Annotated in this window: 376 protein-coding genes, 4 tRNA genes, 1 rRNA gene, 3 other RNA genes and 5 pseudogenes; 195 read left to right on the top strand and 194 right to left on the bottom strand. The window is 67.0% G+C overall.

The genetic code is table 11. The annotated features are described in order from the left end of the window. Positions 1 to 372, bottom strand: a 16S ribosomal RNA gene (locus GC150_04675); the annotation flags it as partial. A 579-nt stretch (positions 373 to 951) separates the two neighbouring features. After that, entirely contained in the window at positions 952 to 1353 is a 402-nt protein-coding gene (locus GC150_04670) for a hypothetical protein (GenBank protein ID MBI1384185.1), read from the bottom strand. Between the two features lie 218 nt (positions 1354 to 1571). On the opposite strand from GC150_04670, the gene GC150_04665 reads away from it, so the two are divergent. Together GC150_04665 and GC150_04660 are read left to right on the top strand one after the other, a co-directional pair. Next, positions 1572 to 3596 carry a peptidoglycan DD-metalloendopeptidase family protein gene (locus tag GC150_04665; GenBank protein ID MBI1384184.1) on the top strand — a complete coding sequence of 675 codons (2025 nt, stop codon included), beginning with the start codon at positions 1572 to 1574 and terminating at the stop codon, positions 3594 to 3596. A gap of 219 nt (positions 3597 to 3815) precedes the next feature. After that, positions 3816 to 6350, top strand: coding sequence for a hypothetical protein (locus GC150_04660; GenBank protein ID MBI1384183.1), 2535 nt, complete (start codon positions 3816 to 3818; stop codon positions 6348 to 6350). A 151-nt stretch (positions 6351 to 6501) separates the two neighbouring features. On the opposite strand, the gene clpB is transcribed toward GC150_04660, so the two are convergent. Further along, a complete protein-coding gene (clpB, locus tag GC150_04655) occupies positions 6502 to 9147 on the bottom strand; it encodes an ATP-dependent chaperone ClpB (protein MBI1384182.1) in 2646 nt (881 codons plus the stop codon). Between the two features lie 191 nt (positions 9148 to 9338). Here clpB and GC150_04650 point away from each other — a divergent pair, with 191 nt between their 5' ends. Continuing rightward, a complete protein-coding gene (locus tag GC150_04650) occupies positions 9339 to 9803 on the top strand; it encodes a DUF4279 domain-containing protein (GenBank protein MBI1384181.1) in 465 nt (154 codons plus the stop codon). Beyond that, positions 9800 to 10603: an MOSC domain-containing protein gene (locus GC150_04645; protein ID MBI1384180.1), complete on the top strand. Its 804-nt coding sequence runs from the start codon at positions 9800 to 9802 to the stop codon at positions 10601 to 10603. The genes GC150_04650 and GC150_04645 overlap by 4 nt, the downstream gene beginning before the upstream one ends. Before the next feature lie 46 nt (positions 10604 to 10649). Here the strand turns inward: GC150_04645 and GC150_04640 are convergent, their stop codons facing one another. From GC150_04640 to GC150_04620, 5 genes are all read right to left on the bottom strand, one after another. After that, positions 10650 to 11369: a DUF4167 domain-containing protein gene (locus tag GC150_04640; protein MBI1384179.1), complete on the bottom strand. Its 720-nt coding sequence runs from the start codon at positions 11367 to 11369 to the stop codon at positions 10650 to 10652. Between the two features lie 451 nt (positions 11370 to 11820). Then, the gene (gene prmC / locus GC150_04635) at positions 11821 to 12825 is read right to left on the bottom strand and encodes a peptide chain release factor N(5)-glutamine methyltransferase (GenBank protein MBI1384178.1); all 1005 of its coding nucleotides are present in this window, start codon (positions 12823 to 12825) and stop codon (positions 11821 to 11823) included. After that, positions 12818 to 13909 (bottom strand): peptide chain release factor 1, encoded by a 1092-nt coding sequence (prfA, locus tag GC150_04630; protein MBI1384177.1) that lies wholly within the window; start codon positions 13907 to 13909, stop codon positions 12818 to 12820. The genes prmC and prfA overlap by 8 nt, the downstream gene beginning before the upstream one ends. A gap of 33 nt (positions 13910 to 13942) precedes the next feature. Then, positions 13943 to 16201: a phosphoenolpyruvate--protein phosphotransferase gene (gene ptsP / locus GC150_04625; protein MBI1384176.1), complete on the bottom strand. Its 2259-nt coding sequence runs from the start codon at positions 16199 to 16201 to the stop codon at positions 13943 to 13945. Between the two features lie 126 nt (positions 16202 to 16327). Next, on the bottom strand, positions 16328 to 17584 hold the full coding sequence (locus GC150_04620; GenBank protein ID MBI1384175.1) for an aspartate kinase: 1257 nt from the start codon (positions 17582 to 17584) through the stop codon (positions 16328 to 16330). Between the two features lie 305 nt (positions 17585 to 17889). Here GC150_04620 and ubiG point away from each other — a divergent pair, with 305 nt between their 5' ends. Further along, a complete protein-coding gene (gene ubiG, locus GC150_04615; GenBank protein MBI1384174.1) occupies positions 17890 to 18642 on the top strand; it encodes a bifunctional 2-polyprenyl-6-hydroxyphenol methylase/3-demethylubiquinol 3-O-methyltransferase UbiG in 753 nt (250 codons plus the stop codon). 729 nt (positions 18643 to 19371) lie between these two features. Here ubiG and GC150_04610 read toward each other — a convergent pair. The 5 genes from GC150_04610 to GC150_04590 form a co-directional block, all read right to left on the bottom strand. Further along, complete coding sequence (locus GC150_04610) at positions 19372 to 20112, bottom strand: HAD hydrolase-like protein (GenBank protein ID MBI1384173.1); 741 nt, start codon at positions 20110 to 20112, stop codon at positions 19372 to 19374. 48 nt (positions 20113 to 20160) lie between these two features. Further along, positions 20161 to 20673 carry a DUF1178 family protein gene (locus tag GC150_04605; GenBank protein ID MBI1384172.1) on the bottom strand — a complete coding sequence of 171 codons (513 nt, stop codon included), beginning with the start codon at positions 20671 to 20673 and terminating at the stop codon, positions 20161 to 20163. Beyond that, positions 20670 to 21557: a carbon-nitrogen hydrolase family protein gene (locus GC150_04600; GenBank protein MBI1384171.1), complete on the bottom strand. Its 888-nt coding sequence runs from the start codon at positions 21555 to 21557 to the stop codon at positions 20670 to 20672. Before GC150_04600 ends, GC150_04605 begins: the two co-directional genes overlap by 4 nt. Before the next feature lie 69 nt (positions 21558 to 21626). Then, positions 21627 to 21884, bottom strand: a complete 258-nt coding sequence (gene grxC, locus GC150_04595; protein MBI1384170.1) for a glutaredoxin 3 — start codon at positions 21882 to 21884, stop codon at positions 21627 to 21629. A gap of 85 nt (positions 21885 to 21969) precedes the next feature. Further along, entirely contained in the window at positions 21970 to 22809 is an 840-nt protein-coding gene (locus GC150_04590) for a ComF family protein (GenBank protein MBI1384169.1), read from the bottom strand. Positions 22810 to 22896: 87 nt separating this feature from the next. On the opposite strand from GC150_04590, the gene GC150_04585 reads away from it, so the two are divergent. Further along, positions 22897 to 23847 carry a methyltransferase domain-containing protein gene (locus GC150_04585; GenBank protein ID MBI1384168.1) on the top strand — a complete coding sequence of 317 codons (951 nt, stop codon included), beginning with the start codon at positions 22897 to 22899 and terminating at the stop codon, positions 23845 to 23847. 73 nt (positions 23848 to 23920) lie between these two features. On the opposite strand, the gene GC150_04580 is transcribed toward GC150_04585, so the two are convergent. From GC150_04580 to GC150_04565, 4 genes are all read right to left on the bottom strand, one after another. Next, positions 23921 to 24163 carry a Flp family type IVb pilin gene (locus tag GC150_04580; protein ID MBI1384167.1) on the bottom strand — a complete coding sequence of 81 codons (243 nt, stop codon included), beginning with the start codon at positions 24161 to 24163 and terminating at the stop codon, positions 23921 to 23923. 45 nt (positions 24164 to 24208) lie between these two features. Then, entirely contained in the window at positions 24209 to 24613 is a 405-nt protein-coding gene (gene mutT, locus GC150_04575) for an 8-oxo-dGTP diphosphatase MutT (GenBank protein MBI1384166.1), read from the bottom strand. Between the two features lie 115 nt (positions 24614 to 24728). Further along, positions 24729 to 25979 carry a bifunctional glutamate N-acetyltransferase/amino-acid acetyltransferase ArgJ gene (gene argJ, locus GC150_04570; protein MBI1384165.1) on the bottom strand — a complete coding sequence of 417 codons (1251 nt, stop codon included), beginning with the start codon at positions 25977 to 25979 and terminating at the stop codon, positions 24729 to 24731. A 228-nt stretch (positions 25980 to 26207) separates the two neighbouring features. After that, positions 26208 to 26543, bottom strand: a complete 336-nt coding sequence (locus GC150_04565; GenBank protein MBI1384164.1) for a hypothetical protein — start codon at positions 26541 to 26543, stop codon at positions 26208 to 26210. 310 nt (positions 26544 to 26853) lie between these two features. Here GC150_04565 and dapD point away from each other — a divergent pair, with 310 nt between their 5' ends. The 4 genes from dapD to GC150_04545 all read left to right on the top strand — a co-directional run bounded on the left by dapD (position 26854) and on the right by GC150_04545 (position 30111). Then, positions 26854 to 27696 (top strand): 2,3,4,5-tetrahydropyridine-2,6-dicarboxylate N-succinyltransferase, encoded by an 843-nt coding sequence (gene dapD / locus GC150_04560; GenBank protein MBI1384163.1) that lies wholly within the window; start codon positions 26854 to 26856, stop codon positions 27694 to 27696. A gap of 162 nt (positions 27697 to 27858) precedes the next feature. Further along, positions 27859 to 28611 carry a DUF805 domain-containing protein gene (locus GC150_04555; GenBank protein ID MBI1384162.1) on the top strand — a complete coding sequence of 251 codons (753 nt, stop codon included), beginning with the start codon at positions 27859 to 27861 and terminating at the stop codon, positions 28609 to 28611. A 110-nt stretch (positions 28612 to 28721) separates the two neighbouring features. Continuing rightward, positions 28722 to 29222, top strand: coding sequence for a hypothetical protein (locus tag GC150_04550; protein ID MBI1384161.1), 501 nt, complete (start codon positions 28722 to 28724; stop codon positions 29220 to 29222). Between the two features lie 82 nt (positions 29223 to 29304). Beyond that, a complete protein-coding gene (locus GC150_04545) occupies positions 29305 to 30111 on the top strand; it encodes a hypothetical protein (protein ID MBI1384160.1) in 807 nt (268 codons plus the stop codon). 7 nt (positions 30112 to 30118) lie between these two features. Here GC150_04545 and GC150_04540 read toward each other — a convergent pair whose 3' ends face one another. Beyond that, entirely contained in the window at positions 30119 to 31009 is an 891-nt protein-coding gene (locus GC150_04540; protein MBI1384159.1) for a peptidase P60, read from the bottom strand. A gap of 49 nt (positions 31010 to 31058) precedes the next feature. Beyond that, the gene (locus GC150_04535) at positions 31059 to 32525 is read right to left on the bottom strand and encodes a leucyl aminopeptidase family protein (GenBank protein MBI1384158.1); all 1467 of its coding nucleotides are present in this window, start codon (positions 32523 to 32525) and stop codon (positions 31059 to 31061) included. A gap of 195 nt (positions 32526 to 32720) precedes the next feature. On the opposite strand from GC150_04535, the gene GC150_04530 reads away from it, so the two are divergent. Further along, positions 32721 to 33698 carry a tetratricopeptide repeat protein gene (locus GC150_04530; GenBank protein MBI1384157.1) on the top strand — a complete coding sequence of 326 codons (978 nt, stop codon included), beginning with the start codon at positions 32721 to 32723 and terminating at the stop codon, positions 33696 to 33698. Between the two features lie 154 nt (positions 33699 to 33852). Beyond that, positions 33853 to 34602, top strand: coding sequence for a glucose 1-dehydrogenase (locus tag GC150_04525; GenBank protein MBI1384156.1), 750 nt, complete (start codon positions 33853 to 33855; stop codon positions 34600 to 34602). Positions 34603 to 34733: 131 nt separating this feature from the next. Here the strand turns inward: GC150_04525 and nudC are convergent, their stop codons facing one another. Together nudC and GC150_04515 are read right to left on the bottom strand one after the other, a co-directional pair. Continuing rightward, on the bottom strand, positions 34734 to 35675 hold the full coding sequence (gene nudC / locus GC150_04520) for an NAD(+) diphosphatase (GenBank protein MBI1384155.1): 942 nt from the start codon (positions 35673 to 35675) through the stop codon (positions 34734 to 34736). A gap of 233 nt (positions 35676 to 35908) precedes the next feature. Then, on the bottom strand, positions 35909 to 36316 hold the full coding sequence (locus GC150_04515; GenBank protein ID MBI1384154.1) for an HIT domain-containing protein: 408 nt from the start codon (positions 36314 to 36316) through the stop codon (positions 35909 to 35911). A gap of 77 nt (positions 36317 to 36393) precedes the next feature. Between GC150_04515 and ffs the strand changes: the two genes are divergently transcribed. The 4 genes from ffs to recR all read left to right on the top strand — a co-directional run bounded on the left by ffs (position 36394) and on the right by recR (position 39746). After that, positions 36394 to 36491: signal recognition particle sRNA small type (gene ffs, locus GC150_04510), an RNA gene on the top strand. Between the two features lie 268 nt (positions 36492 to 36759). Further along, positions 36760 to 38700 (top strand): DNA polymerase III subunit gamma/tau, encoded by a 1941-nt coding sequence (locus GC150_04505; protein ID MBI1384153.1) that lies wholly within the window; start codon positions 36760 to 36762, stop codon positions 38698 to 38700. A gap of 91 nt (positions 38701 to 38791) precedes the next feature. Next, on the top strand, positions 38792 to 39112 hold the full coding sequence (locus tag GC150_04500; GenBank protein MBI1384152.1) for a YbaB/EbfC family nucleoid-associated protein: 321 nt from the start codon (positions 38792 to 38794) through the stop codon (positions 39110 to 39112). Between the two features lie 22 nt (positions 39113 to 39134). Then, positions 39135 to 39746 carry a recombination protein RecR gene (gene recR, locus GC150_04495; protein MBI1384151.1) on the top strand — a complete coding sequence of 204 codons (612 nt, stop codon included), beginning with the start codon at positions 39135 to 39137 and terminating at the stop codon, positions 39744 to 39746. A 99-nt stretch (positions 39747 to 39845) separates the two neighbouring features. Here recR and GC150_04490 read toward each other — a convergent pair whose 3' ends face one another. Beyond that, on the bottom strand, positions 39846 to 40415 hold the full coding sequence (locus tag GC150_04490) for a hypothetical protein (protein MBI1384150.1): 570 nt from the start codon (positions 40413 to 40415) through the stop codon (positions 39846 to 39848). Positions 40416 to 40721: 306 nt separating this feature from the next. Between GC150_04490 and GC150_04485 the strand changes: the two genes are divergently transcribed. The 7 genes from GC150_04485 (at position 40722) to GC150_04455 (ending at position 49295) form a co-directional block, all read left to right on the top strand. Continuing rightward, on the top strand, positions 40722 to 41708 hold the full coding sequence (locus GC150_04485) for a tripartite tricarboxylate transporter substrate binding protein (GenBank protein ID MBI1384149.1): 987 nt from the start codon (positions 40722 to 40724) through the stop codon (positions 41706 to 41708). 138 nt (positions 41709 to 41846) lie between these two features. Continuing rightward, entirely contained in the window at positions 41847 to 42353 is a 507-nt protein-coding gene (locus GC150_04480; protein MBI1384148.1) for a tripartite tricarboxylate transporter TctB family protein, read from the top strand. 91 nt (positions 42354 to 42444) lie between these two features. Further along, complete coding sequence (locus GC150_04475) at positions 42445 to 43965, top strand: tripartite tricarboxylate transporter permease (protein ID MBI1384147.1); 1521 nt, start codon at positions 42445 to 42447, stop codon at positions 43963 to 43965. Between the two features lie 312 nt (positions 43966 to 44277). Continuing rightward, the gene (locus GC150_04470; GenBank protein ID MBI1384146.1) at positions 44278 to 44982 is read left to right on the top strand and encodes an FCD domain-containing protein; all 705 of its coding nucleotides are present in this window, start codon (positions 44278 to 44280) and stop codon (positions 44980 to 44982) included. 25 nt (positions 44983 to 45007) lie between these two features. Beyond that, complete coding sequence (locus GC150_04465) at positions 45008 to 46756, top strand: thiamine pyrophosphate-binding protein (protein MBI1384145.1); 1749 nt, start codon at positions 45008 to 45010, stop codon at positions 46754 to 46756. A gap of 135 nt (positions 46757 to 46891) precedes the next feature. After that, positions 46892 to 48172, top strand: coding sequence for a formyl-CoA transferase (gene frc, locus GC150_04460; protein ID MBI1384144.1), 1281 nt, complete (start codon positions 46892 to 46894; stop codon positions 48170 to 48172). A gap of 202 nt (positions 48173 to 48374) precedes the next feature. Further along, positions 48375 to 49295, top strand: a complete 921-nt coding sequence (locus tag GC150_04455; protein ID MBI1384143.1) for a methionyl-tRNA formyltransferase — start codon at positions 48375 to 48377, stop codon at positions 49293 to 49295. A 46-nt stretch (positions 49296 to 49341) separates the two neighbouring features. Here GC150_04455 and GC150_04450 read toward each other — a convergent pair whose 3' ends face one another. Next, a complete protein-coding gene (locus tag GC150_04450; GenBank protein MBI1384142.1) occupies positions 49342 to 50298 on the bottom strand; it encodes a DUF2066 domain-containing protein in 957 nt (318 codons plus the stop codon). Between GC150_04450 and GC150_04445 the strand changes: the two genes are divergently transcribed. The 8 genes from GC150_04445 (at position 50167) to GC150_04410 (ending at position 58658) form a co-directional block, all read left to right on the top strand. Further along, a complete protein-coding gene (locus tag GC150_04445; protein ID MBI1384141.1) occupies positions 50167 to 51330 on the top strand; it encodes a zinc metalloprotease in 1164 nt (387 codons plus the stop codon). The two genes, GC150_04450 and GC150_04445, sit on opposite strands and share 132 nt — an antisense overlap. 74 nt (positions 51331 to 51404) lie before the next feature. After that, positions 51405 to 52238 carry an RNA methyltransferase gene (locus GC150_04440; protein ID MBI1384140.1) on the top strand — a complete coding sequence of 278 codons (834 nt, stop codon included), beginning with the start codon at positions 51405 to 51407 and terminating at the stop codon, positions 52236 to 52238. Between the two features lie 76 nt (positions 52239 to 52314). Then, on the top strand, positions 52315 to 52911 hold the full coding sequence (locus tag GC150_04435) for a hypothetical protein (protein MBI1384139.1): 597 nt from the start codon (positions 52315 to 52317) through the stop codon (positions 52909 to 52911). A gap of 258 nt (positions 52912 to 53169) precedes the next feature. After that, positions 53170 to 53787, top strand: coding sequence for a 30S ribosomal protein S4 (gene rpsD / locus GC150_04430; protein MBI1384138.1), 618 nt, complete (start codon positions 53170 to 53172; stop codon positions 53785 to 53787). A 62-nt stretch (positions 53788 to 53849) separates the two neighbouring features. Then, on the top strand, positions 53850 to 54860 hold the full coding sequence (gene ttcA, locus GC150_04425) for a tRNA 2-thiocytidine(32) synthetase TtcA (protein ID MBI1384137.1): 1011 nt from the start codon (positions 53850 to 53852) through the stop codon (positions 54858 to 54860). Beyond that, complete coding sequence (locus GC150_04420) at positions 54860 to 55834, top strand: NADPH:quinone reductase (GenBank protein ID MBI1384136.1); 975 nt, start codon at positions 54860 to 54862, stop codon at positions 55832 to 55834. Before ttcA ends, GC150_04420 begins: the two co-directional genes overlap by 1 nt. Before the next feature lie 136 nt (positions 55835 to 55970). Next, positions 55971 to 57167, top strand: coding sequence for a GNAT family N-acetyltransferase (locus tag GC150_04415; protein MBI1384135.1), 1197 nt, complete (start codon positions 55971 to 55973; stop codon positions 57165 to 57167). 9 nt (positions 57168 to 57176) lie between these two features. After that, entirely contained in the window at positions 57177 to 58658 is a 1482-nt protein-coding gene (locus GC150_04410; GenBank protein MBI1384134.1) for a RimK family alpha-L-glutamate ligase, read from the top strand. Here GC150_04410 and GC150_04405 read toward each other — a convergent pair. Together GC150_04405 and GC150_04400 are read right to left on the bottom strand one after the other, a co-directional pair. Then, positions 58618 to 59844 carry a paraquat-inducible protein A gene (locus GC150_04405; protein ID MBI1384133.1) on the bottom strand — a complete coding sequence of 409 codons (1227 nt, stop codon included), beginning with the start codon at positions 59842 to 59844 and terminating at the stop codon, positions 58618 to 58620. The two genes, GC150_04410 and GC150_04405, sit on opposite strands and share 41 nt — an antisense overlap. 87 nt (positions 59845 to 59931) lie before the next feature. Next, positions 59932 to 61005 (bottom strand): hypothetical protein, encoded by a 1074-nt coding sequence (locus GC150_04400; GenBank protein MBI1384132.1) that lies wholly within the window; start codon positions 61003 to 61005, stop codon positions 59932 to 59934. Between the two features lie 86 nt (positions 61006 to 61091). Between GC150_04400 and GC150_04395 the strand changes: the two genes are divergently transcribed. After that, complete coding sequence (locus tag GC150_04395) at positions 61092 to 62003, top strand: MBL fold metallo-hydrolase (protein MBI1384131.1); 912 nt, start codon at positions 61092 to 61094, stop codon at positions 62001 to 62003. Positions 62004 to 62165: 162 nt separating this feature from the next. Here GC150_04395 and GC150_04390 read toward each other — a convergent pair whose 3' ends face one another. From GC150_04390 to GC150_04370, 5 genes are all read right to left on the bottom strand, one after another. Next, the gene (locus tag GC150_04390) at positions 62166 to 62501 is read right to left on the bottom strand and encodes a hypothetical protein (protein MBI1384130.1); all 336 of its coding nucleotides are present in this window, start codon (positions 62499 to 62501) and stop codon (positions 62166 to 62168) included. A 449-nt stretch (positions 62502 to 62950) separates the two neighbouring features. After that, positions 62951 to 64285 (bottom strand): porin, encoded by a 1335-nt coding sequence (locus tag GC150_04385; protein ID MBI1384129.1) that lies wholly within the window; start codon positions 64283 to 64285, stop codon positions 62951 to 62953. A 502-nt stretch (positions 64286 to 64787) separates the two neighbouring features. Then, positions 64788 to 67139, bottom strand: a complete 2352-nt coding sequence (locus GC150_04380) for a tetratricopeptide repeat protein (protein ID MBI1384128.1) — start codon at positions 67137 to 67139, stop codon at positions 64788 to 64790. Positions 67140 to 67231: 92 nt separating this feature from the next. Then, positions 67232 to 68542: a hypothetical protein gene (locus tag GC150_04375; GenBank protein MBI1384127.1), complete on the bottom strand. Its 1311-nt coding sequence runs from the start codon at positions 68540 to 68542 to the stop codon at positions 67232 to 67234. 521 nt (positions 68543 to 69063) lie between these two features. Next, on the bottom strand, positions 69064 to 70368 hold the full coding sequence (locus tag GC150_04370; GenBank protein ID MBI1384126.1) for a porin: 1305 nt from the start codon (positions 70366 to 70368) through the stop codon (positions 69064 to 69066). Positions 70369 to 70705: 337 nt separating this feature from the next. Here GC150_04370 and GC150_04365 point away from each other — a divergent pair, with 337 nt between their 5' ends. Beyond that, positions 70706 to 71968: an FAD-binding protein gene (locus tag GC150_04365; GenBank protein ID MBI1384125.1), complete on the top strand. Its 1263-nt coding sequence runs from the start codon at positions 70706 to 70708 to the stop codon at positions 71966 to 71968. Between the two features lie 129 nt (positions 71969 to 72097). Then, a complete protein-coding gene (locus GC150_04360) occupies positions 72098 to 73000 on the top strand; it encodes a lipid A biosynthesis acyltransferase (GenBank protein ID MBI1384124.1) in 903 nt (300 codons plus the stop codon). Between the two features lie 61 nt (positions 73001 to 73061). On the opposite strand, the gene GC150_04355 is transcribed toward GC150_04360, so the two are convergent. After that, the gene (locus tag GC150_04355; protein MBI1384123.1) at positions 73062 to 74450 is read right to left on the bottom strand and encodes a VWA domain-containing protein; all 1389 of its coding nucleotides are present in this window, start codon (positions 74448 to 74450) and stop codon (positions 73062 to 73064) included. Positions 74451 to 74806: 356 nt separating this feature from the next. On the opposite strand from GC150_04355, the gene GC150_04350 reads away from it, so the two are divergent. Further along, positions 74807 to 75859: a CoA ester lyase gene (locus GC150_04350; protein ID MBI1384122.1), complete on the top strand. Its 1053-nt coding sequence runs from the start codon at positions 74807 to 74809 to the stop codon at positions 75857 to 75859. Here the strand turns inward: GC150_04350 and GC150_04345 are convergent. Next, entirely contained in the window at positions 75847 to 77172 is a 1326-nt protein-coding gene (locus GC150_04345; protein ID MBI1384121.1) for an MFS transporter, read from the bottom strand. The genes GC150_04350 and GC150_04345 overlap by 13 nt on opposite strands. 151 nt (positions 77173 to 77323) lie before the next feature. Here GC150_04345 and hspQ point away from each other — a divergent pair, with 151 nt between their 5' ends. Continuing rightward, positions 77324 to 77656 (top strand): heat shock protein HspQ, encoded by a 333-nt coding sequence (hspQ, locus tag GC150_04340; protein ID MBI1384120.1) that lies wholly within the window; start codon positions 77324 to 77326, stop codon positions 77654 to 77656. Positions 77657 to 77849: 193 nt separating this feature from the next. Here the strand turns inward: hspQ and GC150_04335 are convergent, their stop codons facing one another. Continuing rightward, complete coding sequence (locus tag GC150_04335; protein MBI1384119.1) at positions 77850 to 78542, bottom strand: invasion protein; 693 nt, start codon at positions 78540 to 78542, stop codon at positions 77850 to 77852. Between the two features lie 412 nt (positions 78543 to 78954). On the opposite strand from GC150_04335, the gene GC150_04330 reads away from it, so the two are divergent. Continuing rightward, positions 78955 to 80802: an ABC transporter substrate-binding protein gene (locus GC150_04330; protein MBI1384118.1), complete on the top strand. Its 1848-nt coding sequence runs from the start codon at positions 78955 to 78957 to the stop codon at positions 80800 to 80802. 339 nt (positions 80803 to 81141) lie between these two features. On the opposite strand, the gene GC150_04325 is transcribed toward GC150_04330, so the two are convergent. Beyond that, positions 81142 to 81846: an alpha/beta fold hydrolase gene (locus GC150_04325; GenBank protein MBI1384117.1), complete on the bottom strand. Its 705-nt coding sequence runs from the start codon at positions 81844 to 81846 to the stop codon at positions 81142 to 81144. Between the two features lie 424 nt (positions 81847 to 82270). Between GC150_04325 and GC150_04320 the strand changes: the two genes are divergently transcribed. Together GC150_04320 and GC150_04315 are read left to right on the top strand one after the other, a co-directional pair. Then, positions 82271 to 83863 (top strand): DEAD/DEAH box helicase, encoded by a 1593-nt coding sequence (locus GC150_04320; protein MBI1384116.1) that lies wholly within the window; start codon positions 82271 to 82273, stop codon positions 83861 to 83863. A gap of 45 nt (positions 83864 to 83908) precedes the next feature. Beyond that, entirely contained in the window at positions 83909 to 84235 is a 327-nt protein-coding gene (locus GC150_04315) for a hypothetical protein (GenBank protein MBI1384115.1), read from the top strand. A gap of 57 nt (positions 84236 to 84292) precedes the next feature. Here the strand turns inward: GC150_04315 and GC150_04310 are convergent, their stop codons facing one another. From GC150_04310 to GC150_04300, 3 genes are all read right to left on the bottom strand, one after another. Beyond that, positions 84293 to 85594 carry an adenylosuccinate lyase gene (locus GC150_04310; protein MBI1384114.1) on the bottom strand — a complete coding sequence of 434 codons (1302 nt, stop codon included), beginning with the start codon at positions 85592 to 85594 and terminating at the stop codon, positions 84293 to 84295. Positions 85595 to 85734: 140 nt separating this feature from the next. After that, entirely contained in the window at positions 85735 to 86592 is an 858-nt protein-coding gene (locus tag GC150_04305) for a DUF2259 domain-containing protein (protein MBI1384113.1), read from the bottom strand. Beyond that, positions 86592 to 87638 (bottom strand): peptidase T4, encoded by a 1047-nt coding sequence (locus tag GC150_04300; GenBank protein ID MBI1384112.1) that lies wholly within the window; start codon positions 87636 to 87638, stop codon positions 86592 to 86594. The genes GC150_04305 and GC150_04300 overlap by 1 nt, the downstream gene beginning before the upstream one ends. A 208-nt stretch (positions 87639 to 87846) precedes the next feature. On the opposite strand from GC150_04300, the gene GC150_04295 reads away from it, so the two are divergent. After that, positions 87847 to 88050 (top strand): hypothetical protein, encoded by a 204-nt coding sequence (locus GC150_04295; protein MBI1384111.1) that lies wholly within the window; start codon positions 87847 to 87849, stop codon positions 88048 to 88050. Positions 88051 to 88175: 125 nt separating this feature from the next. On the opposite strand, the gene GC150_04290 is transcribed toward GC150_04295, so the two are convergent. The 6 genes from GC150_04290 to GC150_04265 form a co-directional block, all read right to left on the bottom strand. Beyond that, the gene (locus GC150_04290) at positions 88176 to 89276 is read right to left on the bottom strand and encodes an ABC transporter substrate-binding protein (protein ID MBI1384110.1); all 1101 of its coding nucleotides are present in this window, start codon (positions 89274 to 89276) and stop codon (positions 88176 to 88178) included. Between the two features lie 299 nt (positions 89277 to 89575). Continuing rightward, positions 89576 to 89818 (bottom strand): DUF1127 domain-containing protein, encoded by a 243-nt coding sequence (locus GC150_04285; protein ID MBI1384109.1) that lies wholly within the window; start codon positions 89816 to 89818, stop codon positions 89576 to 89578. Between the two features lie 167 nt (positions 89819 to 89985). Then, positions 89986 to 91266, bottom strand: coding sequence for a patatin-like phospholipase family protein (locus GC150_04280; protein MBI1384108.1), 1281 nt, complete (start codon positions 91264 to 91266; stop codon positions 89986 to 89988). Further along, complete coding sequence (locus GC150_04275; GenBank protein MBI1384107.1) at positions 91055 to 92143, bottom strand: alkaline phosphatase family protein; 1089 nt, start codon at positions 92141 to 92143, stop codon at positions 91055 to 91057. The genes GC150_04280 and GC150_04275 overlap by 212 nt, the downstream gene beginning before the upstream one ends. 67 nt (positions 92144 to 92210) lie before the next feature. Next, complete coding sequence (locus tag GC150_04270) at positions 92211 to 93056, bottom strand: ion transporter (GenBank protein ID MBI1384106.1); 846 nt, start codon at positions 93054 to 93056, stop codon at positions 92211 to 92213. Between the two features lie 214 nt (positions 93057 to 93270). Next, entirely contained in the window at positions 93271 to 94221 is a 951-nt protein-coding gene (locus tag GC150_04265; protein ID MBI1384105.1) for a metallophosphoesterase, read from the bottom strand. A gap of 108 nt (positions 94222 to 94329) precedes the next feature. On the opposite strand from GC150_04265, the gene GC150_04260 reads away from it, so the two are divergent. From GC150_04260 to GC150_04245, 4 genes are all read left to right on the top strand, one after another. Continuing rightward, complete coding sequence (locus GC150_04260) at positions 94330 to 94791, top strand: NUDIX domain-containing protein (protein MBI1384104.1); 462 nt, start codon at positions 94330 to 94332, stop codon at positions 94789 to 94791. A 248-nt stretch (positions 94792 to 95039) separates the two neighbouring features. Beyond that, positions 95040 to 95591, top strand: coding sequence for a GNAT family N-acetyltransferase (locus GC150_04255; protein ID MBI1384103.1), 552 nt, complete (start codon positions 95040 to 95042; stop codon positions 95589 to 95591). Between the two features lie 1444 nt (positions 95592 to 97035). Further along, the gene (locus GC150_04250; GenBank protein MBI1384102.1) at positions 97036 to 98934 is read left to right on the top strand and encodes an SH3 domain-containing protein; all 1899 of its coding nucleotides are present in this window, start codon (positions 97036 to 97038) and stop codon (positions 98932 to 98934) included. Positions 98935 to 98972: 38 nt separating this feature from the next. Beyond that, a complete protein-coding gene (locus GC150_04245; GenBank protein MBI1384101.1) occupies positions 98973 to 100217 on the top strand; it encodes a hypothetical protein in 1245 nt (414 codons plus the stop codon). Between the two features lie 51 nt (positions 100218 to 100268). On the opposite strand, the gene GC150_04240 is transcribed toward GC150_04245, so the two are convergent. The 5 genes from GC150_04240 to GC150_04220 form a co-directional block, all read right to left on the bottom strand. Next, the gene (locus GC150_04240) at positions 100269 to 101564 is read right to left on the bottom strand and encodes an adenylosuccinate synthase (protein MBI1384100.1); all 1296 of its coding nucleotides are present in this window, start codon (positions 101562 to 101564) and stop codon (positions 100269 to 100271) included. 290 nt (positions 101565 to 101854) lie between these two features. Beyond that, on the bottom strand, positions 101855 to 102676 hold the full coding sequence (locus tag GC150_04235) for a TIGR00282 family metallophosphoesterase (protein ID MBI1384099.1): 822 nt from the start codon (positions 102674 to 102676) through the stop codon (positions 101855 to 101857). 2 nt (positions 102677 to 102678) lie between these two features. After that, positions 102679 to 103323, bottom strand: coding sequence for a 5-formyltetrahydrofolate cyclo-ligase (locus tag GC150_04230; GenBank protein MBI1384098.1), 645 nt, complete (start codon positions 103321 to 103323; stop codon positions 102679 to 102681). Between the two features lie 143 nt (positions 103324 to 103466). Beyond that, positions 103467 to 103624, bottom strand: a non-coding RNA gene (gene ssrS, locus GC150_04225) — 6S RNA. A gap of 1055 nt (positions 103625 to 104679) precedes the next feature. Next, on the bottom strand, positions 104680 to 106059 hold the full coding sequence (locus tag GC150_04220; protein MBI1384097.1) for a VWA domain-containing protein: 1380 nt from the start codon (positions 106057 to 106059) through the stop codon (positions 104680 to 104682). Positions 106060 to 106478: 419 nt separating this feature from the next. Here GC150_04220 and GC150_04215 point away from each other — a divergent pair, with 419 nt between their 5' ends. Next, complete coding sequence (locus GC150_04215) at positions 106479 to 106781, top strand: hypothetical protein (protein ID MBI1384096.1); 303 nt, start codon at positions 106479 to 106481, stop codon at positions 106779 to 106781. 137 nt (positions 106782 to 106918) lie between these two features. Further along, a complete protein-coding gene (locus tag GC150_04210) occupies positions 106919 to 107869 on the top strand; it encodes a thermonuclease family protein (GenBank protein ID MBI1384095.1) in 951 nt (316 codons plus the stop codon). Positions 107870 to 107972: 103 nt separating this feature from the next. On the opposite strand, the gene GC150_04205 is transcribed toward GC150_04210, so the two are convergent. Then, positions 107973 to 108164 (bottom strand): hypothetical protein, encoded by a 192-nt coding sequence (locus GC150_04205; GenBank protein MBI1384094.1) that lies wholly within the window; start codon positions 108162 to 108164, stop codon positions 107973 to 107975. On the opposite strand from GC150_04205, the gene gcvA reads away from it, so the two are divergent. Continuing rightward, positions 108151 to 109191: a transcriptional regulator GcvA gene (gene gcvA, locus GC150_04200; GenBank protein ID MBI1384093.1), complete on the top strand. Its 1041-nt coding sequence runs from the start codon at positions 108151 to 108153 to the stop codon at positions 109189 to 109191. The genes GC150_04205 and gcvA overlap by 14 nt on opposite strands. Positions 109192 to 109211: 20 nt before the next feature. Here gcvA and GC150_04195 read toward each other — a convergent pair whose 3' ends face one another. Next, positions 109212 to 109625: a hypothetical protein gene (locus tag GC150_04195; protein ID MBI1384092.1), complete on the bottom strand. Its 414-nt coding sequence runs from the start codon at positions 109623 to 109625 to the stop codon at positions 109212 to 109214. A gap of 340 nt (positions 109626 to 109965) precedes the next feature. Here GC150_04195 and GC150_04190 point away from each other — a divergent pair, with 340 nt between their 5' ends. The 6 genes from GC150_04190 to GC150_04165 all read left to right on the top strand — a co-directional run bounded on the left by GC150_04190 (position 109966) and on the right by GC150_04165 (position 117825). Beyond that, a complete protein-coding gene (locus tag GC150_04190; protein ID MBI1384091.1) occupies positions 109966 to 110808 on the top strand; it encodes a polysaccharide deacetylase family protein in 843 nt (280 codons plus the stop codon). A 201-nt stretch (positions 110809 to 111009) separates the two neighbouring features. Then, positions 111010 to 113955, top strand: a complete 2946-nt coding sequence (gene uvrA / locus GC150_04185) for an excinuclease ABC subunit UvrA (protein ID MBI1384090.1) — start codon at positions 111010 to 111012, stop codon at positions 113953 to 113955. Positions 113956 to 113983: 28 nt separating this feature from the next. After that, positions 113984 to 114871, top strand: a complete 888-nt coding sequence (locus tag GC150_04180; protein ID MBI1384089.1) for a hypothetical protein — start codon at positions 113984 to 113986, stop codon at positions 114869 to 114871. A 118-nt stretch (positions 114872 to 114989) separates the two neighbouring features. Then, positions 114990 to 115271: a hypothetical protein gene (locus tag GC150_04175; protein ID MBI1384088.1), complete on the top strand. Its 282-nt coding sequence runs from the start codon at positions 114990 to 114992 to the stop codon at positions 115269 to 115271. A gap of 196 nt (positions 115272 to 115467) precedes the next feature. Further along, the gene (locus tag GC150_04170; GenBank protein MBI1384087.1) at positions 115468 to 115845 is read left to right on the top strand and encodes a hypothetical protein; all 378 of its coding nucleotides are present in this window, start codon (positions 115468 to 115470) and stop codon (positions 115843 to 115845) included. A gap of 12 nt (positions 115846 to 115857) precedes the next feature. After that, entirely contained in the window at positions 115858 to 117825 is a 1968-nt protein-coding gene (locus GC150_04165; protein ID MBI1384086.1) for an FAD-dependent oxidoreductase, read from the top strand. A gap of 147 nt (positions 117826 to 117972) precedes the next feature. On the opposite strand, the gene GC150_04160 is transcribed toward GC150_04165, so the two are convergent. Next, positions 117973 to 119742, bottom strand: a complete 1770-nt coding sequence (locus GC150_04160) for an acetolactate synthase 3 large subunit (protein MBI1384085.1) — start codon at positions 119740 to 119742, stop codon at positions 117973 to 117975. A gap of 121 nt (positions 119743 to 119863) precedes the next feature. Continuing rightward, positions 119864 to 120802: a tRNA (adenosine(37)-N6)-dimethylallyltransferase MiaA gene (gene miaA, locus GC150_04155; protein MBI1384084.1), complete on the bottom strand. Its 939-nt coding sequence runs from the start codon at positions 120800 to 120802 to the stop codon at positions 119864 to 119866. Between the two features lie 27 nt (positions 120803 to 120829). Here miaA and serB point away from each other — a divergent pair, with 27 nt between their 5' ends. Beyond that, a complete protein-coding gene (serB, locus tag GC150_04150; GenBank protein ID MBI1384083.1) occupies positions 120830 to 121753 on the top strand; it encodes a phosphoserine phosphatase SerB in 924 nt (307 codons plus the stop codon). Here serB and GC150_04145 read toward each other — a convergent pair. From GC150_04145 to GC150_04115, 7 genes are all read right to left on the bottom strand, one after another. Further along, positions 121741 to 122004 (bottom strand): hypothetical protein, encoded by a 264-nt coding sequence (locus GC150_04145; GenBank protein ID MBI1384082.1) that lies wholly within the window; start codon positions 122002 to 122004, stop codon positions 121741 to 121743. The genes serB and GC150_04145 overlap by 13 nt on opposite strands. 118 nt (positions 122005 to 122122) lie before the next feature. Further along, on the bottom strand, positions 122123 to 123613 hold the full coding sequence (locus GC150_04140; GenBank protein ID MBI1384081.1) for a Do family serine endopeptidase: 1491 nt from the start codon (positions 123611 to 123613) through the stop codon (positions 122123 to 122125). 160 nt (positions 123614 to 123773) lie between these two features. Further along, positions 123774 to 123965 carry a DUF2065 family protein gene (locus GC150_04135; protein MBI1384080.1) on the bottom strand — a complete coding sequence of 64 codons (192 nt, stop codon included), beginning with the start codon at positions 123963 to 123965 and terminating at the stop codon, positions 123774 to 123776. 63 nt (positions 123966 to 124028) lie between these two features. Continuing rightward, a complete protein-coding gene (locus GC150_04130) occupies positions 124029 to 124988 on the bottom strand; it encodes a protease modulator HflC (protein MBI1384079.1) in 960 nt (319 codons plus the stop codon). A 2-nt stretch (positions 124989 to 124990) separates the two neighbouring features. Continuing rightward, a complete protein-coding gene (hflK, locus tag GC150_04125) occupies positions 124991 to 126112 on the bottom strand; it encodes an FtsH protease activity modulator HflK (protein ID MBI1384078.1) in 1122 nt (373 codons plus the stop codon). Positions 126113 to 126383: 271 nt separating this feature from the next. Beyond that, the gene (locus tag GC150_04120) at positions 126384 to 126926 is read right to left on the bottom strand and encodes a dihydrofolate reductase (protein MBI1384077.1); all 543 of its coding nucleotides are present in this window, start codon (positions 126924 to 126926) and stop codon (positions 126384 to 126386) included. Continuing rightward, a complete protein-coding gene (locus GC150_04115) occupies positions 126923 to 127738 on the bottom strand; it encodes a thymidylate synthase (protein MBI1384076.1) in 816 nt (271 codons plus the stop codon). Before GC150_04115 ends, GC150_04120 begins: the two co-directional genes overlap by 4 nt. Positions 127739 to 127895: 157 nt before the next feature. Here GC150_04115 and ssrA point away from each other — a divergent pair. The 7 genes from ssrA to GC150_04080 all read left to right on the top strand — a co-directional run bounded on the left by ssrA (position 127896) and on the right by GC150_04080 (position 133819). Next, positions 127896 to 128278: a transfer-messenger RNA gene (ssrA, locus tag GC150_04110) on the top strand. A 108-nt stretch (positions 128279 to 128386) separates the two neighbouring features. Continuing rightward, entirely contained in the window at positions 128387 to 129157 is a 771-nt protein-coding gene (locus tag GC150_04105) for a hypothetical protein (GenBank protein ID MBI1384075.1), read from the top strand. Between the two features lie 156 nt (positions 129158 to 129313). Then, the gene (locus GC150_04100; GenBank protein MBI1384074.1) at positions 129314 to 130267 is read left to right on the top strand and encodes a RimK-like protein; all 954 of its coding nucleotides are present in this window, start codon (positions 129314 to 129316) and stop codon (positions 130265 to 130267) included. A 315-nt stretch (positions 130268 to 130582) separates the two neighbouring features. Continuing rightward, positions 130583 to 131290: a helix-turn-helix domain-containing protein gene (locus tag GC150_04095; GenBank protein MBI1384073.1), complete on the top strand. Its 708-nt coding sequence runs from the start codon at positions 130583 to 130585 to the stop codon at positions 131288 to 131290. Between the two features lie 4 nt (positions 131291 to 131294). Continuing rightward, entirely contained in the window at positions 131295 to 131795 is a 501-nt protein-coding gene (locus GC150_04090) for a GNAT family N-acetyltransferase (GenBank protein ID MBI1384072.1), read from the top strand. A gap of 165 nt (positions 131796 to 131960) precedes the next feature. Then, complete coding sequence (gene fumC / locus GC150_04085; GenBank protein ID MBI1384071.1) at positions 131961 to 133358, top strand: class II fumarate hydratase; 1398 nt, start codon at positions 131961 to 131963, stop codon at positions 133356 to 133358. Positions 133359 to 133486: 128 nt separating this feature from the next. After that, positions 133487 to 133819: a hypothetical protein gene (locus GC150_04080; GenBank protein ID MBI1384070.1), complete on the top strand. Its 333-nt coding sequence runs from the start codon at positions 133487 to 133489 to the stop codon at positions 133817 to 133819. An 89-nt stretch (positions 133820 to 133908) separates the two neighbouring features. Here the strand turns inward: GC150_04080 and GC150_04075 are convergent, their stop codons facing one another. Next, positions 133909 to 138552 (bottom strand): AsmA family protein, encoded by a 4644-nt coding sequence (locus GC150_04075; GenBank protein ID MBI1384069.1) that lies wholly within the window; start codon positions 138550 to 138552, stop codon positions 133909 to 133911. A gap of 142 nt (positions 138553 to 138694) precedes the next feature. Between GC150_04075 and GC150_04070 the strand changes: the two genes are divergently transcribed. Further along, positions 138695 to 140323, top strand: a complete 1629-nt coding sequence (locus GC150_04070; protein ID MBI1384068.1) for a chloride channel protein — start codon at positions 138695 to 138697, stop codon at positions 140321 to 140323. A gap of 71 nt (positions 140324 to 140394) precedes the next feature. Here GC150_04070 and GC150_04065 read toward each other — a convergent pair whose 3' ends face one another. Beyond that, on the bottom strand, positions 140395 to 140589 hold the full coding sequence (locus GC150_04065; protein ID MBI1384067.1) for a DUF2892 domain-containing protein: 195 nt from the start codon (positions 140587 to 140589) through the stop codon (positions 140395 to 140397). Between the two features lie 319 nt (positions 140590 to 140908). Between GC150_04065 and GC150_04060 the strand changes: the two genes are divergently transcribed. From GC150_04060 to cobS, 5 genes and pseudogenes are all read left to right on the top strand, one after another. Continuing rightward, a complete protein-coding gene (locus tag GC150_04060) occupies positions 140909 to 143314 on the top strand; it encodes an AAA family ATPase (protein MBI1384066.1) in 2406 nt (801 codons plus the stop codon). Positions 143315 to 143688: 374 nt separating this feature from the next. Beyond that, positions 143689 to 143895: pseudogene (locus GC150_04055) on the top strand (hypothetical protein). 1820 nt (positions 143896 to 145715) lie between these two features. Further along, positions 145716 to 146384 (top strand): hypothetical protein, encoded by a 669-nt coding sequence (locus GC150_04050; GenBank protein ID MBI1384065.1) that lies wholly within the window; start codon positions 145716 to 145718, stop codon positions 146382 to 146384. A 271-nt stretch (positions 146385 to 146655) separates the two neighbouring features. After that, positions 146656 to 147762: a nicotinate-nucleotide--dimethylbenzimidazole phosphoribosyltransferase gene (gene cobT / locus GC150_04045; protein ID MBI1384064.1), complete on the top strand. Its 1107-nt coding sequence runs from the start codon at positions 146656 to 146658 to the stop codon at positions 147760 to 147762. A gap of 25 nt (positions 147763 to 147787) precedes the next feature. Further along, complete coding sequence (cobS, locus tag GC150_04040) at positions 147788 to 148552, top strand: adenosylcobinamide-GDP ribazoletransferase (GenBank protein MBI1384063.1); 765 nt, start codon at positions 147788 to 147790, stop codon at positions 148550 to 148552. Here the strand turns inward: cobS and GC150_04035 are convergent. Further along, complete coding sequence (locus tag GC150_04035) at positions 148542 to 149384, bottom strand: EamA family transporter (GenBank protein MBI1384062.1); 843 nt, start codon at positions 149382 to 149384, stop codon at positions 148542 to 148544. The two genes, cobS and GC150_04035, sit on opposite strands and share 11 nt — an antisense overlap. A 313-nt stretch (positions 149385 to 149697) precedes the next feature. Between GC150_04035 and GC150_04030 the strand changes: the two are divergent. From GC150_04030 to GC150_04020, 3 genes and pseudogenes are all read left to right on the top strand, one after another. Next, positions 149698 to 151533, top strand: a pseudogene (locus tag GC150_04030) (hypothetical protein). A gap of 236 nt (positions 151534 to 151769) precedes the next feature. Beyond that, positions 151770 to 153347, top strand: coding sequence for a DUF3754 domain-containing protein (locus GC150_04025; GenBank protein MBI1384061.1), 1578 nt, complete (start codon positions 151770 to 151772; stop codon positions 153345 to 153347). 49 nt (positions 153348 to 153396) lie between these two features. Continuing rightward, positions 153397 to 154278: a methyltransferase gene (locus GC150_04020; GenBank protein ID MBI1384060.1), complete on the top strand. Its 882-nt coding sequence runs from the start codon at positions 153397 to 153399 to the stop codon at positions 154276 to 154278. 53 nt (positions 154279 to 154331) lie between these two features. Here the strand turns inward: GC150_04020 and GC150_04015 are convergent, their stop codons facing one another. Beyond that, positions 154332 to 154553 (bottom strand): hypothetical protein, encoded by a 222-nt coding sequence (locus GC150_04015; protein ID MBI1384059.1) that lies wholly within the window; start codon positions 154551 to 154553, stop codon positions 154332 to 154334. Positions 154554 to 154746: 193 nt separating this feature from the next. Here GC150_04015 and GC150_04010 point away from each other — a divergent pair, with 193 nt between their 5' ends. From GC150_04010 to GC150_03980, 7 genes are all read left to right on the top strand, one after another. After that, positions 154747 to 156567: a M24 family metallopeptidase gene (locus GC150_04010; GenBank protein ID MBI1384058.1), complete on the top strand. Its 1821-nt coding sequence runs from the start codon at positions 154747 to 154749 to the stop codon at positions 156565 to 156567. Between the two features lie 201 nt (positions 156568 to 156768). Next, positions 156769 to 157734, top strand: a complete 966-nt coding sequence (locus tag GC150_04005) for an EamA family transporter (GenBank protein MBI1384057.1) — start codon at positions 156769 to 156771, stop codon at positions 157732 to 157734. A gap of 96 nt (positions 157735 to 157830) precedes the next feature. Beyond that, positions 157831 to 157906 (top strand) — tRNA-Glu (locus GC150_04000). Positions 157907 to 158055: 149 nt separating this feature from the next. After that, a complete protein-coding gene (ilvN, locus tag GC150_03995) occupies positions 158056 to 158640 on the top strand; it encodes an acetolactate synthase small subunit (GenBank protein MBI1384056.1) in 585 nt (194 codons plus the stop codon). A gap of 151 nt (positions 158641 to 158791) precedes the next feature. Continuing rightward, entirely contained in the window at positions 158792 to 159628 is an 837-nt protein-coding gene (locus tag GC150_03990; protein ID MBI1384055.1) for a methyltransferase domain-containing protein, read from the top strand. Between the two features lie 167 nt (positions 159629 to 159795). Continuing rightward, complete coding sequence (ilvC, locus tag GC150_03985) at positions 159796 to 160815, top strand: ketol-acid reductoisomerase (protein MBI1384054.1); 1020 nt, start codon at positions 159796 to 159798, stop codon at positions 160813 to 160815. A 437-nt stretch (positions 160816 to 161252) separates the two neighbouring features. Further along, positions 161253 to 162962, top strand: coding sequence for a Na/Pi cotransporter family protein (locus GC150_03980; protein MBI1384053.1), 1710 nt, complete (start codon positions 161253 to 161255; stop codon positions 162960 to 162962). Positions 162963 to 162996: 34 nt separating this feature from the next. Here GC150_03980 and GC150_03975 read toward each other — a convergent pair whose 3' ends face one another. Next, on the bottom strand, positions 162997 to 164658 hold the full coding sequence (locus tag GC150_03975) for a sulfatase-like hydrolase/transferase (protein MBI1384052.1): 1662 nt from the start codon (positions 164656 to 164658) through the stop codon (positions 162997 to 162999). A gap of 182 nt (positions 164659 to 164840) precedes the next feature. Here GC150_03975 and GC150_03970 point away from each other — a divergent pair, with 182 nt between their 5' ends. Next, positions 164841 to 165470, top strand: a complete 630-nt coding sequence (locus tag GC150_03970) for a hypothetical protein (GenBank protein MBI1384051.1) — start codon at positions 164841 to 164843, stop codon at positions 165468 to 165470. Positions 165471 to 165533: 63 nt separating this feature from the next. On the opposite strand, the gene zapA is transcribed toward GC150_03970, so the two are convergent. After that, the gene (gene zapA, locus GC150_03965) at positions 165534 to 166040 is read right to left on the bottom strand and encodes a cell division protein ZapA (protein ID MBI1384050.1); all 507 of its coding nucleotides are present in this window, start codon (positions 166038 to 166040) and stop codon (positions 165534 to 165536) included. A 313-nt stretch (positions 166041 to 166353) separates the two neighbouring features. On the opposite strand from zapA, the gene gap reads away from it, so the two are divergent. The 4 genes from gap (at position 166354) to GC150_03945 (ending at position 168870) form a co-directional block, all read left to right on the top strand. Next, entirely contained in the window at positions 166354 to 167361 is a 1008-nt protein-coding gene (gene gap / locus GC150_03960; GenBank protein MBI1384049.1) for a type I glyceraldehyde-3-phosphate dehydrogenase, read from the top strand. Positions 167362 to 167489: 128 nt separating this feature from the next. After that, a complete protein-coding gene (locus GC150_03955; protein MBI1384048.1) occupies positions 167490 to 167894 on the top strand; it encodes a nitrile hydratase subunit beta in 405 nt (134 codons plus the stop codon). Further along, on the top strand, positions 167804 to 168190 hold the full coding sequence (locus GC150_03950) for a nitrile hydratase subunit beta (protein ID MBI1384047.1): 387 nt from the start codon (positions 167804 to 167806) through the stop codon (positions 168188 to 168190). The genes GC150_03955 and GC150_03950 overlap by 91 nt, the downstream gene beginning before the upstream one ends. Positions 168191 to 168204: 14 nt before the next feature. Then, positions 168205 to 168870 (top strand): nitrile hydratase subunit alpha, encoded by a 666-nt coding sequence (locus GC150_03945; protein ID MBI1384046.1) that lies wholly within the window; start codon positions 168205 to 168207, stop codon positions 168868 to 168870. Between the two features lie 84 nt (positions 168871 to 168954). Here GC150_03945 and GC150_03940 read toward each other — a convergent pair whose 3' ends face one another. Next, positions 168955 to 169407 carry a hypothetical protein gene (locus GC150_03940; GenBank protein ID MBI1384045.1) on the bottom strand — a complete coding sequence of 151 codons (453 nt, stop codon included), beginning with the start codon at positions 169405 to 169407 and terminating at the stop codon, positions 168955 to 168957. 143 nt (positions 169408 to 169550) lie between these two features. On the opposite strand from GC150_03940, the gene GC150_03935 reads away from it, so the two are divergent. From GC150_03935 to ppk2, 6 genes are all read left to right on the top strand, one after another. Next, positions 169551 to 170084 carry a GNAT family N-acetyltransferase gene (locus tag GC150_03935; GenBank protein MBI1384044.1) on the top strand — a complete coding sequence of 178 codons (534 nt, stop codon included), beginning with the start codon at positions 169551 to 169553 and terminating at the stop codon, positions 170082 to 170084. 134 nt (positions 170085 to 170218) lie between these two features. After that, the gene (locus GC150_03930; protein ID MBI1384043.1) at positions 170219 to 171247 is read left to right on the top strand and encodes a fructose-bisphosphate aldolase class I; all 1029 of its coding nucleotides are present in this window, start codon (positions 170219 to 170221) and stop codon (positions 171245 to 171247) included. 183 nt (positions 171248 to 171430) lie between these two features. Further along, positions 171431 to 172159 carry a hypothetical protein gene (locus tag GC150_03925; protein MBI1384042.1) on the top strand — a complete coding sequence of 243 codons (729 nt, stop codon included), beginning with the start codon at positions 171431 to 171433 and terminating at the stop codon, positions 172157 to 172159. Further along, positions 172156 to 173157: a hypothetical protein gene (locus GC150_03920; GenBank protein ID MBI1384041.1), complete on the top strand. Its 1002-nt coding sequence runs from the start codon at positions 172156 to 172158 to the stop codon at positions 173155 to 173157. The genes GC150_03925 and GC150_03920 overlap by 4 nt, the downstream gene beginning before the upstream one ends. Positions 173158 to 173307: 150 nt before the next feature. Next, positions 173308 to 173904: a superoxide dismutase gene (locus GC150_03915; protein ID MBI1384040.1), complete on the top strand. Its 597-nt coding sequence runs from the start codon at positions 173308 to 173310 to the stop codon at positions 173902 to 173904. A gap of 234 nt (positions 173905 to 174138) precedes the next feature. After that, entirely contained in the window at positions 174139 to 175302 is a 1164-nt protein-coding gene (gene ppk2 / locus GC150_03910) for a polyphosphate kinase 2 (GenBank protein MBI1384039.1), read from the top strand. 74 nt (positions 175303 to 175376) lie between these two features. On the opposite strand, the gene GC150_03905 is transcribed toward ppk2, so the two are convergent. Both GC150_03905 and GC150_03900 read right to left on the bottom strand, forming a co-directional pair. Further along, complete coding sequence (locus tag GC150_03905; protein ID MBI1384038.1) at positions 175377 to 176459, bottom strand: YeeE/YedE family protein; 1083 nt, start codon at positions 176457 to 176459, stop codon at positions 175377 to 175379. A gap of 204 nt (positions 176460 to 176663) precedes the next feature. Next, positions 176664 to 178220 carry a DUF853 family protein gene (locus tag GC150_03900; protein ID MBI1384037.1) on the bottom strand — a complete coding sequence of 519 codons (1557 nt, stop codon included), beginning with the start codon at positions 178218 to 178220 and terminating at the stop codon, positions 176664 to 176666. Between the two features lie 147 nt (positions 178221 to 178367). Between GC150_03900 and GC150_03895 the strand changes: the two genes are divergently transcribed. The 4 genes from GC150_03895 to scpA all read left to right on the top strand — a co-directional run bounded on the left by GC150_03895 (position 178368) and on the right by scpA (position 183654). Beyond that, positions 178368 to 178853, top strand: coding sequence for a DUF2267 domain-containing protein (locus tag GC150_03895; GenBank protein MBI1384036.1), 486 nt, complete (start codon positions 178368 to 178370; stop codon positions 178851 to 178853). Between the two features lie 65 nt (positions 178854 to 178918). Next, positions 178919 to 179326, top strand: a complete 408-nt coding sequence (locus GC150_03890) for a DUF4332 domain-containing protein (GenBank protein MBI1384035.1) — start codon at positions 178919 to 178921, stop codon at positions 179324 to 179326. Between the two features lie 181 nt (positions 179327 to 179507). After that, positions 179508 to 181463: a methylmalonyl-CoA mutase gene (locus tag GC150_03885; GenBank protein ID MBI1384034.1), complete on the top strand. Its 1956-nt coding sequence runs from the start codon at positions 179508 to 179510 to the stop codon at positions 181461 to 181463. 10 nt (positions 181464 to 181473) lie between these two features. Further along, complete coding sequence (gene scpA / locus GC150_03880) at positions 181474 to 183654, top strand: methylmalonyl-CoA mutase (GenBank protein ID MBI1384033.1); 2181 nt, start codon at positions 181474 to 181476, stop codon at positions 183652 to 183654. Positions 183655 to 183732: 78 nt separating this feature from the next. Here scpA and GC150_03875 read toward each other — a convergent pair whose 3' ends face one another. Both GC150_03875 and GC150_03870 read right to left on the bottom strand, forming a co-directional pair. Then, positions 183733 to 185211 carry an amidohydrolase family protein gene (locus GC150_03875; protein ID MBI1384032.1) on the bottom strand — a complete coding sequence of 493 codons (1479 nt, stop codon included), beginning with the start codon at positions 185209 to 185211 and terminating at the stop codon, positions 183733 to 183735. Between the two features lie 70 nt (positions 185212 to 185281). Next, the gene (locus tag GC150_03870; protein ID MBI1384031.1) at positions 185282 to 187132 is read right to left on the bottom strand and encodes an alpha/beta hydrolase; all 1851 of its coding nucleotides are present in this window, start codon (positions 187130 to 187132) and stop codon (positions 185282 to 185284) included. A 201-nt stretch (positions 187133 to 187333) separates the two neighbouring features. On the opposite strand from GC150_03870, the gene meaB reads away from it, so the two are divergent. Beyond that, positions 187334 to 188335 (top strand): methylmalonyl Co-A mutase-associated GTPase MeaB, encoded by a 1002-nt coding sequence (gene meaB / locus GC150_03865; GenBank protein MBI1384030.1) that lies wholly within the window; start codon positions 187334 to 187336, stop codon positions 188333 to 188335. Then, positions 188332 to 189051 carry a hypothetical protein gene (locus GC150_03860; protein MBI1384029.1) on the top strand — a complete coding sequence of 240 codons (720 nt, stop codon included), beginning with the start codon at positions 188332 to 188334 and terminating at the stop codon, positions 189049 to 189051. The genes meaB and GC150_03860 overlap by 4 nt, the downstream gene beginning before the upstream one ends. Here GC150_03860 and GC150_03855 read toward each other — a convergent pair. After that, entirely contained in the window at positions 189026 to 190030 is a 1005-nt protein-coding gene (locus GC150_03855) for an asparaginase (GenBank protein MBI1384028.1), read from the bottom strand. The two genes, GC150_03860 and GC150_03855, sit on opposite strands and share 26 nt — an antisense overlap. 100 nt (positions 190031 to 190130) lie before the next feature. Continuing rightward, positions 190131 to 190204: transfer RNA gene (locus GC150_03850), tRNA-Gln, on the bottom strand. A gap of 183 nt (positions 190205 to 190387) precedes the next feature. Here GC150_03850 and GC150_03845 point away from each other — a divergent pair. Both GC150_03845 and groL read left to right on the top strand, forming a co-directional pair. Beyond that, entirely contained in the window at positions 190388 to 190702 is a 315-nt protein-coding gene (locus GC150_03845) for a co-chaperone GroES (protein ID MBI1384027.1), read from the top strand. 102 nt (positions 190703 to 190804) lie between these two features. After that, positions 190805 to 192451, top strand: a complete 1647-nt coding sequence (gene groL, locus GC150_03840) for a chaperonin GroEL (GenBank protein ID MBI1384026.1) — start codon at positions 190805 to 190807, stop codon at positions 192449 to 192451. 150 nt (positions 192452 to 192601) lie between these two features. On the opposite strand, the gene GC150_03835 is transcribed toward groL, so the two are convergent. Further along, positions 192602 to 192877 (bottom strand): hypothetical protein, encoded by a 276-nt coding sequence (locus tag GC150_03835; GenBank protein ID MBI1384025.1) that lies wholly within the window; start codon positions 192875 to 192877, stop codon positions 192602 to 192604. A 232-nt stretch (positions 192878 to 193109) separates the two neighbouring features. On the opposite strand from GC150_03835, the gene recQ reads away from it, so the two are divergent. Continuing rightward, on the top strand, positions 193110 to 194915 hold the full coding sequence (gene recQ / locus GC150_03830; GenBank protein ID MBI1384024.1) for a DNA helicase RecQ: 1806 nt from the start codon (positions 193110 to 193112) through the stop codon (positions 194913 to 194915). Positions 194916 to 195114: 199 nt separating this feature from the next. Next, complete coding sequence (locus GC150_03825) at positions 195115 to 195507, top strand: hypothetical protein (GenBank protein ID MBI1384023.1); 393 nt, start codon at positions 195115 to 195117, stop codon at positions 195505 to 195507. Positions 195508 to 195528: 21 nt separating this feature from the next. Here the strand turns inward: GC150_03825 and GC150_03820 are convergent, their stop codons facing one another. Further along, on the bottom strand, positions 195529 to 197406 hold the full coding sequence (locus tag GC150_03820; GenBank protein MBI1384022.1) for an ATP-binding cassette domain-containing protein: 1878 nt from the start codon (positions 197404 to 197406) through the stop codon (positions 195529 to 195531). Positions 197407 to 197686: 280 nt separating this feature from the next. Here GC150_03820 and GC150_03815 point away from each other — a divergent pair, with 280 nt between their 5' ends. Continuing rightward, entirely contained in the window at positions 197687 to 197926 is a 240-nt protein-coding gene (locus GC150_03815; GenBank protein ID MBI1384021.1) for a 50S ribosomal protein L31, read from the top strand. Positions 197927 to 198040: 114 nt separating this feature from the next. On the opposite strand, the gene GC150_03810 is transcribed toward GC150_03815, so the two are convergent. Then, positions 198041 to 198622 (bottom strand): DUF1465 family protein, encoded by a 582-nt coding sequence (locus GC150_03810; protein MBI1384020.1) that lies wholly within the window; start codon positions 198620 to 198622, stop codon positions 198041 to 198043. A gap of 393 nt (positions 198623 to 199015) precedes the next feature. Next, the gene (locus tag GC150_03805; protein ID MBI1384019.1) at positions 199016 to 199207 is read right to left on the bottom strand and encodes a DUF1192 family protein; all 192 of its coding nucleotides are present in this window, start codon (positions 199205 to 199207) and stop codon (positions 199016 to 199018) included. 173 nt (positions 199208 to 199380) lie between these two features. Here GC150_03805 and GC150_03800 point away from each other — a divergent pair, with 173 nt between their 5' ends. Next, entirely contained in the window at positions 199381 to 200370 is a 990-nt protein-coding gene (locus tag GC150_03800; GenBank protein ID MBI1384018.1) for a zinc-binding dehydrogenase, read from the top strand. 23 nt (positions 200371 to 200393) lie between these two features. Here the strand turns inward: GC150_03800 and GC150_03795 are convergent, their stop codons facing one another. Further along, positions 200394 to 201284, bottom strand: coding sequence for a TIGR01459 family HAD-type hydrolase (locus GC150_03795; protein ID MBI1384017.1), 891 nt, complete (start codon positions 201282 to 201284; stop codon positions 200394 to 200396). A gap of 178 nt (positions 201285 to 201462) precedes the next feature. Then, positions 201463 to 203463, bottom strand: coding sequence for an EAL domain-containing protein (locus tag GC150_03790; GenBank protein MBI1384016.1), 2001 nt, complete (start codon positions 203461 to 203463; stop codon positions 201463 to 201465). A 264-nt stretch (positions 203464 to 203727) separates the two neighbouring features. Here GC150_03790 and GC150_03785 point away from each other — a divergent pair, with 264 nt between their 5' ends. Next, complete coding sequence (locus GC150_03785; protein ID MBI1384015.1) at positions 203728 to 204456, top strand: hypothetical protein; 729 nt, start codon at positions 203728 to 203730, stop codon at positions 204454 to 204456. Positions 204457 to 204496: 40 nt separating this feature from the next. Here GC150_03785 and GC150_03780 read toward each other — a convergent pair whose 3' ends face one another. The 6 genes and pseudogenes from GC150_03780 to leuB all read right to left on the bottom strand — a co-directional run bounded on the left by GC150_03780 (position 204497) and on the right by leuB (position 208690). Beyond that, entirely contained in the window at positions 204497 to 204850 is a 354-nt protein-coding gene (locus GC150_03780; protein MBI1384014.1) for a hypothetical protein, read from the bottom strand. 106 nt (positions 204851 to 204956) lie between these two features. After that, on the bottom strand, positions 204957 to 205862 hold the full coding sequence (locus GC150_03775; protein MBI1384013.1) for a cation diffusion facilitator family transporter: 906 nt from the start codon (positions 205860 to 205862) through the stop codon (positions 204957 to 204959). Between the two features lie 109 nt (positions 205863 to 205971). Continuing rightward, positions 205972 to 206292 (bottom strand): hypothetical protein, encoded by a 321-nt coding sequence (locus GC150_03770; protein MBI1384012.1) that lies wholly within the window; start codon positions 206290 to 206292, stop codon positions 205972 to 205974. A gap of 77 nt (positions 206293 to 206369) precedes the next feature. Beyond that, positions 206370 to 206564: pseudogene (locus GC150_03765) on the bottom strand (RHS repeat-associated core domain-containing protein). 129 nt (positions 206565 to 206693) lie between these two features. Further along, on the bottom strand, positions 206694 to 207551 hold the full coding sequence (locus GC150_03760; protein ID MBI1384011.1) for a TIR domain-containing protein: 858 nt from the start codon (positions 207549 to 207551) through the stop codon (positions 206694 to 206696). Between the two features lie 32 nt (positions 207552 to 207583). Then, positions 207584 to 208690, bottom strand: coding sequence for a 3-isopropylmalate dehydrogenase (leuB, locus tag GC150_03755; GenBank protein MBI1384010.1), 1107 nt, complete (start codon positions 208688 to 208690; stop codon positions 207584 to 207586). A 108-nt stretch (positions 208691 to 208798) separates the two neighbouring features. Between leuB and GC150_03750 the strand changes: the two genes are divergently transcribed. Further along, on the top strand, positions 208799 to 209821 hold the full coding sequence (locus tag GC150_03750) for an NAD-dependent epimerase/dehydratase family protein (GenBank protein MBI1384009.1): 1023 nt from the start codon (positions 208799 to 208801) through the stop codon (positions 209819 to 209821). A 481-nt stretch (positions 209822 to 210302) separates the two neighbouring features. Beyond that, positions 210303 to 211730, top strand: a complete 1428-nt coding sequence (leuC, locus tag GC150_03745) for a 3-isopropylmalate dehydratase large subunit (GenBank protein MBI1384008.1) — start codon at positions 210303 to 210305, stop codon at positions 211728 to 211730. A 47-nt stretch (positions 211731 to 211777) separates the two neighbouring features. Here the strand turns inward: leuC and GC150_03740 are convergent, their stop codons facing one another. Next, positions 211778 to 213178, bottom strand: coding sequence for a DUF2254 domain-containing protein (locus tag GC150_03740; protein MBI1384007.1), 1401 nt, complete (start codon positions 213176 to 213178; stop codon positions 211778 to 211780). Positions 213179 to 213377: 199 nt separating this feature from the next. Here GC150_03740 and GC150_03735 point away from each other — a divergent pair, with 199 nt between their 5' ends. From GC150_03735 to GC150_03720, 4 genes are all read left to right on the top strand, one after another. Beyond that, a complete protein-coding gene (locus GC150_03735; GenBank protein MBI1384006.1) occupies positions 213378 to 214316 on the top strand; it encodes a cadmium carbonic anhydrase in 939 nt (312 codons plus the stop codon). 56 nt (positions 214317 to 214372) lie between these two features. After that, complete coding sequence (locus tag GC150_03730) at positions 214373 to 214972, top strand: hypothetical protein (protein ID MBI1384005.1); 600 nt, start codon at positions 214373 to 214375, stop codon at positions 214970 to 214972. A 99-nt stretch (positions 214973 to 215071) separates the two neighbouring features. Continuing rightward, entirely contained in the window at positions 215072 to 215479 is a 408-nt protein-coding gene (locus tag GC150_03725) for a hypothetical protein (protein MBI1384004.1), read from the top strand. Positions 215480 to 215657: 178 nt separating this feature from the next. Beyond that, positions 215658 to 215734: transfer RNA gene (locus tag GC150_03720), tRNA-Met, on the top strand. A 172-nt stretch (positions 215735 to 215906) separates the two neighbouring features. Here the strand turns inward: GC150_03720 and GC150_03715 are convergent. The 4 genes from GC150_03715 to GC150_03700 all read right to left on the bottom strand — a co-directional run bounded on the left by GC150_03715 (position 215907) and on the right by GC150_03700 (position 217905). Beyond that, positions 215907 to 216392, bottom strand: coding sequence for a GNAT family N-acetyltransferase (locus GC150_03715; protein ID MBI1384003.1), 486 nt, complete (start codon positions 216390 to 216392; stop codon positions 215907 to 215909). 81 nt (positions 216393 to 216473) lie between these two features. Further along, positions 216474 to 216848 (bottom strand): hypothetical protein, encoded by a 375-nt coding sequence (locus tag GC150_03710; protein MBI1384002.1) that lies wholly within the window; start codon positions 216846 to 216848, stop codon positions 216474 to 216476. Between the two features lie 89 nt (positions 216849 to 216937). Beyond that, positions 216938 to 217435 carry a YHS domain-containing protein gene (locus GC150_03705; GenBank protein ID MBI1384001.1) on the bottom strand — a complete coding sequence of 166 codons (498 nt, stop codon included), beginning with the start codon at positions 217433 to 217435 and terminating at the stop codon, positions 216938 to 216940. Positions 217436 to 217563: 128 nt separating this feature from the next. Further along, positions 217564 to 217905, bottom strand: coding sequence for a rhodanese-like domain-containing protein (locus tag GC150_03700; protein ID MBI1384000.1), 342 nt, complete (start codon positions 217903 to 217905; stop codon positions 217564 to 217566). A 128-nt stretch (positions 217906 to 218033) separates the two neighbouring features. On the opposite strand from GC150_03700, the gene GC150_03695 reads away from it, so the two are divergent. After that, complete coding sequence (locus tag GC150_03695) at positions 218034 to 218534, top strand: MarR family transcriptional regulator (protein MBI1383999.1); 501 nt, start codon at positions 218034 to 218036, stop codon at positions 218532 to 218534. Positions 218535 to 218546: 12 nt separating this feature from the next. Here GC150_03695 and GC150_03690 read toward each other — a convergent pair whose 3' ends face one another. The 22 genes from GC150_03690 to GC150_03585 all read right to left on the bottom strand — a co-directional run bounded on the left by GC150_03690 (position 218547) and on the right by GC150_03585 (position 243715). Then, the gene (locus GC150_03690; protein MBI1383998.1) at positions 218547 to 219368 is read right to left on the bottom strand and encodes an ABC transporter permease subunit; all 822 of its coding nucleotides are present in this window, start codon (positions 219366 to 219368) and stop codon (positions 218547 to 218549) included. A 4-nt stretch (positions 219369 to 219372) separates the two neighbouring features. Further along, the gene (locus GC150_03685; GenBank protein MBI1383997.1) at positions 219373 to 220287 is read right to left on the bottom strand and encodes an ABC transporter permease subunit; all 915 of its coding nucleotides are present in this window, start codon (positions 220285 to 220287) and stop codon (positions 219373 to 219375) included. A gap of 56 nt (positions 220288 to 220343) precedes the next feature. Continuing rightward, positions 220344 to 221405: an extracellular solute-binding protein gene (locus tag GC150_03680; protein ID MBI1383996.1), complete on the bottom strand. Its 1062-nt coding sequence runs from the start codon at positions 221403 to 221405 to the stop codon at positions 220344 to 220346. 77 nt (positions 221406 to 221482) lie between these two features. Continuing rightward, complete coding sequence (potA, locus tag GC150_03675; GenBank protein ID MBI1383995.1) at positions 221483 to 222589, bottom strand: polyamine ABC transporter ATP-binding protein; 1107 nt, start codon at positions 222587 to 222589, stop codon at positions 221483 to 221485. A gap of 48 nt (positions 222590 to 222637) precedes the next feature. After that, on the bottom strand, positions 222638 to 224644 hold the full coding sequence (locus tag GC150_03670; GenBank protein MBI1383994.1) for a hydantoin utilization protein B: 2007 nt from the start codon (positions 224642 to 224644) through the stop codon (positions 222638 to 222640). Between the two features lie 27 nt (positions 224645 to 224671). Next, positions 224672 to 226720 carry a hydantoinase/oxoprolinase family protein gene (locus tag GC150_03665; protein MBI1383993.1) on the bottom strand — a complete coding sequence of 683 codons (2049 nt, stop codon included), beginning with the start codon at positions 226718 to 226720 and terminating at the stop codon, positions 224672 to 224674. A gap of 4 nt (positions 226721 to 226724) precedes the next feature. Continuing rightward, a complete protein-coding gene (locus GC150_03660) occupies positions 226725 to 227687 on the bottom strand; it encodes an FCD domain-containing protein (protein MBI1383992.1) in 963 nt (320 codons plus the stop codon). Continuing rightward, entirely contained in the window at positions 227687 to 228898 is a 1212-nt protein-coding gene (locus tag GC150_03655; GenBank protein MBI1383991.1) for an NADH:flavin oxidoreductase/NADH oxidase, read from the bottom strand. Before GC150_03655 ends, GC150_03660 begins: the two co-directional genes overlap by 1 nt. Then, complete coding sequence (locus GC150_03650) at positions 228859 to 229695, bottom strand: sulfurtransferase (protein MBI1383990.1); 837 nt, start codon at positions 229693 to 229695, stop codon at positions 228859 to 228861. The genes GC150_03655 and GC150_03650 overlap by 40 nt, the downstream gene beginning before the upstream one ends. 134 nt (positions 229696 to 229829) lie before the next feature. Then, on the bottom strand, positions 229830 to 230345 hold the full coding sequence (locus GC150_03645; GenBank protein ID MBI1383989.1) for a 2-amino-thiazoline-4-carboxylic acid hydrolase: 516 nt from the start codon (positions 230343 to 230345) through the stop codon (positions 229830 to 229832). Between the two features lie 70 nt (positions 230346 to 230415). Continuing rightward, positions 230416 to 231726, bottom strand: coding sequence for an FAD-dependent oxidoreductase (locus tag GC150_03640; protein ID MBI1383988.1), 1311 nt, complete (start codon positions 231724 to 231726; stop codon positions 230416 to 230418). Between the two features lie 142 nt (positions 231727 to 231868). Continuing rightward, positions 231869 to 232069 carry a hypothetical protein gene (locus GC150_03635; GenBank protein ID MBI1383987.1) on the bottom strand — a complete coding sequence of 67 codons (201 nt, stop codon included), beginning with the start codon at positions 232067 to 232069 and terminating at the stop codon, positions 231869 to 231871. 182 nt (positions 232070 to 232251) lie between these two features. Beyond that, positions 232252 to 233796, bottom strand: a complete 1545-nt coding sequence (locus tag GC150_03630) for a multicopper oxidase domain-containing protein (GenBank protein MBI1383986.1) — start codon at positions 233794 to 233796, stop codon at positions 232252 to 232254. Between the two features lie 49 nt (positions 233797 to 233845). Further along, positions 233846 to 234208, bottom strand: coding sequence for a hypothetical protein (locus GC150_03625; GenBank protein MBI1383985.1), 363 nt, complete (start codon positions 234206 to 234208; stop codon positions 233846 to 233848). Between the two features lie 42 nt (positions 234209 to 234250). Further along, complete coding sequence (locus GC150_03620) at positions 234251 to 237394, bottom strand: CusA/CzcA family heavy metal efflux RND transporter (GenBank protein ID MBI1383984.1); 3144 nt, start codon at positions 237392 to 237394, stop codon at positions 234251 to 234253. A gap of 8 nt (positions 237395 to 237402) precedes the next feature. Next, positions 237403 to 239121 (bottom strand): HlyD family efflux transporter periplasmic adaptor subunit, encoded by a 1719-nt coding sequence (locus tag GC150_03615; protein ID MBI1383983.1) that lies wholly within the window; start codon positions 239119 to 239121, stop codon positions 237403 to 237405. 98 nt (positions 239122 to 239219) lie between these two features. After that, positions 239220 to 240230 (bottom strand): HAMP domain-containing protein, encoded by a 1011-nt coding sequence (locus GC150_03610; protein MBI1383982.1) that lies wholly within the window; start codon positions 240228 to 240230, stop codon positions 239220 to 239222. Beyond that, positions 240197 to 240394, bottom strand: coding sequence for a hypothetical protein (locus tag GC150_03605; GenBank protein MBI1383981.1), 198 nt, complete (start codon positions 240392 to 240394; stop codon positions 240197 to 240199). Before GC150_03605 ends, GC150_03610 begins: the two co-directional genes overlap by 34 nt. Positions 240395 to 240529: 135 nt before the next feature. After that, complete coding sequence (locus tag GC150_03600) at positions 240530 to 241294, bottom strand: response regulator (GenBank protein ID MBI1383980.1); 765 nt, start codon at positions 241292 to 241294, stop codon at positions 240530 to 240532. A 187-nt stretch (positions 241295 to 241481) separates the two neighbouring features. After that, complete coding sequence (locus tag GC150_03595; protein ID MBI1383979.1) at positions 241482 to 242060, bottom strand: histidine phosphatase family protein; 579 nt, start codon at positions 242058 to 242060, stop codon at positions 241482 to 241484. A gap of 60 nt (positions 242061 to 242120) precedes the next feature. Next, entirely contained in the window at positions 242121 to 242939 is an 819-nt protein-coding gene (gene fabI / locus GC150_03590) for an enoyl-ACP reductase FabI (GenBank protein MBI1383978.1), read from the bottom strand. Between the two features lie 302 nt (positions 242940 to 243241). Beyond that, positions 243242 to 243715, bottom strand: a complete 474-nt coding sequence (locus GC150_03585; protein MBI1383977.1) for a hypothetical protein — start codon at positions 243713 to 243715, stop codon at positions 243242 to 243244. A gap of 178 nt (positions 243716 to 243893) precedes the next feature. On the opposite strand from GC150_03585, the gene pdxH reads away from it, so the two are divergent. Together pdxH and GC150_03575 are read left to right on the top strand one after the other, a co-directional pair. Continuing rightward, positions 243894 to 244544 carry a pyridoxamine 5'-phosphate oxidase gene (pdxH, locus tag GC150_03580; protein MBI1383976.1) on the top strand — a complete coding sequence of 217 codons (651 nt, stop codon included), beginning with the start codon at positions 243894 to 243896 and terminating at the stop codon, positions 244542 to 244544. Between the two features lie 74 nt (positions 244545 to 244618). Then, on the top strand, positions 244619 to 245377 hold the full coding sequence (locus GC150_03575; protein MBI1383975.1) for an SDR family oxidoreductase: 759 nt from the start codon (positions 244619 to 244621) through the stop codon (positions 245375 to 245377). Positions 245378 to 245425: 48 nt separating this feature from the next. On the opposite strand, the gene GC150_03570 is transcribed toward GC150_03575, so the two are convergent. Then, the gene (locus tag GC150_03570) at positions 245426 to 247003 is read right to left on the bottom strand and encodes a hypothetical protein (GenBank protein ID MBI1383974.1); all 1578 of its coding nucleotides are present in this window, start codon (positions 247001 to 247003) and stop codon (positions 245426 to 245428) included. A 264-nt stretch (positions 247004 to 247267) separates the two neighbouring features. On the opposite strand from GC150_03570, the gene GC150_03565 reads away from it, so the two are divergent. After that, complete coding sequence (locus GC150_03565) at positions 247268 to 247813, top strand: DUF3421 domain-containing protein (protein ID MBI1383973.1); 546 nt, start codon at positions 247268 to 247270, stop codon at positions 247811 to 247813. 90 nt (positions 247814 to 247903) lie between these two features. Here GC150_03565 and GC150_03560 read toward each other — a convergent pair whose 3' ends face one another. Then, on the bottom strand, positions 247904 to 249298 hold the full coding sequence (locus GC150_03560; protein ID MBI1383972.1) for an aminotransferase class III-fold pyridoxal phosphate-dependent enzyme: 1395 nt from the start codon (positions 249296 to 249298) through the stop codon (positions 247904 to 247906). Positions 249299 to 249462: 164 nt separating this feature from the next. On the opposite strand from GC150_03560, the gene GC150_03555 reads away from it, so the two are divergent. Continuing rightward, on the top strand, positions 249463 to 250722 hold the full coding sequence (locus tag GC150_03555; GenBank protein ID MBI1383971.1) for a DUF1499 domain-containing protein: 1260 nt from the start codon (positions 249463 to 249465) through the stop codon (positions 250720 to 250722). Here the strand turns inward: GC150_03555 and GC150_03550 are convergent. Beyond that, positions 250550 to 251494 (bottom strand): MBL fold metallo-hydrolase, encoded by a 945-nt coding sequence (locus tag GC150_03550; protein ID MBI1383970.1) that lies wholly within the window; start codon positions 251492 to 251494, stop codon positions 250550 to 250552. The two genes, GC150_03555 and GC150_03550, sit on opposite strands and share 173 nt — an antisense overlap. A gap of 227 nt (positions 251495 to 251721) precedes the next feature. Between GC150_03550 and GC150_03545 the strand changes: the two genes are divergently transcribed. After that, positions 251722 to 252015: a hypothetical protein gene (locus GC150_03545; GenBank protein ID MBI1383969.1), complete on the top strand. Its 294-nt coding sequence runs from the start codon at positions 251722 to 251724 to the stop codon at positions 252013 to 252015. A 161-nt stretch (positions 252016 to 252176) separates the two neighbouring features. On the opposite strand, the gene GC150_03540 is transcribed toward GC150_03545, so the two are convergent. The 6 genes from GC150_03540 to GC150_03515 all read right to left on the bottom strand — a co-directional run bounded on the left by GC150_03540 (position 252177) and on the right by GC150_03515 (position 255299). Continuing rightward, positions 252177 to 252253, bottom strand: a tRNA-Pro gene (locus GC150_03540). A gap of 201 nt (positions 252254 to 252454) precedes the next feature. Then, a complete protein-coding gene (gene leuD, locus GC150_03535) occupies positions 252455 to 253060 on the bottom strand; it encodes a 3-isopropylmalate dehydratase small subunit (protein ID MBI1383968.1) in 606 nt (201 codons plus the stop codon). A gap of 67 nt (positions 253061 to 253127) precedes the next feature. Continuing rightward, positions 253128 to 253562: a hypothetical protein gene (locus GC150_03530; GenBank protein ID MBI1383967.1), complete on the bottom strand. Its 435-nt coding sequence runs from the start codon at positions 253560 to 253562 to the stop codon at positions 253128 to 253130. Between the two features lie 61 nt (positions 253563 to 253623). After that, a complete protein-coding gene (locus tag GC150_03525) occupies positions 253624 to 254127 on the bottom strand; it encodes a hypothetical protein (GenBank protein ID MBI1383966.1) in 504 nt (167 codons plus the stop codon). Positions 254128 to 254386: 259 nt separating this feature from the next. Beyond that, the gene (locus GC150_03520; protein MBI1383965.1) at positions 254387 to 254689 is read right to left on the bottom strand and encodes a hypothetical protein; all 303 of its coding nucleotides are present in this window, start codon (positions 254687 to 254689) and stop codon (positions 254387 to 254389) included. 193 nt (positions 254690 to 254882) lie between these two features. Beyond that, positions 254883 to 255299 (bottom strand): hypothetical protein, encoded by a 417-nt coding sequence (locus GC150_03515; GenBank protein MBI1383964.1) that lies wholly within the window; start codon positions 255297 to 255299, stop codon positions 254883 to 254885. Positions 255300 to 255550: 251 nt separating this feature from the next. Between GC150_03515 and GC150_03510 the strand changes: the two genes are divergently transcribed. Further along, complete coding sequence (locus GC150_03510; GenBank protein MBI1383963.1) at positions 255551 to 256342, top strand: tellurium resistance protein TerC; 792 nt, start codon at positions 255551 to 255553, stop codon at positions 256340 to 256342. Between the two features lie 55 nt (positions 256343 to 256397). On the opposite strand, the gene GC150_03505 is transcribed toward GC150_03510, so the two are convergent. From GC150_03505 to GC150_03495, 3 genes are all read right to left on the bottom strand, one after another. Further along, positions 256398 to 256862: a hypothetical protein gene (locus tag GC150_03505; protein MBI1383962.1), complete on the bottom strand. Its 465-nt coding sequence runs from the start codon at positions 256860 to 256862 to the stop codon at positions 256398 to 256400. 24 nt (positions 256863 to 256886) lie between these two features. Continuing rightward, on the bottom strand, positions 256887 to 258008 hold the full coding sequence (locus GC150_03500) for a hypothetical protein (protein ID MBI1383961.1): 1122 nt from the start codon (positions 258006 to 258008) through the stop codon (positions 256887 to 256889). Positions 258009 to 258167: 159 nt separating this feature from the next. Further along, entirely contained in the window at positions 258168 to 259247 is a 1080-nt protein-coding gene (locus GC150_03495) for a hypothetical protein (GenBank protein ID MBI1383960.1), read from the bottom strand. A 243-nt stretch (positions 259248 to 259490) separates the two neighbouring features. Between GC150_03495 and GC150_03490 the strand changes: the two genes are divergently transcribed. From GC150_03490 to GC150_03465, 6 genes are all read left to right on the top strand, one after another. Continuing rightward, positions 259491 to 260975: a histidine--tRNA ligase gene (locus GC150_03490; GenBank protein MBI1383959.1), complete on the top strand. Its 1485-nt coding sequence runs from the start codon at positions 259491 to 259493 to the stop codon at positions 260973 to 260975. Positions 260976 to 261000: 25 nt separating this feature from the next. Continuing rightward, positions 261001 to 262176 carry an ATP phosphoribosyltransferase regulatory subunit gene (locus GC150_03485; protein ID MBI1383958.1) on the top strand — a complete coding sequence of 392 codons (1176 nt, stop codon included), beginning with the start codon at positions 261001 to 261003 and terminating at the stop codon, positions 262174 to 262176. Then, the gene (locus tag GC150_03480; protein MBI1383957.1) at positions 262176 to 262874 is read left to right on the top strand and encodes an ATP phosphoribosyltransferase; all 699 of its coding nucleotides are present in this window, start codon (positions 262176 to 262178) and stop codon (positions 262872 to 262874) included. The genes GC150_03485 and GC150_03480 overlap by 1 nt, the downstream gene beginning before the upstream one ends. Before the next feature lie 72 nt (positions 262875 to 262946). Further along, positions 262947 to 263939 (top strand): acryloyl-CoA reductase, encoded by a 993-nt coding sequence (locus tag GC150_03475; protein MBI1383956.1) that lies wholly within the window; start codon positions 262947 to 262949, stop codon positions 263937 to 263939. 33 nt (positions 263940 to 263972) lie between these two features. Further along, the gene (locus GC150_03470) at positions 263973 to 264362 is read left to right on the top strand and encodes a CidA/LrgA family protein (GenBank protein ID MBI1383955.1); all 390 of its coding nucleotides are present in this window, start codon (positions 263973 to 263975) and stop codon (positions 264360 to 264362) included. Further along, the gene (locus GC150_03465) at positions 264359 to 265075 is read left to right on the top strand and encodes an LrgB family protein (GenBank protein ID MBI1383954.1); all 717 of its coding nucleotides are present in this window, start codon (positions 264359 to 264361) and stop codon (positions 265073 to 265075) included. The genes GC150_03470 and GC150_03465 overlap by 4 nt, the downstream gene beginning before the upstream one ends. 15 nt (positions 265076 to 265090) lie before the next feature. Here the strand turns inward: GC150_03465 and GC150_03460 are convergent, their stop codons facing one another. Continuing rightward, complete coding sequence (locus tag GC150_03460) at positions 265091 to 265330, bottom strand: hypothetical protein (protein MBI1383953.1); 240 nt, start codon at positions 265328 to 265330, stop codon at positions 265091 to 265093. 244 nt (positions 265331 to 265574) lie between these two features. Between GC150_03460 and GC150_03455 the strand changes: the two genes are divergently transcribed. The 4 genes from GC150_03455 to GC150_03440 all read left to right on the top strand — a co-directional run bounded on the left by GC150_03455 (position 265575) and on the right by GC150_03440 (position 269958). Further along, the gene (locus GC150_03455; GenBank protein MBI1383952.1) at positions 265575 to 266006 is read left to right on the top strand and encodes a hypothetical protein; all 432 of its coding nucleotides are present in this window, start codon (positions 265575 to 265577) and stop codon (positions 266004 to 266006) included. Positions 266007 to 266232: 226 nt separating this feature from the next. Then, positions 266233 to 267399, top strand: a complete 1167-nt coding sequence (locus tag GC150_03450) for a cell surface protein (GenBank protein ID MBI1383951.1) — start codon at positions 266233 to 266235, stop codon at positions 267397 to 267399. Between the two features lie 117 nt (positions 267400 to 267516). Then, positions 267517 to 268524: a hypothetical protein gene (locus tag GC150_03445; GenBank protein MBI1383950.1), complete on the top strand. Its 1008-nt coding sequence runs from the start codon at positions 267517 to 267519 to the stop codon at positions 268522 to 268524. Positions 268525 to 268530: 6 nt separating this feature from the next. After that, positions 268531 to 269958 (top strand): hypothetical protein, encoded by a 1428-nt coding sequence (locus GC150_03440; protein MBI1383949.1) that lies wholly within the window; start codon positions 268531 to 268533, stop codon positions 269956 to 269958. A gap of 42 nt (positions 269959 to 270000) precedes the next feature. Here the strand turns inward: GC150_03440 and GC150_03435 are convergent, their stop codons facing one another. Then, the gene (locus GC150_03435; GenBank protein MBI1383948.1) at positions 270001 to 271017 is read right to left on the bottom strand and encodes a cupin domain-containing protein; all 1017 of its coding nucleotides are present in this window, start codon (positions 271015 to 271017) and stop codon (positions 270001 to 270003) included. Between GC150_03435 and GC150_03430 the strand changes: the two genes are divergently transcribed. After that, positions 271016 to 272641 (top strand): long-chain-fatty-acid--CoA ligase, encoded by a 1626-nt coding sequence (locus tag GC150_03430; GenBank protein ID MBI1383947.1) that lies wholly within the window; start codon positions 271016 to 271018, stop codon positions 272639 to 272641. The genes GC150_03435 and GC150_03430 overlap by 2 nt on opposite strands. An 85-nt stretch (positions 272642 to 272726) precedes the next feature. On the opposite strand, the gene GC150_03425 is transcribed toward GC150_03430, so the two are convergent. Next, positions 272727 to 273200 carry a hypothetical protein gene (locus tag GC150_03425; protein MBI1383946.1) on the bottom strand — a complete coding sequence of 158 codons (474 nt, stop codon included), beginning with the start codon at positions 273198 to 273200 and terminating at the stop codon, positions 272727 to 272729. 277 nt (positions 273201 to 273477) lie between these two features. Here GC150_03425 and GC150_03420 point away from each other — a divergent pair, with 277 nt between their 5' ends. Continuing rightward, positions 273478 to 274494, top strand: a complete 1017-nt coding sequence (locus GC150_03420; GenBank protein ID MBI1383945.1) for an NAD-dependent epimerase/dehydratase family protein — start codon at positions 273478 to 273480, stop codon at positions 274492 to 274494. Positions 274495 to 274536: 42 nt separating this feature from the next. Here the strand turns inward: GC150_03420 and uvrB are convergent, their stop codons facing one another. From uvrB to GC150_03400, 4 genes are all read right to left on the bottom strand, one after another. Beyond that, positions 274537 to 277266, bottom strand: a complete 2730-nt coding sequence (uvrB, locus tag GC150_03415; GenBank protein ID MBI1383944.1) for an excinuclease ABC subunit UvrB — start codon at positions 277264 to 277266, stop codon at positions 274537 to 274539. 86 nt (positions 277267 to 277352) lie between these two features. Continuing rightward, complete coding sequence (locus GC150_03410; protein MBI1383943.1) at positions 277353 to 278159, bottom strand: hypothetical protein; 807 nt, start codon at positions 278157 to 278159, stop codon at positions 277353 to 277355. A gap of 300 nt (positions 278160 to 278459) precedes the next feature. Then, complete coding sequence (locus GC150_03405) at positions 278460 to 279329, bottom strand: DUF533 domain-containing protein (GenBank protein MBI1383942.1); 870 nt, start codon at positions 279327 to 279329, stop codon at positions 278460 to 278462. Between the two features lie 217 nt (positions 279330 to 279546). Beyond that, positions 279547 to 279867 carry a hypothetical protein gene (locus tag GC150_03400; GenBank protein ID MBI1383941.1) on the bottom strand — a complete coding sequence of 107 codons (321 nt, stop codon included), beginning with the start codon at positions 279865 to 279867 and terminating at the stop codon, positions 279547 to 279549. 199 nt (positions 279868 to 280066) lie between these two features. Between GC150_03400 and GC150_03395 the strand changes: the two genes are divergently transcribed. Continuing rightward, positions 280067 to 280735 (top strand): hypothetical protein, encoded by a 669-nt coding sequence (locus tag GC150_03395; GenBank protein ID MBI1383940.1) that lies wholly within the window; start codon positions 280067 to 280069, stop codon positions 280733 to 280735. A gap of 448 nt (positions 280736 to 281183) precedes the next feature. Here GC150_03395 and GC150_03390 read toward each other — a convergent pair whose 3' ends face one another. Together GC150_03390 and GC150_03385 are read right to left on the bottom strand one after the other, a co-directional pair. After that, positions 281184 to 282137, bottom strand: a complete 954-nt coding sequence (locus GC150_03390; protein ID MBI1383939.1) for an EamA family transporter — start codon at positions 282135 to 282137, stop codon at positions 281184 to 281186. Between the two features lie 83 nt (positions 282138 to 282220). Beyond that, positions 282221 to 282781 (bottom strand): redoxin domain-containing protein, encoded by a 561-nt coding sequence (locus tag GC150_03385; protein MBI1383938.1) that lies wholly within the window; start codon positions 282779 to 282781, stop codon positions 282221 to 282223. Between the two features lie 120 nt (positions 282782 to 282901). On the opposite strand from GC150_03385, the gene GC150_03380 reads away from it, so the two are divergent. Genes GC150_03380 through arsC form a run of 3 tightly spaced genes read left to right on the top strand, consistent with a single transcriptional unit; the run spans position 282902 to position 286303 of the window. After that, on the top strand, positions 282902 to 284635 hold the full coding sequence (locus GC150_03380) for a 5-guanidino-2-oxopentanoate decarboxylase (protein MBI1383937.1): 1734 nt from the start codon (positions 282902 to 282904) through the stop codon (positions 284633 to 284635). Next, on the top strand, positions 284628 to 285890 hold the full coding sequence (locus GC150_03375; protein ID MBI1383936.1) for an aminotransferase class I/II-fold pyridoxal phosphate-dependent enzyme: 1263 nt from the start codon (positions 284628 to 284630) through the stop codon (positions 285888 to 285890). The genes GC150_03380 and GC150_03375 overlap by 8 nt, the downstream gene beginning before the upstream one ends. Beyond that, a complete protein-coding gene (gene arsC / locus GC150_03370; GenBank protein MBI1383935.1) occupies positions 285887 to 286303 on the top strand; it encodes an arsenate reductase (glutaredoxin) in 417 nt (138 codons plus the stop codon). Before GC150_03375 ends, arsC begins: the two co-directional genes overlap by 4 nt. A 60-nt stretch (positions 286304 to 286363) precedes the next feature. Here arsC and GC150_03365 read toward each other — a convergent pair whose 3' ends face one another. The 7 genes from GC150_03365 to GC150_03335 all read right to left on the bottom strand — a co-directional run bounded on the left by GC150_03365 (position 286364) and on the right by GC150_03335 (position 294674). Further along, complete coding sequence (locus tag GC150_03365; GenBank protein MBI1383934.1) at positions 286364 to 287404, bottom strand: permease; 1041 nt, start codon at positions 287402 to 287404, stop codon at positions 286364 to 286366. A 99-nt stretch (positions 287405 to 287503) separates the two neighbouring features. After that, positions 287504 to 287860, bottom strand: coding sequence for a metalloregulator ArsR/SmtB family transcription factor (locus GC150_03360; protein MBI1383933.1), 357 nt, complete (start codon positions 287858 to 287860; stop codon positions 287504 to 287506). Between the two features lie 113 nt (positions 287861 to 287973). Next, positions 287974 to 288576, bottom strand: coding sequence for a hypothetical protein (locus tag GC150_03355; protein MBI1383932.1), 603 nt, complete (start codon positions 288574 to 288576; stop codon positions 287974 to 287976). Between the two features lie 15 nt (positions 288577 to 288591). Beyond that, the gene (locus GC150_03350; GenBank protein ID MBI1383931.1) at positions 288592 to 290079 is read right to left on the bottom strand and encodes an MBOAT family protein; all 1488 of its coding nucleotides are present in this window, start codon (positions 290077 to 290079) and stop codon (positions 288592 to 288594) included. Positions 290080 to 290178: 99 nt separating this feature from the next. Continuing rightward, positions 290179 to 290991 carry a DUF459 domain-containing protein gene (locus GC150_03345; GenBank protein ID MBI1383930.1) on the bottom strand — a complete coding sequence of 271 codons (813 nt, stop codon included), beginning with the start codon at positions 290989 to 290991 and terminating at the stop codon, positions 290179 to 290181. A 283-nt stretch (positions 290992 to 291274) separates the two neighbouring features. Then, positions 291275 to 293284 (bottom strand): hydantoinase/oxoprolinase family protein, encoded by a 2010-nt coding sequence (locus tag GC150_03340; protein MBI1383929.1) that lies wholly within the window; start codon positions 293282 to 293284, stop codon positions 291275 to 291277. 79 nt (positions 293285 to 293363) lie between these two features. Continuing rightward, positions 293364 to 294674, bottom strand: a complete 1311-nt coding sequence (locus GC150_03335) for an FAD-dependent oxidoreductase (protein ID MBI1383928.1) — start codon at positions 294672 to 294674, stop codon at positions 293364 to 293366. Between the two features lie 235 nt (positions 294675 to 294909). Between GC150_03335 and GC150_03330 the strand changes: the two genes are divergently transcribed. After that, entirely contained in the window at positions 294910 to 296598 is a 1689-nt protein-coding gene (locus GC150_03330; GenBank protein MBI1383927.1) for an ABC transporter substrate-binding protein, read from the top strand. Between the two features lie 129 nt (positions 296599 to 296727). On the opposite strand, the gene GC150_03325 is transcribed toward GC150_03330, so the two are convergent. From GC150_03325 to GC150_03315, 3 genes are all read right to left on the bottom strand, one after another. After that, on the bottom strand, positions 296728 to 296964 hold the full coding sequence (locus GC150_03325; protein MBI1383926.1) for a hypothetical protein: 237 nt from the start codon (positions 296962 to 296964) through the stop codon (positions 296728 to 296730). A gap of 236 nt (positions 296965 to 297200) precedes the next feature. Next, the gene (rpoH, locus tag GC150_03320) at positions 297201 to 298100 is read right to left on the bottom strand and encodes an RNA polymerase sigma factor RpoH (protein MBI1383925.1); all 900 of its coding nucleotides are present in this window, start codon (positions 298098 to 298100) and stop codon (positions 297201 to 297203) included. Positions 298101 to 298439: 339 nt separating this feature from the next. Continuing rightward, positions 298440 to 299501, bottom strand: coding sequence for an RluA family pseudouridine synthase (locus GC150_03315; protein MBI1383924.1), 1062 nt, complete (start codon positions 299499 to 299501; stop codon positions 298440 to 298442). Positions 299502 to 299588: 87 nt separating this feature from the next. Between GC150_03315 and GC150_03310 the strand changes: the two genes are divergently transcribed. Further along, entirely contained in the window at positions 299589 to 300056 is a 468-nt protein-coding gene (locus GC150_03310) for a hypothetical protein (protein ID MBI1383923.1), read from the top strand. Between the two features lie 74 nt (positions 300057 to 300130). On the opposite strand, the gene GC150_03305 is transcribed toward GC150_03310, so the two are convergent. The 3 genes from GC150_03305 to cysQ all read right to left on the bottom strand — a co-directional run bounded on the left by GC150_03305 (position 300131) and on the right by cysQ (position 304469). Continuing rightward, a complete protein-coding gene (locus GC150_03305) occupies positions 300131 to 302131 on the bottom strand; it encodes a hypothetical protein (GenBank protein MBI1383922.1) in 2001 nt (666 codons plus the stop codon). 138 nt (positions 302132 to 302269) lie between these two features. Next, complete coding sequence (locus tag GC150_03300; protein ID MBI1383921.1) at positions 302270 to 303592, bottom strand: DUF1134 domain-containing protein; 1323 nt, start codon at positions 303590 to 303592, stop codon at positions 302270 to 302272. Positions 303593 to 303698: 106 nt separating this feature from the next. Further along, a complete protein-coding gene (gene cysQ, locus GC150_03295) occupies positions 303699 to 304469 on the bottom strand; it encodes a 3'(2'),5'-bisphosphate nucleotidase CysQ (protein ID MBI1383920.1) in 771 nt (256 codons plus the stop codon). 239 nt (positions 304470 to 304708) lie between these two features. Here cysQ and GC150_03290 point away from each other — a divergent pair, with 239 nt between their 5' ends. Together GC150_03290 and GC150_03285 are read left to right on the top strand one after the other, a co-directional pair. Then, positions 304709 to 305347, top strand: a complete 639-nt coding sequence (locus tag GC150_03290; GenBank protein ID MBI1383919.1) for a hypothetical protein — start codon at positions 304709 to 304711, stop codon at positions 305345 to 305347. Positions 305348 to 305465: 118 nt separating this feature from the next. Further along, positions 305466 to 305882 carry a response regulator gene (locus GC150_03285; protein MBI1383918.1) on the top strand — a complete coding sequence of 139 codons (417 nt, stop codon included), beginning with the start codon at positions 305466 to 305468 and terminating at the stop codon, positions 305880 to 305882. Positions 305883 to 306072: 190 nt separating this feature from the next. Here the strand turns inward: GC150_03285 and GC150_03280 are convergent, their stop codons facing one another. The 3 genes from GC150_03280 to GC150_03270 all read right to left on the bottom strand — a co-directional run bounded on the left by GC150_03280 (position 306073) and on the right by GC150_03270 (position 308044). Next, positions 306073 to 306618: a hypothetical protein gene (locus GC150_03280; protein ID MBI1383917.1), complete on the bottom strand. Its 546-nt coding sequence runs from the start codon at positions 306616 to 306618 to the stop codon at positions 306073 to 306075. Positions 306619 to 306785: 167 nt separating this feature from the next. Continuing rightward, on the bottom strand, positions 306786 to 307514 hold the full coding sequence (locus GC150_03275; protein ID MBI1383916.1) for a glutamine amidotransferase: 729 nt from the start codon (positions 307512 to 307514) through the stop codon (positions 306786 to 306788). Next, the gene (locus GC150_03270; protein MBI1383915.1) at positions 307511 to 308044 is read right to left on the bottom strand and encodes a GNAT family N-acetyltransferase; all 534 of its coding nucleotides are present in this window, start codon (positions 308042 to 308044) and stop codon (positions 307511 to 307513) included. The genes GC150_03275 and GC150_03270 overlap by 4 nt, the downstream gene beginning before the upstream one ends. Positions 308045 to 308319: 275 nt before the next feature. Here GC150_03270 and GC150_03265 point away from each other — a divergent pair, with 275 nt between their 5' ends. From GC150_03265 to GC150_03255, 3 genes are read left to right on the top strand one after another with little or no spacing between them, the layout of a single operon-like run. Beyond that, a complete protein-coding gene (locus GC150_03265; GenBank protein MBI1383914.1) occupies positions 308320 to 309243 on the top strand; it encodes an ABC transporter permease subunit in 924 nt (307 codons plus the stop codon). Next, positions 309240 to 310043: an ABC transporter permease subunit gene (locus GC150_03260; GenBank protein MBI1383913.1), complete on the top strand. Its 804-nt coding sequence runs from the start codon at positions 309240 to 309242 to the stop codon at positions 310041 to 310043. The genes GC150_03265 and GC150_03260 overlap by 4 nt, the downstream gene beginning before the upstream one ends. 36 nt (positions 310044 to 310079) lie before the next feature. Further along, entirely contained in the window at positions 310080 to 311177 is a 1098-nt protein-coding gene (locus GC150_03255) for an ATP-binding cassette domain-containing protein (protein MBI1383912.1), read from the top strand. Between the two features lie 642 nt (positions 311178 to 311819). On the opposite strand, the gene GC150_03250 is transcribed toward GC150_03255, so the two are convergent. After that, a complete protein-coding gene (locus tag GC150_03250; protein ID MBI1383911.1) occupies positions 311820 to 312722 on the bottom strand; it encodes an SUMF1/EgtB/PvdO family nonheme iron enzyme in 903 nt (300 codons plus the stop codon). 27 nt (positions 312723 to 312749) lie between these two features. Beyond that, positions 312750 to 313730, bottom strand: a pseudogene (locus tag GC150_03245) (hypothetical protein). A gap of 522 nt (positions 313731 to 314252) precedes the next feature. On the opposite strand from GC150_03245, the gene GC150_03240 reads away from it, so the two are divergent. Further along, complete coding sequence (locus GC150_03240) at positions 314253 to 314663, top strand: hypothetical protein (protein ID MBI1383910.1); 411 nt, start codon at positions 314253 to 314255, stop codon at positions 314661 to 314663. Between the two features lie 105 nt (positions 314664 to 314768). Here GC150_03240 and GC150_03235 read toward each other — a convergent pair whose 3' ends face one another. From GC150_03235 to GC150_03210, 6 genes are all read right to left on the bottom strand, one after another. Continuing rightward, positions 314769 to 314978 (bottom strand): cold-shock protein, encoded by a 210-nt coding sequence (locus tag GC150_03235; protein MBI1383909.1) that lies wholly within the window; start codon positions 314976 to 314978, stop codon positions 314769 to 314771. Between the two features lie 282 nt (positions 314979 to 315260). Beyond that, on the bottom strand, positions 315261 to 316847 hold the full coding sequence (locus tag GC150_03230) for a DEAD/DEAH box helicase (GenBank protein ID MBI1383908.1): 1587 nt from the start codon (positions 316845 to 316847) through the stop codon (positions 315261 to 315263). Positions 316848 to 317197: 350 nt separating this feature from the next. Continuing rightward, complete coding sequence (locus tag GC150_03225; protein MBI1383907.1) at positions 317198 to 318052, bottom strand: TIM barrel protein; 855 nt, start codon at positions 318050 to 318052, stop codon at positions 317198 to 317200. Positions 318053 to 318164: 112 nt separating this feature from the next. Further along, positions 318165 to 319181, bottom strand: a complete 1017-nt coding sequence (locus GC150_03220; protein MBI1383906.1) for a pyridoxal-phosphate dependent enzyme — start codon at positions 319179 to 319181, stop codon at positions 318165 to 318167. Positions 319182 to 319365: 184 nt separating this feature from the next. Next, positions 319366 to 320475: a polyamine ABC transporter substrate-binding protein gene (locus GC150_03215; GenBank protein MBI1383905.1), complete on the bottom strand. Its 1110-nt coding sequence runs from the start codon at positions 320473 to 320475 to the stop codon at positions 319366 to 319368. Between the two features lie 230 nt (positions 320476 to 320705). Next, positions 320706 to 321497: a methyltransferase domain-containing protein gene (locus tag GC150_03210; GenBank protein MBI1383904.1), complete on the bottom strand. Its 792-nt coding sequence runs from the start codon at positions 321495 to 321497 to the stop codon at positions 320706 to 320708. A gap of 188 nt (positions 321498 to 321685) precedes the next feature. On the opposite strand from GC150_03210, the gene GC150_03205 reads away from it, so the two are divergent. Genes GC150_03205 through GC150_03195 form a run of 3 tightly spaced genes read left to right on the top strand, consistent with a single transcriptional unit; the run spans position 321686 to position 326161 of the window. Continuing rightward, positions 321686 to 323311, top strand: coding sequence for an FAD-dependent oxidoreductase (locus tag GC150_03205; GenBank protein ID MBI1383903.1), 1626 nt, complete (start codon positions 321686 to 321688; stop codon positions 323309 to 323311). Further along, a complete protein-coding gene (locus GC150_03200; GenBank protein ID MBI1383902.1) occupies positions 323298 to 324899 on the top strand; it encodes an NAD(P)-binding protein in 1602 nt (533 codons plus the stop codon). Before GC150_03205 ends, GC150_03200 begins: the two co-directional genes overlap by 14 nt. After that, the gene (locus tag GC150_03195) at positions 324896 to 326161 is read left to right on the top strand and encodes an aminomethyl transferase family protein (protein MBI1383901.1); all 1266 of its coding nucleotides are present in this window, start codon (positions 324896 to 324898) and stop codon (positions 326159 to 326161) included. Before GC150_03200 ends, GC150_03195 begins: the two co-directional genes overlap by 4 nt. A gap of 124 nt (positions 326162 to 326285) precedes the next feature. Here the strand turns inward: GC150_03195 and GC150_03190 are convergent, their stop codons facing one another. From GC150_03190 to GC150_03165, 6 genes are all read right to left on the bottom strand, one after another. Further along, positions 326286 to 326921 (bottom strand): sarcosine oxidase subunit gamma, encoded by a 636-nt coding sequence (locus GC150_03190; protein ID MBI1383900.1) that lies wholly within the window; start codon positions 326919 to 326921, stop codon positions 326286 to 326288. Beyond that, positions 326918 to 329947, bottom strand: coding sequence for a sarcosine oxidase subunit alpha family protein (locus GC150_03185; protein MBI1383899.1), 3030 nt, complete (start codon positions 329945 to 329947; stop codon positions 326918 to 326920). Before GC150_03185 ends, GC150_03190 begins: the two co-directional genes overlap by 4 nt. Continuing rightward, a complete protein-coding gene (locus tag GC150_03180) occupies positions 329944 to 330336 on the bottom strand; it encodes a sarcosine oxidase subunit delta family protein (protein ID MBI1383898.1) in 393 nt (130 codons plus the stop codon). The genes GC150_03185 and GC150_03180 overlap by 4 nt, the downstream gene beginning before the upstream one ends. 13 nt (positions 330337 to 330349) lie before the next feature. Then, entirely contained in the window at positions 330350 to 331006 is a 657-nt protein-coding gene (locus tag GC150_03175; GenBank protein MBI1383897.1) for a LysE family translocator, read from the bottom strand. Beyond that, positions 331006 to 331869 carry an alpha/beta fold hydrolase gene (locus GC150_03170; protein MBI1383896.1) on the bottom strand — a complete coding sequence of 288 codons (864 nt, stop codon included), beginning with the start codon at positions 331867 to 331869 and terminating at the stop codon, positions 331006 to 331008. The genes GC150_03175 and GC150_03170 overlap by 1 nt, the downstream gene beginning before the upstream one ends. Before the next feature lie 67 nt (positions 331870 to 331936). Continuing rightward, positions 331937 to 333187, bottom strand: coding sequence for a sarcosine oxidase subunit beta family protein (locus tag GC150_03165; GenBank protein MBI1383895.1), 1251 nt, complete (start codon positions 333185 to 333187; stop codon positions 331937 to 331939). A 296-nt stretch (positions 333188 to 333483) separates the two neighbouring features. Between GC150_03165 and GC150_03160 the strand changes: the two genes are divergently transcribed. Beyond that, entirely contained in the window at positions 333484 to 334542 is a 1059-nt protein-coding gene (locus GC150_03160; GenBank protein ID MBI1383894.1) for a helix-turn-helix domain-containing protein, read from the top strand. A gap of 58 nt (positions 334543 to 334600) precedes the next feature. On the opposite strand, the gene GC150_03155 is transcribed toward GC150_03160, so the two are convergent. Beyond that, positions 334601 to 335221 carry a cytochrome B gene (locus tag GC150_03155; protein MBI1383893.1) on the bottom strand — a complete coding sequence of 207 codons (621 nt, stop codon included), beginning with the start codon at positions 335219 to 335221 and terminating at the stop codon, positions 334601 to 334603. 151 nt (positions 335222 to 335372) lie between these two features. Then, a complete protein-coding gene (locus tag GC150_03150; protein MBI1383892.1) occupies positions 335373 to 336176 on the bottom strand; it encodes a hypothetical protein in 804 nt (267 codons plus the stop codon). On the opposite strand from GC150_03150, the gene GC150_03145 reads away from it, so the two are divergent. Then, positions 336157 to 336405, top strand: coding sequence for a GlsB/YeaQ/YmgE family stress response membrane protein (locus GC150_03145; GenBank protein ID MBI1383891.1), 249 nt, complete (start codon positions 336157 to 336159; stop codon positions 336403 to 336405). The genes GC150_03150 and GC150_03145 overlap by 20 nt on opposite strands. 64 nt (positions 336406 to 336469) lie before the next feature. Here the strand turns inward: GC150_03145 and GC150_03140 are convergent, their stop codons facing one another. Beyond that, on the bottom strand, positions 336470 to 338995 hold the full coding sequence (locus tag GC150_03140) for an FAD-dependent oxidoreductase (GenBank protein MBI1383890.1): 2526 nt from the start codon (positions 338993 to 338995) through the stop codon (positions 336470 to 336472). A gap of 486 nt (positions 338996 to 339481) precedes the next feature. On the opposite strand from GC150_03140, the gene potA (GC150_03135) reads away from it, so the two are divergent. The 6 genes from potA (GC150_03135) (at position 339482) to GC150_03110 (ending at position 346629) form a co-directional block, all read left to right on the top strand. After that, positions 339482 to 340594 (top strand): polyamine ABC transporter ATP-binding protein, encoded by a 1113-nt coding sequence (gene potA, locus GC150_03135; GenBank protein MBI1383889.1) that lies wholly within the window; start codon positions 339482 to 339484, stop codon positions 340592 to 340594. Between the two features lie 252 nt (positions 340595 to 340846). Continuing rightward, the gene (locus GC150_03130) at positions 340847 to 341929 is read left to right on the top strand and encodes an extracellular solute-binding protein (GenBank protein ID MBI1383888.1); all 1083 of its coding nucleotides are present in this window, start codon (positions 340847 to 340849) and stop codon (positions 341927 to 341929) included. A 122-nt stretch (positions 341930 to 342051) separates the two neighbouring features. Then, positions 342052 to 343350, top strand: coding sequence for an ABC transporter permease subunit (locus GC150_03125; protein ID MBI1383887.1), 1299 nt, complete (start codon positions 342052 to 342054; stop codon positions 343348 to 343350). 64 nt (positions 343351 to 343414) lie between these two features. Then, entirely contained in the window at positions 343415 to 344365 is a 951-nt protein-coding gene (locus GC150_03120; protein MBI1383886.1) for an ABC transporter permease subunit, read from the top strand. A 5-nt stretch (positions 344366 to 344370) separates the two neighbouring features. Continuing rightward, positions 344371 to 345129 carry a DUF1194 domain-containing protein gene (locus GC150_03115; protein ID MBI1383885.1) on the top strand — a complete coding sequence of 253 codons (759 nt, stop codon included), beginning with the start codon at positions 344371 to 344373 and terminating at the stop codon, positions 345127 to 345129. Positions 345130 to 345237: 108 nt separating this feature from the next. After that, complete coding sequence (locus GC150_03110; GenBank protein MBI1383884.1) at positions 345238 to 346629, top strand: L-serine ammonia-lyase; 1392 nt, start codon at positions 345238 to 345240, stop codon at positions 346627 to 346629. Positions 346630 to 346690: 61 nt separating this feature from the next. On the opposite strand, the gene GC150_03105 is transcribed toward GC150_03110, so the two are convergent. Together GC150_03105 and GC150_03100 are read right to left on the bottom strand one after the other, a co-directional pair. After that, entirely contained in the window at positions 346691 to 347950 is a 1260-nt protein-coding gene (locus tag GC150_03105) for a Bcr/CflA family efflux MFS transporter (protein ID MBI1383883.1), read from the bottom strand. 55 nt (positions 347951 to 348005) lie between these two features. Further along, positions 348006 to 348749, bottom strand: coding sequence for a type 1 glutamine amidotransferase (locus GC150_03100; protein ID MBI1383882.1), 744 nt, complete (start codon positions 348747 to 348749; stop codon positions 348006 to 348008). Positions 348750 to 348817: 68 nt separating this feature from the next. On the opposite strand from GC150_03100, the gene GC150_03095 reads away from it, so the two are divergent. The 6 genes from GC150_03095 to GC150_03070 all read left to right on the top strand — a co-directional run bounded on the left by GC150_03095 (position 348818) and on the right by GC150_03070 (position 354330). Beyond that, positions 348818 to 350308, top strand: coding sequence for a glutamine synthetase (locus GC150_03095; protein MBI1383881.1), 1491 nt, complete (start codon positions 348818 to 348820; stop codon positions 350306 to 350308). A gap of 53 nt (positions 350309 to 350361) precedes the next feature. Continuing rightward, complete coding sequence (locus tag GC150_03090; GenBank protein MBI1383880.1) at positions 350362 to 351651, top strand: FAD-dependent oxidoreductase; 1290 nt, start codon at positions 350362 to 350364, stop codon at positions 351649 to 351651. Between the two features lie 38 nt (positions 351652 to 351689). Beyond that, entirely contained in the window at positions 351690 to 352202 is a 513-nt protein-coding gene (locus GC150_03085; protein ID MBI1383879.1) for a DUF4864 domain-containing protein, read from the top strand. 156 nt (positions 352203 to 352358) lie between these two features. Further along, the gene (locus GC150_03080; GenBank protein ID MBI1383878.1) at positions 352359 to 352895 is read left to right on the top strand and encodes a sigma-70 family RNA polymerase sigma factor; all 537 of its coding nucleotides are present in this window, start codon (positions 352359 to 352361) and stop codon (positions 352893 to 352895) included. Next, a complete protein-coding gene (locus GC150_03075) occupies positions 352892 to 353560 on the top strand; it encodes a transcriptional regulator (protein ID MBI1383877.1) in 669 nt (222 codons plus the stop codon). Before GC150_03080 ends, GC150_03075 begins: the two co-directional genes overlap by 4 nt. A 2-nt stretch (positions 353561 to 353562) precedes the next feature. Further along, positions 353563 to 354330, top strand: a complete 768-nt coding sequence (locus GC150_03070) for an SDR family NAD(P)-dependent oxidoreductase (GenBank protein ID MBI1383876.1) — start codon at positions 353563 to 353565, stop codon at positions 354328 to 354330. 11 nt (positions 354331 to 354341) lie between these two features. Here GC150_03070 and GC150_03065 read toward each other — a convergent pair whose 3' ends face one another. The 3 genes from GC150_03065 to GC150_03055 are packed head-to-tail and all read right to left on the bottom strand — an operon-like array spanning position 354342 to position 357786. Continuing rightward, positions 354342 to 355592 (bottom strand): methyltransferase domain-containing protein, encoded by a 1251-nt coding sequence (locus tag GC150_03065; protein ID MBI1383875.1) that lies wholly within the window; start codon positions 355590 to 355592, stop codon positions 354342 to 354344. After that, positions 355589 to 356398, bottom strand: coding sequence for a DUF1365 family protein (locus GC150_03060; GenBank protein MBI1383874.1), 810 nt, complete (start codon positions 356396 to 356398; stop codon positions 355589 to 355591). The genes GC150_03065 and GC150_03060 overlap by 4 nt, the downstream gene beginning before the upstream one ends. 14 nt (positions 356399 to 356412) lie before the next feature. After that, positions 356413 to 357786, bottom strand: coding sequence for an FAD-dependent oxidoreductase (locus GC150_03055; GenBank protein ID MBI1383873.1), 1374 nt, complete (start codon positions 357784 to 357786; stop codon positions 356413 to 356415). 273 nt (positions 357787 to 358059) lie between these two features. On the opposite strand from GC150_03055, the gene GC150_03050 reads away from it, so the two are divergent. Next, positions 358060 to 359847: a glutathione-regulated potassium-efflux system protein KefB gene (locus tag GC150_03050; protein ID MBI1383872.1), complete on the top strand. Its 1788-nt coding sequence runs from the start codon at positions 358060 to 358062 to the stop codon at positions 359845 to 359847. Between the two features lie 235 nt (positions 359848 to 360082). Continuing rightward, a complete protein-coding gene (locus GC150_03045; GenBank protein ID MBI1383871.1) occupies positions 360083 to 360661 on the top strand; it encodes a hypothetical protein in 579 nt (192 codons plus the stop codon). Positions 360662 to 360763: 102 nt separating this feature from the next. Here the strand turns inward: GC150_03045 and GC150_03040 are convergent, their stop codons facing one another. Then, on the bottom strand, positions 360764 to 361444 hold the full coding sequence (locus GC150_03040) for a 5-formyltetrahydrofolate cyclo-ligase (protein MBI1383870.1): 681 nt from the start codon (positions 361442 to 361444) through the stop codon (positions 360764 to 360766). Between the two features lie 2067 nt (positions 361445 to 363511). Next, positions 363512 to 364366: pseudogene (locus GC150_03035) on the bottom strand (protein kinase). A 357-nt stretch (positions 364367 to 364723) separates the two neighbouring features. On the opposite strand from GC150_03035, the gene GC150_03030 reads away from it, so the two are divergent. The 3 genes from GC150_03030 to GC150_03020 all read left to right on the top strand — a co-directional run bounded on the left by GC150_03030 (position 364724) and on the right by GC150_03020 (position 368061). Then, positions 364724 to 365515 (top strand): FHA domain-containing protein, encoded by a 792-nt coding sequence (locus GC150_03030; protein MBI1383869.1) that lies wholly within the window; start codon positions 364724 to 364726, stop codon positions 365513 to 365515. Next, positions 365512 to 366333: a SpoIIE family protein phosphatase gene (locus tag GC150_03025; protein MBI1383868.1), complete on the top strand. Its 822-nt coding sequence runs from the start codon at positions 365512 to 365514 to the stop codon at positions 366331 to 366333. Before GC150_03030 ends, GC150_03025 begins: the two co-directional genes overlap by 4 nt. A 111-nt stretch (positions 366334 to 366444) precedes the next feature. Next, positions 366445 to 368061 carry a methyltransferase gene (locus GC150_03020; protein ID MBI1383867.1) on the top strand — a complete coding sequence of 539 codons (1617 nt, stop codon included), beginning with the start codon at positions 366445 to 366447 and terminating at the stop codon, positions 368059 to 368061. A gap of 21 nt (positions 368062 to 368082) precedes the next feature. Here the strand turns inward: GC150_03020 and GC150_03015 are convergent, their stop codons facing one another. The 6 genes from GC150_03015 to GC150_02990 all read right to left on the bottom strand — a co-directional run bounded on the left by GC150_03015 (position 368083) and on the right by GC150_02990 (position 375151). Then, positions 368083 to 369270: an AAA family ATPase gene (locus GC150_03015; GenBank protein ID MBI1383866.1), complete on the bottom strand. Its 1188-nt coding sequence runs from the start codon at positions 369268 to 369270 to the stop codon at positions 368083 to 368085. A 130-nt stretch (positions 369271 to 369400) separates the two neighbouring features. Next, on the bottom strand, positions 369401 to 370141 hold the full coding sequence (locus GC150_03010; GenBank protein MBI1383865.1) for a TSUP family transporter: 741 nt from the start codon (positions 370139 to 370141) through the stop codon (positions 369401 to 369403). 99 nt (positions 370142 to 370240) lie between these two features. Next, positions 370241 to 372019, bottom strand: a complete 1779-nt coding sequence (gene xsc / locus GC150_03005; GenBank protein ID MBI1383864.1) for a sulfoacetaldehyde acetyltransferase — start codon at positions 372017 to 372019, stop codon at positions 370241 to 370243. A 75-nt stretch (positions 372020 to 372094) separates the two neighbouring features. Continuing rightward, complete coding sequence (locus GC150_03000) at positions 372095 to 372406, bottom strand: cupin domain-containing protein (protein MBI1383863.1); 312 nt, start codon at positions 372404 to 372406, stop codon at positions 372095 to 372097. Continuing rightward, the gene (gene ald / locus GC150_02995) at positions 372406 to 373518 is read right to left on the bottom strand and encodes an alanine dehydrogenase (protein ID MBI1383862.1); all 1113 of its coding nucleotides are present in this window, start codon (positions 373516 to 373518) and stop codon (positions 372406 to 372408) included. The genes GC150_03000 and ald overlap by 1 nt, the downstream gene beginning before the upstream one ends. A gap of 154 nt (positions 373519 to 373672) precedes the next feature. After that, on the bottom strand, positions 373673 to 375151 hold the full coding sequence (locus GC150_02990) for an aminotransferase class I/II-fold pyridoxal phosphate-dependent enzyme (protein MBI1383861.1): 1479 nt from the start codon (positions 375149 to 375151) through the stop codon (positions 373673 to 373675). A gap of 208 nt (positions 375152 to 375359) precedes the next feature. Here GC150_02990 and GC150_02985 point away from each other — a divergent pair, with 208 nt between their 5' ends. The 5 genes from GC150_02985 to GC150_02965 all read left to right on the top strand — a co-directional run bounded on the left by GC150_02985 (position 375360) and on the right by GC150_02965 (position 382629). Next, positions 375360 to 376682 (top strand): aminotransferase class III-fold pyridoxal phosphate-dependent enzyme, encoded by a 1323-nt coding sequence (locus GC150_02985; GenBank protein ID MBI1383860.1) that lies wholly within the window; start codon positions 375360 to 375362, stop codon positions 376680 to 376682. 200 nt (positions 376683 to 376882) lie between these two features. Continuing rightward, entirely contained in the window at positions 376883 to 377884 is a 1002-nt protein-coding gene (locus GC150_02980) for a taurine ABC transporter substrate-binding protein (GenBank protein ID MBI1383859.1), read from the top strand. A gap of 174 nt (positions 377885 to 378058) precedes the next feature. After that, on the top strand, positions 378059 to 378859 hold the full coding sequence (locus GC150_02975) for an ATP-binding cassette domain-containing protein (GenBank protein ID MBI1383858.1): 801 nt from the start codon (positions 378059 to 378061) through the stop codon (positions 378857 to 378859). A gap of 2 nt (positions 378860 to 378861) precedes the next feature. Further along, positions 378862 to 380076, top strand: a complete 1215-nt coding sequence (locus GC150_02970) for an ABC transporter permease subunit (GenBank protein MBI1383857.1) — start codon at positions 378862 to 378864, stop codon at positions 380074 to 380076. Positions 380077 to 380154: 78 nt separating this feature from the next. Then, positions 380155 to 382629, top strand: a complete 2475-nt coding sequence (locus GC150_02965; protein MBI1383856.1) for an FAD-dependent oxidoreductase — start codon at positions 380155 to 380157, stop codon at positions 382627 to 382629. Positions 382630 to 382722: 93 nt separating this feature from the next. Here GC150_02965 and GC150_02960 read toward each other — a convergent pair whose 3' ends face one another. Then, positions 382723 to 384435 (bottom strand): hypothetical protein, encoded by a 1713-nt coding sequence (locus GC150_02960; protein ID MBI1383855.1) that lies wholly within the window; start codon positions 384433 to 384435, stop codon positions 382723 to 382725. Between the two features lie 327 nt (positions 384436 to 384762). On the opposite strand from GC150_02960, the gene GC150_02955 reads away from it, so the two are divergent. The 6 genes from GC150_02955 to fghA all read left to right on the top strand — a co-directional run bounded on the left by GC150_02955 (position 384763) and on the right by fghA (position 392533). Beyond that, a complete protein-coding gene (locus tag GC150_02955; protein ID MBI1383854.1) occupies positions 384763 to 386214 on the top strand; it encodes a multicopper oxidase domain-containing protein in 1452 nt (483 codons plus the stop codon). Positions 386215 to 386446: 232 nt separating this feature from the next. Beyond that, positions 386447 to 387820: a glutamine synthetase gene (locus tag GC150_02950; GenBank protein MBI1383853.1), complete on the top strand. Its 1374-nt coding sequence runs from the start codon at positions 386447 to 386449 to the stop codon at positions 387818 to 387820. An 89-nt stretch (positions 387821 to 387909) separates the two neighbouring features. Beyond that, positions 387910 to 389298, top strand: a complete 1389-nt coding sequence (locus GC150_02945) for an aminotransferase class III-fold pyridoxal phosphate-dependent enzyme (protein MBI1383852.1) — start codon at positions 387910 to 387912, stop codon at positions 389296 to 389298. Positions 389299 to 389376: 78 nt separating this feature from the next. Further along, a complete protein-coding gene (locus tag GC150_02940) occupies positions 389377 to 390627 on the top strand; it encodes an FAD-dependent oxidoreductase (protein ID MBI1383851.1) in 1251 nt (416 codons plus the stop codon). Positions 390628 to 390715: 88 nt separating this feature from the next. Then, complete coding sequence (locus tag GC150_02935; protein ID MBI1383850.1) at positions 390716 to 391672, top strand: ornithine cyclodeaminase family protein; 957 nt, start codon at positions 390716 to 390718, stop codon at positions 391670 to 391672. A gap of 15 nt (positions 391673 to 391687) precedes the next feature. Further along, a complete protein-coding gene (fghA, locus tag GC150_02930; protein ID MBI1383849.1) occupies positions 391688 to 392533 on the top strand; it encodes an S-formylglutathione hydrolase in 846 nt (281 codons plus the stop codon). 70 nt (positions 392534 to 392603) lie between these two features. On the opposite strand, the gene GC150_02925 is transcribed toward fghA, so the two are convergent. Both GC150_02925 and GC150_02920 read right to left on the bottom strand, forming a co-directional pair. Beyond that, the gene (locus tag GC150_02925) at positions 392604 to 393182 is read right to left on the bottom strand and encodes a peptidase (protein ID MBI1383848.1); all 579 of its coding nucleotides are present in this window, start codon (positions 393180 to 393182) and stop codon (positions 392604 to 392606) included. A 231-nt stretch (positions 393183 to 393413) separates the two neighbouring features. Beyond that, positions 393414 to 394286 (bottom strand): hypothetical protein, encoded by an 873-nt coding sequence (locus GC150_02920; protein MBI1383847.1) that lies wholly within the window; start codon positions 394284 to 394286, stop codon positions 393414 to 393416. Positions 394287 to 394634: 348 nt separating this feature from the next. Here GC150_02920 and GC150_02915 point away from each other — a divergent pair, with 348 nt between their 5' ends. Both GC150_02915 and GC150_02910 read left to right on the top strand, forming a co-directional pair. Next, complete coding sequence (locus tag GC150_02915; protein MBI1383846.1) at positions 394635 to 395552, top strand: EamA family transporter; 918 nt, start codon at positions 394635 to 394637, stop codon at positions 395550 to 395552. Between the two features lie 132 nt (positions 395553 to 395684). After that, positions 395685 to 397580 (top strand): Rieske 2Fe-2S domain-containing protein, encoded by a 1896-nt coding sequence (locus tag GC150_02910; protein ID MBI1383845.1) that lies wholly within the window; start codon positions 395685 to 395687, stop codon positions 397578 to 397580. 67 nt (positions 397581 to 397647) lie between these two features. Here the strand turns inward: GC150_02910 and GC150_02905 are convergent, their stop codons facing one another. From GC150_02905 to GC150_02895, 3 genes are all read right to left on the bottom strand, one after another. Further along, on the bottom strand, positions 397648 to 398463 hold the full coding sequence (locus tag GC150_02905) for a hypothetical protein (GenBank protein MBI1383844.1): 816 nt from the start codon (positions 398461 to 398463) through the stop codon (positions 397648 to 397650). A 209-nt stretch (positions 398464 to 398672) separates the two neighbouring features. Next, the gene (locus tag GC150_02900) at positions 398673 to 399911 is read right to left on the bottom strand and encodes a hypothetical protein (protein ID MBI1383843.1); all 1239 of its coding nucleotides are present in this window, start codon (positions 399909 to 399911) and stop codon (positions 398673 to 398675) included. 241 nt (positions 399912 to 400152) lie between these two features. After that, the gene (locus GC150_02895; protein MBI1383842.1) at positions 400153 to 400428 is read right to left on the bottom strand and encodes a PepSY domain-containing protein; all 276 of its coding nucleotides are present in this window, start codon (positions 400426 to 400428) and stop codon (positions 400153 to 400155) included. Between the two features lie 233 nt (positions 400429 to 400661). On the opposite strand from GC150_02895, the gene GC150_02890 reads away from it, so the two are divergent. Then, positions 400662 to 402074: a sensor histidine kinase gene (locus GC150_02890; GenBank protein MBI1383841.1), complete on the top strand. Its 1413-nt coding sequence runs from the start codon at positions 400662 to 400664 to the stop codon at positions 402072 to 402074. Further along, positions 402067 to 402714 carry a response regulator gene (locus GC150_02885; GenBank protein ID MBI1383840.1) on the top strand — a complete coding sequence of 216 codons (648 nt, stop codon included), beginning with the start codon at positions 402067 to 402069 and terminating at the stop codon, positions 402712 to 402714. Before GC150_02890 ends, GC150_02885 begins: the two co-directional genes overlap by 8 nt. A 45-nt stretch (positions 402715 to 402759) precedes the next feature. On the opposite strand, the gene GC150_02880 is transcribed toward GC150_02885, so the two are convergent. The 3 genes from GC150_02880 to GC150_02870 form a co-directional block, all read right to left on the bottom strand. Next, the gene (locus GC150_02880; protein MBI1383839.1) at positions 402760 to 403320 is read right to left on the bottom strand and encodes a DUF924 family protein; all 561 of its coding nucleotides are present in this window, start codon (positions 403318 to 403320) and stop codon (positions 402760 to 402762) included. Between the two features lie 85 nt (positions 403321 to 403405). After that, positions 403406 to 404434 carry a patatin-like phospholipase family protein gene (locus GC150_02875; protein MBI1383838.1) on the bottom strand — a complete coding sequence of 343 codons (1029 nt, stop codon included), beginning with the start codon at positions 404432 to 404434 and terminating at the stop codon, positions 403406 to 403408. A 140-nt stretch (positions 404435 to 404574) separates the two neighbouring features. Beyond that, entirely contained in the window at positions 404575 to 405969 is a 1395-nt protein-coding gene (locus GC150_02870) for an aminotransferase (GenBank protein ID MBI1383837.1), read from the bottom strand. Positions 405970 to 406263: 294 nt separating this feature from the next. Between GC150_02870 and speB the strand changes: the two genes are divergently transcribed. Further along, entirely contained in the window at positions 406264 to 407229 is a 966-nt protein-coding gene (speB, locus tag GC150_02865) for an agmatinase (GenBank protein ID MBI1383836.1), read from the top strand. After that, entirely contained in the window at positions 407229 to 408197 is a 969-nt protein-coding gene (locus tag GC150_02860) for a hypothetical protein (protein ID MBI1383835.1), read from the top strand. Before speB ends, GC150_02860 begins: the two co-directional genes overlap by 1 nt. Positions 408198 to 408249: 52 nt before the next feature. Here the strand turns inward: GC150_02860 and GC150_02855 are convergent, their stop codons facing one another. The 3 genes from GC150_02855 to GC150_02845 form a co-directional block, all read right to left on the bottom strand. Continuing rightward, entirely contained in the window at positions 408250 to 409437 is a 1188-nt protein-coding gene (locus tag GC150_02855; GenBank protein MBI1383834.1) for a DNA polymerase IV, read from the bottom strand. Between the two features lie 107 nt (positions 409438 to 409544). Further along, complete coding sequence (locus GC150_02850) at positions 409545 to 411035, bottom strand: undecaprenyl-phosphate glucose phosphotransferase (GenBank protein ID MBI1383833.1); 1491 nt, start codon at positions 411033 to 411035, stop codon at positions 409545 to 409547. Between the two features lie 82 nt (positions 411036 to 411117). Beyond that, positions 411118 to 412605 (bottom strand): mannose-1-phosphate guanylyltransferase/mannose-6-phosphate isomerase, encoded by a 1488-nt coding sequence (locus GC150_02845; protein MBI1383832.1) that lies wholly within the window; start codon positions 412603 to 412605, stop codon positions 411118 to 411120. 238 nt (positions 412606 to 412843) lie between these two features. On the opposite strand from GC150_02845, the gene GC150_02840 reads away from it, so the two are divergent. Further along, positions 412844 to 413662, top strand: a complete 819-nt coding sequence (locus GC150_02840) for a WecB/TagA/CpsF family glycosyltransferase (GenBank protein MBI1383831.1) — start codon at positions 412844 to 412846, stop codon at positions 413660 to 413662. Between the two features lie 39 nt (positions 413663 to 413701). Here GC150_02840 and GC150_02835 read toward each other — a convergent pair whose 3' ends face one another. Continuing rightward, positions 413702 to 414583, bottom strand: coding sequence for a DUF2189 domain-containing protein (locus GC150_02835; GenBank protein MBI1383830.1), 882 nt, complete (start codon positions 414581 to 414583; stop codon positions 413702 to 413704). 209 nt (positions 414584 to 414792) lie between these two features. On the opposite strand from GC150_02835, the gene GC150_02830 reads away from it, so the two are divergent. Continuing rightward, positions 414793 to 415575, top strand: a complete 783-nt coding sequence (locus tag GC150_02830; GenBank protein ID MBI1383829.1) for a TerC family protein — start codon at positions 414793 to 414795, stop codon at positions 415573 to 415575. Between the two features lie 64 nt (positions 415576 to 415639). Continuing rightward, a complete protein-coding gene (locus tag GC150_02825) occupies positions 415640 to 416875 on the top strand; it encodes a methyltransferase domain-containing protein (protein MBI1383828.1) in 1236 nt (411 codons plus the stop codon). Between the two features lie 109 nt (positions 416876 to 416984). Here the strand turns inward: GC150_02825 and GC150_02820 are convergent, their stop codons facing one another. Beyond that, positions 416985 to 417974: an NAD-dependent epimerase/dehydratase family protein gene (locus tag GC150_02820; GenBank protein ID MBI1383827.1), complete on the bottom strand. Its 990-nt coding sequence runs from the start codon at positions 417972 to 417974 to the stop codon at positions 416985 to 416987. On the opposite strand from GC150_02820, the gene GC150_02815 reads away from it, so the two are divergent. The 6 genes from GC150_02815 (at position 417927) to GC150_02790 (ending at position 424911) form a co-directional block, all read left to right on the top strand. Further along, complete coding sequence (locus GC150_02815) at positions 417927 to 419393, top strand: glycosyltransferase (GenBank protein ID MBI1383826.1); 1467 nt, start codon at positions 417927 to 417929, stop codon at positions 419391 to 419393. The two genes, GC150_02820 and GC150_02815, sit on opposite strands and share 48 nt — an antisense overlap. A gap of 86 nt (positions 419394 to 419479) precedes the next feature. Next, positions 419480 to 420652 (top strand): NAD-dependent epimerase/dehydratase family protein, encoded by a 1173-nt coding sequence (locus GC150_02810; GenBank protein ID MBI1383825.1) that lies wholly within the window; start codon positions 419480 to 419482, stop codon positions 420650 to 420652. A gap of 77 nt (positions 420653 to 420729) precedes the next feature. Then, positions 420730 to 421476 carry an NTP transferase domain-containing protein gene (locus tag GC150_02805; protein ID MBI1383824.1) on the top strand — a complete coding sequence of 249 codons (747 nt, stop codon included), beginning with the start codon at positions 420730 to 420732 and terminating at the stop codon, positions 421474 to 421476. Continuing rightward, positions 421379 to 422641, top strand: a complete 1263-nt coding sequence (locus tag GC150_02800) for an aminotransferase class I/II-fold pyridoxal phosphate-dependent enzyme (GenBank protein ID MBI1383823.1) — start codon at positions 421379 to 421381, stop codon at positions 422639 to 422641. Before GC150_02805 ends, GC150_02800 begins: the two co-directional genes overlap by 98 nt. A 1-nt stretch (position 422642) precedes the next feature. Beyond that, a complete protein-coding gene (locus GC150_02795; GenBank protein MBI1383822.1) occupies positions 422643 to 423443 on the top strand; it encodes a polysaccharide deacetylase family protein in 801 nt (266 codons plus the stop codon). After that, a complete protein-coding gene (locus tag GC150_02790; protein ID MBI1383821.1) occupies positions 423385 to 424911 on the top strand; it encodes a GNAT family N-acetyltransferase in 1527 nt (508 codons plus the stop codon). The genes GC150_02795 and GC150_02790 overlap by 59 nt, the downstream gene beginning before the upstream one ends. Before the next feature lie 189 nt (positions 424912 to 425100). Here the strand turns inward: GC150_02790 and GC150_02785 are convergent, their stop codons facing one another. Together GC150_02785 and GC150_02780 are read right to left on the bottom strand one after the other, a co-directional pair. After that, entirely contained in the window at positions 425101 to 426255 is a 1155-nt protein-coding gene (locus tag GC150_02785; protein MBI1383820.1) for a glycosyltransferase, read from the bottom strand. A 5-nt stretch (positions 426256 to 426260) separates the two neighbouring features. Then, entirely contained in the window at positions 426261 to 428501 is a 2241-nt protein-coding gene (locus tag GC150_02780; GenBank protein ID MBI1383819.1) for a right-handed parallel beta-helix repeat-containing protein, read from the bottom strand. A gap of 149 nt (positions 428502 to 428650) precedes the next feature. On the opposite strand from GC150_02780, the gene GC150_02775 reads away from it, so the two are divergent. The 9 genes from GC150_02775 (at position 428651) to GC150_02735 (ending at position 441221) form a co-directional block, all read left to right on the top strand. Further along, entirely contained in the window at positions 428651 to 430000 is a 1350-nt protein-coding gene (locus GC150_02775) for a hypothetical protein (GenBank protein MBI1383818.1), read from the top strand. Between the two features lie 253 nt (positions 430001 to 430253). Beyond that, positions 430254 to 432380, top strand: coding sequence for a hypothetical protein (locus tag GC150_02770; GenBank protein MBI1383817.1), 2127 nt, complete (start codon positions 430254 to 430256; stop codon positions 432378 to 432380). Between the two features lie 182 nt (positions 432381 to 432562). After that, the gene (locus tag GC150_02765; GenBank protein ID MBI1383816.1) at positions 432563 to 434245 is read left to right on the top strand and encodes a hypothetical protein; all 1683 of its coding nucleotides are present in this window, start codon (positions 432563 to 432565) and stop codon (positions 434243 to 434245) included. 67 nt (positions 434246 to 434312) lie between these two features. After that, complete coding sequence (locus GC150_02760) at positions 434313 to 435896, top strand: hypothetical protein (protein ID MBI1383815.1); 1584 nt, start codon at positions 434313 to 434315, stop codon at positions 435894 to 435896. A 2-nt stretch (positions 435897 to 435898) separates the two neighbouring features. After that, entirely contained in the window at positions 435899 to 436438 is a 540-nt protein-coding gene (locus tag GC150_02755) for a hypothetical protein (protein ID MBI1383814.1), read from the top strand. A 210-nt stretch (positions 436439 to 436648) separates the two neighbouring features. After that, positions 436649 to 437908 carry a hypothetical protein gene (locus GC150_02750; protein MBI1383813.1) on the top strand — a complete coding sequence of 420 codons (1260 nt, stop codon included), beginning with the start codon at positions 436649 to 436651 and terminating at the stop codon, positions 437906 to 437908. 56 nt (positions 437909 to 437964) lie between these two features. Beyond that, positions 437965 to 438699 (top strand): hypothetical protein, encoded by a 735-nt coding sequence (locus GC150_02745; GenBank protein ID MBI1383812.1) that lies wholly within the window; start codon positions 437965 to 437967, stop codon positions 438697 to 438699. 153 nt (positions 438700 to 438852) lie between these two features. After that, positions 438853 to 439818: a ring-cleaving dioxygenase gene (locus tag GC150_02740; protein ID MBI1383811.1), complete on the top strand. Its 966-nt coding sequence runs from the start codon at positions 438853 to 438855 to the stop codon at positions 439816 to 439818. Positions 439819 to 440111: 293 nt separating this feature from the next. Further along, positions 440112 to 441221: an OmpA family protein gene (locus tag GC150_02735; GenBank protein MBI1383810.1), complete on the top strand. Its 1110-nt coding sequence runs from the start codon at positions 440112 to 440114 to the stop codon at positions 441219 to 441221. Positions 441222 to 441468 lie beyond the last annotated feature (247 nt).

Genomic DNA, 441468 nt, shown 5'->3' with positions numbered 1-441468 from the left:
CTGGATCAGGGTTGCCCCCATTGTCCAATATTCCCCACTGCTGCCTCCCGTAGGAGTCTGGGCCGTGTCTCAGTCCCAGTGTGGCTGATCATCCTCTCAAACCAGCTACGGATCGTCGCCTTGGTGAGCCGTTACCTCACCAACTAGCTAATCCGACGCGGGCCCCTCCATCGGCGATGAATCTTTCTCCCGAAGGACGTATTCGGTATTAGCTCCGGTTTCCCGAAGTTATTCCGAACCGAAGGGTAGGTTCCCACGCGTTACTCACCCGTCTGCCACTCACCCGAAGGTGCGTTCGACTTGCATGTGTTAGGCCTGCCGCCAGCGTTCGTTCTGAGCCAGGATCAAACTCTCATGTTTGAGAACTTGATCTGGTACCTCGGGGCGAATCACCCCAAGGTCGTCTTCACGTAACGGGTCCCATATCACACGGTTCGCAGCACCTCACGATGCGCGAACCTGGTGAATATGGAGAAACGTTCAGACACCAGAGTCTCGTGCACCGACCACTTGCGTGGCCAGATCGCCAGAGCTCCGCCGCCTGCGTTTCTCTTTCTTCCATCTACATTGTCAAAGATCGGCCCGACGCTTCGGGCAATCATCCTAGCCGATCTCTTCAGATCAGCAAACCACAATTCGGCGCCGAAGCGCGAACCCTGTGGATTGTTTCGGAGGCCATGCCTTCAGCAGGCGGCGAAGCAGCGTTCCCGCCCGGCGAGCGCTGGATATATGCGGATGCGCCCTGGGTGTCAACAACGTCCGTACGAATCCTGCAAGAAATTTTGCATCGCGCTGTTTTGGCTGATGTTTTTCTGCAACGATGCGCTCGCCGGCGGGCGCGAGCGCCGTGCTCGCTAGCGCCAGCATGTGGATGAAGGCTCCACGTCCCTCTCTCCTGCCTCGCGCAGGCGCCGGGAGCTGTGCGCCGAGCCGCGGCGGTGTATTCGGTTGTCAGTCGGTCGTGCGCTGGCGGCTGCAAAGCCGCTCACCCATCAATCGAGGGATGAGCGTGTCCCTGTGGCCAATCACATCATCTGCCACCTGGATGCCACAAAGCTGCCGGAACGATGACGCGATGCTGCTTCGCTGGAGCCGGTGCAGGGCGTAGCTCGTTCGGCCAGACGAAATCTGTTTGTTTCTATATACTTGCTCAGCGACGCAGTCCACAATCGTTTGGCCCGACAGGGCAGGGGGCGCCGCGATGTCGAGCGGCATGGGTCGAGAGATGGTTCGGGAGCCGACCGAATGTTCGCGGTGGGCGCCCAGCAGTTTGCCAGTGCGGCCACGTTGGGCGCGCATCGGCCGGTCGGGGCCCAGGCGCCATTGGCAGGCCACGAAGTGCGGGTAGGACATCGTGGGCTTCGCGGTCGGCGTTCTCGGAGACGGGAACCGACCCGACAGGCGGCAGGTGACCGGGTTCCGAGGGACGGGTCACCGCGCCATTCGGCCCGCGGTGCCCTGAACGGGGCGGCCGTGCGATGCGTGGGGTGGCTCGCGTTGCATCGGGCGACGGGAATGCGTGGGAAGACAGGGGGGTAAGGGCTTTGGCCTCGAGTTCGCGAAATCTGCCGGTGGTCAGAAAGGGCTCGGGCGCCCTCGTCATCCGCCGACGGCGGCCACCCTCGCCGGTTCATCTCGATCGAATCGGCGGCAAGGCCAGTGGCGCTTTCGCGGGCGCGGGCGAGCACGGCGTGTCCGCCGTCAGCGTTCGATGGATCGCGAGCACATGCATCGCAGCGCTCGTCGGAATCGGGGCGATAGGACTGGCGCTCTACGGCGCGCTCGACATGCAGAGGCCCGAAGAAATGCTCGCCTCGCTCGAGGAGATCGGGAACGAGGCCATGCGTCCTAAGCCGAGCGTCAGCGAGCAGGCGCGAGCACAGCGCACCGCGCTCAAGAAGTCCGCCCTGCTCGAGGCGACCGTGCGAGGGCTGGCAACCAAGCACACGATCCATGACAGCCTGCGGTTGACGCGGAACGGGCGCGAGTTCATCACCATCAAACCCTATGCGCGGATCGTGGCGCGTCTCTCGTCGGACGCCGAGGCCACTGGCGCGCAGATTCCCGCGCTCAATCCGTTCCTGCTCTATGCCGATCGCGGACCAACCGGACAGGCGGAAGGAGGCGATGGTCGCACGCAAGCCCGGGCGGCAGCCGTCAAAGTGTTGGAATTGGTCGGGGGAATCCTACCGGAAGAGGATGGTCAGGAGCTGGCACTGCACGAGGTGACGGCGCTGGTGGCGCAAGCCGGCGCGGAGGATGCGATCGACAGCGCCGAAGAAGGCGCAGCCGACTCGGCAAACACCGGCCAGGAGGCTACGGCCGGCCTCAACGGCGGGGACGTCAGTCCGCTCGGGCCGACACCTCTGCCACCGCGCACGACGGTGCTGGCCAAGAATGTCGTCGATGCCGAGGGGGGCGAGACGCAGGAGGGAGTCGAATCGCGCATTTACCGGGTCGCGGAAGGCGATTCCCTCGTCGGGCTGTTGCGCCGCTCGGGTGCCGAAAGCTGGCAAGCACGCGCGATGGTCGAAGCCGCGCAGGCCGCCGTCGGGGAAGTCAAGATCGCACAGGGCGACGAAGTGCACATGACGCTCGTCCCCTCACCGGTTCGCGACCTCGCCCTCGAACCCGTGCGCATGAGCATCTTCGGGCGGGGGCAATTGCACAAGGTGAGCGTGGTTCGCGAGCAATCCGGCGAATACAAAGGCTCGACGGCCTTCGCGGCCCCCCTGCTGCTCAGCGATAGCGATGGGGATGGTTCGGCAGCAGGACGCGCTACGGTCTATCGCAGCCTCTATCAGGTGACCCAGTCCCAGGGATTATCGCACGATGCGATCATGGGCATCCTGCGAACCCACGCCTACGATACCGATTTCCGCCGCAGGGTGTCGCCGGGCGATGCCGTCGAGGTGTTCTACGATCTCGAGGAGGACGGCCAGAGCGCGGAGGGGCAACCGGGCGAAATCCTGTTCACGTCACTCACCATCGGCGGCCAGACCAATCGATTCTACCGTTTCCGCTCCCCGGATGGCTCGATCGACTTCTACGACGAAAGCGGAAACAGCGCCAAGCGCTTCCTGCTTCTGCGCCCGGTCCGTGGCAACGACGTGCGGTTCACCTCCGGCTTCGGCTACCGCATGCATCCGATCCACCGCCGGCGGCTCATGCACACCGGCGTGGACTGGGCGGCACCGCCTGGAACGCCCATTCTGGCTGCCGGCAACGGCATAGTCGAGGAGTCCGGCTGGAAGGGCGGCTATGGCAATTACGTGCGCATCCGGCACGCCAACGGCTATCAGACGTCCTATTCGCACATGAGCCGGATCGAGGGCTGGGTCAAAAAGGGCGTCAAGGTGCGGATCGGGCAGGTGATCGGCGCCGTCGGCTCGACGGGCTCGTCGACCGGACCACACCTCCACTACGAGGTGCTCGTCAACAACAGTCACGTCGATCCGATGTCGATACGGGTTCCTCGCGGGCGCCAGTTGCGGGGCGATCTGCTGGCCGAATTCCAGCGAGAGCGGCGCCGGATCGACGATCTGATGGGACGCCCGCCCGTGCGCACGCGCGTGGCGCAGGCCTCGACCCAGTAGGCCGAGGAAGGCACGGCCAGAGAGGCGCAAATATCCCGGAGTGTCCGCGATGTCGCGCACCGGTCATGCTCGCGTCTTGCTTTTGCTCAACCCTGTGGTTCATCTCTGGCGGCGGCGCAGGGGTGCTGGCGCTGGCGCATGGAGCGCGTGACTGGACAATCCGCGGGATCGCCCGCATGGGAACCGCGCACGCGAGCGCCGCTCGAAGGGAGCCATTCGATGACGCGGCTTGATCGCCTTCAGGACTTCTTCTCGCAGATCGCAACGCCATTCTACGTCCTGCGCGCACCGCTCATCGCGGCGCTCGCGGCGGCCACCTTCCTTGCCGGACCCGATCAGGCGCTCGAAATCTACCGCGCCCTCGCGCTCGATGCCGGCAACCAGCGCTCGCAGATCGTGCTCGCCATCACCACGCTGGTCCTCGCCTCGGTGGTCATCTGGTACATCGCGCGCAATCTCACGCTGATCTGGCAACAGGGATCGCTCGTCGATCATGGGCTGCAGACGAGGCTGTTGCGCTGGATGCCGCGCCTCATCGGCGCGATACCGCTGGCAGCGGCGGCGGTCGGAATGGTGCGCGCCGCCATGGACATCCCGAAGATCCGCGTTCCGGCCAGCATCGAGCAACAGATCCCGGGGCTGCTCGACGATATCCTCGTCGCGGAGGCCTCGCTCAACCACGCCTACGGCATTCTGACACGGGGTGCATGGCTGATGGGCGGGCTGGCGGTCGCGTTGATCGTGTTGACACACCTGCGCTCATACCATCGGCTCTGGGTCCACGAAAAGCCGAACCCGCTGCTCTTCAGCTTCGGCGTGCGCAGCGTGCTGACCATGTTCGCGCTCGTCTTCTCGCTGGCGCTCGGGGCGTTCTACCTCTTCGATCCGGTCAGCCTCAGCATCGTGGCCGGCGAACTCGGTGCGTTCGCGATCTTCAACATCTTCGTTCTCTGCTTTGCGTTCACACTGGCCTTCCTGACCAACATCTACGATCGCACCAACGTGCCGGTCCTCTCCATCCTCGGGATCGTCGCGATCGTCTCGAGTGCCTACAATCTCAACGACAATCACCTCATCCGCACGCTCGATCGCGAAATGCTGACCGAGACGGCCGGGCCGGAGGCCAAGCGGATCGCCCGGCCGAACATGGAGGACGAGCGGCGGCGCCGCTTCCAGTCGGCGTCCAACGCCTTTCTCGCCTGGCTGGAGGCGCGGCCAGACAAGGAGCACTTCTGGAACCAAGGGCGCGACTATCCGGTCTACATCGTCTCGGCGCAGGGTGGCGGCCTTTATGCCGCCCATCACGCCGCGATCACGTTGGCACGGCTGCAGGATCGCTGCCCCGGTTTCGCCCAGCACGTCTTTGCGATGAGCGGGGTCTCCGGCGGTTCACTCGGGATCTCGCTCTTTTCGTCCCTCGTCAAGGTGGGTGCCGAACCGGTGACCGAGCCCGGCTGCAAGGTCGGGCCGATCGACAACACCTATTACAGTGACGCGGTCGAGCGATACCTCTCACACGACTTCATGGCCCCGCTGACGGCCGCGGGTTTCTTTCCCGACCTCGCCCAGCGCTTCATTCCGTTCCCCATCCAGCGCTTCGACCGGGCGCGCGCACTCGAGGCGAGCTTCGAATATGCCTGGCGGAAGGCCCGGCCGGAGGTCGACAGCAACCCGTTCGCGGAAAGCTTCAACGACGCCTGGACGCCGCAATCGCTGCACCCCGCGCTGATCCTCAACACGACCTGGGTGGCGACGGGCGAGCGGATGGTGTTCTCACCGTTCCACTTTCGGGGCGAGGCAAGCGACAATATCCAGACGCTCGGACCGCTGATCCGCCGCCCCGTGGCACTCTCGACGGCCGTCGGCGTCAGTGCCCGGTTTCCCTGGGTGCTGCCTCCGGCACGCGTCGAACGGACCTATTCGAGGACACGGTTCAACAACGACGACCGCAGCGAAGCCGTCAAGCAGCGCGTGCAGATCCGACAGGAGAGATACGGCCGCGCGCCCGGTGACAGCGTCAGTCTCAGGCTCGTCGACGGAGGATATTTCGAATACTCGGGCGTCGAGAGCGCGCTCGACGTGCTCCATGTCATCGAGCAGCTCCAGGTCCAGCGCGCGCGTCAAGGCCTCGAAAGGTTGCGTGTCCATCCGAGCATCATCGTGCTCGGCAACGACCAGATTTCAGAGGATGCCGTGACATCCGACGCCTTCTCCGGCCAGCGCCAACTGTCGCTTTCGGCTGGAGGTTTCGGGGAGGCGCTCGCACCGGTTCAGGCGTTGCTCGGCTCGCGGCTCGCGCGCGGAAACCTCTCCGTCAATCGGGCCGTCGACAAGCTCTGCCCCGGCTGCTTTCGCTCGCGTCAGGATCGCCGCTCGTTGCCCGGCTTCGACGGCGAGGCGCGCCTTTTCCGCCTCAACCAGACCGACTTTTCCCTCACTCTCGGCTGGCAGCTCTCGGCGGCGACGAGGCGCATCATCGCAACGCACGCCGGCGAGCCGGACAAGTGCTTCGTTGCCCCGCGCAAGCGGAACGACGCGGCCCTGCGGCGCAACGGCGAGGACGGTGAAAGCTGGTTCGCCGAGGTCATCAACGAAAACAACTGCGCGGCGTGCCGCATCGTCTACGATCTCAACGTCGAGCCGCACATCGTTGCGGTCGCGCAATCCAAGAGCGGCATCGATCCGAGCCAGGTCGTGACGCTGCATCCCTACTCGATCAGGATCCCGCCGGGGGGCGGCCTGATCTGCAGGTGAGCCCGTCGCGCGATCGCGCGATCTTGCCGAACAGAAGAGGCCGGCACCGCGAGCGGAGCCGGCCTCTTCTTTTCCCAACGGGCAAGCATGGGGCAAGCTCCGCCGACACGGACCGACGGAACTCTTCGCGAGCCGCTCGGGCAAGCGCCGCTCAGGCGGCCGCGGAACGTCCGTGATCACCCGCCGCCGAAGCATCCCTCGGGGCCGCATCGGTGCCGGCCCCGCGTTCGATACGGAAGGACAGGCCGTCGGTTCCAATACCGACGTGAACCGTGGAGCCGTCCGGCACCTCGCCAGCCAGCACCCGTTCGGCGAGCGGGTCCTGAACCTCCTTCTGGATCACGCGCTTCAACGGTCTGGCGCCATAGGCAGGATCGAAGCCTTTCTCCGCCAGCCAGCCACGCGCGGCATCATCGAGAACGAGCGAAACCTGGCGGTCGGCCAAGAGCCGGCGGAGCCGGGTCATCTGGATGTCGACGATCGCCGCCATCTGCTCGCGCTTCAGACGGTGGAAGAGAATGATCTCGTCCAGCCGGTTGAGGAATTCGGGACGGAATGTGGCGCGGACCACGCCCTTGACGTCACCGCGCACGCTCTCGACGTCCCGGTTCGGATCGGAGAGATATTCCGCGCCGAGATTCGAAGTGAGCACGATCATGGTGTTGCGGAAGTCGACGGTGCGGCCCTGACCGTCGGTCAAGCGGCCATCGTCGAGCACCTGGAGCAGCACGTTGAAAACGTCCGGATGCGCCTTTTCGACCTCGTCGAAGAGCACGACCTGGTAGGGACGGCGGCGGACGGCCTCCGTCAGCTTGCCTCCCTCCTCGTAGCCGACATAGCCCGGAGGCGCGCCGATGAGGCGGGCGACGGAGTGCTTCTCCATGAACTCCGACATGTCGATGCGCACCATCGCCTGCTCGTCCTCGAAGAGGAAATCGGCGAGCGCCTTTGTGAGTTCGGTCTTGCCGACGCCGGTCGGACCGAGAAAGAGGAACGAGCCGATCGGCCGGTTCGGGTCCTGTAGGCCGGCACGGGCGCGGCGGACGGCGGTCGAAACCGCCTTGACGGCCTCTTGCTGGCCGATCACGCGCCGTGCGATCTCGCTTTCCATCCGCAACAGCTTGTCGCGCTCGCCTTCCAGCATCTTGTCGACGGGAATACCGGTCCAGCGCGAGACGACCTGGGCGATACTCTCCGGTGTCACGGCGTCGGCAACGAGCGTACCCGCGCCATCGGTGCCTTCAGCCTCGGCGATGGCCTTCTCGATTTCGGGGATCTCGCTGTACTTGAGGCGGCCGGCGGCCTCGTAGTCGGCCGCGCGTGTCGCCTGCTCGAGTTCGAGGCGGGCGGCCTCGAGGCGTTCCTTCAGTCCCTGCGCGCCCGCGAGGCGCCGCTTTTCGCGCGCCCAGCGCTCGCCGATTTCACCCGACTTCTCTTCCAGCTCGCCGATCTCGCGCTCGAGGCGAGCGAGGCGGTCGCGGGAGGCGGCGTCGTCCTCCTTGCGCAAGGCTTCACGCTCGATCTTGAGCTGCATGAGGCGGCGGTCGACCTCGTCGAGTTCCTCGGGCTTGGAATCGACCTGCATGCGCAGGCGGCTCGCCGCCTCGTCCATGAGGTCGATCGCCTTGTCGGGAAGGAAACGGTCGGTGATGTATCGGTTGGAGAGCGTGGCGGCCGAGACGATCGCGCTGTCGGTGATGCGAACGCCGTGGTGCATCTCGTACTTCTCCTTGAGGCCTCGGAGGATCGAGATGGTATCCTCGACGGTCGGCTCGGAGACGAAAACGGGTTGGAAGCGGCGGGCGAGGGCCGCGTCCTTCTCGACATGCTTCCTGTATTCGTCGAGCGTGGTTGCGCCGACGCAGTGCAATTCACCCCGCGCGAGAGCGGGCTTCAAAAGGTTCGAGGCATCCATCGCCCCGTCCGCCTTGCCAGCGCCGACGAGCGTGTGCATCTCGTCGATGAAGAGCACGACATTGCCCACCTCGGCCTCGATCTCCGAGAGCACGGATTTCAATCTCTCCTCGAACTCGCCGCGGTACTTGGCGCCCGCGATGAGCGCGCCCATGTCGAGCGCGAGGAGCTTCTTGCCCTTGAGGCTCTCGGGCACATCGCCCTTGACGATGCGCATGGCGAGCCCCTCGGCGATGGCGGTCTTGCCGACGCCCGGTTCGCCGATGAGAACGGGGTTGTTCTTGGTGCGCCGCGAGAGCACCTGGATGGCCCGCCGGATCTCCTCGTCGCGCCCGATCACCGGATCGATCTTACCGCTTGCCGCGGCCTCGGTGAGGTCACGGGTATATTTCTTCAAGGCTTCGAAGGACTGCTCGGCAGAGGCGCTGTCGGCGGTGCGGCCCTTGCGGATCGCCTCGATGGCCTGGTTCAGCCGCTGGGCGTCGGTGCCGGAGGCGGCGAGAGCCCGCGCGGCAGGTGTGCCCTGCTCCATCATCAGAGCGAGCAGCAGGCGTTCGGACGTGACGTAGCTGTCCCCGGATTTCTTTGCGAGTTCCTCGGCGCGGGCGAGGAGCTGGACGAAAGCACGGGTCGGCTGGGGATTGGCCGCCGCCTGACCGGAAACCTTGGGGTTCGCGGCGAGCGCGGCGTCGACGGCCGCGAGGGCCTTGGCGGGATCACCGCCAGCGCGGCGGATGAGGCCGGCCGCCTGCCCCTCGCCGTCATCCAGCAGGGCCTTCAGCAGATGCTCGCTGGTCAGTTGCGGGTGACCGTCGCGGTAGGCGATGGTCTGGGCGGACTGCAGAAAGCCGGCAGCACGCTCGGTGAGCTTGTCGAGGTTCATGGTGTCGATCCTTTCCGGCGCGCCCGAGCCACCCAGACGGCATGGGTCGGGCGCCACAAATCAACGTTTCGGCCGGGCATCCCACGAATGCAGACACCCATTGGCCCAATTGAATATAGTGTCGGTTGCGACCTCAGGAAGAGGGGCGAGGGGTCATTTCACCCCGAACGCGCCGAGCCGGGTGTAGGCCGATGAACTACGATGATGCCTATCCGACCTGCCGCGAAACCTTCGCGACTTTTCGCGTGATCACATGCGCGCACGATCGCGCAAGGATCGACGCCTCGATGGCTGGCATCACGGCGACCAAGGTCGTCGAGCGAACTTCGACGGGGCATCTCGCTTGGCTGTGCCGCACGAGAGGGCAGGTCGACTCGCGTGACGTGCGCCGGCACGTCGACTGGTTGCTGGACTTGGTCGAGCCGCGATCCGCCGCGCTCGCCAATCTCGCCGGCGAGGGGGCGGAGATCGATATCTTCTGCTACTGGCTTTCGGCCAGCGGACATGGCGGGCCAACCCTGTCGCCGGCCCAGCTGCGTAGGCTCGCCGCACTCGGCATCGAGATCGCGTTCGACGTCTACTTCGATGACGAGCCGAGCGAGCCGGTCCATCTGGCGGCCGAAGCCAGCAACGACGAGGAGCGCGAAAGGCCATGAGTGAACCCGTCGTCGCGGCGATCGAACGCTATCCGGTGAAGGGTCTCGGAGCGCAAGCGCTCGACGAGGTCGTCCTCGAGGCGAACAGCATGCTACCGCTCGACCGGGTCTATGCGATCGAGAACGGCGGCGGGCGTTTCGATGCTCTGGCGCCGCGCCATCTACCCAAAGTCAACTACCTCATGCTCATGCGCAACGAGCGCCTCGCGACGCTCGAAACCTCGTTCGAGGAGGAGGGGCACGTGCTGACCATCCGTCGCGCCGGGCGACAGGTGGCGCGAGGCGCGCTGTCGACGAGCATCGGGCGCCAACTCATCGAGCAGTTCCTGGCCGCCTACCTCAAGTCCGATCTACGGGGTGCGCCGCGCATCGTCTCGGCCGAGGGTCACCACTTCTCCGACTGCGAGAGCCGGTGGCTCCATGTCGTCAATCTCGCGAGCGTGCGTGATCTCGCCCGGATCGCGGGCCGTGAAATCGATCCTCGGCGGTTCCGCGCGAACCTCTATGTCGACGGGATACCGGCCTGGCAGGAGCACGCATGGCTCGATTGCGGCATGCGGGTCGGTGCCGCGCACATGCGGATCGTCGCAAGAACGGAACGGTGCGAGGCGACCGACGTCGATCCCTCCAGCGGAGCGCGAGACATGTCGATCCCGCGCCTTCTCGAGCGAACGTTCGGGCACACGGATTTCGGTGTCTACGTGCGTGTGGCGGAGGCTGGACGGATCGCGGTCGGCGATCCGGTGAGCATCGGCTCGTCCGCACGGCCGGCGGCGCGTTGCGACGACGCGGCGCCCTGATTCGGCAGGATGGCGCTCGCGGCGAGCGCTCCCCTGGGTGGCGATGTCAGCTTTGAACGGACTCGCCCGTGCTGACGACCGGAGCGTCGGCGGCACCCTCGCCCTCGTGAGAATGGGTTCGGGGGCGCGAATGGGAGCGGGTTCGGCGCTGACGCGAACGATCGAGCCGCTCGCCGCCGCGCTCGTGGCGTTCCCCACGCTCACCGCGCTCTTGACGTTCTACGCGCTCCTGACGTTCTCCGCGATCCTGACGCTCACCGCGCTCATGGCGCTCACTGGAGCGGTGTTGCTCGGCGTGTTCCGTGGACGCCATGGGCGAGCCGCCCGGAATGGCCTGCGACGTGTGGCCGAAGGCATCGTGCACGACGGGTTGCTCGTTGCGACCCGGAATATGCTCCATCGCCGGTTCGTCGTCGCCGTCCATGTCGTCATCGTAGTCGTCATCAGTGGAAAAGCCGGCCTCTCCTGGCCTTCTCGGCCGGTGCTGGCCATTGCCGTTGGCGTCCATTCCGGACCCGTGCGTGTGGGCCTGGGCCGCCATTATGATGCGATTGTAGTGCTCGGCGTGCTGGAGATAATTCTCGGCCTGGACGAGGTCACCGGACGCGAGCGCATCTCGCGCCAACGAATTGTACTTCTCGGCAATGTGCGCGGCGGTGCCACGAATCTTCACGTCCGGGCCGTTCGATTCGAAGTTGCGGCTCAGTGGATTCTGCGGCTTGCGGCCACGGCTGCGGCCGCGGCGGTTCTGCTGTCCTTGCCTCATGGGCTTTCGGGACTCCTGCAATTTCAACGAACAAATTCGTTCTCGCTCTGCGCGGGCTCGCCCGCCAGAACCCCGGCGCGCGTGGCGCGCCGATCCGCTTGCGCTATGCCAAGCGTCGGCGGTTCAAGCCGCCCGGCGCAATGCGCACAGCCTCACAAACGCGATAGGACTGCTCGCGGTCGACAGCGCTTGCCAACCCCCTTGGCCGCGGCTCGATCCGTCCCAGCGATCGTCCAGTCCAGGTCCTCCCTCGCCCCGTTTCGCTTTGCCGAGAGGCCCGGCGGTTCTGCAACCAGCCGAGAGCGCGCGACAACAGCTATGGCGACCTGGACGTGATTTGGCTCGCACGTACGACCGGAGATTCTACGAACAACTACCGCGTGCGGGTTAAGTTCTCGTATTCGAAGCCGGTACGGCGATTCCTGAACCATACGCTAACCGGAATGCTCCCTCATTCCAACTGGTTTCTGCAACACGCTGTGCGAATGATCACCAACAAACGTTCGATACCGGCGAGATCGTGATGTGTCGGTGCGCCACGCGGCATGATTGCAAGGCCGGCAGCCAGAACGATCGATTCGACAAGGTCACCCTGTCCCTGCCCGAATTCGAACAACGCTGCCCCATCGGGCGACAGATGCCGGCCGATGCGCGAGACGATCGCCCGGTAGGCCGCCAGCCCATCCGGCCCACCGTCGAGGGCCACGCTCGGATCGTGGTCGCGCACCGCAACGGCGAGTTCGACCATCTCTCTACTCGCGATGTAAGGCGGATTGGCGACAATCAAATCATAGCCTCGAGCGTCGGCGACCGGATCACCCAGGGCATCGAACCAGGAGCCGGCGACGAAGGCGATGCGGCGGGCGAGATCGTGGCGCACGGCGTTGCCGGCGGCGACCGCCAGGGCCGGGGCGCTGATGTCGACGGCGGTGGCTACGGCATCGGGGAACAGCTCGAGAAGGGCGAGCGCGAGAGCGCCCGAGCCGGTCCCGAGATCGAGGATTCGCCGCGGCGCGCTCAGGCGGCCCGTTCGCACGAGTTCGTCGGCCGCAACGATCAGCGTCTCGCTATCGGCGCGCGGGTCGAGCACGTCCGCGGTGATCCGCAGATCGAGCCCCATGAAGGCGCGCCGTCCGAGGATTCTGCTCAAGGGTTCACCGGCGAGCCGGCGGGTCAGCATCATCTCGAGGCGCCCGGCGGCCGGCTCCGCCAACGGCTCGGCGGAGGCTGCGATCAAACGGGCAGGCTCGAGCCCGGTCGCCTCGGCGAGGAGCTGGCGCGCCTCGAAAGCCGGAGCGTCGACGGCGACGCGTGCAAGCTCGGAACGCAGGGCCGCGAGCGTGCGCTCGAGTGTCGGCGGTGTCGCGGCCGCCATCAATGAGCGGGCCCATCCCTCGAGCGCACTGGCCGCCTGGTCGCAACCTGCGCCACCCGCAGCGACGTCCGTCTCACGCATTGGCGCCCTCGGACTCCATGGCGGCGAGCTGGCTCGCCTGGTGGTCGGTGACCAGAGCGTCGATGATCTCGTCGAGGGCAACACCGTCGAGAACGGCTTCGAGCTTGTGTAGAGTGAGGCCGATGCGGTGGTCGGTCACGCGCCCCTGCGGAAAGTTGTAGGTGCGGATGCGCTGCGAGCGGTCGCCGGAGCCGACCTGGCCGCGGCGCTGTGCCGCACGTTCCCGGTCGGCCCGATCACGCTCCATTTCATAGAGGCGGGCGCGCAGAACCTGCATGGCGCGGGCGCGATTCTGGTGTTGGGACTTCTCGCTCGAGGTGACGATGAGGCCCGTCGGCAGGTGCGTCAAGCGAACGGCGCTGTCGGTGGTGTTGACATGCTGGCCACCGGCACCCGAGGCGCGCATGGTGTCGATGCGAATATCCTCCGGGCGGATCTCGATGTCGATCTCCTCGGCCTCGGGCAGGACGGCGACGGTCGCGGCGGAGGTATGGATGCGGCCGCCCGATTCGGTCGCTGGAATGCGCTGCACGCGGTGAACCCCGGATTCGAACTTGAGCCGGGCAAAGACGCCGGCTCCCCGGATGTTCGCGATGATCTCCTTATAACCGCCGATGGCGCTCTCGGAGACGCTGATGATCTCGGATTTCCATCCCTTCTCCTCGGCGTAGCGCTGGTACATGCGAAAGAGGTCGGCCGCGAACAGGGCTGCCTCGTCGCCGCCGGCGCCAGCGCGAACCTCGAGGATGGCGCTCCTTTCGTCGGCCGCATCGCGCGGCAGGAGGTGCACGCGAAGCTCGTGCTCGAGCTGTTCGATCCTGCGGGTGGCCTCGCCGATCTCGCCCTCCGCCAACTCGCGCATCTCGACGTCCGTCGCGGCATCGTCGATCAGGGCCTCGAGATCGGCATGCTCGCGGCGGGCGGAGCGCAATTCGCCGATGGTCGCCACGATCGGATCGAGTTCGGCGAACTCCTTGGAGAGGCGCACGAACGTCTCCTGATCGGACGAGGACGACAGCTCGCGCTGAATGAACTGCCAGCGCGCCACCAGCCGCTCCAGCTTGTCGTCGGGAATCGATGCCATCAATTGACCTTCCGCAGGAACCGGGCAGGCGCTTCAGATCTCGATGCCATGGGCGCTCGCGAATTCAGCGGCGACGGCCCGCACGTCGCGCCGCCCTTGCGCGAGCGCCCGATCGAGATACGTCCGCAGCACGGCCGCATCAAGTCCGAGCAGCATCGCCTTGACGGGGCCGATGCTCGCCGGCGCCATCGAAATCGAACGCAAGCCGAGCGCGATGAGCACCATCGCCTCGAGCGGCCGGCCGGCCATCTCTCCGCAGAGGGTCAGCGGCGTCTCATGACGCTCCGCGGCCGCGACGATCGCCCGGATGACGGAGAGCATCGCTGGCGAAAGTGTGTCGTAACGCCGCGCAACCCGCTCGTTGGCGCGGTCCACGGCGAAGGTGAACTGGAAGAGATCGTTGCTGCCAATGGAAAGAAAGTCGGCGCGCCTTGCGATCTCGTCGAGCTGGAAGAGGAGGGCCGGCACCTCGACCATGGCACCGATCTCGATGCCCCGGGGCGGCGGGCTGGAGAAGCGCGACAGCAGTCCGATTTCGAGGTCGATGAGACGGCGGGCCTCGTCGAATTCGGCAACGTCCGTCAGCATCGGCAGCATGACGCGCAGCTCGCGGCCGGCGGCGGCGCGCAGAAGCGCCCGGATCTGGGTCCGGAACAGGCCCGTCCGGTCCAGCGACATGCGGATCGCCCTCCAGCCGAGCGCGGGATTCTCCTCCCTCTCGTGACGAAGGTACGGCAGCATCTTGTCGCCGCCGATGTCGAGCGTGCGGAACACCACAGGCCGCTCGCCAGCGGTCTCGAGGATCGCGCGATAGATCTCGGTCTGGCGATCGCGCCCGAGGATCGAGGAGGAGATCATGAATTCGAGTTCGGTGCGAAAGAGGCCGATCCCGTCGGCCCCCGATTCCTCGAGATGCGGCAGGTCGACCATGAGACCGGCGTTGATGTTGAGGGCGACACGAACGCCGTCGCGGGTCACCGCCGGCGCGCCGCGCAGAGATGAATATTTCTGCAGCCGGCGGGCCCGGAACCGCACCTTGTCGGAAAACGCGCCGATGACCTCCTGCCCGGGGCGAATGTGAATTTCGCCGGCCGTGGCATCGACGATCGCCGGATCGCCGGGCTCGACCGCCTCGACGATGCCGCGAGCCTGGCCAACGGCGGCGATGCCGAGCGCCTTTGCGACAATGGCGACGTGGCTGGTGGCGCCGCTGTCTTCGATGACGAGGCCGCGCAGGCGTTCCCGGTCGTAGTCGAGGAGTTCGGCAGGTCCAAGCGTGCGAGCAACCAGGATGGCGTCCGGCGGCAGAACCTGGTGCGCACCGGTGGCGGGAACGCCGGCCAGCGTGCGCAAGAGACGGTCGGATAGATCGTCGAGATCGCGAAAACGCTCACGCCAATAGGGGTCGGCATTGCGCAGCATGCGGGCGCGCATCTCGTTGCGAACGCGCTCGACCGCGCCGGCGGCGGTCAGACCGGCCGCGATCGCCTCGTGCAGCCGACGTCTCCAGCCCTGGTCGTCGGCATACATTCGATAGGTTTCGAGCACCTCGTGATGCTCGCCGGCAGCGGCAATGTCCCGGTTCGCGAAAATGCGGTCGAGCCCGGTCCGCAAATCGACGATGGCCTCGTCGAGACGGACGCGCTCGGCCTCGGGATCGTCCGAGACGAGTTGGGTGACGATGACACGCGGCTCGTGCAGCACGATGTGGCCGAGCGCGAGGCCATCCGAAAGCTGCTCGCCCTGCAACACGCGCGAGCGGCCCGGAGCCCCGTCCGGCAACGAGGGATCGATGCGTTCGACGGTGCCGGCGAGCACCTCGGCGAGCACCATGGCGGTCGTCTGGAGAGCGTCCTCCTCGTCCTCGGTGTACTGGCGTCGCGTCTTGTTCTGCACCGTGAGAACGCCGAGCACGCGCCCACCGCGAAGCACGGGCACGCCCAGGAAGGAATGGAACTCCTCCTCGCCCGTTTCCGGCCGGTAGGAAAAGGAGGGGTGCGATTGGGCTTCGGAGAGATTTATGGCCTTGGCCTGCTCGGCGATCAGGCCGACGAGGCCCTCGCCACGCTTCATGTGCGTGTTGTGAACGGCCTCGCGCTTCAGTCCCTGGGTCGCAAACAGTTCGAGGGAGCCGTCCTGCCGACGCACGTAGACGGAGCAGACCTCGGCGACCATCAGGCTCGCGATCTGACCGACGATGCGGTCGAGCTGCTCCTGGGCGGAGCCGGGCTCGGCCATGATCTGGCGCAGCCGGCGAATGAGCAGCCGGGGGACGGCGTCGACATGCACCATCTGTGCTCGTCCTCCCTTCGTTCCAGGTCGGTCGTATCATGCGTTCGGCCGGCCCGCCGCGCACCACATTCGGGCCTCCCCCCGGCCCTCGGGTGGTGTGCTCTGCCGGCGCGGTCGGACGCGCGATCAGGCGCGATCGAGGCCGTAGAGCGTGTGCAAAGTGCGAACCGCCAGCTCGGTATAGGCGGCATCGATCAGAACGCTGATCTTGATCTCGGAGGTCGATATCGCCTGCAGGTTGATGCCGCGCTCGGCGAGCGCACGGAACATCGAGGAGGCGACGCCCGCGTGCGAACGCATGCCGATGCCGACCACCGAGACCTTGACGACATCGGTCGATCCGGAGAGTTGCTGGAAGCCGATCTGGTCGCGGTTCTCGCGAAGTGTCGCCATGGTGCGGTCGAGATCGGCGGCGGGGACCGTGAAGGTCATGTTGGTGTGCTCGCCGTCCTCGGAGACCGACTGGATGATCATGTCGACGTTGATCCCAGCATCAGCGAGGGGACCGAAAATCGCGGCCGCGACACCCGGCTTGTCGGCCACGTGCAGCACGCCGATGCGGGCCTCGTCACGCGTGTAGGTGATACCGCTCACGATCTGCTGTTCCACGATCTCGTCCTCGTCACAAACCAGTGTTCCTGCCAACCCGCCGTCGGCCCCCATCGGGGCGAGGGCGTCGGGGTCCTCGAAGCTCGAGCGCACGTGCAAACGAACGCCCTTGACCATGGCGAGTTCGACCGAACGGGTCTGCAACACCTTGGCGCCGAGCGAGGCCATCTCGAGCATCTCCTCATAGGAGATGCGATCCATGCGGCGCGCCTTGGGCACGATCCGCGGGTCGGTCGTATAGACGCCGTCGACGTCGGTATAGATGTCGCAGCGGTCGGCATCCAGGGCGGCGGCGACGGCGACCGCGCTGGTGTCGGAGCCACCACGCCCGAGCGTTGTCACGCGATTGAGATCGCTCACACCCTGGAAGCCGCAGATCACCGCGACCTCGCCGCGCGCGAGCCTCGTGCGCAGTTCGCCCGCCTCGATCGCCTCGATCCGGGCCGAGCCGTGCGCACCACTGGTGCGGATCGGGATTTGCCAGCCCTGCCAGGAGCGGGCCTGGATGCCCATCGACTGGAGCACGATGGCGAGCAGGCCGGCCGTGACGAGCTCGCCCGAGGCGACGACGGCATCGTACTCGCGGGCGTCATGGAGGGGCGAGGCCTCGCGCGTCCAGGCGACGAGCTGATTCGTGGCGCCCGCCATGGCCGAGACCACGACCGCGACCTGATGGCCGGCATCGACCTCACGCTTGACGTGGCGGGCGACGTTGCGAATGCGCCCGACATCCGCGACCGAAGTGCCGCCGAATTTCATCACCAATGTGCCCATGGTCGCCGGATTCCGCTCGAAGGGCCGCTGGGCCCATGCATGTGGGGCATGGTGCCGCGCCGACCGGACGAGGGATCGGTGCGACTTGCCCGTTCATCAGGAAGACATCATCGCGCGCCGCCCGGCGCCGGCTCCGTCAGCGCCTTCATAGTGCCAGACGTGCATGATCGCAACGTGCGCGATATGACCAGGGACGTGCCGGCGTCGACGGGCCCTGGAGTGTGGGCCAACGGCCAGGGCCAGCACGTAGAGATGGCATGGCGCGCCGATGCGCGCACGCCGAGGCCAACCGAGGAGGGTGCCAGATGACGACGAGCGCGAACGGGCCCGCAGCGAACGTCGATCCCGCCGAGGTCGAGCGCTTTTCGCGCCTCGCCGACGAATGGTGGAACCCGCGCGGCAAGTTCCGTCCGCTGCACCAGATCGCGCCGGCGCGGCTCTCCTTCATCCGCGACGCGCTGGCGGGCGCCTTCGAGCGCGATCCCGGCAAGGCGCATCCCCTCGCCGGCTTGAGGGTGCTCGACATCGGTTGCGGTGGCGGACTGATCTCGGAGCCACTCTGTCGGCTGGGTGCCGAAGTCGTCGGCATCGATCCGGCAGGCTCGGGGATCGAGGCGGCGCGCGTTCATGCACGCAAGGTCGGCCTCGAGATCGACTACCGGAACGTGACGGCCGAGAGCCTCGTTTCGGCGGGCGAAAGCTTCGATGCGGTGCTCTGCCTCGAGGTGATCGAGCACGTGCCGGACGTGCCGGCGATGGTGCGGCACTGCGCGGCGCTGACGCGGCCTGGCGGCGTGCTGGTCTTTTCGACCATCAACCGCACGCTGAAGGCGTTCGCGCTGGCCATCGTCGGGGCGGAATACGTGCTGCGCTGGCTGCCGCGCGGCACGCACCACTACGAAAAGCTGGTCAAGCCCGAGGAGTTGCGGCGCGCCATCGAGGCGGCGGGCGCCGCGGTGACGAGCGAACGCGGCATGACGTACGATCCGCTCCGCGATGTCTGGTCGCTTTCAGGCGACCTCGACGTCAATTATCTCATGGCGGCGCGGCGGAGTTAGACGGGCGGGTACGGGGCCGAGGGGCGAACAGCGAACGGCACCCCCGGCACGCCGCGAGCCCGAGGCGGTCGGCCCTGCCGCTCGCCCGGGTGGACAACCCGCAGCAAGGGCGCAAGAAATTGCGCGAGGATTCAACACACTGCCACGGGTGCCCCAACGCATGTCCCTGACAACCACAGCACTTTTTTGCCTCGCCTGCAACGCGCGCTTGACGAACTGGTTGAAACCCATCCGCAGCGCCCGAGCAGCGCGCGACCATTGCAAATTGAACTGCAACGCGGGGGAGGCGCCGGTTCCCGTCGGGCTGGCACTCATGATGGAAGGCGAAGTGCTTCGTGAGTACCTCGGGTCGCGGAGAAACCCGCCGTCCAATCCGGCACCACAATCATGGATCAATCTGGCGGACATCTCCGCATGCGTCTCGCGGACGAAAAACGCAATGAGGCTCAGCGGCTGCTGTGGGCTCGACGGTCTCGATGGTCCCAACCGCGTCTGCCGCTGCGGAGCAGAGGTCGGCACGGAGCATTCCGACTGCTGCACCCGGCATCTGTTCGTCGCCCACCCGCCGACGACCTATTGGATAACCGAGCCGCAGGACTGATCGCGATGCAAGCGGCTCGGCCAAGGGAAGGTCGAGGCGGAGCGGCGAGGGGTGCGGTGGATTTCGAGGCAACGCGGACCTTCCGGCCGCGCCAGTCGACGAGAGGCGCCGTACCGTGACGGGGCATTTCAATCCGCTTTCGAAAGCCCCAATATTTCCTGAATATTCGTCCACGTCGCCTCGTGATCTCCAAGGACCAGTTCGGCGCCAGCCCGTCGCAGACGCTCGCGCCGTTCGGGGGCAACGTGAAATCCGATGAAGTGCACGCCATTCGATCTCGCCGCCTCGAGGTCGTTCAGATTGTCTCCCAGAAACACGATGCGGCTCCGCGATATTCGGTGATCCGCCCACAATTCATCGAGCACACGCTCCAATATCCTCGACTTGGAACCGCCACCTTCGGCGGCGCCCGGATAGGCCTCGACGTGCCGCCACATACCGGCGATCAACAGCCGCTGCCGCGCGACCTCCAGGAAATTCGCCGTCGCCGTTCCAAGAACCAAGCCCTTCACAGCGCTCAACCGCTCCAGCAGCTCGAGCGCCCCATCAACGGCGACGACCTTCAGCCTACCGCTCGCATAACCATCACGCAGGGCCTGAAAATAGTCCTCCGCCAGCGACCACAAATCACTGTCCGAGAGCGGTCGGCCAAGGTGGGTCGAGATGATTTCTCGATATATTTCGAGATCGTTGCGGATCGCGTAGGTCTCCCAGTCCGACGACAGACCCGTCAACCCATAACGCCGCTCGAATGGCTCGAAGTACACCAACTCCTCGGCCTCGGTGAAATCGAGAAGCGGCCCATCGATGTCGAAAATGACAGCACTTCGCTCCACGGTCCCTCCCAACTGTCGATCAGCACCCGACAACCCGACGCACCTCGGCGCTTCGTGGCGGCGAGGGCATCCTACGTGCGTTCAATTGCGGTCCTCGGGCAGGATCGGCAAGGGGAGGATCTCGATGCCTTCCTCGAGCAGCTCGCGGGCCTCGGCAAGGGTCGCCTCGCCACGGATGCCTCGGGGCTCGGCCTCCTCGTAGTGGATGCGGCGGGCCTCCTCGGGAAAACGGTCGCCGACATCCTCACTGCTCGCCTCGGCGGCGGCGCGCACCCGGCGGGCCAGTTCCAGCATCTGTTCACGCTGCTCGGGCGCAAGCCCGGCGAACCAGGCGGTGGGGCTGTTGGCGGCGTGCACCGGCGCCGCGACGGGACCAGCATCCGGTTCGCCAGCATGGGCCAGCGACGGCGCCTCGGGGCGGGTGTTCGACTTGGCATTGAGGTTCGGCGCCATCAACGCCTTCGTCACCTCGGAACTGCCACACACAGGACACGACAGCAGGACCGCCGCCGCCTGCCGGTCGAAATCCCCGCTCGAGCGGAACCATGCCTCGAATTCGTGCTCGGCCGGGCAGCGGAGCGCATAGCGGATCATGATGCCTCACGAACTCCCATGCTCTCGAGGACGAGATCGCCATCCTCGATGTAACGGCGGAGCGGAAAGGTGCGGTCGTGGCGCAGCGCCGGAACACGCCCGCGCGCAATGCCGACGGCAGAAAGATCGAGTGTTGCATGAACGAGGCCGGGCTCGTCGCCGGCGGCCTCAGCGATGACCTCGCCCCACGGCGAGACGACGAGGCTGTGGCCATAGGTCTCGCGGCCACTGTCGTGGCGCCCGCCCTGGGCAGCCGCCATGACATAGCAACCGGTTTCGATGGCGCGGGCGCGCAACAGCACGTGCCAGTGCGCCTCGCCGGTCTGGCGCGTGAAGGCGGCCGGAACCGTGAGGATCTCGGCGCCCGCCTGGGCGAGGGCCCGGTAGAGGTAGGCAAAGCGCAGGTCGTAGCAGATGGTGAGGCCGAGCGTCGCACGGCCGATCTCGGCGACCACCGCCTCGCCTCCCGCACGATACGTGTGGGATTCTCGGTAGCTCTCTCCGCCGTCCAGATCGACATCGAACATGTGCAGCTTGTCGTAGCGCGCGACCAGCCGACCGTCCGGCGCGATCAGCACCGAGCGGTTGGCGATGCGCCCATCGGGCTCGAGAAAGGTCATAGAGCCGATGTGGAGCCAGACGGCGGTCTCGCGGGCAAGGTCGCGGAAGGCGGCGAGCACGGTGCAGCCCGCTTCGTCGGAGATCGAGGCGCGCAGGCGCTGCTTGTCGAGCTCGAGCGTGTTGGTGCATTCGGGCGTCTGGACGTATTGGGCCCCGGCGGCGGCGGCCTCGCGGACCTGACGCCTGGTGATCTCCAGATTCTCGGCGATGTCGCGCGTCGCCCGCTGCTGGGCCAGCGCAACCCTCAATGTCCGTGCCGTCATCGCCTCGTCTCCCGATCCATCGATATCTCGCCGCTCACGGCCCAACCCGTCCGGTCCCGCAACCGCCCCTCATCCCTCGAGCAGGCCATCCAACCGGCCCGCCCGCTCGAGCGCCATCAGATCGTCACACCCGCCGACGTGGCGATCACCGATCCAGATCTGCGGCACCGTGTTGCGCCCGCCGGCCCGTTCGCGCATCGCGGCACGGCCAGCCGGATCGAACGTGACATCGATCTCCTCGTAGGCCGCGCCCTTGCTCTGGAGCAGTGACTTGGCCCGGCTGCAATAGGGGCACATCATGGTGGTGTAGATGGTGATCGGCTTCATGGACTTTCCGTGCGCTCGCAACCCCGTGAAGGTAGCGGCACGGCGGTGATTTTCAAAGGGTGGCGATGCGCTGCCGGCGGCGAAATCAGACGGGCGGGCGAGTCGGATCGAGAACACGCGCGAGCGCCGCGACGTTGATGCTGGCCGCGCCGCCCCGCCGCAACACCCTGGCGCAGGCATCGAGCGTGGCCCCCGTCGTCACGACATCGTCGACCAGCAGCACGCGCCGTCCGGCCAGACCCGCACGCCAGGCACGCGCGACGCGAAAGGCGCCAGCGACGTTACGCACACGCTCGCTCGCCGAAAGCCCGACCTGGCTGGTGGTCCTCCTGGTGCGCTCGAGGAGGGTCGGGGCATATTGGCAACGGGTCGCACGAGCGAGCGCGGCGGCCAGGAGGGCAGCCTGATTGTAGCGGCGCTCCATGAGCCGCCAGCGGTCGAGTGGAACGGGCACGACGAGGTCTCCCGGTTCGATCACGTCGCCGGCCGCCCGCACCAGCCAACCGGCAAAGAGGTCCGTCGCGTCGTGGCGGTCGCCGTATTTGAAGGCGTGGACCATGTCGCGCATCACACCGTCGTAGGCGGCGACGATGCGGGCGCGATCGTAAATCGGGGGAGCGGCGAGGGCGGCGGCCGATACCGCCGAGGGCCCGACATCGAAGGGCAGCGGAATGCCGAGCCGGTCGCAACGCGGCGCGGTGATGAAGTCGATGCGGCTCCAGCAACCGCCGCAGACGCGGCCGGGAACGGCGAGCGGCGCGCGGCAGGCGAGACAGGTCGGTGGCACGAGTAGGTCGAGGGCGGAAGCAAAGAGCCGGCGCACCAGCCGGAGCGCGCCACGGTCCGCTCCAGAGGCGAGACCCGACGGCCCCTCTGGCGCGGTCACGGCACCGGCATCGGTGCCGCTGTTCCAACCCAAGCGCATCAGCCGTTGCCAGACCATGGAAAACCGCGCTTTGAAGGTGCCGTGCCTCGGCCCCACGAGGCGGCAACCAGCATGACGGCTCGCGGCATGAACGACAACCGGCCATTCGACAGGGCGCTGGCGATCCGTCGCCGGATCCGCGCGCTCGAGCACGGAACGCCACCCGATTTCCTCCATGCGCGCGTCATGCAGGACTTCGTCGAGCGGCTCGGCGCGATCAACAGGCGGTTCGGGACCGCGCTGGTGCTCGGGGCTGGATCGGCGTCGGCGCTCGAAGCGCTGGATGGCCGCTTCGGCATCGAGACGCTGATCGCGAGCGAGCGTGACCTGCGACTCGCCCGCAGCCTCGGGACACGGGCCATCGTGACCGACGAGGAGGCGCTGGCCTGCGGCGAGGCGAGCCTCGACCTCGTCGTCTCGCCGTTCGGATTGCAGGACGTCAACGACCTGCCCGGGGCGCTCGTTCAGATCCGACGGGCGCTGCGGCCGGACGGCCTCGCGCTGCTCGCTGTGGCAGGAGGTGAAACGCTCGGCGAATTGCGCGCCGCGTTCCTTTCGGCGGAGGCAGAAGTCGGGCTGGGCGCCAGCCCGCACGTGGCGCCGATGCTCGATGTCCGCGAAGCCGGAGCGCTGCTGCAGAGAGCGGGGTTCGCGCTGCCTGTGGCGGACCGCGAGACGATCACGGTGCGCTATCGCCATGCGCTGACGCTGCTGGCGGATCTGAGAGCCATGGGCGCGACCAACACGCTGTTCGAGCGAAGCCGCTCTTTTCTTCCCGCAAGCGTGCTGACCAGGATGGTGGAGAACTATACACGCGACCATGGGGAGCCGGATGGGCGCGTCAGCGCAACCGTCGAGATCTTGACGATGACCGGTTGGGCACCGGACCCGAGCCAACAGAAGCCGCTGCGGCCGGGCAGTGCTCGCATGCGACTGGCGGATGCGCTGACAACGAGGGACCCGCCCGAAGTCGAGGACGGTGGAACTCCCCGCGACCCCGACGCGGACGGGAGCGAAACGGAAGGTGGCGACCGATAGGACACGAGAAAGGCGCGGCGACCCCCCGATCACCGCGCCCTTCTTTTCCTCGCCTCGCGAATGCGGAGCCGTGTCAGCTGTTGGCGACGCGGTACTGGTCGAGGATGTACTGATAGGTATCGACGATGGTCTGGGCCATGTCCTGGAGACCGGTCAGCATGCCGATGGCGATGAGCGCGGCGATGAGGCCGTACTCGATGGCGGTCGCACCCTTGCGATCCCGCCAGAACCGGGCAAGGCCGGCCGAGCGCAGAATGCGCCCCGACGTCGCGCCACCCTGGCAGGACGCATCAGCATTTCTCGACAAATCCTGCATGGCCCCACGCCTCCCCGATTACACACCCAGAACGACCCGCTGCGTTCAGAGCAGGTCCCTCAAGACCGCCACGAGCGGAACATCCGCAGGCGGCATCCGATAATCCTTCATGCGCACAGGGCGCACCCAGGACAACTCCTGGCCCTCACGCGCGACAATCTCTCCTTTCCATCTCCGGCACACCCACAGGGGCATGAGGAGATGAAATTCCTCGTAGGCATGACTCGCGAAGGTGAGCGGCGCGAGACAGCTTGCCGACACATCGATGCCGAGCTCCTCGCGGAGTTCGCGGATCAACGCATTCTCAGGCTGCTCTCCCGGCTCGACCTTGCCGCCCGGAAACTCCCACAGCCCCGCCATCTTGCGACCTTGCGGCCTCTTCGCGAGCAGTACGCGGCCATCCTCGTCGACCAGCGCGCAGGCCGCGACCAGTAAGATGCTGCGACCCATGCTCGCCTCCGACTATGCCCGCCAGCCGTTAAGACACCGCCAAAAGGCCTGGTAAAAGTTCATCTAAGACGCATTCTTGAAAGAGAATTCGCGGCAAGCTTGCGGCACTCGCCGCTCAGCTGCGGTAGTCCGCGTTGATCGAGACGTAGTCGTGCGTGAGGTCGCACGTCCAAACCGTTGCGCTCGCCGAGCCGACCCCGACGTCGATCCGGATTTCGAGTTCGGCATTGCGCATGTAGGCGGCGACGGTCGCCTCGTCGTACTCGGCGGCCCGCTCGCCAGATCGCGCCACGCAGTGCGGCCCGAACCAGATCGTCAGCTGGCGCTGGTCGACCTTCTCGCCCGATTTGCCGACGGCCATGACCACGCGCCCCCAATTCGGATCCTCGCCGGCAATCGCGGTCTTGAGGATCGGCGAATTGGCGCACGACTTGGCAATGGCGCGCGCGGCGCGGAAATCGGTGGCACCGGCGACATGGAAGGTGACGAATTTCGAGATCCCCTCCCCGTCCCTGGCGACCTGGATCGCGAGATCGCGCATGAGGTCGCCGAGGGCGGCATCGAAAGCGGCAAGGCGCGGGTCGGCGATGTCGGTCACCGGCACCTGACCGCGGGCGGAGGCGGCACCGCTCGCAAAGAGGAGGCAGGTGTCGCTGGTCGAGGTGTCACCGTCGACGGTCATGCAATTGAAGGTCGTCTCGACATGCGCCGACAGCAGGCGCTGGAGAACAGGCCCGGCGATGGCCGCGTCGGTGAAGATGTAACAGAGCATGGTGGCCATGTTCGGCTCGATCATGCCGGCGCCCTTTGCAAAGCCATTGATCGTGACCCCGGTGTCGCCGATCCCGGCGGCCCGCGTTGCAACCTTGGGATAGGTGTCGGTGGTCATGATGGCACGGGCGGCGGGCTCGAAACGGTCGGCGCCGGCATCCCGGACCAGACCGGCAAGGAGATGCGTGAAACGGCTCGCTTCGAGCGACTCGCCGATCACGCCCGTCGAGGAAACATAGACCTCGCTCGCCTCACAGCCAGCGGCGGCGGCGGCGGCGGCAACGGTCGCGGCGACGGCCTCATCGCCCTTCAGCCCGGTGAATGCGTTGGCGTTGCCGGAATTGACCACGAGAATGCGGGCGCGCCCGCCGGCGGCGAGCGAGCGGCGGCAGGCATGGACGGCCGCCGAAGCGGTCGACGAGCGTGTCAGGACGCCGGCCGCCGTCGTGCCCGGCTCGAGCACCGCGACCATGAGGTCGGTGCGCCCCTTGTAGCGGATGCCGGCCTCGGCCGTGGCAAAGCGCACGCCGTCGACTGGCGGCAGGGTGGCGAGGCGAACGGGGGCGAACGGGGAGACCGTCGTGATCTTGGCCATCTCAGGACTCTCGGCAGGACAATCGGTCAGCGGGTTCAACCCACAATGGGCTACCGCGCGCGCACGTTGCCCGGCGAGGGCCTCGACCGCAAGGGCCGTTGCGACGGACCGCCCTTCGGATCACCGCTGCTCGACGCAAAGCGGCCGCGAACCTCTCGGTCCGCGGCCGCCCATGCTCTCGGTTCGACCTCGATGGCCCGCCGCCCAAGGGCTGGCGAGCCGCGTCGGTTACCAGTTGTAATAGAGCGCCGGGCCGGAGTGGCGCACGATCGCACAGTGCGCGTAGGGGTTGAGGCCACGCGCCTGACGCCAGTTCAGCGCCACATTGCAGCGCCGCAGCGCACGGGCGCAGGCCCGCCAGCCACTGGCAGACTTGCGCGTGCCGGGGACCGCTCGGCCACGTATGGTCAATGCGACGGCGGTGCAGCGCTTGCCGTAGGCGACGTCTTCGACGAGGTTGTCGACGGCTGGGCGCTTGGGCAGTTCGAGGGCAGCGGCGGGCGCCACCGCGCCAACGGACGCCGCGAGGCAGACCGCGGCCGCCAGGATCATCTTGCGAGTCATTGCTGAACTCCTCTTCGTTTCGGTTATTGTTGTCGTGTTATCAAAATTCCTGCCGCCCCGGCCTCGCGCCAGTGCGACCCCCACGTCGGACGAGTTTGGAATTGCCAACCTGAACCGCCACTTATCAACCCGTTCACGTGGCATTCATCGAACAACACCGGGCAAGTCGCGAGATCGTGCCGGGCACCCGCCTCGCGGCCGTTCGAACGGCGGCCGACGCGATGTTGACAACCCGGCCCGCCGGCCCGCAGAAGTGCCACCACAACGCCAGCCTGGTCCTGCGACCGGCCCATCGACGAGCACGAGCCCTATGTCAGCCGACACGCCAATAGCCGAGCTATCCAAGACCATCGACGCGGCCTTCGAGGCGCGCGACGGGATAACGCCCGCGACCGGAGGCGCGGTCCGCGAGGCGGTCGAGGGCGCACTCGACCTCCTCGACAGCGGACGGGCGCGCGTAGCAGAGCGCGCCGGAGACGGCAGCTGGCGGGTCAATCAGTGGCTCAAGAAGGCGGTTCTGCTCTCCTTCCGCCTCAATGACATGAGCACGATATCGGGGAGCGCCGGCGGCGGCACGTGGTGGGACAAGGTGCCCTCGAAGTGGGCCGACTGGGATGCGGCACGATTCCGCGCGGCAGGCTTTCGGGCGGTGCCGAACTGCACCGTGCGGCGCTCGGCCTACATCGCGCCGGGCGTCGTGCTGATGCCGTCCTTCGTCAATCTCGGAGCCTATGTCGACAGCGGCACCATGGTCGATACCTGGGCGACCGTTGGAAGCTGCGCGCAGATCGGCAAGAACTGCCACATTTCGGGTGGGGCGGGCATCGGCGGTGTGCTCGAACCGCTTCAGGCCGGACCGGTCATCATCGAGGACAATTGCTTCATCGGCGCGCGCTCGGAAGTGGCCGAGGGTGTCATCGTGCGCGAGGGGGCGGTGCTGTCCATGGGCGTCTACCTCGGCGCCTCGACGAAGATCGTCGATCGCGAAACGGGCAAGGTGCACCGCGGCGAGGTGCCGGCCTATTCCGTCGTCGTTCCGGGCACGCTGCCCGGCAAGGACGGCCAACCCGGGCTCTATTGCGCCGTCATCGTCAAGCGCGTGGACGAACAGACGCGTTCCAAGACGTCGATCAACGAATTGCTGCGCGACTGAGGCGGGCAGCGACCCGGCTTAACACCGGGTTGCCCGCAGCAGGACAATTCTGAACGACGTCTAGACGGCATTGCAGTCTTCCCCAGCTAACATCATGGCGATCCGGACCGCTCCTCCCCGGCCGGTGACGATTTGCGCTCACGCTCACGCCATGGTGGGGTCATGTCACTGCTCGGCTTCCTCTTTTCCTTCGAAGGACGCATCAACCGCCTGCACTATTGGGTCTCTGCCCTCATCATGGGCGTGCTCGTGTGGTGCTTCTTCCTCTTCGGGATCGTGACGGCCGGCAATCTCGGGATCGGAGCGGTCGACGTCGATACGCTCACGTCCGAGCAGAAGGTCGAGATGATGCTGCCGCTCGCCGGCGTCGGGCTCGCGGCGTTCCTCGTCCTCGTCTGGTGCTCGCTCGCCATAACGTCCAAGCGGCTGCACGACCTCGGTCAGTCCGCGGCGCTCCTCATCCCGATCTACGGCGTGCCGTTCCTGCTCAACGCGCTCGGCGGCATGTTCATCGTTCTGGCGATCCTCATCAACGTCGCCATGATGATCTGGCTCGGGTTCTTTCCAGGCAACGCGGGCGACAATCGCTACGGTCCCTCGCCCAACGGCACCGGTTTTGGTTCATCGCCGCGCGGTGCGGCCGGTGGCGGCAGGGATACCAGCGATGCAGTGAGCGATGCAGCCTGGATGGCGAAGGCCGAGGAGGCGATGCGCGGGGCCGTGCCCTCGCTCGACGGCCAGCGCTTCGCCGTCGCTCACGCCGGGGGAATGGGGGGCGGGCGCGCGCCCGAGGGACGCTACTCCAAACCGATCGACGCGCGTGCGGGCGCGGCACGCCGGGGCGTGGGATCGGCTGCCGGATCGCATCCATCGGGTGGCGGGCGCGGCCAGACCGGCTTCGGACGGCGCAGCTGAATGGGCCGCGCCGAATGACCGGCAAGCACACGCGACGTCAGGGTTAATCGTACATTAACCGTTACATGTCAGAAGGTTGAGCCTTCCAATTGAACCCGACAGGATGTCCCATGAACCTGCTGCCGCCGACGTTCGACAATGTGACCCGGGCAATTGTCGCAACGCCGCTGCGCCGGAGCAATGCGTTGCTGACGCGCGCACTCCAAGGCGCTGGCGGGGTGCGATATGGTCTCGTCATGACCGCCGTTGCCGCCGGTCTCGGCGCCGTGCTGGCGGCCTGCGGAGCGGCGGCGGGGCTGTCCTATCAGGCGCTCGCGACGGGTACGACCGAGGTCGTGATCGGACACATGGCGCTGCTGACGGTCCTGCTCTGGCCGAGCATGGCGATGCTGGTCCGCGGCCAGCAGAGGCGCACCCCGGGCGCCTGGCTCGGTGTGGCGCTCTATCCACTTGCGCTCATCGCATTCATGGCGGCCTACTTCGGCAAGCCGTTCGATCTTGCGGTCGCCGGTCCGTCGGGCAAACTGGCAGCCGCAGCGCTGGCGATGCTCATGGGGAGCTGGCTCATCGTCGAGGCCGCGCGGCAGGCGCGCGACGACTTGGCGGCTTGAGCGCGGGGCAACCGCCCATGAAGCGGGAGGGTCGGCTCGACAGCCACCCGAAGGCAGCCAACCGGCGGAGACGAAACGAGACATGTACCGCCGGCTCGACCCGAACAAGATCATCCAGACGCTCGAGCGCCTCACCCTGCGCATCGAGGAACGGTTCGCCGGAGCGGGTCTGGCGAGCGTTGCGCGAGAACTGACCGACCTCGCTGCGCAGACCAGTGCCCGGGCCGAGAAGATCAAGGAGCCGAATTGGACCCTGCGGCTCGCGGTCGGCCTGCTCATGGCGATCGGGCTCGCGGTGCTGATCGCGGTCACGAACATCATCCAGGTCAAGCGCACCACCGACGACCTCTTCGGCGTGCTGCAGGGCATCGAGGCGTTCTTCAACGTCGTCGTGCTGATGGGGGCGGCGGCCTTTTTTCTGGCGACGGTCGAACGGCGGGTGAAGCGGGGTCGGGCGCTGCGCGATCTGCACGGGCTTCGCGCCATCGTGCACGTGATCGACATGCACCAACTCACCAAGGACCCGGGCGTCCTGGTCGAGGGTGAGCACAGAACCGCCCACTCGCCAGCACGCACGATGACGCCGTTCGAGCTGACCCGTTATCTCGACTATTGCTCGGAAATGCTGTCCCTGACGGGCAAGGTCGCCGCGCTCTATGCCCAGAGCCTCGACGACCGTGCGGTGACGGAAACGGTCAACGAGATCGAACAGTTGACGACAGACCTCTCGCGCAAGATCTGGCAGAAGATCATGATCATCCATCAACGCATGCCGGTGGTGGTGGAAACCCGGCACGACGCGGACCAGGCACAAGGAGCCGCGGACGGCGCGGCACGAGCCACTGAGATCACGGAGCCGCGGATCGCGGAACGCACTGAAGAACTCTAGATGCCGATCAGCCCCCGGCTGCCTCGCCATAGAGGCGGCGTACGCCGAGAATACTCTCTCCGGTGCGTTCGGTGATCCGCTCGACGGCCTGGTCGAGCAGTTCGCTCGTCACCATCATATGATGGGCGTTGGCATGCAACAGGCGGGTTGCATCCAACATCATGCCGACATGGCCCTTCCAGAAAATGAGGTCGCCACGCCCGAGGCTCGTCGGGTCCTCGGGCAACTCGCCGAGTTCCGCGAGTTGCATATCGCTGTCGCGCGGGCAAGTGATGCCGGCCGCCGTCAGCGAGACCTGGATGAGTCCGGAACAGTCGATGCCATCGGCGGATTTGCCACCCCAGAGATAGGGCACGCCGATGAAGTGCGTCGCGACCTCCACGTAATCCGGCGTGACGCGGCGCAGCGGCACGACGTGCGCTGCGTGGACATACCCCGGTCCGAGCCCACCCCGATCGGACGAAGCGAGACGGACGAAGCCCGCCTCCTCGTCGGAAACGCCGACGATGGCGCCGAGGTAATGCACGCCGAGGGGACGCGATTTGATATCGGGCTCCGGAAAAACGAACGTGCGAGGGACGGCGATGCGATGGGCTGAAAGAGACGGGCCGCGGGCGAGCGCGGCGCTCTCGACGTAGCCAACGTAGCCATCCGATTGCAGCTGCACCCAGGCCCAGCCGCCCTGATCCTCGAAGACGCGCACCATCTCGTTGCAGAGCGCCTCGGTCTCGAGGCGCGCGCCGTGCGACGGCTCCCTGCGGACAGCGAGCTTGGCGGCGGCGACATGGCGCACCTCGCCGTCGACGAAGCGCTCAGCCTCCACAACGCCCTGAAGGGCGCGATCGGCGAGATCGGGACGGTAGGCATGCAATCGGCGATCGGGCGGCTCTTGCGACATGGTGACGTTCCCGTCGGTCTCACATGAATGGCGGCGCACGTTGGCGATGCTATGAGGCGGACCCATGGCGCTGCTCTAGAAGGTGGAAGAGCGCGCGCGCGCCCTGCGCCTCGCCCCCCTTGGGGCTCGCCGGCCGGCGTGCGGGCACCCAGCCGTAGATGTCGAGATGGGTGTAGCGCTTGGCCGCCTTGACGAAACGCTCGAGAAAGAGCGCGGCTGTTATCGAGCCGCCAAATGGGCTGTCGGAAGCGTGGTTCACATCGGCGATCGGCGTCGCGAGCATCTTGGCATAGGGGCGCCACAGCGGCATCGGCCAGAGCGGGTCGAGCACTTCGCGGCCGGCCCCGGCGAGGGCCTCGGCGAAGGCCGGGTCTGTCGAATAGAGCGGCGGCAGGTCCGGTCCAAGGGCGACGCGGGCGGCCCCCGTCAAGGTGGCGAAGGAGACGATGTCGTCCGGCTTCTCCTCGTCCGCGAGGGCCAGGGCATCGGCGAGAACCAGGCGACCCTCGGCGTCGGTGTTCTGGATCTCGACGGTGCTGCCATTGCGCGCCGTCAGCACGTCGCCCGGGCGAAAGGCGTTGCCCGAGATGCTGTTCTCGGCGACGGCCAGCAACACACGCAAGTCGACGGCGAGCTTGGCGCTCATCACCATGTGGGCCAGCGCGAGCACGCTCGCCGCGCCACCCATGTCCTTCTTCATCAGCAGCATGCCCAATGCCGGTTTGATGTCGAGGCCACCGGTGTCGAAACAGATGCCCTTTCCGACGAGCGCGAGGCGGGGTGCGGACTTGGCGAGGCGGGGAGGCGCCCAGCGCAATTCGACGAGGCGCGGCGCGCGCACGCTGGCGCGGCCGACCGCGTGGATCATCGGAAAGTTCTCGGTGAGGAGGGCATCGCCGACGACCGACCGCAACTCGGCCCCATGGACCTTGGCGAGGGCACGCGCGGCCTCCTCGAGTTCGTCGGGGCCGAGGTCGTTGGCGGGGGTGTTGACGAGATCGCGGGCGAAGGTGACGGCGACGACGACGTCCTCGATGGCGCGGCGGCGCAAGCCATCCGGAAGGGCCAGCCGGGCGCGGGGCGAGGCGCGCTTGGCGCGCTGCGGGCGGTAGGCGGTGAACTCGTAACCCCCGAGTGCCCAGCCGGTCACGAGCAGAGCGGCCAGATGCGGATCGGCCGGCGGGTTGGCGAGCCGATAGTCGCCGGGCGGCAGATCGCTCGCGAGCTGACCGAGGGCGAACGGCCCGAAGGGCGTTTCGGGCGATGCGGCATCGAGGCAGCCGACCACGGCGGTGAGCTCACCCTTGGTGCCGGGAAGGAGTGCGAACGCGCCGGCCGCCGGCTTGAATGCGGTCGCCTCCAGCCACGCCTGGCCGGCCTTGCCGATCGCCTTTTGGATCGAGGCAAGATCGTCGCCCCAGACCAGCCAAAGCGGCGTTGCGCCACCGGCATCGCGCTCGGGAACGAAGGCTTCGCCGGCGCGACGGGCGATTTCGAAGGCGGATTTCCTGGCCATGGCGGCTCCTTCGGTCTCGTGGGATCGAAGGAGCCACTTCTAAGCCTTTTCCTCCGACTTCGCCAAGAAGTGCCGGCGAGGGCGCCGGGTGTGCGTGCACTCCTTGCCCATGCTTAAGCAATTCTTGAGCTTTGTCCCACAATGTAACGCCAGAGAGAAACGAACCCGCCCCTTGGCGGCGGACGAGGTCAAACCATGTCGTCGCACGATCGTTCCGTGTCTGCCCCCGCCGGTCGCTTCCTACCGGTCGCAATAGCTTGTCTCGCGGCCTTGACGCTCGGGGCCTGCTCGCAGGCGGGCGAGGCGCTGAGCCTTGCCGGTCTGAGCGCGGCGCCTGCCGAAGCTCCCGTCTCGACGAGCGAAGCCGGCAAGCCGTCGCCGCGCGAGATCCAGGAATCGGTCTCCTATTGGGGCCAGCGCTTCATCGCCAAACCCGGCGACGAGGCGACCGCCGTCGCCTACTCGCAGAACCTGCGCTACATCGGCGAAGAACGCCGCGCCCTCGCCGTCCTCGAGCGGGCCCACATGGCGAACGGTCAGAGCAAGCGGATCGCCTCGGAATATGGCCGTCTCGCCCTCAAACTCGGCGAGGTGGAGCTGGCTCGCGACATCCTGATGAAGGCCGTCGATCCGGCCAGCCCCGACTGGCGGACGCTCTCGGCCCTTGGCGCCTCGCTCGCCCAGCTCGGCGAACGCGAACGCGCCATCGAGACACTCGAGCGGGCGAACGCCGTCAGCCCGAACAACCCCGCGATCCTCAACAACCTCGCCCTTGCCCACGCCCTTTCGGGCTCGGCGAGTTCGGCTGCGGAATTGCTGCGGGTTGCCAAGACGGCGAGCGACGACGGCGAGACCTCGAGCCGCCTCGCCAGCAACCTCGCCATGGTGGAAAGCCTCGGTGACCTCAACGGGTCCAGCCTCGCCCCTTCGACAACGGCGCACACTGGATCGGCCCTCGCCGCCGCCATGACGGCGCCGCAGCCGCCCAGCACGCCTATCGATCTCAGGCCAGCCTCGGGCCAGCAGTCCGGCGAAACGCCGGCCGCCGCATCGGCCCCGGCCACCGTGGCATCGGCGCAGGCGACCCCGGCCGCGGGCCTTCGCCCGACACAGGCGGCCGCGACCAAGGCTGCCGCAGGCCCCTGGTCGATGGAAATCGCCTCGACCCGCTGATCTGCCAGCGCAGGCCGAGCACCGAGCGTCCGACGCCGGCCCGGGAGGGGCGGCGCCGAAAGGAGCAGCTCAGGCGCTGCTTGACTGGTCCCGCACGGCCAGCAACTCTCGGGCCCGAGCGCCGTGGCGCGGCGCCGGCAAGGGAGGATGCAGCATGAGGCTCAGGGACAAGGTCGCAATCGTCACGGGGGGCGCCTCCGGATTCGGGCGGGCGATCGCGGCAACCTTCGCGCGCGAGGGCGCGCGGGTGGTCGTCGCCGACCTCAACGGCCCGGGCGCCGAGGCCGTCGCGCGCGAAATCTCCAACGATGCGCGTGCCGTCACGGCCGACGTCACCCGGCGCGAGGATGTCGCGCGCATGGTGGGCACCGCGGTCGAGGCCTTCGGCGGACTCGACATCCTGGTCAACAACGCTGGCTACACGCACGTCAACCAGCCGCTCCTCCAGGTCAGCGAGGAGGAATTCGACCGGACCTATGCGGTCAACGTCAAGGCCATCTACCTCGCCACCCTAGAGGTCGTGCCGCTCATGCAACAACGTGGCGGCGGCGTCATCATCAACACGGCTTCGACCGCCGGCCTCAGACCGCGACCCGGCCTGACCTGGTACAACGGCTCGAAGGGCGCGGCGGTGATCCTCACCAAGTCGATGGCGGTCGAGCTGGCGCCGCAGAACATCCGCGTCAACGCGCTCTGCCCGGTGATCGGGGAGACGGGCATGCTCGAGCGCTTCATGGGCATGCCGGACACGCCGGAGAACCGGAAAAAATTCCTGGCGACGATCCCGATGGGCCGGATGTCGCGGCCGGACGACATCGCGGGCGCCGCGCTCTATCTTGCCAGCGACGAGGCGAGTTTCGTGACCGGCGTGGCACTCGAAGTGGATGGCGGACGCTGCGTCTGACCGGACGGGATGGAAATCAAGCCGGCGTGATCCGCCACGATCAGAATTGACTGTCGGCGCGAGCGCAAGCTGCCCTCGCCGAACGACCGGTGCCGTGGCACCGTTCGAATGGCCGCACCGCGCCGTCCCCCTCAGCGGAACGGCGACCAGCCCTCGGCAAAACGCGTGATGAGGCGCCAGGCGATGGAATAGCGGCCGGGCACGCGCAGGTTCAGTTCGTGTTTGTCCTCGAGCATGCGGCGGACCTCCTCGCGCGTGAACCAGCGGGCGTCGACGACCTCGGTCGGGTCGACCACGATGTCGCGAGAGAGAGCCTCGGCCCAGCAACCGATCATGATCGAGTGGGGGAACGGCCAGGGCTGGCTCTGGACGTAGGCGACGCGCCCGATCTCGATGCCGGCCTCCTCCTTGGTCTCGCGGCGCACGGCGTTCTCGATGTCCTCACCGGGTTCCACGAAGCCGGCGAGCGTCGAGTAGAGGCCCTCGGGAAAGCGCGGCTCATGCCCGAGCAGGCAACGGTCACCGTCCTCGATCAGCATGATCACGACAGGGTCGGTGCGCGGGAAGTGGTCCTGCCCGCACGCCCAGCACGTCAGTTTCCAGCCACCGTCGCGTTTGCGATTGGAGCCGCCGCAGTGCCCGCAGCAGCGCTGCGCCCGATGCCAGGCGGCAAGTGCGCGCGCCTCGCCGGCAATGGCCAATTCGGCACGCGGCAGGACGTCCTGGATGGCGAGGCTGCGCACGTCGACCTGCGGCCGGAACGTTTCGATCGGGGCATGAACGGCGCGGGCGCGGTGCTCGGACAGTGCCAGCGCGAAAATGCCGACACCGTCTTCGTCGATGCCGAGGAACACCGGGATCTCCCGCTCGAGCTCGAAGCGCACGATGTCCTCGTGGCAGAACCACTTCAGGGTGGTCTCGACGCCTTCGCCCGCACCGACGATCACCGGGTTCAATTCGACGAGCACCATCGTGCGGCTCGATGGCTGTCGGTAAAGTTCCATCAGCCAGTCGTGGTTGGCCCGCTTGTGGCTCGCCCGGTCCAGAAATGGCGCGTTCCCGAGTGTCGGCATGCTCTCTCCAGCCAATTGCGCTCCCGCGGAGCGGCGTGCAAATGCGCAAGCAAGCGCCCCTGGGGCTCTGGTGTTCCGGCTCCGACACTTGGCACCCTTTTGCGGCACGCGATCGACCAAGTGTCGGAGCCAAGAAGAACACTAGCAAGTTCATGATTCTAGTTCAGCTTATGCATCCGACGTTTGGTTCGAAACCGTGCTGCGAGCGGGTACCGAACGTCGGATGCGCTGCACTAGCCACCGGCGATCGCTTCGGCAAGTCGACCCGCGCGCTCACCCCCCTCGACCTCGCCATAGGGGGCGGGCTCACCGACACCCCAGACCGGGCGTGGCCAGGCAGGGTCAGCGCGAAAGCGTGCAATGACATGGACGTGCAGTTGCGGCACGAGATTGCCGAGCGCGGCAACGTTCAATTTGTCCGGTGCGAACGCGCGCTGCAACACGCGCGAGACGAGAGAGATCTCCTCGAGCAACACCAGACGGTCGGCCTCGACAAGGTCGACGAGTTCCACGGCACCCGCGCGCCTCGGCACAAGGATGAGCCAGGGAAAGCGGCGATCGTCCATGAGACGCACCGCCGAGAGCGCAAGGTCGCTCACGTGGCGGGTGTCGGAGGCGAGGCGGGGATCGAGGGCGAACATGCCGGTTTCGGACGGTGTGGTGGAGAGGGCTGCGCTGCGCTCTTGCATGCCTGACGCGGAATGACAATACTCCCGGCGGGAGGTTGGCGGCGGACGAGTCCCTCGCCAACCGGGTCAGGTCCGGAAGGAAGCAGCCCCAACGAGCAAGACGCGGGTTGCCGACCAGCCTCCTATATCATTATCGGCCGGCCTCTGTTGCCGGCTTCGCGTGCGCCGGGCCGGTCGAAGCCGACCGGGGCAACGGGCCACAGGCGAAGGGCAATGGACCACCGGCGGGACGCGCCGGCACGAGCGGCCGGCGCCGGCTGGCAGACGAGCCGACCTTCGTGTTCGCCTCGACTCCGCAACCCGTCTTGCAGCCGTAGCGGGTCGAAGGCGACGCGGCCCGGGCGCTGGACCCTGCTTCGGCCGGCAAACGGCTGCCCGCGAAAAGCTTGACCAGGATGGAGCCCGTGACCTCGACAGGAGACGACGCGAACGGGGCGGCCGGACCCTATGTCGTGCTGGCGCGCAAGTACCGGCCGCAAGCATTCGAAGACCTGATCGGCCAGGAGCCGATGGTGCGCACCCTGCGCAATGCCTTTTCGACGGGGCGGATCGCGCAGGCCTACATGCTGACCGGCGTGCGCGGGGTCGGCAAGACGACGACCGCCCGGATCCTGGCACGCGCGCTCAATTACGCGCCATGTGATTCCGAGGACGGACGCAGCGGTGCCCCGACGATCGAAATCGGCGAGATCGGGCGCCATTGCCGGGAAATCATCGAAAGCCGGCACCCCGACGTGGTCGAGATGGACGCGGCCTCCAACACCGGCATCGACAACGTTCGCGAGATCATCGAAAGCGCCCGCTACCGACCCGTGCTGGCGCGCTTCAAGGTTTTCATCATCGACGAGGTGCACATGCTCTCGAAGGGGGCGTTCAACGCCCTCCTCAAGACGCTCGAGGAGCCGCCCGCGCACGTCAAGTTCATCTTCGCGACGACCGAAGTGCGCAAGGTTCCGGTCACGGTGCTGTCGCGCTGCCAGCGCTTCGATCTCAGACGCGTCGACGGCACGCTGCTGACGCGCCATTTCGGCGGCATCGTCGAGCGCGAGGGCGGCATGGCCGAGACCGAGGCGCTCGCGCTCATTGCCCGCGCGTCGGAGGGCTCGGTGCGCGATGGGCTCTCGATCCTCGATCAGGCGCTGGCGATCGGGTCGGGTAAAGTGACGGCCGAGAACGTGCGCGCCATGCTCGGCCTCGCCGATCGCGGGCGAACGCTCGATCTCTTCGAGACGGTGATGGCCGGAGACGGGGCGGGCGCGCTCGGGCGGCTCGAAGCGCTCCACTCAGACGGGGCGGAGCCGTTGCAGGTCCTGGTGGACCTCGCCGAAGTCGCGCACATCGTTGCGCGGGCCAAGGTGGCTGGGGTCAAGGGCGCGGGTGAGATGCTGAGCGCGGCCGAGCGAGAGATGGCCGGCCGGCTCGCCGGGCGCCTTTCGCTCGGGCTCGTCACACGGGCCTGGCAGACGCTGGTCAAGGGCATCGAGGAGGCGGGGCGCGCACCGGACATCCACGCCGCCGCCGACATGATCCTCATTCGGCTGACCCACATGGCGACATTGCCGGGTCCGGAAGAACTCGCCCGGCTGCTGGCGGAGGGACGCGGCGGTGGCGCCGAGGCGCAAGCGTCCGGCCATGCCGGGCCAACCCTGACGAGCGCGGCGAAGCCGCCGCTCAACAGGCAGAGTACGCCCCCACCAGCCGACGCGGGCGCGGGCGTGAGAGAGAACGCGGTCGGGGCGCGGCCAAACGGGAACGAGGCGGGCAATGCGCAGCGCCCGGAGGTCGCCGACGACGATACGTTCGGCGGCGACTGGTCCGCGGAGCCCTATGGCGAATTCACCGGCGAGATGGTGCCGGATTGGGAGCTGGAGGGCACACCGGCCCCCGAGTTCACGCTCCTCACCTCACTCGAGGACGTGGTCGATCTCGCAGACCGCAAGCGGGACATCCGTCTCAAGCTGGCGCTCGAGAACGACGTGCGGCCGATCTCGTTCGAGCCCGGGCGCATCGAGATCAGCGTCGAGGACGACGCACCCAGCTCACTGGCCGGAGATCTCGGGCGCAAGCTGACCGAGTGGACCGGACAGCGCTGGCTCGTCGTCATCTCGCGTACACGCGGCGGCGCGACGATCGCAGAGGAGCGCAAGGCGCACCTCGAGCGTGAGCAGAATTACATCGCCGACGATCCAGTGCTCGCCGGATTCGCGGAGGCCTTTCCGGACGCGCAGATCAAGGACATCAAACCGCTCACGAGTGGTGCGGGAATGCAGGCCGCCGAGGACGAGCGATCGGGCAGCGGGCAGCGCCTCGGCGATGGCAAGAAGGGCGGCCGCTGACGCGCCCCGACGCCAGCGACTTCGAGCCCGGCAAGGTGCGACCACGTGATGCACCAGCCGCACGGGCACCAGAGGACCAGGAGGACGGGTAATGAAAGACATCATGGGAATGATGAACCAGATGAGGGGCCTGCAGGAACGCATGCAAACCCTGCAAGCCGAACTCGCTGCCGCGGAAGTATCGGGAAGCGCCGGCGGTGGCCTCGTCACCGTGCGCCTCAATGGCAAGGGCGATATGCGCGGCCTCACGATCGACCCGTCGCTGGTGAAGCCGGAGGACGTCGAGGTCATCGAGGACCTGATCCTGGCGGCCCACCAGGACGCCAAGAGCCGCGTCGAGGCGATGATGCAGAGCAAAATGCAGGAGCTGACCGGCGGACTACCGCTGCCACCCGGGCTCAAGCTGTTCTGAGCGCCGCCGAAAGGAAGCCGCCATGGCCGAACCGCTCGCCAGCCCGCAAATCGACCGCCTCATTCAAATGCTCGCCCGGCTGCCCGGACTGGGGCCGCGCTCGGCGCGAAAGGCGGCGTTGCATCTCATCAAGCGGCGCGAGTTGCTGATGGCCCCGCTCGCCGAAGCGTTGCAGGCAGTGATGGCGGCGGTGGTGAAATGCTCACGGTGCGGCAGCCTCGACACGCTCGATCCGTGCGGCATCTGCCGTGATCCCAAGCGCGAGCCGGGACTGCTGGTGGTGGTCGAGGATGTCGGCGACGTCTGGGCACTGGAGCGGGCCGGTGTGATCAAGGGCCGCTACCTCGTGCTCGGCGGCGCGCTTTCGCCCCTCGACGGCGTGCGGCCCGAGGATCTCAACCTCGCACTCCTCGAGCAGCGGCTGGTGGAGGGCGAAGTTCGCGAAGTGCTGCTGGCGCTGAATGCGACGGTCGAAGGTCAGGCGACGGCGCACTACGTGAGCGAACTGATCGCGCGGCGCGCAGACGGGCCAACCGTCTCACGGCTCGCGCACGGCGTGCCGATCGGCGGCGAACTCGATTACCTCGACGAGGGAACGCTCGCCGCCGCTGTCAAGGCGCGTCGCAGCTTCTGACGCACCGCAGACGCACGAACTCCGCATCGCCACCACCGACCGGGGCACCGGTTCGCGCGCGGCCGTGGGCAAGTGGCAACCGAACCGGCCGACCTTCGATCAGGCTGTGCGCGGCTGACCGATGGGGCGCACCGACGGGGCAGCCGTCCGACGGCCATCCGATCGGGTGGCGAGCGCGATCAGTCGGCCAAGGGCAATCGCCATGCGAACGAGCGGGGCGAACGGATAGCGCGGGTAGGTGTTCTCGAAGCTCTCGGCGGTGTCGTTGCTCATCTCAACCTCGGTTTTTCTTGTTCCATCGGTCCGGCAGAACCTCTCGCCGATCCCGTGGTATACCACATACATAGATGCCATTTCGCGCCGCAGCAAGTGCTCGAGGACAAGCAATCGACGACTCGTTTTCGCTTTATCTATTTGATTTATTTCACTCTTTTTCTCATCTGCGCTTATTGCATCGCAGCAATGCGCAAACCTGGCAAGTCCTGCGGGGTGTGCGCCGCACACCGAGAATTCGCATCGCACGACGAGCCGCCCGTCGGGGCAGCTGTACGGATCGTCGCCCACCTTTGGGTTGAGCGGATGCCTTCCATGAGTTGCCTCACGATCTGCGAATTCCGCATGCCCCTCGACGACCCAAGGCGGTCGCGCAACGGTTGCCAGCGCGGTCATTGCGCTGAAATCCTGCGGATCGGGCGAATTTCGCCCGAGCGGTGGCGACGTCGCCCCTCGCGGCAATTCCGCATCCGGGACAAGGGAGCGCAAATCGCTGCGAGGTCCGTGGCTTGCGGACGAGCCGGAGTTAGGCCGGAGCGCCCGTCCAGCGGCTGTTGTAGATGCCATATGTATGTGGTATACCACCAGCCAATGAAACGGACGTGCCGGCCGGGGCGAAAGCTGCGGGATGGCCACGTAACCGCCGCAAGACTGCGGAACATGGTGACCGTCTTGGATCACCTGTCACCTGGGAGGAGTGGAATGAAATTATCCCGACGACTGTTCAGTGCAGGACTGGCGGCTGGCACGGCCCTCGGGCTCGCCGGCCTCAGCGCAGATGGCGCGAGCGCCTGGGAGCCGCAGAAGCCCGTCGAATTCGTGGTGATGGCCGGCCAGGGTGGTGGCGCCGACAAGCTCGCCCGCTTCATCCAGTCGATCATCGAGAAGAATAATTTCGCCGCCGTGCCGTTCATCCCGATCAACAAGGGTGGCGGATCGGGCGCGGACGCGCTGCGCTATCTCAAGGATAACGCCGGCAATCCGCACATCATCATGGCGACGCTGAACAGCTACTACACAACCCCGCTGCGCAACCCGGGCATCGGCGTCAACATCGAGGAACTGACCCCCGTCGCGCGCCTCGCCGAGGACACCTTCCTGCTCTGGGTCAACGCGGACTCGCCGATCAAGACCCTGGAGGAATATATCGCTGCCGCCAAGACGAAGGGCGAGGGATGGAAAATGGCCGGCACCGGGACCGGTCAGGAGGATTCGCTCGTCACCGGCATGATCGAAAACCGGTTCGGCCTCAAGATGACCTACATCCCCTTCAAGGGCGGCGGGGACGTGGCCAAGCAGCTCGTGGGTGGCCATGCGGATTCGACCGTGAACAATCCCTCCGAGCAGATGGGCTTTTATCAGGCAGGCAAGGCCCGCCCGATCGCGGCTTTCACGCCTGAGCGCATCCCTGGCTTCGACGACGTTCCCACCATGAAGGAACTCGGCCACGACGGCATGACCTACTTCATGCAGCGGTCCGTGGTGATGCCGGGCGGCGTCGGAGACGACGTGCGGGCCTACTATGAAGGCGTGTTCCGCAAAGTCTACGATTCGCCCGAGTGGCAGGACTACTGCAAGAAGCAAGCGCTGCAGTGCGCATGGCTCTCTGGCAACGACCTGCAATCCTACTTCATCTCGTCGCGAGAAGAGCACCGCTCCATGCTGAAGGCGGCTGGCGAAATCCAGTAGCATTCGCTCATAGGACCGAGTGAGACTTTCGGGGCGGCGCACCCGCGTCGCCCCGGATACCGCGAGGCAAGCGCGTCTGCGCGCACGACCGCGGTGACATCCTTCAACCCATCAGAACGATAGCTCGGGGAGGGCACGATGCGTGCGGCCGAACTCGTCATGGCGCTCGTGCTCGGGCTGTTCTCGATCTACCTGATGTACCTCAGCCAAGTGCCGCCGCTGCGAATCGACTGGGTCCCCGACAAGGGTCCGGGAAGCGGCTGGCTGCCGTTCTGGCTGTCGGCGGGGATGCTCGTCTGCTGCATCGTCATCTTCGTTCGCGGCCTGTTGAGAACGACGAACATCACTCGTTCGCGTGCCGCGTTCATGGATGCCTACACGGTGCGCATGGTCGGGATCACGACCCTCTCGATTTTCGCGATGCTGGCGCTGACGCATTGGCTCGGGGCCTATGTCGCGATCACGCTTTTCCTTCTGTTTCAAGTCGGCATCCTCGGGCGCCATTCGATCACAACGACCCTCGCGGTTTCACTGCTGACGCCGGTCGTAATCTTCCTCCTCTTCGAGGGAGGCATGAAAATCCTGCTGCCGAAGGGGATCACGGAGCCGTTCTTCCTGCCGCTCTACAAGATCTTCGTCTACTGAGGCGGGCGGCGGATCGGCCTGCGGCCGGCTGCCCACCCACTCGACGCGCAGCCTGTAAACGGGGCCCGGTGGCCCGCTTGGGGGACGTCAAATGGAGTTGCTCGGCCACCTCATCGACGGCTTCGGCATCGCATTCCAACCGCTCAATCTCGGCCTGATGGCACTCGGCTGCCTGCTGGGGCTTTTCATCGGCGCGATGCCTGGGCTCGGCTCGGTCAACGGCGTCGCCATCCTGTTGCCGATCACCTTCATCGTGCCGCCGACGGCCGCGATCATCTTCCTCGCCGCGATCTACTACGGAGCCATGTACGGCGGCGCGATTTCCTCCATCATGCTCGGCATTCCGGGCGCCTCGACCGCGGTCGCAACGACCTTCGACGGCCGCCCCCTGGCGCTCCAGGGCAAGGCCGACCATGCCCTTGTCGCCGCCGCCGTCGCCTCCTTCGTCGGGGGCACGATCTCGATCGTCCTGTTCACGCTTTTCGCTCCTCCGCTCGCCGACTTCGCGCTGCGCTTCGGCACGCACGAGGAGTTCGCCCTCATGGTGCTCGCCTTCGCGACGTTCGTGGGATTGAGCGGGGACGACATCCCGAAGACGATCTTCATGATCCTCCTCGGCCTCGTGCTGGCCACGGTCGGCCTCGACATCATCTCCGGGCGGCCGCGCCTCATCTTCTTCGACCTGCAGGGCTTCTACAAAGGCATCTCGTTCATCGTGCTCGCCATCGGCATCTACGGGATCGGCGAGATGCTCTGGACGATGGAAACCTCCCGCGGCAAGGCGCAAATGGCCTCGCACACCTACAATTTCGCCCGCTTCCTCGATGCCATGCGCCAGCTGAAGGACTCCGGGCGAACCATGGTGATGAGTTCGTTCCTCGGCTATTTCGTCGGCATCCTGCCCGCCGCCGGCGCGACCCCGGGATCGCTCATGGCCTATGGCCTCACCAAGTCGATGTCGAACGATCCGGACCGCTACGGCAAGGGCGAGGTCAACGGCGTCGTCGCCCCGGAATGCGCCAACAACGCCGCCTCGACCGGCTCGATGCTGCCGATGCTGACGCTCGGCATCCCGGGCTCGCCGACAACGGCGATCCTGCTCGGCGGCATGATCATCTGGGGATTGACGCCGGGCCCCCTGCTGTTCACGACCGAGCCCGAGTTCGTCTGGGGCCTGACGGCGAGCCTCTATGCCGCCAACCTCCTGACGCTCGTTCTCAACCTCGCGCTCATTCCACTCTTCATCTGGGTGCTGCGCACGCCATTTTCGATCCTCGCGCCGATGATCTTCGTGCTCTGCTTCATCGGCGGCTACGCCCCCGACAACCGGATGTTCGACCCCTGGCTCATCCTGCTGTTCGGCGTGGTCGGCTATCTGATGCGCAAGCTCGACTATCCGATGGCGCCGCTTGTGCTGGCGATCGTGCTCGGCCCACTCGCCGAGAATTCGCTCCGCCAGTCGCTGATCGCCGATCGGGGCGACTGGACGACCCTGTTCACGCGCCCCCTCTCGGGCGTGATCTTCCTCTGCGCGATCGCGCTCTTCGTCTACCCGCTGTTCCTCGCGTTCCGGCGTCGGCGCCAGAAAAGCGCTGCCGCCAACGGAGCCTGATCACAATCGAGGGTGCCGGACGGCGATCGCCTCGGTGCAGGACGGTGCGTCCGGTCGGACCTTGCCTGATGCCACGCTATGTGGTGTATGGTATGCCAGTCGCTCGAGTTGCCACGGCACCATGCAACGGCGCGGTGACCGGACCGGTCGTGCGACGCGCGGCGCAGGGGCGTACGAGCGGATGGCGGCGACGACCGGGCGCCGCGCCTCGCCTGGCGAGCGCAGGGCGAACCGTGGCAGGGCGAATAGTGCACGACAATGTCACGCGAGCCCCGTGGGCCGGCGCCGACAGGGATTTTCGAGGCTGATCACATGGCGACCGCACTCGAGTTGAACGTCGTACCCATCGATCAGGGGGCAACCCTCAAGCAGAGGACCTACGAGGCCCTGCGCGCCGCCATCGGGAGTATGAACATCTACCACAAGGACGCCCAACTGCAGCTCGACGAGCGGGAACTTTCAAAGCGCTTCGGGGTCAGCCGCACGCCACTTCGCGAGGCGCTCGGACGGCTCGAGCACGAGGGGTTCGTGCGCACGGTGCCGCGGCGCGGCGTTTTCATCCTGCGCAAATCCAAGCGCGAGATCCTCGAGATGATCACGCTCTGGGCGGCGGTCGAGAGCATGGCTGCCCGCCTCGTCACGCTCGAGGCCAGCGACGAGGAAATCGCCAGCCTGCGCGAGCTGTTCAACCGGTTCCAGAACCAGAGGGTGATGGCCGTCCTCGACGAGTATTCCGACGCCAACATCGCCTTCCATCAGCGGATCCTGAAGCTCTCCAAGTGCGCCATCCTCGAGAGCACGGCGGAAGGGCTCTTCATGCACGTTCGGGCGATCCGCGCGCGCACGATCGGTGACAACGATCGCGCGTCCCGCTCGATCGTCGATCACATCCACATCATCGAAGCCATCGAGCAGCGCGACACCGAACTCGCGGAGCGCCTCGTGCGCGACCACACGCTGAACCTTCGCGCCCACGTCGAGCGCAACCTCGACCTCGACGGCCTGGACAACGACTGAAGCTGCTTGCCAATCGGAGACGACGATGACCAACGGGAGTGCTGGAGTGAAACGCGACACCGCGACTGACACGCTGGCCCAGAAGACCAAGGACGGCAGCGTCATTTCCGGCGGCCATCTCGTCGCCAAGGCCCTCAAGAACGAGGGCGTCGATACGATCTTCACGCTCTGCGGCGGGCACATCATCGACATCTACGATGGCTGCCTCGACGAGGGCATCCGCATCGTCGACGTGCGGCACGAGCAGGTCGCGGCCCATGCCGCCGACGGCTATGCCCGCCAAACAGGCAAGCTCGGCTGCGTCGTGACGACCGCCGGGCCAGGCTGCACGAATGCGGTCACCGGTGTCGCCACCGCGTTTCGCTCGGAAAGCCCGATCCTGCACATCGGCGGCCAGTCCTCGCTGACCCAGCACAAGATGGGCTCGCTGCAGGACCTGCCGCATGTCGACATGATGACGCCGATCACCAAATTCGCGTCCGGCGTCTTTTCCACCGACCGGGTCGCCGACATGATCGCCATGGCGGCGCGGGAGTGCTTCTCCGGCGCCTACGGTCCCTCCTACCTCGAAATCCCCCGCGACGTACTCGACGCCGAGATCCCGATCGAGAAAGCGCGCATCCCGGCGCCCGGCCACTACCGCGCCTCGGTGCGCTCGCTCGGCGATCCGCGTGACATCGAGCGGCTGGCGGACGTGCTCGTCAAGGCCAAGCGCCCGGCCGTGCTGCTCGGCCAGCAGGTCTGGGCCTCGCAGAGCCACAAGGAGGCCGCCGCGTTCGTTCGCGCGCTCGACATCCCGGCCTACATGAACGGTGCCAGCCGCGGCATGCTGCCCAACGACGATCCGCACCATTTCGACCGCACCCGCTCGGAAGCCTTCAAGGATGCCGACGTCATCCTCATCGTCGGCACGCCCTTCGACTTCCGGATGGGCTACGGCAAGCGGATTTCAGCCCCGACGCTCGTGCAGATCGACCTCGACTATCGCACGGTCGGCAAGAACCGCGACATCACGTTCGGTCTTTCGGGCCATCCCGGAACCATCCTTTCGGCGGTGGCGGCGGCCGCCAACAGCCGGCTCGATGCCGGCGCGCGCCAGGAGCGCCTGCAGTGGATGAAGCAGCTGCGAGCCATGGAGGAGAGCAAGCTCGAAAAGCTCATGCCGCTCTTCAAGTCCAACCGCTCGCCGATCCATCCCTACCGGCTCGCATGGGAGATCAACGAATTCCTCGGTGAGGACACCATCTACATCGGCGACGGCGGCGACGTCGTCACCATCTCCGCACAAGCCGTGCGCCCGCGCGCTCCCGGACAATGGATGGACCCCGGCGCGCTCGGCAGCCTCGGCGTCGGCACCGGATTTGCCATGGCCGCCAAGCTCGCCCATCCGGGCAAGGAGGTCATGTGCCTCTTCGGTGACGGCTCGTTCGGCATGACCGCCTTCGACATGGAGACTGCCCAGCGCTTCGGCGCGCCGTTCCTGGCGGTCATCGGCAACAATTCGGCGATGAACCAGATCCGCTATGGCCAGATCGCCAAGTACGGCGCCAATCGTGGCGACATCGGCAACAAGCTCGGCGACGTGGAGTTCTCCAAGTTCGGGCACATGATCGGCGGCTACGGCGAGGAGGTGCGCGAGGCGGACCAGATCGGGCCGGCGCTGCAGAGGGCGCGCGAGGCGATCGCCAAGTCCGGCAAGTGCGCGGTCGTCAACGTCTGGATCGACCCGAACGAATACGCACCGGGGACGAAAAATCAAACCATGTACAAGTAGCGGGCCGAACGCCTTGCCGGCAGCGGCCGGCGGGGCGCCGGCTTTCGCCCGAAGCAGCGATCACCGGGTGGCCCGGAGGGGCGGGCACCGGGTTTACGCTCCCCATCAGGCGAGCGACGAGCAGGAGCACAGCAAATGACCACCAAAGCCCTCGAGGGGGTCCGCATCCTCGATTTCACGCATGTCCAGTCGGGCCCGACGTGCACGCAGCTTCTGGGTTGGCTCGGGGCCGACGTCATCAAGGTCGAGCGGCCGGGCGAGGGTGACGCGACGCGCAAGCAGCTCGTCGACGTGCCGGGCGCCGACAGCCTCTACTTCACCATGCTGAACCACAACAAGCGCTCCATCACCGTCAATACCAAGACGAAGGAGGGCAAGGAGGTTCTCGAACGGCTCGTCAAGACATGTGACGTGCTGGTCGAGAATTTCGCTCCAGGAGCGCTCGACCGGATGGGCTTTTCCTGGGAACGCATCCAGGAGCTCAATCCGCGGATGATCATGGCCTCGGTCAAGGGATTCGGTCCCGGCAAGTACGAGGACTGCAAGGTCTACGAGAATGTCGCGCAGTGTGCCGGCGGGGCCGCGTCGACGACCGGTTTCCGGGATGGACCGCCGCTCGTCACCGGCGCGCAGATCGGCGATTCCGGCACGGGTCTCCACCTCGCCCTCGGCATCGTGGCCGCGCTCTTCCAGCGCGAGGCGAGTGGACGAGGCCAGCGCGTGCTCGCACCGATGCAGGACGGCGTGCTCAACCTCTGCCGCGTCAAGCTGCGCGACCAGCAGCGCATCGAGAAGGGGCCGCTCAAGGAGTACTCCCAGTTCGGCGAGGGCGTGCCGTTCGGCGATGCGGTGCCCCGGGCCGGCAACGACTCGGGCGGCGGCCAGCCGGGCCGAATCCTGAAATGCAAGGGTTGGGAAACCGACCCGAACGCCTACACCTATTTCATCACCCAGGCCGCCGTTTGGGAAAAGGTTTGCGACGTCATCGGCGAACCCGAGTGGAAGACCAAGCCCGGCTACGCCAAGCCGCACGAGAGGCTCGACAAGCTCAACGAAATCTTCGCGCGCATCGAGCAGTGGACGATGACCAAGACCAAGTTCGAGGTCATGGACATCTGCAACCCCCTCGACATTCCAGTCGGCCCGATCCTTTCAATGAAGGAGATCGCCGAGGACGAGGGACTTCGCGCCACCGGCACGATCGTGGAGGTCGACCATCCCGAGCGCGGAAAATACCTCTCCGTCGGTTGCCCGATCAAGATGTCCGACAGCCCTGTCGAGGTGACGCGCTCGCCGCTGCTCGGCGAGCATACCGATGAAATCCTCACCCAGGTGCTCGGTTATTCCAGCGAGGACGTGGCACGCCTGCGGGAAGCGGGAGCGACGCACGTTGCCGCACGCGCGGCGGCCGAATAGGGCCGCGCCAGTTACAGCCGGGGCGCTCGGGGGGGCAGCCCTGGCAAGGCCGGCTGCCGACGGTGACATGTAGACCGAAGGCAGCCGGCAGTTCTCCAGGGGGCGCGCTCCGGCGCCCGCTCCCGACACACGGATAGGCAGGGGTGCGTCCCACCCGCCCCGGGCGGGAACGAGGGCGACTCGTCAGGACGGAGGAGCGCGCATGCGAATCGTAGTGCACGGACAGCAGGCCTTCGGCAAGGCGGTGCTCGAGCGACTGCTCGATAGGGGGGAAAATGTCGTCGGGGTGTTCGGCGCACCCGACAAGGAGGGCCGGCCCCGCGACCCGCTTGCGGCCTATGCAGCGGAAAAAGGGCTGCCAGTGCATCAACCGAAGTCCTGGCGGACACCCGAGGCCGAGGCGCTCATCCGCTCGTTCGATGCGGACGTTTGCATGATGGCCTACGTTCTGCTGTTCGTGCCGGAGAACATCCGCAACGCGCCGCGTCTCGGCTCCTTCCAATACCATCCCTCACTGCTGCCGATGCACCGGGGGCCGTCCTCGATCAACTGGCCAATCGCCAAGGGAGCGAAACGCACGGGCCTCACCATCTTCTGGCCGGACGACGGTCTCGACGAAGGCCCCATCCTCTTGCAGAAGGAGTGCGAGATCGGGCCGGACGAAACGCTCGGGGACGTCTATTTCAAGAAGCTCTTTCCGATGGGCGTCGATGCGATGATCGAAGCGCTCGACCTCGTGAAGGCCGGCAGCGCGCCGCGCATCGTCCAGGACCTTTCGAAGGGCAGCTACGAATCCTGGTTCGGGCGCGACGAGGCCAAGATCGACTGGTCCCGGCCGGCGAACGAAATCTACGATCTCATTCGTGCGGGCAACCCGCAGCCGGGAACCTGGACCACGTGGAAGGGCGAGACGCTGCAAGTCTTCGACAGCGCGCGGATCGAGGGTGAGACGGGCGGGGCACCCGGCGAGGTGCTTTCCGTTTCGAACGAAGGCATCCGCGTCGCGGCGTCGGGCGGGGCGGTCCTCATGAAGCGTGTCCGTTTCGGCAAGGGGGAGAAGTCCCCGGCGGGTGACGTGGCGGGCGCGGCCGGCATCGCGGTCGGAGCGCGGCTCGGCTCCTGAGGCCGGCTGACGCCCTGAGAATCCTTCGCCCCGCGCCGACGCGCCTTCAGCGCCGGTCGCGTTCGGCGAGCGCGGCGGCAATCCGCCAGGCCATCGCCTCGATGGCACGGTCGTAGGTGGTCGGCTCCAGTTCGAAGCCCTGCTCGTGGCCGGCGACCTCGACCTTCCATGCCGTCCGCCAGTAGCCGTCCGGCGTCACCGACATGTGGCCTATGACCAGACCGTCGGCTCCGCCGAGACCCATGACGTCGCTCTCGGGTGGCGGCAGCAGGGCGATGCCGGTCCGGGTCCCGACACTGGCCATGACCTCTCGCTGCCCCCATCCGAGGCGCGATGTCTCGGTGACGATGAACGTCGCCGCGCCATCGACGACCGTGAGGCGCACCCGGAGGCGGGGCCGGGCCCCGAGCCAGGCGCGCCTGCCATGGCGCGCGAGGAGTGCCTCGACGGCATCCGGCGTGAATTCGACCGAGAGTTCGAACGAGCGATCACGCGTGCCTTGCTCGTCGGAAATCTGGATGCCCTCCTTGCGATCGCGATAGTGACGCTCGGCGACCATCGCCTCGAGCGCGGCAGCGTCCAGCGGATCGGCGAGGGCGCCGGCCGCCGGATCGCCAACGAGGCGGGCCAAAACCTCGGCGAGCACGGACCTCGTGCCACGCTCGCGCTCGGCGAGATTGTCGCGTCCGGTCACGATGGTCATGCCGCCATGCAGCGAGCCTGGACCGCTGGCTCGACCTGCCCCAACGGTGGCGATCAGTGCGACGATGAGCGCCACGCCCCCGATGGCGGCCCGTAACACTGTCCGACCGCGGAACTTGCCCATTGGCGTGGCTCCCCCTAGGCTCGTGCTCAACGTTCCGGGATCGTGATGGATCGGGCGGGACGACCGGGCCCGTCGCGCTCTCGCTGCTCCATATCGATGCGGAGCAATGCCGCTCGCGTGCCGTCGTGGCATACTACTCGTCGTCCCTCGCACAGGTCGATCCCCATGAAGAGCCATCTCACCCGTCGTCGCTTCCTCGTCTCCTGCGCGTCCTGCGCGGTCACCGCAGGCGTGGTGCCTGCCAGCGCCCAGGTCACATCGTTCACCTTCGGTGGGCGAACCTTCGCCAGTCAGCAGGCGTTCGTGGCGGCAGGGCGGCGCTGCGGCACGCCAACGCCGACCGCCGAAGTCGCCAAGGCCGTCGTGCAGCGTGCCGAAGGTCTCGTGCAGCAGCAGTCCGGCGTCTTCGCCAATGCCAAGTTCGTCGTGCCGTGCCGGTTCAACGTCATTCACAACGGTACGGACGGACGCGTGACCGAGGCGCGAGTCGCCGAGCAGGTCGCAGTCATGAACAAGGACTTCGAAGGTTCCAGCTTCACGTTCCGGCTCGACCGGATCGAGTATGTCGAGCAGGCCGAGTGGTTCAATCTGGACTTCGGCTCGGAGGCCGAGGCGGCAGCCAAGTCGTCACTGGTCCGCGACCCGGAATCCATCCTCAACATCTATACGGGCAGCAACAGCGAATCCCTGCTCGGCTTTGCCACATTCCCCTGGGAACTCGCCGAGACCCCACTGCGTGACGGTGTCGTGCTGCATTACGATACGCTTCCCGGCGGGCCGGCGCCCTATGGGCTCGGCAAGACCGCGACGCACGAGATCGGCCACTGGCTCGGACTGCACCACACCTTCGCCTTCGGCTGCGACGGGCTCGGCGATCAGATCGACGACACGCCGTTCGAGGCCGAGCCGACCACCGGTTGCCCGACCGAGCGCGACAGCTGCCCGCACCGGCCGGGCAGTGACTCCATCACCAACTTCATGAACTATTCGGACGATGCCTGCCTTCGTGTGTTCTCGCCCGCCCAGGTCACGCGGATGCGCCAGCTGAGCCTCGTGTTCCGGCCCAAGCTGCTGGTGGCCGACGGTGGCGGCGGCTATTCGCCCGTACCGCCCAGCACGCCGCCCGCCGACGTTCCGGCGAACACGCCGATCGAACCCAAGCCCAACCTCAACTCATCCGACGCGATCAACAACATCCTCAACCAGTAGATCGACCTCGCCAGCGCCGGTCCCAACATGGGACCGGCTTTCCCTCCAATGCGAGGCCATCTATAGCAGCGTGCATGACCGAACCGTGCCCGCCCGCCGGCACGCCTGCGCCCGAAGGGCGTGGCGATGCCCCCACCACCCCGGACATCATCCTCGTTCGCCCGCAGCTCGGCGACAACATTGGCGCGGCGGCTCGCGCGATGGCCAACTTCGGCCTCGAGCGACTCTCGCTGGTTTCGCCGCGGGACGGCTGGCCGAATGAACTCGCACGCCGCGCGGCGTCGGGAGCCGACTCGATCGTCGACGGGGCCAGCCTGCACGCCGATGTCGCCGGCGCCGTCGGCAATCTCAATTACGTCGTGGCAACGACCGCAAGGCCCCGCGACATGGCCAAGCCCGTGCTCGACCTCGAGGAGGCGGCGCTGGCCTTGCGCTCGCGGATCCTCGCGGGTCAGCGGGTCGGTGTGTTGTTCGGTCCCGAGCGGACCGGCCTCGAGAACGACGAGGTGGCAATCGCCGATTCCATCGTCATGGCCCCGGTCAATCCGCGCTTCGCTTCCATCAACCTTGCCCAGACCGTGTTGCTCATCGGCTACGAATGGCGGAAACTGGTGGATGGTGAAGGGCTCGGCCGGCACACCACTTTCGATGGCATCGTGGGCTCCGGGCCGCGCCTCAGGGGCTCTCCGCCGGCGACCCGCCAAGAGCTCCTCGGCTTCTTCGGTCACATCGAGGGGGAACTCGACAAGAGCGGCTTCTTCAAGCCGCCGGAGAAGCGGGCCAGCATGGTGCGCAACCTCAGAAGCATGTTCGCGCGCATGGAACCGAGCGAACAGGAAGTGCGCACACTGCGTGGCATTGTCGCATCGTTAACAGGTGCGCATCTGCGTCGCCGGCCGACGCCATAGTTATGCCCTCTTTTGCCCTTGCTCTCCGGCCGCTCGGTGATAGCGTGGCCGGCAACGACGGACAGGGGCGGAGTTCATGTCGAATAAGCGTGCGATAACGCTGCGGGCGGCGGCGTATGCGGGGGCCTTCGCCGCATTGTTGGGGGCGTCCACCGCGGCCTCCAGCACTGCCGTGGCCCAGGAGCTGAGCGACCGCTCGGTCAATGTGCTGATGACCTATGCGTGGTCGATCCTGCCCTCGAAGTTCACCGCCCCGACGGGCAAGGTGATCATCGTGGACAAGTCCAAGCGCGACGAGAACATGGTGCCGGTCGATGCCGCGCGGCGCATCATCAAGGTGGCGCGGCTCTCGGCGCATGCGCAAATCTGCAATCTGCCGGAAGCGCAGGCCGCCAACTTCCAGACCATGATGCGGGCCGAGAGCGTCGAGAACAAGTGGACAGACCAGCAGATGCTCTACATCAGCCAGCTGCATCTGTTCACCGTGATGTGGCTCACCGGCAACGTGAAGCTGGTCGATCGGAACGGCGACAAGGAAGTGCAGCTCAACGAGAGCTCCAGCGAACTGCAGGAGCGCACCTGCACCGAGGAAGAGCGCCAGGAGATCTTGCGCCTCATCAAGGAAAACGTCTGCAAGGCCGACCCCAAGCACATCATCGGCTGCACGAGCTGAGGCGCCTCGAGGGCCGAGGGCGCCCGTTGCCATCGCCGGGGCTCGAGCGTTCCGTGCGCAGCGTTTGACAGCGCCGCCGTTCTCGACGATAAGAGCTTTCAGGCGGGCCCGTTTGGGCCCGTCTCGCATTGCGTATCCGCGCCTGCGGGCCTTCGAGCCGGCAGGCTGTCGGGGTGGAAAACCGCCCAGAGGAGGACGCGCTTCATAACCGGTCCGTGGGCCAAGGCCTGCGGCCTTCCTTCTTTTTTGGAGCGACACATGACCAAGCGCATCAGCGCAAAGCACAAGATCGACCGCCGACTCGGCGAAAACATCTGGGGTCGGCCGAAGAGCCCGTTCAACAAGCGCCAGAACGGTCCGGGTCAGCACGGCGCTCGGCGCAAGAGCAAGCTCTCGGACTTCGGCGTGCAGCTGCGCGCCAAGCAGAAGCTCAAAGGCTACTACGCGAGCATCACGGAAAAGCAGTTCAAGTCCATCTACCGCGAGGCAGCGCGTCTCAAGGGCGACACGTCCGAGAACCTGATCGGCCTGCTCGAGCGCCGGCTCGATGCCGTCGTCTATCGCGCCAAGTTCGTGCCGACGGTGTTCGCCGCGCGCCAGTTCGTCAACCACGGGCACGTCAAAGTGAACGGACGGCGCGTCAACATCCCGAGCTACCGCTGCCGTGTCGGTGACGTCATCGAGATCAAGGAAGCGTCCCGCCAGCTCGGTCTGGTGCTCGAAGCCGTGCAGTCGGGCGAGCGCGACGTGCCGGACTATCTGGAGGTCGACCATCAGAAGCTGTCGTGCCGCATCGTGCGCACGCCGCAGCTCGCCGAGGTGCCCTATCCGGTGATGATGGAACCGAACCTCGTCGTCGAGTTCTACTCGCGCTGACCGATCGGACCCGCGCTCTTGCCATTGGCCGGAGCGCGGTCGCCGTCGGCGGGGAGAAGGCCATGGACCGCCGGGACTGTAACGCGCCCGCCGCCGTCAGGAATGCCTTCGATCCGATCGAACCGAAGCCGCAAGCCGATACGGCCGGCGGCCACTCCCTGTTTTCCGATACGCCCGACAGCGTCGGTTTCAAGAAGCTGCGCAAGCGCCTCGTACGTCAGACGCGCCAGGCGATCGAGGACTACGCCATGCTCGCGCCGCTCGCCGGGCGCGCGAGCGGCGCCCCGGAGCCTGCTCGGCGGCGTCGGCGGGCTCGCTGGCTCGTTTGTCTTTCAGGGGGCAAGGACAGCTACACACTGCTCGCGGTGCTCCTCGACTTGCAGTGGCAAGGCCTTCTCGACGCCGATCTCGTTGCCTGCAACCTCGACCAGGGCCAGCCGCATTTCCCCGCGAACGTCCTGCCGGAGTTCCTCGAGCGACATGGCATCGCACACCGCATCGAGCGGCGGGACACCTATTCCGTCGTCACCGCCAAGGTGCCGCAGGGCCAGACCTATTGCGCGCTCTGCTCGCGGCTAAGGCGAGCCAATCTCTACCGCATCGCGCGCGAGGAGGACTGTGATGCCGTCGTGCTCGGGCATCACCGCGAGGATATCCTCGAGACGTTCCTGCTCAATCTCTTTCACGGTGGTCGTCTCGAGACGATGCCGCCGCGCCTCGTCAACGACGAGGGCGATCTGCTGGTGCTGCGCCCGCTCGCGCTCTGCAGTGAAGCCGATATCGCGCGGTTCGCCGAGGCGATGCGCTTCCCCATCATTCCATGCGATCTCTGCGGTTCACAGGACGGATTGCAGCGCAACGCCATGAAGGCGATGCTGGCGTCCTGGGAACGCGAGTTCCCGGGGCGAAAGCAGACGATGCTGCGGGCGCTCGCCAATGTCAGGCCGTCGCACCTGCTCGATCACGCACTGCTCCAGGCCGTGACGCGAGGCGCGCTGGCGACATCGGATCGCGCGACGGCAACGGACCGGATGGTCGACCCATCCCTTGCCAACCCAACGGAGAATACATGATGGAACAGGCGATCGTCATCGAGGCCTTCGGTGGGCCGGAGCAAATGCGGCTGCGTGACGTGGCGGTCGGCGAACCCGGTCCAGGCGAGGTTCGCATCCGGCATGGCGCGATCGGCCTCAACTACATCGACGTCTATCATCGCAGCGGCCTCTATCCGCTCACCCTGCCCCACGGCATCGGCATGGAGGGAGCCGGCACCATCGAGGCGGTCGGTGCGGGTGTGGAGCACCTCGTTCCCGGAGACCGGGCCGCCTATGCGGCCAATCCTCCGGGGGCCTATGCGAGCGCGCGCGTGATGCCGGCCAAGCAGGTCTGCCGCCTGCCCGCCTCGATCAGTTTCGAGGAAGGCGCGGCGATGATGCTGCAGGGGCTGACGACGCAGTACCTTTTCCGGCGCACGGCACGGCTCGAAGCCGGCGACACCGTGCTCTTTCATGCTGCCGCCGGTGGCGTTGGCCTCATCGCCTGCCAGTGGGCCCGCGCCATGGGGGTGAACCTCATCGGCACGGCGGGAAGTGACGAGAAATGCGCGCGCGCCAAGGCGGCCGGCGCGGCTCACGTCATCAATTACCGAACGGAGAATTTCGTCGAGCGCGTTCGCGAGATCACCGGCGGCAAGGGCGTCAAGGTCGTCATGGACTCGGTCGGCAAGGATACCTGGGACGGCTCGCTCGATTGCCTTGCCCCGTTCGGCCTGATGATCAGCTTCGGCAATGCCTCGGGCAAGGTGGCGCCATTCGACGTCGGTGTGCTCGCGGCCAAGGGCTCGCTCTATCTGACGCGGCCGACCCTCTTCACTCACATCGCGACGCGCGAGCGCTGCCAGGAAATGGCGGACGACCTTTTCGCGATGGTGACGTCGGGCAAGGTGCGGATCGAGATCGGCAAGCGGCATCCGCTCTCGGCGGCGCCCGAGGCGCACCGCGAACTGGAGGCGCGCGCGACGACCGGGGCAACGATCCTGCTTCCCTGAAGTCGCGGCCCGGTGCCGGTGCGGGCGCGCTGACACAATTTGTGAGCGGCCCCACCCTCCACGACACTTGCAGCGGCTCCCGCGCGCCACTAATTAGCGGCGTCACATCCACCGCCCCTTCGGGCCAAGGCCGACAATGGCAAGCGCCGTCGCTATCGAACAGCGCCAATCAGGCCTCGCGGCCACACCGGACATTGCGATACGACGGGCCGTGGCCGGAGACGTCGACCATCTCGTCGCCCTCGAGAATGTCTCCTTTTCCAGCGACCGGGTTTCCCGCCGCAGCTTCCAGAGCTTCGTTACCTCCCCGTCGGCACTCCTCCTCGTGGCGGTCGAATCTCACGAGCCGGGAACGACCGTCGCTGGCGCAACCGCCGGCACCCTCCTCGGCTACGCACTTTGCCTTTTTCGACGTGGAACCGGCTCGGCCCGGCTCTATTCCATCGCGACGGCGGCGAGCGCGCGAGGGCGCGGCGTTGCCCGCGCACTGCTCGGCGAGATGGAAAACGCACTCCTCGAGCTCGACCGGCACGTGCTGCGCCTCGAGGTCGATCCCGACAACACGCCGGCGATCACACTCTATCGATCCCTGGGGTTTCGCCCGCTCATGCATCTGCCGCACTACTACGCCGACGGCTCGGACGCGGTGCGAATGTCGAAACGGCTCTCGGGCGAACCGCCGGCCGCCGACCGCGTGCCCCGATACTGGCCGCAGACCACCGATTTCACATGCGGGCCCGCCTGCCTGATGATGGCGCTGTCGCGCCTTTCACCCGGTTACGAGCCGAGCGCGCTGGACGAAATCGCGCTCTGGAAGGTGGCGACGACGGTCTACATGGCGCGCGGAATCGGGGGCTGCGAGCCGGTCGGCATCGCTGTCGCGGCCGCGGAACGGGGTTTGGCGGCCGAACTTCACGTCAGCACCGACGGGCCGCACCTCCTGCAGACGGTGCGCGACGAGCGTAAGCGGCGCGTCATGCAGCTCGCGCAGGAAGACCTCGCGGTGCGCGCCGAGAAACTCGCAATCCCCGTCCACCGTCGTCGCCTCTCGATCGCGGAACTGCGCCTGGCGATCGACGACGGCGCGCTGGCGGCGCTGCTCATCTCGGGCCATCGCATGCTGGCCGAGCGTTTGCCGCACTGGGTGCTTGCCTATGCGTGCAACAAGGGCCATGTGTTCGTGCACGATCCGTTCGTCGATGCCGAGAAGGACGAGACCGCGCTCGACGCCGTCTCCGTGCCGGTGCCGGACGATGAACTCGAGCGCATGTGGCGCCACGGTCGCAACAATCTGCGCGCCGCGGTTATCTTTCGCAATCTCATCGCAACCTAGCCGGGAACCATGGCACCCGTGACCGATTGGATCATTCTCGCCGACGATCTGCGCGACCTCGAGAATCTCGGCGCGCCCTACCGCCTCGCAACGACGGGAGACTATGTGTGGCTGCCGGCCGTATTCGAACGATCCGGCCAGCGCCTCATAAATCTCTCTCGAAATTACAACTACCAGAGCGACGGCTATCACGCCTCGCTGCTGGCGGAGGCGCGCGGTCACCGCATCATCCCCATGGTCGAGACGATCCTCGACCTCGAGGGACGGCACGGTTTCGAGAAAGCGTTGCCGGAGCTGGAGGACGCGCTCGGCAAGGACCTCGCAGACACGCAGAGCGCCGATATTCCGGAACGCATCCTTTTCTGTCTCGGCCAGCCTGATTTTCCTCCAGTCAAACGCTTCGCGCGGCTGCTGTTCGACTGGTTCCGCGCGCCGATCCTCAGCGTGCGCCTCAGCGTGACGGGGGCCGGCGCCAACCGGAGCATCCGCATCCAGAACATCAAGACCCGCGGCATCAACACCCTCAGCAAGGAGGAGCGGGCCCATTTCGCGGCCTCGCTCGCCGTCTATTGCAAGCGCTCCTGGCGCTCGCCCAAGCCGCGCATGGTGCCGCGCTATTCCATCGGTCTGCTCTTCGATCCCAAGGACCCGCAGCCCCCCTCGGCGCTTTCCTCGCTGAAGCACTGGGCGCGGATCGCGGAAAAGCAGGGCGTCGAAGTCGAGCCGATCCAGAAGCGCGACATCTCGAGGCTGGCCGAATTCGACGCTCTTTTCATCCGCGAAACGACGTCGATCCGCGACCATACCTACCGCTTCGCGCGCCGCGCGTGGGCGGAGGGAATGCCTGTGATCGACGATCCGATCTCGATGATCCGCTGCACGAACAAGGTCTTCCTCTGGGAGAGGCTCTCGCTCGCCGGACTGCCGCAGCCCAAGACGATGGCGGTGCGGCCCTCGACGCCGCTCGCCATGGTGGCCGACGAGATCGGCTTTCCGGTGGTGATCAAGGCGCCCGACTCCTCGTTCAGCCGCGGCGTCAAGAAGGCCGACAACATGGCCGAACTCGAGGCGCTGACGAAGCTCTGGTTCGAGGACAGTGATCTCCTGCTCGCCCAAAAATTCATCCCGACGAGCTTCGACTGGCGCATCGGCGTGCTCGGCGGCGAACTCCTCTTTGCGGCGCAGTACCCGATGGTGCGCGGCCACTGGCAGATCGTCAACAACAAGGCCGACGGGACGGTGACACAGGGCGGCTGCAAAGCCGTTCCACTCGCCGACGTGCCGCCGGAAGTGCTCGATGCCGGCATCCATGCGGCGCGCCTCATCGGCGACGGGCTCTATGGCGTCGATCTCAAGGAGACCCCCGACGGCGTCTTCATCATGGAGATCAACGACAATCCCAACATCGACCATGGCTATGAGGATGCCGAGGAAAAGAACGCCGTCTGGCTCAGCCTGACGCGCTGGTTCGTGGATCGCCTCCAGGCTTGAGGGGATCCGGCGCGGCCGGCGGCACGGGGCGCCCGGCCGGCCGACGCGCGACGAGACCGCCCTTGACCAGCGCATAGGCGAACATGGTCAGGAACACGCTCGCGGTGAAATAATAGATGCCGGCCAGCGCGCTCGCCTCGGCGAACGACGACGCGTTGACGTAGAAGATGATGAGGGCGAGCACGAGCACGTCCATCATCGACCACTTGCCGAGCCACTCGAGGCGCGTGAAGAGCCGGCTCTGAGCCTGCGGGCGAACCGTCGACAGGTTCGAAACCGCCATCAGGTAGAAGAGCTTGAGGGTGGGGAAAACAACGGAAAAGAGACCGATCAGGACAGCGAGGAAGACCTCGTCGTCCTGCACCAGCGCCCAGATGGCGGTGAGCACCGAGTGCTCGTCGGTCCAGACGTAGAGTTTGGTCAGCTTGATCGTCGGAAGCGAAAGGCCGAGCGCCAGGGTGATCCCGGCGGCGGCCGTCAGCACCGCGATGGCGAGGCGGCGCAGCGGATGGAAGGGAGAGGGGGCGCCGCCGGCGAAGGCACCCGGACCGGTGCCGGTGCCGGGCTCCGGCGCCATCGCACCTGTCGCGACCACCTCCCGCGCGGAGTGCTTGATCCAACCGTAGGCCAGCATGATGAGAATGACGGAGACCGCGAAGTAGCGGGCCCCCGGCTGGCTGGTGGCGTCACTGAGGCCGGAGGACTTCAGATAGACGATGGTGATCGCGAGGATCAAAACATCGTGCATGGACCACTTGCCGATGCCTTCCAGGCGCTGGAGCACGCGCTGGCGGGTGCGCAAGCGTTCGGTCGGCAGCGTCGCAAGCACGAGCAGATAGCCGAGCTTGACGGTCGGGAGAAGAATGGAAAAGACGAGCACGATCGCCGCCAGCATCAATTCGCCGTCGAGATAGAGCGCATAGACGGCGCTCGCCAGCGAATGGGCGTCACTGAACACGTAGAGCTGCGTCAATCGGATGATCGGCTGGGTGATGCCATTGTAGAGGCAAAAAGCCGCCAGGACGATCATCCCCGAGAGGGCGAGGCGGCGCCAGGGCCAGGTGTGAAGGGCGGCGCGCGGCGGGGCGATCGCCCCAATCGGATCGAGGTGCGGCGGCGCAACGTCGATCGCCTCGGCCTCGTGCGGCGTTCTCTCCCCCTCCGGCAACCTCGACCTCCAAGTCATCGAAACCGAACGTGGCGCCACGACGCCGCCGGCCAACACCAATGGCCACTTGTGGCCAAAGCTTGGCCGGCGGCCCCGGAACCGCGATCACTCTCCCGGCGGACCCGCGCGCTCGATGCGAGCCTCGCGGCGAAAGAGGAACGGCACCGCCATCGCGAGGCCGAGAAAGCGAATGAGCTGGTGCGTAGCAACGAAGGCCGGATCGACACCCAACATGAAGGCCAGCACCGTCATCGCATCGAGCCCGCCCGGCGCGAAGGCGAGCAAGAGTTGGACCAGCGGCAAGCCGAGCAATTCCGAGGCAGCCACGGCAAAGGCGATGCTGGTGCCCACCGAGATCGCGAAACCGGCCATCGCGAGACGCAGGCTCTCCAGCAGAAAGGCGACGGTCATCCCGATGAATCGGGCGCCGACGGCGGCACCCGTGGCGATCAGGGCCGGCCAAACGATCCAGGCCGGAACACCGCCGTGCAACAGGCCGCTGCCACAGGCGGCCGCGGCCACGAAGAGCGGCATCGTGAACGACGGTGACGGCATGCCGAAGCGCTTGGCGATCTCGGTCGCGATGACGGACACGGCAAAGAGGCCGGCCAGTTCGCCGAGACCGAGAGTGGTGTGCGGCACCATCGGCACCGGGACGTGTCCCAACCAGAGCTGAACCGCCGCCGGAATGAACAGCAGGAGCAGCGTGACCCGCAGCGTATGCATCACCGCCACGCGACGGGTATCGGCGCCGAGGTCGATCGAGAGCGCCAAGACGAAGCTCAGCGCTCCCGGAATGGCGCAGAGCCGCGCCGTCGTCTCGTCGAGCCCGGCCCGGCGCATGAGGTAGCGCGGCAGGATGAGCATGACCACGACGACGGAGGCAGCGAGCGCGGCGATCGAGGCCGGCCAGCGCGGCACGGAGGCAATCGTCTCCTCGGTGACGGTCGACCCGAGAACAATGCCGATGGCGACAAAAGCCACGTATCGGACACGGCCCGAAACCTCGATCGGCACACCGGAAAGCGCGGCAACCGCGACCAGGAACATGGCGCCGGAAAGCAAACCGGCAACGAGCCCGAGGTGCTCGGCGGCAAGGCCACCAACGGCGGCGATGGCGAGGGCGAGGAGGTTGCGGTGGACAGCTTGCCGCGAACCGGCGATGCCTGCGATGATCATGCCCTATCACTAGGGGCTGCGAGCGCTGCTTGGAAGTCGGCAGCCTGCAACGCTGGCAGACCGAAGCGCGTTGCCTCGGAGGAAAGATGACCGACCGGCGGCTCTCGATCACGCTTCTCGGCACCGGCTGCCCAGTGGTCTCGACGCGGCGCCATGGACCGGCGAGCCTCGTTCGCTGTGGGCCGCTGAACGTGCTGGTTGACCTGGGGTCCGGAGCAACGCAGAGGCTGCTCGCCGCCGGCGCCTGCGGCCGCGACATCGATGCCGTTCTTCTCACGCATCTGCACAGCGACCACGTCGTCGACCTCTACCAGTTTCTGATCTCCTCCTGGCATCAGAACCGTGACCGACCGCAGCGCATTTTCGGTCCGCCTGGAACCCGCCGGTTCATCGACATGCAGATGGAGGCTTACCGTGAGGAGCGCGATCTCAGGATCGCGTTCGAGGCGCGCACCAGCACGGCGGCCTTCGACATCGAGGTCGAGGAGATCGTCGAGGGTGCCTGCCTCATCGACAACCAGGGAGTGAAGGTCACCGCATTCAGGGTCGAGCACGCGCCGGTGCCGCATGCCTTCGGCTTTTCGTTCGAGGCCGGTGGGCGCCGACTGGTCCTCTCCGGCGATACGCGCCCCTGCGAGGGGCTCGCGCGGGCGGCTGCGGGCGCGGACGTGCTGGTGCACGAGGTGATGACCCACCCCGGGCCAACGACGCTGCAAACGGGTAGCCTCAGGACCGAAGCGACGATCCACAACGTCATGAGCTATCACACACTTGCCGATCAGGTTGGCATCGTTGCGCGGGAGGCGAGGGTTGGGGCGCTCGTCCTCACCCACATCGTGCCGCCGGAAACCGATGCAGGCGCGCTGCTCGCGCGCGTGATGCATGACTTCGCGGGGCCGGTCGTCGTCGGTGAGGACCTCATGACCATCGATGTCGCGCGCGGTACGATCGAATGGCGTGGGCTCAATGCCTCGATCGCCAGAGTATCCGTCGGCTGAAGCGCCCAGCTGGTGGCTGGCGCCGCGCTCAATCATCAACCGGACGGAGACAACGAAAAACGGACGCTCGCCGCATGGGGAGCGTCCGTCGGAAATCCTTGCAGTTGGCGTCGACCTCCGCGAGCCCCCAGCCGAGGGGCGCCTTCGAGCGGAATTGCAGGCTCAGAAGCGGTGCTTGACGCGGCCCTGGATCTTGAGCGCATCGGCATCGCCGACCCCGATATCCTCGGCCGATGTCGGCTCGTTGGCGCCGTAGAGCAGCTCGAGACCGAAGTCGAGCTTGGGCAGCACGCCGAGGCTGCCGAATCCCGGGAACTCGACACTCGTCTGGTTCGCGGAGCCAGGGGACGCACCGTCCTGCCCGCTCGCGATACCGGCAACCGGCCCACCCGAGGGTGAAGCGACGCCCGGAAGCACGCTCGTCTCCTGAAACCCGAGAGCAGGGCCCGCCAGAAGTAGCGCCGCTCCCACTAAACAGGTGCCCAACAACTTGGTCATCGACAACTACCCCGCAAATGCAACTTCAACGTCACGACCGCATCTCATCTTTCCGCCAGCAGAGTGCCATCCGGCAAGTTAAACGCCTGCTAACGCACGGCAACTCCGGCCGTTTGGGCAAAATTGTGACTGCCACGCAACAATGGGGGCCCGTTGTCCACAAGCTATACACCGCACTTGGCCCCGCCATGTCGGAACAGTGGCCAACTCATGAAAAGTGCAACGTCCACAGGGCGTATTCTGCCTCAAATAGCGCGCACAACACAAATCACAAGTGTTTGGGAATGCTTGCAGTGCAAATGGTGGGGGCGGCGTGTGGCGTTCGCAATGCGCGCTCGAGGGCCTTCGGGCCTCAATCCACCGCCAGCTAGGAAACCTTCGCGCGTTCGACGCGCGCAAAAGAAAAGGGGCGCCGACGCGCCCCTTTCCCGTAGTCGTTGCCGTTCCGATCAGAAGCGGACGCGCATGCCAGCGATGACACGGTCGATCTCGCCACCGACGTCCACGCCGAAGAGTGCGTTGTCGTCGAACTCCTCGTGGTGGTAGGCGATGTAGGCCGTCGCACCAACCGCGTCGATCGCCTGCGTGAAGCTGATCGCCCAGTTGGTGTAGTCGAGGCCCAGAACGCCCTGGTTGGTGTTCTCGATGTATTGGATCGAGACGTCGGAGAGACCGAGGTGGTTCCAGCGACCCTGGATACCAGCAGCGATCCACCAGTGCTCGGCCTCGTTGGCCTCGCGCAGAGCGACGACGGCATCGTTGCCGTCCGTGTTGATGAATTCACGCTCAGAGTAACCACCCTGGAGGTGAATGCCCGACGGAACGTGCAGGAAGGCGATCGAGCCGCCCCACGTCTCGGTAGACGTACAGTTCGAGTCGTTGCCCGTCAGAACACCAGGAACCGACGTGTGGTTTTCCGGAACGGTGTTCGTGAAGCAGGTGTTGTCGTCGTGGTCCTCGTGGTACGAGATGGCGGCTGCAACGCGCAGGCCGTTCCACTCGTTCGAGTAGCGCAGAGCGGCATCCCACTCGTCGTCCTCACCCCACGATGCCGACAGCGTGAAGCCGTGCAGCGTCGGCGAGTCGTAGCGGACACGGTTGCGGCGCGACGCGTCGTGGTCGGTGCCGATCGTGGCCCACGTCGTGCTCTGGAAGTAGAGGCCAGAGACGTCGTCGAAGAGCGAGATGTAGTTGTTGGTGATGCCGAGGCCGTAGCCGACGCCAGCATACCAGCCTTCGGAGAAGGACACCTCGTGGGCGCCGTCCGAAGCCATCGAGCCCTGACCGACCGTCAGCGTGCCGAGACGATCGTCACGGACATACCACTCGGCGCGGCGGAACTGGAAGAGGTCACCGTCGTCGCCGTCGTTGGCGTCGAACGAGAAGTTGTTGCCCATCTGGAGATCGAATTCGATCTGGAAGCCGATGGTCATCCCCGGACGGACAGTGCCCTCACCGCGGAAGTTGAGGCGGGTGGACGACTCGTCGTTGTCGATGACGTAGACGTCAGCCTCTTCGTTGTTGTCGAACCAGAGCAGGGCTTGGTTGACCTGACCGGAAATCGTCAGCGAAACCTTACGGTTCGCGTGGCGAACGGCCGTTGCCTCGAGCTCGGACACCCGCTCCTCGAGGTCCGCGCAGCAGTCACCGCCAAGGTCTGCCGCCTGTGCCGGGGTCAGCGCGAAACCGCCCACCATAAGCCCAGCAGCAGCGGCGATGGCGAGGCGACTAGACGTCTTTTTAAGTCCCCCAATCATTTCCATCTCCACAATCATTCGTTTCATAGCTGGTGAAGCAGCGCGCGGATGCGCCTGCTCGCCTTCGACCGGGGCCCTGCTCCTAGGCGCGCGCCGCGGTCGTACTCCACACAACAGGAACTCTGACGGGAACTGGTGCGCGATTGGCTTGCTGTCTTCGGCTGGGGCCACGTCGTCAGAGCGACTACTGGCTCTCTTGCTCAGCGATTAGCAACGCACACGACTCGACTGGTGTCCCGAGTTAGTCGCGACGGGTGAGTCGAGTAAAGGCGGACTCCAATGTCATTCGGGGTTTGAGGCAACTCTGTTGCCGATCCGCCACGAATGTGTCACCGAGAACCCGCCAACCCTCCTCTGGACCGCCACGTGCAGGCTCCGCCCCGAGGAGCGGCGCCGACTCTGCTTACGAGGTCGACCGTCCGACGCGAGAACGGCGGTTGCAAGACCATCGCCCCCGTAATCAACCGTTCCTTGCACGAGAATGGTTAAGATTTCGCTCGGCACGCGTCATTCCGGGACGCGTGAGGGCCTATCGACCCGGCTCCAAGTGCTCCAGAAGGTGGCGCAGACGCTCGCCGTAGCGCTCGGAGAGCTTGACCGAGGTCGTGTATATCGGGCGCCTGACCTGGCTGACGCTGATGGTGTTCACCATGCGCTCGGTCTCGTGGAAATCGAGCACCCGATCCTCCCAGGCCAGCCCGCAGTATTCGAGCAGGCGGCGGGATTGGCCCTCCTGGTCGGCCACCATTTCCTCGTACTGGACGGTATGGATGGCTGCCGGGGCGATCGCTTCCCAGTGCGCCATGAGGTCCCGGTAAGCGAGGTAATAACGGCCGAGATCGGCGAGGTCGGTGGCGTAGCGGTGCGCGTCGGTGAAAAAATTCTTGAAGATCGACAAGCAGTTGTCGGCGGGCTCGCGGCGGCAGTGGATGATGCGCGCGTTGGGAAGCATGGCGCGGATCAAGCCGACGTAGCGGAAGTTGTGGGGCATCTTGTCGGTGAAGCGGGGAGCGGTGCCGGCGATCTCGCGGACCCGGCGGACGTACTCGCGCCCGAGTTCGTCGAAGCGCGCGGGCGCGGCATCGGCGAAGCAGTCGGGGTAGGTGCGGGTCGTGCGCACCTGCTCGATCGAGGCGATGTCCTGCATGTCGTAGAGTTCGCCGGCACCGAAGACGTCGGAATGGCTCGCGAGAATCTGCTCGACAAGTGTGGTGCCAGAGCGCGGCATGCCGAGGATGAAGATCGGGGCCGCGTCCGGATGGCCGGCGCCGGCGGCGGCCAGCTGCTCGAGGCGCGTGCGCGAGAACACCTGCTCGATCCGCTGGAATTCGGCCTCGGTCTCGGCATGGTCATAAGCGTAACGGGCGCGCTGGAGGCGGTTGCCTTCGAGGAAATAGTCGAAGGCTTGCGCAAACGCCCTGGCGCCTTCGTGGACCTTGCCGAGCGCGAAGGCGAGATGCATGCGCCGCTCGTCGTCGAGGGCGGCGGGATCCTCGTAGAGGCGTTTCATGGCCGCGACGTCCGGTCCGTCGAGGGGATAGGGCTTGAACTCGGCCAGCAGTCGGTAGCAATCCGTGGCGAGGGGATCGCGGGCCAGAACCTGACGATAGGTCTTCTCGGCTTGATCATCCTCACCGGCCGAGCGGTAGCCATTCGCAAGCTGGCAGAGCATCTTGTGGCTGGTCGGGTCGCGGCGCACCGATTCCTCGAGGTTCGCGAGCGCCTCCTCGATGCGGCCCATGTCGCGCAGCGTATTGCCGAGTTGGTTGAGGATCGACGCATCGCCGGGGGCGATCGATTTCGCCAGCTCGAGATGACGGATCGCCTCGTGGCCGCGGCCGAGCTTGAGGAGCGATACGGCGATGCTGCAATGGGCTCCCGTGTGGCGCGGGTTGATGGCCATGACCTTGCGGAAATGGTCGATGGCTTCCTCGAAACGCCCGAGGTCGTTCAGTGTGCTGCCGAGGTTGTTGAGGGCCTCGGTGTTGCGCGGCGCGCGCACGAGGATCCGGCGGTAGGAATCGATGGCTTCCTGGCTGCGAGCGAGGATGTGGAGCACGGTGGCGCGGTTGACCTCGGCGGCGGCGTTGCCGGGCTCGAGCCGCAACGCTTCGTCCAGCATCGCGAGCGCATCCTCCGGCCGGCCGAGATCGCGGAGCGCAACGCCGAGATTGTTGCGGAACCCGGCGTTTCGCCCATCGAGGCGGATGGCGGCCTCGTAACAGGCGGCCGCCTTCTCGTTCTCCCCGAGCCTGCGATGGGCCTCGCCCATGTTGTTGTGCACCGCCGGCTGGCGCGGGTTCGCCTTCAGCGAGCGGTTGAAATCGTCGATCGCCTCGCGAAACCGCCCTTCGGCGAGTGCAATGGCGCCGAGGAGATGGGTGACGTCGGGATGTCCGGGCGCGGCCGAAAGGAGTTTTCGGGCGGTTTTCCGGGCGCGCTCGTAGTCGCCGGTCTCATAGAGGCGGACCGCCGAGCGCATCAGTTCGGCCGGACCGCCACCACCGCCGGACCCTGGTTTCAACGCCATGGCTTGCTCCTCGTTGTGTGCTGACCGACGGCCACGCCGGCGCGGGCGTCCATCCCGTGCGAGCCGCGACCATCGATCCCGCCTCGAGCGCTCGCGTGAATACGGCGGTCGGCGCAGTTGGCCTGCAACGCAATAGCGCCAACCGGGACCACCATGCAAAGCAAAGCCGACGATCCGGCGGGCCGCCCGGCCGAAGGAGATGGCCAACGTCGGGTAAGGACCGGCACGGCGTGTTGGAGATTGCAGTCGAGGGGTCCCACGGCGAAACGGGCGCGCCATCGACCACGGCCGAGCACAATCCAGATGGCGGAACGGCTCGCCGAAGGCGCGGGCCAGCACGGCGAACGCCATCGATCTCCACGCCCGCTCTCAAGAACGCGGCCGGCCACCACTTCACGCGGTGACCGGCCACATTCGGATGACGGTCAATTCGCCGTTCGGGATCAGAACGTCACGAGCATGCCGGCAACGATACGGTCGATCTCGCCCTCGACGTCGGCCCCATAGAGCGGGTTGTCCTCGAATTCCTCGTGGTGATAGCCGATGTAGGCGGTCGCCCCGACGGCATCGATGGCCTGCGAGAAACCGATGCTCCAGGCGGTATACTCGAGGCCGAGGACGAACACGTCGGAGGCTTCGATATACTGCACGGTGATGTCGGACTGACCGAGGTCGTTGAGGCGGCCCTGCCAGCCAGCCGCGGTCCACCAGTAGTTCGAGTTCGTCGCCTCGCGCGCGCTGACGACCGTGTTGTCGCCGTCCGTGTTCTCGAATTCGACCTCGACGTAACCGCCCTGGACATGGAAGCCGGACGAGGTGTGCTTGAAGGCAATCGAACCGCCCCACGTGTTGACCGTCGTGCAATTGGAGTCGTTCGACGTGAGGTTCGCCGGATCCGAAGTGTGGTTTTCGGGGACCGTGTTGGCGAAGCACTGCTGGTCGTCGGAATTCTCGTTGTAGGAGGCGCCTGCGATCACCTCGATGCCGTTCCATTCACCGGCGTAGCGGGCCGCGACGTCCCAATAGTCGTCCTCGCCCCACGACGCCGAGAGCGTGAAGCCGGCGAAGGTCGGCGTGTCGTAGCGCACGCGGTTGCCGCGCTCGGGGTCGAGGTCCGTGCCGATCGTCACCCAGCTCGTGCTGAGGTAGGTGCGGCTGATGTTGTCGAAGAGCTGGATGTAGTTGTTGGTGATGACCGTGCCGTAGCCGACGCCGGAGTACCAGCCTTCCGAGAACGAACTCTCGAAGGTGCCATCGGCGGCGAACGAGCCCTGGCCGACCGTCAGTGTGCCCAGCGCGTCGTCGCGGATGAACCACTCCGACTTGCGGAACTGGAGAAGGTCACCATCGTCGCCGTCGTTGGCGTTGAGCGTGAAGTTGTTGCCCATCTGGAGGTCGAATTCGATCTGGAAACCGATCGCCAGACCCGGACGGACAGTGCCCTCACCCGAGAAGTTGAGGCGCGTGGACGACTCGTCGTTGTCGATGACGTAGACGTCAGATTCCTCATTGTTGTCGTACCAGAGGAGGGCCTGGTTCACCTGCCCCGAAATCTCGAGAGAGATCTTGCGGTTGGCATGGCGCACGACGGTCGCCTCCAACTCCGCCACGCGCTCCTCGAGGTCGGCGCAGCAATCGCCGCCGAGGTCGGCCGCCATCGCCGGGTTCAACATCCCGACCGCAATCAGCCACCCGCCGGCGACCAGCGCCAGCCTGCTGGAGGTTCCCCGAAATCCGCTGCCGATCATCGACATCCCCGAATCCCCATTTCGACCTGCCGGCTAGACTGCGGTCAGCAATTGCGGACCGGTGATCCTCGCGCGGCGCGACATCCCCAATACCGTCGTAACCGGCGCTCCAAGTTTCTGGAACGCATTGCGTTTTTGCGCTGGTCGACCGTCCAGGATAGCCACGAAAATCCACAGGTTGACAATCGGGTGGCAGTGCCCACACGCCGAATCACTTGCGCTGTAGCCAAAGTGCTACAGATGGAAAGCGCGGGCACGAATGTGGCTCGATCTCCGGAGGCGGCGCGGCGAAGTGGGCGGCTGAACCGGTCTCGGGCGGGAGGGGAGCGGAACGAGGGCGGTCCCGGGTCTGATGCGCATGGTTCCGCTGCGCTCCATGCCGCAGTGCATTCGGGACTCGTGCAGATCCACGCTGCTTCGCGCCCGGAAAGCGTGGGGCTTCGAACCCGCGCCCATCGCTCCAAAAGCAGAAAGGGGCGCCGAAGCGCCCCTTTCGAGTCTCGTCCAACGGTTGTGCGGTGCTTCGATCAGAAGCGGACGCGCATGCCAGCCAGCACGCGGTCGATCTCGCCGTCGACGTCCACGCCGAAGAGTGCGTTGTCGTCGAACTCCTCGTGGTGGTAGGAGATGTAGGCCGTCGCGCCAACCGCGTCGATGTGCTGCGTGAAGCTGATCGCCCAGTTGGTGTAATCGAGGCCCAGGACACCCTGGTTGGTGTTCTCGATGTACTGGATCGAGACGTCCGACTCACCCAGCGAGTTCCAACGGCCCTGGATACCAGCAGCGATCCACCAGTGCTCGGCCTCGTTGGCCTCACGCAGGGAGACGACCGCGTCGTTGCCGTCCGTGTTGAAGAACTCACGCTCGGAGTAACCACCCTGGAGGTGGATGCCCGACGGAACGTGCAGGAAGGCGATGGAGCCGCCCCACGTCCCGGTGTACGTGCAGTTCGAGTCGTTGCCCGTCAGAGCACCAGGAACCGACGTGTGGTTTTCCGGAACGGTGTTCGTGAAGCAGGTGTTGTCGTCGTGGTCCTCGTGGTACGAGATGGCGGCTGCAACGCGCAGGCCGTTCCACTCGTTGGCATAACGCAGAGCGGTATCCCACTCGTCGTCCTCACCCCACGATGCCGACAGCGTGAAGCCGGCGAAGGTCGGCGAGTCGTAGCGGACACGGTTGCGGCGCGACGCGTCGTGGTCGGTGCCGATCGTGGCCCACGTGGTGCTCTGGAAGTAGAGGCCAGAGTTGTCGTCGAAGAGCGAGATGTAGTTGTTGGTGATGCCGAGACCGTAGCCGACGCCCGCATACCAGCCCTCGGAGAACGAGGTCTCGTGTGCGCCGTCCGAAGCCATGGAGCCCTGGCCGACCGTCAAGGTGCCGAGCGCGTCGTCGCGGATGAACCACTCGGCGCGGCGGAACTGGAAGAGGTCACCGTCGTCGCCGTCGTTGGCGTCGAACGTGAAGTTGTTGCCCATCTGGAGATCGAATTCGATCTGGAAGCCGATGGTCAGGCCCGGACGGACAGTGCCCTGGCCCTTGAAGTTGAGGCGGGTGGACGACTCGTCGTTGTCGATGACGTAGACGTCGGCCTCTTCGTTGTTGTCGAACCAGAGCAGAGCCTGGTTGACCTGGCCAGAGATGGACAGCGAGATCTTGCGGTTCGCGTGGCGAACAGTCGTCGCCTCGAGTTCAGCAACCCGCTCCTCGAGATCGGCGCAGCAGTCGCCGCCGAGGTCGGCCGCCTGTGCCGGGCTCAGAGCCGCGCCACCGACGAAAAGGCCAGCAGCCACGATGGCGAGCCGGCTAGACGTTCCAAAAAGTCCCCCGATCATAATTACTTCTCCGTTGGACTACGCTTACTACCCCAATACGGCCAGAGCCGACGCTCAGTCAGCGCATCACCCGAACGCCGGACCGATTGGCCGCTGACCTGGACCTAGCGTTAGCCCACGGCCGGTTCGATGCACAACAAAACCGACGCCGGACTGTGCGACATCGGCGTCGCCCGTGTCTCGAAAACCACAGAATGCTTCTTGACCCGGCGAATCAACCGGTGCCACCACGATCCTAGAGGGCCGTTCGGGCGGAATCGCGGGGCATGCCTCAGCCCCCGCCGAACCGATCGCTCCGAAGTCGGCGACCATAGCGAGACCGTTCCGAGAGGGATCCATGCAAACCGTCGCCCCGATGCCAAGCGAGAGCACCGACGTTGCGGTCGTCGGGGCCGGTCCGGCCGGACTGACAGCGGCGCTGGCGCTCGCGGAAGCCGGCTACCGCACGGCGGTTATCGATCCGGCGCTGGCCCGCCCGCCCAGTGCGGGGGACGCCCGCACGGCCGCTCTTTTCATCAGCTCGATCAATATTTTGCGCAATCTCGGGGTGTGGGAGAACCTGGTCGGCGAGGCCGCACCGCTGCGCCGTCTCAGGATGATCGATGCGACCGGACGCCTGCTCGCCGGGCCGGACCTCCTGTTTGCCGCCCAAGAGATCGGCGAGGCGACTTTCGGCTGGAACGTGGCCAACGCCGCGCTCGTTGCCGTGTTGCGGGAGCGGCTCGAACAGCACGCCGGGGTGACGCTCGTCGGCGCGGCGGCGGGCGATGTGCGGCCGGGACCCGAGGCGGTCGAGGTGCTGTTCGAGGGCGGCGGGAGTTGCTCGGCGCGGCTGGTGGTCGGGGCGGACGGTCGGCAATCGCGCTGCCGGACGGCGGCCGGCATCACGGCGCGCCGTCAAGACTACCCGCAAGTCGCCGTCACCACGCTTTTCACGCATTCGCGGGCGCACGAGGACACCTCGACGGAATTCCACCGCCCGCACGGGCCGCTCACCACCGTTCCGCTCCCCGGGCGGCGCTCCAGCCTCGTCTGGGTCGAGGGCCCCGAGGAGGCGCGCCGCATCGCCGGGCTCGACGACCGGACCTTCTCGGGCGAGCTCGAACGGGCGCTCCTCGGCCTGCTCGGGTCGATCGAGGCCCCGACACGGCGCCATGCCTTCCCACTGACGATGCTCACGGTGCCGCGCTACGGCGCCCGCCGCATCGCCCTGGTCGGCGAGGCGGGGCACGTCGTGCCGCCGATCGGCGCGCAGGGCCTCAACCTCGGATATCGCGACATCGCGGCCCTGCTCGAGGTGCTGACCGATGCGGCGGGGTGCCGGGTGGCCGCCGACCCGGGCGAGGCCGGTATCATCGAAGCCTACGACCGGCGGCGGCGCTTCGACGTCGCCAGCCGGGCGGCAATCGTCGATCTGCTCAACCGCAGCCTCCTCTCGCGCGCGCCCGTTGCGGGCCTCGCACGTGTCATCGGGCTCCATGCCATGCAGCTCGCTCCGATGGCGCGGCGCCGGCTGATGCGCTCGGGCATGGCGCCGGAGGGACCACTGCCACCGCTGATGCGCGAGCCGACGACAGTGGCGCGACGGCGCGGTGTCTAGCGAGCGCTGCCGGATTGGCGGGCGGCCAGGAGCCGAAGGCGCGGCGCTTGACGGAGACGACGGGCTCGGGCATGGCGCGCAAGCCACACCGCCCTTCGCCGGCACGGCTTTCGCGAGACCGCCCGACCGATGTCACCTCTGCTCGACCTGCAATACCGGCTCGAATACGTGATCCTGCGCGTCGTCGTCGGCTTTTTCCGCCTGCTGCCGCTCGACTTCGCCGCCGGGGTCTCCGCCAGGCTCTGGCGTTTGCTGGCGCCGCTGACGCCGCGGCACAAGCGCGCCCTCGAGAACCTGGCGCTCGCCTTTCCCGAAAAGAGCGAGAGCGAACGGCGGACGATCGCGCTCGAGCATTGGGACAACCTCGGACGGGTCAGCATCGAGGGCATGCAGCTCGACCGCCTGCTCGCGCAGGAAGGCCGCATCGAGCTCGCCGACGCGCACCTCCTCTCGCGCTACCAGGGCCGCTTCGGGCCGGCGGTCGGCGTGACACTGCACACCGGCAACTGGGAGCTGGCAGTCTGGCCGCTCGCGCGCTACGGCGGCCAGCCGGCGGCGATCTACCGGCTCATCAAGAACCCCTACGTCGATGCCTACGTGCGCGAGCAGCGGCGCCAGCTCTATCCCGGCGGCCTGCTGGCCAAGGGAAAGGCGCACGGCTCGAACGCCGAGGGCCAGCGAACGGCGCGGCTGATCACGGACTACGTGCGCAAGGGCGGGCGGCTCGGCATCGTCTGCGATCTCTACGACAAGAGCGGCATCGCGGTGCCGTTCTTCGGGCATCCGGCCAAATCGACGCCGGTTCCGGCGATGATCGCGCGGCGGGTCGGAGCGCGGATCTGGATGGCACGCGCGGTGCGGATCGCACGCCAATCGCGGTTTCGCATCGAGGTGAAGGAGCTGAAGGTGCCGCGTTCGGGCAATCCGGGCGACGACATCCGCGCCATCACCGCCGCCATGCACGCACAGTTCGAAGCCTGGGTGCGCGAGCGCCCGGAGCAGTGGATGTGGTCGAACCGGCGCTGGAGCTGAGGCAGACGGGCACGCGCTCGACGGCAGGCGCGGTGGCCGACGGCCACCACACCCGAAAGGTTCAGCCGGCGATGCGCAGTTGCACGAGCTTGCCGGCGATGTCCTTGAAGGCCTCGTTCAGACCCGCAACACCGGTGGCATCGAAGTAGTAGGGCGGGCCGCTCGCGCAGCTTTCCATCAGGTCCTTGATACCGTTGTCGGAAACGTCGAACGTGACGGTGTAGATCTTGATGCCGGCGGCCTTGATGTTCGTGCAGAGTTCGGCGGTCCGCTGATCGGCGAGCGCGCGCTCCTGCAGGTCGTGGTCGGGGTAGGAAGGGCTGCGCGTGTTCTCGCCGTCGGTCATCAGCACGATGACCTTGTTGACATGGTTCTGGGTGGCCTCGGCGGTGGAGGTCGCCTCGGTGAACGGGGCTTCGGAATCGAGCGCGCGCCAGCCCCAGACGAGGCCCGCCGGGATGTAGGTGTTGCCGACCGCCTGGAGGCTGTCCAACATCGTGGTGATGGTGGACTTGTCGTTGGTCAGCGGCAGAATCGCGCTGGGGCAGGAGCGGCCGAGGAGCCCGGGTACGCGCGTGCCCATGTTGCCGACCGACACGTCGAGGGGATGGTTGCGCGAGCCGACGCAGCCTTGCCAAACGGCACCCGTGGTCGCCTGCCAGCACTCCTCGACCGGCGTGCCGTAGGTGTAGTCGCAGACCTCGTAGTCATAGCTGACGGTGCGCCCATCGTCGTCATAGGTTGCCGTCTCGGTGCGGCAGTTCGACTGGCCGGTCACCGGCGCTCTCATCTCGCACTGGGTCTCGGTGCTCGCGGTGTCCGGCGGTACGTCGATCCAGCTGGCGTTGCGGTTCGCCAGGCCGACGTTGACGTAGTTGGCGAAGGGGACGACTGCGATCTTGACCGCATCGTCGTTGCCACCGCGCATCAGCGTGTTGACGAGATCGGTCGCGGCATCGTCGAGTTCGGCCAGCTTGCTGCCGGACATCGAGCCGGTGTTGTCGAGAACGAGTGCGATTTCCATCTTGCCGAGACCGACCTGCACACGCGTTTCGACGCGCACCGGGACCGTGTCGATGCCGGCAATGCCGAGAAAGCTCGCCGGCACTTCGACCGTCGCGGCGGCAAAGAGCACACCGTCGTTCTCGCTGTATTCGACGAGGTTCGGCGTCGATGTTCCTTGTGAATTCTTCCAGTTGCTGACGAGCCCTGCGCGCACATGCGCCTCGCTCTCGTCCTGGTCGCCGCTGGCGGCCAATGCGCTGGCTACGATGGCTGCATCGAGAGCCGACTGAAGAGCTGTGCGGACCTGATAGCTGCGGCCATAGTCGATCATCGCTCCGGCGCCGACCGCGATCGCAACGATGACGCCCGCCGCCATCATGGCGACGTTGCCCCTTCGATCGCTCCACCCCCTCGCGACAGAATCAAAAACTCTGCGCCCCAACATCAACCACTCCACTCGACACTGCTCTCGAAATCGTGAACGGGACCTTATACGCGTCGATTTCAAACTTCGTATAGAGAGGCTTTGAAATTGAACTGATTGAAGATTTCCAGGTCGCTTCCATTTGTTCCAAGACTGATGGGCATCGATGTGCAGCGGGTTGGAACCGGAACGGCGCGGCCCCGCAGCAATCTCCAACGGGTGAGGCGAGACCACTCGCGATATCGGTCCGGCGGGACGACCCGGGGGCGGTCGCGAGACGATTGCCGCCGCCCGGGCGGCCCGTTATGCTGCAATGCAGCATGCACGGTGGCCGCGGTCGGCCAGCTTCGGGGCATGCCCGCCGAGGAGACCCCAACATGACCGCAAGCCGCACGCCGCGCGCCTTCTTCAAGCCACTCGCCATCGGGGCGCCCGAGCCGTTCCGGGCGCCGCCCATCCGCCTCGAGCGGATGATCCACTTCGTGCCGCCGCACATCGAAAAGATCACCGCCAAGGTCGGCGAACTCGCTCGCAATGTCGATGTCGTGCTCGGCAACCTGGAGGACGCGATCGCAGCCGGCGACAAGGACGCGGCGCGGCGCGGTTTCATCCGGATGGCGGAGTCGACCGATTTTGCCGGGGCCGGGCTCTGGACCCGCATCAACTGCCTCAACAGTCCCTGGGCCCTCGACGACATCCTCGAGATCGTGCCGGCGGTTGGTCACAAGCTCGACGTCATCATGCTGCCCAAGGTCGAAGGACCGTGGGACATCCACTATCTCGACCAGCTCCTCGCGCAGCTCGAGGCGCGGCACGCCATCGCCCGTCCGATCATGATCCACGCGATCCTCGAGACGGCAGAGGGCGTCGCCAATGTCGAGGCGATCGCGGCGGCCAGCCCGCGCATGCACGGCATGAGCCTCGGGCCGGCGGATCTCGCGGCCTCACGGGGCATGAAAACGACACGGGTCGGCGGCGGGCATCCGGCCTATGGCGTGCTCGGCGACGCGGGGGCGAGCGATTCGGCGCGCAGCTTCGCGCAACAGGACCTGTGGCATTACACTGTCGGGCGCATGGTGGACGCCTGCCTGACGCACGGCCTCAAGCCGTTCTACGGGCCTTTCGGCGACTTCTCGGACCCCGCCGCCTGCGAGGCACAATTCCGCAACGCTTTCCTGCAGGGCTGCCTCGGGGCCTGGTCGCTGCATCCGAGCCAGATCGAGATCGCCAAGCGCGTCTTCAGCCCCGATCCGGGTGAGGTGCGCTTTGCCAGCCGCATTCTCGAGGCCATGCCGGACGGCACCGGCGCGGTCATGATCGACGGCAAGATGCAGGACGACGCCACCTGGAAGCAGGCCAAGGTCATCGTCGATCTCGCCCGCCAGGTGGTGGCACGCGATCCCGCGAGAGCAGCCGACTACGGGCTCTGAGCCGGGGCGGGTGCGGCAACCTCCAACGCGGCGCTCCGACGCATCAGCCGAACGACCGCGAAGGGCACGACGAGCGATGCGGCGATCGTGTAGGTCGCCATTGCCACGAACTGTGCTTCCAGCGCGATGCCTTGGTCCAGCAGCACCCCGAGCAGGCCGGGCGAGAGCGCGGACGCGAGCACGAGGATCGCCGCCACCGTCGCCTTGATCGCCCCGAGGTGGCGGATGCCGTAGAGTTCGGCCCAGAGCGCCGAGTGCACCGGGGCCGCGATCCCCGCCGTGATCCCGAGGAAGGCGAAGGCGAGACCAGCCACGGCGAGGCTCTCGCTGGTGGCGAGAAGAACCAGTGCCAGGCCGAGCGGCAGGAGATACCCACGCAGCAGCGCGAGACTGCCGAAGCGGTCGATCAGCACGCCCGCGACCAACGAGGCACACACCGAGACCGCCGCGTAACCCGGGTAGAATGCCGCGAGCTCGAGCATCCGCCAGCCCTTGGTGTCTGCCAGGTGCGCCTGATGGAAGAAAAGGCCGGTGACGATGAACGAGGGGGCCATCGCGAGCATCATGAGCAGCAGGAAGACGGAATCGCGCAAGACGGCACGCCGCGTCCAGTATGGCGTCCCGTGGTGGTCCGGCGGAGCGCCGCGCAGAACGCGGTGATCGCTCGTCACCTCGCCTGCACCACGGGGTGCCGCGGGCTCGCCGTTGACCGCAGCTGGGGCCTCCGGTGGCAGGCGCTTCGGGCGCAGCAGCAGTGCGACCGTTGGAAGGCTGACGAACAGCAACACACCGGCGGCCGCAAGCCAGGCGGCCCGCCAACCGTAGGCCTCGATGACAACCCCGGCCGCCAGCGGCAGCACCATCTCGCCAGCCGAGAATCCGAGGACGACGAGCGCAAGGGCACGGCCCCGATAGCCCGAGAAAAACCTGGCAACGGCCGTCAGCGCGGCGTGGGAAAGCATACCCTGACCGAAGAACCGCAGCCCCAGAATCGCGAGCAGCAGGGTGATCAGGGAATTCGAGCCCGCCATCAGAAGGCACGCGACGGCGAGCCCCAGGATGGTGGCGGCGGTCAGCAGACGCGGGGCCAACGTGTCGGCAAGCTGGCCGAAGCGCATGAGGAGCAGAGCGCTCGTCGCCGTCGCAACGAGGTAGACGAGCCCGAACTCGCCGTGGCCAAGGCCGTGGCTCGCCCGGATCTCCGCGCCAAAGTACGAGATGAAGAAGGTCTGCCCGAAGCTCGTCGAAAAGGTCGAGAGCATCGCGGCGGCGATCAGCCAACCACCGTCGAAGCGTCTCTCGCGCGCGCTCATCGGCGCGTGGCCCTCACTGCCCAGCCGCCATCTCGCACGATGTGCAGGGGGGGCGCGCCAGAGGCATCGATCCGGCACTGGCACGTTGACAAATCCACGCGCAACTTCCTCAATCCAAAGCGATCACGACCCGCGGAGCGGATGGCGCCAGATGACCACATCACGACAGGCCAAGTTCCAAATCGGACAAGTGGTCCGGCATCGCTTCTTTCCCTTCCGCGGCATCATCTACGATGTCGACCCCACCTTCGCGAACACCGAGGAATGGTGGCAGTCGATCCCGGAAGAGATCAGACCGTCGAAGGACCAGCCCTTCTACCATCTGCTCGCCGAAAACGCGGAGACCGAGTACATCGCCTACGTCTCGGAGCAGAACCTGTTGCCCGACGAAACCGGTGCGCCGGTGCGTCATCCCCAGGTGTCGGAGTTCTTCGTGCGTGACGAAGACGGAGCGTATCACCCCCGGCTCGTCGAAATGCATTGAGGTACGGATGGCCCCGAGGCGCGGCGACCGCCCGAGCTGTCGGGACCGGACGGTGGCAGACCCGGACGGATGACCTGGGCCCCATACGCAATTCGGGGCGGCGCCCTCGTGGAGCGTCACCCCGAATGAAATCAACGAATTCACAATGGCGCCGTGGAACCCATCGGCCCCCGGCGAGCCACGGTCTCCAGCACTACTGCGTCGAGCCGCCCGTCTGACCGGTCTGGCCCTGCTGACCCTGCTGACCGGCAGCCTCCTGCTGGCGCTGACGGGCGAGAGCGATCTGGCGCTCACGGATCTTGAGCATCAGCTCACGCCGCGCCTCCGCGTACTTCTGGCTGTCGACCGGGGCACCATCATAGGCGGCGGTGAAGCCATTCAGCGGGACGGGCAAGGGAACGATCGTGCCGGCGGCATTGCGCGCCGCGACGATCATCTGCTTGCCCTTCTTGAGCTGGGCGATGACCTCGGGCGTCGCCTCGACCTCGGCCGTGCAGCCCCCGCCGTGGCAGATGGTGAACGGCAGCACGAGTTGCTTCTCCTCCTGGTCGACCTGCACGCGAACACCAGCGGGAAGCGCCATGCCCAGCGGCACCATGACCATGAAGCGTTCCTTTTCCTCACCCTCGATCCGGCGGATGGCCGCGGAAACGATCACGAGGCCCGAGTTGCCGTCGAGCCGCTCGTGGTGGGTGATGCAGATTTCCTTCTGCTCGCCGTTCTGGGTGGGCGCCTTCTCGCAGATCTTGACCCACGCGCTCTGATTGGCCGCGGCATTCGCGGCCGGCTGCTGCGTCTGCTGCGCGAGCGCCACCGAACTCGGCAGCACCAGCGCACATGCGATGGCAACTGCACGCATGGCCTGCCGCACGCCCATGACTTCCATGATCCTGACCCCCTGCGCTCGGTCCTCAGACCCTTAGAACCACCGGCATCCGGCCACTTCCGCAGCACCCTTGCCGCGGGGCGGAGGCCATCATGTTCGCGTTGGCTCCGCCCGGCCCCGCTCGGCCTGCCGCGTGAAACGCCCCAATTGAGGCATTCACGTGGCCCAGCCCCGGCACAACCGCGCCGCCTGGGGCTTATCGACACGGTTGTTGTGGTGACCGTGTCCTACCAGCAACGCCGAACCCAACGTCGTCAGCAAAGGCACCAAGCATGCTTTCGCGGAGGCCGCAAGGCCGGGCGCTGCGTCGGTGTGGACAGCCGAATCGACCGCCGTCCGCCGTCCGCCTTGTGCCACACGCATTTGCCGGGCACGCTCGCGCGGACGACGACGACAGCGATTGGAGAATGGCATGAGGGCACGCGGTGCCAGAGCTTGGACCGGTGGGCAGGCCTTCGGCGGCACTCGCGGCCTCAGGCGAGCGATTGTCGCCACCCTGCTCGCGATCACCGCACCGTTCGCTGGCGATGGGGCGCTCGCGGGAGAGCGGATGCACGCCATCGCGATGCATGGCGGCCCGCGCCACGGCCCCGATTTCACGCACTTTTCCTACGTCGACCCGCAGGCACCCAAGGGCGGCATGCTCACACTCGGGGTGCTCGGCTCGTTCGACAGTCTCAACCCGCACATCCTCAAGGGCGATGCTGCGATCGGGATCCGGGGATACGTCTATGAAAGCCTGCTCGAGCGCGCGCTCGACGAGCCGTTCACGCTCTATGCCCATCTTGCCGAGAGCGTCGAGGTGCCGGACGACCGCTCCAGCATCACCTTCCACATGGATCCTGCGGCGCGGTTCTCCGACGGCGAGCCGGTCACGGTCGAGGACGTGATCTTCAGCCACGCGTTGTTGCGCGACAAGGGTCGGCACAATCACCGCACCTATTATCGCAAGGTCTCGAAGGTCGAGCGCGTCGGAGAGCGCGGCGTGCGCTTCTCGTTCGATGCCGACGGCGACCGCGAGATGGCGCTCATCATGGGGCTGATGCCGATCCTGCCGAAGCATGCGACCGATCCCGCGACGTTCGAGCAGACCAGCCTCACGATCCCCGTCGGCAGCGGCCCCTACCTCGTCGACGGCATCGTAACCGGCGACCGCATCGACTACCGGCGCGATCCCGACTACTGGGCCAAGGATCGGCCCAGCCAGCGTGGGCGGCACAATTTCGAGCGCATCCGCTACGACTACTACCGGGACACCAACGCGATGCTCGAGGCCTTCAAGAAGGGGCTCATCGACGTGCGCGGCGAAGGCGATCCGGGGCAGTGGGCGGAAGCCTACACGGGACCCGCCTTCGACGACGGGCGCATCGTCAAACGCGCCTTTCCGATCGGGCTGCCGGCGGGCATGAACGCCATCGTCTTCAACACGCGCAGGAAGCCACTCGACGATATCCGCGTGCGCAAGGCCCTGACGCTGCTCTTCGACTTCGAGTGGCTCAACAAGAACCTCTATCACGGCCTCTATGCCCGCACGCAGAGCTACTTCGAGCGCTCCGACCTCAGCGCCCACGGCCGGCCGGCCGACGCCCGCGAGCGCGCGTGGCTGGCGCCGTTCGTGGGCGAGATCGATGCGGACGTGCTGGAAGGGCGACACAATCTTCCGGCGACCGACGGCAGCGGACGCAACCGGGACAACCAGCGGATGGCACTCGCCCTCCTCGCCGAGGCCGGCTACCGAATCGAGGGCGGAAAGCTGGTGGGAGCCGACGGGCGCCAGCTCACCTTCGAGATCCTGGCGGTCACCAAGGAGCAGGAGCGGCTCTTTCTCGCCCTCGCGCGCGGCCTCGGCCCGCTCGGCATCGAGTTGCAGATCCGCCAGGTCGACTCGGCGATCTTCCAGCAGCGCAAGAAGACCTACTACTACGACATGATCCAGAACGCCTGGGGCGCCTCGCTCTCACCCGGCAACGAGCAGCTCTATCGCTGGTCGAGCGAAAGCGCGGCGAGCGAGGCCACCTTCAACTTCGCGGGCGTCAAGAGCCCTGCGGTCGATGCCATGATCGCCCAACTCCTTGCCGCGCACGATCGTGAGGCGTTCGTCAGTGCGGCGCGGGCGCTGGACCGGGCACTCATCTCGGGCAACTACGTGCTGCCGCTCTTTCACCTGCAGGAACAGTGGGTGGCGCACGCCGCGCGCCTCGAGGCACCACGGACGACATCCCTTTGGGGCTACCAGATCGATACGTGGTGGCAGAAGTAGGCGTCCGGCCGACGGCGGTTGGAGGCGCAAGCCATGGCGCGCAGGAGGTTGCAGGCGCGCGCGATTGGCGTCATGCAACAGGCAAGGCGCGGTCGCCAGGCCGCCCCGCGAGGGAGGCACGACCGGCAATGCTCAAGCTCTTCATGCTCTTTGGTGCCGCGCTCGCGATCATTCAGCTCATCAAGCCGCTCGGTCTGCCGGGGCTGAAGCGGCGCCAGGATGCCTGGAAGCTGCCGCTGCTGGCAGCCGGATTGGGGCTGCTGACGGTTTTCGTCACCGCCTCGACCTGAGCGGGGCCTCGACCTCAGCGGGGCCACGGTGCCCGGGTCCGCGAAGGGCTCAGGCGACAAGCCAGTCCCCGAGCAGCGCACCGACCTCGCGCGGACATTCGAGGGTCGAAAGGTGGCCGCAGCCGGCTACGACCGCGAGCCGGGCGCCGGGGATGGCCGCAGCCATCTCCTCGGCCAGGCGCGGCGGTGTCAAAGCGTCGGCATCCCCGACGACGACGAGGGTCGGGCAGGCGATGGACGCAAGATTCGGGCGCTGCTCCGGCCGGTGCATCACCATCCGCTGCTGACGCTTGAAGGCCGCAATGCCTGTTGCCTCCGCCATCTCCGCCACGACGGCACGCAGGCGCGTATCGCCGTGGCGGTCGGGGTGGACGAGGTGCGGCCAATAGTGTTCGACGAGGCCTGCAATTCCGACCCGGTCGGCGAGCTCGAGATCGGCGGCACGATCGGCGATGCGATCCGGCCGTTCGGCGCGGGCGCTGGTATCGAGGAGAGCGAGGCGCGCGACGCGCGAGGGGGCCCGGCGGATGATCTCGAGGGCGATGAAGCCACCGAGGGAGAGGCCGGCGAGCGAGAACCGCTCGGGTGCTGCCGCAAGGATCGCCTCGGCCGTCGCCTCGATCGTATCGTGGCGCGTGTGATCGGCGATGTGGACCTTCCCCGTAGTTTCGGAGAGTGCCTCCAAGGCGCTGATCTGCGGGCGAAAGAGTTCGACCGTGCAGAGCCGGCCGGGCACCAGAACGAGCGGCAGCATGGCGAGGCCCTCCGGTCGAAACGCCGCGTGGCGGGCGCAGGAGCGGCGCGAGCCGCCCGCGCCAGCGTCCCCAGGCCATCCTGACAAAGTGTGACGGCCCGGCGCAAGCGGCACGAAAGCTTGACTTCTGCGGTCGAACCGGCTCTTGCTCGCACGCCCCGGGGCGAGCAACGAGCGAAAGCCGGCGGCTCGTGGATCGATGGCCGCCCGCTCGGCCGAACGGCGAGGCGGGCAGCTGACGATGGCGCGACAGGCCGCCGGTCAGTGCCTGGACCTGACCTGCGACTTTTGGCATGGAACCCGTGCCATCGGGCAGCAAGACGAGGAAACCCGTCATGGGGACGGTGTTTCGTAGGGGTGGGGCCTTGCAGCGCCCCACGAAACCAGCGCCGCGAGCGGCAGCCGAACCGAGCCAAAGAGTTACATGACGTTTTCCGAACTGGGCCTCAGCGCCAAGGTTCTCAAGGCCGTCGAGGCCGCGGGCTACACGACACCGACACCAATCCAGGCGCAGGCCATTCCCGTCGCCGTGACGGGGCGGGACGTGCTCGGCATCGCACAGACGGGGACTGGCAAGACCGCGTCCTTCGTGCTGCCGATGCTGACCCGCCTCGAGCGGGGGCGGGCACGGGCACGGATGCCACGCTCGCTCATACTGGCGCCGACGCGCGAACTCGCCGCCCAGGTGGCCGAGCATTTCGAAGGTTACGGGGCCGACCACAAGCTGACCGTCGCCCTCCTGATCGGCGGCGTCTCGTTCGATGAGCAGTTCCGCAAGCTCGATCGCGGCGCGGACGTGCTGATCGCGACGCCGGGGCGCATGCTCGACCATTTCTCGCGCGGCAAAATCCTCCTCAACGGGGTCGAGATACTCGTCATCGACGAGGCGGACCGCATGCTCGACATGGGCTTCATTCCGGACATCGAGCGGATCTGTTCGCTGCTGCCGCCGCGTCGCCAGACACTCTTTTTCTCCGCCACCATGCCGGCCGAGATCCAGCGGCTCGTCGCGCGCTTCCTCGATGATCCGGTGCGCATCGAGGTGGCCCGCCAGAGCACGACGGCGGCGACCATCACGCAGCGTTTCCTTTTTGCTTCGAGCGACGACCGCGAGAAGCGCGCGGCCTTGCGCGAACTCATCGCGAGCCAGTCGATCAAGAACGCCATCGTCTTCGCCAACCGCAAGCGCGACGTCGCGGTTCTGCTCAAGTCCCTGTTGAAGCATGGCTTCAACGCCGGTGGTCTGCACGGCGACATGGACCAGTTCCAGCGCACGGCGACGCTCGATGCGTTCCGCAAGGGCGAGATCACGCTGCTGGCGGCGAGCGATGTCGCAGCGCGCGGCCTCGACATTCCGGAAGTCAGTCACGTCTTCAACTATGACGTGCCCGTGCATGCGGAGGATTACGTCCACCGGATCGGGCGCACGGGACGCGCCGGACGGGAGGGTTTTGCCGCGACGCTCGTGACACTCGACGACCTAAAGGTGTTCCGCGAGATCGAAAAGAACCTCGGTGGTGATCTCGTCTGGATCGGCGAGGGGCTGCCGGAGGACGCCGAGCGCGAGGCGAAAGCGCGCAAGCGCGGGCGCGGGCGGGGTGAACCGGGACGGGAGCGCACGGGTGAGCGCGAGCGCGGCCGCGAGAGGTCGGGACGCTCGGGGGACGGCCGGCGCGAGCGGGGCGGCGAGCGCGAACCACGAGGCGTGCCGCAAGAGGCCGCAAGCGAAGCGCAAACCACCGCCGCAGCGGTCGATACGAGCGACGAGGCGCGGCCCGAGGCGCGCGCACCGATCAAGACGGAGGCCGGCGAGGCCAGCGGCGGGCGCCGCCGCGAGGCTGAACGGCAAGGTGAACGGCAGGGCGAGCGGCGGGAGAACCGCGGCAGCGAACGCCGGGGGCCGCGCGAGCGCGGCAGCGAGAGACCGCGCAGGCAGAATGCGCGCGAGGAGCAACCGGACGCCGCCGGCGATCATCTGCCGGCATTCCTGCTGCGACCGGTGCCGACAAGAAGCTGACCCCCATCGATCGTCGTTGGGGGGTACGATCGGGGGGAATGAAAGATGCTCGGACGGCTCGTACTGATCCTACTGCAAATCGCCGGTGGCTGGTTCGCAAGCCAGGCTCTGATCAAATACATTCCCGTCAGCGGCGACCTGCGGCTCGGCGCGCTCGTCATCATCGCGGCCATCGTGGTCTGGCTGATCGGTATCATCGGCGCCGAGGTTCTGAAGGATGTCGGCCGTCCGTCCGGCACGACACTCGCGACCGCGCTCGTGGTGGCGGCGCTCGCAGCCGCCCTCAAATTCGTTCCGGGGCTCAAGATCCCGTTCGCGATCGACTGGCTGCCGGTGATCGGCGCGGTGATCGGCTATCAACTGCGCCGCTGACCAGGACGCGGAGACCGGTGCGCACGGGGCGGATCGTCTGGTCGCCCCCGGCGCTTTTCAGCCGAAGACGCGGCGGAAAATCGTGTCGACGTGCTTCAGGTGATGGGCGATGTCGAACTGGGCGCGGATGACCTCCTCGCCCAGCGCCGCGCGCACCTCCCCGTCGGCGAGCAGTTCGGCAAGAAAATCCTTGCCCTCCTCCCACACCTTCATGGCGTTGCGCTGCACGAGACGGTAGGCATCCTCACGGCTGACACCGGCCTGGGTAAGGGCGAGGAGAATGCGCTGGGAATGCACGAGGCCGCCGAGGCGGTCGAGGTTCGCCAGCATGCGCTCGGGATAGACGACAAGCTTCTCGATGACGCCGGCGAGACGATGCAGGGCGAAGTCGAGCGTCACCGTCGCGTCCGGACCGATCATCCGCTCGACGGACGAATGGGAGATGTCGCGCTCGTGCCAGAGGGCGACGTTCTCCATGGCGGGCAGGGCATAGGCCCGCACCATGCGCGCGAGCCCTGTCAAATTCTCCGTCAGAACCGGATTGCGCTTGTGGGGCATGGCGGACGAGCCCTTCTGACCCGGCGCGAAATATTCCTCCGCCTCCAGCACCTCGGTGCGCTGGAGGTGCCGAACCTCTATGGCGAGGCGCTCTATCGAGGAGGCCACGACGGCGAGCGTAGCGAAATACATCGCATGGCGGTCACGCGGGATGACCTGGGTCGAGATCGGCTCGGGAACGAGCCCCATGCGCGCGGCGACATATTCCTCCACGCTCGGATCGATGTGCGCGAAGGTGCCGACCGCGCCCGAGATGGCGCAGGTTGCCACGTCCTTGCGGGCCGCCAGGAGGCGCTCTCTCGCCCGCTGGAACTCGGCATGCGCGAGCGCCATCTTGAGGCCGAAGGTGACCGGCTCGGCATGAATGCCGTGGCTGCGTCCGATCGTGACCGTCAGCTTGTGGGTGTGAGCCTGACGCTCGAGGGCCGCGAGCAGGCGATCGAGACCGGCAACGAGGAGGTCCGTCGCGCGCACGAGCTGCACGTTGAAGCAAGTGTCGAGGACATCGGAGGAGGTCATGCCCTGATGAACGAAGCGCGCCTCGGGCCCGACGATCTCTGCAAGGTGCGTCAGGAAGGCGATGACGTCGTGCTTGGTCTCGCGCTCGATCTCGTCGATGCGTGCGACGTCGAAGGTGGCCTTGCCACCGCGCTCCCAGACCGCATCGGCGGCAGCGCGCGGCACCACGCCGAGTTCGGCCATGCGCGTGGTCGCGTGTGCCTCGATCTCGAACCAGATGCGGAACCTCGTCTCTGGCGACCAGATGGCGACCATCTCGGGGCGCGAATAGCGTGGGATCATCGGGGCATGGCTCCGCTCGTGCTGGTGACCGCGTGCATGGGCGCTGGCGTAACACCCTGAGCCCGAAGCTTCAACGCAGTGGCGTGCCGGCGCACACAGCCGCGGCCGCGCCGCGGACCACCGCGCGTTGCAGCCTCTCCTCAGCGGCCCGTCGTGGTCCAGGCCGGGATGGCGATGAAGCGCCGATCCGGTCCCTCGAAGCCATACGAAAAGACGTTGACGAGGAGGACGAGCAGGATCTGGTCGGCCCCCGGCTCGTAGGCGATGACGTCCGAGATGGAATAGCCGGTCGGGCAGGCGCGGCTCTTGGGAATGCGCTTGTCCCGGTGCAAGGTGACCGGCTCGCCGTCACCGATGCGCATGCGCGCCGCGAGGCCGACGACGCCGGTGTACTGCTCGCACGCCGCGTCGGCGAGATCGAAGGCACGGATCTCGAAGTTGATGCGTTCATCGCTCGGCGGGACGATGACGCGCGGCACGACGGTCACGCTCATCGGATCGGAGCTGACCTCCGTCACGGGATTGCTGGCGAGGAGCGTGCCCTTGCGACCAGGCTGGATGGCGGCCCGGCGAAGGGCCTCGCCTGCCTTGGCCATCGCCTCGGCGCGCGCGGTGGCGAGAGCTGCTTTTTCATCCTCGATGCGCACGCGAATTGGCGTGCCCTCGACCCAGGCGTTGCGACGCGTGTCGACGACGTAGATCGTACTGTACGGCCAGCCGCTGCCGTCCTGGATGCCGAACTCCTCGAAGGCGAACATGCCGCCGTCGCTCGAAAAGCCGATCACCTCCCGCTCGGCGACGTCGCCGGCCCATGCCGCAGGGGTCATCGACGACACCCAGGCGAGTGAGAGTGCCAACCCGCAAGCCAGGATGATCGATCCGAACCGCGCCAAGCCGAGCCGCGCCACCTTCATCACCTGCATCCGATACGTCCCCGCTTCCAAACCTCGAGCCATCCTGCCAATTCGCTTCGCCTGTGAAAAGCGTTCAAGTCGCATCACCCCTCCGCAAGACGCCGATAGGCGGGGTGACCGGCCGGCGCGCCTTCGGGATCGGCCCGGTAGACGCCGATCGCGATCGCGCGGGCAACGGCAATGGCGCAGATGTGGCCGAGCAGGGTGAGGTCCGCGGGCGCCTCGTGCGTGCCACCGGAGAGCGCGAAAACGACATCGCCGTCGAGTGGCGTGTGGACCGGGACGATCGCCCGAGCCATGCCGGTTTGCGCCATCACAGCGAGGCGCCGCAGTTCGCGTCTCCCGAGGCGGACGTTCGTGGCGACGACCACGAGGGTGGTGTTCCGGATGGCGCCCCCCTTCAAGGGAGGCGGGTCGGCGAGGGCCTTCGCGCAGGCCTCGGCGGACGCCGCGCCGCGCCCCCCGAATTCATCTCCACGCTCGAAAGGAGCCGCCCAGAAATGACGGGTGGCGGGAACCAGGACGCAGCCGACCGGATTCGTAACGGCAAGGGCGGCGACGACCTGCCCATCGGGCAACCGCATGGAAGCACTGCCGAGACCGCCGCGCACGCGCGCCGTCGTCGCCCCGGTTCCCGCGCCGACGCTGCCGAGCGCGAATTCGGCCGTGGCGGCGGCGAGGGCCTCGCCACCCAACCGCTCGTAGGTTGCCGGTGCCAATGCGTCGGCCGGCAGCGGGCGGTCCACGGCAAATGGCGGCGCGCCGGCCGCGACGAGATCGAACAGGATGGCGGCCGGCACGATGGGCACGCGGTGGCCGGCGACCTCGAATCCGATCCCCTCCGCCTGGAGACGGGCCTGGACGCCGCTCGCCGCTGCAAGACCGAAGGCAGAGCCGCCCGAGAGCGCAATGGCGTGGACGTGTTCGACGGTGCCATCGGGCCCGAGGGCGTCGGTCTCTCGGGTCCCGGGGCCACCGCCTCTGACATCGACCGCGGCGGCCATCGGGCGTGCCAGACGGATCACCGTGGTTCCAGTGCGCAGGCCCCGCGCCGTGGCATGCCCGACCGTGATGCCCTCGACATCGCTCAAGAGATCGCGCTCACCGGTCGCGAACACGTGTGGTTCCATGTTACGCTCACCTTCCTGGCGCTCGCTCGCCGGACAAGGTCGGATGGACAGCCCGACGGGCACGCCGAGGTCTGCCGACGCACGGTGGCACGTGGGCCGGACGACGATGCGACCTTGCCGCTCGCAGGCTAGCCAAGTCGACTGCGCGATAACATGAAAAATGCGCGCGACGTGGCCGAAGCAAGCCGACCAAACGGGAGTTCAGACCATGGATCTGAAGGAGTTGGAAGCCGAAATTGCAAACCTTCTCAATGACATGGATACCCCGCCGGAAGACGCGCGCGAAATCTATGCGCGTCTGCATCAAAAGCTCAACGAGCTGCGGGCGACGGGCCAGCCTCTGCCGCGTGATCTGCTCGATCTGGAAGAGGCGCTGATGGCGGCGTTCTGTGAGGAATCGCAGGGCCGGTGAGGCGTGCGCCTTGCCCGGCGGAGCACCTTGGCGGGCAGGGGGCAAAAAAAGGGGCCCGCCGGACGGCGAGCCCCTCGATCGATCGTCGTGTCGTTCCGGCCGCGGTCACGCAGCCTCGCAAGTCCTCAGTTGGCGTAGTCGTAGGTGCCCTTCGACCAGCGATACCAGACATAGCCGGGCAGCTTGACGTCGCCCTTGTCGTCGAACGAGAGATCGCCGAGCACCGTGTTGAACGTGCCGGTGTTGAGCGCGTTCTGCACGGCAGCGGAGTCCAGCGAACCGGCGGCGTTCACGGCCTGGGCCCATGCCTGGATAGCGCCGTACGTGTAGAGGACGTAGCCCTCGGGATCGACGCCACCAGCCTTGAACTTGGCGACGACGGGAGCGGCGACGGGGTTCTTGCGCGGATCCGGCGAGAAGGTCATGAGCGTGCCCTCACCCGCATCGCCGGTGATGGCCCAGTACTCCTGCGTCACGAGCGCGTCGCCAGAGATGAGCTGTGCCTTCATGCCCTGGTCGCGCATCTGGCGCAGGATGAGGCCTGCTTCGGTGTGGTAGCCGCCGACGTAGACGACGTCGATGTTCGAGGCGGCAAGCTTGGAGACCAGCGCGCGATAGTCCTTCTCACCAGCCGTATAGGCTTCGTAGAGGGTCTCGTTCTTACCGGCAGCCCGCATCGCGGCCATGGTCTCGTCGGCGAGACCCTTACCGTAAGCGGTCTTGTCGTGGATGATGGCGACGTTGGCGCTGCCATACTGGCTGGCGAGATAGGCGCCCGCCACCTGGCCCTGCTGGTCGTCACGGCCGCAGACGCGGTAGACGTTCGGGCCACCCTCATCGGTGAACTTCGGGTTCGTCGAGGCGGGCGAAATCTGGATGATTCCCTCTTCCTCGTAGACCTTCGAAGCCGGGATCGACGAGCCGGAGCAGAAGTGGCCCGCGACGAAGGCCACGCCCGCGCCAGCGAACTGGTTGGCGACGGCGACAGCCTGCTTGGGATCGCATGCATCGTCACCGACCTGCAGGACGAGCTGCTTGCCGAGCACACCACCAGCGGCGTTGATGTCGGCGACGGCCATTTCGGCACCCGCCTTCATCTGCGCGCCGAAGCTGGCGTACTGACCGGTCATGGGGCCGGCGGTGGCAATCGTAATGGTATCGGCATGCGCCGCCGTAGCGGCCAGACCAAACACGGCCGCCGCAGCAGCCGAGAACAACGTCTTCATGGGGGCTGATCCTCCAGATGTGACCCGTTGCATCCACGCCCAGCCTCATTGAGGGCCGGTTGCGCGAATGAGGATCGGTTAGCACAGAAACCGGTGCGGAAAACAGCCTTGACTGTGGCGCGATCAGCAATCTTTGCAGGCGGCGGCCGGCATCAGTTGTTCGCGAAAACACGGGTGCGGGAACCCCACGCGCGCCCGACCGTCAGCGCGGGACACCCCGAAACGCAAAAACGGCAACCGGGGGTGCCGGTTGCCGTCGATGGCCCGATGGCCAAAGGCGCAATGCTTCGGATGCTCGATCAGAAGCCGGTGCCGCAATGCATCTCGATACGCGCGCGCACGCGGTCGAGTTCGTCGCTGACCGGCAGATCCGCGCGATTGACGCCGATGTCGGCGAGCTGGCGATCGCTCAGACGCGAAAGCTCGCTGCGGGTGCGGTGAGCGGCGAGGGCGGCAAAGAAGCTGTCGAAGATGTGGAAGCCAACGCCCTTCTCGGCGGGGCTGGCGAGGTAACGACCGTTGGTCGTGCTGAGGATGCTCATGAAGGTGCTCCCATTGTCCGATATCGGCAAATTGGATGATTCCGGCGCCTGTGTTCAGGTCGCCGCTGCCGAGAGAGATCGTTCTTTTTGCATCGCAGCACCAGCCTGATCTCTGCATGTGAGACATGCAGGCAAGGCATGTCCGCCCAGGCTCCGCCACGATTGTATCAACGAACCGTCAATCGTTGTATTGCAACACCTTTCCCCCTCCACCGGTCGGCCGCCTGTTGGTCGATCCAAGCCCCGGCAGCGTCCCTTCCGGCAACGAACAAAGAGCGCACAACGGTGCGATCCGGGCGCAGCTTCGAGCTCGCGGCAAGGCTTTTTGTGTGCGCCGCACCATCGATCAGGTGGAGCCGGTGGCGGCGCAGGCGCGCGGCCCCGGTCAGGTAGCTCGCGAAAAGCCCGAGCCGGTGCGCCTCGGCCAAGCGATCGAGGTCGTCGAGGAGTGGGCGGTTGAAGGTGAGGCGGGCGACCTCGCCGACGATCTCCTCGGCAGTGCGCGGCGGGTTCTCCCGCTCGAGGGGGGCGAGCAGCACCAGCACCGTGTCGGCATGCGGGCTCTCGCGCGCCAAACTCGAGAGGTCGGGATTGGCCGAATAGCCACCGTCCCAATAATGGCGGCCGTCGATCTCCACCGCCTGGAAGAGATGTGGCAGGCAGGTCGAGGCCAAAACCACATCGACCGTGATCTCGGAGCGTCGGAAGAGGCGGGCGCGACCGGTGGCGACGTCGGTCGCGGAGATGACCAATTCCACCGGGCTTTCCCGCCGCAGACGGGCGAAGTCGATGCAGCTCTCCAGCACACCGCGCAGCGGATTGATGTTCATCGGATTGAGGCTGTACGGCGAGAGGGCACCGGAAAGGTGGCGCATCGAGGCGGCGGCGACGCGCTCCAGAGCGATGCCGGCGGCGGTGCGGGCAAGTTCCTCGGGAAGACCGGGCGGTCCGGCGGCGACGATCGCCTGCCAGAGTGCCGAGAGCCGCGCGCGGGCCTCGTTCCGCCCGCCCGCGGCCAAGCCATCGGCGAGTGCGACCGCATTGACGGCGCCCGCGCTCGCGCCGCTCACCCAGCCAATCGGCAAATCCTCTTCTTCGAGGAGGCGGTCGAGAACGCCCCAGGTGAAGGCGCCGTGACTGCCGCCGCCCTGGAGTGCGAGATTGAACACCGGCGGCGTGCCGACCGGCCGACGGCGCAAGCTCACGCCAGCCCCCGCAGCGATGGCTCGGACCCGATCAAAAGCCAATCTCCATCGGTTCACGGGCGGGCGAACCATCCGCGAGATGGAGCCCAACGCGGGCGATCCGGCGCGCCCAATCGATCTCGAGGAGACCGAAGTTCTCGACCTCGACGGAGGTGCCGAGCTTTTCGGGACCGGCGGCATCCTCGTTGGGATAGGGGCGCGAAATCGGGCTCGAGGTGACCTCGACGATGCGGCGACGGCCATCGGCTGCGGGACGCTCGTAGAAGGAGCCGTTGTGGCGGTCGCCGCTCAGAACGAGGAGTGGCCCGGTTCCCATCCGATCGACGAGCTCGAGGAGACGCCGACGTTCATCCGGCAAATTGCCCCAGCGCTCCCAGCCGTGCCCCTCAGCCAGCACCTGGATGCCGGAGACGAGCACCTTGAGATCGGCAGGACGGGCCAGTTCGCGCTCGAGCCAGGCCCACTGGGCGGCGCCGAGCATGTCCTGACCGGGGGCGTCCTGCTCGACATAGCGTCCGACGATTGCGGAGCCTTCGGGCTTTCGCTTCAGGGGAGAGCGGAACGAACGCACGTCCAGCAGGATGACGTGGAGGCGGCTGCCCTCGGTGCCGAGCATGTGCGCGGAATAGATTCCCTCGCCCTCCGGCGGCAGGCCCGGCATCCGCCAGAACGCGCGGAACAGACGTTCGGTCTCGAGGCGGAGTTCGTATTCCGCGCCACCGTCGTTGCGGCCGTAATCGTGATCGTCCCAGGTGGCGAGCACCGGCACGCCGGTCAGGACCGGATTGAAATCCGGATGCGCGGCGGCCGCCCGATAGGCGTCCTCGAGTTCACGCGTGGTGCCGCTACGGGTGTCGCCGTAGACGTTGTCGCCCATCATCACCAGGAGATCGGGGGCCCTGGCGCGCACCGATTGCCAGATCGGGGCCGGCGCGGACTGCACGAAGCAAGAGGCGAATGCGACACGCGTGATCGGGTCCACGGGCAGGGCGGGGCGATCGGCGCCGGTCTCGGCGAGGGCCGGCAACGCGGCTGCGAACAGAACCACGCCGAAGACGCGTGCCTTGCGCCAGAGGTGCCACACGTTCCCGACACAGCGCCGAAGGGTCATGCCCCACATGCAACGCTCCTCGATGCCTCGCGCCCAATCGGCGCAGGTCGACACTTCGACGCTGGTTCCACGTTGCTCAGCCGTCGCCGGGGGCGCGCTCGCGTTCCACGGCCGCCTTGATCGCGGCAACCTCCGCCCGCAGGCTCTTGACCTCTCGAACTAGCACATGGATCTCGTCGATCGTGTGTCGCTCGGCCTCGTGCACCTCCTCGCGCACCTCGGTCTGCTCGGTCTGCATGGCATCGACGATGATACCGATGAAGAGGTTCAGCACCGCGAAGCTGGTGATCAGGATGAAAGGCACGAAGAAGGCCCAGGCCCAGGGGTAGCGCTCCATGACCGGCCTCGCGACACCGTCGGACCAGCCCTCCAGCGTCATCACCTGGAAGAGTGTGTAGGCGGATGCTCCGAGCGTGCCGAAAAGCTCCTCGAACGCGCTGCCGAACATCTTCGTGGCCATGACAGCGAAGACATAGAAGATCAGTATCAGCAGCACGATCACCGTCGACATGCTCGGGATCGCCGCGAACAGCCCCTCGACCACGCGGCGCATCCGTGGAAATGCCGAGACGAGGCGAAGCGCCCGCAGGATCCGCAGGGCGCGCAGGACCGAGAGGTCGCCGGATGCCGGCAGGACCGCGACAGCGACGACCAAGGTGTCGAAGATCGTCCAGGGATCACGCAGCAGCCGGGGCCCGTGGGCGAACCATCGCGCTGCCAGTTCGGCGACGAAGACAATGAGAACGGCGGTATCGATCACCGAGAGGAGCGTGCCGAAACGCGCGACCATGGTCGCCGAGGTCTCGAGCCCCAACGTGATGGCGTTGATCACGATGAGGCCGATGATCAGGTTCTCGAACCAGGTCGCGGAAACGATCGAGCGCAGCTTCGCGCGCCATTGCGCGACAGCCTCGGGCCGCATCTCCATCCGTGAGAGCATCGACATCGATTCCCCCCTTCGCGAGTTCCGACCCGCAGGATGGCGCGCGTCCACCGATCCCCCATGATGCGTCCATCCGCCTCGATCATCCGGCCGACGCGCCCCGTGATTGCCCGACCAAGCGGGTCCGCACAAGAGCCACGCACAGCGACCGGTGGATGATCAACCGCGCCCTTGGTGACGACCCGCGACCCACTCAGCCGAAATCCAACACCTCTCGTGAGCGCAACGACCCGTCGTGCTCGACCAGCCCATAGGCCGTCGCGGTGATCCGAGCGCCGCGCCCGCCGCCGCGCGATCCAGCTATTTCGATAAGGTGGTAACCGGCAAGTCCGAGTGGCGAGCCGTGGCGCGCCGAGGCCGATGGCGCCCCGAGCACCGGTATGGGGCCAGCGGGGCCGACGACCCGATTGCGCATCCAACGGTGGTTGTGGCCGTGCAGCACCAGTTCGGCGCCACGCGTCGCCAGGATGGCCTCCAGCCGGTCCGAGTCCCACAAGCCGCAACGGCGTGGCGCGAGCCCCGGCAGCGGCGGGTGGTGGATCAGCACGACTCGCGCGAGGCCGGCCTCGCCGGCTTCGGCGAGCAGGCGATCGAGGCGGCCGCACTGCTCTTGTCCGAGGCTGCCAGCGGCATAGAAGGGCGGCGTCGGCACTGCCGATGAAAGGCCGATCAGCAGGACATCGCCGAGGCGGCGGGTGAAGGGAAAGGCGCTCTGACGGTGAGCCTCGCGTTCCCTCGGCGCTGGCCCGGCGGGCCGTTCGGCGAGGACAGCGCGCGCCTCCTCGCCCATCCAGGTCGCCCAGCGCTCGAAGCCTTCGCCCCACGGACGGCTGACGATGGCGTCGTGGTTGCCGGGAATGACGCTGAGGGCGACCTGGTCGGCGAGTGCGCCGAGCCAGTCGGCCGCCCGGGTGAACTCGGCCGGTAGCGAGAAGTTGACGAGGTCGCCGGTGATGACGAAATGATCCGGGCGGCTTGCGAGGGCGTGCTCGACGACGCGGTCGAGCGTTGCGCGGTCGTGCACCCGGTGGCGACGATAGCGCCAGTTGGCGATGCCGAGCGCCTGCTTGAAGCGCAACCCGGCAAGGTCGGGCGCAGGCACGGGAGCGAGGTGGACGTCGCTCAAGTGGCAGAGCGTAACCATGATCGCCTCCCAGGGCGCGGACGTGGTCGTCGAGGCCCGCAGGCTCGTGCTATCGGCAGATCGGGTGGCGGCCGTTCCGCCAACCAGGTCGAACCGAAGGCCCGAGGCATGCCAGCAAGACGCATCGTCAACAAGAGTCTGCAAGCCTATTGGCGGTTCACCCGGTCACTTACGCTCGGCGCGCAGGCGGCGATCTTCGATGCAGAAGGGCGCGTGCTGCTCGTGCGCCACGGATACCGGCCCGGCTGGCACTTTCCGGGCGGCGGGGTCGAAAAGGGCGAAACCGTTCTCACCGCGCTCGCGCGGGAACTGGAGGAAGAGGCGGGTGTCGTGCTGCGCGGCCCGCCGCTGCTGCGCAGCATCCACGCAAATTTCCGCAGTTTTCCCGGCGATCACATCGCGTTCTTCGTCGTGCGGGACTGGCAGCAGCCGCGCATTCCGGAGCCGAACCACGAAATCGCCGAACTCGGGTTCTTTTCCTGCGACGGCCTGCCCGAGGGCACCGTTCCGGGGGTGCGCAATCGGCTCGCCGAAGTGTTGGCCGACGATCCGCCGGCGGCGGACTGGTGAACCCGATGAGGTCGCGGCCCGTTCGGCCAGCGGACGCCACGAAATGGGGACGCCAGCAAATGCTGGACCACGCCGGGCGAGCCTGCTAACCGGAGCCCATGTTCCGGCACGCGCACAACCCACGGCACCTGAGCCGACGCCTTCGGTCGTCGCGACGAGGCATGTCCATCATGCCGTCGTCCGCCGCCGTGCGCCGCACCACCTGAACCCGGCGGCGCACCCCTCACGCCCGAGCGCGAGTGCCCGCCATGCCCACCTGCCCACCCGGCCCGTTCCAGATCGAGGCCGTCACACCCCAGGACCTGCCAGCCATCGAGCGGCTCAACGACATCGCGTTCGGGCCGGGACGCTTTGCGCGCACCGCCTTTCGGCTGCGCGAAGGAATGCCGGCGATCTCGCCGCTCTGCCGGATCATCCGAGGCGCCGGGAACGAACTGATCGCGGCCGTCAAGATGACACCGATCACGATCGGCGGGCGGGGCGGAGCGCTGCTGCTCGGTCCGATCGTGGTCGCCCCCGAGCGCAAGAACCAGGGCTATGGCCTCGCGTTGATGCGAGCGGTCGAGGTGGCGGCACGCGAGGCGGGCCACCGGCTCATCGTGCTGGTCGGCGATCCGCCCTACTATGCGCGGGCCGGCTACGGTCCGGTGCCGGTCGGACAGATGGAGATGCCGGGGCCGGTCGATCCGAGCAGGCTCTTGGCCCTCGAGCTCGAGGCCGGGGCGCTCGCGGACTACCGTGGCGCAATTGCCTCGGACCGCGTTCGATCGGGCGGAGCGGGAGGCAAGCCCGCGATTTGAGGACCGTGTTCAGTGCAGGTTCATGCCGAGGGTTGGAATTGAAGCGCCCAGCTAATAGAGTTTCCAACGTTCGTGGATAGTCAAATCGAGGTCGGCCCGTCATGCAGCGCACACGAGCGATGCCGCAGACCGTCCTCGCCGCCCTCACGGCTGGGCTTCTGGCTCTCGGCACGGGCGTCCAGCGACCGGAGGCAGCCGAAACCGTGCTGTCGGCCTCGGCGAGCGATACCCTCGTTTCCCAGATCCGGCGCGACTGCGAACTCGGCGACGGCGTCGTCTCGATCGGCGTCGTGCCCGTCAGCGCCACCGGCTCGCCGCTCGCGAGCGACGACGAAGCGGCATTGACACGGGCCATCGAGGCGGCGCTCGCCGAGCGGGGTGTGCGCACGGGGCTGTCGCACGATGCGGCCAAGCTCATCGGTCTCACGGTCGCGTCGGGCGAGGCGGGGGTGCGCGAAGCCGAGCGCATCGAGGCGGGCGCGCGGGCGGCCGGCGAAATCCTGCTCTGGCCGGAGGTTCGGCTGGTCGCGGAAGGACGCGTGCGCCTCACCCTGGTCGCCATGCGCCCGACGCCGGCATGCAAGACGGTGCTGCAGACCGAGGTCGAGATGGCGACGGTGAGCGGGACCATCGACGTGCGCCGGCTGATGGCGTCGGTCGCGCGGCGAACGCTCGCCGACAGCGAAAGCGCGAGCGCCGAGACCATCGTCCTCCTGCCCTTCCGATCGGCCCCGAACACCTATGGCGATTGCGACGACCTTGTGCGCGCCCACTTGCTCGAAGCCTTCAACCTGGAACTCGACACGGGCATCGGCGCGATCAATCGCGCGGCGAACGAACGGCGACTGCGGGTCGACGCACGGGCCGCGACGCCTTCGAGTGAGGTGCCCGAGGGCGCGATCGTGATCGGCGGCTCCTGGGGTCTGACGGAGGCGGAGCGCGGCGCGCCGAGCGCGGCGAACGGCGCCTCGGACGGCGATGCTCAAGCGCCACGGCTCTGGGTCTCGCTCGAGGTGCGACGCGGCAACGTCGTCATGCACGCGCGCCAGCGGCTCGCGGTCGCGGGCCTCTCGTGCAGCGCGCGCACCGAAAGCTTCACGCGGACCATCGAAGCGCGCGCAAAGATGGATCGCCGGACACTCTGGGTGCATCTCGACCAACCCTTTTTCCGGGTGGGGGTCGACCGGCTCAAGGTGAAGCTCACGTCGGCGCGTGAGCGTGACGCCCGCTTCGCGATCTATTGCTGGTACCTTGCCGACGATGCATCCGCCTACATCCTCGTGCCCAACCCGAGCATGCCCGAGAGCGGTGAGATCAGCGGGCACAAGACACGGGTCTTTCCCGACGATTTCGGCATTCCGCCGCAGCGCCTCACGAGCGCCAGCAATGATCTGTTCCACTGTTTCGCGAGCGAAAGGCCGATCGACGAGGACCTGCACCGGAAATGGCTTTCCCTCTTCGGGGCGGCCGGAACAGGACCGAACGGGGAGATCGAGGAGGAGGTCATCGTCGAGTTGCTGGCGCGCATGCGCGCCGAGCCGGGCATCGTCGAGGCCATGACACGCATCGAGGTGAGATGAGGCACGACATGACGCACCCCATCGCAAACCGAACCGGACAGCGGCCCCTGATCGCCCTCGTTCTCCTGCTTGCGGCGATGCTCGGCGCGCTGGCGCCGGTGTGGTCGTCCGCCCAGGCAGCGGACCCCTATCGCAACCAGCACAGTATCGCCGTCCTCATCGCCAATCAGAACTACCAGCGCACCCATCCGGTCGACTACGCCCTCAACGACGTGGCGGCGATGAAGGCCTTCCTCCTCGAAAAGCTCGGCTACGAGGAGCAGAACATCTTCATCCTCAGGGATGCGAGGGCAGCGCAGTTGCGCGATTGGTTCGGCAATGAGCATTCCTCGAACGGGGAGCTGCGACGGCTCGTCGAGTCCGGCATTCCGCTCCAGGACGGCAAGCGCCTCGCCGACATCTTCGTCTATTATTTCGGGCACGGCGCGCCCGACCCGATCGAGAAGAAAAATTTCCTCATCCCCGTCGACGTCTCGCCGAACGAGGCACGCTATGGCCTCGGTGTCGCCACCCTCGAGCGAAACCTCGAGGAGATCGGCGAACTGCTCGGACCGAACAATCGCGTGTTCCTCATGATGGAGGCGTGTTTCTCCGGGGAATCGTCGAGCGGCGCGCTGATCCAGAGCAGTGCGGGTGCACTCGTCTTTTCCATGGAGGCGACGGCAGGTGTGGTTCGGCTCGCAGCCGCGGCGTCGGACCAGGTCGCGTTCTGGGACGCCGAAAGCCGGCGCGGGCTCTTCACACAGCATTTCCTCGAGGGCGCGGAGGGCGAGGCCGACAGCCCCGAATTCTTCGGCGACGGCGACGGCATCGTCGAGTTCAAGGAGCTGCAGCTCTACGTGCGCCGGCAGGTGCACCGGACCGCCCTTCGTCTCAGGAGCCGGGCCCAGACCCCCGAGTTCACCGCCCAGCGGGAGGTCGATTGGCAATTTCTTCCCGGCCCGATCACCCCGGTCGCGCTCGACGGCGCCGAGGCAGGGGCCAACGAGCCGCAAACCGAACCGGCCGAGCCTAACGGCCTCAGCGAGGCGGAAGCCTACACGCTCGCCGAACAGGTGGGCACCATGGAGGGGTGGGACGCGTTCCTCTCGCAACATCCGGAGGGCCCGCGCGCGCCCTTCGCCCGGGCGCACCGCCAGCGCCTCGCCAACGCCCGCGCGGCGGAGGATCAGGCCGCCCAGGAGCGCATCTATCGCGAGCAGCAGGAACGCGAGCGAAGGGAGCGCGAGGAGCGCGAGCGGCTCGCCAACCTCCAGCGACCACCGACGACGCCGCAGCCGCCCCTCTCGACCGATTGCGGACATCCACGCGGCAACTGGCGGGTGACGGGCGTCGCCTCCAACGACACCCTCAACGTGCGGCGCGGGCCGCGCACCACCTATCGCATCACGGGTGAAATCCCCTACGACGGCTCGGGCATCGAGGTCACGCAGTGCGATTCGCGGAACTGGTGTTACGTGCGCTACCGCTGCATCGAGGGGTGGGCGAACGGCAAATATCTCACCGTCGCGGGCGGCGGTGGCCAGCCCACCCCGCCCCAGAATTCGGGAGGTGCCTATCGGGTCGTCGGGGTCGCCTCGAACGACGTTCTCAACATGCGTAGCGGCCCGGGGCCAAGCTATGGCCGCATTGGCGCCATTCCCTACAACGGAACGGGAATCGCGGTGCAGCGCTGCGTGCAGCCGGCCGGCAGCGCGAGCTGGTGCTACGTGAGCTACGGCGGGGCACGCGGATGGGTTTCATCCCAGTTCCTCGGGCAGTAGGCGGGGCAGTGGCGATACCCGCCCAAAGGACGAAAAGCATGGTGAAAAGAAGAAGTGCCGGTGCGGACGCGGCGTGCAATCGGATGGGGCGCCTCGTCGGCTCCGTCATGCTCGCGCTCCTGCTCGCGGGCGTCGGGCAGCCCGGCGGCGCGGGCGCCAAGGAGGCCATGCCGAAGGAGTTCGTCTACCTGCGCGATATCGATGCCACGATCATCCAGGAGATGCGCTATTTCGGGGAGCACAATTTCGTCGGCCGTCGGGTCGACGGATATTTGGCGCCCGAGTGCATCCTGACACGAAAGGCAGCGCTGGCGCTCGCCAAGGTGCAGGCCCGCCTCCAAGCGCGCAACCTCTCGCTCAAGGTCTACGACTGCTACCGCCCGATGGCGGGCGTGCGCCATTTCGTGCGCTGGGCCAAGGACGTCGACGACGACATCACGAAAGGGGAATTCTATCCCGAAATCGACAAGCGGTCGCTGTTCTCGCTCGGCTACATCTCGTCGCGTTCGGCGCATGCGCGCGGCAGCACGGTCGACCTCGCCGTCGTTTCCCTGCCGCCGGGCCCGCAGCCGGATTTCGATCCTGGCGCCCAGGTTCCCTGCCATCGGCCGAAGGCGGAGCGCTTTGCCGACAACAGCCTCGATTTCGGAACCGGCTACGATTGCTTCCACGAACTGAGCCACACGGGCAACCCGGCGATCAAGGGAACGGCGCGCGAGAACCGCCAGATGCTCGTCGCGGAAATGGCACGCGTCGGCTTCAAGAACTACCGCAAGGAGTGGTGGCACTACGAACTCACCGACGAGCCCTTCAAGCGCACCTTCTTCGACTTCGAGATCCTGCCGCATCCGGAGGGGTCACGCGCGCCGGCGGGCGACGCGAGCGGCGCGGCCGACAGCATGGAACAGCTCATCGCCAAGACCGTCGGCGCGGTGCCGAGCCCGCGCGCGGCGGACGGTTCGAGACTCGCGCTGCGCTTCGTTTGCGTTGCGCCCGACGCGCTCGTCGAACTCCACGCCGAGCCCGACGCCAATTCTCCGGTCGTCGGCGTCCTGCCGGTCGATGAAACCGAGATCACCGGCATCGAGTGCCGGGGCGATTATTCCCTCGCAAAGTGGCACTCGTTCGACCTGGTGGACAGGGGCGTCTTTCCCGCGCCGTGGTGCCTCGTGCAGCCGCCCCAGGGTGAGAGCGCCGACGAGCCGCTGCGCGGATGGGTCGATGGCACGATCCTGCTCGAGAGCGGGAGGCCGGCCCCGGAATGTCTTTCTCTCCGCCCATGACGACATCGCGGCGCCCTCTGCGCCACCATGCCTTCGCCGGACGGGGCGGGATCAGGCGTCGGCGAACGGATCGGTGACGAGGATCGTGTCGTCGCGCTCGGGGCTCGTCGACAGCAGCGCGACGGGCGCCTCGATCAATTCCTCCACGCGGCGCACGTATTTCACCGCCTGGGCCGGCAGGTCCGCCCACGAGCGCGCGCCGCTGGTGCTCTCGGACCAGCCATCGAGCGTCTCGTAGACCGGTTCGACGCGCTTTTGCGCCATCTCGCCGGCAGGCAGATGATCGATCGGCTTGCCGTCGAGGGTGTAGCCCACGCAGATCCGCAGGCTCTCGAAACCGTCCAGTACATCGAGCTTGGTGAGGGCGATGCCACGAACGCCCGAGACCTTGCAGGTCTGGCGCACGAGAGCGGCATCGAACCAGCCGCAGCGCCGCTTGCGTCCCGTCACCGTGCCGAATTCGCGGCCGCGCTCACCGAGCCGCTGGCCGATCGTGTCGGTCAGCTCGGTCGGAAAGGGGCCGGAGCCGACGCGCGTCGTATAGGCCTTGACGATGCCGAGCACGTAGCCGAGCGAGCCCGGCCCGAGGCCGGAGCCGGTCGCGGCCTGGGCGGCGACGGTGTTCGAGGAGGTCACATAGGGGTAGGTGCCGTGGTCGATGTCGAGGAGGGCGCCTTGCGCTCCCTCGAAAAGAATGCGTTTTCCGGCCCGGCGCTCACGGTCGAGCAGCGCCCAGACGGTGTCCATGAAGGGCAGGATGCTCGGCCGGATCTCGGCGAGTTCACGATAGAGGTCGTCGGCGGAGACCTCGGGCACGCCGAGGCCGCGGCGCAGCGCGTTGTGATGGGTGAGGATGCGCGCCACCTTGCCGCCGAGGGTGTCGAGATTGCGCAGATCCTGGACACGGATGGCGCGGCGGCCGACCTTGTCCTCGTAGGCCGGGCCGATTCCTCGGCCTGTGGTGCCGATCTTGCCCGCCCCGGCGGCGGCCTCGCGGATGCCGTCCAGTTCGCGGTGCAGCGGCAGGATGAGCGTGGCGTTCTCGGCGATGCGCAGGTTCTCGGCGGTGATCGCGACGCCCATGGCCCGCAGCTTTTCGATCTCGTCGCGCAGCGCCCAGGGGTCGATCACGACGCCGTTGCCGATGACCGCGAGCTTGCCCGACCGCACGACACCGGACGGCAAGAGCGAGAGCTTGTAGGTCACACCATCGATGACCAACGTGTGGCCGGCATTGTGGCCGCCCTGGAAGCGTACCACGATGTCGGCGCGCTCGGAGAGCCAGTCGACGATCTTGCCCTTGCCCTCGTCGCCCCACTGGGCGCCAACAACCACGACGTTCGACATGACCGGCTCACCTGACTTCGGGATTGGGCGCGGCGAACCGGTCAGGGGCGAGCTTGCCCGATGCCGATCGACGCGCGAGACACGCTTGCGTGCCTCAAGCCGCAAGCCTTAGCAAGGTTCGAAGCGCATGGGCGGCCTCGTGCTACCCCCGCGTTAACCATTCATTAACCAAATCGACGCAGAATCACTCCCATACCGCCTAGCTGCCCACGGCGGTCCAACGGGCGGCGGCCCACGGCGCCCGCATTCGAGGAGCAAGAGCTCTTCCCCACACGAGAGAACCCACTCTCTCACTCGACCCCAAGCGGCTCGGCGGATCTGAGGGATCCTCCGAGCCGCAGTGGTTGAATGTCCTTGGCGAGCCCACTGCCCTCGTCGACGTCGACGATCACGCCGGCGATCGTGGCCGGTCCGGTCGCGGGGCGGAATCGCTCACGGGCGATCTTCGTCAGGAAGCGATTGACCGATTCCTCGCGCTCCATGCCGACCACGGAGTTGTAGTCGCCGCACATGCCGACGTCGGTGATGTAGGCGGTCCCGGCCGGCAGGACCCGCTCGTCGGCCGTCGGCACATGGGTGTGGGTTCCGACGACGAGGCTCGCCCTGCCATCGACGTGGAAGCCCATGGCCTGGGTCTCGCTGCTCGCCTCGGTGTGGAAATCGAGGATGGCGACATCGCAACCCTGCCCCAGCGAACACCCCTCGAGCGTCGTATCGACGGCCACGAACGGACAATCGAGGTCGGCCATGAAGACCCGACCCATGGCATTCATGACGAGGATGTCGGCGCCGTTGGCCGCGCGGTAGACCCCGGCCCCCTTGCCCGGCGTCCCGGCGGGAAAATTCAAGGGACGAAGAAGTCGATCGCTGCGCTCGATGAAGACCAGCGTCTCCTTCTGGTCCCAGACATGATTGCCGGTCGTGACGACATCGGCGCCGGCATCGAGGAGGTCGTGGTAGATCTGCTCGGTGATGCCGAAGCCGCCGGCCGCGTTCTCGCCGTTGACGACGGCGAAATCGATGGCGTGGCGTCGGCGCAATTCGGGCAGGCGCTCGATGACCAGCGAGCGCCCCGACCGCCCGACGATGTCGCCGAGAAAGAGCAGGCGCATCGTCAAGCCCGCGTCAAACGCGCGCCGCGCGGTGTCAGAATCCAGTCGAGGCGCTGATCGTGCGCCTCACGCGGCACGCGCACCAGTTCCTGCTCGTCGAAGGCGACGGCAATGGTGACCAGCCCGGCCGCACCGCGCGCGTGCGCCCGCGCCAAGGTCCGGTCATAGTAGCCGCCGCCGTAACCGATGCGGTAGCCCTCGGCGTCGAACGCCACCAGCGGTACCAGCATGACGGCGGGCTCGAGCACCGGCCTGTCGCCGGCCGGTTGCGGGATGCGGAAGGGGCCGTCGACGAGCCGGTCACCGGGCCGCCAGGAGCGGAACAGCAACGGTTCCCGGGACCCTTGCATGACCGGCAGGCAGATCTCGCGGCCAGCTTCCGCGAGGGCCGTGATCAAGGGAACAACGTCGATCTCGTTGCGGCTCGGCCAGAAGGCGCTGATCGGGCCGGTCGGCGCGGCCTCGAGCAACCGCAATCCCTCGCGCCGCAATGCGTTGCCGGCCGAATCGCCGTGCGCCAGCGCGGCCGCCGAGCGCCGCGCCATCACGATCGCGCGCAGCCGCGCCTTGGCCTCGGCGCCCGCGACGGATTCGATCGGTGCCGGGCGCGCCGAGGGTCGTTCCGAAAGGGTGATCTCGCTGCTCATCGCCCGCCTTAGAGCAGACCGGGCGATGGCGGGCAACTGACGAATTCCGGGTGCCCCCGACGCAATCCGTCGGCACCCGATCGGGCGGGAGTGGTGTGCCAACGGAGCCGCACCATGGCAGGTGATCGCTTGAGGAATCGTGCGGCAGCCCGCGAGAGCCGTTGGGCGTTTTGATCCCCTGGGTCCCTACAATGTAGGTGGGCGCCGAGTGGCCGGGACCACGGCCCCGGTCAGGGTCAGCTCCCTGGAAGATCTTATAGGCCCCGGGTGATGTGTGCCCTGACGCGCACCGCAGCACTGCCGCGATTCGCAGTATGGGGTCGCGCCGGCCGGTTTGCCAGGGGGTGCGTGCGCGGGCCGAGGCCATGTGATCGAGCGTGTGGCCGTCCAAAGACGCACGAACGCCCGCCGGTGGCGGGCGCCGTCTCGAAGGGCGGGACCGTGGCCCCGCCCTCTGCTTGCGATCCGGATTACTCCGAGAGCGTCACGCCATCGGCGGCGAAGGCGATCTTAGCGGCAACAATATCAATTGGTTGAATTGTCACATCCCTGTGTGAGGAGAGTTGTACGTAAAGCTCGCGATCACAGATCGCCCATAAGCGAATCCGAAACGGATTAGTGGCCGGCCGCCTTCGACGAACCGAGGGACCAGCCCACCGAAGTCCATTGCTTCGCAAGTTCATTGCGAGGCAGCGCACCTTGGATCGAGTGCGCCTAGGATCGCAAGGCAACCAAAGCATCGACCGCCAACGGGCGGAAGCGCAATCGCTCGAACGCCAATACTCCCTGCGGAGTGGCGCTGCTGCGCGACGTCAACATCGTTTCGGCTCCGCTGCGGCTTCCGCGGCGTGTCGAGCGATCGCGCGACGCATTTCGGCAATCGCGTCAAAGATGAGGTAGTTATGCGATATGCAGATTGGATGGCAGGTGGCTACCTAGCGCTTCAGGGCGCAGCGATTCTCGGTTCTGGCGCTTGGCCAGAATTGAGCATTCATCTTGATAGATTCAGCGTGGAACTTGGCGCCGGGCTCGCTCATAGTTTTGGAACGGAACTGACCTATGAGTTGCTCGAGGCCCTTGGCATCTTCGGCGATGTGGTCTCTGTCGCGCGACTGCTTTGGTCGGCCGTCAAGTGGGTCAGGGACAAGCGGGCCTCGAGGAACTCGCTGGCCCATGGTCGACGTGATTCCAATGAACAGCACCCGCCGAGCGGGGAGGTTCAGACCTCCCCGGGCCAGCAGTGAAACGTCGCTCGCTCTCCAAAAGGCCATAGGGCCGCTCTCTTTCGAGGGCGGCCGCAACAGCCGGATGATGGTCGGGCGGGACCGTGGCCCCGCCCTCTGCTTGCGATCCGGACTACTCCGAAAGCGTCACGCCGTCGGCGGCGAAGGCGATCTTGGCACCGATGTCGCGGAACACCTGACGCAGCGCCTGGCCGTCGTAGGGGAAGAAGTAGTGGGCCGGGCTCGAGGCGCACTGCTGCAGGGTGGTCGTCGAATTGCTGCCGGGAGTCATGTCGAAGCCGATGGTGAAGATCTCGATGCCCTTGGCTTTCATCTCCGCGCAGATGTCACGAGCCTGCTGCCAGGAGTTGCCGTTGCCCGACGAATACCACGTGTTGTACTCGCCGTCGGTCATGAGGATGGCGACCTTCAGCAGCTTGGGATCGTTGTAGGCGCCGGCCTGGCTCTCGGCGGGCCAGACGTTGTTGAAGTTCGGCGAGATCATGTACCATGCGAACTGCGTGCCGAGGTGGCCCGAGGTCCAGCCGTTGGCCTGCAAATTGTCGATCGCATCGTCGAGCACGGTGCGGTCGTCCGTCAGCGGGATGATCGGCGAGTTCGACGGACGGCAGGCTTGGTCCGACATGTTCTGGCCGTATGACGAGTTCTTCGTCTGGTCGAAAACGCCGAAGTACTTGTTCGGCCCCGGCGCGTCGTCCTTCTTGTAGACGGTGCCCGTACGCTCGGTGACGCAGGCCGTTACCGCGACCGGGCGCCAGGGATTGCACTTCTGCTGCCAGTTCCAGTGGTGCTGATTGTTGATGTTGCGGTTGCACCAGTTGCGGCGGTTGCTCGGGATGCCATCGATCCAACCGTCGCCGTTCTCATCGCCGTTGTCGTAGTCCGTCAGTGCGTCGAAGTATTCGCCGACGTTGACCGCGTGCGCGAACGGAACGATGGCAATGCGGCGCTCCTTCTGGACGCGGCGCAGCACGATGTCGAGGAGGTCCTCGGAGGCGGCCTTGAGCGCCGCCATGTCATTCGACATCGAGCCCGTGACGTCGAGCATGACGGAGAGTTCGAGTTCCTTGCCCGACATGGCGGCCTTGCTGTCGGCCGAAATGTCCATCTCGTTGATGCCGGCGAGACCGAGGAAGGTCGTGTCGACGGAGGACGAGGCCGACATCGTGACGTAGCCGTCCTCGCTGATCACGAAGCTGTCGACGGTGCCGGCAGGACTGCCGCTCGAAGCCTTGGCATAATGGTTGCGCGCGGCCGCCTCGGCAGCGCTGGTGCTGCCGGTGGCCGAAAAGTTCTTGGCGCCGGCGATGACCGCGGCGTCGAGAGCGGCCTGCATGCGCGTACGCGTCTGCAGGGCATTGCCGTAGTCGACCGACGCACCGACGGCGACGACGATCGGGACGATCGACGCGGCGAAGATCATCGCCACGTTGCCTTTTTTGTCGCCCGCGAAAGCGCGCAGACGATCGAATCCGTTACTCTTAGCTTGCATGACACCAACCCCACGCGACGGACGGGCCCACACCCGGCCGTTCGTTTCTTTGTGCTGCCACGATCGCACTCAGATGTTGCGGAGCGCCTTACCAGATCGTCGCAAGTTTAACGATTCCTGGGGGGAAAGGCCGCTCAAGATGGCAATCCCGCATTCAAAAATAACGAATCATGAACGTCGGCTGCGCATAGTTGAATCGAAAACGAAATCCAATCGAATTCCACCGGACGCCAGAATGACCAAATTCAATTTACGAACTCTTGTCGCCAATTTGCCCGATCGACGATCATAAATCATTCACCGATCAGCACAAAGACCCCTGAAGGCGCTGAAACATTAATCGAGTTTTAATTCCCCTTCGGCAAGGTCATCGTCAGCTTTACACGGCTCTCGCCAGTTCAATCGAGTAGGACAACACGATGAAGCGCTCACTGATCTCCCTCGCCCTCGTCATGGCATTCTCGGCGCCGGCGCTCGCCAGCACCTGCGAGGATCAGAACATTTCGCACGCCCTCAAGACCTATCGCGACCAGTGCGATGGCAACCTCACCAGCACGGCGCAGTCCCTCGCCAACAGCAGCGACAGCTGCATCCAGGTCCTGGAGGAAGGCCTCGAGGAACTGGAGCAGGACGGAGAAGCCGGTCTCGAGGACGTCTGCACCTCGGCGCTCGACTTCATCCAGGGCTATGCCGGAAACAACGACGTCGAATTGCTGAACTAGCTTTTCGCGCGGCCAAACCGTGGCTTCTCAGACGCCCGTTCAGCGCTTAAGGTTGCCTTCGTGATCGCGGCCATCGGGCCGCGAAGGTCGTGGGGGCCGGTGCGTTGACCGGGCGTTGGCGTTTGAAAGCAGCCGTGATGCTCGGTGGACTGGCGCTCGCCGGTCTTTTCGGTGGCGGATCGCTCGGCGCCGAGGCAGGGGCGCGCACCGAACGCGGCGCCGAGGCGGGCACCCGTCCGTCACGATCGGCCGCGACCGCTCCCTGCAAGCTCGTGCGCGGACCGCGCCGCGCGGTGGTCGATGTGCCGGACGGCGAGACGGTGCGCCTCGACGACGGCTCGACAGTGCGGCTCATCGGGGTGCTCGCTCCGGCGGCGCCGGCGTCCGCGGCCGGGGATCTCGACTGGCCACCGGGCAAGGCGGCGCACACCCGTCTCGTCGAACTGGTCGCCGGGCGGACGGTGCAGCTCCGGTTCGAGGGCACGCGCCGGGATCGCTACGGGCGCACGCTCGCCCACCTCGAGATCGAGGGCGATGGCGAGGACGCCGGCTCGGTCGGAGAGCGGCTTCTCGAGGGCGGCCATGCCCGGGCGGTTTCCTTTCCCGGCACCAGAAATTGCGCGCGCTGGCTTCTGGCGGCCGAGGCGAAGGCGCGGGCGGCGGGCCTCGGGCTCTGGCAGAACGCCGCCTATCAGCCGCGCTCGGCGCTCAAACCCAGCGAGATCGAGCGCTTCCGCCATTCCTTCCAAATCGTCTCGGGCGAGGTCACGTCCGTCAAACGCGTCGGCAAGCGCACCTTCATCAACTTCGGCAGCGACTGGCGGAGCGATTTCACGGCCGTCATCGAGGGCGGCGCGCACCGCCTCTTCGAGCGGCTCGAGGTGGATCTCGAGGGACTCGGCGGGCGGATGCTGGAGGTGCGCGGTTGGATAGAGAGCTGGAACGGCCCGCTGGTCCGGGTAACGCATCCCGAGCAGCTGCAGCTCGTCGGCAAGCGCGGCGGGTTGCCCCGGCGGCCGAAGGTGGCACCACGGCCCGATGGACCGTTGGCGCGTGAGGCGGGCCAGGCGGGCGATCTGAGACTGTGAGGTCTGGCCGCATTGCCCCTCTTCAACGCAAATGCCCCGGCACGGGGCCGGGGCATGGCATTGCCAGTGGCGATGACGCCCAGCGGCGTCTATCAGCCGTCGCTCAGCTGGACTTGCCAGGCAGGCGCACGATACGCGCGAAGCGGCTGGTGCGGTCGTCGCGGCGCAGATGCCTCGACGGCTGATCACGCTCGTCGGAGCGGGCAACCATTTCGTGCTCGTGCGCGGCGCCAGCACGCGCGCCGTAAATCGCCACGTCCATGAGACCGGCGTAGGTCTTGATGAGGGTTTCCATTGGTTTGCTCATGATCTTGTTGCGTTGCAGCATATATGAGCGATCCGCCCTTGCCAGACAAACGGCAAGTTCTTACCCTTCATGTAACAAAAACTTACACATCGGACCCATGGCCAGACGCCTGCCATCGCTGAATGCCCTGCGCGCCTTCGAGGCCGCGGCGCGCCACGAGAGTTTCTCGGCGGCGGCCGAGGAGCTGGCAGTGACACATGCCGCCGTCAGCCGCCACATCCGCGATCTCGAGGCGTGGCTGGACGTCGAGTTGTTCCGCCGCACGGGGCGGGGTGTGCGCCTGACCGAGAAGGGCGAAGCTTACGGCGCGGCGCTGACGCCGCTGTTCGACGGGCTGGTGCGCGCTACCCAGGCGATCCAGGCGGCGGCGGAGCGGCCGGTGCTTCGGGTCAGCGTCGAGGATGCCTTTGCCTCGTGGTGGCTGATCCCGCGCATGGGGCGCTTTGCCGAGCGCCATCCCGACGTCGCGCTCGACATCGATCCGAGCGACGACCTCATCTCGTTCCGGGCCGAGGACGCCGATCTGGCGATCCGCTACGGCAAAGGGCCGTGGGAAGACGTCGAGGTCGAGAAGCTCATCGACCTCATCATCTTCCCCGTCTGCTCCAAGCGCCACCTCGAGCGCACCGGCATCAAATCGCCGCGCGAGCTGACGCGCTCGGTGCTGCTGCACGACGAAAGCAAACAGTGGTGGGCGGAGTGGCTGGAGGCCGCCGGCGCCCGCAACGTCGATGCCACGCAGGGACCGATGTTCCGGCGGTTCCTCGCGCTCGAGGCGGCCGCGACCGGCCAGGGTTTCGCACTCGCGGACAACGTGGTTGCGGCCGAAGGGCTCCTCGAAGGCTGGCTCGTCAAGCCGTTCGCGCTCACCGTCCGGGAAGATGCCTACTGGATCGTGCGGGCGCCAGAGCGGCCACTCAGCCCACCTGCCGAGGCGTTCGTCGAGTGGCTCTACGAGGAGATGGCGACGACACAGGAGCGCCTCGCCCCCATCCTGGCTTCGAGCACGACCTGAGACGGGCCGTCTCTTGCGCCTCAAAGGCCGCCGACATCCTCGCCGGCGAGAAAGGCGGCGACGCCCTCGTCCAACAATTCAACGATTTCGGCGACCGTCAGATCGAAGACGCCGGCCTCGCCACGCTCGAAGGCTTCGCGCCAGGAGTGGTAGGCCTCCATGGCTCCCGGCTCGCTCGCCGGCAGCATCAGGCGCTCGGTGACGCTCGCCCGCAGCGCCGCCTCGGTGATCGGGAGGTGTTCGACGATGGGGGCGCGCCCGCCGCTGAGGCCCGGGTTCAGAATGCCGACGTCGACGAGACGAATGTGAACGATGGCGGTGCCGCCCTCGTCCTCGACCTTGAGGATCTCGATGCGCGACTCGCGCTCGTGGGCGCGGGTCTCGTAGCGCCAGACCTGGCCTGGGGCGAACGCGCCGCCCATGCGATCGTGCATTGCTCGCCTCCTCGTTGCGGCCGCCGAGGGGGCCGCGTCCATTCCGCCCTCCCTAGCAAGTGTCGGGGCGCGGCGCCTCGGGCGATCGAGGTGAGGGAGCGGCGATGCACCGATTTCGCAACTCATCAACCGGCTCGCGCGGGCAGACCTCACGGCAGACCGGTCCGGCTGGGTCACCCGTTCGGCCAGGCACGGCCGAGGATTGCGGGCCGGCCACGGTCGCGCCAATTGGCGGCGGGCTTCGCCTCGGCCACCTTGGTGGATGTGTTCGAATGTGCAATGTTGTCCAAAGATTCGGAAAAATTCACTTTCGAGGAGAGGGGCAATGCGCGGACCCGTGGTGAAACTCTGCCTTGCGCTCGCGTTCGCGGCCGCCATGGCGGACAGTTCGATCGCAAAGGAGTGCAACAATCCCAATGCCCTCGGCGTCGCGCGAACCGTCGCGATCGACACGACCGGCGGGCCCGGTTTCGGCTTCCAGCATTACAAGTTCTACGACTTCCTCGAGGAAGGCGAGGTGGTGCTGACGTTCGACGACGGGCCGCTGCCGACGCACACCGTCACCATTCTCAAGGCGCTGGCGCAGGAATGCGTGCTGGCGACGTTCTTTCCGGTCGGCAAGCTCGCAGTCGGCTATCCGGAGGTGCTGAAGCAGGTCGCGGCGGCCGGCCACACCGTCGGCAGCCACACTTGGTCGCATCCCAACCTCGGCAAGAAGGCGCTGCCGGAAGCCCAGGCCGAGATCGAGAAGGCGGTGAGCGCCGTTGCCATCGCGCTCGGCCAGCCGGGGGCGCCGTTCTTCCGCTTCCCGTTCCTCAAGGATTCGCCCGAGACCTTGCAGCATCTGGCGAGCCGCAACATCGCGATGTTCTCGACCGACCTCGACTCTTTCGATTTCCGTGGCGGCAAGCCGCAGAAGATGATCGAACGGGTCATGGCGAACCTGCGCAAGCGCGGCAAGGGCATCCTCCTCTTCCACGACATCCAGCCGATCACGGCAGCCGCGATGGCCGGCTTCCTCGCCGAGCTCAAGAAGGGCGGATTCAGGATCGTGCACCTGACCGCAAAGACGCCGGTGACGACGATCGAGAGCTACGACGAAGAAATCCGCAAGGGCTTCAGGGGCGCCGATACCCTTGCGGTGCGGCCACTCTCCAGCGTCGTGAGCACCATCAGCGACTGATCTCGAGCCGGTCGATCATGCGCCGGGACGGCAAGGGCCCCCGACCTCGAGGTCGGGGGCCCTTGCCTTTTCTCGACACCGGGCTGGCGGGGGCGCGGTTCGTGTGCGAGCGCTCGCGGTTACCAAGCCCCTCCTTCGGGTTGCATGGACGCCGCGAGCCAATTCGGCTAGGCACTGGGGCCTCAACAACGGGCCCGGGCCATGACCGATCGCAAGACCATCAGCGTGCGCGGCGCGCGCGAGCACAATCTCAAGAACGTCGATCTCGAGATCCCGCGCGAAAAGCTCATCGTCTTCACCGGGCTCTCGGGCTCCGGCAAGTCGTCGCTGGCGTTCGATACGATCTATGCGGAGGGACAGCGGCGGTACGTCGAGAGCCTTTCGGCCTATGCGCGCCAGTTCCTCGAGATGATGCAGAAGCCCGATGTCGACCATATCGAGGGGCTCTCGCCGGCGATCTCCATCGAGCAGAAGACGACGAGCCGCAACCCGCGCTCGACCGTCGGCACCGTGACGGAAATCTACGACTATCTGCGGCTCCTGTTCGCGCGCGTTGGCGTGCCTTACTCACCGGCGACGGGGCTCCCGATCGAGAGCCAGACCGTGACGCAGATGGTCGACCGCGTCATGGAGCTGAAGGAGGGCTCGCGGCTCTACCTGCTGGCGCCGGTCGTCAAGGGACGAAAAGGCGAATACCGCAAGGAACTGGCGGAGTGGATGAAGCGCGGCTTCCAGCGCGTCAAGGTCGACGGAACATTCCATGAAATCGCCGAGGCCCCGGCGCTCGACAAGAAGCTCAAGCACGACATCGACGTCGTCGTCGACCGCATCGTGGTGAAAAAAGGCATCGAGGCGCGGCTCGCCGACAGCTTCGAGACCGCACTCGAACTCGCCGACGGCCTTGCCATCGCGGAGTACGCGGACCAGCCGCTCGCGGCGGAGGCGACGCGCGGCGCGCACAAATCCAAGAACGAGACGCACGAGCGGATCATCTTCTCCCAGCACTTCGCCTGTCCGGTCTCGGGCTTTTCGATCGACGAGGTGGAGCCGCGCCTCTTTTCCTTCAACAATCCGTTCGGTGCCTGCCCGGCCTGCGACGGGCTCGGCACGGAACTGCGCTTCGAGCCGGATCTCGTGGTGCCGGACGAGAGCCTCAGTCTGGCTGACGGCGCGGTGCTGCCGTGGGCGCGGACGGGGAGTACATCGCCCTACTATGCCCAGACGCTCGAGGCCATCGCGCGGCACTACAAGGTGCGCACGAGCGTGCCCTGGTCGGAGCTGCCGGCCAACGTGCAGCACGTCATCCTGTTCGGGTCGGGCGAGGAGGCCATTTCGATCGTCTATGACGACGGGGTGCGGCGCTACAAGACCGCAAAGCCCTTCGAAGGCGTCATCAACAACATCGAACGGCGCTGGCGCGAGACGGAATCGAGCTGGGTCAGGGAGGAATTGTCCCGCTACCAGTCGGACCACCCGTGCGAGCGCTGCAAGGGGCACCGTCTCAAGGACCAGGCGCTCGCGGTCAAGATCGACGGGCTGCACATCGGCGAGGTCGCGCGCATGAGCATCCGCGAAGCCGGCGGCTGGTTCGAGCGCCTGCCGGAGCGGCTCTCGGTCAAGCAGAACGAGATCGCGACGCGCATCCTCAAGGAGATCCGCGAGCGCCTGCGATTCCTCAACGACGTCGGGCTCGACTATCTCACGCTCGCGCGCGGCTCCGGCTCGCTTTCGGGAGGGGAAAGCCAGCGCATCCGCCTCGCCTCGCAGATCGGTTCGGGTCTGACGGGCGTCCTCTATGTGCTCGACGAGCCCTCGATCGGACTGCACCAACGCGACAATGCGCGCCTGCTCGAGACGCTGAAGCACCTTCGCGACCTCGGCAACACGGTGATCGTCGTCGAGCACGACGAGGATGCGATCCTCGATGCCGACCACGTCGTCGACATCGGTCCCGGCGCCGGCATCCATGGCGGGCGCATCATCGCCTCGGGGACGCCAGACGACATCATGCGCGAGGCCGAGAGCCTCACCGGGCAATACCTCACGGGGACCCGCGAGATCGCGGTGCCGGCGGCGCGGCGCAAGCCGGAGAGGGGAAAGTATCTCGAGGTGTTCGGCGCACGCGCCAACAATCTCAAGAACATCGACGCCGAGATCCCGCTCGGACTGCTCACCTGTGTCACTGGCGTGTCGGGCGGCGGCAAATCCACGTTCCTCATCGACACCGTCTACAAGGCCGTCGCGCGCCGCCTCACCGGCCGGCGCGAGCATCCGGGCGCGCACGACCGCCTCGAGGGGCTCGAGTGGCTCGACAAGGTGATCGACATCGACCAGTCGCCGATCGGGCGCACGCCGCGCTCGAACCCGGCGACCTACACCGGCGCCTTCACGCCGATCCGCGACTGGTTCGCCGGTCTGCCGGAGGCAAAGGCACGTGGTTATCGTCCCGGGCGCTTTTCCTTCAACGTCAAGGGCGGGCGCTGCGAGGCGTGCCAGGGGGACGGTGTCATCAAGATCGAGATGCATTTCCTTCCCGACGTCTACGTCACCTGCGACCAGTGCAAGGGGCACCGTTACAACCGCGAGACGCTGGAGGTGCGGTTCCGCGAGAAGTCGATCGCGGACGTGCTCGATATGACGGTCGAGGAGGGGGCGAAATTCTTTGCGGCGGTTCCCTCGATCCGCGACAAGCTCGAGACGCTGGCACGCGTCGGGCTCGGCTACATCAAGGTCGGCCAGCAGGCAACGACGCTCTCGGGCGGCGAGGCGCAGCGCATCAAGCTCGCCAAGGAGCTGTCGCGGCGCGCGACGGGGCGCACGCTCTACATCCTCGACGAGCCGACGACGGGGCTGCACTTCCACGACGTCGCCAAGCTGCTCGAGGTTCTCCACGAACTGGTCGAGGCGGGAAATACCGTCGTCGTCATCGAGCACAACCTCGAGGTCATCAAGACCGCCGACTGGGTGATCGATCTCGGCCCGGAAGGGGGCGACGGGGGCGGACGGATCGTGGCGGCGGGCCCGCCGGAGGTAATCGCAGAGTGCGCCGAGAGCTATACCGGGCGATTCCTCGCCGAACTCCTCGTGCGGCGGCGCAAGCTCAAGGCCAGACCGAAGCGGAGCGGGCGCAAGGAGGCGGCGGAATAAGGCGGGGAATTCACCGGGAGCCGGACAAATGGTGATCGCCAACTATTTTCCCGCAGAACATCTGCGCCTCTATCTGACGCTCTACCTAATCCTCATCCTTGGGCAAGGTTTCGTGGGACTGATCGACGGCCTCGAGCCCGTTGTGGCGTTCACGGCGGTCCTGCGTGAGCCGGGGGTCGCGTTCTACATCCTCGCGCATATCGTACCGGCCAGCATGGCGATGTTCGAGGAAGCCGACCGAACCCGGCTCGCCGTACGCATTCGCACTCTTTACGCTACGGGCGAAGCTGCATTCGCGGCGGGCCAGCTGGAGGCCCTCCAGGTCATTCACCGGCGGGTTCGCATCCTCGAAGCCGAGGAGTACCGATTGAACGGCTTGCTCCGTCGCACTTCGCGCTTCCTCCTGCGCTATGCGATTGCGCTCCTCTTCATTGGATTGATGTTCGCGATCCACAAGGCATCGACCCGGATCGATGGCGCGATCGTGAACATCGATCTCGCCGAAGTGGTCCACCGGTTGACGTCGCGCGACCACTGGCGGTTGTTTTTCTTCTTCTTTGCGGCGGCGATAGTGAGCATCGACATCGACTGGATCGGCATGTCGAACCCGCTGATCCGGGGCGAGGCCTACGCCCACCGATTGAAACGGCTGATCGATTCGGTCGGCAAAAAGTCGCCCCCGAAGTCGCCCGAGCGCCCGCGCACTGCCGAAAATCTAGCCGCCGCCGCCATGGAACTCTTCGGTCTCCAGAAGGGATTTACCGCCGCGCAACTGCGCCGCGCCTGGCTTCGCATCGCCTTCGAGCTCCATCCGGACCGCCACATGAACGAGAACCCGGACGTCCGGATTGCCAAGGAGGAGGCGCTGAAACGGGTCAATGCCGCGCGCGATCTGCTGGTCGGGGCCGCGGCCTGAGCGCTTGGAGCGGCGGGGCCCGCGCGTCGAGGCTCGCACCGCACCGCCATCTTCTCGCCACCGATTCGCCCAACCATCGCCCGCGCAATCGAACGCAGCTCAGCAGGGGGAGACTCACATGTCGGACCGCACACAATTCGCCGTCGGCCAGACGTCGTTCTCCGTGCCGAAGCTCTTCAAGCGCACCGTGCAGGTGCTCTCGGCCGTCATCATGACGGCGCTCGCCTCGCTGGCGGTCATCGTGCTCAACCATGGCCTCACCGCGCAGGGCGGCTGGATGAAGGGCATCGCCGCCTGGACCGCCTTCATCCAGCGATCGGACATCCTCGGCACGATCGTCCTGACGGCCATCGTCACGGTGGCGACGATCTACTGGCAGCGCGGCCCGAACCGGAAGTGAATGCCGGGATGGTCCGAGGGACGTGGCGACGAGCACATCGCGCTCGACATCGTGTGCGCCTCCATGCCAGCTTTCAACGAATGACCGCACACGTTCGCGTGGTTTTAGCGGGGCCAAGAGTTGAGGGTTGCATCAGCCTCGATGTTCTGCCAATGTTCCTTTCGGGGCAGAGGCGACGGGGCGGGAAGGGGCCTCGATGAGCGATACCGTGACACGCGACGAGTTCGGCCGCCTCGAGGCGCGGGTGTCCGTCCTCGAAGGCGAATTCGACGGTGAGAAATCCGTGACAAGGCACATCCTGGAGCAAACGCGGCGCAACGGCGACGACATCGCCGTGCTGAATGGCCGGCTGCGCAGGGTGGAGGCGGACATCGGCGGGCTGAAGTCGGACGTTTCGACGCTGAAGTCGGACGTGGCGACGTTGAAGTCGGACGTGACGACGTTGAAGTCCGACGTCTCGACTCTGAAGTCGGAGATGCAGCAGGTGCGCGGCGAATTGCGTGGACTTCGCAATGATCTGCCCACAATCGTTGCCCAGACGCTGCGGGACGTGCTGGACGAGCGGGGACGCTGATCGAGCGAGAGCATGATGCCGGGGGATTTCGAAGCGCTGTTGTCGCCGGTCCAGGTCGGGCCGTTGACCATGCGGAACCGCGTTCTGGTCACGGCGCACGTGCCCGGTTTCGAGAAGGATGGGCTCGTCAACGACGATTACATCGCCTATCAGCGGGCGCGCGCGCGCGGCGGGGCGGCCCTGCAGGTGACCGGCGCGAGCGCTGTCCATCGCACCGGCAGCGTCGGTGGCGGGCGGGCGCTCGATCTCACCAAAGGCGAGATCGTGGAGGGCTTCCGGCGCCTCGCCGATGCGATCCATGGCGAAGGCGGGCGCTTCCTCGTCCAACTCGGGCATTCGGCCGCGACCGTCAACGACACCGACGCGGGGCGCCCGCTCTGGGCGCCGTCGGCGGTCGCCTCCCAGCTCTCGCGCGAGATGCCCTACGCGATGTCGCTGGCCGATATCGACGAGATCGTCGAGGCGCACGGTGTGGCGGCGCGACGGGTCGCGGACGGCGGGCTCGACGGCGTCGAGATCCTGGCGGCCTTCGGCTACCTCGGCGCGGCGTTTCTTTCGCCCTATTCCAACAAGCGCACGGACGAGTACGGTGGTGGGCTCGACAATCGCATGCGGTTCCTGTCGAGGGTGATCGCGGTGGCGCGCGAGGCCGTCGGCCGCGAGCGCATCGTCGGCGTGCGCCTGCCGGGAGACGAGCGTGTTCCAGGCGGGCTCGGGCCGGACGAACTCGCCGAGATCGCGCGGCGGCTCGCTGCGACCGGCCAGATCGACTACCTCAACATCATCGTCGGCACGAACTACGACCGCCTCCAGCGCATGGAGCACTGGCCGCCGACCCCGGCCCCGCACGGGCTTTTCGTTCCCCTCGCGGCCGCCATCAAGCGCGTGGTGGCCATCCCGGTCTTCACAACGGGACGGATCGTCGATGCCCGTATGGCGAATGCGGTGATCGCTTCGGGCGAGGCCGACATGGTCGGCATGACCCGCGCGCACATCTCCGATCCCGACCTCGTCGCCAAGATCGCCGGCGGTCGGGCCGAGGACGTCAGACCCTGTGTCGGCGCGAACGTGTGCATCGCGCGCGCAACGGAGGGCAAAGTCATCCGCTGCTTCCACAATCCCAATGTCGGGAGGGAGGCCGTCCCGGCGGCATTGCCGGGCGCGCGGACGGAAAAGGCACGGCACGTGGTGGTGGTCGGCGGTGGTCCGGCCGGTCTCGAGGCGGCACGCCGCGCGGCGGAACGAGGCCACCGGGTCAGCCTCTACGAGGCCAGCAGCGAGCTCGGTGGACAATTGCGGGTGTGGGCGCGGGCGCCACTCACGGCGGAATTCGGACGCACGATCGAGTGGTACGAAGGACAGCTCGCGCGCTTGCAGGTCCAGGTGCACCGCAACCGGCGGCTCGCACCCGCGGACCTCGGTGAACTCGGTGCGGATGCCATCATCTTCGCAACGGGTTCGGTCGCGATCGAACCGGCGGCGCCGGCCGGTCACGAGCGCTCGTCGATCCGGCTCATGACACCGGCCGAACTGATCGATGCCGCCCCGCGCGGCGTGCACATCGTGCTCGCGGACGAGGGCGGCGGGCGGGGCGGACTGTCGGCCGTCGATGCCGTACTGGACGGCAACCGTGTCACGATCGCGAGCAGCGACAACGCCATCGGCGAACTCGTCAACCCCAATCTGCGGACACCACTCTACAAACGGCTGCTCGGCGCCGGCGCGGTTTTCCGTCCCAACGAGGTGGTCACCGCGGTCGATGGGCGTCGGATCTCGACGCGCAACATCTACAGCGACCACGAAGGCGCCATCGAAGACGCCGACATCCTCGTCGACTGGCGCGGCAACGTCACGTTGCCCGCGTTCGCCGAAGAGGCGCGCACCATGGGCATCGAGGCGCACGTGATCGGCGACTGTCTCGCCCCACGCCAGGTTCATGTCGCCATCGCGGAGGGCGCACTGGTGGCGGAAAAAATCTGAGGGCGGAAGCGGCGGCGCGCCGGAACGAACGCCCACTGCCGCAACGCCGCCCCACGATCGCGGAGGAGCGGCGCGCGACCCGGCGGCGTGCGCCGTCGATACCCTAGCGCGGAGAGCGCGCCGCCGGATGGTGGAGAGCGCGGCCCCCTAGACCAGCACCTTGCCCTCCTTGCCGATCGCGCCGCCGATCTTCTCGTCGTCGTCGGCGTCGTCGCCGAGCAACATGTCGTTGTGCGCCTTGCCGGACGGGATCATCGGGAAACAATTGGCGAGGTTGGCGACACGGCAATCGAAGACGACCGGACGGTCACTTTCGATCATCGTGCGGATCGCATCGTCGAGTTCGTCCGGTTTTTCCACCCTGAGGCCGACGCAACCGTAGGCCTCGGCCAGCTTCACGAAATCGGGCAAGCTTTCGGTGTAACTGTGCGAGAGCCGGTTGCCGTGGAGCAATTGCTGCCACTGGCGGACCATGCCCATGTACTGGTTGTTGAGGATGAAAACCTTGACCGGCAGGCGGTGCTGAACCGCGGTCGACAGCTCCTGGATATTCATCAGGATCGAGGCATCGCCCGCGATGTCGACCACGAGGGCGTCGCGGTGGGCGACCTGGACGCCGATGGCGGCCGGCAGACCATAGCCCATGGTGCCGAGGCCGCCCGAGGTCATCCAGCGGTTCGGCTCCTCGAAGTGGAAGAACTGGGCCGCCCACATCTGATGCTGTCCGACTTCCGTCGTCACGTAGACGTCGCGCCCACGGGTCAGCTCGTAGAGTCGCTGGATCGCGTACTGCGGCATGATGACGTCGGCATTCTCGCGGTACTTGAGGCAATCGCGCGCACGCCATCCATCGATGGTCTTCCACCACGCCTTGATGGCGGCGGCATCCGGCTTGGCCTTGGCGGCCTTCCAACCCGCCAGGATTTGCCCGAGCACGCGGGCGACGTCGCCGACGATCGGCACATCGACGCGGACGTTCTTGTTGATGCTCGAGGGATCGATATCGATGTGGATCTTGCGCGAATGGGGCGCGAAGGCATCGAGACGACCGGTGATACGATCGTCGAAGCGCGCCCCGACGCAGACCATCACATCGCAGTCGTGCATCGCCAGATTGGCCTCGTAGGTGCCGTGCATGCCGAGCATGCCGAGCCACTGGCGGTCCGAAGCAGGATAGGCGCCGAGCCCCATGAGCGTCGAGGTGATCGGATAACCGGTCGCGCGCACGAGCTGGCGCAACAGGCGCGAGGCCTCGGGACCGGAGTTTATGACGCCGCCGCCTGAATAAAAGAGCGGGCGCTTGGCCCCGGCCAGGAGGCGGACGGCGGCCTCGACGGCACTCTGCTCACCATCGAGGCGGGGCTTGTAGGTCTTGTGCTCGATATTGGCGGGCTCGACGTAGGGGCCCTCGGCGAACTGGATGTCCTTGGGGATGTCGACGACGACCGGGCCGGGGCGGCCGGTGCGGGCGACATAAAAGGCTTCGTGGATCACACGGGCGAGGTCGTTGACGTCCTTGACCAGCCAATTGTGCTTGGTGCAGGGCCGCGTGATGCCGACGGTGTCGCATTCCTGGAACGCGTCGTTGCCGATCATGTGGGTCGGCACCTGCCCCGTCAGGCAGACGACGGGGATCGAATCCATGAGCGCGTCGGTGAGGCCGGTTACCGCGTTCGTTGCGCCGGGGCCGGAGGTGACGAGCACGACGCCGACCTTGCCGGTCGAGCGGGCATAGCCCTCGGCGGCGTGCACAGCACCCTGCTCGTGCCTGACGAGAATGTGCTCGACGGCGTCCTGCTGGCAGAGTTCGTCGTAGATCGGCAGCACCGCGCCACCCGGATAGCCGAAGATGTGCTCGACGCCCTGATCCTTCAGGGCCTGCAAGACGATCTCGGCGCCCGACATCCGTCGTGTCATTTCCAACCGCTCCTTCCTCGGGCAGCGCCAACGGCGCCCCACCCTGCCATGTGGTCCGGACCGTGTCCAAGGTCTCTGTTGCGGCGCAACAACTAGCGGTGGCCCGCCGACCGGTCAACCATCAATCGTCAACTTTCGCAAAGCGGCGGACGATTTCTTTTTCCATTTGTTGCGTTGAATGCCAGCTCCACGACATCATATTGCCGCGCAGCCAAGTCATCTGCCGTTTGGCATACTGCCGCGTCGCCGCCTTGGCGCGCTCCAGCGCGCGATCCAGCGGCTCCCGATCGACAAGGTGTGCGGCGAACTGCGGTACCCCCACGGCGCGCAGCAGCGGGTGATCGTCCGGCAAACCGAGATCGAGCAGGGCGCGCACCTCGTCGAGGGCCCCGGCCGTCAGCATCGCCTCGAGGCGCTCATCACAACGCGCTCGGACCGCGCCGCGTTCGAGCGAGAGGACAAAGCCCCGCCAGCATCCCGGCGCCAGAACCGGTGCCGCGGACTGGGCCTGCCATTGCCTCAGCGAAAGCCCCGTCGACTCGTAAACCTCGAGCGCGCGCACCAGACGCTGGGTATCGTTCGGGCGAAGGGCGCTGGCCATTTCGGGATCACGGGCGGCGAGTTCGGCATGCAGGGTGGCCGCGCCGTGCCGGAGCGCCATTTCGCGCCAGCGCGCCCGGGTGGCCGGCGCGATCTCGGGGACCGGCGCGAGACCTTCGGTCAAGGCCTTGAAGTAAAGACCGGTGCCGCCGACGACGATGATCCGCGAGCCACGCGCCGATGCCTCGCGGATCACATCGGCCACCTCCGTGAGATAACGGCCGACGCAATAGGCTTCGTTGCCCGCGACGTGGCCGTAGAGGCGGTGGGGAGCACGGGCGAGGTCGGCCGGCGACGGGCGCGCGGTCAACACGGAGAGCGCGGAATAGACCTGCATGCTGTCGGCATTGACGACGACGGCGCCGAGGCGCTCGGCCAGACGAAGGGCGATGGCCGACTTGCCGGAGGCGGTTGGACCTGCGATCAGAATGGCGCATGGCGCGCCCTGCTCCTCGCCCATGCTCGGCACCTCTAACCGGGACACCCGATGCCCGCATTCGCCATCATCGCCGCCGCCGCGCGCCCTGACGCCTCGCTCATCGATCGCGCGGCCGACCTTGCCTGCCAGGGCCTCGGCGCGGCGCGGATCGCCGGACCGAGAACACTATCGCCGGGGCGCGCCTGTGAAGTCACGGGCGAACTCGACACGATCGCCGACGGCCAAGCCATCGTCGCGCGGATGCGACAGCTGCTGCAAGGCGAGGCGATCGACATCAACTGCCTGCCGATCGCGGGGCGGCCCTTCCAGCTACTGGTCGTGGACATGGAATCGACGATCATCCAGCAGGAGTGCCTCGACGAACTGGCCGAGTTCGTCGGTCAGCGCAAGGCCGTCGAGGCGATCACCGAACGCGCGATGCGGGGCGAGGTCGATTTCGAGGCGGCACTGACCGAGCGAGTCGGCCTGCTCGCCGGCCTCGAGGTGGAACGACTGGTCGAAGTGCTCGAGCAGCGCGTGACGCTGATGCCCGGGGCGGAGCACTTGCTCGCGACGATGCGGGAAGCGGGCGTCCGGTGCGCGCTCGTCTCGGGCGGTTTTGCAATCTTCGCCGAGCCGATCGCCAAGCGGCTCGGGTTCGACACGTATCAAGCCAACCGGCTCGGCATCGCGGGGGGCCGACTGACCGGCGAGGTGATGCGCCCGATCCTCGGGCGCGCCGCGAAGCGAGCCGCGCTCGAGCGCCTGGCGCGCGAGCACGGCGTCGCGCTCGAAAGTGCGATCGCCATCGGCGATGGTGCCAACGACCTCGACATGCTCGGCGCCGCGGGCCTCGGGATCGCGTTCCGGGCGAAACCCAAGGTTGCCGAGGCGGCCGCAGCCAGGATCGACCACTGCGATCTCGAGTGCGTGCTCTTTCTTCAGGGAATCCGGCAGACGGCGGGCGGTCGCAGCGACGGTCAGACCGGGTAATCCGCGGGATCGACGCCACAACGCTCCAGGAACTTGCGGATCTGGATGACTTCCTCGATCGGCAGGTCGTGCTGGGCATGGTGGAAAACGGCCGTATGACCGGCGAGGGTCACGCCGACGCGCGCGCCATGGCGGTTGTCGATCTCGGCGCCCAGTTCCGCCAGAACCGATTCGACGGCCTTGAAGCTGATGTTTCCGCTGACGGGATGGGCGAAAAGCGCGTGCAGCACCTTGCGGTGTCGGTGGTTCATGGTCGTCTCCTCTCTCAGTCCGGAGACGTCTTCAACCAGACCGGCCGCCACCCCGCCTTGCGCTCGATCAAATGCGCCCCGCCGACACGGGCAAGCCTCATCGCCGGGCATCGGCCGCCTATTCGGACGAGCCGGCGGACTTTTCGAGGGGCACGGCGACGAACCTGATGTCGCCTGTCGAATCGGTCACGAGCAGCAGGACACGTGGTCGTCCGAGGCGCCGCACCTGTTCCACCCGCTCCTCGACGGCGGCGGCGGAGACGACCTTTTCCTGCGTCACCTCGACGATCACATCGCCGACCTTGAGATCCTGGGTGCTCGCGGGGCTGTCCTCGGCGATTCCCGTTATCACGGCACCCGCAACGCTCTCTTCGAGACCATGCTCACGGCGAAGCGCCTCGTCGAGATCACGCAATGTCAGGCCGAGGACACGGTGATCCGTCTTGGGCTGATCCGGCTCGACGTCGGGGCTCACAGACGCGGTTTCGACGGCACCCTCCTCGTCCAGCTGCTCGACGCGGATGGTCAACTTCTCCATCTTACCTTTGCGCAGGACCTCGATCGCGACATCGACGTCGATGGGGGTGCGGGCAACGAGGCGTGGCAGCATCCGCATGCTCTCGACGTCGCGGCCATCGAATTGGAGGATGATGTCGCCGGGCTGGAGACCGGCGCGGTCGGCGGGACCGTCCTTGTTGACGCTGGAGATCAATGCGCCGCGAGAGGCGCCCGTGAGGCCCAGGCTTTCGGCGATTTCATCACTGACGGACTGGATGCGGACCCCGATCCAGCCACGGCGCGTGCGACCGAATTTGCGCAATTGCTCGACGACGAGGCTCGCGGTCTCGGATGGGTTGGCAAAGCCGATGCCGATGGAGCCGCCGGTCGGCGAGATGATCGCCGTGTTGACCCCGATCACCTCGCGCTGAAGATTGAAGAGGGGACCGCCCGAGTTGCCCTTGTTGATGGCGGCATCGGTCTGCAGGTACTCGTCGTACGGGCCGTTGTTGATGTCGCGTTTCTTGGCCGAGATGATGCCGGTGGTGACCGTGCCGCCGAGGCCGAAGGGGTTGCCGATCGCGATCACGCAATCGCCCACGCGCATGGAGGTCGAATCGCCGAACCGGACGGCAACGAGCGGGCGCTTGGGGCGCACCTGCAGCAAAGCCAGATCGGTTTTCTGGTCGCGGCCCAGAACCTTCTCCACCTTCAGCTTTGTGCCGTCGTTGAAATTCACCTCGATCTCGTCGGCCTCGGCGATCACATGATTGTTGGTGACGATCAGGCCGGAAGGATCGATGACGAAGCCGGAGCCGAGCGAATTGACGCGCTGGCGCTGGCGACGGTCGGGAGCATTCTGGAAGAAGTCGCGGAAGAACTCCTCGAACGGGGAGCCGTCCGGAACGCTCGGAAGGGGGATACCCGAGGGGCCGCGCAGGTTCTGCGTGGTCGAAATGTTGACGACCGCATCGATCAGCGGTTCGACGACGTCGGCCAGGCTGTCGCGGCAGGCGCTCGCGGGGAGCGGCAACGCCAGAACGAGGGCCGCTAGGGCGGCCGCCATTCGCGAGGCGTAGAAGCCCAAGGCGTGCCCGAAAACGGGGCCCATCGTCCGGCGAGCTAGCGGCACGGCCCTGTTCGTTACGCCACCGCGGACGCACCCATCAGCATCGACGCCAGACATCCCGCGAGCAAGCATCTCCACGCCTCCCGACGTGCCACCGGATCCGGGGCGCTCTATCCCGTGCACGCGGCACAGGTAAAACCATCTAGCCTCGAATCAACCACACGATGAGAACGCCCGCCGAGATCGAAAAAACGGCGGACAGCCGAACGACCTCGGGCGGGGTCGCCGCGATGGCCTCCAGCATCCGTTCCGCGTAGTGCGGAAAGAAGGCCCAAACAAGTCCCTCGATCACCAGAACGAGGCCGAGGGCGGTCAACAGATCGTCGGTCGTCATAGCCTCTCCCCGGCGCCGACGGTGACGGCCTCGACACGCACCGAAGGCCTGGCGGGTCGAACGTCAGTTCGCCCCACCGGTGGCAATGCCGGCCGCCTCGCCACGCGCGCCGCCGCTGCCGCGAATGGCGGTCTCGGCCCGGCTGCTCGCCGCATTGCCGCCCGGCTCCGGTGTGCCGAAATAGCGGAAGAACTCGGAGTTGGGCGAGATGACGAGGCGCGTGTCGCCCGCCCTGAAGGATTTCTCGTATGCCTCCATCGAACGATAGAAGGCGAAAAAGTCCTCGTCCTTGTTGAAGGCACTCGCGAGGATCCCGGCCCGCTCGCCCTCACCTTCACCGCGCAAGCGCTCGGAATCGCGAGTTGCACCAGCGGTGATGACGGTCACCTCGCGGTCCGCGTTGGCGCGGATGCGCCGGGCGATCTCCTCGCCGCCGGCGCGGATTTCAGCGGCCTCGCGGGCGCGCTCGGTCTGCATACGGCGGAAAATGGCGTCGGAGTTGGCTTGCGGCAGGTCCGCGCGCTTGATCCTGACGTCCACGATCTCGACCCCGAAATCGTCGGCTTCCGCATTGAACTGCTTGGCGATTTCAGCCATCAGCGACTCGCGCTTGTCACGCACGACATCCTGGAAGGTCGCGGCGCCGAGCACCCGGCGCAGTGACGAATCGAGGATCGAGCCGAGCCGTGAGTTGGCGATGCGCTGGTCGCGAACGGTCTGGAAGAAGAGTAGCGGGTTGGTGATGCGATAGCGCGCGAAGGAGTTGACGACGAGCCGCTTCTGATCGGAGGCAATGACCTCCTGCGGCTGGGTGTCGAGATCCAGAATGCGCTTATCGAAATACTCCACCGTCTCGGCGAACGGCACCTTGAAGTAGAGCCCCGGCTTCTTGATCTCGCTGCGCGGGTCGCCGAAGCGCAGCACGATCGCCTGCTGCGTCTGCTCGACGATGAAGATCGAGAACGATGCCGCCACGGCTGCAACGCCGATCAGGAGGAGCAGGATGAAGAGGAATGTCCGCATGATCACTGCCCCGTCGAACGCTGGGCCGGCTGGCCGCGGTTGATCTCGTTGAGCGGCAGGTAGGGCACCACGCCCGAGCCTCCCGTCTGGTCGATGATGATCTTTTCGGTGCCACCCAGAACCCGTTCCATGGTCTCGAGGAAGAGCCGCTGGCGGGTCACCTCGGGGGCGAGCTGGTATTCGCGGAGCACGCTCTCGAAGCGCGCCGCCTGACCCTTGGCCTCCTCGACGACGCGCTCCTTGTAGGCCTGCGCGCCCTGTACGATCCGCTCGGCATCACCGCGCGCCTCGGGCACGACACGGTTGGCGTAGGAGCGCGCCTCGTTCTGCAGACGCTCCTGGTCGGCGCGCGCGGCCTGGACGTCACGGAAGGCATCGATCACCTGCATCGGCGGGTCGACCTTCTGCAGCTGCACCTGGGTGACCTGGATGCCAGCGCCATAGCTGTCCAGCGTGCGCTGGATGAGTTCGCGCACTTGAAGCTCGGCGCGAGCACGATCCTGGGTCAGGATGGGCTGAATGTCGCTGCGCCCGACGACCTCACGCATGGCGCTTTCGGCGATCTCCTTGACCGTATTGATCGGGTTCTGGATGTTGAACAGATAGGACTTGGCGTCGTTGATGCGCCAGAAGACCACGAAGTCGACGTCGACGATGTTCTCGTCGCCCGTGAGCATCAGGCTCTCTTCAGGCACGTCACGGTCCGGTCCGGCGAAGCGGCCCGTGTCACTCGCACCGCGAATGCCGATCTCGACCCGGTTGACGCGCGTCACCTTGGGCTGCAGCACCTGCTCGATCGGATAAGGCCAACGGAACTGCAGGCCCGGCTGAAGATCGCGAACGTGCTCCCCGAACCGCAGCACGACGCCGTATTCGTCGGGGTTGATGCGCACCGTGAAGCCGAAGAATGCCGCGACAGCCAAACCAACGAGGACGACCAGCGCGGTGAACGACTTGCTCATGCCTCCGCCGGGCATCGCCTGTTTCAGGCGGTCCTGGCTGCGTTTGAGGATCTCCTCGAGATCGGGCTGCTGCGGGCCGCCGCCCTGCGGGCCCTGACCCCAGGGGCCTCCGCCACCGCGACCCCAGGGGCCACCACCACCGTTCTGATTATTCCAGGCCATGGGCTGGTCCTTGTTCCTTTGCTCGGGCTCGAGCGACGGCGACCGCCTGTTGGCCATCGTCACATCGAAAGGCACCGCCCCTCGGGCCGATTGCCTGCTCTCGCCCGTGGGCAGGTCGCAGTTGCGGAGATCGACGTGGTTATAGCAGCCCCCTCGAGGCTGTAAACGCACTGTCGAGCATGTTGGTTGCCCGGCCGATCGTTCAAGGGGACGCGGTCGCGACAAAGTGCGTGGGCGGCAAGAACAGCCCGAATTCGCGCGTTCGGACCCGTCACGAGGCCGGCGGGCGCGAGCGGCGGACCAATTCGACGAAGCTCATGTCGTGGTCGTCGCCGGGACCCGCGGCTTGGCGGACGCGGTTGACCTCGCGCCAATGCTCCGCCGGGAACGGGGGCATGCTGGTATCGCCATCGGGCGCGGCGTGCACGATCGTCAGGTGGACCCGATCGACGAATTCGAGCGCGGCCGCGTATATCTTGGCACCACCGATCACGGCGACCTCCCCGACGCCGGAGGCGTGGGCCGCGCCGGCCGCTCGTTCGAGCGCCTCCTCGATGGAATGGGCAACGAGCACGCCAGCGGGCGCGAAACCGCGATCCGTCGTGACGACCACATTGCAGCGGCGATCGAGCGGGCCCTTCAGCGACGCGAAGGTCCGCCGGCCCATGACGACGGGTTTGCCGAGGGTCAGCGCGCGAAAGCGTCTCAGATCGGTCGGCATCCGCCACGGCAGCTTGCCGTCCCTGCCGATGACGCCATTCTCGGCGACGGCAACGACGAGTTCCACCACGATCGGAGGCGTGCCGTAGCTCATACCGCCACCGGCGCCTTGATGTGGGGATGGGCACGATAATCCTCGATCGTCACGTCCTCGTAACGAAAGGCAAAGAGGTCGCCGACGCTCGGCGAGAGTCGGAGACGCGGCAGCGCGAGCGGCTCGCGCCGCAGCTGCTCGTCCGCCTGATCGAGATGGTTGAGGTAGAGATGGGCATCGCCGAGCGTGTGCACGAACGTGCCGGGTTCGAGGTCGGCGACCTCAGCCACCATGTGCAGGAGCAGGGCGTAGGAGGCGATGTTGAAGGGCACGCCGAGAAAGACGTCCGCCGAGCGCTGGTAGAGCTGGAGCGAGAGCACTGGCCGGCCAGCCGGCGTACGGGCCGGCGCGACGTGGAACTGGAAGAGGCAATGGCAGGGCGGCAGCGCCATCTTGTCGACGTCGGACGGATTCCAGGCCGTGACGAGGTGGCGGCGCGAGAAGGGATTTGACCGCAAGGCCGAAACGACGCCGGCGAGCTGGTCGATGACGCGGCCGTCCGGAGCCTGCCAGCTTCGCCACTGGCGGCCATAGACGGGGCCGAGATCGCCGTGCTCGTCGGCCCATTCGTCCCAGATCGTGACGCCATTCGCGTTCAGATAGGCGATGTTCGTGTCGCCCGAGAGGAACCAGATCAGCTCATGGACGATGGACGGCAGATGCAGGCGCTTGGTGGTGACGAGTGGAAAGCCGTCCGACATCTCGAAGCGCATCTGGTGGCCGAAGACGCTGAGGGTCCCGGTGCCGGTGCGGTCGTCGGTCCGCACGCCATCGCGGCGAACCCGGGCGAGGAGATCGAGATACTGGCGCATGCGCCGAGCTTAGGCGATTCCATGCCGCCGGGGCACGAATTTCGCGGGCGCGCCAACCAGGCAGGCGCGCCCTTCACCACCGAGCCGGGTCATCGCCGTGACCGGTCCGTCACGGCGAACGGCAGATCGTGACGAAACTGCAACTAGGCTTCGCCAAGCCCTTGGATTTCACGAGTGATGCGCTATATTGTTCATCGCCGGAAGCATCCGGCTATGGCGATAAACTGCCGTCGTAATAAGCCATTCGGACCCGGGGGCGGTACCCGGCGCCTCCACCATCAGCCCACGAGACGGGCGAGCCGGACAAGGCCCGGCGTGAGCTGGTGATGGGGGCGAAATAGGATCGACGAGGGTGTAAAGGACGATCTTTCGCTCGGCATGGTTCCGCCGACATCGGGCCAAATCAATAGTTGCCAACGACAACTATGCTCCGGAGGCTGTGGCCGCGTAACGCGGTCCCGGTACCGGGAATCAAGTCCTAAGCCTCTAGCAGGGTTTAGGCGCGGTTCGGAGGGCACCGGGCAACAGAAGCCCTCCAATCAATTCCCGCGCACACCGGGCGCCAACCGGGGGCGTGGTGGCGAGCACCGGGCTCCGTGAGCCGGACAGCGAGCCGACGGGACGGGTGGTGAAGCCGCCGGGTGGGCCATGGCCGACTTCGAGATCGACTACGAGGCGTTGGCCCAGGACGCGTTGCGCGGAATCGTGCGCCGCGTGCTTGCGCATGCGGCGGTGAACGGACTGCCGGGCGAGCACCACTTCTACATCTCGTTTTCGACGGGCGCGCCGGGCGTGTCGGTTTCCAAGCGGCTGCGCCAGCTCTATCCCGAGGACATGACGATCGTCCTGCAGCACCAGTTCTGGGACCTCACGGCCGAGAAGGAACACTTCGAGGTCAAGCTGTCGTTCAACGGGCGCACCGAGCAATTGGTGGTTCCCTATCGCGCGATCAAGATGTTCTACGATCCAAGCGTGCCCTACGGGCTCCAGTTCGAGCCGGTCGGGTCCGATTCGAACAGGCAAGGGGCACGGGGCGCAGGGGACGCGCTTGGCGCGGGCGACGAGGGCAAGACGCTCGGTGAGATCTTCGCCGAAGCCAGGGCCTCGCGCGATCAGCAGGACGACGGGCCGCGCGGACCGCGCGTGGCGACGAGCATGGGCGAGCCGATCGCCAGCGAGCAGAATAGTGCGATCACGGGCCGCGGCAAGGGTCGCGGACGGGACGGCAAGAACACCGACGATTTGCTCGGCGAGGCCCTCGACGATGCCCTCGATACCTTGCGCGGTGGCAGCGAACCGGGGCCGGTCGGTGGACTGCCAGCACCAGATGCCGCGGGCGATGCGGCACCGGACGACGCCGAGGATGAGGACAAGCCCACGGCGACGGTCGTCTCGCTCGACGCCTTCCGCAAGAAGTAGAGCCGCACGCCCTGCCCGAATGGGGCCCACAGGGGCTCGCGAGCGTGCGCAATCCCCTCCCGCAAATCGCGATCCGACCGACGCTTGCCGGCCGCGCGGCGATCCAGCATGAACGTGCGACGGGCATCATGCCCGAGGGTGATGTCGAGCCGTTCCATGAAAAACGACGATCGCGTGCTGCTGCGCTCACTCGCCCGCTATGGCGAGCGCCATGGCCTCGAACTCGAGGTCTTCTCGCTCGGCTGGATCGCAACGCTGAGCCGCGGCGGGCGGCGGCAGGTGGTGTTCGGCTACGATCTCGGGTTGAACAGCTCGAGCGTGCTGAAGCTCTGCGACGACAAGGCGGCGACGGCCGAGGTCCTCGCTCGATCCGGGGTGGCACACGTTCCGCACCGGCTGTTCGTCCATCCCGAAATCTTTCCGTTCGTCCACGTGCCGGGCAACTGGCGCGGGCTTCTCGAGGCCTTCGAGGCTTTCGATCGCAACGTCGTGGTCAAGGACAACAACGGCACAGGTGGCCGCGAAGTGCTGTTGGCGCGTGATCCGGCGACCTACGAGCGGGCCGTCACAAAGCTGTTCGAGCGAGCCAGGGCGGTCGCGGTCAGCCCGTTCATGGATCTCGGCCGCGAAGTGCGTGTGATGCTGCTCGATGGCGAGCCGCTGCTGGCCTACGGCAAGGAGAGGCCGGTGGTCGTCGGCGACGGGCGGGCGAGCAACCGCCAGCTCATCGAGCGGCGAATCGCGGAGGGCGAACTCGCGCTGTCGGAGGACGCCTGGAGCGCGATTTCCTGCGAACTCGGCGCCGTCCCGGCGGCTGGCGAGGTGGTGGCGATCCAATGGCGGCACAATCTCGGAATGGGAGCGCGAGCGCGGCTCTACGACCTCGAGGGCCCCGAAATCGCCGAGACGATCGATCTCGCGCGCCGTGCACAGGCGGCGGCGGGGGCACGCTTTTGCTCGGTCGACATCGCCGCGGCCCCCGACGGTGAACGCGTGATGGAGATCAACGCCGGCATCATGCTCGAGAACGTCGTTTCATGGCATCCAGAGGGCGAGACGCTCGCCGACCGGATTTATCATGCGGCGCTCGATCGGATTTGGCAGGTCTAGCGGTGTGGTTGGTGTGGCCGGCCGTGCAGAACCGGTGCAGCTGACAACCGCGAGAAGAGGGTTTGCGTACCCAGACGATAAAGCTATTGTGCGCAAGGAGTGCGGCTGTGGAGCGTCACCCGATCTCGGATGTACGCCGAGAGGATCCATCGCGACTTCGTGACGCGCGACCGCAGCACCCCTCTGCCGGCCTCGACCGTCGAGCCGCCCCAAACGGGGCACGGCGGTTGCGAACCCGATGCGCCCCGCTCTCGGGCTATGCGAGGTTGAATGAGCGCCATGGAGCATAAACCCACCGGGGCGGCCGAGCCGCCGATCGGATCCAAGCGTACACACCTCAAGTGCGGCGAATGCCCGATCCGCGAGCGCGCGGTTTGTGCCTATTGCGGTGAGGCGGAGCTGAACCGACTGAACCCGATCAAGAGCTACAAAACCTATGCGCCCGGCCAGGAAATCGTCGCTTCCGGCGAGGAGACGGACTTCGTCGGCAGTATCGTGACCGGTGTGGTCAAGTTGACCAAGACCCTCGCGGATGGCCGCACGCAGATGGTCGGGTTGCTGTTTCCCTCCGACTTCGTCGGCAACGCGCACCGCCGGCTGCAAGCCTACGATGCGATCGCGGCCACGGAGGTCACGCTCTGCCTATTCCAGAAGAAGCCCTTCAACCGCATACTGAAAGAGACCGTCCAGCTCGAGAGCCGGCTGCTCGAAATGACGCTGGACGAACTCGATGCGGCGCGCGACTGGATGCTCTTGCTCGGACGCAAGACGGCGCGCGAGAAGGTCGCGAGCTTCCTCGTGCTGCTCGCGCGGCGGGCGATGGGCGATGCGGACTCCAACAGCATCGTTCTGCGGCTGCCGCTCACCCGCGCCGAAATCGCCGAGTACCTCGGCATGACCATCGAGACGGTCAGCCGGCAGATGTCGAAGCTGAACGGCGAGGGCATCATCTCGATCGGTTCGAGCCGGGAAATCCAGGTGCCGGCCTTCGAACGCCTCGTGGCAGCCGCCGAAGGCGAGTGACGCGATGGCGAGCGCCGTCCCGAGCTACGAGGTGAGGGTCGCAGCAGCAGGTGACGCAGCAGCCATCGCGCGGCTCAACCGGGATGTCCAGGCGTTGCACGTCGCCAATTGCGGCTGGCTGTTCAAGCCGGGCGGCCTTGCGAGTGCGGAGATCGTCGACCTCATCCAGAAGCCCGGCGTCATTATGCTGGTCGCACTCGACGGCGATCAGGTCGAAGGCTACCTCTTTGCCGAGCTGATGGAGCTGCCGGAGACCACCCTCACGCGGTCATACAAGGCGCTGCTCGTCCATCACCTCGCGGTCGCGGCCAACAAGCGACGGCGCGGCATGGCCAGCGCGCTCGCAGCCCCGCTCGCCGGGCATGCCCGCCGCCTCGGAGCCACGATGATCACGGCCAACGTATGGTCCTTCAATCGAGCCTCGATCGCGTTCTTCGAGGGACTGGGATTCACGCGCTATGTCGACCGGCTCTGGCGGCAAGTCGATGCCCCGACGCCGACGTAAGGCGTTCGCAGAACCATGGCGGCGGCAATCCGAACGGCTCACTTCTCCAAGAGGCGGGGTCACGACTATAGTCCCGCACATCCGCGCGGCGGGCCGCCAAGCGCAGTTCCATGGGCGCTTCGGCCCGCAATGTGCCGTCCCATCACACCAGGAGGCAAGTGAGCCATGACCTCAGCAACCCGCACCGAGACCGATACGTTCGGTCCCATCGAGGTCGAGGCCAACCGCTACTGGGGCGCCCAAGCGCAACGCTCGCTCGGCAACTTCAAGATCGGCTGGGAAAAGCAGCCCGTCCCGATCATCCGGGCGCTCGGTATCGTCAAAAAGGCGGCGGCCGAAGCCAACATGGCGCTCGGCAAGCTCGATCCCGCGCTCGGCGCCGTGATCGTCGCGGCCGCCGACGAGGTGATCGAGGGCAAGCTCGACGCCCACTTCCCCCTCGTCGTCTGGCAGACCGGCTCGGGCACACAATCGAACATGAATGCCAACGAGGTGATCTCGAACCGCGCCATCGAGATGATGGGCGGCGAGATGGGCTCCAAGAAGCCGATCCACCCCAATGACCACGTCAACATGAGCCAGTCGTCGAACGACACCTTCCCGACCGCAATGCACATCGCTTGCGCCGAGGAGATCGTCCACCGGCTCATCCCGGCGCTGCGCAAGCTGCACGCCGCGCTCGATGCCAAGGCGAAGGCGTGGGGGCACATCATCAAGATCGGCCGAACACACACCCAGGACGCGACCCCGATCACACTCGGCCAGGAGTTTTCCGGCTACGCCAAACAGATCGAGAATGGCATTCTGCGGATCCAGTCCACCATGCCGGAGCTGATGGAGCTGGCCCAGGGCGGCACCGCCGTCGGCACGGGTCTCGCGGCGCCGGTCGGTTTCGCCGAGAAGGTCGCCGAGCGAATCGCCGAAATCACCGGTCTCGATTTCAAAACCGCCCCGAACAAATTCGAGGCACTGGCGGCGCACGACGCCATGGTCATGACGCACGGCGCCATCACGACCGTCGCGATGAGCTGCTTCAAGATCGCCAACGACATCCGCTTCCTCGGCTCCGGCCCCCGCGCCGGTCTCGGCGAGCTGGCGTTGCCGGAGAACGAGCCCGGCTCCTCGATCATGCCGGGCAAGGTCAACCCGACCCAGTCGGAGGCGTTGACGCAGGTCGCGGCCCACATTCACGGCAACAATGCCGCCATCACCTTCGCCGGCAGCCAGGGCCATTTCGAACTCAACGTCTTCAATCCGATGATGGCCTACAATTTCCTCCAGTCGGTGCGTCTGCTGGCCGATGCCGCCGTCTCGTTCACCGACAACTGCGTCGTCGGGATCGAACCGCGCCTCGACAACATCAAGCGGGGTCTGGAGAATTCGCTGATGCTGGTCACGCCGCTCAAGGAGAAATACGGCTACGACCGCGCCGCGAGGATCGCCAAGACCGCGCACAAGAACGGCACGACGCTGCGCGAGGAAGCGGTGCGCGACGGCATTGCGGCCGAGGATTTCGATGCCATCGTCGTGCCTGAAAAGATGATCGGGCCGTCGTCGACGTGAGCCGGGCGGGGAGCGCGGACAAGGACGCGGAACCGCGGGCGAATGAGCGCTCACCGCTTGCGCGGGTGCTCGCCGAACTGGCGTCCGATCCGCCAGGGGAGGGCGCAGGACGTGCCCCTGATGCCTCCGTGGGCCGACCGGCGCGGCGCTCGGCACGACAGCTCGCGCGGCCCGCGAAGCGCTCCCTCACCATCGCCGGACACCGGACATCGGTTTCTCTCGAGGAAGCGTTCTGGCTGGTGCTGCGGGCGATGGCCGAGGACGAGGGGCTCTCGCTCAACGCCCTCGCTGCCCGCGTGGATGGTGAACGGCTCCAGGCAGGCGAACGCGAGTCGATCGTTGCCGGGCAAGGCTCGGCGGGTCTTTCGGGGGCGCTCCGGGTGGCCGCGCTCCTCTGGCTGGTCGACAGGTCGGGGGCCGGTGCCAACGGCGAGGCGGGGGACGCCGCGAGCCGACAGTGAGCGGCCCGACGCGGTCATTTCCGTTCCGATGCCCGCTCGTGACGTGACCTCATCGCACGGCGCCAGAAGGCGCTGTCACGAGCGATGGCTCACCTCTCGGAATTGAAGGCATCCGACGGAGCGCGGGTGCGGCGCGTGCTGCCGGATTGGCGCCGCACGGGCTCGGGCTCGCGCCGTGCCGCGCGTGGGCTCGCATCAACCGCCTCGGGAGCGGCCCTGGTCCCGGTCGGCAACTCCACCGAGCCGCCCGAACCGGTTGTTTGCGTCGCCTCGGGAGCGGCGCGCCAATCGGAAATGAGCGCGGTCGTCGGCGGGGCGATGCGCGAACTCTCGAGCGCGGAATCGGCCGCCCGTTTCGGAACGGCGCTCGGTGCGGCCTGCCACGTCTCGGGAAACGAGGATGGCGGCGGCGCGAGCGGCGCAACGGTGATACCAGAGCTGCCAGCGGTCCGCCCGCCGATGGTGACGGCGGCGGCGGCCGGGTCGAACACGATGAGCGGCTTGGGCACGACAGTTTCGGAAACTGCCGGCTCTCGCAAAGAGGAATCCGGGGCCCTTTGCACGGCGACGGACCCGGCCGGCGGAGCCGCGGGCTGTCCGGATTCACCAGCCTGCTCCCTCCCGGTCGCTGCCAGGCCTTCCGTTGCCCGGCGCAGCGCTTCGAGGCGCTCGACGTTGGTTTCCATCTGGCGAACGGTCAACTCGCGCGCCAGCGCGCCGATCTCGATGCGTGGCTCGTGGCGACCGAGGCCGTTCAATGGCCCCGAATGCACGATGGTCACGGGCGGCAAGGTGAGGATGCCGCGCTCGCCGATGTCAGGCTGCTCGGTCAGTGTCCACTCGCTGTCGTAGGCGAGGCGAGCGAAATCGAGATAGGTGTCCATCGTCAGCGCCGCTCGCCCGTCGGCCGCAGCGATCCGCACGCCACGGACCCGCGCCGTGCCATCCTCGATGACGAAGGGCAGCTCGAAGCCGGGGAACGGAAAGCGCGCGTCGCGCAGCCGCTCGCGGAGCCGCTCGGCGAGACGCTCCTCGCTCACGGCCTCCTCGGCCTCGATGGCGTTGCGGCTCTCCTCGGAGACGGCGCCAGGGGATGCCCCGACCAGCCAGCCCGCAGACAGTTCGAGACGCCCGGTGCCGGCGAGAACGGTGGCAACGCCGCGCGGGCTGAGGCCGCGGCCACCCGCCTGCACCTCCACATCGAAGGTGCCCTGAGCGGCATCCTCGTCCGCCCCACCAGCGGCATCGTCGGGTCCCGCCGCTACTACGCGTTCGCGCACGGGGCCTGCTGCCGCCACCGTCTCGATAGTCTGCCGCCGCGAAGCTGGCGAAGGCAAAGGAACGACCGGCGCCGCAACCCCGAACGCCGCCGGGCTGCCCGCCGTCGGCTCGACGCTGCCGACAAGGCGTTCGCCGGAGGCGGCCGACAGCAGCGCGGCGATCTTCATGGCCTCGCCGCGAACCTCGAGGCGCAAGTCGGCGCCGGCCGGAACCTTCGTGATCGCGCCGCGAGCCGCGAGGGTTCCACCGAGGGCCCTGGCCTCGAGCGCCGAAACCGTGATGGCGCCTTCCTCGAGGCGGACCCCCATGCGGGCATCCTCGACGACGAGGTCGGGGGCCACCTCGAGGCGATCCGCGAACACCCGGATTTCGGCCGATACGCCGGCGAGAGGAGAGAAATCGAAGGGATCGTCGCTCAGCCAGCCGCCCTGCGGCTCCGGGGACCGCGCGAGGGTGGTGACGTCACCATCGTCGCCACCGATCGCCGCCGCGCGACCGGCGAGCCCACCCTGCAACCGGCCGATGGCGGTTTCCTGGGCGGTACTGCCCGACGGGGCAACGCTCAACGCCATGAGGGCACCGAGGGAGACGTCGGCAAAGCGGATCGAACCGTCGATGCGCGTCACATCGTCGTCGAAGGACACCTGTCCGTCGCCATCGACGATGAGGCCATCGCCGCGAACCGCTCCCGAGGCGAGCGCGATGCGCCGACGGCTGGCGGTCAGGCCCGACTTGAAGGCGAGCGGGCCGGGATGCACGAAACCAGCGGCGTCGGCATCGAGGATCGCGAGGGCCGCAACGGCGTTGCTGGTGCTCAATTCAGCGGTGCCGGAGAGCTCGATCTCGCCATCGGCGAGACCGGTGGTCCCCGCGAACCCGGCGGTGAGCGGTCCTGCTTCGACACCGAAGACGGTCGCCATGCCATCGACGAGGCGGCCGGTCGCGCGCAACGACAGGAAGCCGTTCGCCCGCGCCGATGCTCGCGCCGAGCCCGACCCGTCCGCCAGGACGCGCGCGAGGCGCTCGCGCCGCCGCGATGGGGCGAGTTGGACGAGGAGATCGGCGGGACGCTCGGTCTCGGCCGACACGGTGACATCGAGGAGGCCCTCGGAAAGGCTGCCGCCCGGGGTGTCGCTGCGTACCAGGGCGACGATGCGGCTCGCGCCCGCGGCGCCGTCGGCTGACAGATCGAGGGTCGCCGCCCCGCGCTGACCGAAACTCGCAACGCCGGCGAGGCGCATAGGGGCAAGCGTGCCGGCAAGGCGGGTGCGGATGCGATCGGCCAGGAGGTCGGAGCTACCCGAGAGAAGTTCCTCGACGGCGGCAGGGGTCGCGCCGGCCACCACATAACGCAAGTTGCCGCGCGGCTCGCGCCGGGCATCCTCGACGAGCCCCTCCAGCGACAGCTCGATGCCGTCACTCGAGACCAGCGAGAGGCGGTCGACCTGCAGGCGATCGGACTCCAACCCCAGTTTGGCGATCACGTCGCTCAACGTTCGGTCCGGCAGAACGATCTCGCCGATCTCGATATCGAGGCGGGCGTCACGGCCGGCCAGACGACGGGCCAGCGGCAGCCCGCCAGCGGCATCGCCCTCGAGGTCGGCGATGATGCCGAGTTCGGTGCCGAGCGCGGCGAGGTGGAAGTCGCCCGGAGCGATCCGGCGCAGGTCGAGGCGGTCGCTCTCGAGGCGCAGCTGCAGCTTTCCTTCGGAACCGGCGCCGACCTGAATGGCGCCCCTGAAGGCATTCTGGCCAAGCTCGCCGTAGGCTTCGCGCAGTGCGATGGCCGCCTCGTCGACGGCCAGACTGGCGGCGATCGCGAAGTGGTCCTCGACCTCCGGCATGTGCAGCAGCTGCGAAACCTCGTCGCCGCCGGCCCATTTCAGCACTCGCGCCAGATTGGCACCGTGCAATTCGACGGTACCGCCGAAGGCGACACCGCCAGACGGTCGGCCGGTCAAGCGTCCCTCGATCGCGAGGTGGCTCGAGCCCGGCAGGGCCGCGCGCAATCCGACGATCTCGACGGGCTGGGTCGGACTGCGACGGCGCACCTCGAGCGAGAGACCATCGACGAGATCGCCACCGAGGTTGAGCTTTTCGACGGCGAGACGATAGCGCGCATCGCCGTCCAACACGGCGCCGGCGAGGATCGCCTCGGCGATCGCTTCGAGACCGGCGAGCGGGCGAGCGAGTGCAACGGCGTTGCCGACCGTGACGTCCTGCCCGGTGTCGCCCTCGCTGCCGCTATCGGCGCCCGAGGATCCGACGGCCGGGCTGGCGAGGCGATCGAGATCGAGCCAGCGCGCGGAAAAGCTCGAATCGAGCGTCAGCTTCTCGCGCCAGTCCAGTGTCGCCTCGCCGCTCACCAGCTGCGGGCGACCGCCGCTCTCGAAGGTCAAGGCGATCTGGCCGAAACGCAGGGCCGAGCCATCGGCTTCGACGGTGGCACGAAGTTCGGCCGGAAGGACCGCGCCGCGATCCGCGGGGAGGGCCTGCGACCGTATGCTCCCCGCCGTCCACCCGATCGGGATGGCGTGGCGGGAAACCAGTCCTCCCTCGATGCGGGCGCCATCGGTCCCGACGATCAGTTCGCCGGCGAAACTGTAGTCGCCGGAGCCGCTCGCGCGTGTGGCGGGCTTCATGCCGGACGAGAACTTGATGCCACCGGTCGGCTCGCGGCGCCCCGTCGTCAGCCAGACCTCGTGCTCGATGCCGGATCGTTCGGTGGTGCCTCTGAAACGGAAGGGGCCATCGAGCGTGGCGGCGGACAACTCACCCGAGAGCTTGTCGAAGTCGAGGATTCGTTCATTCGAGGGGGCGTGGAGACTGATCCGGCCATCCTCGATCACGACTGACTGCAGGGCGATGTCGCCAGCGTCCAGGTTGAAGCGCGCGGTATCGCCGAGACCTTCCCAGTTGCCACGCCCCTCGGAATCGATGGCCAGGCGCAGGCGGGGTTCGACGAGCGCGACCTTGCGCGCTTCCACACGCCCCTGGAGCAAAGGCGGTATCGAGAGCCAGACGGTTGCCCGCTCGAGTCGCAGGAAGGCGTTGTCGAAGCGGCCTGAAACGTCGGCGACGCGAATGTTCTCGAGGTCGAGATAGGGCGCGGGCAGCAGGCTGAGCGAAACCTGGCCACCAATGCGCACCTCGCGCCCGACGATCTCGCTGGCCTGCTGCTCGATGGCTGCCCGGTAGGTGTTCCAGTCGACGAAAAGCGGCACGGCGAAAAGTGCGCCGAGAACCAGCACGACCAGCGTGGCGAGCGTCAACAGGAACGAGTTCATCGTACCTACCCTCGACCTCCTTCTTCCGAGCGCAGCGGGGCGACACCCCAACGCCTTCGGAGCATCGAACGAACTAGCAAACCGGCACCGACAACTCCAGTAGCCACGCCGAACCATAGGCCGCCATGCGCATTCCTTCGCCCCGCGGCCCATTGCGGACGCCATCCGCCTCGTCTAGGCAGCCAGGATGACACGACCGAGCCACGCGCGCGACCCTTCCGGAGGCCGCTGGCGTGATCGCCTTCGCGCGATTCGCCGCTCCCTGGTTCACGCCTTCCCCGTCGAGCGGACGGGCGAGCCCGCCTCGATGGCAAGCTGGTTCCGCTCGGTCGTGCTCGACCGCATCATTCCAAGCATTAACGCCTTTGTTGAGGCACGCACGCTCCAGGTCTGGCTGCTCGCTCTCATCATCGGAGCGGGCGTCGCCTATGCCGCCATCCTGTTCCGCACACTCATCGGCCTCGTCCAGCTCGCTTGGCTCGGCACGATGCACGAAAGCGTGGTTACGGCAGCCGCCTACGTCCCATGGCCGGTCATCCTGCTGGCACCGGCGGCAGGGGGCCTCGTCATCGGCTACCTGCTGCAGAACCACGTCCCCGGCAGGCGCGCGCACGGCGTCGCCGACGTGATCGAGGCGCGGGCGCTGCGCGATTGCCAGATGCAAACCCGGACCGGCCTCTGGAGCGCCCTCATCTCGGCGATCTCGATCGGCTGCGGGGCGAGTGTCGGGCGGGAGGGACCGGTCGTGCACCTCGGCGCGACCATCGCTTCGGCGATCGAGAACTACATGCAGCTGCCGGCCGCGGCACGGCGCACCCTGCTGGCAGCGGGCGTGGCGGCCGCCGTCTCGGCCTCGTTCAATGCGCCCATGGCAGGCGTCCTCTTTGCTTGCGAGGTGATCCTGCGGCATTACGCCATGAGCGCGTTCGTGCCGATCGTGATCGCGAGCGTGGCGGGCACGGCGATCGCCCGGATGCACCTCGGCGATTTCCCCGCCTTCATCATCCCGCAGTACCAGATCACCTCCTACCTCGAATTCCCGGCCTTCGTGCTGCTCGGACTGACGTGCGCGGCCGTGGCGATCCTCTTCCAGTCCTCGCTGATGGTGACCGAGCGGCTGCTTTGGGGCATCCGAATGCCGCTCTGGGTGCGCCCGATGATCGGAGGATTCGCCGTCGGCCTCATCGCGCTCGCTTTTCCGCACGTGCTCGGTGTCGGCTACGAGGCGACCGACATGGCGCTCAAGCAGCAACTGCCCTTGCTCCTGCTCCTGGCGCTGCTGGTCGCCAAGACCGCGGCGACAGCGATCTCGCTGGCCAGCCGCTTCGGCGGCGGCGTCTTTTCGCCCTCGCTCTATCTCGGGGCCATGGCGGGTGGTGCCTTCGGGATCATCGCCGAGTCGATCGTGCCGCAGGCGGCCTCGAGCAACGGCCTCTATGCCATTCTGGGCATGGGGGGCGTCGCGGCCGCGGTGCTCGGCGCGCCGATCTCGACCACGATGATCGTCTTCGAGCTGACCGAGGGCTATGCCATGGCGATCGCCATCCTGCTCACGGTCTCGATCGCCAACGGGGCGACGATCGCCGTGCTCGGCGAGAGCTTCTTTCACTGGCAGCTCGCCACGCGCGGCCTCTTCCTCGGCGAAGGACCGCACAAGGAGATCATGCGAAAACTGACGGTGCGCGATTTCGCCCGCCTCGTGCCGGCCGACGACGCGGAGGAACGCCGACGGGCGCCCGACGACCAGGGGCCCTGGCTGCTGATGGGCGACACGGTGGAATCCGCGCTGAGGGCCTTCGACCGCTCGGGCGAACAGATCATCCCCATCGTGCACGACAACGACATTCATCGCGTCATCGGGCACGCCTATCATGTCGATGCGCTGCACATCTACAATCGGGCGCTGGTCGAAGCGCACGTCGAGGAGCACCGCTGAACGGGCGCGCCCGGCGTACGCCGCCGCAGGGTGCAACGAGCACCCGGCAGCGGCGGTCCCATGGAGCCGCGTCAGGCGCCCTTGCGCGGGCAGGTGTTGACGCCGAGCAGCGAATTCGCCGGACAACTGCCGATCAAGCCCGTGACCAGCGGGATCACACCGATCCAGCCCCACATCGTCTTCGGACCGACGAAGACCAGCGCGATCAACCCCAGCCCCACCACGATCCGCAGAATGCGGTCGATGCCGCCAACATTCGTCATCATCTTCGTGCTCCTCCATTCAGCGCTCGCCCGGCGCCGATGGTCCGGCCGCGGTGGCGAGGACGATCGAACAGCCAGCGCCGTTCCAAACGTCATATGCGAAAATTCGCATGCGCCCTCCAGGGCAACTTTGACCTCGATCAAGCCGGGCGCCGTCCGACGATCACGTTCCGGTGAAATGCACCGGTGCGGTCTCTGCCGGGGACAACGGGGCGGGTGCTGCCTTGGAGGCGCCGGCTTGATGCTATAGTTGAGCGGTGGAGAAACGAATCGAAAACACCCGACCATGATCCGATCATGCTCGGCGGCTTGGAGTGATCCGATGGCTCATGGCGCGCGGCCCGCCGGACGGTACCCCGATAGCGACGAGGCACCGGGCTTCTCGGAAGAAGGGGGCGAGCCCATCGGCGGACACACGCGCGCGCTTTCGATCTCCGAACGCGCGCTGGCGGCGGCCGGCCGGGCACAAGGCAGCGCGAGCTATCTCGAAGGCCTCAATCCGGAACAGCGGGCGGCGGTCGAAACGCTGGAGGGGCCGGTTCTGGTGCTGGCCGGCGCCGGCACCGGCAAGACGCGCGTGCTGACCACGCGCATCGCGCACATCCTGGCGAGCGGGCGGGCCTGGCCCTCGCAGATCCTCGCCGTCACGTTCACCAACAAGGCCGCACGCGAAATGAAGGAGCGCATCGGGCGCATCGTCGGCGGCGCCGTCGAAGGCATGCCCTGGCTCGGAACGTTCCATTCGATCGGTGTCAAGATCCTGCGCCGCCATGCCGAACTGGTCGACCTCAAGTCCGGTTTCACGATCCTCGATACCGACGACCAGATCCGCCTCCTCAAACAGCTCATCGAGGCCGAGGGGCTCGATGCCAAGCGCTGGCCGGCACGTCAGCTCGCGAACCTCATCGACGGCTGGAAGAACCGCGGTCTCACTCCGGCGAGGGTGCCAGCCGGCGAGGCGCTGGCGTTCGCCGACGGCAAGGGCGGAGACCTCTACCGGCAGTATCAGGTGCGGCTCAAGGAGCTCAACGCCGTCGATTTCGGCGATCTGCTGCTCGAATGCACGCGGCTCTTTCTCGAGCATCCGGACGTGCTCGCCGAATACCATCGGCGCTTCCGGTTCCTGCTGGTCGACGAGTACCAGGACACCAACGTCGCGCAATACCTCTGGCTGCGGCTGCTGGCGCAGGGCAGCAACAACGTGTGCTGTGTCGGCGACGACGACCAGTCGATCTATGGCTGGCGCGGGGCGGAGGTCGACAACATCCTGCGCTTCGAGGCCGACTTTCCGGGCGCCAGGGTGTTCAGGGTGGAGACCAATTACCGCTCCACGGGCCATATCCTGGCGGCCGCATCGGGGCTCATCGCGCACAATCGCGGCCGGCTCGGCAAAACGCTGCGCACCGACGGGGCACCGGGCGAAAGGGTGACGGTCACGGGGGTCTGGGACGACGAAGAGGAAGCGCGCACCATCGGCGAGGGGATCGAATCGCTGCGGCGCACCGGCCACAAGCTCAACGAGGTGGCGATCCTGGTTCGCGCCTCCTTCCAGATGCGCGCCTTCGAGGACCGCTTCGTGACGACCGGGCTGCCATACCGCGTCATCGGCGGACCGCGCTTTTACGAGCGCCAGGAGATCAAGGACGCCATCGCCTACCTCGAGGTGACGCTCAACCCCGCCAACGACATCAAGCTCGAGCGCATCGTCAACGTGCCGAAGCGCGGCATCGGCGAGACCAGCGTCCGGCGCATCATCACGCATGCGCGCAGCCGCGGCATTTCCCTCCACGACGCGGCAGTGGAAATGTCACAGAGCGAGGAACTGACGGGCAAGACCCGAAAATCGCTCGCCGACCTCCTCGGGCAGTGCGCGCGCTGGCGGAAACTGGCGGGCGAGATGAGCCACACCGACCTTGCCGAAATCATCCTCGACGAGAGCGGCTATACCGCCATGTGGCAGGCCGACAAGAGTCCGCAGGCCCACACCAGGCTCGAGAACCTCAAGGAACTGGTGCGCTTCATGGGGGCTTTCGACACCCTCGCCGGCTTTCTCGAGCACGTCTCGCTGGTGATGGACGCGGAGGCCGACAGCGACGGCGACAGGGTCAGCCTGATGACGCTGCACGCCGCCAAGGGACTGGAGTTCGACACGGTTTATCTTCCCGGATGGGAGGAGGGATTGTTTCCGCATCAGCGCGCGCTCGACGAAAGCGGGCAGGCGGGCCTCGAAGAAGAGCGCAGGCTCGCCTATGTCGGCGTCACCCGGGCGCGCAAGCGGGCGCACATCTCCTTTGCGCAGAACCGACGCGTGCATGCGCTCTGGCAGTCGGCGATCCCCTCGCGATTCGTCGACGAATTGCCCGAAGCGCACGTCGATGTCATCGAGGCGGCGCGGAGTGGTGCGCGCCACGGCGGCTATGGCCTTTCGCGGTTCGAGACGCCCGCGGCCGGCTTTGCGAACACCTATGCGACGCCCGGCTGGCAGCGGGCGCAAAAGCAATGGAATGCCGAGCCGGAGCGGCGGCGCGACGCAGGCCCGCGCACCATCGACGGCGAGATCGTCGCCTCCTCGACACGCCAGAGCGGGCGCTTCAAGACCGGCTCGCGCGTCAATCATGCCAAGTTCGGTCTCGGCACGGTCGCCCAGGTCGACGGCAGCAAGCTGGTGATCGACTTCGACGATGCCGGCCGCAAGCACGTGGTGGACAGCTTCGTTACGGCGGTTTGAGGCGGGACCAGGGTTTCCCTATCCGAGCATTCGCCCCGCCGACCGAAACGCCCCGGCGCGTTCGCACGATCGACGGGTAATGCTAATACCGCAAAGGAAAGCCCGAGGCCGCCGCAGCTTCCCGGCGATGCGGCGCGGGCGCGCGGCCGGGAAGAATTCGTGCGCGCACTCGACGCCTTTCCGCCGCCGGTGCGCGGCCGCACCAGCGCGACAAGCTGTCAACGAATTGCCGGCACCGCCGCGGAAAGCGAACAATTCGCAACAAATTATCACTCCCTCATAAAGCAGCCCTCATGATGTTTCAAGTATCAGATAACGCTGATTATCGAGGCTTCCGTGGTGGTGGGGAAGAAATGGCGCTTAGGATCGAAACGATGTGGGACCGGACCACCGAACGGGCACGTCCGGGCGGGACAGGCGTCCTCGCTCGGCTCGCGCGCGAGAACTCCGGCTCCACGGCCATCATCTTCGCCGGCGTAGCCGCCGTCCTGCTGGTCGCCGTCGGGGCGATGATCGACTACGGGCGGACCAGCAACCTACGCGGCGAGATGCAGGCGGCAGCGGACGCGGCCGTCCTCGCGGCAGGACGGCAGGCCGCGCTCCAGGGCAACGACCTCATCACCACCGCGCGGAGCCATTTCGACCAGAACCTGGTGTCCGGCGCCGCGCAAGCAATTACCCATTTCTCCGCGACGCGGGCCGACGGCGTCACGACCGTTCGGGTTCGCGCCAACGTCGAGACGACTTTCCTCGCGGTGGCCGGCATCGAGACGGTCGAGGCGGAGGTGATTTCGCGGGCGGCATTCCAGTCGTCTCCCGTCGAGGTCGCGCTGGTGCTCGACAATACCGGGTCGATGGCTAGCCACATGGCATCGCTCAGGAGCGGTGCCACGGACCTCGTCGAGATGCTCTATGACCGAGGCGGGGAACAGAATGTCGACGTCGCCGTGGTGCCTTTCAACGGCGCCGTCAACATCGGTTCCAATGCTCCGCTCTCCTGGCTCGATACCGGAGGGCAGGCGCAGTATCACGCCTATTGGCTGCGCAGCCGCTGGGTGGCGTTCGATCCGAGCTGCACACCGGGCGGTGGCGGCGGCGGTGAAGACCCTGGACCCGGCACGGGCGGCGGCGACCGCACGGCGTTCCTCGGGGGTATCATCGAGCGGCTCGGCGAAAGCGTCGCTGGATTTTTCGCGGTGCCCAGCGCCCGGGCCGGGGACCCCGACAATCCGCCCGCCGGCTATGACGTGTCGAGCGACGGCTGCTATCTGATCAACAGCCACACGATCAATCTTTTCGATCTCTTCGACGCCATTCCGAATGCGACGTGGAAGGGATGCGTCGAAGCCCGCCCGGAGCCATTCGACGCCGACGACACGCCGCCCTCGAACAGCAATCCCGACACCCGTTGGGTGCCGTACTTCTGGCCGGACGAGTCCGACCGTTTCGAGACGTGGGTCTATCCCTTCCCGAACGACTACCTGCCCGAGGACGAGTCGCAGGTCCCGGCCCCGTTCAGCTTCAACGGCAGCCAGTACTTCCACACCTATTGGCAGGGCAAATACAATGGCACGGCCGCGGTGATCGACGAAACCGGGCCCGAGACGACCGGTCCCAACAAGGCCTGCCCGGACCCGATCCTGCCGCTCGGATCACCCAAAGTTCAGGTCTTGAACAAGATCAACGGGCTCAGCCACTGGTTCGGCTCGGGCACGAACGGGGCGCAGGGCGTCGTGTGGGGCTGGCGCGTGCTTTCTCCGGGCGAGCCGTTCACGCAGGGCAAGCCGGCAGGCCAGACCAAGAAAATCATGGTGCTGATGACCGACGGCATGAACGGCATCGTCGATCAGGCCACCGATACCACCTGGTCCGACTTCTCGGCCTACGGATACCTGCAACACGGACGCATCGCGCCGAAGACCTATCAGGCCTACCGCGAACATCTCGATGCCCGCATGCTGCAGGCCTGCACGAACGCCAAGGCGGACGACATCACAATCTACACGATCACTTTCGGAAACATCGATGCCGCGACCGAGGCGCTCTATGAACAGTGCGCGAGCGAGCCGCCCTACCACTATTCGGCGGCTACGGTCGGCGAACTCGAAGAGGCGTTCGGCACGATCGGCGAGCACATCACGAAGATCCGTCTCGTCCACTGAGCGAGCGACACACTCGTGATCGAACGACGACGGGACCGTCGGCAGCCCTGCCGGCGGTCCCGCCGCATTTCGGAACGGCGCGCCCTCGTTCCGCCGCAACGCTCGCACACGGATTGTCGCTCGGCGCGCCGGCGGTCGTGGACATGCCCGGAAATCCCGCTATCGATGGGGCGCCAGTCGCGTTTCACGGACGGGCCCGAAAGGCCGCCTGCCAGCCCGTCCTCAGCACGGAGCCCCACATGCCTCGACCCGTCAGCCGGCTCACCCTCACTGCCGCCATCGTCTACGCCCTCTCCCTCAGTAGCGGAGGCACCGCCTCGATCGCCGCGACACAAGAGGAAGAGATCGAGCTGCCGGCCGAACTCGTCGAGATGCTTGCCGCCGAGAAGGCCGCGCGCAAGGCCTGCAAGATCGACATCTGCACGATCATCTACCATCCGGCGCGCGCTGGCGACGACATCGCCTGCGAGGTCGTCAAGACGATGCCCAAGCCACATCTCGACCGCATCATCAAGGCGAGCCAGATCTCCTGGCCCTGGGGGCACGCGAGCTGCAAGACGAACCTCGCCTTCTCGCGCGCCGCGCTCGCCGACGCACTCACCAAGCCGAACTACGAGTTCCAACTCGGGGCGCACACGGTGACGTGCTCGGTGCTGCGTGACGAGGGCGAACCCTACGAGATCAAGGTGACGGTCGACCCGCTCGTCACTTTCGAGAACGGGCGCGCCAAGAAGGCCGAAATCCGCTTCGGCGACATCGAGGCGCCGGCCGTCGCCAAGAGCGTGATCTGGCCGGCCGCCAAGCTCGACAACACCTTCGGCGTCTTCTCCGGTCAGGTGGTCGACATCGTGAACAGCTTCATCGAAAAGAAGTGCGAAGAGGTGAAGGACGAGATCCCCGCACAATAGGGCACGGCCCGCTCCCGACACGAAAAAGAATGGCCCCGGATCATTCGATCCGGGGCAACGCATGCCGGGGGGTGCATGCTCGGGGGAGGAGGAGTAGAGGGTCCGGCGGGGTGCCATCGTCGGGCTGTGGCTGGGACGGTGCACTCATGATGAGAGTTCGGGGTTGGTCCCCCTCGACCTCGGCTCCGGCACCCTCGCCTGGACACTCCGAGAATGGAAGGGCGAGACGGATTCGGCGTTGGTCGGGGCAATGGTATTCGAGGCAACGGGCATGGGCGACGACGTCGGGAACGCTTTCGGATGGCTCGCGGCACCCGTGCCCACGCCATCGCGCGAGCATGCGGCGGCGGCGGCGGCCCGCCAGGGCCAGCTGACCAAGCCGGCGGGCGCCCTCGGACGGCTCGAGGAAATCGCGATCCGGCTCGCCGGCCAACAGCGCCGCGAGCGCCCCCGCATCGAGCGACCCGAAGTGATCGTCTTTGCCGGCGATCATGGGATCGCGGCGCAGGGTGTCTCGGCCTATCCGGCCGAAGTCACCGTTCAGATGATCGCCAATTTCGTCAACGGTGGTGCGGCGATCTCGGTGCTGGCACGGGCGCAGGGGGCACGGCTATCGGTCGTCGATGCCGGTACGCTCGCCAGCTCGCCGATTCCCGGCGCCATCACCGACAAGCCCTGCTGCGGCACGCGCGACTTCAGCCGGACGGCGGCGCTGACACGTCGCGAACTCGCACACGCACTCGGCGCCGGACGCCGTGCGGTCGGGCGCGCCATCGCCGACGGGGCGGACCTCATGATCCTCGGCGAGATGGGCATCGCCAACACCACCACGGCGGCAGCGATCGCGGCCGCGCTCACTGGGCGGGCCCCCGAACAACTGGTCGGACGCGGTACCGGGCTCGATGAAGCCGGCGTCGCGCACAAGGCCTCGGTGGTCGCCGCAGCGCTCGCGCACCACGGCCTGCTTGCCGGACCCGGCGCGGTTGCCAGCGGACGGGAGGCAGACCATGCCCTCGCCGTGCTGGAGGCGGTCGGCGGGCTCGAGATCGCGGCGCTGAGCGGGGCCATCGTGCGGGCAGCGCAGGCCGGTCTACCGGTACTCGTCGACGGCTTCATCGTGACGGTGGCGGCGCTCGCGGCCTTGCGGCTCAACCCGTCGGCCGGCGACTGGCTGCTCTATTCGCACCGCTCGCAGGAGGCCGGCCACGCCATCGTGCTCGAAGCGCTCGATGCGCGCCCGCTCGTCGACCTCGCCATGCGGCTCGGCGAAGGCTCCGGGGCGGCGGTCGCGCTCTCCATCGTCAGGCTCGCTCTCGCCGTCCACGACGGCATGGCGACGTTCGAGGAGGCTGCCGTCGCCGGGCGCAGCGCGTCGTGATGCGGCCGGTGGGGGGGACACCCGGATGCGGCTGAGGGGCCTGTTGGTCGCGCTGCAATTCCTCACCCGGCTGCCGGTGCCGGCGATCCCCGACGTCAAGGCGGACGATCTGACGCGCTCGGCCGCGTACTACCCGCTCGTCGGCTTCATCATCGGCCTCGTGGTGGCGGGCGCCGCGCTCGGCGGGGCGCTGGTCGAGCCGTGGCTCGGGGCGCTCGCCGGATTGCTGGCCTGGGTCTGGGTCACAGGTGGCTTGCATCTCGACGGTCTCGCGGACGTGTCGGATGCGCTCGGGGCGGCGCATGGCGGACCGGAACGGTTCACGGAAGTGCTGCGGGACCCGAGGATCGGCTCGTTCGGGGCACAGGCCATCGCGCTGCAGATCGCCGGCAAACTCGTCCTGCTCGCCGTCCTGTTGACCCATCTGCCCGGGCAGGGCGTGGCCGGCTGGCTGCTCGCCGGGCTGGCGCTCGCACTCGTGCCCGCATGGGCGCGCTTTGGAACGCTCGTCTGGAGCCTCACCGTGCCGCCTTATCGCGAGGGGCTCGGGGCACGCTTTTCCAAGGGCATCGACCGGCGCTGGACGCTCGGGTCGGGGATCGGGCTCGGGCTCGTCAGCGCGGTCGCCGACCCCGTGCTGCTGGCCGCGCTGGCGATCATACTGCTGCATGCCGTCTATTGGCGCAGACGTCTCGGCGGCATCACGGGCGACTGCCTCGGGGCGAGCGTCGAAGTGACCGAAACCATGCTGCTCGCGGTCCTCGCCGTGGCGGCCGTGGTCATGCGTTAGCCCTCGAGCGGCGGCGGCGCTCGGTGAAGATGTTCATGAGATTGGCCGCGAAGATCACGGCTCCGCCCGCGATCACCCAGGGGTCGAACGCCTCGCCGTAAAGCAGCGCACCGACGACGGCGATGATCGGCAAGCGCAGGAAGTCCATGGGCGCAACGAAGGCGGCGTCGGCAACACGCATGGCGCGAGCCATGCAGAAGTGGGCCGAGAGGGCGGTGAGGGAAATCAAACCGATCCAGCCGAACTGCTCGAGGTTCGGCCAGACGAAGACGAAGCTGGCGGGAACGAGCGCCATCGGGATCTGCAGGAGGCTCATGTAGAACAGGATGGCGAGCGGGTCGTCGGTCACCAGCAGGCGTTTGACGCTGAGGATCGAGAGCGCGAAGGCGACGGCGCCGACCAGCATGACGAGCGAGCCGGTGCTGACAGGAACTGCGCCGGGCCGAATGACCAGGAGGACGCCGGCAAAGCCGACGAGGGCCGCAAGGAGGCGCGTCCTGCTGAAGCGCTCGCCGAGCAAGAGGGGGGCGAGCAGGGCGACCCACAGCGGCGCGGTGAACTCGATTGCAAAGAGCTGCGCCAGGGGGATCAGCGTCAGGGCGACGAACCAGCAGTACTGGCCGATGAAATGCACGACGTTGCGCGCCAGCTGAAGGCCTGGGCGCCGCGTCACCAGACGCCCGAAGCCTCCATCGACGAGGAGCGCGATGGAGGCGACCAGCGCGACGCCGATGATGCTGCGCAACAGCATCACCACGATCACGTCGACCTCGCGCATCACCTCGCGGCCGGCCACCGCCAGGAGCGCGAACGAGGCGAGCGTTCCGGCCATCCAACCGACGGCAACGAGGGGGTTGGCTGGACGATCCGGCGCGGCGGCAATGTTGCTCAAATGGGCACCTCAAGGCTTCTGCGGGCGGGCGCCATCCGCCATCACCGGCCGCCCGAGGTCACCTTGCCTCGGTAGCGGCAATCGCACGCGTGCGCCAGTCGTGCCGGCGCGCAGCTTCCATGCGCATCGGCGCACGTGCCGACCGAGGCGGGAGGGACAGCCGGCGCACTTTGTTGTATGTCCGATCCAGTGGCGGCGGCGCGAGCGCGCCGTAGCTCCGGGGCGAACGAGTATCAGCGGCAAGGAGGGGGGCATGGCGGAGCAGGAGTACGACACCGAACGGCCCGGGCTGCAGCGACGATTCCAAGCATTCGTGGCCTATCTTTTCGGTCGCAACGAGCTGATCGGGCTCGCCTCGCTGATGCTGCTGGTGATTTCGGGCTATGCCACGTGGAGCGGCATGAACGATTTCATCGTGGGCGTATCGACCTCGCCGGCCAGCCAATCGCGCGACCTGCCTGGCGGCTTCGGTCTTTCCGTCTCGAACGAACTGCTGGTGATCGCGATCGTCGTCGCGCTGACGTTCCTGATGTGGATCGCCTTGCGCGAGAGCTTCCGGCCGAATCCGCAGGCCCGATGGCACGAGCGGCTCATCACGTTCCTGCTCTATGGCTTCCTCGCTCTCTGGTCGATCGGCTTCGGTTACGGCTTCTGGTGGAGCCTCATCGCCGGCGAGGAGGCGACGCGCAACAGCATGGCCGCCCTTCAGGAGGATGCGCGCGATGCCGGCAATGCGATCGCGGCGCGGCTCGATGCGGTTCGCGTGCAGATCGACAGCGTCGTCTCGTGGTCCGAAACGCAGATGGCGCGCGAGGAAACGAGCGGGGGCAGTTGCGGGCGGCCATCAGGGGCGGGACGTGGCCCACTCTACAACGCGCGGCGCAGCGTGCGCGACGCGATCGCCTCGCTGCGTGACAGCGTCGTGGACGCCTGGGTGACGCCCGTACAGGGCAACCTCGATCAGCTGCGGCGCTCGGTGACGCAGCTCGAGGGCGATACGGTGGCGGCCCGCCAGCAGGCCTTCGAGGCGCTCGCCTCCGACATTCGCGGGCGGGCGCGCTCGATCGCGGTGCGCAGCGACGAACTCGGCAAGTCGACGGCGGCGGAAATGCGCGCGCTCGCCGATCAGGTGTCCGTCGCGCCGGGAGAGGCCGGTTTTTCCTGCTACGATCCGACGCTCGCCGATCGTCTGCGCCAGGCGGCGAACCAGGCCTCGATCCCGGCCGCGATCCAGTTGCGGGAGGCCTCCTTCAACGAGGGGCCGGCGGGCGTCGCCAATGCGGTCAAGCGCCTCTGGGGCAACATCGGCAGCGGCGTCGGGGCGGTCTTCGCGTTCGTTGCGAGCGGCGGGGTCTGGCCGGAGGGCGGCGATGGCGAAGGCATCACGGGGCGTGACCTCATCGCGCTGCTGGCGACCATTGGCATCGACCTCGGCCTTTTCGCCCTCACCGTGCTCAATCCGCCCTCGCTGATCCTGCTCGAGAGGCCGAGCCCGGCCGTCATACGCCAGGTGCGCGACGCCATCACCACGGCGGTGCAACGCGCGCCCGACGGCGACGTCGAGTGGATCCGCCGCCACCTCATCCACCACAACGACGGAGCCTACCTCGTCATCCCGAACCTCTACGGTTGCGGCAGTCTGACCGAGGAGGAATTCGCCGAACTCAAACGAAGGCACGCCAACATCGAGGCGGCGAGCGTCGCCGAGCTGAACGAGATCGAATCGGCGCGCGGCCTCGCCATGAACCAGCTTGCGGGCGTGCTCATGGATCTCGGCCTGCTGCGCTGGCCCAAGAAAGACGAGATGAAGGAGCTGAAACTCGAGGAGACGAAACCGAGCGATACCGATCTCGCCGCCCTGCGCAAGCAATGGGTGGCGGCGGAGGAGGTGCACGGCGGGGCCGTCGACAAGGCCCTCGCCGAGCGCATCAAGGCCGCTCCCGTCACGCGCAACCACGGGCTGTTCTCCAAAGCCGAGCGCATGTTGCAGCTCACCGGCTGGACGTCGCACGCCATGGCGGACATGGAGATCTTCCGCCTGACCGAGACGCGCGGCCTCACTCCACTCCTCATGGTGCTCAACGATCCGAGCTTCGGCGACCTGCAGCGCAGGGGCCAGCCGGCAAAGGGACGGAGCGAAGGCGGGGACGGCGGCGAACGGGCCATGCGCGATGTCACACCCGGACAAGCGGGCACCGGCCGGCCGACCGGCGGCCTCATCGAGGGGAGCTGAACGGGACCGTTCGGGCGGACGGGTCGGGCACGTGCGAAGGCGCACGGTCTTTCTCTCGCGGTCATGAAAAGGTACGAAGCCGAAGCTAGGCGATGAACGGACGCGACGGAGCCCATGCCGGCGATCGGCGCAACGCCGGAGAGAGCGCATTCATGAGCATGACGGAAACCGAACACGTTGCTCGTCGTCGCCCGCCGAATGGTGCGGCCACGGAACTCGAGACCGAGGCGAATGGCGAGGCGGATCATGCCCCTCGCAACGACAGCCGCGACGAAAAGGGGCATGCGAGCGCCCCCATCTCCGATGGCGGGCGCGATGCCGGCAAGCGAACGACGGGCGTCGTCGGGCTGGAGAGCGAGCGCGAGACCTTCATCCCCGTCTCGCGCCTCGACGTCTTCGAACGTCTCACAGCCGCGAGTGCCTGGGCGCCCGGCGAGGCCGCCGAGGTAAGGCGGTTCTTCAAGTACCTCGCGGCCTGGCGTCACCAAGCGTACATGGAGCGGTTGCTCAAGCTGAAGGACGCCTATCTCAATTTCAGTCCCGACCGCGACACGATCAAGCTCGAGAGCGTGCCGGCCTCGGAGCTGCCGGTGCTCCAGGAACGCACGATCAAACTGGTCGTGGAACTCCTCGAGCGCGCGAACTACCGACCGATCACCCGCGATCAGCTCAACCAGATCTTCGCCGAGGACAGCGCCTACGGCCTCGAACTCAGTGTCGATCTCGACGAGTTCGAGGAACTGCTGATCTTTTGCCGCGGCGCCTCGAGCAAGACGCTGCGCCAGCGCACCTGGCGCAAGCTCTGGCTGGGTCATGCCGTGCGCGAGGTGCCGATCTATCAGCGCCTGCTGCTGCTCTTGAAGCTCAAGGACGAGGAGACGCGGATCGGCGAGATCATGCGCCAGGAGGATGTCAGCCGGGCCAAGGCCAAGCGCACCCTGCGCAAGCTGCGCAAGCTGCGCAGCATGGTGCCCGACAGCGTCTCCTCGGATTTCATCTATCTCAAGCTTTTCAAGCAGATTCCGCGTGCCGACCTGCAAATGATGTTTCCGAACACGCGGGTCGAATTCAGGCTTTGGGACAAGATCAAGCTCGGTGTCACGGCTGGCGGTGGCACGATCGCCAGCGTTGCCACCACGCTGACCAAGGTGCTTGCCGCAGTGAACCCCGTCAGCATCGTGATGGCGATCATCGGACTCGTCGGCGTCATCTTCCGGCAGGTGATGAAGTTCTTCAATCAACGCAACCAGTACATGATGGTCCTGGCCCAGAACCTCTACTTCCACACGCTGGCCGACAACCGTGGCGTGCTGACCCTGCTCTGCGACAGAGCGGAGGAGGAGGACGTCAAGGAGGAGATGCTGCTCTACTCGCTGATCGCGAAGGAGCCGCTGCTCGAACAGGACCTCGGCGAGGCGCGCGAGGCGATCGAGACATTCCTCGACGAGGAGTTCGGCGTCCAGGTGCGCTTCGACCTCGAGGATGCGTTGCAGCGGCTGTTGGCGGACGGCGTCGTCACGCGTGGCGCCGATCAGGCCCTTTACGCCATGCCGCCCCGCGAGGCGGCCCTGCACGTCGATCGGATGTGGGATCTCTATCTCGACACAGCGCCGTTCTTCGATCCGCCTTCAGGCGCCGATACGAGCGGCGAGAACGTGGTGACCTCGTGAGCGGCGGCCCGTGCTCTCTCGCAACGCGGGGACACCGAGGGGGGCCGGCATGACCGAAGCGACGGCGCTCAGGTGGCGCGGTGCACCCGCGATCGCGCACGACCACCATGCGATCCTCTGTGAGATCGTCGACCCGGCACTGGCCACGGTTTCTCTGTTCCTCGACCGCGACGACGGGGCGCCGAGCGAGATCGAGGTCCTGGTTCTGGTGCCCGAAGCCGTGGAAGGCATCGCCTCGATCGTGCGCGACGTCGTCGGGCAGGGCGGCGAGGGGATCGTTGCCGAGCCCGTCGCAGAGGCGGACTGGGTCGCCAGTTCGCAACGCTATCTGAAGCCCGTCATTGCCGGACGGTTCGTCGTGCACGGCAGCCATGACCGGGCCCGCGGACGGCTGTCGCGAAATGCGATCGAGATCGACGCGGGACAGGCGTTCGGAACAGCGCACCACGAAACGACCGTCGGCTGTCTCGAGGCGATCGATCTGCTGGCGCGCACCGGCGAGGCGGAGCGGGCGGCCGATGTCGGCGCGGGAACAGCGGTGCTGGCCATCGCGATCGCCAAATCCATGCCGGCGACGCGCGTGCTCGCCAGCGACATCGACCCGATCGCGGTCGAGGTCGCGAGGCAGAATGTGCGGCTCAACGGTTGCTCGGGCAGGATCGAGGTGGAGGCCTGCACGGGCCTCGCGCACCCAGCCTATCGCCGCATGCGCCCCTTCGACCTCATGGTTGCCAACATCCTCGCCCGCCCGCTCATGGGCATGGCGGGGGATTTCGCGGGCGCCACGGAAGCGGGTGGCCGGCTGATCCTTTCGGGCATCCTGACCCGCCAGGCACGCAGCGTCCTCGCGCGCTATCGGGCCGCCGGCTTCCGGCTCGAACGGCGGCGCGAGATCGGCCAGTGGACGACACTGACGCTGGCGCGGATTTGAACGGCCGCGGCCGGCCGGTGGTTGGAAGGTTCCACCGCCCGGCCGCCGATGGCTCAGCGCGAACGGTGCGAGAGCAGCTCGGCCAGCTCGTCGGGCGAAAAGCCGATCTGCTTCAGGCTCGCTGCATCGAGGCTGGCGACATGGTCGGCAACCCGGCGCTTGGCCTGGTGCTCGCGTGCCTCGATGAGGCGCGCGATCGCGCGGCGAAAGACCACCGTCATCGGCTCGATGGCGGAGGTGTGATGGGTGGTGCGATCGGCGGTCAGAACTGCCATGATCATGCTCCGTTTTCTGTCTTTCGGCCCGGTTGTTTGCTCATGATCCCGGGCTCACGACACGAAACATGAGCGTGATTGCTGCGCTGCGGTACCGTCTATCTCGCAACGCAGCAATGCGAAATTCGGGATGCACAGGCCCTATCAGCCGTCACATTCGCTGCGGCGCCAGCAACAGATCAGGTTTATTTCCATGCCATTTCAATCATTTGACGTTTCAGCGAGGCCCGAGACGTCGGCTCCCCGAGTTGCCGCCCTCAGATGTGTCATGCAAATTGCGAATATCGATGGGTTCATCGTGCCGCGCGGCGACGAATACCTCGGCGAATACGTTCCGGCGTCGGCCGAACGGCTCGCATGGCTGACCAGCTTCACGGGCTCGGCAGGCACGGCGGTCGTCCTCACCGAGCGTGCCGGACTCTTCGTCGATGGGCGCTACACGGCGCAGGCGGCGGCCCAGGTCGACCTCGACCTCTTCGAAATCATCAAGGTGCCGGAGGTTCGCCTCGCCACCTGGATCGCCGACCATGCACCGACGGGCGGGCGCATCGGCTACGATCCGGCGCTGCACCCCCTGGCGATGATCGAGGGTCTCGAAAAGGCGCTGGGCAAGAGAGGCCTCACGCTCGTGCCGATCGAGCAGAACCCCATCGATGGTCTCTGGAGCGACCGCCCGGCGCCACCGAAGGAGCCCGTCCGGCTCCATCCGATCGAGCGGGCAGGGCGCAGCGCGCGCGAGAAACTCGATGCGCTGGCGGGCGAACTCTCGGCGGCCGGACAGGATGCGGCGCTGGTCAGCCACAGCGATGCGGTGGCCTGGCTGTTCAACATCCGGGGCGGTGACATCGCACGCATCCCAGTGGCGCTGGCGATGGCTCTCGTGCACCGCGACGGGACCGCTGTGCTCGCCATCGCGCGCGAAAAGCTTTCTGGCGAGGTCGCGGCCACGCTCTCCTCGCTCGCTCGCATCGTCGAGCCGGCGGACTTTGCCGGGGTGCTCGCCGAGGCCGGGCGACGGGGGCTGAAGGTTCGGATCAGCGGTGAAGCAACGCCAGCGGCCAGCGCGCGGGTGATCGTTTCGGCAGGCGGGACGATCGAGGAAGGCGTCGACCTCGTCGCGAGAGGTCGGGCTATCAAGACACCGGCAGAAATCGCCGGGATTCGACGCGCCCACGTGCGCGACGGCATCGCCATGACGCGCTTCCTCGCCTGGCTCGACCGGACGGCGCCGCTCGGCGGCCTCGACGAGATCGCAGCCGCTCGCGCGCTCGAGGGCTATCGCGAGGCGACGGACGAACTCGCGGATCTGAGCTTCGACACCATCTCGGGCAGCGGACCGAACGGCGCCATCGTGCACTATCGCGTGACGTCGGCGACCAACCGGACGCTCGTGCCGGGCGAACTCTATCTCGTCGACAGCGGCGGCCAGTATCTCGACGGGACCACGGACATCACCCGCACGGTGGCGGTCGGCCAGCCGACGACGGACATGCGGCGCCACTTCACGCTGGTGCTGAAGGGCCATATCGCCATTGCCACGACCCGCTTTCCGCCAGGAACGCGAGGTGTCGACATCGATGCCTTCGCGCGCCGCGCCCTCTGGCAGGCCGGCCTCGATTACGAACATGGCACGGGGCACGGGGTCGGCAGCTACCTCTCGGTCCACGAAGGCCCGCCCGGCATCTCCAAGCGCAACACTTCGACCCTCGAGGCCGGAATGCTCGTCTCGAACGAGCCCGGGTACTACCGCGAAGGACACTATGGCATCCGCATCGAGAACCTCGTTCTGGTCCGGCCGGCCGAGCCGATCGAGGGAGGTGATCGCCCCATGCACGGCTTCGAGACCGTGACGCTGGCGCCGATCGACCGGCAGCTGGTGGAGGGAGCGCTGCTGACGGCAGAGGAACGAGCCTGGCTCGACGCCTATCACGCCCGGGTCCGAGACACCCTCTGTCCGCATCTCGATGCCGAGACGCGGACGTTCCTCGAACAGGCGACGGCGCCGATCGGGTAATGGCGAGGCCAGTGGCACGACACGCCAGCGTTGCGCCGCCGAAGTCTTGCCCAGTCCCACTGGTCGCGGCGTGACCCCGTGCTGGCGCTATGCCGGAGCCACTGCGCCTGCTATCCCTCGAAGCGGCGCTGGCGTCTGGGCTGCCGAGAAGGGCCCTGCGAGGGGCCACCGCCCTGCCTCGTTCCCGAACGGCCCGCACCCATGATCACCCGCACCGACGCCCAACCGGCCGCGAACGACCTCTCGGAAACGGCCGCCCGCTTCGCGGTGGTCCTTACGATGGTGCTCTGGGGCTCGCAGTACCCCCTGACCCACGACCTCTCACAGCGCTGGGACATCTTCACCCAGATCATCGTGCGCTATCCGATCGGCACGGTGGTGCTGATCGGGCTGGTGCTGGCGATGGGCGGGCGGGCGAATCTCGCCAAAGCGCACGCGCCCTCACTGGCGCGCCGCCTGACGCTCGGGCTTTTCATCACCATCTTCGCGGTGTTCTTCACCCTCGGGCTCGCGATCGGCGATCCTGTGACGAATGCCATCGTGGCGGCCTCGGCGCCTCTGACGGCGACGCTGATCGCCTGGGGGCTCGATGGCCAGCGGCCGAGCCGTGCGCACATCCTCGCGCTCTCGCTCGTCCTGCCCGGCGCGGTGCTCGCTTCGCTCGGAGCCGGTAAGCCGGCAACGGGCGCCACAATGGTGGTCGAGGGGGCCCTGTTGCTGGTCTTCGGCCAGCTCAACTGGGCGCTTTATTCGCTCCTCGCCCAGCGCTGGATGCGCGGTGCCTCGCAAGTTGCGATCACGGCGATTTCCTTCCTCTATGCCTGCCCGTTCGCGATCGCCACCTATGTCGTTGCCGACTTCGCGGGGCTGACGCGCCACGACTGGGTCACCAGCCCGCTCTGGGATGCCGCGTTGTTCACGCAGCTCACCTTCGGCGCCCTCATTCTCGGGGTCGTGATGTGGAACCTCAGCGTCTCGCGTCTCGGCCTGACGCTCACTTCCCTGCACCTCAACCTCATTCCCGTGGTCGCCATCGCCGTCGGCCTCGCGCTCGGCATCCGGCCTGGGATTGGGCAACTCGCCGGAGCAGCGCTGGTGATCGCCGGGATCGGGCTCGGTCAGTGGCTCGGGGCACGACAGCGCAGACTGGCGGCCGGCTCGCCCTGAGGCTGGCCCACGCTCGCCATGACCGACCTTCTAGCGCCCCATCTCGCGCTTGCATGATGCGCGCGGGCGGACTATCTGAGGGGTTCGGCGCCGGACGCTCCCATCGTCTAGTGGCCCAGGACGTCGCCCTCTCACGGCGAAAACAGGGGTTCGAGTCCCCTTGGGAGCGCCATTTTCCACCCCTTGCTCTCCACCGCTCCCCCACCACGAACCACTGGCCGTCGCGGGCTGGCCGGCGTATTGAGCGGGCTGATTGGCGTGCTGGAGAATGGCCACGCGCCGCCGAGCCCGCCGACCAATCCGCCGAGGAGTGCCAACCCGATGTCGCAACCCGCTTCGACCCACTATCCGACGCAAACCCGCATCGAGACGCCGGAGAGCCACACATTGTCGGTGCTCGTCGACAACGAGCCGGGTGTGCTCGCGCGCGTCATCGGGCTCTTTTCCGGCCGGGGCTACAACATCGAGAGCCTCACGGTCGGCGAGGTCAGCCACGAGCGCCATCTCTCGCGCATCACCATCGTGACGACCGGAACGCCGATGGTCATCGAGCAGATCAAGCATCAGCTCGAGCGGCTGGTGCCGGTGCACGGTGTCGACGACCTCACCACGCTGGCGCGCCAGTCGGGTCAGGAAAAGCCGCTCGAGCGCGAACTCGCCCTCGTCAAGGTGGCCGGCAAGGGCGAGCACAGGGTCGAGGCGCTGCGCCTTGCCGAAGCCTTTCGCGCGCAGGTCGTCGATGCCTCGACCTCGCACTTCATCTTCGAAATCACCGGACGCATCTCCAAGGTCGAGCAGTTCATCGTGCTGATGCAGCCGCTCGGGCTCGTCGAGGTCGCTCGCACCGGGGTTGCCGCGATCTCGCGCGGCGAGGGCGCGCTCCGCGACCGGACTGCGGCAGGTTGATCGCGCTGGCCCGATTCGTGAACAGTGCCGCTCACGGAAGATTGCAGGGTCGCGACGCCTGATCGCTGGCTGCCTAGCGCCCCATGACATAGTCTCTGGCATCGCAACCGCGCACGGAAGGGGGGACGGCGCCTATTCCGGAGCGACGATCATGACCAGCGAAATCGAGGAGGCGGTCACCCGCCACTATGCACGTCGGAATCTGTTCGAGGACATCACGAGGGGGCTCACCGCCAGCGGCGCGAACCTCGAGGCCCTTACCCCGAGCGATCTCGCACCGGTCGACGAGTTCCATACGGCGGGGCGGATCGCAACGCTGCAAGCTCTCGCTGAAATGCCGCTCGCCGATGGCATGCATCTGCTCGACGCCGGCTGCGGGATCGGCGGCACGGCACGTTGCCTCGCCATCGAGTACGGATGCCGGGTGACGGGCGTCGACCTCACCCCGGAATTCATCGAAACGGCGCGTCTCCTCAGCAGCCGGATGGCAGGAGGCGAGCGATGCAGCTTCCAGGTCGCCAGTGTGCTGAACCTGCCTTTCGCAGCCGGCGCATTCGATGGCGCCGTCACCATGCATGTCGCCATGAACGTGCCCGATCGAGCCCGCTTCTACAGTGAATTGGCGCGGGTCGTTCGACCGGGCGGTCCACTCTGCGTCTTCGATGTGATGAAGGGGCCCGGACCAGGCATGCGTTATCCCGTGCCATGGGCCGAAACCGAGGCGACGAGTTTCCTCTTTTCGCGGAACGAGACCGTGGCGCTGCTGGCGGCGGCCGGGTTCCGGCTCGCTTCGGAGAACAACATGCGCGACTTCGCGATCGGCTTCTTTCGAGAGGTGTTCGCAAAGGCGGCCGCGGCCGACGGGCCACCCCCCCTCGGGCTGCATCTGCTGACAGGCGCCAATGCCCGCGAGAAGTTCACCAACTATGCAGCCGCGCTCGACGCCCACCAGATCGAGCCGGTGATCCTCGTCGCCGAGCGCACGTGACGGGACCAGACGAAACGGGCCTGCGCGTTTTCGTTGAACTCGCGCGCCGGGCCAAGTAGGGTCCGCCGACGCGCGTCCACGGGACGGGCGTATCCCGAACAACGTCGTCGGCATTGCGGCCTCGCGGACCGTGCAGCCGGCCAATGCCGTCAAGGAAGGTGCCTCCCATGCGCGTCTATTACGATCGCGATGCCGACATCAATCTCATCAAGGGCAAGAAGGTCGTGGTCGTCGGCTACGGCAGCCAGGGTCACGCGCATGCGCTCAATCTCAAGGACTCGGGCTGCGGCGAAGTCGCCATCGCGCTGAAGGCGGGCTCGGCCTCGGCCAAGAAGGCGGAGGCGGCCGGCCTCAAGGTGATGAACGTCGCGGACGCCGCCAAATGGGCCGACCTCATGATGATGTGCACGCCGGACGAGCTGCAGGCCGACATCTACCGCGACCACATCCACGGCAACCTGCGGGAGGGCGCAGCGATCGCCTTCGCGCACGGCCTCAACGTGCATTTCAATCTGATCGAGCCCAAGGCTTCGACCGACGTCATCATGATCGCGCCGAAGGGGCCGGGCCACACAGTGCGCGGCGAATACCTCAAGGGCGGCGGCGTGCCCTGCCTCATCGCCATCCATCAGGACGCCTCGGGCAACGCGCACGACCTCGCGCTCTCTTATGCTTGCGCGATCGGCGGCGGGCGCTCGGGCGTCATCGAGACAACCTTCAAGGAGGAGTGCGAGACCGACCTCTTCGGCGAGCAGGTGGTGCTCTGCGGCGGTCTGGTCGAACTGATCCGCGGCGGCTTCGAAACGCTGGTGGAAGCGGGCTATGCGCCTGAAATGGCCTATTTCGAGTGCCTGCACGAGGTCAAGCTGATCGTCGACCTCATCTACGAAGGCGGCATCGCGAACATGAACTACTCGATCTCCAACACCGCGGAGTTCGGCGAGTACGCCACCGGGCCGCGCATCATCACGGACGAGACGCGCGCGGAGATGCGCCGCGTTCTCAAGGACATCCAGTCCGGCGCCTTCACCTCCGAATGGATCCGCGAGTGCCGGGCCGGCCAGCCGAAGTTCAAGGCGACCCGCCGCATGCACGACGCGCACCAGATCGAGGAGGTCGGTGAGCGGCTCCGGGCCATGATGCCCTGGATCAAGGCCAAGGCGCTGGTCGACAAGACGAAGAACTGAGGGAACAAAAGGGACGGCAAGGGCTGTCCAACCAAGCCGATGGGGCCGCGGCGGGTGCGTCGCGGCCCCGTCTTGTTTCCAGCCCCCGGCACGGGCCCCAGGCGCTCGGGCATACCGCCCGTGCCACGGCCGACAGTGAACGCCGAGCCGATCCGCGCCACTTGGTTGCGGGCGCGGCACAGTGCACGGCGAGACTGTCACAAAACTGTCATACTTGATGCCGACGCAAGCGATTGCTGCTAGTCTGATGCGGTTGACCGGGCCGACGACCCGGTCGACGCATGGCGTTGGCGGCGGTTGCGCAGGCGGATAGCCGCGGGATTTGCACCTCCGGGCCGGCCCGGAGGGCACGTCCTGCGGATCATGCGGCGGACCGACGCCAACCGGAACCGAAGCGTTTGCTTCGATCGAAACACCGGGCAAGAAGAAGAAGAACCATGGAGCTGCTCATCACGCTGGCGGGCTACGTCGCGCTGCTGGTGTGGGGGATCCGGATGATCCGCACCGGCGTGACGCGCTCGTTCCTGGCACCCATGCGCCGGGTGCTGGCGATCGGCACGCGCGGTCGGTTGCGCGCCTTCCTCTCGGGCCTCGGCGTCACCGTCATCCTACAATCGAGCACGGCAACCGGCATGGTGCTCTCCTCGTTCGCCGGGCGCGGTCTCGTGACCCTGGCGACGGCGATCGCCGTGATGCTCGGCGCGGACGTCGGCACAGCGCTCGCGGCCTTCGTCTTCTCCATGAAAATCAGCTGGCTGCCACCACTCCTTCTGGCGCTCGGCGTCATCGGATTCCTCGGCTCGGGATCCGACAAGCGCCGCAACCTCGGGCGAATCGCAATCGGGCTCGGCCTCGCGCTGCTGTCACTCGGTCTCATCGGAGAGGCATCGGCCGGCCTCAGGCAGTCGGAGACGCTCACCAAGCTGCTCGAAGTCGCCGATGGGCAGCCGGTCATCGCGGCGGTCATCGGAGCGCTGGTCGCTTGGCTGGCCCACTCGTCGCTTTCCGTCGTCATCCTCCTGATGTCGCTCACGGCAGCGGGCCTCGTCTCGCTGCCGCTCGCCGCGGCGCTCGTCATCGGCGCCAACATCGGCGGTAGCCTCGCGCCGGTGATCGCGCAGATGGGTCTCGATCCGACCGTGCGGCGCGTGCTGGTGGCGAACCTGATGATGCGGACCAGCATGGCCGTGGTCGTGCTCGCCGTGTTCCTGGCACCCGCGACGGCATTGTTGGCCTGGCTCGTGCCAAATCCCGGAACCGACGTTCTGGTTTTCCATGCCGCCTTCAACCTGGCCACGGCAGCTCTTTTCCTGCCACTCGTCGGCCCGGTCGCATGGCTGGCGACACGGCTCCTGCCCGACCGCCTGGCCGCCCCGGACCTCGGCAAGCCCCGTTATCTGGATGCGACCGTCATCGCCTCGCCGAGCGAAGCCATCGCCTGCGCCACGCGCGAGACGCTGCGGCTCGGTGACCTCGTTGCGGAAATGCTCAGCCTCAGCATCGACGTCTTCCGGCGCGACGACCAGCAACTGCTCAAACAGGTCGAGCACATCGACGACGACATCGACAAGCTCTACGAGGCAATCAAGCTCTACCTCGTGAAGGCCTCGGGAGCCGAAATGAGCGAGGAGGAAAGTCGGCGGCATGCCGAATTGCTGACGTTCGTCACCAACCTCGAGCATGTCGGGGATATCATCGACAAGAACCTGATGGAGCTGGCCGCCAAGAAAATCCGCAACCGCTACACTTTCTCGGACGAAGGCCTCGCCGAGCTGCAGCGCTTCCACGAACGGGTGCAGCAGAACCTCAAGCTGTCCTTCAATGTCCTCACCATGCAGGATCTGGCGCTCGCGCGCCGGCTGCTGGCGGAAAAACTCATCGTGCGCGACTTCGAGCGGCAGGCCTCCGAAAGCCACTTTGCGCGATTGCGCGCGGGGCGGCCGGAATCGATCGAGACCAGCGGCATCCATCTCGATATCATCCGCGACCTCAAGCGCATCAACAGTCACTTGACGTCGGTCGCCTACCCGATCCTCGAGGCGCACGGCGAACTGCTCGACAGCCGGCTCAAGGAGAGCGAGGAAATGCCGACCCGGGCGCCCGCCAGCGGATGGCTCGCGACGCCGGGCGGCTCGGCCAGCACATAGGACAGCGACAAGGGCGGCGCCCCCCGTCGGGGCATCACCCGTGGGCGTCGTCCATCTGCCAGGCGGCAAGCAGGCGAGGCAAAGCGACATTCCAGTCGAGGACGCCGGCTTTTTCCGCCCAGCCCTCGTACTCGCGCTGCAACATGCTCGCGAGCGGGGCGTTGCGCATGGCGAGGTCGTCCAGCTCCGTGCGGTCACGCTCCATGTCGTAGAGCTCCCAGGGCTGGTTGAACTTGCGCACCAGCTTGAAGTTGCCGATGCGAACGGCGGAATTTCCCTCGTGCTCCCAGAAGATCGGTCGCTCGCGCTGCCAGGCCCTGCCCTCGATGAGGCCCATGAGGCTCTCTCCGTCGAGCGCCTGGATCGCGCCGCCTCCGAGTTCGTCCGGATAGCGAACGCCGGTCGCCTCGAGGATGGTGGGCAGGACGTCGACGACGTGGCACGGGGCGTGCGCGATGCGCGGGTCGGCAAGGCGCTTGGGCCAGTTGACGATCATCGGCGTTGAAATCCCTCCCTCGTGCACCCAGTGCTTGAACAGGCGGAAGGGAGCGTTCGAGACGTTCGCCCAGGGCAGATCGTAGCTCATGTAGGTCAGCGGTCCGCCTGGGCGCAGGCACGGGCGGTTGCCCATCTCGATCTTGCGCCCGTCGTTGTGGATGTCCGGCATGAACTTGGCCCAACCGTCCTCGGCCATGAACTCGGCGCAGCCTCCGTTGTCGGAGAGGAACAGAATGAGGGTGTCCTCGCGCTGGCCGAGGCGCTCGAGCGTGGCGATGACGCGGCCAATCGACTGGTCCATGCGGTCGATCATCGCCGCATAAACCTCCATACGACTCGCCTCCCAGTCCCTTTCGGCAACGTCGCCCCAGGCGGGGGCCGCCTCGTCGCGAGGCGAGATCGCCCAGCGGTGTTGCAGGACGCCGCGCGAGAGCATCTCCTCGTGGCGCGCCGTGCGGATGGCGTCCCAGCCCTTCGAATAGACGCCCGAATAGCGCGCGATATCCTCCTCGTGGGCGTGCAGAGGCCAGTGCGGCGCGGCGTGCGCCAAATAGAGGAAGAAGGGCTGGTCGAGCGCGACGCTCTCCTCGATCATGCCGATCGCCTTGTCGGTGATGGCGTCGGTGAAATAGAAGTCCGTCGGCGAAACCTCGGCGCGCGCATCGTCCTCCATGATGTAGTGCGGGGAAAAGAAATGAGTGACGCCGTCGATGATCCCGTAGAAGCGGTCGAAGCCGCGCTGGCGGGGCGTCGGGCGGTCGACGTCGCCGACGCGCCAAGTGTCCACGAGGCGGGCCCAGAAATCACCGCCGACGTGCCATTTCCCACTCATCAACGTACGATAGCCGGCCGGGCGCAGCAATTCTGCGATCGTGGCGGCGTCGTTGCGCAGGAAGCCCTGGTAGGCCGGTGTGCCGAGGTTGGCGCCCATGTGGCCGATGCCGGCCTTGTGGGGGTAGAGGCCGGTCAACAGCGCGGCCCGCGTCGGGCAGCAACGCGCGCAGTTGTACATGGCCGAGAGCGTCAGGCCGCTCTTGGCCAGCGCATCGATGTTGGGCGTTCGTATCTCCGAGCCCATGAGGCCGAGATCGGAAAAGCCCATGTCGTCGACGAGCACGAGGATGACATTGGGGCGCTCGGCACGGCCAGGGCCGCTCAACTCGAAGGGGCGGTTCTCGGGCAACACGGGAGACCTCATCGGGAAGGACGGCACGTGCCGTGACAATGGCACGGCGCGGCGCGCGCGTGAATGCGCACGCAAGCCGCCGATCCTGGCGGCGGTGCCCCGTTCATTTCGGGTTCACAATCGCGTGAACGCGTCTCCCGCTTCCATCATCACTCCAGGACACGCTCGAGGTGTCCACGAAACGGAGAAACGAGATGTTCAGCAGGATGACAGCCGCGGGCCTCATCGCAATGATGACAACGGCTGGTGCGCTCACGACCACGACGGCCGAAGCGCTGACCTATGTGGCGCCGACGGCGAATACCTATTGCGTGGTCGATGTCTCGCCCTACGACGTCCTCAACGTGCGCGCGAGCCCGTCCAAGCACGCCAGCATCAACTATACGATCCCGCACGACGCGTGCGGCGTCCAGGTTCTGGACCAGTGCCAGGGCAACTGGTGCCGCGTGGTTTATGAAGGTCTGCACGGCTGGGCCAACACGCGCTTCCTGGCGCCCGGTGGCGGGTATGAAGGCGACGGCTCGGGCGGCGGCCATGGTGGCGGCTACGGCGACGGTTCTGGCGGCGGCTACGGCGATGGCTCGGGTGGCGGCCATGGCGGCGGACACCTCGGTGACCTGCCGTGGTGCGTGAACGTGCCGCCCGGCGACCACCTCAATGCGCGTTCCGGCCCAGGGACCGGCTACGAGGTCGTCGGCAGCTACTCGAACGGCTACTGCGGCATCTACGGAACCGGCCGCTGCCAGGGTAACTGGTGCGAAACGGCCAACCACGAGTTCACCGGCTGGGTGAACACGCGCTTTCTCAGGCCGCAGAATTACTGAGCCAGTCAGCGCCGGCCGGCTGCAGAGCCTGCCGGCGTGACACGCCCGCGCGAGCGCAGACGATCAGCCTTTGGCCTTGCCGGAGCGGCCGGCGGCCACCGCCGCACCGAGTTCGAGGAGCTCGACCGGCTCATCGCGGGGAAAAAGATCCCCTTCGGTCATCGGCGTCGTCAGGGTGAGCGGTTTCAGCGGCGACTGGCCCGGGCCAGCCGAACCCGTGGTCGTACGCCCCGACGGCGAAGGGGCCTCGTGACGACCCGCGGCGCCCGCCGGTGCGACGGTTGCCCGTGGCTGCCCGTCCTCCGGCCGCTGCTGGCGGGATGGAACGGTTCTGTCGGCGAGCGCCGCCTTCAACTCCGCGATCCGTGCGCGGGCATCGAGCAACTCGTCTGCCACGGTGAGCGCGGCCATCAAGAGAAGACGCTCGTCGGCCTGGCGACCGAATTCCGCGGTGATGGTGGCGATGTGCTGGTCGATGATCGCGGCGAGGTCCTTCAGCCGCTCCTCGCCTCCCGGCTCACAGCCGATGCGATAGACGCGCCCGTTCACGCGAATGGAAGTCTGCGTCATGATCCCGATCCCCGCCCGGCCCGTCGCGCCGAAAGGCGCACCCGCGAATCACCCGACATCTCGCGATCGATTATGCCGGCTCGCCGGCTCCATTCCAAACATGCAATCGCCGTCGCGCCAGGACGCCAGCGCGACGCGATGCGCGCGGCCGACATGGCTGTCAACCGACCGACGCGTGGCCACTGGAAACAGCGCGCGCGATGCGCTATCGGCCGCGCATGCCGCAGCACGCGGGCGCCGCTGGAACGGTCCTGCGCGCTGTGGGGAGCGCCCGCCGGGCGCCGCGCCCCGCTTTCACGCCACGGAGCTCATCATGACCGTCAAAGTCGCCATCTCCGGCTTCGGCCGCATCGGCCGCAACATATTGCGCGCGCTCGCCGAATCCGGGCGCAAGGATCTCCAGGTCGTGGCCGTCAACGACATCGCGCCGGCCGAGACGCTGGCGCACCTCTTTCGCTACGACTCAGCGCACGGCCCATTCCACGGAACGGTGAAGCTCGACGGCGACTCGATCGATGTCGGGACCGGTCCGATCAAGATCACCACCGTGCGCAATCCGGCCGAGGCGCCGTGGGGTGCGATGGGCATCGATGTCGTCATGGAGTGCACCGGTATTTTCACCGACAAAGTGAAGGCGGTCGCCCACCTCGAGGCGGGGGCAAAGCGCGTGCTCGTCTCGGCGCCTTCGACGGGGGCCGACCTCACCGTGGTCTACGGCGTCAACCATCAGGCGCTGAAGCCGGAGCACAAGGTCGTCTCGAATGCCTCGTGCACGACGAACTGTCTCGCGCCGGTCGCCAAGGTGCTTCATGAACTGGTCGGTATCGAGCAGGGCTTCATGACGACGGTGCACGCCTACACTTCCGACCAGCGCATCCTCGATGCTCCGCACAGCGACATGCGGCGGGCGCGCTCGGCGGCGGTCTCGATGATCCCGACCTCGACGGGGGCGGCGCGCGCCGTCGGCCTCGTGCTTCCGGCGCTCAACGGCAAACTCGACGGCACCGCCATCCGTGTGCCGACGCAGAACGTCTCGATGATCGACCTCAAGGTCATTCCGTCCCGTCAGGCGACGGCCAAGGAGATCAACGCGGCGATGACGGCAGCGGCGAAAGGCGAGCTGAAGGGCGTGCTTGCGGTCACCGAGGAGCCGCTGGTCTCCGTCGATTTCAACCACAACCCCGCCTCCTCGACCTTCGATGCGACGCAGACGCAGGTCGTCGACGGGCGGCTCATCCGCGTGCTGAGCTGGTACGACAACGAATGGGGCTTCTCGAACCGCATGCTCGACACGGCCGTCGCAATGGGCAAGCTCGGCTGAGCGCGCCGCCGCGGGCAAAGCGATCGTCCGGATCGGCCGAGAGGCGCTCCAGTTGGCACGGGGCGCCTCTTGGTGTTTGATGACCGCAGGTCGATTTCATTCCTGCCCGACACCAGGAGCACGCCGGCATGAGCACGGAGCGGTTCAACAGCGAGCGTTCGGGGAGCGGCGGGCGCGCCGTGCACGACGTCGGAGGGCTCGATTTCGGGCCGATCGACCGGCACGAGCACGATCTCGCGCACTGGGAACGCCGGATCGATGCCCTGCTGATGCTGCTGGCGACGCGCAAGGGTGCCTTCAAGATCGACGCGCTGCGGCGGGTGATCGAGAGCTACAGCGAGCAGGACTACGATGCGACGACCTACTACGAGAAATGGGTGCGCGCCATCCGTAACCTGCTGATCGAGCAGGAAATCGTCACCATGGAGGAGATCGAGGCCAAATGCGCGGAGGTAGCGGCCGTGATGCGGGCCGCGGGGCGCGAGGTGATCGCGGGCGGGGTGCCGGCCGATGGCGATCGAGGCGCGCGGTGACGGGGCCCGCGGCCGTGGGCCGTTTTCGGATCGGCGAGCGCGTCCGGGTCGACGAAAGGGCGGCGCTCGGACATTGCCGGACACCGCTCTACCTGCGTGGCCACACCGGAACGGTCGTTGCGATCCAGGGTGAATTCCACGATCCCGAGCGGCTCGCCTATCACAAGCCCGGGCTACCGCGGCAGGTGTTCTACAAGGTGCGATTTCGCCAGCACGACCTCTGGCCGGACTACGTCGGTCCCAAGGGCGAGCACCTCGAGGCGGACATCGCGGGCAATTGGCTGGTGACGGCCTGACGGAGACGATCGACATGCACGACGCGCACGATCATGGAGATCATGACCATCACGCCCCGCCGCAGCCGGACCACGATCGCGGCCCGGCGACGCCCTACGAGGTGTTGGCCACGGCGCTCGCCGAGCTGATGGTGGAAAAAGGGGTTGTCGGCCCCGAGGAAATTCGCGCGCAGATGGAGGTGATCGACACGCGCTCTCCGGCACTCGGGGCTCGGGTCGTCGCGCGCGCCTGGACGGATGACGGCTATCGCGAGCGGCTCCTTTCGGGCACCCGCGAGGCGCTCGCGGAGATGGGCGTCGACATCGGCTCGCTCGCCGAATACCGCGTGGTCGAGAATACGCCGGAGGTGCACAACGTCGTCGTCTGCACGCTCTGCTCTTGCTATCCCAAGATGCTGCTCGGCATCCCGCCGGCCTGGTACAAGAGCCTCGCCTACCGCAGCCGGACCGTACGCGATCCGCGCGGCGTATTGGCGGAATTCGGCACGCACATCGCCGAGGGCACCGAAGTGCGGGTGCACGATTCGACCGCGGAGATCAGATGTTTCGTCCTCCCGCTGCGCCCGCCCGGCACCGAGGGCTGGTCGCCGGAGCGCCTCGAGGGCCTCGTCACGCGCGACTGCTTGATCGGGACGGCGGTGCCGGCGTTGCCTGGCCCGGGAGCCAACCTGACGACGTAGCGGAGCCGCCGGCCGCTCGGTGCGGTGAGCCCATGAACCGCACGCGAGAGCCGACGGCTCCGAGGAAGAAGGCGGCCCCGGAGATCAGGCCTTCGCTTCCTCACGTCGGCCCCTGACGCACCAGCCGACGAAGGCCAGAACGCCGAGCGCCAGAGCCAATTTGCCGCCCCACTTGTCCCAGAACGGCAGGGAGACCGCGGCCGGCAATGTCACGCCGACGCCCTTTGCCAGCCCGCGCAGCGTTTCCTCGGAGAGTTCCACGTACTGGTCGTCGCGACCAACGTAGCCGGTCCACTTGTGATCGTAGTCCCAGATCGGCAGCCAGAGCACCGAAAAGGTGGTGTAGCGATAGCCGGCATCGAGATGCGTGCCGTCCTTCAACGTGAACTCGCTCGTGGCCGGCAGATCGGCAACCTTGATGACCTTCTCGGCCGTGCTCCAGACGATCGGAATCTTGCCCGCCGACGCGGGGGCGCTGGCTCCGGCAACCGCCATGGTCGCGGCTGCCGCGGCGACGATCGTTCTCAAGAAACGCATCTCGTATCTCCCTGGTTACCCGGCCCGGCTTGCTGCCCGCAGGCGCTTGGCGGCAGGCCCGTGATCTGCGAGATGAATGGAACCCTCAGAGCCCGTTCATCCGCGGTTCATCGGGGTGCGGTCGTTGGAGCGAGGCGCGCGACATGCTGGCTGTGAGGCCGATGGTGGAGACGGACGGGCCGGCCGTCCTCGAGATTTACGGGCAGGGCATCGCAACGGGGCACGCGACATACGAAAGCGCGGTGCCGACCTTCGAGAAATGGTGGACGTCGCGTATCGACGGCACCCGCCTCGTTGCGACCGGCGAGGGGGGCGAGGTCGTCGGCTTTGCCGCGCTTTCGCCGGTCTCGGCGCGGGCGGTCTATCGCGGGGTGGCGGAAGTCACGATCTACGTCGCCGAGGCGGCACGCGGGCGCGGTATCGGGCACGGCCTGCTGGGCGCCCTCGTCGCGCACGCGGAAGGCGCGGGGTTCTGGACGCTGCAGGCGCAGGTGTTCCCCGAGAACAGTGCCAGCATCACGCTCCACATGGCACACGGCTTTCGCGAGGTGGGCGTGCGCGTGCGGCTCGCCCGCATGGCACCCGCCCCGCTCGGCGGGCCCATGGCGGGGCGCTGGCGCGACGTCGTCCTGCTCGAGCGGCGCAGCGAAACGAACGGACTCGAAAGCGCCAACTGAGGGCGCAGCGGACGGTTTACCGCCTTGCCGGATTGCCCACCGTTGTTTCCGCCCGAATGCTGGCCCTCTCGCCGGGTTGGCGCTAAAACGCACGGCAATCACGGATGTCAACTCAGGAACTCGGGATGGCGACAATGGGCGAAACGCTGAACGGTATAGCAAGGGCCATGGTGGCCGACGGCAAGGGCATCCTGGCCGCCGACGAAAGCTCCGGCACCATCAAGAAGCGGTTCGACTCGATCGGCGCCGAGTGCACCGAGGCGAACCGGCGAGACTACCGCGAGATGCTGTTCCGGGCGCCCGCCATGCGCGACTGCATCTCCGGCGTGATCCTCTTCGACGAAACGCTGCGACAGAAGGCCGCCGACGGCACGCCGCTCGTCGAAATCATCAAGGCGTCGGGCGCCGTTCCGGGCATCAAGGTGGATGCGGGCGCCAAGGACATGGCCGGCCGTTCGGGCGAAAAGATCACCGAAGGTCTCGACGGCCTCGGCGGACGGCTCGCGGAATACCACAAGCTCGGGGCGCGTTTCGCCAAGTGGCGCGCCGTGATCACGATCGGCGACGGCGGGCGGCCGAGCTGGTCGTGCATCAAGGCGAACGCGCATGCTCTGGCTCGCTATTCCGCGCTCTGCCAGGAAGCGGGCATCGTGCCGATCGTCGAACCCGAAGTGCTGATGGACGGGCCGGATGCCAAGCACGACATGGCGACCTGCTACCGCGTCACCGAATGGACGCTCAACACCGTGTTCGATGAACTCTTCGAGGCGGGCGTCGCGCTCGACGGCATCGTGCTGAAGCCCAACATGATCGTGCCGGGCCAGCTCTCTGGACAGAAGGCTCGCGTCGAGGATGTAGCCGAGGAGACCGTACGCTGCCTCAAGGCGACCGTGCCTTCCAGCGTGCCGGGCATCGCATTCCTCTCGGGCGGGCAGTCCGACGAGGAGGCGACAGCCCACCTCTCGGCCATGAACGCGCTCGGGGGGCTGCCCTGGAAGCTGACGTTCTCCTACGGCCGCGCGCTGCAGGCGGCCGCGCTGAAGGCCTGGGGTGGCAAGTCGGCAAACGTCGGCGCCGGTCAGGCCGCGTTCTCGCACCGCGCGCGCATGAACGGTCTGGCGGCGGCGGGCAAGTGGTCGTCGGGTCTCGAAAAGGCCGCCTGAGGGGGCCAGGCGCCGCCCGGCGACGAACGGCAAGTGGCATGAGGGACGCCGGGCTGGGTCAGTGACCGCTCGCCCGGTGTCATCGTTTCGTCCATCTGGCGGCCAATAGGGACGGCAGGTGACCGGCCGGCGATGGCAGATCGCCGGAAATGATGCCATCATTTGCGACCGGAGCAGCGAGCGATGGACGACAATCCGCAACCCCCGAGGTTGTATTTGCTGCTGTCGGGAGCGGCCGCGCCCGCGAACGACGAGCGGCTCGCGGACCTGCTGCGGACGCTGGACGTCGCCTGCGTGCTGCTGGACGCAGGCGACGGCGGACTGACGACGCCGGTCGAGCCGGATCGGATCGGCGATTTGCAGGCGGGCGGTGCGGCAGTGCTGCTTGCGGTGCCGGCGAGCGACCCTGCGAATCTGCAGGGCTTCGAGGCGAGCGCAGCGGATGGCGTGCACCTCGATCTTTCGGCCATCGATCTCGATCCAGAAGTCGCGCTTGCGCATTACCGGGCGGCGCGGGCGCGGGTCGGGCGGGACGGCGTCGTCGGTTGTCTCGTCGGTGAGACGCGCGATCTCGCTATGACGCTCGCCGAGGAAGGAGCCGACTACATCGCCTTTCGGGTCGATGCGTGGGTGCGCACGGAGTCCGAGGATGTCGGCGAAGACTCCGGCCAGCCTACCCGGGCGGACGGCGACGGCGGGGAGCCGATGCCCGACGAGCGCATGATCGCCTGGTGGTCGGACCTCTTCCAGGTGCCGGTGGTGGCCTGGGACGTGACGACGGTCGCTGAAGCCGGCGAGGCGCTCGAGGCCGGCGCGGACTTCCTCGCGCTGCGGCTACCGGCCACGCAGAGCGCGCAATCGGAGGCGTTCCTCAGGGCCGTCCAAGGCGCCATCGACGATATGAGCGGATGATGCGGCGGCTCTCCATCGCGGCAGCCGCGCTGACCGGCACACTCGCTGCGAGCCTCGCCGGGTGGCCGTTCTGCCCGCGGGCGTCGGCGGCCGAGCCGCCCGTGCCGACCGCCAACGTAACGCGGACCGGGTCCGATCAGCAGCAACCGGCGACCATCGCGGACCCGGCCTTTGCGGCGTTCGATGAAGGCCGTTATCTGGCCGCGCGCGCGCAAGCCGAGGCGGCGGCGGCGCGCGGCGAGGCCGCCGCCTTCACGCTTCTCGGTCGGCTGCACGAGGAGGGGCTCGGCATTGCCCAGAATTTCGAGAAGGCGGCGGGCTACTACGTCGAGGGCACGAAACGGGGCGACGTCAACGCCAAGTTCGCGCTCGCCATGCTGCTGGTGCGCGGCCAGGGTGTCGCGCGTGACCACGACGTGGCCGGCAGTCTCTTTGCAGAGGCGGCCGAGGCGGGGATCGCGGAGGCGCAATACAATCTCGCGCTCTTGCATGCGAGCGGCAACGGGCGTGCGCTCGACATGGCGGCGGCGGCTCACTGGCTGGAGAAGGCCGCCATGCAGCGCCACGCGGCGGCACAATACGATCTCGGCGCCCTCTATCTCAGCGGCGAAGGCGTCGAAAAGAGTGCCGAGCGGGCCGCCTACTGGATCGCGCGGGCAGCCGATCGCGGCTTGCCGGAAGCACAGCTCGAATACGCAATCATGCTCTCCAAGGGCGAGGGCGTGGCCAAGGATTTGCCCAAGGCCGTGCGCTACCTGACGGCCTCGGCGGAAGCTGGCAGCGCTCCGGCGCAGGCACGGCTGGCCCGCCTCTATGCCTATGGCGACATCGTCGAGCCCGACATCGTCCAAGCCGCCAAATGGTATCTCCTCGCGCGGGCGCGGGGCGCAACGGACCCCTCCCTCGATCGCTACTTGATGCGCCTCAACGAGGCCGAACGCGGCGCCGCCGAACGCGAGGCCGCACTCTGGCGCGAGCGCAACCTCACCGAACGTTAGCCCCGGCGAGCGCCCGAGGCGGCGAATGTGGGAAGACCCGGCGTGCAACCCATCGGGGTGGCGTCCGCTTGTGCCTCGGCCGGCGAGCAGCTACCGTCCCGCTGACTTTCGATGCTCATCACCAACATCCAGCAACGCCGGAGAAGCAAGATGGCCTTCGCGCTCCCCCCGCTGCCCTACGCCTACGACGCGCTCGCACCGCACATGTCGCGCGAGACGCTCGAGTTCCACCACGACAAGCACCACAACGCCTACGTCGAGAACGGCAACAAGCTGGCCGCCGGGACCGACTACGCCCAGCTCTCGCTCAGCAAGATCTGCCGCAAGGCGTTCGCGGAGAAGAACGCCGGGCTCGTCAACAACGCCGGCCAGCACTACAACCACCTGCACTTCTGGAACTGGATGAAGCCGAACGGTGGTGGCAGCAAGCTGCCGGGCAAGGTCGAGAAGCTGGTTGCCGGTTACGGCGGCTACGACAAGGTGCGTGCCGACTTCATCAACGCCGGCGTCACGCAGTTCGGCTCCGGCTGGGCTTGGCTCGCGGTCAAGAACGGCGCGCTGGTCGTCATGAAGACCCCGAACGGTGAGAACCCGCTGATGCACGGCGCCGATCCGATCCTCGGCTGTGACGTCTGGGAGCATTCCTATTACATCGATTATCGCAATGCCCGGCCGAAGTATCTCGAAGCCTGGTTCGACAAGCTGGTGAACTGGGACTACGTCGCCGGCATGTGCGACGGCATCTGACGTCCCGCCGCGAACTGCGAACGGATGACGACAGCATCGCCCGGGCCCGTGCGGTCCGGGCGTTTTCGTTCCATCGGCCCGACGGTGTGTTCCCGCGCTCGTCGCTCGACCTTTGATCCCGATCAAGTCGCCTCGAATTTCAGCGTGGTAGACTGTCACGAACTCGTCGCATGCGCCGTCGTCGCGTGCACGAGCGACGAGCCGTTCGAAAACCCGGTTCTCGAGGGAGAGACGATGAGCACGGAGCCTCCACGTCGCGGCACGCGAACTGCCAACAGTGGCGCCAACCCGGTCGAGAGCAAGCCCGCGCAGGCCAAGGCCGCGGCCGCGAACGGAGCGGCCGGCGAGGCCGAAGGCGTCGCACCGACGCTGCCAGAGGCGCAGGCGACCGCAAAATCCGCGCCCGACGCGAACCCGCCCGCGAGAAGCGACGATCCACCCGCGGCCGCGCCATCGATGGGCGATGGCATCGGGGCGACGGCCCCGCATGATGCCTCACCAGGTGCACAACGGATCGCCGCGCTCCGCCACGACGCCGAGGCGATCCGGCGCATCTTCGAGACCGGCGAATACCCTTATCGCGAACCGATGCGCCGCCCGGCCTACGAGCGCCACAAGGCGGAGCTGCAGATCGAATTGCTCAAGGTGCAGGATTGGGTCAAAGCCACGAGCGCCAAAGTGGTCCTGATCTTCGAGGGGCGAGATGCCGCCGGCAAGGGCGGCACCATCAAGCGCTTCATGGAGCATCTCAACCCGCGCGGCGCGCGCGTGGTCGCGCTCGACAAGCCGACCGAGCGCGAGCGCACGCAGTGGTATTTCCAACGTTACATCCAGCACCTGCCGGCCGGTGGCGAAATCGTGCTGTTCGACCGCTCCTGGTACAATCGGGCCGGGGTCGAGCGCGTCATGGGCTTTTGCACGCCGAACGAATACCTCGAGTTCATGCGCGAGGCCCCGGAACTCGAGCGCATGCTGGTGCGCAGCGGCATCCACCTCTTCAAATACTGGTTCTCGGTGACCCGCGAGGAGCAGATGCGCCGGTTCACAGCTCGTGAACACGAACCGCTCAAGCAATGGAAGCTTTCGCCGATCGACCGGCAGTCGCTGGACAAATGGGACGACTACACCGAAGCCAAGGAGGCGATGTTCTTTTATACCGACACCGCCGACGCGCCCTGGTCGATCGTCAAATCGGACGACAAGAAGCGGGCGCGCCTCAACTGTATGAAGCATTTCCTTTCGACGCTGCCCTACACGGGCAAGAACGAGCGGGTCGTCGGGCGACCCGACCCACTGATCGTCGGCTCGAGCAGCGACGTGATCAGCAAGGGCGACCACATTCTCGGCAAGAGCATGCATCCCTCGAGCCGGGCGACGGGGCTAGGCGACGTGAGCTAGACGCAAAGCGACCTGATCGCCCGCCGAGGTGGGACCGACCACACAGGGGCCGCCGGTCGAGGCGGTCCCTGCTCTCAGGGCCTCGCGGGGGCAGGCTCGTGCGCGGCGGGCGCCGGGCCATCGACGATGCGGTCGGTCAGCATCGCCCCAGCCCACATCGCGGCGAGCGCCAACCATGCGGTGACCGCGAAGATGGCCCCACCCGTCACACCCGCGCCGACCGCGCAACCTCCCGCCAGCATGCCGCCATAGCCCATCAGCACGGCGCCCGCGATGTAGCGCAGCATGCTCGGGCCACCTGAAAAGCCTTGCAGCGACAGCTCACGGGCCGCCAACGCCGCGAGCAACGAACCGGCAAACACACCCGGAACGAGGCCGAGATCAAAACTCAAATGAATGGAGCGCTCGTTGATGAAGGCCATGAGCGTGTCGGCGGCAGGGCCGGTGAAGCTGACGCTGCCGACGCGGACGGGTTCGAAGGCGACCTGGGAGAGGCCATAGGTCGTCAGCCAGCCGGCGGCGACGACAGTGCCCAGCGCCGCGGCCGACAATCCTTCGATCGGCGCCACGCCGCGTCGGCGTGCCAGCGAGAGGCCGAGGGCAAGGCCAGCGAACCCAAGGAGGGCGCCGGTGAGCGGACCAGTGCCAACGGCGGTGAGCAGATTACGCACGTCGCCGCCCTCGACGGTCCAAAGCCCGGCCAGGTACTCACGCGAGGGCGCGAGGATGCCCCGCAACGAGGCCTGCGCCACCACCGTCAGGACGAGGCCGGTGAGGAGGGCACGCAGATTGCCGGTCGCCGAGAGCACCAGCAGCCGACTGGCGCAACCACGCGCCAGGATCATGCCGGCCCCGAACATCACGCCGCCGATGATGGCGCCAGAGATGCTGCCGCGCGCGGTGAGCTGACGCGCCTCGCCGACGTCGAGCCATTCGAGGACGATCGCGGTCTGTGTCGCGGCGACGGCGGAAAAGAACGCAAGGAGCCAAATCGCCACCTTCGGACCGAGTTCGCCTCGAGCGAACTCGATGGTGGCCGCGCGCAAGCAGAACCGGCTGCGCTGAGCGAGGGCGCCGAAGGCCAACCCGATCGCCAAGCCGGCGAGCGCGAGCGTCACTTCGTCGCCCAGCCGATTGGTCAGCGCCGCGAGATCCACTTGCCGCGTCCCTCCACGGACCACCGGGCGAGCAGCTCCGCAGCCCCCTGCCACGCGGTCGATCTCGCCGAACGGCGAGCACTCTCGGCGCGTGCCGGTCAGCGAGCCTTGACCTCGATCAAAGCTCGCTGCGGTCTCGACGAAGGGATGACGGACACGAGCGGACCGCGCCGCGGGCGAGCCGGCAACGCACGGGGATGGCGATCAGCGACGCCGCCGGCCACCGCCCAGCATGCGCCCGAGGGCGCCGCCGATCGCCGTACCGAGCGACCGGATCAACGACTTGGAAAACGCATCGCCCATGGACTGACCGCCTCGCGAGCGCGATGTCGACGTCGTACGCCCTCGCGATTGCGGCTCCTCGGGACGGGTGCCGCGACGCGTCGAGGGAACCCGGAACTCGCCGTGCCGCTCGTACTCGATGTCGCGGCGACCGCCGAGCGTGCCGCTGCCGGCCTCGGTGCGGCGTTCCTCGATCTCAGTCGTCCGGCGCTGGAGGATCTCGTAGGCGGACTCGCGGTCCACGCTCTTGTCGTACTGTCCGAGAACAGGGCTCTGCTGGATGATCGATTTGCGCTCCTCGGCCGTCACCGGTCCGAGGCGCGAGGACGGCGGACGAATCAGCGTCCGCTGGACGATCGACGGCGTTCCCTTGTTCTCCAGCGTCGAGACGAGCGCCTCGCCGACGCCGAGCTCCATGATGACGCGCTCCGTGTCGAGTTCGGGGTTGGGGCGGAAGGTGCTGGCGGCGGCCTTCACCGCCTTCTGCTCGCGCGGACTGAAGGCGCGCAGCGCGTGCTGCACGCGGTTGCCGAGCTGGCTCGAAACGGTATCGGGCACATCGAGCGGGTTCTGCGTGACGAAATAGACGCCGACGCCCTTGGAGCGGATGAGGCGCACGACCTGCTCGACCTTGAGGAGCAGCGCCTTCGGTGCCTCGCTGAACAAGAGGTGCGCCTCGTCGAAGAAGAAGACGAGGCGCGGCTTTTCGGGATCGCCCACCTCGGGCAGTTCCTCGAACAGCTCGGTCAGCAGCCAGAGCAGGAACGTCGCATAGAGCCGCGGGCTCTGCATGAGCTTGTCGGCGGCGAGAACGTTGACCATGCCGCGCCCGTCCCGGGTCGTGCGCATGAAATCGCGGATATCGAGCGCGGGCTCGCCGAAGAAGTTGAACGCACCTTCCTCCTCGATCACCAGGAGGCGGCGCTGGATGGCGCCGACCGAGGCGGTGGAGATGTTGCCGTACTCGAGGGACAGGTCCTTGGAGCGCTCACCGATGTTGACCAACAGCGCGCGCAGATCCTTGAGATCGAGCAGCGGCAAGCCTTCCTCGTCGGCGATCCTGAAACCGATGTTGAGAACGCCTTCCTGCGTCTCGTTCAGATCCAGCAGGCGCGAGAGGAGGAGCGGCCCCATCTCCTCGACGGTCGCGCGGATGGGGTGGCCCTGCTCGCCGAACAGATCCCAGAACACCGTCGGGCAGGCCTCGTAGGCGTACTCCTCGAGACCGATCTTCTTGGCGCGCTTTTCGAGGAAGTCCTTCGAAACGCCAGGCATCGCGACCCCGGAGAGGTCGCCCTTGACGTCGGCGCAGAAGACCGGGACGCCGTGATTGGAGAAGCCCTCCGCCAAGATCTGGAGCGTGACGGTCTTGCCAGTGCCGGTCGCGCCGGTGATCAGACCGTGGCGATTGGCGAGCTTGAGAGAAAGATATTCCGGCTTGATGCTCGTGCCGAGATAGATGTCGGTTTGCGTCAGCATGGCTCCCCCGGCGCTGTTGGCGAGGCGCGATCGTGCGCCGAACTCCGCTGGTTTCAACAAGAGGCTTAGTCGCTGAGCGGCGAATTGCAAACAACCGATGGCAACGTGTTGACACCTTTGGGCTATGCGGCATTGGATGAATCGGGCATGAGCCAAACGGTCGTCAGAGGAGAATCGGCAGGCATGGAAGAACTGATTTCGAGGATCGTAGAGAAGGTCGGTATCGCGCCCGACGTGGCCGAGCGTGTTGTCGGCATCATCCTCGGTCTCTTCCAGAGCGAGGCCGGTGAGGGTCCGCTGAAGAACCTGGTTGCGGCGATGCCGGAAGCCGGCGCGCTGATCGAGCGCGCTCAGCAGGCGGTCGAGGCACCGCAGGCGGCTGCCGGCGGAATCGGCGGATTGCTCGGCGGCGGTGGCGGCGGTCTCGGGGGATTGCTCGGCGGCGCTCTCGGGGCGATGGCCGGCGGCAACCCGCTGACCGAGGCGCTCGGCAAGCTGAACGCCGAAGGATTGAGTATCGACCAGGCCAAGGCGGCCGGGTCCGAAGTTGTTTCGTTCGCCCGCGAACGGGCCGGGGACGATGTCGTCGATCAGCTCCTCGCTGCGGTTCCAGGGTTGCGTTCCGTACTTTGACGGACCGCCGGTACGGCCCGTCATCCCGCCCGAACGGGCAATCGACCGCGCCATTGGAGGCACCGATGCGCTACAAAATCGAGACTGTGGAAGGCATTGCCAAGGTCTATGGCGAAAAGCTGCGCCAGGCCGGCGTCAAGAGAACCGATCAGCTCCTGGAACGGGGCGCCTCCAAGAAAGGGCGCAAGGAACTGGCCGATGTGGTGGGCATCGACGAGAAGCTCATCCTCAAGTGGACGAACTTCTGCGATCTGATGCGCATTCGCGGCGTCGGCGAGGAATACTCGGAGCTGCTCGAGGCGGCGGGTGTCGACACCGTCAAGGAGCTGAAAATGCGCAAGCCCGACAACCTCCACAAGGCCATGGTCGAGGCGAACGCCAAGCGTAAGATGGTGCGGCAGCTGCCGAGCCTGAAGCAGGTCGAAAAGTGGGTCGCACAGGCCAAGGAACTGCCGGCGATCATGACGTATTGACCCTCGGCGCAGGTGCAGGGTCCCCGTTGATCGAAGGCCGCATTCTTTCGCCTTCGGTGTTCGGCTATACATCTTCCATAGAGCCCGGCGGTACGGAGCAGGAGTTCCAGCCGAGCAGCCGGCCCGGTCGATCGCAACCAGACAACGACTTGTCCGCGATCGGTTCGGACCGGCGATCGGCATGGTCGATGCCGGGCTCCCATGGGATGGCAGGATGAAGCCGGGCGACAACGATATCAGAGCGATGCTTGCCGCGAGTGCGTCCGCCGGCTCGCGCGATACGTGGCTGGCACTCGCCAGCAAAGCGCTCGGCGGTCGCGATCCGAACCAGAGCCTCGCGATCGAAACACTCGATGGCATCAAGGTGCGGCCGCTCTATGAACGGGCGGATGTTGCGCGCCCGGCCCCGGCGCTGGTCGATGGGCGCGCGGTCTGGCCCGACGGGCGGCGCGCCTGGGATATCCGACAGCTGCATGCCTCACCCGATGCCCAAGCCACGAACGCGGCGATCCTCGAGGATCTTGCCGGTGGCGTCACCTCGATCACCCTGCGGCTCGAGGCACCCGGGCAGTTCGGGCTCAGGCCGCGTCACGAGGCGATCGCGGCCGCGCTCGAGGGCGTCCATCTCGACATGATTTCGATCGGCCTCGAGGCGGGCGAAGACTACCTCGGGGCGGCGCAGTCGCTCGCCGCGATCTGGCAGGAGCGCGGGATCGCCGACGGCGTGGCGCGCGGCGCCATCAATGCCGATCCGCTCGGCGCGCTCGCACGGGTCGGCGTACTCGAGGATCGGGCGCACGATGCCCTACAGACGCTCGCGCTTTTCGCGGCCGCCAACGTCGGCCGCCGGCCGGGTGTGCGTTTGCTGCTGGCGGACGGGCGGCCCTACCACAACGCCGGGGCGAGCGAGGCCGAGGAAATCGCGGCGGTGCTTGCAACGGCGGTTGCGTACGCGCGTGCCCTCGAGCGCGAAGGCGTCTCGCCGGCCAAGTCGTTTTCGGCGCTCGCAGTGGTTGTCGGGGCCGATGCCGACCAGTTCCTGGTCATCGCCAAACTGCGTGCCCTGCGGTCGACGCTCGCACGCGTGCTCGAGGCTTCGGGCGTCGAACAGCGGCCGGGGCTGATCGAAATCTTGGCTGAAACCTCCGAGCGCATGCTGGCCAGGCACGAGACCCATGTGAACATGCTGCGCAACACGATCGCCGTTGCGGCTGCGGCCTTCGGCGGCGCGGACGCGATCAGTGTGCTGCCTCATACCTGGTCCGTCGGACAGCCGGACGGGCATGCGCGGCGCATGGCGCGCAACACCCAGATCATCCTCCAGGAGGAAGCCTGTCTCGACCGCGTCACGGACCCGGCGGCGGGGAGCTGGTACGTCGAGAGCCTGACGGATGCGCTCGCCGCGCGGGCGTGGGAGCTGTTCCAGGACATCGAGCGGCGCGGCGGCATGGAGCATGCGCTGCTCGATGGCATCGTGCAGGAGCGGATCGCGCGGACCGCCGAACGCCGGGCCGAGCGCCAAGCGGGGGGCCGGGAGGAACTGATCGGCATGACCGGGTTCGCCGACCTCGGCGGAGCGAGCGGGGCGGTCGAACCGCACCCGGTCGCAGGCGGGACGCGGCGTAGCGAGCGCGAGGCGGTGCCGCTCACCCCGTTCCGCGACGGAGCGCAATTCGAGGACCTGCGCGCGCGCATCGAAGCTGCGGCGGCCGCGCACGGCGCGGAGCGACCTGGCGTAACCCTCGTCTGCCTCGGTCGCCGGGCCGACCACGGGGCGCGCGAAGGCTTCATGCGCAACCTCCTCGGGGCCGCCGGGATCGCCTGCCACAACCTCGAGCTGGCGGCCGATGGCAGCGGCCCTGCCGATGATGAACTGGGAGCGGCGGTGGTGTGCATTTGCGGCAGCGATGCCGACTATGCGGTCGGCGCGAGCGAGGCGGCGCGGCGGGCAAAGGCGGGCGGAGCCGGGTTCGTCATGCTCGCCGGCAAGCCCGGCGCGATCGAGGGGGAGCTTGCGGGCGCTGGCGTCGAGGCATTCGTTCACGCCCGCAGCAACCGGGTCGAGGTGCTCTCGGAGGTCGTTGCGCGATTGCTCGCGGACGCTGGACGGGATGCAGCCGGCGCTCATCGGACCTAGGGAGAGCAAAATGTCGTCACTCCCGAACTTCGCCGAAGTCGCCCTCCGGAGCACCGGACGGGCGAGCGCTGGCGCGCCTGCGGGACGCGGAGAGGATATCGCGACCTGGGTCACACCCGAAGGGCTCGCGGTCAAGTCGCGGCACACGGCGGACGACACGGCCGGCATCGCGTTCCTCGACAGCTGGCCGGGGCTCGCCCCGTTCGTGCGTGGTCCCTATCCGACCATGTACACGCAGCGACCCTGGACCATCCGCCAGTATGCCGGGTTCTCGACAGCCGAGGAATCGAACGCCTTTTATCGGCGCAACCTCGCGGCCGGCCAGCAAGGCGTCTCGATCGCCTTCGATCTCGCGACCCACCGCGGCTACGATTCCGACCACGAACGCGTGAAGGGCGACGTCGGCATGGCGGGCGTCGCGATCGATTCCATCCTCGACATGCGCACGCTGTTCGACGGCATCCCGCTCGATCGAATTTCCGTCTCCATGACCATGAACGGCGCGGTGCTGCCGATCCTCGCGCTGTTCATCGTGGCGGGCGAGGAGCAGGGCGTGACACCCGCCCAGCTTTCCGGGACCATCCAGAACGACATTCTCAAGGAGTTCATGGTCCGCAACACCTATATCTATCCTCCGTCACCCTCGCTGCGGATCATTTCGGACATCTTCGCCTACACCTCCGAGAAAATGCCGAAGTTCAATTCCATCTCGATCTCGGGCTATCACATGCAGGAGGCGGGAGCGACGGCGGACCTCGAACTCGCCTACACGCTCGCGGATGGCATCGAATACGTGCGCGCCGGGCTCGATGCGGGCCTCGACGTCGATGCCTTCGCGCCCCGGCTCAGCTTCTTCTGGGCCATCGGGATGAATTTCTACATGGAGGTCGCCAAGCTGCGGGCCGCCCGCCTGCTCTGGTCGCGCCTCATGACACGGTTCGCGCCCAAGGATCCGCGATCGCTGTCGCTGCGGACGCATTCGCAGACCTCCGGTTGGAGCCTCACCGCGCAGGACGTCTTCAACAACGTCACGCGCACCTGCATCGAGGCCATGGCCGCCACCCAGGGTCACACGCAGTCGCTGCACACGAACGCGCTCGACGAGGCGCTTGCCCTGCCGACCGATTTTTCCGCCCGGATCGCACGCAACACCCAGCTCGTCCTCCAGAAGGAATCCGGCACCTGCCGGACGATCGACCCCTGGGGCGGAAGCCATTTCATGGAGCGCCTGACGCTCGACCTCGCCACACGTGCCTCGAAACACATCGGGGAGATCGAGGAACTCGGCGGAATGGCGCGCGCGATCGAACAGGGGATACCCAAGCTCCGGATCGAGGAAGCCGCGGCCCGAACCCAGGCCCGGATCGATTCCGGACGCCAGACCATCGTCGGCGTCAACAAGTTCGCCGTCGCCGATGAGAGCAAGATCGAAATCCTCAAGGTGGACAATGCGGCCGTCAGGCGGCGTCAGATCGAAAAGCTCTCCGAGCTTCGCTCGCGAAGGAAAGAGGCGGATTGCCGGGCGGCGCTCGCCGCGCTCACGCAGTGCGCCCGGACGGGGAGCGGAAATCTGCTGGCCGCCTCGGTCGAGGCGGCGCGTGCGCAGGCGACGGTCGGCGAAATCTCGCTCGCTCTCGAGGAGGTCTATGGCCGGCATCGCGCGGAGATCAAGACCGTGGCCGGAATCTACAAGACGGAGGTTGGCACCATGGGCAAGGCCATGGCGCGGGTGCAGAGACTGGTGGAGGCCTTCGAGGCCGACGAGGGACGGCGCCCACGCATCCTGATCGCCAAGATGGGCCAGGACGGCCACGACCGGGGGCAGAAGGTGATCGCCTCGGCGTTCGCGGACCTCGGCTTCGACGTGGATATCGGTCCGCTGTTCCAGACCCCCGCGGAGGCGGCACGCCAGGCGATCGAGAACGACGTGCACATCATCGGTGCCTCCTCGCTCGCGGCCGGGCACCTGACACTCGTGCCGGAACTCAAGGCCGAACTGGAACTCCAGGGGCGAGGCGACATCATGATCGTGGTCGGCGGGGTCATTCCGCCGGAGGACTACGAGACGCTGCTGAAGCTCGGGGCAAAGGCCGTATTCGGACCGGGAACCAACATCGTCGAGGCGGCCGGCGACCTCATTGCCAAGCTCAATGCCGAACTCGGCTATGGGCCCAAGGAGGCGGCGGAGTAGGGAACGGCGGCGGCCGCTGGCCGACTCCGATGACGTCGGCCTGCCCGCCTCGGCCTTGCCTGCCGGCTCTCTTTGCCGTCAGTGCAGGCCAGCGCCGGCGTTGGGCCGCCCCTCCCGGCGGAGCACGCGGCCGGCACGCTCTCCCGTCAGGCGACCGCCCGACCACGACGACATGCCGTTCACGAAAACCTCCACGATGCCCGCCGCCGTCTGGCGGGGATCGGTGAAGGTTGCCCGGTCGAGCACGGTCGCCGGATCGAAAAGCACGAGATCGGCATAAGCCCCCTCGCGCACGACGCCGCGCCCGGCCAGCCCGAAATTGCGCGCCGTGAGGCCGGTCATGCGGTGCACCGCCTCTTCGAGGGAAAAGAGCTTCAGCTCGCGAGCGTAGTGACCGAGCACGCGCGGGAACGTTCCCCAGAGGCGCGGGTGGGGGAACTTGTCGAAGGGAATGCCGTCCGAACCGATCATGGCGTGCGGAAAGCGCAGAATGCGCTGAACATCGGCCTCGTCGAGCTGGAAATAAACCGCGCCGGCGGGGATGAGACGTTCGGCCGCCTCGATGTTGCTTGCCGTGCCCCAGATCGCGGCGACCTCGGAGATCTCCTTGCCGGCCATCTCGGGATGGCGGTCGGACCAGGTGACGAGCACGCGCACGCCCGGCTGGCAGCGCTGCGGATCGAGGGTCTTGGAGGAGGCGTTGTAGGGATAGACGTCGAGGCTGACGTCCTGGCGCGCGATGGCGTCGGCGACGAGGGCGAGCGTTTTCACGCTGCGCCCGAAGTTGGCGGCGCCGGAAACCTGGTGGTGGGAGAGGACGAGCGGCAGGCCGGCATCGCGGGCGGTGTCGATGGCCTCCGTTATCGCTCCCTCGATGTCGACGAAATAGTCACGGGTGTGGCTGGCATAGATCCCGCCGTGGCGCGCCGCGGCACGGGCGAGCGCGCAGACCTCCTCGGACGGGGCCTTGATGCTCTCGGGATAGTCGAGCCCGGTGGACAAGCCGATCGCGCCTTGGGCCATCGCCTCCTCGACATCGGCTACCATCGCCGCGAGTTCGCCATCGCGCGCCGGGCGCTCGAGCGAGCCTTCGAAGCGGCGGTGGCGCAGCGTCGTGTGGCCGACGAGGATGGCCGAGTTCACGGTCGCACGGTCGCGCCCGAGGTGTTCGGCGAGGGCGGAAAAGCTGTCGAAGCGATAAAACCGCTCGTCACCGAGAAGGTGCATCGGCGGAGGCGGAAAACGGTCCAACACCAGCGGCGCGAGACTGATGCCGCAGTTGCCGGCAACGACGGTCGTCACACCCTGGCTGAGCTTGGGGGTCATGTCGGGCGTTTCGCAGAGCGCGCGGTCGTCGTGGGTGTGCGCGTCGATGAAGCCCGGCGAAACGACGAGGCCGGTGGCATCGAGGTCGCGGAATGCGGTGGTGGCCGAGAGATCGCCGATCGCCAAGATGCGATCGCCCGAGATGGCGACGTCCGCACGATAGCGCGGCGCACCCGTGCCATCGATCACTTCGCCGCCGCGAAGGACCACGTCGGCGCTGGCCGGCGCCATCGTGGTGGCCACATGCTTCCCGTTCCCAGCGACCATGGAGCCCAAGCCGACCTCCCCGTTCTGCCGGCGATCAATTGCCGGTCGGTGGAAAGCGCCAGTAGATGCGGCGGTCGAGCTCTTTTTCCTCCAGGGCAGGGGTGCGCTGGCGCGGCGGGCGCACGCCCTCGAGGATCAACCGTCCGATATCGGCCAGGAGATCGGATTTCTCGGCGTATGTCGAGTGGTTCAATGCCAGGACGGCAGTGCTCTGGGCACTGACATCGATGGTATCGAGGCCCTGCTCAAGGACGGGGCCGAGTTCCGAGATGTCGCCGGCACGCGGAATGCCGCCAGCGTAGGCACGCGATGCGACCATGGCGCGGTCGTTGGCGGAGGCATAAAGCGTGACACCCTGGCCGAGGGGGGCGACCTCGGCAACGAGATCGGCAAAGACGTCGCGGTCGATGTCGGGCGCCGCGAGGATGATCTGGTTGACCTTGAGATCAGAGCGCACCTCGGCGGCGATCTGCATTTCCTTCAGCACCTTGAGCAGTGGCTTGTTGCCCATCGAGTGGGCGATGAAGGAGACGTGGCGGGCGTTGGTGCGCTGCAGAACCAGATCGATGAACTCGCGCAGATAGCGCTCGGCCTGCTCGGAGTTGTTCTGATCGCTCTCGTAGCTCCCGAGCGAGCCATTGGAGGGCCAGGAATAGAGGAACGGCGCACCGTCGAAACCGAGGTCGTAGGCGATCTGTGCGGTGCGATAGAGCGCGGAATCGAAGGCGACGTTGTAGCCGTGGACGAAAACGATGGCGTGGCCTTCGTAGTGCCGCGAGCCCGCAAGCTTGGCGTTGACGGCCGCAACGAACTCGTCCGGGCTCATGGTGGCGATATCGGCGATCGTGAAGTGCTTCGCCGGATCCTCCTTCTCGCGGTAGATCGTCACACCGAGGATCGTCAGTTCGAACGGTCGCTCGACCTCGCCGGCCTGGTGCACCGTGGAGGGTACGGTGACGTTGGCAGCCCCGAGCGCGAGGCGCCGGCCGCGCTCGGACCCGTAGCCGACCGACATCACGCCGGAACGCTCGACGGGAGCATCGGCCCGGTCGGTGCCGAAGAAGACCCGGACGGTCTCGAACGGTTCCGGGGCCGGCTCAGATACCACCTCCTGGCTGTCGGCGGGCGGTGTCAGCGAACGGGGCGCCATCTCGAATGGCTGGGCCCCCGTCCGTGGAGAGGCGCCCACCGAGGGCTCAGCGCCCGATTCCGGCGGCGCGCTCTCGGCGGGAGGTTCGATCTCGGCCGGCGGCGCCAGAACCACATCGCGCGACGGCGAGGAGCGGGGAGCGCCGGGCGCGACGAATTCGCGTTCGAGCGACTTCGGCAGGGCCTTGGGCACGCTGGTTGCCGGTTGCTCGACGGGCTCGGCAATTTTTCGCCGCTTGGGACGGGGTGCGGGCTCGCTCTCCTCGACGCTCTCGCTCGCGCCTTCGCCGGCACTCTCGCCACCGGCAGCCTCTCCGCCTCCGATCGTGCCGGTGGACGTGCCGCCGCCGCCGTCGCCGGTGCCGCCTCGGCCGAGGCCGGTGAAATCACTGCCGCCGGAACCGCCGCCGGGCGCCGCCGGGCGGGAGGGGGCAGCAGTGGGCCCGCGGCGCGGTGCCACCGCCTCGCCGTCGTCCCTCGACATGCTGGGCGCACGCTCCTCCATCGGCGCGGACATGTAGGCGCCGTCGCCGATAGTGAAGATGGCAATGGCCAGCGCGAAGCCAGCGGCGCCGAACACCGCAAACCAGCCGCCTGCGTAACCGAGCGAAGAATAGCGCGAGCGGCGAACGATCAACCAGAGCGCATAGAGAACCGCGAAAACCGCGAGTGTCGTCGCCGCGACAGGCGAGAACACGATGTCGGCAAAGGGCAGTTCGGCGAGTTGGTCCAACATGGCTGCCATCCTCACAACACGAGCGCCGGGTGGGCACGCACCGGGGGCACGTCGCCTCGGCGTCAGAGCACCCCCGTTTGACAGCAACATGACGGGAGCATAGGTCTTTCGCCCACCTTGAAAGGACCATCCCGCAAGCTCATCCTCGTGGCAAGGGCGCGCGGTGCGTGACCCTCATGCGAAACGCGAGCCCGACCACGCATGATCCTCTCTCAACCGCTGCGCAAGCCGCTCGAACTCGAGGATTACGTCAATGGCGTGCTGGCTGGCGACCGCGCGGTTCTGGCGCGCGCGATCACGCTGGTGGAGAGCTCCAAACCACAGCACCGCCGGCTTGCAGAGGCGCTGATGCAGGCGCTGCTGACGTATACGGGGCGGGCCCACAGGATCGGCGTCACGGGGGTTCCGGGCGTCGGCAAATCGACCACCATCGACCAATTCGGAACGAACCTAACGGGCGCTGGCCACCGAGTGGCCGTGCTAGCGGTCGATCCGACATCGTCGCGCACGGGCGGCTCGATCCTCGGCGACAAGACACGAATGGCGCAGCTCGTCACCGAGCCTTCGGCCTTCATCCGCCCTTCGCCGACGGCCGGCACGCTCGGCGGCGTGACGCGGCGCACGCGCGAGACCATGGCACTTTGCGAGGCGGCGGGCTTCGACGTGGTGATCGTCGAGACAGTCGGAGTCGGGCAGTCGGAGACGGCGGTCGCCGACATGGTCGACGTCTTCCTGGTGCTCGCATTGCCGGGAGCGGGCGACGAGTTGCAGGGGATCAAAAAGGGCATCCTCGAACTCGCGGACATCATCGCGGTCAACAAGGCCGACGGAGACAACAAGGTGCGCGCAGAACGCGCGGCCGGCGAATACCGGGCAGCGCTCAACATCCTGACGCCGCACGATGCGCCCTGGCCGACGCCCGTGCTCACCGTCTCCGGGCTCGCCAACATGGGGCTCGATGAACTCTGGCGCACGATCCTTGAGCATCGCCGGGTGATGACCGAGCGCGGGCTCTTCGACGAGCGCCGTCGCCGACAGGCGGTGCGCTGGATGCACGACATGCTCGAGGACCACATCATGACCCGAGCCCTCTCGAACCGGCGTGTCGCCGAGCAGCTCCCGGTACTGGAGGCGCAGGTGCGGGATGGCTCGCTTTCGCCGGCCATGGCCGTCGCCCGTCTCGCCGAGATCATGGAGCGATGACAACCACACGGCGCAGCAGGCCCCGGATGGGTCGCGCGACGGACGGGGACGGCCTCGTCGTGCTGCTGACCGGATTCGGACCATTCCCCGGTGTCGAGCACAACGTTTCCTGGGACATGGCGCAGGCCCTGGAGCAGCAGGTCGGCGCGATCGAGGGTGTCACCAGGGCCGTCGCGCGGCCGCTTGCAACGATCTGGGGCGAGGCCGAGGAAAGTTTTTCACGCGCGCTTGCGGAACTCTCGCCGGACATCGTCATCAGCCTCGGCGTCAGCAGGGCGGGGCGTGGGATCGAGATCGAGGCGGTCGGACGGCGCCGTTCGCAGGCGCTGGCCGACGCGGCGGGCCGCCTGCCTCCAAAGGTTGCCACGGAGCAATGGCGGCCCGAGTCGAGGCGGCCGCGCTTCGATGTCGCCGAGATCGCCCGCCGGATGGCGGCTGGCGACGTCGGCGCGGTCGGGGCGTGCCGCATATCACGCGATGCCGGCGGCTATCTCTGCAACGCGGTCTACTACCACGGCCTCGGGGTGACGGACCTCGACCGGCGGGGCGGCACCGTCATTTTCGTGCACATTCCGGCTGACCTCGAAAGTGATGGCCCGGCGACGTTCGAGGAGGTGCGCAGGGGGCTCGTGCGCCTTACAGCGCTCGTCGTCGACATGGCGCGCGAAGGAATGCGCGGCAAGCGTGCGGTCACAGGCCGGAGAGCGCCTGGTTGAGGGCAGCCGAGGGACGGATTTCGCCGACGTCGCGCCCGGTCCAGTTGGTCAGGCGGAGCTGCGTGTAACGCGCGAGCCGGGTGCGCTCGTTGGGCAGCAGAGCCGCGAGCACTGCCGCCATCGCGACTTCGGACGCACGCGTCGCCCCGTCGTCCACCTTGAGTGCGATGGCGATGCCGCGATCCGGCAGGAGGCCGCAGAAGACACCTTCGGCACCGGTCTTGACGTAGGCCGCACCCGCGAGCAGTTCCATGACGCCGGTGCAGAAACGTCCTTCGCCAGCGACGTAGGCGGGCTCTGCGAGGCCGGCGGCGATGAGCCGAGCGGCGGCGGCGAGGCGGACGGCGCCGAGGCCGCGGCCATCGGACAGCCGAGCGAAACCGGTCGCGAGCGATCGGAGCGGCATGGCCCAGGTCGGGACCGAACAGCCATCGACACCGACCGGAGCGGCGGCGAGGTCGACGTCGCAGACCTCCTCGAACGTGGAGCGGATACGCTGCTGGACGGCGTGATCCCGTTCGACGTAGCCCGAATGGACCTCTCCGAGGTGGCGGGCCGTCGCGATCATGCCGGCGTGCTTGCCCGAGCAATTGTTGTGAAGCGCGGTGCAGCGTTCGCCAGCGGCGCGCAGGGCCTTGGCCGCCGACGGCGTCGTCGGCATGTGGGCGCCGCACTCCAGCGCCTCGGGACCCGCTCCGGCAGCGGCCAGCATCGTGGCCGCACAGGTGGCATGGCGGGGCTCGCCCCCATGGGAAGCCGTGGCGAGAGCCAGGGCGCGCGCATCGAAGCGAAAAGCGTCCGCCGCACCGCTTTCGACCAGCGGCAACGCCTGGATGAGCTTGATGGCGGAACGGGGAAAGACCGGACCATTCACGTCGCCGAACGACAGGAGCACCTCGCCCGAGGAGCGGGCGACCACGAGACGGCCAGCGTGCGCGGATTCGACGATGCCGCCGCGCGTCACTTCGACGAGTGCCATCGGCGGCCTCCGGTTCCGACAACCCACGCAGCGCCGCGATCTCCGCCGCCGACGCGCGGCACGCGATCGACCACAACGTCGCGGTCGATGGGGGCAGAATTGGCTGGGCCGCTAGGACTCGAACCTAGATTAACTGGACCAAAACCAGTTGTCCTACCATTAGACGACAGCCCAAGGCGCCGGACCATCCTCTAGCGGTCGGCGATCGCCGCGACAAGTCTCGCGGATCGCCTTCGGCACCCTTGACAGCGCGGCGGCGATGAACTATTTCGCGCTCACTGGCACTCGCCCTCGGGGAGTGCTAACAGACCATCCAGACAGACAAATCAGCAAATCGAAACGAACCGGAGATTTCCCATGAAATTCCGTCCGCTTCAGGATCGCGTCGTCGTTCGGCGCGTCGAGGAGGAGACGAAGACTGCCGGCGGGATCATCATCCCAGACACCGCAGCCGAGAAGCCGCAGCAGGGCGAAGTGGTCGCCGTCGGCCCCGGCGCGCGCGACGAGGATGGCAAGTACATCCCCATGGACGTGAAGGTGGGTGACCGGGTGCTGTTCGGCAAGTGGTCCGGCACCGAGGTCAAGATCGATGGTAAGGAAGTCCTTATCATGAAGGAAAGCGACATCATGGGCGTCATCGAAGGTGCCGCGAGCGCCAAGAAGGCCGCCTGACCCACCACGTCGCCTCCCACCTGAATGACGCAAACGCACGGGCATTCGCGCCGCCAGCGCGCGCGATCCCCCCTGCTCGTGCCCACTGAAGGAGTAATGAACATGGCAGCCAAGGACGTACGCTTCTCGTCCGAAGCCCGCGAGCGCATGCTGCGCGGTGTCGATATCCTCGCCAACGCCGTCAAGGTGACGCTCGGCCCGAAGGGTCGCAACGTCATCATCGAGAAGTCGTTCGGCGCCCCGCGTACCACCAAGGACGGCGTCACCGTCGCCAAGGAGATCGAGCTCGAGGACAAGTTCGAGAACATGGGCGCGCAGATGCTGCGCGAGGTGGCCTCCAAGACCAACGACGTGGCCGGTGACGGCACGACTACGGCAACCGTGCTGGCCCAGGCGATCGTTCGCGAAGGCCTCAAGGCCGTCGCCGCCGGCATGAACCCGATGGACCTCAAGCGCGGTGTCGATCGCGCGGTGGCCGACGTCGTCGCCGAGATCACCAAGATGTCGAAGAAGGTGAAGGACTCGAGCGAGATCGCTCAGGTCGGCACCATCTCCTCGAACGGTGACGTCGAAATCGGCCGGATGATCGCCGAGGCGATGCAGAAGGTCGGCAACGAGGGTGTCATCACCGTCGAGGAAGCCAAGGCGCTCGCAACCGAACTCGACGTCGTCGAGGGCATGCAGTTCGACCGCGGTTATCTCTCGCCGTACTTCGTGACCAACGCCGAGAAGATGACGGCGGACCTCGAGGACCCCTATGTCCTCATCCACGAGAAGAAGCTCTCTAACCTGCAGGCCATGCTGCCGATCCTCGAGGCGGTCGTGCAGTCGTCCAAGCCGCTCCTCATCATCGCAGAGGACGTCGAGGGCGAGGCGCTCGCCACGCTGGTCGTCAACAAGCTGCGTGGTGGCCTGAAGATCGCGGCCGTCAAGGCACCCGGCTTCGGTGATCGTCGCAAGGCCATGCTGCAGGACATCGCCGTCCTGACCGGCGGCCAGGTCATCTCCGAAGACCTCGGCATCAAGCTCGAGAACGTCACCGTCGACATGCTCGGGCGCGCCAAGAAAATCTCGATCACGAAGGACGACACCACGATCGTCGATGGCGCCGGCTCCAAGAAGGAGATCGTCGCCCGCGTCGCGCAGATCAAGGCGCAGATCGAGGACACCACCTCGGACTACGACCGTGAGAAGCTCCAGGAGCGTCTCGCCAAGCTGGCTGGCGGCGTTGCCGTCATCCGCGTCGGTGGTGCGACCGAGGTGGAAGTGAAGGAGAAGAAGGACCGCGTCGACGACGCCCTCAACGCGACCCGCGCGGCCGTCGAGGAAGGCATCGTGGCGGGCGGCGGCGTCGCGCTCCTGCGCGCTTCGCACGGCGTCAAGACCAAGGCCGAGAACGCCGACCAGGAAGCCGGCATCAACATCGTGCGCCGGGCCCTGCAATCCCCGATCCGCCAGATCGCGGCGAACGCGGGCGTCGAGGGTTCGATCGTGGTCGGCAAGGTGCTCGAGTCGAAGTCGGTCGGCTTCGGCTACGACGCCCAGAACGACGAGTACGTCGACATGTTCGCCAAGGGTATCATCGACCCGGCGAAGGTCGTGCGCACGGCGCTCCAGGACGCCGCGTCGGTCGCCTCGCTCCTCATCACCACGGAAGCCGGCATCGCCGAGGCTCCGAAGGATGACAAGGGCCACAGCCACATGCCGGGCGGCATGGGCGGAATGGGCGGCATGGACGGCATGATGTAAGACGTTCCGCACAATCGGAACAAGACGAAAGGGCGGCCCCTGTGGCCGCCCTTTTTCATTGCTGGTGGAGCTTGGAACCGTTCGCGGTCTTCAGGTCGCGACAACTCGAGTGCCTGTCGTCCAACCGAATCCCGAATTGCGCGGGCGGGGCTACTTGCAGCCAGCAAGGCTCTGCGTGCGCTCGGCGAGCTTGGCGCGCCACTCGTCGGGCGTCACGGTCTCGCACCAGGCCTCGTGCACGGCGATGTCCTTGGACCAGTCGTCGCCGGTGAAGCCGCAACGGCGGTCCTCGTTGTCCTTGGCCTGCTTGGCGGAAGCCAGCGCATAGGCCTTGCAGTTGGCGTCGGCGAAGCTCGGGGCGGCGAGCAGTACCGAAAGCCCGGCCGTCGCCACGATCGTCAGCAAACCGCGGGTCATCATCGTCATGTCATCCCTCTCGCGTTGCTCGGTCTTACCGTAACCGCCTTGCGACAGCACTAGACTAGCCGGTTTCGGCGACCGTTTGAACTCACACCAGTGACCATCGCGACGGACGGTCTTGCAGGCTCACGAAGAAGACTAGCCGCGGGGCGATGAACCGCCACTGAATGGCGACGAACTGGTGGAAAGCACTGTCGCGGCGGTCGAAGCGCCGGCCGGGCTCTGCTAGCGACGAGTCATGCAGCGGGCCCAAGAGATTCTCGAGCGCGTCTTCGGATACCGCTCCTTCAGGCTGGAGCAGTCCGGCATCATCGAGGCGGTGCTCGCCGGACGCGATGTCCTCGCATTGATGCCGACCGGCGGCGGCAAGTCGCTCTGCTACCAGATTCCGGCCCTGGTCCGAGACGGGGTCGGCGTCGTCGTCTCGCCACTCATCGCCCTGATGCAGGACCAGGTCAATGCGCTCGCCGCACTCGGCGTGCGCGCGGCATTCCTCAATTCGAGCATCGAGCCGTGGGCGCAACGCGTCGTCGAGGACGACCTCATGCGCGGCGAACTGGATCTGCTCTACGTGGCGCCGGAGCGGCTCGTCACCGAACGCATGCTCGGCCTGCTCGACAGCGTGCCCATCGCCCTCTTCGCCATCGACGAGGCGCACTGCGTTTCGCAGTGGGGGCACGACTTCCGGCCGGAATACCGCCAGCTTCGGGTGCTCGCTTCGCGTTTTGCGGGCGTGCCGCGCATCGCACTGACCGCGACGGCGGACGCGCGCACACGGGCCGAGATCGTCGGCGAACTCTCGCTCGAGCGGGCCGAGCAGTTCGTCTCGAGCTTCGATCGCACGAACATCCGATACATGATCACCGAGGGCGACAACGCCCGCGAGCGGCTCTGGCAATTCATCGCGCGCGAGCACCCCAAGGGGGCCGGCATCGTCTACTGCCTCTCGCGGCGCAAGGCCGAGGAGGTCGCCGACTTCCTCAATCGAAAAGGCCGTGAGGCGCTCGTCTATCACGCCGGGCTCGAGGCCGACGTGCGCCGCCGTCACCAGGAGCGCTTCCTTGCCGAGGACGGGCTGATCGTCGTTGCCACCATCGCCTTCGGCATGGGGATCGACAAGCCGGACGTGCGCTTCGTCGCGCACCTCAGCCTGCCGAAGTCGATCGAGGCCTACTACCAGGAAACGGGCCGCGCCGGGCGGGACGGCGAGCCTTGCGACGCCTGGCTCGCCTATTCGGTCTCCGACATCGTCACCTACCGGCAGTGGATCGACCAGTCGGAGGCGGCCGACGACTTCAAACGCGTCTCGCACGGCAAGCTCGATGCCCTGGTCGGGCTTTGCGAAGCGGTCGGTTGCCGGCGCCAGCGGCTGCTCGCCTACTTCGACGAACGTCATCCGGGAAACTGCGGCAACTGCGACAACTGCCTCGAGCCGCCCGAAACACTCGATGCCACCGTGGCCGCCCGCAAGGCGCTCTCGACGGTCTATCGCACGGGCCAGCGGTTCGGCATGGCCTATGTCGTGGATGTGCTGCTGGGCAAGGCGGACGAGCGCATCATCCGCAATGGCCACGACCGGGTTTCGACCTTCGGAATCGGTGGCGAACTCGACGCGGCAGCCTGGAAGGGCCTCTTGCGACAACTGGTGGCGGAAGGCCATCTCGAGGTCCTGCAGGATGGTTTCGGGGGCCTCAAGCTCGGGGATCGCTGCCGCAATCTGCTGCGGGGGGAGGCGACCTTCCACATTCGCGTGCGCCAGAAGGCGCCATCGAAACGCGGCCGGTCGGGGCGGGCGGCAACCAGCGACAAACTTTCGGAGCGCGACCGCCGGCTGTTCGATGCGCTGCGCTCGCTGCGGGCCGAGCTGGCGGCGGCGGAGTCGGTGCCGCCCTATGTGGTCTGCCACGATCGCTCGCTGGTCGAGATCGTCGAGCGGCGGCCGAGGACACACGGCGCGCTGCACGAGATCACCGGTTTCGGCAACAAGAAGGTCCAGAGCTACGGCGCGCAGATCCTCGAAGTGGTGGCGCGCCACGACGCCTGAGGCGCGACCGCCGTCGTGCCACCTGTCGATGGAGAGGGTTCGCAGGCACGACACATTTGTCTGTTCATGTGCGATAGACGGTCGTTGCCGGGTTTTCGAGCGGGCGGCGACTTGATCGGCTGGCCCCGATCGGCCATCGCTTCGCAGGGATGCGGGTCACGTTCGTGGCGCCGCGCAATCGGACGTCTGGAGGCAGCCAATGGGCTATCGCATCATCGCCATCGTGGCGCTCATCGCCATTCTCGTACTCGCCGCGAACGGTCATCTGCACCGCTGGCTCGGTCTCGAGGGGATGTCGGGCAATCAGGCGGGGTTGCTCGCTTCCAACCGTGGCATCGCGGACCTGAGAGCGGTTCAGGGCTGGGCGAGCAGCGAGCTTGCCGCCGAGGTCTGCGGGTTGCGCAAGACGGACGCGGCCGAAGCGCTCAAGGAAGGCGGCTGGGATGAGGATCCGGCGGCGCGCAAGGCGATCGCGGAGGTGCGCAAGCAGCTCGAGAGCGCCAGCAAGGAGGCGTTCTGCGCGACCGTCTGGGCGGAATATGGACCGAACGGCTCGAAGATCGCGGATCTCCTTGCCAAGCCGGCCACTTGATCGGGGCACGGGCGGGCGCGGCTATTCGGCCGCCCGGCCAGCATCCGGCACTTCGCCGGCGGCTGCCGGGCCCGGCACATTCGCCGAATCCCAAGTCAGCCCGGTGAATTGAAGCGCCGCGAGACGAGCATAAACGCCACCACGCTCGATGAGATCAGAGTGTCGCCCCTCCTCGACGATCCGGCCACCGTCGAGGACCAGAATACGGTCCGCCTTCTGAACCGTCGCAAGCCGGTGGGCGATGACGAGAGTTGTGCGCTCGGCCATTGCGTTTTCGAGGGCCGACTGGACGAGCGTCTCGCTTTCGGCGTCGAGCGCGCTGGTTGCTTCGTCGAGCAACAGGATCGGGGCACCCGCCAGGATGGCGCGGGCGATCGCGATGCGTTGGCGCTGGCCGCCGGAGAGTGTGATGCCACGCTCGCCGAGGCGGGTGTGATAGCCTTGCGGCAATGCTTCTATGAATCCCGCAGCATGGGCGGCGCCCGCGGCGGCCGCAACCTCCGCGAAGCTTGCCTGCGGCCTTGCGTAGCGGATGTTCTCTTCGATGGTGTCGGCGAACAGTACGACGTCCTGGGGAACGTAGGCCATGCGCGCGCGCAAATCGGCGAGTGCCGCACGATGGGTTGCGACACCATCGATCCGCACCTCCCCCCGGATGGGATCGTAAAAGCGCAGCAACAGATTGAAGAGCGTGCTTTTACCGGCCCCGGATGGGCCGACGATCGCGACCGTTTCTCCCGGTGCGATGCGGATGTCGACGCCATCGAGGGCGGCGGTCTCGGGGCGCGCCGGATAGGCAAAGCCGACACCGTCGAAGACGATCTCGCCGCGCGGCGGCACCGGCATCGCAACGGGTTCCGGCGGCGAGACGATCTCCGGCCGGCTTTCGAGCAATTCGGTGAGGCGCTCGCCGGCCCCCAAGGTCTGCTGCACCTCGCCCCAGACCTCGGCGAGGTTGCCGAGCGCGCCGGCCGCGAACAGGGCATAGAGCACGAACTGGCTCAGGCGGCCGGCCGTCAAGGTTCCGGCCAGAACCTCGCTCGCGCCGTACCAGAGCACGCCGACGATCGAAGCGAAAACGAGGGAGATCGCGATCGCGGTGAGGCCGGCGCGCGCCACCGTACGGCGCCGAGCCGTTTCGAAGGCCACCTCGCTGGCCGTGCTGAAACGCTGGACGACGGCGGGTTCGGCGTTGAAGGCCTGCATGACCTGGACGGCGCCGAGATTCTCCTGGGCGTAGGCCGAGGCGGTGGCGAGCGAATCCTGCGCATCACGCGACAGGCGGCGTACGGCGCGGCCATAGGCCATGAGCGGCAGGACGATGGCCGGGATCGCGAGCAGAACGAGGCCGGCGAGATGCGGGCTCGTCACCACCATCATGGTCAAGCCGCCGACGAAGAGGAGGCCATTGCGCAGGCTCTGGGATATGGCCGTGCCGATCGCGGTCTTGATCTGCGTGGTGTCGGCGGTCAGCCGCGACATGACCTCACCCGAGTGGGTGCGCTCGAAGAAGGCGGGGCTGTGGCTCGCGAGGCGCGCGAAAATGTCACGGCGCAAGTCGGCGATGACGCGCTCGCCCAGCCACGTGACGGCATAAAAGCGCACGGCCGAGGCCGCCGCCAGAACCAGGCCGACCGCGATGATGGTGGCGAAATACGTGTCGATGAGACTGGGGTCGGAACCAGCGAAACCGAAATCCACCATGCGGCGTACGCCAAGCGGCAGAGCAAGTGTCGCAAGGGCCGAGACGACGAGCGCGGCGATGGTGAGCGCGACCATGCCGCGATAGCGCGAAAGATACGGCAGGAGTGCCCGAACGGGCGTCAGTGAAAGCCGCCGACGCACCTTCGCCCCCGGCTGAGTGGGGTCGGGGGACGACGTTGCGACGGATTTCTGCATCGGCGCGGGGCTCTTTGGATTCGATAAAAGCGGGTCGACCCCTCGCTTAGCGCATGGATTCCCGCCGGACAACGCCAATGGACGGTGGCGCCAGTCGCCCTGCGGCCGGTGGCAAGAACCGGCCGTCTGCGGGCCCGGCGCGGCGCGCACGGGTTTCGAGTTGTCGAGCGCAGCGACATCCCTTATACGAACCACTTCGGATTTCCAGAATGACCGATGGGTGATCGGCTGCCCCAGGCAGACCATCCGCCGTGCGGTGAAGACAGAGGCTTCGAGGACGATGCTCAAGGAAAAGAAGGCGCCGGTCGCCAAGGTGCATCCCGACTACCACAAGATCACCGTAGTGATGACCAACGGCACCGAGTACGAAACCTATTCGACCTACGGCCAGGAAGGCTCGCGGCTGGTGCTCGACATCGATCCGACGACCCATCCGGCCTGGACCGGCGGCAACCAGCAGCTCGTCGACCGTGGCGGGCGCCTCAGCCGCTTCAAGAAGAAGTTCGAGGGCCTTTTCTAGGCGCCTGACGACGTATCCGATCCGAGCCGCGGCATATCGCAGCCGGCGACGACCCGTCGCCGGCCTTTCGGCATTGATGACACGGGATCGCCGAAAGCCACGACGAGCGAAGGCTCAAGCCGGCGAGCGCGCGAACTCCGTCTCGAGGCGCGCGAGAGCATCGGCCACCGGCCTCGACGCGGCGGTCGCTTCCGGTTCGACCAAGGCATCGTAGCGATCGGGAAAGAGCAGGCGATCGACCGTGATGATGCGGTCGCGCAGCGCCAGCGTCTCGTGCACGAGGTCGCGCAGGCCAACCGGCAGACGTTCGAACTTCAGATTGTGCGAGGGGCGGCTGATCACGTCGAGGACGATCCGCGCCCGCTCGACTCGCGCCTCCTCGAGGCTGAGGCGACCGCTGCTCAGCGCCCGCCTGATGATCAGCCAGGACGAGATGCTCATGAGCAGCGTGGTGAGGCGCATGCTTTCGGCAGCGTAGGCGGCGGCAACATCCGGCGAAAGACCGCGCGCGGCCTTGCGACCGGCGCCACCGAGGTAGTCGGCCGCCCGATCGACCAGTGCCATGCCGTCGCCGTGCAGCCTCGCGGAGCGCCCGTCGTCCAGCGCGGCGCGACAGAGTGAAATCACCTTGCCGCCCGCCTCCCGCGAGGGAGAGCGCCTGCGATCACGACCACCACCGAAACGCACGATCGACAACTGACACACTCACCTGACACACGGGCCCAACGGGGCGGGGCCGGATCGACACGACCGGACAACAATAGCCAAGACCGATGCAAAAGCCAGTCCGGGCGCGCACGTCCGATGTACGAGCATCGCACGGACATGGTTAACACAAGATCGAGGCTTGTCTCGGGCGGGCAAAAAAAATGAGCCGCACGAGGCGGCTCAGAAGTCAACAGGGAGGCGTCAAACTGAGTGGCGGGGCCACTCAAATCCAGGAGACTGGATAAAAGTGAATCTACCCAAAGATGGCTAACGCCGAGTTAACAGGCAGCGCCGGACGACACATCAGCGGCCGGTAAGGCTCACCTCTGCGTGAACGTCCCGACTTCGGCAGGTAGAAGGGAGCGTCGGACCGCCGTGTGCTCAATCCCGAAAGAGGCTGTCGGCGGCGTCCCGCTGGCCGGTCTTGCGTGCGATTTCGGCGCGGTGGCGTTCGATCTCGGCCTCGAGGACCCGGATGCGCTCGGCAAGCTCGGCACGCGAGTAGGTGGTCAGGTCCTCGCCGATGGTCGGGTGCGTGCTCTTGGCGCGTGGCAGATCGTCTTGGTCGTTCATCTCGCTCGCCGTTCGTTCATGGGCCATTCGCCGGCCGGTCGCCGTACGTGCATATTGACGCGGATGACGGCCGGCTTCCAGTCATGCCATAGGGGGCGGCAACGGTCGGCCGACGAATGCGGTCGAGCGCGTCGCCAACCGCGCTGGAGGAAGCCATGAGCCTGCCCAAGTCGATGCGAGCCGTCGAGATCACCAATCCGGGCGAGCCAGACGTGCTGCGGCTGGCCGAGCGGCCGTTGCCGGCGGTCGGCCGCAACGAGGTGCTGATCCGGGTGATCGCGGCGGGCGTCAACCGGCCAGACGTGCTCCAGCGCCGCGGACTCTATCCGGCCCCGCCCGGCCACAGCGACCTGCCCGGCCTCGAGGTGGCGGGCGAGATCGTGGCGGTCGGAGAGGCGGTGAGCCGCTGGAGCCGGGGCGCCCGCGTCGTCGCGCTGACCAATGGCGGTGGCTATGCGGAGTATTGCGCCGTCGATGCGGGCGCGGTGCTACCGATGCCGGCAGGCCTGTCGGCACTCGAGGCGGCACTGCTGCCCGAAACCGTCTTTACCGTCTGGCACAACGTTTTCGAGCGCGGTGCCCTGCAGCCCGGCGGTTGGCTGCTGGTGCATGGCGGCTCGAGCGGCATCGGCACGACCGCCATCCAGATGGCCGTGGGCCTCGGCGCCAAGGTCATCGCGACCGCCGGATCGGCGGAAAAGTGCGCGGCCTGCACACGGCTCGGCGCGGTCCGGGCCGTCAATTACCGCGAGGAGGATTTCGTCGCGGTGGTCAAGGAACTGACGGGGCAGGGCGTCGACGTGGTCCTCGACATGGTCGGTGGCGACTACGTGGCGCGCAACATCCGGGCAACGGCCAACGACGGTCGCATCGTGCAGATCGCCTTCCTCGAAGGCTCCAAGGTCACGATCGATCTCATGCCGGTGATGCTGAAGCGGCTGACGCTGACCGGCTCGACGCTCAGGGCGCGCACGGCCGAGGTGAAGGCCGGAATCGCTCACATGGTGGAAAGGCGGGTCTGGCCAATGGTCGCGGAAGGGCGGCTGACACCATTGGTCGACAGCCAATTCGCGCTCGCCGATGCCGCAAAGGCGCACGCACGCATGGAAGGCGGCGCGCACATCGGCAAGATCGGTCTGGTCGTGGCGAACGACGCGGGTTGAACGACCCGGGCGGTGGCGCGCGGCTACCAGGAGAGGCCGTCGATGGCCGCCACGGGTCGCATCGCAAAGCCCTCGAAGAGTTCCGTCAGTACATCGCCGGCCAAGGCGCGCCCGTGTGGGACGTGGATGCCCGAGGGAATGAACAACGCGTCGATGCCGAACGCGAGCGCGCCGGCCATGTCGGTTCGCAGGCCATCGCCGATCGCCAGGATCCGTTCGCGGCCGACAGTGCCAGCGGCAGCGGGGGCGCCGAGTGCCGCCAACCGTTCGCAGCACACCTCGTAAATCGGCGCGTGCGGCTTTCCGGCGTAGGACACCTCGCCGCCAAGACCGGCATAGAGTTCGGCGAGCGAGCCCGCGCAATAGGCAATCTCGGTGCCGCGCTCGACCACGAGGTCGGGATTGGCGCAGATCATCGGCAGACCGCGGGCGGCGAAACCGGCGAGCATTTCGCGGTAGTCCTCGGGACCCTCGAGAATGTCGTCGAAGAGGCCGGTGTTGACGATCGCCTCGGCTTCATCGGCGCTTGAAAGGTGGACATCGAGACCGTCGAGCAGGGGCAGATCACGCTCCGGCCCGAGGTGGAAGACGGGTCGACCGCTGTAGCGGGCAATGAGCGCACGCGTCACGTCACCCGAGGTCACGACCGCATCGTAGGCGCTGCGGGAGACGCCGAGACGATCGAGCTGAGCGATGACGGACGCCGCCGGCCGCGGCGCATTGGTGATGAAGAGGACGCGGCCGGAGCGCTCGCGAAAGCGCTCGCAGGCGGCGACGGCGGCCGGGTGGGGCTCGCGACCGTTGTGAATGACGCCCCAAACATCGCAGAACCAAGCGTCATAGCGGTCCGCCAGCTCGGACACGGACCTGATGATGGGGATCTCGTCGGCGGGCCGGGCCATGGGGCTCTCCATTGCGGTGCGAGAGGAGCCCTAGCCGCTCGTCCGGCGGACGGCAACCGCCATCGGCTGCCGGCAGGTCCACCCGGTGGCGGAACGACGGACTGGCAAAAGAAACGAGCCGCCCGAAGGCGGCTCGATCGGTCGGCGCAATCGCCGTATGCATGCGCGAGACGTTCGGCCTCGGGTGGACTCAGGCCGCCCGGTGGGCGCCGGCGACGGCATCTCCGGAAAGCGGCTTCGGGCTCGAGAAGAGATCACCCTGCACCAGGGAAATCCCGCTCGCGACGACATCTGCGAGCGCGTTCTCGTCGCCGATGCCATCGACCAGGACGTCGATGCCCAGCATGCGGTTCTCGGCCACGAGGCGAGCGGTTTCGGCCGGACCGCGCGAGCGCGCGGAGAGCACGTGCGGGGCGACGCGGACAAAGCGTGCCGCAACCCGTTCGGCCAGCGCGCCAGCATGCGCGATCTCGTCCGTCGTCGCCGTGATCGCGAGCGCCACTCCGAGTTCGCGCAGTTCGGCGAGACCGCCACGGACCTCAGGGTTGCCGACGACGAGCGCATCGTCGGCGATCTCGATGGCGAGACGCGGCCCGACGTCCGGGTTCTTACGCAAATAGGAGGCGAACTCCTGCAGGAAGCCCGGGGCCGCAACCGATGCATCCGCGAGGGTGCAGAAGAAGCGATGGCCCTTGCCGCCACGCGTCAGCTTGCGAAGGATCTGCACCGTGCGCGCCAACATGATCTGATCGATGGCGGGCATCAGGCCGCGGGCGCGGGCGATCGGCTCGAATTCCTCGCCCGTCAGCGTTGCTCCGGACGGTGTGCGCACGCGCACGATCACCTGGAAGTGGGCGGGCTTGCGATCCGGCAGGCCGACGATCGGCTGCAGGTAGAGGTCGAGATCGCCCTTGCGGATCGCTTGGATGACCACTTCGGTACGGCCAGCATCGTCGAGGGAGCGCGCCAGCGGCGGCTCGGTCGGACCATGTCCCGGACGGGGTGCCTCGGGCTGGCCGGCGACCGGGCCCGCGCCGACCGGGCGCGGCGGTGGCGGGGGGGCCTTCGGCATGGAGGGCACAGGGGGGCGCGGCGGCAGCGCGGCGCGACCGGGCCCCTCCGGGTTCGCTTCCAGAGCCGGCCGGCCTGCAGCCGGGGGCGGCGGCACCGGCATGCCACGTGAGGCTGCCGGGGTCGGCACAGGGACCGGGGCGCGTGGCAGCGCGATCGGCGGCAAGCCCTCCTCGTCGAGCTGCGCCTGAGCATCGCGCGGCGTGGCACGGCGCGTCTCGGGCGCATGCAGTGCGCCGGCTTGCGGATGGGGCTGGGAGGAGCGGACGTCGAGGCGCGGCTCCAGCCGGTGGGACATCGTGCTCTCTCCCGGATGGGCTCCGAGATCAGCGGGCGAGCGCGACAGGACCGGGTCGGGACGCGTGGCGGCGGCATGTGTCTCGGTGCCCGGAGACGGCGAGCGGCCAACGTGGGCGATGTCGCGCATCGCCTCACGCCGAGCCGAGGCGAGTGGACTGTCGAAATCGTCGTCCAGGTCCAGACGCGCGGAGGCGGCACTTGCCGCGCCGGCGTCGGCACGCCGCGCTTGCGGCGCTGCGGCATCCCCCTGGGCGGTACGCACGTCCTGCGCATCGTGCAGCACGGGGCCGGGCTGCCGTAGCCCCTGGTCCGAGGGCTGGAACGCGTCGTAGTCCAGCTCTTCATCGACCTCGAGGAAGTCGTCGTCGAGGGCATCGATGGCGCGAAGCTCGACCTCCGCCAGCTCTCCGGCGGCATCGTTCGCGGTGGACCGGGTGGCGTTCTGCTCGATCAAATCGACACGCGTTTCGAGGCGATCGACGCTATGGCCGAGCCCGCCGATCCGCCGGGTCAACATATGCACGGCGAGCATGGCGACGAACAACGCGGCCGCGATCGAACCTGCAACGGGTGGCGTCATCGCCATTTCGGCGACCAGACCCAGGCCGGCCGCCAGCGCCACCACCAGCATCGCCAGCGTCACGACGGTGTCGATGCCCCGCCAGCCGGGCTGCGTTCGGCGTGTCGCCGCCCCACGCCCCGCATCGCCGTGCAGCTCGCCATATGCCTCACCGACCGGGACGCTTTCGGCCCTCAATGCCTCACGGCCGTGCTCGACGCGACCACCGGAGACCCGTTCCATGGAGATCTTCTTAGCCATCGGTCTACGAATCAGCCCCCGTGTTCATCCATTGGCAGAAGGGTCACAGTCATCGAGGCGCAAGTGCAACCATGGCCGCCGTACCTTTCACCAGAATTCTAAGCCGAGGGACGGCTTCTGGTGTAACCTGTCCATAGAGTGGTGCCTCTTTGTCGACCGCCACTCGCCTCAATCACGTCTTGGAATCCCTTAAGGCTCGATTCACCGACTCAGTACGAAGTTGCCCCTCGCCTCGTCTGTCCGTTGTTCGAGAAGGTCTGGTCCATGAATCGTCTCGCCCTCGCCGATCCCGTACTCCTCGCACCGCGCTCGTATCCCGAACTGACCGACCGACGCGTCTTCGTCGGCGGCGGGTGCGGCGAGCTCGGAGCGCTCGCGGCTCATGCCTTCGCGGCACAGGACTGCCGGATGGTTCTGCAGGGCGACCAGTCGGTGACGGGTCTCGCCGGTGAACTCGAAGGGGTCGCCCGCTCCGTGCGCGCCTTTCGTGGAGAGCCCGACGACGTGCAGGCCGCCGCCCGCCTCGGAGAGGCTGCTCTCAAGGCACACAGCGGCCTCGACGTGGCGGTGCTGACGCTCGATCTCACGGCGCGTGGAATGGCATCGGCGCTCGCGGCGTGCGAACGCTCGGCCGCACGGGAGGCCGGCCACCACGACGCCCCGCTCGAGATCGGCGCGGTGTTCGAGACCGTGCTGACGATGGCCGAGACGATCGCCGAGCGCATGGCCCGCGCGGGTGGTGGAACGATCGCCTATGTCGCGAGCGTCGAACGGTTCGAGAGCGGCAACCCGCTCGCGACGCTGGCGCGCGTCGGGCTCGAGGAGATCATGGCGAGCCAGATGGAGGATTGGGAGGACGCAGGCGTCCGTTTCGTCGCCGTAACACTCGAGGATGCCGACGACGACCAGGCCGCGCTCGAGCTGACCGGTGCCCTTCTGCTCACAGCGAGCGGGCGAGGCGAGTGGCTGGAAGGGGCGGTCGTCAGCCTCTGAGGGCTGGCAGCACGTACTCGAGCGGATGCGAGCCCGCCGTTCAACTGCGCCGCGGCGGCAAGAACATCAGCGACAGCACCCAGAGCACGAAGCGAAAGACCGCGCCGACCGCCAGTCCGATGAGAAGCAGGAGCATGGCTTTCGGTCCAATCTCGCCGACCACGGTCGCATAGGCCTGATTGGCCGCCGCTTCGGAAAAGAAAAAGTCGACCTGCTGCCAGGCGACGTTGAGCACGCGCCCGGACATGCGCACGAGGTAGCCGAACGTCTCGACGTCGTAGAGGGCGAGATAGACGTAGGTCGCGATCGCGGCGATCAATTCGACGACGAGCAACGCGACGAACCCGAGCAGCGCCAGCAATGTCTGGCCCAGTGCTTTCAAGAATGCATCCATCCCCCGTCCCCCTTGTCGGCCTGGTCGAGGCGAACCCTTAGCATGCCAGCGGAACAAGAACGAGGAGCGCGAGGCGGGCGCCGGGCGCGGCCGGCGATCGCTGCCTTCAATGCAGGACCAGCGGCCCGCCGGCCTCGGCCGGCCCCTTGGCTTTTTCGCTCGGCTCGACATGTATGGTGGTAACGACGCCGACGATCTCGGTGCGAAGGGCCGCCTCGATGCGATCGCAAATCGCATGGGCCTCGCGCACCGGCATGCGCCCGCTCACCACCAGATGGAATTCCACGAAGGTGGCACGGCCGGCCCGGCGCGTGCGTAGGTCGTGCACTTCGATGGCACCCCCGGCGTTCGCCTCTATGATCGTGCGAATGCGCGCGACGAGGTCGGGCGCTATCGCCTCGTCCATCAAACCGCCGAGGCTGTCGCGGACCAGGTTCCAGCCGCACCAGAGGATGTAGATGCCGACAATCGCCGCGAGCACCGCATCGAGGATCGGATAGCCGGTCGCGATGGCGATCGCCAGGCCGGCGAGGACCGCGGCGGATGAGCCTACATCGGCCAGGAGATGGCGGCCTTCGGCCATCAGTGCCGGCGAGGCATGGGCGCGGCCCCGCCGCAACAGGAACACCCCCCAGAGCGCGTTGAGCACGCCGGCCAGCCCGTTCACCAGCATGCCGACGAACGGCTCGGAGATTTCGCGCGGGGCGAGCGCTGCTCGCCAGGCGGCATCGAGGACCGCGAGCGCCGCCAGCACGATCAGCACGCCCTCGAACACGGCCGAGAGGTATTCCGCCTTGTGGTGGCCGTAGGGATGGTTGCGATCGGCCGGCTTGTCGGCGAGGCGCACGGCCAGGAACGTGACGACGGCGGCGGCCACGTTGACGACGCTTTCGAGGGCGTCCGAAAAGAGCGCGACCGAGCCGGTGATGCGCCAGGCAACGAGCTTGAGCGCCAGAACGGCAACGGCCACCGCGATGCTGGCCAGCGAGATGCGCTGGATGTCGCGCGGCATCATGGGGCGTGCTCCGGCCAAGGCGGCAGTGTCCCAAGGGACATGCCCGCATCGCGGGGCCGGCGCAAGCCGCACGACAGCGGCTGGCGCACGGTCACCAGCCCGTTCGTCAGGCCGCCACGAGATCGAGGGATGCCATGACGAAGCGCTTCGTTGCCGTGGTCGCGTTGCGGCGCGGCACGAGGACGTCGGTCGCCCGCTTCGGCGCACCCCGATAGCGAATGAAAAGCAGACGCCGGCCGCGCGGCTTGACCATCAGCACGGCTTCGAAATCGTCGAGATCGTCGTGGCCGTGCTCGATCCTCGCGCCGAGCCGGCGGGCCACGGCCGAAATCGCCACCGGCAGCGTCATCAGCGGCACGAAATCGCGCCGCGCGAGGTCGGCGGTGTCCGCGATCGATCGTTGGGCGAGGTCCGGGTCAGCGGTCACGATGCTTCCTTCGGCGGGCCGGCGCGGCGCGATGCGCGCCTTTGCTCTCCGGCGTCGGGCACGATCCGGCGGATCGTCACCTCGATGCAAACATAGTCGCCATCGGCACTCGCGACAACGCCGGGGGCGCCTTCGAGCCAAGAGACGTAGGAGGCGCGGTCGGTCGGGGGGAGGGGCGTTTCGAACTCGATGCCGGCGCGCCCGCGCGGCAGCAGGCCCGGATAGGCCTTCACCGATTTGAGGTGGCTCCAGAGCGCCTCGCGCCCGCAGATGCGGCCCGAGCGCTGCTGCTCGCGGGCGGTGGCATCGGACTGGGTGCGCGTGTTGTGGAGGCGGTGGTAGACCGGAGGCACGGGGGACGAAATCCTCGCTGCTCGGCCGGCCGGTCGACGGCGGCAACTTCAGGCCATGAGACGCTCGATGCCGGCGATGAGGCGGCCGACGTGGGCGGTAAAATCGATGCCGTCGTCGACACGAGCGGCGTTGCGGAAGGAAAGTTCGGCGAGGCTTTCGGGCAGGGCGGCGGGAGCGGGCATCACGGCCGAGCCGACGAGGACGGGCACGACCGGAACGCCCGCCTCCAGGGCCGTCTCGATCTCGAGGCGCACGACGTCGCCCGCCTCGTGCAGGCGCGGCGCACCGCCGGCTCCAAGCTCCATCCAATTGCGCGCGATGACGACGAGGACGAGGCCGCAGCCGGCGAGTTCCGAGCGAACGTGGCGCCGGAAGTCGCTGCCCAAGGGAATGTCATCGATGTCGATGAAGGTCGAGCCGGGACCGAAATGAGCGGTGAGGCGTTCATGGAGGCGATGGGTGAAGGCGGTCGAGTCGCTGCGCCGGTAGGAGATGAAAATACGGGCCGGCCGGGATCTGGCGGACGGTGTCTCGCGAGGTTGCCCGGCGGCCTCTTTGTCCATCTTGCCGGCGCCCCGCGAAATCTTCTCCACGAAGCGCTGCACATCGGCCCGGGGGAGAGCGCCGAGGAATCCGTCCACCGGCCCACCATCGCGGAAGGCGAAGACGGCGGGGATCGACTGGATTTCGAGCGTCTCGGCGATACCCGGCGCCTTGTCGACGTCGACGCGCACCAGACGGACGGCACCCGAGGTCGCGGCAACGGCCTCGGCGAGCATCGGTTCGAGCACCTTGCACGGACCACACCAGGGCGCCCAGAAGTGGACCAGAACGGGCTGGCGCCGAGAGGCCTCGACGACCTCGGCGGCGAACTCCTCTTTCGTGACGTCGCGAACCTCCGTCATGCCCGCCTCCGGGTGCCCCCCGCCCCCTCGCCCTAAGCTGCCCTTCCCATCTCGGCGAGGATCGCGTCGCCCATGGCGCGGGTGCCAACGGTGGTGCAGCCGGCGCTCGCGATATCGCCGGTGCGGATGCCGCTCGCCAGCACGCGGGCGATCGCGCCCTCGATGAGGTCCGCCGTCTCGCCCATGTCGAAGGAATAACGCAGCGCCATGGCAAGACTGGCGATGGTGGCGATCGGGTTGGCGACGCCCTTGCCCGCGATGTCGGGAGCCGAACCGTGCACGGGTTCATAGAGCGACTTGCGGCGGCCGCCCGCATCCGCCGCCCCGAGCGAAGCCGACGGCAGCATGCCGAGCGAACCCGTCAGCATGGCGGCCGCGTCCGAGAGGATGTCGCCGAAGAGGTTGTCGGTGACGATCACGTCGAACTGCTTGGGCCGGCGCACGAGTTGCATGGCGCAGTTGTCTGCGAGGATGTGCTCGAGGCGGATGTCGCTCGCCTCCTTACGGTGGACATTCGTGACGACCTCGTTCCAGAGCACGCCGGACTTCATGACGTTGCGCTTTTCAGCCGAGTGCACGAGCTTGCCGCGCTTTCTCGCAAGGTCGAAGGCGACGCGGGCGATGCGTTCGATCTCGTAGGTCTCGTAGACCTGGGTGTCGACGGCGCGTTTCTGGCCGTTGCCGAGGTCGGTGATCTCCTTGGGTTCGCCGAAGTAGACACCCCCGGTCAGCTCGCGCACGATCATGATGTCGAGGCCCTCGACGACTTCGCGCTTCAGCGAGGAGCCGTCGGCGAGGGCGGGATAGCAGATCGCCGGGCGCAAGTTGGCAAAGAGCTGCATGTCCTTGCGCAGGCGCAGGAGCCCGGCTTCGGGTCGCGCCTCGTAGGGCACGCCGTCCCACTTCGGCCCGCCGACCGCGCCGAACAGCACCGCATCGGCGGCCATCGCGCGGGCCATGGCCGCATCGGTGATGGCAACACCATGCGCATCGTAAGCCGAGCCACCGACGAGGTCGGTCTCCGTCTCGAAGCCGCCGCCCGCGTTGGCGTTGACCCAGGCGAGAATACGTTCGGCCTCCGCCATGACCTCGGTGCCGATGCCGTCGCCGGGAAGAAGGAGGAGCTTGCGTGTCGCCATGGTGTACGTTCCTGAAGGCTGCGGTCACAGTCGATGCGGGTGAAGCTCGGAACTAGCCCGGCAGCGACCCGCACACAAGTCGCGTATCGAGGAAGTGGGGGTGGGCGCATGTCCGATCTGGTTCTGGTGACGGGGATTGGCGGGTTCATCGCGCGGCACGTGGCGCGCGCGCTGCTGGCGGACGGCTACCGGGTACGCGGCACGGTGCGCGAGGCAGCGCGCGGGCCGACGATCCGCGAGAGCCTCGTGGCGGCGGGGGTGGAGGTCGGCGGACTGACATTCGCGGTCGCCGACCTCGAGCGCGACGAAGGCTGGCAGGACGCGGTCGCGGGCTGCCGCTACGTGCAGCACGTCGCGAGCCCGTTTCCGCTCGCCAACCCGCGCAACCGCGAAGCGCTGGTGCCAACGGCGCGGGGCGGAGCATTGCGCGTGCTGGAGGCGGCGCTCGGCGCGGGGGTGGAGCGCATCGTCATGACCTCTTCGGTGGTCACGATGATGTACCGGCCCGGCCGGCCGCGCGAACTGCGGCTCCGCGAGGGCGACTGGACGGATGCCACGTGGCCCGCGCTCACCGCCTACATGGTGGCCAAGACGCGGGCCGAGCTGGCGGCCACCGAGCGGGCTAGGGCGGCGGGTGCCGGCGAGCGGCTCGTATCGGTCAATCCAGGTCTCGTGCTCGGGCCGTCCATCGGCGGTTCGGTCGGGGCTTCGCTCGGCCTGATCGAGATGATGCTGCGGGGAGCCTATCCGGCGGTGCCGCCGATCGCCTTTCCAATCGCCGACGCGCGCGACGTCGCGCGACTCCAGGTCGCGGCAATGGTGGCGCCGGGGGCGGGAGGACGGCGGCTGATGGCGGGGGAGGCAACCCTCTCGCTCGCCGAGATCGGGCAAGTGCTGAGGACGGAACTGGGGGCGCACGCGAGACGGGTGCCGACCCGCGAGCTGCCCGCGGCGCTGGTGCGTATGCTGGCGCTGGTCGACCCCAAGGTCAGGGCGGCGGTGGCCGGCCTCGACTGCCGGTGCCATGTCGAGACTGGCTACGTCACGGAACTGACGGGTGTACGATTCCGGCCGGCGCGCGAGGCGGTCACAGCCGCCACACGCTCGCTGATCGAGACGGGGCGCGTCTAGGCGAGAAATCCGCTCGAGGCGGTTGGCAAATCGTGGAGCCGAAAACAAAAGCCCCGCCGCAGTCACCTGCCGCGGGGCATCACCTGTCCGGTGGCCACATGGTTAACCCCCTTTCACCAGGATCATTCGCCCTTTCGGACCCGTACGCACTCACTGGCTCATATCCGTCGCTTTGGCGGCGAGCGGCGATTGGAGCCACGGCTCGGTCGGGCGTGTCATTGCTTCCCTGGTAAGAAGAAGCCGTTTGAATATAGCGTGATAGAGCAAGCGCCGCAAGGGCTTTCTCTGTCATCGATCGGCAATGCCGTGTCCCGGGGCGGCTGCCGGACGGCCTCGCCCGACACCCCCGGCCACTCCTTCGGGCATCGCCCGCAAGGCCGCCACGCGTGCTTTGCGTCTCCGATCGGCTGTTGTATGAGGGCGCGATGAGTGGCGGGGCGGATGCGTCCCGGACCACGCGACGATCAGGAGAGCCCCGACGATGGCCAAGCCCACCAGCCCCACCGCCAGAACACTCTACGACAAGATCTGGGACGACCACCTGGTCGAGGAGGCCGCGGACGGCACCTGCCTGCTCTACATCGACCGTCACCTCGTGCACGAGGTGACCAGCCCGCAGGCCTTCGAGGGGCTGCGCATGACGGGGCGCAAGGTGCGGGCACCGGAAAAGACACTCTGCGTCGTCGACCACAACGTGCCGACGACCGACCGCACCAAGGGCATCGCCGACGAAGAATCGCGCATCCAGGTCGAGACGATCGCGCGCAATGCCGCCGAGTTCGGCGTCGAATACTATGGCGAGCGCGACAAGCGCCAGGGCATCGTGCACATCATCGGCCCCGAGCAGGGCTTCACACTGCCGGGCACGACGATCGTCTGCGGCGACAGCCACACCTCGACGCACGGTGCATTCGGCGCCCTCGCCCACGGCATCGGCACGAGCGAAGTCGAGCACGTGCTCGCCACCCAGACGCTCATCCAAAAGAAGGCCCGCAACATGCGCGTCACGGTCGACGGCGCGCTGCCGAGGGGCGTGACGGCCAAGGACATCATCCTCGCGATCATCGGCGAGATCGGCACGGCCGGCGGCACCGGGCACGTCATCGAATACGCGGGCGAGGCGATCCGGGCGCTCTCCATGGAAGGGCGGATGACGGTCTGCAACATGTCGATCGAGGGCGGCGCCAGGGCCGGCATGATTGCTCCGGATGAAAAAACCTTCGCGTATATCGAGGGCCGGCCGCGTGCGCCAAAGGGCGCCGCCTGGGACGTCGCAATGCGCTACTGGGAGACGCTCGCCTCCGACGAGGGCGCGCATTTCGATGCCGAGGTGCGGCTCGACGCGGCCAAGCTGCCGCCCCTCGTCACCTGGGGCACGAGCCCGGAGGACGTCGTTTCGGTGACCGGCAAGGTGCCGGACCCGGCGGCGGTTTCCGATGCGGCGAAACGCGCCTCGATGGAGCGGGCGCTCGCCTACATGGGACTGACGGCGGGGACGAAAATGACCGACATCCCGCTCGACGTGATCTGGATCGGTTCCTGCACGAACGGGCGCATCGAGGACCTGCGTGAGGTCGCGCGCATCGTCGAGGGAAAGAAAGTCGCGGGCAACCTCGCCTATGCGATGATCGTGCCGGGCTCGGGGCTCGTCAAGGAGCAGGCCGAAGCCGAGGGTCTCGCCGACATCTTCAAGGCAGCGGGCTTCGAGTGGCGCGAACCGGGCTGCTCGATGTGCCTCGGCATGAACCCGGACCAGTTGAAGCCCGGCCAGCGCTGCGCCTCCACCTCGAACCGCAACTTCGAGGGGCGCCAGGGCTTTCGCGGCCGCACGCACCTCGTCTCGCCGCGCATGGCCGCAGCGGCCGCGATCGCCGGCCGCTTCGTCGACGTACGCGCGATGGAGGGGTAGGGAGCCAACCGGTCGAACAGGGCCAGGTGCGCGCGATCACCCTCGTGTCACGCCGGGCCCGGTACGTGGCCGGCGCTTGCAAGGCGGGGCGCGCGGCCTTGGAAGGCGAGGCGCGCGGTTTCTTCGACGAGCGCCCGGTCGGCGTCGAGATACAAGCCCTTGCGTGCCCGCTCCAATGCTTCCTCGGAGAGCTGGCGGGCGGTGGCTTCGAGTGCGGCATCACCACAGCCCGCGAGGATCGCGAGCGCTTTCTGAAGTCTGATCTGGACCTCGACGAGTCCCGCTCCGTCGCGCGCGATCGGTGCGAAACCGTCACGGACGACCTCGCCGAAGGTGACGGGCGGGACGTAGACGCTCGGAAAGAGGATTTCCTGCGGCTGCTGAGAATGCGCCCAGGTCGCTATCACGCGGGTCAATCGGCCGACGATATCGATCGCCGTTCCCGGGTCGTTGATCGCCGGAGAGAGCGCCTTCGAGGCGATCTCGGCAAGAATGATGATCGCGAACCGTGGATCCTGATCATGCGTTCGCTCTGAGCCGATATCGACGGCATGGCGCACGGCGGCGACGACAGCCTCGTCGGGATCGCCTGCAACGAATGCAAGAACGCGAGGGCCAGCCATGAACGTTCCAGGGGGCGACACGAGATAAATTTCCCGACCCCCGCAACAGTCCTCGAGCGCCGCCATGTCGACATGGCGCACGTAGCCCGCCGTGGCGCCGATGATCGGATGGGCCCCCGGCGGGACCTGGCGGTCCGGATCGAACAGCGGGCGACCACCCAAGTAGGGTTCACGGCGACGATCCTCGAAGGCCTTCAACGCCGCCGCCTCGACTTCGCCGGCAATGTGCCCGAGGCGGCCAAAGCGCATGATGAAGTCGATCCAGCGTACCAGCGTGACGACGACGAGCGCGACGACGAAAATGCTGAAGAGGAAGAGAACAAGGCGGCCGGAGCTATCGTATACTCCGGATTCGAGGAGAATTATGCCGGCCAGACTGAAGATGAAGGTCCCGATGAACGTCGAGAGCATGTTCTGTGTCGTCGGGTCGGCGATGAGGATGGCGGTCGCGCGCGGCGAAGCGTTGGCCGTCGCCGAGCCGAAGGCGGCAACAACGCTCGAAAGGGAGAAAATCGCTATGGCCAACATGCTCGAGGCAAGCACGCCGAGAATGTCGTCGACGGCCGACGAGCCGAGGCGGTCCGCAACCTCCGCCGGGACGTAGTCGCCGAGCACGGCCGCGATCGGGGCGACCGCCACCGCCAGCATCGCAATGAGACCGGCCCGGACCGCAATCCGGCGACGGAGCTGCTCGAGCAACCAGGCCCACTTCGACTGGATCATCCGCAATCGCCTCGTGATGCAGCGCCCGATGCCTCCGCCCGAGCGCGAGCCTTCCCCTTTCGCTGCAACCTTCGTGCGGCGTCGGCCCTCGGCGAACGGCATACCACGACCGAGATCGCGAAGGGGAAATCCTCGAACGCGACGCCACCGGCCGCGCCGGTATCAACCCCGCCGATCGCTGCTCCCGTCCCCGCGTTGACAATTCCTGCTGCCTCGGACGAAACTCCGTCTACATGTGATCGACGCAAGGCAGCATCGCTGGCCCTGCAGCATGCATGCTTCTCGTGGAGGTTGCGTCACCATGCCGTTCGGGAGTTTCAAAGCGTCACACCCATTTGCACGAGCCCTCGCCGTCGCGGCAATCGCCGCACTTTCTGCGCTTACCTTCAGAGGGCCCGCCAACGCCGAAGGCACCGAGCACGCCTGTCGCGTCGGGGGGACCGTCGAGGCCGGGCCGCAATCGCCGCGGCACATCGACGCCATTTTCGAGGGCACCAACCGGAGTTACTTCGAGCCGGCACCGCACAGCACGGAACTCAATCTCTGCAACCTGCATTACCACCTCAGCGCCGAACATCGCAGCTTCGGGTTCGTCAATTTCGCCCGCTACGGCGGGACCGGCTTCGAGTGCAGCTCGACCAACTACATGGCCGAGGCGCAGAAGCAGGCATATGCCGGGGAGACTTATTGCGGGGAAGTCACGCCCGGCAGCACGATCGAAGTGCACTGGGTGTTCACGAGCTGCCCCGAGATCGGAGCCCCGAGCGGGGAGGGGCTGCCGGGTGCCTGCAAACCCGAGCACTGCGACGATCCGGTTCTGCGCGTCGAATCGCAGGTGTTCCTGCTCGTCAATCATGATCCGGACGAAAATGGCTTCAGGCCTTCCGTGCCGCCCGGACTTGGCGAGGTGGAATCCTTCGAACCCTACGGCAGCGTCGTCAAGACGCACTACCGCGGCCAGATCCAGCCGGAGCGACTGCCCTCCGGCAGCGCCGTAACCTACCTCGGTTCGACCACGGGACCGCACTACAACAACGACAGCGCCTGCTCCCCCGCCCATGTGACCTGGAACGTGCGGACCGCCTGTCGCACGATCGACATCCGCACATTCCATGAATGGTGCCGGACTTCGAAGTTCTTCCGTCACCTCAAGGATGGTAAGGTCGAGGCTCACGGCGTGCGTCCCCTCGTCGAGGATGCGGCGCTCCTCGCCCCGATGCCGTCGGGCGAAGCGCGTTGAAGATGCCCGATGACCGCTCGTCGGTTCGCGCCAACCAACCAGTGGAGGGCCTGCCCATGACCGGAGCTGCACTTGCCGCGTGTCGGACCGCGATTGCCGGCGCCGCATGCCTTGCGCTTGCCGCCCTCGCGCCCATCGCGGGGGCGACGGGCGCCGAGGCGCGAACGGTCTGCGGAAAGAAAACCTACCAGCAGTACGGGGAAACGCGCGCCCGCTTTCAGGGCACGCTCGCGACCCTTCGCCCGGACGGCTCGGCGCATGCCGTCATCTATCACGCCGACAAGACGGCCCCGCTCGGCTGGAGCCATTCGCTGCGCCTCTGGCGGGCGAACCACAATTCCAACTGGCAAGTCCAGGTCGTCGCGGTGCTCGACCAGGCCGACACCAGCCAGGAGTTCGAGTTGCAGGTCGACCGCAAACCGCCGATCGCCTTTACGCCCGGCATGATAACGACGCCGATTTCGGTCAACGAGTACGAACTCGGGGCGGACCTCGACAGCGACGTCAAGATCGGGATCAGGGACGCGATCGTCGCGGGCAAGCGGCTCGAATGGCGCTATGCGAGCGCATCGGGCGGGCGCTCGAGCGTGCGTTTTTCACTCTCCGGGCTCAGGGCCGCAATCGATTGGCTCGGTTGCGCCCAGGGCGGGGAGTAGCGGCGAACGCACGGGGCCGACCCGTGTTTGACATGGATCAAGGTCGAGAGGACGATCGTGCGCCATCCTGCCCGTCGACAGCCGGACGGGAGAGACGCCATGCAGCCCCTCGACGATGACACGTTGGCGCTCGAACAGCGCAACGAGCCTGTGAGCCTCGCCCATGCGCTCGGTGCATTCCTCTTCGAGGGGGGCGTCGCAGCGGTTGGTCACGCGGCCTCGGGTCCCTCGGCGGACCGTCGCGACGATGCCCTCGGTCCAAGTGTGCCGAACCCGGATGCCGACGAACTGCTGCCTCGCCGGCTGACGCTTGCCGGCCTCGATGTCGCTTACCTTCGGGAGGCCGAGCGGGCTCTCTATTCCGAACTCCGACATTCCTGCGCCAAATGCGAGCATGCCGAGGCGTGCCACCAGGATCTCGCCGAAGGCAACGGCCGCGAGGTCGAGTACTGCCGCAATACGGCACGTATCGACGCGCTCGTCGTCGAGCGCCTCAAAGGCGCGTGAGGGCCGGCCGGCCTCAAGGCAGGACGGGCGGCTCGCGCGATCCAGTTTCCCGAGGGGCCGGCTTTCAGGTTGATGCGGGCGGGCGCGTCCCATCGTCGACCCGATCGTTGACACAGGGGCCGGCGCCCCCCTATATCCGGGCTCGCTCAGGCTGCCCGACGGCGGCACGGGGCGCCGTGGCGGAGTAGCTCAGTTGGTTAGAGCACGGGAATCATAATCCTGGGGTCGGGGGTTCAAGTCCCTCCTCCGCTACCAAATTTCAAATTGTCCATACCGAAGACATGGGTGACAGATCGTACCGGGTCGTGGGTAGCAACCGCGGGCCGAACGGGTTGTCGAGGGGGCGTCATGTGCTCTCGGTCGGACCGCGCAACGGCGTCGCGTCGCGCAATGTGACCATCCGCCTGGACCGGGCTTCGTATGCAGATCACTCGGTCTCGAGACGATACTTCAGGAACCGCGCCCCGGCGTAGTCGATCTCGCCGGCGAAGCTCGCTCCGAGCCGCGCCAGGGCGCCGAGCCTCCTTCGGGACGGTGGCAGAAGAAATGTCACGTATGCGATGCGCTCGTCGGCGTACGCGAACGCCAGCGCCTCTCTCGTGATCCGTGGACCGAGGCCGAAGCACTCCGGCTTCAACACCAATCCGTAGTCCCAATCCGCGCCTTCCTTCTGGAATCCGCCCCATCCGACATAGGCGCCACCAGCGAGGATCGCCCAGTGGCCGAGCCCATCGCGCGCCCAGCACGCCTCCTTGGCGGCAACGAACGCTTCGACACGCTCGTCGTCCCAGCCGCCGGTCAGCAGCGGCATGTGGGTCCCCACGCGCGGGTCCGACATGTGGGCGACGATCTTGTGGCGAGGGACCTCAGGCAAGCGGGTGAAGGTGATTTCGCTTTGCTGATGGTTCGTCATGGTCACACGGAGATGATCGGGGCCGGAAATGGCCGGAGGCCGGAGGCGCGTGGATCGGCGCCTCCGACCGCAATGCTCGCATCAGGCCTCGGCTCGCGCAGGTGTGCCGTTTTCCGGGGCCGCGAGGACGACCGTCACGGACAGCACGGCGACGGCGTTCATCCAGTAGTAGGCCGCATCGAGCCCAGAAAAGCCGAGAACGATGGGCGCGGCAAGGAACGTGATACCGACGAGACGATCGACCGCGACGTGGAGCCAATAGGGCACCACACGAACGACGCCGGTCTCGTGATCGGTGAGCAGTGTCAGAAGCAAGGCGGCCGCACCGGTTGCGACCGACAGCCACTTGGCGGCCGGCTCGGTCGCGCCGAGCCCGAGGATGAAGGGCATGGCAAGGAGGCTGAATGCGACGGGGTAGTCGAGGAGGGAATGGACTTTACGGGTGACGAAGCGCATGGCGGTTTCCTTTGACGATGATGTGGGCAACGGGAGGGCGCGGGCAAGCACCGCAGCGAGGCGATGCCTGCCCGCAGCCATGATCGGGCTCACTCGATCTCGGAAGGGAGCTTATCGGCAAGGCCCGGCCAATTGACTTCGGCCTTGCGGATGGCGCCCGGCACGTCCTTCAGCCAGGCCTGCTGGATGCCAGCGTCGAGGTTCAGATAGAGCCTGTCATCGACGATCTTCCAGAAGCGCGGGTCGCCATCGAACTTGGCGCCGACCGAGACGCCATAGGCGCAATAGCCTCCGTAGGCGGGTTCGTACCTGGAAGGGGCGGCCTTGAACGCATCGAGGCTCTGCTGGCTGGCGAAGCGATAGGTCGCATCCTTGTGGACGACGGCAAAGCGCGCATCGCCCTGCACCGGCTTGCCTTCGGTGAAATAGGCAACGACGTCGAAGCCGTGGACGGCAAGGCCCGGGGCGGGCTTTCCGGCGACGATGACGGCGCCGGTGGTCGTGTTGACCTCGGGCCCGGCGAGCGCGGGACCGGTGGCGGCAAAGAGGCTCGCAAGAGCGAGCGCGAGGGAAATTCTGGATTTCATGTTCGGTTCTCCGGTTTCCATGGTTGACCTGCGGATTGCTGGCAAAATTCCTCCGGCCGGCCGCGCGGCAATCCGCACGCGGCACGTTCATTTCCTTCCGGAGGGAATTCTCGATCGATCCCCGCGCGTCAGCCGCCAGGACCGGCTTTCTCGAGTGCGAGGCCGGCGTTTTTCCAGTCCTCTTTTCCGCCTGCGTAGATGCTGACGTCGAGGTACCCGAGACCTTCGAGGGTTGCGGCCGCGATGTGCGAATTGCGGCAGGCGGCGGACGCGCAGTAGACGACGATCTCGGCTGACTTGTCGGGCACGGCCTGCATCGCCAGCCGGCCCACCTCGTCGTGCGGCATGTGGAGCGCGCCCGGCAGATGGCCGTCGCGGTAATAGCGCTCTGGAAGAGCCTCGATCAGCACCGGGCGCGGCATCGCGTCCAGCCGTTCGAGCAGGTCCTCGAGGGTGATTGTGCGGGGCATGGCTTGTGTCCTCATCGCGGATCACGTACTCTATTCATATGGTATGATCTCGTTTTTGATCATTCCACATGCAATCATATAAGTCGCAACCATCATCACGGACAAATCACGAAGGCGAGAGGCGATTCATGGCGGAGGCGGGCGGGCGAGGGACGAAGCAGACCGGGGCGGGCAAGACATCGGGCAAGGCAGGGACCTCGGCCTGGCCCGCCTTCATCACGGCGCACGATGCGCTGGTCGTGCTGATCGAGGAGCGGCTCAGGGCGGCGGGACTCCCCGATCTCGCCTGGTATGTCGTGCTCTGGGTTCTGGAGCGCGCGCCGGATCAGCGCCTGCGCATGCACGAACTGGCCGATACGGCCGTGATCGCGCGCAGCAATCTGACCCGCCTCGTCGACAAGCTCGAGCGGGAGGGGCTCGTCGAGCGCGAACGTGTCGCGAGCGACCGGCGCGGCACCTTTGCCCGGATCACCGAGAAGGGCTGCGAGATGCGCCGGCGCATGTGGACCGTCTACGGCCCGGCCATCGACGAACTTTTCGTGCGCCACCTCAGTCCGCAGGAGAACGCACTCCTGCGCGAGATCATGCTGCGTCTGCTGGCAAGGGCGCGCGGCGAACAGCCCACATGACGAGGGCTCCGCTCAGGTCGGCATGCCGATGCGCTGGAGGCCGTAGGTGCGCTCCAGGATGACCAAGCCGACGATGGCAACGAGGAGCTGAATGGTGCTGGCGGCCGCAACCGAGGGGTCGAACTGGTGCTCCAGGTAGCTCAACATCACGACGGGCAGCGTGTTCGTCTCGGCGCTGCCGAAGAAGTAGGAGATCGGCAGATTGTCGAGCGAGATCAGCATGGCAAAGAGCGCGCCCGCGAAGATGCCCGGCTTGATCATCGGCAGTGTCACGTTGACGAAGACCTGCCAGCGGTTGGCACCGAGGATCGCGGCCGTCTCCTCGAACTCGGGCGAAATGCCGCGGTAGACGCCGGCGACGGTGCGCACGATGTAGGGCAGGCTGACCACCGTGTGGGCGATCAGGAGGGAGAGGAACGAAACCCCGAAGCCGATGCGCGAGAGAAAGAAGAGCAGCGCAAAACCCAACACGATGAGCGGCATCGAAAGAGGCGAGAGGAGAAAGGTCATCACCGTGTTGGCGAGGCGCCGCCGGCTGCGCACCAGGGCGAGCGCCGCCGGAACGCCGAGCAGCGCACCGAGGGCCGCGGATAGCAGCGCGATCTGGATCGAGACGATGAGGGAGTTGAGGAACGGCTTGTATTCCCAGAAGCGCTGGAACCATTGCAGGGACAGACCCTCGCGCGGCGGGAACGCGACATAGGACGTGGCGCTGAAGGAGACCACCACGACGATCAGAATCGGCGCGATGAGGAAGATGAAGAAAGCGACGACATAGGCCGTCAGAAGGAGGCGCGAGCCCCGGTTCTCCCAATAGTAGGACCAGCCCTCCATGGGGTCACCCTCCCTTGACGCCGCGCCGCCGGATGAGGCGCAGCTGGAGATAGAGGCAGGCGAGCGCCACGACGAGCAGCACATTGCTCATGGCGGAGGCGAATCCGAAGTCCCGGGTCGTATTGAATTGCTGGTAGATCAGCAGCGGCAGGGTCTGGATCGAACCGCCACCGAGCAACAGGAGCGTCACGAAGCTGCCGTTGGCGAGGAGGAAGACCAGGATCGCGCCTGTGCCGATGCCATCGAGGCTGAGCGGCAGTGTCACCGACATGAATGTCCTGATCCTCCCGGCGCCGAGAAGACGCGCGGATTCCTCCAGCCCGATGTCGATGTTGCGCAGCACCGAGGCGATGGAGAGAATCATGAACGGCACGAGGACATGGACGAGACCGATCACGGCGGGGACCGGGCCATTGAGGAAGGCGATCGGCCGTTCGATCCAGCCGATGTCCATCAGGGTCTCATTGAACAACCCCCGACGCGCGAACAGGACCCGCCAGCCGAAGGTGCGCATGATGATCGAGGTGAGGAGCGGAGCGATCAGCAGGAAGATGACGAGCCCGCTCCAGCGCCCGGCGTGGCGCACGAGGTAAAGGGCAATCGGATAGCCGACCACGACACAGATCGCCGTCACGCCGACGCTCAGAATGACCGTCTGGCCGATCACCCAGAGATAATAGGGATCGGTGAAGAGCTTCAGATAGTAGCCGTCGCCCGTTCCAGGGCGAAGCAATTGGGAGAGGGCAATGCTCTTTTCCGCGTTCTCGACCAGCGGAACCACGAAGAAGACGACGAGGAAAATCGCCGCCGGCAGGATCCACCACTCACCGACGCTCTGATAATGCCCCGCACCTCGCGACCAGAGGCCCGAGCGCGGCGACGTCGTCGGTTGTTCGGCGGTGCCGGTCGGCGTCGTCATGTTGCCCCCAAGTAGAACGGGAGCCGCCGGGGTGTCCGGCGGCTCCCTCGTCGGAATTAGGCTCCGATTTCCTTGTTCCAGCGCTCCGTCCAGGCCGGCAGCAGCTCTCCAATCCGGTCGTTCGGCGGGAACCTCGTCTTTTCCCACGGCGTGATGCGCTTCTGGCGCAATTCGTCGTATTGGACCTGCGTGTTCGTGACGCCATAGTTGAGGATCTTGGCGAACTCGGCCTGCGGCCCAGGTGCCAGCATGGAATTCACGTACTCCCAGGCGATCTCCGGCGCGTTCTTGACCTTCATCGTGCAGACGGGCGACATCACGCCTCCCTCCTCGGGATTGATGAAGTCGATGTACGTCTTGCCGGTGTCGTAGTGCGCCCAGGTGCGCCCGTCGTAGTAGACGCCGATGTCGACCTCGCCCGCGTCCATCAGGTTGAGGAAGTCGGTGACACCGGTCCAGAAGACGACGTTGGGCCGCATCTTCTGCATGGCGGCAAAGAACGGGTCGAGGTTCTCGACACCGCCACCGAGCGCGTCGGCGAACGACCAGACGAATGCCTGCGGCGCCGGGGCGTAGGAGATGGTCGGCAGCCCCGCCTTCCATTCGCCGGCGATCGTGCGCTCGACGAACTCCTTGATGGACTTCGGCGGATTTTTAACCGTGTCCTTGTTGTAAGCGAGGCCGGCGGCGCCGTAGTCGAATGCCGCTCCGTGCCCGAGTGCCATGTCGATGAACTGCTGCGGTACGTTGGCGAGGTTCGGCACCTTCTCGACCGAGATCGGGTCGACGAGGCCGGCCTTGACGGCGACAGCGGCCGAATCCGGGGTCGCAACGAGAACGTGGATCGGCGGATTGTCCTTGTTGGCCTCGATCTGGCTGATCCACTGCGGCGGGCCGCCGATCAGCACCTCGGCGTCGACACCCGTGCGCGCCTTGAAATCGGTAACGAAGCACTCCCTGATGGCGCGCTCCCAGATGCCGCCATAGCTCGTGACCGTGATCTGCTTGACATCGGCGGCAAGCGCCGTTCGCGGCATGAGCGGCAGGGTTGCCGCCGCACCGAGGCCGGCGAGCACCTGGCGCCGGTCGAGACCCTTCAAAATGCTTCTGTCCTTCATTCTTTCCTCCATTTCCTCCACTCTTCGGGCGGCTTCGCCCCGGCCGGGAGGTGTACCGGAACGCCCTGGGGCTGCCGTCAGCCCTCGAGCAGCACCCCATCCTCGGCCCGCCACGTGAGCAACACGCGATCGCCCGGGGCGAAGCGGCGCGCCTGCGTGCGCGAACGCGCCTGATCGTAGACCAATATCGGTTCCGTTCTGCCGGCCATGCGCACCTCGTAGGCGTGATAGCTGCCGCGAAAGACATGCCCGGCAATCTCGACCGGAACATGATTGACGCCTGCGGGCGCAGCCTCCTGGAGCACCACTTTTTCCGGACGCAGGGCCAGAGTGGCCGGCCCCGAAGCGCGCTGTCCGGCTCCACTGGCCACCTCGACCGCGTGTCGATGGCCGCCCGAGCCGATCACGAACTCGCGGCGATCGCTTCCGACGCCCTCGCCGAGAACGCCGTCGAAGAGATTGGACGTGCCGAGAAATTCGGAAACGAAGCGGGAGGTCGGAAACTCATAGACTTCCTCGGGCGTTCCTGCCTGGAGGATGCGGCCCTGGTTCATGACCACGACGCGGTCGCTCAGCGTCAGGGCTTCCTCCTGGTCGTGGGTGACGAGGATGGTCGTGATCCCGAGCGTATGCTGGATGCGGCGGAGTTCGAACTGCATGGTCTCGCGCAGGTTCTTGTCGAGAGCACCGAGCGGTTCGTCGAGGAGGAGAACGGACGGGTTCGTAACGAGGGATCTCGCCAGGGCAACGCGCTGCTGCTGGCCACCCGAAAGCTGGTTGGGATAGCGGTCCTCGAAATTCGGCAGTTGGACGAGGTCGAGCATCTCGCGGACGCGATCGACGATCTCACCGGCCGGTGTCCGCTTCATCTTGAGGCCGAAGGCGATGTTCTCGGCGACCGTCATATGTGGAAAGAGGGAATAGTTCTGGAACACCATCCCGAGGCCGCGACGGTCGGGTGACAGCCGACTGACGTCGCGGTCCCCGATCATGATACGACCCTCGTCCGGCGCCTCGAAACCGGCGATGGCGCGCAATGTCGTGGTCTTGCCGCAACCGGAGGGGCCGAGCAGCGCAACGAGCAGTCCGGGCTCGACCAGGAGATCGAGACTGTCGACCGCCACAACGGTGCCGAAGCGCTTGGTCAACCCCTCGATCCGGAGCTGGCGCCCGCGATCCGTCATGCCGACATCCGTTCGTGCGTACTGCACCTTGCCGCTGCCCTCCCCGTTCTACTCGGCCGCCGCCAGGCGCGAGCGCGCAAGCTGCGGAAACTCCTCGCACAACCTCTCAAAAATCTCCCTCACTTGCGCGCTACCGCCGCCGCGCTGGTCGGCAGGGAGCTGGCCCACCGCCTCGAACACCTTGTGCTTGACGAAGAAGCGCCAGTGGACCGGCAGCCCGGAAACGATGCGGATGAGTTCGGCGTAGGCGTCCAGCGACCACACCTTCTCGAAGTCGATGCGATGCTGATTGAAGCCATAGAAGGCCTTGGCGTCACGCGCGGCCATTGCAGCGCGCGCCCGCTCGGTGGCCGGCCGGTCGATGGCGCCCTCACGTATCACGACGCCATAGAGGCGCTCGGCCGCTTCTTGGGAGACGAAACCGCGCTCGACATCGTCCAGAACGCGCGTGGTGTCGCGCTCCCAGGGGCTCCCCCAGCCGCCGGCGCCGGCACTGCAGATGTAAACGCGGTCCCCCGGCTCGGCGGTGAAAATGTCGGTGTTGCCGAGATTGACCTCCCTATTGCTGCCGCGATTGAGCCAGAAGGCGGAGGTGCGTCCGTGGCGTCCGCCCTCGAGACCCCACGGAGCAAAATGGGTGCGATCACGGTTACGTGCCGTCACGAAGGAATGCGGCGATTGAACCTCGAACTCGAGCTCGGTGCCGAGCCCGCCACGGTATTTCCCGGCGCCGCCCGAGTCCGTGGCGAGACCGTAGCCGAGGATCTTGACCGGAACCTCTGCCTCGCTGATCTCGACGGGCGTGTTCTTGAGGAAGCCGAAGTTGGCGCCAGAGCCCTCCGTGCCGTCACGGAACGAGGTGCCACCACCGCCGCCCGAGATCGGGTTGAGGTTCGCCATGATCTTACGGCCGGTCCTGTTGTCCGTCGTGCGGATGTTGAGGAGAGGGCCGCCATCGCCACAAGCGGCCGGGATGCGGCCGGGAAGCGCCTTGGCAAAGGCACCGAGCAGCACGGACTGGAGGCGCAGTGTCGTCAGCGTGCGCATGCCAACGGCCGCCGGGAACTCCGGGTTCACCATGGAACCCTTCGGAAGAACGGAGTCGCAGGGCCGCAGCACCCCCGAATTGAGCAGTATCTTGGGATCGAGAAGCCGCACGAGGTAGACGTAGGCGATCATCAGCAGAGCGTGCCGCGGGTCGCCGCCGGAGGGAATGTTGAGCGAAGAGGTGAGCTGAGGGTCCGACTGCGAGAAGTCGAACAGCAATTCATCTCCCTTGACGACGAGATTGAGGGCGATGCGGCAGGGATAGCCGCCGACGGAGTCCTCGTCCGTGTAGTCGGCGAAGAAATACTCTCCGTCCGGGATTGCGGCGATCACCCGCCGCGCCTGCGCCTCGCCGTGGTCGAGCAGCGCCGCGCGACCCTCGATGAAGGTTTCGAAGCCGAAGCGGGCGATCATCTCGTGGACCTTGCGCTCGCCCGTGTTGACGGCGGCCACCTGGGCCTTCATGTCGCCCCAGTTCTGCTCTGGCATGCGGACATTGGCGAGCATGGTGTCGCGGATTTCGCGGTTGAGCTCCCCCTTCTTGTATATTTTCACCGGAGGGATGCGGATACCCTCCTGGTGCACCTCGGTGAGCGTGCGCGAAAGAGATGCAGGGACCGCGCCTCCGACGTCGGTGTTGTGGATGTGCGTCACCGAGAAGCAGACGAGTTCACCCTTGTGGAAGATCGGCTTCCAGAGGTGGGTGTCCGGCGAATGGGTGCAAACGAACCCGGAGTAGGGATCGTTGGTGATGGCGATGTCGCCGGGCTCGTAGCGATCGATGTGGCGGATGGCGCGGCCGTAATCGAGGCCCACGAACCAGGTGACGCCGAGTTCGTACGGCGAGGCGAATGTCTTGCCGTCCGGCGTCGCGAGACCGGTCGTGAAATCCTCCGTCTCCTTGACGAAGGTGGAATGCGCCGTGCGCAGCAACGTGTTCGCCATGCTCTCGGCCGCCGCCGAGCAGTGGTTGGCGAGGATCTGGAGCGTCACCTTGTCGATTGCCATGGTCGTGCCGCCTCTCTTGGAACGCCGCTATTGCCTGGTCACGATCTCGAGGATCAGATGCCCGTAACCGTCGACCCGGCCGGTGTAACCGGAGGGAATGCAGGTGGTGCAGTCGGCCTGGGCAACGACGGCTGGACCGGTGAACGTCTGGCCCGGCAGCATCGCCTCGCGCCGGTAGAGCGGGATGTCGAGCCAAGCCCCCTCGAGATAAACGCGCACCTCGCGTTCGGGCACCGAGGCGCCACTCACCAGTTCGCGCTCGACGAGGTGCGGCTTGGGGCTTTCACCGACGATCACCATCCGCAGATTGATGATCTGCACCGAGGCGCCGCGATCGCAATGGTCGAAAATACGCTCGTGCGTGGCGTGGAACGCCTCCGCGATGCCCGCGACGTCGCCGTTCGCCACCTGCTCGGCGGTGAGCGCCGTCTCGATCTCATACGACTGACCGCGATAGCGCATGTCGGCGGCGTAGATCAGACGGGAGGCACCATGGTGGTTCTGCTCCTCACGGAGCCATCGCTCGGCATCGTGGCGCAGTGTCTCGAAACCCCGGTGCACGACCGACATATTTTCCTCGTCCAGCTCGAGGTAGACGGTCTTGATGAAATCGTTCTTGATGTCCGCGATGAGTCCGCCGAGCGCGGAAAGAACGCCGGGCGTGGTCGGAATGACGACGTGGGAGACTCCGATCTCGGGCGCGAGGAAGCACGCCATCATCGGGCCCGCACCACCGAAGGCCTGGAGGACGAAGCTTCGCGGATCGATCCCCGAGCGCGACATCAGCTTGCTGACCTCGAGATACATGCCCGAGATCGCGATCTTGACGATCGCCTCGGCCGTCTCCTCGACGCTGCGTCCCATGGGATCGGCGATGGAGGCAACCGCAGCACGGGCCTTGGCGAGGTCGACCTTGACGGCGCTGTAGCCGAGTTCCGCCTGACCGATGAAGCCGAGCACGGCGAACGCGTCGGTTATGGTCGGGCGGGTTCCGCCCCGGCCGTAACAGGCGGGCCCCGGAACCGAACCCGCGCTCTCGGGGCCGACGCGCAGGATGCCGAGGTCGTCCAGCGAGGCGATGGAGCCGCCGCCCGCACCGATCGAGGTGACCGCGACGGTCGGGAGATAAATCGGGAATTCGCCGATGACCTCCCCGACGCCGTACTGCGGCTGGCCATCGCGGATGATGGCGATGTCCGCGCTGGTGCCGCCGATGTCGAGGCTCATGGTGTCGGGAAAGCCGGAGAGACGCGCGGTGAAGCTCGCCCCGATGACACCGGCGGCCGTGCCCGAGAGGATCATCTGGGCGCACTGCGTCTTGCCGAGTTCGGCGTTCATCACGCCGCCGTTGGACTTGGTGACCTGGGCCACCGCGGGCACGCCCTCGGCCGCGAGCGCCTTCTGTAGGGAGGTGAGATAATCGGCGACACGGCGCTGCACGTAGCTGTGGATGACGGCCGTGATGGTGCGCTCGTACTCGCGCACGATCGACCAGACCTCGCTCGAGCAATAAACATCCATCTCGGGCGCAAGCTCGCGCAGGAGATCGCGGGTCTCCTGCTCGTGTCGCGGATTACGGTAGGAATTGATGAGGGCGACGACGATGGCCTTGGCGCCGCGCGCGCGGGCGGCGGCGAGCGCCGCCGCGACGCTTTCGGGATCGAGCGGTTCGTCGACGCTTCCATCGGAGAGGATGCGCTCGCCGATGCCAAAGACCATGTCCTTCGAGATCAGGGGCTTGGCCCTGGTGGAAAGAATGTCATAGGGGTCGGGCATCTTGAGCCGCCCGATCTCGAGCACATCCGTGAAGCGCGCCGTCGTGAAGAGCGCGAGGTGGACGCCCTTGCGCTGGATCACCGTGTTGACGCCGACGGTCGTGCCGTGGGTGAAATAGGTGATCGAGGAGGGGCTCACCCCGAAGCGGGCATCGAGCTGGCGTATTCCCTCCACGACCTCGCTGCCCGGCGCATCCGGCCGAGAGAGGACCTTCAGCGTGTGGAGCCGCCCGGTCTCTTCATCGAAGGCGCAGAAATCCGCGAATGTCCCGCCGATGTCAACTCCGACGCGATGCCCCATCGTCTCACCCTCGCTTTACCGAACCCGATCGCGGCCGCACGACGCCGCGCCGAACACCACCCGACAACCCCGCTCCGGCACTCCGGCCGGAAGGTGGCAAATTCTTCACTCCACCGGTCACAAGGCTCGCGCCGCGCCCCGATCCGGACGGGGCCGATTGGCGCAGTATGACGACGTCGGCGCTTTCCATGACACCTTCGATCACGATCTGATGCATCGTCTCGATATGATCGGCGGTGATCGCGGCGGCGCGATCCGCATCGCGGGCCTCGACAGCCGCGAGCAAAGCTTCGTGCTGGCTTCGCAGTTCCGTGGTCCGCATGGTCCGGGCGAGGCCGAGATGGAAGAGACGCTCGAGCTGATCGATGATGTCGTCGAGGACGGCGACGAGGCGGGCGTTGCCGCAGGCGAGGATCAGTTTGGAATGAAATGCCTTGTTCGCGCGAAGGAACGCCTCCTCGCTCGCCCTGTCGCCGGCGAGATAGCCACGCGCGCTGACCGCATCGATCTCTCGCAAGGCCGCGACGTCAGCGCGCGGAACGGCGAGGCGAACGGCCTGCGGCTCCAGCAACGCGCGAAGCTGGAAAATCTCCTGGATGTCGCCGATGGTGACAGGGGCGATCTGATAGCCGCGGCGCGGAAGCGCGAACGCCAGCCCCTCCTGCGAGAGCCGCATGAGCGCCGCCCGAGCGGCCGCCTTGCCGCAGCCGTAGCGCAACGCCAGCTGGGCTTCGGAGATCTCCATCCCCGGTTCCAACTCGCAACGGATGACCTCCCGACGAAGCCGCTCGTACGCGACATCGATGAGACGCCTGCTACCGGTTGCGGAACTCGACTGGCGTTCTAGTGCACTCATGCTGATACTGTGCTCAGGCCCAACTGACATGTCAATCGTGCTTCGACGGCGGATTTTGCTCGACGGCCATGCAGCCATGCGGGGGCACCCGCGGACCGCCCGGGTCGGCATCAGCGCCCTTCGCCGGCCGACGGGGCGAGCTGACGCTCGCGCCCGTCGAGCCACAATCCGATCTGACGCGGCCAGAGTTCGAAATGCGGATCGGCGCCGAGCGCGCGTGCCGCATGAAGTGGCCAGTTGGGATCGAAAAGCATTTCCCGGCCGATGGCAACGAGGTCGGCCCCGCCGCTCGCGATACACTGCTCGGCTCCCTCCGGCGTGCGGATGAGACCTACGGCGATGGTCGCCATGCCGGTGCGTTCGCGAACGGCGCGGGCAAGCTCGACCTGGCTGCCATGCGAAGGTGGCCGCAGATTGCGATCCGCGGCGATGGAGACCCCGCCGGACGAACAATCGAGCGCATCGACCCCGAGGTCGCGCAGACCGGCGGCGAGCGCGACCGTGTCGTCGAGGGACCAGCCGCCTTCGAGGCCGTCGATGACCGAGAGGCGGAATGTGAGCGGTTTTTCCTCCGGCCAAACCCCTCGCACGGCGGCCGCGATCTCGAGGGCGAGACGCATGCGGCCGGCGAGAGTGCCGCCGTAGGCGTCCCGACGGTGGTTGCTGATCGGGGAGAGAAACGAGTGGATGAGGTAGCCGTGCGCGGCGTGAATCTCGAGCAAGCCGAATCCGGCGCGGTCAGCCCTCCCGGCGGCGGCGCGATAGGCCGAGACGATGCGGGCGAGATCTTGCGTGCTCGCTGCTCGCGGTGCAGGCCATCCCTGACCGCACGGCTCGCCCGTCGGGCCGATCAGTTGCCATGCCAGCTCGTCGTCTTCCGGTTGCAAGGGCCGGTAGCCCAGCCACGGCCTCGAGCGCGCGCCCTTGCGGCCAGCGTGCCCGAGCTGAATGCCGGCGACGGCGCCCTGCTCGGCGAGAAACGATGCGATGCGTGCGAGGGGCGCGACTTGCGCGTCCGACCAGAGGCCGAGGTCGCCGTGGCTGATCCGGCCTTCGGCCTCGACAGCGGTCTGCTCGACGATCACCGCGCCTGCGCCACCCAGCGCGAAGCGGCCAAGATGGACGAGATGCCAGTCGTTTGCGACGCCGTCCTGCGCGGAGTACTGACACATCGGGGATACGACGACGCGGTTGCGAAGGCGTGCCGCGCGCAGCTCGAATGGCGTAAAGAGTCGAGGCCCCGTTGTCACGTCGATGCGTCCCTCCCGCGGGTGCCGCACACTCAGACCGACTCTTTCGGAAGGTCGGGACGCTGGCCCCATTCGTGCCAGGAACCGTCGTAGAGGCTGGCGGCCGGATGCGACAACCGCTCGAGCATGAGCATCAGGATCGAGGCGGTGATGCCGGAGCCGCAGGTGGCGATGACGGGGCGCGCGAGGTCGACGCCGGCGGCCGTCAGTAGCTCGCGCGCGCGCTCCGGCGAGACATAGCTGAAATCCTCACCGAAAAAACGCGACCAGGGCACGTTGACAGAGCCCGGGATGTGACCGCCGGGCACGCCCGGGTAGCCGGAGGGCAACGCGCCGGTGAAGCGCTCGGCGGTGCGGGCGTCGACGATGGTTGCAGAACCCGAGCGCTGCGCGTCGAGCACGGCGCGCCAGTCGGCGACCGTGCCACCCGTGCCGCCCGGAATGAAATTGCCGGGGGGTGGTGCCTCGGCCGCGCCCGTCCGCACCGGACGCCCTTCCGCCTGCCACTTGCGCAGCCCACCATCGAGAATACGCACGGATCGGTGACCGAACGCCCGGAACATCCACCAGACGCGCGCGGAGACATATCCAGCATCATAGACGACGACCTGCGAGGCGTTCGTGACGCCGAGCGCGGAGACGGCGGCGGCGAACTGGCCGGCCGGCGGCATCATGTTGACGTACGGCGAAGCGCGGTCGGAAATGTCCGAGAGGTCGAGATAGCGGGCGCCGGGGATGTGGCGCTCCTCGAATTCACGCCGTCCGGAAAGACCGGATTCCGGCAGATGCCAGGAACAATCCAGAACGACGAGCCCCGGAGAAGAAAGGTTCTCCGCGAGCCAAGCGGTCGTCACCAGGAACTCGGACACGGCACGCCTCCTGACATCCCAATTCGATGTCGGTGACACGCTAGGTAGCGCGAAATCGCCTGTCAATGCGAACCCGCAGCGCGGGGGCGGAGCGCTTTGCGGTGACTGTTGCCGAGGTTCGTGTATCGCCCTGATCAATCGGCCCTGGAGCCACCACCGTCGCTCGTTCCCTGCTCCTCGAGGCGGTAGCAGAAATCGCAATGGCTCGCGCCGGTCATGATCGTCTGGGTTCGCTCGAGGCGAAGGCGCGGGTCGTAGCCCTCGCAGAAGGTGGCGTCGCGCTGACAGGACAGGAGATGTCCGATCTCGCCGAGCCCCATCTCGCGATACATCTCGGCATAGCGGCAACGCGTCACGTCGAAACGGTAGACCGTGTCCGAGCGCTCGCGAACGGTGATCTCGAGGGCGCCGCCCTTGGTCCAGAGCGCCTGGCGGGCAACGAAGGTGTCCATCGAGGTCTTGCCACCGACAGCAGCCGCCATTCTTCGCCCCTGCTCGATGGCGGAGGCGCGAACGGAGCTGGCGATCACGCTGGCGGCGACCTCGACGCCATACTTCGCCTTCAGCGCATCGTAGACGTGCTTCAGGATCTCGGCCTCGATGCGCCGGCGCTCCAGCATCGCGAGAGTGTCGGGGGCGGTTTGCGACATGCGTTCGATCCTTGCAATCGAGCCCGAGGTTCGCGTCGCCGGCCGCGCATGGCGCCTCGACGGCCTCCAGTCAGATTTCCCGAGCGTCCTTCCAGCGATAATGGATAAGGCGAAGCGGCGCCAGACGGCGCAGCAGCGCATGGGCCGGCAGCGGGCGCGGGGTGGTGACCGGAAACGGCAGATCGCCCGGGGCCGCCCCGCACAGCGCCTGTGCAAGTCCTTCGCCGAGGGCAAAGCCGAGCGCGAGGCCGCGACCGTTGCAGCCGACCCAGGTCCAGGCGTCCGGTCCCAGCTGATGGAAGCGGGGTGTGAAATCCGTCGTCATGCCGACGAGGCCGTTCCAGACGAAATCGAACCGGACGCCCTCAAGGGAGGGAAAAATGCGGGCCAGCCGCGTGCCGATCCGCCGGCGCAAGCGATCGGCGCCGTTGGTCGCAACGACCAGCGCGCCGCCCGTCACCAGGCGCCCGCGCGCGTCCCAGCGCGCGAAGTAAAGGTCGCCGTGGGTGTCCGAGAGCGCCTCCCGGCCCGGAATGATCCGCGCCCGGTGGTGGTTCGCGAGTGGCTCGGTTGCCATCTGCCAGCTGAGGACAGGGACCACCTCGCGGGCGAGATCGGGGGCGAGAGCCCCCGCGAACTCGCCCGTGTAGGCGTTCGTTGCGAGTAGCAGTGCGCGCGAGCGGATACGTCCGGCAGGCGTTGCGACATGCCAGCGGGTCCCCTCGCGCCAATAGCGCTCGGCGGGCGTTGCGCCATGGATGCGAACACCAAGGCGGACGGCGCGGCGGGCCAGTTCCCGGTTCAATGCCAGCGGATTGACGTGTCCGCCCGTGGCATTGCGGTGGCCGCCATGCCACAGCTCGCTTCCGGTCGACGCAACGATGCTCGCGCGATCGAGAAGCTCGACCCTGGCGCCGTGCCGGGCCCATTGGGTGACGCGCCGCTCGGCGATGCGCATGCGGCCCGGTGTGTGCACCGGCTGGAGCCAACCGGTCTGCTCGGCTTCGGCGGCGAGCCCGTACTCTCGAATGGCGCGAAAGAGCATGTCCGCGCTGTCGCGCAAGAGGTGGACGAAGCGCTCGCCCGCCTCGCCGAAGCGCGCGATGATCGCATCGGGTTCGGCGCGCGTGAGATTGGGAATGACCTGGCCATTGTTGCGGCCCGAGGCGCCGAAGCCCGGCTCGACGGCATCGATCAGGATCACCCCGACGCCGCGCTCCCTGAGGCGCAGAGCCGCCGCAAGGCCCGTGATCCCGCCGCCGATGACGAGCGCATCCGTCTCGGCCTCCCCTTGGAAGGCGGGCGATGTCTCGCCGGCCGGGGTGACCGAGGCCCAGAGCGAGGGGGGCATGGGGTTCAGTTCACGTCGCTGCCGTTCCATTGCCGCCCACCGTCCCGATCCCGCACGCACGGTCGCGCCAAAGCTAGCCGCACATCCGAGGTCGGTCGAGAGCGGTTCGTGCGCACCGGCCCCTCATTCGCAAGGGCCGGTGCGCGTGTCCGGTCGTCAGGCCACAATGGGTTCAGCGATTGGTGCCATCCGAGGACGCGACGCACTTGAAGGATTTGGCATCGAAGACGCTGCCGGGCGGGCAGACGCACTGGTTCGACGACTTGTCCAACGTGGCGGGCGGCGGACAGTAGGCATAAGCAGCGCCCATGCCGGCCAGGACGGTCAAAACGGCAAGCGTGGCAGTTCCGGTGAAGTTGCGTAGCGAAGTCATGGGGCCTCCTCTCGCGATGACGCATGAGCGGCGACCGCGATCGCCCACATCATGCTCACTTCTGCCCGGCGGATAGATGAAGTCTACCCGCAGCCCTCTACCAGTGCAATCGCCAGAGCAAATTGACAGTCACGCGGTACCTATTGGACCCGATTGAACTGTCATCGAACCGCCGATCGGCATCACGTGACATGCAGCTCCGTCATCATGCCGGTCGCCATATGATAGAGGTGGTGACAGTGGAGGAACCATGCGCCGGGCAAGCCGGCATCGAACGCGATGGTGACGCTCGCGTTCGGGGGCACCACCACCGTGTCGCGCATGGCGCCCGAAATCGACCGTCCGGAGAGGCCGACCACCTGGAAATGGTGTCCGTGCAGGTGCATCGGATGGGCCATCCCCGTCGGGTTCTCAAAAGTCATCTCGATGCGCTCACCGGAGCGCGCTTCGAGTGGTACATGCTCGCCGTGGACGCGCCCGTTGATGGTCCACCGGTAGCCGGGCTCCTCGCCGAGCAGCAAGTCGTAGACGCGATCGGGCTTTCGCTGGGCGAGCGGACGCACGGCGACGAGCTGCTCCTCGAGTTCCAGACCGAGGAAGCCGCTCGGTGACTCAGCCTCGGAGGTGATGCGCGTGACGCTCGCGCCCGTGGTGGCCAGCACGATGCCGGTGCGGCGAGGCGAGTCCTCGACCTGCGCCAGCACGGGGAAAGCGCCGCCGCCAGCCGGAATGGCGACCTCGAGGTCCAGACGCTGGCCCTGCGCGATCGGAAAGCGCTCGGCGGCGAGTGGCCGGCAGGGCGAGCCGTCGACGGCGACGCAGCGTGCGGCAAGGCCCGGCGTCGAGACGAAGAAGCTGGTCGCCGTCGCGCCATTGATGATGCGCAGGCGGACGCGCCCGCCCCTCTCGACGGCAACGACTTCGGGATCGTCGAGGGTGCGATCGTTGGCGAGGAAGGCGTCATAGGCGACGTCGTTGGCGTGGATCATACCCATGACGTGACCGGCGTGACCCATGCCATGGCCCGCGTGACCGCCGTGGCCAGCGCCCATGCCGTGACCGGAATGATCGCCGCCGCCGGCGCCCATGGCGTGACCGCCATGAGTTCCGGTGCCGTGACCCGAGTGCTGGCCCATCGCGTGGCCCGCGTGACCGCCGTCGCCACTGCCCGCGCCATGCACGCTGGTGCCACCGAGTTCGGCCAGAATTTCCTCCGGACTGCGGAAGGCGAAGTCGTGCAGCATGAGGACGACATCCTGGACATCGCCCGCGTCCTTCTCGCGTGCCACCATGGGGGCGGCGAGGAGCTGCTGTTCGGTAAGCGTGTGCGAATGCATCCAGTGGGTGCCCGGGGTCAACTCGAAGTCGTGCGCATCCATGGCTCGAGGCGCCAGCATGCCGCCGTCCGGACGCGCGCGGTCCTGGTCGAAGGGAGCCTTGACCTGACCGTGCCAGTGCATCTGGAGCGGGACGTCCGTATCGTTGAGGAGCAAGCCGGAAAAGCGCGCGCCCTCCTCGGCGAAGATGCCCGGGCGGCCGGACTGTCCGGTGACGGCATAGACGGTCGCCGCCTTGCCCAGCACTTCCAGGGTGCGCGTCGAAACGGTCAAGAGCGGCGCCGCGGCAAGCCCTGAGCGCGGCGAAAGACCCGCGAGCGCGAGGCCGCCGAGGGCGGAGGACGAACGGAGGAAAGACCGGCGGTCGATCACGAGTTTCTGACGGATCATCGATTTTTCTTCCCTTTAAAGCGATCCAGGGCAACGGCGGTGCGGGGCGTTAGAACTTGCCCTGAGCCGTCGTGCCGTCGGGCGCGGTCAATTGGACAACGCCCTTGACGCCAGGCGATACGGCGAGCGGCGCCGTGCCGACCAGTCTCGACCCCTCGCCGGGCTCGAGGGCTACGCGCTGCGGCTTTCCGTCGACAATGAGAATGGCCGTCGCCTTGAAGCCGGCCGCCGGGATCGGGGTGTCGTCGACATCGCTGAGGAAAACGACGACGCTGGTCGTGCCGTCGACGAAAAGCTCGGTGTGATAAATCCCCGCATCGACGCGCAGGCCGCCGTTCTGGCCGGGAGCCGCCTCGTGCGCTTGCGTGCGTGGGAGCCCGGCAAAGAGGAGAACGATGGCAGCTGCCGCGATTGCGAAGATATTGCGAGACATGAGGTTCTCCCTTGTGGATTCTCAGAAGGCTTCGATGGCCGCCGCGTCGTCGCGGCCAGAGCGCGCCGCGTGCTCGGCCCGGGCGCTGGCGACCAGACGCTCGAGCGGACGGCGACCATACCGCAGAACGAGCACCGGCGTCAGCGCCGCGTCCAGAATGGTGGCACTGACGAGACCGCCGAAAATCGTGATGGCCACCGGGTGGAGGATTTCCTTGCCCGGCGCGTCGGCGCCGATCATCAGCGGCACCAACGCGACACCTGCAGAAAGAGCTGTCATCAGAACCGGCGTCATGCGCTCGAGGCTGCCACGCACGACGAGGTCGGGCCCGAACGGCAGGCCCTCGTGGATGGCCAGGTTGATGATGTGACTGATCTTGAGGATGCCGTTGCGTGTCGCGATGCCGGTCAGGGTGATGAAACCGATCATGCTCGCCACCGACAGCGGCTGGCCGGCCCACCACAGCGCGAAGACCGAACCGATGAGTGCGAGCGGCACGCTGCCCATGATCACGAGTGTGAAGACGACGGAGCGGTAGCGGCTGTAGAGGATGGAAAAGATGAGGGCCAGGGAGACGAGCGAGAGCAGGCCGATCGTGCGCATGCTCTCTTCCTGCGCCGCGAAGGTTCCCTCGAGACTGAAGAAAAACCCCGCTGGCAGTGAGGCGACACCCAGTTCGCGGCGGATGTCGGCGACGATGGCGGCCATGTCGCGCTCGCCGTCGGTGTTGGCGAGGACGACGATGCGGCGCTTGGCATTCTCGCGCAGGATCTGGTTGGGGCCATCGGTCTCGCGGACCTCGGCGATCTGGCGCAAGGGGATCCAGCCCGACGGCGTCTCGATGAGGAGGTTCGCCAGCCCCTCCGTCGTGCGCGCGGCATCATCGAGGCGCACGACGAGATCGTAGCGCCGGCTGCCGTCGACGAGACGCGAGACGAGCTGGCCGTTCGAGAGGCGCTCGAGCTGTTCGGTGACATGGGCCGGCTGCAGGCCATAGAGAGCCGCCTTGCGATAGTCCACGGTGATGTCGAGCTGGGGAATGCGCACCTGGCGCTCGACCTGGAGGTCGGTGAGGCCGGGGATCGCCGCGAGCTTCTGACGCATCGCCTCGGCGAGGCCGCGCAAGGTATCGAGATCCTCGCCGAAGATCTTGGGCGCGATCTCCGCGCGAACGCCCGAGAGCATGTGGTCGAGGCGGTGCGAAATCGGCTGACCGATGTTGGTCGCGACCGGCAGGACCGCGAGCCTGGAGCGAATATCCGCGATGATCTCGTTCTTGGAGCGAGCGGACGGGACGATGTCGACCTCGATCTCGGAGGAATGCACGCCTTCGGCATGCTCGTCGAGTTCGGCACGGCCGGTGCGGCGCGCGGCCAGATCGACCTCGGGCACCTCGAGGATGAGGAGCTCGGCGATGGCGCCGACACGGTTGCTCTCGGCGAGCGAGATGCCGGGCTGGAAGAGGAGATTGATCGTCAGCGTGCCCTCGTTGAAGGGCGGAAGGAAGGCGCGTGGCAGGGCGGTGGCGGCGGTGGCGGCGAGGACAACCGCGAGCGCGATCCAGGTCATCAGCAGGCGGGCGTGGGCGAACGACCAGTCGAGCAACGCGCGGTTCGCACGCTTCAGGACACGCACCAGCATGCCCTCGTGCTCGTCGAGCCGCTTCAGGCCCGGAAGCATGTAGTAGGCCATGACCGGCGTCAGGGTGATCGAGACGATGAGGCTCGCGAGGATGGAAATGATGTAGGCCTGGCCGAGCGGCGCAAAGAGCCGCCCCTCGATGCCGGAGAGCGCGAACAACGGCACGAAGACCAGGACGATGATCATGGTTGCATAGACGATGCCCGAGCGCACTTCGCGACTGGCCGAGACGACGACGTCGAAGACGCTCCTCGGGTTGCCGCGCTCGCGGTTCTCACGCAGGCGGCGAAAAATATTCTCGACGTCCACGACGGCGTCGTCGACCAGCTCGCCGATGGCGATGGCGAGGCCGCCGAGTGTCATGGTGTTGATGGAGAGGCCGAGGAGGTGGAAGACGATCGCCGTCGCCAGCATCGAGACGGGAATGGCGGTGAGCGAGATCAGCGTGGTGCGCACGTTGAGGAGGAAGAGAAAGAGGACGACGGCAACGACCGCGATCGCCTCCAGGAGCACCTTCTCGACGTTGTGGATCGACGTCTCGATGAAGTCGGCCTGGCGAAAGACGACCGTGTCGACCTTGATTGCCGGGCCCATTGTGCGCCCGAGTTCGGTCATTGCGGTCTCGACCTCGCGCGAAAGGCGGATCGTGTCGACATCGGGCTGCTTTTCGACCGAGACGATCACGGCCGGGCGACCCATGAAGCCGGCCTCGCCGCGCTTCAGTTTGGCCCCGAAGCCGACATCGGCGACCTGGTGCAAATAAACGGCCCTGCCGTCGCCGGCACGCACCACCACGTCGCGCAGGTCCTCGAGGCTGAGCGTGCGGCCGATGTTGCGGATCAGGAACTCGCGGTCGTACTGGTCGGCGAATCCACCGCCGGTGTTGGTGCCGAACTGACGCAGCGCGCTTTCCAAGGCATCGAGCGAGACACCCAGCGCGCGCATCGCGGCCGGATTGGGTGCGACGCGATACTGGCGCACCTCGCCGCCGATCGGGATCACCTGGGCAACGCCGGGGATGGTGAGGAGGCGCGGACGCACGACGAAATCGGCGAGTTCGCGCAGCTCCATCGGGCTCGCGCTCTCGGAGGTGATCGCGAACAGCAGGATCTGGCCCATGATGGAATTGATCGGCCCCATCTGCGGCGTCACGCCTTCGGGGAGCTGCTGGGCGACGATCGTCAGGCGCTCGGCGATCTGCTGGCGGTTGCGATAAATTTCGGTCGACCAGTCGAACTCGACATAGACGATGGAGAGGCCGACACCGGAGACCGAGCGCACGCGCGTTACGCCCGGCAGACCGTTCATCTGCGTCTCGATGGGGAAGGTGACGAGTTGCTCGACCTCGGTGGGCGCCAAGCCCTCGGCCTCCGTCATGATGGTGACCGTCGGCCGGTTGAGATCGGGAAAGACGTCGACCGGCAGCTGTGCCGCGGTCAATGCGCCATAGAGCACGAGGACCAGGGCCGCGGCCAAGACCAGCAGGCGGTTGCGGAGCGATTGGGTGACGAGAAAGCCGAACATGCCCAGCCTCAGCGGATCTGATTGAGCAGTTCGGCACCCTGCGTGACGATGCGCCGGCCACGGTCGAGGCCCGCGACAATCAGCACGCGAGCCGCGTCGAGCGGCTCGAAGCGCACTTCGCGCGGCACGAAGCGCTCGGCGTTGGTGTGTTCATAGACGATGCTCTGGCCATTCGTGCTCCGCAACACCGCCTCGCGCGGCAAGGCTATGCCAGGAGTCGAGACGGTGCCCGAAGCGAGCACGGTGACGAACTGGCCGATGCGCAGGCCCGATGTGTCGCCCTCGACACGAAAATGCACCGGTAGCGCCTGGTTGCGGTTCGCCATGCCGGTGCCGAGGTAGGCGAGCGTCAATCGCTGGCCGCCCGTAGCGAGCCCCTCGGCCTGGCGGTCCATGGCACTCGGCTCGAAGGCCAGGGCTTCGACGATGAGGCTCGCGGGATCGACGATCTCGAAGACGATCGCGCTCGGTTCGACGATCTGGCCCGCGATGGCGTTGGCAAGCGCGATCACACCGCTGACCGGAGCAACGAGCGGCTCGGGACGCCGCGGCGCGCGGGCCAGATTGGCTCGCCGCTCATTGAGGCCCTTCAGCTCGATTTCCGCGTCCTCGATCTGGCTACGGGCAATCAGCCGCTCGATGGAGCGCAGCCGCTGGAGCTTCCTGGTAACCGAGGCGATCTGCTGGTCGAGTTCATGGGCCTGCTGCTGCTGGTCGATGGCGTCGGCGGTGGCGAGCGACGGCTGGACCATGGCGAGCACCTCGCCGGCTGCAACACGCGCGCCGAGCGGCGGAAAGCCGCCTTCTCGTGGCGTCAGGCGGCCGGTGACGGTCGGCTGCACGAGGCCGCTGGCGTTGGGGTCGGCGATGATCCGTCCTGGCAATTCGATGGCGCGGCGGTGCTCGGCGATCTCTGTGAAGAGAGTCCGGATGGCGAGGATGCGCTGGGTGGGCTTGGGCACGAACAAGGCGCCGTCGGCGAAGCGCTGGGCGAGATCGCGCGCAAGCACGGCGTCGGACGCCAGCGCGGGCGACTGCTCGCCACGCGCCGAGCCCACCTGAAAGGCGAGGAAGGTGATCAGAGCCGCGGCAGCTAGGATCGAGAACAGCACGAGACGTTTGAGGACGATCAGCATGGCGAGATTGCCGGCAACGAAGGCGCCGATCGCCATCAGCCAGAACTTCTGATCGACGCTCGTGGCGCGCTGGCGCAGTTCCGAGGCGAACGCGGAGTCGCCCAGCCAGCCGAGGACGATGGCCGGCAGGTCGCCGCCCGAGACGACCGGCTGGGGTGCGGGCGGCGGCTCGGGCACGACGAGAGTTGCCGCGAGGATGTCGATGACGTCGCCCGCGATGACCGTGATCGCGAGATCGTGACGCCCCGGTTCGGCAACGAAGGGCGCCGCGGCGACATAGGTGCCTTCACCGGCCTCGGTCAGCGTCAGGACACCGATGGGCGAGTCGACTTGGATGGAGGCCCCGGCGAGGGGCGCATTCGTGCGGAATTCGTCGAGGTGGACGACGAGGTCGCCACCCCGCGCGACGGCCACCAGCTCGATCTGCTCGGACGATGCTTCGACGCGCGGCGCGATCGTCGTGCTTACGGGCGGCGGTGGCGCACCGTGGTCATGGCCTTCGTGCGCGCCGGCATCGCCTGACACCAGAGCGAGCGTCGCCGACACCAGAAGGCCGCACACAATTCGTCGGCCCCAACTGGTCCCGATCATATCCCGATGCGTCATCGTTCACCCTGCGGCGCAGTCCCACTCGCTCCAGCATGCCGCAAGCCGTGTGACGGCGCGTTGCGGGTTTGTAACGAATTGTTTCAGCGCACAGGCAGCGGCAGTCGGATCGTCGCGCTAAGGCCGCCCTCGGGTCGGTTGGCGAGCGCGAGGCTGCCTCCGTCGGCCTCGACGGCTGCACGGGCGATGGTGAGGCCGAGGCCGACGCCACCGGTCTCGGCATTGCGCGAATCCTCGAGGCGCACGAACGGTTCGAGCACGTTCTCGAGGTGGTCCTCGGGAATGCCGGGGCCATCGTCCTCGACCGTGACCACGGCATGGGCGGCCTCGAGCCGCAATTCGACACGGACCTCGCCGCCGAAGCGCAAGGCGTTGTCCACGAGGTTGGTGACGGCGCGCTTGATGCCGAGATGGCGGGCTTGAACCACGGCATGGTCGGGCGCCACGAGCGTCGCACTGCGGCCGGCGTCGACCGCGTCGTCGACGATCGTGCCCAGCAATGCGACGAGATCGACCGGACGCCGCGGCTCGCCTGCTCCGTCACCCCGCAGGTAGGCGAGGGTGGCGGAAATCATCTGCTCCATGTCGCCGATGTCGCGCCCGATCGCGTCACGAAGGGCCGGATCGCCGACTTCGTCGAGGCGCAGGCGAAGCCGCGTCAGGGGGGTTCTGAGGTCGTGCGAAACGGCTGCGAGCGAGCGGGTGCGCTGGGCGACGGAATCGGCGACGCGCCGCTGCATGGCGTTGAAGGCCGAGGCGAGTTCGCGCACCTCGCTCGGACCGGTTTCCGCAAGCGGCGAGGGTCCATCGTCGGGTCGCAGACGGCGCACCCGGCCGGCCATCTCGACGAGGGGACGTGAGAGCCAGCGCGCCACCACGAAGGCGAGCAGCGCGACGCCGACCGCCATGAGGCTGGTCGATAGTAGCGCGCCGTGCCGGGCCTGGCGGGGGCGCCTGGTATCGAACAAGCTGACGTTGAGCCAAGTCGAATCGGGCAGACGAATGGAGAGTAGCGCGACGTGCGGATCTTCGCCCGTGCCGAGAATGATGTCGGCCGGCGTCAGTTCGATCGCCAGATCGGCAATCCGCCGCACGAGTTGGCGCCAGGCCTCGCCCCCCGGTCCACCGGGCGCGGCGCCCCGGGTCTCGTTCCAATGGGCCTCGAGCGGGCCGCTCGAGAGTTCGTGCGCGAGGGCCTCGCGACGGGCCGGGGGCACGGCGACGACGCTGCGCTTGATCGAGACGATGCGCTCGGCAAGTGCCGCTTCGCGCGCCGCCGAAACCTCGCCCTCCAGCGCCCGCTCATAGGTCCAGAGGCTCAGCACGTGCATCAACGTGATGGCGAGCAGCGAGACCAGCACGAGCCGGCCGACGAGGGTATCGAGGCCGCGCATCACGCGCGAGTCACCGCCGGCACCAGCATGTAGCCAGCGCCGCGGACCGTCTTGACCAGGCCCTGGCCGTCGCCGCCGGAATCGAGCTTTTTCCGCAGACGGCTGACCTGGATATCGATGGCGCGGTCGAAGCCGGTGGCGATGCGATGCTTGGCGGCATCCATCAATTGGTCGCGGCTCAGCACGCGCTGCGGATTCTCGAGAAACGTCAGAAGGAGATCGTATTCACCGGTCGAGAGATCGACGATGACGCCGGAAGGATCGGTCAGTTCGCGGCGGCGGATGTCGAGCGTCCAGCCCGCGAACACCAGACGCTCGACCAGCGTGGCGACCGGCTCCTGGACGGAGCGGCGCACGCGCCTCAGGATGGCGTTGATGCGGGCGAGCAGCTCGCGCGGGTTGAAGGGCTTGGCGAGATAATCGTCGGCGCCGAGTTCGAGCCCGACGATGCGGTCGGTGTCGGAGGCGAGCGCCGTCAGCATGATGATCGGAAGCTGCGATGTCGTGCGCAGCTCCCGGCAGAGTTCGAAACCGTTGCCGCCCGGCAGCATGACATCGAGGATGACGAGATCGACGTGGCCCTCGGCGATGGCGGCCCGCATTTCACGGCCGTCGCGGGCAGCCGAAACGCGGTAACCGTGCTCGCGCAGGAAGCGGGAGGCGAGCTGGCGGATCTGCTCGTCGTCGTCGACGATGAGGATATGGGCCGGCGCATCGTGGCGCGGCAGCAGGGCCGTCTCATCGGTGGTCTGACTGTTGCTCATCGATCCTTTGCCACGCGCAACACCATCCGGGTGTCATCTCGTTTCTGCGCCACATGTGCTGATACCACGCTTTGCCTTGCCGGCCAGTCGGCTCGTCGAAGGCCTGTCCGCCCGTGGCCATGGGTGTGCGGATGCCCGGGACCTCCCAGCCGGTCAGGCGTGCGATGTCGCCATCCCTCGGCCGGCCTCAGAGCCAGTCGATCTCGCGCCCGTCGATGCGCAGGACCTCGTCCTGCGGGGTGCGCAACTCGGGGATCTGGTGTCGAGGCAAGGCGAGCAGGTGACCGCGTAGCGCTCGTGAAACCCCGCCGTGGGAAACGACGACGAGGGCTTGCCCGCCCTCCAGCCCCGCCACCCAAGCCGCCACACGGCGCGTCAGATCGGCGTAGCTCTCGGCCTTGCCCGGGGGGCGAAACCCGAAGGGATCGCGAGCGCGCATGGCGAGGGCGTCCGGTTCCTCGGCGTGAAGATCGGCCCAGCGGCGACCTTCCCAATCGCCGAACGCGATCTCGGTGAGGCGATTGTCCGTGGCGTAGTCGTCCGGAGTGAGACCCATTTCGCGGCGGATCAGCGCCATGGTTTCGCGGGCGCGCGCAAGTGGGCTCGCAACGAAGTGAAAGCGGTCGGGAGCTCCGATCAGTTCGGCGAGCCGGCGACCGTTGCGGGCAGCCTGGGCGCGCCCGAGGTCGTTCAACGGAATGTCGCGGCCGCCCTGGAGCCGGCCCTCGGCATTCCAATCCGTCTGACCATGACGGACGAAGTAGATTGTGGCACCTCGAGGCCGGGACACGGCTCGATCTTCCTCATCGCGATCCCGCCCGGACCGTCATTCGCGGTTGACGGAAATATCTGGCGCATCCTCGTTCTTCATGCCGACCACGTGATAGCCGCTGTCGACGTGGTGGACCTCACCGGTCACTCCGCGCGCGAGGTCCGAAAGCAAGTAGACGCCAGCGCCGCCGACCTCCTCGATCGTCACCGTCCGGCGCAATGGCGAGTTGTATTCGTTCCATTTGAGGATGTAGCGGAAATCGCTGATGCCGGAGGCCGCGAGGGTCTTGATCGGACCAGCGGAAATGGCGTTGACGCGGATGCCGCCCTTGCCGAGGTCGGCGGCGAGATAACGAACGCTCGCCTCGAGCGCGGCCTTGGCGACGCCCATGACGTTGTAGTGCGGCATGACCTTCTCGGCGCCATAGTAGGTCAGGGTCAGCAGGGAGCCGCCATTCGGCATGAGGCGCTCGGCACGCTGGGCGATGCTGGTGAAGGAGAAGCAGGAGATCAGCATCGTCTTGGAGAAGTTGTCGGCGGTGGTGTCGACGTAGCGTCCGTCGAGCTGATCCTTGTCGGAATAGGCGATCGCGTGGACCACGAAATCGAGCGTGCCCCAGCTGCGTTCGATGGTGGAGAAGACCGCATCGATGCTCTCGGGGCGGGTCACGTCGCATTCGACGACAATGGAACTGGCGACCTCGGCGGCGAGCGGCTCGACACGCTTCTTGAGCGCATCACCTTGGTAGGTGAAGGCCAGTTCGGCGCCGGCCGTGTGGCACGCCTTGGCGATGCCCCAGGCGATCGAGCGGTTGTTGGCGACCCCCATCACCAGACCGCGCTTGCCCCTCATGAGGCCGACAGCATCTGCCATGAGCCCAGCATCCCCTCTTGCCAACATGTTGCAGACCGTCGGCGAGCCGACCGCGAAACATTCGCCCGGCGGGCGCTTCCTGGCTGAAAGGGCGGCCTCGCCGAGCGCCGGCATCCTACACCATTGCCTCGGGCGGTCCAGATCGCGCGCAAAGCAGTTGGGCAGGGGGGCGACGGTTGCACGGCAAGCGTGGCAGTGATGCCCGGATCGGCAGTAGGCCGGAGCGCACCGCGAGGGGGGGGCCACGAGGCACGAGGCGGAGCGACACGGCGCCGATCCGCGCATCCTCGATCGAGCGTGATTCAGCTCGCGAGCAGCCAGACGCCGGTCGCCTCGCGGCAGGCTATGCCTTCGATCCGACGGGTTACCGTGCCCGCGCTCAGGCCGAGTTCGATATGCCGGCAGACGCGCCCCTCGGAATCGCGGAAGGACGACGTCGGACGGACAACACCATGCAAGCGGCTCGTCGTGCGGCGCCAGACGAAGCTCGCGCCATCGGCCACTTCCATCAGGGCGTACTGAATCGCCTCGAGCGTGGCGCGATGATCGTTGTCGTCGAGGGCGGCGAGATCGGCTTCGACGTTGGCCCCCTCGGGCGACTCGATCGAAGTGCCCGCGGCCCAGGAGCCGAGCGTGCCGCTGGCGAGGGAAGGATCGGTCGCCGGGCCCGTCAGCGGACCTCCGGCCGAGGCCGAGGTCGACAGGACGGCGATTGCAAGAGCGCCGACGGCGAGCATATTTTGAGCGTGACGAGCCACGCCGAGAAAACTACGCATCACTGGAACCGTACACTGGACATCACTCTGGCGGGACACCCCGCCGACCAGATGGATGTTGCGCCATCGTGGTTAATGCCCGGTGAAGGCATGTTCAAGGCGGGGCCAGCAGCGGCGGGCAAGCCGCGTATGCCCGCAAGGGCCTGTGCAAAAGATGGCGGCGAGCGAGGAAACGAGCATGAGCGAAACGGCCGACGGCGACCACTCGGGACCGGCCAACGTCGCCGGGGTAGAGGCCTTCGGGGCCACGCACGAGCCGTTCCGGCGGTTCGCGGAATGGTTCGACGAAGCCGCCGCCAGCGAGCCGAACGATCCGAACGCGATGGCGCTCGCGACCGTCGACGCCACGGGTATGCCCAACGTGCGCATGGTCCTGCTGAAGGGTTTCGACGGCGATGGGTTCGTCTTCTACACGAACCTCGAGAGCCAGAAGGGGCGGGAGATCGCGCATTGCGCCAAGGCCGCGCTCTGCTTCCATTGGAAGAGCCTGCGCCGACAGGTCCGCGTCAGGGGAGCGCTGCAGGGGGTGAGCGAGCAGGAGGCCGACGAGTACTATCACAGCCGGCCGCTCGGCAGCCGCCTCGGCGCCTGGGCCTCCAAGCAGTCGCGCCCGCTCGAAAGCGCGCACGCTCTCGAGGCCGCCGTTGCCGCATACACCGCGCGTTACGCCCTCGCCACCCCACCACGCCCGCGGCATTGGTCGGGATTTCGCCTCGCACCGATCGAAATCGAATTCTGGCGCGATCGCCCGTTCCGGTTGCACGAGCGGATCGTCTTCAGGCGCAGCCGTCCGGATACCCGTTGGCACGAGGAGCGGCTCTATCCTTGAGCGGGTCTCCATAACGCCTCAGTGCGACCGCAAGGCCCGGACCGGCCCGTCAGCCGGACAATGGAGGACCGATAATGCCTAGTCAGAGCAACGAGCCGCGCAAGACGCTGATCCTCACAGGGGCCAGTCGCGGGATCGGCCATGCCACGGTGAAACGCTTTTCCTCGGCCGGCTGGCGGGTGATCTCGTGCTCGCGCCAGCCCTTTCCCGAGAACTGCCCGTGGGAGGCCGGCCCCGAGGACCATATCCAGGTCGATCTCTCCAGCCCCGGGGACACCGAGCGCGCCATTACCGTCATGAAGGAACGGCTCGAAGCGAACGGTTCACGCCTCAATGCACTCGTCAACAACGCGGCGATCTCGCCGAAAGGACCGGGCGGCAGCCGGCTCGGCACCATCGAGACGCCGCGCGAGGACTGGATGACCGTATTCCAGGTGAATTTCTTTTCGTCCGTCATGCTGGCACGCGGCCTCATGAGCGAGCTGGAGCGCGCCCAGGGCGCCGTGGTCAACGTCACCTCGATCGCCGGCAGCCGCGTGCATCCGTTCGCCGGAGCGGCCTATGCCACATCGAAGGCCGCCCTCGCGGCGCTGACGCGCGAGATGGCGCACGATTTCGGCAGCCGCGGCATCCGCGTCAACTCGATCTCACCGGGCGAAATCCAGACATCCATTCTCTCTCCGGGGACGGAAAAAATCGTCGAGCAACAGATTCCGATGCGCCGGCTGGGCGATCCGGCCGAGGTCGCCAAGGCGATCTATTTCCTCTGCACGGACGCTTCGAGCTACGTCAACGGCGCGGAACTGCACATCAACGGCGGTCAGCACGTCTGACCGTTCGCTCCGATAGGATTATAATCCCTCGCGAGGTCGGCGCGGAGATCAGCGAGCCGGTGTGACCAGGAGGTCGACCATGATGGGGCAGCGCCGGGGGAGGCGGGCCGCCCAATCCGCGACGGGCGGTGCGGCGGCGCCAACCGGCGGAGGCGTCCAGCCTTGCGGGACTTCGTAGTTCAGCAAGGCCGAGTTGGCGATGCTCGCAATCGCCGGCATCGTGCGGCCGATCACCAGGAACTCGTCGGGATCGCGGCCGGTACCTCGCTCTGACGTCTCCGCAGGCGCGTGCCGTCGCGTGCGGCAGACGTCGGGCGTTCCGAAAGGCGGAATGGCGATCACACCGCGTGCGGCGGCGACGTCGGGCGGCGGCCCGACCGAACTGACGAAGCCGGTCTTGACGGACGGTTTTCCATCCAATTCGATATCGCCCCCCGCGCCCGCCGGGGCGAACCGGTCGGGTGCGATCTCCGAGTGACGATCGTTGCGTCCGGTCTCGCCGGCCTCTTCGGCCATTTCCGCTCCGTTGCCCGAGGGCGGTGTGTCGCTTGCCGGAGCGGTCTCGCCGGCCACGCCGAGGAAGGCGAGCACGCTGGCCAGGAGTCCATTTTCCTTCTCTTCGACCGGCGGCGACCCGACGGCAGCTGGGGTCGCGGGCGCTGGCGTCGCGGCTTCGTCCTGACGCATCGCCTCTCGCTCGCGCGCGAGACGATCGGCAAGGCGCTCGTTGGGGGCCCGGCTCGGCGGATTGAATTGCGGGAGGCGGACCTCCTTGCCGGGCGTCGAAACGGTCAACAGGGGATCGTCGAATTTTTCGGGCAGCGGCGCGATCCGGGAGGGCATCAGGGGTGGTTGCGGCGGCGCTTCGGCACCCACCCCGTGCAACGCGGCCCAGAGCGGATGTCGCTGGCTGTCGAGCACCTCGCCGGGCGGCGGCAGCGGTCGGGCGAGGCGGCCGGCAACGACATAGGCGATGCCGGCCCGCTCGCGGCGGCCCATCCAGTCCGCGATGAGTTCGGACTGGCGCAAGAGCGCCGTGCAGGCTGGCGCCGTCGGGGACACCGTCGGCTCGCACCCTTCGAGGAGATCGGCCGAGAGAACCCACACCGTCTCACCGGCAAAACGCACCTCGAGCGCGGTCGCAGCGCGCGGTCGCAGCCCGGCCCGCACCGCGCCCTGATCGACGAATTCGGGAAGGTGCTGCTGGCGCATCGCCCGGATCAATTCGGAACGCCGGACGGCGATGGCCGTGTAACCGAGGTCGTCCGCACCGATCGCGCTTTCGGCACCACCCGACGAGCGCACGTCGGTGATCGCCTGGCGCGAGAAGACGACGTGATGGGTGCGCGCGGGAAAGAGCCGGCGCAGGGCCTGAAGGTTGGAGACGCCCTGCAATGCAACGACATCGGCGTCGAGCTTGCCGGCAACCTGCGCCAGACGTTCGAAATCCTCCTGCGGTCTTGCCATTCGGCCGCCGGTGCCGTCGGGCATCGAGAGAGCGAGCCCACCGAGATGCCAGGAGGCGATACGCAGTCGGGGGCGATCCTCGGCGCGCGAGCCTGGTAGGGGCATGGTCATTGCGAGCGCGAGCGCCATGAACGCGAGGAGGAGACGGGGCAGGACCAACCGACAACGACCCGGCTGCGGATCCGCGATCCACCCGAGGCGTGTCGGATAGCGTTGTCGCGCCAGATGCTCTTGCACCGCTCGGCCCACCCCCTTCGTGTCCGTGCCGCAAGGACGAGGCGGCAATGGCGAACGCGCGACCGGTGATGCCTTCCCGTAACTTGGGGATGCCGCTTGGATCGTCGGAAAGGCTATACGAGTCGCGGCGGAGCCGAAAGCACCGGCCCTGCCGAACCGGGTGGCCGGAGCGACATACGATGTCCGATGCCGAACCCGAGCGAAGAGGAGACGAATATGCCGAAGCAAGACCGTCACGGCCTTCGGGCCGCATCGGCCGCGGGCCTCATCGCGATCGTGTCGCTCATAGCGGGTACGGCCGGGGCCGCTGACGGTTGGACCCCGGCAAGCGGCGGGCATGCCACCGCCGAGGCGGTGGTCGGTGGCTGGGAGGCGAACGGCGAGCGGCTCTTCGTCTGCTCGGCGAAATTCAACGGCGGAATCCACGCCGGCAAGGTCCGCGCGCAGTTCGGCGGGTGCAACATCGGCTGGGGCGGCCGCGAACACACGGTCGCGCAATACTGGGTGCTGACCGGCGCAGGGTTCAGTTGGTGGCCGACAGCGGGCGGCCATGTGCCCCGGCACGCGGTGCAGGGCGGTAACGAACAGGATGGCGAGCCGCTCTACGTGTGCCGCGCCTTCTTCAATGGCGGCATCCATGCCGGCAAGGTCCGCGCGCAATTCGGCGGGTGCAACATCGGCTGGGGCGGCCGCGAACACACGGTTCGAGACTACGAAGTGCTGGTGCGCTGACGGCCGGCGACAACGGCATCGGCCGGATTGCCCGGCCGATGTGTTGGGGTGTGGTGGGCAGGCAATAGGGCTCGCCGTCGCGGTCCCCCGTCAGGCAGCGAGCAGCCTTTCGCCCTTGGCCCAGTCGAGGACCTTGTCGAGGCCGCGCTCGACACTGTCGAACATCTCATCGATCTGGGCGTGTGTGATGATCAGCGGCGGGCAGAAGGCCAGCGCATCGCCGATGAGGGCCCGCAGGATGACGCCCTCCTGCTGGCACATGGCAACCGCCTTGCCGCCGACGCCCTTCTTGGGATCGAAGGCGGTCTTCGCCTTCTTGTCGGCAACGAGTTCGACCGCGCCGATCAGCCCGACGCCGCGCGCCTCGCCGACAAGCGGATGGTCGGCGAGCGCCCGCAGGCGCTTCTGGAAGGTCTTGGCGACGTCCTTGACGTGGCCGACGATGTTGTCGCGCTCGTAGATTTCGAGCGTCTTGAGCGCCACAGCGCAGCCGACCGGGTGGCCGGCGTAGGTGTAGCCGTGGCCGAACGTTCCGATCTTGCGACTTTCATCGAGCATGGCCTGATACACCGGCTCGGAAATGGTCACGGCGCCGAGCGGGACGTAGGCGGAGGTCAGCGCCTTGGCGACTGTGATGGTGTCAGGCTTTATGCCGAATGTCTCGGAACCGAACATGTTGCCGGTGCGCCCGAAACCGCAGATCACCTCGTCGGCGATCATCATGATGTCGTGCTTGGCGAGCACTGCCTGGACCTTCTCGAAGTAGGTCGCCGGCGGCACCACGACGCCACCCGCGCCCATCACCGGCTCGGCGATGAAGGCGGCGACGGTCTCGGGCCCCTCGCGCTCGATGAGGGCCTCGAGTTCAGCGGCGCAGCGGCTCGCGAAAGCCTCCTCGCTCTCGCCCGCCTCGGCCTGACGATAATGATGCGGGCAGCGCGTGTGGTGGACACGGGCCATCGGCAGGTCGAAGTCCATGTGCACCGGACCGAGACCGGTCAAGCTGGCGGCGGCGACCGTGACACCGTGGTAGCCGCGCTCGCGCGAGATGATCTTCTTCTTGGCCGGCTTGCCCCGCGCATTGTTGTAATACCAGAGCAACTTGATCTGTGTGTCGTTGGCCTCCGAGCCGGACGACGAAAAAAGTACCTTGGAGGCCGGCGCGGGCGAAATCTCCTTGAGCTTCTCGGCAACCGCGATCGCCGGCTCGTGGCTCTTGCCGCCGAAGATGTGGGTGTAGGCGAGCTTCGACATCTGCTCGCGCGCGGCTTCGATCAACTCGGCGTTGCCGTAGCCGAGTGCGGTGCACCAGAGACCGGCCAGCCCTTCGATGTACTTGCGCCCCTTGTCGTCGTAAACGTAGACACCCTCCCCGCGGTCGAGGACGGTCGGCCCGGTCTCGCGGTGCGTCGCGAGATTGGTGTAGGGATGGATGAGCGTCTCGATGTCCCGTACGTCGGCATTCGAGAGTTTGGGGTTGGTCATGGCCTCGTCATCCTGCAACTTGTCCTGGACACAATCGTTAGTCGTCCGACGGCCAAATTTCAAAGCAATTGATCTTGCAGCAAGGCCACATCATCTCGATAAGCGGGCCACACCACTAAACTCATTTGTGCCCATGTGTTAGAAATCGATTCGTTGCTGGTGAGATGCTGGGTCTTGCCGCCTGCAACTCGATAGAGCTGACCCCGCAGATACAAGTCAATCCGAGCCAATCGATGCTGCTCACTGGAACGCAACGCTGCTCTTTTGCCGACTGGGCCGCGCGCCTGGCGTTCTTTGCTGTGCAACTACTCATAGTTGCCATCGCGCTACATCGGTTCGCTGGTCTCGCAACGCCCGTGGCCTTGAACATCGCGGCGCTGGCCTTCGCGATCGCGGCGCTCGGCATGCTGATGGCCTTCGTCAGTTTCGTGCGAATCTGGCGCGAGGGCATGGGCGGCCTCACGCAGGCGGTGTTCGCGATGCTCCTCGGCATCGGGCTCCTCGCCTGGCCGGCAGCCGTCTTGCCGGCCTACTATGCGCTGCCGGAGATCAACGACATCACGACGGACGTCACCACGCCGCCCGAGTTCGTGCGGCTCGCCGCGCGCCCGAAGATGGCGAATCCCGCGACCTATGGTGGCTCCGACATCGCCGAGTTGCAGACCGAAGCCTATCCCGACATCCGGCCCATCAAAGTGCTGCGGCCCGCCGTCGAGGCCTTCGAAATCACCCGCAATGTCATGGAAAAGCGCGGGCTGAGGATCATCACGGCGGTCGCGCCCGCGGGCGACGAAAGGGCCGGCGTGATCGAAGCGGTCGACAAGACGATGGTTCTCGGCTTCGACGACGATCTCATCGTGCGGGTCACCACGCTCGAGGAAGGGTCGCGGATCGACGTGCGCTCGGCCTCGCGGTTCGGCTCACACGATTTCGGGCGCAACGCCATTCGCGTTCGTGAGCTCCTCAAGCAGCTCAATGCCCGGCTCGACACCGGCAGCGGTTCGACCGCGCTGCTCAGCCCGACGACCTCCGCGTTCGTCGCGCATTCGGCCGAGATCACCGAAGACGAGGCCGCAACGGTGCTCCCGCCGTCTCGGACCTCGCCGCCCCTCGGCTCGCGGCAGCGCGGCTCGCGCACGCCGGAGCTGCCCGTTCGCGCGACGGCACCAATCGACAAGTCGCGGCCCGCCGCGAGAGCCAAGCCAACTCCGAGACCTGCCGAGCAAGCCCGGCCCAAGCCGCAGCCCCGGCCTACGCCGGCCGCGGCGGCACCGAAAAAGACGAGGGTTGTCCGCGCACCCGAAGTTCGACGGCCAGCCCCCGCTCCGAAAGCCACTCCAGCTGCGCCTCAACCTGCAGCCGCGCCGCCGCCATCAAGTTTTCAGCCAGGCCTTGGTGGACACGCGCAGTCACGGAATCGATAGTCGCCGGCCCCTCTGCCAGCACATCGAGAATGGCGGCTTCACGCATCCTGCGATGCATCAGGAAGGCCTTGACCAGCCGGCGGGGCTGGCGGACGACGTCACCGTGCCCGGGGAGATAAAGGCGATCCGCGTCGGCGGCGTAGAGGCGCTCCAGCGAGTCCATGTAGTGCGCCATGCGGCCTTCCGGCGGGATGACCACGGTCGTGTTCCAGCCCATCACGTGGTCGCCCGTGAAAAGAATGCCCCCCTCCAGCAGTCGGAAGGCGACATGGTCGGGTGTGTGCCCGGGGGTATGGACCACCTCGATCGCGCAATCGCCTGCCTCGACACGCTCGCCGTCGCGAAGGCCGATGTCCGGCACGAAGCTCGTGAGCGCCGCCTCACGGATCGATTTTTCCGAGGCGGCCGGTTCGCCAGCGCCGGCGGCGGGCGCCTGGCCGGTCGAGGTCACCACGGCGTCCGCGGCACCATAAACCGAAGGGGCGATCGCCAAAGACGGCGCACCGGTGAGGTGCTGAAGGCGCTCGAGGCCGCCGATGTGATCGCGGTGCGTATGCGTAACCAGGATGTGCGTGATCGGGCGCCCGGCGGCGGCACGCACGATCGCCTCGACGTGGGCCGCGTCGTCCGGACCGGGATCGACGAGGGCGAGGCTCTCGCGGCCGATGAGATACGAATTCGTCCCCTTGAAGGTCATCGGACCTGGGTTGGCCGCAACGAGGCGCAACACGGCTGGAGCCAGCTCTTCGGCAGTGCCGTATTCGACGATCATCTCGCGATCGAGCGGCAGTTGGGGGTTCGTCGCCATTCTCGGGCAAGCTCCTGTTTCGTTGCTGGTCTCGATACCGCGAGCGCGCAATGACCGCCAGTCGCCAAGCAATGTCCTGGCACCTGTTCACGCGAATTCACGAAACGATCGCGCAGGCTTGGTTCGCGGCGCGGTTTCGAGTGCTCTATCGAGGTGACGTATTGGATCGTCAATCGGATCGGGAGCACGCCATGCTGGCTCGTTCACTCATCGTGGCCGTCTGCGGCCTCACACTCGTCGTCGCCGGAGCGACTGCGTTCTTTGGAACGCATTCCGTCAAGGCAGAGAGCGCAGCATCTGGAACGACGACGAGCGTGCCGGGCGGCACGTCGAGCAATCTGGCGGCGGGTTCCTCGCCGGCATCGAACGCCGGCGCCCAGACCGCTGGCAACACCGCGAGCGGATGCAAGCAGGGTTACGTTCGCTCGAACTCCACCGGTAAGTGTGTGCGCGCGCGTCGCGGCTCCACCAGCGGCTCGCACTGAACGGTCGCGCGAGGCACGCCCGAAACGGATAGAAAAGCGCTGAAACGCCAAGGGCTGGCCGGGCAACGTCCGGCCCGAAAGCGTTTGCCGAGCGGCCGGGGCGAACCGCACTGCACTCGTTTCCACGATCCCGCCGTCGGCGGTCCAACTCATTGAAAAATTGGTCGGAGTGGCAGGATTTGAACCTGCGACCCCCTCGTCCCGAACGAGGTGCGCTACCAGGCTGCGCTACACTCCGACGCTTGCGGCAGCCGACCAAGCGGCGCCTCGGGAAATCGCCATGCCGCGCAATCGGGCGCCACGGCGGAGCCGCCGGACCCACGGCCCGACGAGAACGAGGTCTATAGCGATGCGGCCGTCAGCGGGCAAGGCGAAAAGCGCTGGCCGCCGAGGCCGGGAGATCACTTGGCCGACAGTTCGCGGTCCGGAACCTCCCGGCTCAGGCCCACGGCCGCGCAAGGCGGGCCTTTTCCTCGAAGCTGGCGATGCGATCGGCCTTCTGAAGGGTGAGACCGATGTCGTCCAGGCCGTTGAGAAGGCAATGCTTGCGGAAGGGATCGACGTCGAAGCGGATAATGCCGCCGTCGGGTCCGCGAATTTCCTGGGCCTCGAGGTCCACCGTGATGGTCGCATTGGCACCGCGCCGGGCATCGTCCATCAGCTTGTCGACGTCGGATTGCGGCAGCTTGATCGGCAGGATGCCGTTCTTGAAGCAGTTGTTGAAGAAGATGTCGGCGAACGAGGGCGCGATGATGCAGCGGATGCCGAAGTCGAGGAGCGCCCAGGGGGCGTGCTCGCGACTGGAGCCGCAGCCGAAGTTCTCGCCCGTCACCAGGATTTCGGCCTTGCGATAGGCCGGCTGGTTCAGCACGAAACCCGCGACCTCGGCGCCATCGGCATCATAGCGCATCTCGGAAAAAAGGGCGCCGCCGAGGCCGGTGCGCTTGATGGTCTTCAGATACTGCTTGGGGATGATCATGTCGGTGTCGACGTTGATCATCTCGAGCGGGGCGGCAACGCCTGTCAACGTCGTGAACTTCTGCATTCGGCTTCTCCCCGAGGCGGCCCGTCGAGCGGACGGAGCCGGCGGCCTGCGCGCGTCACCCCGAGCCTCAGGTCCGAAGGCGGTCGGCGAGCGAGCGAAAATAGCCCTCCGCCTCCTGCAGTCTGACCATCCCGCGCGGGTCCGCCCTGAGGGCGTCCGGCGATCGTGTCAGCTCGATGAGCGACTTTGCCCGCCTTTTAAGGACGGCGAGCTTGGCCGCGTCAAGCTGGCCGCGCATCAGGCGCGCGACATCCTCGCCATGACCGGCGAGGCGACCGAGTTCGTGCTCGAGGGAGCGACGCGCCGAACGCATCGCGCGCGCCGGCCGGGTCGAGCCGCTGGAGAGCGCTTCACCGGCCCGCGCCAGGGTGTCGGCAATCCCGTCGCAATAGCGCGCGAGGCGCAATCGGCGCTCGACGTCCATGCGTGCGAGGGCCTCGAGCCAGCCCCGAAGGCTGTCGGCAAGGGAAACGAGGCGGGTGGCGATGTCGGTGACCGGCATTGCGCCAGTTTAGCCGCTCCGCGCACGGCGTTGACAACCCGCGCCAGCGGGCTGGCCAGCGTCAGTGGATCGTCGGATCGGCGAAGCAGGCGCGCATGATCTCGCAGCGCTTGGGACCGGACCAGTGCATGGACGAGCCTGCGGACGGCTTGATGAAGCTGCAGATCTGAGCAAGCCCCGTCTCGTCGAGCCAGCCCTGACGACGACCGCGTTGGACCGCGAAACAATCGGCCCTCTCCTCGTCCGGGCCGCGGAACTGATGACCGCATTCGTGACTGAAAATCCAGAGTTTGACCGCCGTCGGCAAACCTTCCATCCGTTTCGGATTGAGGATGAGGAACGTCGGATAGGCGGCGGCGTAGTCGTCGAGGGTCGGGTCGATCACCGTCGGCCGACGACCGCAGATCATGCGCTTGCCGTCGATCCGGACCTGGCCGTAGGCGATGACGCTGGCCTCCTCGCCGACGTGGGCGAGGTATTCCTCGACGGTCGGCCCCTCGGCGACGGCTGGCCGGCCGAGCCCGAGGCACACCGCCAGAAGTCCCGCGAGGGCCAGGGCGAGCACGCGCTGCCTCGAACGCGCTGGCGTCGTTGGGACGATCGTCGAGCTAGGTTTGGTCATCGGGCAACCAGCGATTCGGCGGAACGGGCGCTTGCACCATAGCCCCATGCGACCTCGATCGGCAAAGGGACTATGGCGTCATGGCGATCTTCGTTGTGTTGCCCGTTCCTGGCGAACGCGTGTCGATGGTGCGGCCATCGACGGGCATTCAACGGGAACACGGCGCCTGCCCGCGCTCGCCGGCCGGTCGCAACCCACGGCCTCAGGCGTCCTCGGTGACCACGATCAGCTGGCGGACGCCGACGACGCGGCGCAGCATGGCCTCGACCAGCTCGGCTTCGTGGCGCGACACCCCGACGATCCGCATATCGATGGACTGCCAGCTGCCATCGCCATCCTCGCGCGAGGCATGCAGGCGTGTCGGCACCAGCCCCATCTTGGCGAAGGGCTCGACGAGACGAGGCAAGGTGCCGGGTTCGGCAGTGGCGGTGACATGAAAGAGCGCGCGAACACGATCGCGGACGGGCTCTGTCCCGGCAGCGCCGGGGAGCGAATATGCGGACATCGAACAACCTCGAGCTGGACAAAAACGACGGCGGCATTCCCGGTGCCCTCAGGCAGCCGGGCCGCTAATTCGCCTCGTCGCGTATCCAGCAAGGTCTCTGTCCATGGCGTATGCTTACACGATGAGCGTTAACAATCACAATAGGGCAAGCCTCGGTGCCGCCCCGGCGTGACGCCTTCGTGCGATGCCCCGCTCATGGGCCGGGCTCGTCCGCCTCCTCGATGGCCTCCATGTCGTCGTCGGAGAGACCGAAGTGGTGGCCGATCTCGTGCACCAGCACGTGGTTGATGACCGCGGCGACGGACTCGCCCTCGTGCCAAGCGAAATCGAGGATCGGCTGACGATAGAGGAAGACGACGTCCGGCAGATCGCCACTCGCGGCCACGCTGCGCCGATCGCGGCTGATGCCATGGTAGAGGCCAAGCAAGTCGTGGCGCGAGACCAACCCGAGGGCATCGAGCGTCTCGCGGTCCGGCCATTCGGCAACCTGCAGGACGACCTCGGCGGCCAGCCCACGAAATGGCTCGGGCAAGGCCGCGAAGGCACGGTCGGCCTCGTCGGCGAAAGCCTTGGGGGAGAGTCGCAGCAGGGTCTCGTCGGCGCTGGTCATCGCGGTGATCTGGGCGTCGGTGCGCTTTGCATCAAGATCGATCCGTGCGGCGCAAAAGGGTGTGTACGCCAGATTCGATGTTGTCCTCGCCCGGCGAACGGGTGCAAAGACGTTTCGGGGGAAATCTGCACGCGGTGTCCGTCGTCGGCGCGATCGCGCGAACGGCCCGCATCCATCGAACTCGTCGAAGCGCCATCGCAACCAACGCGAGCCGCTCGATCCATGCAAATGCCATTGAAGGGGGGACGACCTTGGCCGACCTGTTCACGATCGAGAACCTATTCACGCTCGCCATGCTGGTGATGCTGCAGGCCGTCCTCGGCTTCGACAACCTGCTCTATATTTCGATCGAATCGAAGCGCGTGGCGGTCGATCGCCAAGCCTACGTGAGGCGCGTCGGCATCGCGCTCGCCATTGCGCTGCGGATCGTCCTTCTCTTCGTGCTCATGGCGGCCATCGCGAGCTTCCAGGCGCCGATCGCCCACATCGCCTGGCCAGGTTTCATCGAGGGTGAGCTGACGGTCCACGCCCTCATCGTGCTCGCGGGGGGCGTCTTCATCATCTACACCGCCTTCAAGGAAATCGCGCACATGCTGTCCGTCGAGGAAATCGACAAGACCAATGGCAAGGCGCGGCGGTCGGTGCCCGGAGCGATCTTCTGGATCGTCTCGATGAACCTCATCTTCTCGTTCGACTCGATCCTCTCGGCGATGGCGCTGACGAAGAACTTCTGGCTGATGGCCACGGCCGTGGTGATCTCCGGCGCGATGATGATCTATCTCGCCGACACCGTTTCGGAATTCCTCAAGCGCAACAGGATGTACGAGGTCCTCGGGCTCTTCATCCTCTTCATCGTCGGCATCATGCTGCTCTCGGAAGGCGGTCACCTCGGGCATCTCGAGTTCTTCGGATATCCCATCGAGCCGATGGCCAAATCGACGTTCTACTTCACGATCTTCGTGCTGGTGGCGATCGACATCGTGCAGGGGCGCTACCAGCGCAAATTGCTGGCGCAGAAGCAGCGCGAGCTGGCGGACGCCTGAACAGGCGCGGTCTTGCAGGGGTGGAACAGCCACCAACCGCTGGCGCACCACGGTGTCACGCCGGCACGTCGACCTCGATCTCGGCGGTGATCATGCCGTCGTTGGTAACGAAGGCACGGTGGTCGGTGGCCTGGAGCGTCACCAGCAGGCGGTGGCGGCCCTGCGCCAGGCGGCCGAGGGAGATGATCGGGGCGAAAGCCGTCGCGATCTTGCGGCCCCGGCTGTAGACATGGGCATGGCCGACGACGCGTCCTTCCTCGGCCGGCCGGCAGATCGCCAGGAACCCGAAGTTCGTGACGTCGAGGCGAAGTGTCCAGCTGCCGTCGACCTCGCGCTCGGCGCTCGCGGCGGTGATCACGGGGGCCGGGACGTCCGCCGGCACCGGCTGGAAGAGGATCCGGGAGGGCTTGCCGTCCAATGTCGCGAGTGCTCCGGCGACGGTCGCGAGCGAGACCACGAAGACGGCAACCGCGAGCGCGATGCGTGTCCGCAGGCCCAGTTGCACGGACTGCTCGATCATGGCTGCTCCTCCTTCCCGAAAGCTTCAGATGCCGCGCGAGAGCGTGCCGATCACGTAGGGACCGCGGGCCCGGCCGTCAGCCGGTGCCAGGGGCCCGTTCGACACCGATGCGCGGGACTGGCGGTCTGCGGTCAGCGGCGCGGCGAGCGGCCAGCCGCGACCGACCAGTGCGAAGACGAAGGCCGTGGCATAGAGGTTGGCGTGCAGCAGCGGGGATTCGCCGAGCGAGATCGCAAAGAACGTGAAGGCGCCGACCAGGACCAGCGAGACGGGGCGAACGAGGAGGCCCGTGGCCAGGACGAGACCCGCGATCAACTCGACCGAACCCATGACGAGAGCGGCCAGGTCGAGCGGCATGCCGAAGGTCGGAACCTCACCCGAGCGCAGAATCGCCATCAGCAGTTGCGGCGACTGGAACTTGTAGCTGAGCGCCAGCCAGACGAAGCCGAGACCGGTCGCCGCGAGTGCCAGGCGGTGAACGAGGTCGACGACCCAGGCCGGGCGCACGGGCGCGCTCGGCAGTAGCGCGAGCCGGCCCGAACCGACCACCAGGATGAGAGCGGCCGGGGCAACGAAGTGCGGCAGATAGCTGACGAACGGCGTGCCGAAGAGCAGCAGGCCGAGCAGCGAAAGCGCGATCACAAGCGCGGCCATCAGGCGCGTGGCAAAGCCCGAGGCGAGCCCGAGCCCGATCAGGACCTGCAAGGGGGCGAGCACGATCCAGTAGCCATCGAGCAGACGGAGCTGCATGTCCGGCACGAAGAGGGTCGGCGCCTCGGCGATGGCCGTGCCGTGGGCGGGCAGGAGCGCGAGACCGGCGGTGAGCAGCATGATGGCGAGGCCGAGGCGCAGGATGAATGGCGCCCACTCGGCGGCGGCGGTTGCGATCGGCGCCAGGAGCCGTTGCTCGATCGTTGCCCATTGCGTTTCGAGAACGACGGCGGCAGCGGCGATGCTGGCCAGCGCGACGACGATGAAAAAGGCGGGGAACGGGGCGGAAAAGAGAGTCGGCAATGGTGCGCGGGACAGCTCGATCATTTCCTCGGGCGTCAGCAGCCATGCCTCGTGGGCGAGCACCCCGGTGGACGCGACAACCGTGCCGAGACCTGTCAGGGCGACTATTGCGGTGGCGCGACGAGCAGTCATGGTCCTCTCCAACGGTTCACGAGAACCGAATGGAGTGGTCAGACACGATCGTGTGATCTGGGTCGCCGGCGCCTCGGAAGCAGACGCCGGGCTGGCTGCAGCGCCCGGCTCATAGCCGAAATACCGGCGCCCGGCCCCGGAGAATTCGGGGGCCGGGTCTCAGGCCTGGCGCAGGACCGAGGAGGCGTGCACCTGGTCGATCAGCGGGATCAGGCCTTCGACGCCGGAAAGATAGTCGCGCGCGTACTCCGCGAAGGCGACCCAGTTGTTCACCGCCTCCTCGCGGGAGGCGCCTTCGCCGGTCAGGTGCGAGCGGACGCGAAACAGCATGCGCTCGAGGTCGTCCTGATAGGGAACCTTGGCCTCGTCCATCAGGACCAGGATGTCGTCGATCTGGGCGACCGTGCGCTGCTCGGGACGGGCGTTGGCCCGGGTGGTCGGCATGGAGACCCCGACATGGCCGCGGTCGTGCACATTGTGGTGCTGGGGCTGGGTCGTCGACGGTTCGGCGCGCTGCATGGCGCGCCCGCCAGCGGCCGTGCCGCCATGGCCGGCAGCGCGGCCATGCTCGGCGCCACCGTTCACATAAGCAGCCGTGGACGCGCCAGCCTGAGCCTGGCGCAGGTGGCCACCGTCGCCGACCATGTCGGGCTCGAAGCGCGCGTCCTGGCCATGCTCGTGGTGGTGCCCCTGCGCCGGTTTGCCGCGCGCGGTTTGGCCCTGGCGCTCGTCGTGCGGCGCGATGATCTGAGCCTCGCCAGCGCGGCCGGCCGGCAGTGCCGGAACGGTATCGATACTGCCGCGCGAGAGATCGATGCGAATGGACGGGACCGCGTTCTCGGTCGCGATGGCCTGCTTGATGTGCTGGAAGACGGCGACGAGCAATTCCTCACGCGCCGCCGGTATCGCGACCTTGGCGCCATCCGAGGCGGCCACGATGACGGCACTGCGCAATTCGAACAGCAGGTAGCGCCCGATCAGCGCGAGCGCGAGCCCCGGCACCGCCGCAAGCAGGCCCAAGAGGTTCATCGGGCCACCGAAAACGAAAGCGTCGACACTCGAATAGACCGCAAGCCCCAGCAGCCCCAGACCGGCGAGCAGAAGGAGCAGACCGACGATCATGCCCGGTATCGAGCGGCGACGCACCCGAACCGAGGTGACCTGGGACAGGTTGACGATGTGCGATCCGAAGTCGATCACACGATCCGTAATCTCGAAACGACTGGAGGCGTGCGACATGGTGACCGCTCTGAAGGCGAATCCGGCAGATGCGATCCTATTGAGCGCCCCGCCGCGACACAACAATGATGATCGGGCTACAGTAACTTTCCGACCTTGATTTGACGATCCTGCGATTTCTCTGGGCCCCTCGAAAGGCGCGGCTGCCTCGAATGGAGGGGGCGCGCACGCTTGCCGCCCCGTGTGCCAGCCGCTAGAGAGGCCGCGAGCCCTCACCCCCCTCAACCACGGCTCGAGGCAGCCATGAACCAGCAAAACCGACCCGGGGCACGCCTTGCCCGGGGTTTCCGCGACATCGGCCCCGAAGAGCTGCGCGGCCTCAACGAGATGCTGGCGCGCATCCGCGAGGTCTACGAGCGCTATGGCTTCGAGCCGCTGGAGACGCCGGCGCTCGAGTACACGGACGCGCTCGGCAAGTTCCTGCCCGACCAGGACCGGCCGAACGCGGGCGTCTTCTCGTTCCAGGACGAGGACGAGCAGTGGATGAGCCTGCGCTACGATCTGACGGCGCCGCTCGCGCGCTACGTGGCGGAGAACGCGCGCAACCTGCCGAAGCCATTCCGGCGCTATGCCTTCGGGCCGGTCTGGCGCAACGAGAAGCCGGGGCCGGGGCGCTATCGCCAGTTCATGCAGTTCGACGCCGACACGGTCGGCACCGACAACATCGCCGCGGACGCTGAGATTTGCATGCTGGCGGCCGATACGCTGGAGGCGCTCGGCGTCGCGCGCGGTCAATACCGGGTGCGGGTCAACAGTCGCAAAGTGCTCGACGGTATCCTCGAATTGGCCGGCATCGACACGCGATCGGATAAGGACGCGGACCGGCGGCTGATCGTGCTACGGGCCATGGACAAGTTCGACAAGTTCGGCCCGGAGGGGGTGCGGCTGCTGCTCGGGGCCGGGCGCAAGGACGAATCCGGCGACTTCACGAAGGGGGCCGGACTCGATCCGGCCTCGGGCGAGCGGATCATCGCCTTTCTCGTCGCGGGCGGTTCCAGCAACAGAACAACGCTCGCCGCGATGCGCGAGAGCCTCGCGGGCGGCGACGGCACGGCTGACGGCCTCGCCGAACTCGAGACACTGGCCGAGCTGACGGCGGCGGGCGGTTACGACGACGGGCGCATCGTGATCGATCCCTCCGTCGTGCGTGGCCTCGAATACTACACGGGGCCTGTCTTCGAGGCGGAATTGACCTTCGAGATCAAGAACGAGGACGGCGAGACCGTGCGCTTCGGCTCGGTCGGCGGCGGCGGGCGCTACGATGATCTCGTTGCGCGCTTCACCGGCGAGCGGGTGCCGGCGACGGGCTTTTCGATCGGCGTTTCGCGCCTCCAGGCGGCGCTCGCCTCACTCGGGCGGGCCGAGACGGCGGGCCAGGGCCCGGTCGTGGTGCTGGTCATGGACAAGGGCGAGATCGCGGCCTACCAGCGCATGACGCAAGCGCTGCGCGCGGCGGGCATCCGCGCCGAGATGTATCTCGGAACCTCGGGCATGAAGGCGCAGATGAAATACGCCGACCGGCGCGGGGCGCCCTGTGTCGTCATCCAGGGATCGGACGAGCGGGCGCAGGGGCAAGTGCAGATCAAGGACCTCGTCGCCGGAGCCGAGGCCGCCAAGTCGATCACCGACGCCAAAGAATGGCGCGAGGGGCGGCCGGCGCAGTTTTCGGTGTCCGAGACGGAGACGGTCGCGGCGGTCCGCGAGGTCGTCGAGCGCAACAAGCGCTGACGCCGATAGTCGACGGGGCGAACCGATGGTTGCCGAGACAGCGCGAAGCTTCGATGCCCTCGAAGCACAGGCCAGCGTGCTCATGCAGGTGTTCAAGGGGGCCGGGTTCGAGCACGTGGCGCCGGCCATCATCCAACCGGCCGACGTCTTCCTCGACGTGATCGGGGAGGCGCTGCGCGGGCGCACGTACGTCTTCACCGACCCGGACGGCGAGGAACTCTGCCTCAGACCCGACATAACCGTGCCGACCTGCCGGCTCTATCTCGAGCGTCATCCGGCGGCGGATCGCAAGGCGAAGTATTGCTACAACGGACCCGCCTTCCGCTTCCAGCCGGGGGGCGTCACGGAATCGCATCCGCGCGAGTTCCGCCAGGCTGGGATCGAATCCTTCGGGGACACGGCGAAGGTGAAGGCCGAGGTCGAAGTTTTCGCCCTCGCGCTCGAAGCGCTCGGCAAGGCGGGCCTCAAGGCGTTCCGCGTGCGGCTCGGCGATCTCGGCATCATGCGCGCGCTGCTGGACGCCATCGAGATGCCGGAGCGCTGGCGCAGGCGTCTCGCCGCGAGCTTCTGGCGCCAGGAAGCGTTCCGCAGCGAACTGATGCGGCTCGGCGGGCAGGCCCCCTGGCCAGTTCCCGACGGGACCGGCGATCTCCTCGCCCGGCTGACCCCCGACGACCAGGAGGCCAACGAGGCGTCCGTCGCGGCCTTTCTGGCCGGCCAAGGCATCGAGATCGTCGGCAACCGCACGGTCGCCGAGGTGGCGGCAAATCTCGCGGAGCTGGCGGCGGACCTCGGCGAAAAGCCGCTCGGCGCCCCGGTCATCGCGCTCATCGACGACTGCCTCGGGGTGAAGGGGCCGCCGCGCGTGGCCGGCGCACGCCTCAAGGACCTGACACGGGAGCGGCACATCGATCTCGAAGCCGCCATCGAGGGCTACATGCAGCGGCTCGATCGGCTCGCCAAGACAGGCATCGATTGGTCGGAAACCGAGTTCTCGGCGCAGTTCGGGCGAGATCTCGAATACTACACGGGCTTCGTTTTCCAGGTCGAGGTGGCGCTATTCGGCGCGCGCGGTCATCTGGCCGGGGGCGGGCGCTACGACAGCCTCCTCGGCGATATCGGAGCACCGGCCGAGGTGCCGGGAGTCGGGCTGGCCATCCATACCGAGCGCCTGCTCTACGCCATCTCGGAGGGCCTCTGATGGACGACCCGTTGGTGCTCGGCGTGCCCTCCAAGGGACGGCTGATGGAGCGCACGCTCGCGCTCTTCGAAGCCGCGGGGCTCGCGATCACGAAGAACGGCAACGAGCGCGGGTACCTCGGCAGCATGCCCGGCCTCGATAACGTGGTCGTGCGCTTCCTCTCGGCGAGCGAGATCGCCTCGATGCTCAAGCGTGGGCGGATCCACGTCGGGGTCACGGGCGAGGACCTCATTCGCGAGCAGATCGCCGAGCCGGAGGGCCGCGTCGACTTCCTGCGCCCGCTCGGCTTCGGGCACGCGGACGTGGTGGTCGCGGTGCCGGCCTTCTGGATCGACGTCGTGAGTGTTTCCGATCTCCAGCGCGTCGGACTCGCCTTTCAGGCCATGCACGGCCGGCGCATGCGCGTCGCCACCAAGTATCTCAACCTCGCACGCCGCTTCTTCACCGACCACGCGGTGACCAACTACCGGCTCGTCGAGAGCCTCGGGGCAACGGAAGGCACGCCGGCGGCCGGGAGCGCGGAGATCGTGATCGACATCACCTCGACGGGCGCGACGCTGGCAGCCAATGCGCTCAAGGTGCTCGAGGACGGCGTCATCCTGCGCAGCGAGGCCAATCTCGTATCCTCCCGGGCCGCCAACTGGTCGACGCCGGTCAACGTCGCGCTCAATGCCATGATCGAACGAATTGGCGCTTGAATCCGCGCAGGTCCGACTTTCGCTGAGGCCCCCGTCTGCTAGAACCGGAGCGCAAAGCCAAGGGAGAGACCGATGTTCAAGGCACTGCTGGTCGAAAAAGCAGAAGACGGTTCCATCAGCCAAAGCGTTCGCGACCTCGACGAAAGCCGGTTGCCGGCGGACGGCGATGTCACCGTCGCGGTCGAGTATTCCACGCTCAACTACAAGGACGGGCTCTGCATCCACGGTCAGGGCGGGCTCGTGCGCAACTTCCCGCACGTGCCCGGCATCGATTTCGCGGGTACGGTCACGGCCTCATCGGACGCGCGCTACAAGCCGGGCGACAAAGTCGTGCTGACCGGCTGGCGGGTCGGAGAGGCCTGGTGGGGCGGCTATGCGCAGAAAGCAAAGGTGAAGGCCGACTGGCTCGTCAAACTACCGGCCGGGCTCACGACGCGCCAGGCGATGGCGGTCGGTACGGCGGGCTTCACGTCGATGCTCGCGGTGATGGCGCTCGAGGCGCACGGACTGCGAGCCGGCAGCGGCCCGGTCCTGGTGACGGGGGCGGCGGGCGGCGTCGGCTCGGTCGCAACGGCCATTCTCGCCAAGCTCGGCCACGAGGTCGCGGCGGTGACCGGACGGCCGGAAGCAGCCGATTACCTGAAAGGGCTCGGGGCGACCCGGATCGTGCCACGCGAGGAAGTGGCGACACCGTCCGGCCGGCCGCTCGACAAGGAGACGTGGTCGGGTTGCATCGACGCGGTCGGCGGCGCCATGCTGGCCACCGTGCTGCCGCAGATGAAATATGGTGCGAGCATCGCCGCGGTCGGGCTCGCCGGGGGCGCCAAGCTCGAGACGACGGTCGTGCCGTTCCTGCTGCGCGGCGTCAACTTGCTCGGCATCGACAGCGTCATGCGGCCCCATGGCGACAGGATCGCGGCTTGGCAGCGCATCGCCAGCGACTTGCCGATGGACAAGCTCGAAGCGATGGTCGAGCCGGCAACGCTCGCCGACCTGCCGCGCCTCGGCAAGGACATCCTCAAGGGCAAGGTGCGGGGCCGGGTGGTGGTCGACGTCAATGGCTGACCGGCACCCCGGCCTGGAGCGCGGGAGGGGCGGGTGATCGGATACCTCACCCTCATTCTCGGCTGCCAGCTCGCTGGCGAACTCCTCGTGCGCCTCGCCGGTCTGGCGGTTCCGGGGCCGGTCGTCGGGATGGCTATCCTCTTTGTCGGCCTCGTGGCGCGTGGCGGTCTGCCGGCCGACCTCGGCAAAGTGGCGGACGGACTGATCGGCAACCTCGCGCTGATGTTCGTTCCGGCGGGCGTCGGGGTCGTGGTGCATGCCGGATTGATCGGGCGGGAATGGCTGGCAATCTCGGTCGCGCTGGTGGTCAGCACGGTGCTCACCGTCGCGGCAACGGGGCTGATGATGCGGGCGCTGACACGCGGCGGCGCGGATGGTTCCAGCACAACGGGCGACGGGGACGAGCCCGGGGCGCCTGCATGAGCGAATTGCCACAGATCTGGGTCTACCTCAGCGCCAGCCCGCTCTTTCATCTGACGCTGACGCTCGCGGCCTACCAGGCAGGCCTCTGGATCTATCGCCGGAGCGGGCTGCATCCGCTGCTCAACCCGGTGCTGCTCGCGGTGCTCATGGTGGCGGCGGTGCTGACGGTCTCGCGGACCCCTTACGTCGACTATTTCGAGGGGGCGCAATTCGTTCACTTCCTGCTGGGGCCGGCGACGGTGGCGCTCGCCATCCCGCTCTATCGCCAGCTCGCTCGGGTCCGCGCCTCCTGGCTCGCGATCCTCTCGAGCATCGCGACGGGCTCGGCGGTAGCGGCGGGCTCGGCGGCGGGGATCGCCTACCTCGCCGGCAGCCCGGCGGGAGTCATCGCCTCGCTCGCCCCGAAGTCCGTGACGGCACCGGTCGCCATGGGTATCGCCGAGCAGATCGGGGGGCTGCCCTCGCTCACGGCGGTTCTGGTGATCGTGACTGGCATCATCGGGGCGATGCTCGGGCCGGCAGTGCTCGACGCCCTCGGCATTCGCGACTGGCGGGCGCGCGGCCTCGCCATCGGTACGGCAAGTCATGGGATCGGAACGGCGCGGGCGTTCCAGGTGAACGAGGTGGCGGGCGCGTTCGCGGGCCTCGCCATGGGCATCAACGCGATCGCAACGGCGCTGCTGCTGCCGATCGTCTGGGGGCTACTCGGCTAGCGGGTACCGCTAGCTTCAGCCGCGCAGTTCGACGCCTTCATCGAGCGGCAAATACCAGTCGGTGCGTTCGCCGCCGAGAACGGTGGCAATCCGCGCCGCCAGAGCCGGGCCGATCGTGACGCGCCCGTCGAGCAGCTCGCTCGCCACACCAACGGATACATCGAGCCGCCCCGCGAGCGCCGGAAGCGAGCCGCCGAAGCGCGGCAAAGCTTCACGCCGAAGCCGGATACCGGGATGCTCAGCCATCTGTGCCATGTCACTACCTCCGCCGTACTTCCCATCATATGGGACACCCGACACGGTAAACAAGCTGAAACATTCGGTAACATTCTGTCGGATTAGTGAACCTCCCGTGATCAAACAATGGCGACAGTGAACACATGGCGCCGGAGGCACCAGAATCGGTCTGAGCCCTCCATTGACCTGGCATCGACACCGAGACCGGCACCCGGACGACCGGATGGCCCGGTTGCAACCGCCAGACGATGGAGTTCACGAGATGATCAAGTCCACCCTCGCCGCGCTCGCGATCGCCGCAGCGGCCCTCCTCGCCGGCGATGCGCCGGCCAAGGCCTTCACGATCGGCGAGGGCGTCGGCGCAAAGCCGGCCGCCGCCGGGCAACTCGTGACGCCAGCGGGCTCGTACGGCTATACGGGCAACTACGGAAATCACAGCTACGGCACGTACGGCACCTACGGCAAGAAGCATCACTACGGCTTCTACTATCGCCGCAACCAGCCGCTCTATTTCGGCTACGGTCCGCATCACTACGCGTACAAGCCCTACTACTACAAGAAGCACTACGACATCTACGACCCTTGCCACTGGCTGCGCAAGAAGGCCGTCTGGACCGGCAGCTACCACTGGTGGAAGAAGTACGAGCACTGCAAGGCCAACGCCCATTACGATCACGGCTACACGCATTATTGAGCCGCCGACGCACCGTTGTCTCTCACTCCTTCACTCCTCCCTCGAACTCGGCCCCGCTCCGGCGGGGCCATTTTCGTTTCAGGGCGACGTCTCGGGGCCGGAGCAGCGCCGTAACGGCAGAACACTTAACCGCTGTCCACGCGGTGCATTGCGAAGCCGCACGCCAGGCAATACCTCTGGGGCGTCAACCGCCCTCGCGCAAAGCGCGCATCAGGAGCCGCTCGCCATGGCCAAACTCTCCCCCCTCGCCCACCTCGATCGCGCCAAGCAGAAGATTCGCGACCTCGGCCTCAACGTGAAGCCCGTCGAAGCCGACCCGATCGGTGGCCTCCTGCAGCAGATCTACGCGCTCGATCAGGAGAGCGTGACGGTGATCGCAAAGACGCTCGCCGACGTCTCGGTGTTCAACGAGATCGTTCGCAACGAAATCTCCGCGATGAACATCGGCGAGCGGTACAACGAGATCGTCGGGGCCTTCAATTCGATCCGCGAGGACGCAAAACGCCTCGTCGATCAGCTCGAGGACGGGAAGGTCAACACCTTCGAGCGCGTCGCCAACGTCTGGATGAAGGTGCGGCGTGGAGACATCGCCGACCGCTTCGACGAGATCCGTTATTCGTATATCGAGGTGGCGCGCGACACCAAGGACCAGATCCTGCGCGAATCCCGTATCCTCGAGGCCTACCGGGATTTCCGCAGCGCCTACAAGCAGGCCCAGGTGCTCTCGCTCAAGGTCTACGAGCGGGCCGAAAAGGAACTGACAAAGGCCAAGAAGGAACTCGAGATCGCGTCGCAGGCCGTCGCAAAATTCAAGGGGACGGAGCCCTCCGAGCGCGCCGAACTCGAACTGGAGCGCGACGAGAAGCTGCGACTGCTCCAGGAGGAGGACAAGCGCTACCAGATCGCCAAGGACCTCGCCGACAACATGACCGTCGGATACAATACGTCCGAAGTCATCATGACGCGCCTCATGCAGACCACCAGCGCCAAGGAGCGGGTCTATCAGCAGGCGGTGAGCTTCTTTTCCACCAACGAGGCGGTGCTGACCGCGCTCAAGGCCTCGTTCACCGGACTTTTCGGCCTGCACGAGTCGACCAAGACGCTCGAAGCGATGAAGGAAGGCGTCTCCAAGAGCCTCGAGACACTGTCGGAGGTCGGCGGAAAGGTGCAGGAGGCCGCGATCAAGGCGGGTTACGGGCCGACGGTTCGGGCCGATGCGGTCAAAATGCTGGTCGACAGCGTCGTCAGCTTCCAGGTCCGGTCCAAGGAGATCATCGAGGAGATGCGCGTACTCGCGACGCGCAACGCCGCCGAAATCCGCGAGGCGGTCGAGGATGGCAAGCGGCGCATGGCACGGCTCGAGGCCGAAGGACACGCGCTGGTCGACGCGTAGGGGCCGCGGGGTTCGTCAAACCATCATGGCTCGCGGTCGGCGGCAAAGCCTCGCACTTAGGCCCGCAGCGTCCGAGGACATGCTCCCCGGAGCACCAGGGAGCCCGAAGAGGAGTTCATGAACGCAAGTCCCCAAGGCGAGCGGCAACAATCCACGGCGCCGGCTGCAACCGGCGGACCGGCGGCGAGCGCATCCTCGACGGGGGGCGCGGCGAGCAAGCTCGACGACGTCATGATCGCGATGGACGTGGTGGACACCCTGCGCCACGACGCGAGCATCGTTGCGCGCGAACTCGACGAGAGCGGCCGGCGCGAGGCGCTGATCGAGCGGCTCAGGGAGATCTATCGCGGCCAGGGCATCGAGGTTGCGGACCGTATCCTCGAAGAAGGCGTCAGGGCGCTCGGGGAAAAGCGCTTCGTCTATGAACCTCGGGGCGGGGCGCTCGCCCGGCGGATCGCACTGATCTATGCGACGCGCTGGTCGTGGGGGCGGCAGGCGGGCCTTGCTGCCGCGGTCGTCGCGGCCCTCTGGCTCGCATGGTACGCGATGATCGAGCGTCCGCGCTCGCTCGAGCGCGAGGCGCTCGCCATCGAACTCACCCAAACCCTGCCGGCCGAGATCGCCAGCCTCGAGCGCGAGATCGCCGAGGAGACGGACGATGCCGGGCTCGAGGCGAATGCGGCCCGGACGGCCGGGATTGCGCGTGCGGCGGCGGCAGCGGGGCGGACCGAGGAGGCCCGCGCCAAGCGCGCCGAACTCGAGCACATGCTCGCGCGCCTCAGGGAAGAATATGTCGTGCGCATCGTCACGCGGCGCGGCAGTCTCAGCGGACTCTGGCGGATCCCCAAGGTCAATCCAGATGCCCGGAATTTCTATCTCATCGTCGAGGCGGTCGGGCCGACCGGCGTCGTCCTGTCGCGCGACGTGGAAAACGAGGAGACGGGCACGCGGGACACGGTCACGGCCTGGGGCGTGCGCGTTCCCAAGCACGTGCTCGACCGCGTGCAGGAGGACAAGAGCGACGACGGAATCATCCAAAACGTCGTCGTCGCACACAAGCCGCGCGGCGTTCTCGAACCGCAGTGGCTGATCGAGGTCGAGGGCGGCACGATCACCGAGTGGTGAGGAAAAATGGCGAGCGGCGTCGAAACACGCGAAGAGATCGAGGATGCGATCCGCAGCCTGCAGGCGCGCGAGCGCGAAATCCGGGCGGAACTCGAGGAGATCAACGGTCGGCGGGCACGGCTGCTCGAGCGCAGGATCGACGGCTTTCGCGAACTCGCCCGCGTGCGCACGAAGGACGCGCTCTCGGATGGCGTGATCGACGAGGCGGACCAGCTCTCGTCGGAGGTGACGAGCCTGCTCGTTGCGCGGGAAAAGACCGTCGCCGCGCTGCACCAGCGCCAACGGGTCGCGCTGGACGCCCGGACCAGACAGATTACCGACCTCGACCAGTTGACCCGCGAGATCGCCGAACGCGAAGCGCGACTGGACGAGATCGCCGCGGAGGCACAACGCGATCTCGCGGCGGACCCGAAGCACGCGACGCTGGTCGCGGCGGCCGGGGAACTCGCGGACAAGCGCGAGCGGGCCGCCGTCAAGGTCGAGCAAGCCGGCCGTGACCGGGCGGAAAAGGGCAAGCACTACGAGGCCGATCCCCTCTTCCTCTATCTCTGGCAGCGCGGCTACGGCTCGCCCGACTATGCCGCCTCGAAGGTGGTGCGCTGGCTGGACGGCAAGGTCGCGGCACTGATCGGCTATGCCGACGCCAGGGCCAATTATTCGGTTCTGATACAGATTCCGGACCGGCTCGCGGCGCACGTCGCGGACCTCGAAAGCCAGCTCGGAGCGGCGAACCGCGCCGTCGAGACAAGGCTCTCGACGCGCATCAGCGAGATCGCGGGGGAGGATATCGTCGGTCGCCTCGACGAGTTGAGGAGCCAGAAAGGCGCCGCGGCTGGCGAACTGACGCAGATCGCCGCCGAACTGACCGACATCGGCGCCCAGATCAACCGCTATGCCGAGGGCCTCGACGAGGGCCTCCGGAACGCGATCGCACGCACCGCCGAGTTCCTCGCCGAAGAGAGCCTCGAGCGACTGACGCGGCTGGCCCGAGAGACGCCGGCCCCGACCGACGATCAGCTCGTTGCGCGCATCGCCGGCATCGATCGCGACCTCGCCGGTCTCGATGCGAGTGGAGAAAAACTGAAGCAACGGCTCGACGAGACCTTCGAGCGCCGGCAGGAACTGGTGAGGATCGCCACCGAGTTCCGCCGCAACCGTTACGACGAACCGGGGAGCATATTCTCCGAGGAGACGAGCGGCGGGGATCTCCTCGAAGAACTACTGAAGGGGATCATCACCGGCGCGGACTACTGGGCACGGACCCAGCGCCGCCAGAGCTGGGGAGGGCGCCCGGCCGATCCTTTTCGTCGCTCCTCCGGGCTGCCGCCGTTCGACGGCTCGATCTTCGGCGGAAGCCGGCGGAGCGGTGGCGGCGGGGGACGCGGCTCCGGCGGCTTCGGCGGCCGCGACTTCAAGACCGGCGGCGGGTTCTGACGCGGACCAGCGCCGCCACAATTCTGCGATGCGAGCGGGCGCCTACGCCTCGGCGGCGACCACCTCGGGTGGCACCGGCGTCAACTCCACACGCTTCCAGCTCGCGTCCGGCTGGCGCACCCAGTGGGCCTGCATCCAGCGGCCGTCCGGGGCCTTCTCCCAGGCGAGGTTGGGGCTGTCGACATCACCGATCCAGATGTAGAGCAGGAGCACCGGCTCATCGCCGACGGTGAGGCTGTGGACCCGGTTGCTCGGCGAGCGCGCGTGTTCGCCGGGCGCCAGCGTGAAGGGGCTGCTCGCGTGCCCGTACTGGAGGTGGAGGTGACCGGACACGCAGAAATAGATCTCGTCGGCGCCGTGGGTGTGCAGGGGATAGTGGACGCCGGGAGCGAGAAGGAAGAGGCCGGTGCGGCACAGTTCGCTCGAAACGAGCCCGGCCTGGCCGGCGACCTGGCCTGCCAGCATGCCTTGGCTGAGTGTCCTCGAAAACCCCTCGCCCTGGTAAATCTGGTACCAGTGAACGGCATGCGCCGCCCGGCGGGCGGCCTCGGTCAACGGCGCGGGACCACGGAGGCTGGCGAGGCGGCCGGACAGATGCGCCATGGTCGGGTGGACGAACGGCTCGGCCGGCTTCAGATGGGCTGGCGCCTCGGCCAGTTCGCGAAGCCGCGCGACGAAAGAATCGAGCATCGTGTCCGCGCCGCGCCGCGCCGCGAGTGCATCGGCGAACGCCGCCGAAAAGTCGCGAGCGATCGCCCGCCCGTCAACCGGAACTACTACCACGCCCTCGTCCTCCATTCGCCGCCAACCGCATTCGCCACGACCGGAAGGGCCGGTGCGGCAGCCACCCACATTGCCCCCCGCCAGCGCGGCAGACCACGATCCCACGCGGTCCGAGAGGAGGCAAGCGCCATCGCCACGCCCCCTTGCAGCGGTGGCCCTGCCGTCGCACTCTGGCCGGCGCGCGGGCCGAACGGGGTTCGCGGAAATCGTTGCGCAGCGCACAACCGTCAGCAGGCACCAGGTCGCTGGACCGGGGCAACCGTGTGAGGAGGCCATGATCGACGAGCGACCCGAACTGGCGCGGCGGCCCGCCAATTACGTGCCCCTCTCCCCGATCAGCTTCCTCGAGCGCGCTGCGGCGATCTTTCCCGATCGCCTCGCGGTGATCGATAGTGGGCGCAGGTTCACCTACCGTGCGTTCCGCGAGCGTTGCGTGCGGCTCGCCTCGGCACTGGCGGGGATGGGCGTCGGCGCGGGCGACACGGTCGCCATTCTCGCCCAGAACTCACCGGCGCTTCTGGAAGCGCACTATGCGGTGCCGATGCTCGGAGCGGTGCTCAACCCGATCAACATCCGACTCGATGCCCCGAGCATCGCCTTCTGCCTCGAGCACGGGGAGGCCAAGGTGCTGCTGGCGGATCGCGATTTCGCCGGAACGATCACACCGGCGCTGGCACGACTGGCGAGCCCGCCGCAGATCGTCGACATCGCGGACCCGCAGGCGGCGGGGCAGACCGCGATCGGGGGTGCCGAATACGAGGAACTCATCGCGCGCGGCGACCCCGGCATTTGCCATCCCGGAGTGGCGGACGAGTGGGCCTCGATTTGCCTCCTCTACACCTCAGGCACCACCGGCAATCCCAAGGGTGCGGTCTATTCCCACCGGGGCGCCTATCTCGGGGCACTCGGCAACGCCTACACCTTCAAGCTCGACCACGAAAGTCGCTATCTCTGGACGCTTCCGATGTTCCACTGCTCGGGCTGGACCTTCACCTGGGCGGTGACGGCGGCGGCAGGCACGCACGTCTGTCTCCGCCGCGTCGAGCCGAAAGCCATTTTCTCGCTCATCGTCGAGCATGGTGTCACGCACATGTGTGGTGCGCCGATCGTGCTGAACATGCTGGTGCACGCGCCGGAGGAGGACAAACTGCGCTTTCCGCAGCGCGTCAAGGTGGCGACGGGCGGAGCCTCGCCGCCCTCGGCGGTGATCGAGCGAATGGAGGGTATGGGGTTCGAGGTGCTACACCTTTACGGAACCACGGAGAGCTACGGCCCGTCGGTCTATTGCGCGCCGGTTGCCGAGTGGAGCGGGCTCGATGATCGCCGCCGCTTCGAGCTCATGGCCCGCCAGGGATTGCCGATGGTGATGCTGGAGGGGCTCGTCGTCGCCGATCCCGAAACGCTCGCGGCCGTGCCCATGGACGGCGAGACGATGGGCGAAATCCTGGTGCGCGGCAACTCGGTCATGAAGGGCTATCTGAAGAACGAAGCGCAGACGGAACAGTCGTTCGCGAACGGCTGGTATCACTCGGGCGATCTCGCGGTCTGGCACCCGGACGGCTACGTCGAGGTCAAGGACCGTTCGAAGGACATCATCATCTCGGGCGGAGAGAACATATCATCGCTCGAGGTCGAGGAGGTGCTCTACCGCCATCCCCAGATCATGGAGGCGGCGGTGGTGGCGAAAGCGGACGAGAAATGGGGGGAGACGCCTTGCGCGTTCGTTGCGCTGAAACCCGGGGCGGGGGCCGTGACGGCCGAGGACGTCATCGCCTACTGCCGGGACAACATGGCGCGCTACAAAGTGCCGCGTCATGTCGTGTTCGGTCCGCTGCCCAAGACGTCCACGGGAAAGATCCAGAAGTTCGTACTGCGGGAGCGGGCGAACGAGGGCACATAGTGGTGCTGGCGGAATCGAAGACGCCCGCCCCTGCAACCAGGGACGGGCGTTCCGGCGCTCGTGCCGCTCGGATGAGTCGCAGCGCTCAAGGCAGGTAAGGGCAGCGCTTCTCGTAGCCGCTGTAGGTGATGTAGGTCTCCGTCTCCCAGTCGAAGGAACGGAACTCCGCGGCGCAGCGCTCCTTCTGGTAGAGGTAGTAGTCGCGGCCACGGTGGCGCGGGCGCGGACGATAATCATAGTCGTCGTAGGCGTGGGCACGGCTGCGCGCCGCCTCGTTGGCGATGATCGTGCCGAGGACGAGTGCGCCGACGCCGATCGCCAGACCGCGGCGGAAGTTGCGACCGCGACGGGCGACGCGGATCAGCGGCTCGCTCTCGGTCGCGGCGGGAATGGCTGCGTCGGCCGGCAGGGCCGCGAGGCCGAACGACTGGCGGACGACCTCGATTTTCTTTGCGACCGGATCGGCGGTCGGAACGCTGGCTGCCATGGCGCCGGCCGTACCGATCGCCAGGAAAACAGCAAGGCCCGCGACGCGGGCGGCGTAACGGAATGCGGACATCTCTCTCCCTTCGGAAATCCCCAAGGATGCTCTCGGCCCCCGCTAGCAGCCGATTGTGGCAGCAATGACCCCGGGCATCATGGAAAGAGCGTAGACCTCTCGCCATGAACACAATCTGAACCGGACCCCGACGACGAGGGGGCGGGCGAAGGCGCGCCGGTCCGCGAACGCCTTGCCATGTCCCCTGGATGGCGGGCACGTTCGTGCGTGGCAAGCGCCGGCAGGACCGACAGGGTCGCCCCGGCGCATCGAGAACCGATCGGAGAGGCGAGCCGACATGCTGATGGTGACCGGGGGTGGCGGCTTTGCGATGAGCCACGTGGTGCGGCAATGGCTCGAGCGGGACCGCGCGGCGCGCGTGCTGCTGATCGATGCGAGTCCGCTCGACGGGCCGGCGTCGGCGTTCTTTGCCGCCCACTCCGATCGCATCGACGTCGTGACCGGTGACGTCGGTGACAGCGCTCTCTGGGAGCACATCGCACGGGCCGGCGGGCCGCTCTCGCAGGTCACCCACATCGTGCACGGCGCCGCCGTCACGTCCATCGAGGCACAGCGACAGCGCGAGGGCTTCGGGGCAGCGCTCGCCGTCCTCGAGGCAAACGTCATCGGCACCGCGCGGATGCTGGCGGCGGCCGAACAGTCGCCACGGCTCCAGCGCGTCGTCAACGTCTCGTCGAGTTCGGTCTATGCGAACCGGGGGCTGCAGGCCCCGGATCAACCGCTCGCCGAGGACGTCAGCGTGCATCCGAGCGGGCTCTATGCCATTTCCAAGCTCACTGGCGAACTCCTCGCCAATGACGCGGCACTCGGCTCGGGCGTGCCGGTCGTCTCCGTGCGTCCGTCGAGCGTCTATGGTCCGCTCGACAGACGTACCGCGACCCGCGCCGTCGATTGCGTACCCAAGCGTCTCCTGCACCTCCATCGGCAGGGGCGGACCGTGCGGGTCTCGGGCCTCGGCTCGGTCGGCGACTACATCCATGCCGGCGAGTTGGCCCGGGCGATCATCGCCCTCCTCGATGCCCCCGCTCTGCGCCATCCCGTCTACAACATCGCGCTCGGTGAATTCGTCACCCTCGAGCGCTTGCTCGCGCTCGTCGGCTCAGTGCGTCCGGCATTCCGCTATACGCTCGTCGATCCTAGCAACGCGGACATCGCGGGCGATCCCTGCCATGTCGACGGCAAGTGGGGAGCCCTCGACATCTCGCGCCTCGTTGCCGACAGTGGCTGGCGTCCACGCCCGCTCGTGGAGATGCTCGCCGACTACGCCGACTGGCTCGACCACCACGAGGTGTAGGGTCGGACGGGTGGTACCGGCGCGCAGTTCGGCCTCCGGCACTCAATCGCGGCTCTTGCCACCCTTCTTGCGGTACTTGTCGCGCGCGTTCTGGCCGGCCCGGCCCATGCTCGAACGGGCGCGCGGGCGCTCGCCCTGGGCCGGGACCGAGAGCGAGGCATGCGGGCCCATCTCGTCGAGCGTCGGCTTGTGCGGGCCCCTGATCTTCTCGCCGAAGGCGCCGGCGCGCTCGGTGACATCGACCTGGCGGGCGAGGGGATCGTCCATCACCGCGAGCTGGGTCGCCTTGAGGCGCTTGACCTCGTCGCGCAGGCGGGCCGCCTCCTCGAACTCGAGGTCGGCGGCGGCCGCGCGCATACGTGCCTCCATGTCCGCGATGACGGTCTCGAGGTTGTGGCCGACGGCGGCGGCGCCACGCCTGCCACGCCCGCCGTCGAGCACGCCGGCATCCACCGTCACATGGTCGCCCTCGTACATCGAGGACATGATGTCGTTGATGCGCGCCTTGACACTCTCGGGCGTGATGCCGTTGGCGAGGTTGTAGGCCTTCTGCTTTTCCCGCCGTCGTTCGGTCTCGGCGATCGCCCGCTCGAGGGAGCCGGTCATCTGGTCGGCGTAGAGGATGACGCGGCCGTCGACGTTGCGCGCAGCACGCCCGATGGTCTGGACGAGCGACGTCTCGGAGCGCAGAAATCCCTCCTTGTCGGCGTCGAGGATCGCGACGAGGCCGCACTCGGGAATATCGAGGCCCTCGCGCAGCAGGTTGATGCCGACCAGGACGTCGAAGGCGCCGAGGCGCAGGTCGCGGATGATCTCGATGCGCTCGAGCGTATCGATGTCGGAGTGCATGTAGCGCACGCGGACACCCTGCTCGTGGAGGTATTCGGTGAGGTCCTCGGCCATGCGTTTGGTGAGCGTGGTGACGAGCGTGCGATAGCCGGCGAGCGAGACCTGGCGAACCTCCGAGAGGAGATCGTCGACCTGGTTGCGGGCGGGGCGGACGGAAATTTCGGGATCGGTGAGACCGGTCGGACGGATCACCTGTTCGGTGAAGACGCCACCGGTCTGTTCCAACTCCCAGCCGCCCGGCGTCGCGGAGACATAAATCGTCTGCGGGCGCATCGCATTCCACTCCTCGAAGCGGAGCGGCCGGTTGTCCATGCACGACGGGAGGCGGAACCCGTACTCCGCGAGCGTCGCCTTGCGGCGGAAGTCGCCGCGGAACATGGCGCTGAGCTGGCCGACGGTGACGTGGCTCTCGTCGACGAAAACGATCGCATTGTCCGGGAGATACTCGAAGAGCGTCGGTGGCGGCTCACCGGGGGCTCGGCCGGTCAGGTAGCGGGAATAGTTCTCGATGCCGGCACACGAGCCGGTCGCGGCCATCATCTCGAGGTCGAAGAGGGTACGCTGCTCGAGGCGCTGCGCCTCGAGGAGCCGGCCAACGCCGTTGAGCTCGGCAAGGCGCTGGTCGAGCTCGCGTCGGATCTGGTCGACAGCCTGGTTGAGCGTCGGCTTCGGCGTCACGTAGTGGGAGTTCGCATAGATCTTGACGAGTTGCAGGTCCTGCGTCTTCTGACCGGTCAGTGGATCGAATTCGGCGATCGCCTCGACCTCGTCGCCGAAGAAGGAAAATCGCCAGGCGCGGTCCTCGAGGTGGGCCGGCCAGAGTTCGACGGTATCGCCGCGCACACGGAAGGCGCCGCGCTGGAAGGACTGGTCGTTGCGGCGATAGTGAAGGGCGACGAAATCAGCGAGCAGCTGGCGCATGGAGACCGTATCGCCGACCTGCACCGCGAAGGTCATGGCGGTGTATGTCTCGACGGAGCCGATACCGTAGATGCAAGAGACCGAAGCGACGATGAGGACGTCGTCGCGCTCGAGCAGGGCACGCGTCGCGGCATGGCGCATCCGGTCGATCTGTTCGTTGATGCTCGCTTCCTTCTCGATGTAGGTGTCGGTGCGCGGGACGTAGGCCTCCGGCTGGTAGTAGTCGTAATAGGAGACGAAATACTCGACCGCATTGTCAGGAAAGAAATTCTTGAACTCCGAGTAGAGCTGGGCGGCGAGCGTCTTGTTGGGCGCGAGCACGAGGGCGGGGCGCTGCGTCGCCTGGATGACATTGGCGGCGGTGAAGGTCTTGCCGGAGCCCGTCACGCCGAGCAGCACCTGGTCGCGCTCGTGGCGGGCGATGCCCTCCACCAGTTCGCCGATCGCCTGGGGCTGGTCACCCTTGGGCTCGTATTCCGAGACCATGCGGAAGGCGATGCCGCCCTCGGATTTTTCCGGCCGTTCCGGGCGATGCGGGGTCCAGGCGGGCGGCGCGCCGGCCTCGTCCAGCACCTGGCGCACGATCGGGTGGCCCATGATGAGCGGCTGGTGCGCCTCGGCAAAGCCCGGGCGCGGATCGTCGAGGGAGGGAATGCCGAGCGGCTTCTTCCTTCCCTTGCGCGGGCCGCCGGCGGCCTTTGCCGCCGCCTCGGCCTCGGCGCGTTCGCCGGGGGAGGGAGGGCGCGGGGCACCGGCGATGGCGCCGCTGCGGATCGCCGGCAGGGCCGAGCGGGCCGGTGCAATGCTCTCGAACGGGGTTTGCGGGGCTTCCGAGAGCCCGGAAAGCCCAGGGGTGCCCGCTTCGGTCTCGGGGGGAGGGGCGACAGGCTTCGACGACTTGGGCTGGCGGCTCGCGCGCGTCGGGGCGTCCCGGCGACCGGCAACGCCTTTGCCCGCAGCCGCCCTGCCGTCACGCCCGCCGGTCGATTTCGCTCGTGTCATGGACGGGACTATGGCCGCGCCCGGCCGCCGGATCAATGCCTGCGGCCGCGTTCATCGTGGGTGGCCGGGCGCGCCCCGTCGCCGGCTCAGCCGCAGGGCTGGCGGCCGCTCGGTGGCACCTCGACGAAACGCGCGATCTCACCGGAGACGCCGCCGAAGACGCCGGCAAAGTCGCTGCGGTCGAGGTAGCCGGAGCGCACCAGATCCTCCAGCTGGAAGCCGACGCGGGCATCGAAGCGATCGTTTCGCACCTCGGGAACCCGCTGGAATTGCGCCACCGTCGTGCCGGTCCCCTGACCGTTCATGGTGCCCGAGACATCCGCCAGGAGATCGCCGGTGTTCATGGCGACACGGACGCCGGCGGCGGTGAGGTGCGAATTGTGGAGTTCGGCGAGATCGTAGCGGACCTGGCGGTAGCGGTCGATCTGCTCGACGAGCTGGCCGCGCGCCTTGCCGTCGCAGAGCCGGTCGCGCTGCATCTGCATGGCGCAGACGAGGAACGAGGCGTACTGGCCGACCGCCGCATCGCGCTCGACGAGCGCGGAGCGCTGATTGCCGGAATCGGGCTCGGCGCCGAAGCAGGCCGAGAGGATGGACCGGTCCGCGTCGCGATAGAGCGGGCTCGCCTGGGGATCGGTGACAGCCCTGATCCGAGCCATTTCGCTGGCCGTCTGCTGGCGCAGGCCGGCCATGGAAATGCCCTCGTAGAGGAGAAAGCCGGCAAACGCGATGCCGGCGATGCCGAAGAGGACGCCGACGATCTGGTCGATCGCGCCGCCGCCATCGTCCTCCTCGTCGCGCGCCGGGGGGCTCGATGCGCGCAACACGGCGGGCACGCCGCGATTGACGCCGAGAGCGGTATTGAGGCGATCCTGGGATACCCGCCTTGCCATGCTCGTCCTCCTGGTCAGCGGGTCCGAAACCCGCTGGCGCCCGCCCCGACGCCGCGCGCGCATGCCGAGAAATCCGCTGCGACCGTCGGGCAGAGCGAGAACGCCGACATGCGCATGGACCCGGGCACGACCCGACACGGCGTTGCGCCCCAGGAGGAGCAGCGGTTCCGCAGCTCGCCATCGCTGCCCAACCGCACCAAGCCGACCTGCCGACGCAACATCGCGCGACCGTACCGCGGTCCGGTTGAAATTCGATTTAAGGCCGCGCGCCGAGTCGGGTCGCGTGAGCCCCGGTGCGCCTCAGGCGCGTACCGAGGCGACCTCACGGTCGATGTCGAGGGCGAGAGCCGGGTCGAGCCCGAGGGCATCGGCGAGGCGGGCGAGGAAGGTGCGCTCGGCGGAGGTGTCCGGCTCGATGGTGAGGCGGGCGGCGGCATAGATGCGGGTCGCCTCGGCGGGGCTCGGACGGCCTTCGGTCAAATCCGCGATGGTCGGCGGGTTGGCGAAGAGGCCTTCGAGGGCGCCGACGGTCGGCGCGTCGATGCCGGCTTGGCGCAGGCCCGCGATGATGTGCGCGCGTTCGGCGGAATCGGCGTTTCCATCCGCCATCGCGGCGGCAATCATGGCGCCGAGATAGCGGCGGGCGTCGGCTTGGCTGAGCGCCTCCGGCTCGAAGCCGGAGCCGGCGGGGGCCCGGAGTTCGTCGTAGTCGTCGCGGTGGGCTGGCACGGACCCGGCGGGCGCCGCTCCGCCAGTGCGGGCCTGATGGCGCTTCCAGGCGTCGTAGGCGAGACCGCCGATGAGCACGAGACCGCCGAGTTTGGCGGCGCCGGTCGCGAGGCTGCGGCCGCTGCGCGTGCCGATGAGCAGGGCGCCGAGGCCACCGAGGATGGTTCCGGCCGCGACCTTGTTGTCGCCGGCCCAGGTCTTGGCGCGATCGAGCAGGTCGCCCGCGCCTTGCCCACCCGAAAGCTCGCGCACGAGATCGTCGATCTTGCCGCCGGCGCCGGTGCTCTCGCCGATGTCGCGGGCGGCCGTTCCAACGCCGCGCGTCGCCTGGCCGAGGAGGTCACGGGCGAGGCCCGTCAGATCGGTCTCGCCGGAGCGCACCTTCTCGGTGTTCTCGGAGACGGCGGCGGTGAGGGCGTCGAGCAGCTTGCGGGCATCCATGGCATCGTTCCTTCTTCGTCGGAACCGGGACCCGTACGGCGGGCCGGACCAGGCGGGGGGCTCTGGGCGAGACGCGTTGGCATGGCTCGCAGTGGAGCGATACCACACCGGGCGCCACGGACCCTCCCAATTGGGAGGGGTGAACAGCTGTTTCAATGGAATGGGCCGACAATCGGGACTGGGATTGGGCCGGTGATGGGGCCTGTGATGGGGCCGGTCACGAGGTGGCGTCGCAGGGCTCGCGGGTGATCGTCCAGGAGGTGTTGTTGAGGACGCGGCTGCAGGTGGCGCGGACGAGGCCCTTGGCGGTGCGCATGCAGATGGTGTCGCCGACCGCGATGTCGGCGCCCTTGTAGCGGCAGGTGCAGGGGATGTGGGCCTGCTGGGCCGGGTTGTCGGTGAACGGCGGGCGCGACGACGCCGCGCTCGAAGCGCGCAGGCTCGAGGCCGGCGTCGCCCCGGTGCCGTCGGCGGCCCCGCTGCCGGGCGCGCCCACCCAGAAGGCGAGCAAACCGGCGGCGACCGCGAGATGTCGCAACGCTATCCCATCGCGGTGGAGTGTAGCCGGTTGCGCGGCGAGTGCAATGGGGTGTGTGGAAGCGAGGGGGTGGAGAAAGCAGGTGCGACAAATCGGCCTTGTCCACAACCTGCAGAAGATCGCTGAAAAGAGTTGCCGAAATCGCACCGACAACTAGACTGAGATAATCCAAGGCTATTCTCAACCGGGTGGTTCTGCAATGAGCTTGTTAGAAGAAATTATAGCTGGTGCGAGTGGCGACCAGATGCCGACGAGCACTCTGCTCCGCAAATGCATGGTGTTAGCAGCCAAACTCGATAGCAAGCCCGCCGAAGATTGGCTTGACTGGGAACTTAATGGCTACCCCAAAGGAACGACAATTCCTGAATATCGGATTCTCCCAATGCTTATCAAGGTTAACATGATCGATATGACAAAGACAGTCAACGATTGGACTGTGCCACCTGAGTTCCTGGACAAAAATAGCAAAAATTTTATGCACCACCACTATCGGGCGAGCATCGGAGAAATCGAAGATCACTTGAAAAAGGATGGACAGCCACTCCAATTCAACGTTGGAAATTTAGTCGGTTATCTGCGGACACAAAAGTTTACCTCAATGGAGATCGTCTCAGCCGTCTGCGAAGTCAGTTCAGGCAAGATCAAGCACATTACTGAGAGCGTTCGAACCAGAGTCCTCAAATTTGCACTAGACTTGGAGAAGGCATTCCCGGAAGCCGCACGAGAGGATTACTCTATGCCACAAAACTCCGATCGCGTGAACCAGATATTTTACAATACGATTTACGGTCCGACCAATCTCGTTGGAACAGCGACAAATTCGAGCGTTTCGGCAAAAATAATAATACGGGATTTCTCATCCTTGTGAAGCGCTTTGCGTGGTCACGGCGTGGGCGAACCAGACATTGTCGAGCTGCAAAAGGCCGTAGAGGAGGACTCGCCATCGACTGATGGAAGATTGGGCCCCAAAGTTGCAGCTTGGATCGGCAAGATGGTGTCGAAGGCCGCAGATGGCACTTGGACGATCGGAACCGGAGCAGCCGGAGCGGTGTTAGCTGATCTTATCGGCAAGTATTACGGGTGGAAGTAAAACCGCATCGCCACTCAGCGCTGCCTTGACTCCGAAAATCATCGCGGAGGTGGTGTGAGCGGCGCATAGTCGGGCGATGTATTTGCAGCCGTCCGTCGGGTCGAGCCCTTGGCGAAACCAGACAAAGCGGGTGAATGCGGCGACGTCGGGTCTCCTGCGTCGACCCGACCTACGACGACAACCGAGCCGACCTGTCGGGCGTGACCCAAGCTGCTCCCCACCCCCCTCAAACCGCCGCCGCGCCCGTCCGGCGCATCCACCAGCGCCGGGCCACGGGGGTCAGTTCGACGATCAGCATGGCGGCGAACACCAGCGCGCAGCCCATGGCGCCGAGGAGGCTCAGGCGCTCGCCGAGGAGGAGGGCCCCCGCCATCGCGGCAAAGAGGCTTTCCGAGCCGATGATGACGGCCGCCTCGGGGGCCGGGGTGTGGCGCTGCGCGATCGCCTGAAGGGAAAAGCCGATCGCGCCCGAAACGATGCCGGCATAGAGCAATTCCGGCACGACGCGGGCGAGGGCTGAAAGGTCGAAGGTCTCGAAGGCCGGCAGCAGGAGCGCGGCAATGAGGCTGGTCAACAGATACTGCACGAAGACGGCGAGGAACGGGGCGCCCGTGCGCATGACGAGCATGCCGACGAGGACGACGTGCAGGGCCCAGAACACGGCGCCGGCCAGGACCAGGAGGTCGCCGACGGTGAGCGCGGACAATGTCGCATCGCCGATCAACCAGACGCCCGTGATGGAGAACGCGGCGGCAAGCCAGACGTAGGCGGCCGGCGGGCGGCGAAAGAACAGCCAGACGACGATTGGCACGAGCACGACGTAGACCGTCGTCAGGAAGCCGGTGTTGGTGACCGACGTCGTCAGCATGCCGACCTGCTGGAGGAGGGAGCCGCAGCAGAAGGCGAGCCCCGTCGCCAGGAACAGCGCCAGCGAGCGTGGCGTCCCGAGCGGCGCGAGGGCGGGCGCGCCGTCCGCCGGATGCCCAGAGCCGTGGAGCCGGCGCAGGCGTCGCACCTCGAGGATCGCGAGCGGCGCGACCACCAGGGCGGACAGCAGCAATCGCGCCGCCGCGAACGACAGCGGGCCGACGGCATCGAGCGCGGTCTTCTGGGCAACGAACGCCGTGCCCCAGATGATCGCGGTGAGGAGGAGGAGGAAGTCGGCCTGGAGGCGGGTCATGGCGCGCCATTAGACGGGCCGCGACCGCGCCGCAATGGCCGATCGGCACCGTTCGGCGTTTCCCGTGGTGGCGTCCCCTGGCGTCAGCTCGTCTCGTCGCCCGAAAGGACCTCGCCGCGTGCCGGATAGCCGTTCTTGGTGACGAACTGGACGGCGCCGAGGATGTCGGCGAAGTGCGGGCGCGCGAAGGGCATGGTCTGGACGCTCGCGAAATAGAGCGTGCCGTCGGGGCGGACCATGAAGAGGCCGGGCTCGACGAAGATCGCGGGCTCCTCGATGCCGATCGAGGTCTTGCCACGGCCGCGCGAGACGTAGAGGCCCCATGCCCGGGCCTGCTCGATCGTGAGGCCATAGCCGAGGTCGAGGCGGTCGAGCTTCCAGCTCTCCTGGGCTTTGGCGGCCCGCTCGCGGTCGTCACTCGAGAGCACGAACGGTTCCACGCCGGCGGCGCGGAACTCGTCGAGGCGGGTCTGGAGGTCGGTGAGATAGCCGCGGCAGATCGGGCAGTGGAGGCCGCGATAGACGACGAGCATCGTGAAATGCTCGGGGCGGCTTTCGGCGAGCGACCAGCGGCGACCGGAGAGCGTCGCGACCTCGAGGGCGGGAACGGGCTGGCGGGGAAAGAGCGGGGTCAGAGCGGGCATCGGGCGTCCTCGGTGCGAATGGCGGGTGGGGGGTCCGGTGCGCAAGATAGGGCATCGAAGGGCGGCGCCCCAGGGGTCGCCGGAACACGTCTCCACACGTCCGCGTGACGATGCGGAGCGATGGCGGGGCGAGGTGGCGAGCCGGCCGCGAAGCGACTAAGGTGCCGGCGACCGGACCGGTATCGGCCCAGTCCGTTCGCCCCATCGGGGCCGGCGGACCGCCTGCCAGCAATCGAGGGCGATGCGATGACCACCTGCGGAGAGGCCATTCCGAAGTTGCTTGCCGGCTACGGCTGCGAGGTCGTGTTCGGGATTCCCGGGACCCATTCGATCGAACTCTACCGGGGACTCGGCGATGGCACGCTACGCCACGTGTTGCCGCGCCACGAACAGGGCGCCGCCTTCATGGCGGAGGGCTACGCGCGGCTCGCGGGAAAGCCCGCGCTCTGCTGCCTCATCACGGGGCCGGGCCTGACCAATGGCGCGACCGGCATCGCGCAGGCCTATGCCTCCTCGACGCCCATGCTGGTGATCACGCCGGTCAACGAGCGCGAAAGTCTCGGCAAGGGCTGGGGCCGCCTGCACGAACTCACCGATCAGAGCGCCGTCGTACGACCGTTCACGGCGTTCACGGAAACCGCGATGACGGCGAGCGACGTCCCGGCGCTGGTGGCGCGCGCCTACGACATCTTCTCCTCGCAGCGACCGCGCCCCTGCCACATCCAGATCCCGATCGACGTTATGCGCGAGCCGGCGACGGGCGACTGGAGCCCACGCGCGCCAGCGATGGCGCGCACACCCGATCCGCAGGCGATCACAACGGCCGCCCGGCTCCTGCTCGAAGCGCGCTCGCCCGTCATCCTCGCCGGTGGCGGCGCGATCGGGGCGGCGGAGGCGGTGCGCCGTCTCGCCGAGCGCCTCGATGCCCCGGTCGCGACCAGCTTTGCCGGCAAGGGCATTCTGCCCCACACCCACCCCCTCGCGCTCGGCGCCACGCTCTCGCTCGTCGGAACCCAGGCCGCGCTCGCGGTCGCGGACGTCGTGCTGGCCGTCGGCACCGAGCTTTCGGAAACCGACAGCTGGCGCAAATGGCTGGACATCCCGGGCCGGATCGTGCGCGTCGACATCGACGAAGGGGAGATTTCCAGCGACTATCCGAGCGCGGTCGCGATCGAGGGAGACGCGGCGACGGCAATCGTCATGCTCATGGAGGCGATCGGGCGCGGCGGGCCGGGCGAACCGCCCCGGGCCGGCCATGGCCAGGAGCGCGCGGCCGCCGCCCGGCTCGCCAATCGCGCAACGCTCGATTCCCTCCAGCGCCGTCACCTCACCGTGCTCGATGCGATGCGCGCCTCACTTCCCGCCGAGACGGTCTTCGTCGGCGACATGACTCAGCTCGCCTACACCGCCGACCGCTTCCTCGACGTCGACCGGCCGGGACATTATCTCGGCTCGTTCGGCTATGGCACGCTCGGCTATGCGCTGCCGACAGCGCTCGGGGCAAAGATCGCCGCGCCGGACCGTCCGGTCGCCGCGATCGCGGGTGATTCGGGCGTGCTCTACACGATCCAGGAAATGGCGACGGCCGTGGAGGAGCGCCTCGGGGTCATCCTCTACCTCTGGAACAACCGGGCCCTCGGGCAGATCCGCGACGACATGGTGGAGGCGCAGATCCGCCCCTTCGCCGTGCTGCCGGAGCCGCCCGACTTCCAGGCGATCGCACGCGGTTTCGGCTGGCAGAGCGCGATCGCGCACGATGCCGGGGAGATCGGGGCATTGACGGCCGCCGCGCTCGCAGCCGGCGGCCCGCATCTCATCGAGGTTCGCGATCCGGAGGTCTGGGCCCATGACTGATGCGACGACGAGGGAAATCAATCCGGGCGGCGCCGGCAGAGCAGGGCCGCGGCCGGCGACGCGCACCCTGAGCTTCCAATCCGGCGGGAGCGATGCCTGGGCCGTGCACTACGAGGCGAACCGGCGCAAGGCGAACGGCAGCGACGTCATCGTGCTGACGATCGGTGATCCGGACTTCGATACGCCGCGCCCGATCGTGGAGGCCGCGATCGCGAGCCTCGAGCGGGGCGAAACGCATTATACGCCAGCGGCCGGCATCGATACCTATCTCGAAGCCGTCTCCCTCGCCGAGACGCAGCGGCTCGGGCGGACGATTTCGCGCACGGAGATCACAACCACCCAGGGCGCCCAGAACGGCCTTTACGCGGCCATGCAGTGCCTCGTCGATCCGGGTGACGAGGTCATCGTCTCGGACCCCGCCTATCCGACCTTTTCCGGCGTCGTCGGCGGGGCCGGCGGCGTGATGGTCAGGGCACCCCTCGCCTTCGACGGGGAGAATTTCCGCTTCGAACTCGAGGTCTACGAACGGCTCGTCACACCGCGCACGCGGGTCGTCCTCTTCAATGCGCCGCACAACCCGACCGGGGCCGTGGTGGGCGCGCGTGAGGCGAGGTGGATGGCGGATTTCGCCGCGCGTCACGACCTCTGGCTGATCTGTGACGAGGTCTATGCGGAGATGTGCTTCGAGGAGGAGTATGTCTCGCCGGCGAGCTTTGCCGACACCGCCGACCGCGTGCTCTCGATGCGCAGCCTCTCCAAGTCGCATGCGATGGCGGGCTGGCGGTGCGGCTGGATCGTCGCCCCGGCGGACCTCACGCGCCATATCCGCAATGCCACCAACTGCATGCTGTTCGGGGGGGCGGAATTCATCCAGCAGGCGGCGGCGGTCGGCCTCGGGCTCGACGTCTCGCGCGAGATGCGCGACGCCTATCGCAGGCGGCGGGATCTGGTTCTCGAGACGCTGGCGGGGCTCAACAGAGTGCGCCCGCTCCGGCCGATGTCGGGCGTCTTCATGCTCGTCGACGTGCGCGGTACAGGGTTATCGGGGGACGAATACGCCTGGCGGTTGCTCGATGCCACCGGGGTCGCCGTGACGCCGGCGGATCACTTCAGCCCCGTGACGCACGGTTTCGTGCGCGTATCCCTCTGCACGCCGGACGCCGAACTCGCGGAAGCCTGCCGGCGGATGGCCGCCTTTTCGCGCACACTCGATGGAGCGGCGGCAATGACGCCAGCACATGGAGGACAATCGTGAGCGTCACCATCTACCACAACCCGGTGTGCGGGACCTCGCGCAACACACTCGCGATGATCCGCGCATCGGGCATCGAGCCCGAAATCATCCTCTATCTGGAGACGCCACCGGACAGAACCACGCTCGTGCGGCTCATCCGCGAGGCCGGGCTGACGCCGCGCGCCCTGCTGCGCGAGAAGGGGACGCCCTATGGCGAACTCGGCCTCGACGATCCCTCGCTCGGTGACGAGGCGCTGATCGATGCCATGTTGGCGCATCCGATCCTCATCAACCGGCCTTTGGTCGTCACACCCAAGGGGACGCGGCTCTGCCGGCCGTCGGAGGTGGTGCTCGAGATTCTCGAGAATGCGGACATCGGCGCATTCGAGAAGGAGGACGGCGAGGTGGTCGGGAGCAAAACGAAAAAGGGCTGACCGCACGCGGCCAGCCCCCATTGGACGATCATTGTTTTTATTCCGCGCCAGGGCTTGCCCTCATCCGGCTGCCAGCGCAGCATAGCTCGCATAGGCGACGCCCGAAAGCACGGCGCCGGTAAAGCCGAGCACGAGGTAGGCAATGAAGACATCGCGGCGGACCAGCGCAAAAACCGCCGTCATCGCCGGGATGCTGGTGACCGCGCCCGCCACGATGAAGGCCATGGCGGCGCCCTGCGACATGCCCTGCTCGACGAGGCCGGAGACGAGAGCCGGTGCCGCATAGCCGTTGAGGTAGGCGGGTGCACCGACGAAGGCACTGAGCACGATCGGCAGGAGGCCGTCGCCGCCGACGACGCCCGCAATCGCCTCGGCGGGCACATACCGCAGCATCAGGCTCTCGAGGACGTAGGCGACGGTCAGCCACTTCAAAAGGAAGAGGAAATTGGCGAGCGCCTCGTCGCGGAAGACCTGGCGACGCGGTTCCTCGGCCCAGAACGACCAGACGGGGGCGCCCTTGAAGGGAGAGCGCGAACAGCAGCCGCGCTTGACGTTGTTGGCAATGTTGCCCGCGAAGAGACCGCCGCGCAGCATCGCCTGCATCGCGAAGCCGCCGAAAAGTCCCATGGCGACCGCGGCGATCGCCTTGGCGATGGCGAACGACCAGCCGAGTTCGGCCGCCGTGATGAGAAGCGTCGGCGGGTCGATGAGCGGAGAAGAAAGCCAGAACGCCATGACCGCGGACAGGGGCGTCCCGACGGCGAGCAATCCGGCAATGAACGGGATCACCTGGCAGGAGCAGAATGGTGCGAGACCGCCGAGGAGGGCGGCCGCGACGATCATCCGCGTTTCGCGGCCCTCGAAGGCCCGTGCGATGACGCCTTCCGCGCCAGCCGCCTTGAGATAGCCTATCGCAAGCACTGCAAAGAGGAGATAGGGTGCCGTGCGGAGCAACGCGTCGAGCGCAAAGCGGATCGTAGGGGTGAGCTGGGCCTGATCGAACACGGCGAGCGTGGCGAGGATCACGGCGACGGCGATCCAGACCCGGTCGAACCGGCGCACGAGGTCGCTCGGTAGGCGGCTGACGTCGGTAAAGGCCATCTCTCGTCTCCTATTGGCTCGAGTCGCGGGAGCTTTCTCCGCGACCGTCGATTTCGTCTCCACCGGGAGCGCTGTCGCGCCCCGACGCGGCACCCTCCCTCAGCTCTCGCGAGAGCCATCGCCATCGGTCGAACCGGTCGTGCCTTGGCATGCCACGTCGGCACAGCATTCCTCGGTCAGGTATTCGATGAGACGATCCATGGCGGCAAAGTCGGCGGCTGTCGCCACCTCGCGGCCCGCGCGGCGCTGGTGCACGAGGCCAGCCTGCCGCAACGTCGACAGGTGGTGCGCGAAGGTCGAGGCCGGTACGCCGACCCGACGCTGCAGTTCGCCGACACTGAGGCCCGGGGAGCCGGCGCGCACCAACGTGCGATAGACCCTGAGGCGGGTCTCGTTGCCGAGAGCGTTCAGCATCAGCGCCGCCCGCGTCTCGCGATCATCGTCATGGTGTTCCATGCCGCGATCTATAAAACTAGTTTTCTAGTTTTGTAAAGCAGTGAATCCGATCCCGCCTTGTCGAGAGGGCGAAGCCGGACGGCCCTGGTGTCGACGTCAGGGCTGGACTTCGGTTATCGACGATCCGACGACCACCCGAGGTCGTGCAGTTCCTGGACGAATTCGCCGAGCGGTTCCTTGAACCCCGCCAGCCCGACCTCCTCCATGAGGCCATGCCAACCCTCGGCCCCGGCAAGGAGCGCCCCGGTCAGGGGACCGGCCTCGATGTCGTAGATCCAGGCAACGAGACCGCTCGAGTTGAAGGCCGCCAAGATGAGGGCGGCGACGGCCATGGTCGTGGTGGTGTGGCGGACGGCCAGTGTCGTCTCGTCGGGAACGGCGCGGGGACGACGCTCGATGGCGGGGCTGGCGGCCTGGCTGGCCTGCAGCCGCTCGCGGGTCGCCCTGATGACAGCGCTTTGTGCCGCCACGCCCGCGACGGGGACGACCGGGCGCTGCAACCGCCCGGCGGGAGGTGCAATGCGCGCAGGCGGCGGGCAGGGCGGCGCGTAGCGCGCGGGCACGGCGGCCACCGCGAGCGACTTGCCGACGCTCGAGCGGGCAAAGCTCGGGCTTCCGAGGGCCGAACGCGGCAGGCGACGGACCGGGCGCCGAGGCGCGCGCCCGGCAAGGGCTGCTTGCGGGGTGGCGGGCCGACAAAGGTGCGTTTCGAGCATCGCGATCTCCCTCGCTCAGAACTGGAAATAGATGAAGGGCGCGACGCCGGGCGGGGAGACCTCGTAGATGACGAGGATCGACACCCCGACGAAGGCACCCAAGCCGATCGCGCCGAGGCGCTCCAGACGGGCGGCGAACTCGCCCGTGATGTTGCGCGCCATGAACTGGGCAGCCACGGAGAGGAGCACGAGCGCCGCGATGAAGGGGGTGAACAGGTTGGCCGTCCACTCGTTGCTCGCGATCGCGGCGAAATATCCGGTCGCGACCTCGAGCGATGGAGAGCGAAAGAAGACCGCCGAGAGGGCAAAGACGTGGAAGGTCACGAGCCAGCCGGCGATTGCGAGGCCCGGAAGCTCCAGGACACCGCGCATCGCGCGCGGAGTCGCGGCGGAGGCGAGACGCGGCGCGCGCCAGGCCTCCCAGCGAAGGAGAAGCGGTTTGCGCGCGCTCTTGACGATCTGCTCGAGAACGAGGACCGCACCGTGGATCGCCCCCCAGATGATGAACGTCCATGCCGCGCCGTGCCAGAGACCGCCAATCAGCATCGTCAGGAAGGTCGTGCGGTAGATGTTCCATTTCCCACCGCCCCGCCGGCCGCGCAGGTTGCGGTAGAGATAGTCGCGCAGGAAGCTCCCGAGGGAGATGTGCCAGCGCTGCCAGAGCTGCTGGAGAGAGGTCGAGCCGAGAGGTCGATCGAAGTTGCTCTTGAAGGTGTAACCGAGGAGCGCGGCCGAGCCGATCGCGATGTCGCTGTAGGCGGAAAAGTCGCAGTAGACCTGGACCGCATAGGCGTAGGCGCCGGTGAGGAGATCGAGGGCGGAGAACGCGGAAGGGTCGTAGTAGAGCTCGTCGACGAAGCTCGTCGCGATGTAGTTCGCCAGCACCATCTTCTTGAAGAGGCCGAGCAGGATCAGCGTGAATCCGAAGGCGACGATCTTGCGATCGAGACGGGGAGCGGCATTGATCTGGGGCAGGAAGTCGGAGGCCCGAACGATCGGACCGGCGACGAGCTGGGGAAAGAAGGAAATGTAGAGGAACAGATCCTCCGGGCGGCGCACCGGTTCGACATCGCGCCGATAGACATCGATGACGTAGGAGATGCCCTGGAAGGTGAAGAACGAAATCCCGACCGGAAGAATGATCTCCATGAAGGGGAGATCGCGCTCGAGACCGACCGTGACCAGGAGGTCGGCGAGGCTCTCGAGGAAGAACCCGTAGTACTTGAAGACGCCGAGGATCGCGAGATTGAGCGTGACGGAGATGAAGACGATGCGCTTGCGAAAGGTTTCGTCGCTGCTGGCGGCGATCTGCGTGCCGGCGACATGGTTCAAGGCCGAACTCAGCGCGATGAGCGCCAGGAAGCGCCAGTCCCACCAGCCATAGAAGACGTAGCTCGCCCCGAGGAGGAGCCACTTGCGCGGCTCGAGGCGCGTGCGCAGGCTCCAACTCGCCAGGAAAACGGCGGAGAAGAAGAGGCCGAAGTCGAGGGTCGGAAAAAGCATCTCGATCTGACCTTTCCTGTCGGTCTGTCCTGGACCGGTTCCGGCGAATCGCCGGACGCGTCGCCGCGTCGGAGCCGGTTGGAGCCCCGCCGGCCCCTGCTAGTTGCGCTTCGCTGCCGGCCCGAAGTGGGCGATGGGGCCGGATGGACGATCCTCGGCAATGCGGGCGGCGACGATCGACGCCAGAACGAGGTAGCCCGGCGTCGTGAAGTGGAGACCGTCGTTGTCCCTGATCTGCCGGGTGCGGCCATCGAGGTCCGGGCCATGTGCCTGGTAGCGGCCTCGCGCGTCGCGGAATTCGGAGAAGATATCGATGAAGGTGGCGCCGTGGCGCGCGGCCTCGCTCTGGAAGATGCGGTTCATCACGGCATAGTCGCGCTCCATCCTTCCGGAGCGAACGGTCGGGAGCCCGACCCAGTAAATCTTGATGCCGCGTTCGGTGAAGGTCTGCATGAAGCGCGAGACGCGCTTTGCATAAGCCTCCTGCCAAGCCTCACCCATGCGCTCGTGACGCTGTCTGCCGTCACGGATGTCCTGACGGTCGTTGCCGCCGATGAGGACCACGGCGACATCGATTTTCTCACCCCGCACGACGTCGTTGGCGCGGGCGAACCAGTCGTATTCGTCGTCGCGCACGAGACCGGTCGCCGACTTCGCCTCCCGTACGACCTCGACATCCCTGGTGCGGCGGTAGGTGGTGTAGAGTCCGTGCCAGAGGCCGCGAGCGAGCGAGTCGCCGAGAACGACCATGCGAACGGGTCCCTTCGAGCCCGCCCGCGCCGAGGACTGTGCCGCCGCGCAGTCCGTTGAGGCGACACCAGCCATGGCAGCGACGAGGAACCCGAGGCACAGGCCCAGAATCGGTGACCGCGAACGAAAATCCGAGGACCACCGAAAGCAACGACGAGACATTCAACCACTCCCGACGACCGAACAAATCATGCCAATCGGTCACCGGGGAATGGCGGGCCGCACCGTGCCGGAGCCAACCGCCTGATCGCCCCGACGACCAAGACCTCGTTCAATCTGTCGTCTCGTGGTTGACATCAACTTAAGGCGCGATCGATTTTGTGGCATCATGCGATTGATTTCGCGCGCGAAACAAAACCTTCGATGCTGCTCCTGACGGTTTTCCGGAACAGTCCGCGCGGACACATTGGGCGGGTGGGGAACCAGTCGCAGTTTGAATTGCGTCTCAATCCGTCTGAACGATCCGAGGCCGGCCGGACGCTTGGGCGCGGACCTCGCCGGAAATGAACATCTCGCGGCCCTCGATCATACTGACGCGGCGGTCCTCGTAATGGCGGACCTCGACCTCGGCCGCACCGGCGAGGCGGGCGCGTTCGCGGGCCTCGCGTTCAGCGATCGACCGGGCCTCGAGGAACGCCGCATCGACCGAGTCGAAATCGACGGCGCCCGACGTCGCGTGCGCGCGGTAACGCCCCTCGGTCGGCTGCGAGAGCACGATGCGCACCGTCACGCTCACCTGGCCGACAACGGCACCGACGGCATTGGCGACGCCAGCATGCTCGGGCACCTCGACCTCGGTTCCGAGACGGCGGGCAATCGCAGGATAATATGTCGCGGCCGATGCCCCGAGCCCGATCACCGGCACGGTGAGGGAAACGCGCGGGCGCACGAGCCCCGTGTGGCCAGCAAGCGCGGCGCGCACGACGGCGTCGCCCGAGATGGGGTGCCCGGATATTCCATCCTCGGCGGCGGCGGTGTCGAGAAGGAGATCGGCCGAAAGCTCCTCGAGGCGGTCGATGATGGCCCGTGCGAGTTCGCCGGCGCCCGATGCGATCGCCTGACCGCCGGCCGCCCGGCGCCGTGCGAACAGGTTCATCGCCTTCTCCGCCGCCTGGCCGTCCCAGGCGTCGTGCAGCGCGAGCACGTGCGCGGCATCGCTCGGCGTCACCTGGGAGAGCTGGACGTGACCGAGCGAAACGAGGCGGGCGAGGTGCGTCGTCTGGATGCGGTGGGTGATGAGGCTTTCGAGCGCGACCGGTTGCGGTCCCATGCGCTCGAGCAGCAGGCGATGAGCCGGCTCGAGTCCGGCGAGCGCCTGCGCGTCGAAACGTACCCGCCGGACGAAGGCGCCATGGAAATCGCTGAGGCGATCGAGCTTGAGTTGCCTATCCAAGACCGGGTGAACGATCGCGGGATGCTCGGCGGCGAGCAGACTGATGGGGATACGCCGGCGCGGACCGAGTTCGAGACGCCAGCCGAGGCCGTCGAGTTCGACGCGAACCTCACTGTCCCCGCCGAGGCCGATGGTGCGCATGGCGACGGCCTCGACCATGGTGCGCCAGCCGCCGACCGTCGCGCCGTCGCGGTCGAGAGCGGGACGCCCGTCGCGCAGAATCGCAACGTCAGTCGTCGTGCCGCCGATGTCGGAGACGATGGCGTTGGGCGAGCGCGTCAGATAGGCCGCCCCGACGAGGCTCGCGGCGGGCCCCGAGAGGATGGTCTCGATCGGCTTTTCCTTGGCGACAGCGGCGGCCACGAGGGCGCCGTCACCGCGAACGATCATCAAGGGGGCGGAAATGCCGCGTGCTGCGAGCATCTGCTCGGACGCCGTGATGAGGTGGTGGATGAGGCCGATGAGGCGCGCATTGAGGACCGAGGTCATGGCGCGGCGCGGCCCGTCGAGGCGGCTCGACAGCTCGTGGCTGCAGGTCACGGGGCGGCCGGTCGCCGTCCGCAGGCGGTCGCGGACGGCGATCTCGTCCTCGGGATTGCGCACCCCGAAGGCGCCCGCGACGGCGAATGCCGTGATGCCCTCGGCGAACGTCTCGAGCGAGCGCTCCAGGTAGGCGAGGTCGAGAGTGTGGAGGCGATTGCCGTGCGCGTCGTGTCCGCCGGCAATGAAGAGGACGGGGTCGCCGGCGAGCGCGGCGCGCAGCCCGGCCCGCTCGAGCGCCGTTTCCTCGAAACCGATCATGACCAGGCCGATCCGCCCACCCTGCCCTTCGACGAGAGCGTTGGTGGCGAGAGTCGTCGAAAGGCTGACCAGTCCGATCTCGCTCGACTTGCCGGCAGTCCGCACGTCGGCCAGTGCCGCATCCACGGCGCCGGCAATGCCGCGTGCCAGGTCGTCGCGCGTCGTCAACGACTTCGCTGTGGCGATAATGCCTTCGCTCTCGCTCAGCAGGACCGCGTCCGTGAATGTGCCGCCAGTGTCGATGCCGAGCAGAAGGGACATGCGAGCCTCGTCGATTGGAGGCCGGTGCGTCGCGCGCCGGCGGGGTCGGTGCGGGTCAAGGGCGGTCAGGCCGGGCCGATCACATCGAATCGAACGGCGCTGCGCCATCGGCGGCGTAGAACCGGGTGATCGCGAAGGGCGACGGGTCGACGCAGGGGCTGGCGCCGGTGACCAGATCCGCGGCAAGCCGCCCGGCCCCCGGGCCGATGCCGAAGCCGTGGCCGGAAAACCCGCTCGCGATCAGCAGCCCCGGATGGCTCGCGACGGGCGAGATGATGGGCACCGCGTCGGGCGTGGCATCGATCATGCCGCCCCACGTCTCTTCGATGCGGACATCGCCGAAGGATGGTAAGCTCGCACGCATCTTGCGGAACGCCGAGCGAAGGACGGCGTAATCGGGTCTCGGATCGAGCACGCGGGTCGCCTCGAAAGGCGTCGCCTCGTCCATTTCCCAATGCGTGCGCTGGCGCAGCTCGCGCCACGTATTGGCCCCGATGCGAACTTTCATCTTGGCCTTCTCGAGCTGATAGGCCGGCCAGAAATCGCGCATCCAGCGCAAGCCATCGGGCACCAGGTCATATGTCGTCGCACCGGATCGCGCGACCGTATAGCCACCATCGAGGCGCCGGCGCAGCGAGAAGTCGGGCCCTGAAATTCCCCCGAGGCCGAGGTCCGGGGCAGCGGACGTACGCAACACAGAGGCACGCACGTTCAAGGATTTCAGCGCGATACCATGCCGCTTGCAAAAGAGCCGCGACCAGGCGCCACCGGCGAGGACGACCGTATCGGCCGCGACGCGCCCTTTCTCCGTGACGACGCCGGAAACACGGCCCCCCGCCTGATCCAGGCCACGCACGGCACAGCCTGGAAAGACGAGGCCTCCACGCTCCTTGACCGCCTCGGCGATGGCGGGAACGGCGAGCGTCGGCTCGGCCTTGCCATCGGCCGCCGTCCAGAGGCCGCCGCGCCAGCTGGCGTGGGCCTGCGGCACGCGCTCGGCCACTTCGCTTGCCGACAGCAGCCGGCTGCCGATCTGGAACGGCTCGGCGTGCGTCAGCCAATCCCGCCAGCGCTCGATGTCCGCCTCCTTGTCGGTCACATAGAGGAGGCCAGCCTGGCGAAAGCCGGTCTCGCGGCCGATCTCGCGGTCGAGATCACGCCAAATGCGAAGACTCTCGACGGCGAGTGGGATCTCGACGGGGTCGCGTCCCTGCTGGCGGCAGAAGCCCCAGTTCCTGCTCGATTGCTCTCCGGCGATGCGCCCCTTTTCGAAGACGGCGACGGCGATGCCGCGCTTGGCCAATTCGTAGGCGGTGCAGACACCGATGACGCCACCGCCGATGATGGCGACGTCGACACGGGCCGGTAGGGCAGGACTAGGCTGGACCATGATGGGCGTCGGCACGGCAAGCTCCCTGGATCGAACGCGAAGCACCAAAGCGCCAAGCCATGGAAAAGATCAATGGGGGACGGCGACTCGGCCAGACGAGTTGCTGGATCGGCAAACCGGACCGCAGAGCCTCGGCCACAGCCCGACGAGGAGAGTGCGCGGGCCGTCCCCGCGCGCTTGCCAGTCCGAGTGGCATGCGGAATAACTGCCGCGGGGCACAGTGGGGAGTAGCACGATGCGCGACGTCACCAACGGGCTGAGCCATCCCAAGGTCATCGAGGCGCACGAGTTCATGCGCGATGGCCGCCTCAGCCGCCGAGAGTTCGTGCGTATCGCAGCGCTGCTCGGGGTCGCGGCGCCGCTGGCCTACCGTGTCGCAGGGCTCGAGCCCGCCTTCGCCCAGGTGGCGAACTCGCCATTCCCAGCGGACGACGCCAAGGCCAAGAAGGGCGGCATCCTCAGGGTCGCCATGCAGGTGCAGGAGGTGATCGACCCTGCGACCTTCCAATGGGTCGAGATGGGCAATCAGGCTCGGCACACGCTCGAGTACCTCGCCATGACCGGCCCGGACAACATCACGCGACCGATGCTGGCCGAGAGCTGGGAAGCCTCGAGCGATCTCAAGACCTGGACCTTCCGCATCCGCAAGAACGTGATGTGGCACAACGGGGACATGCTGACGGCCGAGCACGTCAGGGCGAGTTTCGCCCGGGCGCTCGATCCGGACATCGGGGCCGGTGGCGTCGTCGGGCTCTCGACGTTCGCTGCCATGCTGAGGGAGGAGGGTGGAAAGCGCGTCCTGATCCCCGGCGCTCTCGAGGCGACCGACGAGCACACGCTGGTCATGCGGCTGCAAAAGCCGGTGCTCTCGGTGCCGGAGGATTGCTACAACTATCCGACCGCGATCGTGCATCCGTCGTTCGAGCCGCCCTTGGCGTCGAGACCGATCGGCACGGGCCCGTTCACGATCTCCGAGCTCGAGGTCGGAGACAAGTGTGTCCTCAAACGCGTGACGCGGACCACCGACGGCGCCCCCTTCACGTATTGGGGCGGCGAGGTCTACCTCGATGAAATCCATTACTACAATTACGACGAGGACGATCAGTTGACCGCGCTCGCCAGCGGCGACGTCGATGCGGTCTACGAACTCTCGTCCGAGCAGATGGATCTGGCCAAGGCCCTGCCGGGCCGAATCCTGGCGGCCAAGACGGCGCAAACGCTCGTCTGCCGCATGCAGATTTCGCAAGCGCCGTTCGACAACCCCAAGGTTCGGGCGGCGGTCACCCTTTCGTGCGACAACCCGACGCTGAAGAAACTGGTCTATCCGGACGGCGGCAGCGTCGGTGAGAACCACCACGTTGCCGAGATCCACCCCGAGTATTTCAAGCTGCCGCCGCTACGCCGCGACCCGGCCGGCGCAAAGGCCCTCCTGGCGGAAGCGGGCTATCCGGACGGCATCGACCTCACCATCCATGTCAGTGAAACGGATGGCCTCTGGCATCGCACGCTCTGCGAGGCAATGCGCGATCAGATGGCGCCGGCCGGCATAAGGCTGAAGATCCAGATGATGCCGGGTGAGGTGTTCTGGCGCGAGTGGACCAAGCTGCCATTCGCGGCAGTGGCCTGGACGCACCGGCCGCTCGGCACGATGTGTCTGTCGCTCGGCTATCGCTCGGGCGTGCCGTGGAACGACACGCACTACGCAAGCGCCGAGTTCGATGCCGCGCTGGACAGTGCCGAGGCGACGCTGGACGTCGTCGAGAGGCGCGCAAAAATGGAGGTCGTCGAGCGTATGCTCCAGGAGGCGAACCTCATGGTGCAGCCGGTGTTCCGTCCGGTCTACGCGATGACCACCGAGAACGTGAACGGCTATCCCGCGCACCCGACGCAGTATCACCAGTTCAACAAGGTGTGGCTGAGTTGAGCCGCCGGCCAGGCGCCAGGGCGTGCTGGCCACTTCATCAGCGAGTTCGAGCCGGGGCGTGGCGAGCACATGCCCGGTCACACCACGTGTCCGGGCCGTTGACGACCCGGACACGGTGTCGGTCATCCGTCAGTTGTTGGTCGCCGGAGCGTTGATCGACGGTGTCGTCTGAACGCTCATGCTTACACGGCCATAGCCGTAGTAGGTCAAGGCGCCGAAAACGGCGGCGAAGATCAGGGCAGTCACCAAGGCGTTGAGCACCTTGTTGCCGAAGGCGATCGAGTTGCCGATCAGGTCGATGACGAAAACGACCGCGGCAGCGATGATCACCGGCTCGAGCCAGCCATACTCTGCAGGAAGGAACACGTGAGATCTCCCAGGTCCTGTTGTCGCGCGAGCCGCATGGATTAACCATACGGGACGCGCGACTTTAGTATGTGTAGCCGGGTTCCGCTGCAACAGCGTCGTGCCGTCTCGCACTGCTCTGTTGCCCACTTGCAGCCATCGCGAAGCAATCGTCGCGGACAACACGGACGGACACGTCTGGCCCGAGATGTTCGGTTGCAGCCGTCCGAAGGGTGTCCAATGGACCGCGAGGTGGGCTAGTCCGCAACCGTGGCGGGCTGCGCCTCAGCCACCGACGCGGCCCGTGTGACCGCTTTCTGAACCTTTTCGAAGGCCCGCACCTCGATCTGGCGAACCCGCTCGCGGCTGACGCCGAACTCGACGCTGAGTTCCTCGAGCGTCAGCGGCTCTTCGGCGAGGCGTCGCGCCTCGAAAATGCGCCGCTCGCGGTCGTTGAGGCTCTCCATCGCCTCGACGAGATAACCGCGACGCCGCTGGGACTCTTCTCCCTCGGCAAGCGCCGTCTCCTGGTCCACCACGTCGTCGACCAGCCAGTCCTGCCATTCGCCGCCATCAGCGTCGGCGCGCAGGGGCGCGTTCAACGAGGAATCGCCGCCGAGGCGCCGGTTCATCGAGATCACGTCGTCCGTGCTGACCCCGAGCTTGGTGGCGATTTTCTCGACCTGCTCAGGCTTGAGGTCGCCGTCTTCCAGCGCCTGCATCTGGCCCTTCAGCCGGCGCAGGTTGAAGAAGAGCTTCTTTTGGGCCGCGGTCGTGCCCATCTTCACGAGGCTCCAGGAGCGCAGGATGTACTCCTGGATCGCCGCGCGGATCCACCACATGGCGTAGGTGGCGAGGCGGAAGCCCTTGTCGGCGTCGAAGCGCTTGACGGCCTGCATCAGGCCGACGTTGCCCTCCGAAATCACCTCGCCGATCGGCAGGCCGTAGCCGCGATAGCCCATGGCAATGCGTGCCACCAGCCGCAGGTGCGAGGTAACGAGCTTGTGGGCGGCATCGCTGTCCTGGTGCTCCTGCCAGCGCTTGGCCAGCATGTATTCCTCGCCCGGCTCCAGCATGGGAAACTGGCGGATCTCCTGCAGGTAGCGCGCGAGCCCGCCCTGGCCGTCCGAAACGGTGGGAAGTCTGCTCGAAGCCATCTTGCGCCTCCTAAAGCTGATCCCGGGCACACACCCCGGGCGAACCGGTCGATCGACGAGGCCGCCCGGCCGGCGAGCAACCCCAGCGAATCCCCCGACGTTCGGGTTCGCCATACTCATCACAACGTGACGCAGCCGCGCCTTCCGTCGCATCGGCAGAGACCGCTGCCTGGTGATCGCCCCACTATCGCTGCAAAGCACGCCAGGTTCGAGTGACGTAGCGGGCGGCAATTCTCCGGAAACCGTCCATCAAACCACCGTCGCCAGGCGCCAGCCGAGCCCTCGTATATCGGTCGACCACCCCCTGGGTTCAAGGGCCGGCACGCGAGATCGCAATACTCAGCCGGCAGCCGATTCCCCTTCGCGGCGAAGCGCCGATATCAGCGCGGCCATGTCCTCGGGCATCGCACGCTCGAAACGCATCGGCTTACCGCTCACAGGATGCTCGAAGCCGAGAACTCCGGCGTGCAAAGCCTGCCTCGCCAGACTTTGGAGGGCCTCGCGTGCCGAGGCGCCGAGGCGGGAGACCGAAGCACGATACCCCTTGCCATACGTCTCGTCACCGAGCAGCGGATGGCCGATCGAGGTCATGTGGACACGAATCTGGTGCGTGCGGCCGGTCTCGAGCATGCAGGCGATGTGGCAGGCGAGCGGCCCACCAGCCGGCGCACCGAAGCGCTCGATGCGGCGCCAGCGGGTGACCGCGTGGCGCCCGCCGGAGCGTGTGATGGCCATGCGAAGCCTGTTGTCCGGTGCACGGGCGATCGCGGCGTCGACGACACCGGAGGCTGCCGGCGGCCAACCCCAAACGATGGCGTCGTAGCGCCGCTCGAGGCGTCCGTCGCGGCCGTGCGACGCGAATTGCGCCGCCAGCCCGCGGTGCGCGCGATCGCTCTTGGCGACGACGATGAGACCGCTGGTATCCTTGTCGAGACGATGAACGATGCCCGGCCGGCGCACGCCGCCAATGCCGGAAAGGGACTCGCCGCAGTGGGCGAGCAGGCCGTTGACGAGCGTTCCCCTCGGATTGCCGGCGCCGGGGTGGACGACGAGCCCCGCCGGTTTGTCGATGACGACGAGATCGGCGTCCTCGAAGACGATGGCGAGCGTCATGGGCTCGGGAATCGGGGCGGCAGTTTCCGGTTGCGGTACGACAACCAGATAATGCTCGCCGAGGCGAACCCGCCGGCTGGCGCTCATCACCGGCGCGCCGGCAGGGTCGGCGACGGTGGCCTCATCGGGGCCGTTCAGCAAGGTCACGGCACCGGATTCGATGATGGCCTTGACGCGCGAGCGGCTCTCGTGCACGCCCGCGGCCTGGAGGGCTTGGTCGAGGCGCCAACCCGCCAGTTGCTCGTCGATCAGAACCGCCACGCTGGCCTCATCGTCGGGAAGACTCATCACCGCCTCCCCGCGCCGGTAGGGCGTCGCCGCCACGAGCCGACCCGGCGCGACCTCAATTCGCCATTCCACGATCCGGAGACCGCTTTGGCAGAAACCGCGAACGATGGCAGCCTGCCCGATCCCGACGAGGCCATCCCCGGCAGCGTCCTCACGCACCGCCATGTGCGAATGCTCAAGATCGCAATCGCCATCATGACGCTGCTCCTGGTGGTCGGCTTTGCTGTCCTGATCGGCAAAGTGGCGACCATGGCGACCGGTGACACAAAGGAACAGGAGATCCGGTCCGCGGGCCGCGTCGAGGTCGCAGATCCGGCGCTCGCTGCCGCGATCCAGGCCCGCCTCACCGCCTTCGCGGGCGAGAACGGCGCCGCGTTCGCAGAGGCGCCGATGGCACCGGGTGCAAGGGTGGAAACGAGCAACCTCGATGGCAAGACCCTGGTGCTGACGCTGTCGGATGCGGCGGGGATCACGGTATATCGCATCGAACTCGAAAGTTGGCGGGTAACGGGTGTCCTGCGGCTGTTCGCCGACGACAATGCAAGGCGTCCCTGAAACCTCGGGGATAGCAGCCGGACAGCCTTGGACAACGACGCGGATGCCCTTGGGCATCCCATCTCATATCACCATCAATCGTAGGAGCGCAGACGCTCGAGAAGCTTGGCGCGGAACCGGCTGCGCTCCGGGCGCGGTTCGGTTCCCTGGGCGACCGCCTCGGTCGGCGCGGCCTCGCCCGGCGCGACGGTCGCCTGGGGCTCGGCGGCGGGCGCGGGGCGGCGGCGAACGCCCGCGGACTCCTCGGCCCGTTCCGCAAGCCTCGGTGCGCCGGCGGGTTCGCCAGCCGCTGTGATGGTCGGCTCGCCAGCGGGCTCTCCGGCCATGGCCTCGCGAAGCGTGGTCGATTGAACGGAGCGACCGCTGCCGGCGGCGACCCGCACGCGCCGCACCAAACGATCGGGCGTGACGATGCGACGATCGTCGGAGGGCGCGCCCGGCTCGCTCCGCGTGCTCCGGCCCCCCAGATGGCGCATCTCGTTCATGAAGTGGGCGGTGAGTCGGGCCGCGCGATCATTGGCAGCGGCGAGCTCGTTCTCGAGACGCGCGGCACGCGCCTGCTCGAACTCGAAGCGTTTCTGGAGGGCACCGAGCTTGCCGCGCAGCGCCCCCTTGCTCTCACGTCCTTCGGCGCCTTCGGCGGCCGATCGCTCGGCCTCGAACGCGGCCACCTCCGCCCGCAGGCGGGCAATGGTTTCGTCGTTGGCCCGCAGGCGCTCCTCCTGCTCGCGTACGCGCCGGGCGGCCGCATCACTGCCGCCGGCCGCCACCGCCGCCTGACGGGCAAGCTCGCTCTCGGCGGTGGTGAGGGCCGCGCTCAATGTCTCGATCCGCTCGCGCAGGGCATCGACGCTGTCGGGGGTCACCTCGGCCTCCAGGCCGCCCGCACGGTCGGCCGGCGGTGCCACCGCCGCCTTGGCGACCACCTCGCTCGCAGCCGTCGCCGCGCCCCGCGATCCGGTGAGTTCACGACGCAGCCGATCGATCAGGCTGGCGTTCTCGCGCGCCTGGGCACGAAGGGTGATGACCTCGTTGCGCAACCCACCATCCTGGTCGGGGGTGGAGGTGACGAGATGGCGGCGGTCGCGATCCTGGCGGTTCGAGAGGGCCGCGCGCATGCGCTGGTTCTCGTCCTCGAGCTGGATGTTGAGGCTGCGGATCTGGTCGAGCGTGGCCTCGAGGTTGAGCGCCTTTTCGGTCAGCTCGTCCATCGCCTCGTCACGGGCCTTGAGCAGGGACCGCGCTTCTTCGAGCCGCGACTCGAGTTGCGGGATGCGCTCGTTGATCGTCTGCTCGAGGAGCAGGCGGGCGCCCTCGCTCTCGTGGTGCTCGGCCTGTAGCGCCTCGGTGCGCCGCTCGTACTCGGCGATCCGCGCCTCACGGCGGTTCAGCTCGATGAGCTGGGTCGTGGTCGAGAGACGTGCCGCCTCGATCTCGCGCTCGAGTTGGTGGACCTGAAGAGCGTATTGGGCGCGCATCTGGTCTGTATCGGCGCGAACCTCGGCCTCGCTCTCGGTCATGGCGCGGCGCTGGCGACGGGGGCCGACCCGGGCGGCGCGTGGCAATTGTGCCGGGGCATTGATCGTGCGCGCCTCGTCGAGTGCGTTCTCGAGGTCACGCAGCTCGTTGGTCAGCTCGCCGATGGTGCGGTCACGGGCCTGGATCAGGCGCCGGGCTTCATCGAGGCGCCCCTCGAGGCGGGGCAGGCGCTCGCCGATCGTCTGTTCGAGCACGCGCCGGGCATTCTGGTGCTCCTCGAGTTCGGCCTCGAGCTCCGCCGTTCGGGCGCGCAAATCAGCGTTGGCGGCATCACGACGGTTGAGCTCGATGAGCTGGCGGGCGGCGGCGAGCTTGGCCGTGTCGATCTCGCGCTCGAGCTGGTGGACCTGAAGGGCATACCTGGCACGCAGCCGATCCTTGTCAGCGCGAATCTCGAGTTCGCTGACCGGCAGCGACTGCTTGATCCGCCTCGTGGTGAGGCGAACGACCCGCGCGTGGAAGGCAGGGGCGATCAGAGCGGCGATGAGCGTAGCCGTCAGAAAGCCGAGCGCTACCAGAAGCACGGTCTCGATCATGCGTCAGGTCCCTCGGCCATCAGGTCGCCCGCCCCCCGAGCACGCCTTAGGCCCGATCGCCGCCAGGAACAACGGCGATCAATACATCCCACGAACTCGGTGGCGGACGCAACGCACCGGATCGCCCGGCCGAACAACCTAGAACGGGTTCCACGTCGGCCGCCGTGTGTAGCGCAAATAGCCGACGTTCGCACCCAAGCGCACGCCGACCCCCGAGCGGATCGGAGCCAGCGTCACGTGGCCATGCTTCTGGAACGTGACGCCCACGCCGCCGACCAGATACGCCGAGCCATCGACGCCGCCGAACATGTTGTAGATGTCAGCCGGGTGGTGGAGATTGTAGACCAATATCATGGTCTTGGAACCTTCGGCTCCGAAGTCGTAGCCGATGCTCGGCCCCTGCCAGTAGACAACGTGCTCGCCGGCATTCTTGGTGTAGAGCGTGCCCTCGCCATAGCGCAGGCCGGCAACGAATGCGCCGCCCGCCTCCTCGCCGAGGATGTAGCCGTTCGGGCGGCCGGCACGCTGGAAGGCGTATTCGATGACCTTGGCGAGGCCAGTCGTGATCTTGCCGAAGAAGCGGTGACCGGCGGCGGCGATCTCGTCCGAATCGTATGTGCCGTCGTCGTAGCCGTAGGAACCGCCGGGCACCGACTCGGGCGGGACCGGCCCGTGGCCGCGCGCGCCATAGCCATCATAGCGACCATGTCGGGGATCACGGTACTGGTCAGCCGGGTAGTAGGGCACGCCCGGTCCGGGCGCCGCGCCATAGGCATCGCCGCCGTCATAGCCCCGCTGGCGGCCACGATCGTCATAGGGGCGAGGATAGGCATCGTTGCCGGTGCCATAGCCGCTGGCGGTGTCGTCAGTGCGATAGGGATTGGCGCGCCTCGGTCGCGCGTAGCCGCCGAGCTCCTGCTCGTTGCGGCTTCGATAGGCGCCGGGTTCATCCTTCAACCCCGGCTCGGCCCCGTAGCCCCCGCGACCGCCGTAGCTGTAGCCATAATCGGTGCGCGGAGCGGGTGGCGGCGCGCTGGAGTAGCCGCCATAGCCGTTCGAATAGGTGTTGCCGGTCGAGCCGCCCGGAGCGGTCGCCCAGGGCAATCGTTCGCCGGTTCGCGGCCCGCCCCCGTCATATCGCGGCTCGCCATACCTGGAGCCGCTGCCCACATCATCCGAATAGGCGCCGGGACGCCGACGATCATCGCCATCCTGATCGTAAGCGCCGGAATCATAGCCCTGCGGCTCGTCCTCGACCTCGTAGTCGGGCACGTAGCGCGGGGTGCCGCCATAGGTCGGCTGCTCGACAGGGGCGCGGGTGTCGTAGCCGCGCGGCTGACCGTAGCCGGTCGAGTAGCCACCGGTCTGGGCCGCCGCGGCAAAAGGCAGAGCGAGGACGAGCGCGGCCGAGGCGAGTGCCAGGCGCGCCCGCGTCGAGACGTTCCAAGTGAACACCGGCATTGCGGCTTTCCCTCATGCGAACGGGTGCGGAAGGTCCGCGAACCTCGTCACGTGCCAAATGAGGCTCGGCGAAAACTGTTACGAAACTATGGCCCCTCTCGAACGCTCAGGTGGCCGTACGGCCCCAGGCGAGAAATCCGGGATTGGCGAAGCCCTGTTCGCGCTTGCCATAGGCGAAGGCGAGACCGTCGAGGGTGGTGACGCGACCTCCCGCGACTTCGAGCACGGCGTGGCCGGCACAGGTGTCCCATTCCATCGTGCGGCCCGGGCGCGGGTAGAAATCGGCCTTGCCGTGGGCAATGAGGCAGAACTTCAGCGACGAGCCGGCGCTGACGCGCTCGCACACCGGATGGCGCGCCAGAATCTCCTCGGTCGCGGCGTCGGAATGCGAACGGCTGGCCACCGCGACGAGACCGGCTGCGCCGGGGCGCCGCGCGGTGATCGCCATGCCGGCATCGAGGCTCGCCGAGCGGTCGCCCGGGGCGAGCTCGAGACGAATCGCCCGGCCACGATAGGGAGCGACGAACAGTTCGGCCCGGGCCGGGGCATAGACCATCCCGAACACGGGACGGCCGGTCTCCACGAGGCCGATGTTGACCGTGAACTCGTCTCGCCCGGCGATGAACTCACGGGTGCCGTCGAGCGGGTCGACAAGAAAAAACCGGTCGGCGGCGGGTGGCATCGCACCGGCCGAGACCCGCTCCTCGCCGACGACGGGAATGGCGGGGCAGAGCCTCGCGAGGGCCTGCTCGATCAGCTCCTCCGATTCGCTATCCGCGAGCGTCACCGGGGAGGCGTCGGCCTTTCGATCGACCTCGAGCGCACCCGCACGATGGCGCAGCTGCAAGGCTCCGACATCGGCGAGCACCGGCAACATGCGACGCGCCAAGTCGTCGAGACGCTCACTGCTGAGATCCAGTTCCATGTTCCACCTCCCGCCAACCCGGTGTGTCGGGCAACCGTGGACGGCGCGCAACCCCGAGGGCGCGTCGCGCACCCGCTTCGCATTCCAAAGGTCCGTCGGTCCCAATAGACTGGTATGATCGTGCGAATCGTTCGGCACACGGTGATCCCTTCTGACTGGACCGCAGGATCACGGCAATTGTGGAGAAGGCCATGGCGAGCACGCACCAGGAGCCAAGCGATCTCGAGCTGACTTCGCTCATCGCCAGCGTCATATGCCACGACGTCATCAATCCTGTCGGCGCCATCTACAATGGCCTCGAGGTGCTGGACGACGATCCGGACCCGGAATCACGGAACTACGCGCTCGAGGTGATCCGCAACTTCACGAGTCAGGCGAGCGCGCGGCTCAAGTTCGCCCGCTTCGCATTCGGCGCCGCGAGTTCGGCGGGCTCGGTGATCGATCTGCGCGAGGCGGCGGAGGCGGCCCGTGGCTACCTCAGCGACGGCAAACACGAGATCGACTGGGCCCTGCCGCCGGCGCAGATGCCGAAGGATCAGGTCAAGCTGCTGCTCAATCTGGTCGCGATCGCACCAACCTGCCTGCACCACGGTGGCCGGATCACCGTGGCCGCGGCCGCGGGGGGGCGTGGTTTCGAATTGACCTGCGTCGGCAAGAACCCCAAGCCGCCGAAGCATCTGCCCGTGTTCCTCGCGGGAGGGCCGTTGCCGGCGATCGACGCATTCAACGTGCAATCGTACTTCACGACCCGCCTCGCCAGGACGACGGGCATGCGTCTCGAAGTCGAGTCCGGACCGGAGCAAGTGATCCTTCGCGCAATTCCCGCGTGAACCTCGGCGAGAAGCAAACTCCCGTTAACCCGTTTGCTGCAACCTTGCACGGTACGGCCCCATCGGCCGGCCGATCGCGTTCGCGCGCGCCAACGAGGACGACGAGGAGGGGGGTGGGATGAAGTTCTGCATGGTGATCGACGACTCGGACGTGATCCGCAAGGTCGGAAAGCGACTGATCGAGCGCCTCTCGATGGTCGCGCTGGATGCCGCCAATGCGGGCGAGGCACTGGAGAAGTGCCGGGTCGAGCGACCCGACTACGTCCTGGTCGACCGGAACCTGCCGGGCGACGATACCCACGATCTCATCCGCGCGCTCAAGGCGCTGGACGAAGACGGCACCATGAACGTCATCTACTGCATCACCGAGAACGACACCAAGTCGATCGTCTCGGCATTCTCGGCCGGTGCCGACGATTATCTGCTGAAGCCTTTGGACCTGACCAGCCTGGCGACCAAGATTCAGAACATCGAGGCCTTGCGCGAACTCGATCTCAGCGAGCCGGAACCCTGGGCGAACGTGCAGACCGCCTGAGCGGCGGCACGCGGTGATGCTCCGATCCCCGTTCGACGCGCGCGCCGAACCGCCTGGTCCTCGACCACCGTTCCATCAGACGTGATCGCCGCCCTCTCGGTGAGGGCGGCGGCGTGGTCGTGCCAAAGGTGGCAGCTCCACACTCATCGATACCAGTCGGACCGAAGACCGCTCTCGGCCCTGACGCGGATCAGTTGCAGAGCATGCGCCAGTAGCAATTCTTCTTGAGGCCGAAGGGACCGCTCTTTTCGCAGTGCCAGTCCTTGGCGCAGCGCTGCGGCGTCGTGCCGTAGCCGTACCGACCGTAGTGGTCGTGGCGGTTGTGGTTGCGATTGTAGCCGTAATAGTCGTCGACGATGTAGGGGCGGGACGGGCGCGCGGGGTAATAGGTTTTCGGCGGGTCGAGGATCACGAGATCGCCAAGGGGCACATGGCGGCGATAATGACCACCGTCGCGGTGCACCTGCTGACCGCGCCGCCGGATGCCGTCACCGTCATCGAAGCGGCGCGAGGGCGTGCACGCACGCGCGCCCGAATAGCCGTGGCGGTGCCACCAGCCGCGAACCGGTCCCCAAGCGCAATGGGTGTGCGAGCCGTGGACTTGGACGAGCGGGGTGGCCGCCGTGTCGCTGCCGATTGCGGTGCTGAGACCGGCGGGCGAGATCGAGGCGGCGAGGGCCGGTGCGACAGCCGACATGGCGAGCAGGGCCGTCGCCAAAAGAGTCTTGCGGATCATAAGCTTTCCTCCACCAGAAGCTGACGATCGAAGTAGTGCCCAGGGGCTGAATGCAGGCTGAACGGTGGCGCGGGTATGTCGCCCACGGCGCGATATCAGATTCAATGGAGCAAGCCTGCGGCAGACAGGACCCGCAACCGCCAGCGCCAGCGCCCGCACGAGCGCGGTCAGGCCAGGCGCGAGGCGATGGTGCCGAGCCAGCGGCCGATCCAGTCGGCGAGCCAGGCATTCTGCAACGGCGCAAGCCTGCCGGCCTCCTCGAACTGGCGGTCCGGATGATGGACCGCGCCGCCCGGCACGAGGCGATGCCCGCTGCCCTCGATCCAGGAGGCCATCTGGTGGCGGTCGACCTCGGGGTGGAACTGGAGGCCGAAGGTCGCCGCACCGTATCGGAAGGCCTGGTTGGGAAAGAGTGGACTCGAGGCGAGGCGCTCTGCCCCATCGGGAAGGTCGAAGCCGTCCTCGTGCCACTGGTAGACGAGCGGCGGCAGCCCCGCGAGAGCATCGCGGCCGGCGGGCGTCAGGTCGAGCGGATGGAAGCCGACCTCGAGGAGCGCTTCGGGATGACGCCAGACCGCGGCGCCGAGCGCTCGCGCCAGGAGTTGGGCGCCGAGACAGATGCCGAGCACCGGCACGCCTGCCGCCACGACCCGTTCGAGGAAGGCGATCTCGGACCGCAACCCCGGCTCACCGTCCTCGCGGGCGCTGGCAACGCCGCCGAACACCAAGACGGCATCGTGGCGGCCGACCTGCCCTGCCAAGGAGCCGCCGGCGAGCGGCTGGACGATATCCAAACGATGGCCGAGCGCCGTCACGGCGGCACCGGCGCGCCCGACATCAGCCGGCTCGTGGTGGACGATGGCGAGGATCGAGAGGCCGTCGCGGGATGGGCTCATCGCTGGTCGCGACCCGGCATTGCCGCCGAGGGCGGCGCGATCTCGTAGAGGATGAACGGGGTGCGCGCGGCGACCTTGTCGTAAAGCGTACGGCCCCGGTAGTTGAACTCCTGAGTCGCCCAATAGAGCCTGTCGCAGCGTTCGGCAACGGCCCGCTGGCGCACCGCCTCGATGAGGGCGCGGGCGATGCCCCGGCCGCGCACGTCGGGGTCGACGAAGAGGTCCTCGAGATAGCAGTAGCTCGTCATCGACCATGTCGACGGGTGGATGACGTAGTGCGCAAGGCCGGTGAGGCCACCGCCGTCGTTCTCGGCGACCAATCCGACGAATGACGGATCGCCCGAGCAAAGACGCGCGAAAACGTGATCCGTCACCTCGGGCGCCAGGCTCTGGCGATAGAACGTGAGGTAGCCGTCCCAGAGGGGCTGCCAGGCCGACCGGTCGGCCAAGGCGAGCGGGCGGATGGTGGGGGCTCGTGCCCCGGGCTCGCCCGCAGCAGCGTGACGACGCGGCGCATCCGTTCCGGCCATGTCGCAGCCTCCCTTCCTCGGCCTCGGAGCGGGCCATTTCGGCGCACCCGCACGCCGCCGCCATGTTGCCCGTGAACGACCCGCCCCCGCAAGCCGCCAGACGGCCAGCGCTCGACAACCGCGATCGATCGACCGCCCCGGCGGTCCGGGCGGAATTCGGCCGGGCGTTCTTTTCTCGGGCTTTGCAGAAGCCGCGGCGGCAAGCTAACGTGGCTCCATTGTCGGCGACAGGCCGGACAACCGTTGCAGGGGAACGAGGCGGACATGGTGGACGCATGACGGCGGTAGAGGAGCGAGCCGACGGGCTGGCGGTCGGCGCGCCGGCACCCGCGAGCCGCCCGTGGCTCGATGCCGAAGGCCGGCGCGGCCTCCTGATGATCAGTCCGACGCTGGTCTACGTGGCGCTCTTTCTCGTCGTGCCGCTGCTGCTGACCGTCGCCTTCAGCTTCTGGACACAGAACTATCTGACGCTCGACACCACTTTCACCCTGAAGAACTACCAGCAAGCTTGGACGGAGGAAATCTACCGGGTGCTGATGCTGCGCTCGCTCTGGATTTCGGGGCTCGTAACGCTCATCACGCTCGTTCTCGCCTATCCGATGGCCTATTTCGTCGCCTTCCACGGGGGACGGCACAAGGGCCTCTGGCTGTTCCTCATCACCATTCCGTTCTGGACCAGCTACCTCCTGCGCATCTTCGCCTGGAAGCTCATTCTCGGCTTCAACGGCGTCATCAATTCCGGCCTCATGAGCGTCGGCCTCATCGACAAGCCGCTCGAGTTCCTGCTCTACAATACGTCCGCCGTCGTCATCACCCTGGCGCACGCCTGGGCGCCGTTCGCCATCCTGCCGATTTTCGTTTCGCTGCAGAAGATCGACCGCAGCCTTCTCGAGGCGGCGCGCGACCTCGGCGACGGGCCGGTGCGCAGCTTCCTTCGGGTGACGCTGCCGCTCTCGCTGCCGGGGGTGATCGGGGCGGGGCTCATCGTTTTCATCCCGACTGTCGGCGACTACGTGACGCCCGCTCTCGTCGGCGGCACCAAGGGGCTGATGATCTCCAACATGATCCAGCTCCAGTTCGCGGCCGCCAACAACGCCCCGCTCGGGGCCGCGCTCGCCATCTCCGCGATGCTGATCGTGACCGCCGTGGCGCTCACCTTCGCGTTCATCGCGCGCTCGATCGGGGGGCGCATCCGATGAGCGCGAGTGGAGGACGCGCGAGCCCCGGCCTCATGGTCTATGCCATCCTCTATCTCGTCTTCCTCTATCTGCCGGTGGCGTTCCTGCCGGTGTTCTCGTTCAACAACTCGACGATCGTGGCATTTCCCCTCCAGGAATTCACCACGCAGTGGTACTCCGACCTCGCCCGCATCCCGGCGCTCAAGGGCGCGATCTGGAACTCGCTTCAGGTGGCGCTGGCGACCGCGCTGCTCTCGACGCTGCTCGGCATCTTCGCGGCGCGCGCGGTGACGCAGACGCGCTTTCCGGGCAAGGGTCTCATCACCGGCCTCATCATGAGCCCGCTGGTTCTGCCGGAGATCATCGTCGCCATCTCGATGCTGATCGTCTTCCTCAATCTCGGCATCAAGCTTTCCCTCCTCAGCGTGATCCTCGGGCACACGCTGCTCTGCATCCCGTTCTCGACGGCCGTCCTCATGTCGAGCTTCGAGGGCTTCGACAGGAGCCTCGAGGAGGCCTCCCTCGACCTCGGCGAGACGACGCTCGGCACGATGCTGCGCGTCACATTGCCGATCATCATGCCGGGGATCATCTCGAGCATTCTCATCACCTTCACGATCTCGCTCGACGAGTTCATCATCGCCTTCTTCCTCTCGGGCTTCGAGCCGACGCTGCCGGTCTACATCTGGTCGCAGTTGCGTTTCCCGGCGCGCCTGCCGAGCGTGCTGGCACTCGGCACGCTCATGCTCGTCTTCTCCCTCATCCTGCTCGGCCTCGGCGAGATGCTGCGGCGCCGCAGTCAGCGCCGGCTGGGCCGATAGCCGATGGAGCCGCCGTCAATGGAGCAGAAAGAGGACATGATCGTCGCCGAGGGCCTTTCCAAGCACTTCGGCAGCGTCAAGGCGCTCGATGCCGCGGACCTTTCGATCAAGGCCGGGGAGTTCTTCTCGCTGCTCGGGCCGTCGGGCTGCGGCAAGACGACGCTCTTGCGCCTCATCGCCGGCTTCGAGCAGCCGACGGCGGGGCGCCTTGCCATCGCGGGGCAGTCGATGGCGGGGGTGCCTGCGAACCTGCGCCCGACCAACATGGTGTTCCAGAGCTACGCGATCTTCCCCCACCTCGACGTGCGCCGCAACGTCGCCTACGGGCTCAGGCGGGCGCGGCTCGATCCGCGTGAACTCGACCGGCGGGTCGGCGAGGCACTCGCCATGGTCGATCTCTCCGGCTACGAGAGGCGCGAGCCGCACCAGCTCTCGGGCGGCCAGCGCCAGCGCGTCGCGCTCGCGCGCGCGCTCGTCATGCGGCCCAAGGTTCTCCTCCTCGACGAGCCGCTCTCGGCGCTCGACAAGAAACTGCGCGAGGCGATGCAGATCGAGTTGCAGCAGCTCCAGCGCGCGGTCGGCATCACCTTCATCCTCGTCACGCACGACCAGGAGGAGGCGCTGACCATGTCGGACCGCATCGCGGTGATGTTCGACGGACGGATCGCGCAGGTGGCGCCGCCGCGCGAGCTCTACGAGCGGCCGGGGAGCCGGCGGGTCGCGGCCTTCATCGGGGGGATGAATTTCATCGAGGCGCGGCTCGAAGGGGCGGCCGGCGGGCGGCTCGCGGTCGAGATGGAGGCCTTCGGGCGGCTCGACCTGCCGCGCCCGGCGGGCTTTCCGGACAACCCCTCCTCACTCACCATCGGGGTCCGGCCGGAGCGGCTGAAGATCGTCGCGAACGGGGCCTCGAACGGGGGGTCACCTGGATCGGGCGGTCTCACCACCCGGGCCGGCACGGTGCTCGACGTGCACTATTACTTCGGCGAGACGACCCACTATTTCATCCGCGTCGACGGGCGCGAGGAGCCGCTGGTCGTCTCGGTCTCGAATTCGCAGGACCGCGCCGAGTTCGAGACCGGCCAGCGCGTCGAGGTCGGTTTCGAGCCCGCGAGCCTCGTGCCGCTCGCCTAGGCGGCGTGGCGTAAAGCGCAATGCTAACGTGCTGATCCGCGATCCATTCACGGCTCCCGGGCGCGGGGCGGCGTGGAGCGAAGCGCAGCGGTACGCCGCAGACCCGGGACCGCCCGCGTTCTGCGCCCTTCATGGCGACCCCGGATCAGCGGAGCACCACTTCGTGCTGCACCGCATCCGGGGATCGTGAGGGTGGCGCCGCACATCCGGGGATCGTCACATCACGCCGCGCCGCCGCCACGCGTCCCGGAGAAGGCGGGCGAGGCCCGGACATTCCACGCTCAATTGTCATCCCGGAAATCGGGCGGGCAGGCGGGGGCGGCGGCGCGGTCGACATTTTCCGTCCGATTGTCCGGGACCCAGGTCCCACGACGTCGCTGGCGTCCGACTTCCTTTCCCCCGATCGCCACCTGGGTCCCGGAAATCGGGCGGGCAGGCGGGTGCGGCGGTGCCGTCGGCATTTTCCGTCCGATTGTCCGGGACCCAGGGCCCACGACGTCGCTGGCGTCCGACTTCCTTTCCCCCGATCGCCACCTGGGTCCCGGACAGCGCTGCGCGCTTCCGGGATGACATTCGGGGGAGGCCGAGCACCTACACCACCACCTGGGGCACGATCCAAGAATGGGGTAAAGGGGAAAAGAATCATGGGGTAAGCGTTCTGGCAACTCGGAAGCCGAGAAAGTCGTCCCGGAGGTCAGGATGGACCCTGCTGCGGCTGGCGGACCGGAGGTTCCACGGATTGCCGCTCCAGGAGCCGCCGCGAACCACGAAAAGAGACTTCTCACCGCCGAGCCATGGAGACCCATCCTCGGGCGCACCCTGGTAGGTCTCATGCCAGGGATCGGCGCACCACTCCCAGACGTTGCCGTGCACCTGATGGAGACCCCAGGGATTCGGCTCGAACTTGTCCACCGGCACCGTCCGCTGCCGATACTCACCCTTCGCGCCGCCGCCATAGGTGTAATTTCCGTCGTAGTTCGCCTGCTTGGTCGAGATCGACGCGCCCCACCAGAACGGCGTATCCGTCCCCGCCCGGCAGGCGTATTCCCACTCGGCTTCCGATGGCAGGCGATACTTGCGCCCCGTCCGCTCCGACAGCCATCGGCAGTAGGCTTGCGCGTCCTCATGTGAGACGTTGATGACGGGCCGGTTGCCGCGTCCCCAGCCTCGGTCGCTCGCATTGGGCAACTCGGCCCCCGCCGCTCGGGCCGCGTCCCATTCGTCGAATGTCACCGCGAACCGCCCGATCGCGAACGGTTCGGCAATGACGCGCGACTTGTATGGGGCTTCGCTATCGAGGTGCCCTGCCTCCTCGTCCGGCGACCCCATCCAGAACTCGCCCGCCGGAATCACGACCAACTGAGGCGAGAGCCCCGGCAGATCAGCGAAGATCGCCCCGATGGGCACGTGCGCGTCGGACGGGGGAAGCGCGAGCTGATGCCGTGCCTTTCGGTAGAGCTCCCAGTCCGCAGCCTGGCTCAGGTCGGCGACACGGGAGACGCGGCCGGGGGCGTGACGATTTTCCCGCCGCCACGGGCCGGTCATGTGCTCGACGATGCCGAGTTCGGCTTGGTCGAAGCGGGCGCCGACAATCTGAGCCCCCAGGATATTGCAGCCATGGAGGCAAGCGCCGGTGAAGTCGAAGCCGAAGAGGTTCTGTCCCGAAAAATCCACACCCGACAGATCGAGGAAGCGGAAGTCCGTTTCGGGAGCCAACTCGACCCGATGTGCCAGACGCCGAAACAGCGTCGATCTTTGACCTTCCGAGTCATCGAAGGTCGCGGCGGCGCGCGCGAGCCAGTCGATACGCCGCAATTCCGTCATTCCTCCCCCCCTTCCGGCCGCAGCACGCGACCATCGCCGGCGACGGTGACGAAGCCGTCGGCGGGGGCGCCCAGTTCCTCCTTGACGATGAGCGCCTTGATGATCGCCCGCTTCATCGGGCTCAGTGGCTTGCCGTCGGCGCGCAGGAAGGAAAAGGGATCGCTCTCTCCCTCCTCGTCGTCGTCGGGATCGGGGTCGCCGAAGTCGAGGTCCTTGACGTAGACCTGGAAGACCGCCTTGACCTCGTCGCCCGGCGCCGGATCGCCAAGTTTGCCGAGGTCCTGCCCGTCTCCCGGTCGTACCACTCCGATCGGGCCCTCGTTGCTCTTGACCTCCCAGGCGGCAAAGCCGGCCCGGGCATTGGCGATGGAAATCGTCACGGTGCTTCCGTCCTTGCGCTCGATGGTCACGGGGCCGTCGCCCGCCAGACGGTCCTTGGTGCCGGAAAATCTCGTCGTGTCCGCTTCGAGGAGGAGGCGTCCGCGCTTGACCGCGATCTCGATCGAGCCGACCGGCGCCGGCTGGCAGACGAGGTCGAAGGTGACGGGGATGGCCTCGCCCGGCCCGGCCTGGGTGAGGTAGAGATCGAGCCCGGCGAGCAATGCGATGTCGGCGGGGATGTCGAGAGCGATGCGCTCGGCGCGGAGCTGGGGCCCGGGCTGCCCGTGGAGCGCGCGGTATTCCTTCTCGAACTCGGCGCAGCAACCCGCCTCGAACTCGCCCCAGCATTCGCTGCCGAACGGGAAACCGTAGAGTGCGCCGAGCTTGGTGCGCAGGTTGTCGCTAACTTTGTCGCTGATCGGATAGAGCGACGAATGCGAGGCGAGCCCGAGCGCCTTGGCGAGGCGCGGCATGGAATTGATCGGCCGCTCTACATTCTTTGCGGCATTGCGGTCCGCCACGGCCTGCGGCAAGCGGTCGTCCATGAGGAACCGCAACTTGTCTTTCCAATCGGGAATAGGATCGGTCATGCCGTCGGTCCTCAGGGCCTCGCGCACATCTGAACAGCCATCCTGCCAGAGCCGACGGCAGGGTCAACGACGGCGCCGCGACAGGCGAGCCGACAATTTGTCGGCAGTGCTCGAGGCTGGTGGCGAAGCGGCGCGACAGGTAGCGACAGGCGATGCTGGCGAACCTGACAGGACGTCGGCGCGAGTCGGTGTGCTGTGGTGGCTACAAGGCATTCCGGGCTCTAGTTGAAAGGCTCCTAACCACCGGCGCCCGCTACGGGTTGCCCTAGATGGAGCATAGATGCCCATGAAGGCGTTCTTGAAAAACTCGGCTTCCGCCCTCGCCATCGCGGCGGCGGTCGCCTTCACCGACCCGGGTGCCGCTCAGGCAGCTGGCGTCGAGGCCGGGGCAGGCGCAGGCGTCGTGCGCGTTGCCGTCAAGTGCGCTCGCGATACCGTTTGCCGCAAGCAGGTCGGCGAAGAGGTCGCCGAGGTGGCGGCTCGCGCTCGTGCCTCCGCCGCCGAGCGCCTGCGCAAGCTGGCTCAGAAGGCCCTCGAAGCCGGCATCGAGGGTCTGGAAGTTGCCCTCGCCTTGCTCGGCGAGCGCAACACCTACGACGACTACCGCGCGGAGATGGAGCGCATCGAGCAGCTTCACAACCTCGAACTGACCATGCCCGTAGAAGTCGCAAGCCGCCCGCCGGGCGTTTGAGAGGCGGGCCAACCGCCCCCCCACCACCACGCGCGCCAAAAAAAGGGGGAGGCCCTTGGGCCTCCCCCTCGCGTTGAAATTCCGACACCGCTTGCGCGGCGGGCGTCAGGCCAGCTGGATGTTGGCGACGGCGGGCTTGCCGGAGCGGCGGTCCATCTCGGTGTCGAAGGCAACCTTCTGACCCTCGGCGAGGCCGCGCAGGCCCGCACGCTCGAGTGCCGTGGCGTGGACGAACACGTCCTTGCCGCCGGCGTCCGGCGTGATGAAGCCATAGCCCTTTTGCTCGTTGTAGAATTTCACGGTTCCGTTCTGCATTTTCGGCTGTCCCAATCGGTAGACATACGGGGGGGCGCGGGCTCGCCATGTCGGACGTGCCTCTGCCGTTCAACGTCGATTTTGGAGTGGAGTCTGAACGTGCGCCGCTAACCCTTGCTCGTTGCCGAGCGCGTGCCGGTTACAACACCGGCGCGGCGCAGGGGCCCGATCGTCCGGCCAAAGTCGATGGCGAGATAGATACGCCTTTCTCCCTCGAACCGCAAGCCCAACCATGGCCCCCGGAGGCGAAAAGCCGGGCACGGGGCCCGGCCTTGTGGATCGTCAGAGCGTGCCGCGCACCGGGGCGGGGCTGAGGAAGGCGAGCCGCGAAAGCTGGCCGGCCGCGTCGGCGAGCGGTGCCGAGGCGCGCTCGGCCGGGCGGGAATGGCCCTCGCCGCCGCGCTCGGAACGACCTTCGGCTGGCCGGTTGCCGGAGCGCCGACGGCGCGGGCGGCCACCCTCCGGAGCCGATGACGGCCGCGCGGTATCGCCCCGGTCGGCGCCGGACTTGGCTTGCGGGTGCTGGCCTTCGAGCGGCGAACGGGCACCGGCCTTGGCCTTTCCATCGCGGCGCCGTGCCTCACCGTCCGGCCGGCGGGCCGGCTGGCGGTCGTCCCGGCGATCGGACGCGGGGCGCGCCGAACGGGCTGGGCCGTCGCGCCGCGAACCACCGGATTTGCGCGGGCGTTCGCGACCACTCTCGCGATCGTCATCGGCGGGCGCCGCGCCGGAAGCGCCAGCGGATGCCATGGCGTCCTCGCTCGGAATGCGCTGGCGGGTCAGACGCTCGATCGCCCTCAGGAGATCGCGCTCCTCGGGCTCGCAAAGCGAGATCGCCTCGCCCGAGGCGCCGGCGCGCGCGGTGCGGCCGATGCGGTGGACGTAGGCCTCGGCGACCTCGGGCAGTTCGAAGTTGACGACGTGGGTGACGCCGTCGACGTCGATGCCGCGCGCCGCGATGTCGGTCGCCACCAACACCCGGATGCGTCCGGAGCGGAAGGCCTCGAGAGCCGCCTCGCGCTGGCGCTGGCTCTTGTTGCCGTGGATGGCGGCAGCGCCGATGGCGGCCGCCTCGAGGTGCCCGGCGACGCGGTCGGCGCCACGCTTGGTGCGCGTGAAGACGAGGGTGCGGGCCATGGCGCGGTCGGAAAGGAGCGAGACGAGGCGCAGGCGCTTTTCGGACCGCGGCAGATGGATGACCCGCTGGGCGACGCGCTCGGCGGTGGTTGCCGCGGGCGCCACCTCGACGCGGAGGGGGTCCTTCAGGAAGGCGCGCGCGAGATCGGCGATCTCGGCCGGCATCGTGGCCGAAAAAAGCAACGTCTGGCGCGCGGAGGGGAGGGAGGCGACAATCTGACGGATCGGCTTGACGAAGCCGAGATCGAGCATCTGGTCGGCCTCGTCGAGGACGAGAATTTCGGTCGCCTTCAGGTTCGCGTGACCGGAGGCCATGTGATCGAGGAGGCGGCCGGGGGTCGCGACGATGATATCGGTCCCCGAGGAGAAGGCCCTGATCTGGGGCGCGAATCCGACGCCGCCGAAGACGGTCGCGACGGTGAACCGGTAGTGGCGACCGTAGGTCCGGAAGCCCTCGGCGATCTGGCTGGCGAGTTCGCGCGTCGGGGCCAGCACGAGGACACGGCAGCCCTTGCGGGGAGCCGGACGCGGGGAGGCGGCGAGGCGCTGGAGGATGGGGAGGGCAAATGCGGCGGTCTTGCCGGTGCCGGTCTGGGCGATGCCGAGGAGATCTTCTCCCGCGAGCAGGGAGGGGATGGCAGCAGCCTGGATGGGCGTCGGCGCGGTGTAGCCTTCGGCGTCGAGCGCCTTAAGGAGGGGCGCGGCGAGGCCGAGGTCGGAAAATGTCGTCACGTGTTCGCTTTCTGGTCGTGGCGGATGGCGCGGCCTGCCCGGCCTCCGCACGATCGCCGTATCGACGGCGGGAGCGAAACCGGCGCAGGGCACGCCCGGCATGCCGCAAAGGGTCATGCCGTGCCTTGCGCGGCACCCCGCGTGGCCTGGGCGCCGATGAATAGGATGAAACTGCAACGTGCTGAACAGGCGGGCGAAACCTGAGCGGGTCGGAGTGTAAGCCTGACCCTGTAGCGCCCTTTCACGCAGCTCGAACGTCGAGGTCGCCATCGCGGCGACGAACCCGTGTCTCATGTTGCGCCGCACAAGTCAAGGAAATTGCGGGGCGGAGCGCACGGCGGAACGACGCACTATTCGGCGAGGCCGGCCTCATGGAGGTGGCGTGCCGATGGCAGGATATCGGCCGCGTCGTTCATCTCGACGATGAGGCGGGGCAACTCGGCAAGCTCACCCAGCGCCGCGAAGACGCAGGGCCAGAGGATGGTGCCGCGACCGATCGCCCAGTGACGGTCGGCAAAGCCGTCGGCGTCCTGCAGGTGGACGTGGGCGAGGGCATCGCCGGCGGCGCGGACGAAAACATCGACGGGCGGGGCGCCGGTCGCACCGTGGGCGTAGTGGGCGTGACCGGTATCGAGGGAGACTTTCACCGCGGGGCTCGCGAACGATGCGGCCAGGGCGACACGCTCGGCGGGGTCCTTATCCTCCACATTCTCGATGACGAGCACGATGCCATGGTCCTCAGCCTTGCGAACGGCAGGTGCGAGGCAGAGGTGAACGCATTCGGCCGTCTCATCGCGGGTCTGTCGCTTGGTTCCGCGGTTGTACCAGCCCCACGTCGTGAACGGGCTGTGCAGCACCATATGGGCACCGCCGCGCCCGCGTGTCGCGGCGATGAGCGCTTCGAGGCCGACGTCGAGGCGGGCCTGAGCGATGGCACGCACGTCCGGATCGGGCGTATCGATCGCAAAGCCCCAGAAGGGGCCGTGGATGCCGATGCGGCCACGGTGGCCGTCGAATGCCGCGCGGGCGCGGGATGAAAACTCCCGCCAGCCGTCACCGCGCGCGGCCTCCACGGGGATCAGGTCCTGGATCTCGACGTCTCGGTCGCGCTCGAAGAGGAACTCGCGCAGGCCCGGGACGCGGTCCAGATCGTCGAGCATGACGGCGGCGCCGAGGATCGGTCGGCTGTTGCGGATGCCGGACATGTCGTCGTCACTCCCTGCGACTTCGAGCGGGAAAGTCCATCCCGGCGACGGCCGGCCGCTGCTGCGCTAGCGCGCCAATGCTAATATGCCTGCGACGGGGCCAGCGGCCGTCTCAAGCGTTCAGATGGGCATGAAAGGCTGCGAGCGAAATATTTCCGCCCGAAGCGATGACCAGAACGCGGCGCCCGGCGAAGCGCTCCTTCTGCTGGAGGAGCCCCGCGAGGGCGACCGCCCCGGAAGGCTCCAGCACCACCTTGAACTGGTCGAAGGCGAGGGCCATCGCCGCGCGAACTTCCTCGTCCGAGACGGCGAGCGGGTCACCGAGGCCGGCCGCCTTCACACAGGCAAAGGGCGCCACACCCGGTTGGCGGGCCTGGAGCGCATCGCAGATCGTCGACCGGCCGCCCTCGGCGGGCGTGATCTGGCCGGCGCGCCACGAGCGGCCGAGCCCGTCGTACTGCAGGGGCTCGACGGGCACGATCTCGCAGTCGGGCGAGAAGCGGCGAAAGGCGAGTGCGAGGCCTGCAAGCAGCCCGCCGCCGCCGACACAGCAGAGGACCACATCCGGCATCGCCTCGCCGTCCGCCGCCAGGACGCGGGCGACCTCGCCGGCAAGGCTGGCATGTCCGGCGATGATGAGGGGATCGTCGAAGGGGTGAAGCAGCGTCATGCCCTCGGCGCGGGCGAGTTCGCGGGCGCGCTCGCTCGCCACCTCCTCGCGCGGGCGCTCGCCATGCTCGGTGAGGACGACGCGGGCACCGAAGCCCTCGGTACGGCGGCGCTTGGTGTCGGGGGCATCGATCGGCATGACGATGGTCGAGGGAATGCCCAGCGAGGTTGCGGCGGCGGCCAGCCCCTGCGCGAAGTTGCCGGAGGAAAAGGCGACGACGCCGGCCTTGCGCTCGGCGTCGCTGAGATTGGAGCATCGCCAGAGGGCGCCCCGGTACTTGAACGAGCCGGTGTTCTGGAAGGTCTCGAACTTGACATGAACGCGGGCGGCGCCCGTCTCGGCGGCAAGGCGCGGGGCGGCAACGAGCGGTGTTTCGATCACCCGTCCGCGCAAGGCCGCGATCGCGGCATCGACTTCGGAGGGCGTCGGGACGAGAGGGGCGCGGTCGGGTTCGGTCATCTGGGCCTCGAAGGGCGGTGGCAACGGGGGCGGCGCAGAAGGACTGCACAATAATGATAGCTCAGTCGGGCACCCGTGCGAAACCAGGGAAGGCAATGGCGGCGCGCCCCGGGGAGCGCGCCGCCTGGTCTCGAGAGGGCCGGGGAGCAGCGGTAACCACGCTGCATGCCTCGGCGTGAAGTCCTCAGAAGCCCGCCTTGATCTTGGCGAACTCGGCGATCATGCGCTCGCGGATCTGCGGGTCCATGGCCGACTGGAAGAGCGTGGCCTCGAAGAAGCCCGCGATGTCGGCATAGCCCGCGTCGGTCAGTTCCTCCTCGGTGAACTGAGCCATGCCCGTCGTCGTCGAGGCGGCATAACCCCACTCGGAGACGAGATATTTGGCCGTCTGGTCCTCGAGGAACGCGTTGATGTAGTCGTAAGCCTGATCCTCGCTGCCTTCACCGGATGTCAGCATGGAGAAGCCGCAGATCCAGGTCGAGGCGCCCTCCTTGACCTGCTTGTTCATGACGGCGTCGTGGCCGGCCTCCTGAAGGTTGGTCGGGGTCTCGTTCCAGGCCCAGGCGAGATCGACCTCGCCGTTTGCCATCCCCTGGTTGAGCGAATTGGGATCGCCCCAGTAGAAACGCACGTTCGGGTGCGCCTTGCGCAGCCAATCGCTGGCGGCCTGGAACTGGGCATCCGTCACATTGGTCCAGTCTTTGATGCCGGTTGCGAGGAAGGCCAGCGCATAGGCATCGTCGACGTTGTCCGGGATCGAGACCTTGCCCGCCATCGCCGGGTCGATGAATGTCTGGAGGGTCGACGCCTGCTCCTCGGTCAGTTTGCCCGTGATGTAGGTCATACCGGAGTTGCCCCAGTCGAAGGGGACGAACCAGGCCTTGCCGTCGCTCGTCATCACGTGCGGCAGGTTGCGGAAGCGCTCGTAGATGTCAGCCCACTTGGGCAGCCGGCTGACGTCGATCGGCTTGAGTAGGCCAGCGTCGCGCCACTTCGGAATGCTCTGGATGCAGGGGTGCATCAGGTCCGCCTTGAAGCCGGCACGCAGCTTGTTGAATGCCTCCTCCTCATCCGCGAAGAACGAATACTGCGGCGAGCCGTTGTATTTCTCGGCATAGGCCTTGTGGAACTCGACGTCGTCGTAGCCTGCCCACTCGAAGAGCGTCAGGTTGGGGCTCTCAGCGGACGCGGTCGGGGCGAACGCGAAGGCGAGCCCGACCACCGCCGCCGCACCGACCAACGACCGGATCGTGCGCACCACACGCCGGGTACCTTGCAAAGCAGTTGCAGCCATTTTCTCCTGTTCCTCCCGATTTGGCGCCCCCGAAGGAGCGACCTGCGACATCTCCGGAATAGAGCCTGGCGTTTGGACCTGCCAAGCCATGCCTCCCGCCACCGTCCGGAGCCGGTGGCTGAAACACTCTGTAGCCGTCCGGCCGGGCGAAACGAAGACGTCTCGGCATACGGCTCCGTCGACTTTCCCGGCAGCGGCACGGGCGAACCTTGCGGCGAGCGGCGCCTGCCTCACCCACCCAGCGGACGGCGGGCACGCAGGTGGTGCGGGCAATGCTCTCCGCTCTCGAGGACGGTCAGCATGCGCTTCCACGTGCCGATGTTGTGATCGACGAGCGCTCGGCCAGCGGCGGCGACGGCACGCTCGTAAAGTGCGCCGGACAGCTGCTCGAATTCACCGCGAGCGACCTCGCGATACCAGGGGTTGCGGTTGACCAGCTCGACCTCGGCGAAGCCCGCGGCCACCATCGCCTCCCGGTAGCGCGTTGGCGAGGCCATTCCGAAACTGAGACCTTCGGAACGGATGTAGTCGGCCATGGGCGGCGTCGGCTCGCCGTCGTGGGAGATCAGCCAATCGCTCGCGGCGAACCGTCCGCCCGGTTTCAGGACACGGTGAATCTCGGCCATGATCGCGTGCTTGTCGGGGATGTGGACGATGGCATCCTTGGAAAAGACGATGTCGAACGTGCGATCGGGAAACGGCAGCGGGCCGGGGGCCACCTGCGCGAAACGAACGCGGTCGGCGAGGCCAGAGGCGTCCACCCGCTCGCGCGCCTTGGCGAGCACCGGCCCCTCCACGTCGATGCCGGTGACCGAGCGCGCGCCATGGCGCTCCGCCAGATGCAGCGAGATGCCGCCAGAACCACAGCCGAGGTCCAGCACGTCGCATCCCGCCAGCGACATTCCCGCCAGAACCCGGTCCACTTCGGCCGGCCCGCCAGGCGACAGGTAGCCCGCGCCCCAGAGCGTCTCCAGGAAGGTGATCAGCTCGTCCGGGTACTCGGCGTCGCCCGTGGCAGTCATCCCGTGGCCCTCATAAGATCATCGTGTCATTCCAGCGCGTGCCAGCGCGGGCGTCAACCTGGATCATCGAATGGACATTCGATTGCTGGACATGCTTTTGCGGCGCGTGCAAGCATGACGGCGTCGGGAGCGTGGCGAGCGGGGCCCCATCCCGCCCGGAATGCCCGCAGCAGGGGAACGATCGGGAGATGAAAACCTATGACGCGGTGATCGTCGGGGCGGGACACAACGGGCTCGTCACCGCCTGCTATCTGGCGCGGGCCGGGCTCGATGTCGTCGTCGTCGAGAAGAACGACTACATCGGCGGGGCCGCCGTCAGCCGCGAGATTCAAGAGGGTTGGCTCTACTCCAACTGCTCCTACGTCTGCTCGCTACTGCGACCGGAGATCATGCGCGACCTCGATCTGCCCCGCCACGGCCTGCAGATCATCCCCTTCGATGGCGGCGCGACGTTCACGGAGGACGGCGACTTCCTCGGCAGCTACCGCGATCACGAGGCGCAGCGCCGCGAGTTCGCCCGCTTTTCGCCCCGCGATGCGGAGGCCTACGACCGCTATTCAGTCGACGTGCTGCGCCAGTGCCGCTTCATCCGCCCGCTGCTGCTGCGCACGCCGCCCGATCCCACATCCCTCAAACCGCGCGACGTGCAGGAGCTGCTCTGGCTCGGCAAGCGGCTGAACGACCTCACCGAGCGCGAGATGGGCGACATGGTCCGCTTCTGGACCATGAGCATCGCGGAATTCCTCGACGAATACTTCGAAACGCCGGTGATCAAGGCCAAGCTCGCCGTCTCGGGGATCATCGGCACGGCACTCGGGCCCTACTCGCCCGGCACCGCATACGTCCTCCTCCACCACTACATGGGCGAGGTCGACGGAAGCTCCGGGGCATGGGGCTATTCGCGCGGCGGGATGGGGGGCATCAGCAAGGCGCTCGCCGCAGCGCTCGCGAGCTATGGTGGGGAGATCCGGACCGGCGCCGGGGTCGCCGAGATCATGGTCCGCGGCGGGCGCTCGATCGGCGTCATGCTGGAGACCGGCGAGGAAGTGCACGGGCGCATCGTTGCCTCGAACGCGGACGTCAAGCGCACCTTCCTCAAGCTCATCGCGGAATACAATCTGCCGGACGAGTTCGTGCGCAAGGTGCGAAACTTCCGCATCCGCGGCTCTTCGGGCAAGGTCAACATCGCGCTCTCGGGCATGCCCCGGTTCCCGGCGCTGCCGGAAGGATCGCCGTGCGTGCGCGGCGACATGCACTTCACCGACACGATGGAGCGCATGGAACGTGGCTACGACGACTGGAAGGAAGGGCGCTGGTCGGCCGACCCCTTCCTCGACATGATGATCCCGACCACGGTCGATCCAACCATGGCGGCGCCGGGGCGCCATTTCATGAGCTGCTTCGTGCAGTACTGCCCGCCACGGCTCGCGACGGGCGAGTGGACGGACGCCGACCGCGACGCGTTCGGGGAAACGGTGATCTCGCAGATCGCGGACTACAGCCCCGGCTTTCGTGATCTCATCGTGCACAAGGAGGTGCGCACACCACGCGAACTCGAAGAAGAGGTCGGGCTCACCGAGGGCAACATCTTCCAGGGCGAGCTGACATTCGACCAACTCCTCTTCAACCGGCCCGTGCCGGGTTACGCTCAGTACCGCTCGCCGGTTCGCGGACTTTATCTCTGCGGCTCGTCGGCGCATCCGGGTGGCGGCGTCATGGGGGCGCCGGGACGCAATGCCGCCGTCGAGATCCTGAGGGACCTCAAGCGACCCGGTGACATCAAGGACATCAGCGAAGCCTATGCCGTCATCTAACAAAGGGAACAAAACGCCAGTGGCGCGCACCGCCGTCGTCATCGGCGGCGGCCACAACGGGCTCGTGGCCGCCGCCATGCTGGCCAAGGCGGGCCTCTCGGTGACGGTGCTGGAGGCGGATGGCGAGGTCGGCGGCGGCGCGCGTACGGTCGAGATCATGCCGGGCGTGCGTGTTCCGGGGCTCGCGCACGTGCTTCACCTCCTGCACCCGCAGGTGATTTCCGAACTCGACCTCGATCAGAGCGGGCTACAGTATGCGGCGCCCGATATCGACACCGTGGCACTCGATGCCCGGGGCCGGAACCTCGTCATAAGCCGCGACCGGGGCGAACTCGCCGGCAAGGACCTGGCGGCCGGTGAGCAGGCGGCCTGGGCGCGACTCAACGAGCGCCTCTCGCGCTTTGCCGGTGCGTTGGCGCCGATGCTTGCGGAGCCGCCGCCGCGCCTTGCTTCCTCGAACCTCGCCGAGAACCTCAAGCTTGCGCGTCTCGGGCTCAGGATCCGCCGGCTCGGGCGCGCGGACATGCGCGAGTTCCTGCGCATCGCGCTGATGAACGTCGCGGACCTCCTCGACGAGGAATTGACCGACGAGCGGCTACGCGGCGCGGTTGCCTTCGACGCCGTGCTCGGCAGCCATCTCGGGCCGCGCTCACCCGGCTCGGTGCTCGGTCTGCTGTATCGGATGGCGGGCGAGGTGCTCGGCGAGCGTGGCGCACGGGCGATCCCGCAGGGCGGCATGGGCGGCGTCGTCAAGGCGATCGCGGAGGCCGGTGAGCGGGCTGGCGTGCGCACCGTCGTATCCGCTCCGGTCGAGCGCATCATCGTGCGCGGCGACCGGGCGGTCGGCGTCGAACTGGCGACAGGGGACGAAATCGCCGCGGACCTCGTCGTCTCGGCCATCGACCCGCGCACCACCTTCCTCGATCTGGTCGGGGTCGAGCACCTCGACATCGGCTTCACCCGGCGCGTTCGCAACATCCGCGCGCGGGGCAACGTCGCCAAGCTCCATCTGGTGCTCGACGGATTGCCGAGCTTCAACGGCCTCGACCGGCTCAACCACGATGGCAGGCTGGTCGTCGCACCGAGCGTCGAGGCGGTGGAGCGGGCCTTCAATCCGGCAAAATATGGGCAGTATTCGCCCGAGCCGCTCCTCGAGATGACCATCCCCTCCATCGTCGATCCGACGCTCGCGCCGCCCGGCAAGCACGTGCTGTCCGCGCTCGTACAATTTGCTCCCTATGATCTCGCGGGCGGATGGGACGGCGCACGCGAGAAATTCGCGGACCTGATCGTCGCGACGATCGCGCGGTATGCACCGCAGATCCAGAACCAGATCGCTCACCGCGAGCTGCTGACGCCGGTCGACATCGAGCGGCGTTACCGCATGCCGGGCGGCCACTGGCACCACGGGGAGCTGGCGCCCGACCAGATGCTGATGCTACGCCCGGTCCCCGGCGCGGCGCAGTACGACACACCCATCCCCGGACTTTATCTCTGCGGTGCCGGCTGTCATCCGGGCGGCGGCGTGACCGGTGTCGCCGGGCTCAACGCCGCGCGCCGAATCCTCGCCAAGGAGAAGCGGGCATGAACGCGAGGCCGTCGGACGCTGCAAAGGCCGCAAAGACCGGAGGGCGCGGGCCCGGGCCCCACACCCCGGCGCAACTCGAATTCCGCACGCCCCGGCGCCGGACTCCGTTCCACGCTCGCACGAGCGAACTCGCCGTGCTGAACGACTGGGCCACCTGGGCGGGCTATACCGTGGTGAACGTCTTTCGAGACCTCGAACTCGAGTATACCGCGATCCGCAACTCGGCCGGACTGTTCGATCTGTCGCCGATGGTGACCTACCGGATCGAGGGCGACGATGCCGAGGCGTTCCTCGACCGTCTGACGCTGCGCAACGTGGCGCGGCTGGCGCCCGGGCGCATGCACTATACCGCCTGGTGCGACGACGACGGAAAAGTCATGGACGACGGCACGCTGATGCGGCTCTCGCAGGCGAGCTTCCTGCTGCACTGCCAGGAGCGGCACCTGCCCTGGCTGCTGGCGGGCGCCGAGGGATTCGACGTCGTCGTGGACGATATTTCCGACGCGATCTGCGCGCTGTCGCTGCAGGGACCGACCTCCTATGCGGTCCTCGAGGCGGCCGGGGCCGGTAACGCGAGCGCGCTCAAGCCGTTCGAACATGGCCGCTTTTCGCTCACGGATGCCGGCGAGGTGACCATCTCGCGCAGCGGCTTCACCGGCGACCTCGGCTATGAAGTCTGGACCGAGCCGGCGCGCGCGCTCGCGCTATACGACACGCTGATGGCGGCGGGAGCGGCCCACGGCATCATGCCGTTCGGGAACGCCGCCCTCAACATCGCTCGGATCGAGGCCGGCTTCATCGTGGCGAACCAGGATTTCGTCACCGCCGAGCACGCCGTGCGTTCGGGCCGACCGCGATCGCCGTTCGAGATCGGGCTCGGCTGGATGGTCGACTTCGGGAAGGGACACTTCAACGGACGGCGCGCACTGCTGGAGGAAAAGGAAAGCGAGTCCTCGAAGTGGTGCCTCGTCGGTCTCGACATCGGCGGCAACAAGCCTGCCCACCAGTCGCTCGTCTATACCGAGCGAAAGGTCGAGGTCGGCCATGTCACCGCGGCGACCTGGTCGCCGGCGACCAAACGCAACATCGCCCTCGCCTCGTTGAGGCGGCCGCACGGCCTCAACCGACGCGAACCGCTCTTCGTCGAGATCTACGTGCAGTACGAACTGGAGTGGAAAAAGCTGATGGAACCGGCGCGCGTCGTCGACCGGCCATTCCATGCGCCGGCGCGGCGCTGGACGAGCCCGCCGGCACGCACCTGACCGGTTCCGAGCGTGGGACGAGCCCGCCAGTGTCGTGCCGGACCACCGCGTGGTGTTGCTACCGCCACGGACGCTTGGCAGATCGCCTTGCAGCGACCGGGAGACAAACGTCCGTATCGCAACACTAGTCGAAGTGAGGCAGGTGGAGCTTGACCGCGCCGCGCGGCTCCTCGGCCGGCAGGCCCCATTCGCGGCCAGCGTCCGCCAGGAGGCACCAGACATAGTCGGCAAGCGAGCGGCGCACCATGACATGGAGGACATTGCCCGCCCCACCGCCATCCACCGGGCAGTAAATCCAGCCGGAGACCTTGGCGATACGGGTGGCGACGGCCTCGCCGGGATGGAAAGCACGCGGGTGGAGATCGTAAGCGACCAGCTTGGCCAGCAGCGCGCGGGCCCGCGTGCCCGCGATCTCGATCGTCGTATAATAGTCCGTGACGTCGACCACCTGCGCATGGCGGCCGGCGAGCGCGCGAGAGAGCGCACCCTGGGCCTCCGTCACCCCGCCGGGATCGGTCGTCAGCACCCATTCGTCGGGAGAAAGCCAAATGGCTGTGACCCCGCCGGCGCGGGCGGTCTGACGCACGGCTTGCGGCAAGACGAGGCCGAGAGCCGTCGTGACAGCAGGCGCTGCGACCTCGGGTGACGCGCGGAGCTGCAGGAAGCCTCGAAACGGCAGTTCGCAAAGAGCGGCCTCGCCGCTGCGCGCGGCAAGGGGCTTGCGATGGGAGAGTGGGGACTGGCGACGACTATCGATCATTTCCTGGCCCCTTCGGCTGCAAGAAAATCCGTTCCGGAGATCGTCGCCGGCACGGGCAAGGCGCCACGACGCGAGATGTAGACGGTCTCGCCCATTCTTGCGCCGCCACCCTTGACCAGTGCGAGAGCGATCGAACGGCCCAGGTTCGGGGAAAAGTAACTCGACGTCACATAGCCGAGCATCGGCACGCGCGGCTCCGGCTCCGTCGCCGTGGCGATGATCTGGGAGCCCTCCTCGATGACGAATGCCGGATCGCTCGTCAGGAGGCCGACGAGCTGGGGCCGGTCACGGCGCGCGGTGTCCGAACGCGAGAGCGAGCGCCGGCCGATGAAATCGCCTTCCTTCTTGACGATCCAATCCATCCTGAGGTCGTGCGGCGTCACCGTGCCGTCGGTATCCTGGCCGACGATGATGAAACCCTTCTCCGCGCGCAGCAGGTGCATCGCCTCGGTGCCGTAGGGCGTCAGCCCGTAGATGCGTCCGGCATCCATCAGGCGTCGCCAGAGCCAGAGACCGTAGGAAGCCGGAATATTGATCTCGTAGGAGAGTTCGCCGGTGAAGGAAATACGGAAGACGCGGACGGGAATGCCGTCGATGCTTCCTGTCGCAACGCTCATGAACGGCATGTTCTCCGGAGAGACGTCCAGGTCGTCGACCAGATCGCCCACCAGTCGGTGGCATTCCGGCCCGCAGAGCGAGGCAACCGCCCACTGCTCGGTTACAGTCGTCATGTGGACCTCGAGGTCCGACCACTCGGTCTGGTGATATTCCTCCAGCCAATTGAGGACGCGGGCCGCGCCGCCCGTAGTCGTGGTCATGTGGAAGTGATCCTCGGCGAGGCGGGCGGTGACGCCATCGTCGAAGACCATGCCATCCTCGTTCAGCATCAGGCCGTAGCGGCAGGTGCCGACCTTCAGCTTCTTCCAGGAGTTGGTGTAGACGCGATCGAGGAACTCGGCTGCGCCGCGGCCGCGGATGTCGATCTTGCCGAGCGTCGAGGCATCGAGGATGCCGGTCTGGCGGCGGGCGGCGAGGCTCTCGCGCTGGACCGCGTCGTGGAACGTCTCACCGGCTCGGGGATAGGTGCGCGCGCGCAGCCAGTCGCCGACGACCTCGAAGGTTGCGCCGGCCTCGACGTGCCAGTCGTGCATCGGCGTGGTGCGGCGCGGATGGAAAAGCTGGCGGGCGTGCTGGCCGGCGACCGCGCCGAAGGAGACCGGTTTGAACGGCTGTCGATAGGTCGTGACCCCGACGTCGGGGATCGCCTTGCCCAACGCGCCGGCCAGGATGCCGAAGGCGTTGACGCCGACGACTTTGCCCTGGTCCGTGCCCATGCCGGTGGTCGTGTATCGCTTGGCGTGCTCGACGGAACGATATCCCTCGCGGACGGCAAGGTGGAGATCCTTGGCGGTCACGTCGTTCTGGGTGTCGACGAAGGCGCGGGTGGCGGCCGCGGAGCGTTCGCTCGGGAGATCCCAAGCCGGTTCGACGCCGTAGGGCACATGCGCGGCTGGCCGGGAGATGGCCGGCACCATGGCGGCCTCGCCTGCAAATCCGGTCGCCTTGGCGGCTTCAGCCCCGGCCTCGGCACCGGCCGAGAGCGCGGCGGCAAGATCGAATTCGCCATCAGCGCCGCCGACGGAGCGCTCCTTCTGCCAGGACACGGCGGGCCGGAAGGCGGCGATCGCCTCGTCATAGCGCAGTTTTCCACGCGACTGCGAGAACAATGCAACGTTCGGCGACCAGCCGCCGGAGATCGCCAGAAGGTCGCACTCGAGCCGGTCGGCCTCGCCCAACAATTTTCCATCCCCGTCCATGCGCCGCACCATGGCGCAGGAAATGCGGCGTCGCCCTTCCGTCGCAACGATCGTCGAGCCGGCGTGGACCGGAATGTCGAGGGTCGCGGCACGCTGGACCAGTTCGCCCTCGGGGGCGGCGCGGGTGTCGACGATGGCGCGCACTTCGACACCGTGGGAGACGAGGTCGAAGGCGGTCTGCCAGGCGTCCGAGTTGTTGGCAAAGACGACCGCGCGCGTGCCCGCCTTGACGCCATAGCGGTGCAGATAAGTGCGCACCGCCCCCGCCAGCATGACGCCGGGCCGGTCGTTCTGGTGGAAAACCAACGGGCGTTCGATGGCGCCGGTGGCGAGGACCACGCGGCCCGCGCGAATCCGCCACAATCGGTGGCGGGGCAATTTGGCATCACGCAGGGAGGGCGGCAGGTGATCCTGGACGTTCTCCGCCAGGCCGATGAAATTCTCCCCGTAGTAGCCGAACGCACACGTCCGCGTCAGGATTTTCACCTCCGGCAGCGCGCGCAACTCCGCCTCGACCTCGGCGACCCACTTGGCCGGGGCGAAGTCGCCGATGCGGCTGGCCTTGGGGTCGCTCGAGAGCAGGCGACCGCCGAGGCGGGCGCTCTCCTCGGCGAGGATGACACGGGCCCCTGCGCGACCGGCGCTGAGCGCGGCCATGAGGCCGGCCGGGCCACCTCCCACCACGAGGACGTCGCAGTGGCGGTTGGTGTGCTCGTAGCGGTCCGGGTCCGGCAACGTGGGGCTGAGCCCGAGACCGGCGGACCGGCGAATGAACGGCTCGAAGAACATCCAGCCGAACGGCGGACCCATGAAGGTCTTGTAGTAGAAGCCCGACGGAAGAAACCGGCCGAGCAGGTCGTTGACAGCGCCGACGTCGAAGCCGAGCGATGGCCAGGCGTTCTGCGAAAACGCCTCGAGGCCCTCGTGGATCTCGAGTTCGGTGGCGCGCGTGTTGGGCTCGGTGGCAGCCCGATCCGGACGGCCGACCTGGACGAGCGCGGCAGGATCCTCGGAGCCTGCCGCCAGGATGCCTCGCGGACGGTGATACTTGAACGAGCGCCCGACCATGTGCACGCCGTTGGCGATCAGGGCCGAGGCGAGGGTATCGCCGGAAAAGCCCCGGTAGGTGCGACCGTTGAAGCGGAAGCTGACCGGGTGCGAGCGATCGACCAGCCCACCGGTCGAGTTGCGCAGCGAAGTCTTCGTCATGACGAGCGTGCCTTTCCAGCCATGCTCTCGGCGCTCGAGAGAACTTTCGTGGCGTCGTTACCTGAGCCGACGAACGGCTCTCCGCTCGGGGTCCGCAAAGCCTCCCCCGCGAGGTCGACCACGGGGCGCGGCGCACCCTGGGCATAGACCGCGAGGATGCGGTCGGTCGCGGTGTTGCGTATCACGTTGAACCATTTGCGGCAGCCGGCGGCGTGCATCCAACGCTCGGCGAAAACGCCCTTCGTATTCGAACGCATGAAGACGTACTCGGCCCACTCGGCGTCGCTGAGGTCGGCGGAGTTCGTCGGACGGGCGATGTGTGCCTCGCCGCCGTAGGAGAATTCCTCCTGCTCGCGCGGGCCACAGTGTGGGCATTCGATGACCAGCATCTTGGGGAGCCTTTCAGTTTCTATCCATTGCGAGGCGCAGGCCGAGAGCGACGAGGATCGTGCCGCCGAGACCTCGGACCCATGCCGCCGCACGAGCCGAGCGTGCAAGCGTGCCGGAGACCCAGTCGGCGAAGACGACGGCGATGAGGTCCGCAGAGGAAAACGCCAGATTGACCAGCGTGCCGAGGACGAGGAATTGCAGCCACGGGGCGACACCGGATGCAGGGTCGACGAACTGCGGCAGGAAGGCATAATAGAACAATGCCGTCTTCGGGTTGAGGATCTCGACGATCGCCGAGCTGAGCAAAGGCCGGCGGGCATGCTGCGGCAAAGCATGCTCGGTTGCAGCCGGATCGCCTGCGGGCCCGGGCCGGACGCCGGCGATCGCATCCCGGACGAGCTGCAGGCCGAGCCAGACCAGGTAGCCCGCGCCGACCAGCTTCATGGCGGCGTAGGCCGTCGGAACCGCCACGAGCAGGGCACTGAAGCCGAGCGCAACAGCCAGGACATGGACATAGCAACCGAGGTGCAGACCGAGCGCCGCCCGCAGCCCGCCGCTTCGACCGTGGGCCATGGTCTGGGCCGCGGCATAGAGCAGCGACGGACCCGGCATGTAAGCAAAGAGCGCCGTGGCCGAGGCAAAGGCGAGCCAGGTCTCGAGGGAAAGCATCAACGTGTCTCCCCCGCGAAGAACTCGAATGCGGCGGCGACGACGGCATCCGGTGCCTCGAGCTGCGGCAAATGGCCGACACCCTCGAGCACGGCCCAGCCGACCGATGCGCCCTTGGCACCGATGGCGCCATGCAGCGCCTTACCGCGGGCGAGCGGAATCCACGGGTCGGCTTTCCCCCAGAGGACGTGCGCCGGGCAGCGGATGTCCGCATAGTGCGGCTCGACCTCGCCCGTCCATCGCTCGTCGGCTTCTGCGAACTGGTGCCAGAAGCTGATGCGACCGGTCTCGGTCAACCAGGGGGCAACGAGTGCGTCGACGTCGCCGCGTTGCAGGTCACAGACGAGGGCGCCCTCGATGTAGGCCCGCACGATGGCGGCGTGGATGTGCGGCGGCACCCCGAGGAACGCATCGATGTGGGCGCGGACATGATCGAAGAAGCTCGAGCCCCAGGGTCGCATGGCGACCACGTTCATCAACAGGAGCCGCGCGTATTCGGCACCATGCAGCAGGTGCGCGCGTAAGGTCGTCGCGCCACCGAAGTCGTGCGCCCAGACGAGCGGGCGGGCTGCTCCCTCACGGAGCCCCCAGTGCCCGAGCATCTCGGCAAAGACGGCGCCCTGGACATTGAGGCCAGTCGCCTGATCAGGCCGCATTTCGGAGCGACCGTAGCCCGGCATGTCGTACCAGTGGACATGGAACCGGTCGGCGAGCGCCGGTATGACCCGGTGCCAACTGAACGAGGACCAGGGCCAACCATGAGTCAGCACCAGCGGCGGGCGACTTGGCGCGCCGGCACGACCGCAGGCGAGGCGGCCCGCGGACGTTTCAGCGCTGTCGTCAAGGTGCCAGTGGTGCTTCATGTATCGACACAGGTTGAACAGGCGAACGGGATGCGGACGGTCGACGCCCGCGCCTCGAGAAGAAAATTCAGTGCGCCACGGCGGCCGCGCCGTGCTCGGCGACGAGCTTTCCGGAGCGGAAGCGGTCGATGGTGAAGGGGGCGGCGATGGCGTTGGGCTCGTTGCGGGCGACGAGGTCGGCGAAGGCGTGACCCGAGCCTGGCGTCGCCTTCCAGCCGCCGGTGCCCCAGCCGGCGTTGACGTAGAAACCTTCGACGTCCGTCTTGGAAATGATCGGACTGGCGTCCGGGCAGACGTCGACGATGCCGCCCCACTGGCGCATGAGGCGCAGACGGGAGAAAATCGGGAACATCTCGACGATCGCCTGAATGGTCTCCTCGATGAGGTCGAAGCCGCCACGCTGGGTATAGGAGATCTGATGGTCGATGCCGGCGCCGATGACCAGTTCGCCCTTGTCGGACTGGCTGCAATAGGCGTGCACGGCGTTCGACATGACGACGCACGGATTGACCGGCTTGATCGGCTCGGAAACGAGCGCCTGGAGGGGGTGGCTCTCGATCGGCAGGCGCAGGTCCACCATGCGCGCGATGACGCTGGTGTGGCCGGCCGCGACGGAGGCGATCTTGGGGGTGCGGATGTCGCCCTTCGTGGTGGTCAGGCCGACGACCCGACCCGCCTCCACCTTGATGCCCGTCACCTCGCAGTTCTGAATGATGTCGACGCCCATCGCGTCGGCCTTGCGGGCATAGCCCCAGACGACCGCGTCATGGCGGTTGACGCCGCCGGAGCGCTGGAGCGTCGCGCCGAGAACCGGAAAGCGGATGTCGGGCGAGATATTGATGATCGGGCAGAACTCCTTGACCTGCTTGGCGTCGAGCCATTCCGCATCGACGCCATTGAGGCGGTTGGCCTCGACGCGGCGCTTCAAGGTGCGCATCTCGCCGTCATCGTGGGCGAGGTTGAGCACGCCGCGGTGGCTCATCATGATGTTGTAGTTCAACTCACGCCCGAGCCCCTTCCAGAGCTGCATGGCGTGGTCGTAGATCGCCGCGCTCTCGTCGTAGAGGTAGTTCGAGCGAATGATCGTGGTGTTGCGGCCCGCATTGCCGCCACCGATCCAGCCCTTCTCGATGATCGCGATGTTGGTCATGCCGTGCTGGCGGGCGAGGTAATAGGCCGTCGCGCAACCATGACCGCCGCCACCGATGATGACCGCGTCATAGGACGGCTTCGGAGACGGATCGCGCCAGGCCGGGCGCCACCCGTGGTGACCCGCGATGCCCTGACGAAGCAGCTTCCAGAACGAATAGTCGGACATCGATCGCCCCTTCCCTCCGCGTCAGGCCCCCGCCGACGACGCGCCAGCGGACCGCCGCCAGATTGCCGACCCCCAGGATCAATGCTGTTTCGGATACGACATCGGCCGGCGTGACGGAAGTGCGTCCGGATGGCCGCCACCGGGATTGCGTTCGCCTTGGTTTCCGTGTTGATGTCGAACGAGGGTCAGGTCGCAGCGCGGCTTGCAGATGTCGGAATTGGAACTGATCGAATGCCGTCATCCGAACCGCGTCGGGATCGCCCGATGCGCCCCCACAGCATTCCTCGGAGGTCGCGATGTTGTCTCCAGCCCGGCAACTGGCTCGTGACATCTATTTCTTCCTGACGCCGAACTTCTCGATGATGGCGTTTTCGGTCGCCGTCGAGGCGTTGCGCCTGACGAACCGCGTTCTAGGAAGCAACACCTATCGCTGGCACATCGTCTCCAAGGACGGCCAGCCGGTGGCGGCCTCGAACGGCATCGCCGTCAATACGACGCTGGACCTCGAGGCCGTGCGCAAGGCGACCTCGGACCCGACCTCCTCGTCGATGGTCATCGTGTGTGCCGGCATCGAGGTGGAGAAATACAACGAACCGGTGGTGTTCGGCTGGTTGCGCCGGCTCTACAGCCGCGGGGCCGCCCTCGGGGGGCTGTGCACCGCCGCTCACATCCTGGCGCGCGCCGGGCTGCTGGATGGGCGCCGCTGCGCCATCCATTGGGAAAACCTGCCCGGTTTTTCCGAGCAGTTCCCGGATGTTGCGGTGCGCTCATGCCTCTTCGAGGTCGACCAGAACATCTATACGTGTGCCGGCGGCACGTCGTCACTCGACATGATGCTCCACCTCATCGGCTCGAGCCATGGCGAGCAGGTGGTGGCACGGGTTTGTGAACTCTGCCTCATCGACCGCATCCGGCCGGCGCAGGATCGCCAGCGGTTGCCGATCGGCGCTCGAGTCGGCGTCCAGAACCCGCGTCTCCTCAGCATCATCGAGCTGATGGAGGCGAACGTCTCGGAGCCTCTCTCGCTCGCCGAGATATCGGATGTGACGGGCATCTCGCGACGTCACGTCGAGCGATTGTTTCGCCAGTTCCTCGGACGCTCGCCGGCTCGCTACTATCTCGACGTGCGGCTAGAGCGGGCGCGGCGGCTGCTGCGGCACTCGAACCTGCCGATCGTCGAAGTGGCGATCGCGGCCGGGTTCGTGTCGGCCTCGCATTTCTCCAAGCGCTATCGCGAACGCTACGACGTGACGCCTCAGGCCGACCGCCGCGAGTTCGAGCCGGACCGCGCATTCTCTGGCGAATTCTCGGCGAGTGCCGACGAAATGTCGAACGGCACCCTCGGCGAGCATTGAGCCAAACCGGCAGCCAAGTGCCGAGCCGCCAGCGCGAGGCGACCCTTCAGTGGCGCGCTCAATCGGTCCGTCCCGAATCCTGCGGCAAGGCGGACCGGCGGACCTTCTTCCAGCCCGTAATCATCGGATGGACGAGGTTTTCACGCTTCCAGATCGCGTAGAACGCGACGGCGGCGACGTGAATGACGACGAGCGCCAGCACGACCTTCGAGAGCAGGTGGTGGAGGGCGGTCGCCTGCAAGCTGAGATCCGTGCCGACCAGATCCGCGAACGGCCCCTTGTTGAAGATTTCGTCGTCGGCGACGAGACCGGTCGCGACCTGGAGGAGCAGCGCCAGCAGGATCGCGACGACCGACCAGCCACCGACAGGGTTGTGGCCGTACCAGCCGCTCGGGCTGCGCGAAAACATACCGGCCATGTAGGACAGGGTGCGGCGTGGCCCGGCAACGAACCCGGAAAACCGCTCCACGCGCGGCCCGAAGAGGCCCCAGAGAAGGCGCAGGACCACCAAGCCACCGACCGCATAGCCAGCATAGAAATGGTTGGTTTTGATCGAGGGACCGAACTCGCCGAGGATCCAAGCGGTCGCGACGGCCGCCACCAGGAGCCAATGGAAGAGACGAACCGGCACACTCCAAACCCGGACGCGGACAATCTCCTCATCCCGTCGATCCGTCATGATTCCCCCCTCGCATCCGCCCCTCCGACGCGGCGACGTCGCCCCGAATTGGCGTCGCGCTGGCGTCGATACTCCGCCCCAGTCGCAGATGCGCCCGCGGGAGGCAAGCCTGCCGCGGGCGCTGTCGTTCAGGATCTCGCCACCTGCAGGATCAGAAATCCTTGGCGCGGAACGCCTTGTGGCAGGCGCCACAGGCCGCGCCGAGGTCGCCCACGGCCGCGGTCAGAGCATCCTTGCCACCGCTGGCGGCGGCGGCGAGCTTGTCGATGGCGGCAGAAAAGGCCGACGCTTTGTCGCCGACGTCGGAGCCAGCCGCCCAGATCGCGGGCAGGGCGCGGGTCTTGCCGGGCATGTCCTCATTCGAGGTGCCGGGCACGAAGTAGCGGCCGGAGCCGAATGCCGCGAGCGCCTTCAGTTCGTCCGCGTGCTTTTGGGCCATCGCCGCATCGTATGCGACGTCGCCCTTGGCCATGCCGGACAATGGGCCGAAGCTGAAGAGAACCATCTGGTAGTAGCCGCGACGGGCCGCCACGGCATTCTCGTTGGCGACAGCCACCGTCGAGGCGGCCGCCACGGCTGCCACACCGAGAGCCGCCGCGGCGAGTGTACGAAAGCGCATATGACTCCTCCGATTGGGTCGCGACCGCCCGGAACAGGCGGAACACGGATTCTTACCGCCCCCACATAGCGACATCGTGGCACGATGGTGAACAGACCAAAGTCCGAACATCTCGTCGATCACATCAAGTTGACCGAACCCGGCGGAGCGCGTTGCGGGCGGGCACATCACCCAGACACCAGGCGACACTCGGGGCGCTTCGTACGATTGCGACTTTGGTTTAAGCTCGTCGGGCGGGCGATTCGACCCGCGAGCCGGGCCGCTCGCGCGTTGTGTCATGTGGAGGGATCGGTCCAGGCATGGACAGGAGACGACCATGGATCCCGTTGCAATCATCGTGATGCTGGCGATCGGCGCGGTCGCCGGGTGGCTGGCAGGTCAGATCATCAAGGGTGGCGGCTTCGGCCTCGTCGGTAACATCATCGTCGGCGTTCTCGGCGCCATCGTCGCAGGCTTCCTGCTTCCGGGTGTCTTGCCGTTCTCCGGCCTTCTCGGCCAGATCATCTCGGCGACAATCGGTGCGGTCATCCTGCTGCTCGTGATCAGTTTCGTGAAGCGCGCCTGACAATCGCGCTCGACGCACCCCCGACGGGCGAGCGCATCGCCCGTCGGCTGGATGCCCCGTCGCCTCATGCCCCGGCGTCGGCCCTGAGGCGGGCATTCGCGGGATCGAACGGGCTCTCGGGGATCACCACCGCCCCATGGTCCTTGCCGAGGATGCGGATCGTGAGCTTCGTGCCGATGGCGGCGTGCTCGGGTTTGACCATGGCAAGCGCCAGGGATTTGCCGCACCGCCAGCCATAGCCCCCGTGCGTCGCGCGCCCGACGAGGTTGCCGGACGGATCGTGGATCGCCTCGTTGCCACGGGCGTCGCAATCGGTGATGCCGTGAACCTCCATGGTCACGAAATTCCAGCCGAGACCCTTTTCCTTCTGGGCAACCAGCGCCTCGCGGCCGAGGAAGTCGCCCTTGTCGAGCGCGACGAAACGGTCGAGGCCCGATTCCCAGGCCGAGTACTCGATCGAGAGTTCGCGCGGGATGAGGCGGTAGCTCTTTTCGATCGCCATCGCCGTCATGGCGCGGATGCCGTAGGGCCGAATGCCGAATTCGGCGCCCGCTTCCATGAGTTGATCGAAGATGTGGTTCTGCTGCTCGATGGGATGGTGGAACTCCCAGCCGAGTTCACCGACGAAGTTGACGCGCAGGGCATGGGCGGTTGCGGCGCCGAGGGAAATCTGTCGCCCGGTCAGCCAGGGGAAGCTCTTGTTGTCGAGCGGGGTCCGGGTCAGCTTTGCAAGGACGTCGCGCGCGCGCGGTCCCGCGATGACCAGAACACCCCACTGGCTGGTCATCGACGTCATGCGCACGCTGCCGTCGGTTGGCAGCAGCTTGTGCAGAACGTCGTGGTCGTGCGCCTCGTAGGCGCCGGCCGAGACGAGATAGAAGCCGGTGGGCTGCTTGTAGACGGTAAACTCCGAGCGCACGCCGCCATGCTTTGTCAGCAAGTGGCAGAGTGCAATGCGCCCGACGCTCTTTGGCAGTTTGTTGGCGAGGATCGAGGACAGCCAGGCCTCGGCGCCGGGGCCGGAGATCCAGCACTTGGCGAAGGCACTCATGTCCTGAAGGCCGACGCCGGCGCTCACGGCCTTCACCTCGTTGCCGACGTGCTCGAAATAGTTGGAGCGGCGGAACGACCATTTCTCGACGATGCGGCCATCCTCCAGGGGGGCGGCGTGGTTGTGGCTGGTGATGACGTCGGCACCGACGCCGAGCTGGTCCTTGGGCACCTCGTACCCGGCCGGGGCGAACCAGTTCGGCCGCTCCCAGCCGTAGACCGAGCCGAAGACCGCGCCGAGCGCCTTCATACGCTCATAGCAGGGCGTCGTCTTGAGGGGCCGGGCGGCGGCGCGCTCCTCGTCGGGGTAGTGCATCGTGAAGACGTTGGCGTAGGCCTCCTCGTTCTTTTGCCGGAGGTAGCCTTCGGTCGCGTAGGGCCCGAAGCGGCGCGGGTCGACGCCCATCATGTCGATTGTCGGCTCGCCGTCGACGATCCACTCCGCGAGCTGCCAGCCGGCGCCACCAGCGGCCGTGACGCCGAAGGAATGCCCTTCGTTGAGCCAGAAGTTCTTCAGGCCCGGCGCGGGGCCGATGATCGGTGAGCCGTCGGGCGTGTAGGCGATCGCGCCATTGTAGACCTTCTTGATGCCGACCTCGCCGAACGCCGGCACGCGCGCGACCGCTGTCTCGATGTGCGGCATGAGGCGGTCGAGATCCTCCTGGAACAGCTCGTACTCACTCTGATCGGAGGGGCCGTCGACGTAGCAGCAGGGGGCGCCGTGCTCGTAGGGCCCGAGCAACAGGCCGCCGTTCTCCTCTCGCATGTACCAGGAGGAACCGCTTTCGCGCAGCACGCCCATCTCGGGCAGCCCCTGGCGCTTGCGTTCGAGGATCGCGGGATGCGGCTCGGTGACGATGTACTGGTGCTCGACGGGGATGACCGGGACCTCGAGGCCGACCATGGCACCGGTCCGACGGGCGAAGTTGCCGGTCGCGGCGACGACGTGTTCGCAGACGATCGCGCCCTTGTCGGTGGTGACCACCCACTTGCCGTCACCGCGCTGGTCGATGCCGGTGACGACGGTGTTGCGGTAGATCGTCGCGCCCCGGTCACGGGCGCCTTTGGCGAGCGCTTGGGTGAGGTCTGCCGGCTGGATGTAGCCGTCGCCCGGATGCTGGATCGCACCGAGGATGCCATCGGTCTCGCAGAGTGGCCAGACCTCCTTCAGTTCAGCGGGCGTCAGGAACTTCAGCGGCACGCCGATGGTCTCGGCGACGCCAGCGTAATAGTGGTATTCGTCGAGGCGGTCGCGGGTGCGGGCGAGTCGGATGTTGCTGACCTGCGAGAAGCCGACGTTCATGCCGGTCTCACGCTGCAATTCCTGGTAGAAGCGCACCGAGTACTTGTGAATCTGGCCGACGGAGTAGCTGAGGTTGAAGAGCGGCAGCAGCCCGGCGGCATGCCAGGTGGAGCCCGAGGTCAGCTCCTTTCGCTCGATCAGCACGACGTCGCTCCAGCCCTTGCGGGCGAGGTGATGAAGCGTCGCAACGCCGACCACACCGCCACCGACAACCACCACGCGTGCCTCGGTCTTCATCGCTCGCCTCCCCAGGCCATCGGCCTCACGTCTCGTCTCGAACCCGCCTCGACAACCGGCCGTGCCCGTCCGGCACGACCGATCAACGCCGGCAATTTACGAACGCCCGACGCCCGGCCCGTGGTCGATTTGCGACACCACCCGGATCACCTGCGACAGGCGCGAATTCCGTCCTTCCAGCCCGCTCGGCGCTCCCGCCATCAAGCCTAAGGATGGCTCGCGTCAGCGACCGGCTTGCACTCGACGACAATCGTGCTACGAATCCAGAAGGCTGAACGCCCTCGTCGAACGGGGCTGTCGGCCGATGGGAGCTGCGAGGTTCCGGCCAGTCGCCAAAAGAAGCGACGGTCACAGGTGTCTAGGGTCGGCGGTCACGAATGGCGCTCCGCGCCAGTGGTGCCCGTCACGAAATTGGGTTCGTGCCGCAAAGACCGGGTCGCCTCGCGACCCGTCGGCGGGGTGTCGACCCGACGGGAGGAAGGCGGTTTGGCGCAAGCTGTCTCGCGCGATGCGAGCGAGCGTGCATACGTTCGCTTCGAGGGCGTCCAGAAGAGCTACGACGGTGTGTCTCTGGTCGTAAAGGATCTCAACCTCGATATCGCGAGGGGGGAGTTCCTGACCATGCTCGGACCATCCGGTTCGGGCAAGACGACGTGCCTCATGATGCTCGCCGGCTTCGAGCCGGCGACCTACGGCGAAATCTATCTCAACGGACGGCCGATCAACAACGTGCCGCCGCACAAGCGCGGCATCGGCATGGTGTTCCAGAATTACGCTCTCTTTCCGCACATGACGGTCAACGAGAACCTGGCCTTTCCGCTACAGGTGCGTGGGGTCTCGAAGGCGGAGACCGAGCAGCGCGTCAAACGCGTTCTCGAGATGGTCGAATTGCCGCAAATGGGTGGGCGGCGCCCGGCGCAACTCTCGGGCGGCCAGCAGCAGCGGATCGCCGTTGCGCGGGCCCTCGTGTTCGAACCCGATCTCGTGCTGATGGACGAGCCGCTCGGCGCTCTCGACAAGCAATTGCGCGAGCAGATGCAGTACGAGATCAAGCACATTCACGAGAACCTCGGCGTCACCGTCGTCTACGTAACGCACGACCAGTCCGAGGCGCTGACCATGTCGAACCGGATCGCCGTGTTCAACGATGGCGTCATCCAGCAGCTCTCCTCGCCCGACGAACTCTATGAAAAACCCACCTCGAGCTTCGTTGCCCAGTTCATCGGGGAGAACAACCGGCTGAATGGGATTGTCCGCGCGCGCAACGGCGACGTCTGCGACGTCGAGATCGAGGGGGGGGAGATGGTCCGGGCGCTCGCGGTCAAGGTCGATGGCGTCGACTCGCGCACGATGCTCTCGATCCGACCGGAGCGTATCGAGATCGATCCCGCCAAAGGCACGACGGACAACGTGCTGACCGGGCGCGTCGCGGAACTCATCTACCATGGGGACCACATCCGCACTCGGATGAGCGTCGCCGGACACGACGATTTCATCGTGAAGGTGCCGAACCGTTATGGCCACGCACCGCTCGAGGAAGGCCGCGAAACCAGGATCGGTTGGGCGATCAGCGATTGCCGCGCGCTCGATGCGAGCTAGGCACGGCAACGGTGTTCCATGCCTACCCAAGGCGAACGACGGCACGGGACGTGCCGTGCGGTCGGCGGGTGGGCGTCCTGAACGGCCGCAAGGGCCGGAGAACATCGCAGCGGGCTATCGTCCGCTGCGATCGGGTCCACCGGAATACCGGGGACCCAATGCAAGCCCAGCTCGCGCTTACGGCCGCAAGCCGGCAGATCGGGCGGGGAGTCGGTGAATAGGCTCAAAAAATGAGCCAGGAGGAGAAGAAGCATGAAACTCAAGCTGATCGGCATGGTGGCCGTGGCCGCCCTCGTCGGCGGGGTCACCACCGCGAGCGCCCAGGAGATCAATGTGGTCTCGTGGGGCGGCGCCTACACGAAGAGCCAGATCAAGGCCTACCACGAGCCCTTCACGGCCGCGACCGGCATCAAGGTCAATTCCGTGGACTACAACGGCGGTCTCGCGGAAATCAAAGCCCAGGTCGAAGCCGGCAACGTCACGTGGGACGTGGTCGACGTCGAATTGTCGGACGCGGTGCGTGGCTGCGACGAGGGCCTGCTCGAGCCGATCGACAAGGCCATCCTGCCGCCGGCTCCCGACGGGACGCCCGCCGAAAAGGATTTCGTCGAAGGCTCGCTGACGGAATGCTCGGTCGGCAGCATCGTCTGGTCGACGGTCTATGCCTATGACGGCGACAAGATCACCGGCACCGTGCCGACCACGATGGCCGACTTCTTCGACCTCGCCAAGTTCCCCGGCAAGCGCGGCCTGCGCAAGGGCCCGAAGGCGAACCTCGAATTCGCCCTGATGGCGGACGGCGTTCCGGCCAGCCAGGTCTACGAGTTGCTGGCGACCCCCGAAGGCGTCGATCGCGCGTTCGCCAAGCTCGACACCATCAAGAGCCAGGTCGTCTGGTGGGAGGCCGGCGCGCAGCCGCCGCAGCTCCTCGCCGACGGTGAGGTCGCCATGACCACTGCCTACAACGGCCGTATCTTCAACGCCGTTGCGACCGAGAAGAAGAACTTCCCGATCGTCTGGGACGGCCAGGTGTGGGACCTCGACCTCTTCGTTCTGGTCAAGGGTTCGAAGAACCGTGAAGCCGCGCTGAAGTTCATCGCCTTCGCGACCGACACCCAGCGCCTCGCCGATCAGGCCGCCTGGATTTCATACGGCCCCGTGCGCGCCTCCTCGAACCCGCTCGTCGGCAATCACGCCGAGGCTGGCATTCCGATGGGCCCGCACATGCCGACGGCCCCGGACAACTTCAAGAACGCGCTGCAGAACGATTTCGTGTTCTGGGCCGACAATGCGGACCAGCTCAACGAGCGGTTCAACGCTTGGCTCGCGAAGTAATCCAAACGACAGCGGTCCGGGCGGCGCACGCCGCCCGGACACATCGCGCAGCGAGCCAAAGAGGATCGGGCGCCGGGCTGACACGAAGTCGTCAGTGACGGCTCGAGGAGGAGAGCCAAACAATGGCCGACACGACCATCGGCTCGCAGCAAAGCGGTCACGCCGCCAGCCCTGCCGGGATGCTCTCGACCATTGACGGGGTTCCGCTCAAGACCCGGCTCGCGCGGGCAACGCGCAAGCAGAAGACGCGGGCCTTCATGCTGGTCCTGCCGCTGCTGCTCTTCGTCCTTTTGACGTTCCTCGCGCCGCTCGGCCTCATGCTGTTCCGCAGCGTCGACAACTACGAATTCGGCACGATTTTCCACCGCACCGCCGCCGCCATTCCGTCGTGGACGTATCGGGACGGCGAATTGCCTCCGGAAGAGATTTTCGCCGCGTTCGCCGCCGACATGGCGCAGGCGAGCAAGGAAAAGACGATCGGGCGCGCGGCGACGCGCTTCAACTTCGTGGTGCCCGGCACCCGCGCGGCCTTCACGGGTACAGCCCGCAAGGTGAAGGCAGGCGAGAGCGGCCCCTGGAAGGAAAAGATCCTCTCCTACGACCGCGTCTGGTCGCGTCCGGACGTCTGGGGCCACATCCGCCAGATGAGCAAGCCGCTGACGCCGATCCACTTCCTCAACTCCCTCGATCTCGCGACCGGGCCCGATGGGGGCGTCGTCTCGCAACCCGAGGACCGGCAGATCTACGTGACACTCTTCATCCGCACGCTCTGGCTGAGCGGAGCCGTGACGATCGCCTGCATCCTGCTCGGCTATCCGGTCGCCTTTCTGCTCGCGTCGCTGCCGATGCGCTATTCGAACCTGCTTCTCATCCTCGTGCTGCTGCCATTCTGGACCTCGCTCCTGGTGCGCACGACCTCCTGGATCGCGCTCCTGCAAACCCAAGGTGTGATCAACGACCTCCTGGTCGCCGTCGGCATCATTTCCGACGAGGGGCGGATCCAGATGATTTTCAACGCGACGGGAACCGTCATCGCGATGACGCACATCCTGTTGCCCTTCATGATTCTGCCGCTCTACAGCGTCATGAAGACGATCTCGCCGAGCTACGTGCGGGCGGCCCGTTCGCTCGGGGCGACGCAATGGACGGCCTTCTGGCGGGTCTATTTCCCGCAGACGGTGCCGGGCATCGGCGCGGGCGCCATCCTCGTTTTCATCCTCGCCATCGGCTACTACATCACGCCGGCGCTGGTCGGCGGCCAGAGCGGCCAGCTCATTTCCAATCTCATCGCCTACCACATGAAGACGTCGCTCAACTGGGGGCTGGCGGCGGCGCTCTCTGCCCTGCTGCTGATCGGCGTTCTGGTTCTCTACTGGGTCTACAATCGCATCGTCGGCGTCGACAACATGAAGCTCGGGTGAGACGTCGGGCGGCCGCTGGACGGGGCGGCCGTGGCTGCGGGACGCAAGCAAGGGACAAAAAACCATGGCACTACCGGCGCACGCGAGCCCGCTCGAGACGGCCTGGTTCTATTTCTTCCGCTTCTTCTGCGGCCTGGTCCTCCTCTTCCTGATCATGCCGATCCTCATCATCGTGCCGCTCTCGTTCAACGCCGAGCCCTATTTCACGTTCACGGATGGCATGCTGGCGTTCGAGAAAGACGCCTACTCGATGCGCTGGTACCTCAACATCCTGACGAATGGCATGGCCAATCCGGACGAGCCCGACACCTGGAAGTGGCTGGCCGACAGCTGGGCGAACGCGCAGTGGGTGCACGCAACGAAGAACTCGTTCATCATCGCGATCGCGGCGACCATCATCTCGACCACGCTCGGCACGATCGCGGCGCTCGGGCTCAGCCAGTCGAACCTGCCTTACCGCGGGCTGCTCATGGGTCTGCTGATCTCGCCGATGATCGTGCCGATCATCATCACCTCGGCGGCGATGTTCTTTTTCGCCTCCTACTCGCAGCTCACCCAGCTCGATCCGATCGATCTCGGCTTCCTCAAGATCACGCCGAACCTCATCGCCATCGTCATCACGCACGCCGTGCTCGGCACACCGTTCGTCGTCATCACCGTAACGGCGACGCTGGTCGGCTTCGACAAGAGCCTCGTGCGCGCGGCCTCGAGCCTCGGGGCCTCGCCGACCACCACGTTCTTCAAGGTGATCATGCCGCTCATCCTGCCGGGCGTGATCTCGGGCGCCCTCTTTGCCTTCATCACCTCGTTCGACGAGGTGGTGGCGGTGATCTTTTTCGACGGTTATGAAACGCGCACCATCCCGCGCCAGATGTTCGCCGGCATCCGTGAGCAGATCTCGCCGACGATCCTGGCGGTCGCAACCATCCTGGTCGTGCTTTCGATCCTCCTGCTGACGGCGCTCGAGTTGTTGCGGCGGCGCGGCGAGCGGCTGCGCGGCATGTCGCCCGGCTGATCACGATGGGGCGGCGCGCATCCCGGTTCGGAATCTCGGGGATCCAGAGGGCGCGACTGGCTTGGCTCGCCGCGGCCGTTGCCGTCGTGGTCGTGGCGCTCGCCAGCTGGCCCTTCATGCCGGCCGGCGAAGCCGGCGACGGTGTCGGCGTCGAAGTCGACGTCGCCATCGTTCTCGCGGTCGATTGCTCCTACAGCGTCGATGGCGGAGAATTCCATCAACAGATGACCGGGCTCGCGGAAGCCTTCCGGAGCCCGGAGGTGCTGGCGGTGATCTCCGCGGGGGCGCGCAAGCGCATCGCCGTCGCCCTCGTACAGTGGAGCGGGGTCAAATCGCAGGTGGTCGTCGTGCCATGGCGCGTGATCGGCAACGACGAACGGGCATTCGCGCTCGCGGCCGAGATCGAGGCGGCGCCGCGCGCGACCGCCGATGGCGCGACCTCGGTCAGCGGCGCGATCGACGCAGGCGTGGTGCTCCATCTGCGGGCCCCCGTGCGCACCGGCCGGCGGGTGATCGACATCTCGGCCGACGGCTACAACAATTCGGGCGCGGCCGCCCACGTCGCGCGCGACCGGGCAGTCGCGGCCGGAATCACGATCAACGCGCTCGCCATCCTCACCCAGTACGACTACCTGCACCACTGGTTCCGCAATCACGTGACCGGCGGTCCGGGCGCGTTCGTCGAAGTGGCGGACGACTATAGCGCCTATGCCGCAGCGATCCGGCGCAAACTGGTCCAGGAAATCGCAGGACCGATCACGTAGTGGGGCGGCCCCGTTGCGACGCCAGCGACGCATTGTCGTGGCGCAACCGGAACGGCGCGCTGCGAGCGGGGATGCCAAGCAGGTGGCTCGGCACGCCAGGAGGTCGGCATGGTCAGCGTCTTCGACATCTTCAAGATCGGCATCGGCCCCTCGAGTTCACACACGGTCGGGCCGATGGTGGCGGCTGGGCGCTTTCTCAGGCGCCTCGAGCGGGCGGGCCAGCTCGAAGCGGTGGCGCGCGTCAGGTGCGAGTTCTACGGGTCGCTCGCTTTCACCGGCAAAGGGCATGGCACGGACAAGGCCGTGCTCCTCGGGTTGATGGGGGAGACGCCGGCCGGCGTCGCCGTCGAGCGCATCGATGAGATGATCCGAGACGTCCAGACGAACAAGACGATCATGCTCGCGGGCCGGCGCAGCATCCCGCTCGATCCAGCGACCGACATCGTGCTCGACTTCGTGACACCGTCGCCGGGCCATCCCAACGCCATGCGCCTCATCGCCTATGACGGCACGGGCGCGGAACTGGCGAACCGCGTCTACTTCTCGGTCGGCGGCGGGTTCGTGACGACGGAGGACAATTACGAGGAGGGCGAGCCGGCGGGCGGCGAACTCGCGCATCGGCCCGAACGCTTCGCGTTTCGCAATGCGCGCGAGTTGCTCGACACGTGCGCGCGGGAAAAGACCACCATCGCGGAGATCGTGCTGGCCAACGAGCGCGCGCTGCGGCCGGCCGAGGAGGTCGACGAAGGCATCGACCGTCTGTGGAAGGCGATGATGACCTGCATCGACCGGGGGCTCAGTCTCGAGGGCATCCTGCCTGGCGGCCTTTCGGTGCGGCGACGCGCGAAGGGCCTCTATGAAAAGGCGATCGCGGGCGAGGAGAAGAACCTCAAGTATCCGCACCAGTTCTTCGACCGCGTCAGTGCCTATGCGATCGCGGTGAACGAGGAAAACGCCGCTGGCGGCCGGGTCGTCACCTCACCAACCAATGGGGCGGCCGGCGTCATTCCGGCGGTTCTGCGCTACTATCGCGACTGTTGCCCTGGAGCCGACCACGGCGGCGTTCACGTTTTCCTCCTGACGGCGACGGCATTCGGCGCGATCATCAAGTACAACGCCTCGCTTTCGGGCGCGGAAGTCGGCTGCCAGGGGGAAGTGGGCAGCGCGAGCGCGATGGGCGCGGCGGGGCTCTGCGCGGCGCTCGGCGGCACGCCGGAGCAGATCGAGAACGCGGCAGAGATCGCTCTCGAGCACCATCTCGGAATGACCTGCGATCCGGTCGGCGGTCTCGTCCAGGTGCCGTGCATCGAGCGCAACGCCATGGGGGCGATCAAAGCGATCAACGCGGCCTCGCTGGCGCTTGCCGGTGACGGCCGGCACATCGTCTTCTTCGACACCGTCGTCGAGACGATGCGCCAGACCGGGCTCGACATGCAGACCAAGTACAAGGAGACCTCGCAAGGGGGCCTTGCCGTCAACGTCGCCGTCGTGGAGTGCTGAGGCAACGGATTTTTCAGGCGCGCGCTGAAGGCACGCCTGTGATCAGTTCGCGGCACACGGCTCAGGGCGCCTGGAGCGGTCGGCGCAAGCGCGCCAGGATCGTGAGCAACCGGCGCGTCCCGAGCGCCACGGTCACGCCCACGAGCGAGAGCACCGCGCAGGCCGTCATCGAGATGCGCATCGGCAGGGCATCATCGACGATGACGGCGCCGACCGCGATGGTCACGAGTGCCCCGACGGCGATCTGGATCGCGCCCGAAAGGCCGGAGGCGGTCCCGGCGAGTTCCGGCTCGACGGCCATCGTGCTCGCGGTGGCGCTCGGCAGCGTCAGTCCGTTCGAGACCGCGACCAGCGACATCGGAATGAAGAGTGCGAGAGGCGAGGCGATGCCGGAGAGCAGCCAGAGGGCGGCGATGCCGAGGAAGGCGACCATGGAGCCGCAGACCACCATGGTCTCGGCGCCGAGCCGGCGCGAGAGGCGGGCGGATGCGAAGTTGCCGAGCATGTAGCCGCACGAGACGATGACGAACCAGAAGCCATACGTGCTCGCCTCGAGGCCGAGTACGTTGACCACGACGAAGGGTGCGCCGGCAACGAACGAGAAGAAAATGCCGGAGGCGAAACTGAGGTTGAGCGTATAGCCCCAGAAGGCGCGCGAACCGAGGAGGTGCGCGATGTTGTCGCGGCTGAAGCGCGAGGTGGCGCCGGCATTCGCGGGCAGCGTCTCGCCGAGCCGCAGAACACCAAGGGCGAGCAGCGCGGCGCCGGCCAGGGACATGGCGAGGAACAGCTCGCGCCAAAGGCCCGCCTGGACGGCGAGGCCGCCGATCGCGGGCGCCACCATCGGTGCCACCACCATCGCCATGGTCACATAGCCGATCATGCTTGCGGCCCGGTCGCGGCCATGGACGTCGTAGAGGATGGTGCGCGAGAGGACGAGGCCCGCCGTCCCGCCGAGCGCTTGCAGGATGCGGGCGGCGAGCAGCCAACCGATGTCGGGCGCGATGGCCGCCACGAGCGTGCCGGCGACGTAGAGCGAGAGGCCGACGAGCATCACCGGACGGCGCCCGAAGCGATCGGAAAGCGCGCCGAGGGCGAGCGTCGAGACTGCGGTTCCGACGAGATAAAGCGTCAGCGTCAGCTGCGCGACGCCGTAGCTGGTCGAGAATTCCCGCGCCAGCGCCGGCATCATCGGCACCATGACGTTCATCGTGAACGGGCCGATGGCGCTCAGCAGCGTGAGAACGACCAGGGACGGGGCAACCGGCGATGGCATGCGCCAGCTTCGGCGCAGTCTCGCCCCATGCATTCCGTCCGGCATCCGACGCTACCTTACAATTCCGCTTGTCGCGGACCTATTCGTCGCCGCTGCGGAATCAGGCGGCCCTTGCGGCCCGCCGCTCGAGGGCCGAACGCAGGAACGCTTCGATCATCGCCGCGAACCTGTCGCTGTCGATGGCGACACCCAGCGACGCGAGCGCGGCCGAACCGACCTCCGGCGGCACGACGCCGGACAACCGCACATGGATCAGATCGCGCATGAATGGCTCTTCCATTTCCGGATGCGGCTGGACAGTCAGAACCCCATCGCCATAAGTGAGCGCCGCGTAGGGGCAAAACGGCGAGCTGGCGATGACGTTCGCGCCCTCGGGCAGGCGCACCACCTGGTCCTGGTGAACGGCATGGACCGCGAGGCTCTCGCCCGGTCGCAGCACTTCCTCTGCCCACTCCGGCACGTCGGTGACCTCGTAGCGTTGCACCCCGACGCCCCAACCGCGGTCGGATTTGACGACCTCTCCGCCGAGCGCGTCGGCGATGATCTGGTGGCCGAAGCAGATGCCGACCAGCGGCACCCGCGCATCGACGACGGCGCGCACGAATTCGGCGAGCCGCTGCATCCATTCGAGCCGCTCGTAGACGCCGTGGCGCGAGCCGGTAATGAGCCAGGCATCAGCCGCGTGCGGATCGCTCGGCACCTCGCCATCGATGGCGGCATAGGTTGCGAATTCGGGCGTGGGGCTGATCCCCGAGAGGAGCCTGCGGAACATCGCCGGGTAGTCGCCGTGGCGCTCAGCAAGCTCGGCGGGCGGGCGACCGGTCTCGATTATCCCTATGCGCATCCTCGTCCTCCGCAGGCTGTCCGGGTGGCTCGGGGCAGCCTGCCAGCCTCGCACGGCTCGCAAGACCGATGGCGGCGGTTCGCCGACCCGACCGGGTCATCGTTGACAGTCGCGGCCCGGCCATCTCAGATGAGCCTCGCCGAAGCTGCGGTCAAGTGCAGCGCCAAGTTGCACGCGCATTGCGAACAGAACCCGGGTCCATCATGAAGCCAGCCACCGTCGACTTCGAAAGCGAGGTCGCAGCCTATCGAGCCGCCCATCCGGAGCCCGAGATCGTCGAGGTCCTGACGACGGACATCAACGGCATCATCCGCGGCAAGCAGTATCCGCCCTCGGTGCTCGACAAGATCGGCAAAGCGGGCGTGCTGTTTCCGATCACGAGCATTCTGCACGATGCGCTCGGTGGCATTCCACAGGAGGTGCTGCGCGGTTGGCGCGAAGGCGATCCCGATTCCGTGTTCCGACCCGTGCCGGGCAGCCTCGTGCCGGTGCCGTGGGCGGACCGCCCGACGGCGCAGCTTTTGGTCGCCGGCTACGACCGCGAGGGCGAACCCGAGCGCGTCGATCCGCGCCAGACCCTCGCACGCGTACTGGAGCGCTACCACGCGATCGGCCTCAGGCCCGTCATCGCCATCGAGCTCGAATTCTATCTGCTCTCGTTCAAGGACGGAAAGCCGGTGCCGACCGCGCCCGAGGGACCGTTCCCGCCGCTCACCGGACCACAGTCCATGACGATGGAGGCGCTCGCCGACTACGCTCCCTTCGTGCGCCGGCTGGAGGACTGCTGCCGGGCCCAGAAGGTGCCGCTGACGTCGGTGCTCAGCGAATATGGCGACGGCCAGCTGGAGGCCAATCTCGAGCACGGCGAAGCGCTCACCGCTTCGGATCAGGCGATGTGTCTCAAGCGGATCGTCAAGTCCGTCGCCCGAGAGAACGGTTGGCTGGCTTCGTTCATGGCCAAACCCTTCGCGGGCATGGCGGGCAACGGGCTGCACGTTCACGTCAGCGTGCTCGACGAGGCCGGGCGCAACATCTTCACGAAGGACGAGCGGCTGCGCCATGCGGTCGGCGGATTGCTGGAGACGCTCACCGAGCAGATCGCGCTCATCGCGCCAAACGCCAACTCCTACCGCCGCTTCCAGGAGGGCTTCTTCGTTCCGACGACGGGAACGTGGGGGGAGAACCACCGCGCGGTCGCGATCAGGCTGCCGCTCGCGAGTGGCATGGCGCGGCGGCTCGAGCACCGCATCGCCGGCGCCGACGCTTGCCCCTATCTGGTTGTGGCGGCGGTGCTCGCGGGCATGCTGCATGGTCTCGAGTCGGCGAAGGAGCCCACCATCGCACCGATCGGAGAGGGTGAGCCGCTGCGCGGCGACGGGGCACCCTTTCCGACCCGCTGGAAGCCGGCGATCGAGGCGCTGGCCAAGGCCAAAGTGCTGCCACGCTACCTCAGTCAGGAGGCGATCGACGTCTACGTGCGCACCAAGCGCAGCGAGGAAGAACGCTTCAACGCAGAAGTCAGCGACCGCGACTACACGTGGTATCTGAGGGTCGTTTGAATGTGCCGCGCCGGGGTCCCGCGATCCTGGTGCCCGAAACGCAAAGGTGATCGATGCTGGAGCGACCAGCCAGCCCGGACCACGAAGAGCACACATCCTCCTATTACGCGGCAAGCGCCAACAGACGCACCGATTTCGCCCCGCTCGAGGGCGAAACCAACGCGGACGTCGCCGTCGTCGGGGCCGGCTTCACGGGCCTGTCCGCCGCCATTGCCCTCGCCGAGCGCGGCCATCGGGTGGCGCTCATCGAGGCCAACCGCATTGGTTGGGGGGCAAGCGGGCGCAACGGCGGACAGTTGATCGGCGGCATGAGCGGCAGCGAAGCCTTCGAACGTCAGCTCGGCGAAGACGGGCGACGGTTCCTGCGCGAAACCTTCTATGAGGGCAACCGGATCGTCGAGGAGCGGGTGGCGCGCTACGGCATCGCCTGCGACCTCAAACGCGGCTGGATGTATGCCGCAACAAAACCCCGCCACATGAAATGGCTCGAGGCGGACTGCCGCGAGCACATGGACCAGGGCCATCCGTTCGAGATGGTCGACCGGGACCGGCTCGCCACCATGCTCGGGACGCGGGCCTACCACGGCGGATTGATCGACCATGGCAGTGGCCATCTGCATCCGCTCAACCTCGCGATCGGGGAGGCGGATGCGGCGACGGGTCTCGGCGTCGCGGTTCACGAGCACAGCCCCGTGGTCGGCATCGAGCATGGCCGCAAGGCGATCGTGCGGACGCCGCGCGGGTCGGTGCACGCTGATTTCGTCGTGCTGGCAGGAGGCGCCTACCATCGCCTCGAGCGCCAGCGCCTCAAGGGCCTGCTGTTTCCGACCGGCAGCTACATCGTGGCGACCGAGCCGCTCGGGACGCTCGCAGGCCAGCTCATCGCCAACGACGTCGCCGTCTCCAACACCGACATGGTGCTCGACTATTTCCGGCTCTCGGGCGACGGCCGGATGCTGTTCGGAGGTCGCTGCAATTACTCCAACCGCGAGCCGAGCGACATCGCCGGCTCGATCCGTCCGCGCATGGTCGAGATCTTCCCGCAACTCGCCGGCAAGCGCATCGAGCATGCCTGGGGCGGAAAGATCGGCATCATCATCAACCGGGTGCCGGCGATCGGCCGGCTCGCGCCGAACGTATTCTACTCCCAGGGCTACTCCGGCCATGGTGTCAACTTCGCGCACCTCGCCGGGGTCATCCTGGCCGAGGCCGTGACCGGCACGCGGGGCCGTTTCGATCTCTTCGAGCGCATCCGCCACACCCGGATCCCGGTCGACGGGTGGGCGGGCAGCCAGATTCTGGCGCTCGGCATGATCTACTATCGGCTGCGCGACATGCTGTGAGGACAGCAAGGCCGGCTGGGCGAACAAGGGAGGCTGGCATGACGGATTGGATCGGCACTACGCGCCGGACAGGGCCGCGGCGCGGCGGGCACGACTTGGGCGCAAGCAGCCGAGCCGGATGGAGGCGCGCGATCGTCGCGGTCCTCGCACTGGTCCTGGTGAGCGTCATGGTACCGGCGACGGCCGGCCGTGCGGTGGCCGACGACGGCGCGCCCGGGGTCGCCATCCAGTCCGTCATCGCCGATCAAATCGCCGCATTCGGCGCCGATGACCAAGCCCGCGCCTTTGCCCATGCCTCACCGATGATCCAGCGACGGTTCGGTAACGCCGCCACGTTCATGGACATGGTCAAGCGCGGCTATCGACCGGTCTATCGGCCACGCGACTATCGCTTCGTCTCACTTCGGCAAGAGGGCGACACATTGGTCCAGGACGTGCTCTTGACGGGGCCCGACGGCGCGCTGACGCTGGCGCGATACGAACTCGTACTGATCGACGGCGTCTGGCGCATCAACGGCTGCACGCTCATCGAGCAGGGCGAAGGCGTCTGATCCGACGGCTCGCGGACGGCCGGACGCGAAGGATCGGGTGATCCGACCAGCCGGCCCGAGCGTTGACATCTCGGGCAGCAGTTGGATCACGACATGGCACAACCGGGAGCCAGGGGTACGAGGAACGTGGCGCGTCAGGCGAGTTCCCAGGCGCAAATGCTCGCGGCCTGTCTCAGGCGAATAGCGGACGAGCGCGACGAAGCAGCGTTCAAGGAGCTGTTCGATGCGCTCGGACCGCGCGTGAAATCGCTCATGATGCGTCAGGGAGCGGATCGCGACACGGCCGAGGACATCGCACAGGACACGCTGCTGACCGTCTGGCGCAAGGCGCACCTCTTTTCGGAAGAAAAGGGCAGTGCGTCGACATGGATCTTCACCATCGCCCGAAACATTCGCATCGACCGTTTGCGACGCCAGTCCCATCTCCAGCCGATCAGCGACGACATGCCGGAGGAGGCAAGTGACGAGCCGCTCGCCGATGCCATCGTCGGACAGAACCAGGAAAATGCCATCGTCGGGCGCGTGCTCGAAGGGTTGCCGGAGGAGCAGATGGCGGTGATCCGGCTCTCGTTCGTCGATGGGCTCTCGCACAGCGAGATCGCGAGCCGGCTGGAGCTGCCGCTCGGGACGGTGAAATCACGCATGCGGCTCGCCTATCAAAAGGTCCGTTCGGCCATCGAAGGGGAAATATGAACATCTCGCATCATCTCGACGAGGCGACGGTGTTGGCGCTGGCGGCGGGTACGCTCGGCGAGGCACTCGAAGTCGTCGCGCGCGGCCATATCGACTGGTGTCCGACCTGCCGGAGCGGGCTCGCCCGATCCGAGGCGGTCGGCGGGGCAATGTTGGAAGCCGCGGAGCCGGCCGAGGTGGCGGCTGGAGCATTCGAAGCGCTGCTCACGCGCGCGCGCGAGGCCGACAAAGTCAAGCGGCTGCCGGTTCGGACGGGAGCAGGTGGCGAAGTCGTTACGGGCGTGCTGCCGGCGAGCGTTGCAAGGCGCATCGGCGGCGGCATCGAGACCGTGACCTGGAAATGGCTCGCTCCCGGAATCCGCTACAGCAAGGTGGCGCTTTCTCCCGGCGAGAGCGGTGACCTCAGATTTCTCATGATCGAGCCGGGGCGCAAGGTGCCCGAGCACGGCCACGGAGGCGCCGAACTGACGCTCGTGTTGAGCGGTGCCTACCGCGACAGTTTCGGGCTCTTCCAGCGCGGCGACGTGGCCGACATGGACGAGGAGATCGATCACGAGCCGGTGGTGACCCCGGGGTTGCCGTGCGTTTGCCTCGTGGCGACGGAAGACAAAGCGCGCTTTCGCACCTTGAAGGGCCGCCTCGCGCAACCCTTCATCGGCATGTAGGCATGGGCGTCAAGGACCGGATGCGGGTCGCCTGGATCACGGGGGCGAGTTCGGGCATCGGACGTGAACTCGCCATCCTGCTCGCGCGGCAAGGCTGGAGGGTGGTCGCGAGCGCGCGCTCGGCCGAGGCCCTCGACGAACTGGCCGCCGGCGAGCCGGCAATCGTTCCTCTCGCCGTCGACGTCGCCGATGCGACCGCCGTCGAAGCCGCGCACCAGCGCATCGTGAACGCGCACGGCGATGTCGACCTCCTCGTTGCCGCCGCCGGCGTCTGGCACATGATGGATCCCGTCGACTACGACGCCGCGAAGTTCCGCCAGGCGATGGAGGTCAACCATCTCGGTGTGGTCCATGCCGTGCTCGCCGTCGTCGGGCCGATGCGGGCGAGGCGATCGGGGCACATCGCGATCGTCTCGTCCGTTTCGGGCTACCGGGGCCTGCCGAGAGCGGCCGCCTACGGGCCGACCAAGGCGGCGCTGATCAACCTGGCGGAAACACTGCGGGGCGATCTGGCCGGTGACGGCATCAAGGTACAGGTCGTCAATCCGGGCTTCGTTGCCACGCCCATGACGGCGGCAAACACATTCCCCATGCCGTTCATCATCAGCGCATCCGAAGCGGCGGCGGCGATCCTTCGCGGGTTGTCCTCGAGGCGGTTCGAAATCGCGTTTCCATGGAAGCTCGTGCTCCTCATGAAGCTGCTGGCACTGCTTCCGCCCGGCCTCTTCTTCGCGCTGACCCGGCGGCTCGCGGGAAACCGTCAGGGCTGACGGGCCGCCGATCAGCGGGCGTGCGAGAGAACGTAAATGCCGACGTCGATGGTGCGGCGCTCGAAGCCGACGGCACAATATGTGAGATAATAATCCCACATGCGCCGGAAGCGCTCGTCGAAGCCCAAGTCGCGGATTTCGCTCCAGCGCGAGAGGAACGAGCGACGCCAGCGCCAGAGGGTCTCGGCGTAACTCGAGGCAAAGCAGAGATCGACGGAGACCGAGAGGCCGGCCCTGCCGGCGCCTTCGCGCAGTTCGCGCACGGTCGGAAGCACACCGCCCGGAAAGATGAAATGCTGAATGAAGTCGGGAGCGCGGCGGTAGCTCGCGGCGAGTTCCTCGCTGATCGTGATCGCCTGGATCGCGGCGCGCGCCCCGGGACGCAGCCGCTCGCAGACGACGCCGAAATACTCCGGCCAGTGTTCGCGACCGACCGCCTCGATCATCTCGATCGAGGCGATCCCGTCGTATCGGCCGCTGGTGTCGCGATAGTCGAGAAGCTCGATCCGGGACCGCCCGGCGAGACCCTGGCGCGCGAGGCGCTCGCGGGCGAACGCGAGTTGCTCGCTCGAAAGCGTGATGCCATGGACCTCGAGGCCGAGATCGCGGCAGGCAACCTCGGCAAAGCCGCCCCAACCACAGCCGATTTCGAGAATGCGGCCACCCGGCGGGCAGGCGATGGCGTCGGCGACCCGGCGGTATTTGCGCAACTGCGCCTCAGCGAGAGGCTCATCGGCCCGGGCAAAGAGCGCGCTCGAGTATGTCATGGAGGGATCGAGCCACCGGGAATAGAACGCATTGCCGAGATCGTAGTGGGCGGCGATGTTGCGACGGCTGCCCTCGCGCGTGTTGGCGTTCGCGACATGGGCACGGGTGTCGCTGGCCCGCACGCGAAAGAGGCCCGCGCCGGCGCCGACCAGGGCCGTCTTGTTGTCGATGAAGAACCGAAAGACCTCGGCGAGATCGGGCGTCGTCCATTCGCCGCGAAGGTAGCTCTCGGCGATGCCGATGGTGCCGCGGGAGAGGGAACGGGTGAGAAAACCAAGGCCGTGAACATGAATGACCGCATCGGCGCCTCCGGTGCGGCCGATGAAGGTGCGGCGAACGCCGGGGCCAAGTACGAGGGTCAGGCTGCCGCGATCGAGATTGTTCAGCAACCGGCCCGTCGCCACCAACGCGAGGCGGGCGATGAAGCCCGGAACCGGCAGATGCGGACCGTCGTCGACGGTTCCGGCCAATGGCTCCCTCAATAACTCCGTCATCGTGGTTCACGCAGCACGGGTTGGTCGGTTCGCGGCGCCTCGCAACGGCCTGCCGCCGCCGGTCGACGCCGCACCAGCTTCATTCCTTTGAGCCAGAGGCGCAATGCCTCCCAGTGGATGGCTGCCATCACCTTGAGGGTCATCAGCGGCCGGCGCACCAGGAGAGCGAGGAGGACGCGGTCGGTCAAGGGGCGCCGGTCACCCGCAAAGTGCGCCTTGAGGAGGGGCCCCGCGCCGTCGCGCAGAAGGACGCCCACCACCACGCGCTCGCCGGGCGCCTCGACATGGAAGGTATATCGACCATGCGCCTCGTTGAACGGCGAGACGTAGAGGCGCTTCTGGCAGGCTTGATAGAGACGACCGTCCGGACCGGCGTCCGCCGCGAGCACATAGGTCGTGCGCTCGCCGAAGGTGTTCGAGACCTCGTAGGCGGTGGCGATCACCCGACCCGCCGCATCGACCGCGAAATAGGTGGTGATCGGATTGAAGACATAGCCGAGGACGCGCGGGTAGCAGAGTGCGAGGATGCGGCAATCACCCGTCTCGATCCCCTCGTTGCGCATCGCCTCGCGCACGACGTCGGCGAGCCGGCGGGAACGGGGCTCGCCATCGGCGGAGCCGTCGGCGTGGTCGCGCTCGTGGAAAGCGATGAGGTTCGGGCGATTGACCGAGAACAACCGGCAGCCGGAAGCGATCTCGTCCAGGCGGTCGAGGTCCAGGAGCAGCGTGAAGACACCGTAAGAGAGCGCGTGCGGGCGGGGGCGCAGGCGCTTGTGCACCACCTCCCCGACATAGACCGCCGCCATGGCGACCGGATCGTTCACGCAACGCCACTCCTTGCCGGCACCCGCGTGCGCTCCCGCGCGACGGCCGGTGCCGTCACATGCACCCGCGCCTTGCCCGGATCCACGCGCCAGGGCCGCTTCAGATTGCCGAGCTGCTCGGCGACCGCGAGGCCGCTCTCGCAGCCATCCTCATGGAACCCATAACCGAAATAGCTGCCGCAATACCAGGTCCGGTTCGCACCCTGGAGCGACCAGAGCCGCTTCTGAGCCGCCAGGGTAGCGGCGTCGAACTCGGGGTGGCGATATTCTCCGGTCCAGTGCACGAGATCGGCGCGCGGCTCGCGGGGCGGATTGAGGGAGACGAAATAGGGCTGCTGCGTGGCGAGCGGTTGCAGCGCGTTCATCCAGTAGGTGACGCCGATCGTCCGGTCCCTGTCGGCGCCGGCATCGAGGTAGTTCCAGGCGGACCAGACGCGCCTGCGGGTCGGCATCAGCGCGGGATCGCCGTGCAGCACGGCACGGTTCGCCGAATACCGGAAGGCGGACAGGAGACGCCGCTCCTCGGGCGCCGGGCTGGCGAGGAGGCCGAGCATCCGGTCGGCGTGGCCGGCGAGAACCACCTGATCGAATTCCTCACGCGCACCGCCCGCCGTTACGACACGAACGAATGGGCCCGGGCGCTCGATGCGCGCGACGGGGGTCGACAGCCGCGTCGGTCCGGAGATTTTCTCCAGGATGCGCGAAACGTAGCGGGCGGAACCGCCGGGGATCGTCTGCCACTGCGGGCGATTGCGCAGGCGCAGCAGGCCATGGTTGGCGAAAAAGCGCAGGAAGCTCTCGGCCGGGAAGTCCATGACGCGCGCGCTCGGGGTCGACCAGATGGCCGCCGCCATGGGGAGTATATGTCGATCCCTGAAGGAAGACGAAAACCCGCGCCGCTCGAGATATTCCGCAAGTGAACAGCCGGCGGCGATGCCATCAGTCAAATCGCGCTCGGCGCGGCGGAAAAAGCGCAAGAGGTCCCGGACCATGCGCCAGTGGTCGGCGCGAACGATGTTGCCAGGCTGGGCGAAGAGCCCGGCGAGACCGTCGCCCGAGTACTCGTACGCCCCGGCGCCGAGGCAGACGGAAAAGGACATCCGGGTCGCCGCCCCTTCGATCCCGAGCGCGGCGAGCAGGTTGACGAGGTTCGGATAGCTCGCGCGATTGTAGACAATGAAGCCGGTGTCGATCGCGACGGGTCCCCCGGGCTCCTCGACGGTCACGGTGTTCGAATGTCCACCGGCGCGCGGCGCCGCCTCGAACAATGTGACATGATGGCGCTCGGACAGCAGCCAGGCCGCCGAAAGTCCGGAAATGCCCGTTCCGACGACGGCTACTTTCAATTGCGACATGTTGGGGGGTTCCATTCAGACGTGCTTTGCTGAATTGCTACGGCAGGGCGTCGGGATCGGATCGCCGAGCACGCGAGGGCGGCGACGAGGCAATTCACGTGGTCGATCCCCGCGATATCTGCCGTGGTCGGGCCTGGGGCCACAGGCCGCACGTGGTGGCGGGTTCGTCAAGGGTCCGTCACGGTCTTCGGATAGCTGACACGCGCGCCTTCGTCCGGCGCCGGGTGGTATGCACGGCGCGGGCGGTGGACCGTCGCGACAAGCGGGGAGAGGCGGGTGAAGGACAGTTTGCTCCTCGAGGCGGTCGTTTATCTGGCCGCGGCCGTGTTCGCGGCACCTGCTGCGCGGCTGCTGCGGATCGGCTCGGTGCTCGGCTATCTGGCGGCCGGTGTGCTCATCGGACCGTTCGGACTCGGCTTCGTCTATGGCCTCTACGAGGTCAAGGGCATTCTGCATTTCGCCGAACTCGGCGTCGTCATGCTGCTGTTCCTGATCGGTCTCGAATTGAAGCCGAGACGGCTCTGGTCGATGCGGCGCTCGGTGTTCGGTGGCGGTGCCATGCAGCTGGTGCCGACCACGATGGCGCTGCTCGCAGCCGGGCTCCTCTTCGGCGTCCCGATCGGCGCGGCCGTCATCCTGGCGATGGCGCTCTCGCTTTCCTCCACGGCGTTCGTGCTGCAAATCCTCGAGGAACGGCGCGAACTGCAGACCCGGCACGGGCGCCTGTCCTTTGCAATTCTGCTGCTGCAGGACATCGCCGCCATCCCGATGATCGCGCTGGTGGCGGCACTCGGCGCCCGCACTCAGGGCATGGATGCGGTCGGCGCGATAAAGGGCATCGCTATCGTGGCCGCGGTGGTTGGGGTCGGCCACTACGTGCTGCCGCACATCTACCGGCTGGTCGCCTCGTCGGGCGTGCGGGAATCCATGACCGCAACGGCGCTCCTCACGGTGGTCGGCGTCGCACTTCTCATGGAGATGGCGGGGCTGTCGGCCGCGCTCGGTGCATTCCTTGCCGGGCTTCTGCTCGCCGAATCCGAGTTCCGCCATCAGATCCAGGCCGACATCCAACCGTTCGAGGGGCTCCTGCTCGGGCTCTTCTTCACCGCCATCGGCATGACCATCGACTTTCGCATCCTCGCCCAGCAACCCACGCTGGTGCTGCTGCTGGTGGTCGGGCTGGTGGCCGTCAAAGGCGTCGTCCTCTATGCCACGGGTCGCCAACAGGGCCTCAGCCACGCCGAATCGCGACGGCTCGCTGTGGCATTGGCGCAGGGCGGCGAATTCGCCTTCGTCATCATGACGTCCGCCGTCGGTGGTGGGCTTCTCGATCGCAAACTCGCCGACCTGCTCACCCTCGTCGTCACGATCTCGATGGCGCTGACACCGCTTCTGCTCGTGCTGGAGGAGCGCCTTCGTCGCATTGCGGGCAAAGGGGGGCAGGACGAATTCGAAAGCATGCCAGAGGCCGACAGTCACGTCGTCATTGCCGGTTTCGGGCGCTTCGCGCAGATCGTCGCGCGCATCCTCAAGGCCAAGGGAATCCCGTTCACTGCCCTCGAAGCCTCGGTGCAGCAAGTCAAGCTGGTGCGGGCCTTCGGCAGCGAGGCCTACTATGGCGACACCAGCCGCCTGGACATCCTCAACGCCGCCAACACACGCAGTGCCCGCGCTTTCGTGCTCGCGGTGGACGACGTCGAACGATCACTCAAGACGGCCGAAGTGATGCGCACGCACTTTCCACACGTGCCCGTCTACGCGCGGGCACACGATCGCGAACACGCACACAAGCTCATGGACCTCGGGGTCCATCTGTTGCAGCGCGAAGCCTTCCACTCCGCCGTGGCGCTGGCGCACGATGTCCTGCGCGGGCTCGGCATCAGCGAGCGGGAGGCGCGCCGGACGGTCGAAACATTCGCGGCCTACGACCAGCGGCGCCTCATCGAGGAGCACGAGCACTACCAGGATGCCGAGAAACTGCGCGAGGGCGCCCGCAAGGCGACGGCCGATCTCGAAAAACTGTTCCGGGAGGACGCCGAGGTCGAACAGGCGCTGGCCGCTCGGGAGGACCGGTGAAGCCCTGCGTTCATGCCACCTCGAGGCGCCGGCAACCGCGAATTCGCCTCTCGTTCCTCCAATCGCGGAACGGCGTGGCCGTCCCTGTCGCATCGCTCCTGCCGGAGCACGACGGCCGGGGATGTGGACATCGTCACACCACTTTGATGATCCAAGGTGGCAACTTGCGTGTATGATGGCGGTTCAATCACGCCGATGAAGATTCCTCGTTTCTGAACGCTCAATGGAGAGCCGTATGGCATCGACTTCGAAAGCACTCGGCCAATTGGCGATTTGTGGCGCCGTTGCCGCCATCGTCGGGATCGGCGCCCTCGCGACGTCGGGCCAGCCGGTGGCCGCAAAGGGCGAGACGCCGAGCACCACCACGACGACCATACCCGAACCCTGCCGGCAGTACGCCGAGGGCTCGGAAAAGCAGAAGCGCTGCATCAAGCGCCACACCTCGCAGCTGAGCCCCGAGGACATCTATGCGGTGGGCTACTGGATGGCGATGCGGGGCGAATACGCGGACGCCGTGACGACGCTGAAGCAGGCCGAGCACACCAACGACCCCCGCGTGCTGACGTACATCGGCTTTTCCATGCGTAAACTCGGCGACGTGGACGGAGCCTTCGGCTACTACGCCCGCGCGCTCAGCATCGATCCGAACTACGTGGTCGCGCGCGAGTACCTCGGCGAGGCGCACCTGATGAAGGGCGACGTCGTCGCCGCGCTCGGTGAGCTCGAGCAGATCAAGACGATCTGCGGGACGAGCTGCGAGGAATACACGATGCTCGAGAAGGCGATCGCCGAGCATCGTCGCCAAGCCTCCTGATCCGCCGCAGTGATTGCAGCCGTCCGATGCGCGCGAGCATCGGGCGGCTGTTTCTTTTCGGGGTGATTCCTGCTGGCCTGCCGCACGGATGTGCAATAGCCTTCAGGCCGGGCGTCGGCGCACCGGCTGACCCGCGACGACGATCCAATCCATTGGAATATCATGGAGTTGCGGGTAGATCGTCGGGATCTCCGCGACGTGGAAGCCGACTCCGATCGCCAGCGCCGGCCGGCCGAGGCGAGCCAGTTGCGCGAGTGTGCGATCGAAGAACCCACCCCCATAGCCGAGCCGGTAGCAAGCCGGATCGCAGCCGACGAGCGGAGCGATGACCACGGTCGGCAGCAGCGTTGGCGCGGTCTCCGCCGGGATCGGGATGCCCCAAACACCTCTCGTCATCGCGCAACCCGGGGTCCATTCGCGGAACACCAGCGGGGTCGCCTTGGCCACGACCACCGGCAGCGCGACGCGCAGACCGCGCGCAACGGCCCGCGCCATCCAAGTGCGCAGGTCCGGCTCACCGCGGAACGGCCAATAGAGGCTGACGACGACGTCGCCGCTCGATGGAAGCAGATCGTCCAGGGCGCGGGCGATTTCGCCCGATCCCGCTTCGCGCTCGGTGGGCGAAAGGGCGAGACGGGCGGCGATCAGACGCTCGCGCTCGGCCTTGCGCCAGCGCGCGACGTCCAGCCATGCACCGTCGCCCGCCAAGCCGGCGTATGCCGGATCGATCTCATGTATGAAACAGGGGGGCGAGGCGTAGCCAGTCGGCGCACCGCTCTCCACCTCGCCGTCGTGGTCGTCATCGTTGCCGCCACCGCTCACGGATGCAGCTCCTTCGAACCGCTCAAGGGCGGCTTTGCCTTGACAGCCTCACGAGGCGCCCGGCGGCTGCTGGGCCAACCCCCAGATGCGGATCGACTCGTCGTCGCCCGCGCTCGCCAGCCAGGCACCATCACCGATGAGGGCGATGGCGCGGACAGCCGCAGTATGGCCGATGAACGTGTGCTCCAAACGGCCGCTCGCGAGATCCCACAATCTGATGGTGTGGTCCTCACTCGCACTGACGAGGTGACGGCCGTCCGGCGTGAACGCGAGCGCGGTGATGGTACCCTCGTGGCCGCTGAGGGTCTTGAGGCTGGCCGGCGAGTTCGGATCCCAGACCTTGATGGAGCGGTCGCGGCTGCCGGAAGCGATGAGCCCGGCCTCGCGCGCCCAGGCCAGCGCCGATACCCCGTCTGCATGGGCATGGAAGGTCTGCAGGACGCGGTTGCGGCGCAAACTGTAGATTCTGACGGCCGCGTCCTGTCCGCCGATGACCAATTCGTCCGCCGTCTGGGTGGCGGTCGCCATCGCGGTCACCGGTGAACCGGAATCCCGCATCGTGCGATAGCGTCCGCGCCCTAGATCGTAGAGGCGGAGCGAGCCATCGGCGATCGCGGCCACGGCATGGTCCCGCCGGCCATCTCTGAGGAGAGCGACTGCAGTAATGGCGCCACCCTCCCCGCCGCGGATCGCCCGGGTCCCGCCGGTTCGGCGGTCCACGACATCGAGCGCGCCCGTCGCACGGCCGACCAACAACTGGAGCGCGTCGGTCTCGAGAGCAGTAATGCTTTCACCGTCGAGGCGGAGATGCTGCGGCTTCTCCGAGCCCTCGAGATCCCAGATCAGCATGCCCTGCGCGCTGTCGATCGAGATCAGTCGGCGGTCCGCTGACCCGTATGCCAGGGCGAGAACCGGTGCCTCGTGGCCGCGTAGCGTGCGCGCCAGGCCAACCGCGCTCGGTCCGGCATCGAGCGAAATACCGACGGCGGCCGTCGGAATGATGTTGGGTTGCGATATGAGGCCGGGCATCTTGACGGCGAAAAAGACGATCCCGCCGAAGAGGGCGAGGCGAACTCCGGTGCGCAAACCCGCGCGCGTCGCCGCGCCGAGACGCGCCTCGAAGGCGGACCAGCGCATCTGGCGTTCCAACCGGCGTTCGGCACGGCGGGCGGCAGCCTGCTCCCGGCTGGCGAGGCGCTTGGCCTCGCGGGCGGCGGCGGCGGCACGCGCTTCGACGGCCTTTGCGGCGTTGAGACGGGCCGCCTCGATCTCGGCCTCGACGCGTGCAACGCTCGCCTGCAACTCCTCGTCGAACCGCGACGAGGGCATGGTCGCTCCGGCCACCGGGGCAGACGGCCCGCTGTCGATGGGCCGAGCGGCCTGAGCGGGCGGGGCAGGCCGGTGTGTCGGCTCGTCGAAGGCACTCGCTGCCCCCTGGAGCTTGTCGGCGAGCGCGCGCGCGAGGCGGCCGGCGAGGCCGAGGCCAGCGGCCACAGCGGGCTGGGAGCGCGGCGGGCGGCTCAGTGAGCGGGGAACATCGGCTGGCGTGCCGAGCGGCGCACCGGGCGGAGCGGAGTTGACTGCCTCGCCCTCCCTTCCTGCCGGCGAAAGCGGGAATTCGCCGTCGGGCCGTGCGACGTCCACCGGGCGCTCGTGCCGCTTCCAGACCAGGGGCGGGGCGGCTCCGGTCTCGATCTTGCGGGTCTGCTGGGGTGGCATGCCGGCGGCGGGCGGATTGCGGGACGGGGCTCCGGTCTGCGTGCCAGCCGGCGGGCGGGCAGCGATCTGAGGCGGACTCGCGACGCTCGCCTGCGGGCTCTGTGCCTGCGAGCCTTGGGGCTGCGGGCCGGGGGCCGGCGCGTGGGCGTGAAGGTGGGTCGTATGAGCAGTCACCTCGACCGGGGACTTGCCATGGGTCTGGGCATGCGCCTGAGCTGGTCCTGGCGATGGGCTCGGGGCCAGCGCTCGCGCCTGCTGCGGCGCGCCGACGTAGACCCGTGGCGGCTCCGTCGGACCGAACAGCATGCGGCGCCAGGCAGCAATGGATTGCGGGCGGCTTTCGGCACGCACCATCAGCGCCTGGTCGATCGCCGCGAGAAATCCGGGCCGGTAGTCGCCTTGACCAACCGCGCGAGCCGGGCGGATCTCGCTGCCGGACATGCGCGAAGGGGCATCGAGCGGGCGCTCGCCGGTGATCGCGTGATAGAGCGTTGCCGCCAGGGCGTAAATGTCGGTCCAGGGCCCCTGGCGCTGGCCGCGCGAGGAATACTGCTCGAACGGTGAATACCCCGGCTTGACGATGGCGCTGACGGTGCGCGAGCGCTCGGCGAGATCGCCGCGCGCCGAGCCGAAGTCGATGAGGACGGGCGAACCGTCCGGCCGGATCAGGATGTTGTCGGGCGCAATGTCGCGGTGCAGGAAGTCGTTGGCGTGGAGCAGCTCGAGCGCGTCGAGCAAGGGCAAGAGGATGCTGTCGAGTTCCGACTGGAGCGGGCGACGGCCGAGATCGTCGAGCCAGCCCTTCAGGCTCCGCCCAGCCTCGAACTGCAGCACCATGTAGGCCGTATTGTTGGCGCGGAAGTAGCGGAACACGCGCACGATGTTGGGATGTTCGAAGCGGGCCAGCGCCTGAGCCTCGTCGACGAACCGCTCGAGGCCGGTGCGATAGTCGACTTCGCTCGACTGGGAGCGGCAGCGGACCATCGCGGCGCCCTCGCGCGCGGCGAATTCGCTCGGGAAATACTCCTTGATCGCGACATTGCGATCGAGCTGGAGGTCGCGCGCCAGATAGGTGATCCCGAAGCCGCCAGCGCCGAGCACCCGTTTCAGGCTGAAATCGCCGACGAGCTCGGTTCCCTGCGGCAATGCGAGCAGATGGTCCATGATCCCCCTGCCGTCCCGGCTCGGCCCTATTGCCTGGACCCCACGCAGCGTAGCGGCCTCGTTCAGGCCATGCCATACGATGATGGTGATTGCTGGCAACAGCAAATGGCCGAAGTAAGGAGATGTGCGCCATCGGTGTCGGACCGTCCACAGGCGGACGGGGGCCGGCGAGCGACGCTCGAGACGCCGAGGATGTCGGCGGCCCGGCGAACGCGACCGTGACAATTGGTCGCGACCGCCACAAGTTCGCCAACTGGCGCGGCAACAATTCGTGCTCGGGCCGGGAGTATGGCGGGGCTCAGCTCGATGGCGAAGACGCCGAGCCGGCGGCAGGCCGGATACCAGGGGGAGGTTGCGATGGCTGGTGACGATCGTCGAGCGGACGCGGGGGCGGGCGGACGCCCGGCGGCGACGCCCAACGCGCCCGGGGCCGCGGAAGAGCAGATGGTGGTGATCGCGCGGCGCGCCGACAAGCCACCTCGCCCGGTCGAGACACTCGCGCAACGACAGGATTCGCTTCGCCAGGCGCTCAATGCCGTCAACGACGCACTTGCCAACGAGGATGCCGATGCGGCAAACCGGGCCGAGGCGATCCAACAGCCCGCATCCAGCGAGTCGCACGCCGGCGGCTCCGCCGAGCGTGCGGTGCGGCCCGCCGCTCCGCCGCCAAGCAGCGGCGCCGAGGCGCGCCCGACGCCTCAGATCCGGGGAGACAGCAGCGCGATGAACGTTCCCAAGACCCAGATCATCCGAGGCCAGCGCCGTCCGACGCGGACCGATTTCCACCAGGAGCCGGTGGTTGCCTGGCTGGTGATCATCGGTGGACCGGGGCTCGGTGCGTTCCGACCGCTCTTTACCGGCAACAACACCATCGGGCGGGCGACCACGAACCGCGTGCCGATCGACTTCGGCGACGATTCGATTTCGAGCCAGGAGCAGGCCTACGTCCGCTACGATGCGGCGGACCGCGAATTCCTTTTCGTTCCCAACCTCTCGAAGACCAACGTCGTCTCGGTCAACGAGCACAAACCGACCTCGGCAGTGAAGCTCCAGCCCATTGACGTCATCACGATGGGCCAGACGCAGATGGTGTTCGTGCCGTTCTGCGGGGAAGACTTCGATTGGTCGGAGTTCGCCGATCTCGAATGAGCATCACGCATTTCGCCCATGCCAGTGCCGCGATCATCGGCGCCCGTGAAAACCAGGAGGATGCCTGCGGCTCCACCGTGCTCGCAGCCGACGGGAGCGATGCAGGGGCGCAAATGCTGGTCGCCGTCGTCGCCGACGGGATGGGCGGACATGCCGCGGGCGAGGAGGCCAGCCGGACGGCGGTCGAGGCCTTCCTCGACGTCATGCGACGCAGCACCGAAAGGGACCGCCGGTTCTCGGCCCTCGAGGCGGCCAACGCCGCCATCATGCAGCGGACGATCGAGGAACCGCAGTTCGACGGCATGGGCTGTACGCTGGTGTCGGCGGTCATCGATGCCGACGGGCTGCGCTGGGTCAGCGTTGGTGATTCGCTCCTCTATCTCTTCCGGAACGGTCGGCTGCGTCGCCTCAACGCCGACCATTCCATGGCACCGGTTCTCGACGACCTCGCCGAGCGCGGCCTCATGGACCGCCTCGAGGCCCGTCATTCGCCGCGACGACACCATCTGCGCTCGGCGCTCACGGGGCGCTCGATGGAAATGATCGACCTGCCGGACGAGCCGATCGCACTCGAGGCCAACGACTGCGTCCTGCTGGCAAGCGACGGACTGGAAACGTTGCCGGAAGGGGTCATCGAGGCGATCCTGCGTCGGCAGCAGGGGGAAGGCGCGGATCGAGTAGCGGATGCGCTGCTCGAGGCGGTCGCGGCCGCGGCCGAGCCCTACCAGGACAATGCCACGGTTTTCGTCGTTCAGGCCCGCGGCGACGGAGAATGCGCCGAGATCGAGCCGACACAGCCGCTGCCCCGCCGCGGCTGATCGGGAACTCCCAGGACGCCATTGGGCGTCGCATCCGGTCGCGCGCCGAAAGGCGAATTCTGCCACGAGATGATCGACGAATTGCGCGCGGCAAGGCCGACGCGGCGCGCCATGCCCGCGGCGCAACATGCGGGGCAAGGCGCATTGGCTCTGGAGGTTATCATGGCCGCGATCGAAGAGACGAGCGCTCGCAAGCGCAGGAGCGGGGGACGCGACGCGCGGCGGGAGCTTCGCTCTCAACCGCTGGCGGCGGACCTTGCTCCCGTGCGCGCCGGCCTCGAGGGCGGTCGCTTCCAGCCGCTCGATGCCGCCGCGCAAAAGCGCATCGCCGACGCGGTTTTCACGGTTCTGGAAGAGATCGGCTACGCCGACGCCATCCCGAGCTGCATCGAGGCGTGCACCGCGCGCGGCGCCATCTACGAAGGTGGCCGCCTCAAATTCCCGCGGGCGGTGGTCGAGGATGTGATCGCGGGCGCGGCCCGGCATTTCCCGCTCTACGGTCAGAGCGAGGAGCACGACCTGCACCCCATGGGGCGCAAGGTGCACTACGGAACCGCCGGGGCGGCGGTGCACGTGGTCGACCTCGAGACGCGCAGCTATCGCGAATCCTATCTCAAGGACATCTACGACGCAGGGCGCATCGTCGAGCTGATGGACAACATCCACTACTTCCAGCGCCCGATGGTGGCGCGCGACCTGCCTGACCCGCGCGATCTCGATTTCAATACCGTCTATGCGGCGGTATCGGCGACGCGAAAACACGTCGGCGCCAGCTTCGTTCTGCCCGAGCACGTCGACGAGACGATCGCCATGCTGCACATGGTGGCAGGCGGGGAGGACAAATGGCGGGCGCGGCCCTTCGTCTCGCAATCGAACTGCTTCGTCGTGCCGCCGCTGAAGTTCGCCGAGGACGCCTGCCGGTGTCTCGAAGCGGCGGTGCGGGGTGGCATGCCGGTGCTGTTGCTGTCGGCGGGTCAGGCGGGCGCGACGGCGCCGGCCGCGATAGCAGGTGCTGTGGTGCAGGCGGTCGCGGAAGTGCTCGGCGGGCTCGTCTACGTCAACGCGCTCGTGCCCGGCCACCCGGCAATTTTCGGGACGTGGCCATTCGTTTCCGACCTCAGAACCGGGGCGATGTCGGGCGGCTCGGGCGAGCAGGCGCTGCTGACGGCGGCGTGCGGGCAGATGGCGCAGTATTTCGATCTCCCTGGTGGCTCGGCGGCGGGCATGGCGGATTCCAAGCTGCCGGACGTCCAGGCCGGCTATGAAAAGGGCATCACCAACGTCATGGCCGGGCTCGCGGGCGTCAATCTCGTCTACGAGTCCGCCGGCATGCACGCCTCGCTGCTCGGCTTCTGCCTGGAAAGCCTCATCATCGACAACGACATGCTGGGGCAGTGCATGCGCTGCGTGCGCGGCATCGATGTCGGGGACGAGGCGCTCTCGGTCGAGACCATCCGCGACGTTTGTCTCTCCGGGCCCGGACACTACCTCGGGCACGGCCAGACTCTTTCGCTGATGCAGACGGAGTACATCTATCCCAAGATCGGCAACCGCATGAGCCCCAAGGAGTGGGACGAGGCGGGACGGCCGGACATCATCGAGACGGCCATCGCACGCAAGAAGGCGATTCTCTCGGATTTTCATCCTCGCCACATCCCGGTCGAGGTCGACGAGGCGATCCGCGCACGCTTTCCGGTGCGCCTGCCACGCTCGGCGATGGGGCGGTAGGCATGGCGCGGGGCCGCGGGCTCAGGCCGGTGGCACCTGTGGCATGACACGGCGCATGAACTGGTCGAACATCGGGACCGTGAACTCGGTGTCGCCGTGCGACGGCGAATAAATCATGCCCTTCTTGATGAGGCTGTTGCGGACCGGCCCGACCGACTGCACCTTGACACCGAGCAGGTCGGCGATGTCTCCGGAGCGATGCGCCCCCGGGCCAAACTCGGCGAGCGCACGCATGTAGCGCTTTTCCGACGGCGTGCAACGCTCGAAGCGAACCTTGAAAAAACTCTCGTCCAGCTCGGCGATCGCAGCCGCGGTCACGGCTGGCATGATCGCGATGTCGATCGGGCTCGCTTCGGCCGCGTTCCAGGCCTCATATCCCCACTGCTGGAGGAAATAGGGGTAGCGCTCCGTTACACGGAGGATTTCCGCAACGGCAGGCTCGGTGTATTCGACCCCCTCCGCACGCGCCGGATCAACGAGCGCAGTGCGCGCGTCCTCGGGCGTCAGCGGCCCGATCATGGGGAACCTGAACAGTCGCTCCGCGTAAGACTTGGAATTGCCCGCGAGGCCAAGCGTCTGCGGAAGGCCGGCGGCGACCAGCGCCAGCGGCAGGTTGCGCTGGTTGACGGCGTGGATGGCCATGATCAGCGCGCTGAACTCCTGCGACTTCAAATACTGGATCTCGTCGATGAGTATCGCAACCGGAGTTCCAGCCGCCTCGGCTGCCTGCGCGACCAGAACCATCAGCACGGGCAGGTCCGCCTCGACGTCGCCGCTGTCGGCGACACCCTGGTCCGAGCCCATGCCAATGCCGATGTCGATCTCGCCGATCGTGATCTTGATCGAGCGCACGAAACCCACGAGCGCCCGCAACGCCCTGCCGGACGCGGCCTTGGCCGCATGCATGCGGTTGAGGTTCAACAGGATTTCCCGCAACCTCGGCGCCAGAAGCTCGGGCAGGGACTTGCCTTCGTGCGCCTCGATGAGAACCGTCCGATAGTGGTGCTCCTCGGCGATTTCGCGCATACGGTTGAGCAGAACCGTCTTGCCGACACCGCGCAGGCCAACCAGGATCAGGCTCTGCGCCGCCCGGCCTCGAGCAATGCGTTGCAGGGCGATCGATGCCATGTCGAGCAACGCCGCGCGCCCGGCCAGTTCGGGGGGCTGCGTGCCGGCGCCGGGCGAGTAAGGATTGCGAACCGGGTCCATCGATCTCTAGCGAAGTTATGCGGTTATACGCGATTTCCGATATACTTGGATAACTACGCTATAGATGTCAATCCGACGACCTCTCACCGCGCCGCCGCGGCGGGCATTTCTCGATGGCCGCCCGGCCGGTTCAAATCAGCGATTTCGCGAGGCCGAGGCCGGCCAGGACGGCGAGCAGCGCGATCACCATGCGCCGGAAGCTCTCGGGCGGGGTCGACAGGAAGCGACGGCCGCCGAGGGTGACGCCGAGCACCATGAGCGGCAGCGCTAACAAAGCGGCAACGACGCTCTCGCGCGTGAAGACGCCGGCCAGCCAAAGCATCGGCAGGGCCGCGAGATCGATGGCGGTCAGATAGAAAATCATGGTCGCGCGGAAACGGCGGGCGGGGATCGCCTGAGCCGTCATGAAGAGCGCGACCGGGAGCCCACCGACAGCAGCGGCATTGGCAAAGCCCGAGACGAGGCCGACACCAAAGGTGCCGCCCGTCCCGATCGCGCGGCGCAACGTCCAGCCCATGAGCAGCGCCAGGGAGATGGCCAGGATGAAGCCCGAGATCACCAGCCGCAGGTGATCAACCGAAAGCAGCGTCAGCAGCGCCACGGCGAGCGGCAAGGCAACGACGGCGCCGGCGAGGAGGAGAAGCGTCAGACGCCGGTCGAGGTCGGGCCAGGCACGCGGCGCCTGGCCGACGGTCGCCGCGATCTCGAGGAGCATCACGACAGGTACGACGAGGAGCGGATTGGTGACGAAGGCGGACGCCGAGACGACGAGGGCGGAAAAGCCGAAGCCGGCGTAGCCACGCACGAAGCCCGCGCCGAGCACGGCGAGCGCGAGGAACGCCGCCCCCGCTTCACCGAGCCCGAGGGGCAATGCGGCAAATTCGCCCGTCACGCCCGCCGCCCTTCGATTCGATCCATTCGCCGCGGCGGTGGCCCGGGTTCACCCCGCTCCACCCGCCGTCCACGCTGATCAGGCGCCCTGCTGCGGGCGCATGTCCTCCCGGCGGATGCCGGCGACCCGAACCGGCCTCTTCATGGCGTCGCGACGGAACGGTTCGCCGAGTTCCTGGTTGAGGATCACCTCGATGAGGGTCGTGACCTTGGCGTTCATCTGAGCATCGATCGCGGTGCGCAGCGCCTCCGTCAGGGCCGCCATGGACGTCACCTGCACCCCTTTGAGGCCACAGCCCTCGGCGATGCGCGCATAGTTGACGTCGAGGTCGAGCTCGGTTCCGACGAAATTGTCGTCGAACCAGAGGGTGGAATTGCGCTTTTCCGCTCCCCACTGGTAGTTGCGGAAGATCACCATCGTTATGGCCGGCCATTCGTCGCGGCCGCAGGCGGTCAGCTCGTTCATCGAGATGCCGAAGGCGCCGTCGCCGGCGAAGCCCACGACAGGCACGTCGGGACAACCGATCTTGGCCCCGAGGATGGAGGGGAAACCGTAGCCGCAGGGGCCGAAAAGGCCAGGCGCCAGGTATTTCCGCCCCTTTTCGAAGGTCGGATAGGCGTTGCCGATGGCGCAGTTGTTGCCGATGTCGGAGGAAATGATCGCCTCCTTGGGCAGCGCCGCCTGGATGGCGCGCCAGGCCATGCGCGGCGACATGCGGTCCGGATGGGCGGCGCGGGCGCGCTCGTTCCAGGTGGTCCCCGGATCGTCGTCCTCGTGATCCATCGACGAAAGGGCCTGCAGCCAGGCAGACTTCGTCTTGTGGATCAGAGCCTTGCGCTCAGCGCGACCAGCGTCCCCCGCAGCCGGCGCGAGCCGCTGCAGGATCGCCTCGGCGACCTTGCGGGCATCGCCGCAAATGCCGACCGTCACCTTCTTGGTGAGGCCGATGCGATCGGGATTGATATCCACCTGGATGATCCGCGCGTCCTTCGGCCAGTAGTCGATGCCGTAGCCTGGAAGCGTCGAGAACGGGTTGAGCCGGGTGCCGAGCGCGAGCACGACGTCGGCCTTCGAGATCAGCTCCATGGCCGCGCGCGAACCGTTGTAGCCGAGCGGTCCGGCAAAGAGCGGGTGGGAGCCCGGAAAGGCGTCGTTGTGCTGGTAGCCGCAGCAGACCGGCGCATCGAGCCGTTCGGCGAGGAGGCGGCTCGCCTCGATGGCACCGCCGAGGACGACACCAGCGCCGTTGAGGATCACGGGAAAACGCGCCTCGGAAAGCAGACGGGCGGCATCGGCGACGGCGCTCTCGCCGCCGGCCGGGCGCTCGAGGCGAACGACTTGGGGCAGATCGATGTCGATCACCTGGGTCCAATAGTCGCGCGGCACGTTGATCTGGGCAGGGGCGCTCGCCCGCCATGCCTTCTCGATGACGCGGTTCAACACCTCGGCGATGCGGGACGGATCGCGCACCTCTTCCTGGTAGCAGACCATATCCTCGAAGAGGGCCATCTGCTCGATCTCCTGAAAGCCGCCCTGACCGATGGTGCGGTTGGCGGCCTGAGGGGTAACGAGCAGGAGTGGCGTGTGGTTCCAATAGGCGGTCTTGATGGGCGTTACGAAATTGGTGATGCCAGGCCCATTCTGCGCGATCGCCATGCACATCTTGCCGGTCGAGCGGGTGTAGCCGTCGGCCATCATTCCGGCGTTGCACTCGTGCGCGCAGTCCCAGAACGTGATGCCGGCTGCCGGAAAAATATCCGAGATCGGCATCATGGCCGAGCCGATGATGCCGAACGCCTGGTCGATCCCATGCATCTGGAGCACCTTGACAAAGGCCTCCTCGGTGGTCATGCGCACTTTGTTTTTCCTTCCCTGACAGGTGCCCGGCAGTGTTCGGCGCAGCGGCGCGCACGGCGCCACCACGATGGCCGGCTATTTGAATTCGACCTCGATGAAGACATAGTCCGCGTCACCCGCGTTGATGACGTCGTGCTCGACGCCAGCGGCGCGGTAGTAGGGCTCACCTGCCTTCATGGCGACGACGCGCTCGATGCCGCCCGGCTCGGCCAGCCGGACGCGCCCGTCGAGCATCGGCACCACCACGTAGTCACGCTCGTGGCGGTGCCATCCGGTGTTTTCACCGGGACGGAAACGCCATTCGGTCACCGTCGTGCGCTCGTTGTCGACGAGGACGCGGGCCGTGGCGCTACCGGGAGCAGCGTGGAAGGTTATTCCCGCAGACATCAGAGGACACTGTCCGGATCGACGAAGGCATAGCCAAGGGCCTCGGCGACGGCCGGGTGCGTGATCTTGCCTTCGTGCACGTTGAGGCCGTTCTTGAGATGAGGATTGTCCTTGAGGGCCTTGCGCCAGCCCTTGTCGGCAAGCGCCATCACGAACGGAAGCGTGGCGTTGTTGAGGGCATGGGCCGAGGTCTTGGGCACGGCACCGGGCATGTTGGCGACGCAATAGTGGATGACGCCATCGACGATGTAGGTCGGGTCGTCGTGCGTCGTCGGCTTGGAGGTCTCACAGCAGCCGCCCTGGTCGATGGCGACGTCGACGATCACCGAGCCGGTTTTCATCTTGGCGACCAGATCGCGCGTGACGAGCTTGGGTGCGGCCGCGCCGGGGATGAGAACGCCACCGATGACGAGGTCCGCTTCCATGCAGTGCTTCTCGATGGCGTCACGGGTGGAAAAGACGGTGTTGAGCGGGCGGCCGAACTGCATCCAGAGGGAGCGCAGCACGTCGACGCTGCGGTCGATCACCCAGACGTCGGCGCCCATGCCGAGGGCGATGTGGATGGCGTGGCGGCCGACGACGCCGCCGCCGATGACGACCACCTTCGCGGGATCGACCCCCGGCACGCCGCCGAGGAGAACACCGTGGCCGCCATGGGCCTTCTCGAGGAAGTAGGCCCCCGCCTGAATGGAGAGGCGGCCGGCGACCTCGGACATCGGTGCGAGCAGCGGCAGAGTGCCGGCAGAGGACGTCACGGTCTCGTAGGCGATGCAGGTGGCGCCACTGTCGACGAGGTCCTTGGTCTGGGCCGGATCGGGAGCAAGGTGCAGGTAGGTGAACAGCACCTGGCCCTTGCGCAGCATCTTGCGCTCCACGGCCTGGGGCTCTTTGACCTTCACGATCATGTCGGCCTTGGCGAAGACGTCGGCGGCAGTGGCGGCGATCTTTGCGCCGGCCTGCTCATAGACGGCATCCGTGATGCCGATGCCATCGCCCGCACCGGTTTCCACGAGGACGCTGTGGCCATGCGCTACGACCTCGCGCACGTTCGTCGGCGTCATGCCGACCCGGTACTCTCGAACCTTGATCTCTTTGGGTACGCCGATGAGCATGACCGCAGTCTCCGCCAGGGTTTAAGGGGCACGCGGAGGGGCGCAGGGCGCCGCCGACTTGCCGCGCGTCTCATTCATCTAGGGCCGGGGCAATGGGGTCAGATAGAGCCAGGGTCGCCGCAATTCTGGTGCCAGCGCGCGCAGTGAGATCCAGTCATGGCGAGCCGGGCGAGCGCTGCTCCTGGCGCCGGGAGACCTCGGCGATGCGCCGTATGCCCTCGTCGATGGCACCGACGTCGATGGACGAAAAGCCGAGGCGGTAGCAGTTGCGGGGCGGATCGCGGTCGGCGAAATAGATGTCGCCCGGTTCGAGCACAACCCCTTCCTCGAGCACCTCGCGGGCCAAACGATTGGCATCGAAGCCTTCCGGCCCGCGCAGCCACACGCTGGAGCCGCCGAGGCTCGGCATCAGTTCGTGGCGCGGCAAGTGCACGCGCACGCTGCGGCGCATCTCGGCCCAGCGAACGGCGAGGCTGCGGCGGTAGCGCATGAGCATCGATTCGTAGTGGCCGAGGGCGATGAAGAGGGCGGCGGTGCGCTGCGGCAGGTTGGGGGGATGGCGCACCATCAACCGCCGCAATGCGCGTGCCTCGCGGATCACCTCGGGATCGGCGACGATGAAGCCCAGGCGCAGGCCCGGAAAGAGCGTCTTCGAAAGGCTCGAGGCATAGATCACGCGGCCGTCGCGATCCCACGACTTCAAAGCTGGACTGGGCTTGGAGACGAAGTTGGTCTCGAGTTCGTAGTCGTCCTCTACGATGAGCGCGTCGCTGCTCTCGGCCCAGGCCAACAGCGCGCGTCGACGCTCGTCCGGCATCGTCACGCCGGTCGGGGCCTGATGGCTCGGGGTGGTATAGACGAGGCCGCAACCCGCGATCTCGGGACCGACGAGGAGGCCGCCGGCATCGAGCGGAAGTGGCACGACGGCATCGGTGCGCAGCGAAAAGATGTTGCGGATGTCCGGATAGCCGGGGTTTTCGATGCCGACGCGCATGCGCGGGGTCACGAAGAGGCTCGCGACGAGATAGAGAGCCTGCTGAGCACCCACGGTGATCAGGATCTCGTCGTCGTCGGCGAGGATGCCGCGGCGTGGCAGGATGCGCGTGCGGATCTGCTCGACCAGCATGGCGTCGTCGCTGGCGTGGTGATCGGCGGTCCAGGTGTCGAGCCACTGTCGGCCGAGCGCGCGGCGGGAGCAGTCGCGCCACTCGGCGACCGGAAAGAGCGCATCGTCGACCTGACCGTAGATGAACGGGAACGGATGACGGTGCCAGTCGGTCGGCTTGGAGATGTTGGCCTGGCGCGATGGGCGCACGCGAAAGCGCCCGGTCCAGTCGATGTGACCGTCGCGCTGGCGCGAGGGGGCCGAGAGGCGACCGTCGAGGACCGCCTCGTTGACGAAATAGCCGCTGCGCTCGCGGGCGACGATGAAGCCGTCGTCGATCAGTGTCTGATACGCGAGCGTCACGGTGTTGCGTGAGACGCCGAGCATGCGCGAGAGCTGGCGCGAGGACGGCAGGCGCTCGTTCCTCGGAATCTGGCCGCCGGTGATCGCATCGACCAGTTTTTCGCGAATCTGCGACTGAAGGCTCGACTGGCCCTGGGGCTGCAGATGAAAGAGCAGATCACGCATCGCGGGCGGCGCCCACACCAATCGACTGGAATCAAGATCGGCCGCCAACTGGCTCTGTGGCGCTCGCCCCGCCGAAGCTACCGTCAGCGCCTTGACGAGGCAAGTCGACCCCCGGCCGACCGGCGCGCCATTGCCTGGACCACGCACTTCGCGCACACTCGGCGCGAGCGCAGGGCCGAGGCTGGCGCCAGATCATCGTGAGGATGTCATGCAGTTCAATGCGAACTCCCTGGAAGAGCACTGGATGCCGTTCTCCGGCAATCGGGACTTCAAGGAAAACCCCCGGCTCGTCGTAAAGGCCGAGGGCTGCTATTTCTGGGACCACAAGGGCGGCAAGCTGCTCGACGGCTCGTCGGCGCTCTTCAACGTCGCCTGTGGGCACGGCCGCACGGAGATCTCCGAGGCCGTCTACCAGCAGCTCAAGACGAACGACTACACGCCGCATTTCCAGCTCGGCCACCCGGGCTCCTTCCAGCTCGCCCGTGAAGTGGCCAAGCTGACGCCGGACGGCATCAATCACGTGTTCTTCGCCAACTCGGGATCGGAGGCGATCGACACGGCGCTGAAGATCGTGATGGCCTACAACAACGCCCGCGGCCAGAACGCGCGGATGCGCATGGTGACGCGCGAGCGGGCCTACCACGGCGTCAACATCGGCGGCGTCTCGCTGTCGGGCATGGTGCGCAACCGCGACACCTTCCCGCTGACCATGCCGTACGTCGCCACCATCCGGCACACGTGGCTGCCCGAGAACCGCTATACGCGCGGTCAGGGCGAGCACGGCGGCGTCGACCTCGCCAACGATCTCGAGCGGGCCGTGCAGATGTACGGCGGCCAGACGATCGCGGCGGTGTTCGTCGAACCGATCGCGGGCTCGACCGGCTGCCTGGTGCCGCCGAAGGGCTATCTCGAGCGCTTGCGCGAAATCTGCGACCAGCACGGCATCCTGCTGGTGTTCGACGAGGTCATCACCGGCTTCGGGCGGCTCGGCAAGCCGTTCGCCTCGCAGGCCTTCGGCGTCACGCCCGACATCATGACGATGGCCAAGGCGATCACCAATGGCGCTCAACCGATGGGGGCCGTCGCGGTCAAGGACGAGATCTACGACACCGTCGTCAACAAGGCGCCGGAGGGGGCGATCGAGTTCTTCCACGGCTACACCTACTCGGCGCATCCGGCGGCCTGCGCGGCAGGGCTCGCGACCATGGAAATCTACAATCGCGAGAAGCTGTTCGACCGGGCGGCGGAGCTTTCGAGCTACTTCCTCGACGCTGTCTTCGACCTGCGCGACCTCAAGATCGTCACGGATATCCGTGGCTACGGACTGATGGCGGCGATCGACGTGGCAACGGAGGGCGGTAAGCCCGGCGCGCGCGGCACCAAGCTCCAGAAAAAACTTTTCTGGGAAGGGCTGCACATCAAATTCACCGGCGATGCGGGTATCATCGCGCCGCCCCTGGTCGTCGAAAAGTCGCAGATCGACGATCTTGTCACGATCCTGCGTCGCACGCTCGAGGCCGAGACCGCCTGACGGCGGCGCGGGACTGCCGCAGGACGCCCCGACGCAGAAGCGGGGCGACTGCAACCGGAGGAAACGTCGAGGCGTCGCGGGCCACCACAGGCACGCGCGCCGAGCTTGCGCGCGTGCCGCCACGTCTTTACCGAGACGGTGGTGCGAGCTCAATGGCCCCCCAGCCAACCGGCTGGTGCTACTAGAAGGGAGTGAGGACTATGAAAATCCTTTGGACTGTCGCAGCGGCGGGCATCGCCGCCGCGGGCATCGCCTCGGCCCCGCAGCCGAGCACCGCTGCCCCGAGCGAGATCACGGTCGCGTACTTCCTCGAATGGCCGATGCCGTTCCAGTACGCCAAGGTCATGGGCACCTATGAGAAGGCGCTCGGGATCAAGATCAACTGGCGTGCATTCGAGACGGGCACGGCGATGTCGGCGGCCATGGCGTCAGGCGACGTGCACCTTTCGGTCAGCCAGGGCGTGCCGCCGTTCGTGGTCGCGACCTCGGCCGGACAGGACCTCCAGATCGTCGATATCGCGGTCAGCTATTCCGAGAACGACAACTGCGTGGTGCGCGCCTCGCACGGCATCACCAAGGACAACGCCAAGGCGATCGAGGGCAAGAAGGTCGGCGTGCCGATCGGCACGGCGGCGCACTTCGGCTTCCTCAAGCAGATGGCGCACTTCGGCATCGACACCAGCAAGCTCGAGATCGTCGACATGTCGCCGCAGGATGGCGCGGCCGCGTTCGCCGGCGGCAACCTCGACATGGTGTGCGGCTGGGGCGGCGCACTGCGGCGCATGAAGGAGCACGGCAACGTGCTGCTGACCGGAGCCGAAAAGGAAGCCCTCGGGATTTTCGTCTTCGACGTGACGAGCGCGCCTTCCACGTTCGTCGCCGAGAACCCGGATCTCGTCGCCAAGTTCCTGCGCGTCACCGCGGACGCCAACCAGATGTATCTCTCCAAGGCCGCCGAGATGATCCCCGTGATCGCCAAGGACGCGGGCATGGACGAAGTCGCCACGAAGGCGACGCTCGACAACTTCCACTTCCCGACCGTCGACGAGCAGCTCGGCGAGAAGTGGTTCGGCGGCGGCACGCCGACCTTCGTGAAGGGCGTGGCCGACTTCTTCGTCTCCACCGGCAACATCCCCTCGGCGCGCGACTCCTACGAGAGCGCGATCAACACCGGTCCGTTGCAGGCCGCCAAGGGCATGTGATGCCAGCGCCTCGAACGGTATGACGAACAGCGTCGCGGCCGGGCTGCAACCCCGGCCGCGACGGCAAGAGGCGAGGACTGACCGCAGCGGCCGCCGACAACTCGCCACGGGAGACATGAATCGGGGGCACTGCCAACCGAGACGAGCGCCAACGGGAGGCCAACACGGGCGAGCATGTCGGACCTCACAATCGAAAACCTCTCGATGACCTTCCGGCTGCCGAACGGTTCGGCGATCGAAGCGCTCAAGAACATCAATCTCACGCTGAAGCAGGGCGAGCTGCTCTCGGTGCTCGGCCCATCCGGCTGCGGCAAGACGACGCTGCTCAACATCGTCGCCGGGTTCCTCGCACCGACCAGCGGGCGCGCCATCCTCGGTGACCACGAGATTCGAGGCCCACATCCCGAACGCGGCATGGTGTTCCAGAAGGGAGCGCTCTTCGAATGGATGAGCGTGCGCCGGAACATCGGGTTCGGGCCCGAGATGAAGGGGGTGCCACGGGCGGAGATCAACGACATCGTCGATCATCTCCTGATCACCGTGGGGCTCAAGGACTTCGGCGATAAGATGATCTACGAACTCTCGGGAGGCATGCAGCAGCGCGTCGCGCTCGCGCGCTGTCTGGCCAACGATCCCGACCTCATCCTCATGGACGAACCGCTCGGAGCCCTGGACGCGCTGACACGCGAGAAGATGCAAGGGCTCGTACTGAGGCTCTGGAAGGAAACCGGCAAGACCATCATCCTCATCACACATTCCGTCGAGGAAGCGCTGCTGCTCGGCGAACGGCTGCTGGTGATGGCGCCGCGACCCGGGCGCATCCACAAGGAATACCGCCTGCCGTTCGCCGAACTCGGCGTGGCAACGGACCTGCGCCAGATCAAGAAGCACCCCGAGTTCGCCCAAAGGCGCGAGGAAATCCTCGAGATGATCTGGGACATGGAAGAAGAAATCATGGGCCGGCAGGAGGCTTGACGATGGACCTGCTCTCAATGCTCGGACTGCGCAAGTCCAGCTTCGTCGAGCGCAAGACCGTTACATTCGGCGACGAGAGCGCGATCACCGCCAACCGCATCGCCTCCATCCTCTCGGTCTTTGCGATATTCCTCTTCTGGGGTGTCTTCACAGGCTCGCGGCTGGTGCCGTTCCACGCTCCGGCGCCGTTCCTTGGAACCACGAACGTATCCTACACGGTGGTGGGCGAGGATGGTGCCAAGGGCGAGGCGAAGGTGACGATCGTCGTCATCGAGCGGGGCGAAAGCCCCCCCGCCAGGCCCACGGAGCTGGCGTCCGACGGGCCGGCGACGGATGATTTCGCCTACACCAACGCGCGCATCGGGGCCTCTGTCAGCGTGCTCGCGAACGACCGCGACAAGGGCAAGGGGCTGACGATAACCAGCGTCGCGGGGCAGGCCATCAAGGTTTCCGAGAGTGTACCCGTCGACGGCGGTGAGGTCATCCTCGCCCCCGGCAACCGCCTCTTCTTCAAGCCCTATCTCGGCTGGCAAACCGATCCCGTCTATCTGCCGCCGCCCGAGGGAGTCGTCAGCCGCTTCATCGAGATATGGAATTCCGGCTATCGGAATTCGACGCTCAGCGAGCATGTCGGCTATTCGCTCTTTCGCGTCTTCGTCGGTTTCATTCTCGGCAGCCTGATCGGCATTCCGCTCGGCTTTGCGATGGGGCTCAACGGCTGGGTGCGCGGCTGGTTCGATCCGATCGTCGAGTTCATGCGCCCGGTGCCGCCGCTCGCGCTCATTCCACTGGTCATCATCTGGGCGGGAATCGGGGAAGTCGCCAAGATCATCCTCCTCTTCCTCGCCGCGCTCTGGATCATGGCGATCGGCGCACGGGCGGGCGTTTCGGGGGTCGGCATCCAGAAGGTGCATGCGGCCTACAGCCTCGGGGCCTCGCGCTGGCAGATTCTCTCGCGGGTCATCTTCCCCAACGCGCTGCCGGAAATTTTCACTGCCGCGCGCGTCGCCATGGGCGTCTGCTGGTCGACGGTGGTCGCGGCCGAACTCGTCGCGGCCGAGAAGGGCTCCGGCATGATGATCATGGTGGCCTCGAAATTCCAGCTCACCGACATCGTCATCATGGGCATCATCATCATCGGCGTCATCGGCTATACGATCGACGTGGCGATGCGGGTGATCGAGCGCTGGCTGGTGCCTTGGCGGGGCAAGGACTGAGCGGGCGCGGGGCCGAGTGAAGGGACATAGTGTCAGGCTCGAAGGTTCGGACTGTTCGGACATCACGGAGTGTAAATCATGGCAACGGAGCTCCCCAAGTCGGCGCGCTGCGTGATCATCGGCGGCGGCGTCGCCGGATGCTCGGTCGCCTACCACCTCGCCAAGCTGGGCTGGAAGGACGTCGTTCTGCTCGAGCGCAAGCAGCTCACCTCGGGCACGACCTGGCATGCCGCCGGTCTCATCTCGCAGGGGCGCATGAGCCCCAACGTACAGCGCCTCTCGATGTACTCGGCCGACCTTTACGAGAGCCTCGAGGCCGAGACCGGAATATCGACCGGCATGAAGCGCAACGGCTCCCTGCTCGCCGTCAAGTCGGCCGAGCGCGAGGACGAGGTGCGCCGGCTGGCGGCGGCCGTCAACATGAACGGGCTCGAGACGCACATGCTCTCGCCCAAAGAGTGCCTCGACAAATATCCGCTCCTCAACGTCACCGACCTCAGGTGCGGAATGTTCATCGTGCGCGACGGGCAGGCCGACCCGGCCAACGTCGCCCTCGCCATGGCAAAGGGGGCCCGGCAGGCCGGCGCGCGCCTCATCGAGGGCGTCAAGGTTACGGGTATCAAGGTGGAAAAGGGCCGCGTCCGGGGCGTGACCACCGACCAGGGAGCGATCGAGACCGATATCGTCGTCAACTGCGGCGGCATGTGGGGACGGGAGGTCGGCGCGATGGCGGGCGTCGCAACGCCGTTGCAGGCCTGCGAGCACTTCTACATCGTGACCGAGCCGATCGCGGATCTGCCACGCAACCTGCCGGTGCTGCGCGCGCCGGAGGAATGCGCCTACTACAAGGAGGACGCCGGAAAAATCCTGCTCGGTGCCTTCGAGCCGGTGGCCAAGCCCTGGGGCATGAAGGGCATACCGGAGGATTTCTGCTTCGACCAACTGCCGGAGGACTTCGAGCATTTCGAGCCGATCCTCGAGATGGCGGTCAAGCGCCTGCCCGTGCTCGCGACGGCCGGCATCCACACCTTCTTCAACGGGCCGGAGAGCTTCACACCGGACGACCGCTGGCTGATGGGGGAGGCGCCGGGGGTCGGCGGCTTCTGGATGCTTTGTGGATTCAATTCCATCGGTATCGTCTCGTCGGGTGGCGCCGGCAAGGCGCTCGCCGAGTGGATGGATGCGGGCGAAGCGCCATTCGACCTCTGGGATTTCGACATCCGGCGGATACAGGGGTTCCAGGCCAACCGGACATATCTCGAAGCCCGCGTGACCGAGACGCTGGGGCTGCTCTATGCGGATCATTTCCCCTACCGGCAATTCGCCTCCGCGCGCGGCGTGCGCCGCACCCCGCTGCACGACCGGCTCGAAGGGCTCGGCGCGTGTTTCGGGGAGACGGCGGGCTGGGAGCGGGCGAACTGGTTCCTGCCGCCGGGGCGCGCGGCGAGCGGAGAAAAGCCGGCCTACGAATACTCGTGGGGGCGGCAGAACTGGTTCGCGCACTCGGGCGATGAGCACAAGGCGGTGCGGGAAGCAGCGGGGCTGTTCGATCTCTCCTCGTTCGGAAAGATCCGGGTCGAGGGGCGGGACGCGGAGGCCGTTCTGCAACGGGTTTCGGCGAACGACATGGCCGTCGAGCCCGGGCGCATCGTCTATACGCAATGGCTCAACCGGCGCGGCGGCGTCGAGGCCGATGTCACCGTTACCCGGCTCAGCGAGACCCTGTACATCGTCGTCACGCCGGCCGCGACGGTGCGGCGTGACCTCGATTGGCTGAAGCGGCACATCCCGGACGAGGCCCACTGCATCGCAACGGACGTGACGGCGGGGGAGGGCGTCATCGCGGTGATGGGACCGAAATCTCGCGAAGTGCTCAGCCAGTGCACGCCGGCCGACCTCTCCAATGCGGCCTTCCCGTTCGGCACGGCACGCGAGATCGAACTCGGCATGGGACTTGTTCGGGCACACCGCATCAGCTACGTCGGCGAGCTCGGCTGGGAACTCTATGCGAGCGCCGATCAGGCGCGCCACGTGCTCGACTGCCTCCTCGAGAAGGGCGTCGGTCTCGGCCTGCGTCCGGCCGGGCTGCATGCCCTCGACTCGTGCCGGATCGAGAAGGCCTATCGGCACTTCGGTCACGACATGTCGGATGAGGATCACGTGCTCGAGGCAGGGCTCGGCTTTGCCGTCAAGGCGGACAAGAAGGCCTCACGGTTCGGCGACTTCATCGGCCGCGAGGCGGTGCTACGCCGGCGCCAGGAGGGGCTCACGCGGCGAATGCTCCAGTTCCGTCTCACCGATCCCGAGCCGCTCGTCTACCACTTCGAGCCGATCTACAGAGACGGCGCGCTCGCCGGCTACGTGACGTCCGGCAACTATGGCCACCACCTCGGGGGAGCCATCGCGATGGGCTACGTCAGCTGCGAACGGGGCGAGAGCGATGCTCAGGTGCTCGCCTCGCGCTACGAGGTGGACGTCGCGGGACGTCGCGTTGCCGCCGAGGCGAGCCTCAAGCCGATGTACGATCCGACATCGGCGCGCGTGCGGGCCTGACGGGAGCCAGATACGGCGCGCCCGCGCCCATTGCCGCGTTTGCCGGGCAATCGCGCTGACGGCACGGGCCGCGACGTGCGATCGGGCGGCTCCTCAGCGAGCGGTCTCGCGGCGCGCCGCATGTGCGATTGACTGCACCCAGATCGCCTGGTTCGCCTCATAGTCCGGCCCCTGGCCGAGGAGAGGGGCAAAAACGCCAGCGGCGTGATGGAGCCCGATGACCTGCCAATCGCGCCCGAAGAATACGGGGCTGCCCGACGAGCCGCCCATGGTCGGGGTCAGGTAGCGCAACTGCACGAGGGCGGGGGCCCGCTCGTGCTCGTCCGGACAGTTGTGCTCGAGGAGGTCGTTCTCGTGCAGCGAAAGCTGGAGCGCGCCACCACCCGGATGGCCGAAGATGTAGACCCGGTGACGCTCGGCCATGGTGAGGCGTGCGCGAGGCAGAACCGGCGCGACCGGCAACGGCACCAACTCTGGCGGCGGCTCGGGATCGAGACGGGCGAGGGTGGCATCCAAGGCATCGAACGGGGACGTCCAGAGGATCTGCCGGATGCGGTAGTGGCGATGCTCGTCGGCGGCCGTGAACGTGACGAGCGCCTCGCCGCGAGAGAGGGCATGGTGGTGCGCCTCGTGGCTGAAATCGTGCGTCAGCACATGGGCGTTGGTCAGCAGCACCCGCTCGTTGCCGAGGGCCGGGATGAAATCACCACCGCGTACGAGAAAGCCCGTTCCCGTGCCGCGCCTTGCGTCCCGGCCGATGCGCGCGATCGAGCGGGCGCGCTGCACGCCGATCATCAGAGATGAAAATTCCTCGAAGGCGCCATCGTTGAAGACGCGCTCGGGCACCTGAGCCCCACCGGACGCCTCGGCGGTGGCCGAGCGCCGGTTGCGCGGCGGGGCGAGCAGGCGGGCCAACTGATCGCTATCGACGTCGCGCTCGGCCAGGAAGGCGGCGACCGTCTTCGGGTCGAGGTCGACCTCGCCCTGCTCGACCATGATGAGGCGCGCCTGCAACAGCGAATAAAGCCGGCCGATGCGGCCCCTGTCGGGATCGATCCTCCAGACGTCGCGGAGTTGGCGCAACGTGCTGTGGAGCGCAAAAGCGCTCGAATCGCTGCGGGCGGCATAAAGTTCGAACCAAGCGGCAGCACGCGCGGCATCGCCGAGCGCCAGACACGCCTCGCCCGCCGTGGCGCAGTTCCATGCGGTGACCCGCCCGGCGTCGCGCTCGGCCGCCACGACCTTGTCGATCTGCTCCGCCAAGGCGCGCCAATCGACCGGAAACGGTGGCTCGATGCCCTCGAACTCGGCACGGTGGGCGAGGGCGGCGACATTCATGGCCAGCCAGAGGTAGTCGGGATGCTCGATGGTCGCCAGAACGAGGCCGCCGGAATAGTAGCGGATGGCCATCCTCAGGGCCGCAGCCGCGGCTTCGTGCGGCGCACTGGCGGCCCGATCGAGGAAGACCTGCTTGTAACAGCGGCCGATGAGGCCGAGGGCCTGACGGGCCTCGGGATCGGTGTCGGGGATCCTCTGACCGAGGTCGCTCAGCAAGGCGATGGCGGCAACGACGTCGCCCGTCTCGATCATGGCCTGCGCCTCGAGGCGAACGAGCATGGGGCTGCGCACGCCATGCCTTGCCGCGTCCGAGACGAATTCGCCGAGCCCCTTGAAATCGCGCATGTTCCGCAGCGCGTACGCGAGCAGCTCGGCATCCGTGGTGGCGCCTTCGGGCACGCCCGACGAAAGGTTCGCGATCCAGGTACGGGCATGCCGCAGAACGGCTTCTTGGTCGAGCCTCGCCATGTCGTTCATCGCCGTGGTCCCCGCCCACAAGTGCCTCAGCCGGTCCGCACTACCCGCCACGTTCGCAAGGCCCGATCATGCGGGCGCCAGCCACAAAGGCAAGGGCCCATACCCGAAACACGACGCCCGCGCTCGCGAAACGGTGGGCCCGACGGCCGGTTCGGGCGAAGCCCGCGAACTCGGACGCACCCTGGCGTGCCGGGTGGACTTGCGCCACCCTGCAATTCGCGCGAAATCTGAGCGAGACTGCAGGTGGCACCGCTCACGCGCGCAGCGAGCGGACCCGCGCGGCGGCCGGAACAGAAAGCAAGCGAACGAGGTTTTCCTATGGCGGCGTGGCCGTGCCGGCAACCGACACGCAGGAGCGTCGTCGCGGGCGCGTTCGCCACGACGATCGCGGGTGCCTCCTGGCGGTGGCCCGCCCGAGCCGCCAACGCGCCAGCCGATGCCTTCGGGCTGACGGCGGCGCCCGGCAAGGTGCCGCTCGTCGGCGGGGGCCACCCGGAAACCGGCGTCTGGTGTTTTTCGGGCACCGTGCCCGGGCCGGAGATTCGTGTCCGCCAGGGCGAGCGGGTCGAGGTCGCGTTCCACAACGGGCTCGACGAACCGAGCACCGTTCACTGGCATGGCATACGGCTGGTGAATGCCATGGACGGCGTGCCCGGACTGACGCAGGATCCCGTCGCCCCCGCCGAGACATTCCACTACGCCTTCGATGTGCCGGACGCCGGGACCTTCTGGTACCACCCGCACTATTCCAGCAGCGAGCAGGTCGGACGGGGCCTCTATGGCGCGCTCATCGTGGAGGAGCCCGAGCCGCCCGCCGTCGACCGCGAGGTCGTCTGGGTGATCGACGACTGGCGGCTGGATCGCGCGGCCCAGATCGATGCGCGGTTCGACAACCGCCACGACATGACGCATGCCGGGCGGATCGGAAACACCGTGACGATAAACGGCCTGATCCCCGATCGGTTCGCCGTGCGGCCAGGGGAACGGCTGCGGCTGCGGCTCATCAATGTCGCCAATGCCAGGATTTTCGCCCTCGGGCTCGCGGCGCTGTCACCCCGGGTGATCGCGATCGATGGACAGCCGGTGGCACCGCACAAGCCGGCCGGAGGGCGCATCGTGCTCGGCCCCGCGATGCGGGCCGACGTCGTGCTCGACATCCCGCTCGATGCGCGCGGGCCGATCAGCATCGTCGATGATTTCTATCCGCGAAATGCCTACGGGCTCGTCGATGTCGTGATCGAGGGCGCGCCGGTGCGCGACGAGCCGCTCGATGCCCCGATCGCCCTGGCGCCGAACCCGCTCGCCGAGCCCGATCTCGAGCGCGCGGAGCGGAACGACGTGATCTTCGCGGGCGGCGCGATGGGCGGCGACGTGACGGGCATGGTCAACGGCCAGCGCATGGGCCTTCGCGAGATGGTGACGGCACACGGGGTGGCCTGGACCATCAACGGGGTCGCGGCGGTGGCGCACCACGACGGCCACCGGATGGAGCCGATGGCGACTTTCGAGCGGGGCCAGTCGGTGCGCATGGCGCTCGTCAACGAGAGCCGGTGGCACCATCCGATCCATCTGCACGGCCACCACTTCCGCGTGCTGTCGCGGAACGGTCGGGAGGAGCCGCACCGGCCCTGGCAGGACACGGTGCTGGTCGGCCCGCTCGAGACGGTCGAGATCGCGTTCGTCGCGGACAACCCGGGCGACTGGATGTTCCACTGCCACGTGCTCGAGCATCAGGCGGCAGGAATGATGGCGGTGATCAGAGTGACCTAGCCAGGATAATTCCCCCCCCCCCGAAAGAAACGCACCGGCAGGACACGAACCGCCGCTGGTTGCGGGACCAGCCGAAGGTGGTTCAGCCACACCCGAGTCAATGACGACGACCCACGCGGACCGGTAAGCCAAGTCAAAGCCCGAGACGCCCGGTCGAGGCAGGATGAAAATGGCCAAGGAACACAAGTCGAAGCCGACCATACCCCCGATGCAGGCCCAGCACGCCGTGGAAATGACCGAAAGCCAGGTGCGGCCGCGCGACCACGGCCGACTCGGCGACGTCACGAAATGGCTCAAGGAAAACAATATCGAGGAGGTCGAATGCGTCGTGCCCGACATCGCGGGGGTCGGGCGCGGCAAGGTGATGCCGGCCTACAAGTTCGCCCAGCTCAAGCCGACGCATCTGCCGGTCTCGATCTTCTGGCAGACGATCACCGGCGATTATGCCGATTTCGGCGACGAGGAGGCATATACCGAGGCCGACACGCTCCTGGTTCCGGACCTTTCCACGCTGCGGCTCGTGCCTTGGGCATCCAGCCCGACGGCACAGGTCATCCACGACGTGATCTGGAACGAGGGCGGACCGGTCGAATATGCTCCACGCGAGGTGCTGAAACGGGTGCTGTCCTACTACGCCAAGGAAGGCTGGCAACCGGTCGTGGCACCAGAGCTCGAGTTCTACCTGACAAAGCCCAATCCGGACCCCGATTATCCGCTCGAGCCGCCGGTCGGGCGCTCCGGACGCCAGGGGGCCGGGCGGCAGTCCTATTCGATCTCGGCGGTCGACGAATACGACAAGTTCGTCGACGACATGTACGACTTCGCGGAAGCCCAGGAACTGGCGATCGACACGATCATCCAGGAAGCCGGCGCCTCGCAGCTCGAGATCAATCTGCTGCACGGTGAGCCGCTGGAACTCGCCGACCAGACGTTCCTCTTCAAGCGGACCATCCGCGAGGCGGCGATCAAGCACGGCTACTACGCGACCTTCATGGCCAAGCCCATGGAAAACCAGCCGGGCAGCGCCGCGCACATCCACCAGAGCGTCGTCGAGGTCGCGAACGGCAGGAACATTTTCACGGACAGCGAGCGCCGCCCGACGGAACATTTCTATCAGTTCCTCGCCGGTCAGCAGACCTATCTCGGCGCGGCCACCTGCCTCATGGCACCATACGTCAACTCCTACCGCCGGCTGGTGCCCGACGATGCCGCCCCGATCAACCTCGAGTGGGGCATCGACAACCGCTCGACGGGGTTGCGGATTCCGGTCTCCTCGCCGGAGGCGCGACGGGTGGAGAACCGGGTCTGCGGCGCGGATACGAACCCCTATCTCGCCATCGCGGCCAGCCTGGCCTGCGGCTACCTCGGCATCAAGGAGCGGTTGCAGCCGAGAGAGGTGTGTGCCGGCAATGCCTACAAGAACCGGCACGACCTGCCGGCCGGATTGCTCGAGGGCCTGGCGGCCTTCGAGGCATGCGAGCCGTTGCAGGAGCTGCTCGGCGTCGACTTCAGCCGCCTCTATCTCGCCGTCAAGCGCGAGGAATTCTCGGCCTTCATGAGGGTGATCAGCCCGTGGGAGCGCGAGCATCTCCTGCTGGCGGTCTGACGCATGAGGTCCGCGGCGGCGATCGCGATCAATGGATCAAAAAGCCCGTGTCCGGCAGGCATGCGGGATCACGACAAGGGAGGACTGCAATGATGAACCTCGGCAACCTGCCGACCACAGCCGAGATGAAAGCGCTGGATGCCGCGCATCATCTCCACCCGTTCACCGACACCGCCGGCCTCAACAAAAAGGGCGCGCGTGTCATCACCCGCGGCAAGGGGGTCTATCTCTGGGATTCCGACGGCAAGAAGATCCTCGACGGGATGGCCGGCCTCTGGTGCGTCAACATGGGCCACGGGCGCCAGGAGATCATCGAGGCGGTGCGCCGGCAGATGACCGACCTCGCCTATTACAACACCTTCTTCCAGACCACGCATCCGCCGGCGATCGCGCTCGCGGAAAGCCTCGCCTCGATCACGCCCTCGCACATCAACCGGGCTTTCTTCACGGGCAGCGGCTCCGAATCGAACGATACCGTGGTCCGCATGGTGCGCCACTTCTGGGCCTGCCAGGGAAAGCCGGAAAAGCAGATCTTCATTTCGCGGCGCAACGCCTATCATGGCTCCACCATGGCCGGTGCCAGCCTCGGCGGCATGGCGGCGATGCACGCGCAGGGCGGAATTCCCATTCCCGGCATCGCCCACATCGACCAACCCTACTGGTACGGCGAGGGCGGCGACATGAGCCCGGCCGAGTTCGGCCTCGCCCGGGCGCGCCAGCTCGAGGAGGCGATCGACCGCCTCGGGGAGAACAATGTCGCAGCCTTCATCGCTGAACCCGTGCAGGGGGCGGGCGGCGTCATCATCCCGCCGGACACCTATTGGCCCGAAATCTCCCGCATCTGCCGCGAGCGGGACATCCTCCTCGTCGCCGACGAAGTCATAAACGGGTTCGGACGGCTCGGCACGTGGTTCGGGAGCGATCACTACGGCCTGCGGCCGGACCTGATGTCGACGGCCAAGGGGCTTTCGTCCGGCTATCTGCCGATCGGCGCCGTCCTGGTTTCCGACAGGATCGTCGAGGTGCTCGAGCAGAAGGGCGGGGAATTCTTCCACGGCTACACGTACTCCGGCCATCCCGCCTGCTGCGCGGCAGCGGTCGAGAATCTGCGGCTGATGCGGGAAGAAAACGTTCTCGGGCACGTGCGCACGGTGGCGGGTCCCTATCTCCAGGAGAAATGGAAGGGGCTGGCCGAGCACCCGCTGGTCGGGGAGGCGCGGATGCTGGGCCTCGTCGGCGCGATCGAGCTGACGCCGAACAAGGCGACACGCGCGCCCTTCAAGAACCCCGGAGAGGTCGGGCTCATCACGCGCGACTTCAGCTTCGAGAACGGGCTGGTGATGCGCTCGGTCTGGGACCGGATGATCATCTCGCCGCCGCTCGTCATCACGCGCGGGGAGATCGACGAACTGATCGAAAAGGCGTGGCGCACGCTCGACATGGCGCACGACAAGATCCGCGGCATGGGGCTGTGCTGAGGGCGCGTACGAGTTGTCGCGCGAAGGGAGGACCACTTGGGCGGACCGGCCAATGCCATTTCGGCGAACCGCGACAATCTGTGGACCGCGACGGCGGCCGGAGAGCCGGCCGTCACGCGTCTCGCGGGTGAGGTGACGGCCGAAGTCGCGATCGTCGGGGGAGGATTTACGGGGCTTTCGGCCGCGCTCCACCTCGCCGAGGCGGGCGTCGATGCCGTCGTTCTCGAAGGCCAGCGGATCGGCCACGGCGGATCGGGGCGCAACATGGGCCTCGTCAACGCCGGTCTCTGGCTAGCGCAAGCCGAGATCGAGCGGATCATCGGCAAGGCGGACGGCGAGCGGCTCAATGGCGCGCTCTTCAATTCCCCCGACCTCGTCTTCGACCTCATCGATCGTCACGGCATCGACTGCGAGGCAACGCGAGCCGGCACGATGCACCTCGCGAAGGGACGAAAAGCCCTCGAAGGTCTGGCCGCGAAGGTCGCCGACCTTCGGTCTCGCGGCGCCCCGGTCAGCCTGCTCGACAAGGCGGAGACCGCGCGACGCACGGGAACCGGCGCCTACGAGGGAGCGCTATTCGATCCTCGGGCCGGAACCATCCAGCCGCTCGGGTACGTGCGCGGTCTCGCGCGGGCGGCGCTCGCGGCCGGCGCCCGCATTCATGCTCCTTCGCCGGCGCGCCGCCTCGAGCGGGTGGGTGACGGCTGGCGGATCGAGGCGGATGGCGGCGCGGTGCGGGCACGGCGCGTCGTGCTCGCGACCAATGCCTACACGGACGATTTGGTGCCGGGGCTCGCCACGGGCTTCACGCCCGTCAGCTTCCTCGTTCTTGCGACGGCTCCGCTCGGCGAGAACGTCGGACGCACGATCCTGGCTGGCGGAGAGGGCACCTGGGACACGCGCAAGGTGATGACCACATTCCGACGCGATGCGGCGGGCCGGCTCATCTTCGGATCCATGGGCGGATTGACCACGCACGATCCCTTGGCGTTCGCCGGTTGGGCGGAGAGGATGAAAACCCGCCTCTTTCCCCAGCTCGGGGAGAACGCCTGGACCCATGCCTGGACCGGGCAGGTCGCGATGACGGGCGACCATCTGCCGCGTATCGTGGCGCCGGCGGAGGGAATCTGGGCGGTGATCGGCTACAATGGTCGCGGCATCGGTCCGGGGACGGTGTTCGGCAAGGCGATCGCCGAGGCGGTCGTCCACGACGACGAGGGGGCGCTACCGCTCGCACCCGGCCCGCTCAGACCGGAACCGCTGCCGAGCCTGCGGGCGCGCATGTACGAGGCGGCCTTTCAGGCGGTCCACCTCTGGGAGCGAATCTGACTGTAAGCGGCAAAGCGGACTGGGATCGCATCGAACGGATGGAGGCACGGGACCGGAAGTGCCTTTGGGGAGATCAAAGGAGGTCGACATGCGCATACTCGACGGCGAGCAGGTTCGAAAGGCCCTCGACTGGCGCGAGTTGATCGAGGCACTGCGGTGCGGCTTCGGCGACCCCGTGACGGCGCCGCCGCGCAGCGTGCACACCATCGAACTCGACGGTGGCGACAGCGCCGCGCTGCTCATGATGCCGGCGTGGCGCGCCGAGGACACCATCGGCGTCAAACTGGTGACGCTCTTTGCCCGCAACTCGCAACGCGGGCTTCCGGGGATCGACGGACTTTATGTTGTGTTCGACGGCAAGACGGGACAGGCGCGGGCGGCGATGGACGGGGCGGAATTGACGGCGCGCCGCACGGCAGCAGCCTCGGCGCTCGCGGCCGACTACCTCGCGCGGTCCGACGCGCGCGTGCATCTCATGCTCGGCACCGGGCGACTGTCGCTCAACGTGCCGCTGGCGATGGCGGCCGTGCGTCCGATCGAGCGATTCCTGGTTTGGGGCCGCAGGCGGCAGGAGGCGGAGGCCCGGGCCGCCGAATTGCGGGCACTCGGTCTCGATGCGTCGGCCGTGGCGAGCGTCGCGGAGGGATTGAAAACCGCCGACATCGTCAGCGCGGCAACGAATGCGACCGCGCCGCTCATCCTCGGACGCGACCTCGAGGCAGGCACGCACGTGGACCTCATCGGCGCCTATACGCCACGGATGCGCGAAAGCGACGACGAAGTCATGCGGCGGGCCGCCGTGATCGTCACCGACACCCACGAAGGGGCCGACGAGGAGGCGGGCGACATCATCCAGGCGATCGCATCCGGTTCCATCACACGGGCGAGTGTTGCGAGCGACCTTGCCGGCCTCTGCGCGGGCGCGCACCCTGGACGGCGGGGGGCGGAAGAAATCACCGTCTTCAAGTCCTGTGGCTGCGCGCTGGAGGATCTCGTCGCCGGCCGGCTCGCACTCGAGCGGTCGGAGCCATCCATCGCAAGATAACCGGGGAGAATGACCATGAGCGCCGACATCATCTCGGACGTGCGCTGCTTCGAGGGCCGCCAGATTCGTGTGCGCCATCGGTCCGTAAGCTGCGGCGTCGACATGATCTACGCCATCTATCTGCCGCCCGTTGCCGAGCACCAGCCGGTGCCGGTGCTCTATTGGCTGTCGGGACTGACATGCACGGACGAGAATTTCGTCACTAAGGCCGGCGCCCAGCGCTATGCCGCCGAGCACGGCATCGCGATCGTTGCGCCGGACACCAGCCCGCGGGGCGAGGACGTGCCCGACGATCCGGACGCTGCTTACGACTTCGGTCTCGGCGCGGGGTTCTACGTCAACGCAACGGAGGCGCCCTGGTCACGACACTACCGCATGTACGACTACGTGACGCGCGACTTGCCGGAGCACGTGGCAGGGCATTTTCCACTCGATGCCGGGCGGGAGGCGATCTCGGGCCACTCCATGGGCGGACATGGCGCGCTGACCATCGCGCTGCGGAACCCCGGCCGGTTTCGCTCCGTCTCGGCGTTCGCCCCGATCGTCGCGCCGACGCAATGTCCGTGGGGGGAAAAAGCCCTCTCGGGATACCTCGGATCGGACCGCGCGGGATGGCGGGCGCACGATACGGTGGCGCTCATCGCCGATGCGCCGGAACGGCTCGAATTGCTGATCGATCAGGGTGATGCGGACAATTTCCTCGAGAGCCAGCTAAAGCCGCATCTCCTCGCCGAGGCCTGCGAGCGCAGCGGCCATCCGCTCCGCCTACGGATGCGCAAGGGCTACGACCACAGCTATTTCTTCATCGCCTCGTTCATCGGCGAGCACATCGCGCACCATGCGAAGGCACTGAAGGCCTGAGCGTCGGCCGGCGGCACGACCGGGCGACCACCGTGTCCACCGCGACGCGACGGCGGGCCTGGTGGCGAATTCAGGCGCGGCCCGGCACCATCGGAACACGCACACCGGTGCGGATATTGCGCTCGTCCCAGGCCTTGCGGGTGAAGACCTCCTCGACGACCGGGCGAAAATGCTCGAGCGGCTGGAAGGGGTAATCGGGATCGAATGCGGACTGATCCCAGCGCTCCGTGAAGAGCGCGCCCGACTCGTAGAACGGATGGTCGCGGTACTTGTTGCGGGCGTGCTGGTCGGCGCCGACGTGGTGACCATAGTAGAAGAGCTGGAAGATGCCGTGGGTGCGAAGGACCCACGTGCATTCGTCGCGGACATAAGGGGCTGCGATCGCGGCGGCGAGACTGTCGTGGTTGTAGGGAGCGAGGCCGTCGCCGATGTCGTGGATGAGCGCGGCGACCACCCAGTCGGCGTCGGCGCCATCGCGCTCGGCCATGGTGGCCGAGATCAGCGAGTGCTCGAGGCGGGTGACCTGATAGCCGGAGAGCGATTCGTCGAGTTCGGCCATGGCGCGCATGATTCGCGAGGGCAGGCCGGCCGCAAAATCATGCTCCAACTCCTCGAGCAGGGCATAATCCTCCCGCGTGCCGTCCTTCATCTGGCGGAAACCGACCACTCGCGCATTCGCCATCGCTCTCACCCTTCGGATTTCGGACGATGGAACGGTCGCGTCCGCCGCGTCCCCCGAACCACGATCCAGACCTTCAACCATCGTCGCGGCGCCACTGGGCTCCGAACGCGGACACTAGCAGCACCGCACCGGCGGGCAAGAGTGAACGCGCGCGATCGAGCGGCGGATATAGACAGCGGCGGACCTTTGTCGGTTCCCTCAAGCGCCCAAGTCGTTGATCGCCAGCGGGCTACCATCGCCGAGGCGGCGGAACCACTCGCAGGCGAACGGAACGCGGCCATGATCGACGTCGGGGGCGCCGCGACCGGCGAGGAGATCGCGTCGGTCGACAGTGCGCGTGTCGGTCGAAAAGCGCGGCAGAGGCGTGCGGTTCACCTGTGTCGCATGGAGATGCGCGCCCGAAAGGGCGAGCAATGTGCCCGGCTCGAGCAGGACGGGGCGGGCCGACAATCCTGCGAGCATGGATGCGGGCGCCGTGGGAAGCGCCGGATAGCCCGGCTGGCGGGCACGCCGCCAATCCCAGCCCTCGCTGTCGTTGGCAACCTTCGCGCGGAACGCATCCGGGTAGATCACCATGGTGCGCCCGTCGACCAGCGGGTGCACGGGCATCCACCAGTTGATCTGGGCAGGAAAACCGGAACCCCACGTATCCCGGTGGGCGGGCAACACCACACGTGTGTCTGCGTCGAGAGCGCGCACCGGCGGGACGCCGCGCAGAACGAAGCGGTCGCGGTAGGTCTCGCGCGGATCGCAGCCGGCCTCGATCAGCATGGCTGCATAGCGCGCGGCCACTTCGGGGTCGCTGGCAAAGCGTCGCCGTGCCGCGAGCAAGCGGGACTTGAGCGCCGCCGGATCGAGGTTTTCGTGCGCCGTCATGCAATCGAGCGGGGCGAACTCGCGGGCGAGAACGTCGCGCGCGAGTGCGACGATGCGAGCGGCCGAGGGGAGGCCCTCGAAAGCCACGAGATCGCCGGAGAAGATCCGGTCGGTCAGTTCGTTCCTGTCGAGCCCCTCACGCACACGCACCAGTGTGGCTGCCGGTGGCTCGTGGACGTTGGGTCGCGGCGACATGCCATCCCCTCACAGCCGTAACGTCGCGGGCACGACGAAGCCCAGGTCGAGCGATTGCCATAACCAGCGCCCCGCTGTCCATCGTCTGGACCACGCGCACAGCGAACCACCAGACGAAGCCGAGCCATGTCGGCGGGTGCATGGCTGGTCCGCAGCCGGCCGCCGCTCTTTCGCTTGACTGAACGGCTCGCCGTGAGGCTCTTGTGCGCACTCTCCGGAAAGGGCGCGAGGATGGACGGCAGATCGGCTCCGAAACGAGTTCTTGTCGAGGGCTCAGGGGCAGCCGGCCTCGGCCGGCTCGCTGCGGCGACGGGTGCAATCGGGGATGCGAGCGAGCATGATCGTTCGATGACGCCCGCAGGCTCCCCAGCGGGCGTCACCCAGAGAACCGGCGCCATCGCCATCGTCATGGGTCTGGTCGCGGCCTTTTTCCTCAGCGTCAACAACACGGCACAGGGCTTCTACTACGCCGCTGGAGGCACCGTGGCGGCGATGCTGGTCGTGCGCTACGTGGCCTACGTCGTCCTGGCGAGCCTGGTGCTGCTGGCCTCGGGCCGGCCGCTCTTCGGAGAGCGCAAGCATCTCCTCAGGGCGCTCGGAAGCGGACTCATCTATGCATGCGGCATGATCGGGCTGCTCGGCTCGTTCGTGCGCATGGAAATCAGTCTGGCGATCCTGACCCTCTATACTTTTCCAATCCTCCTCATGATCCTGGATGCGGTGGCGGATCGCCGCCTTCCTCCGACCATGGCAATGCTCGCTGCATTCGGCGCGTTCGCCGGTCTCGGTCTCGCCCTCGAGGTCTGGAAGGCGGACCTCGCGCTCGATGGCATCCTCTATGCCAGCGCCGCTTCGGTCTGCTTTGCCGCCAATTTCTTCGTCAACGCGCGCTGGCTGGCCGGTGTGCCGACGACGCAAGTGACGCTGCACATGAAGGCGAGCGGATTGATCCTGATGCTCGTCTACAGCGCGATGCTGGCAAACCCGCTGCCGGTGGAGGTGAACCCGACCCTCGTCATCGCAGGCGCCGCCGCCGTCATCGCCTATCTCATTGCCTACGTCGCCATGTTCCGTGGCATCGAATCCGGGAAGGCCGCGCTGACCGCCGGGATGCTGAACCTCGAGCCGCTGATCACGTTGGCGATGGCGGCGGTGTTCCTCGCCGAGCCACTCAACGGCGCGCGCCTTGCCGGCGCCGTCGTAGTGGTCGCCTCGGTGCTGTTGCTGCAGCACGCGCTGACGCGCCAGAACGCGGTGACCAGCTGACGCCCAGGCGGGCTCCTCCGTCGTCCGGCGTCGGCAGGATGTCGGGACGATAATCGAATGCTTGTTCGAGAGGCGCGCGGTGCGTAAGCTCGCCCGAGACGAGACCCGCGTGCCCAGCACCAGAGGTAGCCGATGCCCGACCGACCAGCCAGCGCACCCGGTGGCGCCAGCGAGAGCGCAGGACCGGCCCGCGCCGGCCGCGCCGCACCGCCCACCCGTCAAGACCGCCGGCATGGCGATCACCGGCGTCAGGAACTCATCGCCGCGACGATCCAGGTCATCGCCACGCACGGACTAGCCGACGTCACGCTCGCCAAGGTGGCGGGGCTCGCCGGGCTGACGGCGGGCATGGTCAACTTCCACTTCGCGACCAAACAGTCGCTGCTGACGGCCGCGCTCCGTGAATTGGCGGAGGAATATCAGCGCGGCATCGAGGAAGCCGCCGCCGCCTCCAGCGGTGATCCGGCGGATGTGCTCAAGGCACTGATCGACGTGAACTTCTCCAGCCGGCTATCGAGCCCGGAAAAGGTCGCGGCAACCTATGCCTTCTGGTCCGAAACACAAGCGCGCGAGGAGTATCAGGCGCTCTGCGGGAGTGGTGAGAAACTCGCATTCGACATCATGCTGAAGCAGTGCGAGGCCTTGATACGGCGCGACAACCTGGCATTCGATGCCGAGAGCGTGGCACGTGGGCTCGACGGGCTGATCGACAGCCTCTGGCAGCGCATTCTGCTCGAGCGCGCGAGCTTCGAGCGAGGCGAGGCGATCTCCCTCTGCCATCGCTACCTCAGGAATTTTTTCCCGGATGCGTTTTCAGCGACATCGGCCGAAGCGAGGCAAGGCACCGCGGCACTTGCGCACTCCGGTGACAGCGGACGTGAACCCGACGCGCTCGTCGAAGCCCGCACGCTTCCGGCCTGGACCTATTGCTCGAGCACCTTCGCCGAGGCCGAGCGCAGGGAAATCCACCTTTCAGCCTGGCATCCGGTCTGCCATGTCAGCGACATCGCCGGCCCGGGCGCACACGCCAGCCTCGACCTCATCGGCGAGCGAGTTTTCGTCATCCGTGGCGAGGACGGTGAGGTGCGCGGCTTCCACAACGTCTGCACCCATCGCGCGCATCCGTTGGTTCGCGGCGCAGGACATTGCGAAGGGCTCATCCGCTGTCCCTATCACGCATGGGGTTTCGACCATCACGGCCAGCTCAGGGCCGTGGCGGGCGAGAAGGCATTTCCTCCCTTCGATAGCGGCGCGTTCTCCCTGAAGCCCGTCGAATGCGAAATCGCGTTCGGTTTCGTTTTCGTGCGCCCGAGGTCGCCAGGACCGGGCGGGGGGGCGAGCCTTTCCGCCCGGCTCGCGCCGCATGCCGAGGAACTCTCGCGCTACCGCATCGAGGAGATGGTGGCGCTGGACGAAACGTTCGACGACGAGATGGAGGCGGACTGGAAGAACGTCTGGGACAACTACCTCGAGGACTACCACTTCCCGACCGGCCACCCGGGGCTCTTCGCCCTGATGAGCCTCGCCTACGAGCGCAAGTCGGACGACGCCACGCGGGTGATCCGGCTCAGCCATGCCATGCGAAAGCAACCCAAGGGCGGCTGGTCGGTCAAGGCCTATGCGAACCTGCTCCCGACCGTCGAGCACCTGCCGGAAGACATGCGGCGGCGCTGGACCTATTTTTTCCTCTATCCGGGCGTCGCCTTCAATATCTATCCCGATGGGGTCAACTACATGCACGTGCTGCCGCTCGGGCCCGGCCGATCGCGCATCCGGTTCCGGAACTACGGACACCCGAGCGACGACCGCAGAATGAAGGCGGCTCGCTGGCTCAATCGCCGCATCAACCTCGCGGTGCACGGCGAGGATCTGGCCCTGATCGCGCAAGTGCAGAAAGGGCTGGCGAGCGGCGCCTACTCCGCAGGCCTCCTCAACCCCACCAAGGAGAGTGCCGTGGCGGCTTTCCAGCGATGGGTACGGGCAGACATGCCGGTCGCGGCCAACCTCGAGCGACCGGCCAGCCTCTAGAGTCGTGGATGGCCCGGCCGCCCCGTCGAGAGGGGCCGGCCGGGCCATCCGATGCGGCGGCGGTCGCTCAATACCCGTAGCGCCAGCGTGAGCGGTCGCGCGAGAGACGACGGGCGTAGCGCGGCGTCACGGAACGCTCGTAGCTGGGCTGCGTATAGCGGCGGTCGTAATAGTCTTCCGAACTGTTTTCCTCGTCGTAGGCCAGATCATCATCGAACTCGCTGTCCGCATCGAGGTCCACGTCGTCGTACGACCTGCCATCACCACGCCGTGCGCCGAAGCGCTGGTCGTAGGTCCTACGGTCGTTGTAGCGTGGCTCCTCCAGGCCCGAGCCGAGGTAAGGCGTGGAATCATATAGCGTTTCGTCGTCGCCCCGGTCGGCGACGAGATAGCGGCGGTGGACCCAGCCGTCGGTGCCTTCATGGCGGATCGGACACCAGCTGGCGACACAGGGACCGCAATTGAGAACGTCGCGGGCATCGTAGGGGATCTGGCCGACGATGCGTGACTGGGCGCTGCCGGAGGCGCGGATGTTGAGGCTGCCGTACTGCTCGAGCCCGGCAACGCGATAGGTGGTCGGCTTGTCGACCTCGTGCTCGGCGATGAACCGTGCATCGATCCAGCCGGTCACGCCGCGATGGGCCAATTCCACCCAACCCCCACGCTCGCGGCCCGTCGCGCGCAAGCGCTCGGCGTTGAACGGAAGCGAGGCCCGAACGCGGGCATAGGGGTTCGGGCGCGCGAGGAGATCGATTTGAGCCTCACCGGGAACATCGACCACCCGGTAGTAGCCCGAGGCGTAGTACTCGGCCGCAGCCGGGGTCGTGACCGGGGCGCCGGTGGTCGCCGCGAGGAAGCCAAATGCCCCAAGAGATAAAATCATTCTGCTCACAACACGGAACTCCTTCGTCTCTGACCAGCTCGGTTTTGCGCAGCCATTACCGCTGGTTGAAACAATGATGGCGGCACGCCTGAACCGAGGATGAACGGGATGCCGGAAGGGTGGAAAACCAAACGCGGAGGGCGACGCGCCGCGCGGCTGTGGCGAAATCGACGCGCACGGTCGGGGGCGGCGAGCCGAACCTGTCCGGATCAGCCGCGCGCCTGACAGGGGTCCTCGACGTCGAAGGTCGCAAGGTCGCGCAACGCCTGTTCCGTTCGGCGGCCGACCTCGCCGTCGATTCCGCCGCGATAGAGGCCGGCGTCGATCAGCATGGCCTGGAGCTCCCGCAAGGTCGGGCGGCCGAGGCTACGCACGAAGGCCAGGAGATTGTCGATCTCGCCACCGCTACCGCGCATGGCGCTGCAGACGAGCTGTGCCATGCGGCGGGCCTGCTCGCGCTCCTCGAGGCCGGAAAGCTGCGTCGCGAGCGTGGCGATGGCGTTGGCGCCCAGCATATCGGCCGGCCTGATCGGCTCGGCATCGGCGGGCGGCACCGCGACGATGGTGCGTTGCGGTACGATGGCTTCGGGGCCGGTGTAGACCATCCAGGCGACGGCTCCCGCGGACACCAGGGCGACGACGAAGGCGAGCTGCTCGACCGAGCGGAAGGTCTCGCGCAAATGGTCCAGGATGGTGGGGCGGCCGCCAACGGTCGCGGGAACCTCGGAGAGTTCGTCCGGATCGGGCGCGCGCTTGCGCCCCGTCACCATCGCCAGAACGAGGTTTTCGCGATGAATCCAGCCTGAAAAGAGAGCGCCCGCCACATGGAGCGGTATCAACCAGACGATCGCGTGAGCGGCGACATCGTGAACGTTCGCAACCCAGGACACACCGAAGTACTGGCGGGTCAGCATCATCCACCCACTGGCGCAGACAACCGCCAACAGGGCCAAGAGCAGCACGATCATCGCCGCGCCCGCCGGATTGTGTCCGAGATGGCGCGGTGGATGACCCGCCCCGACCGCCCCCAGATAGCCGATCAGTATGCCGGGTGAGGGAACGAAGTCGGAAAAGCGTGCGTGCCGCGAGCCGATGAGGCCCCAGATCAGTCGAAAGACCACGAGGCCGAGAACGACATAGCCGATCCGCGCATGAAGACTGCCGCCGAAATCGGCCGTGAACCAGGCGAGTGTCACGCTGGCGACGAGCATCCAGTGGAAGAGGCGAACCGGCAGATCCCAAACGCGTACCGTGTGCGGGGCCAGGGCAGCGGCGACATTGGGACCGCGCACGCCCGCGTGGCGGACCGGGCCCGCGGCATACCGGCCAGCGCCACCCACATCCGCCGCACCATCGGTGCCCGCCTTCTCCTGGCCGGCCGGCACTTCTTGCCCGGTTCCAATCGTGGCCGGTTCCTCGATGGCGTCCAGTTTTTGGATCAGCCTCATGGCACCTTCGTTGCCGGCAGCGCGGCATTCGCGATCACGCGAACCGGCGTTCATTGCCCGTGCCACGATGGACACATCAGCCCATCGAGGCACATGTCGCACCCGCGATCGGTCGGGTTCTTTACACTGACCAAAACTAGCGCCTCGACCATCGATCGACAACCGCCCGTCCACCGAAGCGCGGCACGCGACGAACGGTGGACGGGGCGGCAGTATCCGAGACGTCGGCGAGGCGACGTTCTCAGGACTTCTTCTCGGACTTCATGATTTCGCCGTTCGTCGGGTTGAAGAACAGCTCCATGAGCGCGCCATCGGATGCAATGCCGTAGACCTCGTAGCAGCTGCCTTCCTTCTCGATCTTGCGGACCTCGTAGCCCGCCGTCTCGGCCATCGCCTTGATCTCTTCCATGGTCTTCCACTCGGACTCTGCCGCGGTGGTGCAATTCTTGAAGCCATCGGCAAGGGCGGCACCCGACATGAGCGAAAGGGCCGCGCAGGCGATCAGTGCTCTCTTCATCTCTTCGTTCCTTTTACCAAACCGACCCGCCCTGCCCCGAGCGTCCACCGCCAGCGACAAAGGCACCGGTCGTTGGCAGGCTTAATGGCGGCGGCGCGCAAACGATATTCACCAAGGTCGGCCGATCTCGCTCAACCTTGGCCGCAGTCGCTCAGACCTAAGTCGATTGCGACACGACCGGATTGGCGCCATTTGTTGTCGCGGCGTCAGGATGGCGCCACCCCTGAGGCCCGATGTCATCGATGCTGAACCGGCTCTCGAAAACATGGAGTTCGCTCTCGCTGGCCAAGCAGTTCTCGCTGGCCGGCAGCATCGTGCTGGTGCTCGGCATGAGCGCGGTCGGCACGTGGGTTTCCGACAAGATCCGGGTCGGGGTCGTTCAGTACTCGGCGGCGGCGACGGCGCTCTATGTCGAGAGCATCCTCGAGCCCTATCTCCAGCAACTGGCGACCAGCGATCGCCTCACGCCGCGAGACGCCCACCAACTCGAGCAGTTGCTCCAGAGCACCAAGCTGCACGAGCAGATCGTCGTGGTGAAAGTCTGGAAGCGTGGCGGTGTCATCGCCTACAGCAATGTTTCCGATCTCATCGGCCGGACCTTTCCGCCGACCGACAGCCTGAAACGCGCCTGGGAGGGCGTGGTCTCCTCCGAACTCGACGAACTCATCGACGACGAGAACCTCAAGGAGAGCGGCCTCGGCTTTCCCATGCTCGAGATGTACATACCGATCCGCAGCCGCGGCAGCGAAGAGGTGATCGCCGTCGCCGAATTCTATTCGCGCGCCGAGCAGCTCATGGAGGAACTCGCGGCGGCGACGCGCCAAAGCATCCTCGTGGTCGCCGGAACCACGCTCTCGATGCTGGCAGCGCTGTTCGGAATCGTCGCGCGCGGCAGCCGAACGATCGGCCAGCAACGACGCTCGCTCGAGGACAAGGTCGAACAGTTGCAGAACCTGGTGGCCCAGAACGAACAACTGCGCCAGCGCGTCGAGCGCGCTTACCGTCGCACGTCCGATCTCAACGAACGCTTCCTGCGCCGGGTCGGAGCCGATCTCCACGACGGGCCGGCGCAGCTGATCGGACTTTCTCTCCTGCGGCTCGACACACTGGAATGCGACAAGGCACGAAGCGAGGGAAAACGAGACGCAAATCTCGAAAAAATCCGCGATGCGCTCGGCGATGCCCTCAAGGAACTCCGCTCCATCTCGAGCGGGCTCACGAGCCCTGCCCTGGAGCAGGCGGATGTGAATCAGGCGGTGCGAATGGCCATCGGCAACCACGAGAAGAGGACGGGGACCAAGGTCGCGACACGGCTCGAGCACATCAACATGAGCATTCCCAACGACGTCAAGGTGTGCATCTACCGCTTCGTACAGGAGGGCTTGAACAATTCCTTCCGCCATGCCGCCGCTGCCGAGGCGCGCGTCGAGGTGCGGGCCGATGCGCGGCGTATACGGGTCGAGGTTCGCGACAACGGGCCGGGCTTCGACGAGACGACGGTGAACGGCAGCGGGCTCGGACTGACGGCGCTGCGCGACCGGGTGACCACGCTCGGTGGCTCCATCGAAGTGCGCAGCCGGGAAGGCGAAGGCACGCGGCTCATCGCGCGCTTTTCGTCACATGCCATGGAGGGTTGGGATGACTGACCGGATCCGCGTTGCCGTGGTCGACGACCACCCACTCATGCGCGAGGGCATCATACACATCCTTAAGGCGGACGCGGCGTTCGACGTCGTCGGCGAGGGAGCGAACGCGCAGGAGGCGCTGCGCATCGCCCAGGAACAGCTTCCGGACATCATGCTGATCGATGTCAGCATGCCGGGAGGAGGAATTCGCGCGGCCGAGGCGATCGCCGAGACCTGCCCGATCGTCAAGGTCGTGATGCTGACCGTCTCGGAGGACGAACGCGATGTGAGCGCTTCGCTGAAGGCCGGCGCGCGGGGCTATATTCTTAAGGGTGTCAGCGGACCCGAATTCCAGCGCTCCGTTCGCGCGATCCACAACGGCGAGAACTATGTCTCCCCGGACCTCGCCGCGCGTCTCCTCACGGCGCTGAAGGCGCAGCCGGAGGCGAGCCGCGAGCCGACCACGCCGCCCCTCCTCACCGTGCGCGAGGAGCAGATCCTTTCGCTGCTCGCCGATGGCCTTAGCAACAAGGAAATCGCCGCCCGCCTCGAGCTCAGCGAGAAGACCATCAAGCACTACATGACGAACATCTTCCAGAAGCTCCAGGTGCGCAACCGAGTCGAGGCGGCGCTGCTGGCGCGGCGCTCGAAGGAGGATTGATCCGGCCGGCGGGCGAGGCGCCTCCTTCCAGTGGGCCGGCACGCCTCACCAAAAGAGGGCCGGTCCGGCGAGAAGCGCTTTCTCCTCGGGCGTCGAGACGCGGCCGAGCACGGCATTGCGGTGCGGAAAACGGCCGAAGCGGCGCACGATGTCACGGTGCATTTCGGCGAACTTCAAGGCATCGGCATCACCGATGTCGGCAAAGAGGCGCACGGCGAGTTCCTGATCCTCGATCACCTCGCTGTGCTGGAAAGGCATCAGCAGGAATTTTCGCCGCACGGTGTCGTATGCCTCGTGCTCGCCGCGCGCCACGGCGAGCTTGGCGAGGGTGAGGGCGATGCGGTCGCTCTCGAAGGAGCGCGGATTGCCACGAAAGAGGTTTCTCGGGAACTGGTCGAGAACGAGGATGGCTGCGAGCAGGCCATCGGGATCGGCGAACCAGCCGTGCGGCAGCACGCGCGCCACGTACTCGTACGTGCCGAGATGGCGCTCACGGACCAAAGCGTCGATCGCGGGCCCGCCGCGAAACCAGTTCTCGGGCGTCAACTCGCCGAACCAGAAACCGAGCACCTCCGCGGGCGTCGCCGGACTTGCGTCGTGCGTCATGGTCAACTCCTTTGCCGTTCCCTCAATCCGCATTCCGATCCGTGCATCAGACCGCTCCGCGCCGGCGCCGGGCAGGCGCGAGGCATCAAAGATACATCTCCTCGATGTCGACCGAAGAGCGCTCGCCGATGGCGTCGAAATTCGCCTCCAACCACTCTTCGGCAATCCGCCGCCCAAGGTCGCGCAATTCGCAAAGAAAGCTCCAGCTCGGCGAGAGCTTGGTGGCGATGCTGAGGTCGCGCATGAACTCGTCACCATGGATGGCGTGGATGAGCATCCGGCTATAGCGGTCCGAGGAGAGGGCGCCATCATCGATCAGGCGGGTGACGAAGGCAATCGCCCGCATCTCGCGCATGAGAGATGAGTTGAAGCTTATTTCATTGATCCGATTGAAAATTTCCGGCGCCGTCCGCGGAACGTCGAGGCGCTCCAGGGGATTGATGTGGACGATCAGCACATCCCGTGATGTGGCCCCATAAATAAGAGGAAAAATCGCCGGATTGCCCATGTAGCCGCCGTCCCAGTAGTGTTCGCCGTCGATCTCGACGGCGTGGAAGATATAGGGAAGGCAGGCCGAGGCCAGCACGTGCTCGACACCGATCTCGGAGTTCTCGAAGACCTTGATCTTTCCCGTGCGCACGTTCGTGGCGCTCAAATAGAGGCGGGTGCCGCAACCGCGCCGGTGGAGTTCGTCGAAGTCGATCAGCCGCTCCAGGATGTCGCGAAGGGGGTTTATATTGAGCGGATTGAGCTGATAGGGCGAGAAAGTGCGCACGAGGGAATCGAACATGTGGTAGGCCGGACCCTGGTCGAGCGCGCCAAAGGGCGCGGTGAGCCGGTTCCAGACCTCGGCGACGACGGGCCCTTGCGTGCCGCCGAATTCAGCGGAGGTCTTCCAGAAATCGTGCAGCAGGCGGCGGGCTTCGTCCGGTCCCCCGATCGCCGCGCCATAAATACAGGCGACCGCGTTCATCGCGCCCGCGCTCGTTGCGCTGATGGCATCGAAGCTGACGCGCCCGTCCTCGATCAGGCGGTCGAGCACGCCCCAGGTGAAGGCTCCATGGGCCCCGCCGCCCTGGAGCGCGAGGTTGATCGGCTTTGCTCGCTTGGTCATCCACCGTCCGTCGGACACCGCGCCTTCGATCGTCGACGCTCGGGACTGGCTACACCAGTTCAGCGCCGGGTCCAACTCCGGTGCGCCGTGCGCGAGGCGGCCGGCGAGTGGCGCCAGCCGGACCTGCAGGGCGACGGCGGTCAGAGGCCGAAGTCGACCATCGCGGCGCGGATGCCCGCCTCGAGGATGTCGACCATGCGGTCGATCTCGGGAACGGTGATGGTCAAGGGCGGCGACATGACGCAGTTGGCATAGACCGGCCGCACGAGGAGGCCGCGCTCGAGGCAGTGGCGGTCCACCCGCGTCGTGAAGGCGACGTCGCGCGCTTCGTCGGGGTGGCTGCGGTCGAGCGTGCACTCGACGCCGGCCATGAGCCCCATGACACGGACCTCGGAGACGACGGGCAGCGCTTCGAGGGCGCGCAAGCGGGCGGCGAAATGCGGGCTGACGGCCCGGACGTGCTCGAGGAGGTGCTCGTCCTCCATGATGTCGAGGCACTTCAAGGCGGCGGCCGCGGCAACCGGGTGACCGGAATAGGTGTAGCCGCTGAAGAAGCTCTTGGATGACGCGTTGGCCGACTTGACGTTCTCGAGAAGGCGATCGGAAACGAGCATCGCGCCCATGGGCACATAGCCGGAGGTCAGTCCCTTGGCGGTCGTGATGATGTCCGGCACGATGCCGAAAATCTCATGCGACGCGAACATCGCGCCGAGCCTGCCGAACGACGTGACGACCTCGTCGGAGATGTAGAGCACATCGTGGCGCCGGCAGACCTCGAGCGTCCGCTGGTGATAGCCGGGCGGTGGGATGATGACGCCACCGGAGGCGAGGATCGGCTCGGCGATGAAGGCCGCGACGTTTTCCGGCCCCTCCTCCAGAATGGCGCGCTCGAGGTCGGCGACCTTTTCGTCGCAGAACGCCTCGATGCTCATGCCGGCGGGGCGCAGCAGCGGTTTGGGCACCGGCAACAGGCGAACCCCTTCGGCCATGTCCATGTTGGCCTTCTCCAGCATCTTGCCCGAGCAGGTGGCCGTCAGATAGGTCGAGCCGTGGTAGCCGCCGACGCGGGCGATGATGCGCTTCTTGGCCGGTCGCCCGAGCGCGTTGTTGTAGAACTGGACGAAGCGCAGCGCCGCATCGACAGCGGTCGAGCCACCGGTCGAAAAGAAGACGTGCTTGAGGTCTCCGGGCGCGTAGGCGGCGAGGCGCGCGGCGAGCAGCGCCGGTCCGGGGGCGGCGACCGACCAGGGTGAGCAGTAGCCGAGCTTCATGGCCTGCTCGGCGATCGCATCGGCCACCTCGCGGCGGCCATGGCCGACATTGACGCACCACATCCCGCCGGGCCCATCGATCAGCCGTTCGCCGTCGCTGGTGACGATGTAGATGCCCTCGCCCCGTTCGATGACGAGGCGCTGCTTGCCGCCAAGCGTCGCAAGGTCTTCCCAGGGATGGATCACGAGGTTGTCGAGACGCCGGATCTCGGCGGTTCCGAGGGGCTCTGCGATCGGGGTGCGCCCCAGCGGCTGCGGCTTCATGGTCGGCTCCCTGCACTGTTCACTTCGGATCGTTCAGCTCATTGTCGAATGATTGTATGATAAGCACCCGAACCTGACAACCCGCGCGCGGCGATGATCGCCGGACCTGCCAGATCCGGCGGCGAAGCCCATCGGAACAACTGCGCGCATGTGGCACTTCGGGGCGTTCACTGCTGGCGCTCGACAACGCCGGGCGGCAGCGTTAGTTCATTCGAATGGCGGTTCGACAGGATCGGGCGTCGCGCAAAGGGCGGCTCCGGGGCGACGACGGACCGTGTGGATCGGAGGCGAGCGATGGACGAGGAGTTCCTGGTCGACCGTGCCGTGCGGGGCGCCAGCGCGCGAGGCATCGGGGCGGAGAACACCTTCTCGGGCGTGCTCAGCATGTTCCGCAGGCCCTATCGCACCGAGCCGGGGGGCGCGGACGTCGCCTTCACCGGCATTCCCTACGATCTCGCCGTCACCAACCGGCCAGGCACGCGGCTCGGGCCACGGGCCATCCGCGCCGCCAGCGCGCACCTCGCCTGGCCCGGGGGCATGTGGCCGTGGTCGTTCGATCCGTTCGAGCAACTCGAGGTGGTCGATGCCGGCGATCTCGCGGTCGAGTTCGGGCGACCCGACACGATCGGCGAGCAAATCCGCGCCCATGCGGCGGCGCTGATCGCGGCGGACACGACGCTCATCTCGCTCGGCGGCGATCATTTCGTCACCTACGGTCTCTTGAAGGCGCACACCGAACGACACGGACCGCTGTCGCTCATCCAGTTCGATGCCCATTCCGACACGTGGCGGGAGGAGAGCAAACGGATCGACCACGGCACCATGTTCTTTCACGCGGTCGAGGAGGGATTGATCGATGCCGCGCGCTCGGTGCAGGTCGGCATCCGCTCGGGCAACCCCGAGACGCATGGCCTCACGGTGATCGATGCCGATCGCGTCCACGAGCGTCCCCTCGCCGAGACCATCGCCGAAATCCGAGCCGTGGTCGCTGGCGGCCCGGCCTACCTCAGCTTCGACATCGATTGCCTCGACCCGGCGCATGCGCCCGGCACCGGAACGCCGGTCTGCGGCGGGCTGACGACGCACCAGGCCCGCAAGCTCTTGGCAGGACTTACCGGCCTCGACATCGTCGGCATGGACCTCGTGGAGGTCTCGCCGCCCTTCGACCACGCCGAGATCACGGCACTCGCGGCGGCGACGCTGGTGCTCGACATGGTGGCGCTTCAGGCGATCCGTCGGCGCCAACCGGTCCGATCGTGATGGTGGAAGTGGAGCAGCGGCCCGAGGGGTCAACCGGCGCCCTTCGCAGTGCTAGGCCGATCGGGATCGGGGACGGCCTGGCGCTCGTTGCGCTCGGACTCGGCTGGGGGCTCGAGGCGGCGCTCGTCAAGACCGCCGTCGAGGCAGGATTGAACGAACTGGCCGCCCTCACCGTGACGCTCGCGGCAATCGCGGTCGGCTTCATTGCGATCACCGTGGCCGCCGGCCGGACCGTGCCTTTCACACCGCGCACGGTGCGCTTCTTCCTCACCAGTGGGTCGCTCGGCTATCTCGGACCGCTCGTGATTTTCTTCCTGGTCGCCGACCATGTCGATGCCGGCCTCCTCACCCTCGTCACCTCGACGACACCACTCCTGACCGTGGCGGGTGCGGCACTGCTCGGCCTCGAGCCGGTGACCGGCCGGACCGGAGCGGCGGTTCTGCTGGGGGCGGCCGCGACGCTGCTGATCCTCGTTCCGGAGGCCGCGTTGCCAACGCCGGAGATGGCCAGCTGGGCGGCTGTGGCCGTTGCCATCCCGCTCTTTTACGCCATCGACAATCTCTATGTGGCACACGCCTGGCCGGACCGTATCGACGTGCTCCAGGCCTCGACGGGCGAGGTGATCGTGGCGACGTTGCTCATCCTTCCGTTCGCGCTCGCCTTCGGCGACTTCACGACGCTCACGGCGGCAGCGCCGCAAGTACTCCTGGCGTTGGCTGGGCTTGCGCTCGTCATGATCGGAGGGGTCTATCTCTTCTTTCACGTGGTGCGCTCGCGCGGCGGCATATTCGTCTCCTTTGCGAGCTATTTCACGATCCTCGCCGGATTCGCGTGGGGCTATCTGCTGTTCGGCGAGCGCCCGAGCATCTGGGTGTGGGCATCGGTCGCGGCGATCTTCCTTGCGCTCGGTGTGCTCATCGAGCGAAAGCGCCGGCAAGTGCCGCGAGCCGAAGACGGCGAGGGGTGAAAATCCGGGAGCGGCCCGATGCTCGCGCTGGGCGAACCCTCGGGAGGGGACCTCAAGACAGGTCGACCGGCCCGATCGCGGAGAAGAGATCCGGCGGGTCGGCGGCGGCGGCATCCTCGAGGTCGGTGAGGCCGACGCCAAGGAGGCGGAAGGCGCGGCCGTCCGCCTCGCGTGCCAGCAGTTCGCCGGCCGCTGCGAGAATCACCTCGGAGCGCTGCGTCGGGCGGGCGAGCTGACGGTTGCGGGTCAGAATGCGGAAATCGGCCGTCTTCAATTTGAGGACTATGGTACGACCAGCCAGCCCAGAGCGCGCGAGGCGCTCGGCAACGCGATTGGCAAGGGGGGCGAGTTCCGCCTCAAGACGGGCCGGGGCCCGGAGGTCGCTGGCGAACGTGGTCTCGACGGAGATGCTCTTGGCGGGGCGCGAGGGCGTCACCGGGCGATCGTCCTCGCCGTTCACGAAGCCCGCGAGGCGCCGGCCGAATTTGCCGAAACGGGCAACGAGCTCTGCCTCCGGCAGCGCCTGGAGCTCGGCAATGGTCGTCAGTCCGAGGCGAGCCATGCGGCGCTCGGTCGCTGCGCCGACGCCGTGGATGCGCCCGACCGGCAGGGCGGCAAGGAACCCGCGCGCCTCGGCGCGTCCGAGGATGGAAAACCCACGAGGCTTCTCGAGATCGGACGCGAGCTTGGCGAGGAACTTGTTGTAGCTGAGACCGATCGAGACGGTGATGCCGATTTCACCCTCGATACGGCGGGCGAGCGCGACGAGAAGCTCGACGGCGGGAGCGGGCGCCTTGCGGTTCGCTGGCGAGAGGTCGAGGTAGGCCTCGTCGAGGGAGACCGGCTCGACGACGTCGGTGCAGTCGTGCATCAGCTCGCGGATCGCCGCGCTCACGGCCTTGTACTTGGCCATGTCGGGGCGCACGACGACGGCATCGGGACAGAGCTGGAGGGCCTTGAACATCGGCATGGCCGAGCGCGGGCCGAAGCGGCGGGCGATATAGCAGGCGGTGGTCACCACGCCCCGCCCGCCGGGATGGCCGACGAGGAGCGGCTTGTCCGCGAGGCCAGGGTCGTCACGCTTTTCGATGGACGCATAGAAGGCGTCGCAGTCGAGGTGGGCGATGTGCAGCCGTTCGGCCTCGGGATGACGCAACAGGCGCGGGCTGCCGCATTCGAAGCAGGCGGCGTCGTCCGGCTCGGGGTGGGCGAGGCAATTGCGGCAGATGGCGTAGGTCATTTCGGCTCGGGCTGATCAACCGGTCCCGCCCGAGACTAGCAGAACACACCGGCCATCGTGAGCCGGCGCAGGGACGGGCGCGCCCGCCAGGTGCGACGTCCCACGCTTCAGAAGGCGTTGCGGTTGACGAAACCGACGAAGGGCGTCGCGATCAGGATGCGCAGGTCGAGCCAGATCGACCAATTGTCGATGTATTCGAGATCGTAGAGGACGCGCATCCTCATCAGCTCGGGATCGTCGGTCGGCCCGCGAAAGCCGTTGATCTGGGCCAATCCGGTGATGCCCGGTTTCACCCTGTGGCGGTTCGCATAGCGGCGCAGCATGCGGCTGTAGAGTTCGTTGTGGGCGATGGCGTGGGGGCGCGGGCCGACAAGCGACATCTCGCCGCGCATGACGTTGATGAGCTGGGGCAATTCATCGAGGCTCGTGCGCCGCAGGAAGCGCCCGACGCGGGTGACGCGGTCGTCGTCCTTGCTGGCCTGGCGGATCACCGGGCCATCCTCCATGACGCGCATGGTGCGGAACTTCCAGACCGTGATGAGGGCGTGGTTGTAGCCGTGCCGCCGCTGCTTGAAGAAGATCGGGCCGGGGCTTTCAAGGCGGATGGCAAGTGCGCATAGGGCCATGACCGGTGCGAAGACGAGGCACGCGAGCGCACCGAGAACATAATCCTCGAGCGCCTTCAGCCAGACACCGTGATCGGCCAGCGGCCGGCGCTGGACCTCGAGGAGCGTCAAATCACCGTTCTGGGTCGCCGCGCGAACCGGCATGCCCGGCGCGATGTTGCCGGAGGCCAGCACGATCTCGACCGGCAGAACCGAGAGCCGATCCACCACCTCGGTGATCCGCTCGCGCGCAAGGCCGTCGGTCGCAACGACGATCCGATCCATGCGTTCGCGCTGACCGAAGGCAATAAGTTCCCCGACGACGTCCGCTTGCGATGCGCCATCGGCGTCGAGATCACAGCGGGCCACGACGTTCTGACGCGCCGGACGGCCCCCCTCGAGGAGTTGGCGTTCCACACCGCCCAGCCGGTCGCCCGCACCGATCACGGCGACGCGGCGGGCCATGTGACCTTCCTCGGCGAGCATTGAGATGACCTGACAGAGCAGGGCCCGGGACACGGACACGGCGACGATCGAGAGGACGAGCCAGAGCACGGCCCAGGCCCGGGAGTAATAATCGACGATACCAACCAGGTAACCCGCGACGACCAGGAGGGCGAATGTCAGGATCAAGGCCCCGGCAATGGCGGCGACAGAACGGGTGAGCGCCTCACCGCTGGTCGGCGGAAACAGCCGGTACTCTCGGAACACCCAGTACATCAGCGGCACGACAGCAACGAGAGGAGGTAGATAGTCGAAGAGTGGTGTTGCAAGCTCGAGATGACCGACGATGTAGATCTGGCGCGCGAGGAGTCCAGCCAGAACGACCAGCGCCAGTTCGACCACGACCGCCATGTCCATCAGGACGCGCTCGGAGAGGACCGGGGCGCGACGTTGAGTCGCCCCGTCTCCCTTTCGGCCTACCGGGTGGCCGCCGCGCGGGTGGACGACAATTCCCTCGGATCTCGAGGAGCCGTATTCACTGATCGACATTTCAGCCCCTTTACTCTACTCGAACGGAGCAACGCCGCGACGGGGCATCCCCGATGGCGCGGCGAACGGATGCGCGGCCGTGCTATTTCGTCTCTTCCGGTGTCCGGTTGTAGACGTCGTCGCCGCGGATGATATCGTCCTCACCGAGGTAGCTCCCGATCTGGACCTCGATCAACTCGAGGGGAACCTTGCCGGGGTTCTCGAGGCGGTGCCATTCGGTGGCGTTGATGTAGACGGACTCGTTCTCGCGAACGAGGCGGACGGAATCGCCGCAGGTCACACGCGCCGTGCCCTTGACGACGACCCAATGCTCGGAGCGGTGGTGGTGCATCTGCATGGAGAGGCGGCCACCGGGATTGACGTGGAGCAATTTGACCTGAAAGCGGCCACCGTTCGAAATCTGCTGGAAAAAACCCCACGGGCGGTGGGCCTTCAGATGCTGCTCGTGCTCGCGCCGGTTGGAACTGGCGATGCGCTTGACGATGCGGCTCACATCCTGCGAACGGCTGCGGTCGGTGACGAGAATGGCGTCGGGCGTGTCGACGATGACGAGGTCACGCACGCCGACCGCCGCGACGATGGCCGTCTCGCTGTGGACGTAGCAATTCTCGGCATCCTCGAGGAATGCGGTGCCGTTGACGACATTGCCATGGTCGTCGCGGCGGCCGATGTCCCAGACCGCCGACCAGGCGCCGACATCGCTCCAGCCGACATCGACCGGAATCACGACCGTGCCGAGCGTGTGCTCGAGGAGGCAATAGTCGACCGATATCGACGGCGCGGAGGCGAATGCAACCGGGTCGAGGTGCAGATATTTCTCTTCCTGTCGCGCGGCTTCGAGGGCACGACGTGCGGCCTCGACAACCTCTGGGGCGTGCAGCATCAGCTCGGCGAGGAAGTCGGAGGCGCGGAAGACGAAAATCCCGCTGTTCCAGAAGAAGCGTCCTTCCGAGACGAAGCGCCGCGCCGTCTCGGCGTCGGGCTTCTCGCGGAAGCTCACGACGTCGTAGGGCGCGTAGGCGGCGTAGGTCCTCGGCAGACCGGTCTCCTCGCCCGCCAGCGCCATGCCGGCCTCGATGTAGCCGTAGCCCGTCTCCGGCCGCTCGGGACGGATGCCGAAAAGCACGATGCGGCCGGTCCTGGCTGACGCCACCGCACGATCGACGGCACCGGCAAAGGCCACCTCGTCGGCGATCACGTGGTCGGACGGCATCACAACCAGCACGGCATCCGGGTCGTTCGCGCCGATCTCGAGGGCCGCGGCGGCAATTGCGGGGCCGGTGTTGCGGGCGACCGGCTCGAGGAGGATGCGGCGGGCGACGAGAGACGCCTCGGCCAATTGCTCGCTGACGAGGAAGCGGTGATCGACATTGCCGACGACGGTGACCGGACGATAGCGCGCCGGATCGGCGAGACGACGGCAACTCGCCTGCAGGAAGGTGAGTTCCTGGTCCTCGGCGAGGCGCAGGAACTGCTTGGGGTACATCTGGCGGGACAGCGGCCACAGCCTGGTGCCGGAGCCCCCCGAGAGCACCACCGGGTAGACGGTTGGACGTGAACGCTCTGTCATGACCACTCCTTGCTGGAACGGTTGGAAATTCGCCGATGCACCGGCAGGTCATCGCGCTCGGGTCGACCGGCGGTCGATCCCGGTGACCCGCCGGGATGCGGCCGGCTTCGGCGCGGAACCTGCAATGCTCATGCCATCGACAAGCCGGGAAGCTGCCAGCACGCTCCGAGCAAGCCGCCCGCAGGGTTGGCGCCGGTCTTGCAAGTTCCGGGCTAGGCAGGAAAAAGCGGAGCATGCCATGAGCAGACCAGCCCGGACCGACACGGCCAATCACGAACGCATCGCGATCCTCGGCGTTCCGGTCAGCGCCATCGACATGGGGCTCGCCGTCGCGACGATCCTCGGGTGGGCGAAGCGGCGGGAGGCGCGTTACGTGTGCGTCTGCGACGTCTACAACGTGACGCGCGCGCAAGAGGATCCGGACCACCTCGCCGCGCTCGTTGGGGCCGACATGGTGACACCGGACGGTAAGCCGCTCTCTTGGGTCGGACGTCTCAGGGGCAACCGCCGCATCCGCCAGGTTTGCGGTCCCGAGCTGATGCCGGCGGTCTGCGCGCAATCGATCCGCGACGGGGTGTCGCACTACTTCTACGGCGGCGCGCCGGGTGTCGCGGAGAACCTCGCGCGCGGTCTCCAGACCCGCTTTCCGGGGTTGCAGGTCGCGGGCACGGAATGCCCACCGTTCCGCGCCCTCAGCGAGGCGGAAAAGGACGCTGTCGTCGCCCGCATCGAAAGCTCGGGCGCAGGCATCGTCTGGGTCGGCCTCGGCTGCCCCAAGCAGGAACTCTGGATCGCCGAGCACGTCGAGCGCATCCCGGGCGCCGTGCTCATCGGCGTCGGCGCCGCCTTCGACTTCCATACCGGGCGGGTCAAGCGGGCGCCGCGCTGGATGCGCGATGCCGGCCTCGAGTGGGCGTTCCGCCTGGCGTCGGAACCCCGGCGACTCTGGCGCCGCTACCTCGTCTATGCGCCGCGGTTCGTGTTCCTTGCCCTACGCGAGAGCTTCGGCGGCGGTCTGGCGCGGGGCGATGGACAGAAGCGGGACGCGGCGGCCTGAGCGGTCGACGGGCGTGAGCGCTCCCGTGTGATGGCGTCGTCAGGCGACGGCTTGCCCCGTTGTCGGGGCGGCTGCCGGCTCCACGGCGCGCCGGTAGAGATGCCAGGTGGCGTGCCCGACCAGCGGCAGCGTCATGAACAGACCGACGAAAACGGAAAGAATCGAAAGCAACATGAGGATCGCGATCAGGACGCACCAGGCGATCATGGGGATGGGATTGGCGACGACGAGGCGCACACTGGTCACCATCGCGGTGACGAAATCGACATCTCGGTCGTAGAGCATCGGAAAGGAGACGGCGGAGATCGAAAAGACCGCCATCGCGATGAGCGCACCGGAGACGTTGCCGAGAAGGACGAATGCGATCCCGGTCGGTGTCGTGAAGAGCCGGTCGAGGAAATCGGGACCGAAGCCGTTGAAACCCATCAGGCCGAAGAACAGGAAGGCCGCGATATCCATCCAGATGACCAGCGCGAAACCGGTGACGAGCGCCATCCACCGCAGGTCGCGCGCCGCCGCGGACCAGACCGAGCCGAGGACACTCGACCAGGAAAGGGAACGGTCCCGCTCCAGATGCTCGCTCACCGCATAAAATCCGACGGCGGCGAACGGGGCGACGAGCGCAAAGCCCATCGCCAACGGGTAGGCCAGGTAGGGCAGTTCGTAGCGCACCAGAAGTGCGAGGATCAGCCAACCGGCCGCGGCAAACAGGCCGCCCAGCGCAAGGCCATAAACCGGGGCGCGGCGGAAATCGGCGAGGCCCGCGCCGATGACCTCGACGAGATCCGACACGGTGATCTTACGCACACCCGGCCAATCCGACTTGGCCACCGTTCCCTGCCCCGACACGCCCGACCTCGCTGCCATGGTCACCAGACACGACCTTGCCGGAAGTGGACCTGCAACGGGCGCGCGGTGCATTGACCCAGGTCAAAGATCGGGCGCGGCAATGGCACGACAAGGAAATGATCGCCATTCGGCAGGAGGCCAATGGCAAGGCTTCGTTCGACGGATCGAATGAGGTAAGCTGTGGGACAGCGCGGCCCCTTCGTCGGCCGGGTGGTGGCCGGTTCGCGTGAGCACGTTTCCGGCGCCTCGACACAACGACCTGTCGGAGCGGAGGACTGGCGATGGCAGTATTGGTCGAGCTTGGCGCACAGCTGTTGGCGCTCGCGAGCGATCCGGCCGCCTGGGCCGCACTTTTTACCCTCATCGTACTCGAGGTGGTGCTCGGGATCGACAATCTCATCTTCATTGCGATCGTCACCAACCGGCTGCCCGAGAGCCAACGCGCCTGGGGCCGGCGGTTCGGCCTGACGCTCGCCCTCGTGCTGAGACTGGGGCTGCTCTTCACGGTGGCAATCATCGTCAAGCTGACCGCGCCCGTCGTCACGCTCGCGGGACAGAGCTTTTCCTGGCGAGACATCATCCTCATCGCCGGCGGGCTCTTCCTCGTCTGGAAGGCGACGCGGGAGATCCATGAACGGGTCGATCCGCATTCCATGACGAAGACGTCGGTCGCCTCGCTCACCATGACGGCCGCGATCGTGCAGATCGCGCTGCTCGATATCATCTTCTCGATCGACAGCATCATAACGGCGGTCGGCATGACCGAGCATTTTCCGATCATGGTGGTCGCGGTGGTGGTGGCGGTGGTCGTGATGCTGCTCGCCGCGCGGCCACTGTCGGAATTCATCAACGGAAATCCGACGATCGTTATGCTAGCTCTCGGATTTCTGCTGATGATCGGCATGGTGCTCATCGCCGATGGCTTCGGCGTGCACGTACCCAAGGGCTACATTTATACCGCTATGGCATTCTCGGCGATGGTGGAAGCGCTGAACCTTATGGCGCGGAATGCGCGACGGGCCGGGACCACCAGCGCGCGAGGTGAAACGGGGGAGGAGAGGTGAACCTGCTGGCGAGGGGGACCGGCACAATTCGGGAGGGTGGCGGTCGCGCCGCCACCGGAACCAGATGCGCAACGCATTGCAGGTACTGCTCGAGCAGGTCGCGCGGCACGGCGAACTGACCGTCATCACCGCGGACGGAATGGAGCACCGCTTCGGCGACAGTAGCGGACCAGTGGTCAAGGTGCGGATTGCGGACGAAGCGAGCGAAAGGGCACTCGCTGCCGATCCCTCGCTTGCACTCGGAGAGGCCTACATGGACGGCCGGCTCGAGGTGCTCGAGGGCGACGTGTACGAGCTGATCTCGATCCTCATGAGCGGCGCGGAGCCCGGTGTTCTGACGTGGCCGCTCCTGGCGGCGGAAAGGGCAAGGTACGCGCTGCGCCGGGTCCACCAGCACAACCCCGCGACGCGTGCGGAGCGAAACGTCAAACACCACTACGACATCGACCAGTCGATCTACGATCTCTTCCTCGACGGCGAGCAACAATACTCGTGCGCCTACTTTGGCGACGGGGTCGCCGACATCGACGCCGCACAGCGTGCCAAGATGCGCCACATCGCGGCCAAGCTGCGGCTCGAACCCGGACAGAAGGTGCTCGACATCGGGTGCGGCTGGGGCGGCATGTGCCGCTACCTGGCCGAACGCTATCCGGTCGAGACGCTCGGCATCACGCTCAGCGACAACCAGCTCGCCGGCGCGCGCGAGAGGGCGATGCGCGAGGGCTTCGGCGGGCGCGTGCGCTTCGAGAAGTCGGACTATCGCAAGGTGCGCCCGTCGTACGAGCGTATCGTGTCGGTCGGCATGTTCGAACATGTCGGCGTCGGTCACTACAAGGAGTTCTTCGATCAGGTGCGCCGGCTGCTGACCGCCGACGGCGTCGCGCTCCTCCACTCCATCGCGCGGACGGCCGGCCCCGGCTACACGAACCCGTTCATACGCAAATACATTTTTCCGGGAGGCTATTTCCCGGCGCTGTCGGAGATCATGTCGGCGATCGAGGCGAGCGGGCTCATCCTCGGCGATGTCGAAGTGCTCCGGCTGCACTATGCCGAGACCCTGCGGGCCTGGCGCCAGCGTTTCATGGAAAGGCGCGGGGAAGCGGTGGCACGCAGAGGCGAGGTCTTCTGCCGCATGTGGGAGTTCTACCTGGCCGGATCGGAAGCCGCATTCAGACAACAGGATCTCGTGGTCATGCAGATCCAGTTGCTCGGCTCGCCAGGCGCCGCGCCCATAACGCGCGACTACATGTTCGAGGAGGAGCGTCGGCTGGCCAAACTCGACGGGGACATGGCAGCCTAGTGGCAGGGCCCCGGATGACAGTCGCAAACGCAACAGCGGCGCCGATGGTCCGGCGCCGCCCGCGGTCGTCCCGTTTTCGCAGTCGGGTGGTTCGCAGTGCTCGTTCAGGTCAGGCGGCGACGCGATAGTTGCTGCCGCGCTGGGCCGCCACCTGCTTGGCGATCCAGGGGTAGGTCTTCTGGATGCCGGCCAGCAAGCTCTCGGACGGCTTCCAGCCGAGCATTTTTCCGATCAACTCGTTGTGCGAGTTGCGCCCGCGCACGCCGAGCGGGCCAGGGATGTGCTCGATATCGATCCGCTTGCCGGCGACGTCGGCGACCATCATGGCAAGCTGGTTGATCGAGACCATCTCCTCGGAGCCGATATTGACGGGCACTCGGCATTCGGAGCGCGTCAGCCGGATCGTGCCCTCGAGACACTCGTCGATGTAGAGGAACGAGCGGGTCTGCTCGCCGTCGCCCCACATCTGGATCGTTCCGCCCTCCTCGATCTCGGCGATCTTGCGGCAGAACGCGGCCGGGGCCTTTTCCTTGCCACCGGTCCAGGTGCCTTCGGGACCGAAAATGTTGTGATAGCGGGCAACGCGGGTCTGCATGCCGTAGTTGCGGCTGTAGGCGAGGTAGAGGCGCTCGGAGAAGAGCTTTTCCCAGCCGTACTCGCTGTCGGGATTGGCCGGATAGGCGCTGTCCTCACGGGTCACGGGGGCGAGCGGATCGGTCTGGTTGTGCTCGGGGTACATGCAGGCGGAGGAGGAATAGAACACGCGCTTGACGTTGCGGTTCTTGCAAGCCTCGAGCATGTTGAGGTTGATCATCGCCGAGTTGTGCATGATCGCGGCGTCGTGCTCACCGGTGAAGATGTAGCCGGCGCCGCCCATGTCGGCGGCGAGCTGGTAGACCTCGTCGAAACGGCGATCGACGATGCCACGGCAATTGTCCGGCTCGCGCAGGTCGGCGATGACGAAATCATCGGCCTCGGTCTCGGCGAACTCCGGGAACTTCAGGTCCGCACCGCGCACCCAGAAACCCTCGCGCTTCAAACGCTTGACGAGATGGGAGCCGATGAAGCCGCCCGCGCCGCAAACCAGTGCCGTTTTCATGGAGTTGCCTTTCTTTCTGCTTTGACGCGCCGCCGGGCCGTCCCCCGCTCGCGATGCGCCGACCGCTCGGTCGAGTTCGTCGGGTTTCGAGCAATTCCCATGCCATTCCCGCCGGTCTGCTTGCGCTCAGCTTCCGCGTCCCATGGTGACGCAGGGCCGGTTGGCATGATCCTGGCTTCGGTCTCCCCAGACCCTTCGCAATGGGAGCCAGCGATGACGAGCCGATCCTGCAACAGCGATGCCACGACCAGTGTCCTCTTCCTCGCGCAGCTGCCGCCGCCCGTGCATGGTGTCACCGTCGTCTCGAAACGGGTCAGCGACATCCTGAGCGCCCAACCCGACACGACGGTCGAGCATCTCTGGCGCGGCGGAGCGCGCTCGCTCGCCGACATCGGCTCCAAGAGCATTTCGAAGGTTCTGGAACTGACGAGTCTCGCAGGAACACTGGTCGCGCGCGCGCTCATCGGACCGCGCACCGACATCGCCTATCTCACCTTCACGCCGTGGTCGCACGCGGCGCTGCGCGACGGGGCGCTCGCCTGGCTGGCCGGGCTCAGTGCGCGGCGGGTGCTGGTCCATCTCCACACCGAAGGGCTCGCCGGCGTCGTCATCGGCCGGGGTCTTCGTGAGCGCGCCCTGCGCCGCCTGCTCAAGGGCTCGGAACTCATCGCCATAACGGAGGAGACGGCGCGCCTCGCGGAGGGCTCGGGCATCTTCGCGCGGGTGAACCGGTTGCCGAACATGGCCGAGGATCCCGGTGAGGAATGCCTGATGCCACGCGCGGCACGGCCGGACGATTCGCCCCTCCACTGCGCCTATCTCGGGAACTACGACGAGCGAAAGGGTGTGCTCGATTTCATTTCGGTGATCGCGGCCCTGCGTGATCGGGGCATCGCCGTTCGCGCAACGCTTGCCGGCGGCGAGACGGCCGCGCTCAGCCGCCAGGACCTCGCCTTGGAGGTGACGCGGTGCGGTCTCGAGGAGGTCGTCGATCTCGTCGGATTCCTCTCGCAAGAGGAAAAGATGGCGCTGATGTGCGAGGCCGATCTCTTCATTTATCCGACACGGCACGACCATGCACCGCTCGTGCTGCTCGAGGCGATGGCGGGCGGCGCGGTGCCGCTGACGCTCGATGCCGGCGGCATCAGCTCCCTGATGGGGGACGAACTCGCGATCAACGTCCTCAGCCACCGCATGGCCAGGGACCTGGTGCGCGAGGCGATGACCGAGCGGGCCGTGAGCTATGCGATCGACCGCGCGGCGCTGCGCCGGGACAGCCGCCGGGCCCGGGCGCGCTACCTCGAGCGGTTCTCGCCAGCCGCCTTCGAGGCCGGTGTCACCCGCATCATCAATGCACGTCCCGTAACGAGTCGTGAAGCATCCGGGAAGGAAACGGCGGCCGCGACGAGCGAGCTCTGAAGATTTGGCCGGGAACTTGCACAGGTCATTCTCCAAAAGAGAGGCTATTGCAGTCTGGCGCGGCCAACCTACGGAGAAACAAGAACATGACAGTCGTGGAAGGCAAGGTCGGTGTCGTCGAAAAATGGGCGGGTGAAATCTCCGACGAGATGCTTTCGCGTCTCGCCGCGGAGGATCGCCGCCTCGGAACGCGTATCGGAGCGCAAACCGAGCGACGCGTGCTCGTGGTGGGAGGAGCCGGCTATATCGGCGGCCCCGTGACGGCCCGGCTGCTCGCGGCAGGCCATCACGTGCGCTGCCTCGATCTGCTCACCTACGGGCACGCCGGCGCGATCTCGGGCTTCTTGCTGCATCCGCGCTATGAATTCCTCCATGGCGACATGGGCGATGCCGAAACACTCGAGCGGGCCCTCGCGGATGTCACCGACGTCGTCATCCTCGCCGGTCTCGTCGGCGACCCGATCACCAAGGCATTCCCAGCCGAGGCCCACGTGATCAACGACATCGCGATGCGGCGCCTCATCGATGCGCTCGACGGGCGCGGGCTCAACAAGGTCATTTTCGTCTCCACGTGCTCGAACTACGGTCTCATCCAGGGGAACGTGCTGGCCGACGAGAACCACGAGCTGAACCCTCTCTCGCTCTATGCCAAATCGAAGGTCGCGGCCGAGCAGCATCTGCTCGGGCTGGAGGGAAAAGTCGACTATGCGGTGACAGTGCTGCGCTTTGCGACGGCCTTCGGACTTGCGCCACGCATGCGCTTCGATCTCACCGTCAACGAATTCGTGCGGGAACTCGGCCTCGGGCGTGAACTGGTCGTCTTCGATGCGCACACGTGGCGGCCTTACTGCCACGTCCGCGATTTCGCGCGGCTGATCGACCGGGTGCTCGATTTCCCGATCGAGGATGTCGCATTCGAGGTCTTCAACGCCGGGGGCGACGCCAACAACCACACCAAGCAGAGCATCGTCGACCTAGTGCTCGAACGGCTGCCGGCAGGGCGCGTCGCCTACCGCGAGAACTCGAGCGATCCGCGCAACTATCGCGTCAGCTTCGAGAAGGTCCGCCGCGTTCTGCAGTTCACACCGGCCTATTCGGTGGGTGACGGGATCGACGAAGTGCTTGCCGCCATGGCGAGCCACCTTCTCGACGATGTCGATGACCGGCGGAATTTCTACGGCAACCACGCGCTCGCGCGGCTCGACGGCACGGTCGGCGCCGACGGCGGTGGCCGCACCCAGATGAGGGAGGTCGCTTGATGTCCACGTCCCTCGACAGCGGTATGCTTTCCCCCGGGGCGGCCGCAGCGGCAAGCCCCGAACGGGGCCGGCCGGCCATGCAGGGCACTCTGGCGATGGCCGACGTGCCCGTGGTGATCCTGGCGGGTGGCAAGGGCACGCGCCTGCGCCCCTTCACGGCATCCTTTCCAAAACCGCTAGTGCCGCTCGGCGATATGCCGATCCTCGAGGTGGTGCTGCGCCAGCTCGCCGGAAAGGGCTTTCGTCACATCACTCTCTCGCTCGGCCATCTCGCAGAACTGATCCGGGCCTACGTCGGAGCGCGACCCTGGCTGCAGGCGAGCCTCGACATCGCGACGATCGACGAGGACCGGCCGTCCGGCACCGCCGGCTCGCTGAAGCGGGTGCCCGACCTCGACCGCACATTCCTCGCCATGAACGGGGACGTGCTGACCAACCTCGACTACGCGGACCTCGTTCGCGCGCACAAAGCGTCGGGGGCGATCCTGACCATCGCGGTGCACCGCAAGGAGGTGTGCATCGACCTCGGCGTGCTGGTCAGCAATGGGGAGGGAGTGCTGACCGGATACCTCGAAAAGCCCTCCTACACGCACGAGGTCAGCATGGGAGTCTATGTGTACGAGCCGCGCGTGCTCGAGCACATCGAGGACGACAAGTACCTCGATTTTCCCTCTCTCGTGCACAAGCTCCTCGAGGCGGGCGAGCACGTCAATCTCTACCGCAACGATGCCTTCTGGCTCGATATCGGCCGGCCGGCCGACTACGCGGAGGCACAGGACATCTTCGAGCGCGAACCCGAACGCTTCGGCATCACGAGGAGCTGACGAGATGAACGACCAGCCCTGGCTCTACACACTCTGCGAGACGACCCTCGGGGCCGAAGAGGCCGAGGCCGCGCGCGCCACGGTCGAGAGCGCCTGGCTCTCGACGGGTCCGAGGACGCAGGCCTTCGAGAAAGCTTTCGCCGAGAAGCTCGGCGCTCGCCACGCGATCGCGGTCTCGAACGGCACCGCCGCATTGCATGTCGCAACGCTGGCGCTCGGCATCGGCCCGGGCGACGAGGTCATCCAGCCGTCGCTGACCTTCGTTGCGAGCGCCAACATCACGATCGCGGCCGGCGCCGCGCCGATCTTTGCCGATATCGTCTCCCTCGACGAACCGACCATCGATCCGCAGGACGTCATCCGGCGCATCACGCCGCGAACGAAGGCCGTCGTCGCCATGCACTTCGGCGGCTATCCGGCACGGCTCGGCGAACTCCTCGCGATCTGCCGCGAGCGCGGGATCGCGCTCATCGAGGACGCCTGCCACGGTCCGGCCCAGAGGGTGCCTTCGCTCGGCGGGCGCGCGCTCGGCACGTTCGGCGCGGTCGGCACGTTCTCGTTCTTTGCCAACAAGAACATGACGACGGGTGAGGGTGGCATGGTCGTCAGCGACGACGACGAGGTCGCCGCGCGCGTCAGACTGCTGCGCTCGCACGGCATGACGACGCTGTCTTGGGATCGGCACCGCGGCCGGGCGAGCACCTATGACGTGCTCGAGCATGGCTTCAACTACCGCACCAACGAGATCGCCTCGGCCATCGGCATCGAGCAACTGAAGAAGCTCGACGGCGCGAATGCCCGCCGACGCGAGGTCGCCGCCACCTACGCCCGGTGCTTCCGCGAGGCGGCGATCGAGGGCGTGCATTTCGTCTTCGGCGACCGACCGGACGAAGGAGCCGGCCATATCGCCGCGCTCATCGTTCCGCAGGACCGGCGCGACGGCGTCCGGGCGGCGCTCACCACCCGCCGCATCCAGACCAGCCTGCATTATCCGCCCATTCACCTCTTTTCGGGTTTCGCGGGCAAGGCGGCGAGCGATCTCGACTTGACTGAAGAATTTTCTCGGCGCGTCATAAGCTTGCCGATCCATCCGCTGCTGATGGCGCGGGATGCCGAGATCATCGCGAACACCGTGATCGAAATCATCAGAGACTTGGAGGTTTGATTTGAAAAGCGCGATATTCAACCTCGTCAGGGCATCACACACGCTGCTCGCGATGCGCTCGCTGCCGCGCCGGCTCGGCCTGTGCTTTCACGAACTCGAACCGGATCAGTACCCGCAGTTCCGGGCCGCCATCCAGTATCTCAAGGCGCACGGCTACCGCTGTGTGACACCTGCCGAATTGGTCGACGATTGCGACGAGGAGGCCGGCGACCGGCTCCTGCTCGTCACGTTCGACGACAACTATCGGTGCTGGCACCAGGCGCTGCCGCTGCTCGATGAACTCGACGTACAGGCGACCTTCTATGTCAATACGCTCCCATTCCGGGACCTTGCCGACGCAGAAACCATCACGGCCTATTACGACCGCAACGCCTTCCAGCGAGACCGCGTGCCGCTGACCAGGCGCGAGCTCGTCGAAATCCGCGCGAGCGGCCATGTCATCGGCTGCCACACGCATTCGCATTTCGATCTCGGACGATTGCCGCAGATCATGTGGGACTCGGAAATCGCGCAGAACAAGACCATGCTCGAAAACATCATCGGTGAGGAGGTGGTCGACTTCTCCTGGCCCTATGGCATGCGACGCAATTTCAACGAAGACCTGCGCGCCTACTGTGCTTCCATCGGACTGAAGCGCATCGCGGCGTCGACACCCGGACTGCTGCACACGACGGCCATCGATCCGCTCAACATTCCGCGGACCCGGTGGCTGCTCGACAAGCCGCTCGAGCACAACCTCGTCGATGTGCGGGTGGACGGGCGGCTGTTCGAATCCATCACCGGGCGAAGCGCCGTCGGTTGACCGCGTTCCGGGCCCGGCAGGTCCCGCCAGCCGAGCGATCACGAAATCGCGAGCCCTATCGATCGAACGTGCACGGAACTTGCAACGCAAGGACTTCGAGAACGTGGGGACCTTTTTCAGGCAAGTTGCGATGCGTGATACGCTCGACGTCCGGATGCTCGACGATCAGATCGGCACACAGTCGCGCCCTATGGGGACGGGCGGCGCCATCGCGACCCAGCCCGGACAGCATGCTCAGATCACGGTTGCCGGGCGCATCCTGACAATCGCGCTTTACGACTGTCCGGGGGAAATCGAGACGGAATGGCGTGCCTTCGAGAGTAAGGCGCTCGGGAGTGCCTTCCAGTCGTTCGCCTGGTGCATGTCCCTCGTCGTGGCGGCACGTGGCCAGTCCAACGAGCGCCCGCTCATCGTCGTCGGTCGCGACACCAGAGGCGAGATCGCGTTCATCCTGCCAATGGCCCTGCACCGCCGGCTCGGGATAACCTCCCTCAGGTGGCTCGAACAGTGCCGCTCGGCCTACAACATGGGGCTCTTTCGCCACGACATCGTCGGCGGTTTCGACGCGGCCACGGTGAGACAGGTCTTGCGGGCCGTGCGGGCCCGGCATCCGTCGATCGCGGCCGTCAAACTGCTCAGCCAGCCGCGGCACTGGGGTGGGCAGGCAAATCCCTTTTCGGCACTGGCGACGGCGTGCTCGGGCGTCCTCGCATTCGAGGTCGACGCCAGCCTGCCGGCGGAGGGGTTCCTACGCTGCGCGCTCAGCGCGCACCAGCGCAAGCTGCTCAAGGCCAAGCGACGCAAGCTGGCCGAGTGTGGCACGCTCGAGCATCGGGTCGCACGCGATGGTGCCGAACGGCTGACGACGCTCGAGACGTTCCTCGGTCAAAAGGCGATCCAGCTTGCCGAGCGGGGCGAGCGAAACGTATTCGAGAACGCGATACAGCAGCGCTTCCTGCGCAACCTCGCGCAACAGACCTCTCCGGGCGCGGGCGTGCCGGACGGTAGTGGTGAGGTCGAGTTCCATTCGCTCGAGGTCGCCGGGGCCCCGGTCGCAGTCCTGATCGGTCAACGGTTCCAGGATACGTTCTTCGTACACGCCATCTCGATGACTTCGCAGGAACTGGCCCGCCACTCTCCTGGGCTGCTCCTCATGCACGATGTGATCGTCCACCAGATCGAAGCGGGCCCGCGGCGGATCGATCTCGGGCCGGGGCGGGGTCGCCACAAGGAGATGTGGCGGTCGAGCGAGATCGCGCTCTTCGAAACGCATCTCAGCCTGCGTCCGCACGGCCTGCTGCTGACGAGCTACAGCGTCCTCAAGACCTTCGCAAAGAACGCCGTGCGCAAGCGCCGCCGGCTGGCGAACGCCGCGCGCCGGATCCGCAGCTTGATCCGTTCGCGCCGCCCCGGCGGCCATGCCGACGCCTCCGCTCGCGAAGCCACACGGGACAACGGCGCCAACTGACGCGCCATCGAGCCCGCCGCCATCGACGAACTCGTTGGCCGACCGGTACCCCAGCCGACATCAAGATCCGGAACTTGGACCGGCGACGGCGCGAGCGCTCTCGCCAGGCTGGCCATAACAGCGTCAGCGAGCACGCCGGCGATGGCCGGTGCGCTCGCTTCGTCCGATCTGGCTCTGCCGAATGGAAAATCAGGTGCGGGGGGAGGGGCGCGCGGGCAGCAGCCCCGTGCGGCGGGCCCGGCCCTTGCCAGCGCCGTCGAGAGCGCCGGACAGTGCCGTCAGGAAGGCCGCTCGGGAGCGCTCGAGGGAGAACCAGCGGCCGGCGTCGCGATGACGGTCCTGGAAGCCCTGCCAGCGGGAGCGATTGTCGAGCAGGTCCGAAATATCCTTGACCCAGCTGTCGCGGTCGAGGGGGCGCACGATGCCGGCGCCGAAGGGGCCGACGAGTTCGCGGCCGGACGTCGTGTGCGTCGATGCGATCACCGGCGTGCCGCAGAGGATCGCCTCGTTGGCGACCAGGCCCCACGGTTCCTCACGCGAAGGAAAACAGAAGATCTTGGCCGACCCATAGGCCTCGGCGAGTTGGTCCTGACGCAGATAGCCGTCGAACTGCGCGACAACCCCGGCCGCTGCGAGCCGCCGCTCGACCTCGCCCTTCAGCGGACCATCACCCGAAATCCGCACGCGCGGCGGCCGCCCGCGGCGCGCCAGTTCCTCGACGACCTCGGTGAAGAACAGAACGCCCTTGCGATGCTCGTCGATCGAGCCGCAGAAGTGCAGGTCGAACGGCCGCTCCTCGAAGGTCGGCACGCGCGCCGGACCATCCCATGCCGAGACGATCGGGACGATGGTGGAGCGCGAGCGGGGCAGACCATAGAGCTCGAGCAGGCGTGCGCTGTCGCTGCTGGCGCAGATGCCGAAGGTGGCGCGCGGCACGAGCAGGTGGCGCATGCGGCGATGGATCCAGGAATGGGCGCCCGGATCGGTCTCGACGGAACCATCGGTCATGATGGCGATCGGAATGCCGCGGGCAACCGCAAAGAGGCCGGCGAGGACCATGGTCGGTGAGAAGCCGGAGAGGAGAACGGCCTGCGGACGACGGCGGACGATCTCCCCGATAACCGAGGGATTGAAATAGAAATGGCTGGTGTAGCTGCGGTGGAGACGCAGCCCCGGCAGGGTCTTGAGTTCGTAGCTCGCGGCCTGTGGCATCGACCACTGGCGCTGCGGTTCGATGGCGCTGCAGGTGAGCACGGCGAGCGGGCGCTCGAGAGCCGCCCCGACCGCGTTGTAGAGGCGGTTGGTGTAGGGTGCTATGGCGCCGGTGACGACGACGATCGACATCTCTGCTATTCCCCTGGGGTTCTCTCGGTGAGGTCGGACGAACCGCGTGCGATGGCAACGAGCGGAGCCAGCGCGCGGGCCCGATCCATCTCGGTCAAGGTCCGCTCGGACAGCCCCACCGCGGTCAACTCATCCCCGGTCAATTCCGCCTGCGCCAGGACCCGTTGCAACTCGCGGGCCAAAACAACGGGCGCGGCATCCGACCCGAAACCGCGTGGCATCGCGAGACGGCGCGCGGGCGCGAACTGCTGGCGGGCGAGGTCGACGGGCGGGTGCAATTGGAGAGGTTCACTCGCCAACATCAGATTGGCGGCGGCGCGATTGCGCTTGGCAACGCCCGGCTCGTCGTCGAGGAGCGAGGCGAGGGCCGGATAGCGCATGCGCCAGACGGGAGAGTGGTAGGGAACCGCGGACAGCCGGCGGCGCAGATCGCCATCGGGATCCTGGACGGAGCGGGCCGCCCAGTCCTCGCCACGCGAATCGAGATGCAGAGCGGGAGAGGAGGAGACGAAAACGTTGCCCTCGACGCGGTTGTCGCGGCCGCCGCCGATGAACACCGCCTGTGGCACGCCCGCAAAGACATTGCCGGTGACCGTGATGCCGCTCGCCAGATCGTCGAGATAGATTCCCTTGGTCTCGAAGCCGGTCCGAGCGGGCGCGATATCGTGGAGATAATTGGCGCGGATCACGGTGCCCTGGGCCGTCCAGTCGCGGCCCGTGTAGATGGCGCCGGAATCGGATGTGTCGCGCACGACGCGCGTGATCTCGTTGAGAGAGATGAGGTGATCGTTGCCCTGGAAGTAAACCGCCTGATGGTCACCCTCGGCAATGTAGTTGCCAACGAGGCGCTGGCCGACGCCGTCGAGGTAGGCGGCCGGCTTGAAGGTTCGACCGAGGCGCGAAAAGCGCATCACGACACTGTCCACGAGGTAGTGCTGGGAGCCCGTGAGGCCGGCCCGGTCACCGCCGACCAGCCAGACGCCGCCATCGCCGGTGTCGACCACCACGCTCGACCTTATGCCGCAGAGCGTGCCGCCCTCGATGGTCGCGCCGCGCCCCCCCGTCCAGCGGATGAGGCCGTGCACGAAGGCGACGTCGGTCGCTCCCGCCATGCGCAGGGCTTCGGCGCGGCTGTGTTCGAGGACCAGTCCCTCGAGCCTGACGTGGCTCGCACGTTCGACGACGACGAGGCTGTCGGCGAGGGCGGCCTCGATCGGACCGCCTCCACGGCGCGGCAAGACGGCGACAGCCCCATCCGCGAGGCGGACCCATTCGCCGGAGCGGTCGAGGGCCCTCGGCAGATGCTGGAGAAAAAACCGGGCGCCGTCTCCTAGGCCATAGCGAGGCGGCATCGCCGCCGCAAAGCGCAGCCGATCGGGGCCGACCGCCGAGACCACCGCGCCCGAAGCACGCCGCAGCGGCAAGGTCTCGAAACTCCAATCATACCGCAGATAGCCCGCGACATAGGCGTCATGAGCGCCTTCGAGCAGACCATCGGGCGCACCGGACACGGCCATGGTGCGCCCCGTTTCGCCCTCGGGCGGCGGCAGGGCAATGGCATAGCCCTCGTTCGGCCAGCGGGCCGGCTCGAGCGCCCCGCGACGGTCGTAGAGGGCCAGCGGGAGCGGAGCGGCATGTATGGGATGGAAGCGCTCGATGCCAACGCCGGCCAAAGCGGCGAGCGGTTTCGGCAGACGGAAGAACGAGGCGGCGCTGCGGGCGGCCTCTGGCAGGGTGTCGGTGAGCTGGCGGTCCGGGGAGCCGAGCGGCTCGAGGGCGACGGCGCCGGTCAACGTGCTGGCGAGACCCGCGGCGCCGCGAACGATCAGCGGATTCGACCAGGTTCCACCATGGCGGGCATCGATGACGAGCGGGCGATCGAGACGCCAGCGTCCGGGGCCGAGGTCGACGGCGATCGCACGGGTCGGGCCGAAGCGTCGGCGCACCCGAGCAACCACCTCTAGGGCATCGGCAGGGCTCGCGAGGGGACCGATCGAGGGCGCGGCGAGGGCATCGGGCGAAACGTCGTCGGCGTGCATCGTGGCGCCAATGAGGACATGGACGACGGTATCGAGACCCGAGGCGGCGGCGCCGTGCTCGCCGGACGCGATCGGCATGGTCACCGCCGCCGCTCCGAGAAACAGCAATCCCGCGCATAGGGCCGGCCAGCGCCAGGCGATGCCCACTCGTCTCCGCATGGCCCACTCCTTCCCGGGATCCGCCCGTTCAATCCGGGCATGGTCCATGCAAGGCCCGGTCCAAGGCGCAGGTCAGCGACGACAGACAGCGTCGATGGCGTGTCGCGGGCCGATCGGCCAAGCGGCACATTCCTTGCCAGCGGGTCGAGGGGCTCGGGGCGGGGAGCGAGCCCGCGACTGCCCGAGGAGACCTCAAAATGCGTGCGAACCAATACGTCGGGCATCCATTGGCGCCGCCGTCGTTCGATCCGACCGCGCGGCTCATCCGGCGCTGGGAGCGGGTTTCGACCGCCGCCCTCACCGTGCTCGTCTTCCTGATGGCGTCGAGTTCGTTCTACTATCTGTTCGTGACCGGCGACCGCGAGGCGCTGCTCGGCAACAAGACGGCGAGCCAGAACCCGATCTACATGCTGATGTGGGCCGCTCTCTACGGCCTCAGCGGGCTCATGTTCCTTTGGAGCGTGCTGACCCGCGGCATCCGCCCGTGCATCGTCGCGGCGCTGCCGCTGGTCCTGCTGGTGCTGATCTCCGCGGTCTGGTCCGTCAATCCCAAGACGACCCTCTTTTATGGCTTCATGTTCTCCATGAATGCCCTGGTGGCCTACACGCTCTCGCAGATGGTGCACCCCGCGCGCCTCATCCGCCTGCTCGGCCTCACCCTTCTGTTCTGCCTCATGGCGTCCTATCCGATGTGGTACCTGATGCCGGACGTGGCCTCGAACGTGCGCTGGGGCGGGGGTTGGGTCTACGGCATCCAGCTGCGCGGCGTGTTCGCGCACAAGAGCGATGCGGGATATTATTTCGCGATCCTCTTCCTCATCATGCTGGCGGGTCGCTGGTTCGGCATCAGCTGGCGGTTGCGGTTGTTCGGGATGACCGCCGCGCTCCTGACCATGCCGCTGACGAACTCGGCGACGGGCGTCGTCGCGCTCATCGTCATGGCCGGACTGCTGTTGGTGACGGAGCGCATGCCGAGGCTGCAACCGCTCGTCATCGGCAGCGTTGCGGCCATCGCGGCACTCGTTTCCGTCGTCCTGCCGTTCATCGATCTCGGCGGCGTTCCCCAGCTGCTCGGACGCGACGAGGGCCTGACCGGGCGCGGCGACATCTGGGAGGCTGGCAAGCACTTCGTCGCTGTCAGACCGATTTTCGGATACGGTTACTATGGCTTTTTCGATCGTGACACGTTTTCACCGGTCTGGGATCTTTGGGGTCGCTCGCAGTACTTCTTCACCCCGCACTTCCACAACGCGGCCATGGATGTCACGATCTCCCTCGGCATCCTCGGGCTGGCGCTCTACGTCGTGATGCTGTGCTTCGCCTTCATGGTCATGCTCAACGAGACCCTTGCGGCCCCGACGCGTGTGGTGCTCGCGCTCATCCTGCTCGCCTTCGTCATCAGCGCGGCGTTCGATTTCACGTTCATGAAGCACAACAACCTGGCGACATTCCTCCTCTTCTACACGTTCTTTGCCGCGCAGACCCGCTACACGCCCGCCCATCTCTCCGGCTCGAGCGCGCAAAGGCGCGGCGTCGTGCACCGTTGAGATCGCAATTCGCTCGCGCCCGCGTCCGATCGCCAATGGGCGCGACCCGGATCGCTCTCGCGGCTCCAGTGACCCTACACAAGCCCGTCAGGCGCGAGCGGAATTCGCCGCGCGTGCCGGTCGCGCGCATCCAGTCACGCTCCGGGGTCGCGAACGGGGCGCCAAGAGTCTAATATGGGCACGGTCAATTCGCGACGGCGCCCGCCCCCGGCGTCCAGGCCAAAGCCCAGAAACCGAGACGAGAGGACCATCAATGACCGCCCGTCCTAAAGCCCACAGAACCCGAGGACCGCTCGCGGCGCTGACGGCGCTGCTGCTCGCGGCATGCGCCCTGCCCGCCCATGCCGGCGCGATCGGGCATGGCAGCCCGCTCGCCGTCGACGATCTCTATCGCGGCAACAACCTCAACCGTGATCCGGGCGACACCGTGCAAACGCAAACCAGCGTCTCGTCCGGCCGCTTCATCAGACTCTTCGAACTCAACCGGCGATACCAGACGAGCGGCCAGCCGTTCATCATGCAGCCGCACCAGAGCACCGTCGAGCAACTGCGCCAGCTCGGCCGTGTCGATGGACCCATGCACGAGCAGAGCGACCAGGAATCACGCAACAGCAATGTTCCGTCGGGGTACGTCTTCTTCGGCCAGTTCGTCGACCATGACGTGACCTTCGACACGGTCTCGAGCCTCGACCGGCCCATCCGCGACAGCGATACCGAAAACGCGCGCACGCCAGCGCTCGATCTCGACTGCGTCTACGGTGGTGGTCCCGATCGCACGCCGTATCTGTTCGATCTGCCCTACCTCGTCGAGGGCGCCGAGATCGCACAGGGCCGCCGCGACCTGTTGCGCCGGACCACTTTCGCGAACGGCGGAGCAAGCCGGCAGGCGAGCGCCCCCGCCAAACCGGCGGCGCAGACGCCCGCCCAGGCCGCGCCCGCGCGGCAAGCCCAGCCACAGGTCCAGCAACAGCAGGTGCGCCAGCAGACGACCGACTCCAGCGACATCAACAATGCCATCTTCGGTGGCGGTGGTGGTGCCACACAGCCGCAGCAGCCGCAGCAGCCGCCAGCGGCACAGCCGGCTCCGCAGCCGCAGCAGCCCCCCGCGCAGGCGCCCGTGCCGGCCAACCCGCACTTCCCAGCGGGCGCCAAGCTCGATGTGGCCCTCATCGGCGATCCGCGGAACGACGAGAACGTCGTCATCTCGCAGCTGCAGGCAGCATTCATCGCCTACCACAACAAGGTGGTCGACCATCTCCTCGCCAAGGATGGCATCAACCTCGCCCAGTTGCGGCGCAACGCCGACGCGGCGACCGGCGAACAGCGGTTGCAGCTCCTCGCCGATCTCGACCGCATCTCGAAGAACGTCTTCGAGCGGGCCCGCAATCACGTCATCCACTATTACCACCGGATGATCGTCGAGGACTTCCTGCCGCGCATCATCGGCCTCGACCGCGTGCAGGCGATCCGCACCAAGGGACGTAAGCTCTATTACCCGAGGGGATGGATCGACCGGCAGACGGGCGAACGCGTCCAGCCGCAGATCCCGCTCGAGTTCTCGGGCGCGGCCTACCGCTTCGCGCACAGCATGGTTCGCGGGCGCTACAAGCTCAGCACCAACACCCAGGGCGTACCGCTTTTCGGCTTCGCGGAAGGCCCGAACGCCAAGGACATGCGCGGCTTCTCGCCGATCGACTACGACCGCATGATCGATTGGGCCTTCTTCTTCACCATGCCGGGCTCTGACCGGAACCTGGTGCAGTCGTCTCGCCCGATCGACACGCGGCTGCCGACCGCCCTCTTCAAGCTGCACGAGGGCGGCGTGGTGCCACCGGGCGACGTCGTCTCGCTCGCGGCCCGCAACCTCAACCGCGGCCGCACCTACCAGCTCCCGTCGGGCCAGGCGGTCGCGCGGGCCATGGGACTGCCGCGCTCGCTGATCCTGGCACCCGATCGCGCCACGGTCGACAACCTCGGCGTGCGCGAGACACCGCTCTGGTACTACATTCTGCAGGAAGCCAAGCAGCAGGGCGTCAGGCCACTGGAGGCCGCCAAGTTCAGTCTGGCGAATGCCGGCCCGCTCGCCGAGTCCGAGCAGGTCTACGCACAGAACGTGACGACTTCGGCCGCGCAGGCGCAAAAGGTGCAGCAGCTCACGGGATCGGAGGGTGGCGACATCCTCGGCCCGGTCGGCGGCACCATCGTCGGCGAGGTGCTGCTCGGGCTGATCGATCACTACCAGACGACGACCGGTCACGGCCTCGCCTTCACTTCCGAGATCGACGGCCGGATGACGACGACACCGGTGCCGGGCATCGGAAACGTCTATCAGGTCGGCAACATGATCGTCGACGCCGGGGTCGGAAACCCGGTGCGTTGATGCGATGTGCCTGCCGGACGCCCTCGCGGTGCCGGCGTGTGGCAAACCCCGAGAGCGGACGGCAGCATAGCGCAGCCGTCCGCTGACGCGCGGCACGGGCAATTGCGCCCGGCCGAGACCAAATGCAGTGTCGATCGCCCCCGACCGGCCACGAGATTTCAATCAGGGACCCAGAGACGATCATGTCCGCGACCGCCTCCATGCCCGAAACCGCTCCCCTGCCCGGCAACGTCGCAGTGCGCCAGCGCGGCATTTTCGACCTCGTCCGCAATGCGGGCGCGGCTTTCACCCTCGCTGCGGCCATTGCCCTGCCGGTGCTCCATGCCTGCGGTGCCGCGGCGCAGCAGCCGGTCAATAGCCAGGCGCTCAGTACCCTGCCCAAGGGCGAGCCATTCGACCTCGCGTTCTTTCGAACCCTGCAAACGATGCTGCTCGCGATGCCGGAAGGCACCTGCTACGAACGCTCGCGCGTCGGGCCGACGCCGATCGCCTTCGTCGGCATTCCCCCGAACAACGTCTATTTCAACGACGCTTTGAAGAGCCAGATCAACGAGTTCTCCAAGAGCTCGATCAAGACGTACCTGCCGTTGGCGCTCAGCATCAACGACAGCGCGACGTTCGCCACCATCGCGGCGCTCTCGACCGTCAACACCGAGGACCAGCTCAAGCTACGCGAGGCACTGGCCAACATCCGTAACGCGCCGCTCGTGGTCGTGCTGAACGCCAAGCGGCCGGATCGCGATCTGGCGCAGATCCGCATCGAAGTTTTCTCGCGCTCGGCCAGCGGCGCGCAGGATTGCCCCAACTCGGAGGAATTCTTCGTCCGGCTCGACAACTTCAACGTCATCCCGCGCACCCAGGTCGATGCCCGCTTCCTCGGCGGGGAATACGTCGACGGGGCGTTCGCGTTCCGCCATGCGCTGCGCAAGTCGACACCCGCGATCAAGGACTTCGAGCAGCTCGAGGTCGACCTCGACCTCAGGATGGCGGGGGCCTGCCGGTTCGCGCAGACCGCCGCCGATGCCTTCCGCAGCGAATACTTCGCCGTCGGCGGGGAACAAGGTGGCGCCGTCCAATTGCAGGGCACGCGCTGGCCGAGCCTCAGACTCGGAGACGACGATCCGCTCGTGCGCGACGGCGAAACGGCCGGAGGCGCCGCGCGCACCGGCACGGAAGGCGCCGCTGCGCCCAAGGGCGGACAGATGCGGCTCAGGCTCTCGCTGTTCGAGGGCTACAACGACGTGGTCGACGTCAACCTCGACGTCACGGAGCGGCGCCTCCAGCGCTATGCCACGTTCTTTCGCATGATCGCGACGCCAGCCGACCTCGAGGGCTGCCGTGCGCTCTCGAACGATCCGCTCGAGCGCCTCATCCAGGAGGCGCGCAGCGAGCCGGCTGGACCACGTCTGTCGATGGCCAAGCCCCGCCTCAAAGTGAACACCGACCCGCTCGAGATCGAGATCGCGATGCGCTCGGACCGCCACATCTACTGCTGGGTGCTCGACAAGAACCTCGAGGCCTACGTCGTGTATCCATGGCGCACCGAGCAGCTCGAAAAACCGCTCGAGCGCGACAGGAGCATCACCTATCCGAGCGGCTTCACCTATGAGCCGGCAGGTGAAAGCCTCGGCGGCCGCCCGATCATCTACCCCCAGGCAACGCGTGAACTCTTCGGCTGCTTTTCGAGCAGCGAGCGGTTGCCGGAGGCGGTCGAGAACCGGTGGATCGACCTGCACCCGCGCAACACCGGGGGCAAGGGTGAGCACAAGGCGCTCAGCACACTCGAAGTGAAATCGGTGCTGCGCCAGCTGCGGCAATTGCCGGGTGTATCGGAAAGCTACGTGTGGATCGATGTGGTAGAATAGTGGGATCGTCTGGCGAGCCTTGCGATCGTTCCGACGATGTCGGACGATGGGCGCGCGGGAGACCCATATGCAGGAAAACCAATACTACTGGTCGGCACGCGCGCGCTCAGAATTCGCCGCACTGTTCGACGACGCCAACTACTCCGAGGTGTTCCGCCGCGCGGTCGCGGACGCGCTCGTGCGCGGATGGGGTGGCAATCGGGACAAGCCGTTCTGGGCGCTGGCCGTGCTGGCGGCGGCGCTCGGGGCGGCGCAACGCGCGCGCGGTGGCGGCGGCGATGGCATGGACATCGTCTGGCTGGCGCCACGCGAGGTGATCGGCGAGATCGCCGAGGCCGAGCCCGAGGACATCGCCGGGCTCGAGATCAGAACCGAACTCGATGGCGATGCCCTCGTCATGCACACGCCCGATGGGGTGATCCGGCTGACCCCACACCGGGTGCGGGTGCTCAAGAAGCTCGGCGAGTTCCTGCTCGCGGCGGACGAGTTCGCCCATGCCCAGGACGTGATGGCGGTGTTCGGCCGGCTCGCCGGCGAGGACGAGGCCACCTTCGCGGGCACCAAGGACGCGGCGCGCGCCCTCTCGCGCATCGCCTATCGCTATCGCACGGATCACTTCCTCGACGGGCACGCCGGTTCGGCGTTCTCGATCGTGCGCACGTGGCTCGCCGCACGCGGCTACGAGGTCGACGACGAGACGGTGCTCGAATTCTGGCGCGATCCCGAGAACGCTCGCTACAAGACCTACGAGGCGAGCTTTGCCGCATTCCAGTCGTTCATCGAATCGATCGCCCTCGCGCAATCGGTGCAGGGCGAGGCCAGCGGCATCGCGGTCGACGACCCGAGCGTCGCTGGCGCTCTCGTCTCGGGGCTGACCGGCACCGAGGAACTCGATGTCGATGCCGCGCTCGCGATGGAGGAGCACTTCGGCAGCGCCTCGGCGGCGGACGACCTCGAGGCGGACGAGGACGAGATGGCGGGTAGCGCGGCCGGACAGGCCGCGGATGCGCCCGAACGGCTCGGCGACAGCGACCTCAGATTGCTCGGTCAACGTGACATCACGCTGCTCACCACGCTGACCGAGATCGGCCGTTTCGGTCTCGGCCATCCGCTCGCCAGTCTCCGGCTCATCGCCTTCCACCCGGTTCAGTCTGGTATTTCCAATGGTCTGAGGACGGGAAGGTGGAAGATACCGCTCGAACGTCGCGTAACGTGTGAGGAGGCGCGCCCCTACGAAGCCGTGCTCGAGGAGCTCGGCGAGGTCGGGGAGCGGACGAAGGGGTGGCTCGAGGTGGCTCTCGCGCTTCAACTCGAAGGCGAGGCGCTCGAAGGAGATGCCGAAGCCGCCCGACAGTCCGGTCTAGCGGTTCTGGCACGCTCGCGATCGAAGTCGCTGCAGAAGGATCCCGCGGCACTGCGTCGCGCCTTCAAGGCAGTGGAGCCGGCCCTGATCAGGGCGCGGAGCCTCGCCAGCGAGTTCGCCGCAAGTGTCCAGCGGCGCTATCCCGAGAGCCGGGCCGCCGATCTCGCACGCCAGTTCAAGGACGACATCGACGCCTTCTCCGTGGAGTTCAGGCGCCGCTACATCGAGCAACCGGGAGACGACGGCTCCCCGGCGGACAGCACCGCCGCCAACGACGAAGAGGACTGAACATGGCGAGGATCGTTGAGGAGAGCCGGGTCGACTGGACCGCCGCTGGCGAGCTGTTCGCGGACCGGACCGCGCGTGACGCGCTGGTCGCCGAAAGTCTCGCGCCGCGCGTGGCGCAAGGTGGTCTCAGTCTCGCCGACCTCAAGGCTTCGGCGCTGGCCGGCGGGCGGATGCCCGGCGCGAGTGGTGTCGTGCCGTTCGCCGCACTCAAGCTCTTTCGATCGCTGCTTTCGCGTCGTGCGCTCGGCTATTCCGCAATGGCGCGGGCGGCCAGCACCAGTGGTGAGATCAACCGCCAGGTCGGCGATTTCAATCTCGACGTGGTCGCGGACAGCGACGCGATCTTCCTCGTCATCGCGCCGGTCGCCGACAAGGTGCCGACCAGCATCACGCTGCTCGGCGAGGACGGTCGGATCGCAACCATCGAATTGCCGGAGCCGATAGGGGAAAGCATCCAGATCGGTCTCGTCGACGACGGCGGAGCGCTCGGCATGGCCCGCCAGCTCATCAACGATCCCTTGACGTCCATCTTCATTCAGTGACCAACTCGCTGGACACGGAGCCCGGCGCCAATGCCGGGCTCGGGGGCGCAACCTTGCGCCCGTCGATCCTCGACCAAGCGAGGCGCAATTCTTGCTTCGGATCGCAATCGACGGCACATCATCAAGCGCAGCGTTGAAACCTGCCGTCACGGCAGGGGGTGGCGTGCGCCTCTCAGGGCCAGGCGCCTCGTGGACGGGTGATTTGCCGAGATGACCGTTGGGAGCGACCGTGCGACCAGGAAGCGCGTCGGCGTGCTCTTGCCGACGACGGGTGGCATCGCTCGGGTGGTGGCGCTCAAAGCGCGGCCGCGGTTGCCGGCGAGCTATCTGGCGCTCAAGGGCGACTTCCGGCCGCTCAAGATTTCCGCCGACTACCATCGCTTCGTGAGCGGACCGCTGGCGGCGGTGCTCGGGGACGAGGCAGCGGGTGGCCCGTTCGAGCTTTCGCTCACCGGTGACATCGATACCGGTCGCAGCTGGGAGCTTCCGGCGCTGATCACCCATCTGCTGGCGGCACGTGGCTTGCTGGTCGAATGCCCCGATGAAAATGACACGGCGGGCGACGACGGGTCGGGCCAGCCAGCCACCGTGATCTGGGCGACGGGCAAGGTCGATCCCGATCTCGGGCCGCAGGCGGACGACTATGCCATCCGCCAGAAGTGCCGGCTCTCTCGCCCCTTGCTCGCGGCCCTCGGCAAGCGCGGCCATCCGATCGTCATCGTCGTACCGGCCGGGCTCGGCGCCGCGGACATGCGTGAACTCGATGCGCTCGGCGAGACCGTCCAGGCGCGCGTCCATACGGCGGCCAGCCTGCCGGAGGTGTGTGCGGCGCTCGGCATCGAACTGGCGGCGGGGGAGGCCGATGTGGCGACCGCGTCGCAGGCGGTTGCCACGGCCGAGCCGAGTGGCACCGATATCGCGCCTGTCCGGCCCGGGAAATGGCGTCGCCACATGCTGGCCGGCGGCCTCCTCGGGCTATTCGGACTCGGCGCGATCGCGATCCTCGCATCATATTGGTCTGATCCTTCCAATGAGAATGGAGAACGGAACGGCGGTACGGGAGGGGTCAATTCGATGCCGCAAGTCCAGATCAGCAGACTTCACGCGGAAAGCCGCAATGCCTGCATATCGCGCATCATGACGTCGACCCCGTTGGACTCGGCTCCGATCGCAGCGCACGAGGGCCGCTTTGCGGTTCCCGCCAGCGAGGGACTGTGTGGCCTCAGAGTGCGGAACGGCGCGAGCGAACAACTCTCGATCGGGTTGTCCGGTGAGCTGCAGCAGTTCTCGATCCAGGGCGACAACGCGCTTTTTCGCGGAGCCGACATCGCTGCCAACGACAGCGTCGACCTCGTCTTTTCACGCCCTCCCGCCGACATCGCGGCAACCCTCACGGTGCGCGATGGAAACGGCAAACAGTGGCAGGTCGCGATCGAACTCTCCCCATTGAAAACCGAAGGCGGCCAGTAAGCGCGGCCCAGCCGCCGCAGTCAGGCGCCCACCGACACCAGAAGGACAACGAAACGATGGCTCCCGCAGTTTCCAACACGAAGGCGACGCCAGCCCGTCGGCGGCTCAACCTGGCAACGAGCTTGGCGGCCATCGTCCTGGCGCTCACCCCGGTGCTCGGCACCGGCCCGGTTCTCGCCCAGGGCGGGATCAACGACCTCATTTCGGGTGGTGGCACCGCGGGCGGCGGCGAAACGGCGACCGGTGGCGCGCAGCAGCCGGGCGGCGCGGTCGCGACCCCCGGCACGGGCGCCGCTGCCACCGACGGGTCCGCCGTCACACCCCCGACGGGGGACGGCACGCAAGGCGGCACGACGCTGCGCGCCGAGGCCTGGATCGTCAGCAAGAACCCGATGGACCACCTCAAGGTGATCGCGGCCGCGCCACTCGACGGGGAAACGTGCCAGAACGTGATCTTCGATGCCCGCCCCTATCTGCCGACGCGTTTCGAACCACGGGCGGGCGGACAGCTGAACTTTTCGATGAACAACCTCTGCCTCGTCGGCTTTCGAAACGATTCCGACAAGCGCCGGCTGGTGATCCGGCTCGGCGAGAATTTCTCGACGCTCGCGATCACGGCCGATCCGCAGCTCTTCACAGGCCTCGAGATCGCACCGGGACAGCAGGTTCTCGTGGCCCTGCGCCCGCTGCCGGTGAGCAGCCTCGACATCGGCCTCGAGGCCGTCTGGGAAGACGAACTCGACAGCCTCTCACCCAAGGTCGAGCGCGCGACGATCACCGTGACGCGCTGAGCCACCGCCGACAAGCCTTGCGGGCAAGGCGCGTGACTGCGACACTCCGGAACTCCAGGAGAAGCGCGCCCTCCGCCGCATCCACCGTGTCGGACGGTTCGCGGGTGTCAGCCTGCGGACATTTGAAGAGGAGGGCGAGAAGGAGGGCGCGACATGAGCCATCCGGTCAGCGGTCTGCACCACGTCACCGCGATCGCCAGCGACGCGCAAGCCAACGTCGATTTCCATTGCGGCGTGCTCGGCCAGCGGCTGGTCAAACCGACGGTCAACTTCGACGACCCGGGAACCTATCACCTCTATTACGGCGATACGGTCGGAACGCCGGGCTCGCTCACGACTTTTTTTCCCTACCCTGGCGCCCGCCGAGGACGGATCGGCCGCAGCCAAGCCGTGGCGACGCATCTCGGCGTGCCGGTCGGAAGCCTCGAATTCTGGTGGGAGCGCCTCGCGCGCTCGGGCGTCGCAAGCCCCACCCGATCCGAATTCCTCGGGCACCCGCGCCTCGAGTTCGCCGACCCGGACGGGCTCGCCATGATCCTCGAGGAAACCGACGACCGCCTCGCGAACGGCGATCCCTGGACCGGCGGCGACGTCGGGCTAAAGCATGCGATCCTCGGCCTCGGTGGCGTTACGCTGGCGCCCCGGACAGAGGGAGGTGTCGAAGGCATCCTCATGGAATTGCTCGGCTTTCATCCGGTCGGCGAGGAGCGCATCGACGGGCGTCTGGTACGCCGCTTTCATGCAACCGGCGCCTTGCCGGCGGGCGCCCTTACCGGTTCGGTCGATGTCGTGACCGGTGCGATCGATGCCGGGACCGCGGGAGCGGGCACGGTCCATCATGTGGCATTCGGCGTTGCGGGGCTCGGCGAGCAGGAGGCCGTTCGCAGGGCGATCGTCGACAGCGGTCTCGAAGTAACGCCCGCGATCGACCGCAACTACTTCACGTCGATTTATTTCCGCACACCAGGCGGCATCCTCTTCGAGGTCGCCACGTCGACACCGGGGTTCCTCGTGGACGAAACACGCGAGTGCCTCGGGACAGACCTCAAATTGCCGCACCAGCACGAGCCGATGCGGGCTGAGATCGAGGCCAGGCTCGCCCGACTGTCGGTGCGGTGATCGAGAGGGTCGGCCAGAGCCACGCCATGCGGGACCACCCTACGGCCACGACCGGGCGACGGAACAGTTGCAACGCCCACCAGAATAACGAAAAAATGAAAGTCCACGTGACTTTCGATCGCCGAGCGGCAAAGCTCGATATGGCGCGATGGGTCTCGAATGGTCGGCACCGCTTCCGCGCGGAGCCGCGAACCGTCTCGCTGTTCCAATTGAAGCGGGATCACTCGGTCGGTGCCAATGCTCCGGTTACGGACTAGGATGATCGTCGAGAAACGACCTTTTTGGAGGTGAGCATGACTATCGCATCGGCACATCGCCACGCTCGCTGCGTCGCCATGGCGGGAGCGGCCATGCTGATGGCCCTCGCCGCAACGCACGTGACGAGCCCCGCACTGGCGGCAGAATCCACGATCGATCGAATCAATCGATTCATCCTCGATCTCGCGCCCCCGGCGAGCGAGCGCTACAACGATCCCGAGTACCGCAAGGGCGTCCGACGCGTCGTCCTGCCGGATGGACGGGTGATCCACATCGACACCAACGCCGAGGTGCAGCTCTCGGTGAATTTCGCGTTCAACAGCTTTCAATTGACGGAAGAGTCGCGGTCGATGCTGAGTGACCTCGGCGCGGCGCTCAACTCCTCCACGCTCATCGCGAACGACTACTTCATCGGTGGCCACACCGACGCGAAGGGCTCCAACGCCTACAACCTCGGTCTCTCCAGACAGCGGGCCGCGGGCGTACAGTCGTATCTCGTCGGGCCAGCGAGTGTCTCGCAGCAGCGGCTGGTCGCGGTCGGGTTCGGCGAGGAGTACCTCGCGCAGCCCTCGCTGCCCAACGCTGCGGTCAATCGCCGCGTCAATGTCTCGCTGATCGTGGCCAACTTCACCTACGAGGCGCCCACGATGGTGGTGCCCGATGGCGGACTGGTGGCCCCGGTCGCGGGCGGCTACAGCCAAGGTTCGACGAGCGAGGAAGCATTGCCAGGCAGCAATGCCGCCAGCACACCCAGCGCACCGCCGCCGGCGAGCGGGGGAAATGCCGAGGAGACCGGCGTCAGCGTACCGAGCACGGCCGCCAACGAGGGCAGCGCGGGAACAACGGCGCCGCAACAGAGCGAGACCGTGACGGCGCCACCGGCCGCGTCCCAGCCGCAGCAGCAGCCGCAACAGAGCGAGACCGTTGCAACCCCACCGGCCTCCTCGCAACCACAGCAGCCGCAGCAGACCGAGACCGTCGCAGCGCCGCCGGCAACCACGCAGCAGCCGCAACCGCAGCAGAGCGAGACCGCCGCAACGCCGCCGGCCTCCTCGACGCCGCAGCAGCCCGCCGCCAGCGCGCCCGCCGTCGGCTCACCCACGGGCAATGCGGACAACACCACCAACTCGCTCATCAACAATTGACCAGAAAGCGGCAGGCGTGTCTTTCAAGACACTGATACGTAACCCAAAAACGTCTGCCGTTTCCATTGGTCGCAAGCCTAGACCCCAAGCCTAGACCCCAAACCCGCAGCAACACCAGGAGTACCCCCGATGCTGAAGAAACTGACTGCAGCGCTGTTCGTGGCGGCGGCGAGCCTTTCGGCGGCCGGCGCAGCGGACGCCCAGACGATCAAGGTCCTCGTCCTGCAGGAGGACTGGGACAACACCT

The sequence above is a fragment of the Hyphomicrobiales bacterium genome, assembly GCA_016125495.1.
Taxonomy (GTDB): Bacteria; Pseudomonadota; Alphaproteobacteria; order Rhizobiales; family RI-29; genus RI-29.
This window is presented reverse-complemented; position numbering and strand designations above follow the sequence as displayed.

Coding starts and splice junctions, on each gene's coding strand:
- GC150_04670 (MBI1384185.1), bottom strand. CDS start 1,353: ATGTCCTACCCGCACTTCGTGGCCTGCCAATGGCGCCTGGGCCCCGAC.
- GC150_04660 (MBI1384183.1), top strand. CDS start 3,816: ATGACGCGGCTTGATCGCCTTCAGGACTTCTTCTCGCAGATCGCAACG.
- clpB (MBI1384182.1), bottom strand. CDS start 9,147: ATGAACCTCGACAAGCTCACCGAGCGTGCTGCCGGCTTTCTGCAGTCC.
- GC150_04650 (MBI1384181.1), top strand. CDS start 9,339: ATGAACTACGATGATGCCTATCCGACCTGCCGCGAAACCTTCGCGACT.
- GC150_04645 (MBI1384180.1), top strand. CDS start 9,800: ATGAGTGAACCCGTCGTCGCGGCGATCGAACGCTATCCGGTGAAGGGT.
- GC150_04640 (MBI1384179.1), bottom strand. CDS start 11,369: ATGAGGCAAGGACAGCAGAACCGCCGCGGCCGCAGCCGTGGCCGCAAG.
- prmC (MBI1384178.1), bottom strand. CDS start 12,825: ATGCGTGAGACGGACGTCGCTGCGGGTGGCGCAGGTTGCGACCAGGCG.
- prfA (MBI1384177.1), bottom strand. CDS start 13,909: ATGGCATCGATTCCCGACGACAAGCTGGAGCGGCTGGTGGCGCGCTGG.
- ptsP (MBI1384176.1), bottom strand. CDS start 16,201: ATGGTGCATGTCGACGCCGTCCCCCGGCTGCTCATTCGCCGGCTGCGC.
- GC150_04620 (MBI1384175.1), bottom strand. CDS start 17,584: ATGGGCACATTGGTGATGAAATTCGGCGGCACTTCGGTCGCGGATGTC.
- ubiG (MBI1384174.1), top strand. CDS start 17,890: ATGACGACGAGCGCGAACGGGCCCGCAGCGAACGTCGATCCCGCCGAG.
- GC150_04605 (MBI1384172.1), bottom strand. CDS start 20,673: ATGATCCGCTATGCGCTCCGCTGCCCGGCCGAGCACGAATTCGAGGCA.
- GC150_04600 (MBI1384171.1), bottom strand. CDS start 21,557: ATGACGGCACGGACATTGAGGGTTGCGCTGGCCCAGCAGCGGGCGACG.
- grxC (MBI1384170.1), bottom strand. CDS start 21,884: ATGAAGCCGATCACCATCTACACCACCATGATGTGCCCCTATTGCAGC.
- GC150_04590 (MBI1384169.1), bottom strand. CDS start 22,809: ATGCGCTTGGGTTGGAACAGCGGCACCGATGCCGGTGCCGTGACCGCG.
- GC150_04585 (MBI1384168.1), top strand. CDS start 22,897: ATGAACGACAACCGGCCATTCGACAGGGCGCTGGCGATCCGTCGCCGG.
- GC150_04580 (MBI1384167.1), bottom strand. CDS start 24,163: ATGCAGGATTTGTCGAGAAATGCTGATGCGTCCTGCCAGGGTGGCGCG.
- mutT (MBI1384166.1), bottom strand. CDS start 24,613: ATGGGTCGCAGCATCTTACTGGTCGCGGCCTGCGCGCTGGTCGACGAG.
- argJ (MBI1384165.1), bottom strand. CDS start 25,979: ATGGCCAAGATCACGACGGTCTCCCCGTTCGCCCCCGTTCGCCTCGCC.
- GC150_04565 (MBI1384164.1), bottom strand. CDS start 26,543: ATGACTCGCAAGATGATCCTGGCGGCCGCGGTCTGCCTCGCGGCGTCC.
- dapD (MBI1384163.1), top strand. CDS start 26,854: ATGTCAGCCGACACGCCAATAGCCGAGCTATCCAAGACCATCGACGCG.
- GC150_04555 (MBI1384162.1), top strand. CDS start 27,859: ATGTCACTGCTCGGCTTCCTCTTTTCCTTCGAAGGACGCATCAACCGC.
- GC150_04550 (MBI1384161.1), top strand. CDS start 28,722: ATGAACCTGCTGCCGCCGACGTTCGACAATGTGACCCGGGCAATTGTC.
- GC150_04545 (MBI1384160.1), top strand. CDS start 29,305: ATGTACCGCCGGCTCGACCCGAACAAGATCATCCAGACGCTCGAGCGC.
- GC150_04540 (MBI1384159.1), bottom strand. CDS start 31,009: ATGTCGCAAGAGCCGCCCGATCGCCGATTGCATGCCTACCGTCCCGAT.
- GC150_04535 (MBI1384158.1), bottom strand. CDS start 32,525: ATGGCCAGGAAATCCGCCTTCGAAATCGCCCGTCGCGCCGGCGAAGCC.
- GC150_04530 (MBI1384157.1), top strand. CDS start 32,721: ATGTCGTCGCACGATCGTTCCGTGTCTGCCCCCGCCGGTCGCTTCCTA.
- GC150_04525 (MBI1384156.1), top strand. CDS start 33,853: ATGAGGCTCAGGGACAAGGTCGCAATCGTCACGGGGGGCGCCTCCGGA.
- nudC (MBI1384155.1), bottom strand. CDS start 35,675: ATGCCGACACTCGGGAACGCGCCATTTCTGGACCGGGCGAGCCACAAG.
- GC150_04515 (MBI1384154.1), bottom strand. CDS start 36,316: ATGTTCGCCCTCGATCCCCGCCTCGCCTCCGACACCCGCCACGTGAGC.
- GC150_04505 (MBI1384153.1), top strand. CDS start 36,760: ATGGAGCCCGTGACCTCGACAGGAGACGACGCGAACGGGGCGGCCGGA.
- GC150_04500 (MBI1384152.1), top strand. CDS start 38,792: ATGAAAGACATCATGGGAATGATGAACCAGATGAGGGGCCTGCAGGAA.
- recR (MBI1384151.1), top strand. CDS start 39,135: ATGGCCGAACCGCTCGCCAGCCCGCAAATCGACCGCCTCATTCAAATG.
- GC150_04490 (MBI1384150.1), bottom strand. CDS start 40,415: ATGACCGCGCTGGCAACCGTTGCGCGACCGCCTTGGGTCGTCGAGGGG.
- GC150_04485 (MBI1384149.1), top strand. CDS start 40,722: ATGAAATTATCCCGACGACTGTTCAGTGCAGGACTGGCGGCTGGCACG.
- GC150_04480 (MBI1384148.1), top strand. CDS start 41,847: ATGCGTGCGGCCGAACTCGTCATGGCGCTCGTGCTCGGGCTGTTCTCG.
- GC150_04475 (MBI1384147.1), top strand. CDS start 42,445: ATGGAGTTGCTCGGCCACCTCATCGACGGCTTCGGCATCGCATTCCAA.
- GC150_04470 (MBI1384146.1), top strand. CDS start 44,278: ATGGCGACCGCACTCGAGTTGAACGTCGTACCCATCGATCAGGGGGCA.
- GC150_04465 (MBI1384145.1), top strand. CDS start 45,008: ATGACCAACGGGAGTGCTGGAGTGAAACGCGACACCGCGACTGACACG.
- frc (MBI1384144.1), top strand. CDS start 46,892: ATGACCACCAAAGCCCTCGAGGGGGTCCGCATCCTCGATTTCACGCAT.
- GC150_04455 (MBI1384143.1), top strand. CDS start 48,375: ATGCGAATCGTAGTGCACGGACAGCAGGCCTTCGGCAAGGCGGTGCTC.
- GC150_04445 (MBI1384141.1), top strand. CDS start 50,167: ATGGATCGGGCGGGACGACCGGGCCCGTCGCGCTCTCGCTGCTCCATA.
- GC150_04450 (MBI1384142.1), bottom strand. CDS start 50,298: ATGGCTCTTCATGGGGATCGACCTGTGCGAGGGACGACGAGTAGTATG.
- GC150_04440 (MBI1384140.1), top strand. CDS start 51,405: ATGACCGAACCGTGCCCGCCCGCCGGCACGCCTGCGCCCGAAGGGCGT.
- GC150_04435 (MBI1384139.1), top strand. CDS start 52,315: ATGTCGAATAAGCGTGCGATAACGCTGCGGGCGGCGGCGTATGCGGGG.
- rpsD (MBI1384138.1), top strand. CDS start 53,170: ATGACCAAGCGCATCAGCGCAAAGCACAAGATCGACCGCCGACTCGGC.
- ttcA (MBI1384137.1), top strand. CDS start 53,850: ATGGACCGCCGGGACTGTAACGCGCCCGCCGCCGTCAGGAATGCCTTC.
- GC150_04420 (MBI1384136.1), top strand. CDS start 54,860: ATGGAACAGGCGATCGTCATCGAGGCCTTCGGTGGGCCGGAGCAAATG.
- GC150_04415 (MBI1384135.1), top strand. CDS start 55,971: ATGGCAAGCGCCGTCGCTATCGAACAGCGCCAATCAGGCCTCGCGGCC.
- GC150_04410 (MBI1384134.1), top strand. CDS start 57,177: ATGGCACCCGTGACCGATTGGATCATTCTCGCCGACGATCTGCGCGAC.
- GC150_04405 (MBI1384133.1), bottom strand. CDS start 59,844: ATGACTTGGAGGTCGAGGTTGCCGGAGGGGGAGAGAACGCCGCACGAG.
- GC150_04400 (MBI1384132.1), bottom strand. CDS start 61,005: ATGATCATCGCAGGCATCGCCGGTTCGCGGCAAGCTGTCCACCGCAAC.
- GC150_04395 (MBI1384131.1), top strand. CDS start 61,092: ATGACCGACCGGCGGCTCTCGATCACGCTTCTCGGCACCGGCTGCCCA.
- GC150_04390 (MBI1384130.1), bottom strand. CDS start 62,501: ATGACCAAGTTGTTGGGCACCTGTTTAGTGGGAGCGGCGCTACTTCTG.
- GC150_04385 (MBI1384129.1), bottom strand. CDS start 64,285: ATGAAACGAATGATTGTGGAGATGGAAATGATTGGGGGACTTAAAAAG.
- GC150_04380 (MBI1384128.1), bottom strand. CDS start 67,139: ATGGCGTTCGCCGTGCTGGCCCGCGCCTTCGGCGAGCCGTTCCGCCAT.
- GC150_04375 (MBI1384127.1), bottom strand. CDS start 68,542: ATGTCGATGATCGGCAGCGGATTTCGGGGAACCTCCAGCAGGCTGGCG.
- GC150_04370 (MBI1384126.1), bottom strand. CDS start 70,368: ATGATCGGGGGACTTTTTGGAACGTCTAGCCGGCTCGCCATCGTGGCT.
- GC150_04365 (MBI1384125.1), top strand. CDS start 70,706: ATGCAAACCGTCGCCCCGATGCCAAGCGAGAGCACCGACGTTGCGGTC.
- GC150_04360 (MBI1384124.1), top strand. CDS start 72,098: ATGTCACCTCTGCTCGACCTGCAATACCGGCTCGAATACGTGATCCTG.
- GC150_04355 (MBI1384123.1), bottom strand. CDS start 74,450: ATGTTGGGGCGCAGAGTTTTTGATTCTGTCGCGAGGGGGTGGAGCGAT.
- GC150_04350 (MBI1384122.1), top strand. CDS start 74,807: ATGACCGCAAGCCGCACGCCGCGCGCCTTCTTCAAGCCACTCGCCATC.
- GC150_04345 (MBI1384121.1), bottom strand. CDS start 77,172: ATGAGCGCGCGCGAGAGACGCTTCGACGGTGGTTGGCTGATCGCCGCC.
- hspQ (MBI1384120.1), top strand. CDS start 77,324: ATGACCACATCACGACAGGCCAAGTTCCAAATCGGACAAGTGGTCCGG.
- GC150_04335 (MBI1384119.1), bottom strand. CDS start 78,542: ATGGAAGTCATGGGCGTGCGGCAGGCCATGCGTGCAGTTGCCATCGCA.
- GC150_04330 (MBI1384118.1), top strand. CDS start 78,955: ATGAGGGCACGCGGTGCCAGAGCTTGGACCGGTGGGCAGGCCTTCGGC.
- GC150_04325 (MBI1384117.1), bottom strand. CDS start 81,846: ATGCTGCCGCTCGTTCTGGTGCCCGGCCGGCTCTGCACGGTCGAACTC.
- GC150_04320 (MBI1384116.1), top strand. CDS start 82,271: ATGACGTTTTCCGAACTGGGCCTCAGCGCCAAGGTTCTCAAGGCCGTC.
- GC150_04315 (MBI1384115.1), top strand. CDS start 83,909: ATGCTCGGACGGCTCGTACTGATCCTACTGCAAATCGCCGGTGGCTGG.
- GC150_04310 (MBI1384114.1), bottom strand. CDS start 85,594: ATGATCCCACGCTATTCGCGCCCCGAGATGGTCGCCATCTGGTCGCCA.
- GC150_04305 (MBI1384113.1), bottom strand. CDS start 86,592: ATGCGACTTGAACGCTTTTCACAGGCGAAGCGAATTGGCAGGATGGCT.
- GC150_04300 (MBI1384112.1), bottom strand. CDS start 87,638: ATGGAACCACACGTGTTCGCGACCGGTGAGCGCGATCTCTTGAGCGAT.
- GC150_04295 (MBI1384111.1), top strand. CDS start 87,847: ATGGATCTGAAGGAGTTGGAAGCCGAAATTGCAAACCTTCTCAATGAC.
- GC150_04290 (MBI1384110.1), bottom strand. CDS start 89,276: ATGAAGACGTTGTTCTCGGCTGCTGCGGCGGCCGTGTTTGGTCTGGCC.
- GC150_04285 (MBI1384109.1), bottom strand. CDS start 89,818: ATGAGCATCCTCAGCACGACCAACGGTCGTTACCTCGCCAGCCCCGCC.
- GC150_04280 (MBI1384108.1), bottom strand. CDS start 91,266: ATGGCCGTCGCCGCATCGTCGAGGTCACCTCGAGCCCGATTTCGCGCC.
- GC150_04275 (MBI1384107.1), bottom strand. CDS start 92,143: ATGTGGGGCATGACCCTTCGGCGCTGTGTCGGGAACGTGTGGCACCTC.
- GC150_04270 (MBI1384106.1), bottom strand. CDS start 93,056: ATGCGGCCCGAGGCTGTCGCGCAATGGCGCGCGAAGCTGCGCTCGATC.
- GC150_04265 (MBI1384105.1), bottom strand. CDS start 94,221: ATGGTTACGCTCTGCCACTTGAGCGACGTCCACCTCGCTCCCGTGCCT.
- GC150_04260 (MBI1384104.1), top strand. CDS start 94,330: ATGCCAGCAAGACGCATCGTCAACAAGAGTCTGCAAGCCTATTGGCGG.
- GC150_04255 (MBI1384103.1), top strand. CDS start 95,040: ATGCCCACCTGCCCACCCGGCCCGTTCCAGATCGAGGCCGTCACACCC.
- GC150_04250 (MBI1384102.1), top strand. CDS start 97,036: ATGGCTTTCCCTCTTCGGGGCGGCCGGAACAGGACCGAACGGGGAGAT.
- GC150_04245 (MBI1384101.1), top strand. CDS start 98,973: ATGGTGAAAAGAAGAAGTGCCGGTGCGGACGCGGCGTGCAATCGGATG.
- GC150_04240 (MBI1384100.1), bottom strand. CDS start 101,564: ATGTCGAACGTCGTGGTTGTTGGCGCCCAGTGGGGCGACGAGGGCAAG.
- GC150_04235 (MBI1384099.1), bottom strand. CDS start 102,676: ATGCGCCTGCTCTTTCTCGGCGACATCGTCGGGCGGTCGGGGCGCTCG.
- GC150_04230 (MBI1384098.1), bottom strand. CDS start 103,323: ATGAGCAGCGAGATCACCCTTTCGGAACGACCCTCGGCGCGCCCGGCA.
- GC150_04220 (MBI1384097.1), bottom strand. CDS start 106,059: ATGCAAGCTAAGAGTAACGGATTCGATCGTCTGCGCGCTTTCGCGGGC.
- GC150_04215 (MBI1384096.1), top strand. CDS start 106,479: ATGAAGCGCTCACTGATCTCCCTCGCCCTCGTCATGGCATTCTCGGCG.
- GC150_04210 (MBI1384095.1), top strand. CDS start 106,919: ATGCTCGGTGGACTGGCGCTCGCCGGTCTTTTCGGTGGCGGATCGCTC.
- gcvA (MBI1384093.1), top strand. CDS start 108,151: ATGAGGGTTTCCATTGGTTTGCTCATGATCTTGTTGCGTTGCAGCATA.
- GC150_04205 (MBI1384094.1), bottom strand. CDS start 108,164: ATGGAAACCCTCATCAAGACCTACGCCGGTCTCATGGACGTGGCGATT.
- GC150_04195 (MBI1384092.1), bottom strand. CDS start 109,625: ATGCACGATCGCATGGGCGGCGCGTTCGCCCCAGGCCAGGTCTGGCGC.
- uvrA (MBI1384090.1), top strand. CDS start 111,010: ATGACCGATCGCAAGACCATCAGCGTGCGCGGCGCGCGCGAGCACAAT.
- GC150_04180 (MBI1384089.1), top strand. CDS start 113,984: ATGGTGATCGCCAACTATTTTCCCGCAGAACATCTGCGCCTCTATCTG.
- GC150_04175 (MBI1384088.1), top strand. CDS start 114,990: ATGTCGGACCGCACACAATTCGCCGTCGGCCAGACGTCGTTCTCCGTG.
- GC150_04170 (MBI1384087.1), top strand. CDS start 115,468: ATGAGCGATACCGTGACACGCGACGAGTTCGGCCGCCTCGAGGCGCGG.
- GC150_04165 (MBI1384086.1), top strand. CDS start 115,858: ATGATGCCGGGGGATTTCGAAGCGCTGTTGTCGCCGGTCCAGGTCGGG.
- GC150_04160 (MBI1384085.1), bottom strand. CDS start 119,742: ATGACACGACGGATGTCGGGCGCCGAGATCGTCTTGCAGGCCCTGAAG.
- miaA (MBI1384084.1), bottom strand. CDS start 120,802: ATGGGCGAGGAGCAGGGCGCGCCATGCGCCATTCTGATCGCAGGTCCA.
- serB (MBI1384083.1), top strand. CDS start 120,830: ATGCCCGCATTCGCCATCATCGCCGCCGCCGCGCGCCCTGACGCCTCG.
- GC150_04145 (MBI1384082.1), bottom strand. CDS start 122,004: ATGAACCACCGACACCGCAAGGTGCTGCACGCGCTTTTCGCCCATCCC.
- GC150_04140 (MBI1384081.1), bottom strand. CDS start 123,613: ATGGGCCCCGTTTTCGGGCACGCCTTGGGCTTCTACGCCTCGCGAATG.
- GC150_04135 (MBI1384080.1), bottom strand. CDS start 123,965: ATGACGACCGACGATCTGTTGACCGCCCTCGGCCTCGTTCTGGTGATC.
- GC150_04130 (MBI1384079.1), bottom strand. CDS start 124,988: ATGCGGACATTCCTCTTCATCCTGCTCCTCCTGATCGGCGTTGCAGCC.
- hflK (MBI1384078.1), bottom strand. CDS start 126,112: ATGGCCTGGAATAATCAGAACGGTGGTGGTGGCCCCTGGGGTCGCGGT.
- GC150_04120 (MBI1384077.1), bottom strand. CDS start 126,926: ATGAGCTACGGCACGCCTCCGATCGTGGTGGAACTCGTCGTTGCCGTC.
- GC150_04115 (MBI1384076.1), bottom strand. CDS start 127,738: ATGCGCCAGTATCTCGATCTCCTCGCCCGGGTTCGCCGCGATGGCGTG.
- GC150_04105 (MBI1384075.1), top strand. CDS start 128,387: ATGGCCGACTTCGAGATCGACTACGAGGCGTTGGCCCAGGACGCGTTG.
- GC150_04100 (MBI1384074.1), top strand. CDS start 129,314: ATGAAAAACGACGATCGCGTGCTGCTGCGCTCACTCGCCCGCTATGGC.
- GC150_04090 (MBI1384072.1), top strand. CDS start 131,295: ATGGCGAGCGCCGTCCCGAGCTACGAGGTGAGGGTCGCAGCAGCAGGT.
- fumC (MBI1384071.1), top strand. CDS start 131,961: ATGACCTCAGCAACCCGCACCGAGACCGATACGTTCGGTCCCATCGAG.
- GC150_04075 (MBI1384069.1), bottom strand. CDS start 138,552: ATGGCGTCCGCAATGGGCCGCGGGGCGAAGGAATGCGCATGGCGGCCT.
- GC150_04070 (MBI1384068.1), top strand. CDS start 138,695: ATGGCAAGCTGGTTCCGCTCGGTCGTGCTCGACCGCATCATTCCAAGC.
- GC150_04065 (MBI1384067.1), bottom strand. CDS start 140,589: ATGATGACGAATGTTGGCGGCATCGACCGCATTCTGCGGATCGTGGTG.
- GC150_04060 (MBI1384066.1), top strand. CDS start 140,909: ATGGCTCATGGCGCGCGGCCCGCCGGACGGTACCCCGATAGCGACGAG.
- GC150_04050 (MBI1384065.1), top strand. CDS start 145,716: ATGCCTCGACCCGTCAGCCGGCTCACCCTCACTGCCGCCATCGTCTAC.
- cobT (MBI1384064.1), top strand. CDS start 146,656: ATGGGCGACGACGTCGGGAACGCTTTCGGATGGCTCGCGGCACCCGTG.
- cobS (MBI1384063.1), top strand. CDS start 147,788: ATGCGGCTGAGGGGCCTGTTGGTCGCGCTGCAATTCCTCACCCGGCTG.
- GC150_04035 (MBI1384062.1), bottom strand. CDS start 149,384: ATGGCCGGAACGCTCGCCTCGTTCGCGCTCCTGGCGGTGGCCGGCCGC.
- GC150_04025 (MBI1384061.1), top strand. CDS start 151,770: ATGAACGGACGCGACGGAGCCCATGCCGGCGATCGGCGCAACGCCGGA.
- GC150_04020 (MBI1384060.1), top strand. CDS start 153,397: ATGACCGAAGCGACGGCGCTCAGGTGGCGCGGTGCACCCGCGATCGCG.
- GC150_04015 (MBI1384059.1), bottom strand. CDS start 154,553: ATGGCAGTTCTGACCGCCGATCGCACCACCCATCACACCTCCGCCATC.
- GC150_04010 (MBI1384058.1), top strand. CDS start 154,747: ATGCCATTTCAATCATTTGACGTTTCAGCGAGGCCCGAGACGTCGGCT.
- GC150_04005 (MBI1384057.1), top strand. CDS start 156,769: ATGATCACCCGCACCGACGCCCAACCGGCCGCGAACGACCTCTCGGAA.
- ilvN (MBI1384056.1), top strand. CDS start 158,056: ATGTCGCAACCCGCTTCGACCCACTATCCGACGCAAACCCGCATCGAG.
- GC150_03990 (MBI1384055.1), top strand. CDS start 158,792: ATGACCAGCGAAATCGAGGAGGCGGTCACCCGCCACTATGCACGTCGG.
- ilvC (MBI1384054.1), top strand. CDS start 159,796: ATGCGCGTCTATTACGATCGCGATGCCGACATCAATCTCATCAAGGGC.
- GC150_03980 (MBI1384053.1), top strand. CDS start 161,253: ATGGAGCTGCTCATCACGCTGGCGGGCTACGTCGCGCTGCTGGTGTGG.
- GC150_03975 (MBI1384052.1), bottom strand. CDS start 164,658: ATGAGGTCTCCCGTGTTGCCCGAGAACCGCCCCTTCGAGTTGAGCGGC.
- GC150_03970 (MBI1384051.1), top strand. CDS start 164,841: ATGTTCAGCAGGATGACAGCCGCGGGCCTCATCGCAATGATGACAACG.
- zapA (MBI1384050.1), bottom strand. CDS start 166,040: ATGACGCAGACTTCCATTCGCGTGAACGGGCGCGTCTATCGCATCGGC.
- gap (MBI1384049.1), top strand. CDS start 166,354: ATGACCGTCAAAGTCGCCATCTCCGGCTTCGGCCGCATCGGCCGCAAC.
- GC150_03955 (MBI1384048.1), top strand. CDS start 167,490: ATGAGCACGGAGCGGTTCAACAGCGAGCGTTCGGGGAGCGGCGGGCGC.
- GC150_03950 (MBI1384047.1), top strand. CDS start 167,804: ATGCGCGGAGGTAGCGGCCGTGATGCGGGCCGCGGGGCGCGAGGTGAT.
- GC150_03945 (MBI1384046.1), top strand. CDS start 168,205: ATGCACGACGCGCACGATCATGGAGATCATGACCATCACGCCCCGCCG.
- GC150_03940 (MBI1384045.1), bottom strand. CDS start 169,407: ATGCGTTTCTTGAGAACGATCGTCGCCGCGGCAGCCGCGACCATGGCG.
- GC150_03935 (MBI1384044.1), top strand. CDS start 169,551: ATGCTGGCTGTGAGGCCGATGGTGGAGACGGACGGGCCGGCCGTCCTC.
- GC150_03930 (MBI1384043.1), top strand. CDS start 170,219: ATGGGCGAAACGCTGAACGGTATAGCAAGGGCCATGGTGGCCGACGGC.
- GC150_03925 (MBI1384042.1), top strand. CDS start 171,431: ATGGACGACAATCCGCAACCCCCGAGGTTGTATTTGCTGCTGTCGGGA.
- GC150_03920 (MBI1384041.1), top strand. CDS start 172,156: ATGATGCGGCGGCTCTCCATCGCGGCAGCCGCGCTGACCGGCACACTC.
- GC150_03915 (MBI1384040.1), top strand. CDS start 173,308: ATGGCCTTCGCGCTCCCCCCGCTGCCCTACGCCTACGACGCGCTCGCA.
- ppk2 (MBI1384039.1), top strand. CDS start 174,139: ATGAGCACGGAGCCTCCACGTCGCGGCACGCGAACTGCCAACAGTGGC.
- GC150_03900 (MBI1384037.1), bottom strand. CDS start 178,220: ATGCTGACGCAAACCGACATCTATCTCGGCACGAGCATCAAGCCGGAA.
- GC150_03895 (MBI1384036.1), top strand. CDS start 178,368: ATGAGCCAAACGGTCGTCAGAGGAGAATCGGCAGGCATGGAAGAACTG.
- GC150_03890 (MBI1384035.1), top strand. CDS start 178,919: ATGCGCTACAAAATCGAGACTGTGGAAGGCATTGCCAAGGTCTATGGC.
- GC150_03885 (MBI1384034.1), top strand. CDS start 179,508: ATGGTCGATGCCGGGCTCCCATGGGATGGCAGGATGAAGCCGGGCGAC.
- scpA (MBI1384033.1), top strand. CDS start 181,474: ATGTCGTCACTCCCGAACTTCGCCGAAGTCGCCCTCCGGAGCACCGGA.
- GC150_03875 (MBI1384032.1), bottom strand. CDS start 185,211: ATGGCGCCGGCCAGCGCCGACGTGGTCCTTCGCGGCGGCGAAGTGATC.
- GC150_03870 (MBI1384031.1), bottom strand. CDS start 187,132: ATGTTGGACCAACTCGCCGAACTGCCCTTTGCCGACATCGTGTTCTCG.
- meaB (MBI1384030.1), top strand. CDS start 187,334: ATGATCCTCTCTCAACCGCTGCGCAAGCCGCTCGAACTCGAGGATTAC.
- GC150_03860 (MBI1384029.1), top strand. CDS start 188,332: ATGACAACCACACGGCGCAGCAGGCCCCGGATGGGTCGCGCGACGGAC.
- GC150_03855 (MBI1384028.1), bottom strand. CDS start 190,030: ATGGCACTCGTCGAAGTGACGCGCGGCGGCATCGTCGAATCCGCGCAC.
- GC150_03845 (MBI1384027.1), top strand. CDS start 190,388: ATGAAATTCCGTCCGCTTCAGGATCGCGTCGTCGTTCGGCGCGTCGAG.
- groL (MBI1384026.1), top strand. CDS start 190,805: ATGGCAGCCAAGGACGTACGCTTCTCGTCCGAAGCCCGCGAGCGCATG.
- GC150_03835 (MBI1384025.1), bottom strand. CDS start 192,877: ATGACGATGATGACCCGCGGTTTGCTGACGATCGTGGCGACGGCCGGG.
- recQ (MBI1384024.1), top strand. CDS start 193,110: ATGCAGCGGGCCCAAGAGATTCTCGAGCGCGTCTTCGGATACCGCTCC.
- GC150_03825 (MBI1384023.1), top strand. CDS start 195,115: ATGGGCTATCGCATCATCGCCATCGTGGCGCTCATCGCCATTCTCGTA.
- GC150_03820 (MBI1384022.1), bottom strand. CDS start 197,406: ATGCAGAAATCCGTCGCAACGTCGTCCCCCGACCCCACTCAGCCGGGG.
- GC150_03815 (MBI1384021.1), top strand. CDS start 197,687: ATGCTCAAGGAAAAGAAGGCGCCGGTCGCCAAGGTGCATCCCGACTAC.
- GC150_03805 (MBI1384019.1), bottom strand. CDS start 199,207: ATGAACGACCAAGACGATCTGCCACGCGCCAAGAGCACGCACCCGACC.
- GC150_03800 (MBI1384018.1), top strand. CDS start 199,381: ATGCGAGCCGTCGAGATCACCAATCCGGGCGAGCCAGACGTGCTGCGG.
- GC150_03795 (MBI1384017.1), bottom strand. CDS start 201,284: ATGGAGAGCCCCATGGCCCGGCCCGCCGACGAGATCCCCATCATCAGG.
- GC150_03790 (MBI1384016.1), bottom strand. CDS start 203,463: ATGGCTAAGAAGATCTCCATGGAACGGGTCTCCGGTGGTCGCGTCGAG.
- GC150_03785 (MBI1384015.1), top strand. CDS start 203,728: ATGAATCGTCTCGCCCTCGCCGATCCCGTACTCCTCGCACCGCGCTCG.
- GC150_03780 (MBI1384014.1), bottom strand. CDS start 204,850: ATGGATGCATTCTTGAAAGCACTGGGCCAGACATTGCTGGCGCTGCTC.
- GC150_03775 (MBI1384013.1), bottom strand. CDS start 205,862: ATGCCGCGCGACATCCAGCGCATCTCGCTGGCCAGCATCGCGGTGGCC.
- GC150_03760 (MBI1384011.1), bottom strand. CDS start 207,551: ATGACGGAGGTTCGCGACGTCACGAAAGAGGAGTTCGCCGCCGAGGTC.
- leuB (MBI1384010.1), bottom strand. CDS start 208,690: ATGGCGACACGCAAGCTCCTCCTTCTTCCCGGCGACGGCATCGGCACC.
- GC150_03750 (MBI1384009.1), top strand. CDS start 208,799: ATGTCCGATCTGGTTCTGGTGACGGGGATTGGCGGGTTCATCGCGCGG.
- leuC (MBI1384008.1), top strand. CDS start 210,303: ATGGCCAAGCCCACCAGCCCCACCGCCAGAACACTCTACGACAAGATC.
- GC150_03740 (MBI1384007.1), bottom strand. CDS start 213,178: ATGCCGTTCGCCGAGGGCCGACGCCGCACGAAGGTTGCAGCGAAAGGG.
- GC150_03735 (MBI1384006.1), top strand. CDS start 213,378: ATGCCGTTCGGGAGTTTCAAAGCGTCACACCCATTTGCACGAGCCCTC.
- GC150_03730 (MBI1384005.1), top strand. CDS start 214,373: ATGACCGGAGCTGCACTTGCCGCGTGTCGGACCGCGATTGCCGGCGCC.
- GC150_03725 (MBI1384004.1), top strand. CDS start 215,072: ATGCAGCCCCTCGACGATGACACGTTGGCGCTCGAACAGCGCAACGAG.
- GC150_03715 (MBI1384003.1), bottom strand. CDS start 216,392: ATGACGAACCATCAGCAAAGCGAAATCACCTTCACCCGCTTGCCTGAG.
- GC150_03710 (MBI1384002.1), bottom strand. CDS start 216,848: ATGCGCTTCGTCACCCGTAAAGTCCATTCCCTCCTCGACTACCCCGTC.
- GC150_03705 (MBI1384001.1), bottom strand. CDS start 217,435: ATGAAATCCAGAATTTCCCTCGCGCTCGCTCTTGCGAGCCTCTTTGCC.
- GC150_03700 (MBI1384000.1), bottom strand. CDS start 217,905: ATGCCCCGCACAATCACCCTCGAGGACCTGCTCGAACGGCTGGACGCG.
- GC150_03695 (MBI1383999.1), top strand. CDS start 218,034: ATGGCGGAGGCGGGCGGGCGAGGGACGAAGCAGACCGGGGCGGGCAAG.
- GC150_03690 (MBI1383998.1), bottom strand. CDS start 219,368: ATGGAGGGCTGGTCCTACTATTGGGAGAACCGGGGCTCGCGCCTCCTT.
- GC150_03685 (MBI1383997.1), bottom strand. CDS start 220,287: ATGACGACGCCGACCGGCACCGCCGAACAACCGACGACGTCGCCGCGC.
- GC150_03680 (MBI1383996.1), bottom strand. CDS start 221,405: ATGAAGGACAGAAGCATTTTGAAGGGTCTCGACCGGCGCCAGGTGCTC.
- potA (MBI1383995.1), bottom strand. CDS start 222,589: ATGACGGATCGCGGGCGCCAGCTCCGGATCGAGGGGTTGACCAAGCGC.
- GC150_03670 (MBI1383994.1), bottom strand. CDS start 224,644: ATGGCAATCGACAAGGTGACGCTCCAGATCCTCGCCAACCACTGCTCG.
- GC150_03665 (MBI1383993.1), bottom strand. CDS start 226,720: ATGGGGCATCGCGTCGGAGTTGACATCGGCGGGACATTCGCGGATTTC.
- GC150_03660 (MBI1383992.1), bottom strand. CDS start 227,687: ATGCCGACCCGGGCGGTCCGCGGGTGCCCCCGCATGGCTGCATGGCCG.
- GC150_03655 (MBI1383991.1), bottom strand. CDS start 228,898: ATGGGGCCAGCGTCCCGACCTTCCGAAAGAGTCGGTCTGAGTGTGCGG.
- GC150_03645 (MBI1383989.1), bottom strand. CDS start 230,345: ATGTCGCAAACCGCCCCCGACACTCTCGCGATGCTGGAGCGCCGGCGC.
- GC150_03640 (MBI1383988.1), bottom strand. CDS start 231,726: ATGGAACGGCAGCGACGTGAACTGAACCCCATGCCCCCCTCGCTCTGG.
- GC150_03635 (MBI1383987.1), bottom strand. CDS start 232,069: ATGACTTCGCTACGCAACTTCACCGGAACTGCCACGCTTGCCGTTTTG.
- GC150_03630 (MBI1383986.1), bottom strand. CDS start 233,796: ATGATCCGTCAGAAACTCGTGATCGACCGCCGGTCTTTCCTCCGTTCG.
- GC150_03620 (MBI1383984.1), bottom strand. CDS start 237,394: ATGTTCGGCTTTCTCGTCACCCAATCGCTCCGCAACCGCCTGCTGGTC.
- GC150_03615 (MBI1383983.1), bottom strand. CDS start 239,121: ATGATCGGGACCAGTTGGGGCCGACGAATTGTGTGCGGCCTTCTGGTG.
- GC150_03600 (MBI1383980.1), bottom strand. CDS start 241,294: ATGAGCAACAGTCAGACCACCGATGAGACGGCCCTGCTGCCGCGCCAC.
- fabI (MBI1383978.1), bottom strand. CDS start 242,939: ATGGCAGATGCTGTCGGCCTCATGAGGGGCAAGCGCGGTCTGGTGATG.
- GC150_03585 (MBI1383977.1), bottom strand. CDS start 243,715: ATGCGTAGTTTTCTCGGCGTGGCTCGTCACGCTCAAAATATGCTCGCC.
- pdxH (MBI1383976.1), top strand. CDS start 243,894: ATGAGCGAAACGGCCGACGGCGACCACTCGGGACCGGCCAACGTCGCC.
- GC150_03575 (MBI1383975.1), top strand. CDS start 244,619: ATGCCTAGTCAGAGCAACGAGCCGCGCAAGACGCTGATCCTCACAGGG.
- GC150_03565 (MBI1383973.1), top strand. CDS start 247,268: ATGCCGAACCCGAGCGAAGAGGAGACGAATATGCCGAAGCAAGACCGT.
- GC150_03560 (MBI1383972.1), bottom strand. CDS start 249,298: ATGACCAACCCCAAACTCTCGAATGCCGACGTACGGGACATCGAGACG.
- GC150_03555 (MBI1383971.1), top strand. CDS start 249,463: ATGCTGGGTCTTGCCGCCTGCAACTCGATAGAGCTGACCCCGCAGATA.
- GC150_03550 (MBI1383970.1), bottom strand. CDS start 251,494: ATGATCGTCGAATACGGCACTGCCGAAGAGCTGGCTCCAGCCGTGTTG.
- GC150_03545 (MBI1383969.1), top strand. CDS start 251,722: ATGCTGGCTCGTTCACTCATCGTGGCCGTCTGCGGCCTCACACTCGTC.
- leuD (MBI1383968.1), bottom strand. CDS start 253,060: ATGCAGAAGTTCACGACGTTGACAGGCGTTGCCGCCCCGCTCGAGATG.
- GC150_03530 (MBI1383967.1), bottom strand. CDS start 253,562: ATGCCGGTCACCGACATCGCCACCCGCCTCGTTTCCCTTGCCGACAGC.
- GC150_03520 (MBI1383965.1), bottom strand. CDS start 254,689: ATGTCCGCATATTCGCTCCCCGGCGCTGCCGGGACAGAGCCCGTCCGC.
- GC150_03515 (MBI1383964.1), bottom strand. CDS start 255,299: ATGACCAGCGCCGACGAGACCCTGCTGCGACTCTCCCCCAAGGCTTTC.
- GC150_03505 (MBI1383962.1), bottom strand. CDS start 256,862: ATGATCGAGCAGTCCGTGCAACTGGGCCTGCGGACACGCATCGCGCTC.
- GC150_03500 (MBI1383961.1), bottom strand. CDS start 258,008: ATGACTGCTCGTCGCGCCACCGCAATAGTCGCCCTGACAGGTCTCGGC.
- GC150_03495 (MBI1383960.1), bottom strand. CDS start 259,247: ATGTCGCACGCCTCCAGTCGTTTCGAGATTACGGATCGTGTGATCGAC.
- GC150_03490 (MBI1383959.1), top strand. CDS start 259,491: ATGAACCAGCAAAACCGACCCGGGGCACGCCTTGCCCGGGGTTTCCGC.
- GC150_03485 (MBI1383958.1), top strand. CDS start 261,001: ATGGTTGCCGAGACAGCGCGAAGCTTCGATGCCCTCGAAGCACAGGCC.
- GC150_03480 (MBI1383957.1), top strand. CDS start 262,176: ATGGACGACCCGTTGGTGCTCGGCGTGCCCTCCAAGGGACGGCTGATG.
- GC150_03475 (MBI1383956.1), top strand. CDS start 262,947: ATGTTCAAGGCACTGCTGGTCGAAAAAGCAGAAGACGGTTCCATCAGC.
- GC150_03465 (MBI1383954.1), top strand. CDS start 264,359: ATGAGCGAATTGCCACAGATCTGGGTCTACCTCAGCGCCAGCCCGCTC.
- GC150_03460 (MBI1383953.1), bottom strand. CDS start 265,330: ATGGCACAGATGGCTGAGCATCCCGGTATCCGGCTTCGGCGTGAAGCT.
- GC150_03455 (MBI1383952.1), top strand. CDS start 265,575: ATGATCAAGTCCACCCTCGCCGCGCTCGCGATCGCCGCAGCGGCCCTC.
- GC150_03450 (MBI1383951.1), top strand. CDS start 266,233: ATGGCCAAACTCTCCCCCCTCGCCCACCTCGATCGCGCCAAGCAGAAG.
- GC150_03445 (MBI1383950.1), top strand. CDS start 267,517: ATGAACGCAAGTCCCCAAGGCGAGCGGCAACAATCCACGGCGCCGGCT.
- GC150_03440 (MBI1383949.1), top strand. CDS start 268,531: ATGGCGAGCGGCGTCGAAACACGCGAAGAGATCGAGGATGCGATCCGC.
- GC150_03430 (MBI1383947.1), top strand. CDS start 271,016: ATGATCGACGAGCGACCCGAACTGGCGCGGCGGCCCGCCAATTACGTG.
- GC150_03435 (MBI1383948.1), bottom strand. CDS start 271,017: ATGGCCTCCTCACACGGTTGCCCCGGTCCAGCGACCTGGTGCCTGCTG.
- GC150_03425 (MBI1383946.1), bottom strand. CDS start 273,200: ATGTCCGCATTCCGTTACGCCGCCCGCGTCGCGGGCCTTGCTGTTTTC.
- GC150_03420 (MBI1383945.1), top strand. CDS start 273,478: ATGCTGATGGTGACCGGGGGTGGCGGCTTTGCGATGAGCCACGTGGTG.
- uvrB (MBI1383944.1), bottom strand. CDS start 277,266: ATGACACGAGCGAAATCGACCGGCGGGCGTGACGGCAGGGCGGCTGCG.
- GC150_03410 (MBI1383943.1), bottom strand. CDS start 278,159: ATGGCAAGGCGGGTATCCCAGGATCGCCTCAATACCGCTCTCGGCGTC.
- GC150_03405 (MBI1383942.1), bottom strand. CDS start 279,329: ATGGATGCCCGCAAGCTGCTCGACGCCCTCACCGCCGCCGTCTCCGAG.
- GC150_03395 (MBI1383940.1), top strand. CDS start 280,067: ATGAGCTTGTTAGAAGAAATTATAGCTGGTGCGAGTGGCGACCAGATG.
- GC150_03390 (MBI1383939.1), bottom strand. CDS start 282,137: ATGACCCGCCTCCAGGCCGACTTCCTCCTCCTCCTCACCGCGATCATC.
- GC150_03385 (MBI1383938.1), bottom strand. CDS start 282,781: ATGCCCGCTCTGACCCCGCTCTTTCCCCGCCAGCCCGTTCCCGCCCTC.
- GC150_03380 (MBI1383937.1), top strand. CDS start 282,902: ATGGCGGGGCGAGGTGGCGAGCCGGCCGCGAAGCGACTAAGGTGCCGG.
- GC150_03375 (MBI1383936.1), top strand. CDS start 284,628: ATGACTGATGCGACGACGAGGGAAATCAATCCGGGCGGCGCCGGCAGA.
- GC150_03365 (MBI1383934.1), bottom strand. CDS start 287,404: ATGGCCTTTACCGACGTCAGCCGCCTACCGAGCGACCTCGTGCGCCGG.
- GC150_03360 (MBI1383933.1), bottom strand. CDS start 287,860: ATGGAACACCATGACGATGATCGCGAGACGCGGGCGGCGCTGATGCTG.
- GC150_03355 (MBI1383932.1), bottom strand. CDS start 288,576: ATGCTCGAAACGCACCTTTGTCGGCCCGCCACCCCGCAAGCAGCCCTT.
- GC150_03350 (MBI1383931.1), bottom strand. CDS start 290,079: ATGCTTTTTCCGACCCTCGACTTCGGCCTCTTCTTCTCCGCCGTTTTC.
- GC150_03345 (MBI1383930.1), bottom strand. CDS start 290,991: ATGTCTCGTCGTTGCTTTCGGTGGTCCTCGGATTTTCGTTCGCGGTCA.
- GC150_03340 (MBI1383929.1), bottom strand. CDS start 293,284: ATGTCCCTTCTGCTCGGCATCGACACTGGCGGCACATTCACGGACGCG.
- GC150_03335 (MBI1383928.1), bottom strand. CDS start 294,674: ATGGTCCAGCCTAGTCCTGCCCTACCGGCCCGTGTCGACGTCGCCATC.
- GC150_03330 (MBI1383927.1), top strand. CDS start 294,910: ATGCGCGACGTCACCAACGGGCTGAGCCATCCCAAGGTCATCGAGGCG.
- rpoH (MBI1383925.1), bottom strand. CDS start 298,100: ATGGCTTCGAGCAGACTTCCCACCGTTTCGGACGGCCAGGGCGGGCTC.
- GC150_03315 (MBI1383924.1), bottom strand. CDS start 299,501: ATGAGTCTTCCCGACGATGAGGCCAGCGTGGCGGTTCTGATCGACGAG.
- GC150_03305 (MBI1383922.1), bottom strand. CDS start 302,131: ATGATCGAGACCGTGCTTCTGGTAGCGCTCGGCTTTCTGACGGCTACG.
- GC150_03300 (MBI1383921.1), bottom strand. CDS start 303,592: ATGCCGGTGTTCACTTGGAACGTCTCGACGCGGGCGCGCCTGGCACTC.
- cysQ (MBI1383920.1), bottom strand. CDS start 304,469: ATGTTGCCGGTGCTCGCCGATGTCGGAGCCTTGCAGCTGCGCCATCGT.
- GC150_03290 (MBI1383919.1), top strand. CDS start 304,709: ATGGCGAGCACGCACCAGGAGCCAAGCGATCTCGAGCTGACTTCGCTC.
- GC150_03285 (MBI1383918.1), top strand. CDS start 305,466: ATGAAGTTCTGCATGGTGATCGACGACTCGGACGTGATCCGCAAGGTC.
- GC150_03280 (MBI1383917.1), bottom strand. CDS start 306,618: ATGATCCGCAAGACTCTTTTGGCGACGGCCCTGCTCGCCATGTCGGCT.
- GC150_03275 (MBI1383916.1), bottom strand. CDS start 307,514: ATGAGCCCATCCCGCGACGGCCTCTCGATCCTCGCCATCGTCCACCAC.
- GC150_03270 (MBI1383915.1), bottom strand. CDS start 308,044: ATGGCCGGAACGGATGCGCCGCGTCGTCACGCTGCTGCGGGCGAGCCC.
- GC150_03265 (MBI1383914.1), top strand. CDS start 308,320: ATGACGGCGGTAGAGGAGCGAGCCGACGGGCTGGCGGTCGGCGCGCCG.
- GC150_03260 (MBI1383913.1), top strand. CDS start 309,240: ATGAGCGCGAGTGGAGGACGCGCGAGCCCCGGCCTCATGGTCTATGCC.
- GC150_03255 (MBI1383912.1), top strand. CDS start 310,080: ATGATCGTCGCCGAGGGCCTTTCCAAGCACTTCGGCAGCGTCAAGGCG.
- GC150_03250 (MBI1383911.1), bottom strand. CDS start 312,722: ATGACCGGCCCGTGGCGGCGGGAAAATCGTCACGCCCCCGGCCGCGTC.
- GC150_03240 (MBI1383910.1), top strand. CDS start 314,253: ATGCCCATGAAGGCGTTCTTGAAAAACTCGGCTTCCGCCCTCGCCATC.
- GC150_03235 (MBI1383909.1), bottom strand. CDS start 314,978: ATGCAGAACGGAACCGTGAAATTCTACAACGAGCAAAAGGGCTATGGC.
- GC150_03225 (MBI1383907.1), bottom strand. CDS start 318,052: ATGTCCGGCATCCGCAACAGCCGACCGATCCTCGGCGCCGCCGTCATG.
- GC150_03220 (MBI1383906.1), bottom strand. CDS start 319,181: ATGACCGAACCCGACCGCGCCCCTCTCGTCCCGACGCCCTCCGAAGTC.
- GC150_03215 (MBI1383905.1), bottom strand. CDS start 320,475: ATGGCTGCAACTGCTTTGCAAGGTACCCGGCGTGTGGTGCGCACGATC.
- GC150_03210 (MBI1383904.1), bottom strand. CDS start 321,497: ATGACTGCCACGGGCGACGCCGAGTACCCGGACGAGCTGATCACCTTC.
- GC150_03205 (MBI1383903.1), top strand. CDS start 321,686: ATGAAAACCTATGACGCGGTGATCGTCGGGGCGGGACACAACGGGCTC.
- GC150_03200 (MBI1383902.1), top strand. CDS start 323,298: ATGCCGTCATCTAACAAAGGGAACAAAACGCCAGTGGCGCGCACCGCC.
- GC150_03195 (MBI1383901.1), top strand. CDS start 324,896: ATGAACGCGAGGCCGTCGGACGCTGCAAAGGCCGCAAAGACCGGAGGG.
- GC150_03190 (MBI1383900.1), bottom strand. CDS start 326,921: ATGATCGATAGTCGTCGCCAGTCCCCACTCTCCCATCGCAAGCCCCTT.
- GC150_03185 (MBI1383899.1), bottom strand. CDS start 329,947: ATGACGAAGACTTCGCTGCGCAACTCGACCGGTGGGCTGGTCGATCGC.
- GC150_03180 (MBI1383898.1), bottom strand. CDS start 330,336: ATGCTGGTCATCGAATGCCCACACTGTGGCCCGCGCGAGCAGGAGGAA.
- GC150_03175 (MBI1383897.1), bottom strand. CDS start 331,006: ATGCTTTCCCTCGAGACCTGGCTCGCCTTTGCCTCGGCCACGGCGCTC.
- GC150_03170 (MBI1383896.1), bottom strand. CDS start 331,869: ATGAAGCACCACTGGCACCTTGACGACAGCGCTGAAACGTCCGCGGGC.
- GC150_03165 (MBI1383895.1), bottom strand. CDS start 333,187: ATGTCCGACTATTCGTTCTGGAAGCTGCTTCGTCAGGGCATCGCGGGT.
- GC150_03160 (MBI1383894.1), top strand. CDS start 333,484: ATGTTGTCTCCAGCCCGGCAACTGGCTCGTGACATCTATTTCTTCCTG.
- GC150_03155 (MBI1383893.1), bottom strand. CDS start 335,221: ATGACGGATCGACGGGATGAGGAGATTGTCCGCGTCCGGGTTTGGAGT.
- GC150_03145 (MBI1383891.1), top strand. CDS start 336,157: ATGGATCCCGTTGCAATCATCGTGATGCTGGCGATCGGCGCGGTCGCC.
- GC150_03150 (MBI1383892.1), bottom strand. CDS start 336,176: ATGATTGCAACGGGATCCATGGTCGTCTCCTGTCCATGCCTGGACCGA.
- GC150_03140 (MBI1383890.1), bottom strand. CDS start 338,995: ATGAAGACCGAGGCACGCGTGGTGGTTGTCGGTGGCGGTGTGGTCGGC.
- GC150_03130 (MBI1383888.1), top strand. CDS start 340,847: ATGAAACTCAAGCTGATCGGCATGGTGGCCGTGGCCGCCCTCGTCGGC.
- GC150_03125 (MBI1383887.1), top strand. CDS start 342,052: ATGGCCGACACGACCATCGGCTCGCAGCAAAGCGGTCACGCCGCCAGC.
- GC150_03120 (MBI1383886.1), top strand. CDS start 343,415: ATGGCACTACCGGCGCACGCGAGCCCGCTCGAGACGGCCTGGTTCTAT.
- GC150_03115 (MBI1383885.1), top strand. CDS start 344,371: ATGGGGCGGCGCGCATCCCGGTTCGGAATCTCGGGGATCCAGAGGGCG.
- GC150_03110 (MBI1383884.1), top strand. CDS start 345,238: ATGGTCAGCGTCTTCGACATCTTCAAGATCGGCATCGGCCCCTCGAGT.
- GC150_03105 (MBI1383883.1), bottom strand. CDS start 347,950: ATGCCGGACGGAATGCATGGGGCGAGACTGCGCCGAAGCTGGCGCATG.
- GC150_03100 (MBI1383882.1), bottom strand. CDS start 348,749: ATGCGCATAGGGATAATCGAGACCGGTCGCCCGCCCGCCGAGCTTGCT.
- GC150_03095 (MBI1383881.1), top strand. CDS start 348,818: ATGGCGGCGGTTCGCCGACCCGACCGGGTCATCGTTGACAGTCGCGGC.
- GC150_03090 (MBI1383880.1), top strand. CDS start 350,362: ATGCTGGAGCGACCAGCCAGCCCGGACCACGAAGAGCACACATCCTCC.
- GC150_03085 (MBI1383879.1), top strand. CDS start 351,690: ATGACGGATTGGATCGGCACTACGCGCCGGACAGGGCCGCGGCGCGGC.
- GC150_03080 (MBI1383878.1), top strand. CDS start 352,359: ATGCTCGCGGCCTGTCTCAGGCGAATAGCGGACGAGCGCGACGAAGCA.
- GC150_03075 (MBI1383877.1), top strand. CDS start 352,892: ATGAACATCTCGCATCATCTCGACGAGGCGACGGTGTTGGCGCTGGCG.
- GC150_03070 (MBI1383876.1), top strand. CDS start 353,563: ATGGGCGTCAAGGACCGGATGCGGGTCGCCTGGATCACGGGGGCGAGT.
- GC150_03065 (MBI1383875.1), bottom strand. CDS start 355,592: ATGACGGAGTTATTGAGGGAGCCATTGGCCGGAACCGTCGACGACGGT.
- GC150_03060 (MBI1383874.1), bottom strand. CDS start 356,398: ATGGCGGCGGTCTATGTCGGGGAGGTGGTGCACAAGCGCCTGCGCCCC.
- GC150_03055 (MBI1383873.1), bottom strand. CDS start 357,786: ATGGAACCCCCCAACATGTCGCAATTGAAAGTAGCCGTCGTCGGAACG.
- GC150_03045 (MBI1383871.1), top strand. CDS start 360,083: ATGGCATCGACTTCGAAAGCACTCGGCCAATTGGCGATTTGTGGCGCC.
- GC150_03030 (MBI1383869.1), top strand. CDS start 364,724: ATGGCTGGTGACGATCGTCGAGCGGACGCGGGGGCGGGCGGACGCCCG.
- GC150_03025 (MBI1383868.1), top strand. CDS start 365,512: ATGAGCATCACGCATTTCGCCCATGCCAGTGCCGCGATCATCGGCGCC.
- GC150_03020 (MBI1383867.1), top strand. CDS start 366,445: ATGCCCGCGGCGCAACATGCGGGGCAAGGCGCATTGGCTCTGGAGGTT.
- GC150_03015 (MBI1383866.1), bottom strand. CDS start 369,270: ATGGACCCGGTTCGCAATCCTTACTCGCCCGGCGCCGGCACGCAGCCC.
- GC150_03000 (MBI1383863.1), bottom strand. CDS start 372,406: ATGTCTGCGGGAATAACCTTCCACGCTGCTCCCGGTAGCGCCACGGCC.
- ald (MBI1383862.1), bottom strand. CDS start 373,518: ATGCTCATCGGCGTACCCAAAGAGATCAAGGTTCGAGAGTACCGGGTC.
- GC150_02990 (MBI1383861.1), bottom strand. CDS start 375,151: ATGCGTGATCTGCTCTTTCATCTGCAGCCCCAGGGCCAGTCGAGCCTT.
- GC150_02985 (MBI1383860.1), top strand. CDS start 375,360: ATGCAGTTCAATGCGAACTCCCTGGAAGAGCACTGGATGCCGTTCTCC.
- GC150_02980 (MBI1383859.1), top strand. CDS start 376,883: ATGAAAATCCTTTGGACTGTCGCAGCGGCGGGCATCGCCGCCGCGGGC.
- GC150_02975 (MBI1383858.1), top strand. CDS start 378,059: ATGTCGGACCTCACAATCGAAAACCTCTCGATGACCTTCCGGCTGCCG.
- GC150_02970 (MBI1383857.1), top strand. CDS start 378,862: ATGGACCTGCTCTCAATGCTCGGACTGCGCAAGTCCAGCTTCGTCGAG.
- GC150_02965 (MBI1383856.1), top strand. CDS start 380,155: ATGGCAACGGAGCTCCCCAAGTCGGCGCGCTGCGTGATCATCGGCGGC.
- GC150_02960 (MBI1383855.1), bottom strand. CDS start 384,435: ATGGCGAGGCTCGACCAAGAAGCCGTTCTGCGGCATGCCCGTACCTGG.
- GC150_02955 (MBI1383854.1), top strand. CDS start 384,763: ATGGCGGCGTGGCCGTGCCGGCAACCGACACGCAGGAGCGTCGTCGCG.
- GC150_02950 (MBI1383853.1), top strand. CDS start 386,447: ATGACCGAAAGCCAGGTGCGGCCGCGCGACCACGGCCGACTCGGCGAC.
- GC150_02945 (MBI1383852.1), top strand. CDS start 387,910: ATGATGAACCTCGGCAACCTGCCGACCACAGCCGAGATGAAAGCGCTG.
- GC150_02935 (MBI1383850.1), top strand. CDS start 390,716: ATGCGCATACTCGACGGCGAGCAGGTTCGAAAGGCCCTCGACTGGCGC.
- fghA (MBI1383849.1), top strand. CDS start 391,688: ATGAGCGCCGACATCATCTCGGACGTGCGCTGCTTCGAGGGCCGCCAG.
- GC150_02925 (MBI1383848.1), bottom strand. CDS start 393,182: ATGAAGGACGGCACGCGGGAGGATTATGCCCTGCTCGAGGAGTTGGAG.
- GC150_02920 (MBI1383847.1), bottom strand. CDS start 394,286: ATGTCGCCGCGACCCAACGTCCACGAGCCACCGGCAGCCACACTGGTG.
- GC150_02915 (MBI1383846.1), top strand. CDS start 394,635: ATGACGCCCGCAGGCTCCCCAGCGGGCGTCACCCAGAGAACCGGCGCC.
- GC150_02910 (MBI1383845.1), top strand. CDS start 395,685: ATGCCCGACCGACCAGCCAGCGCACCCGGTGGCGCCAGCGAGAGCGCA.
- GC150_02905 (MBI1383844.1), bottom strand. CDS start 398,463: ATGATTTTATCTCTTGGGGCATTTGGCTTCCTCGCGGCGACCACCGGC.
- GC150_02900 (MBI1383843.1), bottom strand. CDS start 399,911: ATGAGGCTGATCCAAAAACTGGACGCCATCGAGGAACCGGCCACGATT.
- GC150_02895 (MBI1383842.1), bottom strand. CDS start 400,428: ATGAAGAGAGCACTGATCGCCTGCGCGGCCCTTTCGCTCATGTCGGGT.
- GC150_02890 (MBI1383841.1), top strand. CDS start 400,662: ATGTCATCGATGCTGAACCGGCTCTCGAAAACATGGAGTTCGCTCTCG.
- GC150_02885 (MBI1383840.1), top strand. CDS start 402,067: ATGACTGACCGGATCCGCGTTGCCGTGGTCGACGACCACCCACTCATG.
- GC150_02880 (MBI1383839.1), bottom strand. CDS start 403,320: ATGACGCACGACGCAAGTCCGGCGACGCCCGCGGAGGTGCTCGGTTTC.
- GC150_02875 (MBI1383838.1), bottom strand. CDS start 404,434: ATGACCAAGCGAGCAAAGCCGATCAACCTCGCGCTCCAGGGCGGCGGG.
- GC150_02870 (MBI1383837.1), bottom strand. CDS start 405,969: ATGAAGCCGCAGCCGCTGGGGCGCACCCCGATCGCAGAGCCCCTCGGA.
- speB (MBI1383836.1), top strand. CDS start 406,264: ATGGACGAGGAGTTCCTGGTCGACCGTGCCGTGCGGGGCGCCAGCGCG.
- GC150_02860 (MBI1383835.1), top strand. CDS start 407,229: ATGGTGGAAGTGGAGCAGCGGCCCGAGGGGTCAACCGGCGCCCTTCGC.
- GC150_02855 (MBI1383834.1), bottom strand. CDS start 409,437: ATGACCTACGCCATCTGCCGCAATTGCCTCGCCCACCCCGAGCCGGAC.
- GC150_02850 (MBI1383833.1), bottom strand. CDS start 411,035: ATGTCGATCAGTGAATACGGCTCCTCGAGATCCGAGGGAATTGTCGTC.
- GC150_02845 (MBI1383832.1), bottom strand. CDS start 412,605: ATGACAGAGCGTTCACGTCCAACCGTCTACCCGGTGGTGCTCTCGGGG.
- GC150_02840 (MBI1383831.1), top strand. CDS start 412,844: ATGAGCAGACCAGCCCGGACCGACACGGCCAATCACGAACGCATCGCG.
- GC150_02835 (MBI1383830.1), bottom strand. CDS start 414,583: ATGCACCGCGCGCCCGTTGCAGGTCCACTTCCGGCAAGGTCGTGTCTG.
- GC150_02830 (MBI1383829.1), top strand. CDS start 414,793: ATGGCAGTATTGGTCGAGCTTGGCGCACAGCTGTTGGCGCTCGCGAGC.
- GC150_02825 (MBI1383828.1), top strand. CDS start 415,640: ATGCGCAACGCATTGCAGGTACTGCTCGAGCAGGTCGCGCGGCACGGC.
- GC150_02815 (MBI1383826.1), top strand. CDS start 417,927: ATGGGAGCCGATGAAGCCGCCCGCGCCGCAAACCAGTGCCGTTTTCAT.
- GC150_02820 (MBI1383827.1), bottom strand. CDS start 417,974: ATGAAAACGGCACTGGTTTGCGGCGCGGGCGGCTTCATCGGCTCCCAT.
- GC150_02810 (MBI1383825.1), top strand. CDS start 419,480: ATGACAGTCGTGGAAGGCAAGGTCGGTGTCGTCGAAAAATGGGCGGGT.
- GC150_02805 (MBI1383824.1), top strand. CDS start 420,730: ATGCAGGGCACTCTGGCGATGGCCGACGTGCCCGTGGTGATCCTGGCG.
- GC150_02800 (MBI1383823.1), top strand. CDS start 421,379: ATGCCTTCTGGCTCGATATCGGCCGGCCGGCCGACTACGCGGAGGCAC.
- GC150_02790 (MBI1383821.1), top strand. CDS start 423,385: ATGTGCGGGTGGACGGGCGGCTGTTCGAATCCATCACCGGGCGAAGCG.
- GC150_02785 (MBI1383820.1), bottom strand. CDS start 426,255: ATGTCGATCGTCGTCGTCACCGGCGCCATAGCACCCTACACCAACCGC.
- GC150_02780 (MBI1383819.1), bottom strand. CDS start 428,501: ATGGACCATGCCCGGATTGAACGGGCGGATCCCGGGAAGGAGTGGGCC.
- GC150_02775 (MBI1383818.1), top strand. CDS start 428,651: ATGCGTGCGAACCAATACGTCGGGCATCCATTGGCGCCGCCGTCGTTC.
- GC150_02770 (MBI1383817.1), top strand. CDS start 430,254: ATGACCGCCCGTCCTAAAGCCCACAGAACCCGAGGACCGCTCGCGGCG.
- GC150_02765 (MBI1383816.1), top strand. CDS start 432,563: ATGTCCGCGACCGCCTCCATGCCCGAAACCGCTCCCCTGCCCGGCAAC.
- GC150_02760 (MBI1383815.1), top strand. CDS start 434,313: ATGCAGGAAAACCAATACTACTGGTCGGCACGCGCGCGCTCAGAATTC.
- GC150_02755 (MBI1383814.1), top strand. CDS start 435,899: ATGGCGAGGATCGTTGAGGAGAGCCGGGTCGACTGGACCGCCGCTGGC.
- GC150_02750 (MBI1383813.1), top strand. CDS start 436,649: ATGACCGTTGGGAGCGACCGTGCGACCAGGAAGCGCGTCGGCGTGCTC.
- GC150_02745 (MBI1383812.1), top strand. CDS start 437,965: ATGGCTCCCGCAGTTTCCAACACGAAGGCGACGCCAGCCCGTCGGCGG.
- GC150_02740 (MBI1383811.1), top strand. CDS start 438,853: ATGAGCCATCCGGTCAGCGGTCTGCACCACGTCACCGCGATCGCCAGC.
- GC150_02735 (MBI1383810.1), top strand. CDS start 440,112: ATGACTATCGCATCGGCACATCGCCACGCTCGCTGCGTCGCCATGGCG.